The 416,246-nt window shown below is 72.5% G+C and carries 394 protein-coding genes, 7 tRNA genes and 3 riboswitches; of the genes, 170 read left to right on the forward strand and 231 right to left on the reverse strand.

What is annotated here, in order from left to right:
* The 8 genes from ctlX to IEV65_RS05870 all read right to left on the reverse strand — a co-directional run.
* The coding region (gene ctlX, locus IEV65_RS05835; protein ID WP_188428662.1) for a citrulline utilization hydrolase CtlX at positions 1 to 992 on the reverse strand (992 nt) is incomplete at its 3' end.
* 9 nt (positions 993 to 1,001) lie between these two features.
* On the reverse strand, positions 1,002 to 1,769 hold the full coding sequence (locus IEV65_RS05840; RefSeq protein WP_188428664.1) for a metallophosphoesterase family protein: 768 nt from the start codon (positions 1,767 to 1,769) through the stop codon (positions 1,002 to 1,004).
* A complete protein-coding gene (locus tag IEV65_RS05845; protein WP_188428666.1) occupies positions 1,766 to 2,020 on the reverse strand; it encodes a hypothetical protein in 255 nt (84 codons plus the stop codon). Before IEV65_RS05845 ends, IEV65_RS05840 begins: the two co-directional genes overlap by 4 nt.
* The gene (locus IEV65_RS05850) at positions 2,017 to 2,619 is read right to left on the reverse strand and encodes a nucleotidyltransferase (RefSeq protein ID WP_188428668.1); all 603 of its coding nucleotides are present in this window, start codon (positions 2,617 to 2,619) and stop codon (positions 2,017 to 2,019) included. Before IEV65_RS05850 ends, IEV65_RS05845 begins: the two co-directional genes overlap by 4 nt.
* A 94-nt stretch (positions 2,620 to 2,713) precedes the next feature.
* Positions 2,714 to 4,711 carry an MSCRAMM family protein gene (locus tag IEV65_RS05855; RefSeq protein ID WP_188428670.1) on the reverse strand — a complete coding sequence of 666 codons (1,998 nt, stop codon included), beginning with the start codon at positions 4,709 to 4,711 and terminating at the stop codon, positions 2,714 to 2,716.
* A 202-nt stretch (positions 4,712 to 4,913) separates the two neighbouring features.
* Positions 4,914 to 6,728: a DUF5671 domain-containing protein gene (locus IEV65_RS05860; RefSeq protein WP_188428672.1), complete on the reverse strand. Its 1,815-nt coding sequence runs from the start codon at positions 6,726 to 6,728 to the stop codon at positions 4,914 to 4,916.
* The gene (locus IEV65_RS05865) at positions 6,725 to 7,171 is read right to left on the reverse strand and encodes a nuclear transport factor 2 family protein (protein ID WP_188428674.1); all 447 of its coding nucleotides are present in this window, start codon (positions 7,169 to 7,171) and stop codon (positions 6,725 to 6,727) included. Before IEV65_RS05865 ends, IEV65_RS05860 begins: the two co-directional genes overlap by 4 nt.
* Positions 7,172 to 7,252: 81 nt before the next feature.
* Complete coding sequence (locus IEV65_RS05870; protein ID WP_188428676.1) at positions 7,253 to 9,721, reverse strand: DNA gyrase/topoisomerase IV subunit A; 2,469 nt, start codon at positions 9,719 to 9,721, stop codon at positions 7,253 to 7,255.
* A gap of 146 nt (positions 9,722 to 9,867) precedes the next feature.
* Here IEV65_RS05870 and IEV65_RS05875 point away from each other — a divergent pair, with 146 nt between their 5' ends.
* On the forward strand, positions 9,868 to 10,206 hold the full coding sequence (locus IEV65_RS05875) for a PadR family transcriptional regulator (protein ID WP_188428678.1): 339 nt from the start codon (positions 9,868 to 9,870) through the stop codon (positions 10,204 to 10,206).
* Positions 10,203 to 10,871 (forward strand): DUF1700 domain-containing protein, encoded by a 669-nt coding sequence (locus IEV65_RS05880; protein ID WP_229734947.1) that lies wholly within the window; start codon positions 10,203 to 10,205, stop codon positions 10,869 to 10,871. The genes IEV65_RS05875 and IEV65_RS05880 overlap by 4 nt, the downstream gene beginning before the upstream one ends.
* 5 nt (positions 10,872 to 10,876) lie before the next feature.
* On the opposite strand, the gene IEV65_RS05885 is transcribed toward IEV65_RS05880, so the two are convergent.
* On the reverse strand, positions 10,877 to 12,601 hold the full coding sequence (locus tag IEV65_RS05885; RefSeq protein ID WP_188428681.1) for a cell wall-binding repeat-containing protein: 1,725 nt from the start codon (positions 12,599 to 12,601) through the stop codon (positions 10,877 to 10,879).
* A 106-nt stretch (positions 12,602 to 12,707) separates the two neighbouring features.
* Between IEV65_RS05885 and IEV65_RS05890 the strand changes: the two genes are divergently transcribed.
* The 3 genes from IEV65_RS05890 to IEV65_RS05900 are packed head-to-tail and all read left to right on the forward strand — an operon-like array spanning position 12,708 to position 16,071.
* Positions 12,708 to 13,256: a DUF1697 domain-containing protein gene (locus tag IEV65_RS05890; RefSeq protein ID WP_188428683.1), complete on the forward strand. Its 549-nt coding sequence runs from the start codon at positions 12,708 to 12,710 to the stop codon at positions 13,254 to 13,256.
* Positions 13,256 to 14,206, forward strand: a complete 951-nt coding sequence (lhpI, locus tag IEV65_RS05895; RefSeq protein ID WP_188428685.1) for a bifunctional Delta(1)-pyrroline-2-carboxylate/Delta(1)-piperideine-2-carboxylate reductase — start codon at positions 13,256 to 13,258, stop codon at positions 14,204 to 14,206. Before IEV65_RS05890 ends, lhpI begins: the two co-directional genes overlap by 1 nt.
* Positions 14,203 to 16,071, forward strand: a complete 1,869-nt coding sequence (locus tag IEV65_RS05900; protein ID WP_188428687.1) for a helix-turn-helix domain-containing protein — start codon at positions 14,203 to 14,205, stop codon at positions 16,069 to 16,071. Before lhpI ends, IEV65_RS05900 begins: the two co-directional genes overlap by 4 nt.
* A gap of 34 nt (positions 16,072 to 16,105) precedes the next feature.
* Here the strand turns inward: IEV65_RS05900 and IEV65_RS05905 are convergent, their stop codons facing one another.
* From IEV65_RS05905 to IEV65_RS05925, 5 genes are all read right to left on the reverse strand, one after another.
* Entirely contained in the window at positions 16,106 to 17,164 is a 1,059-nt protein-coding gene (locus IEV65_RS05905) for a branched-chain amino acid ABC transporter permease (RefSeq protein ID WP_188428689.1), read from the reverse strand.
* Positions 17,161 to 18,030, reverse strand: coding sequence for a branched-chain amino acid ABC transporter permease (locus tag IEV65_RS05910; protein WP_188428691.1), 870 nt, complete (start codon positions 18,028 to 18,030; stop codon positions 17,161 to 17,163). Before IEV65_RS05910 ends, IEV65_RS05905 begins: the two co-directional genes overlap by 4 nt.
* A gap of 82 nt (positions 18,031 to 18,112) precedes the next feature.
* Entirely contained in the window at positions 18,113 to 19,363 is a 1,251-nt protein-coding gene (locus tag IEV65_RS05915) for an ABC transporter substrate-binding protein (RefSeq protein ID WP_188428693.1), read from the reverse strand.
* 112 nt (positions 19,364 to 19,475) lie between these two features.
* On the reverse strand, positions 19,476 to 20,171 hold the full coding sequence (locus tag IEV65_RS05920) for an ABC transporter ATP-binding protein (protein ID WP_188428696.1): 696 nt from the start codon (positions 20,169 to 20,171) through the stop codon (positions 19,476 to 19,478).
* Positions 20,164 to 20,955 (reverse strand): ABC transporter ATP-binding protein, encoded by a 792-nt coding sequence (locus IEV65_RS05925; protein WP_188428698.1) that lies wholly within the window; start codon positions 20,953 to 20,955, stop codon positions 20,164 to 20,166. Before IEV65_RS05925 ends, IEV65_RS05920 begins: the two co-directional genes overlap by 8 nt.
* A gap of 195 nt (positions 20,956 to 21,150) precedes the next feature.
* On the opposite strand from IEV65_RS05925, the gene IEV65_RS05930 reads away from it, so the two are divergent.
* Positions 21,151 to 21,888 (forward strand): 3-hydroxybutyrate dehydrogenase, encoded by a 738-nt coding sequence (locus IEV65_RS05930; protein WP_188428700.1) that lies wholly within the window; start codon positions 21,151 to 21,153, stop codon positions 21,886 to 21,888.
* Positions 21,889 to 21,898: 10 nt separating this feature from the next.
* Here IEV65_RS05930 and IEV65_RS05935 read toward each other — a convergent pair whose 3' ends face one another.
* On the reverse strand, positions 21,899 to 23,182 hold the full coding sequence (locus tag IEV65_RS05935) for an amidohydrolase (RefSeq protein WP_188428702.1): 1,284 nt from the start codon (positions 23,180 to 23,182) through the stop codon (positions 21,899 to 21,901).
* A gap of 17 nt (positions 23,183 to 23,199) precedes the next feature.
* Between IEV65_RS05935 and IEV65_RS05940 the strand changes: the two genes are divergently transcribed.
* The gene (locus tag IEV65_RS05940; protein ID WP_188429513.1) at positions 23,200 to 24,129 is read left to right on the forward strand and encodes a PfkB family carbohydrate kinase; all 930 of its coding nucleotides are present in this window, start codon (positions 23,200 to 23,202) and stop codon (positions 24,127 to 24,129) included.
* A gap of 107 nt (positions 24,130 to 24,236) precedes the next feature.
* Positions 24,237 to 24,515, forward strand: coding sequence for a hypothetical protein (locus IEV65_RS05945; RefSeq protein WP_188428704.1), 279 nt, complete (start codon positions 24,237 to 24,239; stop codon positions 24,513 to 24,515).
* 1 nt (position 24,516) lies between these two features.
* On the opposite strand, the gene IEV65_RS05950 is transcribed toward IEV65_RS05945, so the two are convergent.
* A complete protein-coding gene (locus IEV65_RS05950; RefSeq protein ID WP_188428706.1) occupies positions 24,517 to 25,161 on the reverse strand; it encodes a nitroreductase family protein in 645 nt (214 codons plus the stop codon).
* Positions 25,162 to 25,270: 109 nt separating this feature from the next.
* On the opposite strand from IEV65_RS05950, the gene IEV65_RS05955 reads away from it, so the two are divergent.
* Genes IEV65_RS05955 through IEV65_RS05980 form a run of 6 tightly spaced genes read left to right on the forward strand, consistent with a single transcriptional unit; the run spans position 25,271 to position 32,587 of the window.
* Positions 25,271 to 25,882, forward strand: coding sequence for an RNA polymerase sigma factor (locus IEV65_RS05955; RefSeq protein WP_229734948.1), 612 nt, complete (start codon positions 25,271 to 25,273; stop codon positions 25,880 to 25,882).
* Entirely contained in the window at positions 25,879 to 27,378 is a 1,500-nt protein-coding gene (locus tag IEV65_RS05960; RefSeq protein WP_188428708.1) for a beta propeller repeat protein, read from the forward strand. Before IEV65_RS05955 ends, IEV65_RS05960 begins: the two co-directional genes overlap by 4 nt.
* Before the next feature lie 27 nt (positions 27,379 to 27,405).
* Positions 27,406 to 30,063: a bifunctional acetate--CoA ligase family protein/GNAT family N-acetyltransferase gene (locus tag IEV65_RS05965; RefSeq protein WP_188428710.1), complete on the forward strand. Its 2,658-nt coding sequence runs from the start codon at positions 27,406 to 27,408 to the stop codon at positions 30,061 to 30,063.
* A 22-nt stretch (positions 30,064 to 30,085) separates the two neighbouring features.
* Positions 30,086 to 30,664 carry a DUF5998 family protein gene (locus IEV65_RS05970; RefSeq protein ID WP_188428712.1) on the forward strand — a complete coding sequence of 193 codons (579 nt, stop codon included), beginning with the start codon at positions 30,086 to 30,088 and terminating at the stop codon, positions 30,662 to 30,664.
* Positions 30,661 to 31,824, forward strand: coding sequence for an alkaline phosphatase family protein (locus IEV65_RS05975; protein WP_188428714.1), 1,164 nt, complete (start codon positions 30,661 to 30,663; stop codon positions 31,822 to 31,824). The genes IEV65_RS05970 and IEV65_RS05975 overlap by 4 nt, the downstream gene beginning before the upstream one ends.
* A gap of 46 nt (positions 31,825 to 31,870) precedes the next feature.
* A complete protein-coding gene (locus tag IEV65_RS05980) occupies positions 31,871 to 32,587 on the forward strand; it encodes a thymidine kinase (RefSeq protein WP_188428716.1) in 717 nt (238 codons plus the stop codon).
* A gap of 2 nt (positions 32,588 to 32,589) precedes the next feature.
* Here IEV65_RS05980 and sepH read toward each other — a convergent pair whose 3' ends face one another.
* The gene (gene sepH, locus IEV65_RS05985; protein ID WP_188428718.1) at positions 32,590 to 33,975 is read right to left on the reverse strand and encodes a septation protein SepH; all 1,386 of its coding nucleotides are present in this window, start codon (positions 33,973 to 33,975) and stop codon (positions 32,590 to 32,592) included.
* 78 nt (positions 33,976 to 34,053) lie between these two features.
* On the opposite strand from sepH, the gene IEV65_RS05990 reads away from it, so the two are divergent.
* The 9 genes from IEV65_RS05990 (at position 34,054) to IEV65_RS06030 (ending at position 43,632) form a co-directional block, all read left to right on the forward strand.
* Complete coding sequence (locus IEV65_RS05990; protein ID WP_188428720.1) at positions 34,054 to 34,719, forward strand: trimeric intracellular cation channel family protein; 666 nt, start codon at positions 34,054 to 34,056, stop codon at positions 34,717 to 34,719.
* Entirely contained in the window at positions 34,716 to 35,933 is a 1,218-nt protein-coding gene (locus IEV65_RS05995) for a ferrochelatase (RefSeq protein ID WP_188428722.1), read from the forward strand. The genes IEV65_RS05990 and IEV65_RS05995 overlap by 4 nt, the downstream gene beginning before the upstream one ends.
* A complete protein-coding gene (locus IEV65_RS06000) occupies positions 35,933 to 36,808 on the forward strand; it encodes an inositol monophosphatase family protein (protein ID WP_188428724.1) in 876 nt (291 codons plus the stop codon). The genes IEV65_RS05995 and IEV65_RS06000 overlap by 1 nt, the downstream gene beginning before the upstream one ends.
* A 138-nt stretch (positions 36,809 to 36,946) precedes the next feature.
* Positions 36,947 to 37,246 (forward strand): DUF4193 domain-containing protein, encoded by a 300-nt coding sequence (locus IEV65_RS06005; RefSeq protein WP_188428726.1) that lies wholly within the window; start codon positions 36,947 to 36,949, stop codon positions 37,244 to 37,246.
* Positions 37,247 to 37,253: 7 nt separating this feature from the next.
* A complete protein-coding gene (dut, locus tag IEV65_RS06010; protein ID WP_188428728.1) occupies positions 37,254 to 37,718 on the forward strand; it encodes a dUTP diphosphatase in 465 nt (154 codons plus the stop codon).
* A gap of 74 nt (positions 37,719 to 37,792) precedes the next feature.
* Positions 37,793 to 38,710, forward strand: a complete 918-nt coding sequence (locus IEV65_RS06015) for a DUF3710 domain-containing protein (RefSeq protein WP_188428730.1) — start codon at positions 37,793 to 37,795, stop codon at positions 38,708 to 38,710.
* On the forward strand, positions 38,707 to 39,381 hold the full coding sequence (locus tag IEV65_RS06020) for a DUF3159 domain-containing protein (RefSeq protein ID WP_188428732.1): 675 nt from the start codon (positions 38,707 to 38,709) through the stop codon (positions 39,379 to 39,381). The genes IEV65_RS06015 and IEV65_RS06020 overlap by 4 nt, the downstream gene beginning before the upstream one ends.
* A complete protein-coding gene (locus tag IEV65_RS06025) occupies positions 39,378 to 40,691 on the forward strand; it encodes a class I SAM-dependent RNA methyltransferase (RefSeq protein WP_188428734.1) in 1,314 nt (437 codons plus the stop codon). Before IEV65_RS06020 ends, IEV65_RS06025 begins: the two co-directional genes overlap by 4 nt.
* A gap of 124 nt (positions 40,692 to 40,815) precedes the next feature.
* The gene (locus IEV65_RS06030) at positions 40,816 to 43,632 is read left to right on the forward strand and encodes an aconitate hydratase (RefSeq protein WP_188428736.1); all 2,817 of its coding nucleotides are present in this window, start codon (positions 40,816 to 40,818) and stop codon (positions 43,630 to 43,632) included.
* Positions 43,633 to 43,691: 59 nt separating this feature from the next.
* Here IEV65_RS06030 and ppk2 read toward each other — a convergent pair whose 3' ends face one another.
* Complete coding sequence (gene ppk2, locus IEV65_RS06035; RefSeq protein WP_188428738.1) at positions 43,692 to 44,546, reverse strand: polyphosphate kinase 2; 855 nt, start codon at positions 44,544 to 44,546, stop codon at positions 43,692 to 43,694.
* 263 nt (positions 44,547 to 44,809) lie between these two features.
* On the opposite strand from ppk2, the gene IEV65_RS06040 reads away from it, so the two are divergent.
* The gene (locus IEV65_RS06040; RefSeq protein ID WP_188429517.1) at positions 44,810 to 45,649 is read left to right on the forward strand and encodes a VOC family protein; all 840 of its coding nucleotides are present in this window, start codon (positions 44,810 to 44,812) and stop codon (positions 45,647 to 45,649) included.
* 10 nt (positions 45,650 to 45,659) lie between these two features.
* On the opposite strand, the gene IEV65_RS06045 is transcribed toward IEV65_RS06040, so the two are convergent.
* Positions 45,660 to 46,019 (reverse strand): hypothetical protein, encoded by a 360-nt coding sequence (locus IEV65_RS06045; RefSeq protein WP_188428740.1) that lies wholly within the window; start codon positions 46,017 to 46,019, stop codon positions 45,660 to 45,662.
* 138 nt (positions 46,020 to 46,157) lie between these two features.
* On the opposite strand from IEV65_RS06045, the gene dxs reads away from it, so the two are divergent.
* Genes dxs through IEV65_RS06065 form a run of 4 tightly spaced genes read left to right on the forward strand, consistent with a single transcriptional unit; the run spans position 46,158 to position 50,718 of the window.
* Positions 46,158 to 48,026, forward strand: coding sequence for a 1-deoxy-D-xylulose-5-phosphate synthase (dxs, locus tag IEV65_RS06050; RefSeq protein WP_188428742.1), 1,869 nt, complete (start codon positions 46,158 to 46,160; stop codon positions 48,024 to 48,026).
* A gap of 22 nt (positions 48,027 to 48,048) precedes the next feature.
* Positions 48,049 to 49,011: a diacylglycerol/lipid kinase family protein gene (locus IEV65_RS06055; RefSeq protein ID WP_188428744.1), complete on the forward strand. Its 963-nt coding sequence runs from the start codon at positions 48,049 to 48,051 to the stop codon at positions 49,009 to 49,011.
* 38 nt (positions 49,012 to 49,049) lie between these two features.
* Entirely contained in the window at positions 49,050 to 50,246 is a 1,197-nt protein-coding gene (locus IEV65_RS06060) for a hypothetical protein (protein ID WP_188428746.1), read from the forward strand.
* Positions 50,247 to 50,292: 46 nt separating this feature from the next.
* On the forward strand, positions 50,293 to 50,718 hold the full coding sequence (locus tag IEV65_RS06065; protein ID WP_188428748.1) for an OsmC family peroxiredoxin: 426 nt from the start codon (positions 50,293 to 50,295) through the stop codon (positions 50,716 to 50,718).
* Positions 50,719 to 50,791: 73 nt separating this feature from the next.
* Here the strand turns inward: IEV65_RS06065 and IEV65_RS06070 are convergent, their stop codons facing one another.
* Positions 50,792 to 51,670: a serine protein kinase RIO gene (locus tag IEV65_RS06070; RefSeq protein WP_188428750.1), complete on the reverse strand. Its 879-nt coding sequence runs from the start codon at positions 51,668 to 51,670 to the stop codon at positions 50,792 to 50,794.
* A gap of 210 nt (positions 51,671 to 51,880) precedes the next feature.
* On the opposite strand from IEV65_RS06070, the gene IEV65_RS06075 reads away from it, so the two are divergent.
* Positions 51,881 to 52,633, forward strand: coding sequence for an SDR family NAD(P)-dependent oxidoreductase (locus tag IEV65_RS06075; protein ID WP_188428752.1), 753 nt, complete (start codon positions 51,881 to 51,883; stop codon positions 52,631 to 52,633).
* A 24-nt stretch (positions 52,634 to 52,657) separates the two neighbouring features.
* Entirely contained in the window at positions 52,658 to 53,431 is a 774-nt protein-coding gene (locus IEV65_RS06080; RefSeq protein ID WP_188428754.1) for an inositol monophosphatase family protein, read from the forward strand.
* Here the strand turns inward: IEV65_RS06080 and IEV65_RS06085 are convergent.
* Both IEV65_RS06085 and IEV65_RS06090 read right to left on the reverse strand, forming a co-directional pair.
* A complete protein-coding gene (locus tag IEV65_RS06085) occupies positions 53,422 to 53,811 on the reverse strand; it encodes a DUF2304 domain-containing protein (protein ID WP_188428756.1) in 390 nt (129 codons plus the stop codon). The genes IEV65_RS06080 and IEV65_RS06085 overlap by 10 nt on opposite strands.
* A 10-nt stretch (positions 53,812 to 53,821) precedes the next feature.
* Positions 53,822 to 54,505 (reverse strand): glycosyltransferase family 2 protein, encoded by a 684-nt coding sequence (locus tag IEV65_RS06090; protein ID WP_188428758.1) that lies wholly within the window; start codon positions 54,503 to 54,505, stop codon positions 53,822 to 53,824.
* Between the two features lie 34 nt (positions 54,506 to 54,539).
* Here IEV65_RS06090 and IEV65_RS06095 point away from each other — a divergent pair, with 34 nt between their 5' ends.
* From IEV65_RS06095 to fdhA, 5 genes are all read left to right on the forward strand, one after another.
* Complete coding sequence (locus IEV65_RS06095) at positions 54,540 to 55,142, forward strand: acyltransferase (protein WP_188428760.1); 603 nt, start codon at positions 54,540 to 54,542, stop codon at positions 55,140 to 55,142.
* Positions 55,142 to 56,266, forward strand: coding sequence for a DegT/DnrJ/EryC1/StrS family aminotransferase (locus IEV65_RS06100; RefSeq protein ID WP_188428762.1), 1,125 nt, complete (start codon positions 55,142 to 55,144; stop codon positions 56,264 to 56,266). Before IEV65_RS06095 ends, IEV65_RS06100 begins: the two co-directional genes overlap by 1 nt.
* A 47-nt stretch (positions 56,267 to 56,313) precedes the next feature.
* Positions 56,314 to 57,285: a Gfo/Idh/MocA family protein gene (locus tag IEV65_RS06105; RefSeq protein WP_188429519.1), complete on the forward strand. Its 972-nt coding sequence runs from the start codon at positions 56,314 to 56,316 to the stop codon at positions 57,283 to 57,285.
* A gap of 69 nt (positions 57,286 to 57,354) precedes the next feature.
* The gene (locus IEV65_RS06110) at positions 57,355 to 58,551 is read left to right on the forward strand and encodes a glycosyltransferase (protein WP_188428764.1); all 1,197 of its coding nucleotides are present in this window, start codon (positions 57,355 to 57,357) and stop codon (positions 58,549 to 58,551) included.
* Between the two features lie 112 nt (positions 58,552 to 58,663).
* Positions 58,664 to 59,878, forward strand: coding sequence for a formaldehyde dehydrogenase, glutathione-independent (fdhA, locus tag IEV65_RS06115; RefSeq protein ID WP_188428766.1), 1,215 nt, complete (start codon positions 58,664 to 58,666; stop codon positions 59,876 to 59,878).
* 102 nt (positions 59,879 to 59,980) lie between these two features.
* On the opposite strand, the gene thiD is transcribed toward fdhA, so the two are convergent.
* From thiD to thiM, 3 genes are all read right to left on the reverse strand, one after another.
* Positions 59,981 to 60,817 carry a bifunctional hydroxymethylpyrimidine kinase/phosphomethylpyrimidine kinase gene (thiD, locus tag IEV65_RS06120; protein WP_229734949.1) on the reverse strand — a complete coding sequence of 279 codons (837 nt, stop codon included), beginning with the start codon at positions 60,815 to 60,817 and terminating at the stop codon, positions 59,981 to 59,983.
* Complete coding sequence (gene thiE, locus IEV65_RS06125) at positions 60,814 to 61,461, reverse strand: thiamine phosphate synthase (RefSeq protein WP_188428768.1); 648 nt, start codon at positions 61,459 to 61,461, stop codon at positions 60,814 to 60,816. Before thiE ends, thiD begins: the two co-directional genes overlap by 4 nt.
* Positions 61,461 to 62,270, reverse strand: coding sequence for a hydroxyethylthiazole kinase (gene thiM / locus IEV65_RS06130; protein WP_188428770.1), 810 nt, complete (start codon positions 62,268 to 62,270; stop codon positions 61,461 to 61,463). The genes thiE and thiM overlap by 1 nt, the downstream gene beginning before the upstream one ends.
* Positions 62,261 to 62,357: riboswitch (TPP riboswitch) on the reverse strand. Its footprint overlaps the gene before it by 10 nt.
* A gap of 56 nt (positions 62,358 to 62,413) precedes the next feature.
* Here thiM and IEV65_RS06135 point away from each other — a divergent pair.
* Positions 62,414 to 63,001 carry a thermonuclease family protein gene (locus tag IEV65_RS06135; protein WP_188428772.1) on the forward strand — a complete coding sequence of 196 codons (588 nt, stop codon included), beginning with the start codon at positions 62,414 to 62,416 and terminating at the stop codon, positions 62,999 to 63,001.
* A gap of 39 nt (positions 63,002 to 63,040) precedes the next feature.
* Positions 63,041 to 63,700 carry a DnaJ family domain-containing protein gene (locus tag IEV65_RS06140; protein WP_188428773.1) on the forward strand — a complete coding sequence of 220 codons (660 nt, stop codon included), beginning with the start codon at positions 63,041 to 63,043 and terminating at the stop codon, positions 63,698 to 63,700.
* 121 nt (positions 63,701 to 63,821) lie between these two features.
* On the opposite strand, the gene IEV65_RS06145 is transcribed toward IEV65_RS06140, so the two are convergent.
* Together IEV65_RS06145 and IEV65_RS06150 are read right to left on the reverse strand one after the other, a co-directional pair.
* Positions 63,822 to 64,673, reverse strand: coding sequence for a carbohydrate kinase family protein (locus tag IEV65_RS06145; RefSeq protein WP_188428775.1), 852 nt, complete (start codon positions 64,671 to 64,673; stop codon positions 63,822 to 63,824).
* Entirely contained in the window at positions 64,666 to 65,901 is a 1,236-nt protein-coding gene (locus tag IEV65_RS06150) for a hypothetical protein (protein ID WP_188428777.1), read from the reverse strand. The genes IEV65_RS06145 and IEV65_RS06150 overlap by 8 nt, the downstream gene beginning before the upstream one ends.
* 37 nt (positions 65,902 to 65,938) lie before the next feature.
* Here IEV65_RS06150 and IEV65_RS06155 point away from each other — a divergent pair, with 37 nt between their 5' ends.
* The 3 genes from IEV65_RS06155 (at position 65,939) to IEV65_RS06165 (ending at position 71,445) form a co-directional block, all read left to right on the forward strand.
* Entirely contained in the window at positions 65,939 to 67,714 is a 1,776-nt protein-coding gene (locus IEV65_RS06155) for an ABC transporter ATP-binding protein (RefSeq protein ID WP_188428779.1), read from the forward strand.
* A 150-nt stretch (positions 67,715 to 67,864) separates the two neighbouring features.
* Positions 67,865 to 70,297, forward strand: a complete 2,433-nt coding sequence (locus IEV65_RS15615; protein WP_229734950.1) for a glycosyltransferase — start codon at positions 67,865 to 67,867, stop codon at positions 70,295 to 70,297.
* 29 nt (positions 70,298 to 70,326) lie between these two features.
* Complete coding sequence (locus IEV65_RS06165) at positions 70,327 to 71,445, forward strand: glycosyltransferase family protein (RefSeq protein WP_229734951.1); 1,119 nt, start codon at positions 70,327 to 70,329, stop codon at positions 71,443 to 71,445.
* On the opposite strand, the gene IEV65_RS15840 is transcribed toward IEV65_RS06165, so the two are convergent.
* Complete coding sequence (locus IEV65_RS15840) at positions 71,435 to 71,569, reverse strand: hypothetical protein (RefSeq protein WP_268235332.1); 135 nt, start codon at positions 71,567 to 71,569, stop codon at positions 71,435 to 71,437. The genes IEV65_RS06165 and IEV65_RS15840 overlap by 11 nt on opposite strands.
* Between IEV65_RS15840 and IEV65_RS06170 the strand changes: the two genes are divergently transcribed.
* Positions 71,568 to 71,942 carry a hypothetical protein gene (locus IEV65_RS06170; protein ID WP_188428783.1) on the forward strand — a complete coding sequence of 125 codons (375 nt, stop codon included), beginning with the start codon at positions 71,568 to 71,570 and terminating at the stop codon, positions 71,940 to 71,942. The genes IEV65_RS15840 and IEV65_RS06170 overlap by 2 nt on opposite strands.
* Before the next feature lie 30 nt (positions 71,943 to 71,972).
* Here the strand turns inward: IEV65_RS06170 and IEV65_RS06175 are convergent, their stop codons facing one another.
* Together IEV65_RS06175 and wecB are read right to left on the reverse strand one after the other, a co-directional pair.
* On the reverse strand, positions 71,973 to 73,037 hold the full coding sequence (locus tag IEV65_RS06175; RefSeq protein ID WP_188428784.1) for a GNAT family N-acetyltransferase: 1,065 nt from the start codon (positions 73,035 to 73,037) through the stop codon (positions 71,973 to 71,975).
* 40 nt (positions 73,038 to 73,077) lie between these two features.
* A complete protein-coding gene (wecB, locus tag IEV65_RS06180; RefSeq protein ID WP_188428786.1) occupies positions 73,078 to 74,148 on the reverse strand; it encodes a non-hydrolyzing UDP-N-acetylglucosamine 2-epimerase in 1,071 nt (356 codons plus the stop codon).
* A gap of 105 nt (positions 74,149 to 74,253) precedes the next feature.
* Between wecB and IEV65_RS06185 the strand changes: the two genes are divergently transcribed.
* Positions 74,254 to 76,491, forward strand: a complete 2,238-nt coding sequence (locus IEV65_RS06185; RefSeq protein ID WP_188428788.1) for a glycosyltransferase — start codon at positions 74,254 to 74,256, stop codon at positions 76,489 to 76,491.
* A 206-nt stretch (positions 76,492 to 76,697) separates the two neighbouring features.
* Here IEV65_RS06185 and IEV65_RS06190 read toward each other — a convergent pair whose 3' ends face one another.
* A complete protein-coding gene (locus tag IEV65_RS06190; protein ID WP_188428790.1) occupies positions 76,698 to 77,618 on the reverse strand; it encodes an alpha/beta hydrolase in 921 nt (306 codons plus the stop codon).
* Between the two features lie 76 nt (positions 77,619 to 77,694).
* On the opposite strand from IEV65_RS06190, the gene IEV65_RS06195 reads away from it, so the two are divergent.
* Both IEV65_RS06195 and IEV65_RS06200 read left to right on the forward strand, forming a co-directional pair.
* Complete coding sequence (locus IEV65_RS06195) at positions 77,695 to 79,035, forward strand: nucleotide sugar dehydrogenase (protein WP_188428792.1); 1,341 nt, start codon at positions 77,695 to 77,697, stop codon at positions 79,033 to 79,035.
* Positions 79,032 to 81,014, forward strand: coding sequence for a DUF6541 family protein (locus tag IEV65_RS06200; protein WP_188428794.1), 1,983 nt, complete (start codon positions 79,032 to 79,034; stop codon positions 81,012 to 81,014). The genes IEV65_RS06195 and IEV65_RS06200 overlap by 4 nt, the downstream gene beginning before the upstream one ends.
* Positions 81,015 to 81,041: 27 nt before the next feature.
* On the opposite strand, the gene IEV65_RS06205 is transcribed toward IEV65_RS06200, so the two are convergent.
* Genes IEV65_RS06205 through IEV65_RS06235 form a run of 7 tightly spaced genes read right to left on the reverse strand, consistent with a single transcriptional unit; the run spans position 81,042 to position 88,609 of the window.
* A complete protein-coding gene (locus IEV65_RS06205; RefSeq protein ID WP_229734952.1) occupies positions 81,042 to 81,824 on the reverse strand; it encodes a glycerophosphodiester phosphodiesterase family protein in 783 nt (260 codons plus the stop codon).
* Positions 81,825 to 81,861: 37 nt separating this feature from the next.
* Positions 81,862 to 82,503, reverse strand: a complete 642-nt coding sequence (locus tag IEV65_RS06210; RefSeq protein WP_188428796.1) for a response regulator — start codon at positions 82,501 to 82,503, stop codon at positions 81,862 to 81,864.
* Positions 82,500 to 84,272 carry a histidine kinase gene (locus IEV65_RS06215; protein WP_188428798.1) on the reverse strand — a complete coding sequence of 591 codons (1,773 nt, stop codon included), beginning with the start codon at positions 84,270 to 84,272 and terminating at the stop codon, positions 82,500 to 82,502. The genes IEV65_RS06210 and IEV65_RS06215 overlap by 4 nt, the downstream gene beginning before the upstream one ends.
* 37 nt (positions 84,273 to 84,309) lie before the next feature.
* Entirely contained in the window at positions 84,310 to 85,104 is a 795-nt protein-coding gene (locus tag IEV65_RS06220; protein WP_188428800.1) for a spermidine synthase, read from the reverse strand.
* 38 nt (positions 85,105 to 85,142) lie between these two features.
* A complete protein-coding gene (locus IEV65_RS06225; RefSeq protein ID WP_188428802.1) occupies positions 85,143 to 86,672 on the reverse strand; it encodes a helix-turn-helix domain-containing protein in 1,530 nt (509 codons plus the stop codon).
* Positions 86,673 to 86,720: 48 nt separating this feature from the next.
* Positions 86,721 to 87,974, reverse strand: coding sequence for an HRDC domain-containing protein (locus IEV65_RS06230; RefSeq protein WP_188428804.1), 1,254 nt, complete (start codon positions 87,972 to 87,974; stop codon positions 86,721 to 86,723).
* Entirely contained in the window at positions 87,971 to 88,609 is a 639-nt protein-coding gene (locus IEV65_RS06235; RefSeq protein ID WP_308642561.1) for a DUF3000 domain-containing protein, read from the reverse strand. The genes IEV65_RS06230 and IEV65_RS06235 overlap by 4 nt, the downstream gene beginning before the upstream one ends.
* Before the next feature lie 70 nt (positions 88,610 to 88,679).
* On the opposite strand from IEV65_RS06235, the gene hemE reads away from it, so the two are divergent.
* Positions 88,680 to 89,720 carry a uroporphyrinogen decarboxylase gene (gene hemE, locus IEV65_RS06240; protein WP_188428808.1) on the forward strand — a complete coding sequence of 347 codons (1,041 nt, stop codon included), beginning with the start codon at positions 88,680 to 88,682 and terminating at the stop codon, positions 89,718 to 89,720.
* A 15-nt stretch (positions 89,721 to 89,735) separates the two neighbouring features.
* Here the strand turns inward: hemE and nadE are convergent, their stop codons facing one another.
* The gene (gene nadE / locus IEV65_RS06245; RefSeq protein WP_229734955.1) at positions 89,736 to 90,581 is read right to left on the reverse strand and encodes an NAD(+) synthase; all 846 of its coding nucleotides are present in this window, start codon (positions 90,579 to 90,581) and stop codon (positions 89,736 to 89,738) included.
* A gap of 64 nt (positions 90,582 to 90,645) precedes the next feature.
* Here nadE and hemG point away from each other — a divergent pair, with 64 nt between their 5' ends.
* The 3 genes from hemG to IEV65_RS06260 are packed head-to-tail and all read left to right on the forward strand — an operon-like array spanning position 90,646 to position 93,580.
* Complete coding sequence (hemG, locus tag IEV65_RS06250; RefSeq protein WP_188428812.1) at positions 90,646 to 92,079, forward strand: protoporphyrinogen oxidase; 1,434 nt, start codon at positions 90,646 to 90,648, stop codon at positions 92,077 to 92,079.
* Positions 92,076 to 92,783 (forward strand): hydrogen peroxide-dependent heme synthase, encoded by a 708-nt coding sequence (hemQ, locus tag IEV65_RS06255; protein WP_188428813.1) that lies wholly within the window; start codon positions 92,076 to 92,078, stop codon positions 92,781 to 92,783. Before hemG ends, hemQ begins: the two co-directional genes overlap by 4 nt.
* Complete coding sequence (locus tag IEV65_RS06260; RefSeq protein ID WP_188428815.1) at positions 92,780 to 93,580, forward strand: NAD(P)-binding domain-containing protein; 801 nt, start codon at positions 92,780 to 92,782, stop codon at positions 93,578 to 93,580. The genes hemQ and IEV65_RS06260 overlap by 4 nt, the downstream gene beginning before the upstream one ends.
* Positions 93,581 to 93,602: 22 nt before the next feature.
* On the opposite strand, the gene msrB is transcribed toward IEV65_RS06260, so the two are convergent.
* The 4 genes from msrB to IEV65_RS06280 form a co-directional block, all read right to left on the reverse strand.
* Positions 93,603 to 94,058, reverse strand: coding sequence for a peptide-methionine (R)-S-oxide reductase MsrB (msrB, locus tag IEV65_RS06265; protein ID WP_188428817.1), 456 nt, complete (start codon positions 94,056 to 94,058; stop codon positions 93,603 to 93,605).
* 37 nt (positions 94,059 to 94,095) lie between these two features.
* A complete protein-coding gene (locus tag IEV65_RS06270; RefSeq protein WP_229734956.1) occupies positions 94,096 to 99,327 on the reverse strand; it encodes a cell wall-binding repeat-containing protein in 5,232 nt (1,743 codons plus the stop codon).
* A gap of 193 nt (positions 99,328 to 99,520) precedes the next feature.
* Positions 99,521 to 99,877, reverse strand: a complete 357-nt coding sequence (locus IEV65_RS06275) for a LuxR C-terminal-related transcriptional regulator (RefSeq protein ID WP_188428822.1) — start codon at positions 99,875 to 99,877, stop codon at positions 99,521 to 99,523.
* Between the two features lie 38 nt (positions 99,878 to 99,915).
* Positions 99,916 to 100,575, reverse strand: coding sequence for a hypothetical protein (locus IEV65_RS06280; RefSeq protein ID WP_188428824.1), 660 nt, complete (start codon positions 100,573 to 100,575; stop codon positions 99,916 to 99,918).
* Between the two features lie 148 nt (positions 100,576 to 100,723).
* Here IEV65_RS06280 and ligD point away from each other — a divergent pair, with 148 nt between their 5' ends.
* The 3 genes from ligD to IEV65_RS06295 are packed head-to-tail and all read left to right on the forward strand — an operon-like array spanning position 100,724 to position 104,077.
* Positions 100,724 to 101,815 (forward strand): non-homologous end-joining DNA ligase, encoded by a 1,092-nt coding sequence (gene ligD, locus IEV65_RS06285; RefSeq protein ID WP_188428826.1) that lies wholly within the window; start codon positions 100,724 to 100,726, stop codon positions 101,813 to 101,815.
* Positions 101,816 to 101,819: 4 nt separating this feature from the next.
* The gene (locus IEV65_RS06290; RefSeq protein WP_188428828.1) at positions 101,820 to 102,905 is read left to right on the forward strand and encodes an ATP-dependent DNA ligase; all 1,086 of its coding nucleotides are present in this window, start codon (positions 101,820 to 101,822) and stop codon (positions 102,903 to 102,905) included.
* Positions 102,902 to 104,077, forward strand: coding sequence for an alpha/beta hydrolase family protein (locus IEV65_RS06295; protein ID WP_188428830.1), 1,176 nt, complete (start codon positions 102,902 to 102,904; stop codon positions 104,075 to 104,077). Before IEV65_RS06290 ends, IEV65_RS06295 begins: the two co-directional genes overlap by 4 nt.
* Before the next feature lie 24 nt (positions 104,078 to 104,101).
* Here the strand turns inward: IEV65_RS06295 and IEV65_RS06300 are convergent, their stop codons facing one another.
* Complete coding sequence (locus IEV65_RS06300) at positions 104,102 to 104,800, reverse strand: GntR family transcriptional regulator (RefSeq protein ID WP_188428831.1); 699 nt, start codon at positions 104,798 to 104,800, stop codon at positions 104,102 to 104,104.
* A gap of 107 nt (positions 104,801 to 104,907) precedes the next feature.
* On the opposite strand from IEV65_RS06300, the gene IEV65_RS06305 reads away from it, so the two are divergent.
* Genes IEV65_RS06305 through IEV65_RS06325 form a run of 5 tightly spaced genes read left to right on the forward strand, consistent with a single transcriptional unit; the run spans position 104,908 to position 109,291 of the window.
* The gene (locus IEV65_RS06305; RefSeq protein WP_188428833.1) at positions 104,908 to 106,137 is read left to right on the forward strand and encodes an NRAMP family divalent metal transporter; all 1,230 of its coding nucleotides are present in this window, start codon (positions 104,908 to 104,910) and stop codon (positions 106,135 to 106,137) included.
* 4 nt (positions 106,138 to 106,141) lie between these two features.
* Complete coding sequence (locus IEV65_RS06310; RefSeq protein ID WP_188428835.1) at positions 106,142 to 106,933, forward strand: LamB/YcsF family protein; 792 nt, start codon at positions 106,142 to 106,144, stop codon at positions 106,931 to 106,933.
* Positions 106,933 to 107,586: a 5-oxoprolinase subunit B family protein gene (locus tag IEV65_RS06315; RefSeq protein WP_229734957.1), complete on the forward strand. Its 654-nt coding sequence runs from the start codon at positions 106,933 to 106,935 to the stop codon at positions 107,584 to 107,586. The genes IEV65_RS06310 and IEV65_RS06315 overlap by 1 nt, the downstream gene beginning before the upstream one ends.
* A complete protein-coding gene (locus tag IEV65_RS06320) occupies positions 107,583 to 108,470 on the forward strand; it encodes a 5-oxoprolinase subunit C family protein (RefSeq protein WP_188428837.1) in 888 nt (295 codons plus the stop codon). Before IEV65_RS06315 ends, IEV65_RS06320 begins: the two co-directional genes overlap by 4 nt.
* Positions 108,467 to 109,291, forward strand: coding sequence for a putative hydro-lyase (locus IEV65_RS06325; RefSeq protein WP_229734958.1), 825 nt, complete (start codon positions 108,467 to 108,469; stop codon positions 109,289 to 109,291). The genes IEV65_RS06320 and IEV65_RS06325 overlap by 4 nt, the downstream gene beginning before the upstream one ends.
* Here IEV65_RS06325 and IEV65_RS06330 read toward each other — a convergent pair.
* Entirely contained in the window at positions 109,276 to 109,923 is a 648-nt protein-coding gene (locus tag IEV65_RS06330; RefSeq protein WP_188428839.1) for a dihydrofolate reductase family protein, read from the reverse strand. The genes IEV65_RS06325 and IEV65_RS06330 overlap by 16 nt on opposite strands.
* Before the next feature lie 58 nt (positions 109,924 to 109,981).
* On the opposite strand from IEV65_RS06330, the gene IEV65_RS06335 reads away from it, so the two are divergent.
* Positions 109,982 to 110,851, forward strand: a complete 870-nt coding sequence (locus IEV65_RS06335) for a polyphosphate kinase 2 family protein (protein ID WP_188428841.1) — start codon at positions 109,982 to 109,984, stop codon at positions 110,849 to 110,851.
* Positions 110,852 to 110,870: 19 nt separating this feature from the next.
* On the opposite strand, the gene glgX is transcribed toward IEV65_RS06335, so the two are convergent.
* Positions 110,871 to 112,997, reverse strand: a complete 2,127-nt coding sequence (gene glgX, locus IEV65_RS06340) for a glycogen debranching protein GlgX (RefSeq protein ID WP_188428843.1) — start codon at positions 112,995 to 112,997, stop codon at positions 110,871 to 110,873.
* A gap of 179 nt (positions 112,998 to 113,176) precedes the next feature.
* Between glgX and IEV65_RS06345 the strand changes: the two genes are divergently transcribed.
* The 5 genes from IEV65_RS06345 (at position 113,177) to IEV65_RS06365 (ending at position 115,534) form a co-directional block, all read left to right on the forward strand.
* Positions 113,177 to 113,249, forward strand: a tRNA-Gly gene (locus IEV65_RS06345).
* Positions 113,250 to 113,279: 30 nt separating this feature from the next.
* A tRNA-Cys gene (locus IEV65_RS06350) sits at positions 113,280 to 113,350 on the forward strand.
* Positions 113,351 to 113,375: 25 nt separating this feature from the next.
* A tRNA-Val gene (locus IEV65_RS06355) sits at positions 113,376 to 113,450 on the forward strand.
* A gap of 208 nt (positions 113,451 to 113,658) precedes the next feature.
* The gene (locus IEV65_RS06360) at positions 113,659 to 114,561 is read left to right on the forward strand and encodes a BglII/BstYI family type II restriction endonuclease (RefSeq protein WP_188428845.1); all 903 of its coding nucleotides are present in this window, start codon (positions 113,659 to 113,661) and stop codon (positions 114,559 to 114,561) included.
* Positions 114,562 to 114,616: 55 nt separating this feature from the next.
* Positions 114,617 to 115,534 carry an MT-A70 family methyltransferase gene (locus tag IEV65_RS06365; RefSeq protein WP_188428846.1) on the forward strand — a complete coding sequence of 306 codons (918 nt, stop codon included), beginning with the start codon at positions 114,617 to 114,619 and terminating at the stop codon, positions 115,532 to 115,534.
* A gap of 157 nt (positions 115,535 to 115,691) precedes the next feature.
* On the opposite strand, the gene IEV65_RS15845 is transcribed toward IEV65_RS06365, so the two are convergent.
* From IEV65_RS15845 to IEV65_RS06415, 11 genes are all read right to left on the reverse strand, one after another.
* Positions 115,692 to 115,826 carry a hypothetical protein gene (locus IEV65_RS15845; protein WP_268235333.1) on the reverse strand — a complete coding sequence of 45 codons (135 nt, stop codon included), beginning with the start codon at positions 115,824 to 115,826 and terminating at the stop codon, positions 115,692 to 115,694.
* A gap of 130 nt (positions 115,827 to 115,956) precedes the next feature.
* The gene (locus IEV65_RS06370; protein ID WP_188428848.1) at positions 115,957 to 116,625 is read right to left on the reverse strand and encodes a hypothetical protein; all 669 of its coding nucleotides are present in this window, start codon (positions 116,623 to 116,625) and stop codon (positions 115,957 to 115,959) included.
* Between the two features lies 1 nt (position 116,626).
* Positions 116,627 to 117,403, reverse strand: coding sequence for a terminase large subunit domain-containing protein (locus IEV65_RS06375; RefSeq protein ID WP_188428850.1), 777 nt, complete (start codon positions 117,401 to 117,403; stop codon positions 116,627 to 116,629).
* Positions 117,390 to 117,929 (reverse strand): hypothetical protein, encoded by a 540-nt coding sequence (locus tag IEV65_RS06380; RefSeq protein ID WP_188428852.1) that lies wholly within the window; start codon positions 117,927 to 117,929, stop codon positions 117,390 to 117,392. The genes IEV65_RS06375 and IEV65_RS06380 overlap by 14 nt, the downstream gene beginning before the upstream one ends.
* Positions 117,929 to 118,072, reverse strand: a complete 144-nt coding sequence (locus IEV65_RS06385; RefSeq protein ID WP_188428854.1) for a hypothetical protein — start codon at positions 118,070 to 118,072, stop codon at positions 117,929 to 117,931. Before IEV65_RS06385 ends, IEV65_RS06380 begins: the two co-directional genes overlap by 1 nt.
* Positions 118,065 to 118,769, reverse strand: a complete 705-nt coding sequence (locus IEV65_RS06390) for a hypothetical protein (RefSeq protein ID WP_188428856.1) — start codon at positions 118,767 to 118,769, stop codon at positions 118,065 to 118,067. The genes IEV65_RS06385 and IEV65_RS06390 overlap by 8 nt, the downstream gene beginning before the upstream one ends.
* A 531-nt stretch (positions 118,770 to 119,300) precedes the next feature.
* Positions 119,301 to 120,599 (reverse strand): AAA family ATPase, encoded by a 1,299-nt coding sequence (locus tag IEV65_RS06395; RefSeq protein WP_188428858.1) that lies wholly within the window; start codon positions 120,597 to 120,599, stop codon positions 119,301 to 119,303.
* A gap of 47 nt (positions 120,600 to 120,646) precedes the next feature.
* A complete protein-coding gene (locus tag IEV65_RS06400) occupies positions 120,647 to 120,934 on the reverse strand; it encodes a hypothetical protein (protein WP_188428860.1) in 288 nt (95 codons plus the stop codon).
* A gap of 107 nt (positions 120,935 to 121,041) precedes the next feature.
* A complete protein-coding gene (locus IEV65_RS06405; RefSeq protein ID WP_229734959.1) occupies positions 121,042 to 121,269 on the reverse strand; it encodes an excisionase family DNA-binding protein in 228 nt (75 codons plus the stop codon).
* Positions 121,266 to 121,481 carry a hypothetical protein gene (locus tag IEV65_RS06410; protein ID WP_188428862.1) on the reverse strand — a complete coding sequence of 72 codons (216 nt, stop codon included), beginning with the start codon at positions 121,479 to 121,481 and terminating at the stop codon, positions 121,266 to 121,268. Before IEV65_RS06410 ends, IEV65_RS06405 begins: the two co-directional genes overlap by 4 nt.
* A gap of 345 nt (positions 121,482 to 121,826) precedes the next feature.
* Complete coding sequence (locus tag IEV65_RS06415) at positions 121,827 to 122,969, reverse strand: tyrosine-type recombinase/integrase (RefSeq protein ID WP_188428864.1); 1,143 nt, start codon at positions 122,967 to 122,969, stop codon at positions 121,827 to 121,829.
* A gap of 304 nt (positions 122,970 to 123,273) precedes the next feature.
* Here IEV65_RS06415 and IEV65_RS15620 point away from each other — a divergent pair, with 304 nt between their 5' ends.
* The 3 genes from IEV65_RS15620 to galK all read left to right on the forward strand — a co-directional run bounded on the left by IEV65_RS15620 (position 123,274) and on the right by galK (position 126,928).
* Positions 123,274 to 123,426, forward strand: coding sequence for a hypothetical protein (locus IEV65_RS15620; protein ID WP_229734962.1), 153 nt, complete (start codon positions 123,274 to 123,276; stop codon positions 123,424 to 123,426).
* A gap of 152 nt (positions 123,427 to 123,578) precedes the next feature.
* A complete protein-coding gene (locus IEV65_RS06420; protein ID WP_229734963.1) occupies positions 123,579 to 125,723 on the forward strand; it encodes an alpha-galactosidase in 2,145 nt (714 codons plus the stop codon).
* Entirely contained in the window at positions 125,720 to 126,928 is a 1,209-nt protein-coding gene (gene galK, locus IEV65_RS06425; RefSeq protein WP_188428868.1) for a galactokinase, read from the forward strand. The genes IEV65_RS06420 and galK overlap by 4 nt, the downstream gene beginning before the upstream one ends.
* Positions 126,929 to 126,934: 6 nt before the next feature.
* Here galK and IEV65_RS06430 read toward each other — a convergent pair whose 3' ends face one another.
* The 3 genes from IEV65_RS06430 to pta all read right to left on the reverse strand — a co-directional run bounded on the left by IEV65_RS06430 (position 126,935) and on the right by pta (position 130,765).
* Positions 126,935 to 127,348, reverse strand: a complete 414-nt coding sequence (locus IEV65_RS06430; RefSeq protein ID WP_188428870.1) for a hypothetical protein — start codon at positions 127,346 to 127,348, stop codon at positions 126,935 to 126,937.
* A 127-nt stretch (positions 127,349 to 127,475) separates the two neighbouring features.
* Positions 127,476 to 128,675 carry an acetate/propionate family kinase gene (locus IEV65_RS06435; RefSeq protein ID WP_188428872.1) on the reverse strand — a complete coding sequence of 400 codons (1,200 nt, stop codon included), beginning with the start codon at positions 128,673 to 128,675 and terminating at the stop codon, positions 127,476 to 127,478.
* 5 nt (positions 128,676 to 128,680) lie between these two features.
* Positions 128,681 to 130,765 carry a phosphate acetyltransferase gene (pta, locus tag IEV65_RS06440; RefSeq protein WP_188428874.1) on the reverse strand — a complete coding sequence of 695 codons (2,085 nt, stop codon included), beginning with the start codon at positions 130,763 to 130,765 and terminating at the stop codon, positions 128,681 to 128,683.
* 53 nt (positions 130,766 to 130,818) lie between these two features.
* Here pta and IEV65_RS06445 point away from each other — a divergent pair, with 53 nt between their 5' ends.
* Together IEV65_RS06445 and IEV65_RS06450 are read left to right on the forward strand one after the other, a co-directional pair.
* A complete protein-coding gene (locus IEV65_RS06445; protein ID WP_229734964.1) occupies positions 130,819 to 131,739 on the forward strand; it encodes an aminotransferase class IV in 921 nt (306 codons plus the stop codon).
* An 84-nt stretch (positions 131,740 to 131,823) separates the two neighbouring features.
* Positions 131,824 to 131,897, forward strand: a tRNA-Val gene (locus tag IEV65_RS06450).
* A 147-nt stretch (positions 131,898 to 132,044) separates the two neighbouring features.
* Here IEV65_RS06450 and IEV65_RS06455 read toward each other — a convergent pair.
* Entirely contained in the window at positions 132,045 to 132,554 is a 510-nt protein-coding gene (locus IEV65_RS06455) for a flavodoxin domain-containing protein (RefSeq protein ID WP_188428876.1), read from the reverse strand.
* 155 nt (positions 132,555 to 132,709) lie between these two features.
* Here IEV65_RS06455 and IEV65_RS06460 point away from each other — a divergent pair, with 155 nt between their 5' ends.
* On the forward strand, positions 132,710 to 134,197 hold the full coding sequence (locus IEV65_RS06460; RefSeq protein WP_188428878.1) for an FAD-dependent oxidoreductase: 1,488 nt from the start codon (positions 132,710 to 132,712) through the stop codon (positions 134,195 to 134,197).
* Positions 134,198 to 134,203: 6 nt separating this feature from the next.
* Here the strand turns inward: IEV65_RS06460 and IEV65_RS06465 are convergent, their stop codons facing one another.
* Both IEV65_RS06465 and IEV65_RS06470 read right to left on the reverse strand, forming a co-directional pair.
* Positions 134,204 to 136,171, reverse strand: coding sequence for a HutD family protein (locus IEV65_RS06465; protein WP_188428880.1), 1,968 nt, complete (start codon positions 136,169 to 136,171; stop codon positions 134,204 to 134,206).
* Positions 136,168 to 136,668, reverse strand: a complete 501-nt coding sequence (locus IEV65_RS06470; protein ID WP_188428882.1) for an NUDIX hydrolase — start codon at positions 136,666 to 136,668, stop codon at positions 136,168 to 136,170. Before IEV65_RS06470 ends, IEV65_RS06465 begins: the two co-directional genes overlap by 4 nt.
* Positions 136,669 to 136,755: 87 nt before the next feature.
* Between IEV65_RS06470 and thrS the strand changes: the two genes are divergently transcribed.
* Both thrS and IEV65_RS06480 read left to right on the forward strand, forming a co-directional pair.
* Positions 136,756 to 138,741, forward strand: coding sequence for a threonine--tRNA ligase (thrS, locus tag IEV65_RS06475; RefSeq protein WP_188428884.1), 1,986 nt, complete (start codon positions 136,756 to 136,758; stop codon positions 138,739 to 138,741).
* Between the two features lie 2 nt (positions 138,742 to 138,743).
* Positions 138,744 to 139,217: a hypothetical protein gene (locus IEV65_RS06480; protein ID WP_188428886.1), complete on the forward strand. Its 474-nt coding sequence runs from the start codon at positions 138,744 to 138,746 to the stop codon at positions 139,215 to 139,217.
* Between the two features lie 24 nt (positions 139,218 to 139,241).
* Here IEV65_RS06480 and IEV65_RS06485 read toward each other — a convergent pair whose 3' ends face one another.
* The 5 genes from IEV65_RS06485 to IEV65_RS06505 all read right to left on the reverse strand — a co-directional run bounded on the left by IEV65_RS06485 (position 139,242) and on the right by IEV65_RS06505 (position 143,271).
* On the reverse strand, positions 139,242 to 139,556 hold the full coding sequence (locus IEV65_RS06485) for a hypothetical protein (protein ID WP_188428888.1): 315 nt from the start codon (positions 139,554 to 139,556) through the stop codon (positions 139,242 to 139,244).
* 429 nt (positions 139,557 to 139,985) lie between these two features.
* Positions 139,986 to 140,300, reverse strand: coding sequence for a hypothetical protein (locus tag IEV65_RS06490; RefSeq protein WP_229734966.1), 315 nt, complete (start codon positions 140,298 to 140,300; stop codon positions 139,986 to 139,988).
* A complete protein-coding gene (locus IEV65_RS06495) occupies positions 140,297 to 141,949 on the reverse strand; it encodes a radical SAM protein (protein WP_229734967.1) in 1,653 nt (550 codons plus the stop codon). The genes IEV65_RS06490 and IEV65_RS06495 overlap by 4 nt, the downstream gene beginning before the upstream one ends.
* Positions 141,946 to 142,761, reverse strand: coding sequence for a prolipoprotein diacylglyceryl transferase (locus IEV65_RS06500; RefSeq protein ID WP_188428890.1), 816 nt, complete (start codon positions 142,759 to 142,761; stop codon positions 141,946 to 141,948). Before IEV65_RS06500 ends, IEV65_RS06495 begins: the two co-directional genes overlap by 4 nt.
* Before the next feature lie 90 nt (positions 142,762 to 142,851).
* Complete coding sequence (locus IEV65_RS06505) at positions 142,852 to 143,271, reverse strand: nitroreductase/quinone reductase family protein (RefSeq protein WP_229734968.1); 420 nt, start codon at positions 143,269 to 143,271, stop codon at positions 142,852 to 142,854.
* 65 nt (positions 143,272 to 143,336) lie between these two features.
* Here IEV65_RS06505 and IEV65_RS06510 point away from each other — a divergent pair, with 65 nt between their 5' ends.
* On the forward strand, positions 143,337 to 143,891 hold the full coding sequence (locus IEV65_RS06510; RefSeq protein ID WP_188428895.1) for an HIT family protein: 555 nt from the start codon (positions 143,337 to 143,339) through the stop codon (positions 143,889 to 143,891).
* A gap of 103 nt (positions 143,892 to 143,994) precedes the next feature.
* Here the strand turns inward: IEV65_RS06510 and IEV65_RS06515 are convergent, their stop codons facing one another.
* Positions 143,995 to 146,199, reverse strand: coding sequence for an HNH endonuclease signature motif containing protein (locus tag IEV65_RS06515; RefSeq protein ID WP_188428897.1), 2,205 nt, complete (start codon positions 146,197 to 146,199; stop codon positions 143,995 to 143,997).
* A 319-nt stretch (positions 146,200 to 146,518) separates the two neighbouring features.
* On the opposite strand from IEV65_RS06515, the gene pdxS reads away from it, so the two are divergent.
* Together pdxS and pdxT are read left to right on the forward strand one after the other, a co-directional pair.
* Entirely contained in the window at positions 146,519 to 147,418 is a 900-nt protein-coding gene (gene pdxS, locus IEV65_RS06520; protein WP_188428899.1) for a pyridoxal 5'-phosphate synthase lyase subunit PdxS, read from the forward strand.
* Positions 147,415 to 148,020, forward strand: coding sequence for a pyridoxal 5'-phosphate synthase glutaminase subunit PdxT (gene pdxT, locus IEV65_RS06525; protein WP_188428901.1), 606 nt, complete (start codon positions 147,415 to 147,417; stop codon positions 148,018 to 148,020). The genes pdxS and pdxT overlap by 4 nt, the downstream gene beginning before the upstream one ends.
* Positions 148,021 to 148,182: 162 nt before the next feature.
* Here the strand turns inward: pdxT and IEV65_RS06530 are convergent, their stop codons facing one another.
* A complete protein-coding gene (locus IEV65_RS06530) occupies positions 148,183 to 149,700 on the reverse strand; it encodes a molybdopterin-dependent oxidoreductase (RefSeq protein ID WP_229734970.1) in 1,518 nt (505 codons plus the stop codon).
* Between the two features lie 204 nt (positions 149,701 to 149,904).
* Between IEV65_RS06530 and IEV65_RS06535 the strand changes: the two genes are divergently transcribed.
* The 9 genes from IEV65_RS06535 (at position 149,905) to IEV65_RS06575 (ending at position 159,857) form a co-directional block, all read left to right on the forward strand.
* Positions 149,905 to 150,672, forward strand: coding sequence for a YebC/PmpR family DNA-binding transcriptional regulator (locus IEV65_RS06535; protein ID WP_188428903.1), 768 nt, complete (start codon positions 149,905 to 149,907; stop codon positions 150,670 to 150,672).
* Between the two features lie 163 nt (positions 150,673 to 150,835).
* Entirely contained in the window at positions 150,836 to 151,483 is a 648-nt protein-coding gene (gene ruvC, locus IEV65_RS06540) for a crossover junction endodeoxyribonuclease RuvC (protein WP_188428905.1), read from the forward strand.
* Positions 151,480 to 152,082 (forward strand): Holliday junction branch migration protein RuvA, encoded by a 603-nt coding sequence (ruvA, locus tag IEV65_RS06545; RefSeq protein WP_188428906.1) that lies wholly within the window; start codon positions 151,480 to 151,482, stop codon positions 152,080 to 152,082. The genes ruvC and ruvA overlap by 4 nt, the downstream gene beginning before the upstream one ends.
* Entirely contained in the window at positions 152,079 to 153,239 is a 1,161-nt protein-coding gene (gene ruvB / locus IEV65_RS06550; protein ID WP_188428908.1) for a Holliday junction branch migration DNA helicase RuvB, read from the forward strand. Before ruvA ends, ruvB begins: the two co-directional genes overlap by 4 nt.
* Positions 153,240 to 153,362: 123 nt before the next feature.
* Positions 153,363 to 153,701 carry a preprotein translocase subunit YajC gene (gene yajC / locus IEV65_RS06555; RefSeq protein WP_188428910.1) on the forward strand — a complete coding sequence of 113 codons (339 nt, stop codon included), beginning with the start codon at positions 153,363 to 153,365 and terminating at the stop codon, positions 153,699 to 153,701.
* Positions 153,701 to 155,671: a protein translocase subunit SecD gene (gene secD, locus IEV65_RS06560; protein WP_229734972.1), complete on the forward strand. Its 1,971-nt coding sequence runs from the start codon at positions 153,701 to 153,703 to the stop codon at positions 155,669 to 155,671. Before yajC ends, secD begins: the two co-directional genes overlap by 1 nt.
* Complete coding sequence (gene secF / locus IEV65_RS06565) at positions 155,671 to 156,903, forward strand: protein translocase subunit SecF (protein WP_188428911.1); 1,233 nt, start codon at positions 155,671 to 155,673, stop codon at positions 156,901 to 156,903. The genes secD and secF overlap by 1 nt, the downstream gene beginning before the upstream one ends.
* Before the next feature lie 47 nt (positions 156,904 to 156,950).
* Positions 156,951 to 157,493, forward strand: a complete 543-nt coding sequence (locus IEV65_RS06570) for an adenine phosphoribosyltransferase (RefSeq protein ID WP_188428913.1) — start codon at positions 156,951 to 156,953, stop codon at positions 157,491 to 157,493.
* Positions 157,494 to 157,535: 42 nt separating this feature from the next.
* Positions 157,536 to 159,857, forward strand: a complete 2,322-nt coding sequence (locus IEV65_RS06575) for a RelA/SpoT family protein (RefSeq protein WP_188428915.1) — start codon at positions 157,536 to 157,538, stop codon at positions 159,855 to 159,857.
* 1 nt (position 159,858) lies between these two features.
* On the opposite strand, the gene IEV65_RS06580 is transcribed toward IEV65_RS06575, so the two are convergent.
* A complete protein-coding gene (locus IEV65_RS06580; RefSeq protein ID WP_188428917.1) occupies positions 159,859 to 161,190 on the reverse strand; it encodes a M18 family aminopeptidase in 1,332 nt (443 codons plus the stop codon).
* Positions 161,190 to 162,593 (reverse strand): DUF349 domain-containing protein, encoded by a 1,404-nt coding sequence (locus IEV65_RS06585; RefSeq protein WP_229734973.1) that lies wholly within the window; start codon positions 162,591 to 162,593, stop codon positions 161,190 to 161,192. Before IEV65_RS06585 ends, IEV65_RS06580 begins: the two co-directional genes overlap by 1 nt.
* 102 nt (positions 162,594 to 162,695) lie before the next feature.
* Here IEV65_RS06585 and IEV65_RS06590 point away from each other — a divergent pair, with 102 nt between their 5' ends.
* Both IEV65_RS06590 and hisS read left to right on the forward strand, forming a co-directional pair.
* Positions 162,696 to 163,394, forward strand: coding sequence for an MBL fold metallo-hydrolase (locus IEV65_RS06590; protein WP_188428919.1), 699 nt, complete (start codon positions 162,696 to 162,698; stop codon positions 163,392 to 163,394).
* Between the two features lie 31 nt (positions 163,395 to 163,425).
* Positions 163,426 to 164,820 (forward strand): histidine--tRNA ligase, encoded by a 1,395-nt coding sequence (gene hisS, locus IEV65_RS06595; RefSeq protein WP_188428921.1) that lies wholly within the window; start codon positions 163,426 to 163,428, stop codon positions 164,818 to 164,820.
* Between the two features lie 25 nt (positions 164,821 to 164,845).
* Here hisS and IEV65_RS06600 read toward each other — a convergent pair whose 3' ends face one another.
* Positions 164,846 to 165,523, reverse strand: coding sequence for a peptidylprolyl isomerase (locus tag IEV65_RS06600; RefSeq protein WP_229734974.1), 678 nt, complete (start codon positions 165,521 to 165,523; stop codon positions 164,846 to 164,848).
* Between the two features lie 144 nt (positions 165,524 to 165,667).
* On the opposite strand from IEV65_RS06600, the gene IEV65_RS06605 reads away from it, so the two are divergent.
* The 10 genes from IEV65_RS06605 to IEV65_RS06650 all read left to right on the forward strand — a co-directional run bounded on the left by IEV65_RS06605 (position 165,668) and on the right by IEV65_RS06650 (position 173,805).
* Positions 165,668 to 165,991, forward strand: coding sequence for a YerC/YecD family TrpR-related protein (locus IEV65_RS06605; RefSeq protein ID WP_188428923.1), 324 nt, complete (start codon positions 165,668 to 165,670; stop codon positions 165,989 to 165,991).
* Positions 165,992 to 166,042: 51 nt separating this feature from the next.
* The gene (gene hisG, locus IEV65_RS06610) at positions 166,043 to 166,951 is read left to right on the forward strand and encodes an ATP phosphoribosyltransferase (protein WP_188428925.1); all 909 of its coding nucleotides are present in this window, start codon (positions 166,043 to 166,045) and stop codon (positions 166,949 to 166,951) included.
* On the forward strand, positions 166,948 to 168,276 hold the full coding sequence (hisD, locus tag IEV65_RS06615; RefSeq protein WP_188428927.1) for a histidinol dehydrogenase: 1,329 nt from the start codon (positions 166,948 to 166,950) through the stop codon (positions 168,274 to 168,276). The genes hisG and hisD overlap by 4 nt, the downstream gene beginning before the upstream one ends.
* Complete coding sequence (gene hisC / locus IEV65_RS06620; RefSeq protein ID WP_188428929.1) at positions 168,273 to 169,367, forward strand: histidinol-phosphate transaminase; 1,095 nt, start codon at positions 168,273 to 168,275, stop codon at positions 169,365 to 169,367. Before hisD ends, hisC begins: the two co-directional genes overlap by 4 nt.
* Positions 169,364 to 170,470 carry a bifunctional histidinol-phosphatase/imidazoleglycerol-phosphate dehydratase HisB gene (gene hisB / locus IEV65_RS06625; RefSeq protein ID WP_188428931.1) on the forward strand — a complete coding sequence of 369 codons (1,107 nt, stop codon included), beginning with the start codon at positions 169,364 to 169,366 and terminating at the stop codon, positions 170,468 to 170,470. Before hisC ends, hisB begins: the two co-directional genes overlap by 4 nt.
* Positions 170,467 to 171,078 carry an imidazole glycerol phosphate synthase subunit HisH gene (gene hisH, locus IEV65_RS06630; RefSeq protein ID WP_188428933.1) on the forward strand — a complete coding sequence of 204 codons (612 nt, stop codon included), beginning with the start codon at positions 170,467 to 170,469 and terminating at the stop codon, positions 171,076 to 171,078. The genes hisB and hisH overlap by 4 nt, the downstream gene beginning before the upstream one ends.
* Positions 171,079 to 171,113: 35 nt before the next feature.
* Positions 171,114 to 171,866 (forward strand): 1-(5-phosphoribosyl)-5-[(5-phosphoribosylamino)methylideneamino]imidazole-4-carboxamide isomerase, encoded by a 753-nt coding sequence (gene hisA, locus IEV65_RS06635; RefSeq protein WP_229734975.1) that lies wholly within the window; start codon positions 171,114 to 171,116, stop codon positions 171,864 to 171,866.
* Positions 171,863 to 172,654: an imidazole glycerol phosphate synthase subunit HisF gene (gene hisF / locus IEV65_RS06640; protein ID WP_188428937.1), complete on the forward strand. Its 792-nt coding sequence runs from the start codon at positions 171,863 to 171,865 to the stop codon at positions 172,652 to 172,654. The genes hisA and hisF overlap by 4 nt, the downstream gene beginning before the upstream one ends.
* Positions 172,651 to 173,274 carry a bifunctional phosphoribosyl-AMP cyclohydrolase/phosphoribosyl-ATP diphosphatase HisIE gene (gene hisIE / locus IEV65_RS06645; protein ID WP_188428939.1) on the forward strand — a complete coding sequence of 208 codons (624 nt, stop codon included), beginning with the start codon at positions 172,651 to 172,653 and terminating at the stop codon, positions 173,272 to 173,274. Before hisF ends, hisIE begins: the two co-directional genes overlap by 4 nt.
* 81 nt (positions 173,275 to 173,355) lie before the next feature.
* Positions 173,356 to 173,805, forward strand: coding sequence for a CHRD domain-containing protein (locus IEV65_RS06650; protein ID WP_188428941.1), 450 nt, complete (start codon positions 173,356 to 173,358; stop codon positions 173,803 to 173,805).
* Here IEV65_RS06650 and IEV65_RS06655 read toward each other — a convergent pair whose 3' ends face one another.
* Complete coding sequence (locus IEV65_RS06655; RefSeq protein ID WP_188428943.1) at positions 173,806 to 174,411, reverse strand: hypothetical protein; 606 nt, start codon at positions 174,409 to 174,411, stop codon at positions 173,806 to 173,808.
* Between the two features lie 117 nt (positions 174,412 to 174,528).
* On the opposite strand from IEV65_RS06655, the gene xerD reads away from it, so the two are divergent.
* Positions 174,529 to 175,506 carry a site-specific tyrosine recombinase XerD gene (xerD, locus tag IEV65_RS06660; RefSeq protein ID WP_188428945.1) on the forward strand — a complete coding sequence of 326 codons (978 nt, stop codon included), beginning with the start codon at positions 174,529 to 174,531 and terminating at the stop codon, positions 175,504 to 175,506.
* A gap of 23 nt (positions 175,507 to 175,529) precedes the next feature.
* The gene (locus tag IEV65_RS06665; protein WP_229734976.1) at positions 175,530 to 176,570 is read left to right on the forward strand and encodes a Glu/Leu/Phe/Val dehydrogenase family protein; all 1,041 of its coding nucleotides are present in this window, start codon (positions 175,530 to 175,532) and stop codon (positions 176,568 to 176,570) included.
* 5 nt (positions 176,571 to 176,575) lie between these two features.
* Here the strand turns inward: IEV65_RS06665 and IEV65_RS06670 are convergent, their stop codons facing one another.
* Entirely contained in the window at positions 176,576 to 176,929 is a 354-nt protein-coding gene (locus IEV65_RS06670; protein WP_188428947.1) for a nuclear transport factor 2 family protein, read from the reverse strand.
* Positions 176,930 to 177,200: 271 nt separating this feature from the next.
* On the opposite strand from IEV65_RS06670, the gene IEV65_RS06675 reads away from it, so the two are divergent.
* The 22 genes from IEV65_RS06675 to IEV65_RS06780 all read left to right on the forward strand — a co-directional run bounded on the left by IEV65_RS06675 (position 177,201) and on the right by IEV65_RS06780 (position 197,466).
* Positions 177,201 to 178,016, forward strand: a complete 816-nt coding sequence (locus IEV65_RS06675) for a ParA family protein (RefSeq protein WP_229735073.1) — start codon at positions 177,201 to 177,203, stop codon at positions 178,014 to 178,016.
* 11 nt (positions 178,017 to 178,027) lie between these two features.
* A complete protein-coding gene (locus IEV65_RS06680; RefSeq protein WP_188428951.1) occupies positions 178,028 to 178,999 on the forward strand; it encodes a segregation and condensation protein A in 972 nt (323 codons plus the stop codon).
* Positions 178,992 to 179,615, forward strand: coding sequence for an SMC-Scp complex subunit ScpB (gene scpB / locus IEV65_RS06685; RefSeq protein ID WP_229734977.1), 624 nt, complete (start codon positions 178,992 to 178,994; stop codon positions 179,613 to 179,615). The genes IEV65_RS06680 and scpB overlap by 8 nt, the downstream gene beginning before the upstream one ends.
* Positions 179,612 to 180,544 (forward strand): pseudouridine synthase, encoded by a 933-nt coding sequence (locus IEV65_RS06690; RefSeq protein WP_229734978.1) that lies wholly within the window; start codon positions 179,612 to 179,614, stop codon positions 180,542 to 180,544. The genes scpB and IEV65_RS06690 overlap by 4 nt, the downstream gene beginning before the upstream one ends.
* A gap of 120 nt (positions 180,545 to 180,664) precedes the next feature.
* Positions 180,665 to 182,119, forward strand: coding sequence for an amino acid permease (locus tag IEV65_RS06695; protein WP_188428955.1), 1,455 nt, complete (start codon positions 180,665 to 180,667; stop codon positions 182,117 to 182,119).
* 46 nt (positions 182,120 to 182,165) lie between these two features.
* Positions 182,166 to 182,906 carry a (d)CMP kinase gene (gene cmk / locus IEV65_RS06700; protein ID WP_188428957.1) on the forward strand — a complete coding sequence of 247 codons (741 nt, stop codon included), beginning with the start codon at positions 182,166 to 182,168 and terminating at the stop codon, positions 182,904 to 182,906.
* On the forward strand, positions 182,903 to 183,763 hold the full coding sequence (locus tag IEV65_RS06705; protein WP_188428959.1) for a sulfurtransferase: 861 nt from the start codon (positions 182,903 to 182,905) through the stop codon (positions 183,761 to 183,763). The genes cmk and IEV65_RS06705 overlap by 4 nt, the downstream gene beginning before the upstream one ends.
* 38 nt (positions 183,764 to 183,801) lie before the next feature.
* Complete coding sequence (locus IEV65_RS06710; protein WP_188429544.1) at positions 183,802 to 184,242, forward strand: SufE family protein; 441 nt, start codon at positions 183,802 to 183,804, stop codon at positions 184,240 to 184,242.
* Positions 184,239 to 185,783 (forward strand): ribosome biogenesis GTPase Der, encoded by a 1,545-nt coding sequence (der, locus tag IEV65_RS06715; RefSeq protein WP_188428961.1) that lies wholly within the window; start codon positions 184,239 to 184,241, stop codon positions 185,781 to 185,783. Before IEV65_RS06710 ends, der begins: the two co-directional genes overlap by 4 nt.
* Positions 185,784 to 185,870: 87 nt before the next feature.
* Entirely contained in the window at positions 185,871 to 186,347 is a 477-nt protein-coding gene (locus IEV65_RS06720; RefSeq protein ID WP_188428963.1) for a VOC family protein, read from the forward strand.
* Between the two features lie 77 nt (positions 186,348 to 186,424).
* Positions 186,425 to 186,498 (forward strand) — tRNA-Pro (locus tag IEV65_RS06725).
* A 126-nt stretch (positions 186,499 to 186,624) separates the two neighbouring features.
* Positions 186,625 to 187,257 carry a CDP-alcohol phosphatidyltransferase family protein gene (locus IEV65_RS06730; protein WP_308642562.1) on the forward strand — a complete coding sequence of 211 codons (633 nt, stop codon included), beginning with the start codon at positions 186,625 to 186,627 and terminating at the stop codon, positions 187,255 to 187,257.
* Entirely contained in the window at positions 187,254 to 188,141 is an 888-nt protein-coding gene (locus IEV65_RS06735) for a DUF881 domain-containing protein (protein ID WP_188428965.1), read from the forward strand. Before IEV65_RS06730 ends, IEV65_RS06735 begins: the two co-directional genes overlap by 4 nt.
* A complete protein-coding gene (locus IEV65_RS06740; RefSeq protein ID WP_188428967.1) occupies positions 188,138 to 188,470 on the forward strand; it encodes a small basic family protein in 333 nt (110 codons plus the stop codon). The genes IEV65_RS06735 and IEV65_RS06740 overlap by 4 nt, the downstream gene beginning before the upstream one ends.
* The gene (locus IEV65_RS06745; RefSeq protein ID WP_188428969.1) at positions 188,470 to 189,573 is read left to right on the forward strand and encodes a DUF881 domain-containing protein; all 1,104 of its coding nucleotides are present in this window, start codon (positions 188,470 to 188,472) and stop codon (positions 189,571 to 189,573) included. Before IEV65_RS06740 ends, IEV65_RS06745 begins: the two co-directional genes overlap by 1 nt.
* Positions 189,574 to 189,650: 77 nt before the next feature.
* Positions 189,651 to 190,040: a glycine cleavage system protein GcvH gene (gene gcvH, locus IEV65_RS06750; RefSeq protein WP_188428971.1), complete on the forward strand. Its 390-nt coding sequence runs from the start codon at positions 189,651 to 189,653 to the stop codon at positions 190,038 to 190,040.
* 82 nt (positions 190,041 to 190,122) lie between these two features.
* Positions 190,123 to 190,578, forward strand: a complete 456-nt coding sequence (locus IEV65_RS06755) for an FHA domain-containing protein (RefSeq protein ID WP_188428973.1) — start codon at positions 190,123 to 190,125, stop codon at positions 190,576 to 190,578.
* Positions 190,575 to 191,342: a transcriptional regulator FtsR gene (gene ftsR / locus IEV65_RS06760; RefSeq protein ID WP_188428974.1), complete on the forward strand. Its 768-nt coding sequence runs from the start codon at positions 190,575 to 190,577 to the stop codon at positions 191,340 to 191,342. Before IEV65_RS06755 ends, ftsR begins: the two co-directional genes overlap by 4 nt.
* Before the next feature lie 56 nt (positions 191,343 to 191,398).
* Positions 191,399 to 191,902: a bifunctional nuclease family protein gene (locus IEV65_RS06765; protein ID WP_188428976.1), complete on the forward strand. Its 504-nt coding sequence runs from the start codon at positions 191,399 to 191,401 to the stop codon at positions 191,900 to 191,902.
* A gap of 145 nt (positions 191,903 to 192,047) precedes the next feature.
* The gene (locus IEV65_RS06770) at positions 192,048 to 192,617 is read left to right on the forward strand and encodes a MerR family transcriptional regulator (protein WP_188428978.1); all 570 of its coding nucleotides are present in this window, start codon (positions 192,048 to 192,050) and stop codon (positions 192,615 to 192,617) included.
* A 70-nt stretch (positions 192,618 to 192,687) separates the two neighbouring features.
* Positions 192,688 to 192,783: riboswitch (glycine riboswitch) on the forward strand.
* Positions 192,784 to 192,862: 79 nt separating this feature from the next.
* Positions 192,863 to 195,793, forward strand: a complete 2,931-nt coding sequence (gene gcvP / locus IEV65_RS06775) for an aminomethyl-transferring glycine dehydrogenase (protein WP_188428980.1) — start codon at positions 192,863 to 192,865, stop codon at positions 195,791 to 195,793.
* A gap of 107 nt (positions 195,794 to 195,900) precedes the next feature.
* Complete coding sequence (locus IEV65_RS06780) at positions 195,901 to 197,466, forward strand: glutamate-cysteine ligase family protein (RefSeq protein WP_308642563.1); 1,566 nt, start codon at positions 195,901 to 195,903, stop codon at positions 197,464 to 197,466.
* On the opposite strand, the gene IEV65_RS06785 is transcribed toward IEV65_RS06780, so the two are convergent.
* Complete coding sequence (locus IEV65_RS06785) at positions 197,438 to 198,094, reverse strand: histidine phosphatase family protein (RefSeq protein ID WP_371870150.1); 657 nt, start codon at positions 198,092 to 198,094, stop codon at positions 197,438 to 197,440. The genes IEV65_RS06780 and IEV65_RS06785 overlap by 29 nt on opposite strands.
* 19 nt (positions 198,095 to 198,113) lie before the next feature.
* On the opposite strand from IEV65_RS06785, the gene IEV65_RS06790 reads away from it, so the two are divergent.
* Genes IEV65_RS06790 through IEV65_RS06810 form a run of 5 tightly spaced genes read left to right on the forward strand, consistent with a single transcriptional unit; the run spans position 198,114 to position 202,291 of the window.
* The gene (locus tag IEV65_RS06790) at positions 198,114 to 198,542 is read left to right on the forward strand and encodes an OsmC family protein (protein ID WP_188428984.1); all 429 of its coding nucleotides are present in this window, start codon (positions 198,114 to 198,116) and stop codon (positions 198,540 to 198,542) included.
* Entirely contained in the window at positions 198,539 to 199,795 is a 1,257-nt protein-coding gene (locus IEV65_RS06795; RefSeq protein ID WP_229734980.1) for an APC family permease, read from the forward strand. The genes IEV65_RS06790 and IEV65_RS06795 overlap by 4 nt, the downstream gene beginning before the upstream one ends.
* A gap of 43 nt (positions 199,796 to 199,838) precedes the next feature.
* Positions 199,839 to 200,816, forward strand: a complete 978-nt coding sequence (locus IEV65_RS06800; protein WP_188428986.1) for a GNAT family N-acetyltransferase — start codon at positions 199,839 to 199,841, stop codon at positions 200,814 to 200,816.
* A gap of 33 nt (positions 200,817 to 200,849) precedes the next feature.
* Positions 200,850 to 201,650 (forward strand): alpha/beta fold hydrolase, encoded by an 801-nt coding sequence (locus IEV65_RS06805; protein WP_188428988.1) that lies wholly within the window; start codon positions 200,850 to 200,852, stop codon positions 201,648 to 201,650.
* Positions 201,651 to 201,670: 20 nt separating this feature from the next.
* Positions 201,671 to 202,291: an L-threonylcarbamoyladenylate synthase gene (locus tag IEV65_RS06810; protein ID WP_188428990.1), complete on the forward strand. Its 621-nt coding sequence runs from the start codon at positions 201,671 to 201,673 to the stop codon at positions 202,289 to 202,291.
* An 11-nt stretch (positions 202,292 to 202,302) separates the two neighbouring features.
* Here IEV65_RS06810 and IEV65_RS06815 read toward each other — a convergent pair whose 3' ends face one another.
* The 4 genes from IEV65_RS06815 to IEV65_RS06830 all read right to left on the reverse strand — a co-directional run bounded on the left by IEV65_RS06815 (position 202,303) and on the right by IEV65_RS06830 (position 204,787).
* Positions 202,303 to 202,650 carry a hypothetical protein gene (locus IEV65_RS06815; protein ID WP_188428993.1) on the reverse strand — a complete coding sequence of 116 codons (348 nt, stop codon included), beginning with the start codon at positions 202,648 to 202,650 and terminating at the stop codon, positions 202,303 to 202,305.
* A 79-nt stretch (positions 202,651 to 202,729) separates the two neighbouring features.
* A complete protein-coding gene (gene rlmC, locus IEV65_RS06820) occupies positions 202,730 to 203,851 on the reverse strand; it encodes a 23S rRNA (uracil(747)-C(5))-methyltransferase RlmC (protein WP_188428995.1) in 1,122 nt (373 codons plus the stop codon).
* A 19-nt stretch (positions 203,852 to 203,870) separates the two neighbouring features.
* The gene (locus IEV65_RS06825; RefSeq protein ID WP_188428997.1) at positions 203,871 to 204,389 is read right to left on the reverse strand and encodes a DoxX family protein; all 519 of its coding nucleotides are present in this window, start codon (positions 204,387 to 204,389) and stop codon (positions 203,871 to 203,873) included.
* Positions 204,389 to 204,787, reverse strand: coding sequence for an HIT family protein (locus tag IEV65_RS06830; protein WP_188428999.1), 399 nt, complete (start codon positions 204,785 to 204,787; stop codon positions 204,389 to 204,391). The genes IEV65_RS06825 and IEV65_RS06830 overlap by 1 nt, the downstream gene beginning before the upstream one ends.
* 31 nt (positions 204,788 to 204,818) lie before the next feature.
* Here IEV65_RS06830 and IEV65_RS06835 point away from each other — a divergent pair, with 31 nt between their 5' ends.
* Positions 204,819 to 205,127 (forward strand): DUF1330 domain-containing protein, encoded by a 309-nt coding sequence (locus tag IEV65_RS06835; protein WP_188429001.1) that lies wholly within the window; start codon positions 204,819 to 204,821, stop codon positions 205,125 to 205,127.
* A gap of 60 nt (positions 205,128 to 205,187) precedes the next feature.
* On the opposite strand, the gene IEV65_RS06840 is transcribed toward IEV65_RS06835, so the two are convergent.
* Positions 205,188 to 205,610 (reverse strand): hypothetical protein, encoded by a 423-nt coding sequence (locus IEV65_RS06840; RefSeq protein ID WP_188429003.1) that lies wholly within the window; start codon positions 205,608 to 205,610, stop codon positions 205,188 to 205,190.
* A gap of 158 nt (positions 205,611 to 205,768) precedes the next feature.
* Positions 205,769 to 206,113 carry a DUF4342 domain-containing protein gene (locus IEV65_RS06845; RefSeq protein ID WP_188429005.1) on the reverse strand — a complete coding sequence of 115 codons (345 nt, stop codon included), beginning with the start codon at positions 206,111 to 206,113 and terminating at the stop codon, positions 205,769 to 205,771.
* A gap of 175 nt (positions 206,114 to 206,288) precedes the next feature.
* On the opposite strand from IEV65_RS06845, the gene mraY reads away from it, so the two are divergent.
* A complete protein-coding gene (gene mraY / locus IEV65_RS06850) occupies positions 206,289 to 207,401 on the forward strand; it encodes a phospho-N-acetylmuramoyl-pentapeptide-transferase (RefSeq protein ID WP_188429007.1) in 1,113 nt (370 codons plus the stop codon).
* A 100-nt stretch (positions 207,402 to 207,501) separates the two neighbouring features.
* On the opposite strand, the gene IEV65_RS06855 is transcribed toward mraY, so the two are convergent.
* The 3 genes from IEV65_RS06855 to IEV65_RS06865 all read right to left on the reverse strand — a co-directional run bounded on the left by IEV65_RS06855 (position 207,502) and on the right by IEV65_RS06865 (position 209,457).
* Positions 207,502 to 207,732, reverse strand: a complete 231-nt coding sequence (locus IEV65_RS06855) for a DUF2249 domain-containing protein (protein ID WP_229734981.1) — start codon at positions 207,730 to 207,732, stop codon at positions 207,502 to 207,504.
* A 580-nt stretch (positions 207,733 to 208,312) separates the two neighbouring features.
* The gene (locus IEV65_RS06860) at positions 208,313 to 209,026 is read right to left on the reverse strand and encodes an alpha/beta fold hydrolase (RefSeq protein ID WP_268235337.1); all 714 of its coding nucleotides are present in this window, start codon (positions 209,024 to 209,026) and stop codon (positions 208,313 to 208,315) included.
* A gap of 47 nt (positions 209,027 to 209,073) precedes the next feature.
* A complete protein-coding gene (locus IEV65_RS06865; protein ID WP_229734982.1) occupies positions 209,074 to 209,457 on the reverse strand; it encodes an MmcQ/YjbR family DNA-binding protein in 384 nt (127 codons plus the stop codon).
* 110 nt (positions 209,458 to 209,567) lie between these two features.
* Between IEV65_RS06865 and IEV65_RS06870 the strand changes: the two genes are divergently transcribed.
* Positions 209,568 to 209,915, forward strand: coding sequence for a single-stranded DNA-binding protein (locus IEV65_RS06870; protein ID WP_188429015.1), 348 nt, complete (start codon positions 209,568 to 209,570; stop codon positions 209,913 to 209,915).
* A 5-nt stretch (positions 209,916 to 209,920) separates the two neighbouring features.
* On the opposite strand, the gene IEV65_RS06875 is transcribed toward IEV65_RS06870, so the two are convergent.
* Entirely contained in the window at positions 209,921 to 210,985 is a 1,065-nt protein-coding gene (locus tag IEV65_RS06875; RefSeq protein ID WP_188429017.1) for an acyltransferase, read from the reverse strand.
* 37 nt (positions 210,986 to 211,022) lie between these two features.
* On the opposite strand from IEV65_RS06875, the gene IEV65_RS06880 reads away from it, so the two are divergent.
* Both IEV65_RS06880 and IEV65_RS06885 read left to right on the forward strand, forming a co-directional pair.
* Complete coding sequence (locus tag IEV65_RS06880; protein WP_188429019.1) at positions 211,023 to 211,898, forward strand: D-hexose-6-phosphate mutarotase; 876 nt, start codon at positions 211,023 to 211,025, stop codon at positions 211,896 to 211,898.
* The gene (locus IEV65_RS06885; protein WP_188429022.1) at positions 211,895 to 213,379 is read left to right on the forward strand and encodes an AI-2E family transporter; all 1,485 of its coding nucleotides are present in this window, start codon (positions 211,895 to 211,897) and stop codon (positions 213,377 to 213,379) included. The genes IEV65_RS06880 and IEV65_RS06885 overlap by 4 nt, the downstream gene beginning before the upstream one ends.
* Positions 213,380 to 213,439: 60 nt before the next feature.
* On the opposite strand, the gene IEV65_RS06890 is transcribed toward IEV65_RS06885, so the two are convergent.
* Positions 213,440 to 213,625 (reverse strand): CsbD family protein, encoded by a 186-nt coding sequence (locus IEV65_RS06890; RefSeq protein ID WP_188429024.1) that lies wholly within the window; start codon positions 213,623 to 213,625, stop codon positions 213,440 to 213,442.
* 97 nt (positions 213,626 to 213,722) lie between these two features.
* Here IEV65_RS06890 and IEV65_RS06895 point away from each other — a divergent pair, with 97 nt between their 5' ends.
* Positions 213,723 to 215,114, forward strand: a complete 1,392-nt coding sequence (locus tag IEV65_RS06895; RefSeq protein ID WP_188429026.1) for an MFS transporter — start codon at positions 213,723 to 213,725, stop codon at positions 215,112 to 215,114.
* 85 nt (positions 215,115 to 215,199) lie between these two features.
* On the opposite strand, the gene IEV65_RS06900 is transcribed toward IEV65_RS06895, so the two are convergent.
* The 8 genes from IEV65_RS06900 to kdd all read right to left on the reverse strand — a co-directional run bounded on the left by IEV65_RS06900 (position 215,200) and on the right by kdd (position 222,965).
* On the reverse strand, positions 215,200 to 215,556 hold the full coding sequence (locus tag IEV65_RS06900) for an RNA polymerase-binding protein RbpA (protein WP_188429028.1): 357 nt from the start codon (positions 215,554 to 215,556) through the stop codon (positions 215,200 to 215,202).
* A 242-nt stretch (positions 215,557 to 215,798) separates the two neighbouring features.
* Positions 215,799 to 216,335 (reverse strand): FxsA family protein, encoded by a 537-nt coding sequence (locus IEV65_RS06905; protein WP_229734983.1) that lies wholly within the window; start codon positions 216,333 to 216,335, stop codon positions 215,799 to 215,801.
* Positions 216,332 to 217,135 (reverse strand): polyprenol monophosphomannose synthase, encoded by an 804-nt coding sequence (locus IEV65_RS06910; protein WP_229734985.1) that lies wholly within the window; start codon positions 217,133 to 217,135, stop codon positions 216,332 to 216,334. The genes IEV65_RS06905 and IEV65_RS06910 overlap by 4 nt, the downstream gene beginning before the upstream one ends.
* A 41-nt stretch (positions 217,136 to 217,176) precedes the next feature.
* Entirely contained in the window at positions 217,177 to 218,691 is a 1,515-nt protein-coding gene (lnt, locus tag IEV65_RS06915) for an apolipoprotein N-acyltransferase (protein WP_188429030.1), read from the reverse strand.
* Between the two features lie 326 nt (positions 218,692 to 219,017).
* On the reverse strand, positions 219,018 to 219,461 hold the full coding sequence (gene kal / locus IEV65_RS06920) for a 3-aminobutyryl-CoA ammonia lyase (protein WP_229734987.1): 444 nt from the start codon (positions 219,459 to 219,461) through the stop codon (positions 219,018 to 219,020).
* Entirely contained in the window at positions 219,458 to 220,273 is an 816-nt protein-coding gene (gene kamE / locus IEV65_RS06925) for a lysine 5,6-aminomutase subunit beta (protein WP_188429032.1), read from the reverse strand. Before kamE ends, kal begins: the two co-directional genes overlap by 4 nt.
* Positions 220,270 to 221,889 carry a lysine 5,6-aminomutase subunit alpha gene (gene kamD / locus IEV65_RS06930; protein WP_188429034.1) on the reverse strand — a complete coding sequence of 540 codons (1,620 nt, stop codon included), beginning with the start codon at positions 221,887 to 221,889 and terminating at the stop codon, positions 220,270 to 220,272. Before kamD ends, kamE begins: the two co-directional genes overlap by 4 nt.
* Positions 221,886 to 222,965: an L-erythro-3,5-diaminohexanoate dehydrogenase gene (gene kdd / locus IEV65_RS06935; protein WP_188429036.1), complete on the reverse strand. Its 1,080-nt coding sequence runs from the start codon at positions 222,963 to 222,965 to the stop codon at positions 221,886 to 221,888. The genes kamD and kdd overlap by 4 nt, the downstream gene beginning before the upstream one ends.
* A gap of 91 nt (positions 222,966 to 223,056) precedes the next feature.
* Between kdd and IEV65_RS06940 the strand changes: the two genes are divergently transcribed.
* The gene (locus tag IEV65_RS06940; protein WP_188429038.1) at positions 223,057 to 224,520 is read left to right on the forward strand and encodes a KamA family radical SAM protein; all 1,464 of its coding nucleotides are present in this window, start codon (positions 223,057 to 223,059) and stop codon (positions 224,518 to 224,520) included.
* 10 nt (positions 224,521 to 224,530) lie between these two features.
* On the forward strand, positions 224,531 to 224,992 hold the full coding sequence (locus IEV65_RS06945) for an Lrp/AsnC family transcriptional regulator (protein ID WP_188429040.1): 462 nt from the start codon (positions 224,531 to 224,533) through the stop codon (positions 224,990 to 224,992).
* Between the two features lie 9 nt (positions 224,993 to 225,001).
* Here the strand turns inward: IEV65_RS06945 and ybaK are convergent, their stop codons facing one another.
* Both ybaK and IEV65_RS06955 read right to left on the reverse strand, forming a co-directional pair.
* Positions 225,002 to 225,499 (reverse strand): Cys-tRNA(Pro) deacylase, encoded by a 498-nt coding sequence (ybaK, locus tag IEV65_RS06950; RefSeq protein ID WP_188429042.1) that lies wholly within the window; start codon positions 225,497 to 225,499, stop codon positions 225,002 to 225,004.
* A 9-nt stretch (positions 225,500 to 225,508) separates the two neighbouring features.
* Positions 225,509 to 225,883, reverse strand: coding sequence for a hypothetical protein (locus IEV65_RS06955; RefSeq protein WP_188429044.1), 375 nt, complete (start codon positions 225,881 to 225,883; stop codon positions 225,509 to 225,511).
* Positions 225,884 to 225,917: 34 nt separating this feature from the next.
* Here IEV65_RS06955 and IEV65_RS06960 point away from each other — a divergent pair, with 34 nt between their 5' ends.
* Complete coding sequence (locus IEV65_RS06960; protein WP_188429046.1) at positions 225,918 to 226,865, forward strand: 5'-3' exonuclease; 948 nt, start codon at positions 225,918 to 225,920, stop codon at positions 226,863 to 226,865.
* 93 nt (positions 226,866 to 226,958) lie between these two features.
* Positions 226,959 to 227,135: a hypothetical protein gene (locus IEV65_RS06965; protein WP_188429048.1), complete on the forward strand. Its 177-nt coding sequence runs from the start codon at positions 226,959 to 226,961 to the stop codon at positions 227,133 to 227,135.
* 63 nt (positions 227,136 to 227,198) lie between these two features.
* Here the strand turns inward: IEV65_RS06965 and IEV65_RS06970 are convergent, their stop codons facing one another.
* From IEV65_RS06970 to IEV65_RS07000, 7 genes are all read right to left on the reverse strand, one after another.
* On the reverse strand, positions 227,199 to 228,413 hold the full coding sequence (locus tag IEV65_RS06970; RefSeq protein WP_188429050.1) for an acetyl-CoA C-acetyltransferase: 1,215 nt from the start codon (positions 228,411 to 228,413) through the stop codon (positions 227,199 to 227,201).
* A 402-nt stretch (positions 228,414 to 228,815) separates the two neighbouring features.
* Entirely contained in the window at positions 228,816 to 231,695 is a 2,880-nt protein-coding gene (locus tag IEV65_RS06975) for a DEAD/DEAH box helicase (RefSeq protein WP_188429052.1), read from the reverse strand.
* A gap of 9 nt (positions 231,696 to 231,704) precedes the next feature.
* Entirely contained in the window at positions 231,705 to 232,610 is a 906-nt protein-coding gene (locus IEV65_RS06980) for a diacylglycerol/lipid kinase family protein (protein ID WP_188429054.1), read from the reverse strand.
* Entirely contained in the window at positions 232,607 to 233,431 is an 825-nt protein-coding gene (tatC, locus tag IEV65_RS06985) for a twin-arginine translocase subunit TatC (RefSeq protein ID WP_229734989.1), read from the reverse strand. Before tatC ends, IEV65_RS06980 begins: the two co-directional genes overlap by 4 nt.
* Before the next feature lie 41 nt (positions 233,432 to 233,472).
* Entirely contained in the window at positions 233,473 to 233,760 is a 288-nt protein-coding gene (tatA, locus tag IEV65_RS06990) for a Sec-independent protein translocase subunit TatA (RefSeq protein ID WP_188429056.1), read from the reverse strand.
* Positions 233,761 to 233,811: 51 nt separating this feature from the next.
* Positions 233,812 to 234,792 (reverse strand): helix-turn-helix transcriptional regulator, encoded by a 981-nt coding sequence (locus tag IEV65_RS06995; RefSeq protein ID WP_188429058.1) that lies wholly within the window; start codon positions 234,790 to 234,792, stop codon positions 233,812 to 233,814.
* Positions 234,792 to 235,820, reverse strand: a complete 1,029-nt coding sequence (locus IEV65_RS07000) for a helix-turn-helix transcriptional regulator (RefSeq protein WP_188429060.1) — start codon at positions 235,818 to 235,820, stop codon at positions 234,792 to 234,794. Before IEV65_RS07000 ends, IEV65_RS06995 begins: the two co-directional genes overlap by 1 nt.
* Positions 235,821 to 235,906: 86 nt before the next feature.
* Here IEV65_RS07000 and IEV65_RS07005 point away from each other — a divergent pair, with 86 nt between their 5' ends.
* A complete protein-coding gene (locus tag IEV65_RS07005) occupies positions 235,907 to 237,010 on the forward strand; it encodes a DUF3866 family protein (protein WP_188429062.1) in 1,104 nt (367 codons plus the stop codon).
* Positions 237,011 to 237,069: 59 nt separating this feature from the next.
* Here IEV65_RS07005 and IEV65_RS07010 read toward each other — a convergent pair whose 3' ends face one another.
* From IEV65_RS07010 to IEV65_RS07040, 7 genes are all read right to left on the reverse strand, one after another.
* Positions 237,070 to 237,468, reverse strand: a complete 399-nt coding sequence (locus IEV65_RS07010) for an FKBP-type peptidyl-prolyl cis-trans isomerase (RefSeq protein ID WP_188429064.1) — start codon at positions 237,466 to 237,468, stop codon at positions 237,070 to 237,072.
* A 123-nt stretch (positions 237,469 to 237,591) separates the two neighbouring features.
* On the reverse strand, positions 237,592 to 238,623 hold the full coding sequence (locus tag IEV65_RS07015) for an FKBP-type peptidyl-prolyl cis-trans isomerase (RefSeq protein ID WP_188429066.1): 1,032 nt from the start codon (positions 238,621 to 238,623) through the stop codon (positions 237,592 to 237,594).
* A 214-nt stretch (positions 238,624 to 238,837) separates the two neighbouring features.
* The gene (gene pafA, locus IEV65_RS07020) at positions 238,838 to 240,229 is read right to left on the reverse strand and encodes a Pup--protein ligase (RefSeq protein WP_188429068.1); all 1,392 of its coding nucleotides are present in this window, start codon (positions 240,227 to 240,229) and stop codon (positions 238,838 to 238,840) included.
* Entirely contained in the window at positions 240,226 to 240,423 is a 198-nt protein-coding gene (locus IEV65_RS07025) for a ubiquitin-like protein Pup (RefSeq protein ID WP_188429070.1), read from the reverse strand. Before IEV65_RS07025 ends, pafA begins: the two co-directional genes overlap by 4 nt.
* 12 nt (positions 240,424 to 240,435) lie before the next feature.
* Positions 240,436 to 241,977, reverse strand: coding sequence for a depupylase/deamidase Dop (gene dop, locus IEV65_RS07030; RefSeq protein WP_188429071.1), 1,542 nt, complete (start codon positions 241,975 to 241,977; stop codon positions 240,436 to 240,438).
* Positions 241,978 to 241,986: 9 nt separating this feature from the next.
* Positions 241,987 to 242,541 (reverse strand): TetR/AcrR family transcriptional regulator, encoded by a 555-nt coding sequence (locus IEV65_RS07035; protein WP_188429073.1) that lies wholly within the window; start codon positions 242,539 to 242,541, stop codon positions 241,987 to 241,989.
* On the reverse strand, positions 242,538 to 244,580 hold the full coding sequence (locus tag IEV65_RS07040; protein ID WP_188429075.1) for an MFS transporter: 2,043 nt from the start codon (positions 244,578 to 244,580) through the stop codon (positions 242,538 to 242,540). Before IEV65_RS07040 ends, IEV65_RS07035 begins: the two co-directional genes overlap by 4 nt.
* A gap of 83 nt (positions 244,581 to 244,663) precedes the next feature.
* Here IEV65_RS07040 and IEV65_RS07045 point away from each other — a divergent pair, with 83 nt between their 5' ends.
* Together IEV65_RS07045 and IEV65_RS07050 are read left to right on the forward strand one after the other, a co-directional pair.
* The gene (locus IEV65_RS07045; protein WP_188429077.1) at positions 244,664 to 245,020 is read left to right on the forward strand and encodes a DUF3054 domain-containing protein; all 357 of its coding nucleotides are present in this window, start codon (positions 244,664 to 244,666) and stop codon (positions 245,018 to 245,020) included.
* A 321-nt stretch (positions 245,021 to 245,341) separates the two neighbouring features.
* Entirely contained in the window at positions 245,342 to 246,262 is a 921-nt protein-coding gene (locus IEV65_RS07050) for a putative endonuclease domain-containing protein (RefSeq protein WP_229734991.1), read from the forward strand.
* Between the two features lie 69 nt (positions 246,263 to 246,331).
* Here the strand turns inward: IEV65_RS07050 and arc are convergent, their stop codons facing one another.
* The 3 genes from arc to IEV65_RS07065 form a co-directional block, all read right to left on the reverse strand.
* Positions 246,332 to 247,909 (reverse strand): proteasome ATPase, encoded by a 1,578-nt coding sequence (gene arc, locus IEV65_RS07055; RefSeq protein WP_188429561.1) that lies wholly within the window; start codon positions 247,907 to 247,909, stop codon positions 246,332 to 246,334.
* Positions 247,910 to 247,983: 74 nt separating this feature from the next.
* Entirely contained in the window at positions 247,984 to 249,057 is a 1,074-nt protein-coding gene (locus IEV65_RS07060) for a tRNA (adenine-N1)-methyltransferase (protein WP_188429079.1), read from the reverse strand.
* A gap of 9 nt (positions 249,058 to 249,066) precedes the next feature.
* On the reverse strand, positions 249,067 to 250,191 hold the full coding sequence (locus IEV65_RS07065; protein WP_188429081.1) for a site-2 protease family protein: 1,125 nt from the start codon (positions 250,189 to 250,191) through the stop codon (positions 249,067 to 249,069).
* A 49-nt stretch (positions 250,192 to 250,240) separates the two neighbouring features.
* Here IEV65_RS07065 and IEV65_RS07070 point away from each other — a divergent pair, with 49 nt between their 5' ends.
* A complete protein-coding gene (locus IEV65_RS07070) occupies positions 250,241 to 251,095 on the forward strand; it encodes a RecB family exonuclease (protein WP_188429082.1) in 855 nt (284 codons plus the stop codon).
* Positions 251,096 to 251,103: 8 nt separating this feature from the next.
* Here the strand turns inward: IEV65_RS07070 and IEV65_RS07075 are convergent, their stop codons facing one another.
* On the reverse strand, positions 251,104 to 251,799 hold the full coding sequence (locus tag IEV65_RS07075; RefSeq protein ID WP_229734992.1) for an HAD family hydrolase: 696 nt from the start codon (positions 251,797 to 251,799) through the stop codon (positions 251,104 to 251,106).
* An 80-nt stretch (positions 251,800 to 251,879) separates the two neighbouring features.
* Between IEV65_RS07075 and IEV65_RS07080 the strand changes: the two genes are divergently transcribed.
* A complete protein-coding gene (locus tag IEV65_RS07080; protein ID WP_188429084.1) occupies positions 251,880 to 252,737 on the forward strand; it encodes a PAC2 family protein in 858 nt (285 codons plus the stop codon).
* 7 nt (positions 252,738 to 252,744) lie between these two features.
* Here IEV65_RS07080 and mshC read toward each other — a convergent pair whose 3' ends face one another.
* The 18 genes from mshC to IEV65_RS07170 all read right to left on the reverse strand — a co-directional run bounded on the left by mshC (position 252,745) and on the right by IEV65_RS07170 (position 268,285).
* Positions 252,745 to 254,022: a cysteine--1-D-myo-inosityl 2-amino-2-deoxy-alpha-D-glucopyranoside ligase gene (gene mshC, locus IEV65_RS07085; RefSeq protein ID WP_188429086.1), complete on the reverse strand. Its 1,278-nt coding sequence runs from the start codon at positions 254,020 to 254,022 to the stop codon at positions 252,745 to 252,747.
* Positions 254,023 to 254,196: 174 nt separating this feature from the next.
* The gene (locus IEV65_RS07090) at positions 254,197 to 255,018 is read right to left on the reverse strand and encodes an SCO1664 family protein (RefSeq protein ID WP_188429088.1); all 822 of its coding nucleotides are present in this window, start codon (positions 255,016 to 255,018) and stop codon (positions 254,197 to 254,199) included.
* 12 nt (positions 255,019 to 255,030) lie between these two features.
* Positions 255,031 to 255,588 carry a DUF3090 family protein gene (locus IEV65_RS07095; protein ID WP_188429090.1) on the reverse strand — a complete coding sequence of 186 codons (558 nt, stop codon included), beginning with the start codon at positions 255,586 to 255,588 and terminating at the stop codon, positions 255,031 to 255,033.
* Positions 255,589 to 255,598: 10 nt separating this feature from the next.
* Complete coding sequence (locus IEV65_RS07100; RefSeq protein WP_188429092.1) at positions 255,599 to 256,342, reverse strand: MSMEG_4193 family putative phosphomutase; 744 nt, start codon at positions 256,340 to 256,342, stop codon at positions 255,599 to 255,601.
* Entirely contained in the window at positions 256,342 to 257,436 is a 1,095-nt protein-coding gene (locus IEV65_RS07105) for an LLM class F420-dependent oxidoreductase (RefSeq protein WP_188429094.1), read from the reverse strand. The genes IEV65_RS07100 and IEV65_RS07105 overlap by 1 nt, the downstream gene beginning before the upstream one ends.
* A gap of 3 nt (positions 257,437 to 257,439) precedes the next feature.
* The gene (locus tag IEV65_RS07110; RefSeq protein WP_188429096.1) at positions 257,440 to 257,811 is read right to left on the reverse strand and encodes a hypothetical protein; all 372 of its coding nucleotides are present in this window, start codon (positions 257,809 to 257,811) and stop codon (positions 257,440 to 257,442) included.
* 25 nt (positions 257,812 to 257,836) lie between these two features.
* Positions 257,837 to 258,022, reverse strand: a complete 186-nt coding sequence (locus tag IEV65_RS07115) for a DUF5703 family protein (RefSeq protein ID WP_188429098.1) — start codon at positions 258,020 to 258,022, stop codon at positions 257,837 to 257,839.
* Positions 258,023 to 258,066: 44 nt separating this feature from the next.
* Positions 258,067 to 259,407: a M20/M25/M40 family metallo-hydrolase gene (locus IEV65_RS07120; protein ID WP_188429100.1), complete on the reverse strand. Its 1,341-nt coding sequence runs from the start codon at positions 259,405 to 259,407 to the stop codon at positions 258,067 to 258,069.
* A gap of 68 nt (positions 259,408 to 259,475) precedes the next feature.
* Positions 259,476 to 259,760 carry a hypothetical protein gene (locus tag IEV65_RS07125; RefSeq protein WP_229734994.1) on the reverse strand — a complete coding sequence of 95 codons (285 nt, stop codon included), beginning with the start codon at positions 259,758 to 259,760 and terminating at the stop codon, positions 259,476 to 259,478.
* Complete coding sequence (locus IEV65_RS07130) at positions 259,757 to 260,215, reverse strand: SRPBCC family protein (protein ID WP_188429102.1); 459 nt, start codon at positions 260,213 to 260,215, stop codon at positions 259,757 to 259,759. Before IEV65_RS07130 ends, IEV65_RS07125 begins: the two co-directional genes overlap by 4 nt.
* Positions 260,216 to 260,222: 7 nt before the next feature.
* Positions 260,223 to 261,077 carry an FAD binding domain-containing protein gene (locus IEV65_RS07135; protein ID WP_188429104.1) on the reverse strand — a complete coding sequence of 285 codons (855 nt, stop codon included), beginning with the start codon at positions 261,075 to 261,077 and terminating at the stop codon, positions 260,223 to 260,225.
* On the reverse strand, positions 261,074 to 263,614 hold the full coding sequence (locus tag IEV65_RS07140) for a xanthine dehydrogenase family protein molybdopterin-binding subunit (protein ID WP_188429106.1): 2,541 nt from the start codon (positions 263,612 to 263,614) through the stop codon (positions 261,074 to 261,076). The genes IEV65_RS07135 and IEV65_RS07140 overlap by 4 nt, the downstream gene beginning before the upstream one ends.
* Positions 263,611 to 264,090, reverse strand: coding sequence for a (2Fe-2S)-binding protein (locus IEV65_RS07145; protein ID WP_188429108.1), 480 nt, complete (start codon positions 264,088 to 264,090; stop codon positions 263,611 to 263,613). The genes IEV65_RS07140 and IEV65_RS07145 overlap by 4 nt, the downstream gene beginning before the upstream one ends.
* A 107-nt stretch (positions 264,091 to 264,197) precedes the next feature.
* Positions 264,198 to 265,331: an XdhC family protein gene (locus IEV65_RS07150; RefSeq protein ID WP_188429110.1), complete on the reverse strand. Its 1,134-nt coding sequence runs from the start codon at positions 265,329 to 265,331 to the stop codon at positions 264,198 to 264,200.
* Between the two features lie 24 nt (positions 265,332 to 265,355).
* Positions 265,356 to 266,489 carry a vWA domain-containing protein gene (locus IEV65_RS07155; RefSeq protein ID WP_188429112.1) on the reverse strand — a complete coding sequence of 378 codons (1,134 nt, stop codon included), beginning with the start codon at positions 266,487 to 266,489 and terminating at the stop codon, positions 265,356 to 265,358.
* A 10-nt stretch (positions 266,490 to 266,499) separates the two neighbouring features.
* Positions 266,500 to 267,378 carry an AAA family ATPase gene (locus tag IEV65_RS07160; protein WP_188429114.1) on the reverse strand — a complete coding sequence of 293 codons (879 nt, stop codon included), beginning with the start codon at positions 267,376 to 267,378 and terminating at the stop codon, positions 266,500 to 266,502.
* A 10-nt stretch (positions 267,379 to 267,388) separates the two neighbouring features.
* On the reverse strand, positions 267,389 to 267,997 hold the full coding sequence (locus IEV65_RS07165) for a nucleotidyltransferase family protein (RefSeq protein WP_188429116.1): 609 nt from the start codon (positions 267,995 to 267,997) through the stop codon (positions 267,389 to 267,391).
* A gap of 66 nt (positions 267,998 to 268,063) precedes the next feature.
* Positions 268,064 to 268,285 carry a hypothetical protein gene (locus IEV65_RS07170; RefSeq protein WP_188429118.1) on the reverse strand — a complete coding sequence of 74 codons (222 nt, stop codon included), beginning with the start codon at positions 268,283 to 268,285 and terminating at the stop codon, positions 268,064 to 268,066.
* A 127-nt stretch (positions 268,286 to 268,412) separates the two neighbouring features.
* On the opposite strand from IEV65_RS07170, the gene IEV65_RS07175 reads away from it, so the two are divergent.
* Positions 268,413 to 268,622: a DUF6767 domain-containing protein gene (locus IEV65_RS07175; RefSeq protein ID WP_188429120.1), complete on the forward strand. Its 210-nt coding sequence runs from the start codon at positions 268,413 to 268,415 to the stop codon at positions 268,620 to 268,622.
* A 78-nt stretch (positions 268,623 to 268,700) separates the two neighbouring features.
* On the opposite strand, the gene IEV65_RS07180 is transcribed toward IEV65_RS07175, so the two are convergent.
* Together IEV65_RS07180 and IEV65_RS07185 are read right to left on the reverse strand one after the other, a co-directional pair.
* Positions 268,701 to 268,784, reverse strand: a tRNA-Leu gene (locus tag IEV65_RS07180).
* Between the two features lie 56 nt (positions 268,785 to 268,840).
* On the reverse strand, positions 268,841 to 270,244 hold the full coding sequence (locus tag IEV65_RS07185; RefSeq protein ID WP_188429122.1) for a DNA polymerase IV: 1,404 nt from the start codon (positions 270,242 to 270,244) through the stop codon (positions 268,841 to 268,843).
* Positions 270,245 to 270,334: 90 nt separating this feature from the next.
* Here IEV65_RS07185 and IEV65_RS07190 point away from each other — a divergent pair, with 90 nt between their 5' ends.
* The 3 genes from IEV65_RS07190 to IEV65_RS07200 are packed head-to-tail and all read left to right on the forward strand — an operon-like array spanning position 270,335 to position 272,233.
* On the forward strand, positions 270,335 to 270,865 hold the full coding sequence (locus tag IEV65_RS07190; protein ID WP_188429124.1) for a YbhB/YbcL family Raf kinase inhibitor-like protein: 531 nt from the start codon (positions 270,335 to 270,337) through the stop codon (positions 270,863 to 270,865).
* A complete protein-coding gene (locus IEV65_RS07195; RefSeq protein WP_229734998.1) occupies positions 270,862 to 271,407 on the forward strand; it encodes a YbaK/EbsC family protein in 546 nt (181 codons plus the stop codon). Before IEV65_RS07190 ends, IEV65_RS07195 begins: the two co-directional genes overlap by 4 nt.
* A 31-nt stretch (positions 271,408 to 271,438) precedes the next feature.
* A complete protein-coding gene (locus tag IEV65_RS07200) occupies positions 271,439 to 272,233 on the forward strand; it encodes a maleylpyruvate isomerase family mycothiol-dependent enzyme (protein ID WP_188429126.1) in 795 nt (264 codons plus the stop codon).
* A gap of 6 nt (positions 272,234 to 272,239) precedes the next feature.
* Here IEV65_RS07200 and IEV65_RS07205 read toward each other — a convergent pair whose 3' ends face one another.
* Genes IEV65_RS07205 through IEV65_RS07215 form a run of 3 tightly spaced genes read right to left on the reverse strand, consistent with a single transcriptional unit; the run spans position 272,240 to position 274,655 of the window.
* Entirely contained in the window at positions 272,240 to 273,088 is an 849-nt protein-coding gene (locus tag IEV65_RS07205) for a TrmH family RNA methyltransferase (protein ID WP_188429128.1), read from the reverse strand.
* Positions 273,088 to 273,852, reverse strand: a complete 765-nt coding sequence (locus IEV65_RS07210) for a sulfite exporter TauE/SafE family protein (RefSeq protein ID WP_188429130.1) — start codon at positions 273,850 to 273,852, stop codon at positions 273,088 to 273,090. Before IEV65_RS07210 ends, IEV65_RS07205 begins: the two co-directional genes overlap by 1 nt.
* The gene (locus IEV65_RS07215) at positions 273,849 to 274,655 is read right to left on the reverse strand and encodes an ABC transporter ATP-binding protein (protein ID WP_188429132.1); all 807 of its coding nucleotides are present in this window, start codon (positions 274,653 to 274,655) and stop codon (positions 273,849 to 273,851) included. Before IEV65_RS07215 ends, IEV65_RS07210 begins: the two co-directional genes overlap by 4 nt.
* A 44-nt stretch (positions 274,656 to 274,699) precedes the next feature.
* Here IEV65_RS07215 and IEV65_RS07220 point away from each other — a divergent pair, with 44 nt between their 5' ends.
* Both IEV65_RS07220 and IEV65_RS07225 read left to right on the forward strand, forming a co-directional pair.
* Entirely contained in the window at positions 274,700 to 275,467 is a 768-nt protein-coding gene (locus IEV65_RS07220) for an Rv1486c family protein (RefSeq protein WP_188429134.1), read from the forward strand.
* A gap of 106 nt (positions 275,468 to 275,573) precedes the next feature.
* Positions 275,574 to 276,491 carry a hypothetical protein gene (locus IEV65_RS07225; RefSeq protein WP_188429136.1) on the forward strand — a complete coding sequence of 306 codons (918 nt, stop codon included), beginning with the start codon at positions 275,574 to 275,576 and terminating at the stop codon, positions 276,489 to 276,491.
* Between the two features lie 287 nt (positions 276,492 to 276,778).
* Here the strand turns inward: IEV65_RS07225 and glgA are convergent, their stop codons facing one another.
* Positions 276,779 to 278,014 (reverse strand): glycogen synthase, encoded by a 1,236-nt coding sequence (gene glgA, locus IEV65_RS07230; RefSeq protein WP_188429138.1) that lies wholly within the window; start codon positions 278,012 to 278,014, stop codon positions 276,779 to 276,781.
* A 66-nt stretch (positions 278,015 to 278,080) separates the two neighbouring features.
* On the opposite strand from glgA, the gene glgC reads away from it, so the two are divergent.
* The gene (gene glgC, locus IEV65_RS07235) at positions 278,081 to 279,334 is read left to right on the forward strand and encodes a glucose-1-phosphate adenylyltransferase (RefSeq protein WP_188429140.1); all 1,254 of its coding nucleotides are present in this window, start codon (positions 278,081 to 278,083) and stop codon (positions 279,332 to 279,334) included.
* A gap of 65 nt (positions 279,335 to 279,399) precedes the next feature.
* Here the strand turns inward: glgC and fabI are convergent, their stop codons facing one another.
* Both fabI and fabG read right to left on the reverse strand, forming a co-directional pair.
* Positions 279,400 to 280,155: an enoyl-ACP reductase FabI gene (gene fabI / locus IEV65_RS07240; RefSeq protein WP_188429142.1), complete on the reverse strand. Its 756-nt coding sequence runs from the start codon at positions 280,153 to 280,155 to the stop codon at positions 279,400 to 279,402.
* 41 nt (positions 280,156 to 280,196) lie between these two features.
* On the reverse strand, positions 280,197 to 280,943 hold the full coding sequence (gene fabG, locus IEV65_RS07245; protein ID WP_188429144.1) for a beta-ketoacyl-ACP reductase: 747 nt from the start codon (positions 280,941 to 280,943) through the stop codon (positions 280,197 to 280,199).
* A gap of 28 nt (positions 280,944 to 280,971) precedes the next feature.
* Between fabG and IEV65_RS07250 the strand changes: the two genes are divergently transcribed.
* The 4 genes from IEV65_RS07250 to IEV65_RS07265 are packed head-to-tail and all read left to right on the forward strand — an operon-like array spanning position 280,972 to position 283,224.
* Complete coding sequence (locus tag IEV65_RS07250) at positions 280,972 to 281,397, forward strand: DUF3099 domain-containing protein (RefSeq protein ID WP_188429146.1); 426 nt, start codon at positions 280,972 to 280,974, stop codon at positions 281,395 to 281,397.
* A complete protein-coding gene (locus IEV65_RS07255; RefSeq protein ID WP_188429149.1) occupies positions 281,394 to 281,621 on the forward strand; it encodes a hypothetical protein in 228 nt (75 codons plus the stop codon). The genes IEV65_RS07250 and IEV65_RS07255 overlap by 4 nt, the downstream gene beginning before the upstream one ends.
* Before the next feature lie 10 nt (positions 281,622 to 281,631).
* Positions 281,632 to 282,426, forward strand: a complete 795-nt coding sequence (locus IEV65_RS07260) for an SURF1 family cytochrome oxidase biogenesis protein (RefSeq protein WP_188429151.1) — start codon at positions 281,632 to 281,634, stop codon at positions 282,424 to 282,426.
* Positions 282,427 to 282,450: 24 nt separating this feature from the next.
* Positions 282,451 to 283,224: an SDR family oxidoreductase gene (locus IEV65_RS07265; RefSeq protein ID WP_188429153.1), complete on the forward strand. Its 774-nt coding sequence runs from the start codon at positions 282,451 to 282,453 to the stop codon at positions 283,222 to 283,224.
* Positions 283,225 to 283,251: 27 nt separating this feature from the next.
* On the opposite strand, the gene IEV65_RS07270 is transcribed toward IEV65_RS07265, so the two are convergent.
* From IEV65_RS07270 to IEV65_RS07280, 3 genes are all read right to left on the reverse strand, one after another.
* Positions 283,252 to 283,842, reverse strand: coding sequence for a DinB family protein (locus IEV65_RS07270; protein ID WP_188429155.1), 591 nt, complete (start codon positions 283,840 to 283,842; stop codon positions 283,252 to 283,254).
* 105 nt (positions 283,843 to 283,947) lie between these two features.
* Positions 283,948 to 285,810, reverse strand: a complete 1,863-nt coding sequence (locus tag IEV65_RS07275) for an ABC transporter ATP-binding protein (RefSeq protein WP_188429567.1) — start codon at positions 285,808 to 285,810, stop codon at positions 283,948 to 283,950.
* 40 nt (positions 285,811 to 285,850) lie between these two features.
* The gene (locus tag IEV65_RS07280; protein ID WP_188429157.1) at positions 285,851 to 287,449 is read right to left on the reverse strand and encodes an ABC-F family ATP-binding cassette domain-containing protein; all 1,599 of its coding nucleotides are present in this window, start codon (positions 287,447 to 287,449) and stop codon (positions 285,851 to 285,853) included.
* A 162-nt stretch (positions 287,450 to 287,611) separates the two neighbouring features.
* Here IEV65_RS07280 and ypfJ point away from each other — a divergent pair, with 162 nt between their 5' ends.
* Positions 287,612 to 288,472, forward strand: a complete 861-nt coding sequence (ypfJ, locus tag IEV65_RS07285; RefSeq protein WP_188429159.1) for a KPN_02809 family neutral zinc metallopeptidase — start codon at positions 287,612 to 287,614, stop codon at positions 288,470 to 288,472.
* A gap of 115 nt (positions 288,473 to 288,587) precedes the next feature.
* On the opposite strand, the gene IEV65_RS07290 is transcribed toward ypfJ, so the two are convergent.
* From IEV65_RS07290 to IEV65_RS07330, 9 genes are read right to left on the reverse strand one after another with little or no spacing between them, the layout of a single operon-like run.
* Positions 288,588 to 289,271, reverse strand: coding sequence for an acVLRF1 family peptidyl-tRNA hydrolase (locus IEV65_RS07290; protein WP_229735001.1), 684 nt, complete (start codon positions 289,269 to 289,271; stop codon positions 288,588 to 288,590).
* 16 nt (positions 289,272 to 289,287) lie between these two features.
* Positions 289,288 to 289,614 (reverse strand): metal-sulfur cluster assembly factor, encoded by a 327-nt coding sequence (locus tag IEV65_RS07295; protein ID WP_188429161.1) that lies wholly within the window; start codon positions 289,612 to 289,614, stop codon positions 289,288 to 289,290.
* A gap of 28 nt (positions 289,615 to 289,642) precedes the next feature.
* Positions 289,643 to 290,107 carry a Fe-S cluster assembly sulfur transfer protein SufU gene (sufU, locus tag IEV65_RS07300; protein WP_188429163.1) on the reverse strand — a complete coding sequence of 155 codons (465 nt, stop codon included), beginning with the start codon at positions 290,105 to 290,107 and terminating at the stop codon, positions 289,643 to 289,645.
* Entirely contained in the window at positions 290,107 to 291,453 is a 1,347-nt protein-coding gene (locus IEV65_RS07305) for an aminotransferase class V-fold PLP-dependent enzyme (RefSeq protein ID WP_188429165.1), read from the reverse strand. The genes sufU and IEV65_RS07305 overlap by 1 nt, the downstream gene beginning before the upstream one ends.
* A 16-nt stretch (positions 291,454 to 291,469) precedes the next feature.
* Complete coding sequence (sufC, locus tag IEV65_RS07310) at positions 291,470 to 292,228, reverse strand: Fe-S cluster assembly ATPase SufC (protein ID WP_188429167.1); 759 nt, start codon at positions 292,226 to 292,228, stop codon at positions 291,470 to 291,472.
* Between the two features lie 55 nt (positions 292,229 to 292,283).
* Positions 292,284 to 292,622 (reverse strand): non-heme iron oxygenase ferredoxin subunit, encoded by a 339-nt coding sequence (locus IEV65_RS07315; protein ID WP_188429169.1) that lies wholly within the window; start codon positions 292,620 to 292,622, stop codon positions 292,284 to 292,286.
* Entirely contained in the window at positions 292,619 to 293,848 is a 1,230-nt protein-coding gene (gene sufD, locus IEV65_RS07320) for a Fe-S cluster assembly protein SufD (RefSeq protein ID WP_188429170.1), read from the reverse strand. The genes IEV65_RS07315 and sufD overlap by 4 nt, the downstream gene beginning before the upstream one ends.
* The gene (gene sufB, locus IEV65_RS07325) at positions 293,848 to 295,269 is read right to left on the reverse strand and encodes a Fe-S cluster assembly protein SufB (protein WP_188429172.1); all 1,422 of its coding nucleotides are present in this window, start codon (positions 295,267 to 295,269) and stop codon (positions 293,848 to 293,850) included. Before sufB ends, sufD begins: the two co-directional genes overlap by 1 nt.
* Before the next feature lies 1 nt (position 295,270).
* The gene (locus IEV65_RS07330) at positions 295,271 to 296,074 is read right to left on the reverse strand and encodes a helix-turn-helix transcriptional regulator (RefSeq protein WP_268235334.1); all 804 of its coding nucleotides are present in this window, start codon (positions 296,072 to 296,074) and stop codon (positions 295,271 to 295,273) included.
* A 112-nt stretch (positions 296,075 to 296,186) separates the two neighbouring features.
* Between IEV65_RS07330 and IEV65_RS07335 the strand changes: the two genes are divergently transcribed.
* Positions 296,187 to 296,879: an ABC transporter ATP-binding protein gene (locus IEV65_RS07335; RefSeq protein WP_188429573.1), complete on the forward strand. Its 693-nt coding sequence runs from the start codon at positions 296,187 to 296,189 to the stop codon at positions 296,877 to 296,879.
* Positions 296,876 to 297,679 carry an ABC transporter permease gene (locus IEV65_RS07340; RefSeq protein WP_229735003.1) on the forward strand — a complete coding sequence of 268 codons (804 nt, stop codon included), beginning with the start codon at positions 296,876 to 296,878 and terminating at the stop codon, positions 297,677 to 297,679. Before IEV65_RS07335 ends, IEV65_RS07340 begins: the two co-directional genes overlap by 4 nt.
* Before the next feature lie 681 nt (positions 297,680 to 298,360).
* Here IEV65_RS07340 and IEV65_RS07345 read toward each other — a convergent pair.
* Together IEV65_RS07345 and IEV65_RS07350 are read right to left on the reverse strand one after the other, a co-directional pair.
* The gene (locus tag IEV65_RS07345; RefSeq protein ID WP_188429174.1) at positions 298,361 to 299,326 is read right to left on the reverse strand and encodes a COX15/CtaA family protein; all 966 of its coding nucleotides are present in this window, start codon (positions 299,324 to 299,326) and stop codon (positions 298,361 to 298,363) included.
* 22 nt (positions 299,327 to 299,348) lie between these two features.
* The gene (locus IEV65_RS07350) at positions 299,349 to 300,317 is read right to left on the reverse strand and encodes a heme o synthase (RefSeq protein ID WP_188429176.1); all 969 of its coding nucleotides are present in this window, start codon (positions 300,315 to 300,317) and stop codon (positions 299,349 to 299,351) included.
* A 212-nt stretch (positions 300,318 to 300,529) separates the two neighbouring features.
* Between IEV65_RS07350 and tkt the strand changes: the two genes are divergently transcribed.
* Genes tkt through pgl form a run of 5 tightly spaced genes read left to right on the forward strand, consistent with a single transcriptional unit; the run spans position 300,530 to position 308,948 of the window.
* Positions 300,530 to 302,836, forward strand: coding sequence for a transketolase (tkt, locus tag IEV65_RS07355; protein WP_188429178.1), 2,307 nt, complete (start codon positions 300,530 to 300,532; stop codon positions 302,834 to 302,836).
* Between the two features lie 7 nt (positions 302,837 to 302,843).
* The gene (tal, locus tag IEV65_RS07360) at positions 302,844 to 303,995 is read left to right on the forward strand and encodes a transaldolase (protein ID WP_188429180.1); all 1,152 of its coding nucleotides are present in this window, start codon (positions 302,844 to 302,846) and stop codon (positions 303,993 to 303,995) included.
* Complete coding sequence (locus tag IEV65_RS07365; RefSeq protein WP_188429182.1) at positions 303,992 to 305,659, forward strand: glucose-6-phosphate isomerase; 1,668 nt, start codon at positions 303,992 to 303,994, stop codon at positions 305,657 to 305,659. Before tal ends, IEV65_RS07365 begins: the two co-directional genes overlap by 4 nt.
* Positions 305,656 to 307,209 (forward strand): glucose-6-phosphate dehydrogenase, encoded by a 1,554-nt coding sequence (gene zwf, locus IEV65_RS07370; RefSeq protein ID WP_188429184.1) that lies wholly within the window; start codon positions 305,656 to 305,658, stop codon positions 307,207 to 307,209. Before IEV65_RS07365 ends, zwf begins: the two co-directional genes overlap by 4 nt.
* Positions 307,206 to 308,948 (forward strand): 6-phosphogluconolactonase, encoded by a 1,743-nt coding sequence (gene pgl / locus IEV65_RS07375; protein WP_188429186.1) that lies wholly within the window; start codon positions 307,206 to 307,208, stop codon positions 308,946 to 308,948. The genes zwf and pgl overlap by 4 nt, the downstream gene beginning before the upstream one ends.
* A gap of 76 nt (positions 308,949 to 309,024) precedes the next feature.
* On the opposite strand, the gene IEV65_RS07380 is transcribed toward pgl, so the two are convergent.
* From IEV65_RS07380 to uvrA, 10 genes are all read right to left on the reverse strand, one after another.
* A complete protein-coding gene (locus IEV65_RS07380) occupies positions 309,025 to 309,390 on the reverse strand; it encodes an RNA polymerase-binding protein RbpA (RefSeq protein ID WP_188429188.1) in 366 nt (121 codons plus the stop codon).
* 109 nt (positions 309,391 to 309,499) lie between these two features.
* On the reverse strand, positions 309,500 to 309,742 hold the full coding sequence (gene secG, locus IEV65_RS07385) for a preprotein translocase subunit SecG (RefSeq protein WP_188429577.1): 243 nt from the start codon (positions 309,740 to 309,742) through the stop codon (positions 309,500 to 309,502).
* A 107-nt stretch (positions 309,743 to 309,849) separates the two neighbouring features.
* Positions 309,850 to 310,650, reverse strand: a complete 801-nt coding sequence (gene tpiA, locus IEV65_RS07390) for a triose-phosphate isomerase (protein ID WP_188429190.1) — start codon at positions 310,648 to 310,650, stop codon at positions 309,850 to 309,852.
* Positions 310,650 to 311,861, reverse strand: a complete 1,212-nt coding sequence (locus IEV65_RS07395; RefSeq protein WP_188429192.1) for a phosphoglycerate kinase — start codon at positions 311,859 to 311,861, stop codon at positions 310,650 to 310,652. Before IEV65_RS07395 ends, tpiA begins: the two co-directional genes overlap by 1 nt.
* Before the next feature lie 5 nt (positions 311,862 to 311,866).
* Positions 311,867 to 312,871 carry a type I glyceraldehyde-3-phosphate dehydrogenase gene (gene gap / locus IEV65_RS07400; protein ID WP_188429194.1) on the reverse strand — a complete coding sequence of 335 codons (1,005 nt, stop codon included), beginning with the start codon at positions 312,869 to 312,871 and terminating at the stop codon, positions 311,867 to 311,869.
* Positions 312,872 to 313,008: 137 nt separating this feature from the next.
* The gene (whiA, locus tag IEV65_RS07405; protein ID WP_188429196.1) at positions 313,009 to 313,989 is read right to left on the reverse strand and encodes a DNA-binding protein WhiA; all 981 of its coding nucleotides are present in this window, start codon (positions 313,987 to 313,989) and stop codon (positions 313,009 to 313,011) included.
* 101 nt (positions 313,990 to 314,090) lie between these two features.
* Positions 314,091 to 315,050, reverse strand: a complete 960-nt coding sequence (locus tag IEV65_RS07410) for a gluconeogenesis factor YvcK family protein (protein ID WP_371870151.1) — start codon at positions 315,048 to 315,050, stop codon at positions 314,091 to 314,093.
* On the reverse strand, positions 315,047 to 315,976 hold the full coding sequence (rapZ, locus tag IEV65_RS07415) for an RNase adapter RapZ (RefSeq protein WP_371870152.1): 930 nt from the start codon (positions 315,974 to 315,976) through the stop codon (positions 315,047 to 315,049). The genes IEV65_RS07410 and rapZ overlap by 4 nt, the downstream gene beginning before the upstream one ends.
* 70 nt (positions 315,977 to 316,046) lie before the next feature.
* Positions 316,047 to 317,960 (reverse strand): excinuclease ABC subunit UvrC, encoded by a 1,914-nt coding sequence (gene uvrC / locus IEV65_RS07420; protein WP_188429198.1) that lies wholly within the window; start codon positions 317,958 to 317,960, stop codon positions 316,047 to 316,049.
* An 8-nt stretch (positions 317,961 to 317,968) separates the two neighbouring features.
* A complete protein-coding gene (gene uvrA / locus IEV65_RS07425) occupies positions 317,969 to 320,911 on the reverse strand; it encodes an excinuclease ABC subunit UvrA (protein WP_188429583.1) in 2,943 nt (980 codons plus the stop codon).
* Between the two features lie 199 nt (positions 320,912 to 321,110).
* On the opposite strand from uvrA, the gene gltB reads away from it, so the two are divergent.
* The 4 genes from gltB (at position 321,111) to IEV65_RS07445 (ending at position 328,845) form a co-directional block, all read left to right on the forward strand.
* Positions 321,111 to 325,679 carry a glutamate synthase large subunit gene (gltB, locus tag IEV65_RS07430; RefSeq protein ID WP_188429200.1) on the forward strand — a complete coding sequence of 1,523 codons (4,569 nt, stop codon included), beginning with the start codon at positions 321,111 to 321,113 and terminating at the stop codon, positions 325,677 to 325,679.
* Entirely contained in the window at positions 325,672 to 327,129 is a 1,458-nt protein-coding gene (locus tag IEV65_RS07435; RefSeq protein ID WP_188429202.1) for a glutamate synthase subunit beta, read from the forward strand. The genes gltB and IEV65_RS07435 overlap by 8 nt, the downstream gene beginning before the upstream one ends.
* Positions 327,130 to 327,259: 130 nt before the next feature.
* The gene (locus IEV65_RS07440; protein WP_188429204.1) at positions 327,260 to 327,943 is read left to right on the forward strand and encodes an MBL fold metallo-hydrolase; all 684 of its coding nucleotides are present in this window, start codon (positions 327,260 to 327,262) and stop codon (positions 327,941 to 327,943) included.
* Positions 327,944 to 327,999: 56 nt separating this feature from the next.
* A complete protein-coding gene (locus IEV65_RS07445) occupies positions 328,000 to 328,845 on the forward strand; it encodes an EamA family transporter (RefSeq protein WP_188429206.1) in 846 nt (281 codons plus the stop codon).
* On the opposite strand, the gene IEV65_RS07450 is transcribed toward IEV65_RS07445, so the two are convergent.
* The 4 genes from IEV65_RS07450 to rpsA all read right to left on the reverse strand — a co-directional run bounded on the left by IEV65_RS07450 (position 328,821) and on the right by rpsA (position 336,373).
* Entirely contained in the window at positions 328,821 to 329,963 is a 1,143-nt protein-coding gene (locus IEV65_RS07450; protein ID WP_188429208.1) for a TerC family protein, read from the reverse strand. The two genes, IEV65_RS07445 and IEV65_RS07450, sit on opposite strands and share 25 nt — an antisense overlap.
* Positions 329,964 to 330,176: 213 nt before the next feature.
* Entirely contained in the window at positions 330,177 to 332,285 is a 2,109-nt protein-coding gene (uvrB, locus tag IEV65_RS07455; protein ID WP_188429210.1) for an excinuclease ABC subunit UvrB, read from the reverse strand.
* Between the two features lie 87 nt (positions 332,286 to 332,372).
* Positions 332,373 to 334,787, reverse strand: coding sequence for an aminopeptidase N (gene pepN, locus IEV65_RS07460; RefSeq protein WP_188429212.1), 2,415 nt, complete (start codon positions 334,785 to 334,787; stop codon positions 332,373 to 332,375).
* Positions 334,788 to 334,918: 131 nt separating this feature from the next.
* A complete protein-coding gene (rpsA, locus tag IEV65_RS07465) occupies positions 334,919 to 336,373 on the reverse strand; it encodes a 30S ribosomal protein S1 (RefSeq protein ID WP_188429214.1) in 1,455 nt (484 codons plus the stop codon).
* Between the two features lie 198 nt (positions 336,374 to 336,571).
* On the opposite strand from rpsA, the gene IEV65_RS07470 reads away from it, so the two are divergent.
* Positions 336,572 to 337,414: a class I SAM-dependent methyltransferase gene (locus IEV65_RS07470; RefSeq protein WP_229735004.1), complete on the forward strand. Its 843-nt coding sequence runs from the start codon at positions 336,572 to 336,574 to the stop codon at positions 337,412 to 337,414.
* On the opposite strand, the gene polA is transcribed toward IEV65_RS07470, so the two are convergent.
* The gene (gene polA, locus IEV65_RS07475; RefSeq protein ID WP_188429217.1) at positions 337,411 to 340,119 is read right to left on the reverse strand and encodes a DNA polymerase I; all 2,709 of its coding nucleotides are present in this window, start codon (positions 340,117 to 340,119) and stop codon (positions 337,411 to 337,413) included. The genes IEV65_RS07470 and polA overlap by 4 nt on opposite strands.
* A gap of 20 nt (positions 340,120 to 340,139) precedes the next feature.
* On the opposite strand from polA, the gene IEV65_RS07480 reads away from it, so the two are divergent.
* Positions 340,140 to 340,529, forward strand: coding sequence for a hotdog fold thioesterase (locus IEV65_RS07480; protein WP_188429219.1), 390 nt, complete (start codon positions 340,140 to 340,142; stop codon positions 340,527 to 340,529).
* 35 nt (positions 340,530 to 340,564) lie between these two features.
* Positions 340,565 to 341,332 carry a DUF554 domain-containing protein gene (locus tag IEV65_RS07485; protein ID WP_188429221.1) on the forward strand — a complete coding sequence of 256 codons (768 nt, stop codon included), beginning with the start codon at positions 340,565 to 340,567 and terminating at the stop codon, positions 341,330 to 341,332.
* Between the two features lie 32 nt (positions 341,333 to 341,364).
* Here the strand turns inward: IEV65_RS07485 and IEV65_RS07490 are convergent, their stop codons facing one another.
* The 12 genes from IEV65_RS07490 to IEV65_RS07545 form a co-directional block, all read right to left on the reverse strand.
* Positions 341,365 to 342,018 (reverse strand): ANTAR domain-containing response regulator, encoded by a 654-nt coding sequence (locus IEV65_RS07490; protein WP_371870153.1) that lies wholly within the window; start codon positions 342,016 to 342,018, stop codon positions 341,365 to 341,367.
* A gap of 57 nt (positions 342,019 to 342,075) precedes the next feature.
* A tRNA-Leu gene (locus IEV65_RS07495) sits at positions 342,076 to 342,158 on the reverse strand.
* Between the two features lie 54 nt (positions 342,159 to 342,212).
* Entirely contained in the window at positions 342,213 to 343,670 is a 1,458-nt protein-coding gene (pyk, locus tag IEV65_RS07500) for a pyruvate kinase (RefSeq protein ID WP_188429223.1), read from the reverse strand.
* Positions 343,671 to 343,713: 43 nt separating this feature from the next.
* Complete coding sequence (locus IEV65_RS07505) at positions 343,714 to 344,448, reverse strand: DsbA family protein (RefSeq protein WP_188429225.1); 735 nt, start codon at positions 344,446 to 344,448, stop codon at positions 343,714 to 343,716.
* Positions 344,445 to 344,972, reverse strand: a complete 528-nt coding sequence (locus tag IEV65_RS07510; RefSeq protein WP_188429227.1) for a MauE/DoxX family redox-associated membrane protein — start codon at positions 344,970 to 344,972, stop codon at positions 344,445 to 344,447. Before IEV65_RS07510 ends, IEV65_RS07505 begins: the two co-directional genes overlap by 4 nt.
* Entirely contained in the window at positions 344,969 to 345,754 is a 786-nt protein-coding gene (trpA, locus tag IEV65_RS07515) for a tryptophan synthase subunit alpha (protein WP_188429229.1), read from the reverse strand. Before trpA ends, IEV65_RS07510 begins: the two co-directional genes overlap by 4 nt.
* Complete coding sequence (gene trpB / locus IEV65_RS07520; protein WP_188429231.1) at positions 345,751 to 347,022, reverse strand: tryptophan synthase subunit beta; 1,272 nt, start codon at positions 347,020 to 347,022, stop codon at positions 345,751 to 345,753. The genes trpA and trpB overlap by 4 nt, the downstream gene beginning before the upstream one ends.
* On the reverse strand, positions 347,019 to 347,852 hold the full coding sequence (trpC, locus tag IEV65_RS07525) for an indole-3-glycerol phosphate synthase TrpC (protein WP_188429233.1): 834 nt from the start codon (positions 347,850 to 347,852) through the stop codon (positions 347,019 to 347,021). The genes trpB and trpC overlap by 4 nt, the downstream gene beginning before the upstream one ends.
* A 74-nt stretch (positions 347,853 to 347,926) precedes the next feature.
* Positions 347,927 to 348,136: an HGxxPAAW family protein gene (locus tag IEV65_RS07530; RefSeq protein WP_188429235.1), complete on the reverse strand. Its 210-nt coding sequence runs from the start codon at positions 348,134 to 348,136 to the stop codon at positions 347,927 to 347,929.
* Positions 348,137 to 348,252: 116 nt separating this feature from the next.
* Complete coding sequence (locus tag IEV65_RS07535; protein WP_188429236.1) at positions 348,253 to 348,810, reverse strand: Trp biosynthesis-associated membrane protein; 558 nt, start codon at positions 348,808 to 348,810, stop codon at positions 348,253 to 348,255.
* A 3-nt stretch (positions 348,811 to 348,813) separates the two neighbouring features.
* Positions 348,814 to 350,634, reverse strand: coding sequence for an ABC transporter ATP-binding protein (locus tag IEV65_RS07540; protein ID WP_188429238.1), 1,821 nt, complete (start codon positions 350,632 to 350,634; stop codon positions 348,814 to 348,816).
* Positions 350,631 to 352,463, reverse strand: coding sequence for an ABC transporter ATP-binding protein (locus IEV65_RS07545; protein ID WP_229735005.1), 1,833 nt, complete (start codon positions 352,461 to 352,463; stop codon positions 350,631 to 350,633). The genes IEV65_RS07540 and IEV65_RS07545 overlap by 4 nt, the downstream gene beginning before the upstream one ends.
* Positions 352,464 to 352,616: 153 nt before the next feature.
* On the opposite strand from IEV65_RS07545, the gene IEV65_RS07550 reads away from it, so the two are divergent.
* The 3 genes from IEV65_RS07550 to IEV65_RS07560 are packed head-to-tail and all read left to right on the forward strand — an operon-like array spanning position 352,617 to position 355,070.
* Positions 352,617 to 353,267, forward strand: a complete 651-nt coding sequence (locus IEV65_RS07550) for a TIGR03085 family metal-binding protein (protein WP_188429240.1) — start codon at positions 352,617 to 352,619, stop codon at positions 353,265 to 353,267.
* Complete coding sequence (locus IEV65_RS07555) at positions 353,257 to 353,847, forward strand: nucleoside/nucleotide kinase family protein (protein WP_188429242.1); 591 nt, start codon at positions 353,257 to 353,259, stop codon at positions 353,845 to 353,847. The genes IEV65_RS07550 and IEV65_RS07555 overlap by 11 nt, the downstream gene beginning before the upstream one ends.
* Positions 353,844 to 355,070 carry an FUSC family protein gene (locus IEV65_RS07560; protein ID WP_188429244.1) on the forward strand — a complete coding sequence of 409 codons (1,227 nt, stop codon included), beginning with the start codon at positions 353,844 to 353,846 and terminating at the stop codon, positions 355,068 to 355,070. The genes IEV65_RS07555 and IEV65_RS07560 overlap by 4 nt, the downstream gene beginning before the upstream one ends.
* Here the strand turns inward: IEV65_RS07560 and IEV65_RS07565 are convergent.
* The 35 genes from IEV65_RS07565 to IEV65_RS07735 form a co-directional block, all read right to left on the reverse strand.
* A complete protein-coding gene (locus IEV65_RS07565) occupies positions 355,067 to 355,543 on the reverse strand; it encodes a PH domain-containing protein (protein WP_188429246.1) in 477 nt (158 codons plus the stop codon). The genes IEV65_RS07560 and IEV65_RS07565 overlap by 4 nt on opposite strands.
* Positions 355,540 to 356,262 carry a nicotinamide mononucleotide transporter family protein gene (locus IEV65_RS07570; RefSeq protein WP_188429248.1) on the reverse strand — a complete coding sequence of 241 codons (723 nt, stop codon included), beginning with the start codon at positions 356,260 to 356,262 and terminating at the stop codon, positions 355,540 to 355,542. Before IEV65_RS07570 ends, IEV65_RS07565 begins: the two co-directional genes overlap by 4 nt.
* Positions 356,263 to 356,419: 157 nt before the next feature.
* Positions 356,420 to 356,549, reverse strand: a riboswitch (FMN riboswitch).
* A gap of 20 nt (positions 356,550 to 356,569) precedes the next feature.
* Positions 356,570 to 357,247 carry a ribulose-phosphate 3-epimerase gene (gene rpe, locus IEV65_RS07575; RefSeq protein ID WP_188429250.1) on the reverse strand — a complete coding sequence of 226 codons (678 nt, stop codon included), beginning with the start codon at positions 357,245 to 357,247 and terminating at the stop codon, positions 356,570 to 356,572.
* Between the two features lie 10 nt (positions 357,248 to 357,257).
* Positions 357,258 to 358,871: an RsmB/NOP family class I SAM-dependent RNA methyltransferase gene (locus IEV65_RS07580; RefSeq protein WP_188429252.1), complete on the reverse strand. Its 1,614-nt coding sequence runs from the start codon at positions 358,869 to 358,871 to the stop codon at positions 357,258 to 357,260.
* Entirely contained in the window at positions 358,864 to 359,796 is a 933-nt protein-coding gene (gene fmt / locus IEV65_RS07585; RefSeq protein ID WP_188429254.1) for a methionyl-tRNA formyltransferase, read from the reverse strand. The genes IEV65_RS07580 and fmt overlap by 8 nt, the downstream gene beginning before the upstream one ends.
* A 97-nt stretch (positions 359,797 to 359,893) precedes the next feature.
* A complete protein-coding gene (locus tag IEV65_RS07590) occupies positions 359,894 to 361,693 on the reverse strand; it encodes an ABC transporter ATP-binding protein (RefSeq protein ID WP_229735006.1) in 1,800 nt (599 codons plus the stop codon).
* Positions 361,693 to 362,754 carry an ABC transporter permease gene (locus IEV65_RS07595; protein ID WP_188429256.1) on the reverse strand — a complete coding sequence of 354 codons (1,062 nt, stop codon included), beginning with the start codon at positions 362,752 to 362,754 and terminating at the stop codon, positions 361,693 to 361,695. Before IEV65_RS07595 ends, IEV65_RS07590 begins: the two co-directional genes overlap by 1 nt.
* Before the next feature lie 55 nt (positions 362,755 to 362,809).
* Positions 362,810 to 364,279, reverse strand: coding sequence for an ABC transporter permease (locus IEV65_RS07600; protein WP_229735007.1), 1,470 nt, complete (start codon positions 364,277 to 364,279; stop codon positions 362,810 to 362,812).
* Positions 364,280 to 364,587: 308 nt separating this feature from the next.
* Entirely contained in the window at positions 364,588 to 366,417 is a 1,830-nt protein-coding gene (locus tag IEV65_RS07605; RefSeq protein ID WP_229735009.1) for an ABC transporter substrate-binding protein, read from the reverse strand.
* Between the two features lie 199 nt (positions 366,418 to 366,616).
* Positions 366,617 to 368,794, reverse strand: a complete 2,178-nt coding sequence (locus IEV65_RS07610) for a primosomal protein N' family DNA-binding protein (protein ID WP_229735010.1) — start codon at positions 368,792 to 368,794, stop codon at positions 366,617 to 366,619.
* Entirely contained in the window at positions 368,791 to 370,005 is a 1,215-nt protein-coding gene (metK, locus tag IEV65_RS07615; RefSeq protein WP_188429262.1) for a methionine adenosyltransferase, read from the reverse strand. The genes IEV65_RS07610 and metK overlap by 4 nt, the downstream gene beginning before the upstream one ends.
* 82 nt (positions 370,006 to 370,087) lie before the next feature.
* A complete protein-coding gene (coaBC, locus tag IEV65_RS07620; protein WP_188429264.1) occupies positions 370,088 to 371,329 on the reverse strand; it encodes a bifunctional phosphopantothenoylcysteine decarboxylase/phosphopantothenate--cysteine ligase CoaBC in 1,242 nt (413 codons plus the stop codon).
* A gap of 11 nt (positions 371,330 to 371,340) precedes the next feature.
* On the reverse strand, positions 371,341 to 371,604 hold the full coding sequence (gene rpoZ / locus IEV65_RS07625; protein ID WP_188429592.1) for a DNA-directed RNA polymerase subunit omega: 264 nt from the start codon (positions 371,602 to 371,604) through the stop codon (positions 371,341 to 371,343).
* A gap of 5 nt (positions 371,605 to 371,609) precedes the next feature.
* Positions 371,610 to 372,167 carry a guanylate kinase gene (gene gmk, locus IEV65_RS07630; protein ID WP_188429265.1) on the reverse strand — a complete coding sequence of 186 codons (558 nt, stop codon included), beginning with the start codon at positions 372,165 to 372,167 and terminating at the stop codon, positions 371,610 to 371,612.
* Positions 372,168 to 372,232: 65 nt separating this feature from the next.
* Positions 372,233 to 372,550: an integration host factor, actinobacterial type gene (gene mihF / locus IEV65_RS07635; RefSeq protein WP_188429267.1), complete on the reverse strand. Its 318-nt coding sequence runs from the start codon at positions 372,548 to 372,550 to the stop codon at positions 372,233 to 372,235.
* A 61-nt stretch (positions 372,551 to 372,611) separates the two neighbouring features.
* The gene (pyrF, locus tag IEV65_RS07640; RefSeq protein ID WP_229735079.1) at positions 372,612 to 373,457 is read right to left on the reverse strand and encodes an orotidine-5'-phosphate decarboxylase; all 846 of its coding nucleotides are present in this window, start codon (positions 373,455 to 373,457) and stop codon (positions 372,612 to 372,614) included.
* A gap of 32 nt (positions 373,458 to 373,489) precedes the next feature.
* Entirely contained in the window at positions 373,490 to 374,365 is an 876-nt protein-coding gene (locus IEV65_RS07645) for a hypothetical protein (protein WP_188429269.1), read from the reverse strand.
* The gene (locus IEV65_RS07650; RefSeq protein ID WP_188429271.1) at positions 374,362 to 375,186 is read right to left on the reverse strand and encodes an iron-sulfur cluster-binding protein; all 825 of its coding nucleotides are present in this window, start codon (positions 375,184 to 375,186) and stop codon (positions 374,362 to 374,364) included. Before IEV65_RS07650 ends, IEV65_RS07645 begins: the two co-directional genes overlap by 4 nt.
* A complete protein-coding gene (carB, locus tag IEV65_RS07655; RefSeq protein ID WP_188429273.1) occupies positions 375,183 to 378,590 on the reverse strand; it encodes a carbamoyl-phosphate synthase large subunit in 3,408 nt (1,135 codons plus the stop codon). The genes IEV65_RS07650 and carB overlap by 4 nt, the downstream gene beginning before the upstream one ends.
* Positions 378,577 to 379,758, reverse strand: coding sequence for a glutamine-hydrolyzing carbamoyl-phosphate synthase small subunit (carA, locus tag IEV65_RS07660; protein ID WP_371870154.1), 1,182 nt, complete (start codon positions 379,756 to 379,758; stop codon positions 378,577 to 378,579). The genes carB and carA overlap by 14 nt, the downstream gene beginning before the upstream one ends.
* Entirely contained in the window at positions 379,755 to 381,089 is a 1,335-nt protein-coding gene (locus IEV65_RS07665; protein WP_229735012.1) for a dihydroorotase, read from the reverse strand. The genes carA and IEV65_RS07665 overlap by 4 nt, the downstream gene beginning before the upstream one ends.
* Complete coding sequence (locus IEV65_RS07670) at positions 381,086 to 382,018, reverse strand: aspartate carbamoyltransferase catalytic subunit (RefSeq protein WP_188429275.1); 933 nt, start codon at positions 382,016 to 382,018, stop codon at positions 381,086 to 381,088. Before IEV65_RS07670 ends, IEV65_RS07665 begins: the two co-directional genes overlap by 4 nt.
* On the reverse strand, positions 382,015 to 382,587 hold the full coding sequence (pyrR, locus tag IEV65_RS07675) for a bifunctional pyr operon transcriptional regulator/uracil phosphoribosyltransferase PyrR (protein WP_188429277.1): 573 nt from the start codon (positions 382,585 to 382,587) through the stop codon (positions 382,015 to 382,017). The genes IEV65_RS07670 and pyrR overlap by 4 nt, the downstream gene beginning before the upstream one ends.
* Before the next feature lie 68 nt (positions 382,588 to 382,655).
* On the reverse strand, positions 382,656 to 385,526 hold the full coding sequence (locus tag IEV65_RS07680) for a cation-translocating P-type ATPase (protein WP_229735013.1): 2,871 nt from the start codon (positions 385,524 to 385,526) through the stop codon (positions 382,656 to 382,658).
* A 30-nt stretch (positions 385,527 to 385,556) separates the two neighbouring features.
* Positions 385,557 to 385,970: a transcription antitermination factor NusB gene (gene nusB / locus IEV65_RS07685; RefSeq protein WP_188429281.1), complete on the reverse strand. Its 414-nt coding sequence runs from the start codon at positions 385,968 to 385,970 to the stop codon at positions 385,557 to 385,559.
* Between the two features lies 1 nt (position 385,971).
* A complete protein-coding gene (efp, locus tag IEV65_RS07690; protein ID WP_188429282.1) occupies positions 385,972 to 386,532 on the reverse strand; it encodes an elongation factor P in 561 nt (186 codons plus the stop codon).
* Positions 386,533 to 386,651: 119 nt separating this feature from the next.
* The gene (gene aroB, locus IEV65_RS07695) at positions 386,652 to 387,737 is read right to left on the reverse strand and encodes a 3-dehydroquinate synthase (protein ID WP_188429283.1); all 1,086 of its coding nucleotides are present in this window, start codon (positions 387,735 to 387,737) and stop codon (positions 386,652 to 386,654) included.
* Positions 387,734 to 388,237 (reverse strand): shikimate kinase, encoded by a 504-nt coding sequence (locus IEV65_RS07700; protein ID WP_188429600.1) that lies wholly within the window; start codon positions 388,235 to 388,237, stop codon positions 387,734 to 387,736. Before IEV65_RS07700 ends, aroB begins: the two co-directional genes overlap by 4 nt.
* An 11-nt stretch (positions 388,238 to 388,248) precedes the next feature.
* Complete coding sequence (gene aroC / locus IEV65_RS07705) at positions 388,249 to 389,514, reverse strand: chorismate synthase (RefSeq protein ID WP_188429284.1); 1,266 nt, start codon at positions 389,512 to 389,514, stop codon at positions 388,249 to 388,251.
* A 52-nt stretch (positions 389,515 to 389,566) separates the two neighbouring features.
* The gene (locus tag IEV65_RS07710; RefSeq protein ID WP_188429285.1) at positions 389,567 to 390,289 is read right to left on the reverse strand and encodes a prepilin peptidase; all 723 of its coding nucleotides are present in this window, start codon (positions 390,287 to 390,289) and stop codon (positions 389,567 to 389,569) included.
* Complete coding sequence (locus IEV65_RS07715) at positions 390,286 to 391,155, reverse strand: shikimate dehydrogenase (RefSeq protein ID WP_308642564.1); 870 nt, start codon at positions 391,153 to 391,155, stop codon at positions 390,286 to 390,288. Before IEV65_RS07715 ends, IEV65_RS07710 begins: the two co-directional genes overlap by 4 nt.
* Complete coding sequence (gene mltG, locus IEV65_RS07720; protein WP_188429286.1) at positions 391,149 to 392,399, reverse strand: endolytic transglycosylase MltG; 1,251 nt, start codon at positions 392,397 to 392,399, stop codon at positions 391,149 to 391,151. The genes IEV65_RS07715 and mltG overlap by 7 nt, the downstream gene beginning before the upstream one ends.
* Positions 392,400 to 392,408: 9 nt before the next feature.
* Positions 392,409 to 392,939 (reverse strand): Holliday junction resolvase RuvX, encoded by a 531-nt coding sequence (gene ruvX / locus IEV65_RS07725; RefSeq protein ID WP_229735018.1) that lies wholly within the window; start codon positions 392,937 to 392,939, stop codon positions 392,409 to 392,411.
* Positions 392,936 to 395,635, reverse strand: coding sequence for an alanine--tRNA ligase (alaS, locus tag IEV65_RS07730; protein WP_188429287.1), 2,700 nt, complete (start codon positions 395,633 to 395,635; stop codon positions 392,936 to 392,938). The genes ruvX and alaS overlap by 4 nt, the downstream gene beginning before the upstream one ends.
* Positions 395,636 to 395,773: 138 nt before the next feature.
* Complete coding sequence (locus IEV65_RS07735; protein ID WP_371870155.1) at positions 395,774 to 397,159, reverse strand: replication-associated recombination protein A; 1,386 nt, start codon at positions 397,157 to 397,159, stop codon at positions 395,774 to 395,776.
* A 211-nt stretch (positions 397,160 to 397,370) separates the two neighbouring features.
* Here IEV65_RS07735 and IEV65_RS07740 point away from each other — a divergent pair, with 211 nt between their 5' ends.
* The 3 genes from IEV65_RS07740 (at position 397,371) to IEV65_RS07750 (ending at position 399,875) form a co-directional block, all read left to right on the forward strand.
* The gene (locus IEV65_RS07740) at positions 397,371 to 398,129 is read left to right on the forward strand and encodes a hypothetical protein (RefSeq protein WP_188429288.1); all 759 of its coding nucleotides are present in this window, start codon (positions 397,371 to 397,373) and stop codon (positions 398,127 to 398,129) included.
* 163 nt (positions 398,130 to 398,292) lie between these two features.
* Complete coding sequence (locus tag IEV65_RS07745; RefSeq protein ID WP_188429289.1) at positions 398,293 to 398,994, forward strand: hypothetical protein; 702 nt, start codon at positions 398,293 to 398,295, stop codon at positions 398,992 to 398,994.
* A 449-nt stretch (positions 398,995 to 399,443) separates the two neighbouring features.
* Entirely contained in the window at positions 399,444 to 399,875 is a 432-nt protein-coding gene (locus IEV65_RS07750) for a GNAT family N-acetyltransferase (RefSeq protein WP_188429290.1), read from the forward strand.
* 127 nt (positions 399,876 to 400,002) lie between these two features.
* On the opposite strand, the gene aspS is transcribed toward IEV65_RS07750, so the two are convergent.
* The 14 genes from aspS to IEV65_RS07820 all read right to left on the reverse strand — a co-directional run bounded on the left by aspS (position 400,003) and on the right by IEV65_RS07820 (position 415,703).
* Complete coding sequence (gene aspS, locus IEV65_RS07755) at positions 400,003 to 401,829, reverse strand: aspartate--tRNA ligase (protein WP_188429291.1); 1,827 nt, start codon at positions 401,827 to 401,829, stop codon at positions 400,003 to 400,005.
* Positions 401,830 to 402,112: 283 nt separating this feature from the next.
* Entirely contained in the window at positions 402,113 to 402,727 is a 615-nt protein-coding gene (locus IEV65_RS07760; RefSeq protein ID WP_188429292.1) for an NUDIX domain-containing protein, read from the reverse strand.
* Positions 402,728 to 402,750: 23 nt separating this feature from the next.
* Positions 402,751 to 404,448 (reverse strand): CTP synthase, encoded by a 1,698-nt coding sequence (gene pyrG, locus IEV65_RS07765; RefSeq protein WP_188429293.1) that lies wholly within the window; start codon positions 404,446 to 404,448, stop codon positions 402,751 to 402,753.
* 6 nt (positions 404,449 to 404,454) lie between these two features.
* Positions 404,455 to 405,576 (reverse strand): glycosyltransferase, encoded by a 1,122-nt coding sequence (locus IEV65_RS07770; protein WP_188429294.1) that lies wholly within the window; start codon positions 405,574 to 405,576, stop codon positions 404,455 to 404,457.
* Positions 405,573 to 407,195, reverse strand: a complete 1,623-nt coding sequence (locus tag IEV65_RS07775) for a lipid II flippase MurJ (RefSeq protein WP_188429295.1) — start codon at positions 407,193 to 407,195, stop codon at positions 405,573 to 405,575. Before IEV65_RS07775 ends, IEV65_RS07770 begins: the two co-directional genes overlap by 4 nt.
* Positions 407,192 to 408,013: a hypothetical protein gene (locus tag IEV65_RS07780; protein ID WP_229735019.1), complete on the reverse strand. Its 822-nt coding sequence runs from the start codon at positions 408,011 to 408,013 to the stop codon at positions 407,192 to 407,194. The genes IEV65_RS07775 and IEV65_RS07780 overlap by 4 nt, the downstream gene beginning before the upstream one ends.
* Positions 408,014 to 408,084: 71 nt before the next feature.
* Entirely contained in the window at positions 408,085 to 409,161 is a 1,077-nt protein-coding gene (locus tag IEV65_RS07785; protein ID WP_188429296.1) for a copper transporter, read from the reverse strand.
* Positions 409,158 to 410,342, reverse strand: a complete 1,185-nt coding sequence (steA, locus tag IEV65_RS07790) for a putative cytokinetic ring protein SteA (RefSeq protein WP_188429298.1) — start codon at positions 410,340 to 410,342, stop codon at positions 409,158 to 409,160. Before steA ends, IEV65_RS07785 begins: the two co-directional genes overlap by 4 nt.
* Positions 410,339 to 412,102 carry a DNA repair protein RecN gene (recN, locus tag IEV65_RS07795; RefSeq protein ID WP_188429299.1) on the reverse strand — a complete coding sequence of 588 codons (1,764 nt, stop codon included), beginning with the start codon at positions 412,100 to 412,102 and terminating at the stop codon, positions 410,339 to 410,341. The genes steA and recN overlap by 4 nt, the downstream gene beginning before the upstream one ends.
* Entirely contained in the window at positions 412,099 to 413,100 is a 1,002-nt protein-coding gene (locus IEV65_RS07800) for an NAD kinase (protein ID WP_229735020.1), read from the reverse strand. The genes recN and IEV65_RS07800 overlap by 4 nt, the downstream gene beginning before the upstream one ends.
* The gene (locus IEV65_RS07805) at positions 413,097 to 413,951 is read right to left on the reverse strand and encodes a TlyA family RNA methyltransferase (protein WP_188429300.1); all 855 of its coding nucleotides are present in this window, start codon (positions 413,949 to 413,951) and stop codon (positions 413,097 to 413,099) included. The genes IEV65_RS07800 and IEV65_RS07805 overlap by 4 nt, the downstream gene beginning before the upstream one ends.
* Complete coding sequence (locus tag IEV65_RS07810) at positions 413,948 to 414,199, reverse strand: hypothetical protein (RefSeq protein ID WP_188429301.1); 252 nt, start codon at positions 414,197 to 414,199, stop codon at positions 413,948 to 413,950. The genes IEV65_RS07805 and IEV65_RS07810 overlap by 4 nt, the downstream gene beginning before the upstream one ends.
* Positions 414,196 to 415,050 (reverse strand): HAD-IIA family hydrolase, encoded by an 855-nt coding sequence (locus IEV65_RS07815; RefSeq protein WP_229735021.1) that lies wholly within the window; start codon positions 415,048 to 415,050, stop codon positions 414,196 to 414,198. Before IEV65_RS07815 ends, IEV65_RS07810 begins: the two co-directional genes overlap by 4 nt.
* Complete coding sequence (locus IEV65_RS07820; RefSeq protein ID WP_229735022.1) at positions 415,047 to 415,703, reverse strand: tetratricopeptide repeat protein; 657 nt, start codon at positions 415,701 to 415,703, stop codon at positions 415,047 to 415,049. Before IEV65_RS07820 ends, IEV65_RS07815 begins: the two co-directional genes overlap by 4 nt.
* Positions 415,704 to 416,246 lie beyond the last annotated feature (543 nt).

Genomic DNA, 416,246 nt, shown 5'->3' on the forward strand with positions numbered 1-416,246 from the left:
GTGTGCGGGTGCTCGTCGATCGCCTCGGCCGTCGCGGTGGGCTCCGGCTCGAGCGTGGGGCGCGGGTCGAGGTGGACGCCGGCGATCATGCAGCGGACCGATCCTCCGGCGAGCTCGATGGTCGGGATGTCCACGGAGATGATCTCGCACGAGCGCTCGATCGCCTCGACCTGCTCGGGGCGCAGGCTGCGGTGAGCCCGGCCCGACATCGCCATGACGTGACGCTTGCGGCCGTCCGGGGTGCGTCCGCACAGCTCCACGGCGTTGCCCGCGAACTCCCGCACCTGGGCCTCGGTCAGCTCGACGACCGTCCGACCGTTGACCGACAGGCGCTCGCGGACCTCCTCGCGGCGCTGCTCGTCCCGAATCATCTCCAGGGCGATGAGCGCGACGTCGGTGCCGATGCAGGCGATGACGTTGGTGTGGTAGACCGGCACGCCGTCGGAGTCGAGCGCCTCGAAGGCCATCGGCTCGTAGGCGAAGTCCGTGCAGAACCGCTCCAGCACGTGGGTGTCCGCGCGGTGGCTGACGGCGGTGTAGGCGACCCGCGAGACGTGATCGAGGACCATCGCCCCGGTGCCCTCGAGGAAGATGCCGTCGGGCTCCAGACCGGAGTAGTCGACGATCGTCTGCACGCGGTAGGAGGACTTCAGCATCTCCAGGACGTCGGCGCGCCGCTCGTGGCGTCGGTTGGAGGCATACATGGGGTAGACCGCGACGTAGCCACCGGCGTGGGTGGACAGCCAGTTGTTGGGGAAGACGCTGTCAGGGCGTGTGTGGTCCTCGTCCTCGAAGACGTGCACGGTGACACCCGCGTCCCGCAACGCCTGGGCCACGGCGTCCATCTCGGCGAGCGCCTGCGCGGAGGTGACCGCGTTCGACTGCCCCTCGGGGGCGTCGTTCTGGAAGGCGTTGTCGGCGGCGGTGGCCGGGTTGGGGACGAAGCTCTTGGCTCGGACGAGGATGACGCGGGAGGGGGCCTGGGCACTCACGGAGGGAATCTAAGGCATCCGGGCCTCAAGTCCCGCACCGCGCCCCGCACGCTCGCGCGGACGCAGGTCGTACACGGCATACGGCGCCCGGAGCACGGGCTGCGCGACGTTGCGGACGTGGATGCCGCGGCCGGTCGTGCCCTTCTCGGTGCCCGCGTGCGCGTGGCCGTGCACCGCCAGGTCGGCGTCCGCCTCGTCGACCGCCTCGCCGAGCAGGTAGTTGCCCAGGAAGGGCCAGATCTCGGTGGGCTCGCCCACCAGCGTGTCGTCGACCGGGGCGTAGTGGGTCAGGGCCACGGTCACGTCTGGGTCGCCCGACGCGCACTCGGCGAGGGCCTGCGCCAGCAGCTCGGCGCTGTGCCGGCCCGTGCGGGTGAAGTCCTTCATCTCCCGCTCGCCGAAGTCGCTGGCGCAGCGGCCCGCGAAGCCGAGCCCGAAACCCTTGGCGCCCGCGACCCCGAGCCGACCGCCCGGGAGGTCGAGGACCACCCCGCGGCCCTCGAGCACCCGGACGCCGGCGTCGGCCAGGATCGTGGTCACCTCCTCGGGTCGGTCGCTGTGGTGGTCGTGGTTGCCGAGGACGGCGACGACGGGCACGGGCAGGTCGCGGTACTCGTCGGCGACCACCCGGGCCTCCTCCGCGGTGCCGTGCCGCGTGAGGTCTCCGGCCAGGAGCAGGACCTCGGCGTGCCGACCGATGTCGTGCAGACCCGCGCGGTGCCGGCCGGCGAGGTCGGGCCCGAGGTGGACGTCGCCGACGGCTGCGACCCGGATCACCGCAGCTCCTCCGGTGCGCGCGGCGGACCGTCGAGGGTGTCCTCGGCGCAGGTCAGCTCGTCGACGATCTCGGTGCCGGGCAGGAGCTCGCGGACCCGTTCGAGGACCGCGACCCGGCTGGCCTCGCTCGCCACCTGCCCGTGGACCGCGACCCTGTCGCCGCGCTCGCTGACGTGGACCCCCAGCTCGGCGGTCGCGTCCTCGTCGGCCAGGCGCCGCTCGACGTCGCGCAGCGTCGGTCTCGTGGTCATGGTCGCTCCTCCCGTGCGTCGGTCCGGGTCGGTATGTCGTGCCCGCTCGCGGGGAGCAGGGACAGGTCGCGGGCCAGGCCCAGTGTGGCGCGTGCGAACGGGCTCTGCGAGGCGGCCTGCTCCACCACCGCCACGTCGAGCTGCTCCCGGAGGCTGCGGATGACCGCAAGGATGGGCGAGAGGTCGCAGTAGTGCTCCGTCATGGCCATGAGCTTGGAGATCACGAGGTCGGTCGCCGCCATCACCGGCATCCGGACCGAGTCCACCGTCATCTCCTCGGCCCTGCCCAGGAGCGGCTCGTCGACCGGGCCGCTCGCCAGCCGGTAGATCACGTCCACGATCTCGCCCTCGTGCCGCACCTTGAAGAGCCAGTCCTCCGGCGGGTCCAGGACCTCCAGCCCCCGGCCGTGCAGCGCCGTGCGCGCGCGGTGGGCGTCCTCCTCGAGGATCACCACGTCGGCGTCGTGCCGGCTGTCGGCGCCTCCCCGCGCGTACACGGCATACCCTCCCGCGAGCGCGAACGGGACGGACTCCTCCTTGAGGACGACCGCGACGGTCTTGAGCGCGTCGAGGATGGGTTGGACCTGCCCTGATGCCATCCCCTCATGGTGCGCCGGTCGGCCCCGGAGCGCTCGCCGAACGCGCCGGGGCCGGGCACGAGACACGTGCCCGGCCCCGGCCGTGGGTCAGCCGTCAGGGATCGACGGTGATGGTGCAGACCAGGGTCGCCGTCGGAGCGGTCGGCTCGAGGTCCTCGATGGTCAGCGACACGTCGCCGGGGGCGTTCGTCACGTCCGAGTCGACCGCGTCGCCGTTGCCGTCCACGCAGACGATCGTGGAGGCGGTGCCGTCGTCGACCAGGCTGTCGACCGACACCGTGACGTCCGTGAGCGGGGTGTTCATGAAGCTCACGTCTGCGGCGGCCTCGTCACCGCAGGCCGCCTCGGCAGACACCGCGACGTCCTTGGACGCGTCGGCGGAGACGTAGTTGTCGGGCACGGTCTCGGTGACGGTGTAGGTGCCGTACAGCAGCCCGCCGACGCAGGCCTGCCCGGAGGCGTCCGTCACCACGGTGTCGATGACGTTGTCGGCGGCATCGGTCACGGTGAAGGTGACGTCTGCGTGCGGTCCCTCGCCACCCTCGGCCGCTGCGTGCTTGCGCAGCTTGGTGATGTCGATCGCGCCGCGCTCACGCTCGTTGACGAAGGTGCAGGTGACGTCGTCGCCCGCGCCCAGGTTGATCGCAGCCGTCGGGTCGTCGCCGTTGTCGCACGAGGCCGACACGAGGTTCCAGCCGGTCGGCACGGTCTCGTCGACGGTGTAGGTCCCCGTCGCGATGCCGGTGTAGGTGGTCTCGTCCGCACCTGCCGCGCCGGTGCCCGTGGGCGTCAGCGTGAAGGTGCCGGGGTCAAGGCCGCCGGCGCTGGTGAAGTCGAAGTCGTCCGTCCCTGGGTCGTCGTTCACCTGCTTGACGATGGTCAGGTCGGCCAGCGCCTGGTTGTGGTAGGTGCACTTCAGGAAGTCGTTGGAGTCCTGGATGTCGAAGGTCACCGTCCTGGTGGTGAGGTCAACCGTGTAGCTGACGTCACCGGTGCTGGCGGAGCAGTCGAGGTTGGTGAACTCCCAGCCAGCCGGCAGCTCGTCCTCGGTCACGGTGTAGCCCGTGCCGAAGAGGACGCCCTCGAAGCTCTCGGTGTCGCCGTCGGCGAGGTCGAAGGTGTTGCCGGTGGCCGGATCGGTGCCGAAAGCCTTCGTGTAGTCGAAGAGCTGCGTCGAGCCGTCCGGCGTCGTTTGCTTGGTGATCTCCACCTGGCCGCAGTTGGTCAGGGTCAGCGGGATGGGTGCGACGAAGTCCTTCAGCTGGGAGGTGAAGGAGTCGGACGAGCGGCTCTTGAGCATCGCCGACCCGAAGGACTCGCACTTGGTGTCGTCGAAGATCAGGTTGAGGTCGACCGAGGCCTCGCCGAAGGTGCGCGCGCTCTGGTCCTGCGTGAGCGTGTCCATCTTGGTGATGGGCGAGGAGTTGATGGTGCCGGACGCCTGGGCGGAGCCGTCGATGTCCGTCGCAGGTCCCCAGGCAGTGCCGCTCCACTCGCGCAGCGTCATGTTGGCCTGCGCGCCGCCCTGGTCGATCGAGTACTCGATGAGCAGGTCACCGGCGGTGCGCACCTTGTTGGGGCCGCTTGGACAGTTGGCCTCGGACTGGTTGAACTCGAAGTCCATCAGCGTGGTGCCGGTGGGCTCGGTCACGCGGACCCAGTAGAGGTGGAGGTAGCCGGGGCTCCCCTCCTCCTCCCACGCGCCGAACTGGATGAGGTCGCTCTTGTTCGGCGGGATGCTGTCGGTCGTGGCGGCCGGACAGGCGGTGTCCTCCTTGACGCCACCGGCGTAGGAGTCGTCGCCGGTGCCGTTGATCTTGTCGAGGTTGAGCGTCTGTTCGACGTTCATCCAGTCGAAGTCCATGATCGCGGGCGAGTCGAGGGTCAGGTTGGCGTCGGTGTCGATCTCGAAGAGGCTGGGATCCTGCAGTCCGGCGCCGTCCAGCGAGGCCTGGTAGTGGCTCGCGAAGGCCATCGGGCCCCACGCGGACATCGCCACGACCGCGCCGGTCGCGGCAGCAGCGAACAGCCGCCGGGTGCGTGTCGCCCGACGCGCGTCCCGGCGCGTGGGCATGGTTGGGCTGGGAGACATGGTGCTCCTGTCAGAACAGGTGAGGAACTGGGGGGCACGTCGCGAGCGGCACGACGCACGAAGAGCGGCCCTGTCACGGAGTCAGGCCGCTGGTCCCGCCCGCCGGACCCCGACGACGGACGTGGTGGCTTGCCACCCACGCGCCAGTCTGCTCCGGCCCCCGCGGGGACGGGTATGGGTACTTTTGCCTATTGCGCGCGGACTAGTGGTGCATGGGCGCGAGCGGTATGGCGCGCACCTCGCCGTCGAGGGCGAGCACCAGGAGGTCGCCCGGGGGTCCCTGCGACGCCGCGAGAACGATGTCGCCCACGACGTCCTGCGGAGCCATGGGCGAGGTGGTGGGCGACGTGCTGCGGCCGGCGGGCCGCCGTAGCTGGACCAGGGCCCCGGTCCGCCTGGCCAGCTCGTCGACCGCCTCGATCGGCAGGTCCGCCACGACCTGGAGCGTGCGACGCTCCGCGGTCAGCGGGCGCGCCTCCCGGGCGGGCAGCACCTCGGCGGCGGTCTGCCGGTCCGACCTGAACACCGTCCCGTGGTAGGCCGACAGCAGCGACGTCGTCACCAGGATGCCGAGGGTGAAGCGGATGCGCCGCATGGTCTCCAGGCCGAACGTGCCCTCGAGCAGGTCCTGCAGAAGCAGGTAGGCCAGCGTGATCAGGGCCACGACGGCGGCCACGCCCATGACCCCGAAGAGGATCAGCAGGTAGGTCCGGCGGGTGACCGAGCGCAGCTCGCCCTCGGGGTCGACCCGTCGGGCGCGCTGCCCGAGGCGCCAGTGCCACAGCCAGACAGGCGTGCCGACCACCAGGAGGACGAGCGCGGCGAGCAGGGCGTTGAGAGCCCCGCCGCCGACGACCAGGTCCCCGCCGGCAGCGATGGCCTCGACCAGCGTCACCAGCACCATCACGAGGCCGCCCGCCGCCGCGAGGAGACCGACCGCGGCCATGAGGTACTCGTAGACGCGCCTGACCTCGGACCGCTCGCCGGCCCAGCCAGCCCCCAGGACCGCCTGGTGGTACCACCACACCAGGAGCCCGGCGACGACAGCGCCGATCTGCGCGGGAGCAGAGGCGAAGTGCTCCCCGCCGGAGCTGGCCCCGGGATCGCCGACGAACCAGACGAGCACGTCATACAGCAGGATGCTCAGGGCGCTCAGGGCGGTGACGAGGCCACCTCCGACACCCGCGAGGAGGACCAGGGCCAGCCAGCCCGTGGTGCGAGGGCCCCGGACAAGGTCGAGCAGCCAGTGGACGGTCCACGCTGCGGCACCCACGGCCAGCACCGCGGCCGCGCGCAGGAGGGAGGTCGTGCCCCCGCCCACGATCGGCTCCCCGTCGAGCCCCGTGAGCAGGCGCACGGTCGCGGCCACGAGGGAGGCCAGGCCGGACGCGGCCGTCGCCAGACCGACGAGGGCCGACAGGAGGTCCCGCGCCAGGAGGTGGCCCCGCGGCGTGCCGCGCCGACCCCACCACAGGTGACCTGCCCAGACGAGGGTCCACACGGTCGCCAGCGCCGCCGAGGTGCCGCGGTAGTCCTCGGCGCCTGCGAGCATCCAGAGGGTGCGGGTCCAGCCCACCATGGCCGTCACGAGGGAGATCAGGCCTGCGAGCGTGAGGTAGGCCGCCCAGCCGAGCGAGCTCAGCTCTCGCGGGTCCGCCACCGCGCGGCGATGCGTCCAGCGCGCGAGCACGAGCCAGATCGGCGTGGCGATGATCGTCAGCGCGAGCTGCAGGGCGAGCGTGCTGTCGTCGACGACCAGGGTCGGTGCGTCGTCGAGCCGGTCGAGGCCACGACCGAGGAGGCCGGTGACGCCGGCGGCCGCCGCCACGAGCAGCCCGAGGAGAAGGAGGTACTGGAAGAACCGCCGGACCGACTGTCCCGCCCCACCCGGCGCGGCGTGCTCCACGCCACCCTCCCCGCTGCGCCGTCGCCACAGGAGCACACCGCCGACGACCAGCCCGGCCACGAGGGCGAGGGGCACCAGCGCGCTCACGACGGACAGCACGTCCCAGATCATGGGTGGGGCTCCTTACCGCAGCCGTACACGGGCCAGGGATCCCCGGTGATCACCCAGCCGTCAGGGGAGCGGACCAGCCGGAAGGTCTCATCCTGGGTGAACTCGTCGCCGAGCGGGCTCCCGGACGGGTGGACCAGCCCGACGCGGACGGTCGCCCGGTCGCCGTCCACGCTGGTGTCCCGCAGCACGACCCGGGCCGCCTGGTCCACGAAGGCGAGGTCAAGGTCCTCCACCGTGCACGACCCGTCGGGGTCGAGCAGCTCTGCGGCGCCTTCCAGGTCGTCGTCGTAGATCAGGGTGACGTAGTCCTGGACGGTGGCCTCGGGGGAGCCGGCGGGCAGCTCGGGGCGTTCACGCGTCGCGGAGATCACCCCCGCGACGACCGCCAGCAGCACGAGGACCCCCACCACCACAGCGAGCACCTTCCCGGCCCGACCGCTCATGCCTCATCGTCCTCCCTGACGGACCCCTCCACGGGGAACGTGCACGTGATCTACGTCACACTGTAGTGGGATGCCGGGTGCTCAGGACGAGACCGCGGCCAGGGGCGCGCCGACCGGGACCCCGGACCCGTCGCGCTTGTCGTTGGTCTCCGGAAGGTCGACGGCGACGCCGTTCCCCGAGGCGGCCAGCGGCGGGGCGGCCCCGGCCCAGCCCAGCGTGAGGACGTCCTCGCCGCGCAGGAAGCGGTGACAGCGGACTCCTCCGGTCGCCCGACCCTTGGAGGGGTAGGCCCACATGTCGGTCACCTTGACCGAGCCGCCCTCCGTGCCGGGGAGCGCGTCGGCGGACCCGGCCACCGTGACGACGACGTTCTCGGCGCCCGGGTCGAGCACGTTGAAGCCCACCACCTGGGCGCCCGTGGCCAGCTTGATGCCCGCCATCCCACCGCCGGACCGTCCCTGCGGGCGGACCAAGGAGGCTGAGTAGTGCAGCAGCTGGGCATCGGTGGTGATGAAGACCATCGACTCCTCCCCGGTCGCCAGCTCGGCCGCGCCCACGACGCGGTCGCCGTCCTTGAGGGTGATCACCTCGAAGGACTCGCGGTTGCCGGGGTAGTCGGGGTTGACCCGCTTGACCACGCCCTGGCGGGTGCCGAGCGCCAGCCCGGGCCCCTCACCCGTGAGGCTGCACAGAGCCAGCACCTGCTCGTCGGGAGGCAGGTCGACGAACGCCGACAGCGGCGCGCCGCCGGACAGCGCGGGGGCCCCCGCCGTCGGCGGCAGGCTCGGCAGCTCGACCACCGACAGCTTGAGGACGCGGCCGGCGCTGGTCACCAGGCCGACCTGACCGCGGGCGGTCGCCCGGACCCGCGAGGTGATCACGTCGTGCTTGGCGCGCCGGCCGCCCCGCCCGGGCTCCTCCTCGCCCATGGTGCGGGCCAGCAGTCCGGTCGAGGAGAGCAGCACCCAGCACGGGTCGTCCGCCACCTCCAGCGGCGCGGCGCCCTTCGCGGTGGCGGTGCCCGCGGCGCTCGTCGCCCCGGCGGCGCCGCTGGACTCCAGCAGCACGGTGCGCCGCGGCGTGCCGTGCTCCTTGGCGACCTCGGCCAGCTCGTCGGAGACCAGACGCAGGAGCAGCTGGGGGTCGTCGAGCAGCGCCTGAAGCCGCTCGATCTCCCGCTCCAGCTCGTCGCGCTCGGCCTCCAGCTCGATGCGCGAGAACTTGGTCAGCCTGCGCAGCGGGATCTCCAGGATGTCGTTGGCCTGGATCTCGGTGAGGTCGAAGACCTGCATGAGGCGCGAGCGCGCCATCGCCACGTCGTCGGAGGAGCGGATCAGCTGGATGACCTCGTCGATGTCGAGGATCGCCGTGAGGCGGCCCTCCACGATGTGCAGCCGCTCCTTCTTCCTGCCCAGCCGGTGCGTGGTGCGGCGTCGCACCACGTCGGTGCGGAAGTCGACGTAGACCTGCAGCAGCTCCTTGAGGCCGAGCGTCCGCGGCTGCCCGTCGACGAGTGCCACGTTGTTGATCGCGAACGACTCCTCCAGCGGCGTCAGCTTGTAGAGCTGCTCCAGCACGGCCTCGGGGTTGAAGCCGGTCTTGACCTCGATGACGAGGTGCAGGCCCTTGGTGCGGTCGGTCAGGTCGAGGATGTCGGAGATGCCCTGCAGCTTCTTGGCCTGGACCAGCTGCTTGACCTTCTCGCGCACCTTCTCCGGGCCGACGAGGTAGGGCAGGTCGGTGAAGACGATGCCCTTCCTGCGCGGGGTGATGTTCTCGATGCGGGCGGTCGCGCGGGTGCGGAAGGAGCCACGCCCGGTCTCGTAGGCCTCACGGATGCCGTCCAGGCCGACGATGCGGCCGCCGAGGGGCAGGTCGGGCCCCGGCACGAAGCGCATGAGCGCCTCGAGGTCGGCCTCGGGGTGCGCGATGAGGTGGCGGGCCGCGCCGATGACCTCGACGAGGTTGTGCGGGGCCATGTTGGTCGCCATGCCGACGGCGATCCCGGAGGCGCCGTTGACGAGCAGGTTCGGGAAGGCCGCGGGCAGCACGCCGGGCTGCAGGAGCTGCTCGTCGTAGTTGGGGACGAAGTCGACGGTGTCCTCGTCGAGGCTGGTGGTCATGAGCAGGGCGGCGGAGGCCATCCGCGCCTCGGTGTAGCGGCTGGCCGCGGGACCGTCGTCGAGCGAGCCGAAGTTGCCGTGCCCGTCGACCAGGGGCAGGCGCATGGTGAACGGCTGCGCCATACGCACCATCGCGTCGTAGATCGCGGTGTCGCCGTGCGGGTGGTACTTACCCATCACCTCACCGACGACGCGGGAGCACTTGACGTGGGCCCGGTCGGGTCGCAGGCCCAGCTCGTTCATCGAGTAGAGGATGCGCCGCTGCACCGGCTTGAGCCCGTCGCGCGCGTCCGGCAGTGCGCGCGAGTAGATGACCGAGTAGGCGTACTCCAGGAAGGCGCCCTCCATCTCCTCCTGGACGTCGACCTCGACGATCTTCTCCTCGACGTCGAAGAGGTCCTCGCTCTGCGGGCGCTTGCGGGCCATGGGTCGGTGCGGCTCCTTCGTGTTCCGGGGACGGTCCAGGGTATGCCGTGCCGGTCCGCCTTCCGCGCAGGCGCCGCCGTGCGACCCGCGCGAGCACAGCGGCGGATGCTTGCGCGACAAGGTAGTCGTCAGGTACCTTGTGATGCATGACATCACCATCAGCGGTCACCCAGCTCCGCAGGGGGGTGCTGGAACACTGCGTCCTCGCGCTGCTGCAGGACGACGAGCGCTACGGCTACGACCTCGTGACCGAGCTCTCCGAGGCCGGGCTGCTGGCGAGCGAGGGGACGATCTACCCCCTCCTGAGCCGGCTGCGCAAGGAGGAGCTCGTCCGCACCTCCTGGCAGGAGTCGCCCAGCGGGCCCCCTCGTCGCTACTACTCGCTCACCGACCGGGGCCGCTCGGCCCTGGCCGACTTCACCACCTCATGGACGGACTTCAGGACCTCCGTCGACCACATCCTGCTCGGAAGGGGCACCCGATGATGACCGCACTCGACCACCCGCTCGTCCAGGACTACCTGCGCCGGCTCCACGAGGAGGCCGTGCGTCTCCCCGTGGACGAGGGCCGGGAGCTGGAGGCGCAGATCCGTGAGCACCTGGCCGACGCGCTGGGGGAGAACCCCTCGGAGAGCGCGGTCCGCGAGGCGCTCGAGCGTCTCGGTGCACCCGCCGCCCTCGTCGACGAGGCCGGCGGCGTCCCGGGGCCCGACGCGGCGGCGGGGGGCGTCCCCGTGCACGACAGCGCGTGGCGGGAGGTCGGCGCCCTCGTGCTGCTCGTCGGCTCGGCGCTGTTCTTCTGGCTGTGGCCGCTGGCCGTGCCGATGTGGCTGGCCGGCCTCGTGCTGCTCGTCCTCTCCAGGCGGTGGAGCGTGGCGGACAAGCTCCTCGGTGCGCTGGTCCTGGGCGTGGGCTGGCTGGCGCCGGTCCTCGCGGGTCTCATGACCTTCGCGGTGGACGCGCAGACCTGCTCCACGGGCACCGACGGCCAGGTCAGCTGCACCGGGGGAGGCGACGGCGGCCTCAGCGCCACCAACGTCGTCGCCATCGTCCTGACGGTGGCCTTCGCGGTGCTCTACGTGTGGACCCTCGTCCGGCTGGCCCGTCGGGCCGCCCGCGGGGCCGCCGAGGCCGTCGCGCCCGCTGCCTGAGGCAGTCAGCCGTCGCGCAGGTCGGACACCGTGGTCATCGTGTAGCCGTTGTCACGGAGCACCCGCACGATCGTCGGCAGGGCCTCACCCGTTCGGTACCCACCCAGGTGCGCGAGCACGATGGCACCGGTGGGGGGCAACGGGCTGGTCGTCCGGGCGACGATCTGCGAGGCGGTGGTGTCCGGGTCCCAGTCGATCGTGTCGCGGGCCCACATCACCGTGACCGGGTACCCCACCGCAGCCGCCTGGTCGCGCACCCAGGCGTTGTGCGAGCCGTAGGGCGGGCGCCACAGCGGGCGGGTCTCGACGCCGGAGAGCCGCTCGAGCACCGGCTCCGCCAGGCTGAGCTCGCTCCGCACGAAGGTCTGGGTCATCGGGACCTGGCACGGTGCCCCGCTCGGCGAGCCGCCACCGCCGTTGACCAGGTCGCAGTGGTGGACGGTGTGGTTGCCCACCTCGAAGAGCTCGGGGTGCTCGGCGATCCGCGCCATGACCCGGCGCCCCTCCGCGGTGTCCGCCATGATGCTCGTCGGGAAGAACGTCGTGCACACCTGGTGGTCGACGAGGAAGTCGACGATGGCGGTGGCTCCGTCGAGCCGCCCGCCCATGTCCAGGGTGAAGGCCATCTTGCGCCCGCTGACACCGCCGACCGTGGAGAGCACCTCCTGAGGTCCGCCGAGCAGGGTCGGACCGGCCCAGCAGACCCCGCGCTCGCGCTGGACAGCCCTCGCGACGTCGACCGGCAGCGCCGAGGTCCCGCCCAGGAGGTATGCCGTGGTGGGGGTGAGGCGGTCGAGCTCGCCCGAGCCGACGAGGCCCGTGGCGCTGGCCAGCAGCACCGGCCCGCGCGTCGTCCGGGTGGCCGGGACGCCCGCCAGCGCGTCGGGGAAGGACCGCCCGGTGGTGATGGTCACGCCTGGCCGGTCCGGCCCGAAGACCCGCTGGGAGACCGAGAGCGCGGTCCGGTAACGGTCGGTGCCGGAGAGACGCTCGGTGGTCGCGATCGTGCGCAGCTGGGCCGCGGCGGCGTCCGACACGGCCGAGGTCCCCCCGACGAGCATGATGCGCGAGGGGTCGAGCCGCTCCAGCTCGGTCAGCACCGCTGCAGGGACGTGCGTGGTGTCCGAGAGCAGCACGGGGCCGCCCTGGACCACGGCGGCGGCCCCGGCCGAGAGGGCGTCGGGCCAGTTGCGGCCGGTCGCGACGTAGACCACGTCCGCACCGCTGGGGAAGGCGGCCCGGCTTACCGAGACCGCCGTGCCGAACCGGTCCTCCCCGGCCAGGCGGGTCACCGAGCCGCTGGTGTAGTCGCGCAGCGTCGCGAGGACCGTCCCGTCCACGACCGCGGTCCCGCCGACCACCACGATGCGTCCCGGACGCAGCCGGGTCAGCGCCGACCTCGTGACGGCCGGGAGGCTGTCCGACTTGGTGAAGAGCACCGGGCCCGACTGGAGCGCCGCTGCGGGACCGGCGCCGAGGGCGTCGGCGAAGGAGGTGCCGTTGGCGACATACACGACGGGCACCCCGGGAGCGAAGAACTGCGAGGCCACGTCCGTCGCGGTGCCGTATCGGTCGGCGCCCGAGAGCCGGTGCACCGAGAAGTCCAGGTCTCCGTCCTGCAGGATCGGCGCCTGCGGGAGGGGCCCGGTGCCGGCCGCCCCGCCCGCGCCCGGCACCAGGGCCAGGGCGAGCGCGCACACCAGCGTGGACAGCAACGGTCGGATCCTCATGGCGGCTCCTCGCTCGCGCGGGCGCTCACGGCGAGCACCCCTCGTCCTCACGTCGCACCGGAGCGGTAGAAGGTTCAGTCCGGGCGGGCCTCGGTAGGGTCGGCCTGTGACCAGGTATGCGGCGCTCCTGCGGGGCATCTACCCCAGCAACCCGAACATGGCCAACGACAAGCTGCGCTGGGTCCTGGAAGGCCTGGGGCTGGACCGCGTGAGCTCGGTGCTGGCCAGCGGCAACCTGCTGTTCGAGACGCCGGAGCGTGACGTGCCCGACCTCGAGGACGAGATCCAGCAGGCGCTCGTGGAGCAGCTGGGCATCCGCGGCGGCACCGTCGTCCGCACCCTCGGGGAGCTGCGCGGCCTGCTCGACAGCGACCCGTTCCCCGGCCTGACCCACGGCCGCGGCACCTACCTGACCGTGACCTTCCTCAAGGACGGGGCACGGACGCCGCCCGAGCTCCCGGAGGCCACCGACCCCCTGGTGCGGGTCGTCGGCTTCGACCCGGGGGCCCGGGCCTTCCTCGCGGTGATCGACAACAGCGACCCGGGGCGCACGCCCGACTTCATGGCGTGGCTGGACCGCACCTACGGCGCGGACATCACCACGCGGACCTGGCTCACCGTCCAGCGGATCGTGGCCAAGCTCGAGGCGCCCTGATGGAGGTCCTCGACGCGGAGCAGGTGCGTGGCCTGCTCGACCCGGCGGCGCTGGTCGACGCGCTGCGGGAGGCCTTCGCCGCGGACGCCGTCCGCGTCCCCGACCGCACCCACGTCACGCTCGACCCGGCCGCGCACGCCACGCTCCTGCTCAAGCCGGCCTGGCAGCCGGGTGGCTGGCTCGGCGTCAAGGTGCTGACCCATCACCCGGGGAACGGCGACGCCGGCCTGCCCGCCATCCACGCCACCTACCTGCTGTCCAGGGCCGACACGGGGGAGCCGGTCGCGGTCCTCGACGGCACCGAGCTGACCCGGTGGCGCACCGCAGCGGCCAGCGCCCTGGCCGCTGACGTCCTGGCGCCCCCGACGGTGGACGTCCACCTGCTCGTCGGCGCGGGCAACGTCGCCGCGGCCATGCCGGCCTGCTACCGCACGGTGAGGGACGTCGGGCTCACGCTGGTCTGGGCGCGGAGCTCGGCGAAGGCTGCCGCTCTGGTGTCCAGGCTCCGCGCCGAGGGGTTCGAGGCCGAGGCGGCCGACGACCTGCGCGCAGCGGTCCGCCGGGCCGACGTGGTGACCACCGCGACCTCGTCCACACGTCCCCTCGTGCTGGCGGAGGACGTGCGCCCGGGCACGCACGTGGACCTCGTCGGGGCCTTCACGCCCGGCATGGTCGAGGCGGACGAGGCCCTCGTCACCTCGGCCAGCCTCTTCGTCGACGTGCCGGCCGCCCTGCACGAGCCCGGCGACCTGGTGGGCCCCCTGTCGCGAGGCACGCTGCGGCCCGGGGACGTGCTGGCCACCCTGACCGACCTCGCGGCCGGCCGGCACCCCGGACGCACCACCGAGCGGGAGATCACCGTCTTCAAGTCGGTCGGCACCGCGCTGGAGGACCTCGTCGCCGCGGCGCTGGCGTGGGACCGGCACCGCAGCGCGGCGGCGGAGCGGTGAACGGGCCGGGGGAGCGCTACCTCGCGCTGCTCGCGTCCGACGCCGCGCCGAGCGACTACGAGCAGGTGCTCCAGGAGTCGGTCGACGCCGGCTTCGACCGGCCACGCGTCGAACGGCTGCACCGGCTCGCGCTGCAGGCGAGGGGTGTGCGGGAGGTCGGTCGCCGGCGTGAGTCCGAGCTGGCGGCGCTGTTCGAGACCGTCGCCGACCTGGCTGCCCTCAAGGACCTCGACGACGTGCTCGAGGCCATCGTGCGACGGGCGCGCGCGCTGCTGGCCTGCGACGTCTCCTACCTCTCGCTCAACGACGACGAGCGCGGCGAGACCTACATGCGGATCACGCAGGGCATCCACACGGAGGCCTTCCGCAACGTGCGGCTCGGCTTCGGCGAGGGCCTGGGCGGCCTCGTCGCCCAGACCGCCCGTCCCTACGCGACCGCTGACTACTTCCACGACGAGCGCTTCCAGCACACCCGCACCATCGACGGTGCCGTCGGCGCCGAGGAGCTCACGGCGATCCTCGGCGTGCCCCTCCTCCTCGGGCGCGCGGTGATCGGTGTCCTGTATGCCGCCAACCACGACCCGCGACCCTTCGGGCGGGAGGACGTGGACCTGCTCACGAGCTTCGCAGGCCACGCCGCCGTGGCCATCGACAACGCGCGGCGGACCCGGGAGAGCGCCGACGCCCTGGCGGACCTGAGGAACACCGGCGAGCTGCTCCGGCGCGCCGCCGAGGGCTCCCAGCGCGCCGCCGACGCGCACGACCGCCTCGCGCAGGTGGTGCTCCAGGGTGGCGGTCTCGCCGACGTCGCCGGCGAGCTGCAGCAGGTGCTCGGGCTGGCCGTCCTCGTCGTGGACGCGCACGGGACCACGCTCGCGAGCAGCGACGCCGACTGGGAGCCGGGCCCCGACGAGACCGACGCCGCGGCCCGCGCGCTCGCGGACAACGCCACCCAGATCCAGGAGGAGCGTTCCGTCGCGCCGGTCTGGGCCGGCGGGGCCCCGCTGGCGGCCGTGCTCGTGCGAGGGCCCGTGGACGACGTCAACCGTCGCATCCTCGAGCGCGCCGCCACGACGGCCGCCCTCATCATGGCGGTCCAGCGCAACGTCGCCGAGGCCGACTCCCGCCGCCGTGGCGACCTGCTCACCGACCTGCTGCTCGACCGGGCCGGGGCCGGCGCGATCGCGGCTCGGGCCGGGGTGCTCGGTGTCGACCTGTCCCGCCCGTATGCCGTCGCGGTCGCCGCCCCGGTCGACCCGGTGATCGAGCAGTGGGCCAGGGACCACGCGGCCGGCGTCGGCGGCCTGTGTGCGGAGGTGGCCGACCGCCTGGTGCTCGTGCTGCCCGACCAGGACCCGCTCCGCGTCGGCGAGCAGCTCCTCGAGCGCGCCGCCCACCTGGCGACCTCGTCACGCCGCACGGTCGGGCGGGCCCGTCCGACCGTCGGCGTCGCCGGCCCGGTGCACGGGCCGGAGGGGGTGCGCTCAGGCTTCGACGAGGCGGGCAGCTGCCTGGAGGCGCTGCTGGCCCTGGGCAGGCGCGGGGAGGTGACCGACGCCGCCTCCCTCGGCTTCGTCGGGCTGCTCCTGGGCGGTGGGGCCCCGACCGGCTTTGTCCGGCGTCACCTCGGTCCCGTCCTCGACTACGACGAGCGGCGACGGACCTCGCTGGTGCAGACGCTGCAGACCTGGCTGGCGGAGGACCGTCACCTGGGGCGGACGGCGCAGACGCTGCACGTCCACCCCAACACCGTCACGCAGCGGCTGGAGCGGGTCGGCCAGCTCCTCGGCGGGACGTGGCAGGCTCCCGACCGGCTGCTGGAGCTGCAGCTGGCCCTGCGCCTGCAGGCCGCGCTCCGCTCCTAGCCGCGCCGGGGACGCCGGCCTGAACGGCCGCCGGCTACAGGCCCTCCTCGCCGTCGGCCGCGCTCACCGCCTCAGCGGCAGGACGCTCTCCGCGCCGGCGGGCCAGCGCGTCCGAGACCGTCCCCCAGATACCCCGGCGGAAGAGGAGCACCACGGCGATGAAGACGCTGCCGGTGATGATGCCGATGCCCTCGAAGCCCGAGGAGGCCAGCTGGTCCTCGAGGATGACGATGACGATCGCGCCGACGATGCCGCCCCAGAGGGTGCCGATGCCGCCCAGGACGGTGAGCAGCACGACCTTGCCCGAGGTCTGCCAGGCGACCTCCTGCAGCGAGACGAAGCCGTGGCTGATGGCGAAGACGCCGCCGGCGAGCCCGGCCAGGCCGGCCGAGATCACGAACACCAGGATCCGGTAGCGCTCCACGTCATACCCGAGGGCGCGCGCCCTGGCGGGGTTGTCGCGGGTGGCCACCAGGACCCGCCCGAAGGGGGAGTGCACCACGCGCCAGGCGAACCACATGCCGAGCAGGATTAGGGGCAGGGCCGCGTAGTAGAAGAAGAACGCGTCGGTCTCCACGGCCTCGAGGCCGAAGAAGTGGACGGGCACGCCCTGGAGGCCGTTCTCGCCGCCGGTCAGCCCGCGCCACTGGTTGACGATGAAGTAGAGCATCTGCGCGAACGCGAGCGTGACCATCGCGAAGTAGATGCCGCTGCGCCGCACCGACAGGACGCCGATCGGCCAGGCCAGCAGCATCGCGAAGCCGGCGCCGGCGAGGGCCGCGAGCGGGAAGGGCAGGCCCCAGTGGAGGGCGGTCAGGCCGGCCACGTAGGCCGAGCCGCCCCAGAAGGCGGCGTGCCCGAAGGAGAGGAGACCGGCATACCCGAGCAGCAGGTCCAGCGCCACGGCGAAGAGCGCCCAGGCGGCGATGTCCATGGCCACCGGGGGGTAGATCACCCACGGCAGGACGAGCGCGAGGACCAGACCGGCCGCCAGCAGCAGCCACCGTCCCCTCGTGCGTCCCAGGAGGGCCGGGCCACCCCCGGCGGGGGCGGGCGCGGTGCCCGGGCTGTCGGTCTCGGTCGTGGTGCTCATGCGTTCTCCTCGCGTCCGAAGAGGCCGGCGGGTCGGATGAGGATGACGACGGCCATGAGGACGAAGATGACGATCTGGGACAGCGTGGGGGCGTAGGCCTGTCCGAACGCCTCGACGAGGCCCACCAGGAAGCCGGCGACCACCGCGCCGACGATCGACCCCAGGCCGCCGATGACGACGACCGCGAACAGGATGATGATGAAGCTGGAGCCCATGTCGGCGGTGATCGCGCGGAAGGGTGCGGCGAGCACCCCCGCGAGGCCGGCCAGGGCGATGCCGAACCCGAAGACGGGCGTCACCCAGCGGTTGACGTCGATGCCCAGCGCCCGGGTCAGCTCGGACTTCTCGGTCGAGGCGCGCACGATCATCCCGATGCGGGTGCGGGTCATGAGCAGCCAGACCCCCAGGCACACGAGCAGCGAGAAGACCAGGACGAAGACCTGGTAGGTCGGCAGCCGGAGCGCGCCCAGGGTGAGCTGGCCGCCGAGGATCTCCGGTCGGGTGTAGGGCTGGCCGGAGACCCCGTACTCACGCTTGACGAGGTCGACGAGCAGCAGCGACAGCCCGAAGGTCAGCAGGAAGTTGTAGAGGGGGTCCAACGCGGTGAGCCGGCTGACCAGGAGCCGCTCGAGCAGGACCCCGAAGAAGAACATCAGGACGGGCACGACGATCAGCGCCAGCCAGAAGTTGAGGCCGACGAGGTCCATGAGGACGGCGGCCGCGAACGCGCCGAGCATGTAGCACGCGCCGTGCGCGAAGTTCACGACGCCGAGGACGCCGAAGATGATCGCCAGACCGAGGGCCGCCAGCGCGTAGAAGCTGCCGGCCGCCAGGCCCTGGACGGTGTACTGCAGGATCTCGTTCATGCCTCTTCCTTGGGCGGGGGGCCGGTCCGGGCGCCCGACGACGGGGTACAGGGGCGCCCGGACCGGGTCTGGGGGAGGGTGCTCAGCCGCCCATCGAGCAGGCGGACTGGTCGAGCGGCATGAAGGCTTCCTCCGCCGGGATGGTGCTCACGATCTCCTCGTAGTCCCAGTCCTCGGTGACCTGGTCCGGGGACTTGACCTTGGCCAGGTAGACGTCGTGGATCACCCGGTGGTCCTCGGCGCGGATCGTGCCGTTCTTGAGGAAGACGTCGTTGATCTCCTTGCCCTCGAAGTTGCCGACGATCGTGTCCGCGTCGTCGGTGCCCTCGGCCTGCACGGCCTCGAGATACTGCAGCGCCGCGGAGTAGTTGGCGGCGTGCGCGAACGACGGGCGGGTGCCCGTCTCCTCCAGGAAACGGTCGGCCCAGGCCCGGTTCTCGTCGTCGTGGTTCCAGTACCAGGCCTCGGCGAACTGCACGCCCTCGAACGCCTCCACGCCCAGGGAGTGGATGTCGGTGATGAACATCAGGCCGACGGCCAGCTCGATGCCGTCCGCGGCGTAGCCGCCCTCGTTGTACTGCTTCACCAGGTTGATGAGGTCACCGCCGGCCTGCATGGTGCCGATGACGTCCGGCTCGGCCGAGGCGGCCTTGGTCAGGAAGGTGGTGAAGTTGTCGTTGGGGAAGGGCGTGGCGATGTGGTCGCCGACCGTGCCGCCGGCCTCCTCCACCGCCCGGGTGAACGACTTGTCCATGTCCTGGCCGAAGGCGTAGTCCGGGTAGATGATCTGCCACTCCTTCCCGCCGCCCTCGGTGACCGCCGTACCGGTGGTCTGCGCCAGCTGGTAGGTGTCGTAGGCCCAGTGGAAGGTGTACTTGTTGCACTGGCCGTTCGTCAGCTCGGTCGTCCCGGCGCCGATGTCGATGAAGAGCTTCTTCTTCTCCTTGGCCTGGGTGGCGACGGCCAGCGCGGCCGAGGACGTCGGGACGTCGAGGATGATGTCGGCGCCCTCGCGGTCGTAGAGCTCCTGGGCCTTGGTGTTGGCGATGTCCGGCTTGTTCTGGTGGTCGGCCGCGACGACCTCGATCTCGTCGACGACGGCCTCCTCGCCGTACTTCTCCTGGAAGTCGGCGACCGCCATCTCGACGGCCTTGACGCTGTTGGGGCCGGAGAGGTCCTTGTAGACGCCGCTCTGGTCGTTGAGGACGGCCAGCACGACCTTGCCGTCGCTGAAGTCGCCGCCGCCACCGCCCGGACCGCCGCTGCCGCAGGCGGACAGGACGAGGACGCTGGCGCTCACGACCGCGGTCGCGGCGAGACGCTTGGTGCTCATGGGATTCTTCTCCTTCGGAGGTGCTGCTGGGCAGCGTCGGTGGGTGGGCGGGTGGAGCGGTGACAGCAGGGTGGGGTATGGCGTGCGGGCGCGGGTCGGGCAGGGTGCCCGCCTACATGCCGAGGTAGGCCAGGAGCTCGTCCTGACGGCGGGTGAACTCCTCGTTGTCCAGGTCGGCGGCGACGTGCCCCTCGGCGAGCACGTAGTGGCGGTCGGCGACGGAGGAGGCGAACCGGACGTTCTGCTCGACGAGGAGCACCGTCGTGCCGTTGGCCTTGACCTGCTGGACGATGTCGCGGATGCGCTGGACGATGACGGGGGCCAGACCCTCGCTCGGCTCGTCGAGCAGGAGCACCCGGGCGCCGGTGCGCAGCACCCGTGCCAGCGCGAGCATCTGCTGCTCTCCTCCGGAGAGGGTGGTCCCCGGAGCCCGGCGCCGGTCCGCGAGGACGGGGAACGCGTCATACACCTGGGCCAGGGACCAGGCGCCGTCCGGGTGCGTCACCGGGGGCAGGGTGAGGTTCTCCTCGACGCTGAGCGAGGCGTAGATGCCGCGGTCGTCCTGCACCCAGCCCAGGCCCCGACGGGCCCGCTGGTGCGGCCCGAGCCCGGTGATCTCGGTGCCGTCGAGGGTGACCGACCCGCGCACGTCGCGGTGCAGGCCCATGAGGCAGCGCAGCAGCGTCGTCTTGCCGGCGCCGTTGCGCCCGACGAGCGTGACCACCTCACCCTCGCGGACGACGAGGTCCACGCCGTGCAACGCCTGCGCGTCGCCGTAGAAGGCCTCCAGGCCACGGACCTCAAGCATGAGTGTCCTCCCCGAGGTAGGCGGCGACCACCCGCTCGTCGTTGCGGACCTGCTCGTAGGTCCCGCGCGCCAGGACCTCGCCGGACATCAGCACGGTCACGTGGTCGGCCAACGAACCCACGACGTGCATGTTGTGGTCCACGAAGACGACGGTGCGGCCGGCCGCGACCTGGCGCACCAGCTCGATCGTGCGGTCGACGTCCTCGCGGCCCATCCCGGCGGTGGGCTCGTCGAGCAGCATGACCTGGGGGTCCAGGGCCAGCACCAGGGCCATCTCCAGCGCCCGCTTCTGGCCGTAGGCCAGCTCACCGGCCGGGCGCTCGGCGAGACCGGCCAGCCCGACGTGCTCCAGCAGCTCGTCGGCCCGGCCGCGGTGCCGGCGCAGCAGGGAGTCGGAGCGCCAGAACCGCATCCCGCCGCCCGCCATGCCCTGCAGCGCCAGCTCGAGGTGCTCCCGCGGGGTGAGGTTGTCGAAGAGGCTGGTGATCTGGAAGGAGCGGGCCACGCCCTCGTGGGCGATCTGCTCCGGCTCCTTGCCGGTGATGTCCTTGCCGTGCACGGTGATCGTCCCGGACGTCGGCTTGAGATAGCCGGTCAGCAGGTTGAAAAGCGTGGTCTTGCCGGCGCCGTTGGGCCCGACGAGCGCGTGGACCTCGCCCTCGACGACGTCGAGGTCGACGTCCTTCACGGCGCGGAAGCCGCGGAACTCCTTGCTCAGGCCGCGGGCCGACAGCGCGACGGTGCGGCTGCCAGGCGGGCCCACGGTGTCCTGTGGGTCGTTCATGAGGACTCACCGTAGGGGCACGGCGCGGCGGCACCTATGTGACGGAACCACACAAACGACACCGTAGTGATGGGCTGGATCAACATGGACGTGACGACGGGCCGCACTCCACGATGACGGGACCCGTGAGGACGGAGCACCTCCTCGCGAGGTGGATCTTCACCCACCCACACGCCACAGGCGAGGAGCGACCCCATGACGACGAGGACCGTGCTGGTGACCGGCGGAGGCGGCGGGATCGGCGAGGCCGTGGCCCGGCGCAGCGTCCAGGACGGGCACCGGGTGATCGTGGCCGACCGGGACGCGGACGCTGCGGAGCGGGTCGCGGGGGACATCGGCGGCGAGGCGTGGGTGGTCGACCTGGCCGACACCGCCGCGCTGGAGGACCTGGAGCTCGAGTGCGACATCCTCGTCAACAACGCGGGCATCCAGCGGGTGGCGCCCATCCACGAGCTCGCCCCGGACGACTTCCGCACCATCCACCGGCTCATGCTGGAGTCGCCGTTCCTGCTGATCCGGGCCGCTCTTCCGCACATGTACGCCCAGGGCTGGGGGAGGGTCATCAACATCTCCTCGGCGCACGGCCTGCGCGCGTCGGAGTACAAGGTGGCCTACGTCAGTGCCAAGCACGGCCTGGAGGGGCTGTCGAAGGTGACCGCACTGGAGGGCGCACCGCACGGGGTGACCTCGGTCTGCGTCAACCCCGGCTACGTCCGCACCCCCCTGGTCGAGAAGCAGATCGCGGACCAGGCGCGCACGCACGGCATACCCGAGGACGAGGTCGTCGCCAAGGTGATGCTCACGCGGTCGGCCGTCAAGCGCCTCATCGAGCCGGCCGAGGTCGCCGCCCTCACCTCGTTCCTCATGTCCGAGGACGCGGGCATGGTGACGGGTGTGTCCTACCCGATGGACGGCGGGTGGACGGCCCAGTAGTCAGCGGTCATCAGCGACCGACCCAGGCCATCGTGGCGGCGACCATGGCGCGGACCCCGGTGTCGAGCATCGGCTGGAGCACCGGCGCGAAGTGCGGCGAGTGGTTGTCGGGGAAGTCGTGCGCCTGGGTCCCGGCCGCCTCGGACCGCGCCCACGCCTCCGGGTCGAACGCGCCGAACCCCCAGTAGGAGTAGGGCACGCCCCAGGCGTTCGGCAGCTCGGAGAAGTCCTCCGAGCCCATCTCCGGCTCGAACACCCGGACCTGGTCCGCCCCCAGCTCGGCGGTCAGCGCGGCCCGCACCCGGTCGGTGGTCGCGGGGTCGTTGTCGGTCACGGGCAGGTGGTCGAACGTCTCGATCTGCGGGTCCGGCGCGCCCCACGCGGCCGCCTCGGCACGGGCCGTCCGCTCGATCACCTCGAGGCAGTGCCGGGCGACCTCGTCGTCGTAGGTGCGCACGGTGCCCTCGATGACCGCGTGCGCGGGGATGATGTTGGTCTTCGTGCCTGCGGCGATACGGCCGACGGTGACCACGGCGGTGGCGCGGGGCGAGACCTGCCGCGCCACGACGGTCTGCAGCCGCATCACGAGCGAGGCGGCCATCACCACGGGGTCGATGGCGGTGTGCGGCGCGGAGCCGTGACCCCCCTTGCCGTGCAGGGTGATCCGGAAGTCGTCGCAGCTGGCCATGATCGGGCCGGGCGCGACCTGCACCGAGCCCGCCGGTCCGGGCAGCACGTGCTGGCCCAGGGCCACGTCGGGCCGCGGCACCCGGTCGACCAGACCGTCGTGCACCATCGCCTCGGCGCCGTTGTACTGCTCCTCGGCCGGCTGGAAGACCACGAGGAGGGTGCCCGACCAGGCGTCGCGCTGCTCGAGGAGCAGCCGGGTGGCGCCGAGCAGGGTCGCGACGTGCGTGTCGTGGCCGCACGCGTGCATGACGGGGACGCACTCGCCCTGGCGGTTGGTGACGAAGGTCGTCGAGGCGTAGTCGAGCCCGGTGTCCTCCACGACCGGCAGCCCGTCCATGTCGGCGCGCACCAGGACCGTCGGCCCGTCACCGTTGGGCACCACCACGCAGACCCCCGTGCCGCCGACCCCGGTGACGATCTCGAGGTCGCCGCCACCCTGCATACCCCGCACCTCCTCGACCACCCGGGCGGCCGTCTGGTGCTCCGCCATGGACAGCTCGGGGTGGGCGTGGAGGTGGCGGTAGAGGTCCTCCAGCCACGGTCGGATGTCGTCGAGGCCGGAGAGGACGCGGGCGGTAGCGGCGGTCGAGGTGGGGGACGTCATGCCCCCATCGTGGCAGGCTGTGCGGCGTGAGCGGCAGAGTGATCCACACCGGGCAGGCCCTCGTCGACGTCGTCCTCGAGGTCCCCGGCCTCCCGACGCGGGGCGGCAACGTCAACGCGTCCTCCTACACCCGGTATGCCGGGGGTGCGGTGAGCATCCTCGTCGCCGCCGCGCGCACCGGCGCTGCGGCGGTGCACGCGGGTGCGCACGGCACGGGACCCAACGGCGACCTCGTCCGCGCGGCGCTCGCCGGCGAGGGCGTGGCTGTGTCGTCGGCGCCGGTGGAGGGGGAGGACACCGGCATCTGCGTCGTGCAGGTCGAGCCGACCGCCGAGCGGACCTTCATCACCACCTACGGCGCCGAGCGGCGGATCACCGTCGAGTCGCTGGCGACGAGCGCGCCCGTGCCCGGGGACCTCGTCTGCGTGACCGGCTACAGCCTCTACGCGCCGACACGCGACCCGCTGCTCGAGTGGCTCGAGGGGCTGGCGGAGGGGGTGGACCTCGTCCTCGACCCCGGGGCGGCGCTCGCCGACCTGCCGGAGGTGGCGGCGCGTCTGCTCTCCCTGACCGACGTGTGGACCTCCAACGCCCAGGAGGCGACCGAGCTGACCGGCGTCGCCGACGTCGAGGCCGCCTGCGCCGCCGTCGCCGGGCATCTTCCGCCGGGGGCCACCGTGGTCGTCAGGGACGGCCCGGAGGGCTGCTTCGTGCGGGTGGACGGCGAGACGACCTACGTGCCCGGCTACCCGCAGCGCCCGCTGGACACCAACGGGGCCGGGGACGCGCACACGGGCGTGCTGTGCGCCGAGCGGGCGCTCGGCACGCCCTGGCTGGAGGCCGCGCGGCGCGCCAACGCCGCCGGGGCGATCAAGGTCACCCGCCGCGGGCCGGCCACCGCGCCGACCCGGACGGAGGTCGACGACTTCCTGCGCCGACAGGCGTAGGCGGCAGGGCCGGATCGAGGTCACGATCAGGTCACGACCGGTGGTCGCGGTGCAACCATCGGGTGCCCTGCGGCGTACTAGGGGTATCGGGCCGCTGCCTGCCGCCCATGACCGCGAAGGGGACCACGATGTTCAGGACCGCCGCACCAGCCCACCCCCACCGCAGCCCCACCCGCTCGGTCCAGGAGCACGTCACCCATCCGCTCGAGCACGCCCCCGAGGTGCTGCTGGCGCTCGCTGCCGTCCTCATCGTGCTGGCCGGTCCCGTCACGAGGGCGCTCGCGCCGGGCAACGTCGCCCTGTCGGCCCTCGCGGTCGTGCTGCTCGTCTCCGGCGTCGTGCTCGCGGCGGCCGCGGCCGTGCACCTGGTCCGCGGGCAGCGCTGAGTCAGACCCCGTCGGACCCGATGCTCCAGGGCACGCCGTAGCGCCCCCGGTGGGCGACCTCCTCGAGCGGGCGACGACGACGGGAGGCAGCCGAACCGCGGGGGGCGGTCCGCGGGTCGGTGGCCGGGTGACCGACCGCGACCACTCCCACGACCCGCCGATCCGGCGGGAGGGCGAAGGCCGACTTGACGGCACCCTGGTGCTCGGGGGGAACGCCGAAGTACAGCGCGCCCAGACCCTCGTCGACGGCGGTGAGGAGCATGAGCAGGGCGGCCATCCCGTTGTCCACGTCCCAGTAGGGCACCGGCCAGCGCGCAGGGTCGCGATCCTCCCAGCCCTTGTCCGGCTCGGCGTAGCGTGCGAGATAGGCCTGCGGGTCGGAGCAGCACAGCACCAGCACGGGGGCCCGCGACACCCCGCGCAACCACCGGTCCGGCTCGCGCGCCGGGTCCGTCGTGGTCCGCCAGAAGAGGTCGCGGTCCTGCTGCTCCTGGAGGACGACGAAGTCCCACCCCTGGCTGAAGCCGGCGCTCGGTGCCCGGACGGCGTGTCGCAGCATCCGGTCGACGACCTCGCCGGCCACCGGTCGGTCCGGGTCGAAGGCCCGGACCATGCGTCTGCGGCGGATGACGTCGGTCAGCTCCATGAGCGGCATCGTGGCACGAGCCCTTGTCCGCGCAGAGCTGCGCGTGACATGGTCTGACCGGGCGGCCCGCGACGACGCGGCGGCCGGGACAGCGCGGAGGGACGGGAGCGTGAGGCAGGAGACACCCAACCGGCGGGGGCGGACCGGCGTCCCAGAGGACATGACCACGATCATGGGGGATCTCACCGCGGTCCGGGAACGCCGGCGTCCGGCGGCTCGGGCGGCCGCGTTCGACGTCGCCGAGAGCGAGGTGCGGGAGGTCTACCTGGCGCACTTCGGTGCGCTGGCCGGCTGGGCCGCGCACCTGGTCGGTGACCCGGACCTGGGTCATGACATGGCGACCGAGGCCTTCGTGCGCCTGCTGCGCTCCTGGGAGAGCGTCGAGCTGGCGCGCCCGTGGCTCTACACCACGGTGGGCAACCTGGTGAAGGACCACTGGCGCAAGCGCGGGCGGGAGAGCGCGGCATACCGGCGCTTCCAGGGTGGGGTGGACCCGGAGGTGGGCCAGACCTCCCGGGTGGACCCGGCGACGGTGCTGACCGTGCGGGACGCGGTCGAGTCGCTGCCGGAGCGGCTGCGGATGGCGGTGCTGCTGCACTACTTCGGGGATCTCACCGTGGCTGAGGTCGCCCGGCAGCTCGGCAAGGCCGACGGAACGATCAAGAGTGACCTGCACGAGGCGCGCCGCCGGCTCGCTGTGATCCTGGAGGGTGTCCGATGAACGACGACCTGAACCGCTGGGGTCCCGGCGCTGACCGGGAGGAGCCCGTGGTGGAGGAGTTCTTCGCCGCGCACCGCCGGGCCGTGGTGGAGCACGATGCGGACGAACAGACGTGGGAGGCCATCCGGGTCCGTGCGGGGCGCACCGGTCGTGGCGGCCGTGGTGGTCTGTGGTTCCTGGGCGGAGTGGTCGCAGCCACCGCGGCGGCCACGACGGCCTTCCTCCTGGCCGGACAGGGCCTGGGCGGTGACGTCGCCGAGGCTCCACCCGCGTCGACACCGACCGACCAGGTCGTGGCTACCTCGACGGCGGCGCCCAGCACCACGGACGACACCACAGCCGGGACGACCGACGGGGCGAGCGACACCACAGGGACCGGCGCCGCCGAGGAGCCCGTTGCCGAGCCCTCGACCGGGACGGTCCTGCCGATGCTCGACCCTGACGCCACGATCGCTGTGGCCGGTCACCCCTCCGGCGACGAGAGCCCCCTGCGCGTCTCGGTGGGCCAGTACGACTGCGAGGCGGGAGAGCGGGAGTGGGCCTGTCCGGCGCTGCTCGTCAGCGAGGACTCCGGCCAGACCTGGACGCGGACCGTCGACATGTTCACCTCGGGCTTCTACGGCGCGGTGTCCGCCCGGGGCCACATCTGGATGTGGGGACCGGACCTCACGGACACGGACCGGGACGACATCCCCGTCACGCCGAGCAGGCTCGTCCGCTCCGACGACGGCGGCCAGACCTGGGTCGAGGTCGCCACGCGGGGCACCACGCTGGGTGTCGAGACCTTCCGCTCGACCCTGGTCGTCGTGACGGAGGGGTGCGCGGGCGGCGGCCCCGAGGAGTGCGCGGAGGTCGTCGTGACCGACCTCACCGCGGACGACGCCACCAGTGGTCGGCGCACGGCGACCCTCGAGGGCGCTGATCCTCTGCTCTGCACCACGTTCCCGGCGCCCGGCGACCTGCCGAGGGCCGAGATCTACGCGACCTACGACGCCGTCTACGTCGAGGCTGTCGGCGGCGTGTACCGCCTCGCAGACGGGGCGTCGGTGGCGAGCGTGGTCGAGCGGCCCAGGGACTGCGCCGACGTCCTGCCCGCCCCCGAGAGCAAGGACGGCCTGGTCGCCTGGGAGCCGGGGACCGCAGCGGTCTGGACCTCCGCCGACGGCGGGGCGTCCTGGCAGGAGGTGACCGACCTCCCGGGCGGCGTGTCTGCCGCCGCCAGCAACGACGGCACGCGGATGGTGATCGACACGGACCAGGGAGTCTTCGTCGGCACCGGCGGTGCGTGGGTGCGGGTCACGTCGGTCGACGAGGCAGAGGTGAGCGAGATCTGGCCCCTGGGGGGTGAGTCGGTGCGGGTCTCCGGCCGCTACCGCTACGTGGCTCCGGACCTCGTGCAGCACGACGGACGCGACCTGGCCGCGAGCTGGCTGACCGAGGACGGCGGGCAGACCTGGACCGAGGAGCCCCAGCTCGCCATCCCGGGTGCACCCTGACTCGCGACCCGCTGCCATAGTGGGCACATGACCGACCAGGCGGAGCTGCCCCCCGGCTACCCCCGCGAGTGGGAGGCGGACGTCGTGCTGGCCGACGGCATGGTGGCCCACGTGCGGCCCATCGTGCCGGCGGACACCGAGGCGATCCACGAGTTCCACGCCAACCAGTCGGAGGAGTCGATCTACCTCCGTTACTTCGCCCCGATCAAGCGGCTGTCCGACCGCGACGTCCACCGCTTCACGCACGTGGACTATCACGACCGGGTGGCGCTGGTCATGATCATCAACAACCAGCTGGCGGGGATCGGCCGCTACGACCGGCTCAAGGCCGGCGGCCCGGTCGCGGAGGTCGCCTTCAACGTCTCCGACCACCACCAGGGCAGGGGGATCGGCTCGGTCCTGCTCGAGCACCTGGCCGACATCGGCCGCGAGGACGGGGTGCGCCGGTTCGTCGCCGACGTCCTGCCGCAGAACCGCAAGATGATCGGGGTGTTCAAGGACGCCGGCTACGACGTCTCGCACGAGTTCGACGACGGGGTCATCGCGGTGTCCTTCGACATCGAGGCCACCGACGCCTCGCGCGCGGTCCGGATGTCCCGCGAGCACCGGTCCGAGGCGCGCTCGGTGCGGCAGGTGCTCAACCCGGCGTCGGTGGCCGTCATCGGTGCCAGCCGGCGCAGCGACACCGTGGGACGCACCTTCTTCGACAACCTCGTGGACGGTGGTTTCACCGGCGCGGTGTATGCCGTGAACAACCGGGCCGAGCCGGGCACCCTGATCAGCGGTCACCCCAGCCACGCCTCGGTGCGCGACATCGCCAGCGGCGTCGACCTGGCCGTCATCGCGGTCCCCGCGCAGGACGTCCTGGCCACCGTCGACGAGTGCGCGGACGCCGGCGTGCGGGCGCTCGTCGTGGCCAGCGAGGGGTTCGCGGAGGCCGGGCCGGAGGGGGAGCGGCTGCAGCGCCAGCTGCTCGAGCGCGCCCGCGGCCACGGCATGAGGGTCCTCGGCCCCAACAGCTTCGGCCTGGTCAACAACGACCCCGACGTGCGGCTCAACGCCTCCATCGCGGACGTCGGTCACCTCCCCGGCTACGGCGGGCTCGGGCTGTTCGCCCAGTCCGGCGCACTCGGCATCGCCGTGCTGAGGTCGGCCCAGCGGCGAGGACTGGGGATGTCCACCTTCGCCTCGGCCGGCAACCGCGTGGACATCTCCGGCAACGACCTGATGCAGTACTGGCTGGACGACGAGTCCACCACCGCGGTCGGCCTCTACCTCGAGTCGATGGGCAACCCGCGCAAGTTCTCCCGGATCGCGCGCAAGCTGGCCACGATCAAGCCGGTCGTGGTCGTCAAGTCCGACGGCGGCGGTCGCGGGGCCGGCATCCGGGTCCGCTCGACGCACCAGTCGAAGGAGGCCTTCGAGCAGATGCTGCGGCAGGCCGGGGTGATCAGGGCCGACAACGTCCACCAGCTCTTCGACGTCGTCCAGCTGGTCCAGAGCCAGCCGCTGCCGCGCGGACGGCGCGTCGCGATCGTGACCAACAGCCACGCCATGGGCAACCTCGCCGCCAGCGCGGCGCGCGGACGCCGCCTGGAGGTGACCCACGGTCCCGTGGCGATCAGCTCCGAGGCGCAGACGGAGGCCTTCCGCGAGGTGGTGGCGGCCGCCCTGGAGGACCCCGCGGTGGACTCGCTCGTCGCCTGCTTCATCCCGCCCGTCGCGCGGATCGACCCCGAGGTCGTCCAGTCCGTCGCGGAGCTCGTGGCACAGCACGACAAGCCCTGTGCCGCAACCTTCCTCGGTATGCGTGGCGTCACGCCCGGCACCGGAGTCCCGGCCTATCCCACGCCCGAGGACGCGGTGAGGGCCCTGGCCGCCGTGACCAACTACTCCGACTGGCTGCGTGCGGACCACGGCGCCCGCGTCCGGCCGGACGGCCTCAACCGACGCGCGGCGCACGACGTCATCGAGTCGGCCCTCGCGCGCGTGCCCGAGGGGGTCGACCTGTCCGAGGGAGAGATCGCCGAGCTGCTCGCGGCCTACGGCATCACGGTCTGGCCCACGGTGCCGGTCGCCTCGGACGAGGAGGCGGTGGCCGCCTACAAGGAGCTCAAGGGCACGGTCGTCCTCAAGGCCACCTCGCCCCTGCTGCGGCACCAGCCCGGGCAGGGCTGGATCCGCACGGGTCTGCGGCACCCCAAGGCGGTGGGGGCGGCCTACCGCGACCTCGACGCCCTGCTCGAGCCCATCGGTGCGCAGGGGATAGCCCTGCAGCGGATGGCTCCTCCGGGCTCGGTGGCGGTCGAGGTGACCTCGACCGAGGACCCGCTGTTCGGACCGTCGGTCGCCTTCGGGGTGGCCGGTGTGCCCGTCGACCTGCTCGGTGATGTCGCGCACGGCTACCCGCCCCTGACCGACGCCGACATCGTGGACATGGTCGGCTCGATCCGGGCGGCCCCGATGCTCGACGGCTACCGGGGGGCGATGCCGGTCAACCACCAGGCCCTCTACGACCTCATCGCGCGGGTGTCGGTGCTGGCCGACGACCATCCGGAGCTGGCCGCGCTGCGGCTCAACCCCGTGATGGCGCACGCCGACGGCATCGAGGTGCTGGGCGCGACGGCGCGCGTGGCTCCGGCCCCCACCCGCACCGAGGCAGAGCGGCGGACGCTGCTCAGCTGAGCGCGGGTGGCACGATGGGGCCATGGTCCGTCGCCTGAGGTCACCGCTGCCCGACTCGCTCGTCGCCGACATCGAGCAGGCGGGCTACCTGCCTGCCGTGGTGCACGACGTCGTCGTGACGGCCGTGGGGCGCGACCAGGTGGTGAGCCACCTCGTCCACGCGGAGACCACGTTCGACGAGCAGGCGGTCCGCAACCACCTCACCGTGCTCGTGCTGACCGACCGCCGGCTGGTCATCGCGCACGCCGACGACCACGAGGGCCCGGAGCGGCAGCGGATGGCGACCGCCACGAGCGAGACCGTGCCGCTGCGGCAGGTGCGCGGGGTGATGCTGACCCACGTGGTGGCCGACCCGGAGAACTACGACGGCAGCCTCGAGGGCCGTGCCGTGACCCTGACGCTCGGGTGGGGGGCGGTCTCGCGCATCGACCTGCTCCCGGGGCTGTGCGAGGACCCCGAGTGCGAGGGCGACCACGGCTACGAGGGGACGGTGTCCGGCGACGACATCTCGTTGCGGGTCTCCGCGGACGCGGACGGGGTGGAGCAGCTCGAGCGGGCCCTCGCCTTCGCGCAGGAGCTCTCCGCCCGGCTGGGACGGTGACCGACGCCGTCGCGCGCGCTCGCGCGCTCTACCGACCACCCGCTCCCGGCGAGGGCCTGGCCTCGGTGGTGCCGGCCGCGCTGCTCGCGCTCGGCGCCGAGCTGCCGGACGGCATACCGCAGCCGGTCTGGGCGCTCCCGGACGCGCGACGGGTGGTCGTGGTGCTCGTCGACGGACTCGGTGCGCGGCAGCTCGAGCGGGCCTCGGGGCACGCGCCGTTCCTGCGCACCCTGCCCTCGGCGGACGAGGACGCCCGCTGCGGCTTCCCCTCCACGACGGCGACGAGCCTGACCAGCCTCGCCACCGGCCGCTGCGCGGGCGACCACGGCGTGATCGGCTGGCAGACCGCCCTGGACGGCGGGTCCCGGCTGTTCAACCACCTGTCCTGGAAGGGCGGGCCGGAGCCGACGGCCTACCAGCCGCACCGGACGCTGTTCCAGGAGGCAGGGCGGCAGAACATCACGATGACGACGGTCTCGCGCGCGATGTTCGACGGCTCGGGGTTCACCCGCGCTGCCCTGCGGGGCGGTGGGTATGCCGCGGCCGAGGACGCGGTGCAGCGCACCGACGGGGTGGTGGAGGCCCTGGCGCAGGCCGGCCGGAAGGGCCGTGCCCTGGTGTACGCCTACTGGGACGAGGTGGACAAGGCCGGGCACGTCCACGGCCCCGGGACCCTGGAGTGGGGGACGGCGGTCGAGGCCTGCGACGCCTTCGTCGCCGGCCTGGTCGAGGCGGTGCCGGCGGGCACCGTCGTCGTCGTCACGAGCGACCACGGCATGATCGAGGCGCCGCACGCGCGCCGGCGCGACCTCGCGCTGGGCGACGTCCTCGGCCAGGGGGTGCTGCTGCTCGCCGGCGAGCCGCGGGCGCCCCAGGTCTGGTGCGAGCCCGGTGCCGCCGCGGACGTCGCGGCGATGTGGCGGGAGGAGCTCGGTGACGACGCGATGGTGCTGACGCGGGAGGAGGTCGTGGACGCCGGCTGGCTGGGACCGCGCGCCGACCGGGCCGGTCGCGTCGGCGACCTCGTGGTCGCGATGCTCGACGACGCGACGGTGCTCGACTCCTCGCGGCTGCGCCCCGAGGTGCTGCGGCTGCGCGGCCACCACGGCTCGGTCACCGACGCCGAGACCGCCATCCCGCTGCTCGTCCACGCGGGCTGACGCGGCGGTGGCGCGGGACGTGCCGGGCGCTCCGTAGACTGCGCGGGTGGCTGAGCTCGTCTTCTTCACCGGGACCATGGACTGCGGGAAGTCGACCCTCGCGCTGCAGATGGACCACACGCACTCGACCCGCGGGCGTGCGGGGCTGCTGTTCACCCAGCACGACCGGTCGGGGGAGGCGGTGATCTCCTCGCGGCTCGGCCTGTCCAAGGCGGCGCTGGAGGTCCACGACGACCTGGACTTCTGGGACGTGGTGGTCGAGCAGGTGACCAACGGGCGGCGCGTCGACTACCTCATCTGCGACGAGGCGCAGTTCTACCAGCCCGACCAGGTCGACCAGCTCGCGAGGCTGGTGGACGAGATGGGGATCGACGTCTTCGCCTTCGGGATCACCGCCGACTTCCGCACCCAGCTCTTCCCGGGGTCGCGGCGGCTGCTCGAGCTCGCCGACCGCACCCAGCAGCTGCAGGTGGAGGCGCTGTGCTGGTGCGGCAGGCCGGCGACCGTCAACGCGCGGGTGGTCGACGGGGTGATGGTCGTCGAGGGCGAGCAGGTCGTGGTGGGCGACGTGAGCGGCACCGACGAGGGTCGGGCACCGACGGTGGAGTACGAGGTGCTCTGCCGCCGTCACTACATGCGGCGGATGAACTCCCACGCCGCCCGCGCCCAGTCGCTCTCGCCGGACGTGCTGCCCTTCGACCTGGACCTGTGCCCGCTGCCGACGGTGCCGACGGCCAGAGCCGTGGACGCAGGGGACTCTTAGCGTCAGCCCTGGCGACGCTTCGGCCCTGAACCGAACATGATGTCGTCCCAGCTGGGGACGCTGGTGCGACCGCCCTTCTTCGGGGCAGGCTGCTCCGCGGCGGGAGCGTCCGCGTCGGGCTCGTCGACGTCCTCGACGTCCTCGACGTCCTCGACCTCGTCGACGTCGTCCGGCTCTGGGTCCGGGTCCTCGGCGACGACCTCCTCGGGGAGGTCGCCCTCCTCGTCCAGCACCTCCAGGTCGTCCTCCTCGTCCATGCCGAAGAACTCCTCGAAGCTGACCTCGTTGGGGTCGTGCTGGGTGCGCGCGAAGGTGCCCTCGGGCTCGCCGTCCTCCTCGCCCTGGGCGGGCTCGCCGACGACCGGAGGCAGCTTGGGCATCCGCAGCCGGCGACGGCGGGCGGGGCGCAGCGGCGTCGGGTCTTCCGACCCCTCCGGGGCCTCCGTCTCGTCCTCCTCCGGCGTCACGGGGCTGGGGGACTCCGGGGCCGATCCGCGCGGGTGGGCGGCCGGGGGCTCGCCGGCCTGCTGGAGCTGCTCGTCGAACTCGAAGTCCTCGAGCGGCAGCACCTCGTCGACGAGTCCGCCTCCGGCCCGGCCCTGGTCACGGGGCCCAGGGCGGTCGTCCGTCGGCGGGCTGACGTCGTCCTCGTCGGCGGGCCGCCCCCCGGGGGCCGGCGCGTCGGGTCCGACCCGCCTGGTCCTGCGCCCGCTGCCGCGCTGCTGGCGGCGGGCGCGCATCGTCGCCATCAGGTCGTTCGCCTCGTCCGTCGCGGTGGCGGCACCGAGGAGCGGGTGGCCCGCGAGACCGCCTGGCAGCGCCTGCTCGTCCTCGCTGAGCCAGCGCGCCTCGTCGTCCAGGGCCTCGATCGAGCGGTCCTGCACGTCGTAGTGCCAGGCCGCGCGGCGCTCACGTCCCCCGGCGGGGAAGACCACCAGGACGGTCCAGGGCCCCTGCGGGGCGCTGCGGGCCGCGTCCCACGAGATCTCCTCCTCGGGCACCCCGCGCGCCGTGAGGCGCTCCCGAACCCTCTGGTCGAGCCGGTGCGAGCCGTCCGTGCGCCCCTGCGCGCGCACCGCGGCGGCCTGCGCGAGCCCGACCACGTGCTCGCGCTCGGCGAGGACGGGACCCTCGAACCGCTGGACGCGCACGAGGTCCCACCCGGTCGCCGAGGCCACCTCCTGGGCGGTCTGACCCGCCCGGATCATGGCCTGCACCTCGCGCGGCGTCGCGCCGCCGCCGGGGCGTTCGGGGGAGGGTGCGTGCGGCCGCGGGCGCAGGGCCGCGCGCAGCCGGTCGTCGACGGGCACGGCATACCGCGTCCCGTCGTCGGCCACCAGGACCAGGCGGCCGCCCTCGTCGAGCTCGTCGAACTGGAGCTGCTGCATGGTCACCCACTGTGCCATCCGAGACTGCGAGCGCCCGGCAGGGCGCGCCGCCGGGACCCTCGTTACGCTGTCAGCGACATGTCAGCGGCTCCCAGCATCCTCGTGCTCGACCTCGTGGGCATCTTCGTCTTCGCGGTCTCCGGAGGTCTGGTGGGCATCCGGGCGAGGCTGGACCTGTTCGGGATCGCCGTGCTGGCCTGGGTCACCGGTCTGGGAGGCGGCCTGATCCGCGACGTCTTCCTCGGCGACGTCCCTCCGGCGGGCATCTCCGACCCGTGGTACCTGACGGCCGTCCTCCTCGCCGGCGTCGCCACCGTGCTGCTCGCCCCACGGGTCGCCGACCTGCGCCGCCGCAACCCCGACCTCCGCCTGGGGCTGATCACCCGGATGATCCGCTACCTCGACGCGGTCGGTCTGGCCACCTTCGCCGTGACCGGCGCCGCCAAGGCGGTCGCGCTGGGCGCCCCGCCGCTGGCCTGCGTCTTCGTGGGCGGGATCGCGGCGGTGGGCGGCGGGGCCCTGCGCGACGTGCTGGTCGGCCAGGTCCCGGAGGTCCTCCGTCGCGAGGTGTATGCCGTGCCCGCGCTGCTCGGGGCCGCGGTGGTCACCGGCGCCGCGTGGCTCGACGCGCTGAGCATGCCCGTGCTCGTCCTGGCCGCGGTCCTCGTCTTCGTCATCCGCGTGGCCGCCATCGTCCTCGACCTCAACGTCCCCACCCCCCGGCAGACAGGAGTCCGTCCATGACCCAGCCCACCGCAGATCCCTCCGGCGCCCCGCTCCGTCCTGCGGGGGACCCGGTCCGTCCCGCCGAGGCCCAGGTCGTGGCCGAGCTGGAGGAGACGCTGAGCCAGGCCCAGGACACGCGCGTCTTCCCCTACCAGGCCGTCGTCCTCACCTCCTTCGGCGGGCCCGAGGGCCCCGAGGAGGTCATGCCGTTCCTGCGCCGGGTCACCGGTGGGCGAGGCATCCCGGACGAGCGGCTGGCCGAGGTCGCCGAGCACTACCTGCACTTCGGCGGCCGCAGCCCGATCAACGACCAGAACCGGGCCCTCGTCGCGGCCCTGCGCGAGGAGCTGGACCGTCGCGAGCTCGCGGTCCCGGTCCTGTTCGGCAACCGCAACTCCGAGCCCTTCCTCGTGGACACGCTGCGTCAGGCGCACGAGGAGGGGATGACCCGCGTGCTCGCGGTCACCACGAGCGCCTACTCCTGCTACTCCTCCTGCCGTCAGTACCGCGAGGACATCGCCGCCGCGATCGACCAGCTCGCCGACGAGGGCCGCTCGCTCGCGGTCGACAAGGTCCGGCAGTTCTGGAACCACCCCGGCTTCTCGCGGGCCAACGCCCGCCTGGTCACCGAGTCCGTCCGCGCCCTGCGCGAGCGGACCGGCCAGACCCCGCACCTGGTCTTCGTCACCCACTCCCTGCCCGTCGCGATGGACGACACCTCCGGCCCCGGCGACGGCGAGGGCAACCTCTACTCCCGCCAGCACCACGAGCTCGCGGCCGCGATCGCCGCGGAGGCCGCGACGACCCTGGGGGTCGAGGTGGAGCACGACCTGACCTACTGCTCGCGCTCCGGCCCGCCCACCCAGCCCTGGCTCGAGCCGGACGTCAACGACCACCTGCGTGAGCTCCACGCGCGGGGCGTCCGGCACGTCGTGCTCGCGCCCATCGGCTTCGTGTCCGACCACATGGAGGTCGTCTTCGACCTCGACACCGAGGCGGTCGAGACGGCGCAGGAGCTCGGGATCGACCTGCTCCGCGCGCCCACGGTCGGCACGGACACCGAGTTCGTCGTCGGCCTGGTCGACCTCGTCCTCGAGCGCGCCGCCCAGGCCCGCGGGGAGTCCGTCCCGACGCCGACCTGGCCCGGGGACGACGCCCGCCCCGCCGTCTGCCTGCCCGGCTGCTGCCCCAACCTGCGCACCGCGAAGCCGGCGGCCTGCGGGTCGGACTGATGGTGCGGGGCGACGACGCGAGCACGAGCGACGAGACGCTGCGCGAGCTGGAGCAGCTGGCGGTCGCCGTCGCCGAGGAGGCCGGCGCCCTCGTCCGCGACGAGCGGCCCGACCGGACGGTGGTCGACCGCACGAAGTCGACCGACCTCGACATCGTCACGGTGATGGACACCCGCTCCGAGCAGCTCATCCGGAGCCGCCTCGCGTCGGCCCGCCCGGACGACGGGGTGCTCGGCGAGGAGGAGGGGCTGGTCAGCGGCCGGTCCGGGCTCACCTGGGTCGTCGACCCCATCGACGGGACGGTCAACTACCTCTACGGCCTGCCCGGGTATGCCGTCTCCGTCGCCGTCGTCACGGGCGACCCCACGCGTCCCGGCGCCTGGGAGCCGGTGGCTTGCGCGGTCGTCAACCCCAGCACGGGGGAGACCTTCCACGCCCGGGCCGGCGGGGGAGCGCACGTCACCGCGGCGGGCCCCTGGGCCACCGGAGGGGAGCGCGCGCGGCATACCCGGCGCCTCGAGGTCAGCACCGCGACCGACCTGGGCTCCCTGCTCGTGGCGACCGGGTTCGCCTACGACCGGGCGGTGCGCGAGGGCCAGGCGGCGACAGTGGCCGCGCTGCTTCCTCGGGTGCGCGACGTACGGCGGCTGGGGGCCGCGGCCCTGGACCTCGCGCACGTCGCCGCGGGGCGCGTGGACGCCTACTACGAGCGCGGTGTCAAGGCGTGGGACATCGCCGCCGGCATCCTGCTGGTCACCGAGGCTGGCGGCGTGGTCTCGGGCGCCCGGCCGGACCTGCCGCCCTCGCCCTCGCTCACCGTCGCGGGCGGGCGGGGTGCCCACGCGACCCTGCTCGCCGAGCTCGCCGTCGCCTGAGCCGGCCGGGTTCGCGTCGGACCCCCTTCATAGGGCACAATCCGCCCCGGCAGCAGGGCGTTGCCCCCTGGGCACAAAACGGGGGTCCCGTGCGTTCTGGACGGCTGAGACGCATTCGATCGTGACGAAGGAGAGGCTATGGCGACCGACTACGACGCCCCACGCAAGACCGAGGACGAGCTCAACGAGGACTCGATCGAGGAGCTGAAGGCCCGGCGCAACGACAAGAGCTCGGGCAACGTCGACGTCGACGAGACCGACGTGGCCGAGGGCTTCGAGCTGCCCGGTGCCGACCTGTCCAACGTCGAGCTGTCCGTGCACGTGCTGCCGCGCCAGCAGGACGAGTTCACCTGCTCCCGGTGCTTCCTGGTGCACCACCGCAGCCAGCTGGCCAAGGAGGTCGGCGGACTGCCGGTCTGCTCCGAGTGCGCCGCCTGACGCACCGATGCTGACCGTCCCGGTGGCGCTGCGCCGCCTCGACCCCGACCTGCCGGTCCCCCGGCAGGCCCGGGCGGGCGACGCGGGGGTCGACCTGCACGCGCGCGAGGCCGTGACCCTCGCGCCGGGGGAGCGTGCCCTCGTCGCCACCGGCGTCGCGATCGCCCTGCCCGAGGGGTATGCCGCGTTCGTCCACCCGCGCAGCGGGCTGGCGGCCCGGCACGGGGTGTCCATCGTCAACGCGCCCGGGACGGTGGACGCGGGTTACCGTGGTGAGATCCTGGTCAACCTGGTGAACACCGACACCCGTGAGCCGTTCGAGGTCCGCCGGGGGGACCGCATCGCCCAGCTCGTGGTGCAGCAGGTCGCCACCCCGGTCTTCGAGGTGGTCGACGAGCTCCCCGCCTCCGAGCGTGGGGACGGCGGTCACGGCCACACCGGGACCGAGGAGACGGTGGCGCACGCCACCTGAGCAGACGCGCGTGCCCGACGGGGCACGTCACCGCCGGTCGCCACGACCGGCACGACACGAAGGACTGACCCACCGTGGGACTGTTTGGCCGCAAGAAGACCGCGCCCGTCGACGACGTTGACGTGCTGCTCGAGGAGACCGAGGACGCGTCGGCGCGACCCGAGCCCGCCCCGGGCGAGCCCGGCGTCGACCGTGACTGGGACCGTCCCACCGACGGCCCCTACGACGTCTCCGAGTGGTCCGACCTCGAGGGCCGGGTCGACCTCGGCGCGCTGCGGCTGCCCGCGCTCGCGGGGATGCAGATGCGCCTGGACATCGAGCAGGGCAGCGGTCGGGTCGTCGGCGCCACCCTCGGCTTCGGCGCCTCGCAGGCGCAGGTCCAGGTCTTCGCCGCCCCCCGCACGATGGGGCTCTGGGACGAGCTGCGCCCCGAGATCGCCCGCGGGCTGGTCGACGCCGGAGGCGCGGCCGAGGTCGTCAGCGGGCCGCTCGGCAAGGAGCTGCGTGCCCGCATGCCCGGGCGCGCCCCCGACGGCCGGGTCGCCTTCCAGCCCGCCCGCTTCCTCGGCATCGACGGGCCTCGCTGGTTCCTTCGCGTCGTGGTCAACGGGCCGGCCGCCACCGACGACGCCCAGCTGGCGCCGATCCTGGCCTACGTCCGCCGCATCGTCGTGCGACGCGGCGACGAGCCCCGCCCGCCGCGCGAGGTGCTCGAGCTGAGCGCGCCCAAGGGGGTGCTCGAGGCCGCGGCCAAGCAGGCGCAGGCCCGTCGTGAGCAGGCCGCCCGCGAGGCGGTGCAGGAGGTCGCGCGGCAGGCGCCGTCGCTGACCCGCACGGACGCGACCCGCCTGGCGGGGATCAGCCCGGGTGCGCCCGGCGCGCCGACGGGTGCCGGGGCGCCGCAGGTCCGCGAGGCCGGCCGGCACCGCTCCGCCCCCGAGCCGGCCCCGACCGAGGCACCCAAGGCGCCCTCCAACCCCGAGTTCACGTGAACGCGACCGTCGAGCAGGTCATCCGGCGCCGGATCAGCGACGCCCTCGGCGGGTGGTACGGCTCGCTCGAGACCGCCCTGCCCACTGTCGCGTTCGTGGTCGCGTGGATCGTCACCGACCGCGTGGCGATCGGGGTGGCCGCGTCCGCCGTGGTCCTGGTCGTCCTCGCGGTCGTCCGCGGCGTCGTCGGCGGGTCCTGGCGCTTCCTCGCCTCGGCGCTCCTCGCCACCGCCCTGGCGTCGTTCTTCGCCCTCCGGTCGGGGGAGGCGGAGGACGCCTTCCTCCCGGGCATCCTCCTCAGCGCCCTGTATGGCGTGGGTGCGCTCGTCTCGATCCTGACCCGCTGGCCGCTGGTCGGTTTCGTGGTCGGCATGGGGGACCCGGAGTTCGCCGAGCGACCCACCGCGTGGCGGCGGGACAAGGGTCTGGTGACCGTCTGCACCCGGCTGACGTGGGTTCTGGTGGCGCTCTTCGCCCTCCGCGTCGCCATCATGCTCCCGCTCTACCTCGCAGGGGAGGTGGCCTGGCTCGGCGTGGCGAAGATCGGCCTGGGCTGGCCCGCCTACCTGCTCGCCATCGTGGTCATGGGGGTGCTGCTGGCCACCGGCCACACGGCCCAGACCGCCGACGGCGGGGCTGAGGACGTCACCGAACGCATGGAGCGGGCGTGACCGGACCGGACCGTCCCGCCACCGGGCTCGACGTCGGTGACGTCGTCACGGTGGAGGTCGGTCCGGTGGCGCACGGCGGCCACTGCGTGGCCCGCCACGGCGACCACGGGCAGGTGCTGTTCGTCCGCCACGCGCTGCCCGGCGAGCAGGTCCGGGCGCTCGTCACCGAGCTCGGCCCGGGCGGTCGGTTCGTGCGCGCCGACGCCGTCGAGGTGCTGGAGGCCTCGCCGGACCGTGTGACGCCACCCTGCCCCTACGCCGGCCCCGGACGCTGCGGCGGCTGCGACTGGCAGCACGCCACCCCGGCGGCCCAGCGCGACCTCAAGGCGGCCGTCGTGACCGAGCAGCTGGTCCGCCTCGGGGGTCTCACCCCTGCGCAGGTCGAGGCGCTGCGCGTCCGTTGCGAGCCGGTCCCCGGGGACACCGAGGGGCTCGGCTGGCGCACGCGGGTGGAGGTGGCGGTCGAGCGTCGGGGTGACGGCAGCACGGTGACCGGGCTGCGCCGCCACCGCTCGCACGAGGTCGTCCCGGTCGACCGGTGCCTCATCGCGCACGCCTCGGTGGACGCGACCGGCGTGCTCGGCGGACCTCCGCCGCCTGCCCCGGTCGTGGCGCTGGACGTCGTCGCCCCCTCCGTGGGCGAGCCGGTCGTGGTGCCGCTCGTGGCCCCGCGCCGCATCCGCGGGGCGGCCAGGCGAGGCGCACGGCATACCCCCGTCCCTTCCGGCCCCGTGCCGGAGGTGACCGAACGCGTCGGCGAGCACCGCTTCACCCTCTCCGCCCGTGGCTTCTGGCAGGTGCACCCCGGCGCGGCGGCGACGTTCACGGCGCAGGTGATGGCCTGGCTGGACCCGCAGGCGGGGGAGCGGGCGCTCGACCTCTACGCGGGCGTGGGGCTGTTCGCCGTGCCGCTCGCGGAGGCTGTCGGATCCACCGGCTCCGTCCTGGCCGTCGAGGCCGACCGGGAGGCAGCCGAGGCAGCGGCCCGTCACCTCGCCGAGCGGCCGTGGGCGCAGGCGGTGGCCGAGCCCACCGAGCGGGCGCTCGACCGCCTGGTGGCGCAGGGGGAGCGGGCGGACGTCGTGGTCCTGGACCCGCCCCGCAGCGGGGCCGGTCCCGCGGTCGTCGCCGCCGTCGCAGCGCTGCGGCCCCGTGCGGTCGTGTATGTCGCGTGCGACCCTGCGGCGCTGGCCAGGGACCTGCGCGCGGCGCGCGAGCACGGGCTGGAGCTGGTCGGGCTGCGCGTCCTGGACGCCTTCCCGATGACGCACCACGTGGAGTGTCTGGCGCTCCTGCGCCCGCACGCCTGAGACCGCGATGCGGCAGGATGGCCCTGAGGCCCGCCACGCCCGCCCAGCTTTTGGCGAACCGGCGCCGCCTGAGATATCTTGATGTCAAGATAAATGGTCCCCGCCAGCAAGAGGAGCGATCACGTTGAGCACGAACCCGGACAGCTTTGGAGCCAAGGGCACGCTGGGAGTAGGTGACCAGAGCTACGAGATCTTCCGGATCGGCGGGCTCGAGGGCGCCGAGACGCTGCCCTACTCGCTGAAGGTGCTGCTGGAGAACCTCCTGCGCACCGAGGACGGCGCCAACATCACCGCCGACCACATCACCGCCCTCGCGCAGTGGGACGCCGACGCCGAGCCGGACACCGAGATCCAGTTCACCCCGGCGCGCGTCATCATGCAGGACTTCACCGGTGTCCCCTGCATCGTCGACCTCGCCACCATGCGTGAGGCGATGGCCGACCTCGGCGGCGACCCGACGAAGATCAACCCGCTGGCCCCGGCCGAGCTGGTCATCGACCACTCGGTGATCATCGACGTCTTCGGCCGGCCGGACGCCTTCGAGCGCAACGTCGAGATCGAGTACGAGCGCAACGGTGAGCGCTACCAGTTCCTGCGCTGGGGCCAGACCGCGTTCGAGGACTTCAAGGTGGTGCCGCCGGGCACCGGCATCGTCCACCAGGTCAACATCGAGCACCTGGCGCGCGTCACCATGACCCGCGAGGTCGGTGGCGCCCTGCAGGCCTACCCCGACACCTGCGTCGGCACCGACTCCCACACCACCATGGTCAACGGGCTCGGCGTGCTCGGCTGGGGCGTCGGCGGCATCGAGGCCGAGGCCGCGATGCTCGGCCAGCCGGTGTCCATGCTCATCCCGCGCGTGGTCGGCTTCAAGCTCTCCGGGTCCATCCCGGCCGGCGCGACCGCGACCGACGTCGTGCTGACCATCACCGAGATGCTGCGCGACCACGGTGTCGTCGGCAAGTTCGTGGAGTTCTACGGCGAGGGCGTCGCCCAGGTGCCGCTGGCCAACCGGGCCACCATCGGCAACATGAGCCCCGAGTTCGGCTCGACCTGCGCCATCTTCCCGATCGACGACGTGACGCTCGACTACCTGCGCCTGACCGGTCGCTCGGACGAGCAGGTCGCGCTGGTGGAGGCCTACGCCAAGGAGCAGGGCATGTGGCTGGACGCCTCGACGGAGGCGCGCTACAGCGAGTACCTCGAGCTCGACCTCTCCACGGTCGTCCCCTCGATCGCGGGGCCGAAGCGGCCGCAGGACCGTATCGAGCTCACGGCCGCCAAGAAGCAGTTCCGCGCCGACCTGAAGAACTACGTGGTGGACGGCCACGGCATCGAGAAGAGCGCCGTCGACCAGGAGCTCGCCCAGACCTTCCCGGCCTCGGACGCCCCCTCCCACGACGCCCACGAGGAGTCGCAGGAGGCCGGCCGCCCGGAGCGCTCGCCGCTGCTGAACGGCGACCGGGTGAGCAGCCCGACCCCGGCCACCATCGGGGACGCGCAGGTCCAGATCGACCACGGCCACGTGGCGATCGCCTCGATCACCTCGTGCACCAACACCTCCAACCCCTCGGTGATGATGGCTGCCGCGATGCTGGCCAAGAACGCCGTCGAGAAGGGCCTGGACGTCGCGCCCTGGGTCAAGACCTCGATGGCGCCCGGCTCCAAGGTGGTCACCGGCTACTACGACAAGGCCGGCATGTGGCCCTACCTGGAGGCGCTCGGCTTCCACCTGGTCGGCTACGGCTGCACCACGTGCATCGGCAACTCCGGCCCGATCATCGACGAGGTGTCGGCCGCGGTGAACAGCAGCGACCTGGCCGTCGTGTCGGTGCTGTCCGGCAACCGCAACTTCGAGGGCCGCATCAACCCCGACGTCAAGATGAACTACCTGGCCTCCCCGCCGCTGGTCATCGCCTACGCCCTCGCCGGGACCATGGACTTCGACTTCGACTCCCAGCCGCTGGGTCAGGGCAAGGATGGCGAGGACGTCTACCTCAAGGACATCTGGCCGGCCCCCGAGGACGTCGAGGCGACCATCGCCGGGTCGATCAGCCGGGACATGTTCACCGAGGACTACTCCGACGTCTTCGCCGGAGACCAGCGCTGGCAGTCGCTGCCGACGCCGGACGGCGACACCTTCGAGTGGGCGGGCGAGTCGACCTACGTGCGCAAGCCCCCGTACTTCGAGGGCATGCAGGCGGCGCCGGCGCCCGTCACCGACATCGAGGGCGCTCGCGTCCTGGCCAAGCTGGGTGACTCGGTGACGACCGACCACATCAGCCCGGCCGGGTCGATCAAGGCCGACAGCCCGGCCGGCAGGTACCTCGCCGAGCACGGCGTCGAGCGCAAGGACTTCAACTCCTACGGCTCGCGCCGCGGCAACCACGAGGTCATGATCCGCGGCACCTTCGCCAACATCCGGCTGAAGAACCAGCTCCTGGACGGCGTCGAGGGTGGCTTCACCCGCGACTTCACCGCCGGTGGCGAGCAGACGACCATCTACGACGCGGCGCAGAACTACGCCGCGGCGGGCACCCCGCTGGTGATCCTCGCCGGCAAGGAGTACGGCTCCGGGTCCTCGCGCGACTGGGCCGCCAAGGGCACCCGCCTGCTCGGTGTCAAGGTCGTCATCGCCGAGTCCTACGAGCGCATCCACCGCTCCAACCTCATCGGCATGGGCGTCCTGCCCCTGCAGTTCCCGGCCGGCCAGAACGCCGACAGCCTGGGCCTGGACGGGACGGAGACCTTCTCGGTGACCGGGGTGACCGCCCTCAACGACGGCACCACGCCGAGGACCGTCAAGGTCAGCGCGGCCAAGGAGGACGGCTCCACGGTGGAGTTCGACGCGGTGGTCCGTATCGACACCCCCGGTGAGGCCGACTACTACCGCAACGACGGCATCCTGCAGTACGTCCTGCGCTCGCTCGTGAACGCCTGACGAGCGCCGCACGGCATACCCGACGCCCCGCCGACCACCCGGTCGGCGGGGCGTCGCCGTCAGCCCATGTCCTCCCGGTGCCGACGCACGGGGCGCCCTTCCCGCTCGCCCACCTCGGCAGCATGGTCGGGCACCTCGGTCTGCAGGGAGCGGTCGGTGCGCTGGTAGCCGGTGGACGGCGGTCGCTCCGGCATCGTCAGCTCAGGCAGCGCGACCTCCTCGTACGGGATGGAGGAGAGCAGGTGGGCGATCATGTTGATCCGGGCCGAGCGCTTGTCGTCGCTCTCGACGACGTACCAGGGCGCCTCGGGGATGTCGGTGTGGACGAACATCTCGTCCTTGGCCCGGCTGTAGGACTCCCAGCGGGTCAGGCTCTCCAGGTCGGTGGGGGAGAGCTTCCAGCGGCGCATCGGGTCGTCCAGCCGGGAGCGGAACCGCCTCTCCTGCTCGGCGTCGGAGACCGAGAACCAGTACTTGCGCAGCATGATCCCGTCCTCGACGAGCAGCCGCTCGAAGATGGGGCACTGGTGCAGGAAGCGGCGGTGCTCCTCGGGGGTGCAGTAGCCCATGACCCGTTCGACTCCGGCGCGGTTGTACCAGGACCGGTCGAACAGCCGGATCTCGCCCGCGGCCGGCAGGTGCTCGACGTAGCGCTGGAAGTACCACTGCGTCTGCTGCCGCTCGGTCGGGGCCGGCAGCGCGACGATCTGCGTCTGGCGCGGCGAGAGGTACTCGATGACCCGCTTGATCGCGCCGCCCTTGCCCGCGGCGTCGCGGCCCTCGAAGATGACGACGAGCCGCTGCTCGGTCGCCCGGATCCACTCCTGGAGCTTGACGAGCTCGCCCTGCAGCCGGAACAGCTCGCCCTCGTAGACCTTGCGGTCGAGCTTGCGGGGCTTCTCCTCGTGCGCCATGCCCACATCGTGCACCCTTGTGCCGAGTGCCGTCGTGGGGAACGGGCCGCGTGCACGAGTCACTCACGTGAGTGGTTGGAGCCCGCGATCCGGCGGTATGGCGTGCACGAGCCACTCACGTGAGTGGTTGGAGCCCCTCAGCCAACGGTCGGGAATGAACGGGCGGGCGCGCGCGCTAAGTAAGTGACACGTCATACACAACTGGAGGAAGCGTGAGCCCGACCTCGACCGCCCGCACCGACCGACTGGCCGCCGACACCGCGATGGGTCCGGTGACCCTCGACGTCGCCGACCTCGCCGGGATGACCGCCTTCTACCGCGACGTCATCACCCTGCAGGTGATCTCCGAGGACGGGCCGGTGGTGACGCTCGGCCGCGGCTCGACGCCGGTCGTCATCCTGCGGCACAGCCCCGCGCTCAAGCACGCGGCCCCCGGCTCCGCCGGGCTGTTCCACACCGCGATCCTCTTCCCCACCCAGACCGCGCTCGCGGCAGCGCTCGCGTCCGTGGCCCAGAAGGCGCCGCGCCGCTTCACCGGCAGCGCCGACCACCTCGTGAGCCAGGCCTTCTACCTGGACGACCCGGAGGGCAACGGCATCGAGCTCTACTGGGACCGCGACCGCTCGCAGTGGAGCTGGGTGCACGGGCAGGTCGAGATGGCCACGCTGTACCTGGACCCCAACGACTTCCTCCGGGAGCACCTCACCCCCGAGGCTCTCGAGAGCCCCGGCTCGGGTGACGCCGTCGTCGGCCACGTGCACCTGTCGGTCGGCGACACCGCGTCGGCCAAGGAGTTCTACGTCGACCGCCTCGGGTTCGACACCACGGCCACGGTCGGCAACCAGGCGCTGTTCGTCAGCGCCGGCGGCTACCACCACCACATGGCGATGAACGTGTGGAACAGCCGGGGCGCCGGCCGCCGGTTCCCGAGCCTGGGGCTGGGTCAGGTCGACATCGACCTGCCGTCGTCCGACGACGTGGGCGCGCTCACCGAGCGGATGCGCCACTTCGGGGTGCAGGCCGCCGACGATGGCCGCACCGTCTCCTTCGAGGACCCGTGGGCCAACAGGATCCACGTGCGGGTCGCGGGCGTGGAGGGCTGAGCATCCTCGGCTAGCGCATCGGGGCGCGCAGCCGCAGCGCCTCGAGCAGCAGGCCGGCGGCGCGGTGGTTGGCGCGCAGCCGCAGCCCCTCCCGGGCCAACGAGTCGAGCACGTCGCCCAGGCTCCCGGGAGGCAGCAGCGGCCCGAGCTCGGGGCGCACGTCGCGCCACGCGCCGCGCATGGCCTCCAGCTGCGCCTCCAGGTGGCGGGTCGCGACCCAGGCGAGCGCCGCCGGGTGCTTGCGCCAGGCGCGGTAGGCGCGGTAGTCCGCCGGGCACTGGTCGAGCAGCCAGGAGACCGCGGCCTCCTCCCAGCCGGACACGCCGGCCGGCGGGACCCGGTCAGGCCATCCAGGCGGTCCGCTCGACATAGAACAAGTGTACGACTCCTCGCGGACGGGGCGGTCGCCGTCGAGACGGGCGTCCAGCAGGTCCTCAGCCTCCGGGAACTACACTGGCCGGGATCATTCGCCGACAGGGCCGTTCGGCCGCAGGAGGACGACAGAGCCGTGGCACTCATGCGCACCATCACCGGTCCCACCGACCTCAAGCGGCTCTCGCCCCGGCAGGTGGAGCAGCTGGCGGGGGAGATCCGCGACTACCTGATCCACTCGGTCTCGCGCACCGGCGGCCACCTGGGTCCCAACCTCGGCGTCGTCGAGCTGACGATCGCGCTGCACCGGGTCTTCGACTCCCCGCGCGACACCCTCCTGTTCGACACCGGCCACATCGGCTACGTCCACAAGCTGCTCACCGGCCGGCACGACTTCTCCACGCTGCGCCAGCAGGGCGGCCTGTCCGGCTACCCCAGCCGCGACGAGTCCGACCACGACGTCGTCGAGAACTCCCACGCCAGCACCTCGCTGTCCTGGGCGATCGGCATCGCCACCGCGCGCAAGCTCAAGGGCGAGACCGACCGGCACACGGTCGCGGTCATCGGGGACGGTGCCCTCACCGGCGGCATGGTGTGGGAGGCGCTGAACAACATCGCCGACCACCGCGACCTGCCGCTCATCATCGTCATCAACGACAACGAGCGCTCCTACGCGGCGACGCACGGAGGGATGGCGGACTACCTCGCCTCCCTGCGCGCGACCAAGGAGTACGAGCACGTGCTGTCCTGGGGCAAGCGCCAGCTCAACCGGACGCCGGTGGTCGGCAAGCAGGTCTACGACACCCTGCACGGGATGAAGAAGGGCCTGAAGGACATCGTCAGCCCCCAGGGCATGTTCGAGGACCTGGGGCTGAAGTACCTCGGTCCCGTCGACGGCCACGACGTCGAGGCGATGGAGACGGCGCTGCGCCGCGCCCACGACTTCGGCGGCGTCGTCCTCGTCCACGCGATCACCGAGAAGGGGCACGGCTACGACCCGGCGACGGCGGACGAGGCCGACCGCTTCCACGCCGTCGGCAAGATCAACCCCGAGACCGGGCTGCCGCTGGAGCTCTCCGGCCGCAGCTGGACCGACGAGTTCAGCGACGAGCTCGTGCGGCTGGGCCGCGAGCGCCAGGACATCGTCGCCCTCACGGCCGCCATGCTCATCCCGGTGGGCCTGCAGCCGTTCGCCGAGCGCTACCCCGACCGCGTCTTCGACGTCGGCATCGCCGAGCAGCACGCCGTCACGATGGCCGCGGGGCTCTCCTACGCCGGGCTGCACCCGGTGGTCTGCATCTACGCCACCTTCCTCAACCGTGCCTTCGACCAGCTGCTGATGGACTGCGCGCTGCACCGCCAGGCGGTCACCTTCGTCCTGGACCGCGCGGGCATCACCGGCACCGACGGCGCCAGCCACAACGGGATGTGGGACCTCGCGCTGCTGGCGATCGTGCCAGGCGTGCACGTCGCGGCGCCCCGCGACGGCCACCAGGTGGCCCTGGCGCTGCGCGAGGCGGTCGCCGTCGAGGACGGGCCCACCGTGGTCCGCTTCCCCAAGGGCACCGTGACCGCGCCGATCGAGGCGGTCCGCACCGCCGGCTCCGTCGACGTGCTGCGGGACGGCGCCCCGGACCGCCCCCTCGACCTGCTCGTGGTCGGCGTGGGCTCGATGGCGGCGGTCGCGCTGGAGGTGGCCGACAAGCTGCAGGCCGAGGGCCGTTCCGTCATGGTCGTGGACCCGCGCTGGGTGCTCCCCGTCAGCGACGACCTCATCGAGCTCGCCCGCGACGCCGGCTCGGTGGCCGTCCTCGAGGACAGCGTCACCGGTGGGATCGCCGGGCAGCTGCGTCAGCGCCTCGACGAGGCGGGGGTGGACGTCTTCGTGCACGCCTACGGCATCCCGGCGGAGTTCCTGGCGCACGGCTCGCGCGGCCAGGTGCTCGACCGGATCGGGCTGACCCCGGACGCCGTGGCGACGTCGCTGTCGTCCCACCTCGCCTGAGGCCGAGGGCCGACCCGCGCCCGTGAGCCGCGTCGCGCTCGTCGTCAACCCGGCCTCGCGCGCCGCCGCGGCGGCGGTGGCCGCGGTCCGGCGCGCCTGCGCCGACGCCCGGCTGGGCGCCCCGCTCGTGCTGGAGACCACGCTCGAGGACCCCGGTCCGGGCCAGGTCCGGTATGCCGTGGCGCAGGGTGCCCTGCGCGTGGTCGTCGCGGGGGGCGACGGCACGGTCCGGCTGGTGGCCGGCGAGCTGGGCGGCGTGCCCGACGTGATCCTCGGCGTGGTCCCCGTGGGGACGGCCAACCTCTTCGCGCGCAGCGCCGGCCTGCCCGTGCGCGACGCGGCGGTCCGCGACGGGGCGGCCCGCCTGCTCGCGCCGGCCGCGGAGGTGGCGGTCACGGCACCGGGGCGTGCGACGGACCTGGGCAGCGCGCGCCTGCAGGCGGCCGACGGGTCCCGGAGCGAGCACCCGTTCCTGGTGCTCGCGGGACTGGGTCACGACGCGGCCACGCTGGCCGCCGTGCGGCCGCGGCACAAGGCCAGCGCGCGCTGGCTGGCCTACTTCGCGCCGGGCCTGCGCCGCCTCAGCCACCCGCACCACCTCCTGCGGCTGACCCTGGACGGCCGCCCCGTCGACGCCGGCCCCCTGTGGAGCCTGCTGGCCGTCAACGCCGCCCGGCTGCCGGCCGGGGCGCGCGTCGTCCCCGGAGCACGGCTCGACGACGGAGTGCTCCACGCCGTCCTGGTCGCGCCCGCGGGCCTCCGGGGATGGGCGCACATCGCCGCCACCGGCCTGGGCACGGTGGGCAGGGCATCCACCGAGGAGGCCTACCCCGCCGACCACCCGGCGCTGCGGTACCGGTCGGCCCGGGAGGTGCTCGTCCGGGCCCCCGGTCCGGTCCTCGCCCAGGTGGACGGTGACGTGGTGGGGGGTATCGTCGAGGCGCGCATCGTCCTGCACGCCGGTGCTGTGCAGGTGGCGCGCTGACCTGCCGACCGGCACGCACGGCCTACCGAAGGAGCACGATGGACCCTCGCGCCTCCCGCATCACCGAGCTGACCTCGGGCTGGCGGACCGGCCCCGCAGCCGAACGGGAGGTCCTGGCGATCCTGCGTGAGGTGCCGCCCGGCGAGCTCGACGCCCTCCTCGCCGACCTGGACCTCGACCGGCTGATCGGTGACGTCGACGACCACGTCTGGGGCGCCGACCACCGCAGCCAGCTGCTCGACCTGCTCGTCACCACGCGCGGGGGCGAGCTGTCCACGGTCACCCTGGCCGCGCTGATCGCCGCCCTGCACTCGGGGCGCACGCCCCGCGCGCACCAGGAGGCCGTCGTGGGTGCGCTGCTGTCCAGGGAGGGGGCGGAGTTCCACGACCTGAAGTACCGCCTGAACTCCTCCGGCGACTACCACGACCTCGAGCACCTCGTCTTCCGGGACCTCCACGAGGACCTGAGGGACCGGGTCATCGCCCACATCGCCGCGCAGGCTGACAAGGACCCGACCTCGGACCTGCGCGTGCTGTGCGACATCGACGACACGCTCCGCTGCGCGATCCACGACGACCGCTACCCGCGCGGCACCGTCTACCCCGGCATCGTCGCCCTGCTCACCGCCCTGGACGAGGGTGCTGCCGCGGCGCCCAACCGCGCCGGGGACCTGACCTTCGTCACCGCCCGCCCGGGCGGCCCGCGCGGGCTGGTGGAGCAGTACACCCGCAACGGTCTCTCCGAGCTCGGCCTGCCGCCCCACGCGGTGCTGGGCGGCAGCCTGCTCAACCTGCACACCAAGGCGGTCATCGCCGAGCGCAAGATCCAGAACATGGACCGCGACCGGCTGCTCTTCCCGGAGTGCCGGATGGTGTTCGTGGGCGACAGCGGCCAGGCCGACGGCGACGTGGGCGCCCAGATGCACGCCAAGGACCCCGACCACATCGTCGGGACCCTGCTCCACAACGTGACCGACCTCGACGACGTTGCCCGCGCCGAGTGGGCGGAGCACGGGGTCCACGTCTTCGACACCTACGCGGGGGCGGCAGCGCACGCGGTCCGCCTGCGGCTGCTGCGTCCGGACCAGGCTCAGGAGGTCGCCGAGGCCACCCGGACGGGGCTGGAGGCGCTCGACCTCACCCTGGCCCAGCGGTCCCGTCTGGAGAGCGACCTGGCGGCGGACCTGCAGGCGATCGAGGAGGCAGCCCGCGCCGTGGGGCAGGATGGGTCGTGAGGTGCCCGGACCCGCCGGGCACCGTCCCGCGAGGAGGAGAGACACGATGGCACTGGTGAGCACCGGTAGCGCGACCTGGAAGGGCAGCCTGTTCGAGGGCTCCGGCACCACCCGGCTGGAGAGCTCCGGCCAGGGTGAGTTCGAGGTCCACTGGAAGGGCCGCACCGAGGAGGGCCAGAAGGTCACCAACCCCGAGGAGCTGATCGGCGCCGCGCACGCGGCCTGCTACTCGATGGCCTTCTCCAACATGCTGGCCAAGAACGAGACCCCGCCCACCCAGCTGGACACGAGGGCCGACGTGACCTTCGTGCCCGGCGAGGGCATCACGGGCATCCACCTGACCGTGCGTGGCCAGGTGGAGGGCATCTCCGCCGAGGACTTCGCCCGGATCGCCGAGGAGGCCAAGAACGGCTGCCCGGTGTCCCAGGCGCTGGCCGGCACGACGATCACGCTGACGGCCGAGCTGGCCTGACGGTCCCGCACGACCACCGCACGACGGCCGGGGCCCCGCGCAGGGGCGCCGGCCGTCGGCACGTCCGCCACCGTCACAGGGCCAGTCCCACCGCCTCGGCGAAGAGCGCGTCGCCGTCGGCCTCCAGGCCCCGGGCTGCGAACCAGGCCGCGACGTTGGCGCAGTCGCGGTGCAGCAGCTGCGGACCCTGCGGGTTGGCGACGACGTCGACGACCTGGGGCAGGTCGATGGCGAGCACGACCTCGCCGTGGAGCAGCAGGTTGTACGCGCTCAGGTCGCCGTGCGCCCAGCCCAGCGCGGCCATGCCGAGGACGATCTGGACGACCTGCTCCCAGCAGTGCGCGAGCAGCTCGCCCTCGGCCCGCGTCTGCGCCAGCCGGGGCGCCGCGGTGCCGTCGGGCGTCCCGGCGAACTCCATGAGCAGCTCGGTGCCCTGGAGCGAGACCGGGTAGGGCACGGGCACGCCCGCCTCCCAGGCGGTGCGCAGCGCCACCCACTCCGCCTGCGCCCACTGGCCGGCGGCGACCTGACGGCCGTAGTCGGACCTGCGCGCCAGCGCGCGCTGGTCGCGGCTGCGCCGCACGCCGCGGCCCTCGACGTAGAGGCTGTCGCGGTGGAAGGCGCGGTGCTGCGCGTCGCGGTAGCGCTTGGCGGCGAGCAGGCAGGACTCCCGGGGCCGGGCGGCGTACGGCGTCTCCGCGGCCCGCTCGAGGAGGAAGACGTCGGCCTCCTTGCCGGTCTTGAGGACACCCAGCTCGGTGTCGACGGCGCCGGCGTCGACGACGAGCCAGTCGGGGCGCGGCTCCGGGCCGCGCATCCCGCGCTCGACGTCCCAGTAGGTGGTGGGGCGGCGGTCGGGACCGGCCTCCTCGGGCAGGTCGAGCTGGACGTAGTGGAAGGTGAAGGACGGGTCGACGTCACCCGTGGACGTCGGGGGGTGTGCAGCAGGCACGAGAACTCCTGGGGGAGAGGAAGAGCGGGGCGCTGATGCCCTGGTCCGCGGGACCACGGGCTGCGGTCAGGTCGACCATGGCTCCTCCTCTCCTCAGGCGTCCGGTGAGCTCCGGACGCGGTCGTGGTGCAGGCCCCATGCTCCTGCCAGGGGCCCGCCGGCGTCCACCGGTTTATCACCGAGGAGAGCGGTACCGGCATACTCGCCTCCATGGCAGGACGACCGACGGCGGTGGTGACCGGTGCGAGCGGCGGGATCGGGCGCGCGTGCGCGACGCGCCTAGCCCAGGACGGGTATGACGTGTGGGTCACCGCGCGCCGTCAGGACCGGGTCGAGCAGGTCGCGGCCGAGATCGGCGGGCGACCGCTCGTCGTCGACGTCACCGATCCCGAGGACGTGGCGCGGCTGGCGGAGGCGGTGGGCGACCGGCTCGACCTGCTGGTGAACAACGCCGGCGGCGCGCTCGGGGCCGACCCCGTGGCGCAGGCCGACCTGGACGGCTGGCGCGCCATGTACGAGACCAACGTCCTCGGCACGGTCGCGGTCACCAAGGCCCTGCTCCCGGCGCTGCGGGCGGCCGACCACGGCACGGTCGTCGTCATCGGCTCCACGGCCGGGGCGGTGGCCTACGAGGGCGGTGGTGGCTACTGCGCCGCGAAGTTCGCCGAGCGCGCCGTCGTCGACACCCTCCGGCTCGAGCTCAACGGCACGCGTGTCCGCGTCAGCGAGGTGGCGCCGGGCATGGTGCGCTCGGAGTCGTTCGCGCTGACCCGGATGCACGGCGACGAGGCGGCGGCCGCCAAGGTCTACGAGGGGGTCGAGCAGCCGCTCACCGAGGAGGACGTCGCGGAGTGCGTCGCCTGGGTGGCCTCGCTGCCCGGGCACGTCAACATCGACCGGATGGTGGTGCGTCCGGTGGCCCAGGCCGCCGCGCACAAGGTGCATCGCGCCCCGCTGACCTGAGGTCCGTGGCAGGCTGGCGGGGTGATGGACTCCGACGCCGTGCTGGCCCTGCTCCAGGAGACCGCCGAGGCGGTCATCAACCCACGCTTCCGGGCGCTCGCCGACCACGAGGTGAGCTCCAAGTCCCACCCCGGTGACCTCGTCACCGTGGCCGACCGCGAGGCGGAGGTGCTGATCACCCAGGCGCTGCGCGCGGCCTACCCCCACACGCTGGTGCTGGGGGAGGAGGCGTATGCCGCGGACGCGCGGCTGATCGAGGCCTTCCACGCGGCCGACCACGCGTTCACCGTCGACCCGGTCGACGGCACCCGCAACTTCGTGCACGGCTCGCCCGACCATGCCGTGATGGCGGCCGAGATCGTCGACGGCCAGACCGTCCGGGCCTGGATCTGGCAGCCCCAGCACGGCACAGCCTGGGTGGCAGAGCGGGGCGCCGGTCTCTACCGCGACGGACAGCGCGTGGAGCGCCCAGCGGCCCCGGAGGAGGTGGCCGACCTCGACGTGCGCACCTCCAGCCGGCGCGGCGTGGGCCAGATGCTCGGTCCCGCCGGCCCGATGTCGCTCACCTGGGTCAGCTGCGGGATCGACTACCCCCAGCTGGCCTCGGGCTCCTGCGACGCGCTGCTCTACCGCGCGACCATGCCGTGGGACCACGTTCCCGGGGCGCTGATGCTGGAGGAGGTCGGCGGCTACGTCGGCACCGTCGACGGGGAGCGCTACGGCCCGGGGATCCGCCCGCGCGGGATCCTCGCCGCGGCGGACGAGCGGGTCTACCGCGAGCTGCTGCCCTACGTCTGAGGACCGGTCGGACCGTCCTCGTGGCGGGTGTGCCCCCGGCTGTCGTGGATCGCGGCGCGCAGCGCGAGCTCGCGGGCCAGGGTGGTGACCTGCTGCTCCATCTGGCGCATGCGGCGGTAGGACGAGGCGACGAAGCCGAGGAAGAAGACGGTCAGCCCGTAGAGCAGCAGGTCGGCGCCGCGACCGACGCCGAGGAAGCGCGCCACCTGGGTCAGCAGCGCCGGGAAGAGGACGGCCATCGCGGCGAGCAGGACGAAGGCCACGAGCATCAGCCGGCGCACGGCCTGGTGCCGGGCGCCGGCGCCGGAGCGGTTGAGCATGAGCGTGACGACCACGATCGCCACGAGCAGCAGGATCTTGATCAACGGTTGGTCGAGCACGGGCGCGGCCTCACTTCAGGAACGTGTCGACGAGGATGTTGACGGAGTTGATGAGGGACTGCCCCTTGGCACGGCTGTAGTCGGTGTAGACGATGTGCACCGGGTGCTCGGCCCAGGGCAGCCGGGTACGTCCCAGCTGCAGCACGATCTCGGTCGCGTGCGCCATCCTGTTCTGCCGCAGGTCCAGCGCGCTCGCGGCGTCGCGGCGCAGCACCCGCAGCCCGTTGTGCGCGTCGGTCAGGCGCAGCCCCGTCTGCTGGTTGGTCAGCCACACCGCACCCTTGAGCACGATCTTCTTCAGCAGACCCGGCCGGGTGCGGTCGTCGAGGAAGCGCGAGCCGAAGACGATCGCCAGGTCCTCGTCCCTGGCCCGGGCGACCATCTCCGCGGCGTCCTCGACACGGTGCTGGCCGTCCGCGTCGAAGGTGACCAGGTAGGCCGCGTCCGTCGCGGCGAGCACGTACGCCATACCGGTCTGCAGGGCAGCGCCCTGACCGAGGTTGAACGGGTGCGAGACGACCACGGCGCCCGCCGCGGCCGCGCGCCCGGCGGACCGGTCGGTGCTGGCGTCGTCGACGCAGACGACGTGCGCGAAGGTGCGGCGCGCCGCGCGGACGACCTCCTCGATCACCGTCGCCTCGTTGAACAGCGGGATCACCAGCCAGGCGTCCTCGACGGGGGGCGATAAGGTCATACCTGCATTGTCCCGCACGCGATCAAGGAGTTCCGTGACAACACGCATCGTGGACAGCGCCGACGTCTCACCCGACGCCGTCGTGGGCGACGGCAGCTCCGTCTGGCACCTCGCGCAGGTGCGCGAGCAGGCGGTCCTCGGCGAGGGGTGCGTCATCGGGCGCGGCGCCTACATCGGGACCGGCGTGCAGCTCGGCGACCACTGCAAGGTGCAGAACTACGCGCTGGTCTACGAGCCCGCGCGCCTGGGCGACGGCGTCTTCGTCGGGCCGGCCGCGGTCCTGACCAACGACACCTTCCCGCGCGCCATCAACCCCGACGGGTCGCTCAAGAGCGCCCACGACTGGGAGGCGGTCGGGGTGACGGTCGGCACCGGCGCCTCCATCGGCGCCCGCGCCGTCTGCGTGGCGCCCGTGACCATCGGCGCCTGGGCCACGGTCGCCGCCGGCGCCGTGGTCACCCGCGACGTCCCCCCGCACGCCCTGATGGTCGGCGTCCCCGCGCGCCAGGTGGGCTGGGTCGGCCGCGCCGGCCACCCCCTGGAGCAGACCGGCACGCCGGGGCGGCTGCGCTGCCCCGCGACCGGCACCATGTACACCGAGCACGACGGCACCCTGACCGAGGAAGGCACCAGCTGATGACCGAGACGACCGACCTGCCGATGATCCCTGCGGCGAAGCCGATCATCGGGGAGGAGGAGCGGGCTGCGGTGGATCGTGTGCTGCGCTCGGGGATGGTGGCCCAGGGTCCGGAGGTGGCGGCGTTCGAGACGGAGTTCGCCGACCAGCTCGTGGGTGGGCGCACGTGCGTGGCGGTGAACTCGGGGACCTCGGGGTTGCACCTGGGCCTGCTGGCGGCGGGGATCGGCGCGGGGGACGAGGTGATCGTCCCGTCGTTCACGTTCGCGGCGACGGCGAACTCGGTGGCCCTGACGGGGGCGACGCCGGTGTTCGCGGACATCAGCCCGGACACCTTCAACCTGGACCCGGAGTCGGTGCGGGCGGCGGTGACGGACCGGACGGCGGCGGTGATGCCGGTGCACCTGTACGGTCACCCGGCGGACATGGAGGGTCTGGGGCAGGTGGCTGCCGAGGCGGGGGTGCAGCTGTTCGAGGACGCGGCTCAGGCGCACGGGGCGACGTATCACGGGGAGCCGGTGGGGTCCTTCGGGGTGTTCGGGATGTTCAGCCTGTACCCGACGAAGAACATGACCTCGGGCGAGGGTGGGATGGTCTCGTGCGGGGACGAGGAGATCGCGCGGGGGGTGCGGCTGCTGCGCAACCAGGGGATGGAGAAGCAGTACGCCAACGAGGTGGTGGGGCTGAACAACCGGATGACCGACATCCACGCCGCGATCGGGCGGGTGCAGCTGACCAAGGTGGGTGCGTGGACGGCGCAGCGCCAGGCGAACGCGGCGTGGTTGGACGAGCACCTGGAGGGTGTCGTGACCCCGCCGGTGCGCCAGGGGTGCACGCACGTGTACCACCAGTACACGGTCCGGATCGCGGGTGCCTCGGGTGCCGAGCGGGACCGCGTGGTCCAGGCGCTGCGGGAGGAGCACCGGGTGGGGTGCGGGGTGTACTACCCGACGCCGAACCACGAGCTGGTCTCCCTGGCGCGGTACGCCCCGGCGCACGAGCTGCCGGAGACGGCGCGGGCCGCGGCGGAGGTGATCAGCCTGCCGGTGCACCCCTCGCTGTCCCAGGGTGACCTGGAGCGGATCGCGACGGCCGTCAGCACGGTGGTCGGGGCGGGACGGTGAGCATCGACGTGGGCGGTGCCGTGCTGCCCGAGGGTGGGACGGTGCGGATGGGGCTGATCGGGCTGGGCTCGATGGGGCGTCATCACGCGCGGGTGATCCGTGCGGTGGAGGGGATGGAGCTGGTCGCGGTCGCCGACCCGTTCGGTGACAAGCACGGGGTCGCCGGCGGGCTGGAGGTGCTGCCGGACGTGGGCGCGCTGGTCGCTGCGGGGATCGACGCGGCGATGGTGGCGGTGCCGACCTACCTGCACGAGGAGGTGGCGCTGGCGCTGGCGGAGGCCGGGGTGCACGCGATGGTGGAGAAGCCGATCGCGGCGACGGCGGAGTCGGGGCGGCGGGTCGCGGACGCGTTCGCCTCTGCCGGGCTGGTCGGTGCGGTCGGCTACGTGGAGCGGTGCAACCCCGCCCTGCTGGAGATGCGGCGGCGGATCGGCGCGGGCGAGCTGGGCGCGGTCTACCAGATCACGACCTCGCGGCAGGGCCCGTTCCCGGCGCGGATCGCCGACGTGGGGGTGGTCAAGGACCTGGCCACGCACGACATCGACCTGACGGCGTGGCTGGCGCAGTCGACCTACGAGCGGGTCGCGGGTGAGGTGACGCACCGTTCGGGGCGTGAGCACGAGGACATGGTGGTGGCCACCGGCCGGCTGGCCAACGGGATCATCGTGTCGCACACGGTGAACTGGCTCTCCCCGGTCAAGGTCCGCGAGACGGTCGTGACGGGGGAGAAGGGGGCGTTCATCGCCAACACCCTCACCGGTGACCTGACCTTCGTCGCCAACGGTGACGTGACCTCGGAGTGGGACCGGGCCAGGGCGTTCCGGGGCGTGTCCGAGGGCGACTCCACCCGCTACGCGCTGTCCCGGCGCGAGCCGCTGCTGGTCGAGCAGGAGAACTTCCGCGACGCCCTCTGGGGCCGCCCCTCCGAGGCCGTGTCCATGTCCGAGGGCGTCAACACCCTGCGCGTCGTCGAGGCCGTCCTCACCTCAGCCGCCACGGGCCAGACCATCACCCTGTGACCCCTCCCTCCCACCGACCGCGTCACGTGGTTGCCCACCACCCCACCGAGCGCGTCATGTGGTTGTCCCATGAGTGACCGGACGCGCCGTGTGGTTCTTGCCACCCGGATCTTCGCGCCCGAGGCGGCCGCGGCGACCTTCCGGCTCGGCGCCCTGGTGCGGGCCCTTGCCGAGCGGTCGCACGTCCGCGTCCTGACGAGCAACCCCCCACCGGCCCTGCGCGACGCGCCGGCCACCCGCGCTGCAGGCGTCGAAGTGTCGCGCTGGCCGGTGCTCAGGGACAGGAACGGCTACGTCCGCGGCTACCTGCCCTACCTCTCCTTCGACCTGCCGCTCGCCCTCCGGCTCCTCGCCGAGCGCCGGCCGGACGTGGTCGTGGTCGAGCCGCCGCCCACGACCGGCGCGGTCACCCGGGTCGCCCTCTTCGTGCGCGGTCTGGTGGGCCCGCGCGTGCCCTACGTCTACTACGCCGCCGACGTCTGGTCGGACGCCACCGCCTCCATGGGCGCCCCGGCGCCCGTCGTGTCGGCCATGCGGCGGGTCGAGCGGTTCGCCCTGCGGGGCGCGCGCGACGTCGTCGCCGTCTCCGAGGGTGTCTCCGAACGGGTCCGCGCCCTGGCGGGGCCGGGGACGCCGGTGACCGTCGTGCCGAACGGCATCGACACCGACGTCTTCACCCCCGAGGGCCAGCTGCATCCCGAGGCGCCGGACGCGCCATACCTCGTGTATGCCGGAACCGCCTCGGAGTGGCAGGGCGCGGAGATCTTCGCCGAGGCCATGCGCGAGGTGGTCCGCGAGCAGCCCGACGCGCGGCTGGTCTTCCTCGGCCAGGGGTCGAGCTGGGACGCGCTGCAGAGGGTCCGGGACGAGCTGCCCCCGGACGCGATCGAGCTGCGTCCGCTCGTGCCGCCGGAGGAGGCCGCTGCGTGGCAGCGGGGAGCCGCCGCGGCGCTGGTGAGCGTCCGGCCGGGGGTGGGCTACGACTTCGCCTACCCCACCAAGGTGATCGCCGCCGTCGCGTCGGGAGCGCCGGTCATCTTCGCCGGTCCGGGCCCGGCGGCGGCGGACGTCGCCGAGCACGGCCTCGGCGAGGCGGTGGGGTATGACGTGGGGCAGGTCGCGCAGGCGATGCTCGCCGCGGTGCGGGCGCACCGCGCCGGACGCGACGAGGCAGCGGCCGCCCGCCGAGTCGAGTGGGCGCGGACGCACCGCAGCCTCGTGGCGACGGGTGCGGCGGCCGCCGCGGTCGTGCTCGACCTGTTGTGAGGCGACTCACAGCGCGCCATCCGCGCAACTCGATAGACTGATCAGACCCGAACCGATCACGTGGACGTGGCAACAGGGTCACGTCCTCAGTGGTCTGAGGATGTGATCAGGCATGACGAACAACCGTGGTGTCGCCTACATGGGACCCGGACACACCGAGGTGCAGGAGATCCCGTACCCCACGTTCGAGCTGATGGACGGCCCGGGGGTGAACCCGGCCAACGTCGGCAGGGCGCTGCCGCACGCCGCGATCCTGAAGGTCGTCACGACGAACATCTGCGGCTCTGACCAGCACATGGTCCGTGGGCGCACCACCGCTCCGGAGGGACTCATCCTCGGCCACGAGATCACCGGCGAGGTCGTCGAGTGCGGGCCGGGCGTGGAGTTCATCAAGGAGGGTGACCTGTGCTCGGTGCCCTTCAACATCGCCTGCGGCCGCTGCCGCAACTGCAAGGAGGGCAAGACCGGCATCTGTCTGAACGTCAACCCCGACCGTCCCGGCAGCGCCTACGGCTACGTCGACATGGGGGGCTGGGTGGGTGGACAGGCGGAGTACGTCCTCGTGCCGTACGCCGACTGGAACCTGCTGAAGTTCCCCGACAAGGACCGGGCGATGGAGAAGATCCTGGACCTGACCATGCTCTCCGACATCTTCCCGACCGGCTTCCACGGTGCGGTGAGCGCCGGTGTGGGCGTCGGTTCGACCGTGTATGTCGCGGGTGCCGGCCCGGTCGGTCTGGCCGCCGCCGCGTCCGCGCAGCTGCTCGGCGCAGCGGTCGTGGTCGTGGGCGACCTCAACGAGGAGCGGCTGGCCCAGGCGCGCTCCTTCGGCTGCGAGACGGTCGACGTCAGCAAGGGTGACGTGGGTGACCAGCTCGAGCAGCTCCTCGGGGTACCCGAGGTGGACTGCGGCGTCGACGCCGTGGGCTTCGAGGCGCGCGGTCACGGCTCCGAGGCGGCGACCGAGCACCCCGCTGCCGTCCTCAACTCCCTCATGGAGATCACCCGGGCGGGTGGCGGGCTCGGCATCCCCGGCCTGTACGTCACCGGCGACCCGGGCGGTGTGGACGAGGCGGCGCAGGTCGGCTCGCTGTCGCTGCGGCTCGGGCTGGGCTGGGCGAAGTCGCACTACTTCGTCACCGGTCAGTGCCCGGTCATGAAGTACCACCGCGGCCTGATGATGGCGATCCTCAACGACAAGGTGCAGATCGCCAAGGCCGTCAACGCCACGAAGGTGTCGCTGGACGAGGCCCCGCAGGCCTACCAGGAATTCGACGCCGGCGTGGCCAAGAAGTACGTCATCGACCCGCACGGGATGGTCGCCTGACGTCTGCCCGGCACCGCTCCTGGCGCGTTCGCCCGTGCCAGGAGCGGTGCACCGGGTCGCCGGATGCCGCCCCCTGCCGCCGACCGGGTCCTCCTGAGCGGCTCACCACCAGCGCCAGAAGTGGTGGACCGGCCCGGGGCCCCTCCCGACCGCCAGCCGCTCACCCTGGGTCAGCGCACCCGTGAGCCACTCCTTGGCCGCGGTCACCGTGGCCAACCAGGACGACTCCTGTGGACGGATCGCCGCGAGCGCGGAGGAGAGGGAGCACCCGGTGCCGTGGGTATGCCGTGTGTCGACCCGCGTCGCGCGCAGCTCGTGCGAACCGTCGGCGTCCGCCCACACGTCGAGCGCCTCCGGCCCCTGGGCGTGCCCGCCCTTGAGCAGGACCCGGGCCGCGCCGAGATCCTGCAACCGACGCGCCTGGTCGTGCATCGAGCGGACGTCGGTCGCGACCTGCCCCGGCTCCCCGCCCAGCAGCACGGCAGCCTCCGGCAGGTTGGGCGTGACGACGTCGACGTGGGGGAGCAGGCGGCGCACGCCGGCGACGGCGTCCTCGTCCAGGAGGCGCGACCCGGCCGTCGACACCATCACCGGGTCGAGGACCACCGGACCGAGACGCCCCTCGCGCACGAGGTCGGTGACCACCTCGACACACTCCGCGGTGCCGAGCATCCCCAGCTTGGTCGCGTCGATCCGCACGTCCTCGACGAGTGTGTCGACCTGCTGGCGCACGAATCCGGGCGGGAGGGGGTGCACGCCGGTGACTCCCTGGGTGCTCTGCGCGGTGAGCGAGGTGAGCACCGCGCAGCCGTAGGCCCCGAGGGCGCTGAAGGTCTTGAGGTCGGCCTGGATCCCCGCGCCGCCGGAGGGGTCTGAGCCGGCGATGCTCAGCACGTGGGGGACTCCGCCGCCGGACGACCTCGCGTCCGCGCGGCTCACCCGCCCACCTCCACGGACGCGCCCCAGCCGGCGCGGAGCTCGCGCGCGGCCAGAGCGGGGTCCTCGGCCCGGCAGACGGCGCTGACGACAGCGACCCCGGCGACCCCGGGCGCCCGTACGGACGCGAGCCTGGACGCGTCGACGCCGCCGATGGCCACGGCGGGCAGGGTGCTGGCCCTCGCGAGGGAGGCCAGACCGTCCGGCCCCAGCGGAGCCGCGTGGTCGGCCTTGGTGCTGGTCGCCCACACCGGCCCCAGACCGAGGTAGTCCACGGTGCCCGTCGGCAGCGCGCAGGCCGCCGTGACCTGGTCCTGCGTGTGGCACGACAGGCCGAGGTATGCCGTGTGCCCGAGCATCTCCCTCGCCCTCACCGGGTCGAGGTCGGACTGCCCGACGTGCGCGCCCTGCGCGCCGACCTCCTCCACGAGGCGCACGCGGTCGTTGAGGATGAGCGGCACCCCGGTGCCCCGCAGGGCGGCCAGGGCGAGGCGGCCCAGCGCCACGAACTCCCGGTCGGAGGCGTCGTGGTCGCGCAGCTGGACGACGGTCACCCCGCCGCGGACCGCGGCCCGGAGCGTGGCGTCGAGACCGTGCCGACGCGTCATACCGGTGTCGGTCACGAGGTAGAGCCGAAGGTCGAGCATCAGGCGAGCACCGCCCTGCCGGCCAGCGCCTCCGGAGTGAGCGCGGCGAGCTCGTCCAGCAGCGCGGGAGCGAAGCTGCCGGGCCCGGCGCTGCGAGCGGCGGCGTCCTCGGCCGCCAGGGTGAGCGCGGCGGTGGCCGTCGCCGCGGCGGCGAGCGAGTCCTCAGCGACCGCGCAGCAGGCCGCCACGAGTGCGCCCAGCGAGCAGCCGACCGCGGTCACGCGGGTCAGCCACGGGTGGCCGTGAGCCAGGCGGACCACCTCGTCGCCCAGCACGAGATGGTCGACCGGCCCGCTGAGCGCGACGACGCAGCCGTGGCGCTGCGAGAGCTCGCGGGCAGCCTCCAGGGCGGACTCGGCGCTGTCGGTCGCGTCGACGCCTCGCCCGCCCGCACCGCCGGCCAGGCCGAGCACCTCCGAGGCGTTGCCCCGCACGACCGACGGTCCGAGCGCGACCAGCTCCCGGGCCACCTCGGTCCGCCAGGCCAGCCCGCCGGCCGCGACCGGATCGAGCACCCAGGGGGTCCCCGCCTCACGCGCCGCGGCGACGGCCAGCCGCTTGGCCTCGACCGTGGCGTCCTGGGGAGTGCCCAGGTTGACCAGCACGGCAGAGGCGACCCGGGCGAAGGCGCCCGCCTCGTGCGGGTTGTCGACCATCGCGGGTGCCGCGCCGGCGGCGAGCAGCACGTCGGCGGTGCGCTGGGTGGCCACGACGTTGGTCAGGCACTGGACCAGGGGCGACCGGGACCGCACCCCCTCCCAGGTGCGACCGAGATCGTCGGCAGTGGGCAGGGTCGGTCGAACGCTCATGGAGACGTCCCTTCGCTAGTACGAGCTAGATCAGGTTCGACGGGTGTGATCTCAGCCTCCGGACAGGAGGCACCCCGCGTCGTCGGCGAGCCTAGCCCTGCTCACGGGCGGCCTCGTCGGTGGGGCCGTGCACACTGCTCCCTGTGCGAGTGACGAGGAAGGACCTGGGCTGCCTGCTCGTGCTGGTCGCCCTGGGGATCGCCGTCTGGCTGGCGTTGCGTCTGACCGGGACGAGCCTGGGCGACCTGCGCGACAGGGTTCTCGGTGGGGCCGGTGCGACCGACCTCGAGACGGTGACCGTGCGCTCCGTGCTCGACGGTGACACGGTGCAGGTCGAACGACCAGACGGGACCACCGTGCGTGTGCGGCTGATGAACATCGACGCCCCGGAGACGGGCTACCGGACCGGGGCAGAGCCGGAATGTCTGGCCGAGCAGGCGCGCTCGCACCTCGGCGAGCTGCTGACCCGGGGCACGGCCGTCGGGCTCGAGCTCGGGCCGGACCCCCGCGACCGCTACGGGCGGACGGTGGCGCTGGTGTGGCGGGGCGACGTCCTCGTGAATGCCGAGATGGCCCGGGCCGGGCTCGCGGTGCCGCTTCTCGTGGGCGCCAACGACCTCGGCTACGACGCGGTGCTCGACGCCTTTGACGAGGCGCGCGAGCGCGGGGTCGGCTTCTTCGACCCGGACCTGGGTTGCGCCGAACCGCTGTGGCTGCGACCGCAGGGGTGAGGTGCTCCGCTCTAGACTTGAGCGACGGAGGTGGACGGTATGGCGCAGCACGAGCAGCCTGACCCGCGCCAGCCGTGGGGGCGGCCGGGGGAGAGGCCGGGTGCCCCGCGGGCCGCGGACCAGCTCGCCGACCAGGGGCTGAGGCACCGCCCGGCACCGTCGGTCACGGCGCGTGCCGTGTCCGGCTGGGTGGACCAGCAGATCGAGCAGGCGCAGCGCCAGGGGGCGTTCGACAACCTGCAGGGCGCCGGCCGTCCGCTGCCGGACGTCGACACCAGCACCGACCCGGACTGGTGGGTCCGAAGCCTCGTGGAGCGCGAGAAGCTCGACCTGTCGGCCGCGATGCCGGGACCTATGCAGCTGCGCAGGGAGAAGGCGGGCTTCCCCGCGTCGCTGCTCGACCTCCCGGACGAGGCCACGGTGCGCGCTCACCTCGAGGACTTCAACGAGCGCGTGCTCGCCGACCGAAGGCGGCCCTACGCCGGGGCAGGCTCGCCGCCCGTGGTCGGGCGGGTGGACGTGGACGAGGTCGTGGCGTCCTGGCGCGAAGCACGGGCCCGCCGTGACGATGTCCCGCCCGAGGCACCCGACCGCACGTCTGGTCAGGGGCAGCTGGGCCCCGCTGCAGACCTCTCCGACCGTGCCGCGTCAGTCCGCCGGCGGTGGTGGCACGGGATTTTCGGCTCTGCCAGACCATGACCCGGTCTGCGACCACGTGACATTGGCACCTCCCAGGAGCCAAGGTGTCGAGTGGTGCTCGTTCGGAGCCAAGGTGTCGGGTGGAGCCCGGAGGGAGCCGGTGTCACCTGCCGGCCAGGTGTCAGGCCAGCTCGGCGGATCGGACCGCCGCTGCCGCACGCGCGGCGCCCAGGCGCCCGCACTCGGTCGGTGGGAGACCGGCGACCCAGCCCGTCGCGAAGCCCGCGAAGAACGCGTCACCCGCACCGTTGCTGTCCACCACCTCGTCGACACGCACCGCAGGGACCTCCACCCACCCGTCGTCGGTCAGCACCGACGCGCCCTCAGCGCCGTGGGTGACCACGACCGCACGAGCCCCGGACCGCACCCGCGCCTCGGCGAAGTCACGCCAGTCCGGTATGGACACCGAGCTGAGCTGGAGGTACGTCGCCGCCTCGACGAAGTCGCCGTGGTAGGGCTTGACGCCGTCGTAGTCGTGGACGTCCACCCAGAGCTCCACGCCGGCCTCGCGCAGGGGCGTCAGCAGAGATCGGGTCTGCTCGAAGATCGTCACGGCGACGATGTCCGCGGCGACCGCGCGGCGGACGATCTCCTCGCGCCAGCGGTCCCCGACAGGAGCCTCGAGGCTGCCCGTCGTGGCGAAGATCGACACGCGTCCGCCGTGGGGATCCATGAGGTTGACGTGCTGCATCGTTCCGCGCGGGTCGACGTCCACCAGGACCTCCACCCCCGCGCGCTCCAGTGACTCGCGCACCCGGTGACCTGGCTCGTCGTCCCCGAGGCGGCACCACAGTGCGACCTCGCTGCCGCAGGCGCGCAGGTTGAGCGCCTTGCCCGCTCCGCTGGACCCCACCGCCTCGTGGCTGCCGAGGGCGAAGATCGTCTCCGACGTGCCCTGGGGGAGCGCCGGCACCCGGACCATCCGGTTCCACGACGCCCCCGCGACCACGAGAGCCCTCGGCGGCTCAGCCACCGGGCGCCAGGAGCGGGGAGTCCAGCCAACGGCCGAGGACCGCGGCGGCCGTCCTGCCGTCGTGCTGGTCGCGCGCCCACGCGGTTCCGCGAGAGGCCAGCTCCTGGTATGCCGCCCGGTCGCCCAGCACGGTCGCGAGCATTTCGCGAAGGCTCCCCGGGTCCGCCTCGACGACCGGGGGCGCCTCGGGCCAGCGGGCCAGGACCTCGGGCCGGAGGTGGGTCACCACGAGCCGGCCGGCGGCGAGAGCCTCCGTCATCAGCACGCCCGGGTTGCCGAGGACGACCTGGTCGACCACGACGTCCGCGTCGGCCACGAAGGCCGCCATCTGCGCGTGCGGCACCCCGCTGAGACGCCGGTACTCGACCAGGCCGGCCTGCTGCATACCCTCGAGGACCTCCTCGACCACGGCGGTGCCCTTGAGCACCGGGTTGGAGGGCGCGTGCAGCACGACCGGACGGGCACGCTCGAGCGGCGTGACGCCCGAGGCCGCGGCGGCGCCCGCGAACCGGTCGACGTCGACCACGAGCGGAAGCACCGTCGCCCCCGGCACGAAGTCCACGAGGTCCGGCGTCGAGACGAAGACCGGGGCGCCGGTCGCGGCATACGACGCGAGGTCGGCGCGGTTCTTGCCCACGATCGACTGGAGGGTGAGGAAGTAGTCGTCCCACTCGCGCTCCGGCGCGCGGAACGGGGAGTGGGCGTAGGTCTGCGCGTGCTCGCGCAGGTCGCGGATCTCGCTGCCGTGGTAGATCACGCCGTGCCGGACGCCGGCCGCGTCGAGAGCGGCGACGTCGTCGAGCATGGACGCCGCGTGGAAGTCGGCCAGCACCGGACGTCCCGACTCGAACAGCACGTGGCTCGCCTGCGCCAGCACCCGGGCCCCGTGGATCTCGCGGACGCGACCCCGCTGGGCGAGCACCGAGAGCTCGTGGTCTGCCGGGTAGTGGAAGTGAGCCTGGGTCAGCGAGCGCTGCGCCCACAGGTTCTGCGCCGCGGTGTCCGGCAGGCGCTGCTCGGCGGCCCGCGCCCAGGCCCAGGCCTGGCCCGCGGTGTTCCACGGACCGAGGTAGAGCCGGCGCGCCGCCCCCGGCATCGCGGCGAGAGCCCTCAGCTCGGCATCGGCGCGCCGGCGCACAGGGAGCGAGGCCAGGTCGCGCACGGGACGGGGGAGCAGGGCGAGGCCCTTCCAGGCCAGTCGTCGCAGGTCGTTCACCGGATCGGCCACGACCTCAGCCTACGATGGGACGCGTGAGGCTGGACGGATGAGCAGGCTGTGGCGTGCGTTACGTCAGCTGATGCCCCTCCTCCCCTCGTCGACCCGCTGGTTCCTCGTCGGCTACGCCGTCCTCTCCAGCCTGCTGGCCGTCGTCGACATCCTTGCCCTGTCGCTCCTGGCGCTCACGCTCGCGCCGATGGTCCAGGGTCGCCCGGTCCAGCTGCCGGTCGTGGGGGAGGTGCCGCCCGACCGCTACCTCTGGCTGCTCGGCGCGATCACCCTGCTCGTCGTGCTCAAGGGGTTGGCCACGCTCGTGCTGCAGTGGCTCGTCGCCCAGCGCCTCGGTGCCTACGACCTCGTCATCGGCGACCGGCTCTTCGGCGCCTACATCCGGGCCCCGTGGACCGAACGCCTGCGCCGCAACACCGCCCAGCTGGTCCGCCTCGCCGACGTCGGGATCGCCAACACCACCACGGGCCTGCTCCTGCCGGCCGCCTCGCTGCCCGCCGAGCTGGCGACCTTCGCCGCCGTCCTCGTCGTGCTGCTGGTGGCGCAGCCGCTCACGGCCCTGATGACCTTTGCCTACCTCGGTGGCCTGGCCGTCCTCATGTATGTCGTGATCTCGCCCCGCGCGGTCGTCGCCGGCCGGGTGGGCCGCGACTACTCCTTCAAGGTCGCGGGGCTGATGACCGAGATGATGGGCGCGCTCAAGGAGGTGACCCTGCGCGGCAAGGCGCAGGAGGTCGCCGACGAGGTGCACGCCCACCGGGTCCACGCCGTCCGCGCGCGCACCCACCTGATGTTCCTCAACTCGGTGCCCAAGTTCGTCACCGACACCGGGCTCGTCCTCGGCTTCGCCCTCGTCGGCGGTATGGCGTTCCTGCTCGGCGGGACGGCCCAGGCCTTCGAGGCGATCGCGCTCTTCGCGGTGGCCGGCATGCGGATGATCCCGAGCGTCAACCGCTTCCAGTCGATCATGACCCAGACCGCCTCGACGCTCCCGCACGCCGAGGCCGTCATCGGCGACATCGTCGAGGCGCAGGGCTACGTGCGGCAGGCGGAGCAGCTGGGCCAGGACCCGCTGCCCGACGAGCCGCGCCTGCTGTCGCTGCGCGACGTCTCCTTCACCTATCCCGGCACCGAGGTGCCGGCCCTGCGCGAGGTGGACCTCGACATACCCCTGGGGTCGTCGGTCGCGCTCGTCGGGGCGAGCGGGGCGGGCAAGTCGACGCTGGTCGACGTGCTGCTGGGCCTGCTCGTGCCGCAGCAGGGGCAGATCCGCGTGGACGACCGGCCGCTGCCGGACGTGCTCGCGGCGTGGCGCTCGCGGGTCGGCTACGTCCCGCAGGAGGTCAACCTCTTCGACGGGACGATCGCCCAGAACGTGGCGCTGACCTGGGGCGACGACGTCGACGACGAGCGGGTGTGCCGGGCGCTCGAGCGGGCGCAGCTGCTCGACGTGGTCGAGGACCGCGGCGGGCTCGGCACGAGGGTCGCCGAGCGAGGGCTCGCGCTCTCCGGCGGCCAGCGCCAGCGCCTGGGCATCGCCCGGGCCCTGTATGCCGACCCGCTCGTCCTCGTCCTCGACGAGGCCACGTCCGCGCTCGACACCGCCACCGAGGACGCCGTCGCGCGCGCGATCCGCGAGCTGCACGGTGAGGTGACGGTGATCGCCGTGGCCCACCGGCTCTCGACCGTGCGGCACAGCGACCAGGTCTGCTTCATGACGAACGGCACGATCGCCGCGCGCGGCACCTTCGACGAGGTCGTCGCCGCCCACCCCGAGTTCGCCACGCAGGCCCGACTGTCAGGCCTCGCATGACCGGACAGGCGTTCCTGCCGGACCGGACAGGCGTTCCTGCCGGACCGGACGGGCGTTGCTGCCGGACCGGACGGGCGTTGCTGCCGGACCGGGCAGGCGTTGCTGCCGGACCGGACAGGCGTTCCTGCCCAGCGCACCGAGGAGCCATAGATGTCTCTGAGTGACGTCGACGTCGATGTCGTCGTCGCGGTGCACGACCTGGCGCGCCGCGTGGACCGGACCGTGCTCTCTGCTCTGTGCGGTGCCGATGTGCACGGTGTGCTGCCCAGTGGGCACCGGGTGAGGGTCACTGTGGTCGCTCACGAGCTGGCGGTCCACGACGTGCGCGCGGTCGTCGAGGCGGGCCTCAAGGGCGGGACGGCCTACCTCGGGGCGCACGTCCGCTACCTCGAGGTCCGCGACGGGCTGCGCTCGCCGGCGGGCCCGTTCAACGCCGGACTCATGGCTGCCGACGGCCGCTTCGTGAGCATCATCGGCTCCGACGACCGCTATGCCGAGGGAGCACTGGCTGGGTGGGCGAGGCTCGCCGACGAGCTGGGCTCGGCCTGGCTCATGCCACGCCTGGAGACGGACACCGGCGAGCACATCCCCACCCCCCGGACGCGTCCCGGGCGCAGCCGTGACCTCGACCTGGTCCTGGACCGCCTCGCCTACCGGACCGCACCGCTGGGACTCCTGCGGCGCGAGGTGCTGGTCGAGCTGGGTCTGCTGCCTCCCGCGGACTCCTCACCGGAGTGGCAGGAACGCCTGTCCGGTCGGGGGGAGGAGCGGCAGGAACGCCTGTCCGGTCGGGAGGGGCCGCTGACGCCCGGGCTGGCGACCGGTGAGGACATCGAGCTGTCGCTGCGGCTGGCGACGTCGGGGGAGCGGATCGACTACGCCGTGGCGCTGCCGCCCTACGTCATCGGCACCGGGACCCACCCCGCAGACCAGCCGCACGACCGCGTCACGCACGCACGCCGCCCGGTCGCCGACGAGCTGGCGGCCCACGCCCGCCTGCTCGACCTGCGCTGGGTGCGCGCGCTGCCCGAGCCCGCCCGCCGCGCGATCGTCGTCAAGACCCTGCGCATCCACGTCCTCGCCGCCGTCCGGCGCAGGCCCGCAGCGCTGGACTGGGCGGCGGGCGAGACGGAGTGGCTGCAGGAGCTGACCCGCGACCTGCTCGCCATGGCCCCCGACGCCGAGCACGCCCTGCACCGCGCTGACCGTGACCTGCTGGACGCGCTCCTCGTCGCTCGCAGCACCGACGACCTCGCCGCCGCCTCCAGGCACCGCGCTCAGGCCGGCCGCTGGGACATCCTGCTCACCCCCCGCCCGCAGCACAACCTCGACCCGGAGTCCACCGTGCGCCAGCACCTCGACACAGCCGCGACCGTAGCCCTGGGCCGCGCCCGGGACGCGCTGGAGCGCCGGCCCGGCGCACGGCATACCGGCAAGGCCCTGCACCAGCCGGCCCGTCCCCGCGTGCTGGTGCTCTCCTTCAGCCCCATCGCCGCCGACGTGCGCGTGCTCAAGCAGGTGCGCCACCTGTCGGCGGAGTTCGACGTGGTGACCTGCGGCTACGGGCCCGCGCCGGAGGGCGTCACCGCGCACGTGCGCGTGCCCGACGACCGCCAGAACCGGCTCGACGGTCGGCTGATCACCGCGCACGCCTACCACGCGGCCTACCGCGCCCAGGCCGGCGTGCGCTGGGTGCTCGCGCACGTGCGCCCCGACACCGCCGACGTCGTCCTCGCCAACGACCTTGATGCCGTTCCGCTCGCGCTCGCCCTGCGCCCGCGCGCCGGCGTCCACGCGGACCTCCACGAGTACTTCCCGCGCCTGCACGAGGAGCATGAGGCGTGGATGCGGCGGATCTCGCCCTACCAGGAGTGGCTCTGCCGCCGGTTCCTCCCGCGGTGCGCGGCGGTCACGACGGTCAGCCACCGGATCGCGGAGGAGTATGCCGAGCAGTTCGGCATCGGGGTCGGCGTGGTCACCAACGCCGCGCCGTATGCCGACCTCTCACCCGGGCCGGTCCGCTCGCCGCTGCGCCTGGTCCACTCGGGCGCCTGCCTGCGCAACCGGGACCTGCACGTGATGGTCGACGCGGTGTCGGCGGCGGCGCAGGACGGCGCAGGCGTGACTCTCGACCTCTACCTGACGCCCAACGACCCCGGCTACCTGCAGGAGCTGCGGGAGCGGGCCGGGCTCGCCGGAGGCATCGTCACCGTGCACGACCCGGTGCCCTACGCCGACCTGCTCACCACCCTCCACCGGTATGACGTGGGCGTGCACGTGCTGCCGCCCGTCTCGTTCAACAACGCCAACGCGCTGCCCAACAAGATCTTCGACTACGTTCAGGCGCGGCTGGGACTGCTGGTCGGGCCGAGCCCGGAGATGGCACGGGTCGTGCACGAGCACTCGCTCGGGGTGGTGGCGACCGCGTTCGACGCGCGCGCGGTGGCGGCTGCCGTGGCGCGCCTGGACGAGGCGACGGTCACGGCATACAAGCAGGCGGCGGACGCCGCGGCGCACCAGCTCTCCGACGCCGAGCAGTCGCGGCGCTGGGTGGAGTCGGTGCGGCGGATGGCTGCCCGATGAGACCAGATCCACGCCGCACCCTGCTCATCATGAGCTTCAGCCCGCTGCGCTCGGACGCGCGCGTGCTGCGTCAGGTGCGGCTCTTCAGCGAGCGGTATGCCGTGACGACCCTGGGCTACGGCGAGTCACCGGACGGGGTGGTCGAGCACCTGCGCCTGCCCGACGACGTCGTCAACTGGCACAAGGACCGCCGGATGCTGGTCGCGCGGCGGTTTGAGGCGGCATACCGGAGCGCGCCGGTGGTCGTCGCCGCGCGCGCCCTGCTGGAGGGGCGCTCGAGGAGCTTCGACGTGGTGCTGGCCGACGACATCGACACCGTCCCCCTCGCGCTCGACCTCGCCCCGCCTGGCGGCGTGCACGCCGACCTGCACGAGTACCACCCCCGCCAGAACGAGGAGAACACCCGCTGGCGGCTCTTCGTCGCGCCGTACTACCGCTGGCTCGTGCGCACCTACGGCACGCGGGCCGACTCGGTGACGACGGTCGGGGAGGGCATCGCCCGGGAGTACCGCCGCCGCTTCGGGATCCGCGCGGGCGTCGTCGTGAACGCGCCCAACTACGTCGAGCTCTCGCCGTCGCCGGTCTACGAGCTGCGACCGCTGCGGCTGGTGCACTCCGGCAACGCCCAGCGCCACCGCCTGGACGTCATCCTCGAGGCGATGGACCTGGTGACGCGTCCGATGACGCTGGACCTCTACCTCATGGCCAACGACACCGCCTACCTCGAGGAGCTGCAGGTCAGGTATGCCGCGTCCGACCGGGTGCGTATCCACCCGCCCGTCGCGCCCCACGAGCTGCCGGCGACGCTCAACGCCCACGACGTCGGTGTCTACGTGCTGCCGCCGGTGTCGTTCAACCACCTGTGGGCGCTGCCCAACAAGATCTTCGACTTCGTGCAGGGACGGCTGGCTCTCGTGGTGGGGCCCAGTCCGGAGATGGCCGCGGTGGTGCGCAGGCACCGGATCGGCGTGGTCACCGACGACTTCACGGCGCAGTCACTGGCGAGCGCGCTGGACGGGCTGACCGCCCAGGACGTGCGTGGCTACAAGGAGGCCTCCGCCGACGCCGCGCGCGAGCTGTCGGCCGAGCAGCAGGTGCTGGCCTGGGAGCGGGCGGTCGACACGCTCGCCGCCCGCCTCAACGGCTGAGCCGGCGCATCGCGCCGCTGTGCCGCAGATCACCTGCCGTGGCCCGGCTCACCTCTCCGGCGCGGGAGGACAATGGGGGCAGGACCTCGGGTCCGAGGTCCAGCCGCACGAGGAGGTGCGTCATGACGACCACATCCGCCCACCGTCCCGTCCAGCACGCGGATCACGACGTCCGCAACGCCTGGCTGAGCGTGCTCCTGCTGCCGGTCGCGTTCGGGCTGGCCTTCCTGATCGGTGAGGGGCTCATCTCAGCCCTGGGCTACGAGGTGGGTGACCCGAGCGCGGAGGCGCCGCTGTGGGCAATCCTGGTCGCGACCGTGCCAGCGCTGCTCGTCTTCTGCGCGCCGGCCGTCGTGTCCTCGTGGTTCGCCCGGCGCGCGGCCCTGCGCGGCGACCGGCGCGGCTGGGTTCCGGCCGGCCTGCTGATCGCAGCCGCGGTGCTGTTCATCGGCCTGAACGTGGCCGCCGGCCTGGGTCTGGAGGCCCAGCTCGGTTGAGCCGCGACCGCGCCCAGCCGAGCGCGGACGTCATACCCGCTGCTGCCAGCCGCCCTCCACGCTCGCGGGGCGGAAGCCGAGCGCCACGTTGATCGCGAGCATGTGCTCGTTCTCGCCGGCGTTCCAGGTGTGCAGCCGCTCGACCGCGGGCGCGTGGGCGGCGAGCCGCTGCAGGTTCTCGGCCTTGACCAGCATCCCCAGGCGGTGACCCCGGTGCTCGCCGTGCACCAGGGTGTCCTCCTGGTAGCCCACCGCCGGCTTGTCCCGCGGCAGGTCGACAAGGGTGTAGGCCACGAGCTCCCCGCTGGCGACATGCTGGGCGACCGTCATCACGCGCGTGCGACCGACGCTCTCGGTGATCCGCTCCGCCTCCGCCACCCGCTCGGCGTCCCACGCCTCGGCCTCGATCTCGAGCTCGCCCGTCGGCACGTCGGTGCTCATGCGGCCCATGAGACGCGCCATGCCGTCGAGGTGCTCCGGAGGGGTGGGGCCGACCCAGCCCAGTGTCCGGTATGCCGTGCCCGCCGCCTCGCGCGCGCCGGGCAGCTCCGCGGCGGCCAGGCCCAGGGCCTCCTGCACGTGCAGCACGCTGTGCCGCTCCACCTGCTCCAGCTCGAAACCCAGGTCCTGCAGGACCCTGGCGACCGGGTCCGCAGGGACGCTGCCGACGCCGGTCCGCGGGACGATCTGCTCGGCCGAGGGGTCTGTCGCGTGGCTGGTCCACATCTGGACGGTGGTGCGGCCCGCGGCCTCCAGCTCTGGGCGCACGCGTTCCCAGAGGGCGGGGACGGCCTCGCCAGCCCGCTCGAGGGGGTCGACGAGGAAGGAGACCTCGGCGACGGTGGTGTTGTCCTTCTGCGGCATGCGGACCCACATCCCGCCGACCGTCTGCTCGCCGTCGCGCACGAGGAGCGCGAGCTTGCGGTGGTAGGTCTGCTCGGGGAAGGTCGCGTGCAGGACCGACACGGGGTTGGCGAGGTCGTCGTGGCCGAACAGCGCGAGCAGGGCCCGACGCTCCACGTCGGCGAACTCGGCCAGCTCGGGGGCCGGGTGGGTCTGGGGGTCGTGACGGACGACGGTGACGGCGAGCGGCATACCTTCAGTGTGGGCCGACACGCCGGCCGGGACAACGGGTTTAGAGGTTCGCCTGACGCTCAGTCAGCGCGTCTAGCACTGCCGCGGCGGCGTGACCGTCACCGTAGGGGGCGGCGTCGGTCGGTTCCGGCGCGGGGCGCGAGGCGGCGTCGCGCAGGGCCGGCCCCGGCTTCACGAGCACGTTCCAGCCGAGCTGGACGGTCTCGACCCACTCGGTCTCGGTGCGCACCGTCGTGCAGGGCGTGCGGAGCGCGAAGGCCTCCTTCTGCAGGCCGCCGCTGTCGGTGATGACGCCGCGGGCCGCGCTGACCGCTGCGACGAGCGCCGGGTAGGGGAGCGGCGCACGCGTGGTGAGAGCGCCGCCGACCAGGTCGAGCCCCTGCTGCTCGGCGCGGGCCCGCAGCCGCGGGTGGGCCAGGAGGACCACGGGGTGGTCGACCTGCTGGAGCGCCTCGACGACCGCGCGGAGCCGGGCGGGGTCGTCGGTGTTCTCGGCACGGTGGATGGTCGCCACGGAGAACCCACCGAGCTCCTGACCGAGCTCGGTGAGGACGGCGTCGGTGTCGGCGAGCTGGTCCCGCACCTGGTGCAGCACGTCGATCATCACGTCGCCCACGACGACCGTCCGGTCGGCCAGACCCTCCTCCGCAAGGTGACCGCGGGCGACCTCGGTCGGCGCGAGGAGCAGGTCGGCGGCGTGGTCGGTGAGCACGCGGTTGTGCTCCTCGGGCATCCGCCGGTTGAACGAGCGCAGCCCGGCCTCCAGGTGGGCGACGGGCAGGTGCAGCTTGACCGCCGAGAGGGCGCCGGCCAGCGTGGAGTTGGTGTCGCCGTAGACCAGCACCCAGTCCGGCGCGTGCTCCTCCAGGACGGCGTCCATGGCGCCCAGGATGGCGCCGGTCTGCACACCGTGACCTCCCGAGCCGACGCCCAGGTGCACGTCCGGCTCGGGGATGCCCAGGTCGCGGAAGAACACGTCGGAGAGCATCGGGTCGTAGTGCTGCCCTGTGTGCACGATGACGTGCTGCACCCCACGGCGCGCGCACTCCGCGGCGACGGGGGCCAGCTTGACGAACTGGGGGCGGGCGCCGACGACGGAGAGGATCTTCACGAAGGTCAGGGTATGTCGTCGCGGCTCCGCCGGCCGTCCCCGCCCGTGCGCCGTCCGCGCGTGCGCGCGCCGTCCGCGCGTGCGCGCGCCGGTAGGTTGGGACGCATGCGCGTGCTGGTGGTGACGACCTGGTTCCCCACCCCGGCCTCGCCGTCGACGGGGGTCTTCGTGGCGCGGGACGTCGCGGCGATCGCCGGTCGGCACGAGGTGAAGGTCCTGCACCTGTGCGCGCCCGCGTTGCTGGGCGAGGGGGACGAGGGGCGGAGGGACGAGCGGGGGTTCACGGTCGAGCGTGGGTTCACGGTCGAGCGGCTCCCGATGGACCCCCGTCGGCCCGATCACGTGGCGCGCGCGGCCCGGCGGGTCAGGACGCTGGTCGGTGACACCGACGTGCTCCACACGATGGCCGTCTCGGCGCTGCTGCCGATGGTCGGCTGGCGACCGGACGTGCCGTGGGTGCACACGGAGCACTGGTCCGGGCTGCTCGCCCCGCAGACGCTGACGCCGGCGCTGCGTGCGGCCCGGCCGGTGGTCCTGCGGATGCTGCGGCGGCCCGACGTCGTCGCCGTCGTCAGCGAGCACCTCGCCGCCGGCGTGCGCCGGGTCCGCACCGGCCCGGTGGTCGTGGTGCCGAACATCGTCGAGGGCTCCGGGCGCCCCTCCTCCCGGCGTGCCCCCGACGTGCCGCTCACGGACCGTGGTCCGCTCGAGATCGTGGCCGTCGGCGGGCTGATCGCCCGCAAGGACCCGTCCACCGCGGTGGACACCGTGGCCGAGCTGCGGCGGCGAGGTGTCGACGCGCGGCTGACCTGGGTCGGCGACGGGCCGTTGCGCGAAGCGACGGCCGACCATGGCGAGGCGAGCGGCATACCTCTCACGCTCACGGGCCCGGTGCCGCCCGGTCGGGTGCAGGAGATCGTCGACCGCGCGGACCTCTTCCTGCTGCCGACGCGGGCGGAGACCTTCTGCGTCGCGGCAGCGGAGGCGCTGGCTGCGGGGCGCCCGGTCGTGGTGGGGGACAGCGGGGGGCCGCGGGACTTCGTGGCCGCGCCCAGCGGGAGGCTCGTGACCCCGGGCGCGCCGGCGCAGAGGTGGGCGGACGCGGTGGAGCGGGTGTGGGCCGACTGTGCTGACCTCAGCGCGGAGCAGATCGCGGCGCCTGTCGTCGAGGCCTACAGCGGGGAGGCCTACGCGGCGGGCCTCGACGAGGTCTACCGGTCGTTGAGCGGCGATGCTGGGCGAGGACCGGAGTCGCGTGGCCCGGGGGAGCCCCTCGTCGACGTGGTCATCGCCACGCACTCTGCGCAGCGGCAGACGGAGCGGGCGGTGCGGTCCGTCCTCGACGGGACGTCGGCGTCGGTGCCGGTCCGGGTCACCGTGGTGTGCCACGACCTGCCGGTCGAGGAGGTCGCGGCGAGCCTGTCGCAGGAGACCCTGGCCGACCGGCGGGTGCGGCTGCTGCACCATGCCGACGGGGTGGCGAGCCCGGCGGGGCCGTTCACGGCGGGGCTGGACGCCGCGACCGCGCCGTGGGTGAGCATCATGGGCAGCGACGACCGGCTCGAGCCGGGCGCGGTCGAGGGGTGGCTGAGCGTGGCCCGCGAGACGGGGGCCGAGGTGGTCCTCACGCGCCTGGTGCTCGAGGGCACGGCCGTGGCGACCCCGCCGACGCGGATCGGGCGCAACCACGACCTCGACCTGGTGGCCGACCGGCTGGCCTACCGGAGCGCGCCCCTGGGCCTGCTGTCGCGCGCGGCGGTCGAGCGCAGCGGAGCCCGGCTGCTGCCCGGTGCCCAGACGGGGGAGGACGTGCCGTTCTCGACCCGGCTCTACGCGGAGGCGCGGGTCGCGCTCGCCGGTGGTGCGGCCTACCTCGTGGGGACGGACGCGGGGGACCGGACCACCTATGTCCCGAGGCCGATCCGCGACCAGCTGGTCTGCGTCGAGGCGATCCTCGACGACCCGTGGTGGGGGCGGCGGCCGGCCGGGCAGCAGCGCGCGGTGGCGACCAAGCTCCTGCGGATCCACGTGTTCGGGGCGGTGCTGACGCGGACCGATCCGCAGTGGTGGACGCCGGGGGAGCGCGCGGAGCTGGCCCGGATCACCCGGCGGCTGCTGGAGGAGGTGCCCGGGTGCGCCCGTCCGCTGAGCCTGGCCGACCACGACCTGATCGGCGCGATCTTCGATCCGGCGGTCTCCGCCCAGCGGCTGCTCGACCTCGCTGAGGCCAGACGGCGGCACGGGAGCCCGCGCACGCTCGTGCCCGCCGACCTCCGCGCGGCGCTGGACCCCGAGGCGCCGCTGCGGTTCATGGCCGCCTCGCTCGCCGCCACCCGCCGCTGAGGGAGACAAGATCCTGCACCTGATGCGTCGTCGTCGGTGCTGCATCGGGTGCAGGACCTTGTCCCTGCCGCGGGCTGCAACGGAGGGACAAGATGTTGCACCTGATGCGTCGTCGTCGGTGCTGCATCGGGTGCAGAACCTTGTCCCCGCCGCGCGGCGCTCGGCTGGCCAGCGGCAACCATCCGGCGCGTCCGGTGGGGATGGGGTCAGAAGTGGGCGTCGAGCCAGGCCAGGAGATTTGCCTCGACCTCGTCGCGGTTGGTCTCGTTGAGGACCTCGTGGCGCGCGCCGGGCCAGACGCGGACGGTGACGTCGCGCACCCCGGCCGCGAGCAGCAGGCCGGCGACCTCGACCGCGGCGGCCTGGCCACCGACCGGGTCGACCTCTCCGACCACGATGTGCACCGGAAGGTCGGACGGGGTCAGCGCCGCGGTCGAGGGGCGGTTGACCCGGCGCAGGCCCTGCAGCAGGTCGCGGTAGAAGGCGGCGGTCGCGGTCCCGCCTGACAGCTCGTCGGCCGCGTAGGCGTCGACCTGGGCGGCGTCGCGCGAGAGCCAGTCGAACTTCGTGCGCGCGGGCCGGAAGGGTCGGTTGTTCGGGCCGAGCACGAGGGCCTCCATGAGGCGGCTGCGCGCACGTGGACCGCGGACGCGCGCCTCGAGGGAAGCGAGCCGTTGCCCCACCGCGCCGAGCAGCCCCGGGTCACCCGCCGTGCCGGACAGGATCAGCCCGTCGATCAGCTCGCCGTGGCGGGCCGCGTAGGCGCGCGCGAGGAAGGAGCCCATGCTGTGCCCGAGCAGCACCACGGGCACCCCCGGGTGGGCGTCGCGCAGCTCGGCGGTCAGCGCCGCGAGGTCGTCCACCACCGCGTCGAAGCCGCCGTCGTCACCGAGGTGTCCGAGCTCGTCCGGTCCGCCGGCGGTGCGTCCGTGACCACGGTGGTCGGAGGCGTACACGGCATACCCCGAGGCGGACAGCCGCTCGCCCAGGTGGTCGTAGCGCGCAGCGTGCTCGACCATCCCGTGCGCGACCTGGACGACCGCGCGCGGGAGAGCCTCCGGAAGCCAGCGGTGGACGTGCAGGATGGTCCCGTCCGGGACCGCGTGGGTGAAGGTCGACGTCGACATGGCAGACAGGGTAGGTGGGCGGGCCCACGTATCCTGGCAAGCGCACGGGACCCTCCCACAGGACGGACATCAACGGATGAAGATCGCGGTCGTCGCGCTCGGCAAGATCGGCCTCCCGCTCGCGGTGCAGTTCGCCGACGCCAACCCCACGCACGAGGTCGTCGGCGTCGACGTGAGCCAGCGGGTGGTGGACACGGTCAACCGCGGCGAGGAGCCCTTCCCGGGGGAGGCCCACCTGGCCGAGAAGCTCGCCGAGCTGGTGCCGGCCGGCCGGCTGCGCGCCACCACCGACTACGGCGACGCGATCCCCGGGGCCGACGCGGTCGTGCTCGTCGTGCCGCTCTTCGTCGACGAGACCACCGGCCAGCCGGACTTCGGCTGGATGGACGGCGCGACCCGCAGCCTCGCCGAGCACCTCACGCCGGGCACGCTCGTCTCCTACGAGACGACGCTGCCGGTGGGCACGACCCGCACCCGCTGGAAGCCGATGATCGAGGAGATCTCCGGCCTCACCGAGGGTGCCCCCGGCGACCAGGGCTTCCACCTCGTCTTCAGCCCCGAGCGCGTCCTCACCGGCCGGGTGTTCGCGGACCTGCGCAAGTACCCCAAGCTCGTCGGCGGCCTCAGCGAGGAGGGGACGCGCCGGGCGATCGAGTTCTACGAGGCCGTCCTCGACTTCGACGAGCGCCCCGACCTCGCGACGCCGAACGGCGTGTGGGACCTGGGCTCGGCCGAGGCCGCCGAGATGGCCAAGCTCGCCGAGACGACCTACCGGGACGTCAACATCGGTCTGGCCAACCAGTTCGCGAGGTTCGCCGACACCGCGGGCATCGACGTCCACCGCGTCATCGAGGCGTCGAACTCCCAGCCCTACAGCCACATCCACACCCCCGGCATCGCGGTCGGCGGCCACTGCATCCCGGTCTACCCGCGCCTCTACCTGTCGACCGACGGCGACGCGAGCGTGGTCCGCACCGCCCGCGAGGCCAACGCCGCGATGCCGGAGTATGCCGTGGCCCGCGCCGAGTCCCTCCTCGGGTCACTGGCGGGGCTGCGCGTCGTCGTCCTCGGGGCGTCCTACCGCGGGAAGGTCAAGGAGACGGCCTTCTCCGGCGTGTTCGCCACCGTCGAGGCGCTGCGCGCGCGGGGTGCCGAGGTCCTCGTCCACGACCCGATGTACACCGACGAGGAGCTGACCGGGTTCGGCTGGACGCCCTACCGCTGGACCCCCGGCACCCCCGGCGAGGCCGTGGACGTGGCCATCGTCCAGGCCGACCACCCGGAGTACGCCGAGCTGTCCGCCGACGACCTGCCCGGCCTGCGGCTGCTGCTCGACGGCCGTCGGGTCACCGACCCGGCGAGGTTCACCGGCGTGCCCCGCCTGACGATCGGCGGGGGCGAGCCGGTCACCGCATGAGCTGGGGGGAGGCGCTTCCCGGGCTCCTCGGGCTGACGGTGCTCTGGGTCCTGCCCGGGTATGCCGTGCTCCGGCTGCTCGGGTTCCGCGGGCTGCTCGCCCTCGGCGGGGGCGCGCCGGTCACCTCCGGGCTCTCCGGCACCCTCGCGATCGGCTACGGCCTCGTCGGCCTGCGCTGGTCGCTGCCGACGCTGCTCCTCGGCCTGCTGGTCGCCGTCCTCGCGGCGGCGCTGGTCGGCCGCCTGCTCGGGACCACCCAGGACCCCTCGGGGGTGACGGTCGCGGGGGAGCGGCGGCTGCGGCATACCGAACGGAGCTGGCTCGCCCTCACCTGGACCCTGGGCGGCGGCGCTCTGGCCGCGGCGATGACGGCCGGGATGGGCCGGGCCGACCAGCCGCCGCAGGCCTGGGACGCCGTCTTCCACCTCAACGCGCTGTGGTTCGTCCGGCAGACGGGCGAGGCCAGCTCCCTCGGTGGCCTGGCGCCGATGTATGCCGACCTCTCCGCCCCGTTCTACCCCGCGACCTGGCACGGCCTCGTCGCCGTCGCGCCCTTCTTCCCCCGGGTGACCGAGGCCGCCAACTCCTCCTCGGTCGTCCTCGGCTCGGTCGTGTGGATCGCCGGTCTGGTCGCGCTCTCGCGGGTGGTGTGGCCGGCGCGTGCGCTGCCCACCGTCCTGGTGCCGGTGCTGGCGGCGTGCTACGTCACCTTTCCCGCGATCGCCGTGTCGATGCTGGCGGTCTGGCCGTTCGCGCTGTCGGTGGCCTGCGTGCCGGGCACCATCGCCCTGCTCATCGCGACCGTGCGCGGGGTGCTCTCGTGGCGGATGCACCTGGCCCTGGCCCTCGGGCTCGCCTGGGCGGTCGCGGGGGTGGTGCTGGCGCACCCCAGCGGGCTGTTCTCCCTGGTGCTGCTCGCGCTGCCGCTGCTCACCGTGCTGCTGGCCCGCCAGCTCTGGCGGGTCGCCAGGCTCGGCGCCCCGGTGCGGGCGGCCGTGCTGATGACCACCTGGGTCGTCGCGATCGTGGGGACCCTGGTCTTCCTGCTCAACTTCCCGCCGGTCCGCTCGATCATGGACTACCAGCGCGGCGGGCAGGACTCCTATCTCCCGGGCCTGGGGTCGCTGCTCATCGACCACCCCCTGATCTACGTCTACAAGATCACCTCGGTCAACCTCGTGGGCACCGTGCTCGTGCTGCTGGGCGCCGTGCTCGCGGTGCGCTGGCGGCACGCCCGCTGGCTGGTGGTCTCCCTCGTCGCCGCCGCGGTGCTGACGCTGCTGGCGGCCGGCCCGCCGGAGCAGCCGCTGCGGACCCTCGCCGGGTTCTGGTACACCCAGGCGTCGCGGATCAACCAGCTCCTCGTCATCCCGGCCGTGCTGCTCGCCGCGGGCGCCGGCTCCTGGCTGTCGCGGGCCGTGGCGCGGCGGGTGGGCGCCCCGCTGTGGGCCCCGGCGGCGCTGCTGGTCATCGGGATCGTGACGCTGACCTCGGGGCTGAGGTGGGAGAGCCAGACCCAGGTGATGGCGTCCACGTACACCACATACCCCATCGCGTGGGGCACCATCCTCGAGCCCGAGGAGATCGCGATGATCGACCGGGCCGCCGAGGTGCTCCCTGACGACGCCGTGGTGCTGGGGGAGCCGGTCGCGGGGTCGCCCTACCTGCTCAACCGGGCCGACGTGCAGGTGGTCTTCCCCCAGCTCAGCCCGATCCCCGACTCCCCGGAGCGCACCCTGCTGGAGCAGCACTTCGACGACTGGGCCACCGAGCCCGGCGTCTGCGAGGCGGTCCGTGCGCTCGGCGTCACCCACGTGTATGCCGACACGCTCACCTTCGAGGACCCGCTCAACGCCAAGTACGAGGAGACGACCCCGGGCCTCTACCTGCTGCGGCCGATGGAGGGCGAGGACTGGCGCAAGCTGGACGAGGGCGGGCACGCCTCGCTGTGGGAGTTCCACGGCTGCGACGCCCCGTGAGCCGGGCGGCACCTGCTCGCCACCGTCCTAGTCGACCCACTCGCCGCGCGCGCGGAGCACGTCCCTGAGCAGGTCCGCCCGGTCGGTGACGATCCCGTCGACGCCCAGGTCGAGCAGCCGCACCATCTCGGGCACGTCGTTGACGGTCCAGACGTGGACGAACGCCCCGACCTCGTGCGCGGCGGCCACGGTGTGCGGCGTGACGACCTCGACCCCGGAGTGGCGCACCGGCACCTGGAGGCCGTCGACCCCGGCCATCACGCGAGCCACGACCGGCGTGCGCACCAGCGCAGGGAGCGCGGCGGCGGCGCGGAACCGGGCGGCGGTCGTCTGACCGGCGGAGGTCGCGACAGGGCGGGTCAGGCGCATGAGCGCCTCCCGGCGCCGGACGTCCGAGAACGAGGTCACGCAGACCCGTTCGTGCGCGCGGGTGCGCTCGATCACGCGCACGAGGGGCAGGACGGCTCCCGGTGTCTTGATGTCGATGTTGATGCGCAGGTCGGGCCACGCGCCGAGCAGCTCCTCGAGCGGGGGGACCGGCTGGTCGCTGCCGCCCACCCGGGCGCGCGCCACCTGCTTCCAGGACAGCTCGGGGATCCGCCCGGTCCGGTCGGTGACCCGGTCCAGCGTCTCGTCGTGGAACGCCACGACCACCCCGTCGTGCGTCGCGTGGACGTCGGTCTCGACGTAGCGGAAGCCCAGCTCGACGGCAGCCTCGAAGGCGGCCATGGTGTTCTCCAGGCCCTCGAGGGAGAAGCCCCGGTGCGCCATGGGCACGGGTCCGGGGTGGTCCAGGTATGCCGTCCTCACGCCCCCAGCGTAATGACGCGCTCCGGGCGGGTCAGCCTCAGGCGAGACCGGCGCGGAAGGCGTGCACCACGGCCTGGAGCCGGTCGCGGGCCGGCAGCTTCTGCAGGATGCGGGCCACATGGGTCTTCACGGTGGCCACCTCCACGACGAGGCGCCCGGCGATCTCGGCGTTGGACAGCCCCTGGCACATCAGCCTCAGCACCTCGCTCTCGCGCTCGGTGAGCCGTGCGAGACCCGGGCTCGCGTGCCCGGAGTGCCGTTCGACGAAAGTCCCCACCACCCTGGCGAGCACGGCCGGCGCCAGCACCGTCTCGCCACCGACGCACGCCCGCGCCGCCGCGATGAGCTCGCGGGCGTCGGCGGTCTTGAGCAGGAAGCCGTGGGCCCCGGCCTCCATCGCCCTCGCCACGTAGTCGTCGAGGTCGAACATGGTCAGCACGAGGATCCGCACGTCGGGCAGGGCACGGCGCAGGGCCGCCGTCGCGGTGACCCCGTCCGTCCTGGGCATCTCCAGGTCCATGAAGACCAGGTCGGGACGGGTGCGGCGGGCCACCTGCAGGGCCTGCTCGCCATCGCCCGCCTCACCGACCACCTCCAGCTCAGGGTCGCTGGCCAGCACCAGGGACAGGCCCGCCCGCATGGAGGCATGGTCGTCGACCACCAGCACCCTGATCGTCACCGGTCCACCTCCTCGGTGCCGAGCCTAGGCCCGGCGGGCAGGAACGCGCTGACGCAGAACCCTCCCTCGGGACCTGCAGGACCGAGGGAGAGCGTGCCTCCGGCGAGCTCGACGCGCTCGCGCAGCCCGACCATCCCGTAGTGATGGCGCCGCCCGACGCCAGGCTGGACCCCGGGCCCGTCGTCCCGGACGAGCAGGCGCGTGCCCCGCTCGTCGACGTCGATGAGCACGTGGGCCGCGGCGCCCGGCGCGTGCTGGAGGACGTTGGTGAGCGCCTCCTGGAGCAGGCGGTAGACCACCGGCAGCTGCCGTGGGTCGGGCGTGCCGTGCGCTCGTACGTCGACGACCAGACCCGAGGCGCGCAGGCGGTCGAGGAGCGACGAGACGTCGGTCATCGTGCGCGTGGGCGGCAGCGGGCTCAGGCCACCCAGGAAGTGGGCCTCGATGCTGAGCAGCTCGTCCAGCGTCCCGTCGCAGGTCTGGCGGATCGACCTCAGGGTGCGCTCCCGCTGCGCCGGGTCCGTGACGACGTCGAGCACGTTGAGCTGCATCGAGATCACCCCGACGCTGTGCGACACCGCGTCGTGCAGCTCGCGGGCGAGGCGCACGCGCTCGACACCGACCGCCCGGTGGAGCTCGGCGGCCCGGGCGCGACGCAGCACGTCCGTCTCACGTCTCTCGAGAGCGGCGCGACGCCCGTGCGCCGCCGCGACGAGACCCCCGGACAGGGCGACGAGGACCACGCCCCACGTGGCGATGACGCCGATCGTCGGCTCCTGCTGCCGGGTCCCGAGCACCGTCGTCGTCAGGAACAGGGCCGCCCCGGTCCCGGGCCACGTCGGCCTGCTCGTCGCAGCCGCCCAGAGCACCGCACCGACACCGCGTACGAGCCAGACTCCTGAGACGAGCGGCGCCGCGGCCCAGAAGCCGACGGCGAAGAGGAGTCCCTGCGCCACGGCGGTCAGCACCGGCGAGGCCGCCCGCCACGCGAAGGCCGCGGCCGCCGCCGCGGTCAGGACCACCGGTGTCGCGGTCAGCCCGCCGGGGCGGCCCGGCAGGTCGATCACGCACTCCACCACGGCGAGGGCCGTGAGGAGCAGGGCCTCCACGACGTCCCGACGCCGTGGGCGACCCAGAGGCTGCGGTGAGTCCTCCGGGTGGAGGGAGGCCCGGGGCGGACGATCCTGCCGCTGTCCTTGGGTCTGGTCGCCGGAGCCGGCCGCCACCTGCCCCTCCGCGGCGCGCAGGATCCCCAGAAGCCGACGCAGCTCGCTGGCAGCCAGGTGGGTGCGGGACCGCAGCTGCGTGACGGCGACCTCGACGTCCGGTCCGGCGGCCCCCGCGGTGAGCACCTCCGCCACGATCTCCCGGATCTCGGTCAGGGCGTCCAGGAGCACCCGGCGGATGTCACCGGCCAGGCGACGCCGTTCCTCCCGGAGCGCCGGCTCAGGGCTCTCCCGCGCCATCCGTGCCAGGCGGTCGCTGTGCGCTCGGGTGCTCTCACGCGCCGCCCGGTAGCCGTCCAGGGCACGCACGACGAGCACGCCGGCCGCGCCGTAGACGTAGACGCCGGCCAACCACAGGAGGGGCGTGGGAGGTCCCACGCGCACCGCCGGCGCGGTCACGGTCGCGAGGAGCGCGGACGCGACGAGCACGAGGGCGTCGCGCGCGACGACCGCACGCCGCGCGGGGTAGATGCCCATGCGCTCCAGCCCACCAGCCAGGAACCGCTGACCGCGACGGCCGGTCGGAGGACCCGCCTCCTTCATGAGGATGATCTTGGCACCGCAGACGCGCGGCCGGTGGTCAGCTCAGGCGCAGGGATCCTGGGTCGGGCGGTGCGGGGGAGGGCTCGCCGACCGGCCCGAAGGCGGCGGCCCCGCCCACCAGCCGGCGGACCTCGTCAGCCCCGCGCCACGTGCTCGGGAACGATGCCCGCGCCGCGGCGCGACGCAGCCGCACGTCGTCGAGCGGTGCGCGGGAGGCGACCACGACCACGTTGCCGAAGCGTCGGCCCTTGGCGACCTCCTGCAGCACCAGCTGCCCGACGTGCCCGAACGCCCCGTGCAGGGTGGCGCAGAGCCGTGCCACCCACCGCAGCCCCGGCTCGTCCGCGGCGTTGACCAGCACCAGCCCGCCCGGCGCCAGCACGCGGTCCAGCTCGGCGACCCACGCCGCCCCGGCCAGCTCGCCCGGGATGCGCCCTTGCGCATAGGCGTCGACCACGACGACGTCGGCCGAGCCGTCGCGCAGGCCGCGGACGCCGTCCTGCCCCCGCTCGGGCCGCACCCGGACCCGGTGCCCGCGCGGCAGCGGCAGCTCCCGCCGGACCAGGTCGGTCAGCGCCACGTCCGGCTCGAGCACGATCTGCGGGCTGCCGGGGTGGACCCGGTGCACCCAGCGGGCGAGCGTCATACCGGCACCGCCGACGTGCGTCACCCGCAGCGGCGCCGGGTCGGGGCGCAGGGCCTCCAGGACGAGCGCGAACTGCTCGACGTACTCGAAGACGAGCAGCAGCGGGTCGTCGGGGTCGACGTAGGACTGCGGGTGGCCGTCCCGGACCACCGTGGCACCGCCACGTTCGTCCCAGACGATCTCCATCAGGTATGCCGTCGCGCCGGTCGGTCCCGGGACCCGCCTCAGATGTCGCGGAAGGTCTGGATCCGGGCGCCGAGGGCGTTGAGGCGGCTGGCCAGCTCCTCGTAGCCGCGGTTGATGACGTAGACGTTGCGCAGCACGGAGACACCCGGGGCCGCGAGCATCGCCAGCAGGATCACCACGCCGGGCCGCAGCGCGGGCGGGCACATGATCTCGCCGGCGCGCCACTTCGTCGGCCCCTCGATCATCACCCGGTGCGGGTCCATGAGGTGCACCTTCGCGCCGAGGGTGGTGAGCTCGGTGAGGTAGATCGCGCGGTTCTCGTAGACCCAGTCGTGGATGAGCGTCGACCCCTGCGCGCAGGCCGCGATGATCGCGAAGAACGGCAGGTTGTCGATGTTGAGACCGGGGAAGGGCAGCGGGTGGATCTTGTCCAGGGGTGCCTTGAGGGGACCGGGCACGGTCGTCAGGTCGACGAGTCGCGTGTGCCCGTTGGCGGAGGTGTACTCCTCGCTCAGCTCGCACTCGAACCCCATGGTGTCGAGGACGGCGAGCTCGATCTCCATGAACTCGATCGGCACCCGCCTGATGGTGATCTCCGAGCCGGTGACCACCGCGGCGGCGAGCAGGCTCATCGCCTCGATCGGGTCCTCGGAGGGGGAGTACTCGATGTCGACGTCGATGCTCTCCAGGCCGGTGACCGTGAGGGTGGTCGAGCCGAGGCCCTCGATCTGCACGCCGAGCTTCTGCAGGAAGACGCACAGGTCCTGGACCATGTAGTTGGACGAGGCGTTGCGGATGATGGTCGTGCCGGGGTGGCGGGCGGCGGCCAGCAGGACGTTCTCGGTGACGGTGTCGCCGCGCTCGGTGAGCACGATCGGACGGGTCGGGCGCTTGGCGGGGTCGACGCTCGCGTGGTAGGAGCCGGTGGTGGCGGTGACGTCGAGGCCGAAGTGGCGCAGCGCGATGAGGTGCGGCTCGACGGTGCGGGTGCCGAGGTCGCAGCCGCCTGCGTAGGGCAGCTCGAAGGCGTCGAACTCGTGGAGCAGCGGACCGAGGAACATGATGATCGTGCGGGTGCGGCGCGCTGCGGACTCGTCGATGGCGTCGAGGTCGATCGCGGCGGGGGGCACGATCTCCAGGTCCGACGAGTCCGGGAGCCAGCGGATCTTGAAGCCGATCGAGGTGAGGACCTCGGTGATCCGGTTGACCTCCTCGATGCGCGCGAGGTTGCGCAGCGTGGTGCGGCCCTTGTTGAGCAGCGACGCGCAGAGCAGGGCCACGGCGGCGTTCTTGGAGGTGCGCACGTCGATCTCCCCGGAGAGCTTGACGCCTCCCTCGATGCGCAGGTTCTGCGGGACGCCCGAGGAGACCTGGACGATCTCGGAGTCGAGCTTCTCGCCGATCCGGGCGATCATCTCCAGCGAGAGGTTCTGCTTGCCCTGCTCGATGCGGGCGACCGCGCTCTGACTGGTGCCGAGCAGCTCGGCCAGCTCGGCCTGCGTGAGGTCCTTGTGGCGGCGGGCGTCGCGGATGAGACCGCCGATGCGGGACAGGTAGCTCTCAGTCATGCGAGCCACTGTAGATCACATATATGAGATATGTCTGGAAGAACGCCCTCAGGGGTGGGCGTGGAGGGCCGCGGCCAGGATCGGGCCGACCAGCTCGCGCTGCCACGGCCGGGCACCGAGCTGCTCCAGGGCGACCGACACCCCCTCGGGCGTGCGGTCTCCGGGGGGTCGCCACAGCACCCGCCTGACCGTGTCCGGGGTCAGGAGGTTCTCGACCGGCACGTCCAGAACCTCCGACAGCGCCGCGAGGTCGGCCCGCGCCTGGGTCAGACGTGCGGCGGCGGCGGGATCGCGGTCGGCCCACACCCGCACCGGCGGCGGGCCGTCACTGCGGGCGTTCGGCGGCGGGAGCTCCTCCTCGGGCAGCTCGACCGCACGGCGGATCGCCGCCAGCCAGGTCCGCTGGTAGCGCAGGATGCCCTGCTCGGCGCGCCGCTGCCGGGAAGGCGAGCGCTCGGCGCGCTCCGGGGTCAGCGAGGAGGCGTGCCTCGGCATCCGCGTGGCCAGGTCCACCAGCGTGGTGTCGGGCAGGACGCGCCCGGGGGAGACGTCGCGCTCGCGCGCGATCTCGTCGCGGGCCAGCCACAGCTCGCGCAGCGCAGCGGTGTTGCGCCGTCCGCGCAGGCGATGGGTGCCCGAGGTGCGGCGCCACGGGTCGGGGTCCTGCAGCCGCTGGGGCACGAAGTCGCACAGCGCCGCGAACTCCTGCCGCGCCCACTCGAGCTTGCCCTGCTCGGCGAGGTCCCGCTCCATGCGGTCGCGCAGCTCGACGAGGACCTCGACGTCGAGGGCGGCATAGCGCAGCCACGGCTCCGGCAGCGGTCGGGTCGACCAGTCGACCGCGGAGTGCTCCTTGGCCAGCGTGAGGCCGAGGTAGTACTCCAACGAGGCCGACAGGCCGACGCGGTGCAGCCCCGCGAGCCGGGCGCCGAGCTCGGTGTCGAAGAGCGCCCGGGGCCGCAGCCCGATCTCGTCGAGGCAGGGGATGTCCTGGGTCGCGGCGTGCAGGACCCACTCCGGGCCGGTGAGCACCTCGGCCAGCGGGGTAAGGTCCTCGAGCGGGACGGGGTCGATGAGCCAGGTGCCGGCACCCTCGCGGCGGATCTGCACGAGGTAGGCGCGCTGGCCGTAGCGGTAGCCCGAGGCACGCTCGGCGTCGACGGCGATCGGGCCGGTGCCCTGCGCCAGCGCGTCCGCGGCCTCCTGCAGGTGCTGCGGGGTGGCGACGACCTCCGGTATGCCCTCCCGCGGCTCGTCGAGCCGCTCGAACTCGTCGTGGTCCTCGGGCAGGTCCGCGCTCACCGTCGCGACCCCGACAGGGCGATGACGCCCTCGGGCAGCGGCGGCAGACCGGCCAGCGTGCACAGCAGGTCGCCCCAGGCGCGCAGGTGGGCGGCCAGCTCGGCGCTCTCACGGCCGGTCGTGAGCAGCGGGGTCCACGAGGCGCGGATCTCCAGCTCGACGCTGGGGGCACGTGACGACAACGCTCCGAAGGACTCGGAGGTCACGCAGGTCACGGTGCCGGCGGCCGCCGCCCAGCCCACACCCGCGGCGTCGAGCTCGTCGGTGAGCCAGGACCAGCCGGCCTGGCCGGCGAGCGGGTCGTGGCCCACCTCGGGCTCCATCTGAGCCTTGGCGTAGCTGACGACGCGCCAGGCACCCTCCCAGGGCTCCGGCTCGTCCGGGTCGTGCAGCAGGACGAAGCGGCCGGTCGCGACGGCGTCGTCGTCCTCGTCGTGGGAGGTGATGACCTCGCCGGACAGGGCCACCGCGTGCGGTGCCAGGCGCGTGGGCGCGGGCACCTCCTCGAGCACGAGCTCGGCGCGGGTGCCGACGTCGCGGAGACCGGCGATCGCCCGCCCGAAGAACGACGCGTCGGGCACGTCGGTGCCGCCCGACGCCGACTGGCGCGAACGGCTCCCTGAGATCCGGCTCACCACACCCACCACAGTAGGACTCTGGCCCGACCCGGGCCAGCACCGCCACGCCGCGTGGGAGGATGCGGGGGTGACCCCTGCCACCTCCAGCCTGCTCGTCCGTGCCGCCCGGCGGGAGGAGGTGGAGCGCACTCCCGTCTGGTTCATGCGCCAGGCGGGCCGCTCGCTGCCGGAGTACCGCGCCCTGCGCGAGGGGGTGCCGATGCTCGAGTCCTGCCGCACCCCCGAGCTCGTCACCGAGATCACCCTCCAGCCGGTGCGACGCCACGGCGTGGACGCCGCCATCTTCTTCAGCGACATCGTGGTGCCGCTCATGGCCGTGGGCCTGGACCTCGACATCGTGGCCGGCGTGGGCCCGGTCGTGGCCGAGCCGGTCCGCGCCCGCGCCGACCTGGACCGGCTGCCGGAGCTGACCGCCGAGCAGGTCCCCGACATCGCCGAGTCCGTGCGCCGGGTCGTGGCCGAGCTGGGGCAGACGCCGCTGATCGGCTTCGCCGGCGCCCCGTTCACGCTCGCGTCATACCTCGTCGAGGGCGGGCCGTCGAAGAACCACGAGCGGACCAAGGCCCTCATGCACGGCGACCCCGAGCTCTGGCACGCCCTGTGCGAGCGGCTCGCGCAGATCTCGCTGACCTTCCTGCGGGTGCAGGCCGACCACGGCGCGAGCGCGGTGCAGCTCTTCGACTCGTGGGCGGGGCACCTCTCACGCGCCGACTACGAGCGCTACGTCGCGCCGCACAGCCGGCACGTCCTGGCGGGCATGGCCCAGAGCCACCCCGACGTGCCGCGGATCCACTTCGGCGTCGGCACCGGCGAGCTGCTCGTGCCCATGGCCGAGGCCGGCGCCGACGTCATCGGGGTGGACTACCGCGTCAGCCTCGCGGACGCCGTCTCCCGCACCGGCGGCCGGTATGCCGTGCAGGGCAACCTCGACCCGGCGCTGCTCTTCGCCCCCTGGCCCGCGCTCGAGCGCCGGGTGCGGGAGATCGTGGAGGAGGGCCGCCGGGCGCCCGGGCACATCTTCAACCTGGGCCACGGCGTGCTGCCCACGACCGACCCGGAGGTGCTCACCAGGGTCGTCGAGCTCGTGCACGACGCGTCCGCCCGCTGAGGGCGGCCCCGCCTCTCAGCGGTCGCCGAGGAAGCCGTCGGGGGTGACGGGCAGCGCCCGCTTGTGCGCGGTGCGGCGGTACCACCCCAGGATCGTGGCCTCGTCCTCGGCTGAGATGTCCTGGCCCTCGAGGTAGTCGTCGACCGCCTGGTAGGAGACCCCCAGGGCGACCTCGTCGGCGATCAGCGGCTTGTCGCTCTCCAGGTCGGCGGTCGGCACCTTCTCCACGAGCTGCTCGGGGGCGCCGAGATGCCGGGCGATGGCCTTGACCCGCCGCTTGGGCAGCCCGAACAGCGGCGTGAGGTCGGCGGCCCCGTCGCCGAACTTGGTGTAGAAACCGACGACCGCCTCGGCCGCCTGGTCGGTGCCGATGACGGCCATCCCGCGCACGCCGGCGATGGTGAACTGCGCGACCATGCGGTGCCGGGCCTTGACGTTGCCCTTGTGGTAGTCGTCCTTGACGTCGTCGACCGTGAGGCCCGCCGCGAGGACCGCGTCCCACTGCGCGTCGACCCCGGGACCGATGTCCACGGTCATCTCCTCGTCGGCGGCGATGAAGTCGAGCGCCCGCTGGGCGTCCGCCTCGTCCTTCTGCACGTGGTAGGGCAGGCGCACCGCGATGAAGGTCGCCTCGCCACCCTCGGCGCGGACCCGCTCGCAGGCCAGCTGGGCCAGGCGGCCGCCGGTGGTGGAGTCGACGCCCCCGCTGATCCCGAGCACGTAGCCCTTCAGCCCCGAGGTCCGCAGGTAGCTGGCCAGGAAGTCGATCCGGCGCTCGGCCTCAGCGCCCGCGTCGAAGGTGTCGGGGTCGATCACCTCGAGGGCGGCCCGGATCTCCTGCTGCGTCTGGGTGTCGGTCACGCGGCCGATGCTACGTCTCCGACCCGTCGTCGGGGGCGCCCGACGCGCGTGCCACGCTTGGGGCATGACTACGTACCTCGTCGTAGGAGGTGGCGTCAGCGGTCTGACGGCCGCCGACGACATCCTCCTCCGGGACCCGTCCGCGCAGGTCACCGTGCTGGAGGCCGGCGACCGTGTCGGCGGCAAGCTCCGTGGCGCGGAGGTCGCCGGCTGCACCGTCGACGTCGGGGCGGAGGCGGTCCTGGCCCGCCGACCGGAGGCCATGGAGCTCATCGCGCGGGCGGGCCTCGCCGACGAGGTGGTCCACCCCACGTCGGCAGGGGCGCAGATCTGGTCGCGAGGGCGGCTGCACGTCCTGCCGCCGCGGACGTTCATGGGGGTCCCCGCCGACCCCGACGCGCTGCGCGGGCTGCTCACCGACGAGGAGGTCGCCCGGGCCCGCGCCGAGAAGATCATGACCACCGACGCCGACGATCTCTCGGTCGCCGAGCTGGTGACCGACAGGCTCGGCCCGGCGGTCACCGAGCGGCTCGTGGAGCCGCTGCTCGGGGGCGTGTACGCCGGGCACGCCACCCTGCTCTCGGCCCGTGCCGCCTTCCCCCAGCTGCTCGACGTCGCCCGGCGCGGTGACTCCCTGGTCGGGGCTGTCGCACGGATGATGCCCGCGCCCACCGACGGCACCCACGCCCGGGCTGCCGCCCCCTTCTTCGCCACCGTGCGCGGTGGGCTGCACCGGCTGCCGCAGGCGCTGGCCGACAGCCTCGCCCACCGCGGGGTGAGCATCCGCACCGGCACGACGGTCCGTGAGCTGCACCGCCTGCCCGAGGGGGGCTACGAGGTGGTGACGGGCCCGCGGCCCAGCCCCACGGCATACCGGGCGGACCGGGTGGTGCTCGCGGTCCCGCCCGCACCTGCGTCCCGGCTCCTGCAGGACGTGGCCCCGGAGGCCGCGCGGCTGCTGGCCGAGGTGGAGACGGCGTCGATGGCCGTCGTCACGCTCGCCTTCGACAGCCGGGCGCTGGGTGACCTGGAGGGGTCGGGCTTCCTCGTGCCGCCGGTCGAGGGGCGGGCGGTGAAGGCGTCGACCTTCAGCGCCAACAAGTGGGACTGGGTCCGCGAGGCGGGTCGCGGCCGTGGTCCCGAGGGCCAGGACCTCACCATCCTGCGCGCCTCCCTGGGCCGGCACCGGGAGGAGGCGACCCTGCAGGTCTCCGACGAGGAGCTGGTGCGCACCAGCCTGGCCGAGCTGGCCGAGGCGGTGGGCCGGGCGCTGCCCGAGCCGGTGGGCACGCACGTGCAGCGCTGGGGCGGCGCCCTGCCGCAGTATGCCGTGGGTCACGTGGCCAGGATCGCCGCCGTCCGGGCCGCGCTGGCCGGCGTGGAGGGGCTCGCCGCCTGCGGTGCGACCTTCGACGGCGTGGGCATCCCCGCCTGCATCACCTCCGCGCACAGGGCGGTGGAGGAGCTGCTCGGCACCCGTCGGACAATGGACGCATGAGCGACTACGCGCACCCGACCGCTGACCAGGCCGAGCAGATCAACAGCGTGATCCGTTACGCCGCCTACTCCGTCTTCCAGGCTGTGGCGCCGCTGCCGGAGGACCGCCAGGCCCTGGCCGCTGAGGTCGAGGAGCTCTTCGCCGCGATGGCGGGCGAGGGCCTGGTCGTGCGCGGGGTCTACGACGTCTCCGGGCTGCGGGCCGACGCCGACCTGATGATCTGGTGGCACGCCGAGGACATCGAGCTCGTGCAGTCCGCCTACCAGCGCTTCCGCCGCACCGAGCTGGGCCGCCACCTCGAGCCGGTCTGGTCCAACGTCGGCCTGCACCGGCCCGCGGAGTTCAACCGTGGCCACGTGCCCGCCTTCCTCTCGGGGGAGGAGCCGCGACGCTTCGTCTGCGTCTACCCCTTCGTGCGCTCCTACGACTGGTACGTCCTGGACGCCGCCGAGCGCGGGCGGATGCTGCGCGAGCACGGCGAGGCCGCACGCGACTACAAGGACGTGCTCGCCAACACCATCTCGGCCTTCGCCCTCGGCGACTACGAGTGGCTGCTGGCCTTCGAGGCCGACGAGCTGCACCGGATCGTGGACCTGATGCGCGAGCTGCGCGCCGTGGACGCGCGCCGCCACGTCCGCGAGGAGGTCCCCTTCTTCACCGGACCACGCGTCGACCTGGCCCGCCTCGTCGCCTCGCTCCCGTGAGCCTGCCTGACGGCGCCGGCCACGGCACCGTCGGGATCCTCGGCGTCGGCTCGCTGGCCGGAGCCGTCGTCGAGGGCCTGTGCGAGGGGGTCGACGTCCCGCCCCGGGTCGTGCTCTCCCCGCGCGGGGCGGACACGGCGACGCGGCTGGCGGCGACCTACCCCACGGTGCGGGTGGCCGCGGACAACCAGGCGGTGCTCGACGCCAGCGACACGGTGCTGGTCTGCCTGCGGGAGCGGGACGCCGGCGTCCTGAGCACCCTCACCTGGAGCGAGGCGCACTGCGTCGTCAGCGCGACCGCGGGCCTGTCCGCCGCGCGGCTCGCGGCAGCCGTCGCACCGGCGCGCCAGCTGGCCAGGGCGGTGCCGATGGTCGCGGTCGCCGAGCGTGCGTGGACCACTCCGGTGCGCCCGGCGGTGCCCCGGGCCGTCGCGCTCCTCGAGCGTCTCGGGGGAGCGATGGCGATGGGCAGCGACGAGGAGTTCGACGCTGTCTACACCGCCCTGGGGACGGTCGCGCCCTTCGTCGACTACCTGCGGACGGTCAGCGCCTTCCTGGCCGACCACGGGGTGGACCGGCCCGCGGCGGACCGTCTGCTGGGTCGCAGCTTCGCCCTCCTGGCGCCAGAGCTCGCCGCCGCCGACGTGGACCTCGGTCGCCTCCTGCGGGCCCACGCACCGTCCGGCGGGGGCAACGACCAGCTCGCGACGCTCCTGAGGGAGGCCGGCGTGCCCGCAGCCACGCGCGCGGCGCTGGACGAGGTGTTCCGGCGCCAGACCCACGGCGTCTGGGAGTGAGCGGCGCGGGAGTGAGCGGGGCTCAGCTCTCCTTGGGCTGCAGGGTCATCGCGATGGAGTTCATGCAGTAGCGCAGGTCGGTCGGCGTGGAGTAGCCCTCGCCCTCGAAGACGTGACCCAGGTGCGAGCCGCAGCTGGCGCAGCGGACCTCGGTGCGGGTCCGGCCGAGGGAGTCGTCCTGGAGGTACTGCACGCGGTCCTCGGCGAGCGGGGCGTAGAAGCTCGGCCACCCGCAGTGGCTCTCGAACTTGGTCTCGGAGCGGAACAGCTCCGCCCCGCAGGCGCGGCAGGCATAGACACCCTCGGTGGTCGTGTCGGTGTACTCGCCGACGAACGGGCGCTCGGTGCCCGCCTCGCGGAGCACGTGGTACTCCTCGGGGGTGAGCTGCTCGCGCCACTGCTCCTCGGTCCTGGCTCCGGGGTAGGCCGCGCCGGCCTGGGCGGCGTCGGTGGCGGGGGTGCTGTGCTGGCTGCTCATGCGGCCAGCCTACGCCCCGCCACCGACGCTCCCGGGTTCACTCCAGCGTGCGCAGGCGGTCCTCCACGCCCTGCGACACCACGCCCGTCCCGCCGAGGACGAAGACCCGACCGGGGTCCAGCCGGTCCAGCTCGGCCCACGTGACGGCGGGGATGTCGCCCGTCCGGACCAGCAGCACCGGCGCCCCGGTGGCTCCTGCGCGCGCGGCGCCGGCGAGCGCGTCCGGCCAGTCCAGACCGGTGGCGACGAAGACGTCCTGCGACGTCTCCAGCTCCTGCGCCAGCCTGGCTGCGGTGTCGTACCGGTTGACCCCGGCGACCCGCTCGACGCTGCCGTAGGCACCCAGCTCCCGCGCGACCGCCGAGGAGACCGCGGCGGTGCCGCCGAGGACCACGATCCGGGACGGCATGAGCCGGGCCAGCTGCGTCCGTGTCGCGGACGGCACCGAGTCGGTCTTCACGAGGAGCACCGGTGCGTCGTGCGCCGCCGCCCGGGCGGCCCCGGCCAGGGCGTCCGGGAAGGTGGCGCCGGTGGCGACATAGACCACGTCCGCGGTGGGCACGTCCGCAGCGATCCGCGCCGCGGTGCCGTAGCGGTCGGCCCCGGCCCGTCGGACGACGGAGCTGTCCGGCAGGAGGTCGGCCACGGCGGCCTGGACCCCGGTCGAGACGACGCCGGTGCCTCCGACGACCACCACCCGGCCCGGCTGGAGCCGCTCGAGCTCCTGCACGGTCACGCTGGGCAGCGCGGTCGTCTTGGTCAGCAGCACCGGTCCGCCCAGGCTTCCGGCACGCGCCGCCGCCGCCAGGGCGTCGGCATACCCGCTGCCGGTGGCCAGGAACACCGTGTGCACGCCGGGCGCGAACTGCCGGCTGACCCGGGCCGCCGTGTCGTAGCGGTCCGTGCCCGCGACCCGGACGACCTCAGGGTTGACCGGGCCCGGGTTCTCCCGGCACTCGTCGTCCAGCATCGAGAAGTCCTGGACCACGGTGTCGCCGCGGACGAGGTCGACGAGGTGGCTGTCCGGGCGGTAGCCGCCCAGCATCGCGGTCATCCTCAGGGTGCCGACCTGGGTGTTGAACCAGCGGGCGTAGGTGCCCTCCTGGTCAGTGGTGAGGAGCCAGCCGTCGCCGACGCCGTCCCGCACCGGCACCACGTCGATCGCGATGCTGTCACCGGCGACCTGTCCGCCCTCGCAGTCCTCGAGGTATGCCGTGCCCGTCACCTTGCCCCACGTGAGCGGGGGAGCGACGTGCATGGTGACCGACACCGGCTCGACCGCGACCGGCACGTTGGCCGTGATCGAGACGCCGGCCGTGTAGGTCCCCGGCTGGTTGACGGACGCGCTGTCGGTGGTGACGCCCACGGTGACGCTCTCACCCGGAGCCAGCACCGCCTCGCCGGTGTCGATGGAGAGCCAGTCGACGTCCGCGCCGGCGGCGTCGCACACGTCATAACCGGGCAGCAGCTCGGCCGCGTTGGTGGGCCAGAACTCCTGGTCCAGCCCGCCGACCTTGGCGAAACCGCATGCGCCGCCACCCCGGAAGGTGGCCACGTTGGCGTTCGGCAGCGGGGTCCAGGTGTCGCTCGCCAGGTCGAACGCCCAGGAGGCGTTGGTCAGGGTGTCGTCCTGGATACCGCCCACGACCAGCAGCTGGGCGTTGGCGGCCGCCCAGGACGCGCCGGCGGTCCGAGCGGGTGCCGGCGCGGCCGGGGCCCACGTGTCACCGGACGGGTCGTAGACCCAGGTGCTGTCGATGGTGACGCCGCCGTCGCTGAAGCCGCCGGAGCAGACGAGCGAACCGTCGATCCCGCCGCAGGCCTGGTGCGACGTGGTCTCGGGGACGGCCGCCCCCATGGACCACGCGTCCGCCGCGGGGTCGTAGACCTGGACGGAGCTGCTGACGGGGGAGCAGTCACCGTTGGTGCACCCGCCCACCGAGTAGACGAGACCGCCGATGACGCCGGTGCCCGGTGCCGCGACCGGCTCGGGCATCGGAGCGCCCGGGCTCCAGCTGTCGGCCGCCGGGTCGTAGAGCCACGTGCTGGTGAGGGTGCTGCCGTTCTCGTCCCACCCGCCGGACACCACGATCTGGCCGTCCACCGCGACCGCCAGAGGCAGCATGGTGGGAGCCGGGAGCGGCGCGACGGGCACCCAGTCCAGGGCCTCGGCGTCGTAGCGGTAGACGTCCGTGACCAGGCCCGCGTCGCCCACGCCGCCCACGGCATACCACTGGCCCTCGAGAGAGACGACGCGGTTGTCGAGCAGCGCCACGGGGAACGACGGCAGGTCGGTCCACGGCTCTTCGGCGGTGCGCGGCGAGAGGGTGCCGGCGACCGCCTCGGGCGTGATCACGCCGGGTTCGAAGACCATGGGTGTCCGGACCAACGGGGCACCCGTCGACCCGGCGACCTGCTCGGTCGTCATCCGGCTGCCGTCAGCACGCAGGATCTCGAAGCCGCCGCGGCGCTCACCGAAGGTGATCTCCGCGGTGGACGTGCCGGTGTTGGTGACGGTGAAGGATCCGCCGTCCGCCTCGCCCAGCATCACCGAGGTCTCGATCGCCGTCGGGTCGACCCCCAGCACCGCCTGGCCGAGGACGAAGTCAGCCCGGGCGACGTCGGCCTCGGCAACCGGGACGTCCTGCTCGTCGGTGCCGTAGTTGCGGGCCGTGGCCAGGAACGGGTGCGTGCCGGTCAGCGAGGAGTACAGCCAGTAGAAGCCGTCCTCCAGGGCCGGGTCGTCGGGCGTGGCCCTGGTCGTGCCCTGGTCAGCGGGCTCGTCGAGCGAGCTCACCTTGGCGTTGAGGATGCCGGAGCCGTCGATGTCGTCCTGCACGTAGCCGGTGACCAGTCCGCCACCCAGCGGGTCGCAGGTGCGGCTGCCGAGGAAGACGTCGTCGACCTGCCACAGGAAGTCGGGCTCGGGCGGGGCGTCCAGGTAGCGGAAGCGCACCTGGGCCTGGGTCGACCCGGCCAGCTGCTCGGTCAGGTCCAGCATGACGGCGTCGCGCCACACGAACGAGGTGATCTCCAGCACGACGGTCCAGGTGGTGCCGCCGTCGCTGCTCACCTCGACCGCTCCGCTGGAGTCGCCCATGGTGTCGAACAGCTGCTGGTAGTTCAGGGTGACGTTGGACATGGCCGACGCGTCGAGGACCGGCGAGACCAGGACCGTGTCGAGCCCGGTGTCGGGCAGGGCCCCCAGCATGCTGTTGGCCTCGGCGAATGCGCCCTCGCCGCCGGTCTCGTTGCCGATGCCCATCGGGTCGTCGAACCGCCAGAGCACGTCCCCGCCGGTCAGGTCCTCGAGGGACCAGCCCTCCGGCAGGGTGGGCTCGTCGAAGCCCTGTCGGATGCCGTCGAGGTTGAGCGCGTAGCCGGGGGCGGTGCACGTCCGGGAGTCGACGAGGAGCGCGAAGTCGGCGAGGAGGTCGCCGGACTCGGTGATGGTCACCTCGCGGGCGTCGGTCTGGTAGCCGGGGAGCTGCGAGACGACCTGGACGACGTGCGTCCCGACCGGCAGCTCGAGGGCGTACGCCCCGGTCTGGGGGTCGGTGTAGGTCCCCACGTCGGACTGGCCCTTCACGCTGACCCTTGCGTAGAGCGGGTAGCCGTTGCCCGACCCGTCGGTGACCGTCCCGGTCAGGGTCGCGGTCGGGGCCGGGTCGAGGGCGACGTCGTGCGTGGTCGTGGCGTCCTTCATGACCGTGACCGTCGCGGTGTCCGGCAGGTAGCCGAACCTGCTCACCTCCGCCGTCCACTCGCCCACGCCGAGGCGCAGGCCGTAGGTGCCGTCCGCGGCCGTCGTGACCGAGCGGGTCCGCTCGGCGGTGAGGGTCACGGTCGCGCGGGCGACGGGCTCGCCGGTCACGGCGTCCGTGACGATGCCGGTCACCCGACCGGTGTCGCCGATCGGGGCGGCGTCGAGGAGGGCCAGGGCGTCCAGACGCCCCTCGCCGTAGACGTTGTTGTCGTCGTCGGTGCCGCCGCACTGGTCGTCGGGGGTGTCGGTCGCGGACTCGTCGAGCAGGTCGCGCGTCAGTGCCGTGTCGCCGATGAGGTCAGGCGCGGCGGACCAGAGGAGCGCGATGGTGCCGGCGAGGTGGGGCGCGGCCATCGAGGTGCCGCTGAACTCCTCGTAGCCGCCGCCGGGCACCGAGGAACGCACGTTCACGCCCGGCGCGGAGATGTCCGGCTTGATCGCACCGTCCTGTCCCGACCCGCGTCCGGAGAACGGGGCGACGGTGTTGTCGATGTCGTACGCGCCGACGGAGTAGTTGATGATCCGGCTGCCGGGGCTGCCGGACGTCTGGCACTCCGGCCCGCTGTTGCCGTTGGACCAGACGCCGAAGATGCCGGCGGCCGCCCAGGCCTCCGAGACGTCCTCCATGAAGGGGTCGTTGCTCGGGACGACACTGCCCCAGGAGTTGTTGATGACGTGGGGGCGCAGGTCGGCTCGCGGGTTCTCGCCCGCAAGGTCGGTGGGCGCGAGCATCCACTCGCCGGACTCGATGAGCGCGACGTCGGAGGGGCAGCAGCCGTTGGCCGCGATCCACCGGGCTCCAGGAGCGACCCCGATCTGGTTGGACCCACCGTCGCTGCCCACCATCGTGCCCATGGTGTGGGTGCCGTGGGCCTCGAAGTCCACCGGCTCCTCCGAGCCCGTGCCGCCGGCGTCGAACCAGTTGTAGTTGTGGTCGAAGGTGCCGTCACCGTTGTTGCCGCGGTACTGGTCCACGAGGGCCGGGTGCTGGTAGTCGACGCCGGTGTCGATGTTGGCCACGACGATGCCCTCGCCGGTGGCGCCGTATCCCGACCAGACGTCGTCGGCGTTGATGTTCGCGATGCCCCACTCGACCGCGTCCGGCACGAACTGGGGCTCACCCGGGAGAGGCTCAGGGAGCTCGTACTGCGCAGGCAGGTAGACGCCCTCGACCTCGGCGCTGAGCGCCAACGAGGTGAGCACCTCGCGGTCCGCCCCGGTCACGAGGATCGCGTTGCTGATGAAGTAGCTCTCGTAGTCGAGACCGGCACGGTCGAGCTGTGCCCGAGCCTCGGCCTGGCTGCGCTCGGCGGTCGTGGCGAGCGCGTCGTAGACGGCCTGACCGCGCTCGGCCCAGCCCTCGATGTCGTCGAAGGCGCCCATGTCGGGGCGGTCGGCGAACCTCACCAGGACGTTCGCCCGGCCCAGCTCGTCGAGCTCGGCGTCGACGTCAGCCTGGATCTTGTCCTCCGGGCTGGCCGCCGCCCAGGCAGGTGCGGCCACCGCTCCCGTCCCCAACGGCCCTGCCAGAGCGACCAGCGCGCCGGTCAAGCCGGCGATCCACCGTGTGCGACGTTGCACGGACATGACGACCCCGTCCCGCGCGGAGCGGGGCCGGGGCCCCTCCCCGGACGCTGCGCACTACGACCGAAACTAGTGGCGCGTCCGGGGACGGGCATCCGTGGAAGTACGTGCCTCAGGCGCCCTGAGGTGCAGCGCGACGTGCGGTGAACCAGCTCGCGGCCGCGGCGCGGTTCGGCATCTGCAGCTTGCGCAGGATCGCGCTGACGTGAGCCTCCACCGTGCGCTCGGACAGGTGCAGCTGCTCGGCGATCTGCCGGTTGGTCCACCCCTGCGCGACCAGGCCGCAGATGCGGTCCTCGGCGGCGGTGAGCCGCCCGGGGCACTGCGGCACGATGTTGACCATGGCCAGGACCGCGGTGGTGAGGATGGCCCGAGCCTCGTCCTCCACCGAGCGGCCGTTCTTCGCCGCCTGCGCGGCGAGCAGTCGCCCGACCTGCTCGTCCAGCCCCCGTACCGTCACCGCCGTCATGTCTGATGCTATCGCCGCAGGGCCCTCCCCAAGGAGGGTCACAGCTTGTACGTCGACGAGAAGGAGAACCGTCCGAAGGACGCCCACGCGTCGATGACCGGGTGACCGCCCAGCGTGCCGCCCACCTCGCCCTGGCGGGTGGTGGAGCGCATGGTCCCGCGGTAGCGCTCCCCGGTCGTCGGGTCCTGGTAGGTCTGGCTGCTCCGCTCGGTGAGGGTCCCGCCGGTGCCGCTGACCAAGAGGTCCACGGCGAGGGTGCCGAGCTCCTCCGACCAGCACTCCTCGTCGTCGCAGGTCCACGTGGAGATCGTCAGGTCCCCGGCCACGGTCGCCGCGGTGAGCTTCTTGTCCGTGTCCACCGTGAGCGGGCCGCTCAGCTCGGCCCACCCGGCCGGTGCGCAGAGGAGCTCGCCGGTCTCCGGGTCCCAGGGCATCGTGACGCCGTCGGCGCACGTGTAGGAGTCTACGGAGCCCCAGGTCATGCTGCCCTCGCCGGAGGTCTCCTGAGCACTGATCCCGACGAGGTGGACGTTGCCACCGAGACCGTCGAGGTCACCGAGGAGAGTCCCCTGGACGTCCACGCTCTCGCCCGAGACGGAGAAGCGCTCGGGAGCGGCGGCCACGGCGGGTGCGCTCGCCGCGGCGGCGACGGGAAGGGCCACGAGGGCGGCGGTGAGGGTGCGGGCGATCGTGCGCATGATGGTCCCCTTCGGTCCGAGGTCGTCGTCGACCTGGATGGTGACCGGTCGAGCGACCGGTTCACCCCCTTGACGTCTGACCCCGGCGTGATGTTTGGGCGCCAAGGTCACAGTTCGGTCACGATCCGCAGCGACTACGGTGGGCGCCATGGCTGACGCGCTGATCCTGACCTCGCAGGACGCTGAGGGACACCCGCGCGAGGTGCGGCTCTCCAGCCCGGACAAGATCGTCTGGCCGTCCACCGACCAGGGGCGCGCGATCACCAAGGCCGACCTCGCGGCATACCTGCAGGCGGTGGCCGAGCCCATGCTGGGGGGACTGGCGGACCGGCCGGTCACCCTCCAGCGGGTGCGCGGCGGCATCGAGGGGGAGGAGTTCTACTCCAAGAACCCGCCGAAGGGCGTGCCGGCCTGGTCGCGCACCACCGAGGTGACCTACCCCTCCGGGAGACGCCATCCCCAGCTGGTCGTCGACGACGAGGCCACCCTGCTCTGGACCGCGCAGATGGGGACCGTGACATGGCACCCCTGGCCGGTCCGCAGCGGCGACAACGACCGTCCGGACGAGGTCCGCATCGACCTCGACCCCCAGCCCGGTCGTGCCTTCGCCGACGTCGTGGAGGCGGCGCTCGGCCTCCGGGAGGTGATGCTCGCGGCGGGGCTCACGCCGTTCGTCAAGACCACGGGCAGCCGCGGCGTGCACGTCTTCGCCCCGGTGCGCCCCCGGCTGGAGTTCCTCGAGGTGCGCCACGCCGTGATCGGGCTGGCCCGCGAGCTCGAGCGGGAGATGCCGGACCTGGTGACCACCGCCTGGTGGAAGGAGGAGCGCGGGGAGCGGATCTTCGTCGACTTCAACCAGGCGACGCGCGACCGGACGCTGGCCGCCGCCTGGAGCCCCCGCATCCTGCCCGGCGCGCCGGTGTCGGTGCCGGTCACCTGGGAGCAGCTGGCGGAGGTGCGGCCGGCGGAGCTCACCGTGCACACCGTCCCGGCCTGGCTCGGCGAGCACGGCGACGCGTGGGCGGACCTGCACGCCGCTCCGGCCGAGATCGACGGCGCCCACGCGCTGTGGGAGGCCGACCTGGAGCGCGGGCTGGGCGAGCTCAACTTCCCGCCCGACCACCCGAAGATGCCGGGGGAGCCGCCGCGGGTGCAGCCGAGCAAGAAGGTCGCGGAGCACTGGGACGAGCAGGGCAGACGGGTCGAGCCCGAGGTCCGTCGGCGCCGTGGGGCAGACTGACGACGTGGACCTGCCCGTCATGCCTCCGGTGGCGCCGATGCTCGCCAAGCCGCTGAAGACGCTGCCCGCCGGGTGGCTCTACGATCCCAAGTGGGACGGCTTCCGCTCGATCGTCTTCCGTGACGGCGATGAGGTCGAGCTCGGCAGCCGCAACGAGAAGCCGCTCACCCGCTACTTCCCCGAGCTCGTCGAGGCGGTGCGCCGGGACCTGCCGGAGCGGTGCGTGGTCGACGGGGAGATCGTGGTGGCCACGCCCGACGGCGAGAGGCTCGACTTCGAGGCCCTCCAGCAGCGCATCCACCCGGCGGACTCGCGCGTGCGGTTGCTCGCGGAGCAGACCCCGGCGGCCTTCGTCGCCTTCGACCTCCTCGCTCTCGGGGACGAGGACCTGACCGGTATGCCGTTCGCGGCGCGCCGGGCGCGCCTGGAGGAGGTGCTCGGCCAGCACCGGGCGAGCGGAGTGGGCGGGACGGTCCACCTCTCGCCCATCACCGACGACCTCGACGTGGCGATGCGGTGGTTCCGCGACTTCGAGGGCGCGGGTCTGGACGGCCTCATCGCCAAGGACCCCCAGGACACCTACCAGCCGGACAAGCGGGTGCTGACCAAGCTCAAGCACGAGCGCACGGCCGACTGCGTGGTGGCCGGCTACCGCCTGCACAAGAGCGGCGACGACGCGGTCGGGTCGCTGCTCCTGGGGCTCTACGACGACCGGGGAGTGCTGGCCAGCGTGGGGGTGGCCGCCTCCTTCACGATGGCGCGGCGGCGGGAGCTGCTGACCGAGCTGCAGCCGCTCGTCACCACCCTCGAGGGTCACCCCTGGGACTGGGCGGCCCAGCTCGACGGCGAGCGGACGCCGCAGAAGAACGCCGGCTCCCGCTGGAACGCCGGGAAGGACCTCTCGTTCGTGCCGCTGCGCCCCGAGCGCGTGGTGGAGGTGCGCTACGACTACATGGAGGGGGCCCGGTTCCGGCACACGGCGCACTTCGTGCGCTGGCGGCCGGACCGCGACCCGCGCAGCTGCACCTACGACCAGCTGGAGCTGCCCACCGACCACGACCTCTCCGAGGTGCTGGGGGTGCGGGGATGACGCAGAGCACCACGCCCGTGCGCCGGACCGCCGTCGCCGGGGTGGCCGTCGCCGGTGGTGCGGTCCTCGGCGGCGCGGTCTCCATGGGCACCGCCACCTACTTCGCGCACCGGATCATCACCCCCGAGCACGAGAAGAAGGACGACGTCACCGTCCTGTCCGTCACGGACGCCACCGTGACGGTGCGCGCCACCCCTGACACCACGGCTCGGGGACGCTACGGGCTGTGGTTGGACGGCGGCGCGGGGCACGCGCGCCTGGGTGACGTCCTGACCACGGAGGGCGCGGGGCGTACCGCGACGGTGACCCGCGAGCTGCTCGGAATCGACATCGGTGAGCTGGCGCCCGGGTCAGCACGGTGGAACAAGTACTTCTACTGCGGCACACCGTCGTCCGCGCTGGGGCTGGACCACGAGGACATCGTGGTGACCTCCGACGTCGGCGACCTGCCGACCTGGCGGGTCCCGCCGCGCGAGGGCGTGGGCCGGGGCGACTGGGCGATCCTCGTCCACGGCCGCAGCGCGATGCGCGAGGAGACGCTGCGCGCCATACCCGTCCTGCACCGGCTCGGCATGACCTGCCTGGTCCCGATGTACCGCAACGACATCGGGGCACCGCCGAGCGAGGACGGCCGCTACAGCCTGGGTCTGTCGGAGTGGCGGGACGTGGACGCCGCCATGCGCTACGCCCTCGCGCACGGAGCCCGGCGGCTGGTGCTCGTCGGCTGGTCGATGGGTGGGGCGATCGTGCTGCAGGCGCTCAACCGCTCCGACGTGGCGCACCGCGTGCACCGGGTCTTCCTGGACGGGCCGGTCATCGACTGGGGGTCGGTCCTGGCCCACCAGGCGGACCTCAACCACATCCCGCGCCCCCTGGACCACCTCGCCCGCCGGCTGATGCGCAGCCGGGCCTCGCGCCACCTGCTGAGGATCGCCGAGCCCGTCGACGTGGCCGCGACCAACTGGGTCGACCGGGCCGACGAGGTGGCCCACCGGATGTTCATCATCCACTCGGCCACCGACGAGACCGTCCCCTTCGCGCCCTCCCTCGACCTGGCCCGGCGCCGCCCGGGTCTGGTCCACACCTACGTGTGGCCGCAGGCGCGGCACTGCCAGGAGTGGAACACCAACCCCAGCCTCTGGGAGGACCTGGTCGCCTCGTTCCTGCGCTGAGTCCCGGCGGGCCGGTGGCTCGGCTCAGTCCCGGTCGTCCCAGACGGGGGCAGAGAGCAGCCGCACCTCGGCGTCGTGCAGGTAGGCGAGCATCGCCTCCGCCGCGCCGTCACGGTCACCGGCCTCCAGGAGCGCGACGATCTGGCCGTTGCGGTGCAGGAAGTCCGGGTGGAAGGTGCGGTCGGCCGTCATCACGTCGAAGACCAGGCGCATCTCGGCCAGCATGTCCTCCATCAGCTCCTGCACGCGCGAGCTGCCCGAGAGCGCGCTGACCCGGCGGTGGAAGAGCTGGTTGGCCGAGACCATCCCCTGGACGTCCTCCCCGCGGGCGGCGTCCTGACCGAGCGTGACCGCCTCGCGCAGCCCCTCCAGCGCTGCGACGTCCAGCCCCGGCCCGCGCCGCAGCGCGGCGGGCTCGATCACCCGGCGCGCGGCATACAGGTCCCGCACGTCCTCGGACGAGAGGGTCGCGACGACGACGCCGCGGTGGGTCTCGCGGACGACGAGTCGCTCCGCCGCCAGGAGCGCGAGGGCCTCGCGGACGGTGTTGCGCGAGAAGCCGAGCGCGGAGCCGATGGTCTCCTCGACCAGCCGTGTCCCGGGGCGGAGGTGCCCGTCCACGATCTGCTGACGCAGGGCCGAGCGCACCGACTCCGCCGCCGTCGGTCTGCGCAGCGGCGCCACGTCGATCCGCGTCAGGGCCTCTCGGAGGGAGCGACTCATGCGTCGGACCGTACACCCCGAGGCTTGAGACTGGGGGATTGTCAGATTGTTCAACAGCCAGTACGTTGTCCGCCATCATGCTCACCGCACCCTGACGGGAGACCCCTATGGACGACGCCACGGCCACCGATCCGCGCACCCAGACGCCCCGGGCGAGCAGGCGCAGCGCCCTGCTCGGCGCGATGTTCCTCATGGCCACCTCGGCCATCGGTCCTGGCTTCATCACCCAGACCACCAACTTCACGGTGGAGCTCGGGGCGGCCTTCGCCTTCGCGATCCTGGTCTCGATCCTCGTGGACATCGCCATCCAGATGAACGTCTGGCGGGTCGTCGGCGTCTCGGGGCTGCGCGCCAACGAGCTGGCCAACCGCATCGCTCCCGGCCTCGGGTGGGTCCTCGCCGCGCTCATCCTGGTGGGCGGGCTCGTCTTCAACATCGGCAACATCGCCGGCACCGGGCTCGGCACCGACGCCATGATGGGCCTGGACCCGAAGATCGGCGGCGTCGTGTCCTGCGCGATCGCGATCGCCATCTTCCTGTCCAAGCGCGCCGGTCTGGCCCTGGACCGCATCGTGGTCGTCCTCGGCGTGGTCATGATCGCCCTGACCACCTTCGTCGCGATCACGAGCCGGCCGCCGGTGGGTGAGGCCCTGGTCAACTCGGTCGCGCCCGAGACGATCCAGTGGCTGGCCATCACCACGCTCATCGGCGGGACCGTCGGCGGCTACATCACCTACGCCGGTGCCCACCGTCTCATCGAGTCCGGCACCACCGGGCCGGAGAACGCCCGCGCCATCTCCAGCGGCTCGATGATCGGCATCCTGGTCACCGGGGTCATGCGCGCGATCCTGTTCCTGGCGATCCTGGGCGTCGTGGCCGGAGGTGCCACCCTCGACCCGGCCAACCCGGCGGCCAGCGCCTTCGAGCAGGCTGCGGGCGAGATCGGGCTGCGGATGTTCGGCGTCATCCTGTGGGCGGCGGCCATCACCTCGGTGATCGGCGCGAGCTACACCACCGTGAGCTTCCTGACGACGCAGAAGTCGTCGCAGCGCACCCGCTCGCTGCTCACCGTCGGCTTCATCCTGCTCTGCCTGGTCCTCTTCCTGACCCTCGGCAAGGCGCCGGTCCCGCTGCTGATCTTCGCCGGAGGCTTCAACGGCCTGATCCTGCCGATCGGCTTCACGGTGGTGCTCTGGGCGGCGTGGCGCCGGCGCGACCTGCTCCAGGGCTACGCCTACCCGCGCTGGTTGCTGGTCGCGGGTGTGCTGGCCTGGCTGCTCACCCTCTTCCTCGGCTACAAGTCGCTGGAGGGGCTGCAGGCCCTGTGGGCAGGATGAGGTCATGAGCACCGCGCACGTCGACCTCAACGCCGACCTCGGCGAGTCCTACGGCACCTGGCGGCTGGGTGACGACGAGGCGATGCTCGGCATCGTCACCTCGGCCAACGTGGCGTGCGGCTTCCATGCCGGGGACGCCCTCACGCTGCGGCGCACCTGCGAGCAGGCCGCGGCGCGCGGCGTGGTCGTGGGTGCCCAGGTCGGCTACAACCACCTGGCAGGGTTCGGCCGGTGGAGCATCGACATGCCCTCGGCCGAGCTGACCGCCGACGTGCTCTACCAGATCGGGGCGCTCGACGGCCTCTGCCGGGTCGCCGGCACCCGCGTCCGCTACGTCAAGCCGCACGGTGCCCTCTACAACACCGCAGCGGTGGACGAGCGTCAGGCGCGTGCCGTGGTCGACGCGGTCGTGGAGTATGACGCGTCGCTCCCCCTTCTGGGGCTGCCGGGCTCGGCGCTCCTGCGGGTCGCCGAGGAGCGGGGTCTGCGCACGGTGCGGGAGGCGTTCGCCGACCGGGCCTACACCCCCGAGGGGCGACTCGTGTCCCGCCAGCAGCCGGGCTCGGTGCTGCACGACCCCGAGGAGGTGGCCGCGCGGGTGGTGCGGCTGGTGACCGAGAGGCGGCTCACGGCCGTGGACGGCACCGAGCTCGAGCTCGGAGCCGACTCCGTGTGCACCCACGGCGACAGCCCGGGCGCCGTCCAGATGGCGGGCGCCGTGCGACAGGCCCTGACCGCGGCCGGGGTGGCGATCACCCCGTTCGTCGGGACTGGACCCTCGGCGGACCCGGCCTGATGGGTGACGTGCCGATGCGGCTGCTCCCGATGGGGGAGGAGGCGATCCTCGTCGAGACGGAGGACATCGCGTCCGTGCTGCGGCTGCGCACGCTCCTCGCGGACCTGGTCGAGACCGGTGAGGGCGCCTGGGCCCAGGTCGCCGAGCTCGTCCCGGCCGCGCGGACCGTGCTCGTCGTGACCACCCCTGGGGCGGACCTCGCCGCCCTGGCCGGGGAGCTGCGGCACCTCGACACGGCCGCGGCCGGGGACCATGTGGCGCAGCACGCCCCCGAGGAGGTGGAGATCGTCGTGCGCTACGACGGACCCGACCTCGAGGACGTCGCCGGGCTCACCGGGATGACGCCCGAGGAGGTCGTCGCCGCGCACACGCAGACCCCGTGGCAGGTCGGCTTCGGCGGGTTCGCGCCGGGCTTCGCCTACCTCGTGGGCGGCGACCCTCGCCTCCTGGTCCCGCGCCGCTCGACGCCCCGCACGAAGGTGCCGGCCGGGGCGGTCGGTCTCGCGGGCGAGTTCTCGGGGATCTACCCGCGCGAGTCGCCGGGCGGCTGGCAGCTGCTCGGCACCACCGACGCCGTGCTGTGGGACGCCGACCGCGAGCACCCCGCCCTCCTGCGACCCGGCGCCGTCGTGCGCTTCGTGGAGGCGTCATGAGCCGCGCCCTGGAGATCCTCGACCCCGGCGTGCAGTCCCTGCTCCAGGACCCGGGGCGCCTGGGCCAGCTGGCGGTCGGCGTCGGACGTTCGGGAGCGGCGGACCGCGCGGCATACCGGCTCGGTGCGCGACTGCTCGGCAACGCCGAGGACGCGGCAGCGGTCGAGGTGACGCTCGGCGGGCTGCGGGCCCGGGCCCGCGGCGACCTGCTCGTGTGCGTCACCGGCGCGACCGCGCCGCTGACCGTCGGGGGGCATCGGGCTGCCCACGCCGCGCCCGTGCACGTGCGCGACGGCGAGGAGATCTCCCTCGGTATGGCGTCGGCGGGGCTGCGCGCCTACCTCTCGGTGCGCGGCGGCCTGGTCCCGGAGCCCGTGCTCGGCTCCTGCGCGACCGACACGATGTCGGGTCTCGGGCCACCACCGCTGGCGGCCGGTGACGTCGTGCCGGTGGGCGAGCGGACCAGGGACTGGCCCAACGTGGACGTGGCCCCCGTGCCCGCCCCGACGGGGGGCGAGGTGGTGCTCGTCGTGACCCCGGGCCCCAGGCAGGACTGGTTCGCGGACCCCGAGGTGCTGTCGAGCACCGCCTGGGTCGTGTCCGACCGCAGCGACCGGAAGGGGATCAGGTTGCAGGGCAAGGGATCCCGTCTCGAGCGGACGCCTGCGCGCCAGGACGCCGAGCTGCCCAGCGAGGGGATGGTGCGCGGGGCCGTCCAGGTGCCTCCCGACGGCGAGCCGGTCGTCTTCCTCAACGACCATCCGGTCACCGGCGGCTATCCCGTCGTGGGCGTGGTCCGTGGGTCCTCCATGGACCGTGCCGCCCAGCTCACGCCCGGACAGGTCGTCTGGTTCCGGTGGGAGAGCCTGGGGTGGCGGCCGTGAGCGCGGGGACCGGTCGAGGGACGACCGAGCTGCCGATCGACCCCGCAGGCCTGGCCCCCCGCGAGGCGCGGCGGTTGTTCGCCGGCGGCCTGGTCGCCCCCACGTCGGGCTGGTGCCAGGGGTTCACCCAGGCCAACCTCATCGCCGTGCCCCGCGACCTTGCCTTCGACATGCTCCTCTTCGCCCAGCGCAACCCCAAGCCCTGTCCCGTCCTCGACGTGCTCGAGCCCGGCCGGTTCGGCGGCGGCATCCTGGGCGAGGGAGCGGACGTGCGGACCGATGCGCCGCTCTACCGCGTCTACCGCGACGGAGAGCTGGTCGAGGAGGTCGCCGACGCGCGCAGCGTGTGGCGCGAGGACCTGGTGGCCTTCCTCATCGGCTGCTCCTTCACCTTCGAGCACCCGATGGCGGCCGCCGGGGTGCCGGTGCGCCACCAGGAGGCCGGCCGCAACGTCCCGATGTACCGCACCACCACGCGGTGCCGGGACGCCGGGCGGCTCAGCGGTCCGCTCGTCGTGTCGATGCGGGCGGTGCCGGCGGACCGGGTCGCGGACGCGGTGCGGGTCTCCTCCCGCTACCCGGCGGTCCACGGGGCGCCCGTGCACGTGGGCGACCCCGCGGGCCTGGGGATCGTCGACCTCGACCGGCCCGACTTCGGCGATCCACCGGTGGTCGAGGACGGCGACGTGCCCGTCTTCTGGGCGTGCGGGGTCACGCCGCAGGCCATGGTGATGGAGTCCCGGCCGGGCCTGGCGATCACGCACGCGCCCGGCCACATGCTCGTCACCGACGCGCGGGACAGCGACTACGCCGTGCCCTGACGCAGTCGCGTCCGCACCAAAACGTCGCCGGCCCACGTGAGCAGGTGCGTGGGCTCGCCGACGAGACGCCCGAAGGTGACCGTCGTCGGGACGAGGAAGGGCCCGTCGCCGCCGGCCAGCACGGGGCGCACCGTGACGCACAGCTCGTCCACGAGGCACTCCTGCAGCCACGTGCCGAAGAGGGTCGGCCCGCCCTCGACGACGATGCGGTGCCACCCGCGCTGGTGCAGCGCGGCCAGCACCTGCGCCGCGCTGACCCGGTCGCCGTGCCCGGAGATCAGCACCACCTCGCCCCCGCCGGCCTGGAGCTCGAGCACGGACCGCGGCGGTTCGGGACGGGTCGACACGACGGCGAGCGGCGTCCCCTGGAGCGCGCCGTACCTCTCCTTGCGCACCGTCCCCGCGCCGACGACCACGACGTCGGCCCAGTCACGCAGATGCTCGAAGACGGCGTGGTCGCCCTCCGACCCGGCGTTGAGGCTGCCGCTCACGTCGTCCGGCCCGGTCGCGCGCCCGTCGAGCGTGGTGATGAAGCTGGCCCGCACCCAGGTGCCGTCCGCGCGGTCGGGCGGCACGGCATACCAGGCGGCGAGGTCGTCGGGGGAGAGGGGGCCGGATCCGGTGCGCGTCACGGGCCCATCCTGGCTCACCTTTCCGGCGCCCGGGCGGCCGACGTGCCACGATGGCCCGATGGCGAAGAAGGACAAGAAGAGCAAGGGGCCGCGTGGCGGATCGTTCCGCGACGCGCTGCGGGTGGGCGACGGGTTCGTGCTCGCGGAGCTGGACCCGCGGTCGACCCCGGGGTTCACCGGCGACAAGGTGGCGGGCCAGGAGGCGCTGCTCGCTGCCGACGAGGAGATGGACACGCTGCAGGAGCAGCTCTACGCCATGAGCAAGGCAGGCGCGCGACGCCGCGTGCTGCTGGTGATCCAGGGCATGGACACCTCGGGCAAGGGCGGGATCATGCGTCACGTGGTCGGGTCCGTGGACCCGCAGGGGGTGCAGCTGACGGCCTTCAAGGCGCCGACCGCGGAGGAGAAGAAGCACCCCTTCCTGTGGCGCATCCGCCGGGCGCTGCCCGACCCGGGGATGATCGGTGTCTTCGACCGCAGCCACTACGAGGACGTGCTCATCGTGCGTGTGCACGACCTCGTGCCGAGGGCGCAGTGGAGCCGCCGCTACGCCCAGATCAACGCGTTCGAGCAGGGTCTGGTCGAGGACGAGGTGACCGTCATCAAGGTGATGACGCACATCTCGGCGGACGAGCAGAAGGCCCGGCTGCAGGAGCGTCTGGACCGGCCCGACAAGCACTGGAAGTACAACCCCGGCGACCTCGACGAGCGGGCGCACTGGGACGACTACCAGGAGGCCTACCAGGCCCTGCTCGAGCGGTGCAGCACCGACGCCGCGCCCTGGTATGTCGTGCCCGCCGACCGGAAGTGGTACGCGCGTCTCGCCGTCCAGCAGCTGCTCCTGGAGCACCTGCGCGAGCTCGACCTGACCTGGCCCGAGGCGGACTTCGACGTCGAGGCGGAGAAGGCGCGGCTGGCCCAGATGTGAGCGCCGACCGCGCCGGGTCTCAGCCCCCGAGCTCCGGCTGCGGGGTGGCCTGAAGGACGACGACGGCGCGCCCCGGCATCAGGTGCGTCGAGCCGGTCTCCCACGGCACGCTGTCGTCGATGTCGTCGCCCGTGGTGTCCACCACGACCCGCCAGGTGGTCGTGTCGATCCCGTCCGGGACCGTGAACGGGATCGTCTCGTGGTGGCCGTTGAAGAGCAGGAGGAAGTGGTCGTCGGTCACCACCCGGCCACGGCGGTCCCGGTCCGGGATCGCCTCGCCGTTGAGGAAGACGGTGACCGCCTGCTCGCGCAGGTGCCAGTCCTCGGCCGGCATCTCGGTGCCCGCAGGGGAGTACCAGACGATGTCGCCCAGCGCGCTCTGGCCGCCGTGGTCCGCGTCGCCGGCGAAGAAGCGGCGCCGGCGGAAGGCCGGGTGCTCGCGACGCAGCCGGATCAGCCGGCTGGTGAACTCCAGCAGCTCGAGCTGCTCGGGCTCCAGCTCCCAGTCCATCCATGCCAGCTCGTTGTCCTGGCAGTAGACGTTGTTGTTGCCCAGCTGGGTGCGGCCGAGCTCGTCGCCGTGCAGGAGCATGGGCACCCCCTGGCTGAGGATGAGCGTGGCCAGGAAGTTCTTCTGCTGCCGCAGCCGCAGGGCGTTGGTCTCCGGGTCGTCGGTCGGGCCCTCGACGCCGTGGTTCCAGGAGCGGTTGTGGGACTCGCCGTCGTGCCCGCCCTCGCCGTTGGCCTTGTTGTGCTTCTCGTTGTAGGACACCAGGTCACGCAGGGTGAAGCCGTCGTGGGCGGTGATGAAGTTGACCGACGCGATCGGGCGCCGGCCGCTGTGCTCGTAGAGGTCGGAGGAGCCGGTGAGCCGGCTCGCGAACTCGCCCAGCGTGGCGGGCTTGCCGCGCCAGAAGTCGCGGACGGTGTCGCGGTACTTGCCGTTCCACTCCGTCCACAGGGGCGGGAAGTTGCCCACCTGGTAGCCGCCGTCGCCGAGGTCCCAGGGCTCGGCGATCAGCTTGACCTGCGAGACCACCGGGTCCTGCTGGACCAGGTCGAAGAACGCCGAGAGCTTGTCGACCTCGTGGAACTGACGGGCCAGGGTGGCGGCGAGGTCGAAGCGGAAGCCGTCGACGTGCATCTCGGTCACCCAGTAGCGCAGGGAGTCCATGATCAGCTGCAGCACGTGCGGGTTGCGCATCAGCAGGCTGTTGCCGGTGCCGGTCGTGTCGTAGTAGTGCGCCCGGTCAGAGTCGACGAGGCGGTAGTAGCTGGCGTTGTCGATGCCTCGGAACGACAGCGTCGGGCCCAGGTGGTTGCCCTCCGCGGTGTGGTTGTAGACGACGTCGAGGATGACCTCGATGTCCGCCTCGTGCAGGGCCTTGACCATGGCCTTGAACTCGGTGACCTGCTGCCCGCGGTGGCCGTAGGAGGAGTAGGCGTTGTGCGGCGCCAGGAAGCCGATCGTGTTGTAGCCCCAGTAGTTGGACAGCCCCTTGTCCTGCAGGTGCGGGTCGTTGACGAACTGGTGCACGGGCAGCAGCTCCAGCGCGGTCACCCCCAGCGTGGTGAGGTGGTCGATCACCGCGGGGTGCGCGACCCCGGCATACGTGCCGCGGATCTCCGGAGGGACGTCCGGGTGGTTCATGGTCAGGCCGCGCACGTGCGCCTCGTAGATGACCGAGTCGGCGTAGGCGTGCCGCGGCGGGCGGTCGTGCCCCCAGTCGAAGAAGGGGTTGACGACGACGGAGAGCATCGTGTGCAGGGCCGAGTCGTCGGTGTTGAAGGACAACGGGTCGCCGAAGTCGTAGCCGAACAGGCCCTGGTGGTTGCGGATCTGCCCGCTGATCGCCTTGGCGTAGGGGTCGAGCAGCAGCTTGTGCGGGTTGAACCGGTGGCCGAGCTCCGGTGCGTACGGACCGTGGACGCGATAGCCGTAGCGCTGCCCGGGCTGACAGTTCGGGATGTAACCGTGCCAGACGTGGGCGTCGACCTCGGTCAGCGGGACGACGACCTCCTGGGCGCGGTCGCCGACCAGGCACAGGTCGACCGCGGTGGCGTGCTCGGAGAAGAGGGCGAAGTTCACGCCGCGACCGTCGTAGGTCGCGCCGAGGGGGTAGGCGTCGCCGGGCCAGACGTCCATCGAGTCCCTTCCGGGTTGGGGTGCACGGGCGTGGGACCACGATGTCGCCAGGCCACGATTCTACGGTGATCACGTGGCTCGGGGACCCGATTTGGTGTCTCCCCGATCCGTCGGCTAATGTTTCCTCTCGCGTCACCGACACGGGGACAGCCCGGAAGGGCACCTGTCGAGGGACGCAGGCGGACGTAGCTCAGTTGGTAGAGCGCAACCTTGCCAAGGTTGAGGTCGCCGGTTCGAGGCCGGTCGTCCGCTCGGAGGCAGCACCACCGAGATGCCTCATTTGGTGGCGTGGCCGAGAGGCGAGGCAACGGCCTGCAAAGCCGTCTACACGGGTTCAAATCCCGTCGCCACCTCGTAGTACAGGCCGCACCCGGCCCCGGGCGATTGGCGCAGTGGTAGCGCGCTTCCTTGACACGGAAGAGGTCACTGGTTCAAACCCAGTATCGCCCACCAGTAGAAACCCCCTCTGACCAGGCAAGATGCCAGGGCAAAGGGGGTTTCTGTTTGCGCGTGCCCCAATCGTGCCCCGTTCGGCGTGGCGTGCCCCTAGCGTCGGGGCACGGCCGGGGTGTGGGTAGGGGCAGGACCTGGCGAACCGGGCCGCCCAATCGCCCCGGTGAGTCTCCCCTCACTCTTCATGGCGGCGGCCTACCCTCGGGGCATGACGGACGCGCCGGAGCCTATCGACCCGCAGGACGATCCACAGGGAGAGGGCACGGTAGACATCGCTGGGGAGGTCCGGGAACTCTCGACCGACGGCTGGCCAAGCGGGTACGTCTATGGAGCGACTCGGTACGCAGACGTGATCCTGAAGAACTCCTTTCCGGATCGCTTCACCGACCTGACGGGCGCGCTGGCAGGCTTTCACCCGACGCTGGATGAACTGCGTGCTGGCGGCGGGGGCCGGACCGTGTTCGTCGCCCGCTTCGATGCCTCGCTGGCCGTCATGCACGCTGGTTCCGTCTGGGGCAAGCAGAACATCACCATCGACAAGTCGGTAGGCCTGGACGGCACCCCGCTGCGAACTACGCGCACTCGCGGTCATGAGATCGACATGTTCGGCAAAGGCTCCGATGAGCAGCCTCTGCCAGGCATCGCGGTCGAGATGGAGTGGAACAACAAGGACCCGTTCTTCGACCGGGACCTGATCAACTTCCAGGCCCTCCACCACGAGGGAGCCATATCCGTGGGTGTCATCGTCACGCGCGGCCCTGGCCTCCAGGGCCTGATCGGCCCCACCATCCGCAGCAAGGACGGTGGTCTGAAGTACGGTCAGAGCACGACACACTGGGGGAAGCTCGTGCCCAAGGTCAATCTGGGTGGCGGGGGCGAGTGCCCTCTTCTTCTCATCGGCATCGAACCTGAGCGCATCACCGGGATCGAGTTGGTGCGGAAGGTCGCGGAGGCGTTGGCCGAAGCGGCCGACTTCAAGGCGAACTGGCGCGACACCCACGACCGATGGACGGACGCCAAGCCGGTCCACGACGCCATGAGAACGAAGGCAGAAGCCATGATGCCGCCGGTCAAGGAGGCCAAGAGTCTCGATGAAGGGGACGGCTCGTAGAGACACGCCGAAGTAGATCTTCGGGAGTAAGATCTACTTTCGCTAGGCTGCTCCCATGAGCGCCCCCGCCCTACGTGCGAACGACCTTATCTCACCACTCCCAACCGTCGATGGCGGCTTCAAGACGATCCTGGCCGATCCGCCCTGGCGCTTCGCGAACCGCACGGGCAAGGTGGCGCCCGAGCACCGCAGGTTGGACCGGTACAGCACGATGGACCTGGAGGCCATCAAGGCACTGGAGGTCGAGCAGGTGGCGGCCAAGAACGCCCACCTGTATCTGTGGGTGCCGAACGCCTTGCTTCCCGACGGCTTGGCCGTGATGGAGGCGTGGGGGTTCCGCTACATCTCCAACCTCGTCTGGGCCAAGCGACGTAAGGACGGCGGGCCGGACGGGCGAGGCGTCGGGTTCTACTTCCGCAACACCACCGAGCTCATTCTGTTTGGTGTTCGCGGGTCCATGCGCACTCTTCAGCCAGCCCGTTCGCAGGTCAACATCATCGAGACGCGCAAGCGAGAGCACTCCCGCAAGCCGGACGAGCAGTACGACCTGATCGAGGCTTGCTCCCCCGGTCCTCATCTCGAACTCTTTGCGCGCCATGCTAGAGAGGGTTGGACCGTCTGGGGTGATGAGAGCACAGAAGCCGAAGTGCGCGGAAGAGTGCACCGAGGGTACGCTGGCGGGCCGATCCTCGCCCCTGTTATGGAGCCCCATGCTCGCCTCGCGAAGGGCACCGAGGTGCGCCTGGCCAAGGACCTGCGCGATCTCTATGAGGCAGGGGGGACGATCCGGGGGCTTGCCAAGGAGACGGGCTACTCGATAGGCCGCGTTCGCAGGCTCCTCGAACTTGCAGGTACCCAGATCCGAAGCCGTGGCGCGCTGAAGATTCCCCCGCCGGAAACGGGGTGGTCCGAACCTCCCAGGCCGACGCCGCAGGAGCAACCGCGAGGCACCGTAAGGAGCCCGGCCCCGTGACCGAGGAGCGGCAGCCTGCCTCGTGGTGGCTGCACAAGGCCCACGCCCGCGTCACAGACTGGGAGCGGCGAGGGGGTGACTACGCGGTGTGGGCCAGGAGTGACGCCAAGATCGTGCAGGAGCACCGGCCCGTGCCGTTCGAAACCGGCGCGCCCTGTCAGGAGTGCGGGAAGGCGTGGCCGTGCGGCATGTTCAGAGCCGTCCTCGCGTCCGATTGATCCGTGGCGTAGCCGCTGGCCGGTGTGCCGGTGCCCGGCTGGTCCGCCAGGCCGTCGAGCGGCCGCTCAGACATAGCGAGCGCCCCGCCCCACGGCTTCCACTGCCGGGGGCGGGGCGCTGGGCGCGGCTGGCCTAGTAGGCGGTCGGCCGCCCGCGCTGGGTGCGCTCACGGCCGGGGCCAGAACCCCAGCCGCCGCGCTGGTCTACGAGACGGGGGCGGGCGCCTCCCGGTCGATCAGGTCCGGCTTGCGGATGGTGTTGGGCACGGCCAGGGCCAGCGCCAGCGCCATGACTAGGTCGCCGTGGCCCTCGCCCTCGCGGCGTGGAGACTCGTACTGCGTGCGGCCGCTGGGGGTGATCTTCTGGCGGAACGCCAGCATCTCCCGCTGGAGCACATCCACCAGCGGGCCGGGCGCCACCCGCAGGCGGCCGCTCTGGAGGGTGGTCTGGACCGCGCTGATGAGGTCGGCCTTCGGCAGGTTCCAGCCGTTGCCGTGCTCGCCGCCCGTGATGGTGACGCCGATGGGCTGGTGCGCCCCGGCCAGGCGGCCGTCGCGCCAGGCCTCGCGGAACATGTCCATCACGGCGGTGCCCACCCCGGTGCGGTCCACGACGAGCAGCGCGTCGGTGGACAGCGGCGGGCGGCGGGTCAGGCGGCCGACGTCGTTGACGATGTCGGGGTAGGCGGTGCCCAGCGGCCAGCGCTGCATGTGCACCACGTGGTACTCCTCGACGGGGCGGACCATGCGCCCGGCCAGCCGGTGCAAGCCCTCCACGGTGAGCGTGCCGGGCGGCACGAGCAGCCGCTCGACCACCACCAGCGCGGTGAAGTCCTGCTGCCCGAGGTCCAGGCCGATCGTGAAGCTTCCCATCTCAGTCTCCTTGCGTGGGGGTGCCGAAGAGGGGCGGCACGGCTGCCCCGGCCGCCACGGCGGCGCGGACGTCGTCGCTGCTGAACAGTTGGGCGTCGCTGTCCTCGAAGCGGCACTCGTAGTCGCTAGCGAAGGTAAACCGGGGCACGCTGGCGCGGACCTCGGTTATGCGCTGCTCGTCGTACTGGTCGCTGGCGTAGACGTCGACAAGGTGGTGCTCCCAGGCGCCGGGCACCGCGTCGGCTCCCTCGTGCAACTCCCAGAACCAGCCGCGCGCACCCCACGGCGTGGACAGCGCCCACACTGCGCCGGTGCTGCCGACCATCGGCAGGACGGAGGCGAAGATGTCGTCCTCCACGCGGGCGGCCTCGTCGAGGATGAGCAGCGCCACCCCGGCGAACCCACGGGTGGTGGACTCGCTGCCGGGCAGGCTGAGCACCCGACTGCCGTTGGCGAACTCCAGAGTGCTGGCCGACTCGCGTGCAGTCTCCACGGGCCGCCCGGCCGCCCGGTAGAGGCTGCGCACGCGGACCAGGAACTCGTCGGACTGCCGCTGGCTGGGGCTGATCACCAGCACCAGCGACTCGGGCCGGTAGAGCGCGGTGTGCAGCGCCTTGATAGACGTCGTCGTGGTCTTGCCCACCTGGCGGGCGCAGCGCACCAGCACCCGCCGTGAGGAGGACCTGAGCAGGCTCGACTGCCACGCCTCGCTGTGGAAGCCGATGCCACCCGCGAACGCCACTGGGTCGAGGGCCAGGGCCAGGTCACGCGCCAGCACGGTCGGTCCTCTCGCCGGCGACGACCGTGGGGGCGGCCGGTGCGTCCAGCGCCAGCAACCGGGCGGCCACGGCGCGGGCGGCCTCGGGGTGGGGGGCCAGGGCCTCCAGCATGGCCTGCCGGGTGGCGAGCCAGGCGGGGTCCGCGCTGACGTTGAGCACCTGGACGGTGTTGCGCTCGTCCAGCTCGCCGGTGATCTTGGCCAGCAGCGCGGCGGTCTGGCGCATCTCGCTGGACGCCTGAAGCACGAGGTTGGCCTTGCCCTCACGCTCGGCAGCGATCAGCACCCGCTCGACGCGGCTGAACAGGTGCTCAAGACGCCCGAGGGCCGTGGTGGCCCCGTTGGCCACCTGCTCGGTCACGTGTGCCTGAACGGCCGCCGAGAGGTGGTTGGCCTTGTGCCGGGCTACGGCATCCTTGTGGAGGTCCCAGCGGCGGCCGATGGCACGGTTGGCCATGCCAGCCACCAGCGCCTCGTCTATGGCCTCCCGCTCGGGGTGGGTGCAGATGGTGCACGCCAGCGCCATCAGCGCTCACCTCCCGTGGGGGTGGGGGTGGGGTGGGCGGCCACGGCGGCCTCGGCCCGCTCCAGGGCGGCCAGCAGCGAGCGCCAGCCGTCGTGATCCGGCAGGGCCGGGGCGGCGGTGGCCAGCGTCTGTGCCTCAGGCATCCTCAGCGCCCCCGTCCAGGTAGGCGGCCCGCTCGTGCAGGGCGGCCACGGCGGTCGCCTCGGCCCGCTGCATCAGCAGCGACAGCGCCCGGTCGTCGTAGGCGCTGGGCTGGCCCTCGCGCTCGTCCTGGGTGATGGTGCCCGCCTGGTGGAGCAGGTTGCCAGCGTGCTCGTCCAGCCAGCCCTCCGTGAGGGTGACGTGCTCGAAGGCGTCCAGGGCGGCGGCGGTGCTGTCGGCCTTCTTGGCCTCGGGCGGCATGGTGGCCTGGGCCAGCCGCATGTAGGTCGCGCCGTCCAGCACCGGGCGGGCCACCCGCACGTACTCGGCGGCCTGGGCCGTGGCCCCGCTGGTGACGAGGTTCTGGATCAGCGCGGCGGCCTCCAGGCTGCCCAGCCCGGCCAGGTCCGACTGCGCCGCCCCCTGCCAGTAGCGGCGCCGCTCGAGGTCCTGCCCGCTGGGGTTGTCCACGTAGCGGGCACGCTCGGCACGGTCGGCCTGGATGCCCCGCCTGAAGTCCTCCCTCGCGGCGGCGATGGCAGCCTCCGCGGTGGCCCTGGCCTGGGTGAGCGCCTGGTCCCGCTCGGCGGGGTACAGGGCGGTGTCACGGTCGGTCCGGCGGACCGCCGCGTGGTAGTCGTTGAGCGCCTTCCGCATGCGCTGGACGGCGGCCTTCTGGCGCGAGAGCAGTTCGGTCATGGTGGGGTCTCCTTCAGGAGTTCTTGCGGGGGTGGACCGCCCACGGCAGGGCGCCGCGAGCGGGGATCTGTAGGGGATTGGGGCACGATCGGGGCACGCCAGCCGCGCCGGATGGCGTGGTGGGCCGATGACCTGCGGGTCCCATCGCTCCGGGCGCTGGGGCAATACCAGTAGCGGGCGCAGACTCTGAAGCTTCGGCGTCGTTGAACGGGCCGCGCCCTCCCTCTCGCCGGCAGATGGTGACGTCGGTGGGGGAGTAGTCATTGCCCGGCCACACGGCCCGGCCGGTGATGTGGGCTACTGCCACCGCCCGGCTGAGTGCGACGGCCTCGGGCCAGCCGGGTGCAGGGGGAGTCGCTGCCCGCCCTCCGTGCTGGTGCTCCGGTGCGAGCGCCCCGCCCCCCATCAAGAGGGGGGCGGGTGCGTAATCGCTAGGCGGCGTAATCGGCGTAATCGGTCGCGTAATTGCCTGACCTGCGGCGATGGGCGGGACCGTAATCGGCTGACGGGTGCGTGGTCGGGGTGTCGCGGTCATGGTGCGTAATCGCCCCCGTAATCGCCCTCGGCGTCGTGAGACGGGTGCAGCCACACGGCCGGTTGGCCGCCTCGGCTGCCACCCTTCGACCCCTCCCGGAAGGTGAGCCGCCCGGCCGTCACCAACTTGTCCAGCCTGCGGCGTGCCCGCTGCGTCTGAGCATCGGTCGGCTTGGCCGTGTCCTCCACGTTGGCGGCGGCAGACTTCGCCGTGAGGCCGTCCGTGCCTGCGGCCAGGGCCAGCGCTACGAGGTCGGTCTCGTGGTAGACGGTCGTCAGCCCGGCCGTGTGGTCGTGCAGCAGCCGGTACGGGCCGACCGTCTCTGCGGGCTGCTTCAGGTGGTGCATGCCGACCACCGGGTCACCGGCCGTTCCCTCCAGCAGCACCACCGATCCCGCCCCGGCCGTAATCCACGTGGAGCCGTAGAGGTCCGCCAGGGCTTTCGGTGCGCCGCCGTTGGCGTTCTTTTTGATGGTGTGGTGCAGTTCCAGCACCTCAACTCCGGCCGCGATGCACATCTGCCGGGCACGGTTGTAGCCCGCGCCGACCTCGTCCGACGACAGCCCCAGCGCCGCGTCCTTGACGCTGTCCACCACGACGGTGTCGGCGGCGGCCTGCCGGGCCAGCGCCAGCAGCGTCTCGGGCTGGGCGGCCATGTCGGCCAGGGGCGGGCCGGGCCAGAACACCAGCCGCTCGTCCAGTACCTCGCGGCTGAAGCTTCCGAGTGTGCGAGCCAGCGCACGGGCGATCTGCTGCGGGCGGTCCATGGCCAGGTACAGCACCCGGCTGCTGGTAGGCCGCACCGTGAGGCCGAGCACCGTGCCACCATCCAGGCGGGCGGCCACCACCTGCCCGGCGAGGGTGGTCTTGCCGACGCCCGGCGTGCCCGCCAGCACCAACGACTCGCCCTCGGCCCAGAGCACCTGATCGCCGTCACCCCACACGGCCGGGGTGTCGGGGGGCAGGTCCAGGAGGAACGATCCACCCGGCGCCAGCCTGTCTGACGCTCCAGCGGCTGCCTCAGTAGTGGCGGCTGCCTGCTCAGCCTGGAACATCTCGAGCGCCCGCTGACGGGCCATCAGGCGGCGGTACTCCAGCACCATCTCCACCTGCTCGGTGGGGCCGTCCACGCTCTGCAGAGCCTGGCGCAGGCGTCGGGCCTCGGGGCTGGTGCCACCGAACTCGCGGGCGGCCTGCTCCAAGTCGCGGCGCTGGGCGTCGAGGTCCCGGCTGGACTCCAGCAGCCCACGCATCAGCCGGAACTCGCCGAGCTGGAAGGTGTCGTCGCCGAGCACCGCCCGCGCCTCGGGGCTGTCCAGGCTGTAGAAGGTGGAGTCCTCCGTCATAGGGTGCACGCGCCTTCCAGCGGGTGCCGGTTGCCGCACAGACCACACGGGTCGGCGCAGCCGTCGTCGGCGGGGTGGTGGGCGCCGCAGCAGCGGCACGGCTCACCCCAGAGCGCGGCGGCGACCTCGTCCAGGTGCTGCCGGGCCGTCAGGTCCACGACGTCCTGGGAGCAGCCCTCCAGGTCGCTGGTGCCCACCGTGTAGACGCCGACCCGGCGGGCCAGTCCGTTGACGAGGTCGTTGCACTCGGCGCAGCCGGGGCAGTCCCAGTGGCTCTCGCTCAAGTCCGCAGCAGCCGAGCTGGAAGCGCGAGCGGCCGTAGCCTGAGGGCGGTGCGTCTCCTTCGCGTCGCCCCGGTGGTGGTCTCCGCTGCCGGGGCGACGTTCGGCGCTCACCGCGCACCTCCTACGGACTGCACCGGCTGGAACAGCGCAGCCACGTCAGCCTCTTCGACGCGGATCAGTCGGGCGCCCATCCGGTACGCCGGGAGGCTGCCGTCTGTGATGCGGCGGCGCAGCGTGTCCACGCTGACGCCGTACCTGTCGGCGGCGGCCTCCAGCGAGATGCGCTTCGAGCGCGCCAGCGGTGCCTCCGGGGCGGCCCGGCGCGGGCGGCTCACCACGCCCTCCCGCTGGCGAGCAGGGACGCCAGGTGGTTGCGCTGGTCCAGCGTGAGCAGGCCAGCGGCCAGCGTCTCGTTGATGTCGCGCTCCAGCAGCGCGGCGGCCAGGGCGCTGCGGGCCTGGACGAACTCGGGGTCTGACTCCGGGCGGGAACGGGACAGCGCCGCCACACGGGCGCGGTGCCGAAAGACTTCGGTTGAGCGGTGCATAAGCAACTCCACGTACTCGTGGAGTGGCTCCCAGCGCTGCCGCCCGTGCGGGACTGGTGATCCTCCGGCTGCATCCTCCCCGCCGCTCTGGCGGGGTGCCACCTTGACCTCATGTGCGAGATGGACCCGGGTGGATGCTCCCGGCCACTGCCTCATGGCCCCCGGCGCCTGGCCGGTGCATTACGACTGAGCCTCAAGTTAGGTGCTTCTCTGGCAAGGTGCAAGCAAAGTTTGCAGAGTTATCTATCTCCGTCATAGGAGTGGGTTTCCCAGCCATTCCTGATAGCGCGAGACGGCCCGCTGAGCGGTTTGCTCAGCGGGCCGGGGGTGCTCGGCGGGGGAGTGCTACTCGCCGCTTGAGAGGCGGCCGAGCGCCGCAGCGATGGCAGCGTCGCGTCCCTTGGCGGTGTGCTGGTAGCGCATGGCCATGCCAGGGCTGCTGTGTCCCAGGCGGCCCATCAGCTCGGCGGTGGTGGCGCCCACCTGAGCGGCGAGCACCGCACCCGTGTGGCGCAGGTCGTGCCAGCGCAGGTCCGGCCGACCGATGGCCCGCCGTGCCGGGTAGAAGACGCCGTAGAGGGTGCTGGGCGCCAGGTGGCTGACGCCGTCGGCGGCCGGGAAGAGCAGACCCTCGCGGCCACCCGCGATGCTGATGGCCATGTGTTCGCGCAGCGCGTCCACCACCTGCGGCGGCATGGCAACGTCACGCACGCCAGCGTCACTCTTCGGGGTGCCGACGATGAACTCACCGCCCACCCGCGTGACACCCCGGCGCACCTTGACCACCCCACGCGCCAGGTCTATGTCCTTGCGGCGCAACTCGGTCAACTCCCCGAAGCGCAGCCCGCACCACGCGGCTAGAAGCGTCATGGCGCGGTAGCGCTCGGGCATGGCCTCCACGAGAGCCGTCAACTCGGCGGTGCTGAGCGGTTCGATCTTGTGCACGCGCTTGGCGTTGCTGGCGCCACGGATGTGGCAGGGGTTCGCGTCGGCCAGCCCATCCTGCACCGCCGTCGTGAAGATGGTGCGGAGCAGGCTGTAGGCGTGGCTGCGCATGGTCGGGGTGCTCTTGTCCAGCCCGGCGTACCACGCACGCACCACATCGGGGGTGATGCTCTTCGGGCGTCGGTCGCCCAGCGCGGGGAGAATGTGCTGGTCCAGAAGCTTCCGGTAGTGGGCGCGGCTGCGGGGCTTCAGGTCCCGCTCGGCGAGCCAGGTCTCGGCGTATGCGGCGAGCGTGTCGTGCGCCTTGATCCGCGCCTGCGTCTCGGTGGTGGGCGGCTGCCACTCCTCGTCCAGGTACTCGGCGCGGCGCACCGACTCTTCCATGTCCGACAGCCACTTTCGAGCGTTCCGCATGGTGTCCCACGTCTTGCTGTAGCGCTTCCCGTCCGGCCCGCGGAAGCGAGCCTGCGGCTTGCCCGAGGGCAGCATGCGGACGGACCCGGAGCCGTAGTCGCGGCGCTTGGGCTGGGTGGTGCTGGTCATGGCGGCTCCTTGCGGTGGGCTGGGCGCGTGCCCCGTTCGTGCCCCAATCAAAGCACACCCGTGCCCCAACGTGCCCACTTCTGCGTCATATCCGTGGGGCGCATAAGCGCAGGTCAGAGAGCGTCTATGCAGGTGATCGGCCTGTCAGGTTAGCAGCCACGGCGCTAGTTCAAACCCAGTATCGCCCACCAGCAGAAAATGGCCCCTGAGCCGCGAACACGCGGCCGGGGCCTTTTCTCACGGACCACCTGCCATCGCGGTCGTTCGACGGGACCGTCGGGACGGTCGGGCCTAGCGTGGACGGATGACGGATCACGATCCCGAGAGCCGGGTTCCCCGCGCCCGGCTGAGCCGGCGTGCCGACCGCAACCCCGCACGCCTGGCGCCGTTCATGGGGCCGCTCCTGCTGCTGGGGCTGGCGATCGTCATCCTGCTCGTCTTCGTGCTGCTGCGTTGACGAGAGGGCCGTGCCGGACACCCTGGCTCGAGGCCGAGCTGGCACTGGTCGAGCCCGAGGTGGTCGTGTGCCTGGGCGCCTCGGCCGGCCGCGCGGTCCTGGCCGCCCGGTGCGGATCGGTGCCGAACGTGGAGGTTCCCTACGATGACCCGGTGACCCCAGACGTCCTGTACCTCCGCGCCTCCGGGACCTCCCTGGTCCTCGAGCTCGCCGACGACCTGCTGCCCGTGGTCCGGCACTGGGGGTCCGACCTCGGTGACCTGACCGACGAGGACCTGGCCGCCCTCGGGACCGCCGCGCGGGTCGCCTTCTTCGACAGCCCGTTCGACGTGGCCGACCAGGTGACCGTGCTGCCCGAGCACGCGCGGGCCTGGATCGGCCGGCCCGGGGTCGAGGGCTCCCGCGAGGGTCGTGACTGGTCGCCCGCCTTCCGGACCAGCGGGCCGGCGACCACGTCGACCGAGCCGGACGGCACCCAGCGGGTCGTGGTGCGCGGGGCCGACGCGACGGCATACCTGGAGGTCGTGCTCGAGCTCGAGCTGCACCCGGGCGGGCTCCTGCGCGTGCGGTCGACGCTGACCAACACCGGCCACGACACCTACACCCTGGGCGCGGTCCGCCACGTGCTGCCGGTGCCCGAGGTCGCGGGCGAGCTGCTGGACTTCACCGGGCGGCACACCTACGAGCGGGTCCCGCAGCGGCAGCCGTTCAGCGCCGGCGTCCACTCGCGCGAGGTGCGGACGGGACGCACCGGGCTGGACGCCGTGCACCTGCTCTGCGCGGGCGAGCCCGGCTTCGGCTTCCGGCACGGCCAGGTGTGGGCCGTCCACCTCGGCTGGAGCGGCAACCAGCAGGCGTACGCCGAGCGCCTCCACAACGGCGCGCGGGTGCTCGGCGCCGGGGAGGCGCTGGAGCACGGGGAGCTGCGCCTCGCTCACGGGGAGTCGTGCACGACCCCGTGGCTGTATGCCGCGCACGGCACCGGCCTCGACGAGGTCACTGCGCGCTTCCACGCCTTCTCGCGCAGCCGGCCGCACGCGCCCTCGCGCCCGAGGCCGGTGACGCTCAACACCTGGGAGGCGGTCTACTTCGACCAATCCCTGGAGCGGCTGACGGCGCTGGCCGACGCCGGGGCCGCGGTGGGGACGGAGCGCTTCGTGCTGGACGACGGGTGGTTCGGCGGGCGTTGTGACGACACGACGAGCCTGGGGGACTGGACCGTCTCGCCCGACGTCTGGCCCGACGGCCTGCAGCCGCTCATCGACCACGTGCACGGTCTCGGCATGGAGTTCGGGCTCTGGGTCGAGCCGGAGATGGTCAGCATCGACTCGGACCTGGCGAGGGCCCACCCGGAGTGGATCTTCGCCGCCGGCGGCCGGCGGGGGCTGGAGTCGCGGCAGCAGCACGTGCTCGACCTCGGTCATCCGGGCGCGTACGCCCACGTGCGCGACCAGCTGGTGAGGCTGCTGCAGACCTACGACATCGCCTACCTGAAGTGGGACCACAACCGCTACCTCAACGACGCCGGCCACACCCCCGGGGGCGAGGCCGGGGTGCGCGCCCACACCCTCGCGGCCTACCGCCTGATGGACGAGCTGATCGCCGCCCGGCCAGGCCTGGAGATCGAGTCCTGCGCGGGCGGCGGCGGCCGGGTCGACCTCGGAGTCATGGAGCGCTGCGTGCGGGTCTGGGCCTCGGACTGCATCGACCCGCTGGAGCGCCAGCAGATCCAGCGGTGGACCTTCGCCCTGCTGCCGCCCGGCTGGGTCGGCACCCACGTCGGCTCGCCGCGCGCGCACACCACCGGCCGGCGGCACGACCTGTCCTTCCGCGGCGAGACCGCGATCTGGGGGCACCTGGGGATCGAGTGGGACCTCACCCGCGCGACGCCCGAGGAGCTGGCCGAGCTGGGGGAGTGGGTGGCCTTCCACAAGGCGCACCGCGACCTCCTGCACGAGGGCGTCGTCGTCAACGCCGACCACCCCGACGAGGCCGTCTGGGTGCACGGTGTGGTGGCGGTCGACGGTGCGGAGGCGCTCTACTCGGTGACCTCCCTGGGCCGGCCCGTGACCACCGGTCCGGGGCGGGTGAGACTGCCCGGCCTCGATCCGACGCGCCGCTACCGCGCCTCCGTGCCGACACCCGGGACCGAGCTCCGGCGCGAGGGGCGCGGTGTCGTCCCCTGGACCCGTGAGGGCGTCGTGACGACGGGCCGGGTCCTCGCCGAGGTCGGCCTGCCCATGATCCCGCTCCTGCCGGAGCACTCCCACCTGATCCACCTGGAAGAGGTCCGATGACGCGGCATTCAGAGACCGTCTGGCGCCCGCCCGCCGACGACGACGAGGTCGCGCACGAGCTGGCTCAGGGCTTTGCGGGGCGCTTCGGCGCGGAGCCGGACGGCGTGTGGGCGGCACCTGGCCGGGTCAACCTGATCGGCGAGCACACCGACTACAACGGCGGCTTCGCGCTGCCGTTCGCCCTCCCGCACCGGACCTACGCGGCGGTCCACCGACGCGAGGACGGGGTCCTGCGCCTCGCCTCCGTGCAGCAGGAGCGGACCTGGGAGGGTCGGGTGGCCGACGTGCGTCCCGGGCACCCCGAGGGATGGGCCGCGTATGTCGCCGGTGTCGCCTGGGCGCTCGCCGCCCACGCGCCCGCGGAGACGCTCGGCGCCGATGTCCTCGTCGACGGGCACGTGCCGCTCGGGGCGGGGCTGTCCTCGTCGGCCGCTCTGTCGTGCTCCGTCGGGGTGGCCCTGCGCGACCTGGTGCCGGAGCTCAGCGGGCTGGACCTGCCGGGGCTGGCTGCTGCCTGCGTGCGTGCCGAGAACGACATCGCCGGGGCCGCCACCGGGGGCATGGACCAGACGGTGTCGCTGCGTGCCGTCGACGAGCACCTCCTGCTCCTCGACGCCCGCGACTTCTCGATCGCGCCCGTGGCCTGGACCCTGCCCGAGCACGAGGTCCTGGTCGTCGACACGCGCGCGCACCACTCCCTCGCGGACGGTCAGTATGCCGCGCGCCGCTCCACCTGCGAGCGCGCAGCCCGCGCGCTCGGGGTGGGCTCGCTCCGCGAGCTCGACGCGTCGCATCTGGGCGACCTCGAGGTGGTGGCGACGCTGTCGTCGGTGCCCGACGGGCTGCGGCGCGTCCGCCACGTGACGACGGAGAACGAGCGTGTCCTCGACCTCGTGGCGGCGCTGCGCGAGCAGGACCCGACCCGCGTGGGGGCCCTGATGACGGCGTCGCACGTGTCGCTGCGCGACGACTACGAGGTGTCCTGCCTGGAGCTCGACGTCGCCGTGGACGCGGCCCTGGAGGCCGGTGCCCTCGGGGCCCGTATGACGGGCGGCGGCTTCGGGGGCTCGGCGGTCGCGCTGGTCCGGCGGCAGGACTGCGAGACCGTCGCCTCCGCCGTGGCGGCGGCCTTCGAGGACCGGGGCCTCGAACGGCCGCACCTCCTCCACGCGCTGCCCAGCCGACCGGCCGGACGGATCCGCTAGCGGTCGTCACTGCGCCCGCGGGGCGTAGCGCCCCGGGATCGGGATGTGCGGTTCGGGGCAGCGGCTGTCGGCCAGCTGCTCGGAGACACGCGTCGTGATGATCTGGCCGTAGGCGGCCCCGTCCACGCAGGACTCCCAGAGCTCTCGTTGCTGCTGCTGGAGACGGTCCGCCTGCAGGCGGGCGCTGCTCAGGTCCTTGAGCAGGCGGTCGTCGCCCTGGTAGGGCAGGCCGGCCGGCACCGCCGGCACCCGGGAGCTGCTCGTCGTCGGGGCCGGAGGGGAGGGGAGGCTCTCTGGCGCCTCCTGCTGCCCGCAGGCGGTGAGGCCCGCCGAGGCGAGAAGGAGCGCGGCGACCAGGGTGGTCCGTGCGCCGTGCTGGTGGTGGCGTGGGCTGGCGATGCGGTGCTGGCTGATGCTCATGGTGCTCTCCCGTGATGGTCAGGTGCGGGTCCCTGCGACCCGCACCTCGACCATGAGCGACCCCGGTATCAGGGCAGCCTCAGGGCGGTGTCGTCCTGGTCACGGCATCATCGGAGGGCTGGTGCCCTCAGCGCGCGTGGACGACCTCGGCGGCCTGACGCGCGATCTCCCACTCCTCGTTCGTCGGCACGACCAGCACCGCGACCCGGCTGGCGTCGGTGCTGATGCGCCGCTCGCCCCGTCCGGACCCGTTGGCCTCCACGTCCAGCTCGACGCCGAAGCCCGCGAGCCGCTCGACGACCGCGGCCCGGAGCTGCGCGTCGTTCTCGCCGATGCCGGCGGTGAAGACGAGCGCGTCCAGCCGACCCAGCACCGCGGCATACCCGCCGACGTAGTGGAGGAGCCGGTGCACCACGACGTCGAAGGCGAGCTGGGCGTCGGGGTCCCCGGCCGCGCGCCGCTGCTGGACCTGGCGCATGTCGGCCGACCCGCTCAGCCCGAGCAGACCGCTCTCCTTGGAGAGCGCGCGGTCGTAGTCCTCCACCGTGAGGCCGGCGACGTGGTGCAGGTGCCGGGCGAGCCCGGGGTCCAGGTCACCCGGGCGCGTGCCCATGACGAGTCCCTCCAGAGGCGTGAGGCCCATGGAGGTGTCGACGGAGCGCCCGCCGTCGACCGCGGTCGCGCTGGCACCGTTGCCGAGGTGCAGCACGACGGTCGCGAGCTCCTCGAGGGGGCGGCCCAGCAGCTCGGCGGCGCGACGTGAGACGTAGGCGTGCGAGGTGCCGTGAAACCCGTAGCGGCGCACCCGGTGCTCCTCGCGCCAGGCGCGAGGCACGGCATACGTCGAGGCGGCGGCGGGCATCGTCTGGTGGAAGGCGGTGTCGAAGACGGCCACCTGCGGCACGTCCGGGAACTGCGACTGCGTGGCGCGGATGCCCTGGAGGTTGCCGGGGTTGTGCAGCGGCGCGAGCGGGATCAGCCGCTCGACGGTGGCCAGGACCTCGTCGGTGACGAGCGTCGGGTCGGCGAAGTCCTGACCGCCGTGCACGACCCGGTGACCCACGGCGAGGAGGTCGACGTCACCGAGGTCCGGTCCGTATGCCGTGAACGCCTCCGTCATCTGGGTCACCGCGGCCGCGTGGTCGGCCACGTCGCGTTCGAGGACGTGGCGCTGCCCGTCGACCTCGTGGTGGACGACGCCCGCGTCGAGACCGATGCGCTCGATGAGCCCCTTGGCGAAGCAGGCGCCCGTGGTCGGGTCGACGAGCTGGTACTTCAGCGAGGACGACCCGGCGTTGACGACGAGGACCCCGGACAGACGCGGCATACCGCTCAGCCCCTTGCCTGGATAGCGGTGATGGCCACCGTGTTGACGATGTCGCGGACGGTCGCGCCGCGGGACAGGTCGTTGACGGGGGCGTTGAGCCCCTGGAGGACCGGGCCGACAGCCACCGCGGAGGCGCTGCGCTGCACCGCCTTGTAGGTGTTGTTGCCCGTGTTGAGGTCGGGGAAGACCAGCACGGTGGCGTGGCCCGCGACCGGCGAGCCCTGGAGCTTGGTCGCGGCGACGGCGGGGTCGACGGCCGCGTCGTACTGGATCGGGCCCTCGACGAGGAGCTCCGGCGCGCGCTCGCGCACGTGGGCGGTGGCCGTCCGCACCTTGTCGACGTCGGCGCCCGATCCGGACCCGCCCGTGGAGTAGGAGAGCATGGCGACCCGGGGCTCGACGCCGAACTGCGCCGCGGTGCGGGCCGAGCTGATCGCGATGTCGGCGAGCTGCTCGGCGGTCGGGTCGGGGTTGATGGCGCAGTCGCCGTAGACGAGGACGCGGTCGGCCAGGCACATGAAGAAGACGCTGGAGACCACCGAGACCCCCGGCGCCGTGCGGATGACCTCCAGCGCCGGCCGCACCGTGTGGGCCGTCGACGTGATCGAGCCGGAGACCATGCCGTCGGCGTGGCCACCGTGCACCATGAGCGTGCCGAAGTAGGCGCCGTCGGTCACGAGGTCGTGCGCCTGCTCCGGGGTCATGCCCTTGTGCGCGCGCAGCTCGGCGTAGGTGGTCGTGAACTCCTCGCGCAGCGGGCTCGTGCGCGGGTCGATCACCGCGGCCTCGTCCAGGTGCAGGCCGAGGGAGGCGGCACGGTCCCGCACCTCGGCCTCGTCGCCGAGCAGCGTGAGGCGCGCGACGCGGCGGGCGAGCAGGGTGTCGGCGGCGCGCAGGATGCGCGGCTCGGTGCCCTCCGGCAGCACGATGTGCGCGTCGGCCTCGCGGGCTCGGGCGGTGAGGTCGTGCTCGAACATGAGCGGGGTGACGACCCGGGTGCCGTGGCCCGCGCCGCGTCGCTCGCTGGGGGAGGGCAGGAGCGCGCCGATGTCGACGTGGCCGTGGACGAGGGCCCGGGCCCGCTCGATCTTGCGGGAGGAGCGGGTGCCGATCCGGCCGCGGACCGCGTGCATCGCGGTGGCCGTGCTCATGGTGCCGGTGGTGCAGGAGATGATCGGCAGCTCCACGCCGAGACCCTCCATGAGCCGGGTCACCTGGGGCGTGGGCAGGAACCCGCCGTTGAGGACCACCGCGGACAGCGAGGGGAAGGTGGAGGAGCGGTGGGCCAGGATCGTCGCCAGCAGCACCTCCTCGCGGTCGCCGGGGCAGATCAGCACGCAGCCCTCGCGCAGCCGGTCGAGCACGTGCGGCATCGTCATCCCGGCGACGACGAACCCGGTGACCTCGCGGTCGAGACGCGTCTCGTCGCCGAGCAGCAGGCGCCCGTCCACCGAGGCCATCAGGTCGTGCACCGTCGGCGCGCTGAGGAGGGCGTCCGCGGGGACGGCGAACACCGAGGGGACCTCGGGCAGCCGGCGGGTCAGGACGTCCCTGACCTGCTCGAGCTGGTCGGGGTTGACGCGGTTGGCGACGAGGGCGGCGACGTCGGCGTGCCGGCTGCGGGCCTCGTGGACGATCAGCTCGGCCGCGGTCGCGCACTCCTCGACGGAGCGGTCGGTGCCTGGGACGACCAGCACCATCGGAGCCCCCAGGTGCGCCGCGAGCGCGGCGTTGGTGGAGAACTCCGTCGGCGTCGGGACGTCGGTGAAGTCCGAGCCGACGACGAGGACCGTGTCGTGGTCGGCGGCGAAGGTGTGGAAGCGGTCCACGACGGAGCTGGTGGCCGCCTCGGGGTCGGCGCGCATCTCCTCGTAGGTGACGCCCACCCCGGCCGCCGGCTCCAGCGGGCTCGTCGACAGCGGGTGCAGCAGCTCGATGAGCGGGTCGTGCGCCCGGTCGAGGACGAGCGGGCGGAAGACGCCGACCCGCCCCCCGCGGGCGCAGGCCTCGGCCAGCAGCCCGACGGCGAGCGCGGACTTGCCCGACTGGGACTCGGCGGAGGACAGGTAGAGAGCTGTGGCGCTCGACATGCTGACCAGCCTAGACGTGTGACCCCGGCCACCTGGTGGCAGCATGGCTCCTCATGAGCGGTGCGCGGTCAGGTATGCCGGGAGTGCGGGTCTGGGTCGACGGTCGCCTCGTGGAGGAGGGGCCGTCGTTCGACGCGCTCGACCACGGGATCACGGTCGGTGACGGCGTCTTCGAGACCGCGAAGGTGGTGGACGGGCAGGTCTTCGCCCGGGACCGGCACCACGACCGGATGGACGCCTCGCTCGCGGCCCTGCGGCTGCCCCCGCTGGACCGCGCCCGGATGGACGAGGGCATCGCCGCGGTCCTCGGCGTCGGGCCGCTGCCGTTCGGCCGGCTGCGCTGGACGGTGACGGCCGGCCCCGGACCGCTGGGCAGCGACCGCCTGCCGGGCGCCGCGACATACCTCGTCACCGCGGTCGCGCAGGACCGACCGCCGTCGTCCACCTCGGTCGCCGTCGTGCCCTGGACCCGCAACGAGCGGGGCGCGCTCGTCGGCGTGAAGTCGACCTCCTACGCCGAGAACGTCGTCGCCCTGGCCGCCGCCAAGCGGATGGGAGCCACCGAGGCGCTGCTGGCCAACACCGCGGGGGAACTGTGCGAGGGCACCGGCTCCAACGTCTTCGTGGTCCGCGGCGACCGGATCACCACCCCGGCCCTGGAGAGCGGGCCCCTGGCCGGGGTGACGCGCGCTCTGGCGATCCGGTGGCTGCGGGAGGAGGGGATGGACGTCGCCGAGGACCGGCTGCCGCTGAGCGTCCTCGACGAGGCCGACGAGGTCTGGATCACCTCCAGCGTGCGCGACATCTGCGCCGTGACCCGCATCGAGGTGGCGCCCGCCGCGCGCACCGCCGCCGGCACGACGCTGGCCGCGCCGGCCGTCTCGGCGCGCACGCTGGGGGACGGCCCCGGGCCGCTCGCCCGCGCGGCGCAGGAGATCTTCGCCCGACGCGCCGCAGCGGAACCGAACCCGTGAGCCGACGCCCCGACACGCGGCCACCGGATTTCGCACGGGCGGCCCGGCCCGGTAGAGTAAGCCCTCGCGCCCGTCGGGTGCTCCGGACGTGTAGCTCAGCTGGTTAGAGCGCTCGCTTCACACGCGAGAGGTCAGGGGTTCGAGTCCCTTCACGTCCACCCGGACTGTTTCTCAGTCAGGCCCTCATCGGCGTACGCGCCGATGGGGGCCTTCTTCGTGGGGTGCCGGTGGACGTTCGCTCGGCGTGGAGCTGATCGACGTGGACCTGGTCGACCGGGCGTCCGCGCCGCTCAGAGCCGCGCCGCTCAGAGCCGGGTCGCCAGGGCGGCGCCCCAGGCGTGCGCCCGCTCCACCTCGCCGTCGAGCAGCGGACCCTCGGTGGTCGCGACCCAGAAGACCTCCGGCTCCGCCACCAGGTCGCAGCCCAGCCGACGCAGCCGGCGCGCCGCCACCTTGCTGGCGGTCCCCGGCAGGTTGGGGTGGCGGATGTGGGTGTCGAAGGTCGCCACCGGGCGCTCGCAGTGACCGGCGGCGTCGAGCCACTCGCGGACGCCCGAGCTCACGTCGGCACCTCCCTTGCTGTGCGCGTCGGCGCGGGTCGCGGGCCGGCTCAGGCCGAAGGCATGGGTCGGTGCCCCGACGACCAGCAGGTCGGCACGGACGTCCTCCAGCGGGGGAGCGGACCCGATGTCGACGACCTCGGTGTCGACGTGCTCACGGAGCCCGTCCGCCACCGCCTCGGCCACCGTGCGGGTGTTGCCCCACGCGGACTCGTAGACGACCAGCGCGGTCGTGGCGTGCTGTCTCACGTCCATGGGCACCTCCAACGTGCTCCCTCCAGCCAAGCACCGGGGCGCCGACGGGACAACGACCCAGGTCATACCGTGGCTGTCTGGTGCGTCACAGGGTTGTCCGGTGCCGCACGCCGGTTCGGGGCGCGACCGGCGCGCGACGGTGCCACGGTGGAGGCATGACCTCCCTGTGGATGGACACCGCCCACCTGCCCGCCACGAGCGAGTGGGAGGACGGCGCGTCCTACGACGTCGTCGTCCTGGGCGCCGGCCTCACCGGGCTGGCGACGGCATACCTCCTGGCGCGCCGCGGCGTCTCGGTCGCCGTGCTGGAGGCGAGGACGGTCGGGGCGGTGACCACCGGCGGGACCACGGGCAAGGTCAGTCTGCTGCAGGGCACCAGCCTCTCGGGCATCCGGCGCCTCGCCGGCGAGGACGCCGTGCGCACCTACCTGGAGGCCAACCGCGCCGGTCAGGACTGGTTGAGGCAGGAGCTGGGCGAGGGCGAGGTGCTCCAGACCCGTGACGCCTGGACGTATGCCGTGACCGGCGCGGGTCGTCGACGCGCCGCCGAGGAGTGGTCGGCCTGCACGGCCGCCGGGCTGCCGGTCGAGGCCGTGGCGCCGGGTGACAGCGGGCTGCCCTTCACGACGGTGGCGGCGCTGCGGCTGGCGGACCAGGCGCAGGTGCACGCCGGGCTGCTGCTGGCTCACCTGCTCACCGGGGTGCTGGCGGCAGGCGGCCGGGTGGTCGAGGGGGTCCGGGCGACGGGGATGGACAAGGAACTGCCGGGCGCGGTGCAGACGACCCGTGGGCCGGTCCGGGCCGGCCGTGTCGTGCTCGCCACGGGGACCCCCTTCCTGGACCGGACGCTCTACTTCGCCCGGCTCGCGCCGTCGCGGTCCTACGGGTCGGCCTACCGCGTGCCCGGCGAGATCCCTGCCGGGATGTACCTGTCCGCCGACACCCCGTCCCGCTCGCTGCGCACCGCGCCCACGTCGGCAGGTGAGCTGCTCGTGGTCGGCGGGAGCTCCCACCCGGTCGGCGTGGACGACTCACGGGGCCGGGGCGAGAAGGACCTCGTCGAGGAGCTGGACGCCTGGGCGCGGTCCCACTTCGAGGGCGCCCAGCGGACCCACCGGTGGTCCGCCCAGGACTACCGGTCGCCGGACGGCATCCCCTACGTCGGGCCTGCGGGAGGGTCTGACCGGCTGCTCGTGGCGACGGGCTTCAACAAGTGGGGGATGACCAACGCCTCTGCCGCCGCCCTGGCTCTGGTCGGGTATGTCGTGGGGGACGTCCCCTCCTGGGCCTCCCTGCTCTCGGGACGGGGGGCGGGCGCGGGACGAGCCGCCGAGGTGGCGCGGCTCAACGCTCTCGTGGCGGGCCGTCTGGCCAGCGGCCTGGTGGGGGCGGAGCTGTCGAGCGCGCCTGCGACGGTGCCCGAGGGCTGCGGCGTCGTGGGCAGGGACGGCCTGCGTCCGGTGGCGGTGAGCTGCGTGGGGGGCGTGACCCGCAGGGTGTCGGGCCGTTGCTCGCACCTGGGTGGCGTGCTGACCTGGAACGACGCCGAGCTCACCTGGGACTGCCCGCTGCACGGGTCGCGCTTCGCCCCGGACGGCACGGTGCTCGAGGGACCGGCGACCGGGGACCTGCCTGCCGTCTGAGTCCGCTCAGCTGCCCTGGAGCACGCGGACCACGGCGACCGTCCCGGTGCCGCCGAGCTCGCCCTCGGCGCCCGGGCTGCCCGGGCGGACCAGCACGTCGCGTGCCTGGAGGAGCACGGGGGCACCTCCGGTCGGCACCCAGGTCGGTCCCTGGGTCACGGCGACCACCGCCACCACGTCCGCGTCCAGGAGTGGTGCGGCGGCCCCGGGTGCGCCCCGGTCCCCGGCCAGCCCGCCACCCAGGTGGACGAGCTCCACGCGGCCCCCGACGGCACCGCGGAGCGTCATCAGGTTCAGGGCCCGGGCTCGTCCGGTCACGGACTCGCACCGGGTGCTGGCCTCGCCGGGGAAACGGACCTGGTCCAGCGGCGTGATGCGGGTGGGCACGTCGTCGATGACGAGCTCCACCTCGCCCTCGAGGAGGGTGAAGGTCCGCTCCGTCCCCGGGAAGGCCGAGAAGGGACCCGGCTGGTCGATGTCGGCGATGCTCACCCGCCACCGACCCTCGTCGTCGGCGACGACCTCGCGCGTCACCCCGCCGCCGTTGCGCCAGGGCGCCACCGGCAGGTCGCCGAAGCGCACCAGGGTCGGCGTCCGGACCTCGACCACAGGCTCGTCAGCGCGCGGGGAGACGTCGGCGGCGCGGGAGACCCCGGGGAGCAGCGTCTCGCCACCGCGCAGTGCCTCGAGAGCACCCGGATGGGCGCTGAGGTGAGCCAGCCCCTTGCGCCGGTAGCGGAGCAGCTGCACGGCGCCGACGGCCCAGAACGGGAACTGGACGGACATCGCGATGCGGAAGTCGTCGAGGGTGTAGGTCTCCGGGCCGCCGGGTGCCACGGTGTCCAGGACGAGGCCGATGAGCCCGATGGTCAGCAGCGAGGCCGTGAAGCCGCCGACGTTGACCACTCCGCTCGCGCGCCCGAGCCGCACCGGGTCGTGGAAGGTCCGGGCCAGGTCGAAGCCGACCATCGAGCCCGGCCCGCCCAGGGCGGTGATGACGACGAGCAGCACGAGCAGCCACAGCGGTGCGCGGCCCGGCCACAGCAGGACCACCGCCCAGACGGTCGCGATCGCGGCGACCAGCCCCAGCACCATCGCCGAGCGGTAGTAGGGGAAGCGTCCTGACAGGGCGCCGAGCAGCGGGCCGACGATCATCCCGGTGACCGTCATGAGGACGAGCAGGCCGCCGGCGGTGGCGGGGGAGAGCCCCTGCCCGGCCACGAGGAAGGGGTAGCCCCACAGCATCGCGAAGACCGTGGGGCCGAACTGGGAGGTGAAGTGGACCCACAGGCCGAGGCGCGTGCCGGGGTTGCCCCACACCGTGGCCATCGTGGCCGCCAGCGCCCGGATCTTGATCCGCTCGATGACCTCACCGGTGTAGGGAGAGTCCTTCACGAGCAGCAGGAGCGCGAGCCCCAGGACCACGCCGAGGGCCGACGCGCCGGCGTAGGAGCGGGTCCAGCCGAAGTGCTCCAGCGACGCGGCCAGCGGGGTCGCGGCAGCGACCGCGCCCAGCTGGCCCACCACGCCGGAGAGCTGTGTCAGCACCGGGGCCTGCTTGACGTGGAACCACAGGGCGACCAGGCGCAGCAGGCAGGTGAACACCATGGCGTCGCCGGCCCCGAGGAGCACCCGTGCGGCGAGCCCGACGCCGAAGCTCCCGGCGAAGGCGAACCACAGCTGTCCCAGGGTCATCATCGACAGCCCGAGCAGCATGAGCCGCTTCGAGCCGAACCGGTCGAGCAGCACCCCGACCGGCACCTGCATGAGGGCGTACACCAGGAGCTGGACCACGGTGAACGTCGAGAGCTGGCCTGCGGAGATGTCGAAGCGCTCGGCGGCCACGATCCCGGCGACCGAGAGAGAGGTCCGGTGGAAGATCGCCAGCGTGTAGACAGCCAGGCCGACCAGCCAGATCACCCAGGCGCGGCGGCCACCGATGGTGTGGACCTGGCGGCGCAGGCCGTGCGTCATCGCCGCGGCACCTCGGTGAGGGCCAGCTCTGCCCAGGTCCGGACCTCGGCCGACACCGGGTGGGTGCGCAGGCCTGCGCGGTCGACCCACGTCATACCCTGCCCGTCCTCCCCGCACGGCTCGGGGAGAAGGCCGGGATGCCCGTCCGCCAGGGTCGCGAAGTAGATGAGGTCGATGTGCTGGTGCGGCGGGTCCTGCGAGATGTCCTCCACCTGCACGCCCTCGGGACGCAGCAGCTGACGGGGCGCGCCGGGCTCGTCGTGGTCGATGCCTGGCGCACCGACGAGGCGCACGGGCAGACCGGTCTCCTCGAGGGCCTCGCGCCGGGCGGCGTCGTCGGGCAGCTCGTGCGGCTCGATGTGCCCGCCGGGCGGGAGCCAGATGCCCAGCTTGGGGTGCGGGTGCAGCAGGACATGCCCCTCGTGCACGACGAAGACGGCCACCGTGAAGTGGCGCGTGATGCCGTCCGGTGGCTCCCGGTCCGCGACGTGTCCCACGCGCCGACCTTAAGGGGTGGGGTATGCCGCGCGGCTGGCGGTAGTGTTGTCGCTCACCGACAGCCGCACCACCCCGAGGAGCCCCCCGTGTCCAGCCAGATCACCGTCCACGTCGCAGGCAGCGAGCGAACGGTGGAGCAGGGCACCACGGCGGCCGACCTCTTCGCCGACGACAGGCAGGTCGTCGTGGCCCGCGTCGGCGGCGAGCTCGTGGACCTCGAGCACGTCCTCGCGGAGGGCGACGAGGTCGAGCCGGTGCTGGTCACCGAGGACGAGGGCCTGCAGGTGCTGCGGCACTCGTGCGCGCACGTGCTGGCCCAGGCGGTGCAGCAGACCTTCCCGGACGCCAGGCTGGGCATCGGCCCGCCCATCCGTGACGGCTTCTACTACGACTTCGACGTTGACGAGCCGTTCACCCCGGAGGACCTCAAGGCCCTCGAGAAGACGATGCAGAAGATCATCAACTCGGGCCAGACCTTCCACCGCCGTCCGGTGTCCGACGACGAGGCGCGCCACGAGCTGGCCGCCGAGCCCTACAAGCTGGAGCTCATCGGGCTGAAGGGCGGGGCCTCGGAGGACGCGGCCGAGGGCGCCTCGGTGGAGGTGGGCGGCAGCCAGCTGACGATCTACGACAACCGAGACCGGCAGGGCGTGACCGTCTGGGGCGACCTGTGCCGCGGCCCGCACGTGCCCACGACCAAGATCATCGCCAACGCCTTCAAGCTCATGCGCAGCGCGGCGGCCTACTGGCGAGGCAGCGAGAAGAACCCGCAGCTGCAGCGCGTCTACGGCACGGCCTGGCCCTCCAAGGCCGAGCTCACGGCATACCTCGACCGCCTCGCGGAGGCGGAGCGGCGCGACCACCGCAAGCTGGGCGCGGAGATGGACCTCTACTCCTTCCCGGAGGAGGTCGGCCCCGGCCTGCCGGTCTTCCATCCCAAGGGCGCGATCCTGCGCCGGACGATGGAGGACTACGTGTGGAAGCGGCACATCGAGGCCGGCTTCTCCTACGTGACGACCCCGCACCTGTCCAAGGAGGGGCTGTTCCACACCTCCGGCCACCTGCCGTACTACGCCGACGGCATGATGCCCGAGCTCGACGACGACGGGCAGGCCTACCGCATCAAGGCGATGAACTGCCCGATGCACAACCTCATCTACAAGAGCCAGCAGCGCTCCTACCGCGACCTGCCGCTGCGCTTCTTCGAGTTCGGGACCGTCTACCGCAACGAGAAGTCCGGCGTGCTGCAGGGGCTGACCCGGGTGCGGATGATCACCCAGGACGACAGCCACTCCTACGTCACCCGGGAGCAGGCGGCCGACGAGATCAAGCACCTGCTCGACTTCGTCACCTCGCTGCTGAGCGACTTCGGGCTGGACGACTACTACCTCGAGCTGTCCACGCGCGACGAGACCGGTGAGAAGAAGGACAAGTTCATCGGCTCGGACGAGCAGTGGGCCGAGGCCACCGCCGTGCTGGAGAAGGTGGCGGTGGAGTCCGGCCTGCAGCTGGTCCCGGATCCCGGCGGCGCGGCCTACTACGGACCGAAGATCTCCGTGCAGGCCAAGGACGCGATCGGTCGGACCTGGCAGATGTCGACGATCCAGTACGACTTCAACCAGCCGGAGCGCTTCGGCCTGGAGTTCTCCGCGGCCGACGGCACCCGCCAGCAGCCGGTGATGATCCACTCGGCGAAGTTCGGGTCGATCGAGCGCTTCATCGGCGTCCTGGTCGAGCACTACGCGGGCATGTTCCCGCCGTGGCTGGCGCCGGTGCAGGTGGTCGGGGTGCCGGTGGCCGAGGACTTCGACGACTACCTCAAGGACGTCGCCGCGCAGCTGCGTGCTCAGGGGATCCGGGTCGAGCTGGACCTGTCCGACGACCGGTTCCCGAAGAAGATCCGCAACGCCAGCAAGAGCAAGGCGCCCTTCATCGTCATCGTCGGTGGCGAGGACCGGGACGCGGGAGCCGTCTCCTTCCGCTACCGCGACGGCTCGCAGAAGAACGGCGTGCCGGTGGCCGAGGCGATCGCCGAGATCACGGCGGCGGTCCGGGACCGGGTGCAGGTCTGACCTTGGGCGGCTCCCTGGGCGAGGAGGCGGCGCGCGTCCGCGTGCGCCGTCTGACCCAGGACGAGTCCTTCCTGCTCGCCGCGCTGCACCTGCAGGCGCTGCGGCGCAGCGGGGTGAGCGCCACCGACCACGTGCAGCGGCTGGGCGCGGCCTGGCACGAGCGCGCGGACGACTACCCGGCCTGGGTCGCCGAGTGCGACGACGACCACGTCGGTATGGCGATCTGCCGGCTTCCCGTCCTGCCTCACGTCGGCGGCGGCGTCCCCGAGCTGGTGGCGCTGGAGCCCGTGGGGCAGCGGGTCGGCCCGGAGGCCGTGGCGCTCGCGCTGGTGCGGTCGGTCGTGACGTGGGGCGGACGGGAAGGCTTCCGCACGGTCGAGGTGGCGCCGCACCTGCAGCTGCCCGGTGCGGTGCTCGACGCGGCGCGGGCCGACGTGCTGGGGGTGCGGCGGGTCAGCCTGCCGACCCGACCCTGACGGTCCGGCGTTCCTCGTGATCGGTCAGCCGAGCTGTGAGGTGATCCATGCGATGAAGCCCACGCAGACGCCCGCAGACACGATGCTCCCGATTGCCAGGCCCATGACGAAGCCGGCGCCCGCTCGGCGCCAGCGAGGGATCGCGAGCAGGACGACCCCGACCACCGCCGGAACGGCGACCGTGACCGCGAACAGCCACCACGGTCCGACGCTGGACAGGGCGACGTTCAGGACGTAGGTCAGGGCCAGGCCCGCGAGCGTTCCGGCGGTGATCCCCCCGGCGACCGCCAGGCCGGTGACGGGGTCGGGACTGTAGCCGTCGGGGTCGAGCCCGCTCATCCCAGTCCCGCTCCGTGTCCCTGTCCCTGTCCCTGGGTCGGGACAAGGACCGGTCTTTCGCCCGGTCCCTGTCCCGGGCTCGGGGGATTGGCCAGGTACGCCCCGCAGATGCCAGCGAAGACGATGCTCCCGATGGCGAGCCCGAGGACCATCCCGGCTCCGGCTCGCCGCCAGCGGGGCACCAGCAGGATGCCCAGGGCGACGGCGGCGACGGCGAAGATCGCCCAGATGGCGAGGTCTTCCCGTCCGGTGCCCATCAGAGCCACGGTCAGGATGAACCCCAGAGCAAACTGCAGGCCGACCCCAGCGACCACGCCAAGGACCACGCCGGCGCCCGGCAGGGGCTGCTGGTCCGGCCGCCCGCCCCCCTCGGACCGCCGCGGCCCTCCGCGTCGTCCGGGTCCGGTACCTGCCCGGCGTCGGGGGCGCTCATGAGAGCCAGCCCCTGACGGCATACCCGATCCCCACCGCGGCGGCGACGCCCAGCAGGGCGAGGTAGCTCAGGACGAGCCTGGTGTCGCGCAGCAGGCAGCGGCTGCGGGTGAGGCCGGCCCGACGGGCCTTCCAGTAGCCGACGAAGCCCAGCCCGGCGAACCACAGCAGAGCGAACGGGCCGAGCGCCCAGCCGAGCAGCGCGACCGTGGCGAAGATGCACAGCCGCAGCGGGTCGAAGGGGGCCGTCGGCGGAGCGTCATCCAGGACGGGAGATCCCGGTATGCCGTGGGTCGGGTCCAGCGTGGTCATGGCACCTCCTGCGAAGTGGTGGGTGTGAGCTGTAGCTCGGCTCGGCCCTGAGAACCGGAGGTAGTGGAGATGCGGGTCCGCGCCAGCGGGTTCCAGGCCTGCACGGCGCAGAAGGGCGCGCACTGGTGGGCGCCCTTGGCGCCGAGGGAGCCACCCGCCTCGCCAGGGTTGACGGTGGCGACGTGCACGCAGCACTGCGTCAGCCGTTCCTCGATCATCGTGTGGATGTCCATGAACGGCTTGACCGTCACCCGGACCACCCGCTCCGCCAGCATCGCACGCAGCCGCGCGTGCCCGCCGGGGAGGGTCGACGTGGCCAGCGTGGTGAGGGTGCCGATCCCGAGGTCGCAGCCGGTGCAGATGTCCTTCCACAGGCCGGCGATCGAGGGGTGGGACAGCGACGACTGCTCCGAGAGCAGGTCGAGGAGGGAGTCCTTGACGGCCGTGCGCAGGGTGCTGGGCAGTGCCTGGTCGGCGATGCGGTTGGCGAGGACGTCGGGGGAGAGGTCGAGGAACTCCTTGAGCCGCTCGCTGCCGATGAGGGAGACGAGTGAGCGCCATACGCCCGAGTCGTCCCGCAGCAGGTAACCCACGGAGCAGCAGTGCGGGTGGGAGCACGGCAGGGCGGTGAGGTCGCGCCAGCTGACCTCGCCGTCGGTCTGCGGGCCGAGGCGGGCCAGCACGCCGGTGTGGGTGAGCCGCTCCATGGGGTCCAGACCCGCCGACCGGCCCGAGGCGAAGACCGGCTGGATGGTCACGCCCCCCACGAAGGGGGTGCGCAGCGCGAGGCGCACGACGTCACCGATCTCGTGGTCGTTGACGCCGAGAGCCGTGGTCATGGTCAGGGTGGTGAAGATGCCGGCCTCGCTCAACCGGCGGAGGGCGAGGTGCTTCTGGCGGCGCAGGTCACCGCCGCGGTGGTGGACCGAGGCCTCCCGGGTCAGCCCGTCGAACTGGAGGTAGACCTCCACCCGCTGCCTGTGCTCGGCGAGGAGGGCGAGAAGGGCGTCGTCCTGGGCGATCCGCAGACCGTTGGAGTTGACGAGGATGCGGACGACGGGCCGAGTCACGAGGGCCGTGAGCAGCTCCTCGAACTGGGGGTGCAGGGTCGGCTCCCCGCCGGAGAGCATGAGCACGTCGAGACGACCGCGCTCGCGGGCGAGCTTGGCGTCGACGCTGGCGAGGACCTCCTCCATCGGCGCGACCGCCCCGAGCGCCGGCGCGGAGGAGGCGAAGCAGGTGGGGCAGCGCAGGTTGCAGTGGTCGGTGATGTCCTCGAGGAGGATGCACGTGTGCTGCGTCTGCATCTGCGGCAGACCGTCGAGGTAAGCCTGGGGCACCGGGCGGAAGTTGCCGCCGAGGTCGGCGACGTGCTCCTTGGTCGGCGCGGTCCACTGCTCCAGGTAGCGCAGGATCTCGGCGTCCTCGTCGTAGAGCGTGCGCTGGAAGCCGTGGTCGGGACAGCCTCGCTCGAGGTAGACCTTCCCGGCGCGGACGGCCAGCCACCCGGAGAGGCGGCGGACGTCGGCCAGGTCGCGGTCCGGCTGCTCGTGGTGACACCGGGGGCAGAAGGCGTTGACGTACCGGTGCACCCGGAAGTCGCGCAACGGCATACCTGGTCCCACCTCGGGTCGTGCGGAACGGCTCATGCGGTGATCTCCTGGGAAGGTGCGGTCCGGGGGCCGGGCAGCGCAGGGGAGAGCCGTCCGTGCCGCCACAGCCACCAGACGCGGGCCAGGACGAGGGGGACGGTGAGGGCGAGGAAGAGCTGAGGCCGCGTCATACCGAGCCAGACGACCTCGTTGCCGCGGACGAACTCGACGAGGAACCGGAAGACGCCATAGGCGGCGATGTAGAGGACGAAGGCCTCGGCCGGGCGGTGCAGGCGGTCGCGCAGCCACCACCACAGGAGGGCGAACGCGACGGCGTGGAAGACGCTCTCGTAGACCAGCGACAGGTGGAGCGGAACCCCGGCCACGCCACCGAGACGCACAGCGGTGTCCGTGTCAAGGACCGGGCCGACGCCCAGGCTGCTCGGCGTGCCGGGCAGCTCGGTCAGGGCGCAGCCGATCCGGCCGACCGCCATCGCCGCCGCCACGGCGGGCGCGAACAGGTGCCCGGTGCGGGGGCGGTAGCCGGTGAGGCGCTTGGCGATGTGCACCCCCAGCCACGCACCGACCAGGCCGCCGAGGATGCTCCGGTTGCCGTAGACCCACTGCTCCGCCAGGGAGGCGTTGTCACGGAGGTCGACGTGCTGCAGCCAGGTGCCGAGGCGCATGAAGAGCGCGCCTCCGACGAGAGCACCGGTGACGACGTAGAGCAGTCTCTCGTCGCGCAGCTGGTGGTGGCGGACCTGCAGCCAGACCACGACGGCACCGACGATGACGCCGAGTCCGACGAAGAGCTCGTGCAGCGGGACTGGCAGGCTGACGCCGAGCAGGTCGCCCAGCGTCGGGTACATGGGCCCAAGGTAGACCAGTGGGCAAGGCTGGCGCAGGCCTTTGGAGAGCGCGTCGAGCGTGTGCCGGTGGGCTCGAGGTGAGCCGGTCGGTCAGCCGGTGGGCTCGAGGAGGAAGACGGGGATCTGGCGATCGGTCTTGGTCTGGTACTCGGCGTAGGGCGGGAAGGCCTCGACGGCGCGCGCCCACCACGCGTCGCGTTCCGGGCCGTCCTCGAGCAGGCGGACCCGGCGCACCACCTGGTCTGTGCCGTCCTGGACGAGGACGTCACCCGCAGCGACGAGGTTGTGGAACCAGACCGGGTGATCGGGCGCCCCGCCCTTGCTGGCCACCGCCGCGTAGGTGCCGTCGTGCTCGACGCGCATCACGGGGACGCGGCGGAGCATGCCTGACCGGGCGCCTCGCATCGTCATGACGATGATGCTCATGCCGCCGATGTCGGCCGCCCGGGTGTCGCCCGCAGCGTCGATGGCGGCGAGCTGGCGGGCGACCCAGCTGCTCTTCTCGGGCATGACGGGTCCGTCGGCGTGGAAGGTCATGACGGGGCAACCGGACGGCGGTGCGTAGGATTCCCAGCATGAGTCAAGGGCCCCCCGAACTCGTCGCCGCCGAGGACCTCCCGGGCTCCGCCGACGGCTTCGAGAGGCTCTGGACGCCGCACCGCATGGCGTACGTCAAGGGCGAGCGGCCGAGCAACGATGCGGGGGACGGGTGCCCGTTCTGCGCGGCCCCGGGAAAGAGCGACGCCGAGGGTCTCATCGTGCACCGTGGGGCGCACTGCTACGTGGTGCTCAACCTCTTTCCCTACAACCCTGGACACCTGATGGTCTGCCCGTACCGCCACGTCTCGCTCTACGTCGACCTCACCGACGAGGAGACGGCGGAGTTCACGGCGTTGACGAAGGCGGCGATCCGGGCGGTCATGAACTCTGCGCGGCCGGCCGGCTACAACATCGGGATGAACCAGGGCGAGGTCGCCGGCGCGGGGGTCGCCGCCCACCTGCACCAGCATCTGGTGCCGCGGTGGATGGGCGACGCGAACTTCCTGCCCATCGTCGCCCAGACCAAGGCGCTTCCCCAGCTGCTCGAGGATGTGCGCCAACAGCTTGTCGCCGCCTGGCCGGGGGAGTAGTCGTCGCGGCGAGTAGTCCCCCGGGCAGTAGTCTCCTGAGTAGACCCGTGGGGAGCAGTCCTCGTCTGACTGCAAGCAGGACCCTCTCCGGCCAGGGCCCAGGTCAGAAGGGCGGTGGATCGCCCGGGTCCCGGGGATCTTTCGTCGGCGCCAAGTCGTCACCGAGAAGCTGTTCCGGAGTCGGCTGGTGAGGCGGCGGACCGTTGCGCACCTGGCCTCCTGAGGTGGTGTGCCGCAACCGGATCGGGGCAGTCCTCAGCCAGGCGTGCGGGTCCTCCGGAACCGAGCTGTCCCACGGGCCGTCGTCGTCCCCGCGCAGCCGGTGTCCGTCTGGCCGGTGAGTCAGCGCCGCGTAGACCAGCTGGCCCGCGCGATGTCCTGCTTCGTCCCGGTCCAGGCCGTCGCACCAGGAATGATCCTTCGGCACGTGGGCCCGGGAGTACTGCCGATAGTCGTGCGGACCCGTGCTGTAGACCCGGCCGAAGAAGGACGTCCAGCTCGCCCACCCCGTCTCGGCCAGGACGCAGCGGAGAAGGTCGTAGGTCTTGAGCAGGTGGTCACGTCGGCAGTCGGTGCTGAGGTTGTCAGCTGACGTCGAGCCCTCGGGCCACGGCACGACGTGGTCGAGATCGCTGAAGAACGATGGGTTCGTGCATCCGGGCGCCCTGCACATCACGTCTCGCGCCCGGACGAAGGAGCGGAGTGCCTCGTCAGGCCGGTAGGCCTTGGTGTCCCGCTCCAGCAACGAGCCGCTGAGCGGATGGGTGACGAGCCTGCGCAGCATCGATGACGGACGGCGGAGCAGCGCGCGGAGATGTTCAGAGGTCACGAAGGCTGACTGCGGCGCGAGCACCTCGCCGAGGGGAGCCGCCCCTGCACTCTCTTCGATGTCCGGAGGTGACTCGTGGTGGGTCGTGCAGGTCTCGTGGGTGGTCGCGCGGACCCCTTGCGCGGTGCCGGTGTGCGCGGCCGACGTGTGACCAGAGATGCCCGAGGAGCGACCGAGGAGAAAGTCCAGAGTCTCCGGCCCGACGAGTGCGTCCAGAGGGGTGATGACCTGGAGCTCGACGGAAGGATGGGCGTCGACCACGTCCGCAAGGCGCTCCAGGTCATCCGGCCGTAGAAGGTCCTCGCCAGCGCTGGGAGGAAGCCCCGGGTCGGCGATGGGATGCAGGCCGCCATGCAGCAGGAGGGCGGCGCTGATGTCGAAGCGAAGGTGGTCCAGCCGCCGCTCGTCACCCCGTCGCTTGGCCTCACGCGCCGCGAGCTCGAGGCGTTGGGAGATGCCGACGACGGCGACCGTCTCTCCGCGCAAGGTGACGGAGGAGCTGCCGTCGGCACCGACGTTCACCGTGACCTGGCGCTCGGCGCGTGCTCGTCGGTGAGGGGCGTCCTTGCCGCTCGCCCGCTGCCGGGCCTGCACTTCGCGTCGCAGCACGCGGCGAAACACGTTGGTCGCCCACGGTGACCGGAGGACCTCGCGTGTCGCCTGGTGATCGGTGGCGCCGGATGGATTCTCCTGATCAGCCGCTCCGTCGTCGTCTGACTCGTCTCCCTCGGGCGACCCCTTGTCGTCTGACTCGTCCCCCTCGGGCGACCCCTTGTCGTCTGACTCGTCTCCCTCGGGCGACCCGTCGCCCCGCGAGGCTTCGCTCGCCGGGTCCTCCCGGCTCAGTCGTTCGGGCACGACCCGCTCCGGGTCGCCGCCGAACAGCGCCGCCGCAAGGTCTGCGGCGTCCTCGTGCTCAAGATCGCCCGCGTCGTCCCAGTAGCGGCGCACCTCGTCCCACCGTGCGCCGCGCTCGTGCATCCCGTCCACGACGGTCGTCCGCACCCGCTCCGGACCGCAGGCCACCGCCACCATGTCGTAGGACTCCTGGACGCCCAGGCCCATGAGCCGCTGCAGCTCGGAGGCCACGGCCATCTTCACCTTCCGACGCCACGCGCGCCGCTGGCCCTTGCCGAGCTCGTCGGGCGTCGTGACTCCCTGCTCCCCGAGCAGCCGCTCACCGGCCCGTCGGGCGAGGGCGCGCGTGACCTCGACGGTGGTCGCCTCGACCTGACCCTGCAGGGCGTAGCCGCAGGCTAGAGTCTCCAGGAGCTCGTCGTCGGACCGTCGGTCAAGACGGTCGTCCTGCTGCGCCCGCTGCACGCTCACCACGGAGATGACCCTCTCCACCACCTGGCCGGACAGGCCGAGGATGTCCAGGACCGACTCGATGACACCCAGGCCCGTGGCATCCTCGAGCCACGTGGGTGCGGACGCAGGCCTGTCTCCTTGCCTGGCGATCGTGCGAGTCGTGCTCATCGTCCCCTCCTGTGTCCTTGACCACCGTGTCCCTCGGTGACCAACGTGTCTCTCGGTCCCGATCACCGCCCGACCCCTCCCGAGCTGACATGACCACCATAGAACACGCGTACGACATACCCAGGGAACGCCGCGGCGCGTCGACCACATGTTCGGCTCGGGATTCGGCACCCGGTCGGGGGCACCCAGCCGCAGGTCGTAGGATCAGGTATCCCACCGTCGGGGCGCCATGCCGGCGCCGCGCCGCGCGCGGGTACGACATACCCAGCCGGCCGACGGCACCACGCCCCCTGGCCACCCCTGCACGAGGAAGCACCACATGAGCGAGCCCACCACCCACGCCACCGGCACGACCCGCGTCAAGCGCGGCATGGCCGACATGCTCAAGGGCGGCGTCATCATGGACGTCGTCACGCCGGAGCAGGCGAAGATCGCCGAGGATGCCGGCGCCGTCGCCGTCATGGCCCTCGAGCGGGTCCCCGCGGACATCCGCGCCCAGGGTGGCGTGTCCCGCATGAGCGACCCCGACATGATCGACGGCATCATCAACGCCGTCTCGATCCCCGTCATGGCCAAGGCCCGCATCGGCCACTTCGTCGAGGCGCAGGTCCTGCAGAGCCTGGGCGTCGACTACATCGACGAGTCCGAGGTCCTCACCCCGGCCGACTACAGCAACCACATCGACAAGTGGGCGTTCACCGTCCCCTTCGTCTGCGGTGCCACCAACCTGGGCGAGGCGCTGCGCCGCATCACCGAGGGCGCGGCGATGATCCGCTCCAAGGGTGAGGCGGGCACCGGCGACGTCTCCAACGCCACCATGCACATGCGCTCCATCCGCGCCGAGATCCAGCGCCTGACCTCGATGGCCGAGGACGAGCTCTACGTCGCGGCCAAGGAGCTCCAGGCCCCCTACGAGCTCGTCAAGGAGGTTGCCCGCAACGGCAAGCTCCCGGTCGTGCTCTTCACCGCGGGCGGTATCGCCACCCCGGCGGACGCCGCGATGATGATGCAGCTCGGCGCCGAGGGCGTCTTCGTCGGCTCGGGCATCTTCAAGTCCGGCAACCCCGCCGAGCGCGCGGCCGCGATCGTCAAGGCGACGACGTTCCACGACGACCCCGACACCATCGCGCAGGTCTCGCGCGGGCTCGGCGAGGCGATGGTCGGCATCAACGTCGACGACATCCCCGTCCCGCACCGCCTGGCCGAGCGCGGGTGGTGACGACCGCCGACCAGCCCCTGATCGGGGTCCTGGCCGTCCAGGGCGACGTGGTCGACCACGCGCGCGCCCTCGAGGCGGCCGGGGCCCGGGTCCGGGCCGTGCGGCGTCCGGAGGAGCTCGAGGGCCTGGACGGGCTGGTCATCCCCGGCGGGGAGTCGACCACCATCGACCGGCTCTGCCGGATCTTCGGGCTCCACGAGCCGATCCGCGCCCAGATCGCCGAGGGTATGCCGGTCTACGGCTCGTGCGCGGGCATGATCCAGCTCGCCGACCAGATCCTCGACGGGCACCGCGAGCAGCAGACCTTCGGCGGCATCGACATGACGGTCCGGCGCAACGCGTTCGGACGTCAGGTCGACTCCTTCGAGACCGACCTGGGGATCGACGGCCTGGCCGAGCCCGACCGTCCCTACCGGGCCGTCTTCATCCGTGCTCCCTGGGTCGAGCGGCTGGGGGAGGACGTCGAGGTCCTCGCGCGGGCCGACGACCACCCGGTGGCGGTGCGGCAGGGCAACCTGCTGGCGACGTCGTTCCACCCCGAGGTCACCGAGGACCACCGGGTCCACGAGCTCTTCGTGCGTATGGTGCGCGAGCGCGCCTGATCCTGTCCCTGGGGAACGGCGTCACCTCACCCGTCGGCGGGCGTTCACCACTCACGTGAGTGGATCGTGCACGGCATACCCCGAGGGTGCGTGCGTGTCCCACTCACGTGAGTGGGACACGCACGCTCGGCGAATCTCAGGCCGGTTCCGGGTCGGGAGGGGTCAGATGCGGGCGTCCATGTCCTGGTAGCCGGAGTCCTCGCGGGTGCCGCCCATGCCGTCGCCGACGTCGCGGTAGTCCTTGATCCAGCTGACGGAGCGGACCCACTTGACCATCTTGTAGCCGTGCATCGACTCGGTGCGCAGGCGCAGGGGAGCGCCGTACATGTCGGGCAGGTCCTCGCCGTTCATGCCCCAGGCCAGGATCGTCTCGTCCTCGAAGGCCATCTCCTTGGTGAGGCAGGTGTAGTAGGGCTCGACCGGCCGGCCGTCGCTCATGTGCTGGGCGGTGCCGAAGGACTCGACCATCACGTAGTTGGCGTCCTCCAGCGGCTCGACCTGCGCCAGGACGTCCCGCAGGCGGATGCCGGACCACTTGGCGATGCCGGTCCAGCCCTGCATGCAGGTGTGCATGGTGATCTGGTCCTGGCCCTGGATCGCCTTGAGCTCCTCGATCGAGAAGGACTTCTCGTCCTCGACGAGACCGCCGACCTTGAGGCGGTAGCCCTCGAAGTTGTTCGCCCTGAGCTCCAGCCACTCCATGGATTGCTCCTCGGTCGGCGGGCGGGTGTTGACCCAGTGGAACGGCGAGATGTCCTTCTCGGTGAAGACCTGGCGTGCGCGCTGCCTGGACGTCATGGGGACCAGGACCCACTTCTTGATCGGCTTCTGCAGGCCGTAGAGGATCCGCTGGCTCTTGCGGACGTCGATGAGCGAGGCGTAGCTGGCGGCGATCCAGAGGGCCACGACGACCGCCACCCCGATGATCAGCCGGGTCACCGCCTGGCCGACGAGAGCCGGGTCGTACTCGACGCCCATCATCATGTGCACGAGGTTGTGCTCGGGGTGCACGATCAGGACGAGGGCGACGTGGATGAGGACGAAGAAGAGGAAGAACGCCATACCCAGGAAGTGGATCGAGCGCGCGGCCTGGCGTCCGCCGAAGAGCTTGGGGTACCAGGGGTAGCGGCCGACGACGGCGGGGGACATGACCGGCCCGGTGAGGATCATCAGCGGGGCGACGACGAAGATCACGAACGAGTACATGAGCATCTGCAGCGCGTCGTAGGGCTGGAAGTGCTCGATCGAGGGGACGCCGAAGCCGGCGTAGATCTTCATCGACTCCCAGGCCTCGGGGAAGACGTCCCACGAGGTCGGGACGAGCCGCCGCCACTGGCCGGTGACGAAGAGCAGCCCCACGTAGATCAGGCCGTTGAGGACCCACAGCATCGTGATGAGACCGTGCCAGGCGCGGCCGATGCCGATCTTGGCGCGACCGGGCAGCGAGATGAGGGGGTGGAGGGTGCGCTGGTCGTCGCGGGCGGTGAAGGCCCCGACCTCGAGCGGCACCGTGTCCTTGGTGAACTTGATCCACTCGGTGCCGGGACCGCAGTCGTTCTTCCAGTAGAAGCGCGGGTGCGAGGCGATGATCTCCCAGCCCGAACGGATGAGCAGGCCGAGGAACAGGAAGTTGATGAAGTGGGTGACCTGCAACCACCAGGGGAAGTTGTCGACCGCCACGATGTCCTCCAGATTGACGCGGGGTGCTCGCCGGGCGCCACTACCCGACGTAGTAATCAGACAATAAAACGGAAAAAATGGAGGGGGCCGGCGGCGCGCAGAGATCTACGTCACACGACGTAGTTCGGGGCGTTCGGGTGTCACCGGCACGCCTAGTAGCATCGATCCCCGATCCCGGCCGGACACGACACGAGCAGGAGCAACATGAGCGGGCACTCCAAGTGGGCCACCACCAAGCACAAGAAGGCGGCGATCGACGCCAAGCGCGGCAAGCTGTTCGCCAAGCTGATCAAGAACATCGAGGTGGCCGCGCGGATGGGCGGCGGGGACCCCGCCGGTAACCCGACGCTCTACGACGCCATCCAGAAGGCGAAGAAGAGCTCGGTCCCCAACGACAACATCGACCGCGCGGTGAAGCGCGGATCGGGGGCCGAGGCCGGGGGAGCCAGCTGGGAGTCGCTGACCTATGAGGGCTACGCCCCGGGCGGTGTCGCGCTCTACATCGAGTGCCTGACCGACAACAAGAACCGGGCCGTGATGGAGGTCCGCACCGCGCTCTCCCGCAACGGAGGGTCGATGGCGGACAGCGGCTCGGTCGCCTACCTCTTCAACCGCAAGGGTCAGGTCGTCGTCCCCAAGGCGCAGGAGGGTGGCGAGACCACCGAGGACGCGCTGCTCGAGATCGTCCTGGACGCAGGCGCGGAGGACGTCGAGGACATCGGAGACGCGTTCGAGATCCTGTCCGAGGCGGGTGACGTGGTCGCCGTCCGCACCGCGCTGCAGGAGGCGGGGCTCGACTACGACTCCGCCGAGGTCACCTTCGTGCCGAGCATGGAGGTCGCGGTGGACGCCGACGGGGCGCGGAAGGTCATGCGGGTCGTCGACGCGCTCGAGGACTGCGACGACGTCCAGAACGTCTACTCCAACGCCGACATCTCCGACGAGGTGCTGGCCGAGCTCGAGGCGGACTGACCGCCGCGCCGCGGCGGCTGCGGGGAGCGGGCGGCGGGGTTCGGGCGGCAGGGTTCGGGCGGCAGGGCGGGCGTGTCGCGCACGCCCTCCGACGCCCCACGGCGTAGGTTGGGTGGTGCGAACATCTGTACGTACCATCGTTGCCGAGCCGGAGGAGGTCGACGTGCGCGTGCTCGGCGTCGACCCCGGGCTCACCCGGTGCGGGCTCGGCATCGTTGAGGGCCTGCCCGGCCGACAGCTGCGGATGGTGGCCGTCGGCGTGGTCCGCACCCCCGTCGCGGACGATCCGCAGGAGCGGCTGCTGTCGGTGCAGACCGAGATCGACCAGTGGCTGGCCGACTGGCAGCCGGAGGCTATCGCGGTCGAGCGGGTCTTCGCCAAGGCCAACATCAAGGGGATCATGGGCACCGCCCAGGCGTCGGCCATCCCGATGCTGGCGGCCGCCCGGCTCGGCCTGCCCCTCGGGATGCACACGCCGTCGGAGGTCAAGGCGGCCGTCACCGGCAACGGACGGGCCGACAAGGCTCAGGTCACGCACATGGTCACGCGCATCCTGCGGCTGCCCGAAGCCCCGAGGCCGGCGGACGCCGCCGACGCCCTCGCGCTGGCGATCTGCCACCTCTGGCGCTCGGGCGACCTGACGCGCACCGGGGCCGACACGGCCAACCGCATCCAGGCGGCGGAGCAGGCGGCACGGGCGGCGGCGCCCAACCGGCTCGCCCAGCTCCACGCCCAGCACCGCACCGCCACCCGTTCGGCCGCCGCTCTCGGGGCGCGCGGCGCGACCACCACCAGGAGGACAACCCCGTGATCGCATCCGTGCGAGGTCCCGTCCGGCACGTCGGGCTGGACCACCTGGTCGTCGAGGTCGGAGGTGTGGGCCTGCTCGTGCACACCACGCCGGCCACGGCCTCGGAGGGCCGCACCGGCGCCGAGATCACCCTCGAGACCACGCTCGTGGTGCGCGAGGAGTCGTTGACGCTGTACGGCTTCGCCGGGAGGGACGCCAAGGCGCTCTTCGAGCAGGTCCAGACCGTCTCCGGCGTGGGCCCGCGGCTCGCGCTGGCGATGCTGTCCGTGCACGCGCCCGAGGCGGTGCGCGCGGCGATCGCCACCGGCGACCTCGCCGCGCTGACCAAGGTCCCCGGCATCGGCAAGAAGTCCGCCGAGCGTCTCGTGCTGGAGCTCAAGGACAAGATCGTGGCCGCCGGGGTCGACCCGGCCGCCCTGCCGGTGGCGCCGGCCGGGGGAGACGACGCCGTCGCCACCCAGGTCCGGGCCGCGCTCGAGGGACTCGGCTGGTCGGCGAAGCAGGCGGCTGACGCGGTGCGGACCGTCACGAGCGCCGAGGGAGCACCTCGCGAGGTCGCCGCCGTGCTGCGCGCTGCCCTCCGGGAGCTGGGCCGATGAACGTCTACGACGACGGCTCCAGCGAGGTCGAGATCGACCAGGGTGACGACGTCGGTGTGGGCCGGGTGGTCGATCCTCGCGGGACCACGGAGGAGGCACAGGTCGAGGCGGCGCTGCGTCCTCGACGGCTGGCCGACTTCCCCGGCCAGCCGCGGGTGCGCGAGCAGCTGGGGCTGGTGCTCGAGGCCGCGCGTCGCCGGGGCGCGCCGCCGGACCACGTCCTGCTGTCCGGGCCGCCGGGCCTGGGCAAGACGACGCTGGCGATGATCATCGCGGGCGAGCTGGAGCAGCCGATCAGGATCACGAGCGGACCGGCGATCCAGCACGCGGGCGACCTGGCGGCCGTGCTGTCGTCGCTGGTCGAGGGCGAGGTGCTCTTCCTCGACGAGATCCACCGGATGTCGCGCCCCGCCGAGGAGATGCTCTACCTCGCGATGGAGGACTTTCGCGTCGACGTGATCGTCGGCAAGGGCCCGGGGGCGACCGCGATCCCCCTGGAGCTGCCCCCCTTCACGGTCGTGGGCGCCACGACCCGCGCCGGCCTGCTCCCGGCCCCGCTGCGCGACCGCTTCGGCTTCACCGGACATCTCGACTTCTATGCCACCGAGGACCTCGTCGCGATCCTCACCCGCAACGCCGCCCTGCTCGGGATCGACGCGGACGCCCACGGCATACGACAGATCGCGTCGCGCTCGCGCGGGACGCCGCGCATCGCCAACCGGCTGCTGCGGCGGGTGCGGGACTGGGCGCAGGTCCACGGGAGCGGCCACCTCGACGAGGGCGCCGCGCGTGCCGCGCTCGAGCTGTTCGACGTCGACGAGCTGGGGCTCGACCGCCTCGACCGCGCGGTGCTCGAGGCGCTGTGCACGAGATTCGGCGGGGGACCGGTGGGGCTGTCCACGCTCGCCGTGGCGGTCGGTGAGGAGCCGGACACCGTCGAGACGGTGGCGGAGCCCTACCTCGTGCGGGAGGGCTACATGATCCGCACGCCGCGTGGCCGCGCCGCCTCTGCTGCGGCCTGGGACCACCTGGGACTGACCCCGCCCAAGGACGCCGTCGGGCTGTGGTCCGGTTCGGCCGGCCGCACCGCCGCGGACCAGGACGCGCTGCCGCTGGAGGACGAGGGGCGCGGGGTCGCCGGACGCTTCTCCTCCTGACTGCTGCGCCTCTTTGGTCGCTCCAGCCCCCTCACCTAGACTGCCCCGCGTGCCCGCGTCCGTTCCGACGCGGCAGGGGTGCCCGCTCGTGCGCGGCACGACCGACGAGAAAAGGTTTCGACAATGACGCCACTGGCCGCAGCCGCCCCCGCCACCGGGGGAAACTCGCTGAGCCTCCTCATCCTCGCGCTGCCGGTCCTGGTGCTTGTGTGGCTGATGTTCACCCAGCGCCGCCGTCAGAAGGCGGTGACGGAGGCACAGGCCGCGCTGGCGGTCGGTGACGAGGTGATGGTGGCAGCGGGCCTCTACGGGACCGTCTCGGCGATCGACGGCGACGTCGTCCACCTCGAGATCGCTCCCGGCGTGGTCGTGCGGGTCAACCGCCGCGCGGTCGTGCCGCCGGACAACCGGGGCACGGCCAGTGCCGCCGATGCCCCCACCACGCCCGAGGACGACGCCTGATGTCGACCTCCGTCCCCGGACGACTGGAGGAGGACCTGCCCGGCTCCGGCGCGGGCACCTCCCGCCGGGTCCCACGTCCCGCAGCGGGCCGCAAGCGCAGGGGCGGCGGGCGCCGTAACCCGCGCATGCGTGGGCCGATCCGGACGCTCACCGCCCTTCTGGTGCTCACCATCGCCCTCTTCGCCGGGGTCGGAGCCGCCCACCTGTGGGGGACGCCGAAGGGCAGCCTGACCCCTCAGCTGGGCCTCGACCTCGCGGGCGGCCGTCAGGTCGTGCTGGCCCCGCGCACCGAGGCCGGCCAGTCGGTCAGCCCCGAGCAGCTTGACCAGGCCATCGACATCATCCGCCGGCGCGTCGACAGCACCGGCACGTCCGAGGCCGAGGTCAGCCGTCTCGGCAGCAACGTCTCCGTTGCCATCCCCGGCAACCCCACGCCCGCGCAGCTCGAGGCGCTCAGCCGGTCGTCGCAGATGGTCTTCCGGCCCGTCCTCGTCGCGACGCCCGTCCTCCCGGCCGGCTCGGACCCGCTGACGCCCCGCGAGCTCCCGCTGCCCTCCGAGCAGCTCAAGGAGCAGGTCGAGCAGCTCTCGCCCCCCACCACCGTGGAGAGCGACGGTTCGGGTGACTCCGGGTCCAGCGGGTCCGGTGACGACGCCCAGCAGACCGACGAGAACCGCGGCGGCGAGCGGCTGCCCACCAGCAGCCAGGACCAGGCGGCCACCACGGCCACCACGGACGACGCGTCGCAGACCACCGAGGCACCGGCGCCGCCCGCCACCAACCCCTCCGACCTGACGCAGATCACCTCTGAGATCCAGCAGCAGTTCATGGAGGCCGACTGCGCCGCCAACGCCACCGAGATCGCGGACGCCGCGGCGGCCGCCCCGGCCGACCAGCCGCTCGTGGTCTGCAGCAGCGAGGGCGACGAGAAGTACATCCTCGGCCCCGTCGAGCTCAGCGGCTCCAACCTCGAGGACGCGACCGCAGGCATCCAGCAGCTCTCCCAGGGCGTCGTCTCCGGCATCTGGGAGGTCGTCCTCACCTTCGACGACGAGGGGTCCAAGGCGTTCGCCGCCACGACCAGCCGCCTCATGGGCTACCAGCCGGGAGCGGCACAGAACCGCTTCGCCATGGTGCTCGACGGCGAGGTCATCTCGGCGCCGACGGTGAACAACGTCATCAGCAACGGCATCGCGACCATCTCCGGCAACTTCACACCCGAGACGGCGCAGACGCTGGCCGACCAGCTGAAGTTCGGTGCCCTGCCGCTGAGCTTCGAGGTGCAGACCTCCGAGCAGATCAGCCCCACCCTCGGCGGTGAGCAGCTGCGCTGGGGCCTGATCGCCGGCCTCATCGGCATGGTCCTGGTGTTCGCGTTCATGCTGGTCCAGTACCACGCCCTCGGCCTCGTGGCGATCGGCTCGCTGCTGGTCGCGGCGCTGCTGACCTACGGCGCCGTGACGCTGCTCGGCTGGGCCACCAACTTCCGCCTCACGATGGCCGGCGTCACCGGGCTCATCGTGGCGATCGGTGTCACCGCGGACAGCTTCATCGTCTACTTCGAGCGCGTGCGTGACGAGGTGCGCGCCGGCCGACCGCTGCGGTATGCCGTGGACACGGGCTGGGACCGGGCGCGCCGCACGATCATCATCTCCGACGTCGTCAACCTCATCGCGGCCGCCGTCCTCTACGCGCTGTCCGAGTCCGGGGTGAAGGCCTTCGCCTTCACGCTCGGCCTCACCACGGTCCTCGACCTGGTCATCGTCATCATGTTCACCCACCCGCTGGTCAGCATCCTCGCGAACACCTCCTTCTTCGGCGAGGGCCGCAAGTGGTCCGGCATGGAGCCGGAGCGGCTGGGCGCCAAGCGCTCGACCTACCTGGGCCGCGGCCAGTTCCGCGAGCCCGACGTCGTCGCGCCGGGGCGCAGACGGCATACCCGCGAAGAGCTGGAAGGCGGTGTGGTCTGATGTCCCGGTTCAGCCAGTTCGGCAACGACCTCTACACGGGCAAGCGCTCCATCGACGTCGTGGGCCGGCGTGGTCTCTGGTATGTCGTGTCCGCGGTCCTGATCGCCGTCTCGCTGCTGGGCCTCTTCGCCCGCGGTCTCAACTTCGGCATCGAGTTCAGCGGCGGCACCGAGCTGCGCGTCCTGGGCGTCACCCAGATGGACGACTACGAGACGCGCGCCCGGGAGGTCGTCGACAGCGCGGTGTCCGGGGAGACCACGGAGGTCACCCGGATCGGCGACGACACCGTGCGGGTCCAGACCGGCGAGATGTCCGCGACCGAGGCGGAGCAGCTGCGCTCGGACCTCTCCGCCGAGTTCGACGTCCCGGTGGAGTCGGTCACCAGCTCCCTGGTGGGCCCCTCCTGGGGTCAGAGCGTGACCCAGCGTGCGCTCGTGGCACTGGGCGTCTTCCTGCTGCTGGTGACGGTCGTGCTGACCCTCTACTTCCGGACCTGGAAGATGGCGGTCGCCGCGCTCGTCGCCCTCGTGCACGACGTCCTCTTCACCGTCGGCGTCTACGCCCTGCTCGGGATCGAGGTCAGCCCGGCCTCGGTCATCGGGTTCCTGACGATCCTCGGCTACTCGATCTACGACACGATCGTCGTCTTCGACAAGGTGCGCGAGAACACCGAGCGGGCCCTCGACACACATGAGCGGACGTACGCGGAGGCGGCCAACCTCGCGGTGAACCAGACGTTCGTCCGGTCCATCAACACCTCCGTCGTCGCCCTGCTGCCGGTCCTGGTCATCCTCGTCGTCGGCGTGACGCTGATCGGTCCGGGCACTCTCGTGGACCTGGCCTGGGCGCTGGCCATCGGCATCGCGGTCGGCACCTTCTCCTCGATCTTCATCGCGACCCCCCTGCTCGTGCACCTGCGCGAGGGGGAGCCGGGCATCAAGAAGCACGACGCCACGGTGAGCCGGCGTCGGGCCCGTGGCGCCAGCCGCGCCGAGCGCCGGGCGGCCGCGCGTGCGGACCTCGTGACCGAGCCCGAGCCCGAGGTCGAGACGGGGTCGGAGGCCGAGGCCGGGGCCGCCGCGGCCGCCGCCGCGGAGCAGACCTCCCGCGTGCTCACGAGTTCGCAGCCCGCGAGCAGCCCGGGTGCCGCCCCTGCCGTCCCCGGACGGCCGCTGCACCCCTACGCCCAGCGCGGCCCGCGCAACCAGCCCCGGCGCAAGCGCCGGAGCTGAGCGGACGCACCACCACGGTCAGGACGAGAGCAGAGCCGGGAGCCCCCATGCCGAGCACCACCACAGACCCCACGCTGGCGCAGGACGTGCTGGCCGCGATGCGTGACATCCCGGACTTCCCCATCAACGGGGTCGTCTTCAAGGACTTCACGCCGCTCCTGCTCGACCACGCCCTGCGGAGCAGGATCGTCGCGGACACCGTGGCGCGCCAGCGAGGCACGGTGGACGTCGTGGCCGGGATCGAGGCCCGCGGCTTCATCCTCGGCTCGATGATCGCCCACGAGCTGGGCGTCGGCTTCGTGCCGGTGCGCAAGGAGGGCAAGCTGCCCTCCGCCGTGCACAGCGTCTCCTACGCGCTGGAGTACGGCACCGCCACGCTGGAGATCCACCAGGACGCGGTCTCGAACGGTGAGCGTGTGCTCGTGGTCGACGACGTGCTGGCCACCGGCGGCACCCTGGAGGCGACCTGCCAGCTGGTCGAGAGCTGCGGCGCCACCGTCGCCGCGATCGAGCTCGTGCTCGAGATCGAGGCGCTCGGCGGCCGGTCCAGGCTGGCCGGGCACCAGGTCAACACGGTCGTCACCGTCTGACGGTGTTCGGCCCTCGGGTCGAGCGGCAACTATCATCTGTCCATGAGTGACGCGGCGACCCCCTCTGCGCCCACCGGCAAGGTGGGTGGGGGACTGCGCCCGCGCTGGGCCCGGCTGGGCACCAGCAGGCGGTCGGTCACCACGCCGGCGCTCGAGCCGCTGCTGCGTTCCGTCCGCGCCACCCACCCCAAGGCCGACCTGCAGCTCATCGAGCGGGCCTACGCGGTGGCCGAGCTGGCCCACCAGGGCCAACGCCGCAAGAGCGGGGACGCCTACATCACCCACCCGCTCGCGGTGGCCACGATCCTCGCCGAGCTCGGCATGACACCCTCGACGATCGCTGCAGCGCTCCTGCACGACACCGTCGAGGACACGGCATACTCCCTCGAGCAGCTGCGCAGCGACTTTGGTGACGAGATCGCGATGCTGGTCGACGGCGTCACCAAGCTCGACAAGATGACCTACGGCGAGGCCGCGCAGGCCGAGACCGTGCGCAAGATGGTCGTCGCCATGGCCCGTGACATCCGGGTGCTGGTGATCAAGCTGGCCGACCGGCTGCACAACGCCCGCACCTGGCGCTACGTCTCCGCCGAGTCGGCCGCCCGCAAGGCCGCGGAGACGCTGGAGATCTACGCCCCGCTGGCGCACCGGCTGGGCATGAACACCATCAAGTGGGAGCTGGAGGACCTCGCCTTCGCCCAGCTCTACCCCAAGGTCTACGACGAGATCGTCCGGATGGTCGCGCAGCGGGCGCCGGCCCGGGAGGAGCTGCTGGCGCAGATCCGGGGGCAGATCAACGAGGAGCTGCGGCTCAGCAAGATCAAGGCGACGGTGACCGGTCGCCCCAAGCACTACTACTCCGTCTACCAGAAGATGATCGTGCGCGGGCACGACTTCGACAAGATCTACGACCTGGTGGGCGTGCGCGTCCTGGTCGACTCCATCCAGGACTGCTACGCGGTGCTCGGCGCCATCCACAACCGCTGGAACCCGGTGCCGGGGCGGTTCAAGGACTACATCGCGATGCCCAAGTTCAACATGTACCAGTCGCTGCACACGACGGTCATCGGCCCCGAGGGCAAGCCCGTCGAGATCCAGATCCGCACCCACCAGATGCACCGCCGCGCCGAGTACGGCGTCGCCGCGCACTGGAAGTACAAGGAGCAGGGGGCCGACGGGGGGCGCGCGGTCGGCACTGACGTGAATGCTGGCGCTCCGGAGGGTATGCAGTGGCTGCGCCAGCTCATCGACTGGCAGCAGGAGACCGCCGACCCAGGGGAGTTCCTCGACTCCCTGCGCTACGAGATGGGCGCCGCCGAGGTCTACGTCTTCACCCCGGGCGGCGACGTCATGGCCTTGCCCGCGGGCGCGACGCCCGTCGACTTCGCGTATGCCGTGCACACCGAGGTCGGGCACCGCTGCGTCGGCGGGCGGGTCAACGGCAAGCTGGTGCCCCTGGACTCCACGCTCAGCAACGGCGACGTGGTCGAGATCATCACGAGCAAGGCCGAGGACGCCGGGCCGAGCCGGGACTGGCTCAGCTTCGTCAAGAGCGCGCGGGCGCGCAACAAGATCCGGCAGTGGTTCACCCGCGAGCGGCGCGAGGAGATGGTCGAGTCCGGCAAGGACGAGATCGCGCGCATGCTGCGCAAGCAGAACGCCCCGCTCCAGCGCCTGATGTCGCACGAGACCCTGACCGCGGTCGCGGAGTCGCTGGGCTACAAGGGCATCGACGGCCTCTACGCCGCAGTGGGCGAGGGGCACGTGTCGCCCCAGCACGTGGTGTCCCAGCTCCTCGCGACCGTCGGCGGACCGGACGGCGCCGAGGAGGACCTGTCCGAGGCGGTGCTCCCGCAGCGTGGTCGCGTCAAGCACAGCGATCCCGGTGTCACCGTGGTCGGGACGGACGACGTCTGGGTCAAGATCGCCAAGTGCTGCACGCCCGTGCCAGGGGATCCCATCATGGGGTTCGTCACCCACGGACGTGGGGTGTCGGTGCACCGCACGGACTGCACCAACGCCGAGCAGCTGCGCGAGCACCCGGAGCGGATCATCCCCGTCGCGTGGGCACCGACCGCCTCCTCGCTGTTCCTGGTCAACCTCCAGGTGGAGGCCCTCGACCGACCGCGGCTGCTCTCGGACATCACGCGCGTCCTCTCGGACCAGCACGTCAACATCCTGTCGGCGGCCGTGCAGACCAGCCGTGACCGGGTGGCGCTGAGCAAGTTCACCTTCGAGATGGCTGACCCCTCGCACCTGGAGTCGGTGATCCGGGCCGTGCGCCGTGTGCCGGCGGTCCTGGACGCCTATCGGATCACCGGCACGACGACGACGGACCCGCACCGACGGGGCCGCAGCGCCTGACTCAGGCGGGGGCGAGGAAGGCGGCCAGCGCCGCGGCGTAGGCCGCCTGGTCGAGCGTCCCGCAGATCTCCCGGGTCGAGTGCATCGACAGCACCGGGGCCCCGAAGTCCACCGTCGTGGCTCCCGTGAGCGCTGAGGTCATCGGCCCCACCGTGGATCCGCACGGCAGGTCGGACCGGGTCACGAACGTCTGCATCGGCACGCCGGCCTGCTCGCAGGCGAGGGCGAAGGCCGCCGCCCCCAGCGAGTCGGTGGCGTAGCGCAGGTTGGTGTTGACCTTGAGGACCGGTCCGCCGTTCATGAGGATCGGGTGCTCCGGCTCGTGCCGCTCCGCGTAGTTGGGATGGGTGGCGTGAGCCATGTCGCCGGAGGCGATCACCGTGCCCGCGAGCGCCCGCAGGTAGTCCTCGCGCGTCCCGCCGGTGGCCAGCACGATCCGCTCCAGCCACGCAGGCAGGAAGGTGGACTGGGCCCCGCGCTCGGACATGCTCCCGACCTCCTCGTGGTCGAAGAGCACGACCACCGGGACCCAGGGCTGCGCCGTGGGCTGCTCCACGGCGTGCAGGAGCGCGCGGACGGCGGCGTAGGAGGTGGCCAGGTTGTCCAGACGTGCCGAGGCGATGAGGTCACCGTCGGGCCCGATGCGCCGGGCCGGCGTGAGGTCGTGCGTCATCGCGTCGTAGCCGAGGACGTCCCCGGCCGCCACGCCGACCTGCTCGGCCAGCCAGCCCCGGAAGGTGCGCCGGGCCCCGGTCTCCAGGCCCAGGCCCCAGTGCGGTGCGAGGTGGGCCTGGTCGTTGAGCTGCAGGCCCTCGGCGCGCACGCTGCGGTCGAGGTGGATCGCCAGCTGCGAGACGCGCAGGACCGGCTCGTCCACGCGCCACAGCCGCTGCGCGACGCCACCAGGAGCGTCCGCGTCGCGCACCGCGACCCGCCCGGACAGGCCGAGGTCACGGTCCAGCCAGGAGTTGGTCAGCGCTCCGCCGTACACCTCCACACCCAGCATCTGCCACCCCGCGCGCGCCCAGTCCGGGCGCGGTTTGATGCGCAGGTTGGGGGAGTCGGTGTGGGCACCGACGACCCGGTATGGCGTGTGCGGCGCCCGGGCGTCGCCCGCGGCGGCGGTCGACCAGGCCAGCAGGGAGCCGCCCCGTCGGACGACGTAGTGACCGGGCGCCGTCGGTGTGGGGTCGGTCTCGGCGACCTCGGTGAACCCCGCCTCGCGGAGCAGCGCAGCAGCGCTGTCGACCGCGTGGAAGGGCGAGGGCGAGGCGTCCAGGTAGGAACAGAGCCCGGCGGCGACCTCGGTGACGTGCGTGGCGAGGTCCGTCATCAGGACAGCGAGCCCCGGGCGGAGTCCAGCCACAGCTTCTTGGTGGCCAGCTCTGCCTCCAGGGCGGTGACGCGCTTGTCCTCACCCGCAGCCCGTGCCGCCGCGAGGTCGGACTCGAGGCCCTGGACCTGACGCTCGAGCTGCTCGGCCATCGACTGTGCCCGGGCGGTGAGCTCGGGGTCGGAGCGGCGCCACTGCTTGTCCTCGATGTCGCGGACCTGCTGCTCGACGGCGCGCAGGCGACCCTCGACGCGGCGGATGTCGTTGCGCGGGACCTTGCCGGCCGCGTCCCAGCGGTCCTGGATGCGGCGCAGCTCGGCCTTGGCGGACTCCAGGTTGGCCTCGTCGATCGTCAGCGCCTCCGCCTGGGCGAGCAGCTCCTCCTTGACCTTGAGGTTCTCGGAGTACTCGGCCTCCTCGGCGGCGACGACCGCGTCCTTGGCGTCGAAGAAGGAGTCCTGGGCCGCCTTGAACCGCTGCCAGAGAGCGTCGTCGTCCGCGCGGGACGCCCGCCCGGCGCGCTTCCAGTCCTGCATCAGGCGCTTGAAGGCCCCGGCCGTCGCGCCCCAGTCGGTGCTGCCGGCGAGCGCCTCTGCCTCGTTGACCAGCTTCTCCTTGACGGACCGGGCCTGGCCGTGCTCCTCGTCGAGGCGGGCGAACCAGGCCTTGCGGGCCTTGTCGAAGGTGGTGCGGGCGTGGCTGAAGCGCTTCCACAGCTGCGCCTCGACGTCCTTGTCCAGCCGGGGGCCGGAGCGCTGGTGGGACTTCCACTCCTCCAGCAGCTCGCGCACCCGGGCGCTGGCCTGCTTCCACTGCATGGCGGAGGGGTCGGTCGCGGCGATCGTCTCGGCCTCGGCGACGAGCGCCTCCCGCTGGGTGGCTGCCTCCGCCTTCGCGGCGGCGCGCTGCTCGGCCTCGACGGCAGACCGGGACGCGATCGCCTCCTCCAGGGACGCGACCGTGGCCTCGAGGGCGGCGATGTCGCCGACCACGTGCGCGTCACCGATCTGCTCCTTGAGGTGGGCCAGCGACTGGCGTGCGTCGTGCGCCGACACGTCGGTGTGGGCCACCCGCTGCGCCAGCAGGCCGGCCGTGGCGGCGAGCTCGTCGTACTTGCGCGCGAAGTAGGCCAGTGCCTCCTCTGGCGTGGCGTCGGGGTAGGAACCCACCGCGCGCTCGGAGCCGTCGGCGGCGATCACGTAGACCGTGCCGTCCTCGCCGACCCGGCCGTGCCTGGCCGAGTCGCTGGGCTGGGGCAGGGCCGGCGGGGCCGTGGTCGGGGCCTGGGCGCCGGCCGCCGTCTCGCCGCCCTCGGGCTGGGCGGGCCGCGGGGCGGCCGCCTTCCTGGCCGCGAACATCGCGGGCGAGGGCGTGGGGACGGGCTTGGGAGTCTGCTCGGACACGGCGGGTTGGCCTCTCTCGACCGCGAGCGCGACCATCGGGGTCGCCTCGACATGGCATGAACTCCTCGAGCCTACCGAACGCCCGGGGCATAGTCTCGATGCATGTTCGTCCGCAGCATCGTCGCCGACGCCTTCGGCACCAACTGCTACGTCGTCGCGCCCGGGGCGGGGGAGGAGTGCCTGGTCGTCGACCCCGGCTTCGGTGTCGTGGACCGGCTGCAGGAGGTGCTGAGGGAGCACCGCCTCCGTCCCGCTGCCGTGCTGCTCACGCACGGTCACCTCGACCACGTCTACTCGGTCACGCCGGTCTGCGGAGGCACCACCGCGGCCTACATCCACGGCGACGACGCTTACCGGCTCGAGGACCCCGTCAGCCTCCTCACCGAGCCGGTGCGGCTGGCGCTGGAGCAGCAGTTCGGGCGGCGTTCGACCTGGCAGGCCCCGGAGCAGGTCGTGGAGGTGCGGGACCGCGAGACGCTCGAGCTGGCGGGGCTCACCCTGGAGGTCGCGCACGCTCCGGGGCACACCGAGGGGTCGGTGCTGTTCAGCCTGCCGGGGCTGCCGCAGGGCATCCCCGCCGAGGACCTCGACCGGACGGTCCTCTCCGGCGACGTCCTGTTCGCCGGCTCCATCGGCCGCACGGACCTGCCTGGCGGGGACCACGCCGCGATGGAGCGCTCCCTCCGCGACGTGGTGCTGCCGCTGCACGACTCCACCCTGGTCCTGCCCGGGCACGGGCCGGCCACCACCATGGCGCGCGAGCGGGCGACCAACCCCTACCTCCTCGAGCTGGCCGTCTAGGAGGCGCACCGGCGCTCGTTAGACTCTCGGGGTGATCACGCCCCGCACGCCGTCCGGAACCCTCGAGCTGCTGCCGCCCGAGCAGGTGGCCTTCCAGCGCATGCTGGACGCGATCCGTGCGGGCTACGAGCGCTTCGGCTTCCTGCCCGTCGAGACGCCGGTGTTCGAGCGCTCCGACGTGCTGCTGACCAAGACCGGCGGCGAGACCGAGCGGCAGGTCTACTTCGTGCAGTCCACCGGCGCCCTCGAGAAGGCGGACGGCCCGGCATACCCCGAGCTCGCCCTGCGCTTCGACCTCACGGTGCCGCTGGCCCGCTACGTCGCCGAGCACGAGCACCAGCTGACGTTCCCGTTCCGCCGCTACCAGATGCAGCGCGTCTACCGCGGCGAGCGCCCCCAGCGCGGGCGGTTCCGCGAGTTCTACCAGTGCGACGTCGACATCATCGGCAAGGACGAGCTCTCGGTCCGGCACGACGCGGAGTGCCCGGCGGTCATCCACGCGATCTTCACCGACCTGGCCATCGGTCCGTTCACCATCCAGGTCAACAACCGCAAGCTGCTGCGGGGCTTCTACGAGGACCTGGGGATCGTCGACGCGGACCAGCAGGCCGCGGTCCTGCGGGAGGTCGACAAGCTCGACAAGCGCGGCGAGGACTACCTCCGGTCCACCCTCACCGGCGACGGCTTCGGGCTGGCGGAGGAGGTCGTCGAGCAGATCCTGGCGTTCGTGCAGGTGCGGTCCACCGGCCACGACGACGCGCTGACCCGGCTCGCCCAGGTCGAGGCCGGCTCGCGGGGGAGCGCCTCGCTCGCGGCGGGGATCGCCGAGCTGCGCGAGGTGCTCTCGCTGGTGCGGGCGCTCGGCGTGCCCGAGTCCGACTACTGCCTCAACTTCTCGATCGCGCGGGGCCTGGACTACTACACCGGCACCGTCTACGAGACCACCCTCGACGAGCACCCCGAGATCGGCTCGATCTGCTCCGGGGGTCGCTACGACAACCTGGCCGGGCAGTACACCCGCTCGCGGCTGCCGGGCGTCGGCATCTCGATCGGCCTGTCGCGGCTGTTCTGGCAGCTGCGCGAGGCGGGTCTCCTCGACGCCTCCACGGGCGAGTCGACCGTGCAGGTGCTGGTGCCGCAGGTGGACGGCGAGCTCCTCGGCGAGCAGCTCGCGCTGGCCTCGCAGCTGCGCCACGGCGGCATCAACACCGAGGCCGTGCTCGACGGGGGCAAGCTGGGCAAGCAGCTGCGGTATGCCGACCGTGCCGGCATCCGTTTCGTCGCGCTGCTGGGCTCCCAGGAGGTCGCCGACGGCACGGTGACCATCAAGGACCTGCGGCGGCAGGACCAGTTCACGGTCCCGCGCGACGAGGTCGTCTCGGCGCTGCGGGTCGAGCTGGCCCAGCCCGAGGTGCCGGGCGACTGAGCGGCCGCGGGGGCGAGCTGTCCGCTCAGTCCTCGACGTCCACGGACAGGATGCTGATCGGCTGAGCCGGAGCCCCGTCGCTGCCGCCCCGCGCGCCCTGCGCGGCGAGCGCCTCGACGATCTCCAGGCCGTCGGTGACGGCGCCGAAGACCGAGTAGCCGCCGCCGTCCGTGGGCAGCTGGGTGTCGGCATACACGATGAAGAACTGGCCGCCGTTGCTGTCGGGGTCCATGGTCCTGGCCATCGCGAGGGTGCCGGGCGGATAGCTGCCGTCGGCCGGCGCGTTCTCGATGCCGTAGCCGTAGCCCGGGTTGCCGCGGCCGGTCCCGGTCGGGTCGCCGCACTGGAGCACGAAGATGCCGGAGGTCGTGAGGCGGTGGCAGGGGCTGTCGTGCCAGTAGCCCTGCTCGGCGAGGAAGGCGAAGGAGGCGACGGTCTGCGGGGCCAGGGCGGCCTCCAGCTCGAGCTCGATGTCACCGCAGGTCGTCCTGATCGTGGCGGGCACGGTGGCAGGCTCGGCAGGCATCGGCTCGGGCAGGTCGTCGGCGGTGAAGCTCAGCGGCGTCGACGGCGCCTCGGGCGGGGCGTCGCACACCAGTGCCGGACCGGCGGCCGACCCGGTGGGCCCGCCGAAGGTGGCCTCGCCGGAGCCGCAGCCGGCCAGGAGCAGGGCGGCGGAGAGCAGGGGGAGGGCGCGGCGCACGCAGGGCTCCTTGTCCAGGGCGGGCAGGTCTGGCGCACACGATAGTTGAGGCGGTGCGTGGCACGGAGATCCGATGCCGGAGCTCTGTCCGCGCCGTGCTACCGTACTAGCGCATTAGTACACGGATACGCGATCGGAGCACGGATGAAGCAGCGGCAGAGCCGTGGTGAGGCCGCCGTCGAGGCGCGCACCCGGCTGGTGGGGGTGCTCGCCGCGCTCGACGACCCCGCGCAGGTGGACGCGTTCCTGCAGGACCTGTGCACCCCTGCCGAGATCGAGGCCCTGGCCGACCGGTGGTCGGTCGTCCCGCTGCTGGTGGCCGGTCTGTCGTACCGCCAGATCCACGAGGTCACCGGGGTGAGCGTGACCACCGTGGGTCGGATCGCCCGGCACCTCGAGTCCGGGGCGGGTGGCTACCGCGCCGCGCTGGCGCGGCAGCCGGTGGCGGACCATCAACAGGCTCGCTGAGCCGCCCCCAGACCTGCACCACGCCATACCCAGATCCTCCGGAAGGTCCTCATGACCCCGCCTGCCCAGCCGCGTGACCGCCTCCGCGTCGCCGTCCAGAAGAGCGGCCGCCTCGGCGACCCGGCCCGCGAGCTGCTCGCCTCGTGCGGCCTGACCTGGCGCGAGAGCCGGGACAGGCTCTTCCTCTACGGCGAGAGCCTGCCGATCGACATCCTGCTCGTGCGCGACGACGACATCCCCGGCCTCATCGCCGACGGGGTCTGCGACCTGGGCGTCGTGGGGCGCAACGTCCTCGTCGAGCACCACCTGGAGCGTGGGGCCGCGGGACGGCCCGCGTCGCTGCGCGAGTGGCGGCAGCTGGGCTGGGGTGCCTGCCGGCTCGACGTCGCGATCCCCGAGGGCGACGAGTGGACCGGCCCCGCCCAGCTGGCAGGGCTGCGGATCGCCACGTCCTACCCGCAGACGCTGGGGCGCTGGCTGCGCGAGAACGGTGTGGAGGCCCACCCGGTGGTGCTCAACGGCTCGGTCGAGATCGCCCCGCGCCTCGGTCAGGCCGACGTGGTCTGCGACCTCGTGTCCACCGGTGGCACGCTCCGCGCCAACGGCCTGGTCCCCGTGACGACGATCCTGGAGTCCGAGGCGGTCATCGCCGGCCCGGACCACCACCTGGAGGACGGCCGCCAGGAGATCGCCGACCTGCTGCTGCGGCGCCTCGACGGCGCGGTGCAGCTGCGCGAGTCCCGGCTGCTCATGCTCCGCGCCGGACGCGGCAGTCTCGACGGTGTGCTGCCTCTCCTGCCTGCGGGTCACGAGCCCACCGTGCTGCAGGTCGACGGCCTCGAGGAGGTCTCGGTGCAGATCCTCGTCCACGGCCCGGTGTCCTGGTCCCGGCTCGAGGACCTCAAGCGTGCCGGGGCCCACAACCTGATGGTCCTTCCGGTCGAGGGGATGCTGGCATGAACGTGCTGACGTGGGACGAGCTGGACGCGGAGGGGCGCGCCGACGCCCTCCGCCGGGCGACCGCGGCGGCGGGCGCGGAGGTGACCGCCGGCGTGGCGGCCATCCTCGAGGAGGTGCGCACCGGCGGCGACGCCGCGCTGCGCCGGCTGACCGAGCGCCTCGACGGCGCCGTCCCGGACGCCCTGGAGGTCCCGGCCGCCGAGCGGGCCCGCGCCGTCGAGGGCCTGGACCCGCTGCTGCGGGAGGCCATCACCGAGGCGGCCGGACGGATCCGCGCCTTCCACGCTGCCGGGATGCAGTCGGGGTATGCCGTGGAGACGGCCCCCGGCGTGGTCTGCGAGCGGGTGGTCCGTCCGATCCGTCGGGTCGGCCTCTACGTGCCCGCCGGGTCCGCGCCCCTGCCCTCGACCGCGCTCATGCTCGGGGTGCCGGCCCAGCTGGCGGGCTGCCCGGAGGTGGTCATGTGCACGCCGCCGGGCCCCGACGGTTCCGCCGACGCTGCCGTGCTGGCCGCGGCCGCCGAGTGCGGGATCACCCGGGTGTTCGTGGTGGGCGGCGCCCAGGCCGTGGCCGCCATGGCCTACGGCACCGAGTCCGTGCCGCGGTGCGACAAGATCTTCGGCCCCGGCAACGCCTGGGTCACCGAGGCCAAGCGTCAGGTGTCGACCGCCGAGGGCGGGCCGGGCATCGACATGCCCGCCGGCCCGTCGGAGGTGCTCGTCATCGCCGACGCGAGCGCCGACCCGGAGCTGGTGGCGGCCGATCTGCTCAGCCAGGCCGAGCACGGACCCGACAGCCAGGTGATCCTGCTCACCGACGACCGGGCGACGGCCGAGGCGGTCGCCGCGCAGGTCGAGGAGCAGGTCGAGACGCTGCCGCGCGCCGCGATCGCCCGCAAGGCGCTGGCCGCGAGCCGTCTCGTGGTCACCGCCGACCTGGAGCAGGCCGTCCGGATCTCCGACGACTACGCGCCCGAGCACCTGATCCTCGCCGTCGCCGACCCGCGCGCGCTCGTGGGCGGCGTCACCCGGGCGGGGTCGGTCTTCCTCGGCATGATGACCCCGGAGACCCTGGGGGACTACTGCTCCGGGACCAACCACGTCCTGCCGACCGCAGGCGCCGCCCGGTTCACCGGCGGGGTCAACGTCTCCTCCTTCCAGATCGCGATGACCGTGCAGGAGGCTACGCCGGCCGGGCTCGCGGCCGTCGGGCCGTGCGCGGTCGTGCTCTCCGAGGCCGAGCAGCTGCACGCCCACCAGCGCGCCGTGACCCGTCGCCTCGACAGGATCGCGGCGGCGGGCGCCGCAGCGGGAGCCGACGCATGAGCTCCTCGACCTTCCCGTCGCACCTGGTCCGGGAGGACCTGCGCGACTTCACGGGATACTCCTCGGCGCGCACCAGCGCCCCCAGCACGGCCACCCCGTCCCGGATCTGGCTGAACGCCAACGAGTCGGGGCACCCCAGCGAGGTCGACCCGGACGGAGCCGCCCGGCGCTACCCCGACCCCCAGCCGCCGGCCCTGGTCGACGCCCTGGCCGACGTCTGGGCGACCACGCCGGACCGGGTGGTCGTCGGGCGCGGCAGCGACGAGATGATCGAGCTGCTCGTCCGTGCCCTCTGCCGCCCGGGCGGGGACGCGATCGTCGTCTGCCCGCCGACCTTCGGGATGTATGCCGTCTCCGCCCGCCTCCACGGTGTGCCGGTGGCGCAGGTGCCCCAGGTCGACGACGGCCTCACCTGGCGGGTCGACACCGACGCCGTCGCCGAGGCGGCCGTGAGGGACGGCGCCCGGGTCGTCTTCCTCGCCTCGCCGGGCAACCCCACCGGCGCCGTCGTGCCGCTGCGCCAGGTCGCCGACCTGGCCGTCCGGCTCGCCGACCAGGCCGTCGTAGTCGTCGACGAGGCCTACGGCGAGTTCTGCGAGCAGCGCTCGGCCGTGACCCTCCTCGAGGAGCACCCCAACCTCGTCGTGCTCCGCACCCTGTCCAAGGCGCACGCCCTGGCCGGCCTGAGGGTCGGGTTCGCCCTCGCCCACCCGGACCTGGCGACGGTCCTGCGGAGGGTGCAGGCGCCATACCCGGTCCCGGTGCCGGTCGCGCGGACTGCCCTGGCCGCCCTCACCCCGGAGGCCCTGGCCGCCACCCGCCGTCGCGTCGGCGAGACCCTGCGGGTCCGCGACGCGGTGGGACGCCGGCTGCGCGACCTGTCCGGCGTCCGGGCGGTCTACGCCAGCGAGGCCAACTTCCTGCTGCTGCGCTGCGACGACGCCGACCGGGTGCTGGACACCCTCACCGCCGACGGGATCGTGGTGCGCGACGTGCGCCAGCAGCCCGGTCTGGAGGACGCCCTCCGGATCACGATCGGCACCACCCTCGAGATGACCGCCCTCGACCAGGCCCTGGGAGATTTCGCATGAGCGCCACCGCCCGACCGATCTGCTTCGTCGACCGCGACGGGACGATCGTCCACGAGCCGGAGGACCACCAGGTCGACGACCTGGCCAAGGTGTCCTTCGTCGACGGGGTCATCCCGGCCCTGCTGAGGATCCAGGACGCCGGCTTCGACCTGGTGATGGTGACCAACCAGGACGGCCTGGGCACCGACGCGTTCCCGCAGGCGGCCTTCGACGCCGCCCACGGGCTGATCATGCAGGTGCTGACCAGCCAGGGCGTGCGCTTCCGCGAGGTCGTCATCGACCCCCACCACGGCGGCCCGGACGCCCCGTGGACGCGCAAGCCGGGGGTGGGTCGCGTCGTGCACCTGCTCAAGGACAACGGGGTGGACTGGTCCCGGTCGTTCATGGTCGGCGACCGTCTCTCCGACAAGGAGTTCGGCGACAACCTCGGGATCCGCACCTATCTGCTGGCGGCCCGTGACGAGCTGGCCGCGGACCTGCCGACGACGACCTGGCCGCAGATCGCGCACGAGGTGGTCGTCCGCCCCCGGACGGCGCACGTCGAGCGCAACACCTCCGAGACCCGCATCGTGGTCGACGTCGACCTCGACGGCACGCCGGGAGGTGACGCGGCTACCGGCATCGGCTTCTTCGACCACATGCTCGACCAGCTCGGCAAGCACGGAGGCTTCGCGCTGACGGTCCGCTGCGACGGCGACCTGCACATCGACGACCACCACACCGTGGAGGACGTGGCCCTGGCCGTCGGGGAGGCGGTCCGTGAGGCGCTCGGCGACAAGCGCGGGATCGGCCGCTACGGCTTCACCCTGCCCATGGACGAGGCGCAGGCCACGGCGGCCGTGGACCTGTCGGGGCGGCCCTACTTCAGCTACGACGGCAGCTTCGACCGGCCCTCCGTGGGGGAGTTCTCCACGGAGATGGTCGAGCACTTCTGGCGGTCCTTCGCCGACGCCCTGCGCTGCACCCTGCACCTGTCCGTCAGCGGCACCAACACCCACCACCAGGTCGAGGTGGGCTTCAAGGCGGTCGCCCGGGCCCTGCGCCAGGCGCTCGCCCGCCAGGGTGACTCCTCCGAGCTGCCGTCGACCAAGGGCGTGCTGTGACCGCGCCCCGGGTGGCCCTGGTCGACTCGGGCGGCACCAACATCGGCTCGGTGACGTATGCCCTCGAGCGGCTGGGTGCGACCGCGCGGCTGACCGCTGACCGCGGGGACATCCTGGCCGCCGACCGCGTCGTGCTGCCGGGTGTCGGGGCCGCAGCCGCGGGCATGCGCCGCCTGCGGGAGGCAGGCCTCGTGGAGACCCTCCACGAGGTGCAGGTCCCGCTCCTGGGGGTGTGCCTGGGGATGCAGCTGCTGCTCGAGCGCTCCGAGGAGGACGGGGGCGTGGAGACCCTCGGGCTCGTCCCCGGCGAGGTGGTCGCCATACCTGCCACGCCGCAGGCGCGCGTGCCGCACATGGGCTGGAACGCGCTGGAGGACCTCGCCGACGACCCGCTGCTGCGGGACGTAGAGGCGGGGGAGCGGGCCTACTTCGTCCACTCCTACGCCGCGCCCGTCGGCCCGTGGACGCTGGCGACGACGCGTCACGGAGGGGCGTGGTCGGCCGTCGTGCGCCACGGGTTACGGTGGGGCGCACAGTTCCACCCGGAACGTTCGGCCGCGCTGGGAGCCACCCTGCTGCGCAACTTCCTGGGGGAGGTCGGCCGATGACGTCCGACCTGACCGGACCGACGAGAGACGCACAGGTGAGCACGAGGCCCTTCACCGTCTACCCAGCCATCGATGTCCGCGACGGCGCCGTGGTGCGCCTGCTCCGGGGCGACTACGACAAGGAGACCCGCTACACCGACGACCCGCTCGCCGTCGCCGAGAGCTACGCCCGCGCGGGTGCCCGGTGGCTGCACCTCGTCGACCTGGACGCGGCGCGGGCCGGTGGCTACACCCTGACCGAGACGCTGACGCGCATCGTCGACTCGACCGGGCTGATGGTGCAGACCGGCGGTGGCGTGCGCTCGGCCGAGGACGTGCAGCGACTCCTCGACGCCGGGGCCACCCGGGTGGTCGTGGGGTCGCTGGCGGTCAAGGAGCCCGGGACGGTCATCGGCTGGGTCGAGCGCTTCGGGCCCGAGCAGATCACCGTGGCGCTCGACACGCGCACCGGCGAGGACGGCGTCTGGCTGCTGCCGACCGCCGGCTGGACGTCGGTGGCCGACGCCGACCTGACCACGGTCCTGCACCGCTACGACGACTCCGGGTTGCGGCACGTGCTGTGCACCGACATCGGCCGGGACGGCACGCTCGCCGGGCCCAACTTCCACCTCTACACCATGCTCACGAGGTCGGCCCCGCACCTGCAGGTGCAGGCCTCCGGCGGTGCCCGCGACGTCGACGACGTCCGCGCCGCCCGACGGCACGGGTGCTCGGGGATCATCCTCGGCAAGGCGCTGCTCGAGGGCCGCCTGACCGTCACCGAAGCCATCCAGGAGGAGGGGCTGTGACCCTCGCGCGCCGCATCATCCCGTGCCTGGACGTGCGCGACGGCCGGGTCGTCAAGGGCACCCGGTTCCGCGACCACCGCGACATGGGCGACATCGTCGAGCTCGCGACCCGCTACGCCCGCGAGGGTGCCGACGAGCTGGTGTTCTACGACATCACCGCCAGCCCGCAGGGGCGCGCCGTGGACGTGGACTGGGTGACCCGGGTGGCGCGGGCGATCGACATCCCGTTCTGCGTCGCCGGCGGCATCCGCTCGGTCGAGGCGGCCCGCGCCGTCCTGCACGCGGGTGCCGACAAGATCTCGGTCAACACCCCGGCGACCCAGCGGCCCGAGCTCGTGCGGGAGCTGGCGGACGCCTTCGGGGTGCAGTGCGTCGTGGTGGGCGTGGACTCCCTGCGCGACCAGGACGGGCAGTGGCGCATCCGCCAGCTCACCGGTGACCCGGAGGCCACGCGCGCGCTCCCCGTCGCCACGCTCGACTGGGTGCAGGAGGTGGTCGCCCTGGGCGCCGGGGAGATCGTGCTCAACTGCATGGGCTCCGACGGGGTCCGGTCCGGGTATGACGTGGAGCAGCTGCGCGCGGTCCGCGCCGTCTGCGGGGTGCCCCTGGTCGCGAGCGGCGGGGCCGGGGCCGTCGAGCACTTCACCGAGGTCTTCCGGGAGGCGGATGTCGACGGTGCGCTGGCGGCGACCGTCTTCCACTCGGGCGCGATCGCGATCCCGGCCCTGAAGCGCGAGCTGGCCGCGACCGGGCTGGTCGTCCGAGAGGTCGCGGAGGCGGTGGCGTGATCGAGCTGAGGCCCGACGGGCTGACGGTGGACGACGTCGACTTCGACAGGGCCGGCGGGCTGGTGCCCGGCGTCGTCCAGCACGCGACGACCGGGCAGGTGCTCATGGTCGGGTTCCTCGACCGCGCGGCGCTGGAGACGACGCTGGCGACGGGGCTGGCGACCTTCTGGTCGCGCAGCCGCCAGGAGCAGTGGACCAAGGGCGAGACCAGCGGCAACACCCTGGCGGTGCGCTCGGTGGAGGTGGACTGCGACCGGGACACGCTGCTGATGCACGCCATACCCGCAGGACCGACGTGCCACACGGGCGACGCGACGTGCTTCGGCCAGCACGCGCGACCGGGCTCGTTCGTGCACGAGCTGGACGCGGTGGTCGCCTCCCGGCACCGGGAGCGCCCGGAGAGCTCCTACACGACGCGGCTCTTCGACGGCGGCGTGCGTCGGATCGCCCAGAAGGTGGGCGAGGAGGGTGTGGAGACGGCGCTGGCGGCCGTGGCCCAGGAGGACGAGGACCTCCTCGGCGAGTCGGCCGACCTCGTCTACCACCTGCTCGTGCTGCTGCGATCGCGTGGCCTCGGGCTGGAGGACGTCGAGCGCGTCCTCCGCGAGCGCCACGGCTGAGCAGCAATCCCTCCGGCCGGCGGCGGCGTATCACCGGTGTGCAGAGGTCCTGCACGTGTGCCCGCCCACCCTGGAGGAACCATGCGTCATCACCGTCTCGTCACTGCTCTCGTCTCCTCCGCCGCGCTCGCCGGCGTGTCCGTCGTCCCCGCGTCGGCCCATGAGCCCGTCCCGTCGGGCGCCCCCATCACGGTCGAGATGACCGGCGCCCAGGAGGCGCCCGGCCCCGGTGACCCGGACGGTCACGGCACCGCCATGCTGCGTCTCAACCCGGGTCTGGAGCAGGTGTGCTGGACCCTCGAGGTCACCGGCATCGCCCCCGCGACGGCCGCGCACATCCACCTCGCCCCGGCTGGATCACCGGGCCCCGTCGTGGTGACCCTCTCGGCCCCCACCTCAGGTATGTCGTCCGGCTGCGCCGACGTCCACCGCGACCTCGTCCGGGACATCATCGACAACCCGAGCGCCTACTACGTCAACGTGCACAACGCCGACCACCCGGCGGGTGCCGTGCGGGGGCAGCTGGGCTGATCAGCGGCGGGCGCGCAGGCCGACCTCGGCGAGCTCGAGGTCGGCCAGGCACCGCAGCGACTCCGGGTCGCCGGAGCGGAAGGCTGCGAGCGGGTCGGGGAAGGTCTTCTGCAGGCGACGGGGGTCCTGGCGGACCAGGGCCCGCAGCGCGAGCAGCTCCACCGTCTCCGGGTCGCCGGTCCCCTGCCCCAGACGCGCGGCCCGCCGGGCCCAGGAGACGCGGGCCAGGCCCCACACCAGCAGGACCATGAGGACGGGCGTGCCCGCGGACAGCAGCGAGACGACCCAGGCGACCGTCCGCACGGATGACTCGAGCCGGTCGCCGGCCGTCACCAGGTCGGCCCCGACGCCGGACATCCCGCTGAAGGGCGCGTCGAGCTGGTCGCCGACCAGCGGGATCTCGGTGACGTGCGCGGCGACCTCGTCCATGCGGTCCCTCAGCGAGGTCCCCGCGTCGCGCAGCGGCTCGGCGGGTGCGGCGAGCGTCATGACGAGGGCGAAGACCCACCGGCCCACCAGGACCCAGAGCACCACCCACGCCAGGACGAGGAGGTCCGCGACCACCTGACGGGTCCGGCGGGCGGGAGCATCGGCATACCAGCGCATGGGCGCAGTCTGGCGCACACCCGCCGAGCGGGGGACGCAGGGGCGAGTGGTCTCTTCGGTGCGCCGGGTCCCGCGCGTCGGTCGGGTCGCGCGTCGCCGCGTTGCGATGATGCCGGGGTGAGCCGGACCGTCTCCACCACCCCCGCAGCGCCGCGCACCCCGCTGCGGCGCGCGCGCGACGGCTGGCTGGACCACCTCCGGGTGGAGCGGGGCCGCTCGGAGCACACGCTGCAGGCCTACCGGCGGGACACCGACCGCTACCTCTCCTTCCTCCACGGCGCCGGGGTCCGCGAGCCGGAGGAGGTGCGCGAGAAGCACGTGACCGACTTCCTGGCCCATCTGCGCCGAGGCGACGACGAGCACCGGCCGCTGGCGGCCACCTCGGCCGCTCGGGCGGTCGTGGCCGTCCGGGGTCTGCACCGCTTCCTCGCCGCGGAGGGCGAGGTGCCGGCCGACCCCTCGCAGGAGGTCCAGCCCCCGGCCCCGCCCCGCCGGCTGCCCAAGGCGCTCCCGGTCGACGCGGTCGAACGGCTGCTGCAGGCCGCCTCCGTGGGCGACACGCCTGCGGCGCTGCGCGACCGGGCGTTGCTGGAGGTGCTCTACGGCTGCGGGGCCCGGGTCAGCGAGGCGATCGCGCTCGACCTCGACGACCTCGAGCTCGGGCGCGCCGAGGACGGCACCGGGGGAGTGGTCCGCCTCTTCGGCAAGGGCTCCAAGGAGCGGATCGTCCCCATGGGCCGCTATGCGCGCGACGCCCTCGACGCCTGGCTCGTGCGCGGTCGTCCGGCGATGGCGCGCGCCGGCACCGGCACCCCGGCCGTCTTCGTCAACGCCAGGGGCGGGCGGCTGTCGCGCCAGTCGGCGTGGACGGCGATCAAGACGGCCGCCGGGCGGGCCGGCCTCAAGGACGACATCTCGCCGCACACCCTGCGCCACTCCTTCGCCACCCACCTGCTGGACGGCGGCGCCGACGTCCGGGTCGTGCAGGAGCTGCTCGGTCATGCCTCGGTCACGACGACGCAGATCTACACGCACGTGTCGACCCAGCACCTCCGCGAGGTCTACGCCCAGGCGCACCCGCGGGCCAGGGGCTGAGCCCGGCGGGGCACACTGTGGCCATGACCGCCGCCGCCGACGTGCCGATGCCTGACCTGTTCGCCGCGGAGCAGGTGATCACCTGTCGGGACGACCGGGTGGGCCTGCGGGCGGTCATCGCGATCGACGACACCACCCTCGGTCCGGGTTTCGGGGGAGTGCGCTGGCGCCACTACCCCTCCACGGCCGCGGCTGTCGCCGAGGCGCAGCGCCTGGCGCGCGCGATGACCCTCAAGCACGCGCTGGCCGAGCTGCCCTACGGCGGCGCCAAGTCCGTCCTCCTCGCGGACCGGCCGCTGCCCGACGAGGGCTCCCCGGCGCGCACGGCGCTGATGTCCCGCTACGGCGACTTCATCGCCCGCACGGGCGGGGCCTACGTCCCCGGCGTGGACATGGGCACCACGATGACGGACATGCAGGCGATCCGGGACGCAGGTGCGCGGGCCTTCTGCGACGACGTCGACCCGGGGCCCTACACCGCCACCGGGGTCTACGCGGCGATGCGCGCCGGGGTCCGGCACGCTCTCGGTCGCGACATGGACGGCGTCCGGGTCGTCGTGCAGGGCGCCGGGCACGTCGGCGCCAACCTGGCCCGGTATGCCGCGCGCGACGGCGCGCGCGTCGTCGTCGCCGACGTCGACGCGGACCGCGCCCGGTCGGTCGCCGAGGAGGTCGGGGGCTCGGTGACCGACCCCCTCAGCGCGCCGACGGCCGAGTGCGACGTCTTCGCCCCCTGCGCGGTGGCCAGGGTCGTGACGGCCGACGTCGTCGCCGGCATGCGGGCGAAGGTGGTGGCCGGGGCCGCCAACGACACGCTCGACAGCCCCTTCGTCGCCGAGCTGCTGCGCCGAGCCGGGATCACCTACGTGCCGGACTTCATCGCCAACGCCGGCGGGGTGATCCAGGTGCACGCCGGCCAGGTGGGCTGGAGCGAGGAGGAGCTGGCCGCCCGGCTCGAGCGCATCGGCGACCGCGTCACGGCTGTCCTGGAGGACGCCAGCGCGGCGGGCGTCACCCCGGTCGAGGCGGCGCTGCAGGTGGCGGAGCGGACCCTGCGCCGCTGACGGGCTCAGACCGCGGGTTGAGCGAAGTAGGTGCGCCGCTCGACGGCGCGGGCGTGCTCGTCATACCGGATGAAGTCGGCGAAGCCCACCTCGACGCTCGAGCCGTCCTTGAGGGTGCCGGTGAAGACGCCGCGCACGGCCACGTGGTCACCGTCGCCCACGACCTCCTCGACGTCGTGGGCGCCGGAGACGATCACCCGCTCGCCGCCGTAGAAGTCCGCGAGCGCCGCGCGACCGGCCATCGGCGCGTAGCCCGGCCGGTGGTAGACGGCGTCGTCGGCGAACCAGGCGAGCACACCCTCCAGATCGCCGGCGTCGACGCGCTCGTAGTAGTGGCGGGTGCGGGCCTCGAGGTCCATGGTCGTCCTTTCCTGGGCAGGCTGGGAGATGACGAGCATCCCAGACCACGCCGGACGGACCTCGGACGGGAACCTCGACCTGAGGTCGAGGTTGACGCGGTGGCCGTCCGTGCCGGGTTGCAGTTAGTGTCGGTGCCCTGATCGGCGGGAGGCCGACCCGACGCGAGCGAGGCTGGAGAACTACGTGAACCGCGAGGCACACGCCACCTACGACCGCCTGCCCGGCACCGAGACGACGGGCATCGGCCAGGAGGGCCCGACGGGTCGTCCCATGCCTGATTTCCCCGTCCCGCCGCCGCTCGCCAGCCACGGTCCGGCCCGCATCATCGCCATGTGCAACCAGAAGGGCGGGGTCGGCAAGACCACGAGCACGATCAACCTCGGGGCCGCCCTCGCGGAGTACGGCCGCAAGGTCCTGATGGTGGACTTCGACCCCCAGGGCGCCCTGTCCGTCGGCTTCGGCGTGCGCACCCACGACCTCGACGTGACGGTCTACAACCTGCTCGTCGAGCGCGGCCACGACATCAGGAGCGTCATCCAGCAGACCCGGGTGCCCGGGGTGGACGTCCTGCCGGCCAACATCGACCTGTCAGCCGCCGAGGTGCAGCTCGTCGGCGAGGTCGCCCGCGAGCAGATCCTCGCCCGGGCGCTGCGACCCGTCGTCGACGACTACGACGTCATCCTCATCGACTGCCAGCCCTCGCTGGGCCTGCTCACCGTGAACGCCCTCACCGCGGCGCACGGCGTCATCATCCCGCTGGAGTGCGAGTTCTTCGCGATGCGCGGCGTCGCGCTGCTCATCGAGACGATCGAGAAGATCACCGACCGGCTCAACCCGCGCCTGCAGATCGACGGCATCCTCGCGACCATGTACGACGGGCGGACGCTGCACTCGCGGGAGGTCGTGCGCAGCGTCGTCGACCACTTCCAGGACACGGTCTTCCACACCGTCATCAGCCGCACCGTGAAGTTCCCGGACGCCACCCTCGCGGCCGAGCCGATCACGACCTACGCGGCGACACACGCGGGCGCCGAGGCCTACCGTCAGCTCGCGCGCGAGCTGATCCAGCGCGGCGGCGCGCCCTGACCGCGACCGGTATGCCGTCCGCCCCACCCCCGGGGGTCGACCTGCCGCCCGACCCCGCTGCTGTTCCCGGTGCAGCCGCGCCCGAGCCGCCCCGGGCCACGCCCGGCGGTGTCCTCTCGGGCAGCCGGGGGTCCTTCGAGGTCCACCTCGACGTCTTCTCCGGCCCCTTCGAGCTGCTCCTCGGCCTCATCGCCAAGCACAAGCTCGACGTCACGGAGATCTCCCTGGCCGCGGTCACCGACGAGTTCGTCGCCCACCTGCGCGCGGCCCAGGAGGCGCGGGCCGACTGGGACCTGTCGCAGGCCAGCGAGTTCGTCCTCATCGCCGCCACCCTGCTCGACCTCAAGGCGGCCCGGCTGCTGCCGAACGCCCGCGAGGACGACGAGGAGGACCTCGCCCTTATCGAGGCTCGTGACCTCCTCTTCGCGCGGCTGCTGCAGTACCGCGCCTTCAAGCAGGTCGCCGACGAGCTGCGGCTGCGGATGGAGGGCGCGGGCCGCATCTTCGCCCGGGACGTGGGGGTGGAGGACCGCTTCGCCTCGCTGCTGCCCGAGCTGGTCCTCACCGTCACCCCCGAGCAGCTGGCGATGATCGCGGGGCGGGCGATGATCCCCAAGCCACCGCCGACCGTCGGTCTGACCCACCTGCACGCCCCGCAGGTCTCCGTGCGCGAGCAGGCCTCGCTGCTCGTGGGACGCCTGCGCGACCTGGGCAGCGCCAGCTTCCGCGACCTGGTCGCCGATGCCGACAGCACGCTGATGATCGTCGCCCGCTTCCTGGCCCTCCTCGAGCTCTTCCGCGACACCGTGGTCCAGCTCGACCAGGCGGAGGCGCTCGGTGAGCTCACCGTCCGGTGGACCGGCCCGGCGAGCGGTGCCGTGGGCGTGAGCGCGGAGTTCGACGAGGAGGATGCGCAGTCCGCCGTCCCGCCCGGGGCGGGGCACGCCATACCCGAGAAGGAGGAGAATGGTGCCGATGAGTGAGCACCCCGACGCGCCGGGCGACAGCGGCGCGGAGCACCAGGTCGCCTTCGACATCAACAGCTTCCCCGGTGGTGCCCGCGGCGCCGTCGAGGCGGTCCTTATGGTGGTGGACGAGCCGGTCACCGAGGAGGCGCTCGCGACCGCGCTGGAGCTGCCCGTGGAGGACGTGGGGGCGGTGCTCGACGAGCTCGCCCAGGACTACGCCGCGGCCGAGCGTGGCTTCATGCTGCGCCGGCTCGGCGGCGGCTGGCGGATCTACACCCGTCCCGAGTACGCCCCGGTCGTCGAGCGGTTCCTGCTCGGCGGTCAGCAGGCGCGGCTGACCCAGGCCGCGCTCGAGACGCTGGCGGTGATCGCCTACCGTCAGCCGGTCAGCCGCGCCCGGATCGGCGCGATCCGCGGCGTCAACGTGGACGGTGTCGTGCGCACCCTGCTCGCACGCGGCATGGTGACGGAGGTCGGGCAGGACCCGTCCGCCGGCGCCGTGCTCTACGGCACCACCGACCTCTTCCTCCAGCGCATGGGGCTGGACTCTCTCGACGACCTGCCCGCCCTCGCGCCCTACCTGCCGTCGGCAGAGGTGCTCGAGGAGCTGGCCGCGGAAGGACTGGCATGAGCAACGGCAAGGGTTCGCAGGGCAACGGCAGGGCCAGGGGCCAGGGCGGCCAGGGCAGGGGAGCGGGTGGCGGCCCGCAGCGGCGCACCCGCGTGCCCGGGCAGGGCGGCTCCGCCGGGCCCCGCCGTGCCGGGTCCGGCGCCGCGCGTCCCAGCCGCGCCCGGCGGGCCGCGGCCCCGGCGCCGCACGTGGACGTGCACGACCCCTCGGGCGTGCGTCTGCAGAAGCTGCTGGCCGGCGCCGGCTTCGGCTCGCGCCGCGCGTGCGAGAAGCTCATCGAGGACGGGCGGGTCCAGGTCGACGACCAGGTCGTCACCGAGCTCGGCGTGCGCGTGGACCCGTCACGGCAGGTGGTCCGCGTCGACGGTGACCGCGTCGTGGTGGACACCGACAAGGTCTACCTGGCCTTCAACAAGCCGGCCGGGGTGGTCTCCACGATGCAGGACGACGAGGGTCGTCCGTGCCTCGCCGACTACGTCGGGCACCTCTCGCACCGGCTGTTCCACGTGGGTCGCCTCGACCAGGACACCGAGGGCCTCCTGCTGCTGACGAACGACGGCGAGCTCGCCCACCGCCTTCAGCACCCCGCCTACGGCGTCCCCAAGACCTACGTCGCCCAGGTCCACGGGGTCGTGGGCAGCGGCGTCGGCAAGCGCCTGCGCGAGGGCGTGGAGCTCGAGGACGGACTGGCCCGCGCGGACTCCTTCAAGCTCGTGGACAACATCCCCGGACACTCGATCGTCGAGGTGGTGCTCCACGAGGGTCGCAAGCACATCGTCCGCCGGATGCTGGACGAGGTCGGTTTCCCGGTGGAGACCCTGACGCGGGTGCAGGTCGGGCCGGTGCTGCTCGGTGAGCTGCGTCCCGGCCGCTACCGCGCTCTCGCCGCCGAGGAGGTCAGCCAGCTCTACCGGGCGGCGGGACTGTAGCGCAGCCGGGCCTGGACGCACTCCCACCCCCGGTGTACTACGGACGGTAGGGGAGGTCTACCGTGCACGGGAGCGCGGCCGTGATGGTGCGGCCGCACGCACTCCCGGAAGAAGCAGCGCATGGCAGATCCTCACGTCGTCCCGCAGGCCACCGGCTCCCACGAGGCGACGGGCGAACATCTGCACCGCGGCCTCCAGAACCGCCATATCCAGCTGATCGCCATCGGTGGCGCGATCGGCACGGGGTTGTTCATGGGTTCGGGCAAGACGATCGCGGCGGCCGGTCCGTCCATCGTCCTCGTCTACCTGGTCATCGGCATCATGGTGTTCTTCGTGATGCGCGCCATGGGTGAGCTGCTGCTGCACAACCTCGACTACAAGTCGTTCCAGGACTTCTGCGCCGACATGCTGGGGCCGTGGGCCGGCTTCTTCACCGGCTGGACCTACTGGCTCTGCTGGATCGTCACCGGGATGGCCGACCTCATCGCGGTGGTGAGCTACTACAACTTCTGGATCCACCCCGCCGACCCCACCGACGTCCAGGCACTCTCGCTCGTCCTCGGCGCGGCGACCCTGCTCGCCCTCCTCGGGCTCAACCTGCTCACCGTGGCGCTCTTCGGTGAGCTGGAGTTCTGGTTCGCCCTCATCAAGATCGTCGCGATCGTCGCCCTCATCATCCTCGGTGGCTGGCTGATCATCACCGGCTTCACCGCCCCGGACGGCACCCAGGCGTCCCTGGCCAACCTGTGGAACCGCCCGGGCGGCGTCTTCCCGCACGGGACGGAGGGCTTCCTCGCCGGCTTCCAGATCGCCACCTTCGCCTTCGTCGGCATCGAGCTCGTCGGCGCCACCGCCGCCGAGACGGCCAACCCCACCACGACGCTGCCCCGGGCGATCAACCAGATCCCCGTCCGCATCCTCGTGTTCTACGTGCTGTCCCTCGTCGTCATCATGTCGGTGACCCCGTGGGACCAGGTCAACCCCGAGCTGTCGCCCTTCGTCAACCTCTTCTCCCTCATCGGCATCGCGGCCGCGGCCTCGATCATGAACTTCGTCGTCCTGACCTCGGCGGCGTCGGCCGCCAACTCCGGTCTCTACTCCACCTCGCGGATGCTCTACGGCCTGGCCCACAAGGGCATGGCGCCCGCCCCGGTCGGACGGCTCTCGCGGCGGATGGTGCCCGCGGTCGGACTGATCGTGTCGGTGATCTTCGTCGGCAGCTCGCTGCTGCTCCTGCTCAGCGACTCGGTGATGGAGGCCTTCACCGTGGTCACCACGATCTCCGCCGTGCTGTTCATGTTCGTCTGGGGGATGATCCTGGTCAGCTACGTCGTCTACCGCCGGCGCCACCCGGAGGCGCACGCCCGGTCCATCTACAAGATGCCCGGCGGCGTGCCGATGTGCTGGGTGGTCCTGGCCTTCTTCGTCTTCATCCTCGTGGTCCTCACCCGGCAGGAGGACACGCTGCGGGCCCTGCTGGTCACCCCGGTCTGGTTCGTCCTCCTCGCCGTGGGCTGGTTCGCCGTCCGGGGTCGGGTCCACAGGGACGACAGCCACACCGAGCTGCCCGTCTGAGCCGGCTCGCTTAGGGGCTGTGCACGGATACGGCTAGGCTTGATCGGTGCCTGTCTCACCGATCACCATCGCCATCGACGGGCCCAGCGGCTCCGGGAAGTCCTCCGTGTCCAAGGCCGTCGCGCGTGAGCTCGGGCTGGCCTACCTCGACACCGGGGCGATGTACCGAGCCCTGGCGTGGTGGGCTCTCCACCGCGAGATCGACCTGGCCGACCAGAACGCCGTGGCCGAGGCGGCGCGCGCCCTGCCGCTCGCCCTGTCCACCGATCCCGCCCGTGCCAGCGTGAGCGTCGACGGCACCGACGTCACCGAGGCCATCCGGGAGACGCGCATCAGCTCGAGCGTGTCCGCCGTCGCGACCAACCTCGACGTCAGGGCCGAGCTCCGCCGGCGTCAGCGGGAGCTCATCGACCGGGCCCGCGAGGAGCAGGGTGGCGTCGTGGCCGAGGGGCGGGACATCACCACCGTCGTCGCCCCCGACGCCGAGCACCGCATCCTCGTGACGGCCAGCGAGGAGGCACGTCTGGCCCGCAGGTCCTTGGACGTGCACGGCGCCGCAGGGGCCGAGCACCTGGCCGCCACACGCGACCAGGTCCTGCGCCGCGACCGTGACGACGCCACCGTCAGCGCGTTCTTCGAGCCCGCCGACGGGGTCGTCGGCATCGACACCTCCGACCTGACCTTCGAGGAGTCCGTGCAGGCCGTCCTCGACGTCGTCCGCGGCGCCCGCGGCCAGCACCCGTCACCTGATACCCGCCCGACCCTGCAGCCCGAGGAGACCTCATGACCGAGCACGACACCAAGATCGTCGCCTACGCCCACCCCGAGCGGCTCGTGACCACCGACTGGCTGGCCGCGCACCTCGACGACCCGGACGTGGTCGTGCTGGAGTCCGACGAGGACGTGCTCCTCTACGACACCGGCCACATCCCCGGCGCGCTCAAGCTCGACTGGCACCTCGACCTCAACGACCCGCTCAGCCGCGACTACGTCGGGGGCGAGCGGTTCGCCGAGGTCATGGGCGAGCGTGGCATCGGCCGCGACACCACGGTCGTGATCTACGGGGACAAGTCCAACTGGTGGGCCGCCTACGCGCTGTGGGTGATGTCGCTGTTCGGGCACGAGGACGTCCGGCTCCTGGACGGTGGCCGCGCGAAGTGGGTGGCCGAGGGGCGGGAGATGACCACCGACGTCCCCGAGGTGACGCCCACGGCATACCCGGTGGTCGAGCGGGACGACTCGCGCCTCAGGGCGTTCAAGGACCAGGTGCGCGAGCACATCGGCCGGCCGATGGTCGACGTGCGCAGCCCGGGGGAGTTCTCCGGCGAGCTGCTGCACATGCCCGATTATCCGCAGGAGGGCGCGATGCGCGGGGGCCACATCCCCGGCGCGCGGTCGGTGCCCTGGGCCCGTGCTGCCAACGAGGACGGCACCTTCCGTCCGCGTGAGGAGCTCGAGGCGATCTACCTCGAGGAGCAGGGTCTGGCGCCGTCCGACGACGTCGTGGCGTACTGCCGGATCGGCGAGCGTTCGAGCCACACCTGGTTCGTGCTGACCCACCTGCTCGGCTTCGAGAAGGTCCGCAACTACGACGGCAGCTGGACCGAGTGGGGCAACTCCGTCGGCGTGCCGGTGGAGCGCTGAGCGTGGCCGTGGACGAGCGTGCAGACCTGCCGAAGGGGATGGCGGAGCTGGCGGAGGACTTCCACGCGGTGTCCGAGAAGGAGCGCCTGCAGCTCCTCCTCGAGCTGAGCCAGGAGCTGCCGGCTCTCCCCGAGCGGTATGCCGGGCACCAGGAGGTCATGGAGCGCGTCGACGAGTGCCAGTCGCCGCTGTTCCTGGCCGTCGAGGTGGTCGACGACGCTCCCCGGACCGTCCAGCTCTTCTTCGACGCGCCGGCCGAGTCGCCGACGACGCGTGGCTTCGCGGGCATCCTGCGGGAGAGCCTGGACGGCCTCCCGGCCGAGGAGGTCCTCGCCGTGCCGGACGACGCGCCCTACCGGTTCGGGCTGGCCGACGCCGTGTCTCCGCTGCGGATGCGCGGCATGGTGGGCATGCTGAGCCGCATCAAGCGGCAGGTGCGGCTGCGCCGCGAGGCGATCGACGCGGAAGGACGCGCATGAACGACAAGGACAGCGGTCTCGACGAGGTCGAGGTCGAGTGGACCGGCGGGGTCGACCCCGACAGCCCGGTCGAGCCCGACCTTGAGGCCACGGAGGATGACGTGCGCCTCGAGACCGCGCTGCGTGCCGGTCTGGACGACTTCGACCTCTCCGACGAGGACCTCGAGCTGGTCGACCACGGCGAGCTGTCCGACGACGAGGACGACGAGGCCGAGCTGCGACCCGTGGTCGCGGTGGTGGGGCGCCCCAACGTGGGCAAGTCCAGCCTGGTCAACCGCATCCTGGGCCGGCGCGAGGCCGTCGTCGAGGACGTCCCGGGGGTCACCCGGGACCGGGTCGCCTACGACGCCGACTGGTCCGGACGACGGTTCACCCTCGTGGACACCGGTGGCTGGGAGGTCGACGCGACGGGCATCCACCTGCGCGTGGCCGAGCAGGCCGAGGTCGCGGTGGAGCTGGCGGACGTCGTGATCTTCGTGGTCGACGCGACCGTGGGCGCCACCGACACCGACGAGCAGGTCGTGCGGCTGCTGCGCCGCTCCAGGAAGCCGGTGGTGCTGGTCGCCAACAAGGTGGACGACCAGCGCATGGAGGCCGACGCCGCCATGCTGTGGTCGCTCGGCCTGGGCCAGCCGTGGCCGGTCTCCGCACTGCACGGACGTGGCTCGGGCGACGCGCTGGACGCCGTGCTGGAGGTGCTCCCTGAGCGGACGACCGTCGCCGGCGCCTACCCGCGCGGCGGCCCGCGTCGCGTGGCGCTGCTCGGCCGCCCCAACGTGGGCAAGTCCTCCCTGCTCAACAAGCTCGCGGGGGAGGAGCGGGTCGTCGTCGACGATGTCGCAGGCACCACCCGTGACCCCGTGGACGAGCTCATCGAGCTGGGCGAGAGCGGCAAGCTGTGGCGCTTCGTCGACACGGCGGGGATCCGCCGACGGGTGCACCAGACCCGGGGAGCCGACTTCTACGCCTCCCTCCGGACGCAGTCTGCGCTGGAGAAGGCCGAGGTCGCGGTCGTCCTCATCGACGTCTCCACCTCGATCACCGAGCAGGACATCCGTGTCGTGCAGCAGGTGGTGGACGCGGGCCGGGCCCTCGTCATCGCCTACAACAAGTGGGACCTGATGGACGAGGAGCGGCAGTACTACCTCGAGCGCGAGATCGAGCGCGAGCTGGTGCAGATGCAGTGGGCGCCGCGGGTCAACATCTCCGCGATGACCGGTCGCCACGTCGCCAAGCTGGAGCCGGCCCTGGAGCTGGCGCTGGCCTCGTGGGACCGCCGCATCCCCACGTCCCGGCTCAACGCCTTCCTGGGGGAGGTCGTCGCGGCGCACCCGCACCCCGTGCGCGGGGGCAAGCAGCCCCGCATCCTCTTCGCCACGCAGGCCGACACGCGCCCGCCGAAGTTCGTCATCTTCGCCTCCGGCTTCATCGAGGCGGGCTACCGCCGCTTCCTCGAGCGTCGGCTGCGCGAGGAGTTCGGCTTCGAGGGCACGCCGATCGAGATCTCGGTGCGCGTGCGGGAGAAGCGCGCGCGACGCTGACTCTCGCGACCTGGCCAGAAGCCGACCGATGAGTCGGGGGAGCGGGCCGGGTCAGTCCCAGCACACGACATACCCGAGGAGGACGTCATGGCAACACTGGGCACGTGCCTGTGGTTCGACGGGCAGGCGAGGGAGGCCGCCGAGTTCTACACCTCGATCTTTCCCCGGTCGCGCATCGTCGGCGGTGCGGACTACCTGACGGAGACGCCGAGCGAGAAGGCCGTCGGCTCGGAGATGACGGTGGACTTCGAGCTGGACGGGCGTCCTTTCCTGGCGCTCAACGGAGGACCGCAGTTCACCTTCAACGAGGCCGTCTCGATCGTGGTCCGCACCCAGGGCCAGGAGGAGACCGACCGCTACTGGGAGTCGCTGCTGGAGGGCGGTGGAGAGCCGTCCGCGTGCGGCTGGCTCAAGGACCGCTTCGGCCTGTCCTGGCAGGTGGTGCCCGAGGAGCTGGACGCGCTGCTGTCGGACCCCGACCCTGACCGAGCGCGCCGAGCCATGCAGGCGATGCTCGGGCAGGTGAAGATCGACATCGCCGAGATCCAGGCCGCCGCCGGCTGAGCCGGGCGCCACGACCGGGGCCGGATTCGGTGACCGGGACCGGCATGGGTTATCTTTGTCCCTGCCCATCCGGGCCTCGGGCTGTGGCGCAGCTTGGTAGCGCACTTGACTGGGGGTCAAGGGGTCGCAGGTTCAAATCCTGTCAGCCCGACCGAGAGAAGTAGCAGGTCAGAGGCGGTTTCGGAGAGATCCGAAGCCGCCTCTTGACGTCTGCGGCGATGTGGACGAGGTGACTCATGTGGTCAGGCGTGATCCTCGCGACCCCTAGACTGGCCGCATGACGATGGGCACGGGGGTCGACGGCGGTCGCCGACCGTCACCGCGGCCCGCCGGACAGGTCGACCGGGTGGTCACGCTTCCCAACGCGCTGAGCGTCGTGCGACTTCTGCTCCTCCCGGTCTTCGTCTGGCTCCTGCTCGAGGGCCGGCTGGTGGCGGCCGGAGGGGTGCTCGCGCTCTCCGGGCTGACCGACTACCTGGACGGGCGCATCGCGCGTGCCTACGGGTTGGTGAGCCGTGTGGGCCAGATCCTGGACCCGGTCGCGGACCGCCTGTACATCGCGACCACCCTGCTGGGACTGGCCTGGGCCAGCGTCATCCCGTGGTGGCTCGTGGTGGTGCTCATGGCGCGCGACGCCTTCGTGCTGGCCCTGTACCCCGTCGTGCGCAGGCACCGCCTGCCTATACCTGAGGTGGACTTCACCGGCAAGACGGCGACGTTCAGCCTGCTCGCGGCCTTCCCCCTGCTGGTGCTGGGGGCCGTCACCGGCTGGTGGACCGTCGCGGCGCGGGTGGTGGGTTGGGCGCTCGTCTGGTGGGGCATCGCGTTCTACTGGGTGGCTGGCGGGGTCTACGCCTGGCAGGTCCGACACATGGTGGGGCAACGCCGCGCGCAGGAGGTGCCACGATGAGGTGGCCGTCCGTCAAGCGCGGGGAGCGGGACCCGAACCCGGCCGCGTCCATGGCTCTCCTCGACGAGGTCCTCGACCCACCTGTCGGGCCCGGGTACCACTCCGCTGCGCAGGCCCGGGCGGCGGCCGGTCTGGCCCCGTCCTCGGGCCTCAACACCCTCCTGATGTTCGTCGTCGCGCTCGCCCTAGGGTTCCTGGTCACGATCGCCGCGGTGACGCTGCGCGCACCTGATCCCGCAGCCTCCGCGACGCGAGCAGAGCTGATCACGCGGATCGAGGACGCGCAGGCGGCCGGCGACGACCAGGTCCGGCGTGTCGAGGCGCTGCGGGCCGAGATCCTGGCCCTGGAGCAGCAGCAGGCCCGCACCGCGGAGGGCGCTGAGGGGGAACGGGTCATCGCCGCGACCGCGCTCAACGCCGGCGCCCAGGCCGTGCAGGGCCCGGGTGTCGTGGTCACCCTGGAGGACGCGAGACGCGCGACCGACGAGGCGCCGGGCGAGGAGCGCCAGCCGGAGAGGGTCAACGCGCGCGATCTCCAGCTCGTCGTCAACGGGCTGTGGTCGGCCGGCGCCGAGGCGATCTCGGTGAACGAGCACCGTATGACGAGCACCTCTGCCATCCGTTTCGCCGGCGAGGCCGTCATCGTAGACTTCCGTGGCCTGACCCCGCCGTACGTGGTGAAGGCGATCGGTGACCCTGAGAGACTGGCCGCCGAGACCTCGTCCGGACTTACCGGTGCCTACCTCGAGGAGCTGCGCCGCCAGCTGGGCCTCGGGGCGACCGTGAGCGCGAGCGACTCGATCACGATCGGTGCGGCGGAGCGGCTGACCACACGGGTGGCGGAGGAGTCCGGCACCGACACGCAGACTGAGGAGAACCGATGATCCCGCTCCTGGGACTGGTCGCGGGCGTCGTGCTCGGCCTGGTGCTGAGCCCGGAGGTGCCCGCCTGGCTCTCTCCCTATCTGCCCATCGCGGTGATCGCCGCGCTGGACGCGGTCTTCGGTGCCCTGCGCGCGGCCCTCGAGGGGATCTTCAACGACCGGGTGTTCGTCATCTCCTTCCTCTCCAACGTCGTCGTGGCCGCGCTGATCGTCTTCCTCGGCAACCAGCTGGGCGTGGGGGCTCAGCTGTCGACCGGTGTCGTCGTCGTCCTCGGCCTGCGCATCTTCTCCAACGTGGCGGCCATCCGGCGGCACCTGCTGGGGGCCTGATGGCGGGTCGCAAGAAGCGTTCCAAGTCCTACGGGTCGCGACGCCGCCCGGCCGCGCGACCCAGGACCACCCCGCCCGCACCGCCCGTCGAGGAGCCGAGCCTCGCGGAGGACCCGGCGGTCGACGAGCCCGCGGAGCCCTCCGACCCCGGGCTGGACGCGTCGGACGGGCAGGCTGCGGACGCGCCCGAGGCCGAGCCGGTGGAGACTGCGGAGCCGTCCGACCCCGAGCCGGACCCGTCGGACCCGCCGGCGGGGGAGAGGCTCGCCGAGCCCGACCCGGATCGGCCCGCGGACCCGGCGTCGGTGGCGAAGCCGGCCCGACGACCGCTGCTGCCGCGCGTGCGCCGCAGGCCGGTCGCGCCGGCGCCGACCCCTGACGAGGCCCGCCGCCGGCTGTTCCGGATGAGCCGCCCCAGCATCAACCGGGGGCAGCTCCTCGCGGCGGGCCTGACCCTCCTGCTCGGACTGGCGCTCGTGGTGCAGGTGCGCAGCACAGGGGAGACCGGCCTGAGCCAGCTCCGGCAGAGCGAGCTGGTGGCGCTCCTCGACGACGCCTCCTCCCGCGTCGACGCCCTGCAGCGCGAGGTCAACGCGCTGGAGCGGGACAAGGAGCGGCTCCAGGGGGAGCAGGGTGGTGCGGCGGCGTTGGAGGCTGCCCAGCAGCGGTTGGACTCCTACGAGATCCTCGCCGGCAGCGTCCCCGTCGAAGGACCCGGGATCAGCGTCTTCGTCAACGACCCGGAGAGGGCCATCACGCAGACGATGCTCCTCGACGGGATCCAGGAGCTGCGGGACGCAGGTGCCGAGGCGATCCAGATCGGCGGCACGCGGGTGGTGGCGTCCAGCTATGTCGGCAGCACGTCGGACGGGCGGGTCACCCTCGACGGGCAGGCGATCGCCCAGCCGATGCGCATCCTGGCGATCGGGGACTCGCACACGCTCTCGGGGGCGATGGCGATCCCGGGTGGCTTCTCCGACAGCCTGCGGGGCGTGGGCGCCGACGTCGAGGTGACCGAGCACGACAGCGTCCAGATCGATGCCGTGCGTGAGCTGACAGACCCCCGCTACGCTCGTCCGGTCCCTGCCTCGCAGGCGCCCTGACCCCGGGCATAAGGTAGGAGCCACCACACAGACGGCACGCGCCGGAGCGGCCGGATCTAACTCTGAGGAGATGGAGCATGAGCGAGCTCACCTACCCTGACGACCTTCGTTACACGACCGACCACGAGTGGGTGCAGGACAAGGGCGAGGGCGTCGTCCGCATCGGTGTGACCTCCTACGCGGCCGACGCGCTGGGCGACATCGTCTACGTCTCCCTGCCGAGCGTGGGCGACACCCACAGCGCGGGCGACTCCGTCGGTGAGATCGAGTCCACCAAGTCGGTGAGCGACGTCTACGCTCCCGCCGCGGGCGAGGTCGTGGCCGCCAACGAGGCGCTGGACAGCACCCCCGAGCTCGTCAACAGCGACCCGTACGGCGAGGGCTGGATGTACGAGGTGAAGCTCGCCGACGCGAGCGTGCTGGACTCCATGCTCGACGCTCAGGCCTACCAGGCCCAGCTCGACTGACCACCCCCACGGGGTCGGGCCCCTGCACTAGAGTGGGGGCCCGCACCCGTCCCCCCTTCGACGACGAGGAAGGTCTCACCCCGTGAGCGACCGCGACCGAGAGCACCACGACTTCGGCCACGACCCCGCGACCGCGCGCCTTCAGCGTGGTGGCGACCTGCCTCCTGCCGAGTACTCCTTCGACGACGAGCTCCCCAGGCTCTCCCCGGAGGACCAGCGGACGGTCGACGCGCTCCGCCCCGGCACCGCCCTCCTGATCGTGCTGCGCGGCCCCAACACGGGAGCCCGGTTCCTGCTCGACTCCGACGAGGTCAGCGCCGGGCGTCACCCGCAGAGTGACATCTTCCTCGACGACGTGACCGTCTCCCGCCGGCACGCGGTCTTCGCCCGCTCCGGCGACGGCTACCAGGTGCGCGACGTGGGGTCGCTCAACGGCACCTACGTCAACCGGCAGCGCATCGACGAGGTGGTCCTGCAGCCCGGCGACGAGGTGCAGATCGGCAAGTTCCGCCTCGTGTACTACCTCGGACGCCAGTGACCTCTGCCGCTCGGGTCGAGCAGACCGGTGGGGAGGGGATCTCCATCGGGGCCGTCCTTCGGACTCTCCAGCCGGACTTCCCGGACCTGACGATCTCCAAGATCCGCTACCTCGAGACCGAGGGGCTGATCAGCCCCGAGCGCCGGTCCTCCGGCTACCGGTTGTTCAGCGACGGCGACGTCGCCCGCCTGCGTTTCATCCTGACCGCGCAGCGCGAGCGTTTCTGGCCCCTGAAGGTCATCCGGGACGCTCTGGACCGCCTCGATCAGGGGCTGGACGTCCCGGGTCTGACTGACGACGCCGAGCACCCCGTCGTCACCACCCCCGCCCAGCCCGGGGACACCGGCCCGGGGCCGCAGGTGGCCGACCTGTCTGCGGCGGCACTGCGACGCCGACGCGCGGTCCGCCTCACCCCTGCAGAACTGCGTGAGCGCACCGGACTCGACGTCGCCGCGTACGGCCAGCTCAAGGCCTTCGGCCTGCTGCGCACCGACTCCTCCGGCCGCCACCACGCCGACGACCTGGACGTGGCGACCGCGGCTGCGGCCCTGGCTGGCTACGGGCTCGAGGCGCGACACCTCCGCTCGTTCCGCATCGGGGCCGACCGTGAGATCAGCCTGGCACGCCAGGTCGTGGAGCCACGCCGACGTCGGCAGGCGCGCGGCGCTTCCGGGCCGGACCCCGCGGAGGTGGAGTCAGAGCTGCTCGCCGCGATGCTGGCGCTGCATGTAGCGCTGGTCCGCTCGAGTCTCGCCGAGGGCTGATCCGGCGACGCGTGGGCGGCGGGCGTCTGCCGCCGGACGGGGGTACCGTTGATGGGGTGATCGAGCTCGACGTCCTCGGTGTCCGTGTGGAGATGCCCACCAACAGTCCCATCGTGCTCCTGCGCGAGCGGGACGGGCAGCGGTACGTCCCGATCTGGATCGGTGCGCCCGAGGCCACCGCCATCGCGTACGCCCAGCAGGGTGTGGAACCGCCACGGCCGCTCACCCACGACCTGATGGCGACCATGATCACCTCGCTCGGCCGCACCCTGGAGGCCGTGCACATCACTTCGGTGGAGGAGAACGTCTTCTACGCCGAGCTCCACTTCGACCACGGCGTCGTGATCTCCGCCCGGCCGTCCGACGCGATCGCCCTCGCGCTACGCACCGGGACCGCCATCGCGGCGACCGAGACTCTGGTGGACGAGGTCGGGATCGCCATGGCGGTCGAGGAGGAGGACGAGGTGGAGCGGTTCAAGGAGTTCCTCGACCAGGTCTCGGCGGAGGACTTCGAGGCTCCGGGCGGCCCTGAGGAGGGTCGGTCAGGAGGTGCGGCGTGAGTGGGGACACACCTGGCCCCGGCGCGTCGGTCGTTGACCCCGTGGACGGGGCCGCCTACGGTCTAGCTGTGCACAAGTTGCACACGACTCACACGAGTCACACGAGTCACACCGATCGCGCAAACGTCCTAGGTGAGGAGAACCGGTGAGCGCTGGCGCAGACGTCCCCGGCACGCAGGTTCCGGCGCAGGGTGTCCTCTTCACCGAGGACACGCCGGCCATGGACGAGACCATCGGTTTCCGCGGCCCCACGGCGTGCGGAGCCGCAGGCGTGACCTACCGCCAGCTGGACTACTGGGCCCGCACCGGCCTGCTCGAGCCCTCCGTGCGCAACCCCAGCGGGTCCGGCACGCAGCGCCTCTACAGCTTCCGGGACATCCTGGTGCTCAAGATCATCAAGCGGCTCCTCGACACCGGCGTCTCGCTCCAGCAGATCCGGGTGGCGGTCACGGCGCTGCGTGAGCGCGGCGTCCAGGATCTCGCGCGGATCACCCTCATGAGCGACGGCGCCAGCGTGTACGAGTGCACCAGCGACGACGAGGTGATCGACCTCGTCCGCGGGGGCCAGGGGGTCTTCGGTATCGCCGTCGGCAGCGTCTGGCGCGAGGTCGAGGGGCAGCTGGCCGAGCTGCCCAGCGAGCGAGCCGGCGACCCGGTCGCGGAGCACCCGGGCGACGAGCTCTCCGCACGGCGTCGGGCACGCAAGACCTCCTGACCCGCACGACCAACGCGGCGGACAGGTGCCTCTCCAGCCCGGGACGGGACTGGTAGATTGGTGCCGCCGACGATCCCGCGAGCGAGAGACCCTGACCATCCCGGTAGGGCGCCGAAGGGGCAAACTCCCCGTCAAGCTCTCAGGCGAAGAGGACCTCGCGGGTCAGGCAACTCTGGAACGTCGGGCGCTGCCGCCTGACGGACAGAGGGGGATGGTCTACCCCGCTGTCCGTTAGGAACTCACCCATGAGCACCGACCCCACCACTGCCGCCGAGTCGGACCACGTCGTCACCGACGACGCAGCCCCCCTGGCCACTCCCGTCCTGTCCGACTTCGTCGGACGCCACGTCGGACCCACCGATGCCGACATCGCCGAGATGCTGAAGGTCGTGGGCTACGACAGCCTCGACGCCCTCGTCAGCGCTGCCACCCCCTCCACGATCCAGGGCGTGGGCCCCCTGGCCATCGAGGCCGCGCCGAGCGAGCAGGCGGTCATCGGTGAGCTGCGCGAGCTGGCCTCCCGCAACAAGCTCGTGACCTCCATGATCGGCCTGGGCTACTACGGCACCCAGGTGCCGCCGGTCGTCAAGCGCAACATCCTCGAGAACCCGGCCTGGTACACCGCGTACACCCCGTACCAGCCGGAGATCTCGCAGGGGCGCCTCGAGGCGCTGATGAACTTCCAGACCATGGTCGCCGACCTCACCGGGCTGGCCATCTCCAACGCCTCGCTCCTGGACGAGGCCACGGCCGCGGCTGAGGCCATGGCGCTCATGCGGCGCAACAGCAAGGTGTCCCAGGACGCGGTCCTCGTCGTGGACGAGCACCTGCTGCCCCAGACCCTCGGCGTGGTCACCACCCGCGCGACCCCGCTGGGCATCGAGGTGGTCTCCGCCGACCTCGAGCAGGTCGGCGACGCCGCCGCGCTGCGCGCTGCCGCGGGCGACCGCGAGGTCTTCGGCGTCATGGTGCAGTATCCCGGCGCCGACGGCCTGGTCCGTGACTGGGCCGCCCTCGCCGAGGCCGCGCACGAGGCGGGCGCCCTGCTCACCGTGGCCGCGGACCTGCTGGCGCTGACCCTCATCGCCCCGCCCGGCGCCTGGGGCGCCGACGTGGCCGTCGGCACCACCCAGCGCTTCGGTGTGCCGATGGGCTTCGGCGGTCCCCACGCCGGTTACCTCAGCATCCGCTCGGGCCTGGAGCGCACCCTCCCGGGACGGCTCGTCGGCCTGAGCAAGGACGCCGACGACGCCCCCGCGTACCGTCTGGCCCTGCAGACCCGTGAGCAGCACATCCGTCGCGAGAAGGCCACCTCCAACATCACCACCGCGCAGGTGCTGCTGGCCGTCATGGCGGGCATGTATGCCGTGTGGCACGGCCCCGAGGGTCTGCGCCGCATCGCGCTGGAGACCCACGCCAAGGCCCGTGCGCTCGCCGACGCCCTCACCGCCGGCGGCCTCGAGCTCGCCGGTGACCACTGGTTCGACACGCTCACGGTGAGGGTGCCCGGGCGGGCGGCCGAGGTGCTGGCGGCGGCGCTCGAGCGGGGTGTCAACCTCTGGCAGGTCGACGGCGACACGGTGCTCGTGGCGGCCGACGAGCTCACCACGCTGGGCAACATCCAGGCGGTCGCCGAGGCCTTCGGTGTCGAGGCGCCCGACGAGATCCCCGTCGTCGACGCGCCCGACCTCGGCGGCCTGGCCCGCTCTGAGGACCAGCCCTACCTGACCCACCCGGTGTTCAACAGCTACCGCAGCGAGACCTCCATGCTGCGCTACATCCGGAGCCTGTCGGACAAGGACTTCGCGCTCGACCGCGGCATGATCCCGCTGGGCTCGTGCACGATGAAGCTCAACTCCACCACGGAGATGGAGTCCATCACCTGGCCGGAGTTCTCCAGCCTGCACCCGTTCGTGCCGGCGGACCAGAGCGAGGGTCTGCGCGCCCTCATCGACCAGCTGTCCGGCTGGCTGTGCGAGATCACCGGCTACGACCAGGTCTCCCTGCAGCCCAACTCCGGCGCCAACGGTGAGTTCGCCGGGCTCGTCGCGATCCGCCGTTACCACGAGGCCAACGGGCAGGGCGAGCGCGACATCTGCCTCATCCCCGCCAGCGCACACGGCACCAACGCCGCCAGCGCGGTGATGGCCGGGCTCAAGGTGGTCGTCATCAACAGCACCTCCAACGGTGAGATCGACATGGACGACCTGCGCGCCAAGGTCGAGCAGCACCGCGACAAGGTCGCCGCGATCATGGTGACCTACCCCTCGACGCACGGCGTGTTCGAGGCCGAGATCACCCAGCTGTGCGAGCTCGTGCACGAGGCTGGCGGCCAGGTCTACCTCGACGGCGCCAACCTCAACGCGCTCATGGGGATCGCCAAGCCGGGCGCGTTCGGCAGCGACGTCTCGCACCTGAACCTGCACAAGACCTTCACCATCCCGCACGGTGGTGGCGGTCCTGGCGTCGGCCCGATCGGCGTGCGCTCGCACCTGGCGCCCTACCTGCCCAACCACCCGGTCGTCTCGGGCGCCGGACCGGAGACCAGCAGCGGCCCCGTCTCGGGCGCCCCGTTCGGCTCGGCGAGCATCCTGCCGATCTCCTGGTCCTACATCCGCCTCGTCGGCGGTGCCGGTCTGCTCCGCTCCTCCCAGGTCGCGGTGCTCAACGCCAACTACATCGCCAAGCGCCTCAACGAGTACTTCCCGGTGCTCTACACCGGCGCCAACGACCTAGTGGCGCACGAGTGCATCCTGGACCTGCGCGGCCTCACCAAGGACACCGGCGTGACCGTCGACGACGTGGCCAAGCGCCTCATCGACTACGGCTTCCACGCCCCGACGATGTCCTTCCCGGTCTCCGGGACGCTCATGGTGGAGCCCACCGAGAGCGAGGACCGCTGGGAGCTCGACCGGTTCATCGAGGCCATGATCGCCATCCGTCAGGAGATGGACGACGCGGCCGCGGACGGTGTCGAGGGCAGCGTGCTGCGCAACGCCCCGCACACGGCCGTCAGCATCGCCCGCGACTGGGACGAGCGCTACGACCGGATGACCGCCGCCTACCCGCAGGGTGTCGACCCCAGCCGGAAGTACTGGCCGCCGGTGCGCCGCATCGACGGCGTCTACGGCGACCGGAACCTGATCCCGACCCTCCAGGAGGCGTCGGAGGGCTGACCCGGGGACCGACCTGGTATGACGTGGGGTCCGGCGCGCAGAAAATGCGCGCCGGACCCTCGTCATACCTGGGTCCGATGTGTTTGGATCGACGCATGGGTCAAGAGGTGAGCCAGAGCGACTTCTCCCGGGAACAGCGGCTGGCGTTCCGCGACAAGGTTCTCAAGGATCTGGACGTCTTCGAGCGGATGCTCGAAGGCAGCCGGTTCGACTTCACGCGCCCGCAGATGGGGCTGGAGATCGAGCTCAATCTCGTGCAGGCCGACGATCTGTCGCCAGCGCTGGTCAACAGCGAGGTGCTCGCCGAGATGACGGACGACGACTTCCAGACGGAGGTGGGGCGCTACAACATCGAGATGAACGTCCCGCCGCGCCCGATGGCCGGCGACCAGGCGGTGCGGCTGGAGCGCTGGCTGTGCCAGTCGCTGCGCCGCGCCGGTGACGCTGCCCGGGCGCACGACGCCAGGGTCGTCGAGATCGGCATCCTGCCCACCCTGATGCCCGAGCAGTTCGACCGGCCCTGGCTCTCGGACGGGGTGCGCTACCGCGCCCTCAACGACTCCCTGATCCGCGAGCGCGGCGAGGGTTTCGAGCTGGACATCCTCGGCCCGACGGGGGAGCGGGTCTCCAGCTACCACGACACGATCGGCCCGCTGTCCGGGTGCACCTCGGTCCAGCTGCACCAGCAGGTGACGCCGCAGGACTTCCCGGTCTACTGGAACGCCGCCTCGATCATCTCCAGCCTGCAGGTGGCCCTCGGGGCCAACAGCCCCTATCTCTTCGGTCGCCGGCTGTGGGCCGAGACCCGCATCCCGCTCTTCACCGCCATGACCGACACGCGCTCGGTGGAGCTCGTGCACCAGGGCGTGCGGCCGCGCGCCTACTTCGGCCAGGCGTGGATCACCTCGATCTTCGACCTGTTCGAGGAGAACGTCCGGTCCTTCCCGGCGCTGCTGCCCGAGATGTCCGACGAGGACTCCCTCGCCACCCTCGAGAGCGGCGGGACGCCCTCGCTGGTGGACCTGCGCCTGCACAACGGCACGGTATGGCGCTGGAACCGGCCGATCTACGACACCTCGCAGGGTGTGCCGCACCTGAGGGTGGAGAACCGCGTGCTTCCCGCGGGCCCCTCGGCCGTCGACATGGTCGCCAACGCCTGCTTCTACTACGGGCTCCTGGAGGCGATGACCTCCAGCGGCCGGCCGATCTGGACCAAGATGACGTTCGCGGACGCCGAGCGCAACTTCCGCGACGCGGCGAAGCACGGCATCACCTCCGTCCAGGTCTGGCCCGGTCTGGGCAAGATCCCGGCCGTCGACCTCGTCGCCGACCACCTGCTCTCCGTGGCGGACGACGGGCTGGCCGCGCTGGGCCTGCGCAGGGAGGTGCGCAGCCACTTCCTGTCCGTCATCGAGGGCCGGTGCCGCACCCGCACCAACGGCGCCAGCTGGCAGGTCGCGGTGACGGAGGCGCACGAGGCCGCGGGCTACTCGCGCGAGGAGGCCCTGCGCGAGATGCTCCGCCTCTACCTCGACCACTCCGAGGACAACCTTCCGGTGCACACCTGGCCGGTGCCGCAGGTCGAGCAGCGTCAGCCGGCCGACGAGCGTGCCGACGAGCGTGCGGACGAGGCGGAGGCAGCCCTCAGCGGCGCCGGTTCCACGCCTCGATGACCGGCGACTCGTGGTGGTGCCCGAGCACGGCCATCGAACCGACCTCGAAGGTCAGGTGGTCCCCGAAGCGGGGAGCCTGACGCAGGAAGACCGCCGCGAGGATGCGCAGCGCGTGACCGTGGCCCACGAGGCAGACGTCGCCCTCGAAGAGCATCGGGTGGACGCGGTCCAGCACCCTGCTCGCCCTGGCGGACACCTCCTCGACGGTCTCGCCCGGAGTGGCACCGGGCACGACGCCGTGCTCGAAGACGGTCCAGTGGTAGCCCAGCTCGGCCCGGATGTCGGCCGTGGAGCGGCCCTCGTAGCCGCCGTAGTCCCACTCCACGAGGTCGGGGTCGTACTCGTCGACGCTTAGGCCGGCGAGCTCGGCCGTGCGGCGCGCGCGGCCCAGCGGGGAGCACCGGACGTGCGCGAACGACATACCGGAGAGCAGGTCGCGCAGCGCGCGGGCGCCCTCCTCGCCCTCGGGCAGGAGCGGTAGCTCGGTGAGCCCGGTGTGCTGGCCCGACCGCGACCACTCCGTCTCCCCGTGCCGCACCAGGACCAGTCGACCGTCCGGGATGGCTGGGCCGGCGAGGGGTGCACGGTGCTCGGCGGACGGGGGGACCGGGGCAGGGGAGGGGGACACGACTGGCAGACTACGGGCCATGGCTGCTGACGCGCACCGTTCGGTGTCCCTCACCCGTACCGGCCCGTTGAGCTTCGAGGCGACCAACCCCCGGGGCGGTCGGATCTCGATGTCCTCCGGGGAGTCGTCCGAGTTCACCCCCGTGGAGCTGCTCCTCGCGGCCGTGGCGGGCTGCTCGGGCGTCGACGTCGACGCGCTCACGACGCGTCTGGCCGGGCCGGAGTCCTTCGAGATCCAGGTGAGCGGGGAGAAGCTGCGGGACGGTGACGGCAACCACATGGGGCCGATCACCGTGCGCTTCCAGGTGACCTTCCCCGACGGGGAGGCCGGTGACGCCGCCAGGGAGCGACTGCCGGAGGCGGCGCGGATGTCCCGCGACCGGCTGTGCACCGTCTCGCGGACGGTGCAGCTGCCCACCGAGGTCCGCTTCGAGGTCGGCGACCAGTGAGCCACCCGTCGTTGCGCCGGACGATGGGGCTCTCCGACGCGGCGACGGTGGGTCTGGGCTCGATGGTGGGGGCGGGCGTCTTCGCGGTCTGGGCGCCGGCCGCGCAGGCCGCCGGGGGCCTGGTGCTGCTCGCTCTGGCCCTCGCCGGCGCGGTCGCGGTGTGCAACGCGCTGTCGTCTGCGGCCCTGGCGGCCCGCTACCCGTCGGCCGGGGGGACCTACGTCTACGGCACGCGCCGGCTGGGGCCCGTCTGGGGCTATCTGGCCGGCTGGTGCTTCGTCGTCGGCAAGACCGCGTCCTGCGCCGCGATGGCGATGACGGTCGGCAGCTACCTGGTGCCCGGTGCGTCGCGGGCCGCCGGTGTCGTGGCGGTCGTCGCCGTGACCGGCCTCAACCTCCTCGGTGTCCAGCGCTCCGTGACGGCCTCGCGGGTGATCGTCAGCCTCGTCGGCTGCGCGCTGCTGGGCGTGGCGGTCGCGGCCGTGCTGCCCCGCGCGGACGGCCCGCTGTGGGACGCCGGCCAGCTCCTGGACGGTGACGCCAGCACGTTCGGCGTCCTCCAGGCCGCCGGGCTGCTCTTCTTCGCGTTCGCCGGCTACGCCAGGATCGCCACGCTGGGTGAGGAGGTGCGCGACCCGGAGCGGGTGATCCCGCGCGCTATCGTGCTGGCGCTGTCCGTCGTCCTGGTGCTCTACGTCGTCGTCGGCGTCACGGTCCTCGGCGTGCTCGGCCCGGACGGCACCGCTGTCTCCTCGGCGCCGGTGGCCGAGGTCGCCGCGCTGGTCTGGGGACCGGAGGCCGCGTGGGTGGTCCGGGGCCTCGCCGGGGTGGCCGCCCTGGGCGCGCTGCTCAACCTGGTGCTCGGCATCTCGCGCACCTCGCTGGCGATGGCCCGCGACGGCCACCTCCCGCGCGTGCTCACGACCGTGTCCGGTCCGGCGTCCGTCCCGCGCGTCGCCGAGCTGGTCGTCGGTGTCGTGGTCCTCGTCGTGGTCCTCCTCGCCGACCTGCGCGGGGCCATCGGCTTCTCCAGCTTCGGCGTGCTGCTCTACTACGGGGTCGCCAACGCCTCGGCGTTCACCCTGAGGCACGAGAGCCGGCTCGGCGCATGGATCCCTGCCCTGGGTCTGGTGGGCTGTCTCGTCCTGGCGGTCAGCCTGCCGACCGCCTCGGTGATCGGTGGTGCCGCGCTGGTGGCCCTGGGCATGCTCGTGTATGCCGCGCGCGCCCGCCTGGCGCGGTCCGGCGCTTGATAAACCGGGTGCAGCGACCGGCCCCGGCCTGCAGACTGGTCGCATGGACGGGAACGACGGCGGGGCGACGGTCACGGCATACACCTGGAGGCACCTGGAGGAGGGTGACGTGCCGGCCTGGGCCGCGCTCGTCAACCACCTCGCGGAGGTGGACGGCACGGAGGAGTTCTACCGCGAGGAGGACCTGCGCGAGGAGCTCGGGCACGACGGCGTCGACCCGGCGCGCGACACGGTCGCGGCCTGGGACGGCGACGTGATGGTCGCCTACGGCAGCGTGGTGGTCCCGCGGTCCCCTGACCACGAGGGGCAGGGGCGGGCCTTCATCGGCGGCGGGGTGCGGGCGGAGCACCGCGGACGCGGGCTCGGTCGCGAGGTCATGGACCGGACCGAGCCGCGCGCGGTCGAGCTGCTGGAGGAGCGCCACCCGGACGCCACCTCCTTCGTCCGGGCCTACGGCATGAGGCCAGGATCGAGTGCCGAGCGGATGATGGAGCGGCGCGGCTACCGCGTCGTGCGCTACTTCAACGAGCTCAAGCGCCCCCTCGACACCCCGGTCGAGGTTCCGCCGGTCGACGGCGCGCAGCTCGTCTCGCCCGGAGGGGAGCATGAGGAGCCCACCCGGCTGGCGCACAACGAGGCGTTCAAGGACCACTGGGGCAGCGGCCCGCAGACGGCGGAGTCGTGGCACGAGAACTGGACGGGAGGGTCCGCACGCCCCGCGCTGTCGACGGTGGCCGTGGCCCCCGACGGGCAGGTGCTGGCCTACGTCCTGTGCAGCGAGTGGGTGGACCGTCATCTCTACGTCAACCTCGTCGGGACCGTCCGCGAGGCCCGCGGGCGGGGTCTGGCGCAGGCGGCGCTCCTGCGCTCCATCGACCTGGGCACCCGGTCCGGCGACTACGACGTGATCGAGCTGGGGGTCGACTCCGAGAACCCCTCCGGCGCGACGCGGCTCTACGAGAAGGTCGGCTTCGTGCACAACCTGCAGACCATGTCCATGCAGCGCGACCTGCCGCTCTGAGCCCCCGCGCTTCGGCCACGTAGGCTCGGCGGGGTGAGCACCGAGGGACTGCACAGCACGACGGTCGGCAGCGCGGGGCCCTTCGTGGTCTTCCTGCACGGGCTCTTCGGGCGCGGCCGCAACTTCAGCACCGCTGCCAAGGCGCTGCAGCCCGATGCCCGGGCCGTGCTGGTGGACCTGCCCAACCACGGCGCGTCGCCGTGGACCAGCCACGTGGACTACCGCCAGATGGCGGGCGCGGTCGCCGACCTGCTCCGCGCCGGCCCGGCCGTCGACGGCCCGGTGCACGTGGTCGGCCACTCCATGGGCGGCAAGACGGCCATGGCGCTCGCGCTCGAGCATCCCGAGCTCGTGGACCGCCTGGTCGTGGAGGACGTGAGCCCGGGGGGCACCGGCGAGGTCAGCGAGTTCGAGCACCTGCTGGGCTCACTGGCCCGCATCGACCTGGCGAGCGTGCAGAGCCTGCGCGACGCGGACGCCCAGCTGGCCCGCGACGTGCCGCAGCCGACCCTGCGCGGCTTCCTCCTGCAGAACCTGCGCCGCGACGACCAGGGCGGCTTCGCCTGGCAGGCCAACCTGGAGCTCCTCCGGCGCGAGCTGCCGACGATCACCGGTGACATCCCGCAGGTGGCCGGGACCGCCAGCTTCGACGGTCCCGTCCTCTGGGTGGCCGGTGGGGAGTCGGACTACGTCAGCGAGGACCAGGGGCCGCTGATGCGCCGGCTCTTCCCGCAGACGCGCAAGGTGACGGTCAAGGGGGCGACCCACTGGGTGCACTCGCAGAGGCCGGAGGTCTTCGCGGAGGTGCTCCGCAGGTTCCTGCTCGACGGTTGAGTCCTCACTAGAGTGGCTCCATGGCGCGCTTCCTCGACATCCACCCGGTCGACCCCCAGCCCCGGCTCGTGGAGCAGCTCGCAGCGACGCTGCGCGACGGTGGGGTCGCCGCCTTCCCGACGGACGCCTGCTACACCCTGGGCGCCCGCCTGGGCGACCCCGACGCCAAGCAGCGGCTGATCGACATACGCCGGCTCGACGACAACCACCACTTCACGCTCATGTGCGCCGACTTCGCCCAGCTCGGGCAGCTGGTGCAGCTGGACAACCACGTCTTCCGCGCCGTGAAGGCCGCGACGCCGGGCCCCTACACCTTCATCCTGCCCGCGACGCGCGAGGTGCCGCGCCGGCTGCTGCACCCCAGGAAGAAGACGGTCGGCGTGCGCATCCCCGACGACCCGATCTGCCACGCGCTGCTCGCCGCCATGGGCGAACCGCTGCTGACCAGCACCCTGATCCTCCCCGGCGACGAGGAACCGCTGAGCTTCGGGTGGGAGATCAAGGAGCGGCTCGACCATCTCGTCGAGGTCGTCGTCGACGGGGACCAGACGGGGCAGGAGCCCACCACCGTGGTGGACCTCAGTGAGGGGTATGCCGAGGTCGTCCGGGTCGGTGCCGGGGACCCGGCCCCGTTCGGCTGAGCGAGGAAGCGTCAGGCGACCGGGTCGGGCTGGGCGGCCCAGTCCAGCGTCAGGTCAGGGACACCCAGGTCGTCGGCGAGCTGGCCCTGGAGCACCTGCTCGATGTGCTCACGGCGCTCGGTGTCAGGTGCCTTGACGTCGAAGCGCAGCCCCTCCTGCCCGTCGACCACCGCGCGGATCCGCACCGACCCGCCCTCGCGGAAGGGCACGGTGTAGCCGTCCTCCCAGCGCAGCGAGCCGCGCTGCAGCTTGGACGCGGTGATGAACTCCTCGAGCCGCTCCTGGGGCCGGTCCACGGCGACGAAGGCGGAGGAGCGCTCCATGGGCAGGTCGGGGACGGCGTCGAACGTGTTGGGCATGGTCGGACCACCTTGTCGTCATGCTGGCAGGGACGTCGGGCCCAGTCTTGCACCACCCCGGCGCGTGACCGGCCCCGGGTCAGCGGCGCCGCAGGCTGACCATGACCTCGTGGTGGGCGGTCTGCGGGAACATGTCGAAGAGGCGGGCCTCCCGCACCTGTAGCGACGGCATCGCGGCGAGGTCACGGGCCAGCGAGCCCGCGTGGCAGCTGGAGTAGATCACGTGCTCCACGCCGGAGCCCTCCAGCCAGCGCGCGAGCGACCCGATCCCGCGGCGTGGTGGGTTGACCACGACCAGGTCGGGCGCCTCGCGCTCCTGGAGGTATGTCGTGGCGTCGCCGACCTCGAAACGGGCTCGGCTCGCGCCGAGCTCGCGGGCGCTCGTGGTCGCGCTCAGCACCGCCTCGGGAGAGACCTCGATCCCCAGGACGTCCCGGCCGTCGGCCAGGAGGTGCAGGGCGAAGCCGCCGACGCCGCAGTAGAGGTCCCAGACCGACGACGGGGCGACCTCGTCCGCCCACGCCCGGGCCTGCCGGTAGAGCGCCGAGGCGACCGCGGTGTTGGTCTGGAAGAAGCTGCGGGTGCGCAGGTGCAGGGTGATGTCGTTGACCCTCATCGGCAGCGTCTCCTGCTCCGTGAGCAGGACCTCCTCCGGGCCCTCCAGCACCGCCTTGTGCTCGGGCTGCAGGTTGACGCTCACGACCCGCGTGCCGGGCAGCGCCTCACCCAGGGCAGGGACCAGCTCGCGCACCCGCGTGAGCTGCCCGGGGGAGCGCAGCACGAAGCGCGCCATGAGCTCGCCGTCGGGGGAGTGGGTGAGGAGGACGTGCTTGAGCTCACCCTGCCGCGCGGGCACGTCATACGGGGTGAGTCCCGACCCGCGCAGGAGCTCAGCGGTCGTGAGGACCGCCTCATGCAGCCCGGCCTCGTGCAGGCCGCAGTGGCGCAGGTCCACACCCCGACCGTCCGGACCGAGGATCCCCACCGTGGGGGAGCCCTTGACGCCACCGACGACGAGCTTGGCCTTGTTGCGGAAGCCGGACTCGGCGCTGGTGACCGGGGACTGCCAGGCCTCCGCCGGCACCGCTCCGGCCAGGACCTCGGCGACGCGCGCCTGCTTCAGGGCGAGCTGCGCGGCATACCCCGTGCCCATGAGCGTGCAGGAACGGCACACGCCGGCGTCGAAGTAGTGGCACTGCACGAGGATCAGCCTAGGTGCGTCAGGGACGGCCACCGGTGCGCATGGCGTCCAGCGACCAGCGTCCGGCGCCGGTGAAGGCCAGCGGCAGCGCCAGTGCCACGTAGAGCAGCGCGGCCTCTCCGGTCAGGCCGCCCGAGGCGTCGAGCGCGCGATAGTCGAGGCGGGTCACGACCGCCAGCCCCCAGATGGCGGCCATCATCGCCGCGACGAGGAACGCGGCCGGCCGGGTGAAGAGCCCCACCGCGAGCAGCACGGGCAGCGCCGTCTGGCCGGCGAGCACGAGCCAGGCGACCAGCTCGGGCGCGGCGCCGCCGACGAGGTTGGTGGCCACCTGGTCGGTGAAGGCGCCGACGCCCCGGGCCTTGGCCACGCCGTGGGGCAGGAGCAGGAGGGCGCCGAGACGCAGCAGCAGAAGCCCGAAGTCGAGGCCACGCCCGTGCTGCTCGGCGCGGTCGTCGGGCTCGCCCTCCCAGTCGTAGACGCCGCGGTGGAAGTCGTCCGCCTCGTCGGGCAGGCGCGTTCCTCCGGCGGACGCCATCACCTCTGCCCGAGGGCCGTGCGCAGGGCCTCCCCGTCCGTGGCCAGCTCGGCGGGGGAGAGGCGCATACGCGCGGCGAGGTCGAAGTCTCCCGGGCCGTTCGCGGCAAAGACGTGGAGGTGGGCGTGCGGCACCTCGAACCCCTGCACGATCATCCCCACCCGCTCCCCGCCGAAGGTGGCGAGCTGAGCGCGGCCGATGCGGGCGGCCACCTCCATGAGGTGGCTGACGGTGGCGGCGTCCAGGTCGATCCAGTGGTCGACCTCCTCCCGCGGCACGACGAGGGCGTGGCCGCGCGTGAGGGGCTCGATGTCGAGGAAGGCGGCGCAGACGTCGTCGGACCACACGATCTGGCCGGGGATCTCGCCGCCGATGATCTTGGTGAAGAGCGTCGCCATACCGGACAGCGTAGGGGTCTAGGTTGGGCGCATGGCGAAGGGTTACTGGGTCGGGCGGGTCACGGTGAACGACGAGGAGGGCTACCGGCGCTACGTCCAGGCCAACGCGACCGCGTTCGCTCGGTATGGCGCGCGCTTCCTGGTCCGCGGCGGCCAGTTCGAGGCGGTCGAGGGGCAGGCGCGCCCCCGCAACGTCGTCATCGAGTTCCCGGACTACGCCGCTGCGCTCGCGTGCTACCGCTCCCCGGAGTATGCCGAGGCGATGGCGCACCGCCTGACCGCCGCCGAGGCCGACATCATCGTGGTCGAGGGCTACGACGGGCCGCAGCCGGGGGAGTAGCGCAGCAGCGGCCCCGGCGAAGACAGGCTCCGCCGGGGCCGGAGGTTGGTGCCGCGAGGGTCAGCCGCAGTCGACCTGGGACGCGGCCCCGATGTACGTGCCGACCATCTGCATGGGCAGCTCGGACCCGGCGCCGAAGTACTCCAGGCCCTTGCCGTTTGCGCCGTTGGGGGCCATCCGACCGGTCTCCTTGGGGTCGCCGATCGTCATCTTGGCGAAGATCTTGATGCCGACGGGCAGACCAGCGGCCTCGAGCGCGTCGTAGCCCGCCTGGCGGGCGGCGTCGCACTCGGTGACGTAGCCGGCCTCGAGGTCGGCCCCCATCTCGGCGCTGAAGACCATCCAGTTGGCCGAGGTCGGGCCCTCGAGGGTGTACATCGGGATGAAACAGTGGTGCGCCATGGCCGGGACGGCTCCGAGGGCGACGGCGGCCACGGCGGCTGCGCCGGCGGTGAGGCCGCGGCGGACGGTGGTGCGGAACATGCTCTTCCTCCTGCTGTTCGGGTGTCACGGGACCGGTTGGTTCCCACCTGCCCGACCAGCCAACCGCGCGCCGACCGTCACCGGCATCCGTCGAAGGAGTGGAGCTCGTCATCCTTGGGGATGACGAGCTCCAGAGGGGGTGGGCGGCGTGGCACCGATCAGGAGGGATGGCCCGTGGGCTCGTCCTGGTCGCCGTCGGGGTCTCCTGCCACGTCGGTCGGGGTAGTGCCGGGGTCAGCCACGCGCTCGACGTCGAGGCGCACCTTGGCCAGAGCCCCGCCGACCGCGGCCATCGCCGCGAAGACCGGGCCCGTGACGACGGCCAGCGCGCCGCCGGCCAGGCCCCAGGTCAGCGGGATGCTGAGCAGTTCCTTGTCGTCCTGGGTGCGGATGACCACCCGCCTGTTGTCGGCGTCCTTGGCGAGCTCCTTCACCCGCTCGACCAGCTCGTTGCCGGCGACCTCCAGACGGTCCGTGATGGTGCGACGGTTCGGGTCGGACATGGGATCTCCTCCTGACGGTCGGGTGAACCTCTCTACGGCCACCGTAGCCACTTCCACGACGGGTGTCAGGAGGTCCTGGCCGGTGTTCCGGGTTGGTGGAGCGGGCGGGGTGGCTTAGCGTTGCCCCGGCTGCCTGGGGCGGCCGACCTGACGGTCGCGAGCGAGGGAGTACCAGGTGGTCAACGTCATGCTGGCCGGAGGCATCGCGATGCTGGTAGCCCTGCTGTGCACGCCGCTGTTCATCCGCTACCTCGTCCGCCACAGCTACGGACAGTTCATCCGGGACGACCTGACCCATCACCACGTCAAGCGCGGCAAGCCGACGATGGGTGGGGCGGTCATCATCGGGGCCGCGATCATCGGCTACTTCGCCTCGCACGGTGTCCTCCTGCTGACCGACGCCCTGGGGTGGCTCGAGGTGACGCGCAGCAGGGTGTCCCTCAGCGCCCTGCTGGTGCTCTTCCTCCTCACCGGGCTGGGTCTGGTGGGTTTCCTGGACGACTACACCAAGATCCGCAAGGAACGCAGCCTCGGGCTCACCTCCGGACAGAAGCTCGTCGGTCAGACCCTCGTGACCGTGGTCTTCGCCCTGGCGGCGCTGCTCGTCAAGGACGAGAACGGTCGGGTGCCGGCCTCGACGGCGGTCTCCTTCGTCAGGGACACCGGGATCGACCTGGCCTTCGCCGGGCCCGTCCTCGGTCTCGTCCTGTTCGTCGCCTGGGCGAGCCTGCTCATCGCCGGGGCGTCCAACGGTGTCAACATCACGGACGGTCTGGACGGGCTGGCGACCGGGGCCTCGGTCATGGTGTTCGGGGCCTACACGATGATCGCGCTCTGGCAGGACACCCAGAGCTGCCGGCTCTCGCCCGGGCCCAACTGCTACGCGATCAGCGACCCGCTGGACCTGGCCGTCGTCTCCTGCGCCATCGCGGGCGCGTGCTTCGGCTTCCTGTGGTGGAACGCGTCACCGGCGCGGATCATCATGGGGGACACCGGGTCCTTGTCGCTGGGCGCCGCCCTGGCGGGGATGGCCATCCTGACCCGGACCGAGCTGCTGCTGGTGATCCTGGGCGGCCTGTTCGTCATCGTCACCTCGTCGGTGATCATCCAGGTGATCAGCTTCAAGCTGACCGGCCGACGCGTCTTCAGGATGGCGCCGCTGCACCACCACTTCGAGCTCCTGGGTTGGGCCGAGGTCACGATCGTGGCCAGGTTCTGGATCGTCGCGGGCATCTGCGTCTCCGCAGGGCTGGCGGTCTTCTACGGCGACTGGCTGGTCCGGCTCTAGGACCGCCGCCCGCTGCCGAGAGATCCATGGTCAGGCTCCGTGCTCGGGCGACCTCCCGTCTTCAGGCTCGGGGGAGAAGGCGTCTCGAGGCCGGATGGCTTCAGGCGGCGACCCGGGCGATCCTGATGCGCCAGGTCTCGGGGCCCTCCTCGAGCGGCTCCCACTCGAACTGGCCGCCGTGCTCGGCGGCGAACTGGTAGTAGAGCGGCTTGGGGTCGTGGTCGTTCACCAGCTCAAAGGCGTCGCCGGGCGTGAGCCGGTTCCACGTCTCGAAGATCAGCTGGTGGCGGCGGGCCGGGGGCTCCTGACGGACGTCGAGCTCAGTGCTCACGAGATGCTCCTTCACAGAGGGGTTGGTGTCCTCTTTATAACGCATATAGATCTGACGCTGAGGGCGGGGGCACAACTGGTCGGGGGCGCAACTGGTCCTGGGCACAACGGGTCCCGGCTCGGAGACGGGCTGGGCTTGACCCAGCGGTGCTGCGAGCAGGCACCCCGCCGGCGTGAGAGCGGGCCAGGTGCAGCACCGCCGGCGGCAATGAGCCGGGCCCCAACGGTTCAACGGCTGTCGCGGGGAAGTGGCCGGGTGGCGGTCAGGGATTCCTCTCGCGGTCCTCGCGCGACGATCAGTTTACATAATGTGACTTATCGGCGATCGAACAACGGGGCTCCACGACCCCTCCGGCGGGTCAGGTCAGGCGAGACACACGCTGCATGAGAGTGCTTCCGTCCTGACGACACGCCCGACCTGGGCCGACCAGAGCGCGCATGTGCGCTCTCTGGCCGCCGCCACCTGGGCATGTCGCCGGGACAGATGTCCGGCGGGCTCTCGCTCGTGGCGGATGAGTGACCTCACGCCCGCGGTCGGCGACCTGGTCCCGACTCATCACGTCCCGTGCCCACCAGTTCATTCAACGGGGAATCAGAGCCAAGATCGCCCCGAGGTCCTCCACGTGCGCGTTGTGCCCCAGAGCGGCCAGCGACACCGCGTCGTCCTGCAGGTCAGCGAGCTGCGCATGCGTCACCATCCCGTCGTGCTCTCCGCGGGCCAGCACCACAGGACACCCGGCATCTCCGACGAGCGCCCGCATGTCGAAGGCGCCGACACCGAACGTCCGTGGGTCCTGGGCCAGGCTCCAGCCGTCGCCACGGTCGACGATGCCCGCGTCCACGACCGCATCCTCGGCCGGCACCAGCCCGGCCAGACCAGAGACCTTGAGGAACCGCTCGGCCGCCTCCGCCCTCGAGGCGAAGACCTTCGGTGGTCGCTGCGGCAGTGCCTGTGCGAAGTCCAGCTCCTCAGGGGTCCAGGCGACCTTGACACCCAGCGCGACCACGGACCGGACCCGCTGCGGCACCAGGCCAGCCAGCGTGAGCGCCACCACGCCGCCCATCGAGTGGCCGACCACGTCGACGGATTCGTCAGGCAGCAGCGCCAGGACGTGTCTGGCGTGCTTCTCGAAGCTGTATGGCGCGTCCCATCCCGCGGAGCCGTGTCCGGGCAGGTCGGGAGAGAACCCGGCCCCACGCCATACCTCCCCGACCGCGCCCAGGCCATGCAGGAACAAGGTTGACATAACGTCGGCCCCTCTCGTGGATGGGCCTGATCGGCCTCCTGACGCAATCTAGCGTCTGACGAAGACTCTTGGGCTCATGCCCGCGGGCGCGAGCCTCAGGCCCGACCGCCCGACGCCCACGACTGCAGGACCTCCTCGGCGAGCCGGCGGGGCGCCTGGACGCAGTAGGAAGCCACCAGGAGCTCCTCGACCTCGTCCCAGTCGGTGGTGTCGTCGATCACCAGCCCCACGACGTCGGTGCCCCACCCTGCCCGGAAGTAGGGCTCCCCCATCGCCTCGAACGCGAGCACCTCGTCGGGCTCCGCACGGAGGACGATCCGGAACCGCTGGTCCTCGCCGCCGAAGATGTGCGCCACCGTCGCGTTGCCGACGCGCCATCGCACACCGGTCCACGCAGCCTCGGCGCGGCAGCGCGGCAGCGCCGCGAGAACGTGGTCGCAGCGCTGCACCCACTCCTCGGGGACCTCCGGCCTGGCCACCCCGTCACCGTAGTGCACGGTGTCCACATCCCCTGGGGCCGACGACGGCTCGTCCACAGGTTGGCTCGACCCCCTTCCTCGCCAGGCCGCTCCCCCGCAGGCTGAGCCGTATGACGAACGAGGCGGCACCGGCGAACGAGGTGCGACTGGTCGGACGAGTGAGCGGGGAGCCGAGCGTCCGTGAGATGCCCAGCGGCGACGAGCTCGTGCAGCTGCGGGTCGTCGTCCCACGCCCCCGGTCCAAGCGGGACGGTGGCCGTCGGCAGGTGGACACCATCGACGTGGCCTGCTGGTCCGGGCGGGTGCGTCAAAAGGCCCGAAGGCTCACCGACGGCCAGGGGGTCGAGGTGGTCGGTGGTCTGCGGCGCCGGTTCTTCGCCGCCCAGGGCGGTCGGGCGTCCCGGTACGAGGTCGAGGCCTCGTCGTTGCGGAGCGTGGAGCTGGGAGAAACCGGGTGACGCTCCTACAGGACGGAGCGGACGCCCGGCACCCGCCGCAGGACGAGGACCAGCGCCGTCGTGACGGCAGCCACGGCGACGAACCTGAGCACCAGGACCGGCCACGACGCGACCGGCTCCCCCAGCAGGCCGACGTCAAGACCCACCAGCAGCACGAGATAGTGCAGCGCGAATATGCCCATCGTGGCCGACGCGACAGGATCGACGACCCGCATCACCCTGGGGGCGGCGAGACCGGCGAGCGCGCCGTCGGGACGGACCAGGGACTGAGCCAGCATCAGCACGAGGACCGACAGGGCTGCCACGGGGAGGCTGTAGTAGTGGACACCGAGCCACTGCTCGAGCCAGCCCGGCGCGGCGGGGTTGCGCCACTGCCAGGTCATCTGAGCGACCAGGAGCACGGTCGCGAGGGCCGCGGGCACGAGCCAGCGGCGCGGCAGCACCGCACCGCGCAGCGCCCAGCCCATGAGGTAGGCGCCGACGTAGGGCAGCCACCACGTCCACGCCGCGTGGCTCAGCCCGACCCGCCCTCCGTCGGACCCCAGGGGCCAGGTCGACAGGACGGGCACGGCATACCCGATCAGAGCCGCGACCACCCACTCCCGACGCCCCGACGACGCGACCCACGGCACGAGGACGGGGGTGATGAGGGACAGCCCCAGCACGATCCAGAAGAAGTACAGGTGCGGGGCGACCTGGCCCTGCACCACCTTCGCCAGCGTGGGACCGAGGCCCTGCCACCAGCCGTCGCGGGTCAGGGCCATGTACGCCACGTACACGACGTGCCAGACGACGAGCCCCGGGACCAGGCGCGCGACCCTCCTGCGCAGGTAGGGGCCGCTCCCCCGCCACCGGCCGGGGTCCAGCGACAGTGCGCCGGACAGCATGACGAACACCGGAACCGCCCAGATGAAGCCGAGGTCCAGAGCACGGGCCACCCACCCGTCGAGGGTGCTGGTCGATCCCGGCCCGGCCGCGGTGCCGCCCACCGTGTGGATCATGACGACACCGAGGATCGCGACGACCCGTAGCCAGCTGACCCAGGCGAGCGGCGTGGCGGGGGACGTCATGGGCCACACTGTCGCACGCGACGCCTAGCCTGAGGGCATGACCACGCTGACTCCCCTCGTCCACGAGCGAGACGGTCACCGGCTCGTGGCCTACGACCACGGCGCGCACCTGGCGGAGTGGCGGGTGGACGGGCACCCGGTGGTGTGGCTCAGCCCGCACGCGGTGCTCGACGGCAGCGCTGCGATCCGTGGCGGGGTCCCCCTCTGCTTTCCCTGGTTCGGCGCCGGCCCGGAAGGAGACCGCTCCCCCAGCCACGGCCTGGTCCGCACGGTGAGCTGGCACCAGGACGAGACGGACGGCGAGGAGGTCTGGGCCTGGACCCTCAGCTCCGAGGAGCTGGACGGAGAGACCGGGGCTGAGCACCTCGAGGGACCCTTCGACCTGAGGTATGCCGTGAGCCTGCTCCCCCGCAGCGCCGCGGGGGCATTCCTGCGGCTCGAGCTCACCGTGACCAACCCCTCCCCCGTGCCGCTGCACGTCGAGGCGGCGCTGCACTCCTACCTGGCTGTGGCCGACGTGCGCACCGTCCGCGTGGAGGGTCTGGACGGGGCTGCCTATCTGGACAAGGTCAGCGGCACCCGACACGTGCAGGACGGCGATGTCACGCTGCACGCGGAGACCGACCGGGTCTACGACACCGACGCTGCGGCCGGCCTGGTGGTCCTGGACGACGGGCGCGCGCTGACGGTGCAGCCCGAGGGCGCGACGCAGGTCGTCGTCTGGAACCCCTGGGAGACGAAGGCTGCCCGGATGACCGACCTGCCCGAGGACGCCTGGCACAGGTTCGTGTGCGTGGAGGCCGCTGCGACGGGGTGCCGGGGGCTCGTCGTGCAGCCGCTGGGGTCCACGAGACTGGCGTGCACGATCGGCGTGAGCACGGTCTCCGACGGTGAGAGGCTGAGCGCTCCATGAGCGAAGACACCACGCCACGGCTCGGCGCGAGCGACCAGCCGGATGCCCACGACGCCGACGAACGCACGGACGGCCAGCTCGGCCTCGGTGACCACCAGCACCCGGCCGACGGCAGCCACGGGGTCGACCGGGGGCGGCTGATCCTCGACGGCCTGCGCGGCGCCGCCGCCTGGGCGTGGCGCTTCCTGCTGGTGATGGCCGCCCTCTATGTCCTGTTCTACGTCGTGGGCAAGCTGTGGGTGGGCGTCCTGCCCGTGCTCCTGGCACTCCTGGTCTCCTCGGTGCTCTGGCCGCTGGTCACCTGGCTGCGTCGTCACGGCTGGCCCTCCGCCCTCGCGGCCGGTGTGGTCCTGCTGGTGTCGGTGGGCGCCTTCGTCGGGGTGCTCGCCGCGATCGCCCCGTCGATGATCGAGCAGGGGCAGATCATCGTGCGCCAAGCCGGCGAGGGCCTGCAGCTGCTGCGCGACTGGCTCGCCGCTCCGCCCCTGAACCTCCAGAGCGACCAGGTGAGCGCCTACGTCGACCAGGCGCAGGCGTGGCTGCAGGAGCAGGCCAGCCGCATCGCGCAGGGGGTGCTCTCGGGCGTCTCCACCGTGGGGTCGGTGCTCGTCACCTTCGTCATGATGCTGGTGATGACCTTCTTCATCCTCAAGGACGGCGCAGGGTTCGCGCCGCTGCTGCGCCGCTTCACCGGCCCCACCGCAGGCACCCACCTCACCGAGGCGCTGGCGAGGGTCTGGCGCACGCTGGGCGGGTTCATCAAGGCCCAGGCGATGGTGTCGTTCGTCGACGCCGTCTTCATCGGGATCGGTCTGCTGCTGCTGGGCATCCCGATGGCGTTCGCGCTGGCGATCATCACCTTCTTCGCCGGCTTCATCCCGATCGTGGGCGCGGTCGCGGCCGGGGCCCTGGCGGTCCTCGTCGCGCTCGTCTCCAAGGGCTTCGTCACCGCGCTGTGGGTGCTGCTCATCGTGCTGGCGGTGCAGCAGCTGGAGGGCAACGTCCTCTCCCCCATGCTCCAGAGCAAGGCCCTGGACCTGCACCCGGCGCTGGTCATCATCGTCGTCGCTGCCGGCGGCACCCGGTGGGGCATCGTGGGTGCCTTTCTCGCGGTGCCGATCACCGCTGCGGTGGTCACCCTCATCCGCTACGCCAGCGAGCACCTTGACCTCCGCACCGGCGAGATCCAGGCGTCGCAGGTCCACAACCTGACACCGGAGGGCGACCTGGCCGCCGCACGCGCCGAGAGCGAGGCGCCGATCTTCCGGCTGAGGGCCCAGCAGGCCTTCGAGCAGGCCGAGGGCGAACGCGGGCAGGCCCGTCAGGCTCTCGGGTCGCGCACCGGCGAGCTGGCCCAGACGCTCCGCGACCGGCTCCTCAACCCGATCCTGCGTCGCGGGGACGCTGCCGAGCCGACCGACGCTGCCGATCCCGACGCCGTCGCACTCGACGAGGACGCTCCGGACGAGAGGTCCCGCTGACACGCGTCGAGGGCCGCAGCTCGGAGGTGAGCTGCAGCCCTCGACGGGTCCCGGTGAAGGTCAGCGGTCGGTCGCGTCCTTCCAGGCGTCCTTGGCATGCTCGCCAGCCTGCTTCACGTCGGCCTCGACCTGGTCCGCGACGCCCTCGGCCTGGAGCCGCTCGTTGTCGGTGGCGTCACCGACACCTTCCTTGGTCTTGCCCATGGCTTCCTGGGCTGCGTTGGAGATCTTGTCGCCGAGTCCCATGTCCTTCTCCCTCCGTCGGTGGGTGATGATCTCTCCACTGTTCGACGCTCCCGGGTGGCGCGCAACCTGAACCGCCCGCGTGTGCGACAGTCCTCCCATGACTTCCGCGACGAGCGTGGTGCGGGCCGACGCCGCGGCCGAGCGCACCACCGCCCACCAGCGTGCCTGGGGCTGGTACGACTGGGCCAACTCCGCATACGTGACGACCACCGGCGCCGTCCTCATCAGCCCCTACCTCACCGCCCTGGCGCGGGCCGACGTCTGCCCCGGCCTGGAGTCGGGCGAGACCTGCGACGCCGACCTGTCGATCCTGGGCCTGCCGGTCGCGGTGGGGGCTCTCGCCCCCTACACCATCACCGTCGCCACCATCCTCTCCGCGGTCGTCCTGCTCTTCGTCGGCGCGATCGCGGACCGACACCCGCGGCCGGTCCGGCTGCTGGGGGGCCTGGCGTGGACCGGCGCGGCGGCGGCGTCCCTGATGTTCTTCCTCCAGGGCAGCAACTGGCAGCTCGGCGTGGTGCTCGTCGTCGTCGCCAACCTGTGCTTCGGCGCTTCCACCGTCGTCTACGACGCGCTCCTCAACCGGATCGCCCACCCGGACGACCGTGACAAGGTCTCCTCCCGCGCGTGGGCCCTGGGCTATCTCGGCGGAGGCCTGCTGCTTGCCCTCAACCTGGGTCTCATGACCGCGCACGAGAGCCTGGGCCTGTCCTACGGTATGGCGATCCGGCTCTCCCTGCTCTCGGCCGGGCTGTGGTGGGCCGGCTTCACGCTGATCCCGGTCCTCGGCCTGCGCCGGATCCGCGGGACCACGGCGACCCCGGTGGACCGGCGCGCCGGCATCGTGGGCGGCACCCTGGTGCAGCTGCGTGACACGTTCCGGGAGCTGCGCAGCTACCCGCAGACGCTGATGTTCCTGCTGGCCTACCTCTTCTTCAACGACGGGATGCAGACCGTCATCGCCTCGTCCAGCCTCTACGGGATCGAGCAGCTCGGTTTCAGGACCGAGCAGATGATGATCACCTTCCTGGTCGTGCAGTTCGTGGCCTTCGGCGGTGCCCTTCTCTTCGGCGCCGTCGCGGGCCGGCTGGGCGCCAAGCGGACCGTCCTGGGGGGCATCGTCATGTGGACGCTCGTCGTGGCCTTCGCCTTCTTCGTCCCGCGTGGCGCGTTCACGACCTGGCTGCTCTGCGCGGTCCTGATCGGCATGGTGATGGGCGGCACCCAGGCGCTGTCGAGATCGCTCTACTCCCAGCTCGTCCCCCAGGGGCGTGAGTCGGAGTTCTTCAGCTTCTACCAGGCGATGGAGCGTGGGACGAGCTGGTTCGGCACGCTGGCCTTCGGCCTCATGTTCCAGCTCACCGGTTCCTACCGCCCCGCGATCCTGGTGACCATCCTCTTCTTCGTGCTCGGCGGGCTCATCCTCACGCGCGTCCGCGTCCGCGAGGGCATCGCCGCCGCCGGCAACGAGCAGCCGCGGATCGTCTGAGGCCAGGAACCACAGGCGTGGCGGACGAAAGGAGGGCCCGGACCTGCGCGAGCAGGTCCGGGCCCTCCTTCGAGGCCGTCGTGGATCAGGCGGTGCGCTTGCGCGGCTTCTCGCCGCGGCTGGTGCGCAGCAGGTCGAGGCGCTCCTCCAGGAGCTCCTCGAGCTCGGGGATGGAGCGGCGCTCCAGCAGCATGTCCCAGTGGGTGCGCTGGGGCTTGGTGGCCTTGACCTCCGGCTCGGGCCCGTCGACCAGCTTCGCGTCCAGACCGCAGCGGCACTCCCAGAGGGAGGGGATCTCGGCCTCGACGGAGAACGGCAGCTCGCTGATGTGGCCGTCGGGGCACACGTAGCGCGTGATCGTTCGCTCGCTGAACGTCACACCCTCGTCGCTCTCGAAGGACAGCCAGCTCAGGTTGGTGCCGCGGAGGGACCTTTCAGCCATGGTTTCTCCCCTCGTGCTGTGGACACGATGAAATCTTGTCGGTCAGGAAACGTGACTCTTGGTGACAACGCGTCGGTCCGACGCACTGTTCCCGCCCCTGGATCACGGCCTGACAGGTGCTCACGGTCACGGACGCGCGGCATCGACGGTGGCACGTCGAAAGAGGGGGTGTCGATCAATGCTAGCGGGGATCGGCCCCGATGGCTACTCCGGCAGATCGCGTGTGATATCGGTGGTGGCTCTCAGCGGTCCAGCGACGGCGGCGCTGTCGGCGTGGTGCCGGGCGGGGGCGTGTGCGAGATGACCTCGCCCTCGATGACGTCACCGCGTCCCGTGGGCCGCCGGGCGCCTGTGGTCGGTGCACCGACCGCAGCCAGCACCCGCGCGGCGACCACCGTCTGCAGGAGCCGACGAGCGACAGGGCGGGTGAACGGCAGCACCAGCAGGACACCCACCACATCGGTGAGGAACCCGGGCAGGAGGAGCAGGACACCGCCCACCATCACGATGATCGCGTCGGTGGCCTCGTCGGTCGGCATCCGGCCGGATCGCATCGACGCCTGCAGGGCGCGGAAGGTCCGGCCGGTCTCGCGTCGGGCCAGCCACGCTCCCAGCACCGCCATGACGAGGAGCAGGAGCAGCGTCCAGCCGAGGCCGATCGCCTGGCCCACCATGACCAGGAGCACGATCTCCACGACCGGCAGGAGCAGGAGCCCGGCAAGGACCCAGCGCAGCGTCAGGGTGCGTCGTCGGGGCGAGGTGGTCGGGTCAGCGGTCACGGTGTCTCCTCCAGGTGGTGCCACCTCCCAGAACGCCCCAGCCCGCCCAGGCGTTCCCGCAGCTGGCGGCTGCGCCGCTCCAGCGCCCACACCCCGACGCGCACCGCAGCCTCGCGGACGATGGCGTCGTCCATCTTCGAGGTGCCGACCTCCCGCTCCACGAACGCGACCGGCACCTCGACGACCCGCAGCCCACGCTCGAGCGCCCGGAGCGTCAGGTCGACCTGGAAGCAGTAGCCCTGCGAGGCGACCTGGTCGGTGTCCATCTGCTGCAGGGCGCTCAGCCGGTAGACGCGATAGCCCGCCGTCGCGTCGTGCACCGGGATGCCCAGGGCGATCCGCGCGTAGGTGTTCGCCCCGACCGACAGCACCCTCCGGTGCACCGGCCAGTTGTGCACCGACCCCCCGGGGACCCACCGGGAGCCGATCACCACGTCGGCGCCCGCCTCGGCGGCCGCCAGCAGGCTGGGCAGCTGCTCAGGCTGGTGGGAGCCGTCGGCGTCGATCTCGACGACCGCGTCATATCCCCGCTCCCCCGCCCACCGGAAGCCCGCCAGGTAGGCCGGGCCGAGGCCCTCCTTGCCCGCCCTGTGCAGGACGCGCACCTGCGGGTCCGTGGCCGCCAGCCGGTCGGCGAGCGCGCCGGTGCCGTCGGGGCTGTTGTCGTCCAGGACGAGGACGTCTGCCTGCGGCACCGCGGCCCGGATCCGTTCGACGATCATCTCGAGATTGCCCACCTCGTTGTACGTCGGGACGCAGACGCAGATCCGCTCGAGGGAGCGCGGCACGGAGGACTTCACCGCCCGAGCCTAACCGTCGCCCGGCCGGTCTCCCGTCCGGTCTACCGACCCCGTCGGACGACAGCCACGACCAGGGCGCCCGCCACGAGGAGGGCCGCCGCGGGCGCGACCCAGGGACCGACCACGACGGCCGGCGTGACCGCCGTCCGCAGCGGCAGCCGCCCCTCGAGGAGGTCCTGGGTGTAGAGCTCGCTCCGCCCGTGCACCACCCCGTCCGGGGTGATGAGCCCCGAGACGCCGACGTTGCTGATGTGCACGACCGAGCGGCCGAGCTCGACGGCGCGCACGCGCGAGGCGGCCAGGTGCTGGACCGACTGGTCACCCTCGCCGAACCAGGCGTTGCTCGTGGGCACGACGAGCAGCTGGGCGCCGCCACGCACGACGTCTCTCATGGCCGGGTCCACGACCACCTCGAAGCAGATGCCCAGACCGAGGCGGACGACTCTGCCGTCACGCAGCGGGACGTCCATCACGCCCGGCTCGGTGCCGGGCACGAAGTCGGTGATCCGGTCGACCCACGGGCTGAGCCGGCGCATGATCGGCCGCAGCGGCATGACCTCCCCGAAGGGCGCGAGGTACACCTTGGAGTAGACCTCGTCGACGCCCCTGTCGGGCAGGTAGCTCACGACCACGTTCTGCGGCGCGTCACCGCCCCGGCGCGAGGTGGCTCCCACCAGCACCGGCGAGCCGACGGCGTCGACCGCGGCCATGATGCGGGAGGTCGCCTCGGGGCTCCGGTCCGGCCGCAGCGGGTCGAGGTCGCTGGCCCCCTCGGGCCACACGACGAGGTCCGGGTATGGCGAGGCGCCGGCCCGCACCTCCGTCGCCAGGTCCTGGGTCATGTCGGTGTAGCGCCGCAGCATGGTGCCGCGCTCAGCCGTGAGAGTCCGGGTGAAACCGTCGGGGATGTCGCCCTGGACGGCGGCGACCGTGAGAGGCTCCCCGTCCGTCGGGCGGGGCACGAGGACGGGCGCGACGACGAGCACCAGCGCGGCGACCGCCGCGGCCAGCGACCTGCCGCGGTGCGCGATGGCTGGCGCCAGCGCCCGCTGGGCGGCGACGGCGACCAGCCCGCCGGCCAGGGCCACCAGGAAGCCCAGCCCGGGCACCCCCACGATGCTCGCGGCGCCGAGGAGGGGCGAGTCAGCCTGGCTGAACCCCAGCCGGGCCCAGGGGAAGCCGCCGAAGGGTGACACCGAGCGGCCCCACTCCATGAGCACCCACGCGGCCGCGCCGACGACCGGGCGCACTTCTCCCCCACGCTGCAGCAGGGCCAGCAGCCCGCCGAGCATCGCGGGGTAGAGCGCGGACACGAACGACATCGCGAGCCAGGCGGGGGCCCCGGCGTAGGTGCCGGCCCAGGTGAACATGGGCCCGTACCAGGCCAGCCCGAGGAGGAGCCCGGCGAGCAGACCGGTGCGGACGGCTGCGCCAGCGGTGGCGAGCGCGAGCGCGGCGCAGCCGATCACGGCCAGCGGCCACACGTCATACCCCGGGAAGGCGAAGAGGAGGGCGAGACCGCCGCACAGCGCGAGGAGCAGTCGGTGGGGCAGCACGGCCCAAGGCTACGACGTGCGTCCCCCACCCCGGCGCACGTCTGCCAGGGGTGAGCCGGGCCCCGGCACCTTTGGGGCCAGACCCGGGACGGCTGGGAGCCGCCACGGTTCTGTTGTCTACTCAGTGCTCGGGGCCTCGGCAAACCCCTGGCGACACAGACTTGCGTCTGCGGACCACACGAACGCTAGGAAGTCTGAGCGGCACCTGTCAACCGCCCCTGACCAGCGTGGACGCCGAACGGCGCAGGTCAGACGGGGTAAATCTTCAGCAACGATTTCCTGACCTCCCGGCGTGTCTCTCGCGACACGCCGAGACGGTCAGGGGGTCAGGCCCTCGGAGGGACGACGACGGTGCCCCGTGCCGTGGTCGCCACGAGCGACGGTTCCAGGACGTCGGCGGCCGAGACCCCCCGGCCGGCGTCGCCACGGGCGACCACCCGGACCTCGAAGGCCATCTCGCGGCTGCGCGAGCCCACCCGCACCAGCGTGGCGCTCACCTCCAGGCAGTCGCCCGCGCGGACCGGCGCGAGGAACTGGACGTCGCTGTAGGAGGCGAAGAGTCCCTCGTCGCCGTCGGTGCGGATGCACAGCTCGGTGGCCACGTCGCCGAACAGGCCGAGGCTGTAGGCCCCGTCGACGAGGTTGCCGGCGTAGTGGGCGTGGGAGTAGGGGACGTAGCGCGAGTGGGTCACCCCCATCCCGACCGCTGCGGGGCTGGTGGCCGGGATCTGCCCGGCGTGGTCGGCGGGCGGCTGCTCGACGGTGCTCATGCGCTCTTCCTCTCGGGACGGGCCTGACGGGTCGGACGGCGGGGGGAGGTCAGCTCGTGGACGAGGTAGGAGGCGACCTCGCCCGGGGTGGTGCCCTTGCCGAAGATGCGGTCGACACCGAGGGTGGCGGCCGAGCCCTCCTCGAAGCGGGGGCCGCCCGCGATGAGCAGCGGCACCTCGCCCGCCGGGTAGGCCTCCCGGAAGGCGGCCGACATCTGCGTGGTGTTGTGGATGTGCGCGTCGCGCTGCGTGACGACCTGCGACACCAGCACAGCGTCGGCCCGGTGCTCGCGCGCCGCCTCGACCAGCTCGGGGACGAGGACCTGGGCGCCGAGGTTGACGACGGTGATCTCGGAGTAGTACTCCAGACCCTTCTCGCCCGCGAAGCCCTTGATGTTGAGGATCGCGTCGATGCCGACGGTGTGCGCGTCGGTGCCGATGCAGGCGCCCACGACGACGAGCGGTCGCTGGAGCTGCTTCTTGATCGCGGCGTTGACCTCCTTGGCCGACAGCAGCGGGAAGTCGCGCTCGACGACCTGGACCTTGTCCAGCTCGACCAGGTGCGTGACGCTGCCGTAGACGACGAAGAAGGTGTGGTCCGGACCCATGCCCTTGGCGTGAACGAGCAGCGCCGGCGAGAGCCCCATCTTGGCGGCCAGCTGCAGCGCGGCGCCCTCCGCCCGCTTGTCGTGCGGGACCGGCAGGGTGAAGGAGACCTGCACCATGCCGTCGCCGGTCATGTCGCCGTAGGGGCGGATCACGCTCGGACGGGCCTGGGCCTCGCCGAGGTCAGGGGTATGCGGTGCGCTCACTTCGCGCCCTCCTCCAGCAGGGTGATGGCCGGGTTGTCGTAGTCGTCGGCGCGGCGGGCGACGCCCTCCAGGCCCTTGCCCTTGTCGGCCGGACGCTTCATCAGGCCGAAGGTGCCGTCCGCGATCGCCTCGAGCAGCGGCGTCGACGTGCCGGCGGACACCTTCCCGTGCTCGTGGCTCGTGATCTGCTCGAGCAGGTCGACCGCCTCCGAGAGCACCTGGCGCGCGCGGGTCTGGATGAAGCCGTCACGCGGCGGGTGGAAGTCCTCCGTCAGGCCGCCGGCGGCGCGCTGCACGTAGCGGACGTTCTGCAGCGCCAGGTCGCGGTCGGAGAGCCACGGCGTCACGACCGCCTCGGTCATCATGCCGACGAGCAGGATCGACTGTCCGGTCATCGCTCCGACGAGGTTGAAGAAGCCGTCCAGCAGGTAGCCCCGGAAGATGTCGCCGGTCATGTGCTTGGTCGGGGGCATCCACTTCAGCGGCGCCTCGGGGAAGAGCTGGCGCGCCAGGAGCGCGTGGGCCAGCTCCATCCGGAAGGAGTCGTCCACCTCGGGGTTGATCTCGAAGGCGTGCCCCAGGCCCAGCTGCCAGTCCTCCAGGCCGGCCTCCTTGCCGAAGTACTCGTTCATCAGCTGGGAGACGGTCACCGTGTGCGCCGCCTCGACGGCGTCGGCGGTGGTGAGGTAGTTGTCCTCGCCGGTGTTGATGATGATGCCCGCGCGCGCGTGGATCTGGCGCGAGAAGCGCTGGTCCACGAAGGTGCGGATCGGGTTGATGTCGCGGAAGAGGATGCCGTACATGGAGTCGTTGAGCATCATGTCCAGGCGCTCGAGGCCGGCCAACGTCGCGATCTCCGGCATGCACAGGCCGGAGGCGTAGTTGGTCAGCCGCACGTAGCGGCCCAGCTCCTTGCTCACGTCGTCGAGGGCCGCCCGCATGAGCCGGAAGTTCTCCTGCGTCGCGTAGGTGCCGGCGAAGCCCTCGCGGGTCGCACCCTCGGGCACGTAGTCGAGGAGGGACTGGCCCGTCGAGCGGATGACCGCGATGATGTCGGCCCCCTCGCGGGCGGCGGCCTGCGCCTGCGGGATGTCCTCGTAGATGTCGCCGGTGGCGACGATGAGGTAGATCCAGGGGCGACGCTCGGGGTCGCCGTGCCTGGCGATGAGCCGGTCACGGGCGGCGCGCTGGCGGTCGATCTTCTGCAGGCCCGGACGCACCGCGGCCCTGGCGGCCCGGCGGGCGGCGCTGAGCTCGCCCTTCTTCTCGGGCATGCGGAAGCTGACGGCTCCGGCCGAGGCCTTCTGCGCCAGGGTCAGCAGGTCGGGCGCCTCCTCGCGACGGAGGGCGTCCCACACGGGTGTGGTGACGCCGTGCTCCAGGCCCACCTGGTCGCGGACCGCGTCGACCAGGTGGTTGACCCACGGCACGCGCTCGTGGTCGGCGCCCGCGAGCCCGGCCAGGCGCAGGGTGGCCCGCTCGACGGAGACGGTGGTGTGGCTGCGGGTCATCTCCACGACCGGCTCGCCGAGACGCTCGGCGAGCTTGCGCGCCTTGCGGACGACCCCGGGGTCCAGGTCCAGCTTGGGCGGCGGGGCGACGGTGGTCGGGCTCACGCGGAGGTCCTCTCGTGGTCGAGGCGGTCCTGGAAGAGGGCGCGCACGGCGTCGTCGGAGCGCAGCAGCGACAGCGCGTAGTCGGCGTGGCCGGGGGTGTACCCGGTGCCGACGAGCATCGTCACGTCCGCGGCCAGGCCCTCGGCGCCCAGTGCGGCGGCGGCGAAGTTGGTGGCCATCGAGAAGTAGATCACCGTCCCGCCCTGGGCGGTGATCATGATCGCGGGCTGCTCGCACCCTGGGACGTCGACGCAGACCACCGTGAGGTCGACCGGGCCGCCGGCGGCCCGCACGGCGGACTCCAGCGCGAGCGGCGCGCGGGCGTCCGCGACGACGATCTCGTCGGCCAGGCCGGTGCCGCGGAGCAGCTCGGCCTCCCGCTCGAACGGCACGACCGCGATGCACGTCCCGGCCCCCGCCTCCTTGGCGGCGGCGAGGGAGAGCGAGCCGGACTTGCCCGCGCCCCCGAGGACGGCGACGGACGGGAGGTGCCCGCGCTCGACATACCCCTGGACGACCCGGCGCACCAGCGCCGGCGCGCCGCAGACGTCCATGACCATGAGGGCGAGCTCGGGGTCGAGGTCCTCGGGCAGCACCGCGGCGATGGAACGACCGAAGAGGATCGCGTGACCGGCGGCGGGCACCCGCTCCCCCATCCCGTCCCAGCGCTCCAGACCGTCGGTGATCTGCAGCGGGGTGAGCGAGAGGGAGACCAGCGTGGCGACGCGGTCGCCGACCTTCAGGCCCAGCGGGCTGTCCGGCCCGACCTCGGCCACCGTGCCGATGAGCATGCCGCCCGACCCGGTGACCGGGTTCTGCATCTTGCCGCGCTCGGCGACGATGGCCAGCACCTCGTCACGGACCGCAGCACCGTCCACGGCACCGTCTGTCGTGTGCTTCTCGCGCAGCTGGCGGTAGGACGCGGCGTCGAGGTTGAGGACCTCCACGTCGATCCGGACCTCGTCGGGCGCCAGGACCGGCGACGGGTCGAGGCGGCGCGCCGCCTGCGGCAGGGTCACGGCATCACCGGAAGGCTCCAGCACCCGGTGCACCCCGAACGGCGAGTGGGTCGTCATACCCGTCATCTGTCCTCTCATATCGCGGTTTCGCAAAACATCTTCCCGTGGATGTTCCATTTCACCGGAAGATGTCCGTATCATGTCACGTATGAGCGCCCCGATCGAGCAGCCCTACGTCTACACGCGCCGCGAGCTGGTGGAACCGGACTGGACCCGGTTCCCCGGCTGGAAGGACATCACTGCGGAGCAGTGGTCCGACGTGCAGTGGCAGCGCGTCAGCTGTGTGAAGAACATCCGCCAGCTGCGCAGCGTCATGGGCGACCTGCTCACCGACGAGTTCTACGCCGACCTCGAGCGCGACCAGGCCGAGCGCGCCACCATGTCGATGCTCGTCCCGCCGCAGATGCTCAACACGATGGTCAGTGAGGTGACCTGGGCCGACGGCACCATGCCCGCCGCGGGCGATGACTTCACCCGCGCGTTCTACGCCGACCCGGTGCGCCGCTACATGCTGCCGGTCTTCTCCGACCGCCGCACCGACTGGTCCTCCCACCCCTACGCCACCCGTGACTCGCTGCACGAGCACGACATGTGGGTCACCGAGGGGCTGACCCACCGCTACCCCACCAAGGTGCTGGCGGAGATGCTGCCGACCTGCCCGCAGTACTGCGGCCACTGCACCCGCATGGACCTCGTCGGCAACTCCACGCCGCAGGTCACCAAGCTCAAGCTCGCCGGCAAGCCGGTCGACCGCCACACCGCGATCCTCGACTACCTGCGCGCCACCCCCGGCGTGCGCGACGTCGTGGTCTCGGGCGGCGACGTGGCCAACATGCCGTGGAAGAACCTCGAGGCCTGGCTCGACCAGCTGCTCGAGATCGAGTCGATCCGCGACGTCCGCCTCGCGACCAAGGCGCTGATGGGTATGCCGCAGCACTGGCTCTCCCCCGACGTCGTCGAGGGCGTGGGCCGGGTCGCGCGCAAGGCGCGCGAGCGGGGTGTCGGCCTGGCGATGCACACCCACGTCAACGCGGCTCAGTCGGTGACGCCGCTGGTCGCCCAGGCGAGCCGGGCGATGCTGGACGCGGGCCTGCGCGACGTGCGCAACCAGGGCGTGCTCATGCGCGGCGTCAACGACGACGCGCACCAGCTGCTCGACCTGTGCTTCGCGCTGGCGGACGACGCGAACATCACGCCGTACTACTTCTACATGTGCGACATGATCCCGTTCTCCGAGCACTGGCGCGTCTCGCTGTCGCACGCGCAGCACCTGCAGCACTCGATCCTGGGCTACCTGCCCGGCTTCGCCACGCCGCGCATCGTCTGCGACGTGCCCTTCGTCGGCAAGCGCTGGGTGCACCAGGTCGACACCTACGACACCGAGCGCGGCATCTCCTACTGGCGCAAGAACTACCGCACCTCGATCGAGGGCGAGGACGTCGACGTGACCAGCGCCGAGTACGTCTACTACGACCCGATCGACACCCTGCCCCCGAGCGGGCAGGAGTGGTGGCGCCAGCACACCGCGGAGCACCACGAGGGCGCCGAGCAGGCCGCCTACGAGCACGCCCGCGCCTCCCACCAGGCCTCGGTGGACCAGCTCACCCCCTAGGCTGAGCGCCATGGAGCCCCTCGACCGCCACATCGTCCAGGTGCTGGCCCAGGACGGTCGCATCAGCTTCGCCGACCTGGGCCGGCAGGTGGGACTGTCCACCTCGGCGGTGCACCAGCGGGTCAAGCGGCTCGAGGAGCGCGGGATCATCACCGGCTACCGCGCCGTCGTCGACTACACCAAGGTCGGGCTGCCGCTGACCGCGCTGATGTCGGTCAAGCCGTTCGACCCCGCGGCCGACGACGACGTGCCCGAGCGGCTGCACGACATCGAGGAGATCGTGGCGTGCTGGTCGGTGGCCGGTGACGAGAACTACGTGCTCCTGCTGCGGGTGGCCCGGCCGCAGGACCTGGAGGAGCTGTTCGCCCGGATCCGGCAGCAGGCGTCGGTCTCGACCAACACCACGATCGTGCTGTCGACCCCGTGGGAGGACCGGCTGGGCCTGCTGCCGGAGGGTGACGCCGAGCTCTGAGGCGTCGCGCTAGGCGCGTCGGGCGATCGGGGCCGTCGTCGCGCCGGTGACCTCGACGAGCACCTCGGGCGCCAGCTCGAGGTCGAAACCGCGCTTGCCGCCGCTGACCAGGACCGTCCCGAAGGCCGTGGCCGAGGCGTCGAGGACGGTGGGCAGGCGCTTCTTCTGACCGATCGGGCTGATGCCGCCGACCACGTAGCCGGTCGTCCGCTCCGCCACGGCCGGGTCGGCCATCGTCGCCTTCTTGGCGCCGAGCGCGCCGGCGACGGCCTTGAGGTCGAGCAGGGTGTCCACGGGGACGATGCCGACGCCGAGCCCCTTGTCGGTGTGGACGAGCAACGTCTTGAAGACCCGCGCCGGCTCCACGCCCAGGGCCTCGGCCGCCTCCAGACCGTAGGACCCGACCGAGGGGTCGTGCTCGTACGCGCGCACCTCGTAGTGGACACCCGCCTTGTCGAGCGTCACCGTCGCGGGCGTGCCACCCGCCGTCCTCTGCTTCTTCGCCACGCCAGCAGCCTAGACAGCCGCGCTGTCGGGCTGACCCCGCCCCGTGACGGTCACGGCATACCCGAGGAGCGTGAGGAGCGCCGCAGGCGCGAACCACAGGCCGACGGGGGACGGGGCGACGACGACGGCATACCCCAGCACGACGAGCGCCAGCGCGCCGAGCCAACGGTGCGGCCGACCGGCGAGCGCGACGGCGAGCGAGGCGAGCACGATCACGGTCGGCAGGCCGAGCCGCAGCACGGCGCCGTAGTCGACGCCGCTCGGACGCTCGAGCGGGTTCTCCCCCGCGGCCGTCGACCACAGCGGGCCGAAGAGGAGGAGGACCGCGGTGGCCAGCGCGACGAGCACCGCCAGCCAGGGCAGTCGTTCGGTCAGGTGGCGCACCCGGTCACGCTAGCAGCGCCTAGGGTGAGGCCTCATGAGCCCCGACCACTCATCGCCCCGCCTGCTCCTGCTGGACACCGCCAGCCTCTACTTCCGCGCGTTCTTCGGGGTCAAGGACCTGAGGCCGGCACCGGACGGCACGCCGACCAACGCCACCCGCGGGCTGCTCGACATGGTCGCGACCCTCGTCACGCGCTTTGAGCCGAGCCACCTGGTGGCGTGCTGGGACGACGACTGGCGTCCGGCCTTCCGCGTCGCGGCGATCCCGACCTACAAGGCGCATCGGCTGGCCGATCCGGTCATCAACAAGGAGGAGGTGCCGGCCGAGCTCGAGGTGCAGGTGCCGGTGCTGCGGCGGGCGCTGGAGTCCTTCGGGATCGCGGTGCTCGGGTCGCCGGGCCACGAGGCGGACGACGTCATCGGCACCCTCACCGCCCGCCACCACGGGAGGATGCCGGTGTCGGTCGTGACCGGAGACCGGGACCTGTTCCAGCTGGTGGACGACGAGGCGGACGTGTCGGTGGTCTACACCGCGCGCGCCGGGGTGCGCGACGCCGAGGTGATCCGTCAGGCCGACCTCCAGGAGAGGTATGGCGTGGCGACCGGCGCGCAGTACGCCGACATGGCGACGCTCCGGGGGGACACCAGCGACGGCCTGCCGGGCGTCAAGGGGATCGGGGACAAGACCGCGGCCCAGCTCATCACGACCTACGGCTCGCTGGCGGCGCTGCGGCAGGCGCTGGCGGACGGCGACCCCGCCATCAAGGGCGCGCGGCGCACCAACCTCGTGGAGGCTGGGGCCTACCTCGACGTGGCGCCTGCCGTGGTCAAGGTGGCCCACGACGCACCCCTGCCGGACGTGCCGATCACCGTGCCCCGCGAGCTGGCCGACCCGGAGACGCTGCAGCAGCTGGTCGAGAGCTACGACCTGGGCAGCCCGGTCGGCCGGCTCATGAAGGCCTTGGGCCTGCGGCCGGAGTGAGGCGCCACGGCTGCATCCATGCCGACGCGCCGTGGCCTGATCGGCTAGGGTCATCGCACCGGCGGGTGCACCGCCCCAGACGAGGAGGTCCGGATGAAGGCTTTGCGCACGCTCAAGCAGGCGGTGGCACGGCTGCGGAGGCGCGGGCCGTCGGACGTCTACGAGACCTACGGCGACGGAGGCAGCGTCCGCCGCGACCGGATCGCGGGCGAGACCGTCGTCCGCAGGGGCAACCCGGCGCCGCCGCAGTTCCCGGTCACCGGCGCGTAGAACCCGCTGGGGACGCCCTCAGGCGGTCGTCGGCACGCTGGCACGCTCACGCGCCGGGGTTGTTCACCCCACGCGCTCGAAGACGGCCGCGAGCCCCTGGCCTCCGCCGATGCACATGGTCTCCAGCGCGTAGCGCCCCTCGCGGCGCTGCAGCTCGTAGGCCATCGTCGCCAGGATGCGCGCGCCGGTCGCCCCGACCGGGTGGCCGAGCGAGATGCCGGAGCCGTTGACGTTGAGCCGGTCCCACGAGCCCGGGTCGGTCATCCCCCACTCGGTGAGCACGGCCAGAGCCTGGGCGGCGAACGCCTCGTTGAGCTCGATGAGGTCGAGGTCGGCCATCGACAGGCCGGCGCGCTCCAGCGCGGCGGCGGAGGCCGGCACGGGCCCGATGCCCATCGTCTCCGGCGCGACGCCGGCCACCGCCCACGATCGCAGCGCGAGCAGCGGCGTGAGGCCCTTCGTCTCCGCGTGCGCGCGGGTCGTCACCACGCACAGGGCGGCGGCGTCGTTCTGGCCGCTCGCGTTGCCCGCGGTGACCGTGGCGTCCGGGTCCTGGCGGCCCATGATCGGGCGCAGGCCGGCGAGCACCTCCATGGTCGTGCCCGGCCGGATGTGCTCGTCGGTGTCGACGACCACGTCCCCCTTGCGCGAGGCGACGGTCACGGGGACCAGCTCCTCGGCATACCGGCCCGCAGACTGCGCCGCGGCGGCCATCGCGTGCGAGCGCACCGCGAGCTCGTCCTGGGCCTCGCGGCTGATGGAGTACTGGCGGCGGAGGTTCTCCGCGGTCTCGATCATGCCTCCGGGTATGGGGTGCCGGTCCCCGCCCGCGGTCGCCCGCGCCCGCGCCAGCCGGTCGGCCAGCTGGACGTCGGCGCGCACCCCCTGGCGCAGCAGTGCGTAGTGCTCCACCTGGCTCATCGACTCGGCCCCGCCGGCCACGATGAGGTCCGCTCCCCCGCTGGCGATCTGCGCGGCCGCCGTGAGGACCGCCTGCAGCCCGGAGCCGCAGCGGCGGTCGAGCTGCATCCCGGGCGCACGGTCGAGACCGGTGTTGAGGGCCAGGATGCGCCCGAGCGCGGGGATCTCGCCGGAGGGGTTGGCGTTGCCGACGACGACGTCGTCCACGTCGCCGTCCTGCAGGCCGGTGCGCTCGAGCAGCGCGGTCAGCAGCTGGGTGCCGAGGTCGGCCGCGGTGAGCGTCTGCAGGCTCCCCAGGAAGCCACCCACCGGGGTGCGCAGCGGTGTGCAGATGACGATGTCGGTCGCGCCAGCCATGGGCACAGGGTATGCCGCGGCCCGCCCGCCCCCGCGTGGTGGGCTTGGACAACGCGAGCCGGTCCCACGCCGGGGCCAGGCAACGCGCGCCGGTCCGGAGGCCTGGGTCCCCAGCGCTCGCCGGTCCCACGCCGGGGCCCCGCCACGCCGGCCAGCGTGTCGCGCACTGTGCAGGAACGGTGCTGCGTGTCGGGGGTCAGAGCGCAGGACACGCAGCAACGAAACCGCACAGTGCACGACACGCCGGGGGTTGCGGGGCTCCGGGGGCAATGCCGGGCGACGGGCGTTATGGGGCGACGGCGTTGGGGGCGACGGCGTTGCGGGGCGACGGCGTTGCGGGGCGACGGCGTTGCGGGGTGACGGGCGCGTTGCGGGGCGACGGGGTCGCGGGGTTACGGGAGCTCAGTCGAGGCGGTCAGCCGCCACGACGCCGCGCAGCATGGCGTCGGAGGCTCGGCGTGCCGCGCGGGCGACCTCGGGCTCGGCCGCCTGCGCCACCTGCCCCAGCAGGTCGATGACCTGCTTGCACCGGCGCACGAAGTCGCCGGCGGACATCCCGCCGTCGCGCAGCACCTCGTCGAGCCCGCGGCCCGAGGCCCAGCGGTGCACCATCCACGCGATGCCCGGGTCGAGCTCGCGGTCGCCCTCCAGCGAGTGCTCGCTCTTGAGCGAGGTCACCTCCCGCCAGATCGCGCCCATCTCGCCCAGGGCCTCCTCGACCTCGACGCTCGGCATCCGTGCGTCGCCCAGGTCGTCCCCACGGGCCTCGTGCACGAGGGCGGAGACGACGGCGGCGAGGTCGGCGGGCGTGAGCCGCTTCCACGTCCCCCGGCGCAGCGACTCGGCGACCACCAGGTCGAGCTCGGTGTAGATCCGGCGCAGCCGCTGCCCCTCGGGGGTCACCTGCTGCCCGTCCGCGCTGAGGTAGCCCAGCCGCGCGAGCAGGTCGCAGATCCGCTCGAAGGTCCGCGCCACCGTGTGGGTGCGCTCGGCCACCCGCCGCTGCAGGTCGTCGGTCTCGCGCCGCAGCTTCCACCACCGGGCCGCCCAGCGCGCATGGTCCTCGCGCTCGGGGCACTGGTGGCACGGGTGGGCCTTGAGCGCGGACCTCAGCTCGTCGATACGCGCCTCGGTCCGGCCCTGGTATGCCGTGCCCGTCCCCTCGGCAGCGCCCTCGTCATCGTCCCCGGCACGTCCGCGACCGGGCCAGGGATCGCGCACCTTCTCGCGCAGCGCCGAGGCCAGGTCCTTGCGCGACCGCGGGCTGCGGGGGTTGAAGTGCTGCGGCACCTTGAGGTTGCCCATCACCTCCGGGACGTCCTTGAACCCGGCGACGGTGAGCCGCTGCACGCTGCCGTTGGAGGTCAGCACCGTCGGCTCGGGCGAGGCCGAGGCACCGCGGACCGCCCGGATGACCACGGCGGTCGTCCCCCTGCGGCCGCCGTCGAGCTGGATGACCTGGCCGGGGGCCAGGGCCTCGAGGGCCGAGGCGACGTCGGCGCGACGCTGGTGCTGGCGGTGCCGGGCCGCCTTCTTCTCCAGCTCGCCGAGCTCGTGGCGCATCCGGCCGTACTCCCGGAAGTCGCCGAGGTGGCACTGCATGCCCTCGCCGTAGCCCTCCAGGGCCGCCTCGTTCTCGCGGATCTTGGTCGTCAGGCCCACGACGGAGCGGTCAGCCTGGAACTGCGCGAACGAGGACTGGAGCAGCTCGTGCGCCCGCTCGCGGCCGTACTGGGCCACCAGGTTGACCGCCATGTTGGAGCTGGGTCGGAATGAGCTGCGCAACGGGTAGGTGCGGGTGGACGCCAGGCCGGCGACGTCCATCGGGTCCACGCCCCGGCGCCACAGCACCACACCGTGGCCCTCGACGTCGATCCCGCGGCGCCCGGCGCGTCCGGTCAGCTGGGTGTACTCCGCCGGCGTCACGGGGGCGTGCGTCTCGCCGTTGAACTTCGTCAGCTTCTCGAGGACGACCGTGCGCGCGGGCATGTTGATCCCGAGCGCCAGCGTCTCGGTGGCGAAGACCGCGCGCAGGTGACCGTGGGTGAACAGCTCCTCGACGATCTCCCGGAAGAGGGGGAGCATCCCGGCGTGGTGAGCGGCATACCCGCGGGAGAGCCCCTCGACGAAGTCGTGGTAACCCAGCACACCGAGGTCTCCCGGCGCGACCTCGGCCACCCGCTGCTCGACGAGGTCCCTGATGCGCCGACCGTCCTCCTCGGGGATGAGCCGCGTGCCGCGGGAGAGCAGCTGCCCCACCGCCGCGTCGCAGCCCGCCCGGCTGAAGATGAAGGTGATCGCGGGCAGCAGGCCCTCGCGGTCGAGCCGGTCGATGACCTGGGTGCGGCTCGCGGCCCCGCCCGGCAGCGCCCCGCGCTCGAGGACGGGCACGGCGTCGTCATACCTGCGCCGCGAGTCGGACCGGCCCCGGCCGTCCGGGCGCCCACGGCCGCCGCTCCCCCGCCCGCGCGGCTCGCCGCGCCGCCCCCGCGGTGCCCCGGCGTCCTCCCGCGACCACCCGGAGCTGGAGCGCTCCGCCTGCGAGATCCGTTGCAGGAGCTCAGGATTGACACGGGTCGTGCCCGGTCCCTCGCGGTCGCTGACGAACAGGTCGTAGAGGTGGGTGCCCACCATCATGTGCTGCCACAGCGGCACCGGCCGCACCTCGGAGACGATGACGTCGGTGTTGCCCCGGACGGTGCGCAGCCAGTCGCCGAACTCCTCGGCGTTGCTCACCGTCGCTGACAGCGAGACGACCTGCACCGACGGCGGGAGGTGGATGATGACCTCCTCCCACACGGCGCCGCGCCAGCGGTCGGCGAGGTAGTGCACCTCGTCCATCACCACGAAGCCCAGGCCGGTGAGCGTCGGCGAGGAGGCGTACATCATGTTGCGCAGCACCTCGGTGGTCATCACGACCACCGGCGCCTCGCCGTTGACCGAGGCGTCACCGGTCAGCAGACCCACGTTGGAGGAGCCGTGCCGCTCGACGAGGTCGTGGTACTTCTGGTTGGACAGCGCCTTGATCGGCGTGGTGTAGAACGCCTTGCGCCCGGTCTCCAGCGCCAGCGCGACGGCGAACTCCCCCACCACCGTCTTGCCGGCACCGGTCGGGGCGGCCACGAGCACGCCCGAGCCGTCCTGCACCGCGCGGATGGCCTCGAGCTGGAAGTCGTCCAGCTCGAAGCCGAGCGTCTCGGTGAACCGGCCTGCGGGCGAGGCCGCGAAGGCGGCCCGTTCCCTGGCGCGGGCGTACTGCTCGGCGGGAGACGGTTCAGCCATGGCCCCAGGCTATGTCAGGGGCGGCGCGATCACCTGCAGGTGTGACGCCGCCGCCCGGACGGTGAGCGGCAGGGGCGCCAGCGGCTCGCCGTCACCGTGGGCCAGCACGTCGGAGGGGCCCTCCACGGTCACCTCGTTCACCCGTCTCACCTCGACCTCCGGCATGGAGGTATGCCGTCCCTCCCGGACGGCGCGCAGGAGGACCAGGGCGCGGGCCGGGCTGAGCGGACGGACGACGACCAGGTCCAGGAGCCCGTCGGCCGGGTCGGCGTCCGGGGCCAGCTGCAGCCCGCCGCCGAGGTAGGGCATGTTGGCGGGCACGACCACGAGCGCGTCGAGCTCCTCGGTGCTCGTCGTGCCGGAGGTCGAGGTGGTGAGGCGGTAGCGCAGCGGCGGCGTCCAGCGCAGGCGGGCGATCTCCACGAGCGCGGCCACCGTGTAGACAGCCGCACCCAGCCGCCGGGGCAGCAGGGTCGCGCGGTGGGCGATGCGGGCGTCGAGGCCGGTGTTGACCGAGCCCAGCAGGTGCCGGTCCAGCTCGGCGACGTGGACGGTGTCCACCGTGCGCCGCTGACCGCCGAGCAGGGTCCGCAGCGCGCCGTCCGGGTCGTGCGGGATCCGGAGCGAGCGGGCGTTGTCGTTGCCGCTGCCCGCCGGCAGGATGCCGACGGCGGTGCCGGTGCCCGCGCACAGGTCGGTCGCCAGGCTGACCGCCCCGTCCCCGCCCGCGACCACCAGCACGTCGACCCCGCCGGCCACCTGGGCGGCACAGCGGGTGCGGGCCTCGTCCAGGGAGCCGGCCTCGATCTCCACGACGTCGTGCCCGGCGGAGCGGAGCTCGGTCACCGCGCGGGCACCCAGCGCCGCGGCGCGGCCGCGCCCGGACCGCCGCCCGTGAGCGACGGCATACCTCATGACAGGGGGGTGGCCTCGTCCGGCGACAGGCCGGCGTAGCGGTTGCTCGGGTCCTCTCCCCGCTTGGCGCGCCGCTTCTCCATCGCGAAGGAGACGGCCACGGCGAACCAGTAGAGGACGAAGATCGGCATCGCCATCGCGATCATCGCGAACCCGGACGGGTCGGGCGTCATGAACGCCGAGAACACCAGGCAGAGGAAGAGCGTGATCCGCCAGCCGCGCAGCATGGTGCGCGCCGGCAGGATGCCGATCTGGTTGGCGGCCACGAGCAGCACCGGCAACAGGAACGCCAGGCCGAACGCGAGGGTGAAGAAGACGCCCGTGGACAGGTAGTCGTTGGCGTTCTGGATGTTGGCCAGGCCCTCGGGCGTGAAGGCCAGCAGGACCGCGACCAGGCGCGGGAAGGAGAAGGCCGCCATCGCCGCGCCCAGGAAGAACAGCGGGATGCTGACGAAGAAGTAGGCCAGCGCGACCTTCTTCTCCTTCGGCGTCAGCCCGGGGAGCAGGAAGGCCCAGGCCTGCCAGAGCCAGACCGGGCTGGCCAGCAGGATCCCGGTGAAGATGGCCACCTTCATCTGCATGGCGAAGGGGCCGGTGATGCTGTTGAAGTTGAGCGAGACGAGCTCGTCACCGCGCTCGCTCTTGACCCGCTCGATCGGCGCGGTGAGGAAGTGGATGACCTCGTCGTAGAGGTACCAGCCCAGGACGGCGAAGGCGGCGATCGCGATCGAGGAGATCAGCAGCCGGTTGCGCAGCTCCTTGAAGTGCTCGCCGAGGGACATCCTCCCCTCGGGGTTCTTCACCTTCGTGGCGCGGGCCATGGCCGTCCTCCCGGACCGTTCAGGGTATGCCGTGCGCCGGGTCAGGCGCGGGGGTCGGCGTCGTCGCCGCGGCCCTCGAGCCGGCGGTACTCCTCCTGGGCGGTGTCCTTGTAGCGGTCGTCGGTGGTGCCGGTCTGGCCGGGCACCGGAGGCTCGCCGGGGGCGCGGTCCTTGCGGGCGGCGCTGTCGTCCTTCATCTGGTCCACCTCGGTCTTGAAGACGCGCATCGACTCACCCAGGCTGCGGGCGGCGTTGGGCAGGTTCTTCCAGCCGAACAGGAGGATGAAGGCAACGATCAGGACGATGATGTGCCAGGCCTGGATACGCATGAGGTGTCCTTCGTGTGAACGTCCACGGGGCCGCCGCGCAGGCGGCCGTCGTCAGTCTAGGCGACCGGACTGGGTGTGCCCGGCCACCGCCTCGGCGGCCCCGGCCCCGACGCCCACGACCAGCTCCGCAGGGGCGAGCACGCGCACCTGCCCGGCCTGGCGCCATACCAGGCGGCGCAGCCACGCGGGATCGGCCACCCGCAGCACCACCTCCAGCGACCCGTCGTCGCGCCTGTCGACCCGCTCGACCGGGACCGTCTCGGCGATCCACGCCGAGCCCGGCTCGAGGTGCAGGGTGACGACGAGGTCCTCGGGTGCCGCGCGGTAGACCCCGGCGCCCAGCTCGCGCGGCGGCAGGTCCGCGGGCGGCGTGCCGTCGACGTCGAGCACGCGCAGCTCCTCGACCCGGTCCAGCCGGAAGAGGCGGACGCCCTCGGCACGGTGGCACCAGCCCTCGAGGTACCACCGGCCGTCCACACCGACGACGCGGATCGGGTCCACGTCGCGCTCGGTGGTCTCGTCCCGGCTGGCGACGGTGTAGCGCAGGTGGACGCGGCGCGCGCGTGCCAGCGCGTCGCGCAGCGAGGCAGCGAGGTCGGGGTCGAGCGGCTGCTCGAGGTCGACGGACACGGCTGCTGCGGTGCTCGCGCTCTCCCCCGCCGCGGCCTCCAGCTTGGCCAGCGCCCGGTCGATCGCGTCGTGCTGCGTCAGTCCGGGGGTGTCCGCCAAGGCACGGAGGGCGACGATCAGCGCGAGGGCCTCGTCACGGGTCAGCCGCAGCGGACGAGAGATCGTGTCTGCGTTGGACACGAAGACCCGGCCGTCCTCCCACCGCGCGTCGATGAGGTCGTCGGGGTAGTGACCGGGCAGGCCGCACACGAAGAGCAGCTCGAGGTCGTCCACGACCTGCGCCTCGCTCACCCCCAGCTCGGCGGCGGCGCTGGCCAGGTCGATGCCCTGGCGGTTGAGCAGCCACGGCACCATGGTCAGCAGGCGAGCGAGCCGGGAGGTCGCGCTCTCGTAGGTGGCCATCAGCGCGGGCTCCCGCCGTGCGCCCGGACGACAGCCGTCAGGGCCGCGACGACGGCGTCCCGGACCTCCGGCGGGTCCACCACCCGCACGTCCGGTCCGGCGGCGCAGATCTCGGGGACGACCGAGGTGACGCCGTGCACGTCCAGGCCGAGGGCGTCCCAGCCGGCCGGGGCAGGGTGGTCGGCGGGCGTGGCTCGACGGCGCAGCGAGGAGGCCGCCCCCTCGCGTACCAGGAGGCGCACCGTGGTGGTCGTCTCCGCGTCGTCGCCGTAGGTCCGGCGGATCATCGCGGTGGGGTCGTGGTCGGCTGGGACGGTGAAGCCGCCCCTGCGTCCGCTGGTGCGCGGGAGGCCCACCATCCGGTCGAGGCGGAAGACGCGGGGTGCCTCGCGGTCGAGGTCGTGACCGGTGACGTACCAGCGACCGTGCCAGCTGGTCAGGCCCCACGGCTCCAGCCGACGGGTGGTCAACCCCGCTCCCCCGGCACCCCGGTAGTCGAAGCTGATCGGCGTGCGGGACAGCACGGCGTCGCGCACCGGCTCGAAGGCCGGCTCGCGCGTGTGCAGCAGCGGCTCGATGCCGGCGACGCTGGCCTCGTCGCGCACCAGGCCGGCGGCGTCGAGCTTGCGCAGCGCCTGCGCGGCCGGGCCGGCGAGGCTGGCCTGGCTCCACGCGCGGGCGGCGAGCCCGACGACCGCGACCTCGTCGGGCGCGAGGTCGATCTGCGGCAGGGCGTACTCGCGCTCGTCGATGCGGTAGCCCAGCTCGTCGTCGAAGAAGGGGTCCACGGGCTCGGTGCGCAGCGGGATGCCCAGGGCCCGCAGCTCGTCCTTGTCACGCTCGAACATCCTCTCGAACGCCTCGTCGTTGCCGCTGCGGTAGTCCGGGACGGCCTCCCGGATGCGGGCCTTGCTCAGCGGCTGACGGGTCGCGAGCAGGGCGATGACGAGGTTGAGCAGACGCTCGGTCTTGGCGGCCGCCGGGGAGGGGCCCTTCGGCTCGGAGCTCTGCGGTCGGGCCTTGGCCATGCCCGCGAGCCTACTAGACACCTGTGCGACTCCCCGACCGGACAGGCGTTACTGCCGCCCCGGTCGGGTCTGGCTAGGCTTCCCGGGTGATCACGTGGCGCGAGGGCACCGTCCGCGAGCAGCTGCCCGGCTGGAGCGGCGTCGTGGTGGTGGCCGTCGACACGCCGGCCGGCGAGACACGCGCGCTCGCCTACCCGGACGTGGTCGGCATACCTGAGCCCGGGGACCGGGTCCTGCTCAACGTCACCGCGCTCGAGCGCGGGCTCGGCACGGGCGGGTATGCCGTGGTCGTCGCCCTCCCCGACCGGCCCGCTGCGTGGCCCGCCGTCGACGCCGCCGCGCCGGGCCACCTGGTGAAGGCCCGCTACACACCGATGCAGACCATGGTGCTGGGGGTCGACGACCCGGAGGGCGAGCACCACGCGGCCCTGGCCGAGGCGGACGACCTCGCTGGCCTCCCGGTGGTGGCCGCGGACCTGCACTCCGCGCTGCCGGCGGTCCTCGCCGGCCTGCGGCTGGAGCGGCCGGACGCGAACGTCGTCTACGTCATGACCGACGGCGGGGCGCTGCCGGCCGCCTTCTCGCGGACCTGTGCGCAGCTGCGGGCCGCCGGCTGGCTGTCGGCGGTCGTCACGGTGGGCCAGGCCTACGGCGGTGACCTCGAGGCGGTGACGGTGCACACGGCGCTGCTGGCGGCCCGCCACGTGGTCGGGGCCGACGTCGTGGTGGTGGCCCAGGGGCCCGGCAACCTCGGCACCGGCACCCGCTGGGGCTTCTCCGGGGTGTCGGCCGGGGAGGCGCTCAACGCGGCGGCCACCCTCGGTGGTCGAGGGGTGGCGGCGCTGCGCGTCTCCGAGGCGGACGAGCGCGGGCGGCACCGCGGGCTGTCCCACCACAGCGCCACCGCCTACGGGCGCGTGCTGGCGCGACCGGCCGACGTGCCGGTCCCCCGCGGGCGGACCGGGCGACCCGCCACCGACGAATGCCTGGGCCTGGTGAGGGGCCAGGTCGCGGAGTTGGTGGGGCGGGCCTCTCACCTGCGGGCCGTCGACGTGCCGGTGGACGGGCTGCTCGACGCGCTGGGAGACGTGCCGGTCAGCCTGAGCACCATGGGCCGCGGCCTCGCGGAGGACCCGGCGAGCTTCCTGGCCAGCGCCGTGGCCGGGCGGCACGCGGCCTCGCTCACCTGAGCCTGTCGGGGATACGCGACGGCCCCGTCACCGCTGGGGGGCCGTCGAGGCTGGTCGCGTCAGCGCACGTCGACGAGGTCGACGACGAAGATCAGGGTCTCGCCGCCCTTGATCGCCGCGCCGGCGCCCCGGTCGCCGTAGCCCAGGTGCGGCGGGATGGTGATCTTGCGGCGGCCGCCGACCTTCATGCCCAGCAGGCCCTGGTCCCAGCCCTGGATGACCTGGCCGACGCCGACCGTGAAGGTTAGCGGCTGGCCGCGGTTCCAGGACGCGTCGAACTCCTCGCCGGTCGACCACGCGACGCCGACGTAGTGCGCCGAGATCGTCGCGCCGGGGGTGGCCTCCGCGCCGTCGCCGACCTCGATGTCCTCGACGACCAGCTCGCTGGGCGGGGTGTCGCCGGGGAAGTCGATCTCGGGCTTGGCCTTCTTGACCTCACCGAACGGGGACTGGCTCATGCTCGCTCCTTGGTATGTCGATGTGCTGGGTCGGACGTTCTGCCCACCACTGCGCGCGCCCGGTGGCCTGTGGCGCAACCACTCGGCGCGTTCGGTGGTGTTGTGACGTGGGTGTGTGTGAGGTCAGGAGGCGCCGAGGATGTCGACGACGAAGACCAGCGTCTCTCCCGCCAGCTCGTGGGCCGGCGGTGCGGTGGAGGACCCGGTGTCCTCCGGGAGCTCGCCGTAGGCCTGGTCGGCCGGGATGACGAGCAGCACGCGGGAGCCGACCGGCTGGCCGACGAGGCCCTCGTCCCAGCCCTTGATGACCTGGCCGACGCCGATCGGGAACTCGGCCGGGGTGCCCCGCTGGTAGGAGTCGTCGAAGCCCTCGCCGTCGGAGAACTTCACGCCCGTGTAGTGGACCTTGATCGTCTGACCGGCCTTGACCTTCTCGCCCTCGCCCTTGATGAGCTGCTGGACGACGAGCTTGGAGGGCTCCTCGGTGCCCTCCGGGATGGTGATCTTCGCCGCGGACGTGCCGTCGGCCTCCACCTCGGGCAGCCCGGCCTTGGGCTTGACCGCCTCACCGGTCGCCTCGGTCAGCGGCTTGGCGCTGGAGACCACCTCCAGGTAGAAGACGAGCGTGTCGTCCGCGCCGACGCCGATCTGCTCGTTGCCGCCGGAGCCGAACGCCTCCGAGGCCGGGATCGCCAGCAGCAGGGTCTCGCCCGCCTTGCGGCCCGGCAGCTCCTCCAGGAAGGCCGGGAAGAGGTTGGTATTGGACAGGTCGAGCGTGACCGTCTCGTCCGCGTCGTAGGTCGAGAGCAGCTGCTCGCCGGTGGTGCCGTTGACAGCCAGGTAGCGGGCGCGGACCTCGTCGCCGGCGGCGACCTCGGCCCCGTCACCCTCCTCCACGGTGCGGCTCTCGGTCGCGCCGACACGGAAAGGCAGGTCGCCGTCGGTGAACGGCTTGTCCTTCCAGGTGATCACGGGCGACTTCTCGCCGGTGTCCACGGCCAGCTCCTCGATGTCGCCGTTGAGCACGGCCGAGGTCACGGCCGCGTCGTCACTCTGCGAGGCCGCGTCGCCGTCACCACCGTCCGTGGCGCAGCCGGCGAGCAGGAGCAGCGGGGCGGCGGCCAGGGCGGCCAGCCGGAGTCGGGGTGAGCGCACGCGCGCGTCCTTTGCGTCGAGGGTGGATGACAACGGGTCAGCCTAACCAACCCAACCTGGGCGTTCGGTGTGAGGCGGTCGTGGGCCCTCCGGCCCAAGGCGACACAAGGCCCCGACCCACTCACGTGAGTGGCTCGCGCACGCCATACCGGCCGATCACGGCCCCGACCCACTCACGTGAGTGACTTGCGCACGGGCGCGACAGGGCCACGGATCAGGCGGAGGTGCCCCGGACGGCGGCGATGAGCTCGTCGACGCGCGGGTCGACGCTGACGAACGGGTCCTTGCAGACCACCGTGCGCGACGCGACGTCGTTGAGCTTGAGGTGCACCCAGTCGCAGGTGAAGTCCCGGCGCGCCTCCTGGGCGGCCCGCACGAAGTCGCCACGCAGCCGCGCCCTCGTCTCCGGTGGCTCGACCCGGGCCCTGGCCACCCGCTCGTCGTCGACGACGGTGGCCGCGGCGCCGGCCCGCTGCAGGATCGGCACCAGCCCGCGCGTCGGGTGGATGTCGTGCCAGGCCAGATCCAGCTGCTGCAGCCGCTCGTCGTGGGGTGCCAGACCGTGCCGCGCGGCGTAGGAGTCGAGCAGCTTCTTCTTCATCACCCACTCGATCTCGGTGTCGACGAGGGAGAGCCGGTCGGTCTCGATCGCGTGCAGGGTCCGGTCCCACAGCTCGAGCACCCGGTCGTAGGGTGCCACCTCGGCCAGGCCGACGCCCGCGGCATACCGGGACGCGAGCTCCAGCAGCTCCCGCTGCATGTCCAGGGCGGTGATCGTGCCGCCCCGCGCCCGCTGCACCGGCCGGCGCCCCGTGGGGTCGCGGCTGATGTCACGGATGGCCTGGACAGGGTTGGCCAGCGCCAGGTCCGGCACGATGGTGCCCGCCTCCAGCATCCGCAGCACGAGGTCGGTGGTCCCGACCCGCATGAGCGTCGTCGTCTGGCTCATCGTGGAGTCACCGACGATGACGTGCAGGCGGCGGTAGCGCTCGGGGTCGGCGTGCGGCTCGTCGCGGGTGTTGATGATCGGGCGCGACCGGGTCGTCGCGGAGGACAGGCCCTCCCACATGTGGTCGGCGCGCTGGGAGACCAGGTAGGTCGCCCGCTCCCCCACGACGTGCAGCCGCCCCGCGCCGGTGACCAGCTGCCGGGTGACCAGGAACGGGACCAGCGTGTCCGTCGTGCGCTCGAGCCGGCCGTCACGGCGGATGAGGTAGTTCTCGTGCGAGCCGTAGGAGTTGCCGCGGGAGTCGACGTTGTTCTTCAGGACGTAGACGGTCGCGTCCATGCCCTCCTCCGCCAGGCGGTGCTCGGCGTCGTCGGCCAGGTCCTGGACGATCAGCTCCCCCGCCTTGTCGTGCGCGACGACATCGAGGAGGTCGACGCACTCGGCCGTGGCGTACTCCGGGTGCGAGCCGACGTCGAGGTAGAGCCGGGAGCCGTTGCCGAGGAAGACGTTGCTCGACCGGCCCCACGAGACGACCTTGCGGAAGAGGTAGCGCGCGACCTCCTCCGGCGAGAGCCGGGGGCCCTCACGGAACGTCGCGTTGACCCCGAACTCGGTCTCGATCCCGATGATCCGGCGGCCGAGGCGGTCCGGGCTCACTGGCCGCCCTTCTGCACGAAGTTGTGCACGAAGTCCTGGGCGTTGCTCTCGAGCACGCCGTCGATCTCGTCGAGGAGCGAGTCGAGGGCCGCGTCGCGCTCGGTGTTCTGGGCCGAAGGAGCGGTGGGCGGCGCGGGCGCCTCGGGCTCCGGCGTCTCATCACGCCGGTGGGAGAACTGCTGCTGCTCGGACATCGGGGTCTCCTCTCAGAAGTCCTCGCTCACCAGCTCGGTGAGCAAAGAGGCGGTGCTGGTATGCCGTGCGAGCAGCTCGGCGGTCTGCTCGCGGTTGCCCTCGGTCGGCTCGGGCAGCTGGACCCGGCGGGCGCGGCCGCGCTCGTCGGCCAGGACGACGGAGTCCCAGGAGGCCCCCCGGACGTCGTCGCCGAACCGTCGCACGACCTCGCCCCGGAACCACGCCCGCGTGTCGCGTGGCGGCTCGGTGACGGCCGCCGTGACGGACGCCTCCGGAACCAGTCGCTCGAGCTGGCCGGCGGCGCGGAGCTTCTGCGCCAGGCCACGGGCGGGGTCGAGGTCGTGCCACTGGATGTCCATCGCGCGCACCCGGGCGTCGTCCCAGCCGACCCCCGCGCGGTCGCGGAAGCGCTCGAGCAGCTGGTGCTTGGCCACCCACTCGACCTGCCCAGCGCACGACGCCGGGTCGGTGCGCAGCCCGTCGAGGACGGAGCGCCAGCGGCCCAGCACGTGGCGGGTGTCGTCGTCCAGCACCCAGGCCTCGTGGCCCGAGACCGCCGCCTCCTCGACCTGCTCCAGGTAGGCCTCGACCAGGTCGAGCCCGGTCAGGGCGCGACCGTCGAGCGTCTCGACGGTCGACCGCAGGGTCGGGTCGTGCGAGATGACCTGCGCGGCGGCGACGGGGGCACGCAGCGGGATGTCGGGCACCGCGTCGGGGAAGGTCTCGACCAGGCGCAGCACGGCGCTGAGCGAGCCGAGCGCCAGCACCGTGGTCACGTCCGCCATCGTGGCGTCGCCGACGATGACGTGGAGCCGCCGGTGCAGATGGGGCGTCGCGTGCGGCTCGTCCCGGGTGTTGACGATCGGGCGGCGCAGGGTCGTCTCCAGGCCGACCTCGGCCTCGAGGTAGTCGGCGCGCTGGCTGAGCTGGAAGCCCGCCCGCTCGCTGGTCTGGCCCAGCCCCACCCGCCCCGCCCCGGCGATCACCGGCCGCGCGACGAGGAAGGGGATGAGGCTCTCCGCGAGCCGGGCGAAGGGGACCGTCCGGGGCACGAGGTAGTTCTCGTGGGTCCCGTAGGAGGCTCCCTTGCCGTCGACGTTGTTCTTGTAGAGGCGCACCTCGCGCCCCTGCTCCGCCAGCGTCCGCAGCGCGGCGAGCGCCACCTGCTCCCCCGCCCGGTCGTAGCGCAGCGCCTCCAGCGGGGAGGTGACCTCGGGCGAGGAGTACTCCGGGTGCGCGTGGTCGACATAGAACCGCGCGCCGTTGGAGAGCACCGTGTTGGCGATCGTCGGGTCCTCGACGTCCGTGAGCTGGGAGATGTCCGCCAGCATCCTGGCGACCTCGTAGCCCCGCGCGTCGCGCAGCGGCGTCTCGTCGGCGTAGTCCCACCCGGAGCTGCGCGGCAGCGCCGCGCCCGGGCCGGCGCCCGCGGCATACGCCTGCACCACCTGGCCCGAGAGGTGCATGGGCGTCAGCGGACGTCCGAGCGTGTCGACCTGCGCGCTGGTGATGCCCAGCTCGGTCTCGATCCCCATCACGCGGCGGACGCTCATGGGTCCACCCTACGAGGCGTCCAGCCGGTCGAGGACGGCCTGGACGAGCGCGCCGTACTCGCGGACGACGGCGTCCCTGTGCTCGGACTCCCCCCCTGCGGGCGCCTCGAGCAGGCGGAAGGTGCGCAGGCCCGCGGCGAGCCCGAGCATCAGGCAGGCGAGTTCGTCGGTATGCCGTGCCGCCTCGCCCTCGCGGGGGAAGCGCCCGAGGAAGCGCTCACGGAACTCCGTGAGCGCCGCCTCGCGGTCCGGGGCGTCCTGGAAGAGGTAGAGCGCACGCAGCCACGGCTCGGCGGCGTCCTCGTCGCGTCGGTTCAGCATCCGCCGCACCAGCAGCTCGCCCATGCCCTCGATCGGCGTGTCCGGCAGCAGCGGTGCGGGCTCGGCGGGGCGGGCGAGCGCGTGCAGCCCCTCCTTGGAGCCGCCCACCTTCATCACCAGAGCCGGCGAGACCCCGGCGGCGGCGGCGACCTCGCGGACCGTCACCGCGGCATACCCCCGCTCGCCGAAGAGCCGGCGCGCGACCTGGAGGACGCGCTCGCGGGTGTCCGGTGAGGCACTCACAGGTCGACCACCTCGACCCGCTCCACCGGCCGAGGCACACCGGTGACGATGTCCACGTCGAGGGTGGCGGAGGTGGCGTGGACGGTGAGCGCGCGGGACCGGGTGCGGCCGGTCGCGTGGTCGACCACGGTGAGGACGTAGCGACCGGCGGGCGGCAGCCCGAGCTCGAACATGCCGAGGTCGTCGGCGACGGCGCGGCCGGCGTACTCGCCCGAGTGCTTGATGAGCGAGACCATCACCCCGCCGAGCGGGGCGCCGTCGTCGGTGACGTGGCCGGTCAGCAGCAGGCGCCGGGTCATGGTGATCTCCTTGGCCTCCCCCGCCTCGAGATCGACCAGGCCGGACTGCGGGGCCCACCCCTCGGCGGAGACCACCAGCAGGTAGCGGCCCGGCTCCGGCAGCGCCAGCGTGTAGCGCCCGTCGTTGTCGGTGCGTCCCCAGTCCACGTGCCGGCCGTCGGTGTGCAGCACGGTCGCGACCGCCTGGCGCAGCGGCCGACCCTCGGCGCTGACCACCCGGCCGCGCACGAGCACCTCGGGCAGCTCGCCCTCGGGCTTGACCTGCTCGCGCTCGCCTGCCGGGGCGAGGACCTGCGCGCCGGCCGGCTCCATCCCCGCGCTGAGGCGGACCGGACGGCGGATGAAGGCGGCGATGAGGGCGCCGCCCATGGCCGCCGCCGCCCCGCTCCAGAAGATGAGCTGGTATGCCGTGAGGCTGGGCGCGAAGACACCGTCGGCGGGGTCGCCGACGGGCACGGCATACGCGGCGAAGACGGCGGCCACGACGGCGGAGGCGGAGGAGGTGCCGAGCGCGCGCAGCAGGGTGTTGAGACCGTTGGCCGACGCGGTCTCGGTGATCGGGACGGCGCGCATGATGAGCGTCGGCATGGCGGCGAAGGCCAGGGCCGTGCCGAGCGAGGCCAGCCCGGACGTGGCCATGACCGCCGCCACCGAGCCGTGGAAGAGGGCGCGGAGGATGAAGCCGACGCTGATGACCAGCGCGCCGGCGATGAGCACCCAGCGGGCGCCGAGGCGGCGGATCAGCGACGCGGAGACCGGTGACATCAGCACCATCGCGATGCCCGAGGGCAGCATCCACAGCCCCGTCGCGACGACCGACAGCCCGAAGCCGTAGCCGGTCTCCTCAGGCATCTGCACCTGCTGGACTGAGGTGAGGAAGTTGGAGAACATCGCGAAACCGACGAGCACCGAGGCGGCGTTGGTCAGCAGGACCGTGCGCCGCATCGAGGTCCGGATGTCGACCAGCGGCGACCCTGCGCGCAGCTCCCAAGGGATCCAGGCGGCGAGCACGAGGGCCGCGGTGGACAGGAGCGCCAGGGTCACGGGCGAGCCCCAGCCCCAGGTGCCCGCCTTGCTCACGGCGAGCAGGAAGCAGGTGAGGGCGACCGACAGCAGAGCTGCGCCGACGACGTCGAAGCGGCCCCGCGTCCTGACCGTGGACTCCGGGACGACCACGAGCACGGCGGCCAGCATCACCGCGGCGAAGACGCCAGAGATGACGAAGAGCATGTGCCAGCCCCACGCCTCGTAGATCAGCCCGGCCGCGGGGATCCCGACGGCGCCGCCGATGCCGAGGGTGGCCGACATGAGGGCCACGCCGGAGCCGACCCGCTCCGCCGGGAGGTGGTCGCGCATGATGCTGATGCCGACCGGGATGAGGCAGGCCCCGAAGCCCATGAGACCGCGCCCGGCGATGACCAGGCTCAGCTCCGAGCTGACGGCCGCGAGCACGGAGCCGGCGATGACGGCCACCATGCAGATGACGAGCATGAGCCGCTTGCCGAACATGTCCGCCAGGCGGGAGACGATCGGCGTGCCGACGGCTCCGGTCAGCAGCGCGGCGGTGACCATCCAGGAGGCGTTGTCGCTGGTGGTGCCCAGGATCTCGGGGAAGTCCGGCAGCAGCGGCAGCACGAGGGTCTGCTGGAGCGAGACGAGGGTGCCGCAGAGCGCCAGAACGGTGATGACGAGGCCGGTCGAGGGTGCAGGACGGGTCGCCTGACCCTCGGGTGAACGCATGTTCACCAGTCTAGTGCCGCCTCCCGACCGGACAGGCGCGAGGGCCGCCGGAGGTCAACTCCGGGCCGTGCGACCATGCCCGTGTGCCGAAGCCTGCCTACTTCCTGGACCTCGCCGTCGTCCTCCTCTTCGCTGCCGCCGGTCGCGCGAGCCACGACCTCAGCGACGACGTGCTCGGCGTCCTGCGCACCGCCTGGCCCTTCCTCGCGGGTATGACGCTGGGCTGGGTCTTCGTGGCGCTGCTGCCGGAGCGGGTGCGCAGCTGGTGGCTCGAGGGACTCGTCGTCGCTCTCTGCGCGCTCGTTGTCGGCATGCTGGGGCGCCAGCTGGCCGGCGCCGGGACCGCCCTGCCCTTCGTGCTCGTCGCGACCGGTGTGCTGGTGGCCGGCCTGGTCGGCTGGAGGGCGGTGGCCGCCGCTGTCGCGGCCCGCCGTGCCTGATCCGCTCACCGGAGTGACTCACGCACGCCATACCGGCTGAGAGCGTGCTCACGTCACTCACCGGAGTGACTCACGCACGTCATACCGACGGGCGTGCGTGTCCGACTCCGGTGAGTGGGTTGCGCACGCGCCCGCCCGGTATGGCGTGCGCGTCCGACTCCGGTGAGTGGGTTGCGCACGCGCTCGCCCGGTATGGCGTGCGTGTCCGACTCCGGTGAGTGGGTTGCGCACGCGCCCGGTATGTCACTCACCGGCGTGACTCACGCACGCACCTGTGGACAAAGACCGAGCTGCTCGGGGCGGGTCGGGCAGGGTGGCTCCGTGGGGACGATCAACCTGGACGAACCTTTCCGAGTGCGCGACGCCGTCGCCGCCGGTCACTCCCGACGCCTGCTGCGCTCGGCCGCCTTCGTGAAGATTCTGCCCGGCGTCTGCATCCGGGCGACCGCAGCGCAGGATGCGCGCACGGCTGCGCAGGCGGTCCTGCTGGTCGCGGGCGAGGAGGCCTTCGTGTCCCATCACCAGGCGGCCAGGCTCTGGGGCGCGGTCGTGCCCGAGACCGACACCCTGCATGCCAGCGTCCCCGGCAACAGGCACCGCTCACGCCGTCCCGAGGTGTGCGTGCACCGGTCCTCGCGATCGCCGGTGCGCTTGCGGGGCATCCCGCTCACGAGCGCGGTGGACACCTTCGTGGACCTTGCCGGGCATCTGTCGTTCATCGATCTGGTCGTGCTCGGCGACTCACTCGTGAAGCGGGGCCGGACCACCCCTGCACAGCTCGTTGCCGCCGCCGCCGAGGCACCCCGGTCTGTTCGGCGACGTGCGGTGCGCGCAGCCGCGTTCGTCCGCACCGGCGTCGACTCGCCCATGGAGACCAGGTCGCGGATGCTCGTCGTGCTCGCCGGCCTCCCCGAGCCGGCCGTCGACATCCGCTTCTTCGATGACGACGGCGAGCTGGTGCGTCGGCTGGACATGGGCTACAGGAAGCATCGCCTGGCGCTCGAGTACGACGGTCGCCAGCACGCGGAGTCGCAGGAGCAGTGGGAGTCCGACGTCGCCCGGAGGGAGGAGTTCGACGACGCCGACTGGCGGATCGTCACGCTGCTCGCCAAGGACGTCTACCGGACTCCCGCCGCCACCCTCGAGCGGGTCGTCCGGGCGATGCGCAAGCAGGGCTTGGACGTCAGCATCACCAGCGACGAGTGGCGCCGCCACTTTCCCGGTCACACGTCACTCTCGTGAGTGGCTCCCGCACGCATCACCGGCCGATCCCGTCCCTAAGTCACTCACCGGAGTGGCTCGTGGACGCCCTCACAGGTAGGGACCGGTCGTCCCCTGCTCCACCGAGCGTCCGGGGTGGGTGCCCGAGGCGTCGCCGACCAGCGTGCGGATGTAGGAGATCCGCTCCCCCTTCTTCCCGGACACGCGGGCCCAGTCGTCGGGGTTGGTGGTGTTGGGCAGGTCCTCGTTCTCCTTGAACTCGTCGAGGTAGGCCTGGTCCAGGTGCCGCTGGCGCAGGCCCTCGTCCCCCGTCGTCAGCAGGTCCTTGATCGCCGACTTCTTGGCCCGGTCGACGATGTTGTGCACCATCGCCCCGGACGCGAAGTCCTTGAAGTAGAGCACCTCACGGTCGCCGCCGGCGTAGGTCACCTCGAGGAAGGCGTTCTCGGGAGACACGGCATACATCTGCCGGACGGTGGCGTCGATCATCGCGGCAACCGTGGCCGCACGGTCGCCGCCGTGCGCGGCCACCTCCTCGGGGTGCAGGGGCACGTCGGTGGTGAGGTACTTGCCGAAGATGTCCCGGGCGCCCGCGGCGTCGGGGCGCTCGATCTTGATCTTCACGTCGAGCCGCCCGGGGCGCAGGATCGCCGGGTCGATCATGTCCTCGCGGTTGGAGGCGCCGATGACGATGACGTTGTCGAGCCGCTCCACGCCGTCGATCTCAGCCAGCAGCTGCGGCACGATCGTCGTCTCCACGTCGGAGGAGACGCCGGAGCCGCGCGTGCGGAAGAGCGACTCCATCTCGTCGAAGAACACCACCACCGGGTGGCCGTCGGCCGACTTCTCCCGCGCGCGCTGGAAGATGAGCCGGATGTGGCGCTCGGTCTCGCCGACGTACTTGTTGAGCAGCTCCGGGCCCTTGATGTTGAGGAAGTAGCTCGCCACGTCCTCCGGCTCGCCCCGCAGCCGGGCCGCCTGCCGGGCCAGCGACGCGGCGACCGCCTTGGCGATGAGCGTCTTGCCGCACCCGGGCGGCCCGTAGAGGAGCACGCCCTTGGGCGGCCGCAGCTGGTGGGCGGCGTAGAGGTCGCGGTGGAGGAAGGGCAGCTCGACGGCATCGCGGATCTGCTCGATCTGGCCCGACAGGCCACCGATGTCGTCGTAGGAGATGTCCGGGACCTCCTCGAGGACCAGCTCCATCACCTCCGGCCGCGGCACCCGCTCGGTCACGAACCCCGTGCGCGGGTCCATGAGCAAGGCGTCGCCCAGCCGCAGGGGCTCGTCACGCAGCGAGCCCGCCCGCACGCACACCCGCTCGTCCTCGCCGCGCACGATGACGACGACCCGGTCGCTGCCGAGCAGCTCCTTGCAGGTCACGACCTCGCCGTGCCGCTCGTAGGCCGCGACGGCCACCACGGCCTGGGCCTCGTTGAGGAGGACCTCCCGACCCGGGCGCAGCTCGTCGGTGGACACCTCGGAGGAGACGTGGGTGCGCACCCTCCGGCCGGACACCGTGACGTCGACGGTGCCGTCCCCCACCAGGCCGACGACCATGCCGAACGTCAGCGGCGGCGTGGCCATCGCGTCGAGGTCCTCGCGGAGCCCGGTGATCTGCGTGCGCGCGGTCCGCAGGGTCTGGGTGAGCTGCTCGTTGCGGGCCGACATCTCCCCGACCCGGGCGGTCAGCGTCCGGACCTGCTGCTCGAGGTTGCGCTCGCGCGCTGACCCGGTCGGCTGGCTCACGGTTGCTCGCCCTCCTCCGGAGCCTCGTCGGGTATGCCGTCACTCCCCCGCGCGTCTGCCGTCGCCCGCGCGTCGCGGGCGGTGCGACGCAGCCGCTTGTCGGAGACCGGGCGCTCGCCGAGGTCCTCGGGGCTCCACTCCTCCTCGACGACGGGGGTGTAGTCCTCGCCGTAGGCCCCGGGGGCGGGACGCTTCTTGCGCAGGGGCGCGTCGACGCCGGGCGCCAGGCGTCGCAGCGTGACGAGGAAGCCGGTGTGCCCGTGCATCCGGTGCTCGGGACGCACGGACAGACCCTCGAGGTGCCAGCCGCGCACCAGCGACTCCCAGGCGACGGGCTCGGTCCAGCCGCCCGCGCGCCGGGCGGTCTCGGCCACCCGGGAGAGCTGGGTCGTGGTCGCGACGTAGCAGATCAGCACCCCGCCGGGCGCGAGCGCCTCCCCCACGACGTCCAGGCACTCCCACGGGGCGAGCATGTCGAGCACGACCCGGTCGACGCTGCCCGGGGCGCACGTCACGGGCAGCATCTCGACGAGGTCGCCGAGGGTGACGGTCCACGCGGGGTGGTCCGTGCCGAAGAACGCGCGCCCGTTGGCCTGGGCGATCTCGGCGAAGTCCGCACGGCGCTCGAAGCTGTAGAGCCGCCCCTGGTCGCCGACCGCCCGCAGGAGGGACATGGACAGGGCACCGGAGCCCACGCCGGCCTCGACCACCGTCGCGCCCGGGAAGATGTCGGCGTAGGTGACGATCTGACCCGCGTCCTTGGGGTAGACGACCTGGGCCCCGCGCGGCATGGACAGGACGTAGTCGGACAGCAGCGGTCGGAGCGCGAGGTAGTCAGCTCCCGAACTGTGCTGGACGACGGTCCCGTCGGGCGCCCCGATGAGGTCGTCGTGGCGGACGTGCCCGCGGTGGGTGTGGAAGGTCTTCCCCGGCTCGAGCGTGATGGTGTGCAGGCGGCCCTTCGGGTCGGTCAGCTGCACGCGGTCACCGGCCCGGAACGGGCCCCGACGGAGGTCGGCGCCGGTCGGCGGGGTCGCGGGGTCGGTGAGGTCGTCGGCCGGGAGGGTCACCGGGTCATCCTACGAGCGTGCGGAGGGCGCGGATCGCCCGGACACGTCGTCGACCAGCACCACGCCCCACGGGCGGCCGCTCCGGTCCAGCAGACCCACGACCCCGGAGCCGGTGCGGCGCATGACGTCCACGGCCCGGTCCAGCGGGTCGTCCTCGTCCAGGGTGATGGCCCACCCGGCGGGCAGGCGCACCGTCAGTGAGGCCGCGGTCGCCACCGCCCGGGCCGCCTCGGGCAACGATCGCAGCGCGCCCGGGTCCACCACCCCCACGGGCCCGCCCGACGGGTCGACCACGACCCAGAGCGGGTGGGCGGCCCAGTCGACGGCCGAGACCGGCTCGTCCGCACCCACGACACCGACCCGGCGCGCCGCGTCGCCCACCCGGCGCCGCGAGACGTGCAGGCCCTGGCGCCCGGCCCGCACGGCCTGCCCGGCGCCCTGCCACAGGAACAGACCGATGACCATCACCCAGAGGACGCGCGTGATGTCGAGCTGCTGCCCCTCCAGCAGCACCGGCCGCAACGCCCACAGGACGATGACCACGACGGCTGCCCTGCCCGCCCAGCCGGCCACGAGGGTGCCGAGATGACGGTTGCCGCTGAGCTGCCAGACCAGGGACTCGAGCAGGAAGCCGCCGTCCAGGGGCAGCCCGGGGATGAGGTTGAACACCGCGACGAAGGCGTTGGCGTAGGTGAAGGCGGCCAGCAGCAGGAAGGGCACCGGGGCGTCCACGTGCCCGAGCAGCCACCAGCCGAGGAGCGCCAGCAGCCCGTTCGACAACGGCCCCACGACCGCGACCGCGGCGCTGCGGCCCGGCGTGCCCCCGCTGCCGTCGTGGGCGGTGTGCCCGCCCCAGAAGTCGGCGACGATCCGCGACACCCGGAAGCCCACGCGCTGGGCCACGAGCGCGTGGGCGGCCTCGTGGACCAGCACGGACAGCAGCAGGAGCACCGCGAAGGCGAGGGCGACGACATACCCCGTCGGACCCAGCCCGGGCAGCGTCCGGGTGACCGTCGGGCCGAAGACCGCCGCGATGAGCACGGCCACGAGGATCCAGCTGCGGCCCAGGTAGACCGGCACGCCGGACAGGCGGCCGATCCGCCAGCCGTGCTGGCCCGTCGTCGTCTCGCTCATGTGCCCAACCTAACCGGGTGTGTCGGTGCGGATCCGTAGAGTGACGCGCATGCCACCCGCTCTCTCACCGTCCCGGGCGGCCGACTTCATGCAGTGCCCGATGCTCTACCGCTTCCGGGTCGTGGACCGGCTCACCGAGGAGCCCAGCCCCGCCGCGGCCCGGGGGACCCTTGTGCACGCCGTCCTCGAGCGGCTCTTCGACCTGCCTGCGCCGGGGCGCACGCTGGCGGCCGCCTCCGAGCTGGTGCCGGGTCAGTGGCTGCGCATGGTCGAGGAGGAGCCCGAGCTGGCGGCCCTCGTCGACGCCGCCGAGGGCACCCCCTCCCCCGAGGCCTGGTATGCCGAGGCCGTCACCCTCCTCGAGCGCTGGTTCGCGCTGGAGGACCCGACGAGCCTCGAGCCGGTCGAGCGCGAGCTCTACGTGGAGGCCGAGACCCGGGGCCTGACCATACGCGGGGTCGTCGACCGGCTGGACGAGGCGCCCGACGGGCGGCTGCGGATCGTCGACTACAAGACCGGGCGCGCACCCTCCGAGCTCTACGAGGGGCGCGCGCTCTTCCAGCTCAAGTTCTACGCGCTGGCGCTGTGGCGCACGCGTGGCGTGCTGCCCAGCCGGCTGCAGCTGGTCTACCTGCGCGACGGGCAGGTCCTGTGGATCGACCCCACCGAGCGCGACCTGCTGGCCACCGAGCGCAAGATCCACGCCCTGTGGCAGGCCATCGAGCTCGCCGCGACGAGCGGGGACTGGCGTCCCAACCGCGGCCGCGCCTGCAGCTGGTGCTCCTTCCAGGCGCACTGCCCGGCCTGGGGCGGCACGCCGCCCGAGCTGCCGGAGGACGCCGCGGTGCGGGCGACGGACCCGCGGGCCGCCAGCCGCACCGACCCGGTCGCCGACAGCGACTGAGCGGTGTCTCAGGCCCGGGTGCCAGGTGCTCCCGTCGCCAGCGGCACGAGGTCGTGCGCGCCCAGCCCGGCCAGGGTGTCCACGAGCACGAGGCCCTCGCGCGGGGCGATCGGCACCAGGTGCGGCACCCCGATCGTGGGGACACCGGCCGCGACGGCGGAGCCGGCGCCCGTGGGTGAGTCCTCGAGCGCGACGCAGTGCGCCGGGTCGACGCCGAGCCGTGCGGCGGCGGTCAGGTAGGGCTCCGGGTGCGGCTTGCCGTGGGTCACCTCGTCGCCCGTCACGACCGTCGCGAAGGTGCCCGGTGGCAGACCGGCGACGAGGACGCGGGCGAGCACGGCATACGACATGGTCACGAGGGCGCACGGCACGCCCAGCCCGGCCAGCTCGGTCAGCAGGGCCTGCGCACCGGGCCGCCACGGCAGCTCCTCGCGCATCCGCAGCTCGACCTCCCCCTGGATACGGTCCACCACCTCCTCGGGCGTCCCCGTCAGCGGGGTCTGCTCCAGCAGGATCTCGGCGGAGCGCAGCAGCGGGTTGCCGACGAGCTGCAGGCCCTGCGCGTGGCTCCACGTGCCGCCCGCCTGCTCGACCACCGCCCGCTCGGCGGCCATCCAGTAAGGCTCCGTGTCCACGATCGTGCCGTCCATGTCCCACAGGACCGCGGCGGGCAGAAGAGGTCCGGGGCGCTGGGGTGGCTGCACGCCCACATGCTAGGTGGCGACGTAGGGTGATCCGGAGGGGCCGGGTACCGGCCGCCGACGCACGTCATCAGGAGGGCCTCATGCTGGAGTTCGCCGACGTCAGCCCGCTGCGCGACCCGGTGGTCATCGCCGCCTTCGAGGGCTGGAACGACGCCGGCGAGTCCGCGTCCGCCGTGCTCGAGCACCTGCGCCAGGTCTGGTCGGCCGAGCTCGTGGCCTCCCTCGACCCGGAGGACTACTACGACCTTCAGGTCAACCGCCCCTCGGTAGTCACCGTCGGCGGCGAGCGGACCGTGCGCTGGCCCTCGACCCGACTCTACGTCGCGCGCAACGCGCCCCTCGGCCGGGACGTCGTCCTCGTGCACGGGATCGAGCCGTCGGTGCGCTGGCGGGCGTTCTGCACCGAGCTGCTCGACTTCTGCCAGGACCAGGGGGCCACCCTCCTGGTGACCTTGGGCGGGCTGCTCGCGGACGTGCCGCACACCAGGCCCATCCCGGTGAGCGTCACCAGCGAGGACCGTGACCTGCTGGAGCAGGGCATCGCGGAGCGGAGCACCTACGAGGGCCCGACCGGCATCGTCGGCGTGCTCGGCGACCTGGCCCACCGCCGCGACCTGCCCACGCTGTCGGCCTGGGCGGCTGTGCCGCACTACGCCGGCGGGCCGCCCTCCCCCAAGGCCTCGCTCGCGCTGCTCGGTGCGCTCGAGGAGCTGCTCGGCTGCGTCATCGACGACGCCGAGATGGCCGAGGCGTCCCGGGCGTGGGAGCGAGGCGTGGACGAGCTGGCCGCCTCCGACGAGGAGGTGGCGGAGTACGTCGCCTCGCTCGAGGACGCCCAGGACACGGCGGACCTGCCCGAGGCCACCGGTGACGCCATCGCGCGCGAGTTCGAGCGCTACCTGCGCAAGCGCGGCGAGGACGGCTCGCCCCGGGGCTGAGTCGCGCTCAGCCGAGCAGGTCCAGCCCGAGCAGGGCGTCGACGGCCTCGGGCACCAGGGTGGACACGGCCGTCGCACGGCCCGCGTTGACCTGCTCGGCCCAGGCGTCCACCGCGAGCAGGGCCGCAGCGGTGTCGAGGTCGTCGGCGAGCCGCCCGCGCAGCGTGGTCACGGTCTGCTCGTCGAGGTCGGTCGGCGCGGTCCCCTCGGCGGCGAGCGCGGCTGCCGCGCGCCAGGTGCTCCAGCGCGGCCCTGCCACGGCTAGGTCGCTGTCGTCCCACTCCCAGGGCGTCCGGTAGTGGTGCGCGAGCAGCGCGAGGCGGATGACCATCGGGTCCACACCCTCGGTGCGCAGCCGGGAGACGAGCACGAGGTTGCCCTTCGACTTGCTCATCTTCTCGCCGTCGAGACCCACCATCGCCTGGTGCACGTACGCCCTGGCGAAGGACGTGCCCTCGAGCGCGGTGGCCTGGACCGCGCTCATCTCGTGGTGGGGGAAGATCAGGTCGGTCCCGCCGCCCTGCACGTCGAACGGGGCGCCCAGGTAGGTGAGCGCGATCGTGGAGCACTCGATGTGCCACCCCGGCCGCCCGCGCCCGAGGGTGGCACCGTCCCAGGACGGCTCGCCCTCACGGGCCGCCCGCCACATGAGGGGGTCGAGCTCGTCGCGCTTCCCCGCGCGACCGGGGTCCCCGCCGCGTTCGGCGAAGACCTCGAGCATCTCCTCACGCGTCCAGCCCGAGACCGCGCCGAAGGTGCGCTGCTGCGCCAGGTCGAGGTAGACGTCGGACGCGCCGTCCTCCAGCGCCCCCTCGTCGGCCCCGACGGGGATCCGGTATGCCGCGCCGCTCGCCAGCAGCCGTCGGATGGCGTCGACGTCGGCAGGGATGCCCTCCACCGCCCCGACGTAGTGCGTGGGCGCGAGGATGCGCAGCGCCTCCATGTCGGTGCGGAAGAGGTCGATCTCCCGTGCGGCGAGGTCCTCCCAGTGCACACCGTCACGGTCGGCGCGCTCGAGCAGCGGCTCGTCGACGTCGGTGACGTTCTGGACGTAGTCGACCTGCAGGCCGGCGTCCAGCCACACGCGCTGGACCAGGTCGAAGGTCAGGTAGGTCGCCGCGTGCCCGAGGTGGGTCGCGTCGTAGGGGGTGATGCCACATACGTAGAGGCGCGCCGTCCCCTCGGGCTGCAGCGTGACCGGCCCGCCGGTGGAGCTGTCGTGGACGGTGAGCGGTCCTCCTTCGCCGGGCAGCGCGGGCACGGGCGGGGAGGTCCAGGACTTCACGGGGCGAGCCTAACCCGCTGCCGGCGACGCCCCGAAGTCAGCCCACGCTCGGCAGGAACGCCTGTCCGGTCGAGGAGGGTGCGGGCCGGCAGGAACGCCTGTCCGGTCGAGGAGGGTGAAGGCCGGCAGGAACGCCTGTCCGGTCGAGGAGGGTGCTGGTGGGTGCGGGCGCGATCACCACAGCGGCCAGGGCAGCGGGTAGCGGTCGCCGGGCGGCAGCGGCAGGCGCGGGTCGGCGACGAGGCGCTCGAGCCTGAGCCGGAGCGCCGAGGTCTCGCTGGGCGACAGCAGCTCCTCCATCCCGGAGGACCCGTCAGCCAGGGCGGCCAGCACGCGCTGCACCCGCGCGGTCTCGGTCTCTCCGAGATCCTCACCCGCCCAGCCCCACAGCACGGTCCGCAGCTTGGGGTGGACGTTGAGGCACAGCCCGTGGTCGAAGCCCCACAACCGGTCCCCCTCGACACCGACGTGCGCGGCCTTGCGGTCCGCGTTGTCGAGCACGGCGTCGAGGACGGCCAGCGAGCGGAGCCGGGCATCGTCGGCGTGGACGACGACCAGCGGTCGGCCGTCCTCGTCCGTGGCCTCGACGACCGGCAACCAGCCGCCGTCCTCGACCTCCTCCGGCCGCACGACGTCGACGAGCCCGCCGGCGGGGCGGTGCCCTTCGTGGACGTCCACCCAGAGCTGCACGGACCCGGGGCCGAGCGGCCCGTCGCGCAGGACCGTCGGCGGCACGAGGCCCCAGCCGCCGATCTCGCTGATCAGGTAGGCGGCCACCTCGCGGGCAGCGAGCGTGCGGGGCGGGAAGTCGGCCAGCGGTCGCTCCCCCTGGACCGGCTTGTAGACCGCCCGACGGCCCGTCGGCGTGCCGTCCGGCTCGAGCAGGTCGACGAGCACCGTGACGTTGGACGCCTCCCGCAGCACCCCGACCGGCTGGATCGCGCTGCGCCGCAGCAGTTCCAGCCCGTCGGCGGTCCTCACCGGGTCGTCAGGCACCAGCGGGGGCCCTCAGCGCCGGTAGCCGTTGGCCCGGGGGCAGATGTGACCGGTGGGGTCCAGCGGCTGCCCGCAGAACGGGCAGGACGGACGTCCGCCCTCCAGCGAGGACGTGCACCGCTGCGCGAACGCCCTGGCCCGGGCCGGCTCCAGCACGATCGACACGGCCCGGGGCGGCCGACCCGTCCACGGGTAGTCGTCCGTCGGGTCGAGCTCCAGGAGATCCTCCACGTCAGGCCGGTCGAAGGCCTCGACGACGACGCGCCCCCGGGCGGCCTCCCAGGCCACCGACAGCCGCTGAACGCGGAAGTCGTCCTCGAACGGGGCGTCCAGGGGCGCGGTGTCGACATACCTGGCCGCAGCCTCGACGGACCCCTCGATCGCCGCCACCTCGTCGACCAGCTCGACGAGCGAGAGGCCGAGCAGCCGCACCTGCTCCTTCTCGAGCGAGATCGTCGTCCGCCGTCGCCCGTCGCTGACCTGCAGGAAGAAGGTCCGCTGGCCGGGCGGCCCCACGCTACCGGCGACACAACGCTCCGGCGGGTCGTAGACGGTCACCTCGTCAGCCATGCGGCACAGCCTACGTCCGGAACCCCGTGGTCCCGGCACCCCCGCCGACCTCGGCGTCGCCGGAGCGCTCCGCGGCCGTCCGCAGCCGCTCGCGCAGCGCCCCCAGGTCGACAGGGTCGCTGCCGACGTCGTTCGTGCGCAGCACGAACGGCCGGGACGGCGTGCGGTGCACGATGCTCACCGAGGCCGGATCCACCACGACCCGCTGGAACTCGTCGAGGGGCATCGCCAGGGCGTCTGCCAGCACCGCCTTGAGGACGTCGCCGTGGCTCACCGCGACCCAGACCGCGGCGGGGCCGTGCTCGGCCTCCACCCGCTCGTCCCACTCCCGCACGGCGGCGACGGCGCGCGCCTGCATCTGCGCCAAGCCCTCGTGCTCGAAGTCGGGGTGCGAAGGGAAGGTGACCGTCGACGGGCGGTCCTGCACCTCGCGCCACAGCGGCTCCTCGGCGAGCTCGGAGAGCGGGCGACCGGTCCACGCGCCGTAGCGCGCCTCGCCGAGCCGCTCCTCGATGACCAGGACGGGCCGGTCCTGCTCGGGTATGCCGTGCAGCACCCCGTCCGCGGTCTCCCGGCAGCGCTGCAGCGGGCTGGACACCACCGCGACGACCCCGGTGGAGGCGAGCCGGGACCCGAGACGCCGCGCCTGGGCGGCGCCCTCGGCGTCGAGCGCCACCCCAGGCAGCCAGCCCGCCAGGGTGCCCGTGGCGTTGGCGCTCGTCCGGCCGTGCCGGACCAGCAGGCAGATGGCCATCAGCCTCGGGCGTCGGCCGGCTGGGGGTGTGCGTCGGGAGTCGGCGCCGGCGGCTCCGCCTCCAGGCGCGCGTGCGCCTCGACGGCGATCTCGAGCGACTCGGTGCGCTCGGCGAGGTCCTTGCCGAACGGGCTGACGGTCAGCGTGGTGATGCCGGCGTCGCGGTAACGACGCATCCGCTCGGTGATGCGGTCGACGTCGCCCAGCAGCGAGGTGTCGTCGATGAACTGCGGAGGCAGCGCCGCGGCGGCCTCGGCCCACTTCTTCTCCAGGTAGAGGTCCTGGACGCGGGCCGCCTCCTTCTCGTAGCCCATGCGGCAGGCGAGCTGGTTGTAGAAGTTCTTGTCCCGGCTGCCCATCCCCCCGACGTAGAGCGCCGGGTAGGGGCTGACCGTGCGGGCGCAGCGCTCGAGGTCGTCGCCGGTGGCGAGGGCGACCGTCGCGCTCGTGTCGAAGTGCGCCGGGGCGCCGGTCCGCCGCGCCAGGCCCGCCTCGATCTGCGCGCGCTGCTCCGGGTAGTACTCCGGCGCGACGAAGACGCCCAGCCAGCCGTCGGCGATCGCGCCCGCGAGCTCGAGGTTCTTGGGCCCGACCGCAGCGAGGTAGAGGGGGATCCGGCGGCGGTGGGTGTGCGTCAGCCGGAGCGCCTTGCCCGGGCCGTCGGGCAGGGGGAGGGTGAAGTGCTCGCCCTCGTAGGCGACCGGCTGGTGCGACAGGGCCAGGCGCACGATGTCGGCATACTCGCGGGTCCGGGCCAGCGGCCTGCCGAAGCGCACCCCGTGCCACCCCTCGGAGACCTGCGGCCCGCTGACGCCCAGACCGAGGCGGAAGCGACCCCCGGTGAGGCTGTCCAGGCTCGCCGCCGCCATCGCCGTGGCCGCGGGCGTCCGCGCCGGGATCTGCATGACGCCCGCGCCGAGGCCGATGCGCTCGGTGCGGGCTCCGAGCCACGCCAGCACACTGACGACGTCAGGTCCGTAGGCCTCGGCGGCCCACACCACGTCGACGCCGAGCTGGTCGGCGCGCTGCACGAGCGCGACGTGCTCGTCGTCGTGACCCTGTCCGAAGAACCCGCAGGAAAGTCCGAGCTTCACGCCTCAGCCCCGACCGCGGTCGACGTCGAACTCCTCGTCGTCCAGACCGACGTAGGTCCCGTCGTCGTCGAGCTCGTCGTCGTCCTCTTCGTCATCATCAACGTCCTCGTCGTCGAGGTCGTCATCATCGTCATCGTCATCGTCCTCGTCGTCGAGGTCCTCGTCGTCGTCGTCCTCGTCGAAGATGTCCAGCGGGGTCACCTCGCCGTAGGCCTCCATGAGCGCGTCGTCGTAGTCGGTGAAGGCGGCGGCGATCCGCTCGTAGGCCTCGACGACGGCCGGGTCGTCGTCGCCACGCTTCACGGCTGCCGTCTCCAGGTGGCGCTCGAGGGCAGCGACGAGCAAGGACAGGGCGGCGCGCGGATCTGCGGTCATGGTGCGACGTTAGCGCGAATCACCCTCAGGCGGTGCGCCGGACCCGGATGATCTTGCGCCGCAGCACGACCTTGCGCAGCCCGCCCCAGAACAGCCGCACGCGGACCAGCTCCCAGTCGCCGTACTCCGCGTGCTCGGTCAGGGCCTGGCGCACCGCCGAGCGCTGCGTGTCTCGCGGGAAGGTCAGCTCGCGGTACTCGTACTCGACCATGGTCTGCCCAGCATAGGTCGGGCGTGTCGTCGTGCCGGGGAGCCTCAGCAGTCCGCGACCAGCTGCCCGAGCACCCGGGTGCCGAACTGGATCGCGTCCACCGGCACGCGCTCGTCGACCCCGTGGAACATCCCCGTGAAGTCGAGGTCCTGGGGCAGACGCAGCGGAGCGAAGCCGTAGCCGGTGATCCCCAGCCGCGAGAGGTGCTTGTTGTCCGTGCCGCCGGAGAGGCAGTAGGGCAGGACGTGCGCGCCGGGGTCCTCCTTGAGCAGGGCACGCTTCATCGACTCGACCAGCTCGCCCGAGGACGGCGCCTCCAGCGCGACGTCCTTGTGCACGATCTCGACCTCGACGTGCTCACCGGCCAGCTCCCGGATCGTCTCCATGAGCTCCTCCTCGTGCCCGGGCAGGAAGCGGCAGTCCAGGGACGCGGTGGCGGTCTGCGGGATGACGTTGTGCTTGTAGCCGGAGGTGAGCATCGAGAAGTTGGCGGTGTCGCGCAGCGTCCCCTCCACGAACCGGCGCGCCCCGCCCAGCCGCGCCAGCAGCTCGGGCGTGCTGTCCTCGTTCCACGGCATGCCGGTGATCTCCGAGACCCCGCGGAAGAGCTCCTTGACCGAGGCGATGTGGGTGCGCGGCCACGGGTGCGCGTCGATCCGGGCGACCGCCTCCGCCAGCCGGACGATGGCGTTCTCGTCGTTCGGCACCGAGCCGTGCCCGGCGCGGCCGTGCGCGTGCAGGCGCAGCCAGGCGATGCCCTTCTCGGCGGTCTGGAGCAGGTAGGCCCGGGTGGGTGCGCCGGTGGCGGCGTCGGGGAGGGTGACGGAGAAGCCGCCGACCTCGGAGATCGCCTCGGTGCAGCCCTCGAACCACTCCGGGTGCTGGGCGACGACATGGCCGGCGCCCTTGACACCGCCCGCCTCCTCGTCGGCGAAGAACGCCCAGACGATGTCCCGCGGCGGCTTCTCGCCCGAGCGCGCCAGGTGGCGGAGGGTGGCCAGCAGCATGGCGTCCATGTCCTTCATGTCCACGGCGCCCCGGCCCCAGATGAGGCCGTCCTTCTCGACCGCCTCGAACGGGTCGACCGACCAGTCCTTGGCCTCGGCGGGGACGACGTCCAGGTGCCCGTGCAGCACCAGGCCCCCGCGCGAGCTGTCCCGTCCCTCGGTGCGGACGACCACGCTGGCACGCCCCGGGTCGGACTCGGTCAGCTGCGGGTCGAGCCCGACCTCCTGCAGCAGCCCCATGACGTACTCCGCGGCCGCCCGCTCCCCCGGCCCGCTGCCGTCCCCGTAGTTGGAGGTGTCGATCCGGATCAGCTCCTTGCAGATCCGGACGGCCTCGTCCTCGGCGGTCGTGGTCAGGGGCGGGTCCGCGTCAGTCATGCGTGCCAGGGTATGCCGACCCTCACCCCGCGCGTCACCGGCCCGTCACCGGTTCGGCCGGGCCCGGCTCAGCGGGCTTCGGCGAAGAGCTCCAGGTGGTTGCACTCGCGGCAGCGGAAGGCCCGGACGAGCAGGCGGGGGCTGCCCATGGAGGCGAAGCCGCCCAGGAAGCCGGTGTCGCGGGCGCCCTGCACCCAGCGGACGTAGCCCTTGGCCGCCTCGCCGGTGTCCTCCAGGAAACCCTCGTCGAGCAGGCCCTCGCTCCCGCACGCCGTGCAGCGCGAGCGAGCCCGCTCCCAGCCGGACGGCCCGCCGCCGAGAGGCAGTGGACCGTCCGTCGGCCGGTCGGTCACGGGGTGCCGTCCCCGGCCGCGAGCTTGTTCTCCACGCAGCCGACGAACTGGCCGAGCAGCTTGTCGGAGACCGACTGCATGACACCACGGCCGAACTGGGCCGGCTTGCCGGTGATGTTCAGCTCGGTGAGAACGTCGACCCTGGTCCCCGGCCCGTCAGGGACCAGCTGCATGGTGACCTGGGCCCCGGCGTTGCCGAGCCCGCGCAGACCCTTGCCGGTGCCGTCGATGACGGCCCGGTGGGCCTCGTCGTCACGCTCGACGAACCGGCCCGTGCCCTCGTAGGTCACCGCGATGGGCCCGAGCTTGACCTTGACGTTGCCGGCGAACGTCTCGGCATCGGCCTCGGTCACAGTGGCCCCGGGGAAGCAGCCACCCACCGTCTTCAGGTCCGTCAGGAGCGCCCAGGTGGTGTCGGGGTCCGCGGGCACCACGAAGCTGTGCTCGAGCTGCATACCCACCTCAGGCCCCCGCCGCCGCGAGGACCGCCCGGCGCGTCAGCACGCCGGCGACGTGCCTGCGGTAGTCGGCCTGCCCGTTGAGGTCCGAGGGCGGGTCGGTGCCCTCCCCGACCTGCGCACAGATCGCCCCGATGGCCTCCTCGCTGGCGGGCTGCCCCACGAGCGCGGCCTCCACGGCCGGTGCGCGCAGCGGCGTCGAGCCCATGTTGGTCAGGCCGACCTTCGCCTCGGCGATGGTGCCGCCCTCGACCCGGACGGTGACGGCCACGCCGACGATCGCCCACTGGTGCGAGACGCGCACGAACTTCTCGTAGTGGCTGCCCCACCCGGTGTGCTTGGGGATGACCACCGCGGTGAGCAGCTCGCCCTCGCCGACCGCCGTCTCGAAGAGGTCGACGAAGAACTCCGACCCCGGGACGGTCCGCTCGCCCTCGCTGCCGCGGATCACCATCTGCGCGTCCAGGGCCAGGGCCGGCGCGCCCACGTCACCCGCCGGGTCGGCGTGCGCCAGGGCGCCGCAGACCGTGCCGCGGTGGCGGATCTGGGGGTCGGCGACCTCGGCGACAGCCTGGTGGAGCAGGGTCAGGTGCTCGCGCACCAGGTCGGAGTCCAGGACGTCCTGGTAGGTCGCTCCGGCCCCGATGCGGATCGCGTCGCCGTCGTCGGTGATCGACCGCAGCTCCTCGATCCGGGAGATGTCCACGACGACACCCGGTGCGTTGAGCCGCATCCGCAGGACGGGCAGCAGCGACTGGCCGCCGGCCATCACCTTGGCCTCGTCGCCGTGCTCGGCCAGCAGGGCGAGCGCCTCCTCGACGGTCGCCGGGGCGACGTAGTCGAACTGTGCCGGGATCATGCCTGTCCGCCTTCCTGGCCGGCGTCCGCCGGCTGGTCCTGGTTGGGTGCTCCCTCGTCGAAGTGCGGCTGGGCGTCGGGGAGGGTGGCACCGCCGCCGGAACCGCTGTCCTGGATCGTGCGCCACACCCGCTCGGGAGTGCACGGCATGGTCACGTCGTGGATCCCCAGGGGCCGGAGCGCGTCGACGATCGCGTTGACGACCGCCGGGGTCGAGGCGATGCAGCCCGCCTCACCCACGCCCTTGGCGCCGAGGTCGTTGCTCGTGGACGGGGAGACCGTCCGGTCGGTCACGAAGCTGATCGTGTCGGCCGTGGTGGGCAGGGTGTAGTCGACGAACGACCCCGAGACCAGGGTGCCCTGCTCGTCATACACGGCCTCCTCCCAGAGCGCCTGGGCGATCCCCTGGACCAGGCCGCCGTGCACCTGGCCCTCGACGATGAGCGGGTTGACCACGTTGCCGATGTCGTCGACCGCGACGTAGGAACGCATCCGCGACTCCCCCGTCTCGGTGTCGACCTCCATCGCGCACAGGTGGGTGCCGTGCGGGAAGGAGAAGTTGACCGGGTCGAAGGTCGCGTCGGCGTCCAGGCTCGGCTCCATGCCGTCCGGGAGGTCGTGGGCGGCGAAGGTCTTGAGCGCCAGCTCGGTGATGCTCACGCCCTCCTGCCCCTCGCCCGCGCCCTTGACGGTGAACGTGCCGGAGCTGAACTCGAGGTCGTCCATGTTGGCCTCGAGGACGTGGGCCGCCAGCGGCCTGGCCTTCTCGATGACCTTCTGCGCCGCCTTCACGACCGCCTGGCCACCGACGACGAGGGAGCGGGAGCCGTAGGTGTCCAGGCCCTTGTGGCTGATCTGGGTGTCGCCGTGGAGCACCTCGACGTCCTCGAAGGGCACGCCGAGCTGGTCGGCGACGATCTGGCTCCAGGCCGTCTCGTGGCCCTGGCCGTGCGCGGAGGACCCGGTGATCACCTCGACCTTGCCGCTGGGCAGCATCCGCACGGACGCGTGCTCCCAGCCACCGGCGCCGTAGGACAGCGACCCCAGCACCCGGCTGGGCGCCAGGCCGCACATCTCGGTGAAGGTGGAGACGCCCAGGCCCAGCTGGACCCGGTCGTTCGACTCCCGGCGACGGGCCTGCTCGGCCCGCAGCTCGTCATACCCGAACAGCTCCTTGGCGCGCGCGGTGGCGGCCTCGTAGTTGCCGGAGTCGTACTCGAGCCCGCACACGCTGGTGAACGGGAACTCCTCGTGCCTGATCCAGTTCTGCTCGCGCACCTCGAGCGGGTCGCGCCCGAGCTCGGCGGCGAGCTCGTCCATGAGGCGCTCGATCGCGAACGTGGCCTCGGGACGTCCGGCGCCGCGGTAGGCGTCGGTCCAGGTCTTGTTGGTGAACACGTTGGTGCACTCGAAGCGGTAGGCAGGGAACTTGTAGATCGCGTTGAACATGAACGCGCCCAGGATCGGCACGCCGGGAGTGACGAGGCCCAGGTAGGCGCCCATGTCGGCGAGCAGCTCGACCTTGAGGCCGGTCACCGTGCCGTCCTTGGTCGCCGCGAGCGTCAGCTTTTGCCACTGGTCGCGGCCGTGGTGGGCGGACAGGAGCGACTCGCTGCGGGTCTCGGTCCACTTGCAGGGCTTGCCGGTATGCCGTGCCGCCAGGAAGGTGATGACCTCCTCCGGGGTGACCTGCAGCTTGCCGCCGAAGCCGCCGCCCACGTCGGGCGCGATGACGCGCACCTTGGACTCGGGCACGTCCAGCGTCAGGGCCAGCATGAGGCGCAGGATGTGCGGGACCTGCGTGGCGGACCACATGGTGAACTGCTCGCCCGTGGGGTCGACCACCACCGAGCGCGGCTCCATGAAGGAGGGGATGAGCCGCTGCTGGCGGTACTCCCGCTCGATCAGCACGCCGTCCTCGCGGGCCTGGGCGATGGCCGCCTCGACGTCCTCGCCCGTGCCGGCCTCGGCGGAGTCGAAGACCCAGTGCGCGGACCTGTTGGTCCCCAGGTCTGGGTGGGCCAGCGTGGTGTCGGCGGCCGACTCCCGCAGGTCGAGCGCGGCCGGCAGCTCGTCGTAGTCGACGTCGACCAGCTCGGCGCCGTCCCGCGCGGCCGCGGCCGTGCGTGCGACGACCACGGCGACGACCTCGCCCGAGAAGGCGACGCGGTCGACGGCGATCGCCGGGTGCGGCGGGGCCTTCTGGTCCTCGGTGATGGGCCAGGCGCAGGGCAGCGAGCCCTGGCTGTCCTTGACGTCCTGACCGGTGAGCACCGCGACGACGCCCGGCGAGGACGTCGCCGCGGTGGTGTCCATCCCGGTGATGGTCGCGTGGGCGTAGGGGCTGCGGACCGTCGCGACGTGCAGCATGCCGGGCAGCTGCAGGTTGTCGGTCCAGCGCGTGCGCCCGGTGATCAGCCGCTGGTCCTCCTTGCGGCGTCGGGCCTTCCCGACCTCCGGTCCGCTGCTCTCGTCCGTGCGGTCGACGTCGGCGCGCTCCTCGACGACCTCGGCCACGCCCTCGGTGCTGATGCTCATGCGTGCTCACCCGCCCTCGCGCCCGCGGCCTGCAGGACGGCCTTGACGATGTTGTGGTAGCCCGTGCAGCGGCACAGGTTGCCCTCCATGCCGAGCCGCACGTCCTCCTCGGTGGGGTCGGGGTTCTCGGCGAGCAGGTCGGTGGCCTGCATGATCATGCCCGGGGTGCAGTAGCCGCACTGCAGGGCGTGGCAGTCCCGGAAGGCTTCCTGGACGGGCGTGAGAGCGCCGTCGGCGCCGGCGAGGCCCTCGATGGTGGTGACCTCGTGGCCGTCCGCCTGCACGGCGAGGACGTTGCAGGACTTCACGCTGCGCCCGTCCAGGTGCACGGTGCACGCTCCGCAGTTGCTCGTGTCGCACCCGACGACGGTGCCGGTCTTGCCCAGCTGCTCGCGCAGGTAGTGCACCAGGAGGGTGCGGGGCTCCACCTCGTCCTCGTAGGTCACGCCGTCGACCTTCACGCTGATCTTGCTCATGCAGGGGTCCTCCGTTCGGAGTGATGGACATCACTGTCACCGACATCCAACCCTGTGTCGTCGAGCCTGGCAAGGGGTCGCCGGACCCCTCCGACCTGGCGCCGTCCTCAGCCGTGTCGGTGGATCGCGCCCTCGGTCCGGCTCAGCGGCTCGCCCTGACCGCCCCAGCGGTCGGCGACGATCTCCGCGGCGATGCTCACCGCGGTCTCCTCGGGGGTCCGGGCGCCCAGGTCGAGACCGATCGGGCTGCGCAGCCGGGCCAGCTGCTGCTCCGTCAGCCCCTCCTCGCGCAGGCGCTGCAGACGGTCATCGTGGGTCCGTCGCGAGCCCATCGCGCCGACGTAGGCGAGCTCGGGTGCTCCCTCCCCCAGCAGCGAGACGAGCAGCGGCACGTCGAACTTCGGGTCGTGGGTCAGCACGCAGGCGACGGTCCGTCGGTCCAGGGCCCCTGCCTCCACCTGCTGGGCGACGTAGCGGTGCGGCCAGGTCACGACCACCTCGTCCGCGTCCGGGAAACGGCTGCGGGTGGCGAAGACGGGCCGGGCGTCGCACACCGTCACGTGATAACCGAGGAAGGAGCCGACGCGGGCCACCGCGGCCGCGAAGTCGATCGCCCCGAAGACGAGCATGCGGGGCCGTGGGGCATAGGAGGAGACGAAGACGCGCAGGCCCTCGCCGCGACGCTCGCCGTGGGGGCCGTACTCCAGGGTCGCGGTCGTGCCGTGGTCGAGCATGCCCCGGGCGTCGTCGAGCACCGCAGCGTCGATGCGCTCGCTGCCCAGGGACCCCGTCGTCGGCTGCCCCTCGGGACGCACCACCAGGTGCCGCCCGAGGTATGCCGCGTCCGGGTGCGCGACGACCGTCGCCACGGCGACGGGCCGGCCCGCGTCGATGTCCTCGGCCACCTCCCCGAGCTCGGGGAAGTCCGCGGGCGACACGCGCTCGACGAAGACGTCGAGGATGCCGCCGCAGGTCAGGCCCACGGCGTGGGCGTCGTCGTCGGACACGCCATACCGTTGCAGCACGGGCGAGCCGGACCCGACGACCTCCTGCCCCAGCTCGTAGACGGCACCCTCCACGCAGCCGCCGGACACCGAGCCGACGGCCTCACCTTCCGGGCCCACCAGCATCGAGGCCCCCGGCTGGCGCGGGGCGGACCTCCAGGTGCCGACGACCGTACCGAGCGCGACGGCCTCGCCCGCCCTCCACCAGTCCACGAGCTGACCCAGCACGTCACGCATGGCGCCAGCATCGCACGGGCCGTCTCAGGCGCGGGCCACGACGTCCAGGAGCTCCTCGAAGGTCGCCAGGGAGTGACCGGCCAGGAAGTCGTCGACGTGGGGCAGGCAGGCGACGATCCCGGCCTGGACCGGCAGGTAGCCGGCCTTTCCGCGGTGCGGGTTCACCCACACCACCCGGTGCGCGACCCGGTGCAGCCGCCGGACCTGCTCCCCCAGCAGCTCGGGACGGTCCCGCTCCCAGCCGTCGCTGAGGATGACGACGACGGCGCCCCGCGCCATACCGCGCCGGCCCCACCGGCGCAGGAAGACCTCCAGGGACTCCCCCAACCGGGTCCCGCCGGACCAGTCGGGCACCACCTCGCCCGCGGCGAGGAGGGCGCGGTCCGCGTCCCGCTCGCGGAGCGCGCGGGTGACGCGCGTGAGCCGCGTGCCGACCGTGAAGGCCTCCGTCGTGGCCGGGGCTGCCTGCACCATCCGGTGCGCGAGGCGCAGGAGCGCGTCGGCGTAGGCGCTCATGGACCCGCTCACGTCCACGAGGAGGACCACCCGACGGGGGCGGTCGTCCCTGCGGCGCAGCCGGATCCGCGTCGGCTCGCCGAGGTTGCGCAGCAGCTCCCGCACGGTGGCCCGCCCGTCGACGACACCGCGGTGGCTCGGGGCATGGCGGCGCGCCGAGCGGAGCGGGGACCGCGGTCGCAGGGTGGCGAACTGGCGTCTCAGGAGCACGCGGTCGGCAGGCGAGAGGCCGGCGACGTCCCGGTGGCGCAGCACCTCGACCGCGGAGGCGGCCGCCCGCACGCCCAACCGGTCCTCACTCTCGCCACCCTCCCCGCCGCCGTCCTGCTCGAGGGGAGCCTGGACGGTCGTCGGCCGTGGCACGTCCTGCGACGACACCGCGTGCATCGGACGGCCTCCGAACCAGCCCGCGAAGACGCGGTCGAAGGGTTCGACGTCGTCCGGCGAGGCGGTCAGGCTCGCCCGCCCCGCCCAGTAGACGTCGGCGCGGCGCCCGACCCCCAGCCGCGCGCAGGCGGTGAGGAAGGTGCGCTCGCGGTCGGACGTGACCGGCAGCCCCGCCGAGCGGCAGGCGCGCGCGAACCCGGCCAGGGTCTGAGCTGCGGACCACCCGGGCGGGGGGTCGGGGGGCGCCTGGCTCACGGCATACCCCTCAGCGGGTGAGCATGCGGTCCAGCGCGACCCGCACGCGCTCGGCGTCCTCGCGGTCCTTCACCGCCGCCCCCATGGTGGCTGCGGCGATCTCCGGGTCGAGCCGGCTCGCACCCAGGGCGTCCAGCGCGCGGGCCCAGTCGAGCGACTCGGCGACTCCGGGCGGCTTGACGAGGTCTTCCTCGGCGCGCAGCCGTTGGACGACGCCGACGACCTGCTCCGAGAGCGTCGCGTCCACCTCGGGCAGCCTCGTGCGCAGGATGGCCAGCTCGCGCTCGAGGCCGGGGTGCTCGATCCAGTGGTAGAGACAGCGGCGCTTCAGCGCGTCGTGGAGGTCACGGGTGCGGTTGGAGGTGAGGACGACGAAGGGCGGGGTCGCGGCCCGGACGGTACCCAGCTCGGGGATGGTCACCGACCAGGTCGACAGGACCTCCAGCAGGAACGCCTCGAACTCGTCGTCGGCCCGGTCCACCTCGTCGACCAGGAGGACGCACGGTGCCTCGCTCAGCGCCCGCAGGACCGGACGCGCGAGCAGGAAGCGCTCGTCGAAGAGGTCGTGCTCCACCTGGTCGACCTCACCCTGACGACCGAGCGCCTCGACGGTGCGCAGGTGCAGGATCTGTCTGGGGAAGTCCCAGTCGTAGAGCGCCTGGCTGGCCTCGATGCCCTCGTAGCACTGCAGCCGGATCAGGGGCACGCCGAGCAGCTCGGCCGTCGCCTCCGCCAGGGCTGTCTTGCCGGTGCCCGGCTCCCCCTCCAGGAGCAGCGGCCGCCCGAGGGCCTGCGCGAGCCAGGCGACCGTCGCCAGCCCCTCGTCGGCGAGGTAGCCGGTGGTGGCGAGCGCCTCGCTGAGGGAGCGCGGGCTGTCGAAGGCGTCCATGGCAGCGAGTCTAGGTCTGGGCCGGGGTCGCGCCGCCCGGGACGTCGACGTCGGCACCGGTGGCGAGATCGCCGCACTCCACCAGCTGCGGCCGGGCGCGGCGCAGGTAGGCGCGGGCCCCGCTGTCGCCGCGCGCCGTCCCCAGCACGCCCTCCCAGTGGTCCCGCCCGAGGAGGACGGGGTGCCCCGGGACCCCCTGGTATGCCGCTCGCGCCAGGGCGTCGGTCCCGTCACCGGCGGCGGCGAGGACGCGCGCCACCGCGTCGGCGCCCACGTCGGGCAGGTCGACCAGGTGGACGAGGGCCTGACGCGGGACGCTGCGCCCACGCGTGGCGAGCGCGGTGAGCCCGGCCCTCAGCGACTCACCCATGCCGCGCTCGTAGGTGCCGCACCGGGTCGAGGTCACGCGCGGGTCGGGTGAGGCCGCGAGCAGCGCCTCCACCTCCCGGGCCCCGGCCCCGGTGACGACGAGAACGTCTGCGCACCCGCCCTCGAGAAGGGTGTCGACCGAGCGCCTGACCCACGGGACGCCGTCGGCCTCGACGAGGGCCTTGGGGCCGCCGTAGCGGCGCCCCTGCCCGGCGGCGAGGAGCAGGCCGGTCGTCCGGTGAGGCGTCATGGGGTCAGTCTCCCCCGCACCCCCACCGAGCGCGTGGAGTGGTTGCTCCCAGCCCCACCGAACAGGTCACAGCGGGTTGCGCGGCCCCTCGTCGAGCTCGACCGGGCGTTCCTCATCAGGCAGCACCTGGTCGTCAACGACCTCGGGGTCGACCGGTCGCTCCTCGTCCGGGACGAGCCCACCCGCCTCCTCGGGCTCGAAGGTGTTGTCCTCCTCGCTCATCCCCAGTCCGACGCCGTCGTCGCTGAGCTCCTCGGCGCGTCGCTGTTCCTCGGGCTGCCCTGTCATGTCGGGTCTCCTCTCGGTCGGATCGCTCAGACGTCCAGTCTGGCCAGCGCTCCCGGGGCCGTCCATCGGAAGCGGCGCCCCTGGTCGTCCCGGGCATGAATCGTGAGGCGCGCGCGTTTGTCCGTGCGTGCCTACTACCGCGCGTCGTCGACCGGTCCCTCAATGCCCCATCCGGATCGGTGAACCGTGCACGCTGTGCGTGCCCGGTGCCAGCGGCCCTCAGGACTGCGGGCTGGTCTACCTCGTGCAGGACGACCCCGAGATGGCGGCCGAGCTGGCCAGGCGTCGCTCCGCCCACGCCGACCGGCGGGCCGCCTTGCGACCGTCGACCGCCTAGGAGGGGCATGCCCTGTGCCACACGACGAAGGCCCCGAGCGGATGCTCGGGGCCTTCGTCGGTCCTGATGGACCCAGCGTGTCCGGAGGGGGACTTGAACCCCCACGCCCGTTAAGGGCACTAGCACCTCAAGCTAGCGCGTCTGCCATTCCGCCACCCGGACAGGTGGTGCCACCCGCACTCGTGGGGAGCGGGCAACGAGGGAAAACTTTACCACGCTCACAGAGGTGTCAAACGCCAGTCGGGTGGCGTGGCCGGCGACAGCTGCGGGTCGTCCACGCGGAACGTCCTGATCGGGCCGGGCGGCGTCAGGGGCCCTTCGAAGCGCACTGTCACCCGACCCAGACCGCTCCCCCACACCCAACCGGCACCGTGCTCCTCGTGCGTGACGTCCTGGCCGGTGCGCCAGCCGCGCCCACGCCGCGCGAGCAGGGGCTCGCCGTCGCCGACCGCGCCGGCTCCGGGCACCTGAGGCTCGGGCACCACGGCGCCCCCGACGTCCGGGATCTCGACCACGTCCGTCCGCTCGTCGACGTCGAGGCCGAGCTCGTCCTGAGCGTGAGTGGTCAGGCCCGACACGCCCAGGCCGAGCAGCCGGAGCCCGCCGGAGACGTCGATGCTGCCCAGCAGCCGTCGACCCTCACGCAGCACGACAGACAGGTCCCCGGTCGCGTACGGCAGCGACGACGACCGGGTCACCGTGCTGAAGTCGTGGAAACGCGCCTTGACCGTGATGGTGCGGGCGAACGTCGCGCTCGCACCCATCCGCGTGGCCAGCTGCGCGGCCATCCGGGCGAGCTCCACCTCGAGCACGGCGCGGTCCGGGATGTCGGACTCGAAGGTCTCCTCCACCGACACGCTCTTCGTCTCACGCTCGGCCACGACGGCCCGGTCGTCGTCAGCCCGCGCCAGCCGGTGGAGCCCGGCCCCGTGAGCCGAGCCGAAGATCGCAACCAGGTCCGCCTCGGAGACCCTCGCCAGGTCGCCCACGGTCTCCACCCCGAAGGTCCGCAGGCGGGCCGCGGTCGCCGGCCCGACGCCCGCGACCGCACGCACGCTCATCGGGTGCAGCACCTCCAGCTCGGTCCCCGGGCGCAGGATCGTGATGCCGGCGGGCTTGTGCATCTCGCTGGCCAGCTTGGCCATCATCTTGGAGGTCGCGACCCCGACCGACGCTGTCAGGCCACCCGTCGCCTCCGCGATCTCGGCGAGCAGCCCAGCGCACCACTCCTCCAGCGCTGCCTCCTCCCACCCGGGCGCGCCCGCCGCGGCCGTGAGATCGACATACGCCTCGTCCACGGACACCTGTTCCACGAGGGCCGAGCGCGCACGCAGGATGTCCATGACGATGCGCGAGCTGACGCGGTAGGCCTCGAAGCGGCTGGAGAGAAAGGCGGTCCCCGACGGCGCGCGACGTCGGGCCTCGGCCGTCGGCATCGCCGAGTGCACGCCGTAGACCCTGGCCTCGTAGGAGGCGGTCGACACCACACCACGGCCTCCGGTGCCGCCGACCACGACCGGTCGGCCGCGGAGCGAGGGTTTGTCCCGCTGCTCCACCGCGGCGAAGAAGGCGTCCAGGTCCAGGTGCAGGATGCGGCGCCTGGGGTCGGACGCGGACGGCATACCGCCCACTCTCCCACGGCCCACGGACAGTCCCCGCGCCAGCGTCACGCCACCTGGCCAGGCTCGGAACCCCTCGTTAGGGTCGGGACCATGAACCTTCAGCGCACCCCGGCCCCGCACCCGATCGACCACCTCCCCGCGGCTCCCGCCGAGCTGACGGTGACCAGCGACGACTTCACCGACGGCGGCCCCCTGCCCCGGAGCGCAGGCTTCGGCTTCGGCAACACCTCGCCGCAGCTGTCCTGGAGCGGCGCGCCCGAGGGCACTCGGTCCTACCTGCTCGTCTGCCACGACCCGGACGCGCCGGTGATCGGCGGCTTCACGCACTGGGCGGTGCTCGGCATCCCCGCCGGGACCACGTCCCTGGCCGCCGACGCGGGCGCCTTCGGCACCAACCTCGGTGAGGGCACGACCACGCTGACCAACGACTACGGCACCCGCGACTTCGGCGGCGCCGCCCCACCGGAGGGCGACGGGCCGCACCGCTACGTCTTCACCGTCTGGGCGCTCGACACCGACAACACCGGCCTGGACGCCAGCACCTCGGTGGCCAAGGCGCAGTTCGCCACGCTCGGCAACGTGCTCGCCCGCGGCACCCTCACCGGCACCTACGAGCTGTGAGGCTCGACTGGGTCCCCGCGCTCTCGCGCCCGGACCTCCTCGCCGCACCCGTCCGCGCCGCCCTGGAGGGTATGCAGAGCGCCGGCTCTCCCCTCGTCCCGGCGCTCGAGGTGGTCGAGATCGACCCCGCCCTGGCCGACACCGCCGCGCTGGTCGAAGCCAGCGGGATGGACATGGAGGACATGGCCAACTGCATCGTGATCTCGGGTGCCCGGGCGGGTGAGGAACGCGTCTGCGCAGCCCTGGTCCTCGGCACCACCCGGGCGGACGTCAACCGGACGGTGCGCAAGCGCCTCGACGTGCGCAAGTGCTCCTTCATGCCCATGGACGAGGCCGTGGAGCGCACCGCGATGGAGTACGGCGGCATCACCCCGCTCGGACTCCCGGCCGACTGGCCGGTCCTGGTCGACGCCGCCGTGCTGGGGCGTGGCGTCATCGTCATGGGGTCGGGCGTGCGCCGCTCCAAGCTCCGGCTCCCCGGCGCCCTCGCCGCCGAGCTGCCCGGCGCCGAGGAACTGGAGGGCCTGGGCCTGCCCGCCTGACGGGGCCGCCGACGCGGCGTAGGTTGTGGGCATGGACCGCATCGCCGTGATCCGCCGTGAGTCCGACCGGCTGGCGGAGGTGCTCGCCGGCGTCGATCCCGCCGCGGCCGTGCCGACGTGCCCCGGCTGGGACGCCTCCGACCTCCTCTGGCACTTCACCGGCGTGCACCTGTTCTGGGCCGGGGTCCTGGGCAGCGGGGCGCGCACCGAGGAGGAGGTCGGGGTGGTGGACGCCTCGACCCCGGACCGCCCGGCGGACCTGGCCGGGCTCCTGGGCCTGCGCGAGCGGGCCACCCTGGAGCTGCTGGCCCAGCTGGAGTCCCTCGGCGACGACGAGCCGCGATGGACCTGGTGGGACGAGGAACAGACGGTCGGGTTCACCCGGCGGATGCAGACCTACGAGGCGACGATGCACCGCGTGGACGCCGAGCGCACCGCCGGGGCGGAACTGTCCCCCATCCCGCCCGACGTCGCCGCCGGGGCCGTGGACCACTGCGTGGACGTCATGTGGGCCGGTGTGCCGGAGTGGGCCCACGACCGGGCGCTCGCGCACGTGGAGATCGTGGCGTCCGAAACCGGTGACCGCTGGCTCGTGGAGGTGGGGAGGTGGAGCGGGACGGGCCCGGAGTCCGGCCGCACCTTCGACGAGCCGCGGGCCCGTCGGCTCTCCGGGGAGATCGAGCCCGGTATGCCGCGCGCCACGGTGACCGGCACCGTGCAGGACCTGGCGCTGTGGGCCTGGGGACGCGGTGACGCGGTCACGGTCCAGGGGCCTGAGGCCGCGGTCCGGGCGGTCACCGATCTGGCGGAGCGAGGGATCAACTAGGCGCCGTCAGGCGCGCGGACGGACTGCCCAGAAGGCGACCGCCGACGCCGCGGCGACGTTGAGCGAGTCGACCTGCCCGCCCATCGGGATCTTCACGACCAGGTCGGCCGCCTCGACCGTGCGCGAGGAGAGCCCGTCGCCCTCGGTGCCCAGCACGAGCGCCAGCCGCTCCGGCGGCGCGACCTCGAGGTCGTCCAGGCTCACCGCGTCGTCGGACAGCGCGAGCGCCGCGACGGTGAAGCCGAGCTCCTGCAGCATCCCGACGCCGTCCGGCCACGGGTCGATCCGCGTCCAGGGCACCTGGAACACGGTGCCCATCGACACCCTGACGCTGCGGCGGTAGAGCGGGTCGGCGCACCGCGGAGTCACGAGGACGGCGTCCACGCCCAGGGCCGCGGCGGACCGGAAGACGGCCCCCACGTTGGTGTGGTCGACGATGTCCTCGAGCACCGCGACCCGACGCGCGGTCGCCACGACCTCCTCGATCGAGGGCAGCTCCGGCCGGTGCATCGCGGCGAGCACACCGCGGTGCAGGTGGAATCCGGTCAGCTCCTCGGCGACCGCCGGCGCCGCCACGTAGACCGGGGCACCCTGGGCCCGGGCGGTGGCGATGAGGTCGGGCCACTCCTCCACCCACCGCGGTGTCATGAGCAGCGAGCGCAGCCGGTGACCGGCTGCCAGCGCTCGACGGATGACCTTCTCCGACTCGGCCATGTAGAGCCCGCGCTCCGGCTCGACCACGCGGCGCAGGGCCACGTCCGTCAGCGAGAAGTAGTCGCGCAGCTCCTCCGCCTGGGCGTCCTGCACCCAGGTGCAGCCGGTGGGGAGAGCCGGCACCTCGCCATACCCCGCCATCAGGTGGCGAGCAGGTAGATCACGGCCACGACGCCGATGACGACGATGACCGCGCGGAGCAGCCAGGGCGGCATCGCGCGGCCGACCCGGGCGCCCACGGCCCCGCCGAGCAGAGCCCCGACGCCGATGATGAGGACGATCGTCCAGTTGACCTGGGCGGGGTCGACGACGAGGAAGACCAGGGCGGCGACGAGGTTGACGACCATGCCCAAGACGTTCTTGATGCCGTTGAGCTCCTGGATCCCCAGCGGTAGCAGGACGCTGAGCAGTCCGATGAGCAGCACCCCCTGGGCCGCGCCGAAGTAGCCGCCGTACATGCCGGCGACGACGATCCCGAGCACGAGGGCGACCCACCGGCCGGGTGTGATCGACGAGGCGTGGTGGGCGCCCGCCCAGCGCTGGAGGCGCGGCCCGAGGAGCACGAGGGCCAGGGCGAGGACGATGAGGACCGGGACGATCGCCTCGAACGCAGCCGGCGGCAGCCAGAGCAGGAGCAGGGCACCGCCGACCGCTCCCACCAGGCTGGCGGGGGCGAGCCGCGCCAGCACCCCGCCGAGGGACCGCAGCTCGCGGCGGTAGCCCCAGGCGCCCGAGACGCCGCCGGGGACCAGGCCGAGGCTGTTGGAGATGTTCGCCGACACGGGCGGGTAGCCGAAGAAGAGCAGCGTCGGGAAGGTGACCAGCGTCCCCGACCCGACGATCGTGTTGATCATGCCCGCCCAGAAGCCGGCCAGCGCGATCGCGCCGATCTCCCAGGGACTCACGAGGCGGTGTCCGCGGTGACCGCTGCGGCCCGTGCGGCCCAGCGGTCGCCGTGCCGGTCCACCACCAGGGGCAGGTCGAAGGTGCGGCTGAGGTTGTCGGCGGTGAGAGTGAGCTCGATGGGACCGGCCGCGACCACCTCGCCCCCGCGCAGCATGAGGATGTCGGTGAACCCGGGCGGGATCTCCTCGACGTGGTGGGTGACCAGCACCATGGCCGGCGCCTCGATGTCCTGCGCCAGCAGGCTCAGCCGGCCCACCAGGTCCTCGCGGCCGCGCAGGTCGAGGCCCGCGGCCGGCTCGTCGAGCAGCATGAGCTCAGGGTCGGTCATCAGGGCACGGGCGATCTGGACGCGCTTGCGCTCCCCCTCCGACAGGGTCCCGAACCGCCGCTGCGCCAGGTGCTCGACACCCAGCGCCTCCAGGAGGTCGGCCGCGCGCCGCTCGTCGGACTCGTCGTACTCCTCGCGCCAGCGGCCCAGCACGCCGTAGGCGGCGGTGACGACCACGTCGCTGACCCGCTCCTCGTCCGGGATGCGGTCCGCCACGGCCGCGCTCGAGACACCGATGCGGGGGCGCAGCTCGAAGACGTCCACCGCACCGAGCACCTCGCCCAGCACGCCGGCGACGCCGGTCGTGGGATGCATCCGCGCCGCGGCCAGCTGCAGCAGCGTGGTCTTGCCGGCGCCGTTGGGGCCGATGACCACCCAGCGCTCCCCCTCCTCGACCGACCAGGTGATGTCGCGCAGCAGGTCGGAGGCCCCGCGGCGGACTCCGACCCCGGCGAATTCGAGGACGTCACTCATGATGGGTCACTCTAGCCAGGGGTCGTCGTCCTACCATCCAGGACATGCCCGACCACGAGCTGCCCGCCAGCGTCCGCGTCGCCCTGTGGGGCACGGCGGTCCTCCGCGGTCGCCTCCAGCCGGAGGAGCTGCCCGCCCGGGCCCTTCCCGACATCGACGAGTGCAGCGGTCTCGTCGAGCAGGTCCGCCTGTGGGCCCAGCTGGGTGAGAGGGCCCTCCTCGTGGCCCTCCCCCGTCCCGGGGACGTCCAGGGTATGCCGCACAGCTCCCCTGACCTCGTCGCCGCCGCGACCGCCGCCGAGGAGTGCGTCTTCGTGCCGGGCGTCGGCGGTGCGCTCGTCCCCGAGATCGCTGCCTACGGCCCCGAGGGCGACCAGGGCTGGGCGGTGACGTGGACGGCATACGTGGCCGACCCCTTCCCCGTCCACCGCGTCGAGGCGCTGGACCTGGGCGCGACCGAGCTCATGCTGCGGACCGGTCTGGCCGAGCTCACCGACGAGCTGGCCTCCGCTGGTGCTCCGCCGTTCGGCGAGGCGGCCGAGCGGGGCGCCTCCCGGGCACGAGCGGCTCGCGACCGCGGCGCGGCGTGGGGCCTCCCGGACGGGCTGCCGCCCCGCGCCGTGCGGGTCGTGTCGCTGGCGGGCACCGCGCTGTTCCTCGCCGATGCGGGCCTGGCGACCGTGCCCTCCTCGCTCGACGCGAGCACTGCGAGCCGCCGCTCCCTCCTGCTCCGTCAGCTGCAGACCCAGGCCGCCCGCGCGCTCGCCGACGCCACCAACGCTGCCGCCGTGCACCTGGCCTTCCGCTCCTGACCTCCCAGCCCGGCGTGTCGTCCACAGCCTCGTCATCGGTCCCCCGTCATCCACAGGGGCGACGGCTCGGGCAGCGCGACCGTGCCTTCCCCACCACGCTGGCCGCATGTCTGAGCAACGACTCTTCCCCGCGATCGCCGGCCAGCACGACCTGGCCACCTCGTTCCAGCTGCGGGAGGCTGGCTGGTCTGCCGACGCGATACGGCACGCCCGGGACAGGACGATCCAGGAGGTCGTGCCCCGGGTGTTCGCCTCCCACCGTGGACCGCTGACCGTCGAGCAACGGCTGGTGGGCGCTCACCTGTGGGCGGGCGAGGCCGCCGTCCTGACCGGTCGGGTCGCCCTGGACCGGCACGGCCTGACGGTCCCCTCGCTCGGGACGTGCGTCTTCCTCGTCCCTTCCACCCGTCGCGCCCGCGCGACGGCCGGCGTCCGCACGGTCCGGACCACACGCCCCATCCAGGTCGCGGCGCACAAGGACGACGTCCCCGTGACCAGCGTGGCCCGCGCGCTCTGCGACGCCGCCGCGCTGCAGGAACTGACGGGCACCGAGCTGCGGGCGACCGCCCTGTCCGCGCTCCAGCGCCGGCTCACCCATCCCGATCGCATCGAGGATGAGCTGCGCATGCGTCCGGCCACCAACCTCGGCCCGGTCCGGTCGGCGGTCGCCGAGTTCGCGGACGGCGTGTGGAGCGTGCCCGAGGGCAGTCTGGCCACCCTGGTCCGCTCGGACCCGACGCTGCCCCGCTACGTGCTCAACCCTCGCCTGCACGCCGCAGACGGGACGTTGATCGGTTGCCCCGACGGCTACTTCCCGACCGCGGGAGTGGTCCAAGGAGTTCCACAGCGGCGTGGACGAGCAGGGGGAAAGACCGCTGGAGCGCCACCGTGGAGAAGGACGCACGGTATGTCGAGCACGGCCTCGTGGTCGTCCCCGTCACCCCGACCAGCATCGCCAAGCGACCGGCGCAGGTGCTCGCCCGCATCAGGGGCGTCGTCGACGCCAACGATGGGCGCGACCTGAGCCACGTCTAGATGTCCGAAGGGCCGAGCGCCCCGTTGCCCTTCGCTTGCGCCCACACGGAGGCCGGGGGTGAGCCGGGCGTCGCGTCGCTCAAGGTCACCAGAGGGCATAGGCCAGAGCGCTTGTTGCCTTTCCTGTGCTGCGGGATCGGGCCCCGGACGCCGGACTCGCAGCACCGGAAAGTGCACAGTGCGCGACACGCCGGGCGAGTGGGCCCACAAGCGTCGCTGGGGTGTGGGAAAGGGGAGGTGGGCTGGCTCCAGGGGTGCTGGCGGGCCTCGGTGCGGCTAGAGGCGGGGCGGACGCCCCTCGAGCACGGCGGAGTAGACCTCCAGGGTGCGCTCGGCGATGGTGCTCCAGCTGAAGGACTCCACCGCGCGCCGGCGTCCGGCCTCGCCGCGACGACGTGCCTCCTCCGGGTCGGCGAGGGCAGCCACGACCGCGGCACCCAGGTCCGCCACGAACCGGTCCTCGTCGACCGGGGTGCCCGTCCCGTCGTCGACCTGCTCGATCGGCACCAGCCAGCCCGTCTCGCCGTCCACGACGACCTCCGGGATGCCGCCGGTCGCGGTCGCGACCACCGGGAGCCCGCAGGCCATCGCCTCGAGGTTGACGATGCCCAGCGGCTCGTACACCGACGGGCACAGGAACACCGTGGCGTGGGAGAGCACGGCGATGACCTTGTCCCGCGGGAGCATCTCGCCTATCCACACCACCGGCGCGGCCCCCTCCCCCCGGTCGGCGCGCAGCTCGTCGACCAGCCCGATGACCTCGCGCTCGATCTCCGGGGTGTCCGGTGCGCCCGCGAGCAGGACCACCTGCACGTCGTCGTCGACCGACCGCAGGGCCCGGAGCAGGTAGGGCAGCCCCTTCTGCCGGGTGATCCGGCCCAGGAACACCGCCGTGCGGGCCTCCGGGTCCAGGCCCTGGGACCGCACGAACTCCGCCGCGGCCGGAGAGGTGTCCCGCTCCCACCGGGCAGAGTCGATGCCGTTGTGCACCACGTGGACCCGGGCCGGGTCGACGCCGGGGTAGGACCGCAGGATGTCGGACCGCATCCCCGCCGAGACGGCGATGATGCCCGCCGCCCCCTCGTAGGCGACCTTCTCGGCCATCGAGGAGACGGCGTACCCGCCGCCCAGCTGCTCGGCCTTCCACGGCCGCAGCGGCTCCAGCGAGTGCGCGGAGATCACGTGCGGGATCCCGGCCAGCAGTCCGCCGAGATGACCCCCGAGGTTGGCGTACCAGGTGTGGCTGTGCACGAGGTCGGCCCCACCGTCCGCCACGTCCCGCGCCATGAGCAGGTCGACCCCCAGCGTGCGCAGGGCGGCGTTCGCCTCCTCCAGGCCGGCGGGCACGGCATACCCGGTCGTGCCCTCCTCGGCCACCGGGTCGTCGAAGGCTCGCACGCGCACCTCCGTGCCGGGGAGCGCACGCAGCGCGCGCGTCAGCTCGGCGACGTGCACCCCCGCCCCTCCGTAGACGTTGGGCGGGTACTCACGGCTCAGGATGTCGACGCGCACGGCCCCAACCTAGCCCCCACGCGCCTCGTCCTGCAGCGGAGCGGTCACAGGCTCTAGGTTGGTGTCATGCCTGCTCGTGGTTCGCGTCTGAAGGTCCTGGCCATCGTGCTCGCCGGCGGCGAGGGCAAGCGACTCATGCCCCTCACCGCCGACCGGGCCAAGCCCGCGGTCCCCTTCGGGGGGATCTACCGGCTCATCGACTTCGCCCTGTCCAACGTCGTCAACAGCGGCTACCTCAAGGTCGTCGTGCTGACGCAGTACAAGTCCCACTCTCTCGACGCCCACATCACCAAGACGTGGCGCATGTCGACCCTGCTCGGCAACTACATCGCCTCCGTCCCCGCGCAGCAGCGGGTCGGCAAGCACTGGTTCGCCGGCTCGGCGGACGCGATCTACCAGAGCCTCAACCTCATGCACGACGAGCGTCCCGACGTCGTCGTCGTGGTCGGCGCCGACCACGTCTACCGCATGGACTTCTCGCAGATGGTGGAGCAGCACCTCGAGACCGGCGCCTCCTGCACCGTCGCGGCGATCCGCCAGCCGCGCAGCATGGCGGACCAGTTCGGCGTCATCGACGTCGACCCGACCGACCCGCGCCGCATCCGCGAGTTCCTGGAGAAGCCGACGGACGCCCCCGGGCTGCCCGACTCCCCCGACGAGGTGCTGGCCTCCATGGGCAACTACGTCTTCACGGCGAGCGCGCTCGAGGCGGCCGTCCGGGCCGACGCCGAGCTCGTCGGCAGCAAGCACGACATGGGCGGCGACATCGTCCCCGCCTTCGTGCAGCGTGAGGACGCCTGGGTCTACGACTTCAAGGACAACGAGATCCCCGGCTCGACTGAGCGGGACCACGCCTACTGGCGCGACGTCGGGACCCTCGACTCCTACTACGACGCCCACATGGACCTGATCTCGGTCCACCCGGTGTTCAACCTCTACAACGAGGCCTGGCCGATCTACACCAACTACGGCCCGCACCCGCCGGCCAAGTTCGTCCACGGCTCACGGGACCGGATCGGCCACGCGGTCAACTCCGCCGTCTCCCCCGGCGCGGTCATCTCCGGGGCGACGGTCGCCGACTCCATCCTCTCGCCCCGCGTCACCGTGCACAGCTTCAGCCACGTCACGGGATCGGTGCTCATGGACCACGTGGAGATCGGCCGCTCCTGCCAGGTCCACCGCGCGATCATCGACAAGGGCGTCTTCGTCCCCGCGGGCGTGCACATCGGGGTCGACCGTGAGCACGACCTCGCCCGCGGCTTCACCGTGACCGACTCCGGTCTGACCGTCGTCGCCAAGGGGACCGTGCTCTCCTCCTGACCCCGGACGCAGGTATGGCGTGGCGCACCCAGGTGCGCCACGCCATACCGCGTGAGGAGGGTGGGTCAGAAGCCCATCGCGTGGAAGCCGCCGTCGACGTGGACGATCTCGCCGCTCGTGGCCGGGAACCAGTCGGAGAGCAGGGCCACGCAGGCCTGGGCGGCCGGCACCGGGTCCTTGACGTCCCAGCCGAGGGGGGCCTTCTCGCCCCAGCGCGCGAACTGCTCGAACTCGGGGATCGACTTGGCGGCCGTCGTCGAGATCGGGCCGGCCGAGACGAGGTTGGACCGGATGCCCTTCGGGCCGAGGTCGCGGGCCAGGTAGCGGCTCGTGGCCTCGAACGCCGCCTTGGAGACACCCATCCAGTCGTAGACCGGCCAGGCGTACTGCGCGTCGAAGGTGAGGCCGACGATCGAGCCGCCCTCGCGCATCCGCGGCAGCGCGGCGACGGCCAGGGCCTTGAGCGAGTAGGCGCTGATGTGCAGCGCGGTCTGGACGTCCTCCCAGTCCGCAGCGAGGAAGTCGAAGGCCCCCTGCGGCGCGAAGCCGATGGAGTGCAGCACCCCGTCGAGGTGGTCGACGTGCTCGCCGAGACGCTCCGCCAGGGTGTCGAGGTGCTCCTTGTCGGCGACGTCCAGCTCGATGACGGGAGCCGGCTTCGGCAGCCGCTTGGCGATCGTCTGGGTGATGCGGAAGGTGCGACCGAAGGAGGTGAGCACCACCTCCGCTCCCTGCTCCTGGGCCAGGCGGGCCACGTGGAAGGCGATGGACGAGTCCATCAGGACACCGGTGATCAGGAGCGTCTTGCCGTCAAGGAGCATGGGAGGACTCTAATGGGTGGCCGGGGGTATGCCGTGCAGGCTCAGTGGCCCATCCCGAGGCCGCCGTCGACCGGGATCACGGCGCCCGAGATGTAGGCCGCGTCGGGGCCGGCGAGGAAGCGCACGGCGCCCGCGACCTCCTCGGCGGTCGCGAACCGGCCTGCGGGGATCCCCGACAGGTAGGTCTTGCGCAGGTCCTCGGAGAGCTGCTCGGTCATCTCCGTCTCGATGAACCCAGGGGCGACGACGTTGGCGGTGATCCCCCGACCGCCCAGCTCGCGGGTGATCGAGCGGGCCAGGCCCACGAGCCCGGCCTTGGACGCGGCGTAGTTGGTCTGGCCGGCCGAACCGAGCAGACCGACGACCGAGGAGACGAGGATGATCCTCCCGGCGCGGGCCCGGATCATCCCCTTGACCGCGCGGCGGGCGCACCGGAAGGCGCCGGTGAGGTTGGTGTCGAGCACGGCGTCGAAGTCCTCGTCGCTCATCCTCATCAGGAGCGTGTCCTTGGTGATGCCGGCGTTGGCGACCAGCACCTCCACCGACCGGCCCAGGAGCTGCTCGGCCTCGGTGAAGGCCCGGTCCACGCTCTCGCTGTCCGTGACGTCGCAGATCACGCCCCGCAGCCCCTCCGGCGGCGTGCCGCTGCGGTGGGTGATGACGACGTCGTCGCCGGCCTCGGCGAAGCTGCGGGCGATCGCCAGCCCGATGCCCCGGTTGCCGCCGGTCACGAGGACGGCGCGGGGGCGGGAGGCGGTCTGGTCTGCGGAGATGGTCGTGTCGCTCACCGTCACACCGTAGACGTATCGTGGAGTGGTGCCTAGCAACACCTCCCCACGCGGCCGGGGCCGGCGTCCCGCGCAGGCGGTCACCACCGCCCGCCGCAGCCAGGAGGAGGACCGCCAGCAACGGATGCGTAGCTACCTCATCGCGATGGGGATCCGCACGCTCTCCTTCCCGGTGGCGATCTGGGCCTTCGTCAACCACCACCTCGCGATCGGGTGGATCTTCGTCGTGCTGGCCGTCGTCATCCCCTCGGTCGCGGTGATGCTCGCCAACGCCGTCGACCACCGCGGCGAGTCCCGGGGCACCCCCGAGTCCCCCGTCCAGGGCCTGGCCGCCCCCACCGGCGCCGCGGCGCGGTCCGACCCCGCGCCGCCGAGCAGCGCCGTGGTCAGCGGAGAGGTCGTGACCAGCCGCGACACGACATACCCCTCCAGCCACCCGCGGACGGGACGGTGAGCGCCCCCTCCCCCGCTGCGGGCCTGCAGTGCAGCGCGAAGGGCTGCCGCGCGCAGGCGCAGCACGCGGTGGTCTGGCGCAACCCGCGCCTCCACGCGGAGAGCCGGCGCAAGGTGTGGCTGGCCTGCGACGACCACCGCGACCAGCTGCGCGACTTCGTGCAGCTGCGCGGCCTCCTCATCGAGGTCATCGACGTGGACCAGCTCACCGAGGCGGACGGCTGACGTGCTGGGCGTGCTTCGGCGGCCGCGGTGGGTCGGCTACCTCGTGCTGGGCGTGCTGTTCGGCATCCTCACCGCCAACCTCGGCCTGTGGCAGTGGCACCGGCACGAGTCCAAGGTCGAGCGACGCACGCTGATCGAGGCCAACTACGACGCGGCGCCGGTGGCCGTCACCACGCTGCTGCCCGACCCGGAGGGCACCTTCCCGACGGCCGAGCAGTGGCGCCGCGTGGAGGCGCGCGGTCGCTACGCCCCCGAGCTACAGCACCTCGTGCGCAACCGGCCCCACGAGGGCGTCTACGGCTACGAGGTGCTCGTCCCGCTGCTCCTGGACGACGGGACCGCGCTCGTCGTCGACCGCGGCTGGGTGCGCAACGCCGCCACGGCCGCCACCCTGCCCGAGGTGCCCGTCGCACCGGAGGGGACAATCGACGTCACGGGCTGGCTGCGCCCGGGCGAGCCCGACCTCGGCCGTGACCTCCCGGCCGGGCAGGTCGCCTCGATCGACCTGCCCCGGCTCGAGGAGTCGACCGGCCTGGACGTGCTGCCCGGGTATGCCGTGCTCGACACCGAGGTGCCCGCTCCCCCTACGCGCCCCGAGCCGCTCGGGCGGCCCAGCACCGCGCTGGGCTCGCACTTCGCCTATGCGCTGCAGTGGTGGCTGACCGTGCCCGTCGGGGTGATCCTCGTGCTGGTCATGGCCCGGCAGACCGCCCGCGACGAGGCGGTCGAGCGGGACGGACACGGGAGCGTCGCCGCCCCTGTCCGGCCGCGCAAGGTGCGGATCTGGGACGAGGAGGACGCCTGACCCGGCGCCTGGGAGGATGAGGTCATGGACCTCGGACTCGCAGGACGCGCCTACGTCGTGACCGGTGCCTCGCGCGGGCTCGGCTACGCCACGGCCGAGCACCTCGCGCGTGACGGCGCCGACCTGGTCGTCGCGGCGCGGGACAAGGGGAGAGTGGCGGACGCGGCCACGCGCCTCAGCGCCGAGGGGGACGGCTCGGTCGTCGGCGTCGTGGCCGACCTGGCCCACGAGGACTGCGCCGACCACCTGCTGCACGCGGCCCACGAGCACTTCGGCCGCCTCGACGGCGTGGTGATCTCGGTCGGCGGGCCGCCGGGGACGAGCGCGGCGCAGGCCACCGACGACCAGTGGCGGGCCGCCTTCGAGAGCGTCTTCCTCGGCGCCGTGCGCCTCGCGCGGACCGCACTGGTCACCGCCCGGGCGCCGCTCGCCGTCACCCTCGTCCTGTCGACGTCGGTGCGTGCGCCGCTGTCCGGCCTGGCGATCTCCAACGGGCTGCGCCCCGGCCTGGCCATGGTCGCCAAGACGCTCGCGGACGAGTTCGGCCAGCACGGCCACCGCGTCAACGTCGTCCTGCCCGGACGGATCGAGACCGACCGCCTGCGCGAGCTGGAGGCCGGGCTCGACCCCGCCGAGGCGGCCGCGGCGCGCGCCCGGGCTGTCGCCGCCATCCCCCTCGGCCGCTACGGCCAGCCCGAGGAGTTCGGGGCGGTCGCGGCGTTCGTGACCTCGCCCATGGCGTCCTACATGAGCGGCTCGGTCGTGACCGTGGACGGCGGGTCGACCCGGGCGCTGTGAACGGGGTCCGGTCCGCCCGGGCGTGCCTCAACCGCCGCGGTGGGCCCACAGGTCGCGCAGCAGAGCGACCTCGGCGAGGTGGTGGATGCACTCGCGGTTGATGTGCAGGACCAGGTCGATCATCGGGCTCTCCGCCCACGGGCTCTCGGCAGGACCCACCGGGTGCAGCAGGGTCTGTGGGGTGAGCCCCCGCACGCCGGCCGACCACGCGGCATACGCGCTGTCGAGCTGTGCCAGGGCCTCCTGGGCCGTGCCCGCGTAGGCCCACGTCCCGTAGGAGGCCGGCGGACCGCCGAAGTGGCTGTGCGCGCGCTGCCCCAGCACCCCGACGATCACGTGCGCGAGGCGCCAGGCGATGGTCGTGACCGGGGGCGGGACCGGCTCGGCCGAGGCGTAGTCCGCCTGCCAGTCGCCCTGGCCCAGGCGCAGGGTGGCCGATCCCGGAGAGCTCTCCCCTGCGCGCCGCAGGCTCCAGGCGCCGGGCGTCGGCTCCCAGAGGTACTCCTCGTCGGTGAGGCCGTCGAGCCGCGGACGCGCCGCGGCGTGCCAGTGCCAGTCGAGCTGCTCGTGCAGGCGGGAGACGATGTCGAGGTCAGGTGTCTCCGGCGCGGTGCCCATGGCGACAGCCAACCACCGCCCGCGGACAGCTGGTGTCCGCAGCAGGCACTCAGTCGCGAGGAGGCAGTCGCGCGGAGGCAGTCGTGAGGACTCAGTCGTGAGGACTCAGTCGCGGAACTGCGTGTCGTGCAGGGAGCGGTAGAGCCCGCCCGCGGCCAGCAGCTCGGCGTGGGTGCCCCGCTGCACGATCTCGCCCCGCTGCAGGACCAGGATCTGGTCCGCGTGCCGGACGGTGGAGAGCCGGTGGGCGATGACGATGGAGGTCCGGCCGGCGAGCGCCTCGTCGAGGGCGCGCTGCACGGCCACCTCCGACTCGCTGTCCAGGTGGGCGGTGGCCTCGTCCAGGACGACGACCGAGGGCGACTTCAGGAGCAGCCGGGCGATCGCCATCCGCTGCTTCTCGCCGCCGGAGAGGCGGTGGCCACGGTCGCCGACGACCGTGTCCAGGCCGTCGGGCAACCGCGCGACCAGGCCGTCGACCTGGGCGCCTCGCAGCGCCTCCCAGAGCTCTTCGTCGGTCGCGTCCGGACGGGCGTAGCGCAGGTTGGCGCGGACGGTGTCGTTGAACATGTGCGCCTCCTGCGTCACCACCCCCACGGTGTCGCGCAGGGAGTCGAACGAGGCGTCCCGCAGGTCTACCCCGCCCACGCGCACGGTGCCGGACGTCGGGTCGTACAGACGCGCGACGAGCGAGGTGAGCGTGGTCTTGCCGGCACCGGAAGGGCCGACCAGGGCCACCATGGAGCCGGCCGGCACGTCGACGCTGATCCCGGACAGCACCGCGCGTCCGTCCAGCGTCTCGGCCTCGGGGCGCTGCTCGAGCGAGGCCACCGAGACCTGCTCCGCGCTGGGGTAGGCGAACGAGACGTCCTCGAGGCTGACCCCCACGGGGCCGCTCGGGATGTCCACCGGCTCCGCGGCCTCGCGCACGAGCGGCCGCAGGTCGAGCACCTCGAAGATCCGCTCGAAGGAGACCAGGGCCGTCATGATGTCGACCCGCACGTTGGACAGCGCCGTGAGGGGCGCGTAGAGCCGGCCCAGCAGCGCCGCCATCGCGACCAGCGTGCCGATGGACAGCTCGCCGGCCACGGCCATGAGGCCGCCCAGGCCGTAGACGAGGGCGGTCGCGAGCGAGGCCACCAGCCCGAGACCGGCCATGAAGACGACGCGGTTGACCGCGATCTCGACGCCGGCGTCGCGCACGCCGCGGGCGCGCGCGGCATACTCCCGGTCCTCCTCGGAGGGGCGACCGAAGAGGCGGACGAGCAGCGCCCCGGCGACGTTGAACCGCTCGGTCATCCGGGTGTGCATGTCGGCGTTCAGCGTCATCTGGCGCCTCGTCAGCGACGAGAGCCGAGCACCCATGAGGCGGGCCGGCACCAGGAAGACCGGCAGCAGGAGGAGCGCGAGCACGGTGATCTGCCAGCTCATCGAGAACAGCGCCACGAGGACCAGCACCATGAGGACGAGGTTGCTCACCAGGCCCGAGAGCACGGAGGTGAACGCCGTCTGGGCCCCGATCACGTCGCTGTTGAGCCGGCTCACCAGCGCCCCCGTCTGGGCCCGGGTGAAGAAGGCGACCGGCTGGCGCAGCACGTGCGAGAAGACCTCGGAGCGCAGGTCGAGGATGACGCCCTCGCCGATGCGCGAGCCGAGCCAGCGAGAGACGATGGTCACCAGCGTCTCGAGGACGGCCAGACCGGCCACCACGAGGCCGAGCGTGATGACGACCCCCCGGTCCTTCGGCGTCACCCCGTCGTCGATGATGCGCTGGAGCAGCAGCGGCACCGCGGTCACGAGCGCGCCCGAGAGGACGGACAGGACGAGGTATGCCGCGATGTCGCCTCGGTAGGGACGGCCGTAGCCCAGCACGCGCCGAGCGGTCTCGCGGCCCACCTTGTGGGCGCGGACGCTGGGGTCCTTGCTGAAGCTGCGGATCGACGCTCCGCCGCGCATCCCGACACCCATCGACATCCGGTCGGCCTCCTCCAGGTCGTGCGCCGGCAGGTCAGGCCAGCGAGATCAGGTCCTCGTAGTCACGGCCCCAGAGGTCCTCGACGCCGTCGGGGAGGAGGAGCACCCGCTCCGGCTCCAGCGCCTGGACCGCCCCCTCGTCGTGGCTGACGAGGACGACCGCACCCTCGTAGGAGCGCAGCGCGGAGAGGATCTCTTCCCGGGAGGCCGGGTCGAGGTTGTTCGTCGGCTCGTCGAGGAGCAGGACGTTGGCCGCGGAGACCACGAGGGTGGCCAGCGCCAGCCGCGTCTTCTCACCGCCCGACAGCACGGCAGCCGGCTTGGCGACGTCGTCCCCGGTGAACAGGAAGCTGCCCAGCACCTTGCGGGTCTCGGTCTCGTCGAGGTCCGGGGCAGCGGACTTCATGTTCTCCAGCACGGTGCGCTCGACGTCGAGGGTCTCGTGCTCCTGGGCGTAGTAGCCGAGCTTGAGTCCGTGCCCGGGGATGACCTCGCCGGTGTCCGGCTGGTCGATGCCGGCCAGGAGGCGCAGGAGGGTGGTCTTGCCGGCGCCGTTGAGGCCGAGCACGACCACCTTGGAGCCCCGGTCGATGGCCAGGTCGACGTCGGTGAAGATCTCCAGGCTGCCGTAGGAACGGGACAGCCCCTCGGCGGTGAGCGGCGTCCGCCCGCAGGGAGCAGGCGTGGGGAAGCGCAGCCGCGCCACCCGGTCCGTCTGCCGCTCGCCCTCGAGCCCGGCCAGCATCCGCTCGGCCCGGCGGGCCATGTTCTGCGCGGCGACGGCCTTGGTCGCCTTGGCCCGCATCTTGTCGGCCTGGGCGAGCAGCGCCGCCGCCTTCTTCTCGGTGTTGGCGCGCTCGCGGTGGCGCCGGCGCTCGTCGGACTCCCGCTGGGTCAGGTAGGCCCTCCACCCCATGTTGTAGACGTCCATGACCTGCCGGTTGGCGTCGAGGTAGAACACCTTGTTGACCACGGTCTCGATGAGGTCGACGTCGTGGGAGATGATCAGCAGCCCGCCGGCGTACGCCTTGAGGTGCTCGCGCAGCCAGACGACGGAGTCGGCGTCCAGGTGGTTGGTCGGCTCGTCGAGGAGCAGGGTCTCGGCCCCCGAGAAGAGGATCCGCGCGAGCTCGATCCGCCGGCGCTGACCGCCGGAGAGCGTGCGCAGCGGCTGCTCGAGCACGCGCTCGGGCAGGCCCAGCGAGCTGGCGATCGAGGCCGCCTCGGCCTCCGCGGCATACCCGCCCTTGCTGGTGAACTCCGCTTCCAGACGGGAGTAGCGGCGCATCGCCTTGTCGCGTGCTTCGCCCTCCGTCGTGGCCATGGCCTCCTCGGCGGCCCGGAGCCCGCGGATCACCTCGTCGAGCCCGCGCGCCGAGAGGATCCGGTCGCGACCGAGGACGTCGAGGTCGCCCGTGCGGGGGTCCTGCGGCAGGTAGCCGATCTCGCCGGTGCGCGTGATGGACCCGCCGGCCGGCTCGCCGGAGCCCGCGAGGATCTTGGTCAGCGTCGTCTTGCCCGCGCCGTTGCGTCCGACCAGCCCGACGCGGTCCCCCGCGCCGACGCGGAAGGTGACGTCGTCCATGAGGAGCCGTGAGCCCACCCGGATCTCGACGCCGGAGGCGGTGATCATGCGGGCTCCTTGGGCGTGGGCGCGCGCAGGCGGGGCGCGCGGGTGGGTGGGGGTATGACGTGCCTGCGCGGCGAGAGTGCGCGGGCGGGGTCGGGTGACTAGTCTACGCGCTAGGTGTGTGGTCACCCGACCTGCACAGATCGCGGAGAAGAAGGTGTGCGCATGACGTTCAGGGAGAACGCCAACATCGGTTCTGGCCGGGCCAGCCGTGGGGGTGGTGGCGGCGGTGGTCTGGCCGTCGGTGGCGGCATCGGCACGCTCCTCCTGGCGCTCGTCATCATGCTCTTCGGGGGCGATCCCGGCGCCATCCTGGGTGGCGGTTCCCAGGCGCCGAGCCAGGCCGAGAACGTCGAGCTGTCCGAGTGCCAGAGCGGCGCGGACGCCAACGAGAACGTCGACTGCCGGATGAAGGGCGGCATGGCCTCCCTGGAGCAGTACTGGAGCCAGGCCTACCCCAAGGCCCAGCCGGCCAGCGCGACGATCTTCAGCGGCGCGGTCACGACCCAGTGCGGCCAGGCCACGAGCCAGGTCGGCCCCTTCTACTGCCCGCTGGACCAGAAGATCTACCTCGACACCGCCTTCTTCCAGCAGCTCGAGGGCCAGCTCGGCGCGAGCGGCGGCTCGCTGGGCGAGCTCTACGTCCTCGGCCACGAGTACGGCCACCACATCCAGAACTACACCGGCGCCCTGCAGGCCTCCCAGCAGGACCCGCGCGGACCGGAGTCCGGCGCCGTGCGTGTCGAGCTGCAGGCCGACTGCTTCGCCGGCGCCTGGATCGCCAACGCCTCCGGGCCCGAGGGCCTGCTGGAGCCGCCGACCAAGGAGCAGATCCAGTCGGCGCTCTCTGCTGCCGCCGCCGTCGGCGACGACTCGATCCAGGAGCGCATGCAGGGTCAGGTCACCCCGCACGCCTGGACCCACGGCTCGTCGGAGCAGCGCGTGGGATGGTTCAACCGCGGCTACGAGTCCAAGGACCCCAACCAGTGCGACGTCCTCAACGCCGGGAGCGTCGACGACTTCTGATATTCCTACGACGCCCTGCGCCGCCCCGCGCCGTGGCGAGCCGTGGCGCGAGGGGGCGCGAGGAGGTGCCAGAGGGCGCGGTGGTCCCGGCCTGACCTAGCGCCCGCCTGTCGCGTCAGGCGTTGACGACCTCGACGAGCACGGCCCGACCACGCCGCACCGCGTCGTCGAGCACGGCCCGGCGGGGGTCGGGCAGGTCCCACAGCTCTCTGCGCGGTATGCCGTGCAGCGGGGTAAGCGGGCCGCTCGCGAGCTCGTCGAGCACCTCCGCCACCAGGGTCCGGTCGCCGCCGAGCAGCAGGCCCCCGACCGGGCCGACGGCAGCCTCGCCCTCCCCCAGGACCCGGCTCGCGTGACCGACGACCGCGCCGACCAGCTCGTCGGCCTGGTTGGCCCGGCGCCGCGCATAGCGCTGCTGGCTCCACCCGCCCGCAGCGGTCCGGCCCTGCACATGGCGCGTCCCCACCTTGTGGGCGACGAGCTCCCCGGTGGCCGCGGCGACGGCCACGGCATACCCGCCCCGCCGCACGAGCACGACCAGCAGCACGGGAGGGGCACAGAGGTGACACTGCTTCCCCTCCGGAAGCAGTGTCACCTCTCCCGCTGCCCCCGTGCCCTCCAGGACGGGGCCCCAGCCGGTGAGCCGGGCCCAGGAGCCGTCGGCGGCCGTCAGCAGGCATGACGACGGGGACGTCGCCCGGTCGACCGACCAGGTGACGTCCCCGTGGGACGCGCCGAAGCGTTCCACCCACCCGGCGAGACGCTCGGGGGCGACCTCGACCAGGCGGGGCGGGCTCACGGCGAGAGCGCGTCGCTCAGACGTTGAAACCGAGGGCGCGCAGCTGCTCGCGGCCCTCCTCGGTGATCTTGTCCGGGCCCCACGGCGGCATCCAGACCCAGTTGATCCGGTGGCTGGGGACCATGCCCTCCAGGCTCTGCGCGACCTGGTCCTCGATGACGTCGGTCAGCGGGCAGGCCGCGCTGGTGAGGGTCATGTCGATCACGGTGTGCGCGGCGGCGTCCACGGTCACGCCGTAGACGAGGCCGAGGTCGACGACGTTGATGCCGAGCTCGGGGTCGACGACGTCGCGGAGGGCTTCCTCGATGTCCGCCACGTTCGGCGGGGTGGTCTGCTGGGTCACGATGCCTCCAGGGGTTGTCGTGGGTGGGTCAGGGGGTGGTGCTGGTGGCCGAGATGTCGACGCCGGCGCGGGCGAGGGCGTCCAGGTAGGCCGTCCAGGGCAGCAGGGCGCACTTGACGCGCGCCGGGTAGCGGGAGACGCCCGCGAAGGCGACGCCGTCGCCGATCTGCTCGGGGTCGCCGGGGTCGGTGCCCTTGCTGGTCAGCATCGCCTTGAGGTGCTGGTAGGTCTCGAGGGTCTCCTCGACCGGCCTTCCGGTGGACTCCTCGGCGAGGACCGAGGCCGACGCGACGGAGATCGAGCAGCCGAGCGCGTCGTAGGACACGTCGTGCAGCACGGCCTCCGCGCCGGATCCGTCGAGCTGGACGCGCAGGCTGATCTCGTCGCCGCACGTGGGGTTGACGTGGTGCACCTCGGCGTCGAACGGCTCGCGCAGGCCCGCGTGGTGCGGCCGCTTGGCGTGGTCGAGGATGAGCTCGCCGTAGAGGTCCATCAGCTCGCCACCCCGAAGATCTCCGGCACCCGGTCGAGAGCGGCCGTGAACGCGTCGATCTCCTCAGGCGTGGTGTAGACGGAGAAGCTCGCTCGCGTGCTGGCCGGCACCCGGAGGCGACGGTGCAGCGGCCACGCGCAGTGGTGACCGGTGCGCACGGCCACGCCCGCGTCGTCGAGCACCTGCCCGACGTCGTGCGGGTGGACACCGTCCACGACGAAGGCCACCGCACCGACCCGGTCCGCGGGGTCGGTCGGGCCCAGGACGCGCACCCAGGGGCGCTGCGCGAGCGCGTCGAGAGTATGCCGCACCAGCGACTGGTCGTGGGCGTGGACCCGGTCCAGGCCCAGGTCGGTCAGGTAGTCGAGCGCCGCAGCCAGGCCGACCGCCTGGGCGGTCATCGGGACGCCGGCCTCGAACTTCTGCGGCGGCGGCGCCCAGGTGGAACCCTCCATGCGCACGATCTCGATCATCGACCCGCCGGTGAGGAACGGCGGCAGCGCCTCAAGCAGCGCACGTCGGGCCCACAGCACCCCGATGCCGGACGGGCCGAGCGTCTTGTGCCCGGTGAGGACCAGCGCGTCGACCCCGCTGTCGGGGGCGGTGAGGCCGGTGATGTCCAGGTGCGGAGCGGACTGGCAGGCGTCCACGAAGACCAGCGCACCCACGCCCCGCGCGGCCGCGATGACCGGCGTCAGGTCGTTGAGCGTGCCGAGCACGTTGGACACGTGGGTGACGCTGACCACCTTGGTCCGCTCCCCCACCACGGTGGCGGGGTCCTCGAGATAGCCGTCGTCGGTGACGCCGATCCAGCGCAGCGTGGCGCCCGTCCGGCGGCAGAGCTCCTGCCACGGCACGAGGTTGGCGTGGTGCTCCATCTCGGTGACGACGACCTCGTCCCCCGGGCCCAGGCCCAGCCGGTCGGCCCACTCCGGGTCGACGCCGTCCAGGGCCCCTGGGGCCGCCGCGTTGGAGAAGCCGTAGGCCAGCAGGTTCAGGCCTTCGGTGCCGTTGCGGGTGAAGACGATCTCACCCTCGTCGGCACCGAGGAACCGGGCCACGGTCGTGCGCGCGCCCTCGAAGGCCTCGGTGGCCTCCTCGGCGAGCTGGTGGGCACCGCGGTGGACGGCGGCGTTGTGCCGCTCGTAGAACTCACGCTCGGCGTCGAGCACCACGCCGGGCTTCTGCGCGGTGGCGCCGCTGTCGAGGTAGACGAGGGGCCGACCGTCCCGCACCGTGCGCGACAGCAGCGGGAAGTCCGCGCGCAGCGCGGCGAGCTCCGCCCCGGAGAACCCGGTGGCGGACCCCGAGGAGGCGCCGTGAAGGATCGGCCGGCCCGTCGTCATACCGTGATCAGTCCTCTCAGACCGCAGCGGTGAGGAAGCGGTCGTAGCCCTCCTCCTCCAGGCGCTCGGCCAGGTCGGAGCCGCCGGACTCGGCGACGCGGCCGTTGACGAACACGTGGACGAAGTCGGGCTGGATGTAGCGCAGGATGCGGGTGTAGTGCGTGATGAGCATGACGCCCAGGCCGGTGTTCTCCTTGACCCGGTTGACGCCCTCGGAGACGATCTTCAGCGCGTCGACGTCCAGCCCGGAGTCGGTCTCGTCGAGGATGGCGATCTTGGGCTGCAGGAGCTCCAGCTGGAGGATCTCGTGGCGCTTCTTCTCGCCGCCCGAGAAGCCCTCGTTGACGTTGCGCTCGGCGAAGGACGCGTCCATCTTCAGGGCCTCCATGGCGCCCTTGACGTCCTTGACCCAGGTGCGCAGCTTGGGGGCCTCGCCGTCGATGGCGGTCTTGGCGGTGCGCAGGAAGTTGGAGACGGTCACGCCGGGGACCTCGACGGGGTACTGCATCGCCAGGAAGAGCCCGGCCTGCGCGCGCTCGTCGACGCCCATCTCCAGGACGTTCTCGCCGTCGAGGAGGACCTCGCCGCCGGTGACGGTGTACTTGGGGTGGCCGGCGATGGCGTAGGCCAGGGTGGACTTGCCGGAGCCGTTCGGGCCCATGATGGCGTGGGTCTCGCCGGACCTGATCGTGAGGTCGACGCCGCGCAGGATCTCCTTGGCGGCGTCGTCGGTCTCGACGCTGACCTGCAGGTTCTTGATCTCGAGGGTGGTCATGGTGCTCCTTCGTGAGCAGTCGTGCGGTTTCGTTTGGGGGTATGCCGTGCGCCGGTCAGTCGGCCAGGGTGACGTAGACGTCGTCCCCGTCGATCGTGACCGTGTGGACGGCGATGGGCTGGGTGGCGGGCAGCTGCTTCGGCTCGCCGGTGCGCATGTCGAACTGCGAGCCGTGCAGCCAGCACTCGATGAGCTCACCCTCCAGCTCGCCCTCGGCGAGGCTGACGTTGGCGTGCGTGCAGGTGTCGTCGAACGCGTGCACGTGGCCGCCGGAGTCGCGGGCGATCGTCACGCGCCGGCCGCCGAGGTCGGCGACCACGGCGCCGACCTCGGGCAGCTCGTCGAGGGAGCACACCCGGACCGCCTCGGAGGTCATCTCGGCAGGCTGGCTCATGCGCTCGCGGGCTCCTCGTGCTGCTCGGAGAGCGCGGTCAGCTCCAGCTCGGCGTCGATGGCGGCCATCAGCCGGTCGACGACCTCGGGCACGCCGATCTTGGCGATGATGTCGGCGAAGAAGCCACGCACCACCAGGCGGCGGGCGTCGGCCTCGTCGATGCCGCGCGACATCAGGTAGAAGAGCTGCTCGTCGTCGAAGCGACCGGTCGAGCTGGCGTGCCCGGCCCCCGCGATGTCACCGGTCTCGATCTCCAGGTTGGGGACGGAGTCGGCGCGGGCGCCGTCGGTGAGCACGAGGTTGCGGTTGAGCTCGTAGGTCTCGATGCCCTCGGCCTCCTTGCGGATGAGGACGTCACCGACCCAGACCGTGCGGGCGGTGTCGCCCTGCAGCGCGCCCTTGTAGGTCACCAGCGAGGTGCAGCGGGGCGCGTTGTGGTCGACGAAGGAGCGGTGCTCCAGGTGCTGGCCGGCGTCGGCGAAGTAGACCCCCAGGAGGGTCGCGTCGCCGCCCGGACCGGCGTAGCGCACGTTGGAGTTCATCCGCACGATGCCGCCGCCGAGGCTGACCACGATGTGCTTGTAGGTCGCGTCGCGACCGACCTGCGCCTCGTGCTGGGCCAGGTGGACCGCCTCGTCGTCCCAGCGCTGCAGGCTGACGACCGTCAGCTCCGCCCCGTCGCCGACGATCACCTCGAGGTTGCCGGTGTGGTCCGCCGCGCCGGTGTGGTCCAGGATGACCAGCGCCTTGCTGAACGCCCCGGCCTCCACCACGTAGTGCGCGTTCGAGCGTCGGCCCGCGCCGCGGCCGTCGACCAGGACCCGGACGGGCTGGGTGAGCTCGGCCTCCTTGGTGATGGCCAGGTGCAGCGCCTGCTCGGTGTTCGCGCTGGCCACGACCGCGCCGCGGTCCTCCGGCACGAGCACGGTGCCGCGCGGGGCCTGCCCCGGCGCGAGGGTGCCCACGGTGACGCCCTCCGGCGCCTGCACGTCATACCCCGCCGCGACGTCGCCCTCGCGGTCGTCGGTCGGCGCGTCGGACAGGACGTTGCCGAGCCGGTCGACGGGCGTGAAGCGCCACTCCTCCTCGCGCCCGGTCGGCAGCGCGAAGTCGGCGACCTCGAAGGACCGGGTGCGGGCGGCGCGGGACTGGTCGGGGATGCGGTGGTCGCCACCCAGCTGGGCGGCGGGGTCCACGTGGGTCTTCTCGTCGATCAGAAGCGACATCAGCCGACGGCTCCTTCCATCTGCAGCTCGATGAGGCGGTTGAGCTCGAGGGCGTACTCCATGGGCAGCTCGCGCGCGATGGGCTCCACGAACCCGCGCACGATCATCGCCATGGCCTCGGTCTCGGACATGCCTCGGGACATGAGGTAGAACATCTGGTCCTCGGACACCTTGGAGACGGTGGCCTCGTGGCCCATCTGCACGTCGTCCTCGCGGACGTCGACGTAGGGGTAGGTGTCGGACCGGGAGATCTGGTCGACCAGGAGGGCGTCGCAGACCACGGAGGACTTGCTGTGGTGCGCGCCCTCGAGGATCTGGACCAGGCCGCGGTAGGAGGACCGGCCGCCGCCGCGGGCCACCGACTTGGACACGATGGTCGAGGAGGTGTGCGGCGCGGCGTGCACCATCTTGGAGCCGGCGTCCTGGTGCTGGCCCTCGCCGGCGAAGGCGATAGACAGGGTCTCGCCCTTGGCGTGCTCGCCGAGGAGGAAGACGGCCGGATACTTCATCGTGACCTTGGAGCCGATGTTGCCGTCGATCCACTCCATGGTCGCGCCCTCGTCGCAGGTCGCGCGCTTGGTGACCAGGTTGTAGACGTTGTTGGACCAGTTCTGGATCGTCGTGTAACGCACCCGGGCGTTCTTCTTGACGATGATCTCCACGACCGCCGAGTGCAGCGAGTCGGTCTTGTAGATCGGCGCGGTGCAGCCCTCGACGTAGTGCACGTAGGAGCCCTCGTCGGCGATGATCAGGGTCCGCTCGAACTGGCCCATGTTCTCGGTGTTGATCCGGAAGTAGGCCTGCAGCGGGATCTCGACGTGGACGCCCTTGGGGACGTAGATGAACGAGCCGCCGGACCACACCGCGGTGTTCAGCGCGGAAAACTTGTTGTCGCCGGCCGGGATGACCGAGCCGAAGTACTCGCGGAAGAGCTCCTCGTGCTCGCGCAGACCGGTGTCGGTGTCGACGAAGATGACGCCCTGCTGCTCCAGGTCCTCGCGGATCTGGTGGTAGACGACCTCGGACTCGTACTGCGCGGCGACGCCGGCGACCAGGCGCTGCTTCTCGGCCTCGGGGATGCCCAGCCGGTCGTAGGTGTTCTTGATGTCCTCGGGCAGCTCCTCCCAGGAGGTGGCCTGCTTCTCCGTGGACTTCACGAAGTACTTGATGTTGTCGAAGTCGATCTCCGACAGGTCCGCACCCCAGTGCGGCATCGGCTTCTTGCCGAACAGGCGCAGGGCCTTGAGCCGCTGCTCGAGCATCCAGGTGGGCTCGCTCTTGCGCTCCGAGATGTCGCGGACGACGTCCTCGTTGAGGCCGCGGCGCGCCGACGCACCGGCGTCGTCGCGGTCGGCCCAGCCGTACTCGTAGCGTCCCAGGTCCTTCAGACCCGGGTTGAGCTCCTCGATGTTGGTGCTCATGTCACGTCCTCTCGCTGTCGTGCGGGATGGTCAGTGGGGTGTGCGTGGTCGGTCGGGGTATGACGTAGGGGCGCGCCTTGGCGCGCTGCTCGTCGCTCGGCGGGCCGGTCCCGAGGGCCCCGGTCGGCACGAAGGTGGTGCACACGTGCTCGCCGCCCGCGAGAGTGGCCAGCCGCTGCACGTGGACGCCGAGCAGACGCGAGAGCACGTCCGTCTCCGCGTCGCAGAAGGTACGGAACTCGGTCGCCACCGACTGGACGGGGCAGTGGCCCTGGCACAGCTGGATGCCGGCCAGCCCGGTGCCCTGCCCGACGGGGCGGGCGGACGCGGCATACCCCTCCTCGGAGAGGGCCTTGGCCAGGGCCGCGGCCCGTGCGTCCAGGTCGCCGGGATCGGCGCCGGCCTCGGCGAGCTGCAGCTCGAGCTGCTCGCGCAGGCGTTCCTCGAGGTCGGCCATCTGGCGCTCGGCGAAGGCGTCGACGGCCTGCTCGCCGGCGGTGTCCGCGAGATAGTGCAGCGCCGCGGTGGCGACGTCGCCGTAGGCCGTGCGGAACTGCTCCTGGCCCAGGTCGGTGAGGACGTAGGACCGTGCCGGACGTCCCCGGCCGCGCCGTCCGCCGAGGGGTCCCTCGTGCTCGGCGATGAGGCCGGCCTCCTCGAGGGCGTCCAGGTGGCGACGCACCGCTGCGGCGGTCAGGCCGAGCTGGGTGGCCAAGGCACTGGCTGTGACAGGCCCCTGCTCCCCGACCGCCAGGCGGACACGGTCCCGCGTGCGGGACTCGGTGTGCAGGTCGGCCAAATTCACTAACCCATTGTGACGTATTTATCTGGGAGAGTCCAAGGCAGGGTCACCTAAGCGCCGGCGTCAGTCCCGCGACCTAGACTGACCCGTCGTGACCCTCACCCCCGCGCTCGAGATGACCGGTGTCAGCCGTCGCTTCGGGACCACCGAGGCGCTGCGCGGGTTGACCTGGAGCGCTCGGGCGGGCGAGGTCACCTGCGTCCTCGGCCCCAACGGCGCGGGCAAGACCACGGCGATGGAGATCGCGACCGGCCTGCAGCGCCCGGACGAAGGCTCGGTCCGGGTGCTGGGCACCGACCCGTGGCACGCACCCGCTGCCCACCGCGCTCGCGTCGGCGTGATGCTGCAGGACGGGGGGCTGCCCCAGTCCGTCCGTCCCGTGCGGCTGCTGGAGCACCTCGCGCGGTTCTGGGATCGGCCGGCGGACGTCGACGCGCTCGTGATGCGGCTGGGGATCGACGCGTATGCCGGGACCACCGTGCGCAGGCTCTCCGGCGGCCAGCGTCAACGGGTCGCCCTGGCCGCCGCGCTCGTCGGTCGACCCGAGGTCGTCTTCCTGGACGAGCCGACCGCCGGCCTGGACCCGCACGCGCGTCGCGAGGTGCACGCCCTGGTCCGCGAGACCGCTGACTCAGGTGTCGCCACCGTCGTGACCACGCACTCCTTCGAGGAGGCCGAGCGCCTTGCTGACCGGGTGGTGGTGATCGTGGCCGGGAGGGTCGCCGCGGCCGGCACCGTCGCCGAGGTCGCCGGACCGCAGGGCCTCGAGACGGCCTACTTCGCCCTCGCGGACGGGAGCGCCCGATGACGATGCCGACCCGGGACCAGCACGGCTCCGCCCCGCCGCACCCCGGCCCCGCCTCCGCGACCGTGCGGGTCCTCGCCCAGGCCCGGTTCGAGGCGGTCGGGCTGCTGCGGCACGGCGAGCAGCTGCTGGTGTCCATGGTGCTGCCGCTGCTAGCCCTGGTGGGCCTCAGCATGGTGAGCTACCCGGACCTGACCGTAGGGCCGTGGGCGGACGCCCGGCGGATCGACGTCCTCACCCCCGGGGTCCTCGCGCTCGTGGTGATGTCGACCGCCTTCACCGGTCAGGCGATCCTCCTGGCCTTCGAGCGCCGCTGGGGCGTGCTGCGGCTGCTCGGCACGACTCCCCTGGGCCGGGGCGGCCTGCTCCTGGCCAAGGCCATCTCGGTCGTCCTCGTGCTGGTGGCACAGCTGGCCGTGGTCTGCGCCGTGGGCGTCGCGCTCGGCTGGCGCCCCGAGCCGATCGGGTTGCTACCCGCGGTGCTGGCCGTCGTGCTGGGTGCCGGAGCGTTCGCCTCGCTCGCCGCCTGCCTGGGAGGGGCGCTGCGCGCCGAGGCGGTCCTCGCGCTGGCCAACCTCGTCTGGGTGCTGCTGACCGCTGTCGGTGGGGTGCTGCTCCCGGCGCACGCGCTGCCCGCACCGCTCGGGACGGTGGTCTCGGTCCTGCCATCGGCCGCTCTCGGCGACGCGATGCGCGGGGCCCTGGTGGACGGAACGGTCGTGTGGACCGCCTTCGCGGTGCTGCTCGCGTGGGCGCTGGGTGCCGCGCTCGTCGCCCGGCGGCTGCTCCGCTGGTCCGACTGAGAGCGACGTTCCCGACCGGACAGGCCGCAGTGCCACCGACCCGACCGGACAGGCCGCAGTGCCACCCACCCGACCGGACAGGCCGCAGCGCCACCCACCCGAACGGACAGGCCGCAGCGCCACCCACCCGACCGGACAGGCCGTAGTGCCACCCACCCGGCCGGACAGGCGCTAGTGCCACCCACCCGACCGGACAGGCCGCAGTGCCACCGACCCGACCGGACAGGCCGCAGCGCCAGCTTCGGCAGGAGCCCCTGTCCGGTGTGGCACTACCGCGCGTCCGCGCGGCAGGAACGCCTGTCCGGTGCGGCAGGAACGCCTGTCCGGTTGGGTGGTGAGGGTCAGCGCGGGGCCGAGACGACGGAAAGCTTCTCCGCCGCCATGGTGGCGACGGCCGCGATCGCCGCGGAGCCCGCCATGTGCAGGGCCACCGCGAGAGCGGCCACAACGCCACGGACCCGACCGGACAGGCGGTAGGGCCACCGACCCGACCGGACAGGCCGCAGTGCCAGGCTTGGGCAAGAACGCCAGTCCGGCGTGGCAGGAACGCCAGTCCGGCGTGGCAGGAACGCCTGTCCGGTGCGGCAGGAACGGCTGTCCGGTGCGGCAGGAACGCCAGTCCGGTGCGGCAGGAACGCCTGTCCGGTGCGGCACTAACGCCTGTCCGGTTGGGTGGGAGGGTCAGCGCGGGGCCGAGACGGCGAAGAGCTTCTCCGCCGCCATGGTGGCCACGGCCGCGATCGCCGCGGAGCCCGCCATGTGCAGGGCCACCGCGAGAGCCGGCACGTTGTTGAAGAACTGGTAGTAGCCCAGCAGCCCCTGCGCCACGACGAGCACGGCGAGCAGCGCGAGGACCCGCTTCACCGGTGCCGGCCACGCGTCGCGCCGGGCGAGGAAAACCGCTGCCACGGTGGCGGCGACGAGCACGTACACGGGGGCAGCGTGCAGCCGGGTGATCCAGTAGGGGTTGAAGCTGTGCCGGGCGACCACGGCGGCGTCGCCTGAGTGCGGTCCGGTGCCGGTGACCAGCGTGCCGAGGTAGATCGCGAGCCCGGCCGACACGACGATGACCACCCCGAGCACGCGTGCCCGGCGCGCCTGCTGGCCCGTGACCTGGTCACGGCGCTCCGCCACCGCGACCTCCTCGAGCGAGGCGCGCCGCGTGCGGTTCACGAGCACCGCCGCCAGGGCGACGATCAACGAGGAGAGCACGAAGTGGATGCCGACGATCCACGGGTTCAGCCCGGTGCGCACGGTGATGCCGCCGACCACGGCCTGCACGATGATCAGCACGGCGATGGCCACGGCGATCCTCAGGTAGGCGGGGTGACGGTCGCGCAGGCGGAGCACGGCGAGGAAGGTGAGGACCGCGATGAGCACGAGCAGCAAGGTGAGCGTCCGGTTGCCGAACTCGATGTAGCCGTGCAGGCCCATGGCCGGCGTGTTGGTCCACGAGGCGTCGGTGCACCGGGGCCAGGTCGGGCAGCCCAGTCCGCTGCCGGTGAGCCGCACCGCTCCCCCGGTGACGATGAGCAGCGCGTTGGCGAGGAGGGAGGCCCAGGCCGTCGCACGCACCCACCCGGTCACCTCTCTCGGCATCAGCCGGTCGGTCAGGGAGGACTGGGCGGGCCGGGTCGTGGTCGTCATGGCTCTCTGTCGGAGGCGGCGTTCAGAACGGGAGCGGGAAGTAGAGCAGGGGGTCGACGGCGACGCCCAGGAAGAGCAGCGTCAGGTAGCTGATCGAGTAGTGGAACAGCCGCATCGCTCCGAGCCTGGCGCCCGTCACGCCCTGGCGGGCACGGGCCAGCAGCCGGTGCGACTCGACGACAAACAGGGCCCCGGAGACCACCGCGGTCACGGCATACAACCAGCCCATGGGGGCGACCGGGACCAGGACCAGCGAGGTGAGCACGGTGACCCAGGCGTAGGCGACGACCTGGCGCCCCACGGCGACGTCCTCGGCGACGACGGGCAGCATGGGCACGCCCGCCGCGGCGTAGTCGTCCTTGAACCGCATCGACAGCGGCCAGTAGTGCGGGGGCGTCCAGAAGAAGACGACGAGGAACAGGATCACCGCGGACCACGACATCGAGTCGGTGACCGCGGACCACCCGATGAGCACCGGCATGCAGCCGGCGACCCCGCCCCAGACGATGTTCTGGCTCGTGCGGCGCTTGAGGATCATCGTGTAGAAGACCACGTAGAGGGCCATCGCGCCCAGGGCCAACCACGCCGAGAGCCAGTTGACGAGAAGTCCGAGCCAGAGGACCGCCGCGACGCCGAGCACGGCGCCGAAGATCAGCGCGTCCCGCGGGCTGACGCGTCCGGTGACGAGCGGCCGGTTGGACGTGCGGTGCATCTGCGCGTCGATGTCCCGGTCGAGGTAGCAGTTGAGCACGTTGGCCGACGCCGCGGCCAGGGTGCCCCCGACGAGCGTGGCCACGATGAGCCAGACGGGCGGCACGCCGCGCTCGGCCAGGAACATGACCGGGAAGGTGGTGACGAGCAGCAGCTCGATGATCCGCGGCTTGGTCAGCGCGACGTAGTCGGCGACCACCGACCGCCACCCCCTCGGCGAGCCGGCCGTCCCGTCGTGGGAGGTGCCGTCGTGCGCGGGGCGCGGATCGAGGGTGGTCACGGTGTCCTTCGTGGCGGGCGGACACGTCCGTCGGACGGACGCGAGGGCACCTGCGATCCTACTCCGTCCGCGGAGTGCTCCGGCCGTCCGACGCCGTACCGCGACGTCGGGGAAGGCACCTGCCAGCACGAGCGACTAAGGTCAGGACCGATGTCTGTCGCGGCGGCACCGCGTCGACAGGTCCCCGGCCCCCGCCCGTCAGGAGCAGCTACGTGAGCGACACCGCCACCACCTTCACCGCAGGCCGAGACGCGAGCCTCGCCCGTCCCCTCGCCGAGCAGGTCGGGTGGACCGACGCTGATGTGCGCGCGGTCGACACCGTCCGCGTGCTGGCCGCCGACGCCGTGCAGAAGGTCGGCAACGGCCACCCGGGCACCGCGATGAGCCTGGCGCCACTCGCGTACCTGCTCTACCAGAACGTCATGCGCCACGACCCCTCCGAGCCGCACTGGCTGGGCCGCGACCGCTTCGTCCTCTCGGCCGGGCACTCGAGCCTGACCCAGTACATCCAGCTCTACCTGAGCGGCTACGGCATGGAGCTGGCTGACCTGCAGGCGCTCCGCACCTGGGGCAGCAAGACCCCGGGGCACCCCGAGGTCCACCACACCACCGGCGTGGAGATCACCACCGGGCCGCTCGGGTCGGGTCTGGCCTCGGCCGTCGGCATGGCCATGGCCCAGCGCCGGCAGCGCGGGCTCCTCGATCCCGACGCCGCCCCCGGCGAGTCGCCGTTCGACCACCACGTCTGGGTCATCGCCTCGGACGGCGACCTCATGGAGGGCGTCAGCAGCGAGGCGAGCTCGATCGCGGGGCACCAGGAGCTGTCCAACCTCACCGTCGTCTACGACCAGAACTTCATCTCGATCGAGGACGACACCGACATCTCCTTCAGCGAGGACGTCGCGAAGCGCTACGAGGCGTACGGCTGGCACGTGGAGACGATCGACTGGCGTGGGAGCACCGGGGAGAGCGGGGAGGCGGCCGAGTCCGTCGAGGGCGTGGAGAAGCGCGCGGGCGCCTATGTCGAGGACGTCGATGCCCTGTATGCCGCTCTCGCCGCCTCCCGCGAGCGCACCGACAGGCCGACCCTCGTGATCCTCCGGACGGTCATCGCCTGGCCGGCCCCGACCGCCCAGGACACCGGAGCCTCGCACGGCTCCGCCCTGGGTGCCGAGGAGGTCGCCGCGACCAAGCAGCTCCTGGGCTTCGACCCCGAGGTCTCCTTCCCCCAGGAGCCCGAGGTCCTCGCCCACGCCCGTCAGGTCGTCGAGCGCGGCCAGCAGGCCCGCGCCAGCTGGCAGGAGCGCTACGAGGCCTGGCGCGCCGCGCACCCGGACGGCGCCGCGCTGCTCGACCGCCTCGAGGCGCACCAGCTGCCCGCCGGCCTGGACGACGCCATCCCGGTGTTCGACGCCGACGAGAAGGGCGTGGCCACCCGCAAGGCCTCCGGCGACGTGCTGAGCGCGCTGGCCCCGGTCATGCCCGAGCTGTGGGGCGGCTCCGCCGACCTCGCGGGCTCCAACAACACCACGATGAAGGGCGAGCCCAGCTTCGTCCCCGAGGCCAAGGCCACCGAGGCCTTCCCGGGTCACCCCTACGGCCGCACGCTCCACTTCGGGATCCGGGAGCACGGCATGGGGATGATCCTCAACGGCATCGCGCTCGAGGGACTGACGCGCCCCTACGGCGGGACCTTCCTGGTGTTCTCCGACTACATGCGGCCCGCGGTCCGGCTGGCCGCCATCCAGCAGCTGCCCGTGGTCTACGTCTGGACCCATGACAGCATCGGCCTCGGCGAGGACGGACCCACGCACCAGCCCATCGAGCACCTGGCCGCCCTGCGCGCCATACCGGGCCTGGACGTCGTGCGCCCCGCGGACGCCAACGAGACCGCCGTGGCCTGGCGCACCATCCTGGAGACGGTCGACCACCCGTCCGCGCTGGCGCTCACCCGGCAGAACGTCCCGACCTTCGACCGGTCCGTCATGGGCTCCGCCCAGGGCACGGCACGCGGGGCCTACGTCCTGGCCGAGGCCGAGGGCGGCGAGCCGCAGGTGCTCCTCATCGGGACCGGCTCCGAGGTCCAGCTGGCCGTCACGGCCCGTCAGGAGCTGCAGGCCGCCGGCATCCCGACGCGCGTCGTGTCCATGCCCTGTCGTGAGTGGTTCGACGCCCAGGACCAGGCCTACCGCGACGAGGTCCTCCCGCCCAGCGTGCGGGCTCGCGTCTCCGTCGAGGCCGGCGTGGCCCAGGGCTGGCGCGAGCTGGTCGGCGACGCGGGCCGCATGGTGAGCATCGAGCACTTCGGCGCCTCTGCGGACTACGAGACCCTCTACCGCGAGTTCGGCGTCACGGCCGAGGCCGTGACCGCCGCCGCGCGCGAGTCGCTGGCCGCCGTCACCGGCGACGCCACGAGCGCGCCAGGCACCTCCACCCCCGACCAGCCCACCGGCGAGGAGAGCACCCTCGGCGACGCCGGCGAGGGTGGCACCCGGTCCACCGACGAGACGCAGGAGTGAGAAGACGATGAACGATCAGCCGCACAGCACCCTGTCCACCGACCGCGCCGCGGCCCAGACCACGCTCCACGAGCTGGCGGACGCCGGCGTCTCGGTCTGGCTCGACGACCTCAACCGTTCGATGATCGCCAGCGGCGACCTCCAGGAGGAGATCGAGCGCGGGGTTCTCGGCGTCACCACCAACCCGACGATCTTCGCCACCGCGCTCTCCGAGGGCGAGGCCTACTCGGAGCAGATCGCGACGCTGGTGGGGAGCTCGGTCGACGAGGCCGTCTTCGCCCTCACCACCGCCGACGTCCGCGACGCATGCGACGCCTTCGCCCCGGTCTTCGAGGCGACGGGCGGCGTCGACGGGCGGGTCTCGATCGAGGTCGACCCACGACTGTCCGCCGACTCCGAGGCCACCGTCGAGATGGCCAAGCGGCTGTGGGCCGAGATCGACCGGCCCAACCTGCTGGTCAAGATCCCGGCCACCGTCGAGGGACTGCCCGCGATCAGCCAGACGATCGCCGAGGGCATCAGCGTCAACGTCACGCTGATCTTCAGCCTCGACCGCTACCGCGGCGTGATGAACGCCTACCTGACCGGTCTGGAGCAGGCGCGTGAGCGGGGCGTGGACCTGTCCACGATCCACTCGGTCGCCAGCTTCTTCGTCTCCCGGGTCGACTCCGAGATCGACAAGCGCCTCGAGGCGATCGGCACCGAGGAGGCCCTGGCCCTGCGCGGCAAGGCGGGCATCGCCAACGCCCGGCTGGCCTACCAGGCCTTCGAGGAGGTCTTCTCGACCCCGCGCTGGGAGAACCTCGCGGACGACGGCGCCCACGTGCAGCGCCCCCTGTGGGCCTCGACCGGCGTCAAGAACCCTGACTACCCCGACACCCTCTACGTCACCGAGCTCGTCGCCCCGCACACGGTCAACACGATGCCGAGCAAGACCCTGGAGGCCACCGTCGACCACGGTCAGATCACCGGCGACACGGTGCGTGGCCGCTACGAGGAGGCGCAGCAGGTCCTCGACGACCTCGAGCGGGTCGGCGTCTCCTACACCGAGGTGGTCGATCTCCTCGAGGTCGAGGGCGTCGAGAAGTTCGAGAAGTCGTGGGCCGAGCTCGCGGACAGCGTCCAGGGGGAGCTCGACAAGGCGACGGGCCGCTCGTGAGCAGCCTCGTGGTCCAGGCCGTGGGGGCCGCGGCCGACGCGGTCGACCGTCATCTCACGCAGCTGGTGCAGGACGAGGTCGCCTCGCGCCTCTTCGCCCGGGACGCCACGCTCTGGGGCGAGGCGGCCGAGTCGGAGGCCTCGATCCGCCTGTCGTGGGTGGGGCTGGCCCGTTCCTCCCGCCCCCTGGTCGGCGAGATCGCCGCGCTGCGCGACCAGCTGCGCCTGCGCGGGGTCAGCCGGATCGTCCTGTGCGGCATGGGCGGCTCCTCGCTCGCGCCCGAGGTGATCTGCGCGACCGCCGGAGTGCCGCTGGTCGTGCTCGACAGCTCCGACCCGGACATGGTCCGCGCGGCCCTCGAGGACGACCTCTCGGTCACCGCCGTGGTGGTGTCCTCCAAGTCCGGCTCCACGCTCGAGACCGACAGCCAGCGACGTGCCTTCGTGCAGGCCTTCACCGACGCCGGGATCGATCCCACCGAGCGCATCGTCGTGGTCACCGACCCGGGCAGCCCGCTGGACGAGCAGTCGCGCGCGGACGGCTACCGCGTGGTGAACGCCGACCCCCACGTCGGCGGCCGCTACTCCGCCCTGACCGCCTTCGGCCTGGTGCCCTCCGGTCTCGCCGGGGCGGACGTCGCCCAGCTGCTGGACGAGGCGGAGGAGGTCGTGGACGTCCTGTCCGACGACGACCGGGGCAATCCCGGACTCCGCCTGGGCGCGGCCATGGCCGGCACCGAGCCCCTGCGCGACAAGCTCCTCTTCACCGACGCCGGGTCCGGGATCGTCGGGCTGGCCGACTGGGCGGAGCAGCTGATCGCCGAGAGCACGGGCAAGGAGGGGCGGGGGGTGCTGCCCGTGGTGACCCCCGAGGGTCAGGAGCCCACTCAGGGGATCACCGACCCGTCCGACTGCACCGTGGTCGTCCTCGTCCCTGAGGACGGGGACGGAGACGGAGACGGGGACGACGACCCACTTGGCTCCCCCGACGCGGCGCCCGGCGCCGCCGGTTCGCTCGTGAGCGTGGCCGGCCCGCTCGGGGCCCAGCTGCTCCTGTGGGAGGTCGCGACCGCGGTCGCGGGGCGCATCCTCGGCATCAACCCCTTCGACCAGCCGGACGTCGAGAGCGCCAAGCAGGCGGCCCGCGACATCATGGCGGCCGGTTCCTCGACGTCCGACGAGCCGGACCTCGTCGACGGCGCCGTGGAGGTGCGTGCGGCCGGCGGCGACTGGCTTCCCCGAGAGGCCGACGGTCTCGCCGCCGCCGTGGAGGCACTGCTCGCGCAGCTCGACCCGAGCACCGGCTACCTCGCGGTGATGGTCTACCTCGACCGCGTCGCCCACGCGGACCTGAGCAGGTGGCAGTCCGCGCTCGTGGAGCGCACCGGTCGCCCGGTCACCTTCGGCTGGGGACCGCGCTTCCTGCACTCGACCGGGCAGTACCACAAGGGTGGCCCCGCGCAGGGCGTCTACCTCCAGGTCACCGGCACTCCCACGGAGGACCTGCCGGTCCCGGGGAAGGACTTCACCTTCGGTGAGTTCATCGCCGCGCAGGCCGCCGGTGACGCCGGCGTCCTCGCCGAGCACGGGCGCCCGGTGCTCCGCCTGCACCTGACCGACCAGGCCGCCGGCCTCGAGCAGGTCAGCGGGGCGGTCCTCGGGTGAGTGAGCAGTCCCCCGCTCCGGTGACCGCCGAGCACAACCCGCTGCGCGACCCTCACGACAAGCGGCTGCCCCGCATCGCCGGTCCGTGCAGCATGGTGATGTTCGGCGTGACCGGTGACCTCGCCCGCAAGAAGCTCATGCCGGCGATCTACGATCTGGCCAACCGGGGCCTCCTGCCTCCAGGCTTCTCGCTCGTCGGCTTCGCGCGGCGCGAGTGGGCCGACCAGGACTTCGCCCAGGTGGTCGAGGACGCGGTCCGCGCCCATGCGCGCACGCCCTTCCGCCCGGAGGTATGGCGCGCCCTCGCCGAGGGCTTCCGGTTCGTCCCGGGTGCCTTCGACGACGAGGCGGCCTTCGCTGACCTCGCGCGGACGGTCGAGGAGCTGGACCGTGAGCGAGGGACCGGCGGCAACCACGCCTTCTACCTCTCGATCCCGCCCGACTGGTTCGCGACGGTCTGCTCCCAGCTGCAGGCCAGCGGCCTGTCCGACCCGCAGCCCGGCACGTGGCGTCGGGTGGTCATCGAGAAGCCGTTCGGGCACGACCTGGAGAGTGCCCAGGAGCTCAACCAGATCGTGGAGGAGGTCTTCCCCGCCGACTCGATCTTCCGGATCGACCACTATCTCGGCAAGGAGACGGTGCAGAACATCCTGGCACTGCGGTTCGCCAACCAGATGTTCGAGCCGATCTGGAACAGCCACTACGTCGACCACGTCCAGATCACGATGGCCGAGGACATCGGCATCGGCGGACGGGCCGGCTACTACGACACCGTGGGCGCCGCCCGTGACGTCATCCAGAACCATCTCCTCCAGCTGCTGGCCCTCACCGCGATGGAGGCGCCGATCGCGTTCACGGCCGACGCGGTGCGCAACGAGAAGGAGAAGGTGCTCGCGTCGGTACGTCTCTTCGACGACCTGGACGCCTCGACCTGCCGTGGGCAGTACACCACCGGCTGGCAGGGCGACCAGCACGTGGAGGGCTACCTCCAGGAGGACGGCGTGCGGAAGGGTTCGGCCACGGAGACCTACGCCGCGATGAAGGTCGAGGTCCACACCCGCCGCTGGGCGGGCGTGCCCTTCTACCTGCGCACCGGCAAGCGCCTGGGCAAGCGGGTCACCGAGATCGCGGTGATGCTCAAGCGCGCCCCCCACCTTCCCTTCACCGACACCGCGACCGAGGAGCTGGGCCAGAACGCCGTCGTGATCCGCGTGCAGCCGGACGAGGGCGTGACCATGCGGTTCGGGTCCAAGGTCCCGGGCTCGCAGATGGAGGTCCGGGACGTCTCGATGGACTTCGGGTATGGCGTGTCCTTCACCGAGTCCAGCCCGGAGGCCTACGAGCGGCTCATCCTGGACGTGCTGCTCGGCGAGCCGCCGCTGTTCCCGCGTCACGAGGAGGTGGAGCTGTCCTGGCGCATCCTGGACCCGATCATCGATCACTGGGAGCGCAGCGACATGCTGCCGCACGACTACGTCGCGGGCACCTGGGGTCCGGACGCCGCCGACGAGCTGATGCGGCGCGACGGCCGCGAGTGGAGGCTCCCGTGATCCGTGACCTGCCCACGACCTCGACCTCCGCGGTGGTCAAGGAGCTGCTCCAGCTGCGCAACGAGGTCGGCGCGATGGCCATGGGGCGCGTGCTGACCCTCCTCGTGTCGGTGGCCGAGGACGAGGCCGACGACGCGATCCGGGCGGCCAACGACGCCACGCGCCAGCATCCTGCCCGGATCCTGGTGCTCGTGTCGGCCGATGGCCGTGGCCGGGGCCGCCTGGACGCGCAGATCCGGGTGGGCGGTGACGCCGGTGCGAGCGAGATCATCGTCCTGCGGCTGCACGGGGCACTGACGGGACAGCGGGCCGCCGTCGTGACGCCGCTCCTGCTGCCCGACTCGCCCATCGTCGCCTGGTGGCCCGGCGAGGCTCCCCGGGACGTGGCCAGCGACCCGATCGGGATGATGGCCCACCGGCGGATCACCGACGCCGCCGCAGCCGCACGCTCCGGCGTCGCGGAGCTGCGCCGGCGCTCGTCGACCTACCGGCCCGGCGACACCGATCTGGCCTGGACGCGGATCACGCGTTGGCGGGCCCTGCTTGCCTCCACCCTGGAGTCCGAGCCCTTCGAGCCGGTGACTGCGGCGACCGTGGTGGCCGAGCCGGACGACCCGAGCGCCGAGCTCCTGGGCGGCTGGCTCGCGCACGCGCTGCGCACGCCGGTGTCAATCGCACGCGGTCCGCAGGACTGCGGTCTGCTCAGCGTCCGGCTCGAGCGCCCCTCGGGATCCATCGACCTGGTCCGGCACGAGGACGGCACGGATACCGCCACCCTGCACAGGGTCAACAGGATGCCCAGGCTCGTCGCGCTCCATACCCCCACGCTGGCGGAGTCCCTGGCCGAGGAGGTGCGCCGGCTCGACGCGGACGAGGTCTATGCCGCCGCGCTCTGCGAGGGCACTCCCCTGCTGACGCGCAGGCGGTCCGTCCGCGAGGAGGAGCCCGGGAGCCGCGGGCCCCGTCCTGAGGTGGAGGTGCGCGTCGAGGACGACGCGGTGGCCGTGGCCGAGGCGGTCACCCAGCAGCTCGTCGAGCGGGTGGCCCGTGCGGTCAGCGACCGTGGCCAGGCCCACGTCGTCCTCACCGGCGGCTCGATGGGTCAGGAGACCATGAGGGCCCTGGCCGCGCGTTCCCGCGCCGGTGCGCTGTCGGCCGAGGTCTGGGACCACGTGCACCTGTGGTGGGGCGACGAGCGTTTCGTGCCCGCTGGCGACGACGACCGCAACGACGCCCAGGCGGACGCTGCGGGTCTGGGCGACCTGCCCGTGCTGAAGAAGAACATCCACCGGGTGCCGTCAGGTCGCGACGAGTCACGGCTGGCGGCCGCCGCCGCACGCTACGCCAAGGAGCTCGCCGCGAGTGCGGACAGCCGCCGGGGGTCCGCCGCGACCGCCGGTGGTGTCGAGGTGCCCACCTTCGACGTCGTCATGCTCGGCGTGGGCCCCGACGCGCACGTCGCCTCGCTCTTCCCCGGCAGGGACGAGCTCCGGCTCACCGACGTCTCGACGGCCGCGGTGGTGGACTCCCCCAAGCCCCCGCCGCTGCGGGTCTCGCTCACCGTCCCGGCGCTCAACGCCGCGCGGGCCGTCTGGCTGGTCGTGGCGGGCGCGGAAAAGGCAGAGGCGGTGTCCAGGTCGCTGGCGGCCTACGACGACCCGCAGCTTCCCGCCTCGTGGGTCCGTGGGCAGGACGAGACGGTGTGGTGGCTCGACCGCCAGGCGGCCCCGACGGGCTGACCCGGGACCTCGCACGACGGGTCCGCGTCCTCCTCGGACGCGGACCCGTCGTCGTGCTGGTCTGGCGGCCGGCCGCTCAGGCCTGCGGAGCGCCGCCCCCGACGCCGCGGGCACGCATCGACTCCAGTGCCTCGGCCAGGAGAGCAGCTCCGTCGCCGTCGCTGCGCCGCTCCTTCACGTAGGCCAGGTGCGTCTTGTAGGGCTCGATGCGGGGCGGCTCCGGCGGGTTGTCCCTGTCCTGGCCGGCAGGCAGGCCGCAGGTGGGGCAGTCCCACACCTCCGGGACCTCGATCTCGTCGTCGCGCGCGAAGCTGGGGCGGGTCTCGTGACCCTTTGCGCACCAGTAGCTCACGAAGAAGCGGGGCGCGGCCTCGCCGCGCTCGCTCTCGCCCATCGGGCCCGAGCCCACCCGGCTGCCCCGGATCGCGTTGGTACCGACCATCGTGCCTCCTTGCTCCGTCGACGCGCGGGCGGCCTGCGACGCTGACGTCCAGGACGGGCCACCGCGAGGAAGCGTACCTCGCGCGCCGAACGCGCGGTGGATCGCCCGCTCAGCTGAAGCGGATCAGGACCCCGATGCCGACGATGACGGCCGACCAGACGACGGCCACCGCGACCGTGATGCGGTTGAGGTTGCGCTCAGCCACGGAGGACCCGCCCAGGCTGCTGCTCAGTCCCCCGCCGAACATGTCCGACATGCCCCCGCCGCGACCCTTGTGCATGAGGATCAGCAGCACGAGGAAGCCGCTGGTGAGGATCAGCAGGCCGTTGAGGAACCAGCGCACATAGTCCAGAGCCACGCGGGACACACCTTCGTTCTTCGGGAGGACAGTCTTTCGCCCCGGACCGCGGGGTCCGGGGCGAAAGACAGCCTAGCTCACGCGGGCCGAGCCTCCCGCGCTCACGCGTGGTGCTGCTGGTAACGGCAGATCGAGGCGAAGTCCTCGACCGACAGGGAAGCACCGCCGACGAGTGCCCCGTCCACGTCCGCCTGGGCCATGATCTCAGCCACGTTGCCGGGCTTGACCGAACCGCCGTACAGCACCCGGAGCGCGGCCGCGACCTCGTCACCGACGAGGTCGGCCACGGTGGCTCGGACGGCGGAGCAGACCTCCTGAGCATCCTCCGGCGTGGCCACTTCACCGGTGCCGATGGCCCAGACGGGCTCGTAGGCGACGACGATCTTGGCCACCTGCTCGGCCTGGAGGCCCTCGAGAGCCGCCCGCAGCTGCCCGGTCACGTGCGGGACGTGCTCGCCGGCCTGACGGACCTCCAGCGCCTCGCCCACGCAGAGGATCGGGGTGAGGCCGTGCCGCAGAGCCGCGCGCACCTTCGCGGCCACGAGGTCGTCGCCCTCGGCGTGGTACTCACGCCGCTCCGAGTGACCGACGACGACGTAGCTGCACCCCAGCTTGGCGAGGAAGGCGCCGGAGATCTCTCCGGTGTAGGCACCCTCGTCGTGCTGGGACAGGTCCTGCGCGCCGTAGCCCAGCTCGAGCTTGTCGCCCTGCACCAGCGTCTGCACCGACCGCAGGTCGGTGAACGGGGGAAGCACGACGACCTCGACCTTGGCGTGGTCGTGGCGAGCGTCCTTGAGGGTCCAGTCCAGCTTCTGCACGAGGTGCGTGGCCTGCAGGTGGTCCAGGTTCATCTTCCAGTTGCCCGCCATCAGGGGCGTGCGCGTGGTCGTGGTGGCCGCCATCAGTCCTCCAGCACCGTCAGGCCGGGCAGCTCCTTGCCCTCGAGGTACTCAAGGCTCGCCCCACCACCGGTGGAGATGTGCCCGAAGTCCTCGTCGGCGTGCCCGAACTCACGCACGGCAGCGGCGCTGTCCCCGCCGCCCACGACCGTCATGGCACCGTCCTTCGTCCGCTCGACGAGCACCTGGGCGACCGCCTTCGTGCCGCTCGCGAACGGGGCCATCTCGAAGGCGCCCATCGGACCGTTCCAGAAGATCGTCCGCGCGTCGGCCAGCTTCTCGGCGAAGAGCTTCTCCGACTCCGGGCCGATGTCCAGACCCATCATGTCGGCCGGTATGCCGTCCGCCGGCACGATCTCGTGCGCCGCGTCGGCCGAGAACGCGTCCGCGACGACGATGTCGGTGGGTAGGACGATCTCGACCCCGCGCTCGGCGGCGGTCTCCAGGTAACCACGCACGGTGTCGACCTGGTCCTCCTCCAGCAGGCTCTTGCCCACCTCATGGCCCTGGGCCTTGAGGAAGGTGAAGACCATCCCGCCGCCGACGAGCAGACGGTCGGCCACCGCGATGAGGGACTCGATGACGCCCAGCTTGTCGCTGACCTTGGCGCCGCCCAGGACCACGGCGTACGGGCGCTGCGGGTCCTCCCGCAGCTGGCGCATCACCTCGACCTCGGAGCGGACCAGGCCGCCGGCCGCGTGCGGGAGGAGACGCGCGACGTCATACACCGAGGCCTGCGCGCGGTGCACCACGCCGAAGCCGTCGGAGACGAAGGCGTCCGCCAGACCGGCGAGCTGGCCGGCGAACTCCGCCCGCTCCTCGTCGGTCTTGGCCGTCTCCCCCGCGTTGAAGCGGAGGTTCTCCAGCAGGACGACGTCGCCGTCCGACATGGCCTGCACGGCGGCGGTCGCCTTCTCACCCACGGTCTCCTCGACGAAGGTGACCGGACGCCCGAGCAGCTCGGCGAGCCGCTCGGCCACCGGGGCCAGGGAGTACTTAGCCTCCGGCGCGCCCTTGGGACGGCCCAGGTGGGCGGTGACGACCACCCGGGCGCCGGCCTCGGCCAGCTGGCTGATCGTCGGCACCGAGGCCTTCACCCGACCGTCGTCGGTGATCGTGGTGCCGTCGAGCGGCACGTTGAGGTCGCTGCGGACGAGGACGGTCCGGCCGGCCAGGCCGCCCAGCTCCTCGCTCAGCTGCTCGATGGTCCGCATACCGGTCAGAGCTTGCTGCCGACCAGGGCGACGAGGTCGACGAGGCGGTTGGAGTAGCCCCACTCGTTGTCGTACCAGCCGACGACCTTGACCTGGTTGCCGATGACCTTGGTCAGGCCGGCGTCGAAGATGCAGGAGGCCGGGTCGGTCTCGATGTCCTTGGACACGATCGGGTCCTCGGTGTAGGTGAGGATGCCCTTCAGCGGTCCCTCCGCGGCCTTCTTCACGGCGGCGTTGACCTCCTCGACCGTCACCTCGCGCCCGGCCTCGAAGGTGAGGTCGGTGGCCGAGCCGGTCGGGACCGGCACGCGCAGCGCGTAGCCGTCGAACTTGCCCTTGAGCTCGGGCAGCACCAGGGCCACGGCCTGAGCAGCGCCGGTCTTGGTGGGGACGATGTTGAGGGCCGCGGCGCGGGCGCGACGCAGGTCCTTGTGCGGACCGTCCTGGAGGTTCTGGTCGGCCGTGTAGGCGTGGATCGTGGTCATCAGACCCTTGACGATCTCGAACTCCTCGTGGAGCACCTTGGCCATCGGGGCCAGGCAGTTGGTGGTGCAGGAGGCGTTGGAGATGGTCGTGTGCGCGGCCGGGTCGTAGTCGCCGTCGTTGACGCCCATGACGAGGGTGATGTCCTCGTTCTTGGCGGGCGCGGAGATGATGACCTTCTTGGCGCCGGCGTCCAGGTGGGCCTTGGCCTTCTCGGCGTCGGTGAAGATGCCGGTGGACTCGATGACGATGTCGGCCCCGAGGTCCCCCCACGGCAGCGCGGCCGGGTCCTTCTCGGCGAACGCCTTGACGGCCTTGCCGTTGACGGTGATCTCGGTCTCGCTCGAGGTGACCTCGCCCTCGAGGCGGCCCAGGATCGAGTCGTACTTCAGCAGGTGCGCCAGCGTGGCGTTGTCCGTGAGGTCGTTGACCCCCACGATCTCGATGTCGGCGCCCGAGGCGAGAACGGCCCGCATGAAGTTGCGGCCGATGCGCCCGAAGCCGTTGATGCCTACGCGAACGGTCATGAGTGAACCTTCCCTTATGGCTGGGGCGACGCGCGAGCGCACGCCGCCGTGCTCGACGTCGTCGTCGGGTCCCAACCTACCCAATAGCGCCGCCGACCCAGAAGTTCGGGTGGGTCCTCGCCCGCGGGCGGACAGGCTCAGTCCTCGAACATCTCCGGGGTGAGGTTGGCGTCCGTGCCCTCCACACCGAGGTCCTCGGCGCGCTTGTCGGCCATCGCGAGAAGGCGACGGATGCGGCCGGCGACGGCGTCCTTGGTCATCGGCGGGTCGGCCAGCTGCCCCAGCTCCTCGAGGCTGGCCTGCTTGTGCTCCACGCGGAGCTCTCCCGCCACCCGCAGGTGGTCGGGCACGTCCTCGCCCAGGATCTCCAGCGCCCGCTCGACCCTGGCCCCGGCCGTGACGGCCGCACGCGCGGACCGCCGCAGGTTGGCGTCGTCGAAGTTGGCGAGCCGGTTGGCTGTCGCGCGCACCTCGCGCCTCATGCGGCGTTCCTCCCAGGCGAGCACCGCGTCGTGGGCCCCGAGCCGGGTGAGCATGGCGCCGATCGCGTCGCCGTCGCGCAGCACCACGCGGTCCACCCCGCGGACCTCGCGAGCCTTGGCGCCGATGCCGAGCCGCCGTGCGGCGCCGACGAGCGCGAGCGCGGCCTCCGGTCCGGGGCTGGTGACCTCGAGGGCGGACGACCGCCCGGGCTCGGTGATCGAGCCGTGAGCCAGGAAGGCTCCCCGCCAGGCAGCCTCGGCGTCGCACACGCCCGCACCGACGATGCGGGGCGGCAGCCCCCGCACGGGCCGACCGCGGTGGTCGATGAGACCCGTCTGGCGGGCGAGGGACTCCCCGTCACCGGTGGCACGCACGACGTAGCGGGTGTGCTTGCGCAGGCCACCGGGGCTCATCACCACCAGCTCGCTGGGGCTGCCGTAGACCTCGGCCATGAAGGCGCGGAGACGTCGCGCGCTCTGGGCCGTGTCCAGCTCGGCCTCGATGACGATGCGGCCACCCACGATGTGCAGCCCCCCGGCGAAGCGGAGCATCGTCGACACCTCAGCCTTGCGGCAGCACGTCTTGGTGACCGGCAGCCGGCTCAGCTCGTCCTTGACCCGCGCAGTCATCGCCACAGCCGTCATCCTCCTGGTTCTCGTCCCCGACGGTGTGCTTCCGTCCGTGCCTGCAGGCCGAAGGCTACCGTCACCGGTCCGCCCGGCGTGACCTGCGGCGCTCACGGCTGCTCCCCCACGATCACGTCACGGTAGGCCGCAGCGAGCCGCAGCGGGTCGTGCACCCCGCGCTGACGCATCTTGCCCACCGGCGTGACGGTGAGGGTGCCACCGACCTGCTGCACCGCGGCGCGCAGCGCTGCCCGCTCGCTCTCGCTGCGGGCCACCTGCGGGTCGGCGATCACGTGGTCGAAGGTGAGGTCGGGCGCGTGCGCCGCGATGGCGGCGACGTGCTCGGCGACGGTGTAGCCGTAGGCCTCTTCGTCGTTGAGGCTCACGTTGAGCGTCAGCACCCGGACCGCCGGGGTGTCCCGCAGCGCCTGGACGAGGTCGGGCACGAGCAGGTGCGGCATCACGGAGGTGAACCACGAGCCGGGCCCGAGCACGACGACGTCCGCCAGCTTGATCGACTCGAGGGCCTCGGGGGTCGCCGGTGGCGACTCCGGGAGCAGCCTGATCGCCTCCACCTTGCCCGGGTGCACAGCGACCTGGGACTGCCCGCGGACCATGACCCGCTGCTCACCGTCCGGACCCGGCACCAGGACCGTCGCCTCGATGTCCAGGGGGATGAGCGACATGGGCAGCACCCGGCCGCGGGCGTTGAGAAGGCGACCGACGAGGTCCAGCCCGCGCACCTGCTGCTGCGGGAGGATGTCCCACAGCGCGGTGATGAGCAGGTTGCCGAGCGCGTGGCCGCTGAGCTCGCCGTCCCCGCGGAAGCGGTGCTGCAGGACCGCCGACCACTGGTGGCCCCATGCGGTGTCCTCGCACAACGCGGCCAGCGCCATCCTCAGATCACCGGGCGGCAGGATGTCGAACTCCTCGCGCAGCCGGCCGCTCGAGCCGCCGTCGTCGGCCACCGTGACGATGGCGGTGATGTCGTCCGAGATGTGGCGCAGTGCCTGGAGGGAGGCCGACAGGCCGTGCCCGCCCCCCATCGCGACGATGCGTGAGCGGCTCACTCCCGCCCCAGGTCCCGGTGGAAGGTGGTCATCCGCAGCCCGCGCTCCTCCAGGTCGCCCAGGCGCAGCGCGAGCTCCTCGGCGGTCGCGACCGAGCGGTGCTTGCCGCCCGTGCAGCCGACCGCGACCGTGACGTAGCGCCGCCCCTCGAGGAGGTAGCCCTCGACGGCGGTGCGCAGCATCTGCTCCGCGTGGGCGATGAAGCTCTTGGCCAGGTCCTGGCCGAGGACGAAGTCGCGGACCTGTGCGTCCTTGCCTGTGTAGGGGCGCAGCTCCGGGACCCAGTAGGGGTTGGGCAGGAAGCGCAGGTCGAGGACGATGTCCGCGTCCAGGGGAATGCCGTACTTGAAGCCGAAGGACATGACCGCGAGCCGCAGGCGGTGAGCGCTGTCGGAGCTGAGGATCGAGTCGATCCGGGCCGTCAGCTGGTGGACGTTGTAGCTGGAGGTGTCGAGCACCAGATCGGCGTTGGAGCGAAGCCCCGCCAACATCCGGCGCTCCCTGTGGATGCCGTCCAGCAGAAGCCCCTCGCCCTGGAGCGGGTGCGGACGCCGGACGGCGTCGAAGCGGCGCACCAGGGACTCGTCCGAGGCGTCGACGAAGATCACGCGAGGTCGCCAGCCACGCGCGGTCAGCACCTCCAGGGTGTGGGACAGCTCGGTGGTGAAGTCGCGGCTGCGCACGTCGACGATGGCGGCGACCTTCTGCCGCTGCGCGTCGTCGGCCGTCACGTCCATCAGCTGGACGATCATCGAGGGCGGCAGGTTGTCCACGACATACCAGCCGCGGTCCTCGAGCACGTCGCCCGCGGTCGTCCGACCGGCGCCCGACATCCCGGTGAGGATCACGACGTCGCTGCGGCGCACCGGCTCAGCCGACAGGTGGTCGGCAGGTTCCCCGGCCTCGGGTGAGTGCTCTGACGTCACGGTCTGCGGCTCCGTCCTGGTCGGTGCGGGCGGCCCGCGCACCGGCTGTGCGCGTCCACGGTGTGGCAGGTCAGTCGAGCACCTCGCCCGTGCTCAGGTTAACGGCCGGCGCCTGGTCCGCGCCCTGCAGCCGGGCCACGACCGCCGTCGCGACCGCGGGCCCGATGCCGGGCACCTCGACGAGCTCGTCCGCAGTCGCGCCCCGGAGCGCCTTGACCGACCCGAACCGCGCGAGCAGCGCCTGCTGCCGCGCGGGGCCCAGGCCGGGTATGCCGTCCAGCTGGCTGACCGTCATCGACCGGGACCGGCGTTGGCGGTGGAAGGTGTTGGCGAAGCGGTGCGCCTCGTCACGGACGCGCTGCAGGAGGTAGAGGCTCTCGCTCGTGCGAGGCAGGACGACCGGGAACTCCTGACCGGGGAGCCACACCTCCTCCAGGCGCTTGGCGAGCCCGATGACGGTCACGTCGCTCACCCCGACCTCCAGGAGCGCGGTCTGCGCGGCGTTGACCTGCGGCAGGCCACCGTCCACGACCACCAGGTTGGGCGGGTAGCGGAACTTCTGGCTGGTCGGGTCCTCCTCCTGCTCCTGGCCTGAGGACTGCACCAGGTGCCGGAAGCGACGGCTCAGCACCTCGTGCATGGCGGCGGTGTCGTCAGCGGTGCCCTGCCGGACGATGAACCGGCGGTACTCGGACTTGCGCGGCAGGCCGTCCTCGAAGACGACCATCGAGCCGACCATGTCGCTGCCCTGGACGTGGCTGATGTCGAAGGACTCGATCCGCAGGGGTGCGTCCTCGAGCTCCAGGACGTCCTGCAGCTCCTGGAGCGCCTGGGAGCGCAGGGTGAGGTCGCCGGACCGGGCCACCTTGTGACGCGCGAGGGCCTGCTGGGCGTTGCGGGCGACGGTCTCCATGAGGGTGCGCTTGTCCCCGCGCTGCGGGACCCGGACCCGGACGCGGGCGCCCCGCAGGCCGGTCAGCCACTCCTCGAGGTCGGTGACCTCGGGCGGCTCGACCGGGACCAGCACCTCGCGCGGCACGTCCTCGCCCCGCTCGCCGCCGTAGACCTGCTGGAGCAGGTGCTCCACGATGGACCCCAGGTCCTCCGCCCCCTTTTCGCTGACCCAGCCGCGCTGACCGCGGATGCGACCCCCGCGCACGTGGAAGACCTGCACCGCGACCTCGAGCTCGTCGTCGGCGAGAGCGTAGACGTCGGCGTCGGTGGTGTCCGACAGCACCACGGCCGAGCGCTCCAGCGCCCGCCGCAAGGCCCCCACGTCGTCGCGCAACCGCGCCGCGGTCTCGAAGTCCAGCTCGTCCGAGGCGGCCCGCATCCGCCCCTCGAGCTCGCGCACGAAGCGCGCGGTGTCGCCGGCCATGAAGTCGCAGAAGTCCTCCGCGATCTCCCGGTGCTCCTCGGCCGAGACCCGCCCCACACAGGGTGCCGAGCACTTGTCGATGTAGCCGAGCAGACAAGGGCGTCCCGCCTGTGCGGCCCGACGGAAGACGCCCTTGGAGCAGGTGCGCAGCGGAAAGACCCGCAGGAGCGTGTCCAGGGTCTCCCGGATGGCCCAGGCATGGGTGTACGGCCCGAAGTAGCGCGTTCCCGGGCGCTTGGCCCCGCGCATCACCTGTGCGCGCGGGAACTCCTCCCCCATCGTCACGGCCAGGTAGGGGTAGGACTTGTCGTCGCGGTACTTGACGTTGAACCGCGGGTCGAACTCCTTGATCCAGGAGTACTCGAGCTGCAGGGCCTCGACCTCGTTGCGCACCACCGTCCACTCGACGCTGGCCCCGGTCGTGACCATCTGGCGCGTGCGAGGGTGCAGCGCCGACACGTCCTGGAAGTAGGAGGACAGGCGAGAGCGCAGGGACCGGGCCTTGCCCACGTAGATGACGCGACCGTGCAGGTCGCGGAAGCGGTAGACGCCCGGGTCGGTGGGGATCTCGCCCGGTCGCGGCCGGTAGCTGGCGGGGTCGGCCACGGCCCTGCTCAGGCGCTCGTGCGCCGGTCGGTGGCCAGCAGCGGACCGAGGAAGCGACCGGTGTGGCTGCCCGGGTGTGCCGCCACCTGCTCGGGCGTGCCCTCGACGACGACCGTGCCACCGCCACCGCCACCCTCGGGACCCATGTCGATGATCCAGTCGGCCGACTTGATCACGTCGAGGTTGTGCTCGATGACGACCACCGTGTTGCCCTTGTCCACCAGGCCCTGGAGCACGCCCAGCAGTCGGCTGATGTCCTCGAAGTGCAGGCCGGTGGTCGGCTCGTCGAGGACGTAGATCGTCCGGCCCGTCGACCGCTTCTGCAGCTCGGCAGCCAGCTTGACCCGCTGCGCCTCACCACCGGACAGGGTCGTGGCCGGCTGACCCAGGCGGACGTAGCCGAGCCCCACCTGGACGAGCGTGGTCAGGTGACGGCTGATGACCGGCACGGCGGCGAAGAACTCCGCGGCTTCCTCGATCGGCATGTCGAGGACCTCGGCGATGGTCTTGCCCTTGAAGTGCACCTCGAGCGTCTCGCGGTTGTAGCGCTGTCCGTGGCAGACCTCGCAGGGGACATAGACGTCAGGCAGGAAGTTCATCTCGATCTTCAGCGTCCCGTCGCCCGAGCAGGCCTCGCAGCGGCCACCCTTGACGTTGAAGCTGAACCGGCCGGGCTGGTAGCCGCGCACCCGGGCCTCGGTGGTGCCCGCGAACAGCTTGCGCACGTGGTCGAAGACACCGGTGTAGGTGGCCGGGTTGCTGCGCGGGGTCCGGCCGATCGGGCTCTGGTCCACGTGGACGACCTTGTCGAGGTGCTCCAGCCCCTCGACCCGACGGTGGCGTCCCGGCACGTGCCGCGCACCGTTGAGCTGGTTGGCCATGACGTGGTACAGGATGTCGTTGACCAGGGTCGACTTGCCCGAGCCCGAGACGCCGGTGACGGCGACCAGGTTGCCGAGCGGGAAGGACACGTCGACGTCCTTGAGGTTGTGCTCGCGGGCCCCTCGCACCGTGACCGCCCGTCCGTCCTGCGGGCGGCGCACGGCCGGCATCGGGATGGAGCGTCGACCGGAGAGGTACTGGCCGGTGAGCGAGGTGGGGTGGGCCAACAGGTCGGCGACCGACCCGCTGTGCACCACGTGGCCGCCGTGCTCCCCCGCGCCCGGACCGATGTCCACGACCCAGTCCGCCGTGGCGATGGTGTCCTCGTCGTGCTCCACGACGATGAGCGTGTTGCCGAGGTCGCGCAGCCGGGTCAGGGTCTCGATCAGGCGGTGGTTGTCGCGCTGGTGCAGGCCGATGCTCGGCTCGTCCAGCACGTAGAGGACGCCGACGAGGCCGGACCCGATCTGGGTCGCCAGGCGGATGCGCTGCGCCTCGCCGCCGGACAGGGTGCCGGAGGGACGGTCCAGGGAGAGGTAGTCCAGACCGACGTCGAGCAGGAAGCCCAGCCGGGCGGCGATCTCCCGGTTGACCTGGGCGGCGATCGAGGCCTCACGCGGGGAGTACTGGACGCTGGCGAGGAACTCGGCGCACTCGTCGATGGGCAGGGCCCCGACCTCGGCGATGCTGCGCCCGCCCACCAGCACGGCCAGGATCTCCGGCTTGAGGCGCGCCCCCTTGCAGGTGGGGCAGGGCACCTGCCGCATGAGGCTCTCGTAACGCTCACGGCTGCTCGACGACTCCGTCTCCGCGTGCTTGCGCTTGACGTAGGGCAGCACGCCCTCGAAGCCCGTGGAGTAGCTGCGCTCGCGACCGAAACGGTTGCGGTAGCGCACGTGCACCTTGTGCTGGTAGCCGTTGAGGATCGCGTCCTTGGCCCGGGCGGGCAGCTGTCGCCAGGGAACGTCGAGGCTGAACTTCAGGTCGTCGGCCAGGCCGCCCAGGACGCGCCGGTAGTAGTCGTTGAGGCCGGCCGTGGTGGACCACGGGATGATCGCGCCCTCGGAGATCGAGGTGTCCTCGCCGCGGATCACCAGCTCGGGGTCGACCTCGAGCTCGGAGCCGATGCCTGTGCAGGCGGGGCAGGCGCCGAACGGGCTGTTGAAGGAGAAGCTGCGCGGCTCGAGCTCGTCGAGGCTCAGCGGGTGGTCGTTGGGGCAGGACATCCGCTCCGAGAAGCGGCGCTCCCGGGGCAGCGGACGTCCCTGCTCGTCGGTGGGGGTTCCCTCGGCGCCCTCACCGCCGTCTACCGGCACGTCGACGAACTCCGCGACGACGATGCCGTCGGCGAGCCGGAGCGCGGTCTCCACCGAGTCGGTGAGGCGACGCATGTAGGCCGCGTCCACGCCCCCGTCCTCGCCCCGCTTGGCCACGAGGCGGTCGATGACGACCTCGATGGTGTGCTTCTTCTGCTTGGCCAGGGTGGGCGGGTCGGACAGCGGGACGACCTCGCCGTCGACCCGCGCGCGGGCGAAGCCGGCTCCGCGCAGCTCGTCGAAGAGGTCGACGAACTCTCCCTTGCGACCCCTGACGACCGGCGCGAGGAGCTGGTAGCGGGTGCGCTCGGGGAGCAGGAGCATCCGGTCGACGATCTGCTGGGTGCTCTGCCGCTCCACCGGCTCCATGCACACGGGGCAGTGCGGACGACCCACCCGCGCGTAGAGGAGACGGAGGTAGTCGTAGACCTCGGTGATCGTGCCGACGGTGGAGCGCGGGTTGCGGTTGGTCGACTTCTGGTCGATGGAGACCGCGGGCGAGAGGCCCTCGATGAAGTCGACGTCCGGCTTGTCCATCTGGCCCAGGAACATCCGGGCGTAGGCGGACAGGGACTCCACGTAGCGCCGCTGCCCCTCGGCAAAGATGGTGTCGAACGCGAGGCTCGACTTGCCCGAGCCGGACAGGCCCGTGAAGACCACCAGCGCGTCGCGCGGCAGGTCGACCGTGACGTCCTTGAGGTTGTGCTCGCGCGCACCCTGGACGTGGAGACGGTCGTGGCGCGGCTGGGTCATGGGGGTCGTCGGGACGGTGGGAGAAGGCACGGACACCACTGTAGGTGCCCCCACCGACACACCCCAGAGGTCATGTCTATACATACGGGCGTTCGCATAGGTATGCTTCGGCCCACTTCCTACGCGTTGGGTCACCGTAGCCCCGGCGTGCCCACGCCGGGCGCCCGCCGGGACGCCCCTGTCAAGATCGGTGGTCGCGATGCCCACATCCCCCACCCGTTTCCAGCCTGTCAGCCCACGGGCCCCCGAGGGTCTGTACGACGGGGCGCACGAGCACGACAACTGCGGCGTGGCCTTCGTGGCCACGCTCGACGGCGTCGCCTCCCACACCATCGTGGCCCAGGCGCTCACCGCGCTGCACAACCTGGACCACCGCGGCGCCGTCGGCGCCGAGGAGAACACCGGCGACGGCGCGGGCATCCTGACCCAGATCCCCGACGCCTTCCTGCGGGCCGTCCTGCCCTTCGACCTGCCGGCCCCTGGGAACTACGCGGTCGGCATCATCTTCCTGCCGGCCGAGGGCACCGAGGAGGTCGCAGCGCGGATCGAGCAGATCGTCGCCGACAGCGGTCTGGCCCTGCTCGGCTGGCGTGACGTGCCCGTCGTGAGCGACATGATCGGCCCGACGGCCCTGTCCGTCATGCCGGTGATGCGCCAGCTCGTCGTCGCTGCGGGCGGCCCCTCGCAGGGCGAGACGGGCCTGGACCTGGAGCGCCGGGTGTGGCTGTGCCGCAAGCGGATCGAGCGGAGCACCGCGGCATACCCGGTCAGCCTGTCCACGCGGACCATCACCTACAAGGGCATGCTGACGACCGACCAGCTCCCGGCGTGCTTCCCCGACCTGCTGGACGAGCGCTACGCCAGCGCCCTCGCGGTCGTGCACTCCCGCTTCTCGACCAACACCTTCCCGTCCTGGCCGCTCGCGCACCCCTACCGGATGGTGGCCCACAACGGCGAGATCAACACGGTCAAGGGCAACCGCAACTGGATGAACGCCCGGCAGTCCCGGCTCGCCAGCGACGCCTTCCCCGGCGACCTGGCGGACGCGCTCCCCATCTGCACGCCGGACGCCAGCGACTCCGCGACGTTCGACGAGGTCCTCGAGCTCCTCCACCTCGGCGGCCGCTCGCTGCCGCACGCCGTGCTGATGATGATCCCGGAGGCCTGGGAGAACAACGCCGACCTGGACCCGCGCGTCCGCTCGTTCTACGAGTACCACTCGATGGTCATGGAGCCCTGGGACGGGCCCGCCAACCTGGTGTTCACCGACGGGACGCTCGTGGGCTCGGTCCTGGACCGCAACGGCCTGCGGCCCTCGCGCTACTGGGTCACCGACGACGGGCTGGTCGTCCTCGGATCGGAGTCCGGTCTGCTGCCGATCCCGGAGGAGAAGGTCGTCCGCAAGGGCCGCGTGAAGCCGGGGCGGATGTTCCTCGTCGACCTCGCCCGCGGTGAGATCGTCGACGACGAGCAGCTCAAGCGCGACCTCGCCGCACGTCAGCCCTACCAGGAGTGGCTCGACGCCAACCTCGTGCGGCTGGAGCAGCTGCCCGAGCAGGTCCACGTCCGGCACACCCACGCCTCCGTCACGCGCCGGCAGCAGATCTTCGGCTACACCGAGGAGGAGACGAGGGTGATCCTCGCCCCGATGGCCCAGAGCGGCACCGAGCCGATCGGCGCCATGGGCACCGACACGCCCATCGCGGCGATCTCGGACCGGCCCCGGCTGCTCTTCGACTACTTCGTCGAGGCGTTCGCGCAGGTGACGAACCCGCCGCTGGACGCGATCCGCGAGGAGATCGTCACCTCCCTGACGGGATCGTCCGGCCCCGAGCCCAACCTGCTCGACGAGACGCCCGCCCACGCACGTCAGGTCGTCCTCGACTTCCCGGTCATCGACAACGACCAGCTGGCCAAGCTGCGTCGCCTCACCGTCGAGGGCCATGCCGACCTCGGCGCCGTGGTCGTGCGCGGCCTGTACCGCGTGGACCAGGGCGCGGCCGCGCTGGAGGCCCGGCTGGAGGAGATCTGCGCCGAGGTGGACGCGGCCGTGGAGCAGGGCGCGTTCTTCGTCGTCCTCTCCGACCGGCACGCCGACCGCGAGCTCGCACCGATCCCCTCGCTGCTGCTGACCAGCGCCGTCCACCACCACCTCGTGCGCAACAACACCCGCACACGGGTGGGTCTGCTGGTCGAGGCCGGAGACGTGCGGGAGGTGCACCACGTCGCGACCCTCGTCGCCTACGGGGCCGCCGCGGTCAACCCGTACCTGGCGATGGAGACGGTGGAGAACCTCTGCTCCTCGGGGCAAGAGCTCGACGGTCTCGACCCCGACGTCGCCATCAAGCACCTGATCAAGGCGCTGGGCAAGGGGGTGCTGAAGGTCATGTCCAAGATGGGCATCTCGACCATCGCCTCCTACCGCGGCGCCCAGACGTTCGAGGCGGTCGGGCTGTCACGTGAGCTGGTCGACCGCTGGTTCACCGGCACGACGAGCCAGATCGACGGCGTGGGACTGGACGTGCTCGCCGAGGAGGTCGCCCGACGCCACAGCGTGGCCTACCCGATGTCCGGCATCTCGCCCTACCACCGGCGGCTGGAGATCGGCGGCGAGTACCAGTGGCGCCGCGAAGGGCCGCCCCACCTGTTCAGCCCCGAGGCGGTCTTCCGGCTGCAGCACTCCACGCGGGAGCAGCGTTACGACGTCTTCCAGCAGTACACCCAGCTGGTCGACGACCAGTCGGAGCGGCTGATGACGCTGCGCGGGCTGTTCACGCTCCGCCCGGACCGGGAGCCCGTGGACATCGACGAGGTCGAGCCGGTCGAGGAGATCGTCAAGCGGTTCGCCACCGGCGCGATGAGCTACGGCTCGATCTCCCAGGAGGCCCACGAGACGCTGGCGATCGCGATGAACCGCCTGGGCGGCAAGTCGAACACCGGCGAGGGCGGCGAGGACGTGGAACGGCTGCTCGACCGCGAGCGCCGCTCGGCCATCAAGCAGGTCGCCTCCGGACGTTTCGGGGTCACCTCGGCCTACCTCACGCACGCCGACGACATCCAGATCAAGATGGCGCAGGGCGCCAAGCCGGGCGAGGGAGGACAGCTCCCGCCCGGCAAGGTCTACCCCTGGGTGGCGCGGACCCGGCACTCGACACCGGGCGTCGGGCTCATCTCCCCGCCCCCGCACCACGACATCTACTCGATCGAGGACCTCAAGCAGCTGATCCACGACCTCAAGAACGCCAACCCCCGCGCCCGCATCCACGTCAAGCTGGTCAGCCAGGTGGGTGTCGGCACGGTCGCCGCGGGTGTGGCGAAGGCCAAGTCGGACGTCGTCCTCATCTCCGGTCACGACGGCGGGACGGGCGCCAGCCCGCTCACCTCGCTCAAGCACGCCGGCACCCCCTGGGAGCTGGGCCTGGCCGAGGCGCAGCAGACGCTGCTCGTCAACGGCCTGCGCGATCGCATCGTGGTCCAGTGCGACGGCCAGCTCAAGACCGGTCGCGACGTCCTCATCGCAGCCCTGCTCGGTGCCGAGGAGTTCGGGTTCGCCACCGCTCCGCTGGTCGTCTCGGGCTGCGTGATGATGCGCGTGTGCCACCTCGACACCTGCCCGGTGGGCGTGGCCACGCAGAACCCCGAGCTGCGCGAGCGGTTCACCGGGAAGGCGGAGTACGTCGTCACCTTCTTCGAGTATGTCGCGCAGCAGGTCCGCGAGCTGCTCGCCTCCCTGGGCTACCGCTCCCTCGAGGAGGTCGTCGGAAGGGCCGACCTCATCGACACCGGCGCGGCCGTCGACCACTGGAAGGCGCAGGGCCTGGACCTCGCTCCCCTCCTGCACATGCCCGAGGTCCCCGAAGGGGGCGCGCGACGGCATACGGTCGACCAGGACCACGGGCTGGACCTGGCGCTGGACAACGCCCTCATCGAGGTGGCGCAGCCGGCGCTGCGCGACGGCACCCCGGTGAGCGCGAGCTTCCCGGTGAGCAACGTCAACCGCACGGTCGGCACCATGCTCGGCCACCACGTCACCCTGGCCGCCGGCCCGGACGGACTCCCCGACGGGACGATCGACCTCACTCTCACCGGTTCCGCCGGCCAGTCGCTCGGGGCCTTCCTCCCGGCCGGCATCACCCTGCGCCTCGTCGGGGACGCGAACGACTTCGTCGGCAAGGGTCTCTCCGGCGGACGGGTGGTGGTCAGGCCGTCCGAGACGGCACCCTTCGTCGCCGCGGACCAGGTCATCGCCGGCAACGTCATCTGCTACGGCGCGACGTCCGGACAGGTCAACCTCCGCGGCATCGTCGGTGAGCGGTTCTGCGTCCGCAACTCCGGGGCCACCGCTGTCGTGGAGGGGGTGGGCGACCACGCGCTGGAGTACATGACCGGCGGTCGGGCGCTGATCCTCGGCCCCACCGGGCGCAACATCGGCGCGGGCATGTCCGGCGGGACGGCCTACGTGCTGGACCTCGACCCCGCGCGGATGAACCCGCTCGCGATGTCCAACGGCGACCTGCACCTCACCCCGCTGGCCGAGACCGACCACGTCGAGGAGGTGCGGGCCCTGCTGGCCGAGCACCTCCGGCTCACCGGGAGCTCCGTCGCCGAGCAGCTGCTCGCCGACGAGGGCTGGGCCGGACGCATCACCGTCATCACCCCCCGTCAGTACGCCAGCGTCCTGCGGATCCGTCGCGAGATCGAGGAACGCGGCGAGGACCCGAACGGACCGCACGCCTGGCAGCTCATCCTGGAGGACTCCCGTGGCTGACCCGACCGGCTTCCTGACCCACCGCGAGCGCGAGAACCGGCCCAGCCGTCCCGTGCCCGTGCGCATCCGCGACTGGAAGGAGGTGCACGGGGAGCAGGACACCAAGGTGCTGCAGCGCCAGGCCGGCCGCTGCATGGACTGCGGGATCCCGTTCTGCCACACCGGCTGCCCGCTGGGCAACCTCATCCCGGAGTGGAACGACCACACCCGTCGCGCCAACTTCGCCGACGCCATCGAGCGCCTGCACGCCACGAACAACTTCCCGGAGTTCACGGGGCGGCTGTGCCCGGCGCCGTGCGAGACGGCCTGCGTGCTGGGCATCAACCAGCCGCCGGTGACGATCAAGCAGATCGAGGTCTCCATCATCGACCGCGCCTTCTCCAACGGGCGGGTCAAGCCCGAGGAGCCGGAGTGGCTCAGCGGACGCACCGTCGCCGTGATCGGCTCGGGACCTGCCGGGCTCGCGGCGGCCCAGCAGCTGGGGCGGGCCGGCCACACCGTGGTCGTCTACGAGCGGGACGACGCCGTGGGCGGACTGCTGCGCTACGGCATACCCGAGTTCAAGATGGAGAAGGCGGTCCTCGACCGCCGCCTCGTCCAGCTGCGGGCCGAGGGCATCCGGTTCGTCACCGGGATGACGGTCGGCGGGGACGGCCCCGACGACCTTTCGCTGCAGGACCTGCGCGAGCGCTTCGACGCCGTGGTCCTGGCGACCGGCTCCACCGTGCCCCGGATGCTCGACGTGCCCGGCGCGGACCTCGACGGGGTGCACGCCGCCATGGAGTTCCTCGTCCCGGCCAACCGGGAGGCGCTCGGGGCGGCCCGCGGGATCGACGCGGAGGGCAAGGACGTGGTCATCATCGGCGGCGGTGACACCGGCGCCGACTGCCTCGGCACCGCCCACCGCCACGGCGCTCGCAGCGTCACGCAGCTGGAGATCCTGCCCACCCCGCCGACCGAGCGGCCGAGCCACCAGCCCTGGCCGACCTACCCGATGCTGTACAAGGTCACGGAGGCCCACGAGGAGGGCGGCGAGCGGACCTACGGCGTCTCCACCCTCGAGATCCTCGGCGAGGACGGGAAGGTGTCCGGGCTCCGGCTGGCCGACGCGCGACTGGTCGAGGGGCGGGTGCAGATCGTGGAGGGCACGGAGCGTGACGTCCCGGCCCAGCTCGTGCTTCTCGCGATGGGCTTCGTCGGCCCTGACGAGAGCGCCGCGCCCGCCACCGCGCTGCCGCGCACGGCCCGCAACACCTACGAGCGCGACGGCGACTTCGCCACCCCGCTCGAGGGAGTCTTCGCGGCCGGGGACTGCGGCCGCGGGCAGTCGCTGATCGTGTGGGCCATCGCCGAGGGCCGGGCCGCGGCTGCCGCGGTGGACCGCTACCTGACCGGCTCGACGACGCTGCCCGCCCCCATCCGGCCCACCGACCGACCCCTCACGGTCTGAGAGCGCCGGCGCCGCCCTGGTGGGTCAGCCCACCAGGGCGGCGCCGATCTCGTCGCGGCCGCGCGGAGGATGCCGGCGCTGCCCCTGTCCTGAGTGCGAGGCGGGTGCCGGGCCTCCGTAGACTCGCGGCATGAGCGAGGAGAACGACCGCGGCCACGTCACGCCCGGCGGGCCGTCATGGGTGCTCGAGCTCCCGGGGGCGGTGCTCACCAAGCTGAGCGTCTCGGAGATGGACAACAACGTCTACGTGCTGCGCTGCACAGCGACCGGCGAGCGCCTGCTCGTGGACGCGGCCGACGACCCGGCCCGGGTGCTGGCGGCGCTGGAGGCCGACCACCCGGCAGCGGGACGCGCAGTCTCCCAGATCGTCACCACGCACCGTCACCAGGACCACCACCGGGCTCTGGCGGAGGTGGCCTCCGCGACCGGCGCGAGGACGCTCGCCGGTGCCGAGGACGCCGCCGACCTACCTGTGGCCGTGGACGTCCTCCTGCACGACGGGGACCTGGTGCGCGTCGGCGACCTCGTGCTCGACGTCATCGGACTGCGCGGGCACACGCCCGGGTCGGTGGCCCTCGCTCTGACCGCTGCCGGTGACCGGCCCCGCACGATCCTGCTCACCGGTGACAGTCTCTTCCCGGGAGGGCCGGGCAAGACCTGGTCCGACGCGGACTTCACCTCGCTCATGGACGACCTTGAGACCCGCGTCTTCGCGGTCTACGACGACGCGCTCGTCCTGCCCGGGCACGGGGACAACACCACGCTCGCCGCGGAGCGACCGCACCTCGCCGACTGGCGCGCCCGCGGGTGGTGAGGGTCCGGCGGGGGCCCCGGGGAGCGCGGGACGTCCGCGGGGGATTCCGGCACCCCGTGGTCCTCGTCCTGCTTGCCGTGGTCTCCGTGCAGTTCGGGGGCGCCCTGGCCGCGACCCTGCTGCCCCTCGTCGGCGTCTTCGGCTCGGTGGCCCTGAGGCTGGGACTGGCCTCGGTCATCCTCTGTCTCGTCGTCCGGCCGCGCCTCGGAGGCCGGACCCGTGGCGACTGGGCAGTGGTGACCCTCTTCGCGGTCGCCCTGACCGCGATGAACCTCACCTTCTACGGCAGCCTGACCCGCCTGCCCATCGGCGTCGCCGTCACCATCGAGTTCCTCGGACCGCTCGCCCTGGCTGCCGCGCTGTCTCGGCGCGGTCGTGACCTCGGCGCCGTCAGCCTCGCCCTGGCCGGGGTGCTGCTGATCTCCGGAGCCCTGCACACGAGGTGGAGCGAGCTGGACCTGCTCGGGATCGGGCTGGCCGGCGCCGCGGGTGCCTGCTGGGCCGCCTACATCGTGCTGAGCCGCCGCACCGGAGCCCGCTTCGGAGGTCTGGACGGCATCGCCCTGTGCATGGCGATCGGCGCCGCGCTGTCCATCCCGGCGGGGGTGGTGACAGCGGGCGCCGATCTCCTCTCGCCCGACGCGCTCCTGCGCGGTCTGGGCATCGCGCTGCTCTCCTCGGCGATCCCCTACTCCCTCGAGCTGCTGGCGCTGCGCAACCTCTCAGCGGGCACGTTCGGGGTGCTGCTGAGCCTCGAGCCGGCCGCGGCCGCCCTCGCCGGCCTGCTCGTGCTCGGCCAGGTCCTCTCCCCCGTGCAGCTGCTCGGGATGGTCCTGGTCGTGACGGCCAGCGTGCTGGTCCTCGGCCGGCCCGGGCCTCAGCGGGTGTCCGACTCGTCCTGAGCGTCGGTCTCCGCCGGACGTGCGGCGCTCGGACGCCGACCCTGCCCGTCGCGGTCCTCGTGGTGGTGCATGGTGTCGCCGAACAGGCTGACGTCGTCGAGGTCGAGGCGCTGGCTCTCGCCGCCCTCCGCGACCGCCGCATCGCGACGGCTCTTGGCCAGGCTCGCCACCGCGGTGACACCCAGGATCACGACGATGGCGCCCAGCGAGAACCAGATCGGGATGTCCCAGACGTGGAACGGCTCTCCGCCGTTGAGGAAGGGCAGGGAGTTCTCGTGCATGGCATGCAGAATCAGCTTGACGCCGATGAACGCCAGCAGCACCGCGAGCCCCAGTCCGAGGTAGACCAGCTTCTTGAGCAGGTCGCCGAGGAGGAAGTAGAGCTGGCGCAGCCCCATCAGCGCGAAGACGTTGGCCATGAGCACCAGGTAGGGCTCCTGGGTCAGGCCGAAGATCGCCGGGATGGAGTCGAGGGCGAACAGCAGGTCGGTGGTGCCGAGCGCGAGGATGACGATCGCCATCGGGGTCAGGACCTTCTTGCCGTTCTCCAGCACCCGCAGCTTGGTGCCGCCGTCCCAGGACTGGGTCACCGGGAAGTGGCGCTCGACGAACTTCAGGACCGCGTTCTCGTTGAACTCCTCGTCGTCCTCGTCGTCGTGCCCGAGGTTCTCCCGGGCCAGCTTGACGGCCGTGTAGATGAGGAAGGCACCGAAGAGGTAGAAGACCCAGGACCAGCGCGCGATGGCCGCGGCACCGATGAGGATGAAGATCGCCCGCATGACCAACGCCATCACGATGCCCACCATGAGGGCGTACTGCTGGTACTTCCTCGGCACGCCGAACTTGGCCATGATGATGAGGAAGATGAACAGGTTGTCGATCGAGAGCGAGTACTCGGTCAGCCATCCCGCGAAGAACTCGCCGGACAGCTGCGGACCCTCCACGAGGAGCACGCCGAGCCCGAAGAGCACGGCGAGGCCGACGTACACCGACAGGGCGACCGTCACCTCCCGACGGCTCGGCTCATGAGGACGACGGCCCAGGACGAGCAGGTCGAAGGCGAAGATGACGCCGACGACGACGAGGGTGACGATCCAGACCCAGGAGGGGACCTCCATACGCAAAACCTTCCGGTCAGTCAGACGGACCGGAGGTCTCTCCCGCACCGACACCGCGCGTGGGCTGTCAGTGCCGGCTCCCCGGGCCGGCCGCAGGGTGCGGGCCGACCGTACTGACGAGGACGCCGCCGGGGATACTCCCCTCCGATTGGACGCCGACAATCCTCTCACAGCCGCGGCGGCCCGGGCCCCACCGCCCGCATCGTGAAGCGTTCAGCCCGTCGCCTCGCGCATCTGACGCAGCTCCTTCTTCAGCTCGCTGACCTCGTCCCTGAGCCGGGCCGCCAGCTCGAAGTGCAGGTCGCCGGCCGCCTGGTGCATCTGGTCGGTGAGCTCGTGGATGAGCTGGGCGAGCTCGGTGGCGGGAAGGTCGTCGGTCGAGCGGCGTTCTATCGCCCCCGTGCCTACTGCCGCGGCGGCCGCGCCACGCCCCCGACCCGTGCCGCGCGACTGCCGTCGGCCGCTGCCCATGAGCGCCTCGGTGTCGGCGTCCTCGCGCTCGAGGAGGTCGGTGATGTCCGCGATCTTCTTGCGCAGCGGCTGCGGGTCGATGCCGTGCTCCCGGTTGTAGGCCAGCTGCTTCTCGCGGCGTCGGTTGGTCTCCTCGATCGCCTCCTGCATGGAGGGGGTGATGCTGTCGGCATACATGTGCACCTGACCGGAGACGTTGCGCGCGGCCCGGCCGATGGTCTGGATGAGCGACCGGGCGGAGCGCAGGAAGCCCTCCTTGTCGGCGTCCAGGATGCTGACGAGGGAGACCTCGGGAAGGTCGAGTCCCTCCCGGAGCAGGTTGATCCCGACGAGCACGTCATACTCGCCCAGACGCAGCTCGCGGAGCAGCTCGACCCGGCGCAGGGTGTCCACCTCGGAATGCAGGTAGCGCACCCGGACCCCCTTGTCGAGCAGGTAGTCGGTGAGGTCCTCGGCCATCTTCTTCGTGAGCGTGGTGACCAGGACCCGCTCGTCCCGCGCGGTGCGCTCCCCGATCTCGTGGAGCAGGTCGTCGATCTGCCCGCGGGTGGGCTTGAGGACGACCTCGGGGTCTACGAGTCCCGTCGGGCGGATGATCTGCTCCACCGTGCCGTCGGCCTTGGCCAGCTCGTAGCTGCCGGGGGTGGCGGACAGGTAGACCGTCTGTCCGATGCGGTCCAGGAACTCCTCCCACTTCAGCGGCCTGTTGTCCATGGCGCTCGGCAGCCGGAAGCCGTGGTCCACGAGGGTCCGCTTGCGCGACATGTCACCCTCGTACATCGCCCCGATCTGCGGCACCGTGACGTGCGACTCGTCGATGACCAGCAGGAAGTCCTCGGGGAAGTAGTCCAGCAGACAGTTGGGAGCGGAGCCCGCCTCGCGACCGTCGATGTGCCGCGAGTAGTTCTCGATGCCGGAGCAGGAGCCCACCTGCCGCATCATCTCGATGTCGTAGGTCGTGCGCATCCGCAGCCGCTGGGCCTCCAGCATCTTGCCCTCCCGCTCGAAACGGGCCAGCTGCTCCTCCAGCTCGGTCTCGATCCCGGCGATGGCGCGCTCCATCCGCTCCGGGCCGGCGACGTAGTGCGAGGCCGGGAAGACGTACATCTCCTGCTCCTCGCGGACCACCTCGCCGGTCAGCGGGTGCAGCGTGTAGAGCCGGTCGATCTCGTCCCCGAAGAACTCGATGCGGATCGCGAGCTCCTCGTACTGCGGGATGATCTCGACGGTGTCACCGCGCACCCGGAACGTGCCCCGGGTGAAGGCCATGTCGTTGCGGGTGTACTGCATGGTGACGAAGCGGCGCAGCAGCTCGTCCCGCTCGACCGTCTGACCCACGCGGAGCCGTGCCATGCGGTCGACGTACTCCTGCGGCGTGCCGAGGCCGTAGATGCACGAGACCGAGGCCACGACGACCACGTCACGGCGCGTGAGCAGGCTGTTGGTGGCGGAGTGCCGGAGCCGCTCGACCTCGTCGTTGATCGAGGAGTCCTTCTCGATGTAGGTGTCGGTCTGCGGGACGTAGGCCTCGGGCTGGTAGTAGTCGTAGTAGCTGACGAAGTACTCCACCGCGTTGTGCGGGAGCAGCTCGCGGAACTCGTTGGCCAGCTGCGCCGCCAACGTCTTGTTGGGCGCCATGACCAGGGTGGGTCGCTGCACCTGCTCGATCATCCAGGCGGTCGTCGCCGACTTGCCGGTGCCGGTCGCCCCCAGCAGGACGATGTCCTCCTCGCCGCCGTTGACACGGGCGGTGAGCTCGGCGATGGCGGCGGGCTGGTCGCCGCTCGGGCTGAACTCCGAGACGACGCGGAACGGGTTGACCGTTCGCTGGAGGTCGGTCGTGGGGCGCATATCACCACGCTAACGCCGAGGACCGACAGACCCTTCCCGCGCCGCCCGGTCGGAGGCCCTCTCGGTCGGCGTCAGCGCGCCTGACCGTCAACCGAGGAGGCGCTGGTCGTGGGCCAGGTCGGCCCACGTCCGGGCCAGCACCGGGGCGAGGTCCGGGCGCGCCAGGGCCGCGTCCAGGAGCGCGAGCTGGTCAGCTCGCCAGCGGAAGGCCGGCGTCGCCCGACCCACCACCAGGCCGAGGGCCTGACCCCTGGCCGCCACGGCGACCGCCCCGTCGAGGAACTCGGCCAGAAGCGGGTCGACGAGATCGCGCCGCTCGGGGTCGAAGACGCCACGGGCCAGGGCGGCGATCTCCCTGTTGGACGCGCCGGCGTCGAGCAGCCGGCGCAGCCCCTCCTCCTTGGCGGACCCGGTGGGGTGCGCAGCTGCGACGGTCAGGGCGCCGAGCCGGCCCGTCTCGGAGCGGTCGGCCGCCACGTCGCGCTGCAGCAGAGCCTCCGGCAGCTCGTGCAGCTGCGCCAGACGCAGCAGCGCGTCCCAGCGCTGCGTGGGCGTGAGCGGCCCCGTCGGTCCACCGGCCTCCAGCCACGCACGCAGCAGGGGGCCGTCGTGCGTCGTGAGGATCACCGTGTCCGTGGCGGACTCGCCCGCCGCCCCGTCCAGGCCCACCCGCGAGAGCACCGACAGCGCCACCCGTGCCAGCCGCTCGGTCGCGTCGCGGAGCCCGTCCGGCGACTCGGCGGCCCGCAGCAGCACGACCAGGCGGCGCAGGGCGTGCTCGAGCAGCACGGGGTCGCTCTCGCCCGCCAGGTGACGCTCGGCCAGGCCCAGCATCTCCCCCGAGCGCACCTCGCCCCTCCGCGCGGCGTCCAGGAGCATCGCCCACGCCACCGCGCGATGGTGCGCGTCAGGCAGGTCCGACAACCGCTCCCGCAACGTCTCGGCGCTCGGGCCGTCCAGCACGACGGTGGCGAACGTGTCGCCGGTGCTGTTCGGCAGGACCAGGTCTGCCGCCGGGAGCCGCACCGGCTCGGCGCCGAGGTCGACGACCTCCTCCCAGGCCGGCAGCAGCGGCCCGGCCCCGGTGGCGGGAACGGCATACCCGCTCACCCTGAGGCGGTGCGGGCACGAACCCTCGCGGCGCAGGACGACCGCGTCCCCCTCGCGTTGTGCAAGGAGGGTGTCGTGCCCGCTCGTCCGCAGCCAGGCGTCCACCCAGCCGGTCACGTCCCGGTCGGTCACCGAGGCCAGGGCGGTCACGAAGTCGTCCAGGGTCGCCGTGCCGAAGCGTGAGCCGGACAGGTGTGCGTTGACCCCCGCGAAGAAGGTGTCCTCCCCCAGCCAGAAGGACAGCTGACGCAGGCAGGCGTTGCCCTTGGCGTAGGAGATCGGGTCGAAGTTGTTGAACGCCGAGTCGACGTCGGGCACGTGCTCCGGCCGGGGCGCGACGGGATGGGTGGACGGACGGGCGTCGGCGGCGTATCCCCCCGCCTTCCGGCCGATCTCGAACTCCGCGAAGGCGTTGGCACCCTCGAGCACCGCGCCGGCCACCCAGAACCCCATGAGATCGGCGAACGACTCGTTGAGCCAGGTGTCCTCCCACCAGCGGAAGGTGACGAGGTCGCCGAACCACATGTGGGCCATCTCGTGGGCGATCACCATCGCGCGGCCCCGGGCGAGAGCCTCCGGGGTGGCACCCTGCGGAAGCATCTCGTCGCGGAAGCTGACCACCCCCGGGCACTCCATGGCGCCCCAGTTGTGGCCGGGCACGAAGAGCTGGTCGTAGCTGTCGAAGGGGTAGGGCTCGTCGAAGGTGCGGGCGTACCAGTCGAAGGCACCCTCGGTGACCGCCTGCAGTCCGCCCAGGTCGCGGTCCAGAGCGGCGGCGAGAGACGCGCGCGCGTGCCAGGCGAAGGGCAGCCCGGCGTGCTCCCAGGCACGGGTGGCGAAGGGCCCGGCGCACACGGAGACCAGGTAGGTGGCGACCGGCGGCGTGGTGGCGAAGGTCCAGCGGTCGCCGTCGCGCGCGGCCCTGCCGTTGGACACGACCGTCCAGCCCGGCCGGGCGGTCACCGTCACCGTGAAGGGCGCCTTGAGGTCGGGCTGGTCGGCACAGGCGAAGACGCGGCGGTTGACGTCCATCCCCCCGTAGCAGCCGATGTACACGCCGCCGTCGGCGGGGTCCACGAACCGGTGCATGCCGTCACCGTCGGTGACGTAGGGCATCTCCGCCTCGACGACCACCTCGTTGTCCGCCTGAAGGTCAGTCAGGTGGATCTGGTCGTCGCGGTAGACGTCCGAGAGCTCTGCACCGTTGAGGACGACGCGCACCCGCCGGGCGTGCTGAAGGTCGAGGAAGGACGTGCTCCCGGCCTCGGCGGCGAAGCGCAGCCGCGTCGTCGCGGTGAACGACTCGTCGCCGGAGAGGTCGAGGTCGACCTCGTAGACGGGCTGACGGAGGACCTCGGCGCGGGCACGGGCATCGATGAGCGTGAGCGACACGACCACCCACCCTAGGCGACGGGCGGGAGCGGCCTGCCACGCCATACCCGGAACGGCCGACGGCCCGGCTCCCCGAGGGGAACCGGGCCGTCGTGCGGACCGTGCGGACGACCTCGCGGGCCGCCGCAGGATCAGTTGCCGGTGAGCTTCTCGCGCAGCGCGGCGAGGGCCTCGTCGGAGGCCAGGGTGCCGGTCGCCTCGTCCGAGGAGTCGGAGGAGGAGTAGGACGCGGCGGACGGAGCCACCTCGACGCCGGCGGCGGAGTCGGCCTCGGCCGCGGCCTCGACCTGGGCCTTGTGGGCCTCCCAGCGGGCGTGGGCGTCGGCGTACTCCTTCTCCCACTTGTCGCGCTGGGCCTCGAAGCCCTCCAGCCAGTCGTTGGTCTCCGGGTCGAAGCCCTCGGGGTACTTGTAGTTCCCCTCCTCGTCGTACTCGGCAGCCATGCCGTAGAGGGTCGGGTCGAACTCGGCAGCGACAGCCTCGTTGGCCTGCTTGAGCGACAGCGAGATGCGACGGCGCTCGAGGTCGATGTCGATGACCTTGACGAAGACCTCGCCACCGACGGTGACGATCTGCTCGGGCAGCTCCACGTGACGCTCGGCCAGTTCGGAGATGTGGACCAGGCCCTCGATGCCGTCCTCGACGCGCACGAACGCGCCGAAGGGGACGAGCTTGGTGACCTTGCCGGGGACGACCTGACCGATCGCGTGGGTGCGCGCGAAGGTCTGCCACGGGTCCTCGAGGGTCGCCTTCAGCGACAGCGAGACGCGCTCGCGGTCCATGTCGACGTCCAGCACCTCGACGGTGACCTCGTCGCCCACCTCGACGACCTCGCCCGGGTGGTCGATGTGCTTCCAGGACAGCTCGGAGACGTGGACCAGACCGTCCACACCGCCGCCGAGGTCGACGAACGCACCGAAGTTGACGATGCTGCTGACGACGCCGGAACGGACCTGGCCCTTCTGCAGCTCCTTGAGGAAGGTCGTGCGGACCTCGGACTGGGTCTGCTCGAGCCAGGCGCGGCGGGACAGGACCACGTTGTTGCGGTTCTTGTCCAGCTCGATGATCTTGGCCTCGATCTGCTTGCCGACGTAGGGCTGCAGGTCACGGACGCGACGCATCTCGACGAGGGAGGCCGGCAGGAAGCCGCGCAGGCCGATGTCGAGGATGAGGCCACCCTTGACGACCTCGATGACGGTGCCGGTGACGACGCCGTCCTCCTCCTTGACCTTCTCGATGGAGCCCCAGGCGCGCTCGTACTGGGCGCGCTTCTTCGACAGGATCAGGCGACCCTCCTTGTCCTCCTTCTGGAGGACCAGGGCCTCGACCTCGTCACCGACGGAGACGACCTCCGACGGGTCGACGTCGTGCTTGATGGCCAGCTCGCGCGAGGGGATGACACCCTCGGTCTTGTAGCCGATGTCGAGCAGGACCTCGTCCCGGTCGACCTTGACGATGACACCCTCGACGATGTCGCCGTCGTTGAAGTTCTTGATCGTTGCGTCGATCGCTGCGAGCAGCTCCTCTTCCGAACCGATGTCGTTGACAGCGATCTGGGTGGTCTGCTCGGCCGTAGTGGCAGTCATGTAGTAGGGGCTCCGATTGTGGACAATGTTGAGTGGATGGACAGTGTTCGTGATGATGCGGTGGTGCTGTGGTGCGTGCACAAGGCGGTGCTGGTGAGGCAGGTTCGTGCGTCCGATGGCACGCAGAACACACGCCTCAGGCCCGTTTATCCTACGGGCTGCGCTGATCAGGGTCAAAGGCGGGTCAGGATGGGGGGTATGACGTCTCCGCCCTCCCCCGACCGCGTCGTCCGCCGCTCCGTCTCCCACGAGGACTCCGTGCGCGCCGTGCGCTCCTGGTGGGACGCAGAGGCCGAGGAATACTACTCCGAGCATGGCGCCTTCCTCGGTGACCGGGCCCTCACCTGGGGCCCGGAGGGGTGGACCGAGGACGACCTGCGGCTGCTCGGGACCGTCCGCGGCAAGGACGTGCTCGAGGTCGGGGCCGGTGCCGGACAGGGCGCGCGATGGTGCGCCGCCCAGGGCGCCCGGGCGGTGGCCACCGACCTGTCGGCCGGGATGCTGCGCGTCGGACGTCGGCTCGACGACGTCACCCCTGCGCCGGGTATGCCGTCCGGCCGCCCCTCGGGGTACGTCCAGTGCGACGGGGCTCGCCTGCCCTTCGCAGACGCCTCCTTCGACGTGGTGCTGACGGCGCACGGGGTGCTCTCGTTCGTCCCGGACCTCGACGGCGCCCTGCGCGACTGGATGCGCGTGCTGAGGATCGGCGGTCGGTGCGTCTTCTCGCTCTCGCACCCCGTCCGCTGGGCGTTCCCGGACGTGCCCGGCGAGGAGGGGCTGAGGGTCACCCACTCCTACTTCGACCGGCGGGCCTACGTCGAGGAGACCGGGTCGGGCCTGGCCACCTACACCGAGCACCACCGAACCGTGGGGGACCTGGTCCGCGCGGTGGTCGGCAGCGGTCTGACGCTGCTCGACCTGGTGGAGCCCGAGTGGCCGACGGGCCGCGATCACGTCTGGGGCGGGTGGAGCCGGCTGCGCGGCGAGCGCATCCCCGGCACCCTCATCGTCGTGGCGGAGCGCCGGGGCCTCGGCGCCTAGTGCGCCGCGTCGTGCCAGCTCCGGCCGACGCCCACGCTCACGTCCAGCGGCACCCGCAGGTCCGCGGCGGCGCCCATCTGCTCCCTGACGATGCGCTCCACCTGCTCACGTTCCCCCGGCGCGATCTCCAGGACGAGCTCGTCGTGCACCTGGAGCAGCATCCGGGACCGGACCCCCGCCTCGCGGAGGGCCTCCTCGGTCCGGAGCATGGCGATCTTGATCAGGTCCGCGGCCGACCCTTGGATCGGGGCGTTGAGCGCCATGCGCTCGGCCATCTCCCGGCGCTGACGGTTGTCGCTCGTCAGGTCGGGAAGGTGGCGGCGGCGGCCCAGGATCGTCTCGGTGAAGCCGCTCCGGCGCGCCTCGGCCACGACGTCGCGCAGGTAGTCACGCACGCCGCCGAACCGCTCGAAGTACTCGTCCATCAGCTCCTTGGCCTCACCGGTCGAGATCCCGAGCTGCTTGGACAGCCCGAACGCCGACAGGCCGTAGGCCAGGCCGTAGCTCATGGCTTTGACCTTCGAGCGCATCTCGGGGGTCACCTCCGCCGGGTCGACGCCGAAGACCCGCGAGCCGACGAAGCGATGCAGGTCCTCGCCGGTGCGGAACGCCTCGATCAGCCCCTCGTCGCCGGAGAGATGGGCCATGATCCGCATCTCGATCTGGCTGTAGTCGGCTGACATCAGGGCCTCGTACGGACCCTGCGCGTCGGCCCCGACCACGAACATCTCCCGCAGCCGACGTCCCTCCTCGGTGCGGATCGGGATGTTCTGCAGGTTCGGCTCGGTCGAGCTCAGGCGGCCGGTGGCGGCGATCGTCTGCTGGTAGGTGGTGTGGATCCGGCCGTCGTCGGCCACCGAGCGGATCAGTCCCTCGGCGGTGACCCGCAGCCGGGTCTTGTCACGGTGCCGCAGGAGCGCCTCGAGGAAGGGGTGCTCCGTCTGCGCGTAGAGGCCGGCCAGCGCGTCGGCGTCGGTGGTGTACCCGGTCTTGGTCCTGCGTGTCTTGGGCAGCCCGAGCGTCTCGAAGAGCACGACCTGGAGCTGCTTGGGCGAGCCGAGGTTGACGCTGTCGTCCGCGATGGCCTCCCAGGCGTCCTGCTGGGCCTGCTCGGCGGCGTCGCCGAACTCGCGCTCCAGAGCCTCGAGCGCGGGCAGGTCGACGGCGATGCCGACCTGCTCCATACGACGCAGCACCCCGACCAGCGGCAGCTCGACCTCGCCGAGGAGGCTGCGCTCCTCCTCGTCGGCGAGCTCTGCGTCCAGGGCCACGGACAGGTCGTGGACCGCGCGCGCGTGGACCATCAGCGAGCGGGCCGCCGCCCGGTCGGCGGGCGTGTCCTCCTCGTCACCCCAGGACAGGTCGAGGGTGCCGTCCGGCTGGTCCTCCTCGTCCAGACGCAGCTCGCGGCGCAGGTAGCGCAGCGACAGGTCGGCCAGGTCGTAGGACCGCTGGTCCGGGCGCACGAGATAGGCCGCCAGGGAGGTGTCGCTGACGACTCCCTCCACGGGCAGGCCGCGCAGCTCCAGGCTGGAGATCTGTCCCTTCGCCTCGTGCAGCACCTTGGGACGGGTGCGATCCGCGAGGAACACGGCCAGGGCCGTCTCGTCCTCCGGCGTCGCCTCAGGCAGGCTCAGGTATGCCGCGTGCTCGCCCCCCGCGAGACCGAGGGCCGTGGCCTCGCCCGGCCCGGCCGGCGTCCGCGGGGCGGCCTGCACGACGAGCGCGACACGCTCCCCCGGACCGGCGTGCAGGGACAGCCACCCGGCCACCTCCCCGGCATCGAGCATGGTCCCCTCGACCTCGATGCCCTCCTCCGCCTCGGCCTCGGCCGACTCGAGGGTGGCGAACAGCCGCTCGCGCAGCACCCGGAACTCCAGGCCGTCAAAGACCCGGTGGACCTCTTCACGATCCCAGCCCCGGACGGCCAGGTCGTCGACCGTGACCGGCAGCTCGACGTCGGCGACGAGCTGGTTGAGGCGGCGGTTGCGGATCACCTGGTCGAGGTGGTCACGGGTGGCCTGACCGGCCTTGCCCGTCAGCTTGTCGGCGTGGTCGACGATCCCGGACAGGTCCCCGAACTGGGTGATCCACTTCGCAGCGGTCTTCGGGCCCACCCCTGGGACGCCCGGGAGGTTGTCCGAGCTCTCCCCGACGAGCGCCGCGAGGTCGCTGTAGCGCTCCGGCGGGACGCCGTACTTCTCGAGGACGGCGGCCGGGGTCATGCGGGCGAGGTCGGAGACGCCCTTGCGGGGGTAGAGCAGGGTCGTGCCGTCGTCGACGAGCTGCAGCGCGTCACGGTCACCGGAGCAGATCAGCACCTCCATCCCCTGCGACCTGGCCTGGGCCGTCAGCGTGGCGATGACGTCGTCCGCCTCGAAGCCGTCCACCTGCACGTGGGTGATCCGCAGCGCGTTGAGCACCTCCTTGACGAGGTCGACCTGCCCGACGAACTCGCTCGGGGTGCTCGCGCGACCGGCCTTGTACTCGGCATACTGCTCGGTCCGGAAGGTCTGGCGGGAGACGTCGAAGGCCACCGCAAGGTGCGTGGGGGTCTCGTCCCGCAGGACGTTGATGAGCATCGAGGTGAAGCCGTACACCCCGTTGGTGCTCTGCCCCGTCGACGTCGAGAAGTTCTCGACGGGCAGGGCGAAGAAGGCTCGGTAGGCCAGGGAATGTCCGTCCAGGAGCAGGAGTCGACTCACAGCATGGCAGCCTATGTCCCATGACCGACATCCCGAAGACGCTCCTGGATCGCATGGGCATGGAGATCCTGGAGACGGGCGTGGAGCGCACCGTCGCCCGGATGCCGGTCGCGGGCAACACCCAGCCCTACGGCCTGCTCCACGGCGGCGCGTCCGCGGCGCTCGCGGAGACGGTGGCCTCGATCGCCTCCGCGCTGCATGCCGGCGAGGGCAGGATCGCCGTCGGCGTCGACCTCAACGCCACCCACCACCGCGCCGTCCGGGACGGCTGGGTGACCGCGGTCGCCACCCCGCTGTCCCTGGGGCGCTCGGTCGCCTCCTACGAGGTCGTCGTCGCCGACGACGAGGGTCGCCGGGTCTGCACGGCGCGGCTCACGTGCGTGCTGCGGGACCGGCCGCCGGGGGCGTGAGCCGGGCCTGAGCGGGGGCGCCTAGGGTGTCCGCCATGGATGGTGGGTTCCCCGGGCTCGGCACGCTGCTCAACGTCGCCACCGTGACGGTCGGCGCGCTGATCGGCATGCGGGCCGGCCACCGGTTGCCGCAGCGCGTCCGCGACGTGGTGACCGACTGCCTGGGCCTCGTCACCCTGCTCATGGCGATCCTGTCCGCCCTCGACGTCACCTCCCCGGAGCTCGCTGCCGCCGTCGGCAGCGGCGCGCCGGTGCTGATCGTGCTGGGCAGCCTGCTCCTCGGCGGTATCGTCGGCTCCTTGCTGCGCATCGAGCAACGGCTTGAGTCGCTGGCCGGTGCGGTGCAACGCGTCGTGCACCGCCGGGCGGGAGCCGAGGAGGGCCCCGAGGGCCGGGAGCGGTTCATCGAGGGCTGGCTGACGGCGTCGCTGCTCTTCTGCGTGGGCCCGCTGGCCATCCTCGGCTCGTTGTCCGACGGCCTCGGCCGCGGGATCGACCAGCTCGCGCTCAAGTCCACCCTGGACGGCTTCGCCTCCCTCGCTTTCGCCTCGACGTTCGGGGTCGGGGTGCTGCTGTCGGCGGTCTCGGTCGCGGTGGTGCAGGGGTTGCTCACCCTCGTCGGAGTGACGCTGGGCGACATCGCCTCGGAGGCGCACATCGACGCCCTGACGGCGGTCGGAGGTCTGCTCCTGGTGGGCATCGCGTTGCGGCTGCTGCAGATCCGTCAGATCCCGGTCGGCGATCTTCTCCCGGCCCTCGCGTTCGCTCCGCTGCTGGTCAGCCTGGTGTCGGCGCTGCGCTGAGGTCGCGCCCCGGCAGCGCGGGCGAGCCGGAACTACTTCTTGGCCGGCATGCCGGCGATGACGGCGTCCGCGACCTCGCGCATCGAGAGCCGCCGGTCCATGGCGGCCTTCTGGATCCACCGGAAGGCATCGCCCTCGCTCAGCTTGAGCTGGGTCATGAGCAGACCCTTGGCGCGGTCCACGCGCTTACGGGTCTCGAAGCGCTCACCGAGGTCGGCGACCTCGGACTCGAGCGCCTTGCGCTCGCTCCACCTCGCCCTGGCGATGTCGATCGCCGGCAGCACGTCGGCGGCGCTGAACGGCTTGACGACGTAGGACATCACGCCTGCGTCCCGGGCCCGCTCGACGAGGTTCTTGTCGCTGAACGCCGTCAGCATGACGACCGGGGCCAGCCCGTCGCGCCCGATCTGCTCCGCCGCCGACAGCCCGTCCATGCCCGGCATCTTGATGTCCATCACGACCATGTCCGGCTGCAGCTCGGTGACGAGGGAGACCGCCTGCTCACCGTCAGCAGCCTGGCCGACGATCTCGTGGCCGGCCTCGGTCAGCATCTCGGCGAGGTCCATCCGGATCAACGCCTCGTCCTCGGCGAGGACGATCCGCAGACCGCCCTCAGCGCCCTCGCGCGGCGTCTTTGCCGGGGTCTGGTCGTCGTCGTCCGTGGTGTGCGTCTGCGCGTCAGTCACGACGTGAGCCTATCTGTAAGTTGCCGCCTCCGACCGGGGTGAGGCCGAAGGATTCGGTGCCGGGAGCGGGACTTGAACCCGCACGCCCTTGCGGGCAGAGCATTTTGAGTGCCCCGTGTCTGCCATTCCACCACCCCGGCAGGGCTGGTGAGACCAGGCGGCACAGCATACCTGGCCCGCCTGACCCGGCCCGGTCAGACGGCGGGGTGGCTGTCGTAGGCGGGCGCCTGGCCGAGGATCGCGTCGCCCACCCGGTGCAGACGCAGCGCGTTGGTGGTGCCGGAGACCCCGGGCGGGGAGCCGGCGACGATGACGATGAGGTCGCCGTGCTTGCACCGGCCCTCGCGCAGGAGAGCTTCCTCGACCTGCATCACCATCTGGTCGGTGTGCCAGACGAAGGGCACGATGAAGGTCTCCACCCCCCAGGTCAGCGCCAGCCGCGAACGCGTCGACTGCTCCGTGGTGAAGGCGATCATCGGAGTCGCCGCCCGCATGCGGGCCATCCGGCGGGTGGTGTCGCCGCTCTTGGTGAAGGTGGCGACGAACTTGATGTCCTCGAGTGCGTCGGTCAGCGAGATCGCGGCGCGGCTCACCGCACCGCCCGGGGTCCGCGGCTTGTGCTGGATGGGGGCGATCCGGGACAGGCCGTGCTCCTCGGTGTTCTCGATGATGTCGGCCATGGTCTCCACCGCCTTGATCGGCCAGGCACCCACGGAGGTCTCCCCCGACAGCATGATGGCGTCGGCCCCGTCCAGCACGGCGTTCGCGCAGTCGCTCGCCTCCGCCCGCGTCGGGCGGGGGTTCTCGATCATCGACTCCAGCACCTGGGTGGCGACGATGACCGGCTTGGCCACCTCGCGGCAGAGCTGGATCGCGTCCTTCTGCACCAGAGGCACCCGCTCCAGCGGAAGCTCGACGCCGAGGTCGCCTCGAGCGACCATGATGCCGTCGAAGGCGTCGATGATCTCCTCGAGGTTCTCCACGGCCTGAGGCTTCTCGATCTTGGCGATGACCGGCAGCTGCCGGCCCTCCTCCTCCATGATGGCCCGCACCGGCTCGACGTCCGCGGCGTTGCGCACGAAGGACAGGGCGATGAAGTCCGCCCCGCTGCGCACGGCCCACCGCAGGTCGTCCTCGTCCTTGGCGGACATGGCCGGCACGCTGACGGCCGTGCCCGGCAGGTTGATGCCCTTGTTGTTCGAGACGACGCCCCCGATCTCGACGCGGCAGACCACGTCGGTCCCGGTCACCTCGACGGCGCGCAGCTGCACCTTGCCGTCGTCGATGAGCAGGTCGTCGCCGACCTCGACGTCACCCGGCAGGCCGGAGTATGTCGTGCCCACGACCTCGTGGTCGCCCGGGACGTCGCGGGTGGTGATGGTGAACGTGTCGCCAGGAGCCAGCGTCACCGGTCCGGAGGCGAAGGTTCCGGTGCGGATCTTGGGGCCCTGCAGGTCGACGAGCACGGCGACGGCGTGCCCGGTCGCGTCCCCCGCCCGTCGGACGTTCAGATATCGCTCGTAGTGCTCTTCGTAGGTCCCGTGGGAGAGGTTGAGCCGCGCGACGTCCATCCCGGCCCGCACGAGGGCCTCGATCTGTGCGTAGGAGTTGGTCGCGGGGCCGAGGGTGCAGACGATCTTGGCTCGACGCATGGGGACGATGCTACGCGGTCCGGGTGCGGGTCACTCCCGGCGGTCAGGGGTGGGCTGCCAGGACGCCGTCCAGGGCGGAAGGGTCCTGCATCAGCCGGTTCATCTCCTCGTCCGTGATCTTCTCCCCGTTCACGAACATCGTGGGCGTACCGGTCACGCCGTCCTGGTTGGCGCGCGTCTGCATGTCGGCGACGTAGTCGGCGTGCGGCTGGTCCGCGACGCACTGCTCGAAGGTGCCGAGCGCCTCCCCCGAGATCCCGGCGTCCCGACCGAAGCCCACCAGCTGCTCGTCGGTCCACCCGGTCCCCTCCTGCTGGGGCTGGTTGGCGAACACGGCCCCGTGGAAAGCGACGAAGGCTCCCGCGTCGTCCGCGCAGAGGGCGGCGTTGGCGGCGCGGGTCGAGGAGTCGTTGCGCAGGCTGCCGTCCAGGAAGGACATGATCTGGAAGGTCACGTTGACCTCCCCCGCCTCGATCTTGTCCGCCAGCGCCTCCCCCACGGAGCGCTCGAGGACCCCGCACCAGGGGCACTGGAAGTCCTCGTAGATGCGGATCTGAGGGACGTCGGCCTCCAGGCCGGCCCCGACGCTCACTCCCCCGCCGTCGGGCAGGGCCGCCCCGCTGCCGGAGGCTCCGAGCTCGCCGGCGTCGCGGGTGGCGGCCCAGACGAGGACGGCGATGAGGGCGACGACGAGGACGACCACGCCGCCGATGAGCGCGTGCGACGGTCCACGGGTCACCGGCTTGACCGGGGGTGCAGGCGGGCGGGGCATGGTCATCGGCCTTTCAGGAGGTGCTCGTCGACGGAGAACAGGCTGCGCGGCCGGACGACGAGCCAGCCGCTGAGGATGATCAGCCCGAGATCGCGCAGGATCTCGGACAGGTAACGGGTGTCCTCCGGCGCCACGGGGCCGCCGCTGCCGAAGCAGCCGCAGTCGATCGACAGGCCGCGGGCCCAGGCGGACACGATGCCCAGGACGAAGGCGAGCAGGAGGAGCGCCGCGGCAGCGGCCGCCGCGCGGGTGAGCAGCCCGAGGAGGAGCAACAGGCCGACGGCGACCTCCACGACGGGCAGCGTGGTGCCGATGAAACGTGCCACCTCGTAGGGGAAGAGCTGATAGGCGACCACGCTCTGCACCGCACCGGTGAGGTCCACCAGCTTGAGGCCGCCCGCGACGAGCAGCACCCCTCCCACGACGAGCCGCGACAAGGTCCCCACGACGTCGCGCCAACCTCCGCGGGCGGCCACACCGTCCCAGGACTGCGGCGGCAGCTCCTCCGTGGAAGGGACGGGGCCAGTCATCTCCGGCGTACCCCGGCCGCGAGGTCGGCCGCGAGGGTGCGCAGCTCACCAAGGCCGCGGTCGCGCCCCAGCGCTCGCACGAGGGCCGAGCCGACGATCACGCCGTCGGCGAAGGTGGCCACCTCGGCGGCCTGCTCCCCGGTGCTGACGCCGAGGCCCACGCACAACGGCAGATCGGTCACCGCCCGCGTGCGCTCCACGAGCGTGCGGGCGTCACCGCCCACGGCGGCACGGACACCGGTCACGCCCATGGTCGAGGCGACGTAGACGAAGCCGTCGCAGGCCTCCGCTGTCATCCGGAGCCGCCCGTCGGTGGAGCTCGGCGCCACGAGGAAGACCGTCGAGAGGCCGTGCCGTCCCGCTGCCTCGCGCCACGGCCCTGCCTCGTCCGGGATGAGGTCAGGTGTGATCATGCCGGTCCCGCCGGCTGCGGCCAGGTCGGCGGCGAAGCGGTCGACGCCGTAGCGCAGGACAGGGTTGTAGTAGGACATCACGACCGGCACCGCGCCCCCGTCGCGGACGGCCGACACCACGTCGAAGACGTCCGTGAGACGGAAGCCGGCCGCCAGCGCCTCCGACGCCGCGCGCTCGACGACGGGCCCGTCCATGAGGGGGTCGGTGTAAGGCACGCCGACCTCGATCACGTCGGCGCCGGACTCGGCGAGCGCCCGGACCGCGGCGAGCGAGGTCTCCTTGTCGGGGTAGCCGGCCGGAAGGTATCCGACCAGAGCCGCTCGATCCTCGTCCCGACACCGGCGGAAGACCTCGTGCAGTGCGCTCACCAGCCGCTCCCTTCTACCTCCGCGACAGGCTCTTCCGCCTTCAGCCGCTCCGCCTCCACCAGGTCCTCGCCGTCGACCAGCCCGAACCAGCGGGCTGCGGTGTCGACGTCCTTGTCCCCCCGCCCTGAGAGGTTGACCACCAGGACCGGGGGCTCCGTGCGCGCCGGGTCGGTCGCGAGCTGCTTCCCGACGCGCATCGCGCCCGCCAGGGCGTGGGCGCTCTCGATCGCCGGGATGATGCCCTCCGTGCGGCACAGGAGGGCGAACGCCTCCATCGCCTCCTCGTCGGTCACGGGCTCGTAGGTGGCCCGCCCGGTGTCGTGCAGGAAGGCGTGCTCGGGCCCGACGCTGGGGTAGTCCAGGCCGGCCGAGACCGAGTGGGTCTCCAGCGTCTGGCCGTTGTCGTCCTGCAGGACGTAGGTCGCCGCCCCGTGCAGGACCCCGGGCTCCCCGCCGGAGAACCGCGCGGCGTGCCGGCCGCTGCTCGGCCCCTCCCCTCCGGCCTCGAAGCCGAAGAGCCGCACGTCGGCGTCCTCGCGGAACGCGTGGAAGATGCCCATCGCGTTGGAGCCCCCACCCACGCAGGCACACACCGCGTCCGGCAGCCGGCCCGCCTTCTCCAGGATCTGCGCACGCGTCTCCTGGCCGATGACCGCATGGAAGTCACGCACCATCGTGGGGAAGGGATGCGGCCCGGTCACCGTGCCGAGCAGGTAGTGGGTGTGCCCGACGTTGGTCACCCAGTCGCGCATGGCCTCGTTGATGGCGTCCTTGAGGGTCGCGCTGCCGGTGCTGACCGGGACGACCTCGGCACCGAGGAGCCGCATCCGCGCCACGTTGAGCGCCTGCCGACGCGTGTCGACCTCGCCCATGTAGACGGTGCACTCCAGACCCATCAGGGCGGCGGCGGTGGCCGTGGCGACCCCGTGCTGGCCTGCGCCGGTCTCGGCGATCACCCGGCGCTTGCCCATCCGCACCGTGAGCAGCGCCTGGCCCAGGACGTTGTTGATCTTGTGCGAGCCGGTGTGGTTGAGGTCCTCGCGCTTGAGGAAGACCCGGGCACCCCCGGCGTGCTCCGCGAAGCGGGCCACCTCCGTCAGGGGCGACGGGCGTCCGGTGTAGTCGCGCTGGAGACGCTGCAGCTCCTCCACGAACGCCGGGTCGACCATGGCCTCGGTCCAGGCTGCATCGAGCTCCTGGAGCGCCGCGATGAGCGCCTCGGGCACATAGCGGCCGCCGAAGTCGCCGAACCGGCCGACCGTGCTCATGCCACACCTCCGCTGCGGTGGGTGCGGTCGGAGTGGATCGCGGGGTGCGAACCGGCGGCGACGAGCTCGGCCACCGCATCGCGCGGTGAGGATCCGGTGACGAGAGCCTCCCCGACGAGCACGGCGTCAGCGCCGGCGTCAGCGAAGCTCATGACGTCGAGCGGCCCTCGGACCCCCGACTCGGCGACGCGGACGACACCCTCGGGGACGAGCGGCGCCAGCCGTGCGAAGGTCGAGCGGTCCACCTCCAGCGTGCGCAGGTCGCGGTTGTTCACGCCCAGGATCCGCGCACCGGCCTCGACGGCACGGCGCAGCTCCTGCTCGTCGTGCACCTCGACCAGCGCCTGCATGCCCAGGGACTCCACCCGCTCCAGCAGGCCGACCAGCGCGTCCTGCTCCAGCGCCGCGACGATGAGCAGGACCAGGTCGGCGCCGTGCGCCCTGGCCTCCCACACCTGGTAGGGGTCGACGACGAAGTCCTTGCGCAGGACCGGGATGTCCACCCGGGCGCGGACGGCGTCCAGGTCAGCGAGCGAACCGCCGAAGCGCCGCTGCTCGGTCAGCACGCTGATCACCGACGCCCCGCCCGCGGCGTAGTCCTCCGCAAGCCCGGCCGGGTCGGCGATCGCGGCCAGGGCCCCCTTGCTGGGGCTGCTGCGCTTCACCTCGGCGATGACATGGAAGCCGTCGCCGCGCAGACGGGCCAGCGCGTCGACGGGAGAGGGGGCGTCTTTCGCGAGCTCCTTGACGGCGTCGAGCGGCAGGGACTCGCGTCGGGCCAGGAGATCGGCACGGACCCCCTCGATGATCTGTTCCAGCACGGTCGTCACCTCCTCAGCGTAGGTGACGAGCCCGCGCCCTCCTGCAGCAGGTTCGGCGGGTGGCTCGACCCCGCCACGGAGGCTCAGGCGCGCGAGCGCTCCGGGTCGCTGCCGAGACCGGCGCGCGCCATGGCATACCAGACGAGGGCGCCGATGCCGAAGAGCGCGAGACCGGTCCACAGCAGCCACGCCGGACCGAAGACGGCGGCGTAGCACCCCAGGACCGCGGCGACGAGCATCAGGGCGACACCGGTCCAGGCGGCCGAGCTGTGGCCGTGGTTGTCCTCGTGCATGGGGGAATTCCTCATCTCCGTGGTGCCCTGGCTGCGGCCGGGGCAGGTCGTGGGTCGGGGTCGGTCGGCCCCGTGATCGGTCCGCCCATTGTGCCAGCCCCCGCGCCGCCCGAGGCTCACGCCCCGCTGGTGGGGTCACGCCCCTCGGTGAGGTCCTGCCACTGCTGCGCGGCGGACCTCCTGGCCGTGTCGGCCGCGCTGCCGGGCGAGGTGTCCGGTGTCGGGGGGCGCCTGTCCCGGGACGCCGTCGGGAGGAGCAGTGAACGGCTCAGGGCGGCGCAGGCGAGCGCGCCCGCGCCGGCCGCCACCCCTGCCCAGGTCGTCGGAGCCACCGTCACCACGTCACCCGCAACCGTCGTCGCCGGATCCATCAAGACACGGATCGCCGCCGCGGCTGCCGTGACGGCGCCGAGGACCCCCGTCAGCAGCAGCCAGCGACCCCAGCGCGTCCGGACCGTCCACGAGACCACTCCCGCAAGTGCGGCCACCAGGGCCGCAGCGGGCCCCCAGGCGACGACGTCCCCCGGCACGATCTCCAGGGACGACCGGGGCGCGCCCAGCGCAGGCTCCACCACCGCCGTGGCCCACGGCTGCGTAGCGGTCAGGAGGTAGAGGCCGAGGGCGGCGAGCCCGACCACCGGACCGACGACGTCGGCGTGGCGCTGACCTCGCACGGGTCAGCCCAGCCCGGCGTCGCTGCGCTGCTGCGCCGCCCAGGAGGAGTGCATGCGGGTGTAGACGCCGCCCCGGTCCACGAGGTCCCGGTGGGAGCCGAGCTCGACGATCCGACCAGCGTCGACGACCACGACGAGATCGGCCGCCTCGGCCGTGGACAGCCGGTGCGCGATCGCCACCGAGGTCCGACCTCTGGTCAGCCCCTCGAGGGCCCGCTGGACCCTGACCTCGGTGGAGGGGTCGACCGCGCTCGTCGCCTCGTCGAGGACGAGGAGGTCGGGATCGGCGAGGTAGGCGCGGGCGATGGCGACGAGCTGCCGTTCCCCGGCCGACAGCGACTCTCCGCGCTGGCCCACCTTCGTGGCGAGTCCGTGCGGCAGGGAGTCCACCCACGCGTCCAGGCCGAGCTCGGTGATCGCCAGGGCCAGGTCGTCGTCGCTCGCCTCGGGCCGACCGAAGCGCACGTTGGCAGCGAGGTCGTCGTCGAAGAGGAAGCCCTCCTGCGGGACGAGGACCACCCGGCGGCGCAACGAGGCGAACGCGATGTCGCGCAGGTCGACGCCGTCGAGGAGGACCCGGCCCTCGGTCGGGTCCATCAGCCGGGTGAGGAGCTTGGCGAGCGTGGTCTTGCCCGAGCCCGTCTCCCCCACGACGGCGACGCGGGTGTGCGGCTCCAGGCGCAGGCTGACGTCCCGCAGCACCGTCGGACCGTCGGGGTAGGCGTAGGACACCCCGTCGAAGTCAACCGTGATCGGGCCGCGACGCTGGTGGACGCCGTCCGGCCCCGGGTCGGCGACGTCGGCGGGGGTGTCGATGACGCCGATGACCCGTCGCCACCCCGCGACGGCGTTCTGCATCTCGTTGAGGATCTCGGTGGCCATCAGGACCGGCTGGGTGAAGAGGTTGACCAGGAACAGGAACGCCAGCAGCTGTCCGAGGCTGACCTGACCCCGAGCGGCCAGCACCGTGCCGACCGCCATCACCACCGCGGTGGTGATGCCCGCGAACGCCTGACCGGACACGAAGGCCAACACCGAGCGGACCTGGGCCCGGACGGCGGACTCGCGGTGCGCCTCGATCGACCGGTCGATGCGTTCGCTGGTGCGGTCCTCCACGCCGTAGGCGCGGATGGTGACCGCCCCGACGATGGACTCGGAGATCGCGCCGAGCATGTCGCCGACCCGTTCGCGCACGAGGCCGTAGGCCCGGCCGAGCATCGGCTGGAAGCGCTGCACGAGCACCGCCAGCGGCACGAGGCACAGGTAGACGACGAGCGCCAGCGTCGGGCTGTAGACGAGCATGAGGACCGTCGCGAGCATGATCTGGGCGCTCGAGATGAGCAGCATCAGACCACCGAACTGGACGAACATCGAGATGGTGTCCACGTCGTTGGTGACCCGGGAGACCAGCGCGCCGCGCCGCTCGGTGCTCTGCGTCAGCATCGACAGGTCGTGGATATGCCGGAACGCCGTGAGACGCAGCGTGGCCAGACCGCCCTCCGCGGAGGTGAACAGCCGGACGTTGACGAAGTACTGCGCGAGACTGGTCGCCGCCACGACGACAGCGGCGAGCATGATCGCCCGGGTCACGAAACCCGTGTCCGGACCACCCTCGGCCATGATGCCGTGGTCGGTGACCTGCTGGACGACGAAGGGGATGAGCACCCGACCGACGGTCGCCACCACCGCGAGCACCACGGTGACCAGCAGTCCCCTGCGCAGCTCCGGCGACAGCTCAAGGCCGCGCCGGAGCGTGGCCAGGGTGCTGAGCTCGGCCTGCGCGCCGATCCGGCTCCCCACAGGTCCGTGGGCCGCCTGGCTCATCGTGCCTCCTCCTCGTGCCGCTCCACCGCTGCCCGCTCGGCCGCCTCGCGGGCGTAGGCGTGCACCAGGTCGGCGTAGCCCTGGCACCGCCCGACCAGCTCCTCGTGGCTCCCCCGGTCGACGACCCGCCCGTGCTCGACGTAGACGACCTGGTCCGCGAGGGTGATCGTGGCCATCCGGTAGGCCACGACGAGCACGGTCATGCCGTCGCTGGCCTCCCGCAGGCCGGCCAGGATCGCCTGCTCGACCGAGGGGTCCACCGCGCTGGTGGCGTCGTCGAGGACGAGGAGGCGAGGGCTGCGCCATACCGCCCGGGCCAGCGCGATGCGCTGACGCTGCCCGCCGGACAGGCTGCCGCCGCGCTCCCCGATCATGGTGTCCAGCCCGTCCGGGAGCTGCGCGACGAAGCCCTCCGCCTGGGCGACGCGCAGGGCCGCCCACACGGAGTCGTCGGTGGCCTCCTCACCGAGCGTCACGTTGCCGCGGACGGTGTCGTCGAACATGAAGGTCTGCTGGGGCACCAGGGTGGCCACCCGCGGGATCTCGCCGCGGCCCAGCTCGCGCACGTCCCTGCCGTCCAGGCGCGCCGTGCCGGAGTCGACGTCGACCAGCCGCAGTGCGAGGTTGGTCAGCGTCGACTTGCCGGACCCCGTCGGTCCCACGAGCGCCGTCGTCGAGCCGGCGGGCACGTCCAGGACGACGTCGTGGATCGTCGGCGAGGTCTCCCCCGCGTGCGTGTAGGTCACGTGGTCCAGGTGCGAGGACGCCGGGGCTGCGGTGTGCGCGGCCGCGTGGTGGCCGTAGGACATCCCGCCCTGAGCCCGCAGGACGTGCTGCACGCGGTCGTAGCCGACGACCGACCGCGGGAGCTCGGCGAGGACCCAGCCCAGGGCGCGCACCGGGAAGGCCAGGATGGAGAAGAGGTAGGCCATCTGGACGACCTCCGCGGCGCCGAGGTCACCGCGGGAGACCTGCCAGGTGCCGACCCCCAGGACCGCGAGGGTGCCCAGGGTGGGGATCGCCTCGATGACGGGCTCGAAGGTGCCGCGCGTCCGACCCACCTCCACCAGGCTGTCCCGCAGCTCGAGGGTGCGACCGCGGAAGCGTGCGGTCTCCTCGTCCTCACGGCCCATCGCCTTGACGACCAGGCCCGCCTCGAAGGACTCGTGCGCCACCTGCGCCACCTCGGCACGCAGCTCCTGCGCCCGCGTGATCCGCGGCGACATCGCCCGCTGGAAGACCAGGTTGGCGGCGAACAGTCCAGGGAAGACCAGCAGCCCCACGAACGCGAGGAAGGGATCGACGACGATCATCATGCCGCCGGCGATGACCAGCATGAAGATCACGCCGAGCGCCATCGGGAGCGGGTTGAAGACCTGCCAGGTCGCCTCGACGTCCGAGTGCGCGTTGGACAGCAGCCGTCCCGAGGGGTGCGCGTGGTGCCACGCGAGCGGGAGCCGGAGGTACTGTCGCGTGACGCCCCGGCGGTAGCGCGCCTGCAGGTTGAACCCGGCGATCGTCGCGTAGACGCGGCGCAGGATCACACCCAGCACGTTGACCGCCAGGATGGCGACGAGGACGCCGATGATCGTCCACAGGCCGGCAGCCGTGACCGCCCGCGCCTGCACCGACGGCTCGATGACGTGGTCGGTCAGCCAGCCGACCGCGCCCGCCGTGGCCACGGTCGCCGCGGCCCAGAGCACCGAGCCCACGACAGCCACTGCGAACGGGCGCGGCTCGGTCCGGATGCCGCTCCAGATGACCCCGAGCCCGCGGCGCAGCACGGCACCGGTCGCGGGCGCGCGTGGGACCGGGGCGGCGACAGACACGACAGGGAGGGCCTTTCGGACGGCGGGGGTGGGTGGGCGAGAGCCCGAACCGTCATCCTCTCATCCCAGGACGGTGGCCGCGCCCTGGCGCGGGCCGGTGAGGCCCGTCGCGGGCCGACCGGGCGCGCTCCCCCGACGTGATGGGATGAGGGTATGCAGACCGCTCACCTCCGCGAGATCGTCGCCTCCACCGCCCTGCGCCTCGGTCCGGACGCGCCGACCCTCTGCTCGCCGTGGCGCGTGCAGGATCTGATGGCCCACCTCGTCACCCGCGAGCACCGGGCGGACGTGCTGCCCGGCATCGCGCTGGCGCAGGGGCCCCTGGGCCGACACACCGACGCGGTGCGCGCACGGGTGGCGGCCCGCACCCCGCTGGAGGCGCTGGCGGAGCAGGTGCGCTCGGGCCCGGCCTCGTGGTTCCCGACGCGCTGGTCGACGCTCGACGCCGCCGTCAACACGGCCGAGCTGGCGATCCACCACGAGGACATGGTGCGCGCCCAGCCCGGCTGGGCACCGACCGTGTTGCCGACACCGGTCCAGGAGTCCCTGTGGCAGGCGCTGCGACGCGGGGGCCGGGTGTTCTACCGCACCGCGCCGGTGGGCGTCGTCCTGGTGGCCGAGGGCATGGCGCGTCCGCGTCTGGCGGTCGCCCGTCCGCCCGCCGACGCGGGCACGGTGGTGCTCCGCGGGACCCCGCTCGAGCTGCTCCTCCACGCGTTCGGGCGCACCGACGTGGCCCGGGTCGAGGCGCAGGGTGCCCCCGAGGACGTGCGGGCGCTGGCCGGCCACCGACGTGGGGCCTGAGCCGCACGAGAGCCTGGTCCTGCGGGCGCTCGACCTCCTGGACGCCGGCAGCCGACCACCTCTGGTGGTCGGTGTGGACGGGCGCAGCGGGTCGGGCAAGACCGACCTGGCCGGCCGGCTGGAGGACGGCCTGGCCGAGGCCGGCACCGCGGTGACCACGGTCCACCTGGACGACCTCTACCCCGGGTGGAGCGGTCTGTCCGCCGGCCTGGAGACGTTGTGCCAGGACGTGCTCCTGCCGCTGCGGACGGGCCGTCCCGCCGCCTACCGCAGCTGGGACTGGGTCGCCGGCGTCCCGGGCCCCCTCCGCCCGGTCCGGCCTGCGGCCGTGCTGCTCGTCGAGGGGGTCGGCGTCCTCAGCTCCGGCTGCTCCGACCTCGTGGACCTGCGCGTCTGGCTCGAGGCGCCTGCGGACGTGCGGAGGGTCCGCGCCCTGGCCCGGGACGGCGAGACCTTCGCGCCCTGGTGGACGACCTGGGCCGAGCAGGAGGAGCGGCTCCTGCGGCACGGGCGGCCCGAGGCGGACGTGGTGCTCGACACGGTGTCCGGACGCCTGACCTGGTCCAGACTGGCTCCATGAGGCTCCCGCTCACGGGTCGGCCGCGCCCCGGGCAGCGACCCACCGGTCACCTCCTGGACCCCGTGCTCGACCAGCTGACGCCGGGCTCGGCGCGCCACCGCCTGCTGCGCCTGCGCTCGCGGGCCTGGCTCATCCTGCAGGCCGGGCTGGGCGCGGCGCTGGCCTGGTGGTTCGCGCAGGTGGTGCTCGGGCACCCGCTGCCCTTCTTCGCCCCGGTCACGGCGATGGTGTGCCTGGGACTCACCTACGACGACCGGGTCCGCCGCATCCTGGAGCTCACGCTGGGGGTCGCCATCGGGGTCCTCGTCGGCGACCTCTTCGTCCACCTCTTCGGATCCGGCGTGTGGCAGATCCTCGCCGTGTCGGTCGTCGCGATGTCGTTGGCCGTCCTGCTCGGGGCCGGGACCCTGCTCATGATGCAGGCGGGGATCCAGGGGGTGATCGTCACGACGCTCGTCGCCGGGCAGGGCGAGGCCTTCAGCCGCTGGCTGGACGCCGTCGCGGGAGGCGGCGTCGCGCTGCTCGTCGCCATGCTGGCCCCGACCGCCTCGACGACCGAGAGGCCCCGCGAGCGCGCGATCGACGTGATCGGACACCTGGCGGTCGTGCTCACGGACACCGCCCAGGCGCTGCGCAACCGGGACCTGTCCAGGGCCCGGTCCGCGCTCAAGCGGGCCCGCGAGCTGTCCAAGGAGCTCGACGCGCTGCGTGACGCCACGTCCGAGGCGCGGGCGGCCGCGCGCCTGGCGCCCCTGCTCACCCGTAGCCACCGGGAGGACGTGCGCGAGGTGCACCAGCTGCTCGGGCCGCTCGACCTCGTGATCCGCAGCGTGCGGGTGCTGGTGCGGCGTGCCGAGATCGCCGTCGACGAGCACGAGTTCGTGCCGGACACCTACATCGACCTGGTCACCGGTCTGGCCGCCGCGGTCGCGACCGTGCAGGAGCATCTCGACGCCCGGACCCCTCTGGAGGGCGCCCAGGAGGACCTGATCCTGCTGGCGCGCGACTCCACCTGGAGCCACTCCAGAGCCGGTCTGTCAGCAGAGGTCATGCGGGCCCAGGTCCGATCGACCGTGGTCGACATGCTGGTCCTCTCGGGCATGTCGCCGCAGCAGGCCCGACGGCGGGTCCCGACCCGCCGGGACGAGCTGGACCCGACGGGCCCCGACGAGCCCGAGGCCGACGAGCCGGAGGTCGAGGGTCCGGGCGACGTGCGGGCCTAGTCGTCCTGACCGCCCGCCGGGCGGTGGTGGTGGGCGATGAGGGCCGCCAGGCGCGCGGCCTCCCGCTCGGCGCGCTGCCCGTCGGCCCGCTGGATCGCCATCACCGCGATCTCCTCCGTGTCGGTCAGCTCGAGCACCGCCCACGGTGCTCCCCCGGAGAAACCCACCCGCACGACCTGGGCCCAGTCGAGGTCGTGGGACCGCACGAGGTTGACCACCCTCAGCCCCTGCGGCGACGGCACCGCACGGATGACGGAGTAGCGCCACAGGAACGCCGCGGCGCCCACCCCGAAGAGGGCGATCGCCACTCGGTTGAGCAACGCCTGCCCCGCGGACGTGCCCAGCGTCACCGGCGACAGCACCGCCACGAGGACGAAGACGACCACGACCGCCACGGCGCACGCGCGGGCCACCCACGCCCCGGTCAGAGGGCGGAAGGTGTCGTACGCGCGCCGTGGGGTCGGGGAGGTCATACGGTCAGGCTACGGTCGTCGGCGAGCGACGGGCCGCCCCCGGTCGGGGCCTCGACCCGCGCCGCCCGCTTCCAGACGAAGAAGCCCCACAGGACGAAGGCGCCGTAGACGGCATACAGGACCGCCGAGGGGTAGAACCCGGAGTGCCACAGTAGCGGGACCCCGACGAGGTCGACGGCGATCCAGACCAGCCAGAAGTCCACCCAGCCGCGCGCCATCGCGTAGGTGGCCAGCATCGAGCCCACGAAGATCCACGCATCGGTCCAGTAGTACCAGCGCGGCGCCTCCCAGTACGGACCGGAGCCGATCAGCGAGAAGACCCACTGGAGGATCACCACGAGGAGGGCGGCCACCACGAGGTAGGCCACCCGCTCGCGCGCGGTCGCCCAGCGCGGGGTGATGGCCGGGGCGTCCTTGGCGCGGCCCCGTCGCGAACGGTTCCACTCCGACCACCCGTAGAGGCTGGTCAGGATGAAGAACACCTGACGGGCGGCCTGCCCGACGAGCGTCTGGTCCTGGGGGTTGGTGAACCAGACCCCCATGAAGACGGTGAAGAGGAGCAGGTTGCCGACGATGCCGACGGGCCAGGCCCAGACCTTGCGGCGCATGCCCAGGATCGCCGAGGCCAGGCCGAAGGCGTTGCCGACGACCTCCCGCCACAGGATCGAGTGCTCACCGATGTGCAGCTGTGCGTTGAAGATGTCGTTCCAGACGTCCACGACTTCATCCTTTGCGGATCGGGTGGCCAGGAACGAAGAGCCCCCGGCCACGAGGTGTGGGCGCCGGGGGTTGTACGCGAAGCGTGTCGGGGTCGTCGACGACGGGACCGGGTATGCCGTCGCCGTCACCGTGGTCCTGCGTCGTCTGGGTGACGACCCGCGTGCTGCCTCCCATCCGGACTTTCACCGTCGGTCCTGGAGTTTCACCAGGTCAACCGCCGCTGGCTGCGGCCGGGTCGCGGACTGTCACCGCCGGCTCGGAATTGCACCGACCCCGGAGCACGTGTTGCATGTTGCATCGACCATCTTACGCCCGGTGCGCGTGCTCTCCCGCGAGCGCCCGCAGCTGGCCGATCCGGACGGGCACGTCCTCGGCCCCGTAGACCGCGGACCCGGCGACGAACACGTCGGCCCCGGCCTCGACGCACTGGCCGATCGTGTCCAGGGACACTCCCCCGTCCACCTGGATCCAGATCTCGCCACCGTGGCGCCTGACCGCCTCGCGCACCTCGCGGACCTTGGGCATCTGCTCGCTCATGAAGGACTGTCCGCCGAAGCCGGGCTCGACCGTCATCACGAGCACCATGTCGACCTCTCTCAGCAGGTGCTCGTAGGGGGCGAAGTGCGTGCCGGGCTTCACCGCGAACGCCGCGCGGGCGCCGGCGGCCCGGATCGCCCGCGCGGTCGCGACCGGGTCCTTGGCCGCCTCGACGTGGAAGGTCACGGACCGAGCACCCGCCTCGGCATAGCCCGGCGCCCACCTGTCAGGGTCCTCGATCATCAGGTGGCAGTCGAGCGGGACGGGACTGACGCGCGCCAGCGCCTCGACCACGGGCTGCCCCAGGGTGAGGTTGGGGACGAAGTGGTTGTCCATGACGTCGACGTGCGCCCAGTCGGCGTCCGAGATGCGCGCCAGCTCTCGCTCGAGGTTGGCGAAGTCGGCCGAGAGGATGGACGGGCTGATCTGCAGGTGCGGCTGCGGCATGGGCCTCACCCTAGGAGGTCGACGGCAGGCGTCGGCGCAGCAGCGCCACGAACATGCCGTCGGTGTCGTGGCGGTGCGACCAGAGCTGGGCCCACGGCTCGCCCTCGCCACCGGTCCCCGGCAGCGGGGTGCCGGAGCGGTCGCGCAGCAGCGGGCGGACGTCGAGCAGCTCGACGTCGTCACGACGCTTGAGCAGGTCGTTGACCACGAGGGTCGTCTCGCCGATGTGGGGCGAGCAGGTGGAGTAGGCGACGAGGCCGCCGGGACGCACCGCCTCGACGGCGGAGTCGAGCAGCTCGCGCTGCAGCGGCCCCAGGCTGCTGAGGTCCTGCGGGGAGCGACGCCAGCGCGACTCCGGCCGACGGCGCAGGGCGCCCAGGCCGGTGCAGGGGGCGTCCACGAGCACGCGGTCGTAGGCGCCCGGCTCCTGGGCGCCGACGTCACGTCCGTCGTCCACGGTCACCGCCACGCGGGCTCCGGCGTCCAGCGCGCCCTGCAGGGTATGCCGCACCAGCTCGGCCCGGTGCGGGGTCACCTCGTTGGCACGCAACGACGCCCCGCGCTGCAGGGCGAGCGCCGCGAGCAGACCGGCCTTGCCGCCCGGTCCGGCGCACAGGTCCAGCCACCGCTCGTCACGCCCCTCCAGTGGCGCCTCGGCCAGCGCCAGGGTGAGCAGCTGGGACCCGGCGTCCTGCACGGCGGCGCGGCCGTCGCGGACCGAGGACAGGACCCCTGGGTCGCCGGCCGGCAACGACCAGGCCGTGGGAGCCACCGGCGACGGGGTCGCTCCCGCCTCCTCGAGCGCGGCGTCGGCGACCAGACCCGGACGTGCCACCAGCGTCAGCGGACCGGGCGCGTTGTGCGCCGCCAGCAGCTCGGGGAGCTCGACGTCGGCCTGCTCGGCCGTGCTGCCGTGCGCGATCAGCGCGGCACGCAGGGCGCGGACGACCCACTCGGGGTGCGAGTGCTCGAGCGCCAGTCGGGCCACGGGATCCCCGATCCCGGCCGTGACGGTCTCCACCCACTCCTCGCGGCTGCGCTCGCTCACCCGGCGCAGGACGGCGTTGACGAAACCGCCCGCCCCCTGGCTCACGTGCTGGCGGGCGAGCGCCACGGTGGCGCTCACGGCCGCGTGGTCCGGGACCCTCATCGCCAGCAGTTGGTGGGTGCCGAGCCGGAGCACGTCGCGCACGTGGCCGTCGACCTGGTCGGCCGGGCGGTCTGCCGCGGCCGAGAGGATCGCGTCGTAAAGGCCCTGCATCCGCAGCGTGCCGTAGACGAGCTCCGTCGCGAACGCGGCGTCCCGGCCCCGCAGCCTCGCCTCCCGGAGTGCCTTCGGGAGCTCGAGGTTGGCATACGCACCGTCCCGCTCGACCGCCCGCAGGACCAGGTAGGCCGTGTCCCTCGCCGGGTCGCCCCGCCGGGCACGCTCGGCGGGCCGCTGGGCCGAGCGCTGTCGCGGACCGCGCCGGGACCCGTCGCCACCGGCGCGTTCACCATGAGACCGCCCGTCTCCGCGGCCTCCGCCGCGCGCGCCCCCTGCGCGGCGCCCACGATGCTGTCCGCCACGGTCCTGACCGCCACGCTCCTGACCGCCACGGCCGTCCCGACGCTCGTCAGACAACGCTCTCTCCCTCCTCGGGGCGCACGCCGCGCGCCCAGTCGGCCGCCGGCATCGGCTTCTTGCCGTGCGGCTGGACGACGCCCAGCCGCACCGGGCCGCTGCCCGTGCCCACGAGCACCTCGCGCTTGTCGGCGCGGATCTCGCCCGGAGCCAGCGCGAGGTCCTGCGTGGCGGGCACGACCTCGACGGGCTGCAGCTTGAGCCGCTCGCCCCGCCAGGTCGTCCAGGCACCCGGCGCAGGCGTCGTGGCCCGCACCAGCCGGTCGACGGCGAAGGCCGGTCGCGCCCAGTCGACGCGAGCGTCATCGACCTCGAGCTTCGGTGCCAGGCTGACCCCCTCGGAGGGCTGCGGCTGGGCGACGAGCGTCCCCGCCTCCAGCCCGTCGAAGGTCGCGACGAGCAGACCGGCGCCCGCGTTCGCCAGGCGGCCGAGCAGGGCCCCGCTGGTGTCGTCCGCTCGCACCGTCTCCGTCAGGCGACCCAGCACGGGGCCGGTGTCCAGACCCTCCTCGAGCAGGAAGGTCACCGCCCCCGTGACGTCGTCCCCCGCCAGCACCGCGTGCTGGACCGGCGCTGCCCCGCGCCAGGCGGGGAGGAGGGAGAAGTGCAGGTTGACCCAGCCGTGGGGCGGCAGCACCAGCAGGGCCGGCGGCACGAGGGCGCCGTAGGCCACGACAGCGCAGCCCTGCGCCCCCAGCGCCGCGATCTCCTCGCTGACTCCTGGGGCACCGAGACGCTCCGGTGCGAGCACCGGCACCCCGGCCGCCTCGGCGACCTCGCGCACCGGCGACGGGCGCGACCGCCGTCCCCGACCGGCGCGGGCGTCGGGACGGGTCAGCACACCGACGACCTCATGGTCGGAGGCCAGCAGCGCCTCCAGCGAAGGGACGGCCACCTCGGGCGTCCCGGCGAACAGCACCTTCACGTCATACCTCCAGGTCCATCATCGCGCCTCCGGCCTCCGCGCACGCCACGGCGGCCCGCACCCGTGGGGTGGGGCCGCCGGACGGGGAGGCCGAGGGTCAGAGCGTGTCTGCCTCGCCCGAGATCGACTCACGGAAGGCGGAGGGGTCGTCCAGGTGCAGCTCGACGACCTCCTCACCCTGGGCCCGCAGCAGCTCGTGGCGCTCGCGGCGCCGACGACCCTGCTCGATCGGGTCCGGGACGGGAGCCGCCGCGATCAGCCGTTGGGTGTACTCCTCCTGCGGGTTCTCCATGATCTGCTCGCGCGGGCCGGCCTCGACGACCTTGCCGTTCTGGAGCACGACGACCTTGTGGGCCAGCAGGTCGATGACCGCCAGGTCGTGGCTGATGAACAGGCAGGCGAACCCGAACTGCTCCTGCAGCTCGGAGAAGATCTTCAGCACGCGCGCCTGGACGGAGACGTCCAGGGCCGAGGTCGGCTCGTCGGCGACCAGCAGCTCGGGGTCGAGGGTGAGCGCCCGCGCCACGCAGATACGCTGGCGCTGACCGCCCGAGACCTCGTGCGGGTAGCGGTTGTAGACCTCGCGCGGCAGCTGGACGGCGTCGAGGAGCTCGTAGACCTTGTCCTGGCGCGACTTCCGGTCGCCGATGCCGTGCACGACCATCGGCTCGGCGATGCAGTCACCGATGGGCAGACGCGGGTTGAGCGAGGCCGCCGGGTCCTGGAAGACGACGCCGATGCGCTTGCGCAGGCCCTTGAGCTGCTTGCGGTTCATCCTGGTGATGTCCTCGCCCAGCAGGCGGAACTCGCCACCGGCGGCCGGGATGAGGCCCAGGGCACAGCGCCCGATGGTCGACTTGCCCGAGCCGGACTCGCCCACCAGACCGACGATCTCGCCCTTGCGCACCGTGAAGCTCACGTCGTCGACCGCGCGGAACGGCGCCTTGCCCAGACGCTGGTACTCGATGACGAGGTTCTTCAGCTCGATGGCGAGGGGTGCGGTCTCGTCGACCTCCTCGCGCACGCTGATGCCCATCTGGCCACGGCCGGCACCCATGCGCGGCACCGAGCCGAGCAGCATCTTGGTGTAGTCGTGCTGCGGGCGCAGCAGGACCTCCTCGACGGTGCCCCGCTCGACGATCTCGCCCTTGAACATGACGGCGACGCGGTCGGCCATGTCGGCGACCACGCCCATGTTGTGGGTGATGAGCAGGATGCCGGTGTTGAGCTTGTCCTTGAGGGAGCGCAGCAGGTCGAGGATGTCGGCCTGGACGGTCACGTCGAGGGCGGTCGTGGGCTCGTCGGCGATGATGACCTTCGGGTCGCAGCTGATCGCCATCGCGATGACGACACGCTGGCGCTGACCGCCGGAGAGCTCGTGGGGGTACTTGGCCATCTGGCGCTCGGGCTCCGGGATGCCGACCATGCCGAGCAGCTCGACCGCCCGGTCGACGGCCGCCTGCCCACGCGCGACACCGTGCAGCTCCATGGACTCGACCATCTGCGTGCCGATGGTGAGCACCGGGTTGAGCGCGGTCATCGGCTCCTGGAAGACCATCGCCACGTCGTTGCCGCGAAGGCGACGCATGGTCCGCTCGGAGAGTCGCCCCACGTCCTTGCCCGCGACGTTGACCACGCCGCCGATGCGGGCGTTGCGCGGCAGCAGGCGCATCGCGGTCATCGAGGTGACGGACTTGCCCGATCCGGACTCGCCCACGAGCGCCACGACCTCGCCGGGCCGCACGCGCAGGTCGACGCCCTTGACGGCGTGCACGCTGCCGAACTCGGTCTTGAAGCGGACGTCGACGTCGTCGAAGGAGAGGACGACCTCCTCACCGTCCAGCGGGGTCCCCGAGCCGGTGAAGATCTGGTCCTGGTCGTTCTGGAATGTCGTCATCAGTCGGCGGTCCTGTTCTGGCGGGGGTCGAAGGCGTCACGGAGGCCGTCGCCCAGGAAGTTCACGGCCAGCGCGATGGCCAGGATGATCATGCCCGGCCACCAGAAGAGCCACGGCCGCGACTGGAAGCTGTTCTGGTAGGTGGAGATCAGCAGTCCGAGCGAGGTGTCGGGCGCACGCACGCCCCAGCCGAGGAAGGACAGCGCCGACTCGGTGAGGATCGTGGCGGCGATGGCCAGCGTGGCGCTGACGATGATCGTGCCGATCGTGTTGGGCAGGATGTGCTTGAAGATGATGCGTCCGGAGCCCGTCCCGATGGCCTCGGCGGCCGTGACGAACTCGCGCTCGCGCAGCGAGAGCACCTCACCGCGCACGAGCCGCGCCAGGCCGGTCCAGCCGATGACGGACAGGAGGAAGGCCAGGGGCCAGATCCCGCCGTTGGCCATCTTGCCGAACACCGCCGCGAGGACCAGGGCCGGGATGACGATGAACAGGTCGGTGATGCGCATCAGGATCGACTCGATCCAGCCGCGGTAGTAGCCGGCGACCGCGCCGATGATGGTGCCGAGGATCGTGGAGAACAACCCGACGGTGAAGGCGACGATGAGGGACCGCTGCGTCCCGCGCATCGTGAGGGCGAAGTAGTCCTTGCCGGCGTTGTCCTGGCCGAACGGGTGCTCGCCCGCCGAGAACGGCCACAGCTGCAGGGTGGGACGGCCGCGGTCGATGTTGAGACCGCCGCGCCAGTAGTCCTTGTCCCACCAGCCCGGGATCCAGCCGTAGCCGATGGAGGTGAAGGCGAAGATGGTGATGAAGATGAGGACAGCCAGGGAGACCATGGCGCCACGGTGGCGGATGAACCGCCGCCGCACGAGCTGGCCCTGGGAGTAGGACTTCTGGCTCAGGTCGAGCTGCTTCTCCACGGAGAAGGTCTCCGTCTGGGGGGCGTCCTTGTCCTGCTGAGCGGGGATCGGGGACAGTCCCTCGCGCCCGGACCCCGGCTCCTGCGGAAGATCCTGGTCGGGGCGGTCGTCGCCGGGGGTGATCGGCCTGTCGTTCATCGGTCAGTCCTTGGGGTGTGTGCGTGCTGGTGGGAGCTCGGGGTCATCTCGGAGCTCACCTGCGGATGCGCGGGTCGAGGAAGGCGTAGGCGATGTCCGCCAGCATGTTCATCAGCACGGCAGCCCCGCCGGCGACGAGGTAGTAGCCCATGACGGGGCCCGGGTCCACCTTGTTGAGCCCGTCGCGGAACATGGCCCCCAGACCCTTCCAGCCGAAGATCGACTCGGTGATGACCGCACCGCCCAGCAGCGCGGCGAAGTCGAACGCCACAATGGTGGTGATGGGGATCAGCGCGTTGCGCAGCGCGTGCTTGGTGTAGACGACGCGGTCCGAGAGGCCCTTGGAGCGGGCGGTGCGGATGTAGTCCTGGTTGATGGTCTCCAGCATCGAGGCGCGCGTGTAACGGCTGTAGCCGGCGATCGAGATCACGGTCAGCACGATGGTGGGCAGGATCAGCTGCACGCCCCAGTCGAAGATCTCTGCCCAGAAGGTGCCCTCGAACTCCGGGATCCCCGAACCGATCGTCGAGATCGGGCGCGGCTTGATCTCCAGGAACGCCCCCCAGTTGCGCAGCAGCCGGTCCATGAAGACGAGGAACGCGAAGCCGAGACCGGTCCCGATCGTGACGTAGGCGGCGGTCTTCCGCTCGAACCCCCCGAGGAACCAGCCGATCGCCCCGGAGACCACCACGGTCACCGCGATGAGCGCGAGGATGACCCACCAGTTCGCGGGGTCCACCATGATCGGGGCGGTGACGAAGTAGGCGACGATGCCCACCGCGACCGTCACCAGCCCGGCGATCGTGATCTTGCGCTGGGACAGGCCCACCGTCATGGTCAGGAAGAAGCCCAGGGCCAGCAGGCCACCGAGGATGATCAGCGGCAGGCCGAGAGCCGGCTTGCGCCACCAGCCCACGCTGTCGAAGGCAAACACGACCCCGAAGACGACGGCCGCCGTCACCAGGAAGGTCACCGCCTGCCGGCGGATGTCGCCGCCGAGGACCGAGGCGACGAGCAGCGCGAAGACCAGCGCGATCACCGCCATGGCTGTGGTCGACAGGGCTGGGTCCGCGATCCAGTTGTTGAAACGGATGGCGCCGAAGTCCTTGAGGAGGACGGCCGCCCAGAAGACCGGCAGGGAGAAGAACAGGAAGGCGGCGAAGGTCACGGTGTAGTCGAACCCGGAGTACTGCCGGATGGCGGTCAGCACACCCAGGGCGATACCGATGACGATCGCCAGCACCACCGAGATGGAGACCAGACGGAGGCTGGCACCGGCAGCGTTGACCAGCATGGAGTTGATGTTGGCGCCGTTGGATGCCTGCCCGAGGTCGCAGGCCAGCACCAGGCACTTGCTCGCGCCGGCCAGCCAGGTCAGGTAGCGCTGGTACCACGGGAGGTCGAGGTTCATGTTCTCGATGCGCGCCTGCATGAGCTGCTCGCGGTTCTCGGCGCGGCTCTCACGCAGGTCTGCCAACGGGTCGCCGGCGTTGATCGTCGCGAAGAACATCAACGCAGAACCCATCAGCAGGACCACCAAGGAGATGGCGATCCTTCGGAGTACGAACTGAAGCACGGGAAAAATACCTTCCTGAGGAAGCCACGGCGACGTGGCTCGGTTGCCGGGAGACTCTAACCGACGATGTCGGGAGTCGTCGCCCGCGACGACGGGCCCGGCGAGGGTGGCGACCACGGTCCTCGCTGACGGTGGACGACCACGAAAACGGTCTGGACAGGCCGGAGGGGCGGGAAGGCTGAAGCCCTCCCGCCCCTGGCCCTACTGGCCCGGGCGAGCAATCTCACCCCGGGGTGGTGCGGCGAACTGACGCTAGGTCAGTTGGCGCGGACCCACTGCTCGGCGTTCCACGACACACCCGTCTGGGTGGAGTTGTGGCGGACGTTCTGCAGCGTGTTGTCGTAGCCGACGACACCCGGGTGCGCGAACAGCGGGATGCCGTACAGGTTGTCCCAGAGCAGCTTCTCGATGATCTTGACCTGCTCCAGGTGGACCGCCGGGTCGTTGGACTTGGCGAGGGTCTCCCAGGCCGCGTCGACCTCCTCGTTGGAGAAGCCACCGAAGTTCTGGCCACCGTCGGTCTCGTAGATCGGCTGACCGGAGGCGATCTGGCCGGAGCCCGCCCACGCGAAGAGCGCGATCTCCCAGTCACCGGTCTCCAGCGAGCCGCCCGACTCGAAGAACTTCGGGTCGCCACCGTCGACGATGTTGAAGCCGACCTCGTCGCAGGACGCCTTGATGGCCGCGATCTCGTCGGTACGACGCTGGTTCGGGGCGGAGTAGCCGATCCGGACCTCGGCGCCGTCCTCCAGGCCGGCCTCGGCGAACTTCGCCTTGGCGGCCTCCAGGTCGACCTGGTCGTAGCGACCGTCGTAGGCGGCCTCCAGGACCTCCTGGTAGTCGTCCTGGAACGGGAACTTCTCGCGCAGGTTCATCACCTGAGCCTCGGGGTTGATCGGCTGGATCAGGTTCTGGACGATCTGCTCACGCGGCACGCAGAGCGCGAACGCCTCACGTGCGGCCAGGCCACCCTCGCCCTCGGAGAAGATGCTCCCCTCGGCGAAGTTGTAGTCCAGGTGCTCCCAGGTCATCTCGTTGCCGCTGGCGATGGAGACGGTGTCCGACATGCCCTTGAGCTGGTCGACGGTGTCGACGGTGGCCTGCGGCTCGATGACATTGATGTCACCGTTCTGCAGCGCCTGGACGTGCGACTCCGGGGCGGCGAACTTGAACACGAGGTTCTTGGTCGCCGGCTTCGGGCCGTAGAACGAGTCGTTCGGGACCAGGCCGAGCGACTCGCCGGACTCCCAGGTGGAGCCCTGCAGGGTGTAGGGGCCGGAGGAGGGAACCAGGGCCTCGTCGGTGACCTGGTAGTCCGGGAACAGCCAGCCGGTGTTCCAGAACTCGGACACCTTGGCCACGGTCTCGCCGTCGCCGTCGAGGATGGCCTGGGCCAGCTCGTCGCCCGTCATGCCGGCAGAGTCGGCCGCGACGTGCGAGGGCAGGGCGCCGCTGACGACCAGCTCCCAGTCCGGGTACGGGTCGGGGTAGACCACGGTGAAGGTCTTCGAGCTCGGCTCGGTCTCGGGAGCCTCCGGAACGTACTTGCCGAAGGTGTCCGACACCGGGTCGAAGCCCAGGGCCTCGGCGCCGCCGAGCGCCTCGGGGTTGGACGAGGCCCACTCGAGCAGGAAGTCGTTGGAGGTCACCGGGGTGCCGTCGGACCAGACAGCCTCGTCGGAGATGGTGTACTCGACGGTCAGCGGGTCCTCGGAGGTCTTCTCGTAGGAGCCGAACCACTCGTTCGGGTAGACGGTGCCGTCGGTCCCCCAGTACCAGAAGCCGCCGAAGAGCTGGTTGTTGACGACGGCGTTGTACGTCGAGTTGGTGGACGAGGTGTTGCCGTTGTAGGCGTTGTACTCCTCGGCACCGGTGGAGAAGGAGATGGTGTCGTCCTTCGTGGTGACCTCACCGAGGTCGGCCTTGGCCGAGCTGGTGGGCTCCTCGCTCGCGCCGCCGTCCTCGGAGGTCGTCGCCTCGTCGGTGGAGCCACCCTCGTCGGTGGTGCCAGCGTTGCCGGTGTCGGGCGTCTCGCTCTCCGACGTGCAGCCGGCGAGCACGAGGGCTCCGGCCGCAACGACGGCCATGGTCGCGCGCCTGATCTTCAATGTTCCTCCTAGTGAGAAGCTCGGGCCGGAGCGCGACCGGACGGTCGCCACCCAGGGTCGACGCCGAGCCGGGGGGTTGCGGACTGAACATAGGCACGGGGCACGCCCCAGGTCCAGCGATGTGCCCAGTCAGTAACTCGATCGTTACGGATTTGAGACTTCCGTGAGCTGGCGCGACCTAGGACAGCGGGTCGCTGGCGTCCAGCTGGACCCGCACGACCTCGCTCGCCCGCCGCGCGCTGCGCCCGCTCCTGACGGCCCGCACCGTCTCTGCGAGGGAGGCCTGGGCACCCTCGCGCACAACGAAGGTCGCCTGGTCGACGTCACCACCTGCGGTCGACGGCGCACCCAGGACATCGTGACCCGCTGCACGGAGCGAGTCGGCCACCTCACGGACAGCCTCGAGCGGTCCCCGCACCGTCGCGTGCCGACGCACGGGGGGCAGACCCAGCTCCGCCCGCTCGTCCACCTCTCGTGCCGCCAGACCCACGGGGTCCCAGCGCACCAACGACTCGACGGCCGGCACACCGGCGTGGGCAGGGACACCGCAGACCACCACGGTGGGGGCCGAGCGGCCCGGCGCCGCCACCTCGTCGGCGCGGGGCGTGCACAGCGCGGCCGCCGTCATCCACCGGCGCAGCGCCTCGGTGCCCGCGTCCAGAACGGCGCGGTCGAGCAGCCGCCACCCGTCGAGGAGGAGGACGGCGCGGTAGCCGCCCTCGGCGACCGGCTCCGCCCCGGGCGTCGCCACCACGAGCACGGGCCGGGCGTCCACGTGCGAGACGACATGCTCCCCCGAGGAGCTGACGACCCGGGTGCCGGGAAAGGCACGTCCGAGCTCCTCCGCGGTGCGGTCCGCCCCCACCGACCCCGCGCGCTGACGTGGTGAGCCGCAGGCCCGGCACCCGAGGGTCTGCGGGTGCGGCGCACCGCACCACCTGCAGGAGGGTGGACCGCCGCCCCCAACGGCGCCGACGGGGCCCTCGCACCGGCGGCAGCGCACCGGGGTGCGACACCCGGGCTCCGCGCAGGTGAGCGACACGACATACCCCTGCCGGGGCACCTGGACCAGCACCGGCCCGTGCTCAAGGCCCTCCCGGACGGCGAGCCAGGCCGTGGTGGGGATCCGCGCCGACCGCGCGGCCGGGTCGCGCTCCTCCGCCCTCCCCTCGCCCGCGACGAGCACCCTGGGCGAGGCGGAGCGGACGACGGCCGTCAACGGTTCGACCCGTGCCAGCTCACCGTCGCGTGCCCACACCTCCACCTGCGGTGTGCGCGCGAGCCCGCCGAGCAGCAGTCCCGCCCGCTCGGTCCGGGCGCGGTGCCGGAGCACCTCCCGGACATGCGGGTACGGAGCTCGCGGCTCCTGATGCAGGTCGTCACCGTCGTCCCAGCACACGAACAGCCCGGGGTCGTGGACCGGCGCCCACGCGGCAGCGCGCGTCCCCACGACCACCCTCGTCAGCCCCCGCAGAGCTCGCAGGAAGGCACGGTAACGGGCATCCGGCCCCAGGTCGGCCGTCAGCCGGACGCAGCTCTCCGGTCCGCACCGGTCCTCGACCGCCCGGACCACCCGCTCGACGTCCCGCCGGTCGGGGACCACGACCACAGCCCCACGCCCCCCACGGAGAGTCGCCGCCACTGCCTCGGCGACCGCGGCCGGCCAGTCCGCCTGCGGAGGCTGCGCGGGCAGCGCCGTCCAGGCGGCCGTCGGCGCTTGGCCCGCCCCGAGCCGGCGCAGGAAGGCCGGACCTGCCGGGTAGCGGTCCCACGGACCGGGCTGCGCGGGCGACCCGGCCGACGAGTCCTGCCGCACCTGGTCGGGCACGGTGACGGCCGCATCCTCGGAGGTCGGCCCGGGGACCGAACGCTCGGCGCGAGCGTGACGCGGCGGCACCGCGAGCCGGACCACGTCCGCGAGCGTGCCGCCGTAGTGGTCGGCCACCGCCCTCGCCGCTGCGGCGACGGCAGGGGTCAGCACGCTCTCCGGGCTGACCACGGAGCGCAGCGGCGTCAGCCTGCCCGTGTGCTCGGCGACCGCCCGCCGCTCGAGCACGAAGCCGTCATGGTCACGTCCGGCGAGCCGGACGCGGACCCTGGCGCCCGGGCGCGCCGACTCCCCCAGCTCCGCCGGCACGACATACTCGAACGGGCGGTCCAGGTGGGCCAGCGGGGTGTCCACGAGCACCACCGCGACCGGGTCGGGGTCGGCGAGCGGACGGTCCGCCGCGGGGGCGGTGCTGCGGGCTCGCCGCCGCCCGGGCCCGACGACCGGGACCAGCAGGAGCTGCTCGGGCTCGGTCGGGGGTGGGTCCTCGCGGGCGCCGGTCCCTGAGGTGTCCCGGTGCGCGCTCACAGCGCCGCGCGCAGCTCCTCGACGCGGTCGAGCCGTTCCCAGGTGAAGGCGTTGTCGACCCCGGGCGCCTCGCTGCGGCCGAAGTGCCCGTAGGCGGCGGTCGGCTGGTAGATCGGGCGCAGCAGGTCGAGCTGGTCCACGATGGCTGCCGGCCGGAGGTCGAAGACCTTGGTCACGGCGTCCTGGATGCGGTCGACCGGCACGCTCTCCGTCCCGAAGGTCTCGACGTACAGCCCGACCGGGTGGGCCGTGCCGATCGCGTAGGCCACCTGGATCTCGCACCGCCGCGCCAGTCCCGCCGCCACGACGTGCTTGGCCACCCAGCGCATGGCGTAGGCGGCGGAACGGTCCACCTTCGACGGGTCCTTGCCGGAGAACGCGCCACCTCCGTGCCGGGCCATGCCGCCATAGGTGTCGACGATGATCTTGCGCCCGGTCAGCCCCGCGTCGCCCATCGGACCCCCGATGGTGAAGACCCCCGTGGGGTTGACCAGCAGCCGGTAGCCCTCGGTCTGCAGGTCCAGCCCCGCGTCGCGCGCCTCCGCCAGGACGGGACCGATGACCCGCTCGCGGATGTCGGGACCGAGCTGGTCCTGCAGGGAGATGTCGCTGGCGTGCTGGGTCGACAGCACGACGGTGTCGAGGCGGACGGCCCGGTCGCCGTCGTAGGCGATCGTGACCTGGGTCTTGCCGTCCGGCCGCAGGTAGTCCAGCTCTCCGCTCTTGCGGACCGACGCCAGGCGCTCGGCGAGCCGGTGCGCGAGGTAGATCGGCACCGGCATCAGCTCCGGGGTGTCGTCGCAGGCGTACCCGAACATCAGGCCCTGGTCGCCGGCGCCCTGCACGTCGTAGCGGTCGACCTCGGCCACGCCGCGGGTGGCGAGGGCGGTGTCGACCCCGACGGCGATGTCTGTGGACTGCTCGCCGATCGAGACCTCCACGCCGCAGGTGCGGCCGTCGAAGCCCTTGTGGGAGTTGTCGTAGCCGATCCCCAGGATGGTCTCGCGGACGATCCGGGGAATGTCGGCATACCCCTCCGTGCGGACCTCACCGGCCACGTGGACCAGTCCCGTGGTCACCATCGTCTCCACGGCCACCCGGGAATGGGGGTCCTGGCGGAGCAGCTCGTCGAGGATGCCGTCGCTGATCTGGTCGCAGATCTTGTCGGGGTGCCCCTCGGTGACGGACTCGGACGTGAACAGGCGGGCCATAGGTCTCCTCGCGGTTGCAGCGGCTGCTGACTGACCCCCGAAGTCTAGGGCCACCTGCCCACAGACCTGGATGCCGCCCGGCTCAGCGCAGCTCGGGCGCGACGGTGTCCCAGATCGCCGTGGCCACCGCGGCCTTGGTCGCCGGGCCGACCGTGACGACCTCCTGGGTGCCTGGACGCAGCAGGTGCACGGTGTTGTCGTCCTGTCCGAACGCCTTGCCGCCGCCCACCTCGTTGGCCACCAGCAGGTCGCACCCCTTGCGCTCGAGCTTGGCGCGCGCGTGGTGCAGGACGTCGCCCGACTCGTCACCCGTCTCGGCGGCGAAACCCACCACGTAGGGCGTGCGGCTCTCACCCCGGGCGGCCACCAGACCGGCCAGGATGTCGGGGTTGCGCACCAGCTCGACGGTGGGCGCGCTCTCGTCACCGTCCCCGTGGCTCTTCTTGATCTTGGTGCCGACGTAGTGCCTGGGCCGGAAGTCGGCGACCGCAGCGGCCATGACCACCACGTCGACGTCGCCCGCTGACACCAGCCCGGTCAGCTGCTCCTGCAGCTCCAGCGCGGACTCGACCCGCACCACCTCGCACCCCGGCGGCGTGGCGAGGTCCACGTTGGCCGCCACCAGCGTGACGTGCGCACCGCGCAGGGCCGCCTCGGCGGCCACGGCATACCCCTGCTTGCCGGAGGAACGGTTGCCCAGGAAGCGCACGGGGTCGAGCGCCTCGCGCGTGCCACCGGCGGAGACCACGACCCGGCGGCCGGCCAGGTCGTCGCCCGGGGACGTCCCGGCTCGTGGTCCGCCCTCGACGGCCGCCAGCGCGGCCGCCACGATGTCCTCAGGCTCGGGCAGGCGGCCCGGCCCGCTGTCCTTGCCCGTCAGCCGGCCCGAGGCCGGATCGACGACGACGACCCCCCGCTCCCTGAGCAGAGCGACGTTGGCGACGGTCGCCGGGTGCAGCCACATCTCGGTGTGCATGGCGGGGGCCATCACCACCGGGCAGGCCGCGGTGAGCAGCGTCGTGGTGAGCAGGTCGTCCGCCAGCCCGTGCGCGGCCCGCGCCAGCAGGTCCGCGGTGGCCGGCGCCACGAGCACCAGGTCGGCCTCGTGGCCGAGGCGCACGTGGTTGACGCTCGGCACCTGGTCCCAGACCTCGGTGGTCACGGGCCGGCCGCTCAGCGCCTCCCAGGTGGGGGCGCCGACGAAGCGGAGCGCCGCGGCCGTGGGGACCACGTCCACCTGGTGGCCGGCCTCCGTGAGGAGGCGCAGCACGAGCGCGGCCTTGTAGGCGGCGATCCCGCCCGACACGCCCAGGACGACGCGCATGCGTGCGCCTGTCAGCTCTCGGGGTGGCTGACCTGCAGCTTGCCCTGGTCGATCTCGTGCATCGCGATCGACAGGGGCTTGTCCGTGGCGTCAGCCTCCACGAGCGGGCCGACGTACTCGAGCAGGCCCTCGGAGAGCTGGGCGTAGTAGGCGTTGATCTGACGGGCGCGCTTGGCGGCGTAGATCACCAGGGCGTACTTGCTGTCCGCGCGCTCGAGCAGGGAGTCGATCGGCGGGTTGGTGATGCCGTCCGGGTGGGCGATGGTGCCGGTCACGTCGTTCACGATTCCTTTGCAGGGTGGGGGTCAACCATCAATGATACGAGTTCCTCGGCCGCCCGGGCGACGTCGTCGTTGACGATCACGACGTCGAACTCCTCGGCTGCGGCCAGCTCGGTGCGGGCGGTCGCCAGACGCACCTCCCGCTCCTCCTCCGACTCCGTGCCCCGGCCCACGAGCCGCAGCACGAGCTCGTCCCACGACGGCGGGGCCAGGAAGACGAAGTAGGCGTCGGGCATCGAGGCACGGACCTGGCGGGCACCCTGCAGGTCGATCTCGAGCATGGCGGGCCGGCCCTCGGCCAGGGCCCGCAGCACGGGCTCGCGCGGAGTGCCGTAGCTGGCACGCCCGTGCACGACGGCCGACTCCAGGAGCTCCCCCTCTCGCTCCAGCCGGGCGAACTCCTCGTCGCTGACGAAGTAGTAGTGCTCCCCGTGCACCTCTCCCGGACGGGGAGGACGGGTGGTCGCCGACACCGAGAGCCACACCTCCGGGTGGTGCTCCCGCACGTAGGCCGCGACGGTCCCCTTCCCGACCGCGGTGGGGCCCGCCAGCACCACGAGGCGACGACCGGCCGCACCCGGGATCGGCGCGGTGCTCCCGGGGTGGGCGTCTGGGGCCGTGCTCAGCGCTCGCCGAAGCGGTCGAGCAGCTGCGCCACCTGGTTGGCGCCCAGGCCGCGCACCCGCCGGCTCTCGGAGATCCCGATCTCCTCCATCACCTGACGCGCCCGCACGCGTCCCACCCCCGGCATGGACTCCAGCAGGGCCGAGACCTTCATCTTGCCGATGACGTCGTTGGTGCGACCCTCGTCGATGACGTCCTTGAGCCTGCCCTGGGCGTTCTTCAGCCTGTTCTTCACCTCGGCGCGCTCGCGGCGCGCCGCGGCCGCCTTGGCGAGCGCCTCGGCGCGCTGCTCCGGCGTCAACTGGGGAAGGGCCACTGTCGAACTCCTCGGTGGTGTCGGTGGGCGGAGCCGGGCGGGTGCCCGCTGCTAGGCGAACCTATCGAGTGACGGTGGGGCGTGCCAACCCCGGAGGTCCGGGCCGGCCGCCCAGCGCCTCCGCGAGCTCGCCGGACCAGCGCCGCGCGGACTCGGTCAGCGCGTCCTGGTCAGGTCCTGCAGCGAGGACTCCCCGGCTGATCGGCACCAGCACCCGCTCGGTCATCCCGGCGAAGGTGCGAGCGACGTCCTGCGGACCGGCACCCTGCGCGCCCACGCCAGGCGCGAGCACCGGTGCACCGCACCCGACGAGGTCGACCCCCATCTCCTCCGGCGGCCGGGGCAGCGTGGCGCCGACGACGAGCCCGACGTCGCCGAACGGCGCCATCCCCCGGACGTCCTCGGCGACCGCAGCGACCACGCGCGCGGCCACGGTGGGCTCCCCGACCAGCTGCACGTCGCGACCCTCGGGGTTGGACGTCAGGCCGAGCACCCAGAGCCCCCGTCCGGTCCGGCGGGCCAGGTCGAGGGCAGGGCGGAGCGAGCCGTAGCCGAGATAGGGACTTACGGTGATGGAGTCAGCGGCGAGCGGTCGCCCCTCGCCGAGGTAGGCCTCGGCGTAGGCGCCCATGGTCGAGCCGATGTCGCCGCGCTTGACGTCGAGGACCGTGAGCAGGCCCCGCTCGCGGGCCGCCGCCAGGGTCTCCTCCAGCACGGCCAGGCCCGCGGCCCCGTGCCGCTCGTAGAAGGCGGCCTGCGGCTTGACGGCCGCGCAGTGCCCTGCCACGGCGTCGAGCACCGTGAGGCTGAAGCGGCGCACGCCCTCCGGCGTGTCGGGCAGGCCCCACGACGCGAGCAGGTGCGCGTGCGGGTCGATCCCCACGCAGAGGGGCCCTGCGGCCGCCATCGCGGCCGCCAGTCGGGTGCCGAAGTGCTGGGTCACGGTTCTCTCCTCGTTGTTCGGGTATGCGGTGCGCGCCCGGCTCGCGCTGGGGTCGCCGTCGGCGCCGACAGCTCCTCCAGCACGGCGTCCCGGACCCGCCAGAGCAGGGTGGGGTCGGCCCACAGGCCGGTCCCGAGCTGGACGGCCGCGGCGCCCTCCCGGACGGCGACCCGCGCGCTCTCCTCGGAGTGGATGCCGCCGGCGATGACGAGCGGGGCACCGGGCCAGCGCTGCTCACGGGCGGCCTCAACGAGCTGCCGCAGGCCGCTGAGGCCGAGGGCGGCGGTCGACGGTCCCGACCACCAGCGCCCGGGCGCCAGCGGGACCTGGGCGGCGAGGACGACCGCGGTGGCGCCGCCGGCGACGGCGGACCGCGCGCGGCCGACGAGGTCGGGCCCGGCCACCGACAGTCGGGCGAGCAGGTGCTGGCCTCGCGGAGAGGCCTCGCGCACCCTCGACATGCTGCGGAGCACCTCCTGCTCGTCCGCGGCGCGCAGGTCCACCTCCACGGCCTGCAGCACGTCGGCGTCGGCGTGCCTGCGCAGCCTGTCCAGGACAGCGGCCAGGTCACCGGTCGTCCGGCCCCGCAGCGCCACGCACACGGTGAGCCCACGGGCCGCTGCCCACGCCATGACGTCCTCGACGGCAGACGCCCGGACCGACCGGGCGTCCTCGTGGTCGAGGCCTCCCACGCCGAGGCCGTGCACGACCGTCCGTCCCACCCGCGTGCGTCTCGACCCGGCTTCCACCGGACCCGCCACCAGGGGGACGTCCAGCAGGGGGCCGAAGCGAGCCAGCGCCCGGGGGTCGGTGACCGCGCCCGCCCCGAGCCACACGGGCGGCACTCCTGCGGACCCGGTCACACCCGTCATCGGGTCGGTCCGTCCACGAGCAGCTCGCCGGGTACGACCGGTCCTTCCAGGCACGGCCGCAGCACGCCGCCTGAACCCTCCGCGCCGTCTCCGACCTCCAGGTCGCAGCTGCCGCACAGGCCGGTCCCGCACACCACCGGCGCCTCCAGGTCCAGGGCCGCGACGCGCACCACCCGCTGACGCCCCAGGCCTGCGACCGCGACCTCGCGCAACACGGGACGGGGCGCAGCGGCATACACCACCGCGGGATCGACGGCGGGGTCGTCGAGCAGGCGCTCCAACGCGGCTGGCAGGTCCTCGGGCAGCGCGAGGACCACCGAGCGCGCGTAGCGGCGCAGGTGGACCAGGTCCAGGTGGAGCTCGGGGTCGGAGGCGCTGAGGAGGACGTGGACCGGACAGCCCCGGTCGCGCAGCTGCTCGGCCAGCCACCTCAGCGGGACCGCGCCGCCCTCGTGACCGACCAGCAGCACCGGCACCGGCTGCGCCGGAGGGGCGAAGCCGCGGCCCATCGGGCCGAGCAGCCGCCACTCCTCCCCCGGCTCCGTCCCGCGGTCGACGGGCAGCAGGAGCTCCACGGTCGTGCCGTGCACGGGATCTCCGTGGACGCCGGCCACCCAGTGCACCTCGGGCAGCACGGACCCAGCGCCGGGGCCCACCGGGACGACCACGAACTGGCCGGGCCGGCAGCGCCCCCACGGCTCCGCGTCCGGCACGCGCAACGAGACGACGTCGTGCGCGCCGGCGGCCCGGACCGCGGTCACCGTCGCCGCCCGGGCCCGGGCCGCCGCTCCCGGCGGCGTGGCAGCCTGCCCCGTGGTCACGCGCTCAGGGCGCCGCTCTCGTCGCGCCCGAAGAGGTCCAGATTGGCGGCGTGCTCCTGCAGCGAGGCCACCTCGAGCGGCCCCGACCGCATCGCCTCGATGCCCAGCACGGCGACGGACAGCTGCTGGACGGTCGTGATGATCGGCTTGTCGAGGCTGGTCGTCGCCGCGCGGATGGCGTAGCCGTCAGCCCGCGCGTCCCGTCCGGACGGCGTGTTGATCACCATGTCCACCTCGCCGGCCGTGATGCGGTCGACGACCGTCCGCTCGGTGCCGTCCGGGCCTCGGCCCGCGCTGTGCTTGCGCACGACCTCGGCGGGTATGCCGTTGCGGCGCAGCACGTCCGCGGTGCCTTCCGTGGCGAGCAGCCGGAAACCGAGGTCGACGAGGCGCTTGAGCGGGAAGATCATCGAGCGCTTGTCCCGGTTGGCGACCGAGACGAACACGGTGCCCGAGGTCGGCAGGCTCGAGCCGGCGCGCAGCTGGCTCTTGGCGAAGGCCGCCCCGAAGGAGCCGTCGATGCCCATGACCTCACCGGTGGAGCGCATCTCCGGGCCGAGGATGGAGTCGACCGCCTCGCCGGTCTGGGTGCGGAACCTGCGGAACGGCAGGATCGCCTCCTTGACCGAGAACGGCGCGTCGTCGGGCATGGCCCCGCCGTCGATGGCGGACGGCAGCACGCCCTCCTCGCGCAGCGAGGCGATCGTGCTGCCCAGCATCACCCGCGCGGCCGCGCTCGCCAGCGGGACACCCGTCGCCTTGGCGACGAAGGGCACCGTCCGGCTGGCACGGGGGTTGGCCTCCAGGACGTAGAGCACGTCCTGGGAGAGGGCGAACTGGACGTTGATGAGCCCGCGCACGCCGATCGCCTCGGCGAGCCGGCGGGTGGCGTCGCGCACCTCCGCGAGCTCCGAGCGGCCCAGCGTGAACGGCGGCAGCACGCAGGCGGAGTCGCCGGAGTGGATACCGGCCTCCTCGATGTGCTCCATGATCCCGCCGAGGTAGAGGTCGACACCGTCGTAGAGGGCGTCGACGTCGATCTCCACCGCAGTGTCCAGGAAGCGGTCCACGAGCACCGGGTGCTCGGGGCTGGCCTCCGTGGCACGCCCGACGTAGGCGGCGAGCGACTCGTCGTCGTAGACGATCTCCATCCCGCGACCGCCGAGGACGAACGAGGGCCGGACGAGCACCGGGTAGCCGATCTCGTGCGCGACCTCCAGGGCCTCCTCGACCGAGAAGGCGGTGCCGTGCCGGGGCGCGGTGAGCCCGGTCTCGGCCAGGACGCGACCGAAGGCGCCGCGGTCCTCGGCGAGATGGATCGCCTCGGGCGACGTGCCCACGATCGGCACCCCCTCGGCCTTGAGCGCTGCGGCCAGCCCCAGCGGGGTCTGCCCGCCGAGCTGGACGATCACGCCGGCCAGCGGCCCTGCCTGGCGCTCCGCGTGGACGACCTCGAGGACGTCCTCGAGCGTCAGGGGCTCGAAGTAGAGGCGGCTGGACGTGTCGTAGTCGGTCGAGACCGTCTCCGGGTTGCAGTTGACCATCACCGTGTCGAAACCGTGCTCGCGCAGGGTGAGCGAGGCGTGCACGCACGAGTAGTCGAACTCGATGCCCTGGCCGATGCGGTTCGGCCCGGAGCCCAGGATGATGACGGCGGGCCGCTCGCGCGGCGCCACCTCGGTCTCCTCGTCGTAGGAGGAGTAGTGGTAGGGAGTCAGGGCGACGAACTCGCCGGCGCAGGTGTCGACCGTCTTGTAGACCGGGCGCACCCCGAGGGCGTGCCGCACGCCGCGCACCACGCTCTCGTCGAGCCCGGTGAGCTCGGCGATCTGGGCGTCCGAGAAGCCGTGCCGCTTGGCGTGCCGCAGCAGCTCCGGCGACAGCTCGCCGGACCCCGAGGCGGACTGCGTACGGATGTCCTCGGCGATCTCGTTGATGAGCTGGATCTGGTCCAGGAACCACGGGTCGATGCCGGTGGTCTCGTGCACCTCCTCGACGGTGCACCCGCCCCGCAGGGCCTGCTGGACCAGCACGAGCCGGCCGTCCGTCGGGGTGCGGGCCTGCTCGAGGAGGGCGCGCGCCATACCGAGCGACGGTGCCTCGTCCTCGCGCCAGTGGAAGGAGGAGTTCTTCCGCTCGATCGAGCGGAGGGCCTTCTGCAGGGACTCGGTGAAGTTGCGCCCCAGGGCCATCGCCTCGCCGACGGACTTCATGGTGGTCGTCAGCGTCGGGTCCGCGGCCGGGAACTTCTCGAAGGCGAAGCGAGGCACCTTGACCACGACGTAGTCGAGGGTCGGCTCGAAGGCCGCCGAGTAGAAGCGCTCGGAGGGCTCCTCGCCGGAGGCGCTCCGGGGGGTCTGCTGGGGGCGGGTCCCCCCGGACGACGTGATGTCGTTGGGCACCTCGTCCAGGGTGTAGCCGAGCGCCATCTTCGCGGCGATCTTCGCGATCGGGAAGCCGGTCGCCTTGGAGGCCAGGGCCGAGGACCGGGAGACGCGAGGGTTCATCTCGATGACGATCACGCGGCCGTCGGCGGGGTTCACCGCGAACTGGATGTTGCAGCCGCCGGTGTCCACGCCGACCTCGCGGATCACCGCGATGCCGATGTCACGCAGCCGCTGGTACTCCCGGTCGGTGAGCGTCATGGCCGGTGCGACCGTGATGCTGTCGCCGGTGTGCACGCCCATCGGGTCGAGGTTCTCGATGGAGCAGACCACCACGACGTTGTCGGCGCGGTCCCGCATGACCTCGAGCTCGTACTCCTTCCAGCCCATGATCGACTCCTCGAGGAGCACCTCGGTCGTCGGGCTGTCCTGCAGACCGGCACCGGCGATGCGGCGCAGGCTCTCCTCGTCGTGGGCGAACCCGGAACCGAGCCCACCCATGGTGAAGGAGGGCCGGACGACGACGGGGTAGCCGAGGTCCTGTGCGGCCGCGAGCACCTCGTCCATGGTGTGGCAGATCGCCGACCGGGCCACCTCGGCACCGCAGCGCTCGACGACGCCCTTGAACAGCTGTCGGTCCTCCCCGAGCTGGATCGCCTTGACGTCGGCGCCGATGAGCGGGCAGCCGTAGCGCTCCAGCACCCCCGCCTCGTGCAGCGCGATCGCCGTGTTGAGAGCGGTCTGGCCGCCCAGCGTCGCGAGCACCGCGTCCGGGCGCTCCTTGGCGATGATGGCCTCGACGATCTCCGGGGTGATCGGCTCGACGTAGGTCGCGTCGGCGACACCGGGGTCGGTCATGATCGTCGCCGGGTTGGAGTTGACCAGGACGACACGGACGCCCTCCTCGCGCAGCACCCGGCAGGCCTGGGTGCCGGAGTAGTCGAACTCGGCCGCCTGTCCGATGACGATCGGCCCGGAGCCGATCACCAGGACGCTCTTGATGTCCTCACGCCTGGGCACTGGCGCTCCTCTCCTGATGGGTGCTGAGCAGCTCGACGAACCGGTCGAACAGGTACTCGGCGTCGTGCGGGCCGGCCGCGGCCTCGGGGTGGTACTGCACGCTGAAGGCGGGCACGGTTTCGCAGTGCAGCCCCTCCACGACGTCGTCGTTGAGGGCCACGTGCGAGCACCGCACCGGTCCGTATGGCGTGTCCGCCGGCTGGTCGGTCGGGACGCCCTCGGGCCAGGCGATCGCGAAGCCGTGGTTGTGACTGGTGACCTCGACCTTGCCGGTGGCGCGGTCCAGCACCGGCTGGTTGATCCCGCGGTGACCGAAGGGCAGCTTGTAGGTGCCCAGGCCTAGGGCGCGCCCGAGCAGCTGGTTGCCGAAGCAGATGCCGAAGAAGGGCACCCCGTCGTCGAGCACGCTGCGCAGCAGGTCGACCTCGTGGTCGGCGGTCGCCGGGTCCCCGGGGCCGTTGGAGAAGAAGACCCCGTCCGGCTGGAGGGCCGCGACCTCGTCGTAGCTGGTCGTGGCGGGCAGGACATGGACCTCGATGCCCCGGGCGGCCATGAGCGCCGGCGTCATGCCCTTGATCCCCAGGTCGAGCGCCGCGACCCGGAACCGGACCGGCGTCCCCTCGGGCGGCGAGACGACATACGGCTCGGAGGTCGAGACCTCCGCGGCCAGGGCGGAGCCGGCCATCTGGGGGGCGGAGCGGACGACGGCGAGCAGCTCCTCCGTCGACCGCTGGGCGGAGGGACCGGAGAAGATGCCGACCCGCATGGCGCCGCGGTCGCGCAGGTGCCGGGTGAGCGCACGGGTGTCCACGCCGCTGATCCCGACGACGCCCGCGTCCCGGAGGGCCTGCCCGAGGTCACCCTGCGAGCGCCAGTTGGAGGGCCGGATGGCGGGGTCGCGGACGACGTAGCCCGCGACCCAGATGCGCTGGCTCTCCATGTCGACGCTGTTGACCCCGGTGTTGCCGATGTGCGGCGCCGTCATGACGACGACCTGCCGGTGGTATGACGGGTCCGTAAGGGTCTCCTGATAGCCGGTCATCCCGGTCGAGAAGACCGCCTCCCCGACCGTCTCACCGACCGCCCCGTAGGCCTGGCCGCGGAAGCTGCGACCGTCCTCCAGGACGAGCACCGCCTGCTGCGCCTCGCTGTCGCTCACTGTCGTCACCGCTGCTCCTCCGTGCCCCACACGAGGCCCTCGCGCGCGGTCACCGTGCCGCGCAGGATGGTCATGTGGACCGCGCCGGTGAGCTCGCGACCGTGCCAGGGGTTGTTGCGGGACAGCGAGCGCGACAGTGCCGCGTCGACCGTGACCTTGCGGGTGGGGTCGACCAGCGTCAGGTTGGCCGGCGCGCCGGCGACGACGCCCTGCCCCTGGGTGCTCAGCCGCGCGATCCGCGCGGGCGCGGTGGACATGGTCCGGGCCACGTCGGCCCAGGTCATCTGTCCGCTCGCGACCATCGTGGTGCTGACGACCCCGAGTGCCGTCTCCAGGCCGAGCATCCCGAAGGCCGCGTCGACGAACGCGTGCTCCTTGTCCTGACGGACGTGCGGGGCGTGGTCGGTCGCCACGCAGTCGATCGTCCCGTCGGCCAGCGCCTCCCGCAGCACGAGGGTGTCCTCGGTCGGCCGCAGGGGCGGGTTGACCTTGTAGACGGGGTCGTAGCCGGAGAGCAGGTCCTGGGTCAGCATGAGGTGGTGAGGGGTCACCTCGGCGGTCACGTCGATGCCCTGCGCCTTGGCCCACCGGATCACCTCCACGCTGCCGGCCGTGGAGACGTGCGCGACGTGGACACGCGAGCCGGTGTGGCGGGCGAGCATGACGTCGCGGGCGACCACGACCTCCTCGGCCACCGAGGGCCACCCGGGGAGGCCGAGGCGCCCGGACAGCTCGCCCTCGTGGCAGCAGGCGGTGCCGTCGGCCAGGCGCGGGTCCTGGCTGTGCTGGGAGACCACGCCGTCGAAGGCCTTGACGTACTCCAGAGCACGGCGCATGAGCCGTGCGTCGTGGACGCACCGGCCGTCGTCGGAGAAGACCCGCACCTGCGCCCGCGAGCGGGCCATCAGTCCCAGCTCGGCGAGCTCCTCGCCCGCGAGGCCCTTGGTGACGGCCCCGACGGGGTGCACGTCGACGTAGCCGGCCCGGCGGCCGAGGTCGAGGACGCGCTCGGCGACCTCTGCGTTGTCGGTGACGGGGTTGGTGTTGGCCATCGCGAAGACGGCCGTGTAGCCGCCGAGCGCGGCGGCCTGGGAACCGGTCTCGACCGTCTCGGCGTCCTCCCGGCCGGGCTCGCGCAGGTGGGTGTGGAGGTCCACGAGGCCGGGGAGCAGGACCAGCCCGTCGGCGTGGAGGCGCTGGGTGCGCTCCGGGGCCTGCTCTGCGGCGTCGGCGCCGAGCACGGCGATGCGTCCGTCCACCAGGAGGACGTCCTGCACGCCCCGGCCGAGGACGTCCGCCCCGGTGATCAGGAGGCTGGGGGTCTGGGCGGCTGGGCTCACTGGTCGTTCCCTTCCCCGGCGAGGAGGTGGTAGAGGATGGACATGCGGACCGCGACCCCGGCGGAGACCTGGTCCAGGACCAGGGAGCGCGCGGCGTCGGCCGCGTCGGCGGAGATCTCCAGCCCCCGGTTCATCGGGCCCGGGTGGCAGATGACCGCGTGCTCGGGGAGCAGCCCCAGGCGGCGGGGCGTGAGCCCGTACGTGACGGCATACTCCTTGGCCGTCGGGAAGTAGCCGCCGCTCATCCGCTCGCGCTGGACGCGCAGCATCATGACGGCGTCCACGGTGGGCAGCACGGCGTCGAGGTCGTAGGAGAGGTTGAAGCCGTCGGCGGCGGCCCACGCGCCGATCCCGCTCGGCATCAGGGTCGGCGGTGCCACCAGCGTCACCTGCGCCCCCAGCTTGGCCAGGCACAGCAGGTTGGAGCGCAGGACGCGGGAGTGGGTCAGGTCGCCGACGATGGCGACGTGCCGTCCCTCGAGGCCGCCGAGCGCGTGCCGCATGGTGTAGGCGTCCAGCAGAGCCTGCGAGGGGTGCTCGTGGGTGCCGTCGCCCGCGTTGACCACCGAGCAGTCCACCCACTCGGCGATCTGCTGGGGGGCGCCGCTCGCGGGGTGCCGGACGATGATCATGTCCACGCCCATCGCGCCCACGGTCATCACCGTGTCCCGCAGGCTCTCCCCCTTGGACACCGACGTGCCCTTGCCGGTGAGGTTGATGGTGTCGGCGCTGAGCCACTTGCCGGCGATCTCGAAGCTGCTCCGGGTGCGTGTGGAGTCCTCGAAGAAGAAATTGATGATCGTCCGCCCGCGCAGCGTCGGCAGCTTCTTGACCTCGCGGTGCTGCACCTCGTGCATGGACACCGCGGTGTCCAGGATGGAGGTGATCTCCTCGGTGCTGAGGTCGGCGATCGACAGCAGGTGCTTCATCGCTCCTCCTCCGCAGGCCCGGCGATGCGCACGCCCTCGTCGCCCCCGTCGGCCTCGGCCAGGCGGACCATGACCCGCTCGGCGTGGGCGGTCGGAAGGTTCTTGCCGACGTAGTCGGCCCGGATCGGCAGCTCGCGATGGCCGCGGTCGACCAGGACCGCCAGCCGGACGGTGCGGGGGCGGCCGAGGTCGGCCAGCGCGTCCAGCGCGCTGCGGACCGTGCGGCCGGAGTAGAGGACGTCGTCCACGAGGACCACGACCTTGCCGTCGACGCCGTCCCCGGGGACGTGCGTGGGCTCGACCGCGCGGGTGGGCTGACGGCGCAGGTCGTCGCGGTACATCGTGATGTCCAGGGAGCCGACCGGCACGTCCACCCCCTCGACCTGTCGCAGGGCCTCGGCGAGGCGGTGGGCCAGGTGCGCTCCGCGCGTGGGGATGCCCAGGAGGACCAGGTCCTCGGGCCCCTTGTTGCCCTCGAGGATCTCGTGGGCGATGCGGCGCAGTGCGCGGCTGATGTCGTCGCTGGTCAGGACCTCACGTCCGGGACCAGTCTCAGGGGCAGGGCTCAACGACCCGTTCTCCTTCCCCGCCTCGCAGGACGGTGGTTAAAGGATGGTTCTGGTGCGGGCCCAGACTACTACCCGCGGCCGCCGGCCTCGGCACCGGCCCGGGCACGGCGGCGGTCGAGCCGCCGCTCGACCACCTTGACCAGCTCGTCGAACCACAGCACCCCGCTGGCCAGGACGACGCAGACCGTCCAGTGGCGCAGGTCGAGAGCGGCGGTGCCGAAGGCGCGCTGGAGGAGCGGCAGGTGCACGACCGCCACCTGCAGGAGCACGCCCAGGGCGATCGAGGCCCACAGCCACCGGTTGGTGAAGATCCGTCGGAAGGCGCTGGACGTCTGCGAGCGCGAGTTGAGCACGTTGAACAGCTGAGCGAGCACCAGGGTCGTGAAGCCTGCGGTGCGGGCGACGGTCAGGTCGTCCTCCCCCGCCACCAGCCCGCCCGGCAGGAAGACGTCGATCGTCAGCAGGGTCACCGCGGCCATCATCGCGCCGACCGCCAGCACGCCGACCCACATCCGCCCGTCGATGACCCGCTCACCCGGACGCCGGGGCGGCCTGGCCATGACGTCGTCGGTCTCCGGGTCGACCCCGAGGGCGAGGGCCGGGCCGGAGTCGGTCACCAGGTTGATCCACAGGATCTGGGTGGCCAGCAGGGGCAGGACGACGCCCCCGCCCGACGCGACGTCCAGGCCGATCACCGGGGCCAGCAGGACACCGAGGAACACGGTGAGCACCTCGCCCATGTTGGAGGAGAGCAGGTAGCGCAGGAACTTCTTGATGTTGTCGAAGATGACCCGCCCCTGCCGGATGGCGGCGACGATCGTGCTGAAGTCGTCGTCGCGCAGGATCATCGAGCCGGCCTCCTTGGTCACCTCCGTCCCGGTGATCCCCATGGCGATGCCGATGTCGGCGGACTTCAGGGCCGGGGCGTCGTTGACGCCGTCCCCTGTCATGGCGACCACGTGACCGTGCGACTGGAGTGCGTCGACGATGCGCAGCTTGTGCTCGGGTGCCACCCGCGCGTAGACGTCGGCCTCGGTGACCACCTCGCGAAGTCCCGCCTCGTCCAGCCGGTCCAGCTCCACCCCCGACACCGCCCGGCTCCGCGGGCCGGCGATGCCGAGGTCCTGGGCGATCCGCAGCGCGGTGGCGGGGTGGTCGCCGGTGATCATCACCACCCGCACCCCAGCGCGGTGCGCCTCGCGGACGGCGGCGCCGGCCTCTTCCCGGGCAGGGTCGATCATGCCCACCGTGCCGACCCAGGTCAGGTCGTCCTCGAGCCCCTCGGCCACCTCGGCCGGCACCGCACCCTCGAGGTATGCCGCGTCCAGCACCGGGGTGCCGGCCGCGTCGACGAGGGGGCGGTAGGCCACGCCGATCGTCCGCAGCGCCTGGCCGGACAGGCGCTCCACGTCCTGCAGCACCCGCGCGCGCACGTCGTCGTCCAGGGGCAGGGTCCGCATCCCGACCCGGTAGCTCGTGCACCGCTCGAGGACGACGTCGGGCGCGCCCTTGGTGACCAGCACGGGCTGGTCGTCGTGCTCGTGGTCGATCTGGACGGTGGACATCCGCTTGCGCTCGGAGGTGAAGGGCGCCTCGCCCACCCGGCTGAACCGCCGCTCCCGGCGCTCCGTCAGCCCCATCTTCCGCTCGGCCACGAGGAAGGCCGCCTCGGTCGGGTCACCGAGGACCGACCACTCGCCGTTCTCCTCGCGCAGCTCGGAGTTGGACGACAGGGCCCCGCCCGACAGCAGCACCACGCCCTCGGCCCGCTGCTCCTCCGGGAGCTCCTCCCCCGCGCCGAGGTGCACCTGACCGACCGGGCGGTAGCCCACGCCGCTGACGTGGGCGCGACCGCTCGCGGTGAGCACCTCCTGCACGGTCATCTCGTTGCTGGTCAGCGTGCCGGTCTTGTCCGAGCAGATGACCGAGGCCGAGCCGAGCGTCTCCACCGAGCTCAGCGTCTTCACGATGGCGTCCCGGCGAGCCATCTGCTGCACGCCGATCGAAAGGACCACCGACAGCACGGCGGGCAGCCCCTCGGGGACGGCGGCGACGGCGAGCGAGACCCCCAGCAGCAGCACCGCGACGGCGTCCTCCGCCGTGCTCACGCCGCTCACCAGCCAGACGGTCGCCATGACGACCGCCGCGATGACCACCACCGCGAGCCCGAGGAACCTCCCCACGAACGTGATCTCGCGCTCCAGGGGTGTCGGCTCGCGCACCGTCGACTCCAGCAGCGCCGCGATCCGCCCCATCTCGGTGTCCATCGCCGTGCCGACGACGACGGCCCGGCCGGTGCCCTGGGTGACCGCGGTGCCCTTGAAGACCGTGTCCGTGCGGTCGCCGAGCGGCAGGCCCGCAGGGAGCGAGCCCGGCGCCTTGGACACGGCGGTCGACTCCCCCGTGAGGGCCGCCTCGGCCACCCGCAGCGCGTGGGCCTCCACCACCCGGGCGTCCGCCGCCACGCTGTCACCCTCGGCGAGGATCAGCACGTCGCCACGCACCACCTCGCGCGCCGGCACCTGCAGGGCGCGGCCGTCGCGGAGCACGGTGGCGCGCACCTCGGTCAGTCGCTGCAGGGCGGCGACGGCCCGCTCCGCCCGGGCCTCCTGGCTGTAGCCGAGCAGCGCGTTGAGCAGGAGCACCACGGTGATCACCAGGGCGTCGACAGGCAGTCCCCGGCGGCCCTCCAGCCACCACGCCGCGGTCGCGACGACGACCGCGGCGAGCAGCAGATAGATCAACGGGTCCTGGAACTGCCCGAGGAAGGCGCGCCACCGCGGGACCGGTGGCGCCCCGCGCAGCTCGTTGGGACCCTCCTCCGCGAGCCGCCGGGCCGCCACGTCCGGGGCCAGACCCCGGCCGGGGTCGGTGCCGAGCGCGCCCAGCACCGCCTCCAGGTCGTCCGTCGACGTCGTGCTGCCCTGGGGCGTGGTCACGCCCTCAGTCAAGCAGACGCCCGGCGCGGCTCAGACGAGCGTCGCCTTGACCTCCGACACCCGCGCCAGCAGCCCGTTGACGAACTTGGGGCTGTCGTCGGTCGACATGGTCTCCACGAGCGCGACCGCCTCGGCGATCGCCACCTCGTCGGGCACCTGGTCGTTCCAGACGATCTCCCACGTCCCGAGCCGCAGCGCGGCGCGGTCCACGGCCGCCATCCGGCCCAGCGTCCAGCCCTGGGAGTAGGTGGTCAGCGTCTCGTCGATGGTGCTCCAGTGCGCCAGCACACCCCGGACCAGCTCGACGGCATACTCCGGGAGCGGGTGCTGGGTGGTGGGGGCGGCAAGCCGCTCCTCCAGCAGCGTGCCCACGTTGACGCCCCGCTGCTCGGCCTCGAAGAGCAGCTCCAGGGCACGCTTGCGTGCCTTGGTGCGGGCCGCCACCTCAGTTCACGCGGCCGAGGTAGGAGCCGTCGCGGGTGTCGACCTTGACCTTGGTGCCGGTCTCGAGGAACAGCGGGACCTGGATCTCGGCGCCCGTCTCGAGGGTGGCCGGCTTCGTGCCGCCGGTCGAGCGGTCGCCCTGCAGGCCGGGCTCGGTGTGGGTGATCTCCAGGACCACCGACGCGGGCAGCTCGACGTACAGCACCGCGCCCTCGTGCTGCGCGATCATCGCGCGGCCGTTCTCGAGGAGGTACTTCGCCGCGTCACCCATGGCCTCCGGCGAGACGTGGACCTGCTCGTAGGTCTTCTCGTCCATGAAGATGAAGTCGGTGCCGTCGTTGTAGAGGTACTGGAAGTCCGAGCGGTCGACCGTGGCGGTCTCGACCTTGGTGCCGGCGTTGAACGTCTTGTCGATGATCTTGCCGCTGGTGACGTTCTTGAGCTTGGTGCGCACGAACGCCGGGCCCTTGCCGGGCTTGACGTGCTGGAACTCCAGCACCTGCCACAGGCCGTTGTCCATGTCCAGGACAAGTCCGTTCTTCAGGTCGTTCGTCGTTGCCACGCTTCGTTCCTCCGGTATGCCGTGCGAGGTCGCGGAGTCGCCCGCGCCCAAAAACCTGGTCAAGTCTACCGGGGCGGGGCCGGTGCGCCCGCCACGCGCCGGACGCGCGCGGGAGCCGCTCAGCTCACGGCGGCGTGGGCAGAGCGCAGCAGCTCCTCGTCCGGACCCACCAGGCGGGTCGGGCGGGCCAGGCCCTCCAGCACGACGAAGCGGAGCGTGTCGCCCCGTGACTTCTTGTCCCGGCCCATCGCGGCGCGCAGGTCCGCCCAGCGGTCGGCGCCCCCTGGGTAGGCCGTGGGCAGGCCGAGCGCCCCCAGCACCGACCGGTGCCGCGCGAGGAGGTCGCCGTCGACGAGGCCCGCCCGGTGGGCCAGCTCGGCGACGAAGACCATGCCGACGGAGACCGCGTCGCCGTGCCGCCAGGTGTAACCCTCGATGAGCTCGACGGCGTGGCCGAAGGTGTGGCCGTAGTTGAGGATCTCCCGCAGGGAGGCCTCGCGCAGGTCGGCGGCGACGACGTCGGCCTTGACCTGGACGGCGCGCGCCACGAGCTCGACGGCGAGCTCGGGGTCGGCGGCGGGGTCGGCGGCCCGCTCGGGGTCGGCCTCGACGAGCTCGAGGATGACGGGGTCGGCGATGAAGCCGCACTTGACGACCTCCGCCAGGCCGGAGACGTAGTCGGCCCGGGACATGGTCCGCAGCCAGGCCGGGTCGCAGAGGACGGCGCGGGGCGGGTGGAAGGCACCGACGAGGTTCTTGCCCTCGCCGGTGTTGATGCCGGTCTTCCCGCCGACGGCCGCGTCGACGACGCCGAGCATGGAGGTCGGCAGCATGACCGAGTCGACACCGCGCAGCCAGGTCGCGGCCACGAAACCCGCGAGGTCGGTCACCGCTCCCCCGCCGACACCCACGACGAGGTCGTCCCGGGTGAAGCCCTCGCGGCCCAGCAGCGCCCACAGACCGGTGAGCACCTCGGCGGTCTTGGCCGCCTCGGCGTCGGGGACGGTCGTGGTGAGGACCCGGGCGCCGGCCGAACCGAGCGCCTCGACGGCGTCGGCCACCACCACCTCGCGGCCGGGCTGCGCGACGACGAGGACGCGCCGGCCAGGACGGACGTGCTCGGCGAGCCGGTCGAGCACGCCGGGTCCGACGTGCACGGCATACCCGGGCTGCCCTCCGACCTCCACGGTCCGGGTCGCGCTCACCCGGCCACCTCGAGGGCGGCGAGGACCTCGTCCGCGACCTGCTCGACGCTCTTGCCGCCGGTGTGCACCCGGACGGTGGCGAGCGCCTCGTAGGTCGGGCGGCGCGCGTCCATCAGGCGCGTCCAGGCCGCCCGGGGGTTGACCACGAGGAGCGGGCGGGAGGCGTCGAAGCCGACCCGGGAGGCGGCGTCGGCGATCGAGACGTCGAGGAAGACCACCCGGTGGCCACCCTCACGGAGCGCAGCCGCGACCTCGTCCTGCATGACGGCGCCGCCTCCGAGGGAGACGACGCCAGGCTCGTCCGCCAGCGCGCGCAGCACCTCGGCCCGCTCGAGGGCGCGGAAGGCGGCCTCGCCGTCCTGCACGAAGATGTCGCTGATCGTCCGACCCGCAGCGGCCTCCACGGCAGCGTCGGTGTCGTGGAGCGGCACGTCGAGGCGTCCGGCCAGGACCGCCCCCACGGACGACTTGCCGGCGCCCGGCGGGCCGACGAGGACCATGACCGGCGCGGTCACGCGTCCGCGCCCGTCGTCGCCGGGGTGCGGAGATGCTCGGGGACCGAGGCCAGGTAGGACGCGTGGTTGCGCGCGACCTCGGCCACGGAGTCCCCGCCGAACTTCTCCAGGACGGCCTCGGCCAGGACCAGCGCCACCATGGCCTCCGCCACGACACCGGCCGCCGGCACAGCGCACACGTCAGAGCGCTGGTGGATCGCCGTCGCCGCCTCCCCCGTGGTCGTGTCGACCGTGCGGAGAGCGCGGGGGACGGTGGAGATCGGCTTCATCGCGGCCCGCACCCTCAGCACCTCACCGGTGCTCATGCCGCCCTCGGTGCCGCCGCTGCGCAGCGTGGCGCGGCGGACCAGGCCGTCGGGCCCGGCGTCGAGCTCGTCGTGCGCCTGGCTGCCCCGTCGCGCTGCGGTGCGGAAGCCCTCACCGACCTCCACGCCCTTGATCGCCTGGATGCCCATGAGGGCAGCGGCCAGGCGTGCGTCGAGGCGGCGGTCCCAGTGCACGTGCGAGCCCAGGCCCGGCGGGAGGCCGTAGGCCAGGACCTCGACGACGCCGCCGAGGGTGTCGCCGTCCTTCTTGGCGGCGTCGATCTCGGCCACCATGGCGGCGGACAGGTCGGGGTCGAGCGTGCGCACCGGGTCGGCGTCCACGCGGTCGACGTCCTCCGGGCGCGGCAGGTCCGCCAGCGCCGGGGCGTCGGCGTCGGCACCAGGCACCCCGGCCCGGCCGATGCTGATCGTGTGGGAGACGAGGCGGACGCCCACGGCCTGCTCCAGGAAGGCTGCGGCGACCGCCCCGAGCGCGACCCGCGCCGCGGTCTCCCGGGCGCTGGCGCGCTCGAGGACCGGGCGGGCCTCGTCGAAGCCGTACTTCGTCATCCCCACCAGGTCGGCGTGCCCGGGCCGCGGCCGCGTCAGCGCCTTGTTGCGGGCGAGCTCCTGCGGCGCGCCGATGTCGTCGGCCCGGCGCAGCGCGTCGTCCTCGACCGGCTCCGGGCTCATCACGGCCTGCCACTTGGCCCACTCGGTGTTCTCGATCTGGAGGGCCAGCGGCGAGCCGAGGGTCAGTCCGTGCCGCATCCCGCCCAGGAAGCTGAGACGGTCCGCCTCGAAGGCCATCCTCGCTCCTCGGCCGTAGCCCAGGCGGCGGCGGGCCAGAGCCCCCTCGACGGCGGCCCGCTCGACGCGGACGCCGGCGGGGAGCCCTTCCATCACGGCGGTCAGGGCGGGGCCGTGGGACTCCCCGGCGGTCAACCAACGCAGCATGGCGGCGATTCTCCCACGGGCGCCCTCCGCCCTCGGCCACCCGCCCCCGGGGTCAGAAGAGGGACCCCAGCAGGCCGGGCGTCGCGAGCAGCCCGAGCAGGGCACCCACCATCATCGGCGGACCGTAGGCGAAGTGGCCCTCCCAGCGCACCCGCCGGCCGAGCAGCAGGACCACGGCGACGACGCCGCCGACGAGGAAACCGGCATACACGCCGCTGAGCGCCTCCGGCCACCCGAACCACCCGAGCGCGGCGCCGAGGACCACCGAGAGCTTGACGTCACCGAGGCCCAGCGCGAGCGACCCGCGTGCCAGCGAGAGCAGCGCGAGCGCGAGGTAGAAGCCGCCCGAGGCGACCCCGGCCAGGACCGAGCGCAGCCACGGGTCGAACCCGCCCCCGACGAGCGCCGCCAGCACCGTGCCGCCGGCGAGCAGACCCATAGTCGGCCACATGATGCGGTCGGGCAGACGGTGGACGTCCATGTCCATCGCCGCCAGGCACACGCAGGCGAGCACGACGAGGAGGAGCGTGGCGGTCAGCACACCGGCCACCCACGGCGTGGGCACCGCCTCGTCCTCGACGAACCAGACCCGCCAGACCACCAGCCCGGAGACCACCCCGAGCACGCCCGGCACCCACCAGCGCCCGCCCGGCAGCGGGTCGTCGAGCTCGTCCGGCTTGCGGTAGGTCGCCAACCTCAGCCAGCGCGCCACCGGGATCCCCAGGGCAGCCGCCACCAGCGCCACCAGCCACGGCACCCACACCTGTGCGTTCATGAGTCCTCCCCCGCGGCGATCAGCGCCGCCCGCATCGCCTCCACCGGCCCATCATGCCCGGTCATGAGCTCCACCTGGCGCACCGCCTGGTGCAGCAGCATGCCGGTGCCCCGCGCCACCGCGGGCGCTGCGGGCCCGAGCCGGCGCACGGCCCGCGCGAACGGTCCGGGCCAGGGCGCGTAGACCACGTCGAGGAGGACGGGCGCCAGGCCCGGCTCCCCCGGAACCACGTCGGGTGTGGCCGCGCCCGCGGGCAGGGTGGAGACCACGACGTCGGTATGCCGTCGGTCCAGCAGGAGCGGACCGTCCCCCAGGCGCACCACGGTGACGGGCAGCTGCAGACGTTCGACGAGTGCCGCGGTCTCGGGCCGCAGCCGGTCGCGCACAACCACGTGCACCTGCTCGGCACCGAGGGCGACCAGCGCCACCAGCGCGGACCGGGCCGTGGCGCCTCCTCCCAGGACCGTGGGCGTGCGGGCCGTGGTGGCGCCGGCCTCGACCAGCGCCGTGCGGAGCCCGTGGACGTCGGTGTTGTCGGCGCGCCACCCGTCCTCGCTGCGCACCAGGGTGTTGGCGGCTCCGGTGAGCTCGGCCTCCTCACCGCGGGCTCCGGCCAGCCCGAGCGCCTCCTCCTTGCCCGGCATGGTGACCGACAGGCCCACCCAGTCGGGGCCGAGCGCCTCGACGTGGGCGGCCAGGGCGCCGGCCCGCACCTCGTGCGCGTCGTAGGTCCAGCCGCTCAGCCCCAGGGCCGCGTAGGCGGCGCGGTGCAGCACCGGGGACAGCGAGTGCGCGACGGGTGAACCCACGACCCCCGCCCGGCGACCGGGCGGGGCGTCCGCGTCAGGCCCGTCGGGCGTCAGCACTGGTCAGGGTTGTCTTCGCACCACTGGAGGAAGAGCTCCTGGTTGGCCAGGTGCTCCTCGTAGGTCTCCGCGAAGTTCGTCTGGCCGGTGCTGGGGTCGATGGTGACGAAGTACAGCCACGGCCCGGGCTCGGGGTTCTGCGCCGCGCGGATGGCCTCCTCGCCCGGGTTGTTGATGGGGCCGGGGGGCAGGCCGGGGTACAGGTAGGTGTTGTAGGGGCTGTCCTCCTGGCGCTGCGCCTCGGTGGTGCCCGCCCGGCCACGCTCCTGGTGGATGTAGTGGATCGAGGAGTCCATCTGCAGCCGGCCGTTGGTCTCGGAGTTGCCGGGCAGAAGACGGTTCTCCACCACGCGCGCCACCTTGGGCAGGTCCTCGGCGAACATGCCCTCGCCCTGCACGATGCTCGCCTTAGTGATGACGTCGTGCAGCTCGGACTCCTCGATGCCCAGCTCCGCGTAGACCTTCTTGCCCTGGTCCACCATGGTCTGCAGCTGCTGCTGCGGTGTCGCGTCGGGCGGGAACTCGTAGGTGCTCGGGAAGAGGTAGCCCTCCAGCCTGCCGTCCGCGGCCTCGGGGAGGTCGAGGCTGGCCGGGTCGACAGCCTCGTAGTCGGACACCTCGTTGCCGGTCGCCTCGGCCAGCAGGGCGAAGGTCTCGCTGACCCACAGCCCCTCGCGGATGGTGACCCCGTTGATCTCCCTGTAGTTGCCGTCCAGCAGGCGGTCGAGCGCCGACGCCGAGCTCATGTGCTCGGCCATCCGGTAGGTGCCGGGCTGGATGCTCGCCGACCGTGGGTCCGCCTGGAGCACCGAGGTGAACGCGGTGACGGAGGCGACCACGTCGTTCTGCACGAGGATCTCGGCGATCTGGCCCCCGCCGGCCCCCTCCGGGATCTCCACGACGACCTCGCCGGTGCCGTTGCCGTCGTAGTCGTCGGCGGTCGGAGCGCCCCCGGAGATCTCCGGCAGCAGCCCACCCACGGAGGTGACGGCGTAGTAGCCCCCGACGACGAAGAGGCACCCGGCGAGGATGAGCGCGAGCACCTTCAGCACCGGGTTACGACGCTTGCGCCGGCGGGGCCGGAACATGCCGGGCTCGGGCTCGGGCGCCAGCATCTCGTCGGCCAGGGACTCGTCGTGGTCGGAGACGCGCCGGAGCCCGAGCACGTCGTCCTCGAACGTCGACCTCGCGGCCGGGCCGCGCACGTCGTGCTCGTCCCAGTCCTCGTGGGGAGGCTGACTCATGGGGGTCCTTTACGTGGTGGCAGGGCGCGGGCCACGGGGCTTGCGCTGCTTCAGGGGAACGCCGGGGGGACGACCGGCGCGTCGAGCGTCGAGCGCCGCCTGCAGGATCAGGACCGCTGCGGCCTGGTCGACGACGCTCCGCTGCCGACGACCCGGGACCCCGCTGCTGTGCAGGGCCCGGTGCGCGTCGACGGTGGTGAGCCGTTCGTCCCAGAGCCGCACCGGCACCTCCAGGCGCCGCTGCAACGACCTAGCGTAGTCACGCGCACGCTGCGCGGCCAAGCCTTCCTCGCCCGACAGCGAACGGGGCAGCCCCACCACGACCCCGACCGCCCGCCGCTCGCGCGCCTCCGCGGCGACCCTGTCCAGGTCGCTCCCGTGCTCGTCGTCACGCGCCAGCGTCTCCACCGGGGTGGCCAGCAGGCCGTCGGGATCGCTCGCGGCCAGGCCGACCCTGGCCTGCCCGACGTCGACGCCGAGCAGCACGCCGCGCAGTGGCGTGCCGCCCGGGGTCGGCGTCGGTCCGGTGTCCGTGGTCACCCGCGCAGGGCCTCCTCGACGGCGGCCAGGGCAGCTCCGGTCCGGGAGGCGTCCTGACCGCCGCCCTGGGCGAGGTCGTCCTTGCCGCCGCCACCGCCGCCGAGCGTCTGGGCCGCGACGCGGACGAGGGCTCCGGCCTTCACGCCGCGCCCGCGGGCCGCCTCGTTGGTGCCGACCACGACCACCGGCCGCCCGCCGGAGGACCCGGTGAGGGCGACGACGACGGGGCCGTCGTTGCCCAGGCGCGCCCGCAGGTCCGTGACGAGGGTGCGCAGGTCGTCAGCACCCGCGCCCTCGCCGAGGTCGTGGCCGAGGTAGCGGACGCCGGCCACGTCCCGCGCCTGCTCCAGGAGACCCGCCGCCGAGGCGAGCGCCTGCTGCGCCTTGGCCTTCGCGATCTCCCGCTCGGCGTCCTTGAGGCGCGCGACGAGCTGCCCGACGCGGTCGTGCAGCTCCTCGGGCCGGACCTTGAGGGTGTCGGTGAGCTGGTTGACGATGATGTTCTCGCGGGCGAGGTGCTGGTAGGCGTCCGCCCCCACGAGGGCCTCGACACGGCGCACGCCGGAGCCGATCGACGACTCGCCCATGAGCTTGACGAGCGAGAGCTGGGCGGAGTTGAGCACGTGGGTGCCACCGCACAGCTCCAGCGACCAGGGCCCGCCGACCGAGACGACCCGCACGATGTCCGGGTAGCGCTCGCCGAAGAGCGCCATGGCGCCCATCTCGCGCGCCTGGGCCAGCGGCATCTGCTCCGCCGTGACCTCCAGGTCGTCCATCAGCCGCTGGTTGACCCGCGCCTCGACGGCGGCGAGCTCGTCCGGGGACAGCGCACGCGTGGAGCGGAAGTCGAACCGCAGGCGTCCCGGCGCGTTCTCCGAGCCGGCCTGGGTGGCGGTGTCCCCCAGGGTCTCGCGCAGCACCTTGTGGACGAGGTGCGTGGCGGTGTGCGCACGCGAGACAGCCGCCCGCCGCAGCGTGTCGATCTGGGCGGTCGCGCCCTCGCCGACGGCGACCTCACCCTCGACGAGGCGGCCGCGGTGGACGATCAGGCCCGGCAGCGGCTTCTGGACGTCGGTGACCTCGATGACGGCGCCGCCGGCGAGGTGGATCCGCCCGTGGTCGGCCAGCTGGCCACCCGCCTCGGCGTAGAAGGGGGTGCTGCCCAGGACGATCTCGACCTCGGTGCCCCCGTGCTCGACGTCGTGCGGAGCGGCTGCGAGCCGGTCCACCTCCACGCCGCCGGAGAGCAGACCGACGACCGAGGCGTCGCCGGACATCGCGGCATACCCGGTGAACTCGGTCTGCCGGCCCAGCCGGTCGGCGATCCCGCGGTATGCCGTGGTGCCGCCGTGCCCGTGCTTCTTGGCCTTGGCGTCGGCCTTGGCGCGCTGGCGCTGCTCGGTCATGAGCCGGCGGAAGGCGTCCTCGTCGACCGTGAGGCCCTGCTCGGAGGCCATCTCGAGGGTGAGGTCGATCGGGAAGCCGTAGGTGTCGTGCAGCTGGAAGGCTTCCGCGCCGCCCAGGACGGTGGCCCCGGCCGTCTTGGCGCGGGCCACGGCGGTGTCCAGGATCGTGGTGCCGCTGGCGAGAGTGCGCCGGAAGGCGTCCTCCTCGGTGTAGGCGGTCTCGCTGATCCGCTTCCAGTCGCGCTCGAGCTCGGGGTAGGAGGCGCGCATGACGTCCTTGCTCACCGGCAGCAGCTCCGGGAGCGCAGCGAGGTCGGGGTCCACACCCAGCAGGCGCATGGAGCGCACCGCGCGGCGCAGCAGCCGGCGCAGGACGTAGCCCCGGCCCTCGTTGCCGGGGGTGACGCCGTCGCCCATGAGCATCAGGCCGGAGCGGACGTGGTCGGCGACCACGCGGAAACGCACGTCGTCCTCGTGGTTCACCCCATAGGAGCGGCCGGACAGCTCCTCGGCCCGCTCGATGACCGGGTAGACCTCGTCGATCTCGTAGAGGTTGTCCACGCCCTGGAGCAGGTACGCGACGCGCTCGAGGCCCATGCCGGTGTCGATGTTCTTGCGGGGCAGCTCGCCGGCGATGTCGAAGTCGACCTTGGAGCGGACCTCGGAGAGCTCCTCCTGCATGAAGACGAGGTTCCAGATCTCCAGGAACCGGTCCTCGTCGACCACCGGGCCACCGTCGGGCCCGTGCTCGGGACCACGGTCGATGTAGATCTCGCTGCACGGGCCGCCCGGGCCGGGCACCCCCATGTGCCAGTAGTTGTCGGCCAGCCCACGGCGCTGGATCCGCTCGTGCGGAAGGCCCGCCACGCGGTGCCAGAGGTCGGCGGCCTCGTCGTCGCCGTCCAGGACGGTCACCCAGACCGACTCGGGGTCGAAGCCCAGGAAGCCGTCGCGCTGGGAGCCGGTCACCAGCTCCCAGGCGTGGCTGATCGCTCCCTCCTTGAAGTAGTCGCCGAAGGAGAAGTTGCCGTTCATCTGGAAGAAGGTGCCGTGGCGGGTGGTCTTGCCCACCTCTTCGATGTCGAGGGTGCGCACGCACTTCTGGACGCTCGTCGCGCGGGGCCACGGCGCGGTCTGCTGCCCCAGGAAGTAGGGCTTGAACGGCACCATGCCGGCGTTGACGAACAGCAGGTTGGGGTCGTCGTAGACCAGCGGTGCGCTGGGCACCACCGTGTGGCCCTTGCTCTCGAAGAACGTCAGCCAACGACGGCGGATCTCGGCGGTTTCCATGGTCTCCTCATGACGTGCAGACGGACCTTCCTACTCTAGCCGCCGTCGCTGAGGACTCCCTGCGCGATCTTGACCAGGGAGTGTCGGAAAGCGGCCTGATCTCGTTGACAATGCCCACGGCTCGTCCTGTGGTCGCGGTCACACCTTCCGTCCGCGGATGATCCGCCGCAGCTCGCGCCAGCGGGCACCGAGGCGCTCCTCCCAGCCACGGCTCGTCGGCCGGTAGTAGTCGACGTCCGCCTCGAGCAGGTCGTCGGGCAGGAACTGCTGGGGCCCCACACCCGCCGGCTCGTCGTGGGTGTAGCGGTAGCCCTCGCCGTGCCCGAGGCGCGCGGCCCCCGCATACCCCGAGCCCCTCAGGTGGGCGGGCACGGGCCCGCCCCGTCCGGCCCGCACGTCCGCGACGGCGGCGTTGATGGCGGAGTATGCCGCGTTGGACTTGGGCGCGAGCGCGTTGTGCACCACGGCCTGGGCCAGGATGATGCGGGCCTCCGGCATGCCGATCTGGGCGACCGCATGCAGGGCCGCGACGGCGGTCTGCAAGGCCGTGGGGTCACCCATGCCGACGTCCTCGCTGGCGGCGATGACGATGCGCCGGGCGATGAACCGGGGGTCCTCCCCCGCCTCCAGCTGGCGGGCCAGGTAGTGGAGCGCTGCGTCGACGTCCGAACCCCGCATCGACTTGATGAAGGCGCTCGCGACGTCGTAGTGCTGGTCGCCCGCGCGGTCGTAGCGCACCGCGGCGTGCGCCACGGCCTGCTCGACGTGCGCGAGCGTGATGGTGAGCACCTCGTCCTCACGCCCGGCAGCACGGTCGTCGTCCGCCACGCCCGCGGCCGCCTCGAGCGTGGTGAGGGCCCTGCGGGCGTCGCCGCCGGCCATCCGCACCACGTGCTCCAGGCCCTCGTCCTCGAGCTCGAACCCGCCGGCGAGGCCGCGCTCGTCGGTGAGGGCACGTCCGACGAGCGCGCGCACGTCCTCGTCCGAGAGGGACGTGAGCGTGACCAGGACGGAGCGGGACAGCAGCGGGGCGATCACCGAGAATGACGGGTTCTCCGTCGTCGCCGCCACGAGGATGACCAGACGGTTCTCCACCCCGGGGAGGAGGGCGTCCTGCTGGGCCTTGGTGAACCGGTGGATCTCGTCGAGGAAGAGCACCGTCTGCCGCCCGTGGAGCTGACGCTCCTGGACGGCCTGCTCCATGACCGCCCGCACGTCCTTGACCCCGGCCGTGACGGCGGAGAGCTCGACGAACCGGCGGTCGGCCGCGGTCGCCACGAGGTGGGCCAGGGTGGTCTTTCCCGTCCCGGGCGGGCCCCAGAGGATCGCCGAGAGCGGGCCGGCGGCGCCCCCGGACCCCTCGATGAGGCGGCGCATGGGCGAGCCGGGCCGCAGCACGTCCTGCTGCCCGGCCACCTCCTCGAGGCTGCGCGGCCGCATCCGCACGGCGAGCGGCGGACGCAGGTCGCCGCCCGCCGGGACGTCCCCGGGGGCGCTGAAGAGGTCCGGACCAGCGCTCGACACGACGTCGAGGTTACCCGGCAGCACTCCACGGCCCGCCCGTCGCCGACTCGGGCTTCGTGACCTCTGGCCGCCGGACCCGGGACCTTCGTCCCTACTACATCTCGTCGTACATGCGTCACGATGGAGCCATCGACCCCGACACGTGGGGTCGGGGCCGGCCCTCCCGACCGACCCACCCACGAACCGGGCACCTGCCCGGAGGAGGATTCTCATGACACAGCGTCTGCGCCTCGTCGGGATCATGCTCATGGTCTTCGGCCTGGTCTTCCTCGGCGGCTCGGCCGTCGCGTTCTCCATGTACCAGGACGGCCGTCACTCGCTCCAGAGCTTCAGCGAGGTGCAGGGTGTCGAGCTCAGCTACAACGACCAGGGTCAGCTCGTCGACCGTGGCGACCCTGCGGCTGCCCAGGCGATCATGGACATGCTCGAGAACGAGTGGGGCTACCCCGTCTCCGACCGCGAGATGGACCCAGACGACCCGCTGGTGAACACCGCGAGCGAGTACATGTACCAGATGGCCACGATCACCAGCCACGTCATCCACGGCACCACCCCGATCACCCTGACCGAGGACATGCTGGTCGACGCTGACGGCAAGGCCCTGACCGAGCTCACGGTCAACGGCGAGACCGTGCCCGTCCCCGACCCGTTCCCGGCCGACGGCTGGACCGTGGAGTACGAGAACGGTGGCAAGTACTGGAACGACTTCGACCGCACCAACCCGGCCGACGCCGCCGCCCGTCCGCTGATCTGGACCGGCACCGTCCACGGCCTGACCGGTGAGCTCGGCGTCGGCACCGTCACCGCCTCCGCCCTCAAGCTGGCCCTGGCCCTCGTCGCCCTCCTCGCGGGCCTCGGAGTCATCAACCTGCTGACCGGCGCCGGCCTCTACTGGGCCGCCGGCCCGCGCAAGGCCGCCGGCCTGGCCCCCGCGCCCGTCGAGCAGCCTGAGCTCGAGCGCATCGGCTGACGCACCACCCCACGACCGGGCCCGGCATCCCTGCCGGGCCCGGTCCTCTGCGCGCCGACCCGCCCGCCCACTGCACCTTCGGGCCGCGGGGAGCGACATACAGGTGTCTCCTGCCGCGGGCCCGCCGGGCCGTGCGCCGGTCAGGGCAGTCGGAAGGTCTCCCATGCACCCTCTCTCGCGCACCAGCGCCGCGCTCGCCTCGCTGGCCCTCGTCACCATGACCGCGTCGGCCGCGGTCGCCTCTCCCCCGCGGATGTACCACTCCGTCTCGGTCGAGTCCGCCTCCTTCGACTCCGTGCGGGTGGACGGGTGCCTCCAGACCGAGATCTTCGCCGCCGCCACGACCGGACACTGGGCCGGCCGGCACGGACCCTCGGTCCGTCAGCAGGGCCCGACCTCGGTCTTCGTCCGCGTCACCGACCTCTGCGCCAGCCCTGCGGGGATCACCGCGGCCGCCGGCCCCCGCGGCGCCGTCGTCCTCCAGGTCGAGGCGACCTCGATGGACGTCGGGCTGCGCACCGACCAGCACCTCAGGTCCGCCGTCGCGTCGGGGGCCCTGGAGGGGACCGACCAGGACGGAGCGCCCGTCCAGGTCGGGATGGACGTGCACTGGACGGCCGCCGGACCGCTCGAGCACTCCACCCTCGCCCACCACACGCGACTGCCGGAGGGCCAGGTGACGGCCGCCGACAACGCCTGGCGGCGTGCCGCCACCGCCACAGCGACCGTCACCCTCGACGGCCGGGTGCTGACCGGCACCGATGAGGACTCGGCCGTCGAGCGCGTCAAGAGCCACTGCATCGAGGTGCCGACGGGGCGCTTCCCCCCGGAGGACTTCTACCCGTGCTTCGGCTTCCCCGGCTGACGACCTCACCGGGGCGCTGACCTAGCCTTGGGCGGTCCGCCCGACCGATCCGAGGAGACACCGCGTGAGGGCTGCGAGCCTGGTGCCGGTCAACTACGCCGAGCTGCGCGCCGCCGCACCTGCCGACCCGTGGCTGCGGTGGGCTCTCTCCGACCCCCTCCCGGGCGGTGCCGTGCTCGTCGACGGCGTCGCGGTCGTGCAGCGGCGGGGTGGGCGGTCGGGTGGGCGGTCCGGCCTGTGGGTCCTGCCGCTGCGACCTGGTATGCCGTCCGGGCGGCTCCCGTCCGACCTCGGCGAGGAGGCGGCCCGGGTGGCGTCAGCCCTGCGGGCCGTGCGGGGGGCCGGGCTGATCGAGACCTGGGGCGCCGGGTCGGCGTCGGTGCCCCAGGAGCACGCGGGGACCGCGCACGCAGAGCTGCCGCTGACACGACGGCGGCGACTGGGACTGGATGTGGACCACGGCCGCTCCCCCGGTCCGCCCCGAGGAGGAGCGGCTGGTCCTGCTCGACGACCGGGCCGATGCGCAAGAGCTGCTCGCCTTCGCCCACGCCCACAACCCGAGGGTGTGGACCCGCATCGGCGACGGCGAGGTGGTGCGCTGGCTGGGGGTCCGCGACGCGGCGGGGCAGCTCCTGGCCGTGGGTGGCGCCGAGCAGGAAGGGTCCGGCGTCCCCCATCTCGCCGGGATCCTCACGGCGACGCACGCCCGCGGCCAGGGCTGGGGCGAGACGGTGACCGCAGCTCTGACGCGCTGGTCGGTGGCCGAGCACGGCGTCTGCACCCTCGGGATGTTCTCCGACAACGACGTCGCCCGCCGGATCTACGGGCGCCTGGGCTACCGCACGGCCCGCGCGTGGCACTCCCGGCAGCTCCTGCCCTGAGCGACCTGCCGCAGGTCACCCCGTTCCCTCGCGCACGTGCCCTTCCCGAACCGCCGAGAGGCCCACGTCGGTCGCATCCCGGGCCCGGGTGCGACGGACCTGGGCCTCTCGGCACATCCGGTCGGCGTCAGCTCTGCGTCGGGCTCACGTCGTCGGCCCCCTGCGGGGCCGGAGCGTCGGCGGCCGGCTTCGCGTCGACCCCCGCCTCCTTGCGCTGCTCGGGCGTGATGGGGGCCGGCGCCGCCGTCAGCGGGTCGAATCCGCCGCCCGACTTGGGGAAGGCGATGACGTCCCGGATGGAGTCGGTGCCCGCGAGGAGCGCGACGATCCGGTCCCATCCGAAGGCGATCCCGCCGTGCGGCGGGGCCCCGAACTTGAACGCCTCGAGGAGGAAGCCGAACTTCTCCTCCGCCTGCTCCGGGGTCAGGCCCATGATCGCGAAGACGCGCTCCTGGATGTCACGGCGGTGGATACGGATCGACCCGCCACCGATCTCGTTGCCGTTGCAGACCAGGTCGTAGGCATACGCCAGGGCCGCGCCGGGGTCCGACTCGAGGGAGTCGACATACTGCGCCTGGGGCGAGGTGAAGGCGTGGTGGACCGCGGTCCAGGCCCCCGCGCCCACCGCGACGTCGCCCGCGGCGACGGCGTCACCGGCCGGCTCGAAGAGCGGCGCGTCGACGACCCAGAGGAAGCTCCAGGCGGACTCGTCGATCAGGCCGACCCGCCTGCCGATCTCCAGGCGGGCGGCACCGAGCAGGGCCCGGGAGGCCTTGACGGGGCCGGCGGCGAAGAAGATCGCGTCGCCCGGGGCGGCCCCGACGTGCGCGGCCAGCCCGGCCTTCTCCTCCTCGGAGATGTTCTTGGCGACCGGGCCACCGAGCTCCCCGTCCTCACCGACGGTGACATAGGCCAGGCCCTTGGCGCCGCGCTGCTTGGCCCACTCCTGCCACGCGTCGAACTGGCGGCGCGGCTGGCTGCCGCCGCCCGGCATGACCACCGCGCCGACATACTCCGCCTGGAAGACGCGGAAGGGCGTCCCCGCGAAGAACTCGGTGCACTCGGTCAGCTCGAGCTCGAAGCGCAGGTCCGGCTTGTCCGAGCCGTAGCGCGCCATCGCCTCGGCGTAGGTCATCCGCGGGAACGGGGTCGTCAGCTCGATGCCCTTGACCGCCCAGACGGCCTTGGCGATCGCCTCGCCGAGCTCGATGACGTCGTCCTGCTCGACGAAGCTCATCTCGATGTCCAGCTGGGTGAACTCGGGCTGGCGGTCGGCGCGGAAGTCCTCGTCGCGGTAGCAGCGGGCGATCTGGTAGTAGCGCTCCAGCCCTGCGACCATGAGGAGCTGCTTGAACAGCTGCGGGCTCTGCGGCAGGGCGTACCAGCTGCCGGGCTGCAGGCGCGCCGGCACCAGGAAGTCACGGGCACCCTCGGGCGTCGAGCGGGTCAGGGTCGGCGTCTCGATCTCGACGAAGCCGCGCTCGTCCAGCAGGTCGCGGGCCGCCTTGTTGACCTTGGAGCGCAGCCGCAGGTTGGCGCCCGCGGCGTTGTGACCGGGGCGGCGCAGGTCGAGATAACGGTGCCGCAGGCGCGCCTCCTCGCCGACCGTGACGCGCTCGTCGATCTGGAAGGGCAGCGGCGCGGACTCGCTGAGCACCTCGATCTCGGTCGCCACCACGTCGATCCCGCCGGTGGGCAGGTCGGGGTTGACGTCCTTCTCGGCGCGCGCGGTGACCTCGCCGGTCACCCGCACGCAGTACTCGTTGCGCAGGTCGTGGGCGCTGCCCGTGAGCACCTCGTCGCGGGCGACGACCTGGACGATGCCGCTGGCGTCGCGCAGGTCGATGAAGGCGACGCCTCCGTGGTCGCGGCGACGGGCCACCCAGCCGGTGAGGGTGACGGTGGTGCCGACGTGCTCGGGACGCAGCGTCCCGGACTCGTGCGTGCGAAGCATGATGAGTCTCTCCTCTTTCGGTCATGTCCCGAAAGGGCGGCTGCCCGATCGGGAGGCAGCCCAGGAGGTGTGGGCGGGGGCCAGGTCGCGGTGCCACCACACCTTCGCCAGGATCCGTCGTGCGCGCCCTGGCCTCTCGTCGGTCCGCCGCACGCGCGGTGCGCGGCTGAGGTCGCTCCGGTATGCCGTGAGCCTCACCTCTGGCAGGTCGTCACTCCGCCCCGCGCACGTCGCACAGTCTAGGCGAGGTGCAGGCCCGGGCTGCCCTGAGTCCGGGACGAAGCTAGGGGCGCAGGCGGTCCAGGGCAAGGACGGCGATGATCAACGCCCCGTTGCGGACCTGTCCGCCCAGCACGGCGGCGACGGCGTCCTCCAGGGAGACCCAGCCGCACGGCATACCGGCCTCCTCGTGCTCGCGCTCGTGCCGGTCCGCCTCGGGGACGTCCGCGAGGTCGGTCGCCAGGTAGACGGTGATGACCTCGTCCAGCCCACCGGGCGACGGCGTGAACGAGACGAGCTCCTCCCACGTCCCCGCCACGAGGTCCGCCTCCTCGGCGAGCTCGCGCCGCGCCGCGACGAGGGGGTCCTCACCCGGCACGTCGAGCAGGCCGGCCGGGATCTCCCAGTCGTGCGCGCGGACGGGGTGGCGGTACTGCTGGATGACGAAGATCTCCGGCAGCTCACGATCCGTCCGCAGCGCGACGACCCCGACGGCGCCCGTGTGCGCGACATACTCCCGCACGACCTCCGTGTCCACGCCCGAGCCCACCAGCCGCAGGGTGTCGCGCCTGACGTCCCAGACCCGCCCCTCGAGGGCGACCTCGGACCGGAGGACCGGCGCCGCCTCGTGGCGGTCCCGCAGGTCGGCCGCGGTCAGGCGGGGTGCGTCGAGGGTCATGGGGTATGCCGTGGGCGCGCGCCTCAGGCGGTCGGCAGCTCGTGGAGGTGCTGGCGGGCGTCCACCTCGACGAGGCGCTGGCTGCGCTGGCGCTCGAGCGCCGCCTCGACCAGACCGGCGAACATCGGGTGCGCGTGGTCCGGGCGCGACTTGAACTCGGGGTGCGCCTGGGTCGCCACGAAGTAGGGGTGGACGTCCTTGGGCAGCTCGACGAACTCGACCAGCGAGCCGTCGGGCGAGGTGCCGCTGATCACGAGGCCGGCCTCGGTGAGCTGGTCGCGGTAGGCGTTGTTGACCTCGTAGCGGTGGCGGTGCCGCTCGGTCACGCTCGTCGAGCCGTAGAGCGCGGCCAGGACCGACCCCTCGGTGAGGGCGGCCTCGTAGGTGCCCAGGCGCATGGTGCCGCCCAGGTCGCCCGCACCCTCGACGAACGCCTTCTGCTCCTCCATGGTCGCGATGACCGGGGCCGGCGACTGCGGGTCGAACTCGGTGGAACTGGCGCCCTCGATCCCGGCGACGTTGCGGGCGTACTCGATCACCATGGCCTGCAGGCCCAGGCAGATGCCGAGCGTGGGGACCCCGCGCTCGCGGGCCCAGCGCAGAGCGCCGATCTTGCCCTCGATGCCGCGCACGCCGAAGCCGCCGGGGATCAGGATCGCGTCCGCGCCGCCGAGCGCCCTGCTGGCCCCCGCCTCGGTCTGGCACTCGTCGGAGGCGACCCAGCGGATGTGGACCTTCGCGTCGTGACGGAATCCGCCGGCCCGCATCGCCTCGGTGACCGACAGGTAGGCGTCGGGCAGGTCGACGTACTTGCCGACCAGCGCGATCTCGACCTGGTGCTCGGGCTCGTGGACACGCTCGAGCAGCGCGTCCCAGGCCGACCAGTCGACGTCGCGGAAGGAGACGCCGAGGTGCCGCACGACATACGCGTCGAGCATCTCGCGGTGCAGGACCTTGGGGATGTCGTAGATGCTCGGGGCGTCGATGCAGGCCGCGACCGCCTCGGCGTCGACGTCGCACATCGCGGAGATCTTGCGCTTGATCCCCTCGGGGATCTCGCGGTCGGCGCGCAGCACGAGGGCGTCGGGGGTGATGCCGACCTGGCGCAGCGCGGCGACGGAGTGCTGGGTGGGCTTGGTCTTCAGCTCGCCGCTGGGCGCCAGGTAGGGCACGAGCGAGACGTGCAGGAAGAAGCAGTTGGCCCGCCCGATGTCCTGCCGGACCTGGCGCGCGGCCTCGAGGAAGGGCAGCGACTCGATGTCGCCGACCGTGCCGCCGATCTCGGTGATGATGATGTCGGGGCGCTCGCCGTCACCGGCGTTGGCCGCGGCGCGCATCCGCGCCTTGATCTCGTTGGTGATGTGCGGGATGACCTGGACGGTGTCGCCGAGGTACTCCCCGCGCCGCTCGCGCGCGATGACGTCGTTGTAGACCTGACCGGTCGTGACGTTGGAGCGGCCCGAGAGGTTGACGTTGAGGAAGCGCTCGTAGTGGCCGATGTCCAGGTCGCACTCGGCGCCGTCCTCGGTGACGAACACCTCGCCGTGCTGGAACGGGTTCATCGTCCCCGGGTCGACGTTGATGTAGGGGTCGAGCTTCTGCATCGTCACCCGCAGCCCACGGCTCCTGAGCAGGAATCCGAGGCTGGAGGCCGTCAGGCCCTTGCCGAGCGAGGAGGCCACGCCCCCGGTCACAAAGATGTGCTTCGTCGTGTCCGCCACGGGCTCTCAGTCTACGTCATTCCCGAGGTATGCCGTGAATGCCGCCTCCAGCGCGTCGTCCTCGGTGGGCAGCTGCGCGGACCGCGCCAGCGCCCGTCGGCGCAGGTCGGCCCGCAGGATCGTGTCCGCCAGCACCCGACCCACCTGCTCGGCGACCTGTGCCGGACCGGCGTCGACGGGCAGGAGCACGGCGGCGTCGGCGACGACCTGCGCAGTGCCTCCCACGTCGGTGGCCACCACCGCCGCCCCCTGCTGGAGCGCCTCCTGCAGCCACACCGGCTGCCCCTCCCACCGGGCGGTCGACAGGACGACGTCAGCGGCGGCGAGCAGCGCCGGCACGTCGTGACGGTGACCCAACAGGTGCACGCGGGAGCCCGCTCGGGCGGCGACCGCCTCGAGCTCGGCCCGACCGGGTCCGTCGCCGGCGATCACCAGGTGCGGGGCCGCCGCGTGGGCGTCGCCGAGGAGATGGGCGTGAGCGAGCAGGTGGGCGTGCGCCTGGACGGCCAGGTCCAGGCGCTTCTGCGGCGCGAGCCGTCCGACCGCGAGGACGACGCGCTCCCCCGGCCCCAGGCCCAGCTCGTCGGCCAGGTCACGCCGCGCGGCCTGCACGTCCAGGCGCTCGGCCCTCGCCGCGGGCACGACCGCGAGAGCGGTGCGCGTGGCACCCGCCGACCTCGCCCGGACGATCAGGTCGGGCGACACCGCCAGCACGAGGTCGGCCCCTCTCGCGACGACGGCCTCGAGAAGGGCGTACACCACCCTCGCGGCCCGTCCCTCCGGAGGGGCGTTGTGGCTGGTGACGACGAGCCGGGGGCGGCGCCGCCGCCCGAGGGAGGCGCGTGCGGCGACGGCGAGCGCTCCGGCCCGCAGGCCGTGGGCGTGGACGACGTCGGCGCGGGTCATGGCGCGACGCAGGGTCGCGACCGCACGCAGGTCTCCGGCCGGGTCCGGACGCGTGCCCGTGGACAGGTCGATGACGTCACGGCCGAAGGCGAACCGCTGGGCGACGGCGCCCGGGCAGGCGACCACCGGGTCGTGCCCGCGGGCCGCGAGCCCTCGGACCAACATCTCGACGTGCCTGCCGACCCCGCCGGCCACAACACCGGTCACGAGCAGGACCCTCATCGGGACAGCCTCCCGGAGACCACGCGCCACTGCTGCGGGGCGGCCAGCCGCAGACCGCCCGCGGCACCCGCCAGGACCAGGCCTCCACCCCCGGCGGCGACGAGCACCAGCGGCCACCAGGCGGAGACGTCGGTCGGCAGCAGCTGCTCGCGCAGCAGCACACCGGTCAGGGCCCCTGCGAGACAGCCCGCGGCCGCGCGCCCGAGCCCGGCGGTGGCTGCCGGCCCCCAGACCCCCCTGACCTCACGCACCAGCAGCAGTCCCGCAACGGTCATCCCCACCGATGAGCCTGCTGCGAGCCAGGCCAGCGTCGTCCCGACGTCCGCACCGCGCCCGACCACGAGGAGGGGCACGAGGGCGGCCACGCCCCAGCCCGCCGCCGTGGCGGCGGCGGCGCGCCGCGGCGAGCCCACGGCATACAGGGCCCGCGTGCCGACGGCGAGCACCGCGAAGCCGAGCAGGCCGGGCGCCAGGAGGGCCACGGTGAGCGGCAGGGACTCCAGCGCGCGCCGCCCCGCGCCGCCCGAGCCGGCGTCGAGCAGGACGAAGAGGGCACCGACCTCGCGCCGGACGGCGACCAGCGCCACCGCGGCGGCCAGCGAGGCGACCACCGCACCGAGGAGCGCACCCCGCAGGACGCGGACCGCCTCGGCGCCACCACCGGCGAGTCGGGGGAAGGCGGCCGTGGCGAGGGGGACGACGAGGACGGCGTAGGGCAGCAGGTAGGCGGTCTGCGCGTAGGTCCACACGGTGATGCCGGCGACACCGGTCGCGGCGTTGGTCAGCAGGAGCACGACGACCGACGTCAGCTGCTGCGCCGCCACGGCCGCCACACCCGCGACCACGAGCGCTCCAGCCCGCCGCCCGGTGCCGTCCGGGAAGCGCCAGGTCGGGCGCCAGCGCACACCCAGCCGCGCGGCAGGCACCAGGAGCGGGAGGCTGAGGGCCACCACTCCGACGGTGGTGCCGCCGGCCAGCAGCCACAGCGCCGCCGCCGGCAGCTGCTGGAGGGGGACGGTGGGGTCGTAGGCGGCGCCGAAGCCGAGGTAGACACCGATGACGACCACGCTGGACAGCAGGGGCGCGACGGCCGCCGCGAGGAAGCGGCGGTGAGCCTGGAGCACGCCGGCCAGGACGATCCCGATCCCGTAGAGCACCACCTGAGGGGCGAAGAGCAGGAGCATGAGCCGCCCCGCCGCGTGCATCGCGGCGGGGTCGCAGCCCGCCGTGTCGCCGAGGAGCCAGACGGTGATGGGCCCGGCAGCCAGGGCGACGAGGGCTGCGAGCGGCAGCAGGACGGTCAGGCTCCAGGTCGCCAGCGCGCTGGCGGTGCGGTCGGCGGCGTCCTCGTCCCCCCGCTGCAGGTGGGCCGCCACCAGCGGCACCGCCACAGCCGCCAGCGCTCCGCCGGCCGCCACCTCGAAGAGCACGTTGGGCACCGTGTTGGCCGTGGTGTAGACCTGCCCGACGCAGGTGGCGCCCACCGCGTGGGAGAAGACGAACCAGCGGACGAGGCCGACAGCCCGGGCGGCCAGGGTGACGGCAGCGACGAGCGCGGCAGCGCCGACGAGCCCGCCGGTCCCCAGGCGGGCGCTGGGCGACGGGCCGGCCCCGGTCACGTGCGTCGGCCCCAGCGGTCGAGGGCGCGCAGGGCCGGCGTCTCGTCGATGACGCGGCTGAAGCTGACCTTCTCGCTCACCAGCACGAGTCCCGCCACGACGGTGAGGGCGAGGATCCGGCCGCGTGGTCCGAGCGACTGCGCGGCCGCCAGACCCACGGCCGCCCCGAGCGGGTTGGCTCCGGTGTCTCCGAGCATCGACACCCCGCGCAGGTCGCCCGGCAGGACCGCCAGGCCCGCCCCGGCGACGGTGGCCGCGGCGGGCCGCCCGGCGAGCAGGGCCGGTATGCCGCTCGCCAGCGCCACCTTGAGGGCTCGCCCGGGGCGGAGGTCGAAGAGGTTGGCCAGGTTGGCCGAGCCGGCGACGAGCGCCGCTCCGGTGAGCGTCGGGCCGAGCGTGCTGCGCGTGCTGCGCGTTCCGCCGTGGGGGTGGCGCGTCCCGGCGCCGCGGCGGTCCGACCAGGCGCACGCAACGAGGCCGGTCGCGCCGAGGACGGCGATCTTGAGCACGCCGGTGGTGACCCTGCCCTGCCGCAGCGCCGCGAGGTGACCGCGCAGTCCCTTGGCCGACGCACCGCCGGCCAGGTCGTCGACCGCTCCCGCCACGGCTGCACCGGCCACGGCCAGGGCGGCCGGCGGGTCCAGCACCAGCAGCGGGACCGTGGTCCCCGCCGCCAGGGCGAGCCCCTCGGTCAGGGTCACCGACTCACCCTGGTGGTTGGTGCGGACCCATCGCTCGCCGCCCCAGGGCAGGCGGCCGGTCCGGTCCAGCGACGTCACGCCACGGGCGAGAGCGGCTGCGGCGAGGGCCGTCGTCACCGTCCGGCCCACGGAGGGCGCGGCGGCAGCCGCAGCAGACGCTCTGCGTTCTCCGTCGAGCCGCGGCCCGCTCACGGGGCCGCCGTCGTCGCCGACCCGTCGTCGACGGTGGGGAGGCCGGTGTCTCCAGGGGCCGGGATCGTCGAGGTGGGCACCTCGCGCTGGGGCGGCACCGGCGGCAGCGCCGAGCCGGAGAGCTCCCCGACACCGTAGTGACCCACCTGCTCCGCCAGGGCCCAGGCGGAGGCCATGGCAGTGGCGACCTGACCGGCGACGCTGTCGAGGTTGTCCACGGTCGACACTGAGTCCGCCAGGTCCCGGTCCTGGCGTACGGCTGTCACGAGCGGGTCGACGGGCGTGTCGTCGACGTCGTGCACGGTCTCGGCGCCGGTGCCGGCGACGACGAGCGGGGTCTGCAGCTCCGCGAGGGAGCGGACCAGCTCCAGCCGCAGACCCAGCTGCTCGGCGCCAGCGGTCTCGGTGGTCTCCTGGGCGGTCAGCCCGCCGGTCTCGAGGACGAGCACATCGGCCGGGCGACGGTCGGAGATCTCGACCGAGGAACCGTCGCGCCAGGTCAGGTCCACGACACCCTCCTGCTCGAGAGCATCTGCCGCCCGGAGCCAGGCGCCGGCGTGGCCGACCTCGTCGGCTCCCGAGAGCGTCGCCGCGAGCACGGTGGCCAGCGACGGGCCGGACCCGTCGCCGGTCGGCGGGTCCGCCAGCTCGGCGGAGAGAGCGGTGAGCAGCTCGCCGAGCTCGGGCGACGGCTCCTCGTCGCCAGCCCGCTCGGCGAGCTCCGCGGTCAGCACCAGGTCGGCACCGGCGGACTCGAGCCGGTCCTCGAGCTCACCGAGGGCGTTGCGGTCGGCCCCCGGCAGGGTGACGACGGCGACGCGGACCCCGTCCAGGGTGCCCGGCAGGGCAGCCGCCGCGAGCCCCTCGATCGCCTCGTCCTTGGCCTCGGCGCGCCGCGAGGCCGCGTCCACCTGGGCGCGCAGGTCGAGACGCTCCTCGCGCAGCTGGGACACCTCGCTCTCGAGCGTCGCGGACAGCCCCTCGCGCAGTGGGCCGGCCCCGAGGGCGATCCCCACGGCGAGCGCGATGAACACGGCCACCAGGGAGACCAGGTGGTAGCGGAAGTCGATCACCGAAACAGTCCCTCGATCCAGGCCCAGACGTCGTCCCATCGTACGGCGAGCACGCCCAGGACCGCCCGACCGCCAGGTGTGGCGGAGAGGGCGACGACGAGCGCGAAGAGGCCGGCGAGCACCAGCCACGACAAGGACAGGGTCGAGATCCGCGACCGGTAGAGCAGACTCACCCCCTTGGCGTCGACGAGCTTGCTGCCGAGCCGCAGGCGGGTGAGGAAGGTGCTGGCCATCCCCTGGCGACCCTTGTCGAGGAACTCGATGAGGGTGGCGTGAGTGCCCACGGCGACCACGAGCTCGGCCCCCTTGTCGTCGGCGAGCAGCATCGCCACGTCCTCGCTGGTGCCTGGCGCCGGGAGGACGACCGCGTCGGTGACGCCGAGCGCCTCGACCCGCTCCAGCCCCGGCGCGCGCCCGTCGCGGTAGGCGTGCACGACGAGCTCGGCGCCGCTGGTCAGCGCCCGGTCGGAGACCGAGTCCATGTCGCCGACGATGAGGTCGGGCCGCAGGCCCTGCTCCAGCAGCGCGTCCGCGCCGCCGTCGACGCCGATGAGGACAGGCCTGGCCTCGCGGATGAACGGTCGCAGGGTGTGCAGGTCCTCCTTGTAGTGGTAGCCCCGGACCACCACGAGTGCGTAGCGCCCCTGGAGGTTGGTTCGCAGCGGCGGGACCTCGATCCCGTCGATGAGCAGCTGCCGCTCGGCGCGGACGTACTCCATGGTGTTGACCGAGAACGCCTCGATCTGGGTGGACAGGTTGGTCCGCGCGTCCTCCAGCTGCGCGGCGACCAGGGCCTCGGTCAGGCGGACCCCGCGGGCGACGACAGCTCCGTCGACGGACAGGGCGTCCCCCTCGAGGGTGGCCGTGCTGCCCTCCTCGATCTCCATGACGGTCGGGCCGGCCATGTCCAGCACCGGGATCCCGGCGTCGAGCAGGATCTCCGGACCGCGGTTGGGGTAGGCCCCCGTGGTGCTGGGCGCCGCGTTGACCACCGCGGCCGGCCGGCACGCCACCAGGGCGTGCGCGCTCACCAGGTCGAGGTCGTCGTGGTCGATGACCGCGACGTCGCCCGCCTGCAGGCGCTTGGTCAGGTCCTTGGTGCGCGCGTCCACCCGGACCGTGCCGGTGACCGTCGTCGGGGGGGTATGCCGCTTCTCGGCCTTCCGTCGTCTCGCCGTCACGAGGCCGCCCCCGCGGCACGACGGCCGATGAGCTCCCGGGCGTGCTCGAGCGCCGCCTCGGAGTCGGCGACGCCCCCGAGCATGCGGGCGACCTCCGCCTCGCGCTCGGCCCCCTCGACGACCGCGACGCCGCTCCGCGTCACCTGCCCGTCGGTGCTCTTGCGCACGACGAGGTGACGGTCGGCGTAGGCGGCCACCTGCCCGAGGTGCGTGACGACGATGACCTGCGCGGTGTCGGCCAGGCGGGCCAGGCGCGCGCCGAGGTCGAGGGCAGCCCGGCCGCCGACGCCTGCGTCCACCTCGTCGAAGACGTAGGTGGGGACGCCTCCACCTCCGCAGACCACCTCCAGGGCCAGCATCACGCGGGAGAGCTCACCACCCGAGGCCGCTCGGGCCACCGACCGCGCCGGGGCGCCCGGGTTGGCCGCGAGGCGGATCTCGACCTCGTCCAGCCCGTGCGACCGGGGCTGCGCCGTCCGGCCGTCGGGCAGCGGCACCAGCCCGCTCTCGTCGTCCCTCTCGGCCGGCTCCACGACGCGGGGCGCGACGTGCACGGACAGCGTCGCACTCCCCATGGCCAGGTGACGGAGCTCCGCGCCCACCTCCTGCCCCACCCGCTCGGCCGTCTGCCGCCTGAGCTCGCTGAGCTCCCAGCCCAGCCGCCCCACCTCGGACCCGAGCGCGGTCGTGGCCTCGGCGAGCGCGGCGCGGTCCTCGTCGGAGATGTCCAGCGTCGCCAGCTCCACAGCCGCCGAACGCGCGAACGCCAGCGCCTCGACCGTGCCCGGACCGAAGCGGCGCAGCAGCGCGCCGAGCTCGGACCGTCGACGGTGCACCTCGTCGAGACGCTCCTCGTCGACCTCGATCCCGCTGGCGTAGGAGGCCAGGTCGGCCGCCAGGTCCGCGGTCAGGTAGGCGATCTCCTCCAGCCGCTGCCGGAGCCCGGCGAGCTCCTCGTCGTGCGCGCTGGCGGGTGCCAGGGCCGCCGCGGCCCCGGAGAGCAGCTCCCCCGCGAACGGCTGGTCCTCCCCCATCCCGTCGGGCCCGGCCAGCAGGTCGTGCGCCTGCTGCGCGGCGTTGCGCAGCTCCTCGGCATAGGTCAGTCGCTCCGACTCCGCCCGCAGCGTGTCCTCCTCGCCCTCCTGCGGGTCGACGGCCTCGATCTCCTCCAGCGCCGAGCGCAGGGTGGTGATCCGCAGCTCGCGCTCGACGGAGGTGCGGGCCAGCTCGGCCAGGCGCGCCCGCGAGGCGAGCCACGCCTCATACCGCGCCCGGTATGCCGCCAGCGCGTCCGCGATCTGCCGACCGCCCGCCTCGTCCAGCAGGATGCGGTGCTGCTCCGCGTCGCGCAGCCGCCACTGGTCGGCCTGACCGTGGACCGCGACGAGGTGCTCCCCCACCTCGGTGAGCACCCCGACCGGGGCGCTGCGACCGCCGACGTGGGCGCGCGAGCGCCCCTCGGCGGCGACCGTCCGGGCCAGCAGCAGACCGTCGGCCACGTCCCCGCCGGCCTCCTCGACCCGCCGGGCGGCCGGGTGGTCGACGGGCACGTCGACCTCGCCCTCCACCACGGCCTGACCCACGCCGACGCGCACGAGCCCGGCGTCCGCACGGGCGCCCAGGAGCAGCCCGAGCCCGCTGACGACCATGGTCTTGCCCGCGCCGGTCTCACCGGTGATGACGTTGAGACCGTCGGTCAGCTCGAGCTCGGCGTCGTCGATGACCCCGAGCCCCTGGATCCGGATCCGACGGAACGTCATTCGGTCTCCTCCGTGCCGCCCGACCCGGCCACTCGGTCGCTGTCCTGGAAGGCGACGGTGTCGTGGCCGACCTGGGTCTTGAGCCGGCCCGGGACGCCGTGCGCAGGGCCGCGCCAGCCGGAGACCGGAAGTCCGAACTTGGCGACCAGCCGGTCGGTGAAGGGTCCCTGGGTGAGCCTCGCGAGCAGCACGGGGGTCTCGGAGCGACGCACCTCCACGCGGGCGCCGGCGGGCAGCTCGACCGATCGGCGGCCGTCGCACCACATCACGCCCGGCACGTAGGAGTGCGGCACGACCTCGATGGCCAGCCGGGTCTGCGGGCCGAGGACCAGAGGACGGGCGAAGAGCGCGTGGGCGGAGATCGGCACCAGCAGCAGCGCCTCGACGTCCGGCCACATGATCGGTCCTCCTGCGGAGAAGGCGTAGGCGGTCGAACCCGTGGGCGTGGCCATCACCACCCCGTCGCAGCCCCACGTCGACAGGGGTCGGCCGTCCACCTCCACCGCCAGCTCGAGCATCCGCTCGCGGACGGACTTCTCGACCGACGCCTCGTTGAGGGCCCAGGTGGAGCACACGATGCGCCCGTCCTGGACCACGTCGACGTCGACGGTCATGCGCCTTTCGATGCGGTAGTCGCGCGTCACGATGCGCTCGACGATCACGTCGACGTCGTCGCGCTCGGCCTCGGCGAGGAAGCCCACCCGGCCCAGGTTGACCCCGAGGAGCGGGGTGCCCGTGGGGCGGGCGATCTCGGCACCGCGCAGGATGGTGCCGTCACCGCCGAAGACGACGACGAGCTCGCAGCCCGAGGCGTCCACCGGCGTCGGTGCCAGATCCCCCGTCGAGCCCAGCTCGGCCGCGCTCCCGTGCGTCGGCTGCCCCTCGGGCGCCAGCTCGACCTCGATACCGTGCGTGCCCAGCCGGTCGGCGAACTCCTCGACGAGGTCGGGGATGTCGGGTCGCGACGGGTGGGTCACGAGCATGATCCGACGGGTCACGTCTCCTCCTCCGTGCGTAGCTGGGCGCAGACCACTTCCTGGTCCTGCGGCGACAGGCCCCAGTTCATCATGCCGGGCCGCCACGGGCGGGCCCAGAGGAGGTACTCGATGTTGCCGGCGCCGCCCCGCACGGGTGAGCGGAGCACGCCGAAGGGGGCCAGACCGGTCTCGCGCACGGTGTCGAGCACGGACCGGAGGACCTCCTGCCGCAGGTCGGCGGAGCGCACGACACCGTCGTGGGCCAGCCGTCCGGCACCCACCTCGAACTGCGGCTTGACGAGCAGGACCACGTCCGCGTCCGGCCGGAGCAGGTCGGGCACCGCGCGCAGCACGTGGGCGACGGAGATGAAGGAGACGTCGCCGACCACGACGTCGACCGTTCCTCCGATCGTCTCTGCCGTGGTCTGGCGGATGTTGGTCCCGGGCAGGTCCGTGACGTCGGGGTGGTCGCTCAGCGTCGGGTCGAGCTGGCCGTGGCCCACGTCGAGGGCGACCACGTGGGCGGCCCCTCGGCGCAGGAGGACCTGGGTGAAGCCGCCTGTGGAGGCGCCGACGTCCAGGCACCGCCGACCCTCGACCGTCAGCCCCTCACGGGCCCAGCGGGCGAGGGCGTGCTCCAGCTTGACCGCGCCGCGGCCAACCCAACCTGCGGCGATCCAGTCGGACTCGTCCCCCTGGCGGCCCCCGACCACCGAGATCTCCTGGTCTGCGCCCACCGGGTGGGAGACCTTGATGACCGCGGAACCGTCCACCTGCACCCGTCCGTCGCGGACCAGCGCCTGCGCCTGGGTGCGCGACCGGGCGAGGCCGCGTGCCACGAGCGCGGCATCCAGCCGCTGCCGAGCGGTCACCGAGAAGGTGGCCCCGGCCGCGCCGAGCCCGGAGGTGCTGGCGGGGGCGGCGTGGGAGAGGTCAGCCGCGCCTGCAGGGCGCGGTGCGCCTCAGCCGCCGCCTCCAGCTGCTCCGCCGGCTCGCCGTCGAGGGCGTTGACGAAGGCCGCGACGGCCTCGTCGACCACCCGGTCGCCGGTCGAGGGTGGGGCGTGCGGGCTGGGCGCGTGCGCGTCGTCGCGGGGCTCGTGGGAAGGGCCGCCTGTCATGAGGCGCTCCACAGGTGGGCGAGGTCCGGGATCCGCGCGGCGACATGGTCGGGCCGCTCGTGGGGGTTCGCCGCGGCCGCCTCCTCCGCGGTGGAGACGCCCGTGAGGACCAGGGCGCTGCGCATGCCGACGGCGACGGCGCCGGCGATGTCGGTGTCGAGCCGGTCCCCGAGCATGAGGCACTCCTCCAGCGGGATCTCAAGACGCGAGAGCGCCATCCGGTAGGCCGGCGCGTGCGGCTTGCCGACCACCTCGGGGCGGCTGCCCGTGGCGTTGGCGACGGCGGCCACCAGGGAGCCGTTGCCCACGGCCAGCCCACGAGCCGTCGGGAGCGTGGCGTCGTCGTTCGTGGCGACCCAGGCGGCGCCGGCGCGCACGGCATACACGGCCTCGGTGAGGTCACCGACGCAGACGGAGGCGCCGTATCCCTGGAGGACGGCAGCCACGTGCAGCGGCCTATCGGTGCTCGCCCGGTCGCGGACCTGGGCGGCGGAGACCCAGGGGAGACCTTCCTCGGTCAGCGCCGTCCCGACTCCCTCACCGCCGACCGCAAGGACCACCTGACCCTCGTCCAGGCGCACCTGCCCACGCTCGTGACGCTCGGCCAACGCGCGGGCGCCGACCTGGGAGGCGGTGAGCACCTCGGAGGGCCGCGTCGGCAGCCCGAGGCTCGAGATGTGAGCCGCGACGTCCTCCGGGGTCCGGGAGGCGTTGTTGGTCATGAAGAGCAACCGAACGCCGGCCTCCCGGGCGGAGACCAGGCCCTCGACCGCTCCGTCGCAGGCATGGTCCCCTCGGTAGACGACGCCGTCGAGGTCGCAGAGCATGCCCCGGACACGGGGGCCGCTCACCGACCCGGCTCCCCGTCCCCGGCGTCGCGCGGGCCCTCAGTGTCCTGGAGGTCGTCCTCCTCATCGACGAGATCGACCACCTCGGGCTCGGTCTCAAGCCCCAGCACCTCGCGGACGTCGGTCTCCCCGGCCTCGTCAAGCTCGGCAGCACGGGCGTACCACTCCTGGGCCTCGACCTCCTGCCCGTCCGCCTCGAGGGCGGCGGCGTAGGCGTAGCGCAGGCGGGCGGCCCACGGGGCCTTGGGGCTGCCGGCCCTGGCCAGGTCGCGCAGGTGCTGCACAGCAGCCGCGGTCTGGCCCAGGTCACCCCGGGCCCCGGACACGACGATCGCCATCTCGATCTGCTCTGCGGGCGCAAGGCGCTTCGCCTCCGGGCTCGCGGCCAGCTCCAGCGCGCGCTCCGGCCGGCCCAGCCCCCGCTCCGCGTCGGCCATCAGCGGCAGCAGGTGGTTCAGTCCGGAGAGCCGGCGCGCGGTGCGGAACTCCGCGAGGGCCTTGGCCCACTCGCCGCGCCGGTAGTGGACGACGCCCAGCGTCTCGCGCACGCCCGCGACGCGACCGGCTCGACGGCCCGCCTCCTGGGCGTGCTCAAGGGCCAGGTCGAAGTCCTCGGCGTCCAGGGCACGTCCCACCGCGACCAGGTGCCTGGCCACGCCCTCCGCGTTGTCCTTGGAGAGTGTGAGCAGCTCAGAGCGTAACTCTTTAGCAAGCTGGCCCGCCTCGATGTCGTCGGGCAGCTCGGGCTCCCGAGGACGCTTGGGACGGTCGGAGAACCGATCACCCCCACGGTCGTCACGATCGCGCCTGGGACGGTCGGAGAACCGGTCACCACCACGGTCGTCACGGTCCCGACGCGGGCGGTCCGAGAACCGGTCACCGCCCCGCTCGTCACGATCGCGCCTGGGACGGTCGGAGAACCGATCACCCCCTCGGTCGTCACGGTCCCGACGCGGACGGTCCGAGAACCGGTCACCACCACGTCGAGGCCGGCCCTCCGGACGCTCCTCGCCGCGCCTCTGGTCGCGATCATCAGTCACTGCAACACCTCTCCTCGCCGCAGACGGCGGTCTCATCGGCCCAGACATGCGGATGGGCCCTGACCGACACCGTGGTGTCGATCAGGGCCCATCCTAAGTGTGGTCCGGCGGTGTCCTACTCTCCCACACCGTCTCCAGTGCAGTACCATCGGCGCTGTC

This window comes from Ornithinimicrobium tianjinense (assembly GCF_014636495.1).
Lineage (GTDB): Bacteria > Actinomycetota > Actinomycetes > Actinomycetales > Dermatophilaceae > Ornithinicoccus > Ornithinicoccus tianjinensis.

Coding starts and splice junctions, on each gene's coding strand:
- IEV65_RS06605 (WP_188428923.1), top strand. CDS start 165,668: ATGAAGCAGCGGCAGAGCCGTGGTGAGGCCGCCGTCGAGGCGCGCACC.
- IEV65_RS06500 (WP_188428890.1), bottom strand. CDS start 142,761: ATGTACCCGACGCTGGGCGACCTGCTCGGCGTCAGCCTGCCAGTCCCG.
- IEV65_RS07120 (WP_188429100.1), bottom strand. CDS start 259,407: ATGACTGACGCGGACCCGCCCCTGACCACGACCGCCGAGGACGAGGCC.
- IEV65_RS06885 (WP_188429022.1), top strand. CDS start 211,895: ATGAGCGAAGACACCACGCCACGGCTCGGCGCGAGCGACCAGCCGGAT.
- IEV65_RS07130 (WP_188429102.1), bottom strand. CDS start 260,215: ATGCAGCTCGAGCACAGCTTCGTGGTGCCCGCGGACCCCGACACCACC.
- secD (WP_229734972.1), top strand. CDS start 153,701: ATGTCGACCTCCGTCCCCGGACGACTGGAGGAGGACCTGCCCGGCTCC.
- IEV65_RS05925 (WP_188428698.1), bottom strand. CDS start 20,955: ATGAACGACCCACAGGACACCGTGGGCCCGCCTGGCAGCCGCACCGTC.
- IEV65_RS07025 (WP_188429070.1), bottom strand. CDS start 240,423: ATGTCCGAGCAGCAGCAGTTCTCCCACCGGCGTGATGAGACGCCGGAG.
- tatA (WP_188429056.1), bottom strand. CDS start 233,760: ATGCGTATCCAGGCCTGGCACATCATCGTCCTGATCGTTGCCTTCATC.
- IEV65_RS05995 (WP_188428722.1), top strand. CDS start 34,716: ATGACCCAGCCCACCGCAGATCCCTCCGGCGCCCCGCTCCGTCCTGCG.
- IEV65_RS06960 (WP_188429046.1), top strand. CDS start 225,918: ATGAGCCCCGACCACTCATCGCCCCGCCTGCTCCTGCTGGACACCGCC.
- ruvB (WP_188428908.1), top strand. CDS start 152,079: ATGAACGTCTACGACGACGGCTCCAGCGAGGTCGAGATCGACCAGGGT.
- IEV65_RS07170 (WP_188429118.1), bottom strand. CDS start 268,285: ATGACAGGGCAGCCCGAGGAACAGCGACGCGCCGAGGAGCTCAGCGAC.
- IEV65_RS06415 (WP_188428864.1), bottom strand. CDS start 122,969: ATGACCAGCACCACCCAGCCCAAGCGCCGCGACTACGGCTCCGGGTCC.
- IEV65_RS07395 (WP_188429192.1), bottom strand. CDS start 311,861: ATGCGGACCATCGAGCAGCTGAGCGAGGAGCTGGGCGGCCTGGCCGGC.
- IEV65_RS07485 (WP_188429221.1), top strand. CDS start 340,565: ATGGATGGTGGGTTCCCCGGGCTCGGCACGCTGCTCAACGTCGCCACC.
- IEV65_RS07810 (WP_188429301.1), bottom strand. CDS start 414,199: ATGACAGGCGGCCCTTCCCACGAGCCCCGCGACGACGCGCACGCGCCC.
- IEV65_RS06335 (WP_188428841.1), top strand. CDS start 109,982: ATGGCGAAGAAGGACAAGAAGAGCAAGGGGCCGCGTGGCGGATCGTTC.
- IEV65_RS06380 (WP_188428852.1), bottom strand. CDS start 117,929: ATGGCGCTGGCGTGCACCATCTGCACCCACCCCGAGCGGGAGGCCATA.
- IEV65_RS07010 (WP_188429064.1), bottom strand. CDS start 237,468: ATGAGCCAGTCCCCGTTCGGTGAGGTCAAGAAGGCCAAGCCCGAGATC.
- IEV65_RS06675 (WP_229735073.1), top strand. CDS start 177,201: ATGCCTGATTTCCCCGTCCCGCCGCCGCTCGCCAGCCACGGTCCGGCC.
- trpB (WP_188429231.1), bottom strand. CDS start 347,022: ATGAGCACGGTCGGCCGGTTCGGCGACTTCGGCGGCCGCTATGTGCCC.
- IEV65_RS07550 (WP_188429240.1), top strand. CDS start 352,617: ATGCAGACCGCTCACCTCCGCGAGATCGTCGCCTCCACCGCCCTGCGC.
- IEV65_RS07160 (WP_188429114.1), bottom strand. CDS start 267,378: ATGGACGCCTTCGACAGCCCGCGCTCCCTCAGCGAGGCGCTCGCCACC.
- IEV65_RS07505 (WP_188429225.1), bottom strand. CDS start 344,448: ATGACCATGCCCCGCCCGCCTGCACCCCCGGTCAAGCCGGTGACCCGT.
- IEV65_RS06320 (WP_188428837.1), top strand. CDS start 107,583: ATGAGCCGCGCCCTGGAGATCCTCGACCCCGGCGTGCAGTCCCTGCTC.
- dut (WP_188428728.1), top strand. CDS start 37,254: ATGCTGACCGTCCCGGTGGCGCTGCGCCGCCTCGACCCCGACCTGCCG.
- IEV65_RS05960 (WP_188428708.1), top strand. CDS start 25,879: ATGAACGACGACCTGAACCGCTGGGGTCCCGGCGCTGACCGGGAGGAG.
- IEV65_RS06490 (WP_229734966.1), bottom strand. CDS start 140,300: ATGACCACGCTGGACCCGACCCACGGCATACCGGGATCTCCCGTCCTG.
- gcvH (WP_188428971.1), top strand. CDS start 189,651: ATGAGCGAGCTCACCTACCCTGACGACCTTCGTTACACGACCGACCAC.
- IEV65_RS07440 (WP_188429204.1), top strand. CDS start 327,260: ATGAGCGAGGAGAACGACCGCGGCCACGTCACGCCCGGCGGGCCGTCA.
- IEV65_RS06730 (WP_308642562.1), top strand. CDS start 186,625: ATGACGATGGGCACGGGGGTCGACGGCGGTCGCCGACCGTCACCGCGG.
- recN (WP_188429299.1), bottom strand. CDS start 412,102: ATGACGTTCCGTCGGATCCGGATCCAGGGGCTCGGGGTCATCGACGAC.
- IEV65_RS06695 (WP_188428955.1), top strand. CDS start 180,665: ATGGCAGATCCTCACGTCGTCCCGCAGGCCACCGGCTCCCACGAGGCG.
- IEV65_RS07115 (WP_188429098.1), bottom strand. CDS start 258,022: ATGGTCGAGTACGAGTACCGCGAGCTGACCTTCCCGCGAGACACGCAG.
- der (WP_188428961.1), top strand. CDS start 184,239: ATGAACGACAAGGACAGCGGTCTCGACGAGGTCGAGGTCGAGTGGACC.
- sufB (WP_188429172.1), bottom strand. CDS start 295,269: ATGAGCACCAACATCGAGGAGCTCAACCCGGGTCTGAAGGACCTGGGA.
- coaBC (WP_188429264.1), bottom strand. CDS start 371,329: ATGCGCGTCGTCCTGGGCGTGTCGGGCGGGATCGCCGCCTACAAGGCC.
- IEV65_RS06835 (WP_188429001.1), top strand. CDS start 204,819: ATGGCGAAGGGTTACTGGGTCGGGCGGGTCACGGTGAACGACGAGGAG.
- IEV65_RS06495 (WP_229734967.1), bottom strand. CDS start 141,949: ATGAGCCGTTCCGCACGACCCGAGGTGGGACCAGGTATGCCGTTGCGC.
- IEV65_RS06445 (WP_229734964.1), top strand. CDS start 130,819: ATGAGCGGTGCGCGGTCAGGTATGCCGGGAGTGCGGGTCTGGGTCGAC.
- aroC (WP_188429284.1), bottom strand. CDS start 389,514: ATGCTGCGTTGGTTGACCGCCGGGGAGTCCCACGGCCCCGCCCTGACC.
- IEV65_RS07150 (WP_188429110.1), bottom strand. CDS start 265,331: ATGCGTGACGTGCTGGGTCAGCTCGTGGACTGGTGGAGGGCGGGCGAG.
- IEV65_RS06105 (WP_188429519.1), top strand. CDS start 56,314: ATGGGGCTGATCGGGCTGGGCTCGATGGGGCGTCATCACGCGCGGGTG.
- hemQ (WP_188428813.1), top strand. CDS start 92,076: ATGAGCGACTACGCGCACCCGACCGCTGACCAGGCCGAGCAGATCAAC.
- IEV65_RS06100 (WP_188428762.1), top strand. CDS start 55,142: ATGACCGAGACGACCGACCTGCCGATGATCCCTGCGGCGAAGCCGATC.
- IEV65_RS06385 (WP_188428854.1), bottom strand. CDS start 118,072: ATGCCTGAGGCACAGACGCTGGCCACCGCCGCCCCGGCCCTGCCGGAT.
- IEV65_RS06315 (WP_229734957.1), top strand. CDS start 106,933: ATGGGTGACGTGCCGATGCGGCTGCTCCCGATGGGGGAGGAGGCGATC.
- IEV65_RS06575 (WP_188428915.1), top strand. CDS start 157,536: ATGAGTGACGCGGCGACCCCCTCTGCGCCCACCGGCAAGGTGGGTGGG.
- IEV65_RS06165 (WP_229734951.1), top strand. CDS start 70,327: ATGAGCTTCAGCCCGCTGCGCTCGGACGCGCGCGTGCTGCGTCAGGTG.
- hisC (WP_188428929.1), top strand. CDS start 168,273: ATGAGCTCCTCGACCTTCCCGTCGCACCTGGTCCGGGAGGACCTGCGC.
- rpsA (WP_188429214.1), bottom strand. CDS start 336,373: ATGACTGCCACTACGGCCGAGCAGACCACCCAGATCGCTGTCAACGAC.
- arc (WP_188429561.1), bottom strand. CDS start 247,909: ATGTCGGCCCGCAACGAGCAGCTCACCCAGACCCTGCGGACCGCGCGC.
- uvrA (WP_188429583.1), bottom strand. CDS start 320,911: ATGACCCAGCCGCGCCACGACCGTCTCCACGTCCAGGGTGCGCGCGAG.
- tal (WP_188429180.1), top strand. CDS start 302,844: ATGAACGATCAGCCGCACAGCACCCTGTCCACCGACCGCGCCGCGGCC.
- IEV65_RS06810 (WP_188428990.1), top strand. CDS start 201,671: ATGGCGCGCTTCCTCGACATCCACCCGGTCGACCCCCAGCCCCGGCTC.
- IEV65_RS07340 (WP_229735003.1), top strand. CDS start 296,876: ATGACGATGCCGACCCGGGACCAGCACGGCTCCGCCCCGCCGCACCCC.
- IEV65_RS06140 (WP_188428773.1), top strand. CDS start 63,041: ATGGCGCAGCACGAGCAGCCTGACCCGCGCCAGCCGTGGGGGCGGCCG.
- IEV65_RS06045 (WP_188428740.1), bottom strand. CDS start 46,019: ATGTCGAGCGGACCGCCTGGATGGCCTGACCGGGTCCCGCCGGCCGGC.
- IEV65_RS07205 (WP_188429128.1), bottom strand. CDS start 273,088: ATGGCGGGGTATGGCGAGGTGCCGGCTCTCCCCACCGGCTGCACCTGG.
- gcvP (WP_188428980.1), top strand. CDS start 192,863: ATGAGCACCGACCCCACCACTGCCGCCGAGTCGGACCACGTCGTCACC.
- sufD (WP_188429170.1), bottom strand. CDS start 293,848: ATGTCGCTTCTGATCGACGAGAAGACCCACGTGGACCCCGCCGCCCAG.
- IEV65_RS06690 (WP_229734978.1), top strand. CDS start 179,612: ATGAGCAACGGCAAGGGTTCGCAGGGCAACGGCAGGGCCAGGGGCCAG.
- IEV65_RS06040 (WP_188429517.1), top strand. CDS start 44,810: ATGGGTCCGGTGACCCTCGACGTCGCCGACCTCGCCGGGATGACCGCC.
- IEV65_RS07080 (WP_188429084.1), top strand. CDS start 251,880: ATGCTGGAGTTCGCCGACGTCAGCCCGCTGCGCGACCCGGTGGTCATC.
- IEV65_RS07565 (WP_188429246.1), bottom strand. CDS start 355,543: ATGACCTCCCCGACCCCACGGCGCGCGTACGACACCTTCCGCCCTCTG.
- IEV65_RS07480 (WP_188429219.1), top strand. CDS start 340,140: ATGACCGACATCCCGAAGACGCTCCTGGATCGCATGGGCATGGAGATC.
- IEV65_RS07280 (WP_188429157.1), bottom strand. CDS start 287,449: ATGATCACCGCCTCCGGCGTCGAGATCCGGGTGGGCTCACGGCTCCTC.
- IEV65_RS06005 (WP_188428726.1), top strand. CDS start 36,947: ATGGCGACCGACTACGACGCCCCACGCAAGACCGAGGACGAGCTCAAC.
- lhpI (WP_188428685.1), top strand. CDS start 13,256: ATGGAGGTCCTCGACGCGGAGCAGGTGCGTGGCCTGCTCGACCCGGCG.
- IEV65_RS07135 (WP_188429104.1), bottom strand. CDS start 261,077: ATGATCCCGGCACAGTTCGACTACGTCGCCCCGGCGACCGTCGAGGAG.
- IEV65_RS07200 (WP_188429126.1), top strand. CDS start 271,439: ATGGACCGCATCGCCGTGATCCGCCGTGAGTCCGACCGGCTGGCGGAG.
- IEV65_RS07345 (WP_188429174.1), bottom strand. CDS start 299,326: ATGACGACCACGACCCGGCCCGCCCAGTCCTCCCTGACCGACCGGCTG.
- IEV65_RS07450 (WP_188429208.1), bottom strand. CDS start 329,963: ATGGAGGTCCCCTCCTGGGTCTGGATCGTCACCCTCGTCGTCGTCGGC.
- IEV65_RS06505 (WP_229734968.1), bottom strand. CDS start 143,271: ATGCCCGAGAAGAGCAGCTGGGTCGCCCGCCAGCTCGCCGCCATCGAC.
- IEV65_RS06215 (WP_188428798.1), bottom strand. CDS start 84,272: ATGAAGGAGGCGGGTCCTCCGACCGGCCGTCGCGGTCAGCGGTTCCTG.
- IEV65_RS06410 (WP_188428862.1), bottom strand. CDS start 121,481: ATGCACCGCTCAACCGAAGTCTTTCGGCACCGCGCCCGTGTGGCGGCG.
- IEV65_RS07065 (WP_188429081.1), bottom strand. CDS start 250,191: ATGAGCGAGACGACGACGGGCCAGCACGGCTGGCGGATCGGCCGCCTG.
- IEV65_RS05970 (WP_188428712.1), top strand. CDS start 30,086: ATGGTCCGTCGCCTGAGGTCACCGCTGCCCGACTCGCTCGTCGCCGAC.
- fdhA (WP_188428766.1), top strand. CDS start 58,664: ATGACGAACAACCGTGGTGTCGCCTACATGGGACCCGGACACACCGAG.
- IEV65_RS06510 (WP_188428895.1), top strand. CDS start 143,337: ATGAGTCAAGGGCCCCCCGAACTCGTCGCCGCCGAGGACCTCCCGGGC.
- IEV65_RS06080 (WP_188428754.1), top strand. CDS start 52,658: ATGGACTCCGACGCCGTGCTGGCCCTGCTCCAGGAGACCGCCGAGGCG.
- IEV65_RS07540 (WP_188429238.1), bottom strand. CDS start 350,634: ATGAGCCAGGCGGCCCACGGACCTGTGGGGAGCCGGATCGGCGCGCAG.
- IEV65_RS06940 (WP_188429038.1), top strand. CDS start 223,057: ATGAGCGCCCCGATCGAGCAGCCCTACGTCTACACGCGCCGCGAGCTG.
- IEV65_RS07670 (WP_188429275.1), bottom strand. CDS start 382,018: ATGAAGCACCTGCTGTCGATCGCCGACCTCAGCACCGAGGAGATCACC.
- IEV65_RS06790 (WP_188428984.1), top strand. CDS start 198,114: ATGGCTGCTGACGCGCACCGTTCGGTGTCCCTCACCCGTACCGGCCCG.
- IEV65_RS06185 (WP_188428788.1), top strand. CDS start 74,254: ATGCGCGTGCTGGTGGTGACGACCTGGTTCCCCACCCCGGCCTCGCCG.
- IEV65_RS05910 (WP_188428691.1), bottom strand. CDS start 18,030: ATGAACGAGATCCTGCAGTACACCGTCCAGGGCCTGGCGGCCGGCAGC.
- thiE (WP_188428768.1), bottom strand. CDS start 61,461: ATGCTCGACCTTCGGCTCTACCTCGTGACCGACACCGGTATGACGCGT.
- IEV65_RS06740 (WP_188428967.1), top strand. CDS start 188,138: ATGATCCCGCTCCTGGGACTGGTCGCGGGCGTCGTGCTCGGCCTGGTG.
- IEV65_RS06745 (WP_188428969.1), top strand. CDS start 188,470: ATGGCGGGTCGCAAGAAGCGTTCCAAGTCCTACGGGTCGCGACGCCGC.
- IEV65_RS06880 (WP_188429019.1), top strand. CDS start 211,023: ATGACCACGCTGACTCCCCTCGTCCACGAGCGAGACGGTCACCGGCTC.
- IEV65_RS07750 (WP_188429290.1), top strand. CDS start 399,444: ATGTGGACCACGGCCGCTCCCCCGGTCCGCCCCGAGGAGGAGCGGCTG.
- IEV65_RS06705 (WP_188428959.1), top strand. CDS start 182,903: ATGACCGAGCACGACACCAAGATCGTCGCCTACGCCCACCCCGAGCGG.
- sufU (WP_188429163.1), bottom strand. CDS start 290,107: ATGGACCTCTACGGCGAGCTCATCCTCGACCACGCCAAGCGGCCGCAC.
- IEV65_RS07165 (WP_188429116.1), bottom strand. CDS start 267,997: ATGACGCCTCACCGGACGACCGGCCTGCTCCTCGCCGCCGGGCAGGGG.
- IEV65_RS06830 (WP_188428999.1), bottom strand. CDS start 204,787: ATGGCGACGCTCTTCACCAAGATCATCGGCGGCGAGATCCCCGGCCAG.
- IEV65_RS06680 (WP_188428951.1), top strand. CDS start 178,028: ATGCCGTCCGCCCCACCCCCGGGGGTCGACCTGCCGCCCGACCCCGCT.
- IEV65_RS07510 (WP_188429227.1), bottom strand. CDS start 344,972: ATGACTGGCCCCGTCCCTTCCACGGAGGAGCTGCCGCCGCAGTCCTGG.
- IEV65_RS07710 (WP_188429285.1), bottom strand. CDS start 390,289: ATGAACGCACAGGTGTGGGTGCCGTGGCTGGTGGCGCTGGTGGCGGCT.
- IEV65_RS06800 (WP_188428986.1), top strand. CDS start 199,839: ATGGACGGGAACGACGGCGGGGCGACGGTCACGGCATACACCTGGAGG.
- IEV65_RS07315 (WP_188429169.1), bottom strand. CDS start 292,622: ATGAGCCAGCCTGCCGAGATGACCTCCGAGGCGGTCCGGGTGTGCTCC.
- IEV65_RS06275 (WP_188428822.1), bottom strand. CDS start 99,877: ATGACGGCGGTGACGGTACGGGGGCTGGACGAGCAGGTCGGGCGACTG.
- IEV65_RS05855 (WP_188428670.1), bottom strand. CDS start 4,711: ATGTCTCCCAGCCCAACCATGCCCACGCGCCGGGACGCGCGTCGGGCG.
- IEV65_RS05850 (WP_188428668.1), bottom strand. CDS start 2,619: ATGGCATCAGGGCAGGTCCAACCCATCCTCGACGCGCTCAAGACCGTC.
- pyrF (WP_229735079.1), bottom strand. CDS start 373,457: ATGGCGGCCGCAGGGCCCCTCTGCGTGGGGATCGACCCGCACGCGCAC.
- IEV65_RS06655 (WP_188428943.1), bottom strand. CDS start 174,411: ATGCGCTGGTATGCCGATGCTCCCGCCCGCCGGACCCGTCAGGTGGTC.
- IEV65_RS06195 (WP_188428792.1), top strand. CDS start 77,695: ATGAAGATCGCGGTCGTCGCGCTCGGCAAGATCGGCCTCCCGCTCGCG.
- IEV65_RS06065 (WP_188428748.1), top strand. CDS start 50,293: ATGGCACTGGTGAGCACCGGTAGCGCGACCTGGAAGGGCAGCCTGTTC.
- pyk (WP_188429223.1), bottom strand. CDS start 343,670: ATGCGTCGAGCCAAGATCGTCTGCACCCTCGGCCCCGCGACCAACTCC.
- IEV65_RS07605 (WP_229735009.1), bottom strand. CDS start 366,417: ATGGCCGTCGTTGCGGCCGGAGCCCTCGTGCTCGCCGGCTGCACGTCG.
- dop (WP_188429071.1), bottom strand. CDS start 241,977: ATGAGCGTCCGCCGCGTGATGGGGATCGAGACCGAGCTGGGCATCACC.
- IEV65_RS07275 (WP_188429567.1), bottom strand. CDS start 285,810: ATGGGTGTCGGGATGCGCGGCGGAGCGTCGATCCGCAGCTTCAGCAAG.
- IEV65_RS06220 (WP_188428800.1), bottom strand. CDS start 85,104: ATGGAGATCGTCTGGGACGAACGTGGCGGTGCCACGGTGGTCCGGGAC.
- IEV65_RS06460 (WP_188428878.1), top strand. CDS start 132,710: ATGACCTCCCTGTGGATGGACACCGCCCACCTGCCCGCCACGAGCGAG.
- IEV65_RS06200 (WP_188428794.1), top strand. CDS start 79,032: ATGAGCTGGGGGGAGGCGCTTCCCGGGCTCCTCGGGCTGACGGTGCTC.
- IEV65_RS05885 (WP_188428681.1), bottom strand. CDS start 12,601: ATGAGGATCCGACCGTTGCTGTCCACGCTGGTGTGCGCGCTCGCCCTG.
- hisD (WP_188428927.1), top strand. CDS start 166,948: ATGAACGTGCTGACGTGGGACGAGCTGGACGCGGAGGGGCGCGCCGAC.
- rpe (WP_188429250.1), bottom strand. CDS start 357,247: ATGCCGCAGCCGCACCTGCAGATCAGCCCGTCCATCCTCTCGGCCGAC.
- IEV65_RS06825 (WP_188428997.1), bottom strand. CDS start 204,389: ATGGCGTCCGCCGGAGGAACGCGCCTGCCCGACGAGGCGGACGACTTC.
- ppk2 (WP_188428738.1), bottom strand. CDS start 44,546: ATGGCGCACGAGGAGAAGCCCCGCAAGCTCGACCGCAAGGTCTACGAG.
- IEV65_RS06590 (WP_188428919.1), top strand. CDS start 162,696: ATGTTCGTCCGCAGCATCGTCGCCGACGCCTTCGGCACCAACTGCTAC.
- ypfJ (WP_188429159.1), top strand. CDS start 287,612: ATGACGTTCAGGGAGAACGCCAACATCGGTTCTGGCCGGGCCAGCCGT.
- IEV65_RS06455 (WP_188428876.1), bottom strand. CDS start 132,554: ATGGACGTGAGACAGCACGCCACGACCGCGCTGGTCGTCTACGAGTCC.
- IEV65_RS15845 (WP_268235333.1), bottom strand. CDS start 115,826: ATGTCTGAGCGGCCGCTCGACGGCCTGGCGGACCAGCCGGGCACCGGC.
- IEV65_RS06075 (WP_188428752.1), top strand. CDS start 51,881: ATGGCAGGACGACCGACGGCGGTGGTGACCGGTGCGAGCGGCGGGATC.
- IEV65_RS07645 (WP_188429269.1), bottom strand. CDS start 374,365: ATGACGGGTGTGACCGGGTCCGCAGGAGTGCCGCCCGTGTGGCTCGGG.
- IEV65_RS05845 (WP_188428666.1), bottom strand. CDS start 2,020: ATGACCACGAGACCGACGCTGCGCGACGTCGAGCGGCGCCTGGCCGAC.
- IEV65_RS07335 (WP_188429573.1), top strand. CDS start 296,187: ATGACCGGTGTCAGCCGTCGCTTCGGGACCACCGAGGCGCTGCGCGGG.
- IEV65_RS06895 (WP_188429026.1), top strand. CDS start 213,723: ATGACTTCCGCGACGAGCGTGGTGCGGGCCGACGCCGCGGCCGAGCGC.
- IEV65_RS06305 (WP_188428833.1), top strand. CDS start 104,908: ATGGACGACGCCACGGCCACCGATCCGCGCACCCAGACGCCCCGGGCG.
- IEV65_RS05990 (WP_188428720.1), top strand. CDS start 34,054: ATGTCAGCGGCTCCCAGCATCCTCGTGCTCGACCTCGTGGGCATCTTC.
- IEV65_RS06815 (WP_188428993.1), bottom strand. CDS start 202,650: ATGCCCAACACGTTCGACGCCGTCCCCGACCTGCCCATGGAGCGCTCC.
- IEV65_RS07110 (WP_188429096.1), bottom strand. CDS start 257,811: ATGACCGCAGATCCGCGCGCCGCCCTGTCCTTGCTCGTCGCTGCCCTC.
- hisB (WP_188428931.1), top strand. CDS start 169,364: ATGAGCGCCACCGCCCGACCGATCTGCTTCGTCGACCGCGACGGGACG.
- IEV65_RS07190 (WP_188429124.1), top strand. CDS start 270,335: ATGAACCTTCAGCGCACCCCGGCCCCGCACCCGATCGACCACCTCCCC.
- IEV65_RS06225 (WP_188428802.1), bottom strand. CDS start 86,672: ATGACTGAGAGCTACCTGTCCCGCATCGGCGGTCTCATCCGCGACGCC.
- IEV65_RS07040 (WP_188429075.1), bottom strand. CDS start 244,580: ATGCGTTCACCCGAGGGTCAGGCGACCCGTCCTGCACCCTCGACCGGC.
- sepH (WP_188428718.1), bottom strand. CDS start 33,975: ATGCAGCAGCTCCAGTTCGACGAGCTCGACGAGGGCGGCCGCCTGGTC.
- IEV65_RS07740 (WP_188429288.1), top strand. CDS start 397,371: ATGACACAGCGTCTGCGCCTCGTCGGGATCATGCTCATGGTCTTCGGC.
- IEV65_RS07070 (WP_188429082.1), top strand. CDS start 250,241: ATGCCACCCGCTCTCTCACCGTCCCGGGCGGCCGACTTCATGCAGTGC.
- IEV65_RS06435 (WP_188428872.1), bottom strand. CDS start 128,675: ATGCCGCGTCTGTCCGGGGTCCTCGTCGTCAACGCCGGGTCGTCCTCG.
- IEV65_RS05860 (WP_188428672.1), bottom strand. CDS start 6,728: ATGATCTGGGACGTGCTGTCCGTCGTGAGCGCGCTGGTGCCCCTCGCC.
- thiM (WP_188428770.1), bottom strand. CDS start 62,270: ATGAGCGTTCGACCGACCCTGCCCACTGCCGACGATCTCGGTCGCACC.
- IEV65_RS06975 (WP_188429052.1), bottom strand. CDS start 231,695: ATGGCTGAACCGTCTCCCGCCGAGCAGTACGCCCGCGCCAGGGAACGG.
- sufC (WP_188429167.1), bottom strand. CDS start 292,228: ATGACCACCCTCGAGATCAAGAACCTGCAGGTCAGCGTCGAGACCGAC.
- IEV65_RS05875 (WP_188428678.1), top strand. CDS start 9,868: ATGACATCACCATCAGCGGTCACCCAGCTCCGCAGGGGGGTGCTGGAA.
- IEV65_RS06980 (WP_188429054.1), bottom strand. CDS start 232,610: ATGAGGTATGCCGTCGCTCACGGGCGGCGGTCCGGGCGCGGCCGCGCC.
- IEV65_RS06870 (WP_188429015.1), top strand. CDS start 209,568: ATGACGAACGAGGCGGCACCGGCGAACGAGGTGCGACTGGTCGGACGA.
- IEV65_RS07600 (WP_229735007.1), bottom strand. CDS start 364,279: ATGGGTTCTGCGTTGATGTTCTTCGCGACGATCAACGCCGGCGACCCG.
- IEV65_RS06430 (WP_188428870.1), bottom strand. CDS start 127,348: ATGAGCATCAGCCAGCACCGCATCGCCAGCCCACGCCACCACCAGCAC.
- IEV65_RS07225 (WP_188429136.1), top strand. CDS start 275,574: ATGTCTGAGCAACGACTCTTCCCCGCGATCGCCGGCCAGCACGACCTG.
- fabI (WP_188429142.1), bottom strand. CDS start 280,155: ATGCTCCTTGACGGCAAGACGCTCCTGATCACCGGTGTCCTGATGGAC.
- IEV65_RS07100 (WP_188429092.1), bottom strand. CDS start 256,342: ATGGCCATCTGCCTGCTGGTCCGGCACGGCCGGACGAGCGCCAACGCC.
- galK (WP_188428868.1), top strand. CDS start 125,720: ATGACGCGGCATTCAGAGACCGTCTGGCGCCCGCCCGCCGACGACGAC.
- IEV65_RS07745 (WP_188429289.1), top strand. CDS start 398,293: ATGCACCCTCTCTCGCGCACCAGCGCCGCGCTCGCCTCGCTGGCCCTC.
- IEV65_RS06485 (WP_188428888.1), bottom strand. CDS start 139,556: ATGAGCGGGCTCGACCCCGACGGCTACAGTCCCGACCCCGTCACCGGC.
- kdd (WP_188429036.1), bottom strand. CDS start 222,965: ATGACGACCCACTCGCCGTTCGGGGTGCACCGGGTGCTGGAGCCTTCC.
- IEV65_RS06370 (WP_188428848.1), bottom strand. CDS start 116,625: ATGGGAAGCTTCACGATCGGCCTGGACCTCGGGCAGCAGGACTTCACC.
- IEV65_RS06900 (WP_188429028.1), bottom strand. CDS start 215,556: ATGGCTGAAAGGTCCCTCCGCGGCACCAACCTGAGCTGGCTGTCCTTC.
- gap (WP_188429194.1), bottom strand. CDS start 312,871: ATGACCGTTCGCGTAGGCATCAACGGCTTCGGGCGCATCGGCCGCAAC.
- IEV65_RS06365 (WP_188428846.1), top strand. CDS start 114,617: ATGAGCGCCCCCGCCCTACGTGCGAACGACCTTATCTCACCACTCCCA.
- uvrB (WP_188429210.1), bottom strand. CDS start 332,285: ATGCGCCCCACGACCGACCTCCAGCGAACGGTCAACCCGTTCCGCGTC.
- IEV65_RS06720 (WP_188428963.1), top strand. CDS start 185,871: ATGGCAACACTGGGCACGTGCCTGTGGTTCGACGGGCAGGCGAGGGAG.
- IEV65_RS05935 (WP_188428702.1), bottom strand. CDS start 23,182: ATGACGTCCCCCACCTCGACCGCCGCTACCGCCCGCGTCCTCTCCGGC.
- IEV65_RS07220 (WP_188429134.1), top strand. CDS start 274,700: ATGCCCGACCACGAGCTGCCCGCCAGCGTCCGCGTCGCCCTGTGGGGC.
- IEV65_RS06570 (WP_188428913.1), top strand. CDS start 156,951: ATGCCGAGCACCACCACAGACCCCACGCTGGCGCAGGACGTGCTGGCC.
- IEV65_RS07265 (WP_188429153.1), top strand. CDS start 282,451: ATGGACCTCGGACTCGCAGGACGCGCCTACGTCGTGACCGGTGCCTCG.
- IEV65_RS05965 (WP_188428710.1), top strand. CDS start 27,406: ATGACCGACCAGGCGGAGCTGCCCCCCGGCTACCCCCGCGAGTGGGAG.
- IEV65_RS07000 (WP_188429060.1), bottom strand. CDS start 235,820: ATGGCCAAGGCCCGACCGCAGAGCTCCGAGCCGAAGGGCCCCTCCCCG.
- tatC (WP_229734989.1), bottom strand. CDS start 233,431: ATGGCCCGCGCCACGAAGGTGAAGAACCCCGAGGGGAGGATGTCCCTC.
- IEV65_RS06735 (WP_188428965.1), top strand. CDS start 187,254: ATGAGGTGGCCGTCCGTCAAGCGCGGGGAGCGGGACCCGAACCCGGCC.
- IEV65_RS06090 (WP_188428758.1), bottom strand. CDS start 54,505: ATGACCTTATCGCCCCCCGTCGAGGACGCCTGGCTGGTGATCCCGCTG.
- IEV65_RS07185 (WP_188429122.1), bottom strand. CDS start 270,244: ATGCCGTCCGCGTCCGACCCCAGGCGCCGCATCCTGCACCTGGACCTG.
- IEV65_RS05950 (WP_188428706.1), bottom strand. CDS start 25,161: ATGGAGCTGACCGACGTCATCCGCCGCAGACGCATGGTCCGGGCCTTC.
- kal (WP_229734987.1), bottom strand. CDS start 219,461: ATGAGCACCGTCGAGCAGCCGCCCGCCGACCACGCCGGGCAGATCCCG.
- IEV65_RS07530 (WP_188429235.1), bottom strand. CDS start 348,136: ATGCACGAGGACAACCACGGCCACAGCTCGGCCGCCTGGACCGGTGTC.
- mltG (WP_188429286.1), bottom strand. CDS start 392,399: ATGAGTCAGCCTCCCCACGAGGACTGGGACGAGCACGACGTGCGCGGC.
- pta (WP_188428874.1), bottom strand. CDS start 130,765: ATGTCGAGCGCCACAGCTCTCTACCTGTCCTCCGCCGAGTCCCAGTCG.
- metK (WP_188429262.1), bottom strand. CDS start 370,005: ATGGCCCGCCTGTTCACGTCCGAGTCCGTCACCGAGGGGCACCCCGAC.
- tpiA (WP_188429190.1), bottom strand. CDS start 310,650: ATGGCGGCCACCACGACCACGCGCACGCCCCTGATGGCGGGCAACTGG.
- yajC (WP_188428910.1), top strand. CDS start 153,363: ATGACGCCACTGGCCGCAGCCGCCCCCGCCACCGGGGGAAACTCGCTG.
- IEV65_RS15615 (WP_229734950.1), top strand. CDS start 67,865: ATGTCTCTGAGTGACGTCGACGTCGATGTCGTCGTCGCGGTGCACGAC.
- IEV65_RS06965 (WP_188429048.1), top strand. CDS start 226,959: ATGAAGGCTTTGCGCACGCTCAAGCAGGCGGTGGCACGGCTGCGGAGG.
- gltB (WP_188429200.1), top strand. CDS start 321,111: ATGCCCACATCCCCCACCCGTTTCCAGCCTGTCAGCCCACGGGCCCCC.
- IEV65_RS06190 (WP_188428790.1), bottom strand. CDS start 77,618: ATGTCGACGTCGACCTTCACCCACGCGGTCCCGGACGGGACCATCCTG.
- IEV65_RS07380 (WP_188429188.1), bottom strand. CDS start 309,390: ATGGTCGGTACCAACGCGATCCGGGGCAGCCGGGTGGGCTCGGGCCCG.
- IEV65_RS05915 (WP_188428693.1), bottom strand. CDS start 19,363: ATGAGCACCAAGCGTCTCGCCGCGACCGCGGTCGTGAGCGCCAGCGTC.
- IEV65_RS07760 (WP_188429292.1), bottom strand. CDS start 402,727: ATGACCCTCGACGCACCCCGCCTGACCGCGGCCGACCTGCGGGACCGC.
- IEV65_RS15620 (WP_229734962.1), top strand. CDS start 123,274: ATGACGGATCACGATCCCGAGAGCCGGGTTCCCCGCGCCCGGCTGAGC.
- pdxS (WP_188428899.1), top strand. CDS start 146,519: ATGAGCGAGCCCACCACCCACGCCACCGGCACGACCCGCGTCAAGCGC.
- IEV65_RS07595 (WP_188429256.1), bottom strand. CDS start 362,754: ATGAACGACAGGCCGATCACCCCCGGCGACGACCGCCCCGACCAGGAT.
- hemG (WP_188428812.1), top strand. CDS start 90,646: ATGACTACGTACCTCGTCGTAGGAGGTGGCGTCAGCGGTCTGACGGCC.
- IEV65_RS06945 (WP_188429040.1), top strand. CDS start 224,531: ATGGAGCCCCTCGACCGCCACATCGTCCAGGTGCTGGCCCAGGACGGT.
- scpB (WP_229734977.1), top strand. CDS start 178,992: ATGAGTGAGCACCCCGACGCGCCGGGCGACAGCGGCGCGGAGCACCAG.
- IEV65_RS06175 (WP_188428784.1), bottom strand. CDS start 73,037: ATGCCGCTCGCCGTCACCGTCGTCCGTCACGACCCCCAGACCCACCCG.
- IEV65_RS07560 (WP_188429244.1), top strand. CDS start 353,844: ATGAGGCTCCCGCTCACGGGTCGGCCGCGCCCCGGGCAGCGACCCACC.
- IEV65_RS06170 (WP_188428783.1), top strand. CDS start 71,568: ATGACGACCACATCCGCCCACCGTCCCGTCCAGCACGCGGATCACGAC.
- IEV65_RS06995 (WP_188429058.1), bottom strand. CDS start 234,792: ATGGCCACCTACGAGAGCGCGACCTCCCGGCTCGCTCGCCTGCTGACC.
- IEV65_RS06360 (WP_188428845.1), top strand. CDS start 113,659: ATGACGGACGCGCCGGAGCCTATCGACCCGCAGGACGATCCACAGGGA.
- hisG (WP_188428925.1), top strand. CDS start 166,043: ATGACCCCGCCTGCCCAGCCGCGTGACCGCCTCCGCGTCGCCGTCCAG.
- IEV65_RS06000 (WP_188428724.1), top strand. CDS start 35,933: ATGGTGCGGGGCGACGACGCGAGCACGAGCGACGAGACGCTGCGCGAG.
- IEV65_RS06650 (WP_188428941.1), top strand. CDS start 173,356: ATGCGTCATCACCGTCTCGTCACTGCTCTCGTCTCCTCCGCCGCGCTC.
- IEV65_RS06710 (WP_188429544.1), top strand. CDS start 183,802: ATGGCGGAGCTGGCGGAGGACTTCCACGCGGTGTCCGAGAAGGAGCGC.
- IEV65_RS06155 (WP_188428779.1), top strand. CDS start 65,939: ATGAGCAGGCTGTGGCGTGCGTTACGTCAGCTGATGCCCCTCCTCCCC.
- IEV65_RS07590 (WP_229735006.1), bottom strand. CDS start 361,693: ATGACGACATTCCAGAACGACCAGGACCAGATCTTCACCGGCTCGGGG.
- IEV65_RS06390 (WP_188428856.1), bottom strand. CDS start 118,769: ATGACCGAACTGCTCTCGCGCCAGAAGGCCGCCGTCCAGCGCATGCGG.
- IEV65_RS06465 (WP_188428880.1), bottom strand. CDS start 136,171: ATGACGCACGGCCTGCGCCGCCAGGTCCACACCATCGGTGGCCGCCGC.
- IEV65_RS06295 (WP_188428830.1), top strand. CDS start 102,902: ATGACGCAGAGCACCACGCCCGTGCGCCGGACCGCCGTCGCCGGGGTG.
- IEV65_RS06060 (WP_188428746.1), top strand. CDS start 49,050: ATGGACCCTCGCGCCTCCCGCATCACCGAGCTGACCTCGGGCTGGCGG.
- IEV65_RS06110 (WP_188428764.1), top strand. CDS start 57,355: ATGAGTGACCGGACGCGCCGTGTGGTTCTTGCCACCCGGATCTTCGCG.
- glgX (WP_188428843.1), bottom strand. CDS start 112,997: ATGGACGTCTGGCCCGGCGACGCCTACCCCCTCGGCGCGACCTACGAC.
- IEV65_RS07270 (WP_188429155.1), bottom strand. CDS start 283,842: ATGGGCACCGCGCCGGAGACACCTGACCTCGACATCGTCTCCCGCCTG.
- IEV65_RS06875 (WP_188429017.1), bottom strand. CDS start 210,985: ATGACGTCCCCCGCCACGCCGCTCGCCTGGGTCAGCTGGCTACGGGTC.
- IEV65_RS06970 (WP_188429050.1), bottom strand. CDS start 228,413: ATGGCTGGCGCGACCGACATCGTCATCTGCACACCGCTGCGCACCCCG.
- alaS (WP_188429287.1), bottom strand. CDS start 395,635: ATGGAAACCGCCGAGATCCGCCGTCGTTGGCTGACGTTCTTCGAGAGC.
- IEV65_RS05905 (WP_188428689.1), bottom strand. CDS start 17,164: ATGAGCACCACGACCGAGACCGACAGCCCGGGCACCGCGCCCGCCCCC.
- IEV65_RS07305 (WP_188429165.1), bottom strand. CDS start 291,453: ATGACGACGGGCCGGCCGATCCTTCACGGCGCCTCCTCGGGGTCCGCC.
- IEV65_RS07470 (WP_229735004.1), top strand. CDS start 336,572: ATGACGTCTCCGCCCTCCCCCGACCGCGTCGTCCGCCGCTCCGTCTCC.
- IEV65_RS06310 (WP_188428835.1), top strand. CDS start 106,142: ATGAGCACCGCGCACGTCGACCTCAACGCCGACCTCGGCGAGTCCTAC.
- IEV65_RS06535 (WP_188428903.1), top strand. CDS start 149,905: ATGAGCGGGCACTCCAAGTGGGCCACCACCAAGCACAAGAAGGCGGCG.
- IEV65_RS07145 (WP_188429108.1), bottom strand. CDS start 264,090: ATGAGCAAGATCAGCGTGAAGGTCGACGGCGTGACCTACGAGGACGAG.
- IEV65_RS05870 (WP_188428676.1), bottom strand. CDS start 9,721: ATGGCCCGCAAGCGCCCGCAGAGCGAGGACCTCTTCGACGTCGAGGAG.
- IEV65_RS06280 (WP_188428824.1), bottom strand. CDS start 100,575: ATGCGCACGATCGCCCGCACCCTCACCGCCGCCCTCGTGGCCCTTCCC.
- IEV65_RS06580 (WP_188428917.1), bottom strand. CDS start 161,190: ATGACGGACCTCGCCACGCACGTCACCGAGGTCGCCGCCGGGCTCTGT.
- IEV65_RS06840 (WP_188429003.1), bottom strand. CDS start 205,610: ATGTTCCGCACCACCGTCCGCCGCGGCCTCACCGCCGGCGCAGCCGCC.
- ligD (WP_188428826.1), top strand. CDS start 100,724: ATGGCTGACGCGCTGATCCTGACCTCGCAGGACGCTGAGGGACACCCG.
- IEV65_RS06515 (WP_188428897.1), bottom strand. CDS start 146,199: ATGAGCACGACTCGCACGATCGCCAGGCAAGGAGACAGGCCTGCGTCC.
- secF (WP_188428911.1), top strand. CDS start 155,671: ATGTCCCGGTTCAGCCAGTTCGGCAACGACCTCTACACGGGCAAGCGC.
- IEV65_RS06845 (WP_188429005.1), bottom strand. CDS start 206,113: ATGTCCGACCCGAACCGTCGCACCATCACGGACCGTCTGGAGGTCGCC.
- IEV65_RS15840 (WP_268235332.1), bottom strand. CDS start 71,569: ATGACGCACCTCCTCGTGCGGCTGGACCTCGGACCCGAGGTCCTGCCC.
- IEV65_RS07095 (WP_188429090.1), bottom strand. CDS start 255,588: ATGGCTGACGAGGTGACCGTCTACGACCCGCCGGAGCGTTGTGTCGCC.
- glgC (WP_188429140.1), top strand. CDS start 278,081: ATGCCTGCTCGTGGTTCGCGTCTGAAGGTCCTGGCCATCGTGCTCGCC.
- IEV65_RS07770 (WP_188429294.1), bottom strand. CDS start 405,576: ATGAGGGTCCTGCTCGTGACCGGTGTTGTGGCCGGCGGGGTCGGCAGG.
- IEV65_RS05880 (WP_229734947.1), top strand. CDS start 10,203: ATGATGACCGCACTCGACCACCCGCTCGTCCAGGACTACCTGCGCCGG.
- IEV65_RS07700 (WP_188429600.1), bottom strand. CDS start 388,237: ATGGTCCTCGTCGGCCCGCCGGGCGCCGGCAAGTCGTCCGTGGGGGCG.
- msrB (WP_188428817.1), bottom strand. CDS start 94,058: ATGAGCAGCCAGCACAGCACCCCCGCCACCGACGCCGCCCAGGCCGGC.
- IEV65_RS07140 (WP_188429106.1), bottom strand. CDS start 263,614: ATGAGCATCAGCACCGAGGGCGTGGCCGAGGTCGTCGAGGAGCGCGCC.
- IEV65_RS06670 (WP_188428947.1), bottom strand. CDS start 176,929: ATGGACCTCGAGGCCCGCACCCGCCACTACTACGAGCGCGTCGACGCC.
- IEV65_RS07215 (WP_188429132.1), bottom strand. CDS start 274,655: ATGAGTGACGTCCTCGAATTCGCCGGGGTCGGAGTCCGCCGCGGGGCC.
- IEV65_RS06890 (WP_188429024.1), bottom strand. CDS start 213,625: ATGGGACTCGGCGACAAGATCTCCAACGCAGCCCAGGAAGCCATGGGC.
- IEV65_RS05920 (WP_188428696.1), bottom strand. CDS start 20,171: ATGCTTGAGGTCCGTGGCCTGGAGGCCTTCTACGGCGACGCGCAGGCG.
- IEV65_RS05930 (WP_188428700.1), top strand. CDS start 21,151: ATGACGACGAGGACCGTGCTGGTGACCGGCGGAGGCGGCGGGATCGGC.
- IEV65_RS06300 (WP_188428831.1), bottom strand. CDS start 104,800: ATGAGTCGCTCCCTCCGAGAGGCCCTGACGCGGATCGACGTGGCGCCG.
- aspS (WP_188429291.1), bottom strand. CDS start 401,829: ATGCTTCGCACGCACGAGTCCGGGACGCTGCGTCCCGAGCACGTCGGC.
- IEV65_RS06665 (WP_229734976.1), top strand. CDS start 175,530: ATGACCGCCGCCGCCGACGTGCCGATGCCTGACCTGTTCGCCGCGGAG.
- IEV65_RS05945 (WP_188428704.1), top strand. CDS start 24,237: ATGACCGCGAAGGGGACCACGATGTTCAGGACCGCCGCACCAGCCCAC.
- IEV65_RS05865 (WP_188428674.1), bottom strand. CDS start 7,171: ATGAGCGGTCGGGCCGGGAAGGTGCTCGCTGTGGTGGTGGGGGTCCTC.